Source organism: Methylolobus aquaticus (assembly GCF_054172105.1).
Map to the genome: position 1 here is coordinate 1 of NZ_JBSYXP010000002.1, position 392,447 is coordinate 392,447.

The following is a 392,447-nucleotide window of genomic DNA, read 5'->3' on the forward strand; positions in this document are numbered from 1 at the left end:
TCGCGCCAAGCCCAAGGCCCCCCGATCCTTCGGGTGGAGCGCAGTCTAGTCAGCACCCCCGTGGGTGTCAAGAAAAACTGCGACAAAAAGTCGCACTCCCCTTTTGAACTCACAGAAACCGTTGACTGCACACAGGTTTCCAGACCTAGAAAGGCCTGCGGAAGTTCCCGGCAACGCGGCGCGGCCGGCGGCCGGTGAATCCGCGACACGGTCGCTACCCAGGCGCGCGTTGGCACAACGTCCGGTCGTGAGCACTACAGGCTTGTGCACAGGGCGCCAATAACTAGCCTTCCGCGGCTTCCCGCAGCGCCCCGCCAACGCTATCCTTGCGCCCCGTGTGGTTCGCTCTCGCCCACCGGGCCTTGTCCCAAAACGTGCATTTTCCTGGCGCCCGCCGCAGGTTCCGACGGGAACGGGTCATGAAGCGGGCGAACGGCCCGCTATACGTCGACTCACGACCATGGAACGCTCGCTGCGCCAAGTCATCCCATTGCTGGTAACCACCACGCTGAGCGCCGCCGCCGAAAAGGAACTGCCACGGGCCGAGATCTCGGTGCGTGCTTGCCTGGCCTGCCATCTGCTCGCCGGGGAATCCGGCGACGGCCCGGCGGCGCTGACCATGCCCGAATCCCGCTTCCTGGCTACGATGGAAGCGTTCCGAAGCGGGCAGCGACGGGGCTCGGTCATGAACCGGATCGCGGCCGGCTTTACGGAAGAAGAGATCCGGGACATGGCCCGCGTCGTGGCGAACTCCGGCACGCGCGCGAAATGAGCGGGATGGACCGCCGAGGATTCCTGCTTCACGCCGCGGCACTCGGCGCGACCGCACTCAGCCCGGGGTCGTCAGCAGCGGCAAAGCCCGGCGGCGCGACCTTCAGGGTGGTCGTAATCGGGGGCGGATACGGAGGAGCCACCGCCGCCCGCTACTTGAAACTGATCAAACCCGACCTGGATGTCACGCTGGTCGAAAGGACACAGCGGTACGTTTCGTGTCCGGGGTCGAATGAAGTGATCGTCGGGCTCCGCCCGGCCGACTGGCTCGAACGCCGCTACGAAAACCTCAGACGAAACTCCGGCGTCCGCATCGTTCGCGATGAGGTGAAGGATTTGGATCGATCACGGCGTCAGGTCATCCTCGCCGCCGGCAGCCGTCTGCCCTATGACCGTGTGGTTCTGTCGCCGGGCGTCGCCTTCCGCTGGGACACCTGGGCTGGCTACGACGAGGCCGCCTCCAAAAGGATCCCTCATGCCTGGCAAGCAGGCCCCCAGACGCTGCAGTTGCGGGCGCAGTTGGCCGCCATGCGGCGCGGCGGCGTGCTGGTCATCGTCGCCCCGCCCAATCCCTATCGCTGCCCGCCGGGGCCCTATGAACGCGCCAGCCTCGCCGCCTACTATCTGAAACAACGCAACCCGCGCGCCAAGATTCTGATTATCGATCCGAAAACCCAATTCTCGAAGCAGGCTTTATTTCTCAAGGGATGGGAAGACCTTTACCCGGGCATGATCGAGTGGGTGCCGATGTCGGCAGAAGGGGCAATTGACCGCATCGACGTGGACCGGCGCACCGTTCATCTCGACTTCGGACGGCACGTTGCCGACGTGCTTAACGTGATTCCTCCGCAAAAGGCGGGCGCGCTCGCGGAGCGGTGCGGACTTACGGATGAGTCCGGCTGGTGCCCCATCGACGCGCGACGCTTCCTGTCGAGCCGGGATCCGTGCATTCACGTCATCGGAGATGCGTGCTCGGCCCCCCCCATGCCGAAGTCGGCCTTTGCCGCGAACACGCAAGCCAAGGTTGCAGCCGCAGCGATCGCCGACGCAGCAAACGGGCGCGACGCCGGGATCCCGACACTGATCAATCATTGCTACAGCTTCCTGGCACCCGATTACGCGATCTCCGTCACGGGCGTCTATCGCTACTCGGAAAGCGAACGTGGCCTGACCGCGACTGCCACCGGCGAAACGCCGATGGACGCCGACCGCCGGCTGGAAGCCAGCAGCGCGCGAGCCTGGCAACGCCACTTTGCGCGCGACGCGTTCGGCTAGTTCAGCGGAAGATTGACGCGAAGGTCCTCTTCCTCGATTGATCCCGGGAACTCATGCGTCACCCGCGCGATGCAGCCGGATCAGCACGATGACGAAGCCGATCAGCGCCACGAGCATACCGACCTCCGCCACGACCCCGGGCAGCAGAAAGCTCGCAACCGTGCCCGCGAGCAGCAACAGCCAGGGCAACAGTGTCGCAAGCCATTCCTTACGACCGGCTGAAAATGGCCCGTCAGTCATGTGCGCCAAAACGGTTTGTCATCATTAAGGAGGATCCCCGCACCTGAGCCGCCTGCCTAGCCACTGACGCCGTCGGCGTCGACGGGCGCGAGCGCCGCCGCTACCAACCCGGCCAAGCGTTCCGGCAGCTCGAGAGCCAGCGCCGCGGTGTGAGCGCGCTCCGACATCTTGCCCCAGGTCTTGCGCACGATGGCCACGAGCTTCTCCGCGTCGTGGCTATCGGCGAAGTCAGCGAACTCGTAATTGAGGAACACGAGGCAGGCGGCGTCCTCCAGGGCCTGCGTCTCGGGATCCCGCTTCAGGCGCCGCTTGGCGACGATGCCGGTGGCACGTTCAATCGTCTCGGGGTCGTAATCCACGCGGCGCAGGATCCCAGCCAGTTGTTCGGCATGAAACCCATAGAGGTAGGTTCGCCAGGCAAGGTAACCCGCCCGATCGGCCGCATAGCGGTCGCGCGGCACCTGCCAACGCCGGATGTGCTGACCGCGCGCGGCCAGTGCGAGGGCTTCGGAGGGCTGATCGCAAATCCGGGCCAGCCATTCGCTCATGCGCCACCCGTAAACGAGTGCTTTCGGCAAATCGGGGCTGACCGGATCCCGATTAGGATCTTCGCGGTTCGCTTCATCGATCAGGGCCAAAGCCTTTTCCAGGCGTTCACTCACGGTGCTCGGTTCCCTTGGCTTATGCGACGCCGTTCTGACGCGGCGGGCTTGCGGTTGTACTCGCAGCGGATTATGTCAGGACTCACCCAGACCCTCCAGAGGTGGGCGCCAGGACCGCGTCAGGTAAAGATCGCGCCAGAACCAATGTGACGCTTGAGAGCATCACGGCTCATCATCGAAAATGCCCCATGATGAATGAGCCCCCTCCAGGAGAGCAGACCCCATGCCGCACGTGACCCGCACCATCGACTATCGCCATGGCCCGCAGCCACTCGAAGGCTTTCTCGCCTACGACGAGAGCCTGCCCGGCCCGCTGCCGGCCGTGCTGATTGCCCACGCCTGGGGTGGCCGGGACGACTTCGTCTGCGGCAAAGCGCGCCGGCTCGCGGAACTCGGCTATGCCGCGTTCGCATTGGACATGTACGGCAAAGGCGTACTAGGTACCGGCCCGGAGCAGAACGCGCAACTGATGCAACCCTTCATGGCCGACCGGGCGCTACTGCAGGGACGCATGCAGCAGGCGCTCGAGGTCGTAAAGGCCCTGCCGCAGGTCGATCCGGATCGCGTGGCGGCGATGGGGTTCTGTTTCGGCGGCCTGTGCGTGCTTGATCTCGCGCGGAGCGGCGCCGAACTCCGCGGCGTCATCAGTTTTCATGGGTTGTTCGTGCCACCGGCCGGCGTTCCGAACCAGCCGATTCGCGCCAAGGTGCTTGCGCTGCACGGCTACGACGACCCGATGGTTCCGCCGGAGCAGGTCACGGCACTGGCGCAGGAATTGACCGCTGCCGGCGCCGACTGGCAGATCCACATGTACGGGCGCACCACCCATGCCTTCACGAACCCGGCGGCCAACGACCCGGGCTTTGGCACGGTGTACGACGCAACGGCTGACGCGCGGTCCTGGCTAAGCCTGCAGAGCTTCCTGCGCGAGGTGTTAACATAGCGCGTTTTTCGCCACCTTCCCGCTACGTCAAGAATAAAACGGCATGGACCTGAACTTCCTGGATTTCGAGCAGCCAATCGCCGAACTCGTCGCCAAGATCGAGGAATTGAAGCGCGTTGGTTTCGACAACGAGATCAATATTTCCGAGGAAATCGCACGGCTCGAAGAGAAGAGCCGCAAGCTCACGGAATCCGTGTTCACGTCGCTAACCGCCTGGCAGATCTCGCGCCTGTCCCGGCACCCGTTGCGGCCGTTCACGCTGGACTACGTCGAGATGCTGTTCGACGATTTCGAGGAACTGCACGGCGACCGCAGCTTTGCCGACGACCCGGCGATTGTCGGCGGCGTGGCACGCATCGACGACCGACCGGTGTTGATCCTCGGCCATCAAAAGGGCCGCGATACCAAGGAGAAAATCATTCGTAACTTCGGCATGCCGCGTCCGGAGGGCTACCGCAAGGCACTGCGACTGATGCGCCTGGCCGAGCGCTTCCATCTGCCGATCTTTTGCTTCATCGACACGCCGGGAGCCTACCCTGGGATCGGCGCCGAGGAACGGGGCCAAAGCGAGGCCATCGCGCGCAACCTGTTCGAGATGTCGCGACTCCGCGTCCCGATCATTTGTACGGTGATCGGTGAGGGCGGCTCGGGCGGCGCACTCGCGATCGGCGTAGGCGATCGTCTGTTGATGCTGCAATACAGTACCTATTCCGTAATTTCTCCCGAGGGTTGCGCATCCATTCTGTGGAAGAGCGCCGATAAGGCGGAACTGGCGGCCGAAGCCATGGGCATTACCGCTCCCCGTCTGCTTGAGCTCGGCCTGATCGACGAACTCATTCCCGAGCCCCTCGGCGGCGCCCATCGCAACCCGCCGCAGATGGCGACACTGTTGCGCGATGCCCTGTTACGGCACTTGTATGATGTCGAACGCGAATCGATCGACTGCCTGATGGACCAACGCTACGACCGACTCATGCGCTACGGCGTGTACGAGGAAGGGGCGAACTAAAGCGCGACCCGCGGTGCGGAACCCCGTCTCCTCCGCCTCGCTGGCCGCCTTTCTGAATCGTCACCCAGCCAGCCCGCGGTATTGGGTGGCGCTCAGCGGCGGCCTGGACTCGACCGTGCTCCTGCATCTCTGCCATGCGCTAAGAAGCACGCACCCCGATCTGCCGTTGACCGCGGCGCATGTTCATCATGGCCTCCAGCACCATGCGGATGACTGGGCCGCATCCTGCGCGGAGGCCTGCCGCAGACTGGACATCCCGCTCACGATTTGCCACGTGGACGCGCGACCGTTGCGCGGGGAAAGTCCCGAGGCCGCGGCACGCCACGCGCGCTATACCTCGCTCCGCGGCTTGCTCGGGACCGGCGACACGCTGCTGACCGCCCAGCACCGGGACGATCAGGCCGAGACACTGCTGCTGCAATTGCTGCGCGGCGCCGGCGTTGCCGGCTTGGCCGCGATGCCCGAGCGAGCGGCATTCGGACCCGGATTTCTGGCTCGGCCGCTGCTTCCGATCGGTCGGGCCGAGCTGACCGCCTACGCCGAGGAACACCAGCTGTGCTGGGTCGAGGATCCGAGCAACAGCGATATTCGGTTTGCCCGCAACTATCTGCGCCGGGAAATCATGCCCATGCTGCGCGCGCGCTGGCCGGGCGCCGACCAGGCGCTGGCGCGGAGCGCGGCGCATTGCGCCGAGACGAAGGATTTGCTGGATGAGCTTGCTGCCGAACTCCTGTATCGCATCACCGACGAGACCCACGGCGCACTCGTCATCGCGCGCCTCGCGGAGCTTGCACCTGCGCGGCAACGACTGGTTCTGCGCTACTGGTTGAGTGCGAGAGGCTGCACGCTACCCTCGGCAGTGATTCTGGAACGTATCAGGACCGAGGTCTGCGGAGCAGGTCCCGACCGGCAGCCCGTCGTGGCCTGGAGCGATGTGGAAGTCCGGCGATTCCGGGGACAGCTTCACCTCTGCCAGGCGACGCCCAACCTCGACCCGTCATGGGAAACCGAGTGGGATGGCCGGAATCCCTTGCTTCTGCCGCCGAACAACGGCCGACTGCTCGCGGAGCGATGGCTGGGGCCGGGGCTGGATCCTGCCCAGTGGCATCAAGGCCGCATTACCGTCCGCTACCGACGAGGCGGCGAAAGTCTGCGCCTGCCTGGCCGCGGCGGCTCGCGCGAACTCAAGAAGCTACTCAATGAGGCCGGCGTTCCCTATTGGGAGAGAAACCGGATCCCGCTCATCTACATCGACGCGGCATTGGCGGCGGTGGCAGACCGCTGGGTCAACGAAACGTTTGCCGGGAAACAGGCGACGGAAAGCATCCGCATCCGGTGGGATCGCCCGGCATCGGGATAGCTTTCCTGCCCATCGCAACTGAGCCGGCGAAGTCGCCTTCCTGCACCCTCCCAAAGCCGGTGCATCGATTCCCTGAATCGGGCGCGGCGCGAGCACCAAGGCACGGGCACGCACCACCCGAAGGCGTGCGCACCAGACGAGGGAAACACCGGCGTCCGGCAGGCCATCACTGCGGACGCACGCTGCGAACCGACTCGGCTGACTACGGCAATTGCATAGCCGGTGATGTCGCAACCGCCGTGACGTGGCGCCAGCTTTCGAGTAAAATTCGCGGCTTAGCAGCACGAAGAGCCCGAAAGCGCGCGGCATACGATGCCCTCCAGACCCCCATGCCCCCGCACGACCAAGCCTTAGATTCCATGACCAAGTTCATTTTCATCACCGGCGGTGTGGTTTCGTCGCTCGGCAAGGGCATTGCAGCCTCGTCGCTCGCGGCCATTCTCGAAGCGCGCGGTCTGAAGGTCACGCTGACCAAGCTCGACCCTTACATCAACGTCGACCCGGGCACGATGAGCCCATTCCAGCATGGCGAGGTGTTCGTTACCGAAGACGGTGCGGAGACGGATCTGGACCTCGGCCACTACGAGCGCTTCCTGCGCACGACGATGGGGAAGCGCAACAACTTCACCACCGGCCAGATCTACGAGAACGTGATCCGCCGCGAGCGCAGGGGCGAATACCTCGGCGCCACCGTGCAGGTCATCCCCCATATCACCGACGAGATCAAGCGCGGCATCCGCCTCAGTGCCGAAGACTATGACGTTGCGCTGATCGAGATCGGCGGGACCGTCGGCGACATCGAGTCCCTTCCCTTTCTGGAGGCAATCCGTCAGATGAGGATCGAACTCGGCGAGGACCGGTCCTTGTTCGTGCATCTGACGCTGGTGCCGTATATCGCCACCGCCGGCGAGGTAAAGACCAAACCCACGCAGCATTCGGTCAAGGAATTGCGCTCCATCGGTATCCAGCCGGACATCCTGATCTGCCGGTCCGAACGCCCGATCCCCAAGAGCGAGCGGCGCAAGATCGCGCTCTTTACCAATGTGACTGAAGACGCCGTCATCTCGGCGATCGATGCCGACACGATCTATCGCATTCCCTTGCTGTTCCATGCCCAGGGCTTCGACGACATCGTCGTGCGGAAGCTCCGGCTCGATGCGCCGCCCGCCGATCTGTACGAGTGGGAGCGGGTCGTGTTTGCGCTGGAACACCCGCTGCGCCGCGCGACCATCGCCATGGTCGGCAAATACGTCAATCATTCCGACGCCTACAAGTCGCTGACGGAAGCGCTGGTGCACGCCGGGATTCACACCAAAACGAAAGTCACGATCCGCTGCATCGATTCCGAACAGATCGAGGACCACGGCACCGGAGCCCTGGAGGGTGTCGACGCGATTCTCGTGCCCGGCGGGTTCGGCGAACGCGGCATCGAGGGCAAGATCGCGACCGTGAAATACGCCCGGGAAAACCGTATCCCCTATCTCGGCATTTGCCTCGGCATGCAGGTCGCCGTGATCGAGTATGCCCGCAATGTCGCCGGGCTCGAAGGCGCGCACAGCACCGAGTTCCTGCCCAAGACACCCCACCCGGTGATTGCGCTGATCACCGAATGGCAGGACGACTCTGGCGCGATCGAACATCGCGGCCCGGAGTCGGACCTCGGCGGATCGATGCGTCTCGGCGGCCAGAAGTGCCGCCTGAGCCCCGGTAGTCTGGCGCACAAGCTCTATGGCAAGGACGTCATCACGGAACGGCATCGCCACCGCTACGAGTTGAACAACCACTATCTGAAGACGCTGGAGGCAGCCGGCCTGACGATCTGCGGCAAATCGCTCGACGGTCGGCTCGCTGAGTTCATCGAGATTCCCGAGCACCCGTGGTTTCTCGCCTGCCAATTTCATCCGGAATTCACTTCGACGCCGCGTGGCGGCCACCCGCTGTTCTCGGGCTTCGTGCGCGCTGCGGCGGACCAGGCGGAGCAGCGGACACCCGCGGTCGAAGCGTTCCTTTCCCAGACAGGTCAACCCTCATGAAGCTGTGCGGATTCGAAATTGGCCTTGACCGGCCCCTGTTCCTGATCGCCGGCCCCTGCGTGGTCGAAAGTCGGGACCTGTGCCACGACGTCGCAGGCCGAATGCAGGAGATCACCGGCAAGCTCGGCATCCCCTACGTTTTCAAGGCGTCCTTCGACAAGGCCAACCGGTCCTCGTTGACCAGCTTTCGCGGTCTGGGGCTCGAAGCCGGCCTGGAAATCCTGGAAAGCGTGCGCGAGACCTTCGTGGTGCCGGTGCTGACCGACGTGCATGAAGACACTCCGCTGGGCGAAGTCGCCAGCGTCGTCGACATCCTGCAGACCCCGGCGTTTCTGTGCCGCCAGACCAATTTCATCCAGAGCGTCGCCGCCCTCGGCAAGCCTGTCAACGTCAAGAAGGGTCAGTTTCTCGCCCCCTGGGACATGAAGAACGTCTCCGACAAGGCGAAAGCGACCGGCAATCCGCATATCATGGTGTGCGAACGCGGCGTCTCGTTCGGCTACAACAACCTGGTCTCCGACATGCGCTCGCTCGTGATCATGCGCGAGACCGGCTGCCCGGTCGTGTTCGATGCCACGCACTCGGTACAACTGCCGGGTGGTCAGGGCAATGTGTCGGGCGGACAACGCGAATTCGTGCCGACGCTGGCCAAGGCAGCCGTGGCCGTCGGCATCAGCGGCCTGTTCATGGAAACCCATCCGAGGCCGGAAGAAGCCCTCAGCGACGGGCCGAACTCCTGGCCGCTGCACCGCATGGAGGAGCTGCTGGAGGTCCTCCTGGAACTCGACCGTCTGGTCAAGTCCAGACCCCATTTATGACCCGCCCGCGGCGGCGTTCGGCCGGGGCTGCTCGCATGCCCCGCGGCGCCATCGCTCGCGGTCATACCCGATCTTTTTCCCACAACCCGTCAAGACTGGTGACTCAATGAGCAAAATCGTCGAAGTTCTGGCCCGCGAAGTCCTCGATTCCCGAGGCAATCCGACCGTTCAGGCCGAGGTCGTGCTCGAATCGGGCGTCGTCGGCAGCGCGATGGTGCCCTCCGGCGCCTCGACCGGTACGCGCGAAGCCATCGAATTGCGCGATGGCGACAAGGCCCGCTACCTCGGCAAGGGCGTGCTGAAGGCGGTCGAAAACGTCCGCACCGAAATCCGTTCGGCCGTGCTGGGCATGAATGCCGATGACCAGAAGGCACTCGACGCCAAGATGATCGGCCTCGACGGCACCGACAACAAAGGCCGTCTCGGCGCCAATGCGCTGCTCGCGGTATCGCTGGCGAATGCCCACGCGGCCGCCATCGAGAACAAGAAGCCGCTGTACGCCTCGCTGCACACGGGCGGCGACTTCATCCTCCCGGTTCCGATGATGAACATCATCAACGGCGGCGCGCATGCCGACAACAGCGTCGACATGCAGGAGTTCATGATCCTGCCGGTGGGCGCCCCGAGCTTCCGCGAGGCCCTGCGTTACGGCGCCGAAGTGTTCCATGCGCTCAAGAAGGTGTTGTCCGATCAGGGCATGGTAACTTCGGTCGGCGACGAGGGTGGCTTCGCGCCGAACCTGCCGTCGAACGAAGCCGCGATCAGCGTGATCCTGACCGCCATCGAAAAGGCCGGTTACAAGGCCGGTGAAGACATCTTCCTGGGCCTCGACGTCGCCAGCTCGGAGTTCTACAAGGACGGCCACTACCTGCTGGAATCCGAAGGCAAGAAATTCACGTCGGAAGAGTTCTCCGCCTACATGGAAGACTGGGTCAACCGCTACCCGATCATCACGATCGAGGACGGCATGGCCGAGAATGACTGGCATGGCTGGGGCGTGATGACCAAGAGCCTCGGCAACCGGATCCAGCTCGTCGGCGACGACCTGTTCGTGACCAATCCGAAGATCCTCAAGGAAGGCATCGAGAAGAGCATCGCGAACTCCATCCTCATCAAGGTCAACCAGATCGGCACGCTGACCGAAACCCTCGATGCGATCGCGATGGCCCATGCCGCCGGCTACACCTCCGTTGCTTCGCATCGCTCCGGCGAAACCGAGGACACGACGATCGCCGACCTCGCCGTCGCGGCCGGCACGGGCCAGATCAAGACCGGTTCCCTGAGCCGATCGGACCGCATCGCGAAGTACAACCGCCTGCTGAAGATCGAAGAAGAGCTGGGTAGCCGCGCGCGTTACGCAGGTCATTCGGCGTTCAAGCGTCTGAAGTAATCAAAGAATCCCGGCGCAAAGGCCCGAAGCTCCGTGCAGCGGATCATCCTTCTTTTGCTGGTGCTGATCGGCCTGCTTCAATACCGGCTGTGGTTCGGGGACGGGAACGTCCTCGAACTGCGCCGAATGAAGGACCGAATCGTCGAATTGCAGCGCGAGGGGGAGCGACGCCAACAGCGCAACGCCGCGCTCGACGCCGAGGTCACCGACCTGAAGCAAGGAACGGAAGCGATTGAGGAAAGCGCACGGCAGAATCTCGGGATGATCAAGCAGGGCGAAGTGTTCGTGCAGATGGTCGAGGACCGCCCCGAGGAAAAACCGCCCGCCACTGAAGTATCCCCAGCGACTCCGCCCAAACCGCGGCGTCGTCCCGTGGCACCTCGCTGACCCGAGGTGGGCCGCATGAGCGAGGCGTCCAGGTTCTGGGGCATCGTCCCCGCCGCCGGCGTAGGCCGGCGCATGGGAGCAGACACTCCCAAACAGTATCTCAAGGTACGGGGCAAACCCGTCCTGCAACACACCGTCGAGCGGCTTCTGGCCGTTCCCAGGCTCCAGGGGCTCGTGGTCGCCCTCGGCAGCGAAGATCCTTTCTGGGCCGAACTCGATTGCGCCTCGGACCCCAGGGTTCGCACCTGCGACGGAGGCCGCGAACGCGCCGACTCCGTGCTGGCCGCCCTGACGTTCCTGTCGCGGGAGGCAGCGCCGGACGACTGGGTCCTGGTGCACGACGCTGCCCGACTCTGCATCACGGTCGGTGACGTCGACCGGTTGATCGATGCCGTTCGCCATCACCCGACCGGCGGCATCCTGGCTCTGCCGAGCAGCGACACACTGAAGAGCGTGCAGGACCGCACCATTACCGAAACACTGGACCGCAACCGGGTCTGGCGTGCGCTGACCCCGCAGATGTTCCGACTGGGCGCACTGCGGGAAGCGTTGGACGCCGCGGCTAGGCAAGGGCTCACCGTCACCGACGAAGCCAGCGCGCTCGAACTGCAGGGCAGTTTTCCGCTGGTGGTCGAGGGACGCCCCGACAACATCAAAATCACGCGCCCCGAGGACCTTCCACTGGCCGCGTTCTACTTGGAGGCACAATGCTGCGAATAGGCCAGGGCTATGACGCCCATCGTTTCCAGGACGGCGGACAGCTCGTCCTGGCCGGCGTCGCCATCGATTACCCGCGCAGCCTGGCGGCACACTCCGACGGGGACGTTGCCCTGCATGCCCTGTGCGACGCCCTGCTGGGCGCCGCCGGCCTGGGGGATATCGGCCGCCATTTTCCCGATTCCGATGTCGCCTTCAAGGGGATCGACAGCCGCCTGTTGCTGCGCGACGTCGTCGGCAAGCTGACACAATTGGGTTTCACCATCGTCAACGTCGACGTGACCGTGATCGCGCAGGCGCCCAAGCTGGCCCCGCACATCGAGACCATGCGTCAACGCGTCGCTGAGGATCTCGGCATCCCGCCGGAGCGGGTCAACGTCAAAGCCACCACCACCGAGGGACTGGGCTTCGAAGGCCGCGGCGAGGGTATCGCGGCACAGGCCGTCGCACTGCTCGATCAGGCATGAGCCCGGACCGGGACCCTTCCCTGGAACCGGCGGAAGCACCCCTTAGGTACGCCGGGGCCGCGACGCCCCTCCCCTACGCGCACGGTCAGCCGCCGCACACGGGGACACTCAAGGCTAGCCCCGAGGATTTCTGCGTCGACGAGATACTGAGCTTCACGCCGAACGGGGCCGGCGAACATGTGCTACTGAGAATAGAAAAGCTCGGGGAGAACACCGACTACATCGCGCGCCAACTGGCACGCTTTGCCGCAGTGCCCGCCTCGGCCGTCACCTATGCCGGCCTCAAGGACCGGCATGGCCGGACGTCGCAGTGGTTCTGCGTCAGCCTTCCCGGGCGCCCCGAACCCGATTGGCACGCCTTCGAGACTCCGACCGTTCGCATCCTCGAGGTCACGCGGAATCAGCGAAAACTGCGGCGCGGGGCGATCAGCGGCAACCGTTTCCACATCACCGTGCGCGACCTGAGCGCGGATACCGCAGTGTTGGCCGAGCGGCTGTCCCAGGTTGCTGCGGACGGGGTTCCGAACTACTTCGGCCCACAGCGCTTCGGACACAACGGCGCCAATGTCGGCGCTGCCCTGCGGATGTTCGAGGACAACGATCTCCGCCGCGTGGCACGGCATCGGCGCAGCCTTTATCTGTCCGCGGCACGCGCTTACCTGTTCAACCGCATCCTGGCCGAACGCGTCGCCGCCGGCAGCTGGAATCGTGCAATCCCGGGCGACGTGTTCATGTTCTCCAGCGGACACAGCTTGTTCCGGGGCGATGCGGCCAGCCCCGATATCGTCGAACGCATCGAGCGTCGCGAGATCCATCCCGCCGGAACGCTGTGGGGGATCGGCGAACGCCTGACCAGTGCGCAGGCCCTGGCCGCCGAGGACCGGGCTTTGGCCGAAGGTTGGGCCTTGATGCAGGGCCTCGAGCGGGCGGAGGTCCGCTCTGCGATGCGCCCGCTGCGCGTTCGCCCCATCGACCTTGAATGGCAGTTCGACAACGATCGCGGGCTGACCGTGACCTTCATCCTGCCTTCCGGCAGCTACGCAACCAGTGTCGTGCGCGAGCTTGTCGACACGGGTGCCGCCAGCTTGCCCGAGCCGGACGACAGCGACGACGGGCGCCCCGGCGGCTGACGGGCGGCACCGAGCTGTGCCGGGCGCCCATCACTCACCCCGACCTTCTCCTTTCAGAGGCTTGCAACACCCAGCCGTCCATTCGGTCCCCAGAGCGGAGCGGAGGGGGTACAATACCTAAACATGCCTCGCCACCATGGGAGAGCCGCCATGTCCGTAGGAACCCTTTGCAATCGCACTACTGTCGTCGCCCACCGCGGAAACTCCGTGGTCGAAACCGCGAAGATCATGCGGGAGAACCATGTCGGATCAGTGATCGTCGTCGACGATGCCGATGGCGCCCCTACCCCGGTCGGCATCGTCACCGACCGGGACCTCGTGCTCGAGGTCATGGCGGCGGAGCTCGACCCCGATACCGTAACCATCGGTGACCTCGTCGCCCGCGAACTCGTCACCGCGCGCGAGACCGACGGCCTTTGGGATACCCTGCAGCGCATGCGGTCCCATGGCACGCGACGCATGCCCGTGGTTGATCAACAAGGTCATCTGGTCGGCATCCTGTCGGTCGAGGACATGCTCGAACTGCTGGCAGTCGAACTGAACGAATTGGCGCGGGTCAGCGCCCGCGAGCAGGCGCTCGAGGAAAAGATGCGCCCCGCTGTACTCTGATCCGGCCCAGACTTACCCGATTCCATGAAGGTAACCCTTTACCACAATCCGCGTTGCAGCAAATCCCGGCAAGCCCTGGCGCTGCTGACCGAGCGCGGCGTTGAATTGCAGGTTATCGAATACCTGAAGTCCCCGCCCACCGAGCAGGAAATCGGCGAGTGCTTGAGGCTGCTCGGCTTCATGCCGCGGCAGTTGATGCGTCGCGGCGAAGCGCTATACAAGGAATTGGGCCTGGACGAGCCGGAACTCGGTGATGCCGAACTGATTCGCGCGATGGCAGAGCACCCGGTGCTGATCGAACGCCCGATTGCTCTCGCTAACGGCAAAGCCGCCCTGGGGCGCCCGCCGGAAAACGTGTTGACCGTTCTGTAGGCCAGGGGCTGGTTGCTGCTCGTGTCGATGCCGCCGGTCGAAGTGCTCGTGCTGTATTACAGCCGCTATGGATCAACCGCTGCGATGGCCGATCTGATCGCACGCGGCGTCGAGGAACGCGCCGGCGCTGTCGCAAAGATCCGCAGCGTGCCGGAGGTGTCGCCGGTAAGCGAACAAACAGCGAGCGCGATTCCGGCCGCCGGCCCGCCGTATGCGACTCTGGACGACCTGAAACACTGCGATGCGCTGGCACTCGGTAGCCCAACCCATTTCGGCAATATGGCAGCGCCGCTGAAACACTTTCTCGATTCCACCAGCGGCCTGTGGTTCTCGGGAGCCCTTGCCGGCAAGCCGGCCGGTGTGTTCACCGCCACGTCAAGCATGCATGGTGGTCAGGAGACGACGCTGATCACGATGCTGCTGCCGTTGCTGCACCACGGGATGATCCTCGTCGGGCTTCCCAGCACCGAACCGGCCCTGCTGGAAACCAAGACGGGCGGCACCCCGTATGGTCCGAGCCGGCTGACCGGCAGTGACAACGAATTCAGCGAGGAGGAGCGCCGGCTCTGTCGCCGCTTTGGCCGACGGCTAGCGCACGTCGCCCAGGCACTCAAAGCGTCCGAATCCTGCTAGAGGTCCCGAGGCACATGGCTTGCAGGTTGCCATCACGCTGTCAGCAGTCCCACTGACATGGCCGAGCAGATTCCTCTCGCTCTGGGCTTCCAGCCCCGCGCCACGTTCGACGAATACTGGCCTGGCGCCAACGCCGAGCCCGTCCGACATCTGGAGGCGATTGCGGACGGCCACGGAGAGCGGTTCATTCTGCTCTGGGGTGACGAGGGTTCCGGCAAGTCGCATTTGTTGCAGGCCACCTGCCGCAGCGCGCACCACCGCGGCGACTCGGCCGCCTACCTGCCGCTGCGGCTGCTGCGCCCGCTCGGCGCGGAGATCTTCGAAGGGCTCGACGACCATGCTCTGGTTTGTATCGACGACCTGGATGCCATCGCGGGACAGCCGGAATTCGAACAGGGCCTGTTTGGGCTGTACAACCGTCTCCGCGACGGCAATGCCACCCTGGTCGTGTCCGCAGCCGGTCCACCACAGCAGTTGGACATCGGCCTCCCGGATTTGCGGAGCCGGTTGGGCTGGGGCCTGGTCCTGCGCCTGGTGCCGCTGGACGAGAACGATACGCTGGCGGCCATCGCCCTCTATGCACGGCAGCTCGGACTGGAGCTGTCTCCGCAAGTGAGCCGATTCCTGCTGGCTCACTGCCGGCGCGACTTCACCTCGCTGCGGCATCTCCTGGAACGCCTGGATCGAGCCACACTGGCGGCCAAGCGCCGGCTCACCATTCCCTTTATCAAGGCTCTGCTGGAAGAATTGGCATGAATGTACTCGTCATTGGAACCGGAGCGATCGGGAGCTTTTACGGCTCCATGCTGGCAAAAGCCGGAGTCGATGTCTCGGTGGTCGCGCGTACCGATTTCGAGTACATCCGGCGCCACGGCATCCACCTCCAGAGCAAACTCGGGAACTACCATTTCCTGCCGAAGCAGGTCGTGCGGGACGCCGCGGAACTGGCCGAGAAGCCGGACTACGTGTTGCTGTGCATCAAGGTCGTCGAACAGGTGGACCGTCTGGCATTGCTGCGCGGGGCGCTGGGGCCGGACAGCGCGATCGTGCTGATCTCGAACGGCATCGGGGTGGAACAGGAAATCGCTGATGCCTATCCTCAGCATGAACTGATCAGCGGCCTGGCGTTCATCTGCGTCACGCGCACCGCACCCGGAAGCATCTGGCACCAGGCCTACGGACGGCTGGCGCTGGGCAACTACCCCCGCGGCGCGTCGGACAAGGCGCGAGCGCTCGGAGCGATGTTCACCGAAAGCGGCATCAGTTGCATCCTGACTGAAGATATCACGACAGCGCGCTGGCAAAAGTGCGTCTGGAATGCTCCTTTCAATCCGCTGTCGGTGCTTTCGGGCGGCCTGTCGACCAATGACATCCTGGCCAGCCAGGAGCCGCTGGTGCGTGCCTTGATGGAGGAAATCTGTGCGGTCGCGGAAGCCTCAGGGCATCCGCTGCCGGCGGATAGCGTCGACCGCAACGTCGACAGCACCTACAAGATGCCGCCCTACAAGACGAGCATGTTGCTGGATTTCGAGGCGGGCCGGCCACTCGAAACGGAGGCTATTCTGGGTAACGCGGTCCGCATCGGTCAGGGCCTCCGCGTCCCGATCCCCCATCTGGAAGCCGTGTATGCGCTGATGAAATTGCGCGAGCTTCGTGTCTCGCGCGAAAGCGGCGGGTGAATCTTATCGCGGGCGCCATGCAAACGGATTGCGCCCGCCGACGGTCCGGTCGGTCGTCAAGACATCAAGCACCGAGTCCCGACTCGGCCACCGCATCGGGTACGTTGAGGATGCGCGTATACAGGGCCCGGTATTGTTGGTCGACGGTCGGCCCGAACAATGGGTCGGCCCGGTAGGGGAGGGAGCGGTTTAACTGCTCCCAGTCCTGCACTTCGAACAACTGCCGCAACAGCGGCAGGATGTATCCCTCTTCGGCATTCAGATGATCCATCTGCTGCGTCACATAGGCCGATATCTGCTCGATGAACACATCGCGCTGGACGATGTCCCCGTGCAGGATGCCATCGATAGCGAGGCGCACCCGATTGGTACTCTCCCATAATGCCCGATGCTGTCGTCGCAACTCGTCGACTTCCGCCCGGGCCACATCACTGCGTTCCAGGTGATAGCGGAAGATCAGGTCTTCCCGAGGGTGGTGGTAGAGGTCGGCGTAGTTCTGCAGGTAATCGATGGTGTCCAGCATGATCTCGAGGTCCGGCATTCCGCCGTCCTTCAAGGTCACGACCTGACGCTCCAGCAGATTCAGCAAGCGGCTGAAATTGATGTGGTCAGCGTGCAGTGAGTCGATGATGGTGTACATGCGCGATTCGCTCCCGGTACCCGCCGCGCGGCCGCGGTCGGTTGATTCATCAGATATTCCCCAAGCTCTTCGCGATCAGAGCAAGCGCACTCCCAGAGCCATCCCTTAAGGACTCCTATCATGCCACGGGTCTAGACCCTTGAACAACAGCGCAAGATCCGCGGGTCATCCCGCCAGCCAGCGAAGATCAAGGCACCAAGGCGTCAAACTGCCATCGGGGGCGGCCACCGCCGGCCTCAATGCGACACGGGGACTTGGGCGACTCACAAGCCGCTCGGCGCGTCGCGCACGCGCCTCGTCCAGATCCTCCGGCAGGCCCGGATAAGGCCCCTGGACTGGCCGCCACTCATGCCAGGTGACCTCACACGCCTCCTCGCAGGCGGGGTGATGCAGCACCAGCCTGAGTTTGTCACGCGCGCCCAGTGTCGGATGGAGTCCCTGCCAGGGCACGAAGCTGCGGTAGCGCACACCGAACACCTTGACCTGCCTCCCCTCCCGTTCGGTGAACTGAAACGGCAATTCGATCCCCTCGACCTGCAGTCCCCACGCGGAGAACGAATGTTCCGTCTCGCTCTCCGGCTGCAGCATCACTTCGAGTCGGTGCGTGCTCGAATCGACCAGCCTGCTGGTGCCGGCTTCCTGGCTGCCGGCGTCGCCGAGGAGTGGCCAGAACTCCAGCGCGCGGCGCAAGCGCAAGCTGACGCCCTGAAAGCTCAATTCGGCCTGCTCGCGAAACTCATCCTGAAACAAGGCCGCAACGATCGACTGACCGACGGCGAGTCCGGCTGCCGCCAGATCCCGAAGAACCACGAGCAGATCGTCCTCGAGACAGAACGGCAGCGCATAGCGGTCGTGCAGCGCGCCGCCCCAGGACCGGAGGTCGACCGCCGGGTCGGAGTTCATCAGCATCGCCACCACGGCGCGGAGCAAACAGACCAGAGCGGTCGCACGCTCCGGCGTATGCTGCATCCGGAACGCCCGAAACTCGACCAGGCCGAGTTGGCCCCGTCCCGGCAGGAAGGGATTCCAGAGCTTCTCGATGTTGAGCTCCGCGCGATGGGAGTTACCGACGCCATCGGTCAGAAACGGCGCGAGACTGCGCCACAGGATTTCCGGGGTCGGCTCCGCGTCGCGCGCCAACAGCGCCAGTCCCAGACACAACTCGCGAAACGCATCGTCACCCCGCTCATCGACCCGGACGGACTGGCCCGAGCCGCCCACGAAATCGTGCGCGAACAGATACGAAAGGGCGGGATGGCGCTGAACATAGCGGATCAACCGCGGCAGCAGGGCGTAGTCGACAAAGAACGGACTCGCACCGGGAGACGGGCCGCCGAGTGTGATCTGCCCCCCTCCTCCCGAGTCGCCTACCGTGCCATTGAAGTAGAGCCGGTAAGGCGTGAGCTGCTGTTCCCGCGCCGCGGCATAGATCGCGCGGCTGCGTTCCAGAAAAGCCGCAGCGGAACGGTCCGGAGCCGAATTGATCTCGATGACCGCAGGATCCGGGGTGATGGTCATCCACTCGACCGAGGCATCGCTGGGTGGCGGAAAACCGGCCAGGATCAAACCGGGCAGGCGGAGTCCCGCGGCCGCACGCCCAATGGCAGCCAACAGCCGCAGGAAAGTCGGCACGTCACCGATACCGGGCAGCTCGATTCGGGCAACCGTCCCCGTCTCGACGACCTCCGTCGCAATGATCATCAGGAACAATCCCTCGCGCGCCAACTCGTCGCATAACCCGCTCGCGGGAACAGGCACCGCATGGATGGACGGCCGCAACAGGCGCGGGTCGTCCTGTTCGGGCTCGATGTCACCCCCCAACCGGAAGACCAGCCGCCATTCGCCCTTGGTCGTATCGGGCACATCCCAGACACCCAGACCGTCCTCCGCCAGCGCCGACCGCAACGCATCGTGCAGCGCCCGTAGACACGGCTCTCGCGGAGCGGGGTCACTCAACGTTAACGGATCCGGTGGACCCTCCCAGATCGCCCGTCCATCACGCCGCCGATACAGGCCATAGCTCCAGCGCGCCCGCTCTTCGCCAGGATACTGGCGACCGATGGTGCGCAAGATGACCGCCCCTGGCGTCGCGCGATGGACCGATCGCATGAGCGCCAACGCGCGCTGCACCTTGTCTTCGCCCAGCGCTTCGTTGGTCCATTCCGGTGCAGTCGACCAGCGATCGGTAAAGGTGGGTTCGCTCCCGACCCAAAGGTCCACGCCGAGTCTTCGGAGGTCCGCATCGTGCGCGGCAACCGCAGCCCCGAAATCGTCCCTACTCGGCACAGCAGTTCACCTCAGTGTTGATGCTGAATGAAAGAAAAAGTGAAACCCGGGGTTTAGGGGAAGGGCCCAGGCAGGGGTAAGGTCCGCCCCAGCGCATGCACCGGTGCCTCTATCCCCTGTAGCATTCGCTGTCAGGTCGAAATGCAAAGCTCACGCCATGCCCGCGGTTCAGCCAAGCATGACGATCGGAGCGCCCGAAACGCCCGAGCACCCTGGCAGACTGCACCAAACCGGCCCATACCGGAACGACTCCAAAGAGAGGCGCTCAATCCATGTGCACGATCAGATTGTTCGCAAACTCCGAGCACTTGACCTCGGTCGACCGCGGCAGCAGACGCGCGAAGTCATAGGTCACGCACCGCGTGGCGATCGCGCCATTCAGGCCCTTGACGATCAGATCGGCCGCCTCGGTCCAACCGAGGTAGCGGAACATCATCTCGCCGCTCAGCACCACGCTGCCCGGATTCACCCGGTCCTGATTGGCGTATTTCGGGGCGGTCCCGTGGGTCGCCTCGAAAATCGCGTGGCCGGTGACGTAATTGATGTTGCCGCCGGGCGCGATGCCGATGCCCCCGACTTGGGCCGCGAGCGCATCCGACAGGTAATCCCCGTTCAGATTCAGCGTCGCGATCACATCGAAATCCTCGGAACGGGTCAGCACCTGCTGCAAGGTGATGTCGGCGATCGCGTCCTTGATCACCAGCCCGGCGCCCGGCTTCCCGTCCGGGATCGCGCACCACGGTCCGCCGTCGATCTCGACCGCACCGAATTCCTCCTTGGCCAGCGCGTAGCCCCAGTCGCGAAAGGCACCCTCGGTGAACTTCATGATGTTCCCCTTGTGCACCAGAGTGACGTTGCGCCGACGGTGCCGGATCGCGTACTCGATTGCCGCCCGCACCAGCCGCCGGCTGCCGAGCCGACTGACCGGCTTGATGCCAATGCCGACGCACACGTCATTTCGCTCGTCCCACCGGGCGCCGGCCGAAAACTCCTGTGCCTGATCGAAGGTTCCAAAGCGGATCTTGCCGAATTCCTTCGGGAAGCGCTGGGCCAGAAAGTCCAGCAGCGCCTGGGCATCCAGCGAACCGCCCGGGTATTCGATGCCGGCGTAGATGTCCTCGGTGTTCTCGCGGAAGATCACCATGTCGACCTTTTCCGGATGCTTGACCGGCGAAGGCACGCCCTTGAAGTACTGCACCGGACGCAGGCACACGTACAAATCCAGCAATTGCCGCAGCGCAACGTTCAGCGAGCGGATGCCGCCGCCGACGGGTGTCGTCAGCGGGCCCTTGATGCCGACGAGGTACTCGCGGAAGGCCTCGACAGTCGCCTCGGGCAGCCAGTCGCCGGTCTGCTGATACGCGGCCTCTCCGGCAAAGACCTCGAACCAGGCGACCGAGCGCGCATCGCCGTAGGCCTTCTTGACCGCCGCATCGAACACCCGCTGCGCGGCCGCCCAGATGTCCGGTCCGGTGCCATCGCCACGGATAAACGGAATGATCGGACGATCCGGCACCTGCAGCCGGCCGTCCTGCATCGTGATCTTGCCGATCTCGAGGTTGGTCAGGTGTGACTGGGACATCCGCATCCTCCGCATGACTTGGATAGAGCCGTGCTCCGGAGACGCTGCGCACCGGAACTCCTCGCGATTCTAAGCCAAATCGGTCCGGCGGGAATGGTCTCAGCACGGCGAACCGCCCGGGAAGAGCGCCCCCCCTTTCGTCTTCCGAACTATGCGCGCCTGCGAAAGAACCCGTCCACCGGTCCGCGGAATCTCGGGACGGCTTTCATTTGGCACTGCTCGCCTCCACCACATGACATCCGCTACGCCCGCCCTCGTCGGCCAGACGCTTGCGGATCATCGCTGCACATTGGTGGAAGAAAGCCAACTGCGGCGTGATGGTCGGCGGCTCAAAAAGTCCTTCAAGCAGCGAGCGCCCCGCCATGCCCTGGCACCTCCGGCTCGAGCCGGTAATACGCACCTTCGACGTTTGGCCCGCCGACGATCGGGTCGTCGGCAAGCAGCAAGGGCGTGTCGAGATCGATCCAGTCGAAGCCGCCGACTCCCGCCGCGAAATGCGCGCTGAAACCCATCGCGAGGCGGGTTTCGACCATCCCGCCAATCATCAGGCCGATGCCGGCGGTCCGGGCCAGCGCGGCGATCTCCAGCGCCTGCACCACGCCGCATTTCGCGAGCTTGATGTTGATGACCTGGGCCAGCGAGCCGCGCACGATGCGCAGCGCCTCGGCCGGATTGCGGCAGGCCTCATCGGCAGCGACCGGAACGCCGGCCTCGCGCGCGAGGCGGCCCAGTCCGTCCCAATCCTCCCTTGGAACTGGTTGCTCCAGCAGGGCCGGCTCGATACCGGCATGCCGCAAAGCGGCCAGCACCGCCAGCGCCTGATCGGCGGTATAACCCTCGTTCGCGTCCATGACCAGACGGCAATCAGGGTGGCCGCGGCGGATCGCGGTCAGTCGGGCGATGTCATCGCCAGTGTCCAGGCCGATCTTGACCTTGATCGTCGCGAAGCCGCGCGCCCGGTATTCGGTTGCCAAGCGCTCGGCCTCGTCGTTCGCGCAGATCGGGATCGTGATGTCGGTAACCAGCTCACGGCCGTGCCCGCCGAACCACTGGTACAAAGGCATACCAGCCTGCCGCGCCAGCGCGTCGAACAATGCCATTTCGATACCGGCGCGCACCGAGGCCCGCTCCGGCAGTCGCTCATTCAGCTCTGTGGCGATCGATCGCCAGCCGCCCGCATCGCGCCCGGGCAGCCACTCAGCTGCACTCCGGGCGGTGGACAGGGCCATCGACTGGTCCTCGACCGTCACCGGCGGCAGCGTGGGCGCCTCGCCCCAGCCTACCGCGCCACCCGCGAGATGCACCGCGATGGCGACGTTTTCAACCGAGTCGACGCGCGAGGACGCGATCGTGAATGGCGCCAGCAGCGGTGCGTCGAGCGGCCGGACCTCCACCCGGACGATTTCAAAACGGTTGCGCATCGGTCGAACGGCCTATTTCCTCTATAAGGGAACCCATTTTAAACGGCGGAGTGGCGGTGCCTACGCCGACCGCTGACTAAGCATTTCAGCGGATGGGTTTGTGCCACGCTCATGGCTCCAGTACAGTTGAATCCGGACAATCTCACGTGGGGGGAAACGACATGCGCACGCGGCGCCTCGGCGCAACCGACCTTGAACTGACGACGGTAGGACTCGGCACCTGGGCCATCGGCGGGCCGTGGGCGTTCGGCTGGGGTCCGCAGTCCGACAGCGACTCGCTCGCCACCATCCGGCGCGCCCTCGATCTGGGGATCAACTGGATCGATACTGCGCCCGCCTACGGCCTCGGCCACGCCGAGACCATCGTCGGTCAGGCCATCGCCGGCCGCAGCGAGCGCGTGATCATCGCGACCAAGTGCGGCCTGGTCTGGGATGACCCCGGCACCCGGGCGGTGGACCACCGACTGACCGCCGACAGCGTCATCGCCGAGGCCGAGGCCAGCCTGCGACGCCTCGGCGTCGAGACCATCGACCTGTATCAGATCCACTGGCCCGTGCCCGATGAGCAGATCGAGGAGGCCTGGCGGGCCATAGACAGCCTGGTCCGGTCCGGGAAGGTGCGTCATGCCGGCGTTTCGAATTTTTCGACAGCCCAGCTCGATCGCGTGCGGGCCATCGCGCCGGTCGCATCCTTGCAGCCGCCCTTGAGTCTGCTCGACCGCGCAGCCGAGTCGGCGTTGCTGCCGTATTGCGTGGACCACGACATCGGGGTCGTCGCCTACGGTGCGATGGCGTACGGGCTGCTGACCGGAAAATTCACGCAAGCGGCCCTCGCGGCGCTGCCGGCAGACGACTGGCGCCGCCAGGGCGGCCGTTTCCGTGAACCCGAGCTGAGCGCGAACCTGGAATTCGTCGAGGGGCTGAAGCCACTCGCCGCACAGCAGGGCCGGCCGCTGTCCCACCTCGCACTGGCCTGGGTACTGCATCGGCCGGGCGTCACTGCGACCATCGTCGGCGCCCGGGATCCGCAGCAGATCGAGCAAACCGCGACCGCCGGAGATTGGCAGTTGCCGGACGACACCCGGGCCGCGATCGATGGGCTGCTCGCGCGACGGACCAAGCGTCTCGGCACCTACCGGCCAAAGGTGCCGGTATAGCCTGCGCATTCGCGCAGGACGAGCACGACGCAGCGCACCGGGATGGCCGGGCCAAGGCGCCATCCGGTCGCGCCTCCGAACGGGCAGCATGATGCGCTCGACCCATCGCTGATCTCTGAAGACTGGCACTGCAACATTCGATGGAACACCAGTACCCCGCCCTTTTCTCCGAACTGCTCGTCGTTTTCGTAGCATCGCTCGTCAGCGTCGTCGTATTCCAGCGGCTGCGGCTGCCGGACACCCTGGCCTACCTGTTCGCCGGTGGCGTCATCGGACCTTTCGGGCTGGCCTGGGTGGCGGACAGCAGCGACGTCAAGTTCCTGTCCGAACTCGGACTCGTTTTCCTGTTGTTCGAACTGGGACTGGAGTTCTCCCTGCCGCGGCTGATGAGTATCGGCCGCTCCGTGTTCGGACTGGGTTCGCTACAGGTCGGCGGCACCGTGGCGGTTTTCGGCGCCATCGCCTACTGGCAGGCCGGGCTGTCCTGGCACAGCGCGCTGGTGATTGCAGGCGCACTATCGCTGTCCTCCACCGCGCTGGTGGTCCGCGAGTTGCGCCACGGCAATCTGACCCATCGTCATCATGCGCAGCTGGCGATCAGCGTGCTGATCTTCCAGGATCTGGCCGCGATCATCGGGCTGATCCTGGTCCAGGCCTTCGGCACCGAAAACGCGCTGCCGCTGGCCGACCAGATCCTCGAAACCGTCGAGAAGGGTGTGGTACTGGTGGCCATACTGCTGAGCGCCGGGAAATGGGTTCTCCCGCACATCTTTCGCGAAGTCACGCGCACCCAGTCCGAGGAGGTGTTCGTGTTGAGCGTCGTCGTGATCATCCTGCTGTCGGCCTGGCTGACCAGTACCTTCGGCCTGTCGATGGCGCTCGGTGCGTTTCTGACCGGAGTCATGCTCGGGGAGAACGAGTTCCGTCATCAGGTCGAACTCGACATACGGCCGTTCAAGGACATCCTGATGGGGCTGTTCTTCGCATCAGTCGGCATGCAGATCGACTTCAGCCTGCTCGGCAGCCCAGCGGCCTACACGGTGCTCTTGGGCGTGGTGCTGCTGATCGTGCTCAAGGCATCGGTAACGGCGCTCGCCGCGATGTTGCTCGGCGAGACGATGACGACCTCCCTGAAGACCGGCATCATCCTCGCGCAGGCCAGCGAATTCGGCTTCGCGCTGCTGATCCTGGCGCGCGAACTGGGCGTGATCACACCGGATCTCGCCTCCCGCATTCTGTTGATGGCGCTGGGTAGCCTGATCGCAGCGCCGTTCTTGGTGCGCTACAGCTTCGAGATCAGCCAGCTGTTCGTGCGGCTGATTCCCGGCTCGCAGTCCCCACGCGAACGGGAATTCAGCCGCATCCCGCCGAACCTGACCGATCACGTCATACTGGCCGGCTTTGGCCGTGTCGGACAGATGATCGGCAAGCTCTTGACGGCGAATGGCATCCCCTTCATCGCCCTGGATACCGATCCACATCTGGTCAAACGCGCCCGATCCACCGGCGCATCCGTCATTTACGGCAGCTGTCACCGCCTGGACCTATTGAAAAAGTGTCACATGGAACGGGCCCGATTGGCGATCCTGACGTTCAAGTCACTGGAGGATGCGAAGCGCGTCGTCTCCGAAATTCGTGAACGGGGCTACAAATGCCCGATCATGGTCCGCACCGAGCACGAGGGCAACTACGCCGATCTGCTGGCGGCCGGCGCGAACCACGTGGTACCCGAGATGCTCGAATCGAGCCTCGTGATGTCGGCTGAGGCCTTGTTGCTGTTGGGTTTTCCCAAAGCCGCTGTCGACGAGCAGATCGCGGCCGAGCGGCAGGCATCGATCGTGCCCTCGCCATGACCCTGCCGGCCCCGGACGCATCGAACCACATCGAATGGGCCTCGGCGGCCGGCTCTGCCCCGTGCGGCATCGTATCCACCCTGACACGCGGTGCAATTGACCCTGGAGAGCGCGAAGGATGAACAGCGAGGAACCTGTGACCACGGTTTTCGAACCCGATCTGGCTGCGCGCAAGCGAGACACCATCGAGTCCTTCCTGCGCTTCGCCGAGGGTCGGGAGATCCCGGCCTGGCCGCTCGAACTCTTTCTGGAGATCAGCAACGTCTGCAACCTGAAGTGCGCCATGTGCTCCACGTTCTCGGCGCTGAATCCGCACCGCTACAGCGAGTTGAAGATGGCGGATCGGGGCTTCATCGATCTACAGAACGTGCAGTCGGGGCTCGACACGCTGCTGCAGCATGCCTTGAACGTGCATTGCTTCGGCTACGGCGAACCCACGGTTCATCCCGATTTCCGCAACTTCCTGACCTACATCTCCCGCTACCGGGTGATGATCGACTTCTTCACGAACGGAATGTACCTGACGCCCGAACTGTGTACTTTCCTGGTCGACAAGCGCGTAGAACGAGTGACCGTGAGCTTCTCCGGCCTGACCAAGGATGAGTACGAGAACGTCTATCTCGGGGGCGTTTACGAAACCGTGCTGCGCGGCATCGAGTCCCTCGCCGCCGAGAAGGCTCGACAGCGTAGCGCCTACCCCTTGATCGAGATCAACTCGTTGTCGTTTGAGCATCATGTGCAACAGCTCGATCGGTTCGTCGACTTCATGGCCGATCACGGCGTCAACGTGATCCATCTCAAGCGGCTGCAGACCCAGTTCACGATCCCGCAGCTCAAGGGGCACGAGGCAGCGCTGCGGCCGTGGATCGAGGGAACGATCCTAGACCGTGCCCACCGCCGCGCCAAGGCACGCGGCATCGTGCTGTCGGCCGCGCAGTTTCAGATGACCGAGGTCAAGACGGACGTCGAGTGGCAGGAGGCCAAAGCGCAGCAGGGGCTGCCCACTTCATCGGCCAGCGCAACCGTCATCCCCATCAGCGATTTCAAGCGCCTCAGCCGGGAGTCCAGGCCGCCGCGACCTCCGGAAGGCAGCGCCGTCGAAGGAACCGATGTCTATCATGAAGTTCCAGCCGGGCGCGTCCGCGAGTATCTGGGTATCAAGCCTGCGGCATCGGCGACCGACCCGTTCCACTGCATGGAACCGTTCAAGACGGTTTACGTCCGTCGCAACGGCTTCGTCAAACCCTGCTGTTTTGCGAATGACCGCGCACCGGCACTGGGCTTGACGACACGCAGCAGCGGTGCCGAAATCTGGCGCGGACCGCGTTACGAGGCTCTGCGCACGGGCATCCTGAACAACGAATACCCCGAGGCCGCGTGCACCTACTGCCTGAGGCACAAGATCGGGCCACGCCGGCATAGCGCCGAAAACAAGGTCGACGCTTACCTGGCCTGGTATCGCGAAAATTTCGGCGAGCCGCTGATGCCGAGCCCGGTGGCGCGGCTGAGGGCACTCGGCGACAACCGCGACATCGCCGAGCGTTTTCTGCGCCAACACCCGGAACGTCGCGCGGCAGCGGCGACCCAGGTGCAACCAGCGCCTGAGCATCTATTGCGCCATCCCTGGGCCGTGAAAAGAATCGCCGAGCGCATCACCGAACTGAATCAGCAGGGCCACACCCTGGGCGATGTGGTGCAGGGCTACCTCGACGGCATCAGCGGCAGGCAGATTTTCGGCTGGGTCTGGTCACCGCTCTTCCCGCGCAAACGTTTCAACGTGGCGCTTTACGATTTCGAGACCGAGATCGGCATCGTCACGGCAGACCATTTCAGGCGCGATCTACAGCAGGCCGGAAAGCACGACGGCCGGTGTGGGTTTGCGTTCGAGATTCCCGAGGAACTCTTCGACGGCTGCGTCCACGGGTTTCGCGCGCGCCTGCTGGGAACCGACTTCTTCCTCCGTTCGGCACCGATGCTGATCGAACTGGCCCCTCCGCTGCTCGACCGCAGCCCTGTCGAGGCTCGGGCAGAAAAATCAGGCGAGCCGAGCCATCGCCGTGGCGAGCATCCGCCGACTTGATGGCCTGCGCGGAAGGGGACGGCCTCAGTTGGACGATACAGCCATGTCCGAGCCGCTCGCTGCGGCATCCTGGCCCGGGCGCTCGAGGTAGCACCGTAGCGAGACGATCAGCATGAGACAGCCGGAAGCGGGGAAACCCTCGACATGAACCTGCGGGTCGTCGGTGTCGAACTGCATCTCCCCCGCGGCGGTCATCGTCCCATTCAACGGTGACAACGCCAATGGGAACTGCTCGCCCCGCTCACCGATCGCGGTGGCCGCACTGACGACCACGCGAGCGGGGGCGTTGAACGGATCGAACCGCAAGCCCTTGATCTCAGGAAAGCAGGACACGTCGAATTCCACCACCTGATCGCGGTCCGGCACGATCGGCTGAATCACCGACTCGGCTTCGTTGAAGGCAGATCCCGTATCCACGAAAAGCTGCGCGGAAAAGCTCGCATCGCTGATGAAGGTTTGCCCGGATACGGCCTTGAGCCAGCTCGCGTAGGCATCCACCATGCCCCGGAAATTGAGGTGTTTCGGATAACTCTTTTGCTGCAGACAGGCTTTGCAGATCTGCATCGGATAGCGGCCTTTGCTGATGGCCTTCCGCACGGTATTGAAGCCGATGCCATTCCAGATCGCTTCGGCAGGATGCGCGTCGAGATGCCCGAGGTGGGCTTCGGTGAAGCCAAAGCAACAGGGCCGTATCGCCCCCTGCTGATTCACGTAAAGGGTCTTGAAGGGCTCATAGCACATTGACGTCGGCGGCGTGTCCAGGGCCCTGAGTTTCAGAAACGGACGTATGGTTTCCGGGGTTTGGTCCATCGCGGTCACCCGCCGCGGCCCGACCTCGTTCCCCTTGGGCGGGCGAATCGGCTGGACGGCCCTGGCCAGCGACTTGAACTCGGCCAGTGGCACTGCCACTTCCGCGACCTTATCCCCCCAGAGGAGCTGCCTGCGCACCGCCGCTTCCTGCTCCGGCGCGCCGACCCCCGTCACGTTGCTGAACTCGTCAACGAAGTGAATGCGATGTTCGGCGGCCACCCGCTCCGCTTCGGCAATCAGCTTTCCTTCGTGCCAGGGACGCATGACCGCCGCGTGGCTGTGCAGTTCCGGCAGGACCTCGGACATGTGCAGCGGCTTCAGGTAGATCGTATCGACACCGCGGGCCGCCATCTGCTCGACGAAGGTCGGGAGTCGATCGACATGGTGCTGGAAGGCAATGGAGTTGATCTCGATCAGCGGGTAGCGGCTTCCACGGGCCACCTTCAACGCCGCGATGCGCTCGATGCCCGCCAGGACGGTCTCGTAGCGACCGTCGAGGTACATGTTCTCGTAGTCATCCTTCGTGGCACCGGAGAAGCTCACGGTAATCCGGAAGACACTCCGGTCAACCAGAAACTCGCACAGCTCCGGGGTCAGATTCATCCCATTCGTGAAAAAATCGACCAGCACTTCCTTGTCCAGCAGGAAGTCCAGCAACTCCGCGAAGCGTGGATGTATCGTCGGCTCACCGTAACCGAAGCAATGTACCAGTAGGGCATGCGACAACAGGGAATCCAGCGCACCGAGATGATCGTCGGGCATGAAGCCCCTGTCACTGGACTTCAACACGAGGAGACGCTTCGGATTCAACTCCGAGAACACGCTGCACATCGCGCACTTCATGTTGCAGACGTTGCTGACCTCGAGAAAGATCTCCAGCGGGTAGGCCGGGAAATCTCCTCCGGAAAGAAAGCGCTGAAACGAATCTACGGCCTGCTGCTTCAGAGCCGTGAGGACGGGTTTTTCCTTCATGTCTGGGAATGAACTCCGGTTTGCGCTGCAAACGACCCGCCCGTATCGAACCAAACGATGACGGCGCTGCCGGCAGGAACCCAGCGGCAGATCAGGACGCCGTGAAGCGCCGTCGGGCGCGCGCCGCCCGCGCAAGTCGTGACGTGTTACAGTCGCAGCATGGCTTTCCCACGCGGCGCGGAAGCGTTCCGGCGCCACTCTCAACCGCCGCTCGCCGAACCGACCGACGGCGCTGACCGTATGCTAGCAGACGACGAGACGAACGAGCGTACCTACAGAGTCGCGTGGGCTGGGGCTAACGATGTCGCAGCCTAATCGCGGCTGCGAACGGTTCGTCCGACGGGTGGCCCGCGCATGGTGAGGCGGCGGTCTCGGTCCGGAGCCGCAAAGCCGAGCCAGGCATCCCCGTCACCCGACACGCGACGATCGCCCGCGCGACGTTCGGACATCATGCATGGCGTCTCCTGCATGCTGGCGGCCAGCCTGCTGTTTTCGATCATGAACGCCTGCGTGTTCGGCGCCACCCGCGCCGACCCGGCTTTGCCTTCAACTGTCGTCAGTTTCATCCGCGTAATCATCAATCTGGCCTGCCTGCTGGTGCCGGCTTTGGCGGTGGGACGGCTCCGTCCGCTGCTGGGTGATCTGCGTCCCTCTTTGTGGTGGCGCGGAATCTTCGGAGCAACGGCACTGATGTTATCGTTCGCCGCGATCGCGCGCATCGGAGTGGGAGAAGCCGCTTTCCTCCACTCCAGCAGCGGGATCTTCCTGGCACTCCTCAGCCCATGGGTTCTGGGGCAACACACGAGCCGGTGGAGCTGGCTGGCAATCTTCGGGTCGCTGGCCGGCCTGGCACTGTTGCTGAGCCCCCGATGGGAATACGGCGACTGGCTCGGCCCGACGATGGCACTGTCCTCCGGCTGGCTCGCCGCCCTCGCCTATCTGATGGTGGCGCGTTCCGGTCTGAGCAACACCCCATCGACCATCGTGTTCTACTTCTGTTTCGTAGGCATCCTGCTTCATCTGGGCTGCTTCGCCTGGATTGCGCCGCACTGGCCTCGAGGCCACGCGACGTGGTTCTGGATCGGCGGTTCAGGCCTCGCGGCCACCGGCGCACAACTGCTCATGACGCGCGCTTATCAACACGCGCCGGCGGCGTTGCTCGGTGCCGTCGGCTACACGGGGCCCGTGTTCAGTCTCGGCTGGAGCGTACTGCTGTTCGGCCAGCGCCCGGACACGTTGCCGCTGCTGGGTTGTGCGCTGGTACTGGTCTGCGGTGCCGCACTGCCCCTTTTGATCGCCCGAGCACAGACTCCGCGCGACGCCGCCTGAGAGCGTTGCAGCAACGCTCGCTCACTCGCGACAGGAGGGCATGCCAGGGGCAGATGTGCGATGTGGGAAACACTGTATCGTCAGAGTCGAGTGGCATGTTTGTTTCGTGGCCGGTAGATTACGGGAGGATAAACCCCGTAGCCCAGAGCTTCTCGACCTGGAGATTCAATGCTGACCCTGCCCCAAGAAAAAGCACTTCGCGACCGAATTCGGCTGATAACTCTCCTGTTGAGCCGCATCTTGAAGCGGCAACTCGACCGGTCAGTCTACGAGGCCATCCGGGAACTCCGGCAGGGTTTCATCGCACTGCGTGCTAACGACGATCCGGTCAAGCGCCGCCAGTTGATGGCGACGATCGAAAGCCTCAGCCCGGATGAACTGAGCCAGATCATCCGCGCATTCAATATCTATTTCAGCCTGCTGCACGTGGCCGAGGAGGTCTTCGCGTTGCAGGAACGACGACGCGATACCAACCCCCAGAGTCATCTGTGGCGCGGCTCGTTTCACGACACACTGTTGACTTTCAAGGCGCAAGGCGTGGAGCCTGACGAGTTGCAGCGTCTGCTGAATCAACTCCGCTACATGCCCGTGATCACGGCCCACCCGACGGAAGCCAAACGGCGGACCGTCAAGACCGCGCTCCGCAACATCTTCCTGAGCCTGGAGTCGCTGGACGATCCCAGGGTTCAGGGCCGGTTTCGCGATGAGGCCATCGAAAATCTGCGCGACCGGATTCAGGTGTTGTGGAAAACCGACGAGGTCCGCGCGTATAAGCCCGACGTGCGGGATGAAGTTCGCGCCGGCCTGTTTTACTTCCCGATCTCGCTGTTCCGTGCGACGACCACGGTGTACCGCAACTTCGCGCGGTCGCTGCGCGACGTCTACGGCGAGGAGGTCGCAGAGCGGTTGAAGGTACCGACCTTCCTGCGCTTCGGCTCCTGGATCGGCGGTGATCGCGACGGCAACCCCTTCGTGACGCCCGAAACCACCGCGATGGCATGGCGCCTACAAGCACGCACGGTGCTCGATGAGTATCTGCGCCGGATGGACCAGCTCGCCAACCAGCTATGCTATTCGTCCTCGCTCTGCACCCCCTCGCCGGCCTTCCAGGAAAATCTCGACGCGGACGAGCAGCGCTATTCAAAGACCGTATTCGGCGAGCGCGCGGACCGTTTCCGCCAGGAACCCTACCGCAGCAAGATCGAATTCATCCGGCATCGGTTGCGGCGCAACCTGCTGCTGGTCGATCGTGCCATCGAGGGCATCGATATCGGCCACGAGGAGCCGGGCTATGCCAGTGCCCAGGCTTTCCTGGCGGACCTGCAACTGATGCGGGACTCGCTGATCTATCACGGTGACGCCGAAATCGCGCGCGGCGAGATCCTGGACCTGATCTGGCTGGTCGAGACCTTCGGCTTTCACCTGCTGGAACTCGACGTGCGGCAGGAATCGACCCGCCATACCGAGGCCGTTGCGGACATCCTGAAGTCCGCCCTCGGCGCCGACTACGAGGCGCTGGACGAGCAGGAACGCCTGGCTATGTTGAGCGACGCTATCAGCAATCCAGTCGCCTTGCTCTATGACGTGGCCCGGCTTTCCGAACGCACGCAGGAGACCCTGCGCTCGTTCCAGGTCATCGCTTACATGCGCCGCACCCTCGGTGCCGCGTGCTTCGGCAAGTACGTGATCTCGATGACGCACTCCGCCAGCAACGTCATGGAGGTCATGTTCCTGGCCGCGCAGACCGGTCTCGCCGGACGCCTGGCAGGCAACTGGTTCTGCCACATCGGCATCAGTCCCCTGTTCGAGACCATCCCTGACCTGGAACGGGTCGAGGGCGTGCTGTCGACGCTGTATCAGTTGCCCGTCTATCGCATGCTGTTGCAGGCCTCGAATGAGGAGCAGGAGATCATGCTGGGCTACTCGGATTCCTGTAAGGACGGCGGCATCCTGGCTGCCGCCTGGAATCTGTATGACGCGCAGAAGAAGATCGTAGCGCTGTCGGAAGCGCATGGCATCCCGTGTCGGCTGTTCCACGGTCGGGGCGGCACCGTTGGCCGTGGCGGCGGCCCGACCCACGAGGCCATCCTGGCCCAGCCGCCGGGCACCGTACACGGCCAAATCAAGTTCACCGAACAGGGCGAGGTACTGTTCTACAAGTACAACAACCTCGAGACGGCGACCTATGAAATGACCCTCGGCGTTACCGGACTGCTGAAGGCGAGCATGAGCCTGATTCGTCCGGCGGAGCAGGATCGCAACGATTATCTCGGGATCATGGACGAGATTGCCGAAATCGGCGAGAAAGCCTACCGCGACCTGACGGAAAGGACGGAGGCGTTCCTCGATTATTTCTACGAGGGCACACCGGTCCGCGAGATCTCGCTGCTGAACATCGGCTCACGGCCCTCACACCGGAACAAAAAGGACCGTTCCAAAGCATCGGTAAGGGCCATCGGGTGGGTCTTTGCCTGGGCGCAATCGCGCCAGACCCTGCCGGCCTGGTACGGGATCGGCACTGCCATCGGAGCGTGGCGCCAGAACGATCCCGCACGTCTGGCGAAACTGCAGCGGATGTATCGCGAGTGGCCGTTCTTCCGCACACTGCTGAGCAACGCACAGATGGCTCTCTCGAAGTCCGACATGGCGATTGCCGCAGACTACGCCGCCCTCTGCGAGCGACCGGAGGTCGGCAGTCAGGTGTACGCCATGATCGCCGAAGAGTACCGACGTGCCACGTTCCAGATCCTGAATGTCAGCGACATCAATGTGCTGCTGGAGGATTCACCCGCACTGGCCGTGTCCCTTTACCGCCGGAACCCGTACCTCGATCCGCTGAACTATATCCAGGTGTCCCTACTGCGGCGGCTGCGCGCCGGAACGGATGAAGCGTCCGGGGAAAGCCCCTGGCTCGGTCCTTTGCTGCGGTCCATCAACGCCATTGCCGCGGGGATGCGAAACACCGGTTGAGCCGATCGCCGTGATAAGCAGCGGGGCCTGCCCCGCTGCCGCATCAGAACGCGAGCTTGAAACCCGCCTGCGGATCAGTATCGCCGTACAGCCATTCGAGACGGCGGGTGTCGGGCGGATCGCAAACTTCACCCGAGTAGGCCTTCAGCAAGGCCCGGGCACAACGCAGCGCCGGCGGCGTGAAGTACAGGCGGTAGGTCGCGCGGTCGTCAACCCAGCCCCCGTAGAGGACTGCCCCGCGAGGTCCGTTGCAGGCGATGTAGGCACCGCGAAAGGCCGCGCGCACGATCTCGGTTTCGCCCGAATCAAACTGCTCGCGAGACAGGTTGATGCGATACCACGCTATCGGCAGGGATGACATGCGAACAACTCCCGGTCTTGTACCTATGCCCGCCGCCAGCGGGCCTCTCTGTCATTGAGCGGTCGCATGGGTAAGACTACAATCAGCCTCCCAACGCACCTGACGCCCTCACCGTGACCGACTCCCACCTCCAACAGGCCGCGCACGAACTCGCCGACGCCGGCCGCCAGCTCCATGCCCGTGGCTGGGTTCCCGCAACCAGCGGGAATTTTTCGATCCGGCTACCCGATGACCGCATCGCCATCACGGTTTCCGGCAAGCACAAGGGGCGCCTGACACCAGAGGATATCATGCTGATCGACGCCGACGGCCGGGCGCTGGACCATCGCAAACCCTCGGCGGAAACGCTGCTGCATACGTCGATCTACCGTGCGTTTCCGAATGTCGCCGCGGTCCTGCACCCCCATTCCCTTAATGCGTCCCTTGCCTCCCGCTTGTTCGGCGATGCGATCGTGATCGAAAACTGCGAGTTGCTGAAGGCGCTGGAGGGCATCACGACGCATGCATCGAGGGTCACGATCCCGATCTTTGCGAACGAACAGAATATCCCGCTCCTGGCGGCGCGCGTCGATGCCTATGTCGACCAGCATCCCGACATCAAGGCCTACATCATCGCCGACCACGGCTTTTACACCTGGGGCACCACAATGCAGGACGCGCTGCGCCATGTCGAGGCGCTGGAGTTCCTGTTCGATCTCGAAATTCGCTGGCACGGAGTGAAACGCGCATGAGCCTGCTGACCATCCATCCCGAAGAGCGGCCGGACGAGGCCGAGTGCATCCGCGAACCGGGCGCCATCGCAGAAACCCTGGCGGCGATCGGCGTCACCTTCGAACGCTGGACGGCTGACCGGGACCTGCCCGCCGATGCCGATCAGGCCACGATACTGGAGGCCTACCGCGGCCCTGTCGAGCGCCTTAAAGCGGCCCATGGCTTTCACTCGGCGGACGTCATCAGCGTCGGGTCCGATCACCCGCAAAAATCGGAATTGCGAGCCAAATTCCTGAACGAACACACCCATAGCGATTTCGAGGTCCGCTTCTTCGTCGATGGGCAGGGACTGTTCTACCTGCATCCCGACGAGCGGGTATTCGTCGTGCGCTGCGAGCGCGGCGACCTGATCAGCGTGCCGGCCCAGGTCCGCCATTGGTTCGACATGGGCGAAAGCCCGCACCTCAAGTGCATACGCCTGTTCACGACCCCCGAGGGCTGGGTCGCCGAATTCACGGGCGATCCGATATCCAGCCGGTTCCCGACGCTGGACGACCATCGGATCCGGTACGCATGATCAAGGCCGTATTGACCGACATCGAGGGCACGACATCGTCCATTTCATTCGTGAAGGACGTGTTGTTCCCGTATTCCCGGGAGCGCCTTGCAGAGTTCGTCAAGCTCCGGCGCGACGACACCGACGTGAGGAAAATCCTTGATGAGGTACGAGCCATGGAAGGCGCCACCCTGTCGGAGCAGGAGGTGATAGGGCGACTGCGCCAGTGGATCGACGAAGACCGCAAGTCCACGCCGCTCAAGACGCTGCAAGGGCTGATCTGGGAGCACGGCTACCAGCACGGCGACTTTCACGGGCATGTTTATGAGGACGCAGTCCGCTGTCTGCGCGGCTTCAAGGCGAGAGGACTCCGCCTTTACGTCTACTCGTCCGGTTCCATCTACGCACAGAAGCTGTTGTTCGCGCACACGCAATTCGGAGACCTGACCCCCTTGTTTTCGGGCTACTTCGACACGCGGATCGGCGCGAAACAGGACAGCGAATCCTATCGCAAAATCGCTGCCTCGATCGGGCTTCCGGGCGGTGAAATCCTCTTTCTGTCAGATGTCGAGGGAGAACTCGACGCGGCCCGCGCCGCCGGTTTCGGCACGCTGAAATTGGTTCGCGATGGCGGTCTGCCGCCCAGTCGGCACCCGCAAGCGGCGGATTTCGACGCCGTCTGTTGCTGAGCGCTGGCACACACCGCAGGAGTGCGCCGCTCGGCCGTATCGGTCGACCCGCAGCCTCCTCGGTTTCGAAGTCCCTCGCATCGGAGCATGCGTTTTTCCTGGCAAATCCGTCGTTTGAAGCAGCACCGTCACGATGGTGCCAGGCCTGTTTCCAGGCCATGAGCTTGATTTAACCGACTTCTTTCAGCAGAATAAGCCTTGGCCAGACATTGGGACGTAGTATGTATCCATGCCTGGCCAGTACGACAGGACGCCGAAAAAGACCCCGGCTTGAAGGCCCGGCTGAACCCATGGCGGTCAGCCTCGGGGGATTTTTTTCAGCACCCTGCCCTAAATCGCAGACGACCATATGGGAGGGTTCATGACCAATGGCCGCATTTTGCCCGCCGTTTCTCAAACCAAACAGGCTGGCGTTTCCCGACGATCATTTCTGATGCGAGCGGGCGCTGCCGCCGCCGCAACGCTGCTCGTACCTTCCGCGGAGGCCTTCACCCGCAGCCTGAGCCGCGAACGAATCCTGAATTTCTACAATCCCAACACCGAAGAAGACCTGACGATCGCGTGCTGCATCGATGCGGAATACGATGCTCGCATCATTCGCCGCTTCAGCTATTTCATGCGGGACCATCACTCGAACAAGGTCCACTACATCGACCCGGCGCTGATCGATTTGCTGTATGCGGTTTCCGTGCTGACCCGCAGTCACGGCACCTTCCAGGTCATTTCCGGCTACCGTGCGCCCGAAACGAACCGGATGCTCCGCCGCACGAGTCGTCGCGTCGCGGAACACAGCCTGCACATGGAGGGCAAGGCCATCGACATCCGGATGTCCGATACCGACACCCGGAGCCTGAGGAAGGTCGGCCTGGCACTACAGCGCGGCGGCGTCGGGTATTATCCGTCGGCGAATTTCGTCCACCTCGACACCGGCGACGTGCGCTCCTGGTAAACATCAGCCCGGACTGCTGCGACGGCGCAGCACGTCGCAGTAAGAGCGCCGGCCGCGCCGCTTCATGGCGCGTGTGTGCTTCGCCCCCGGACGGCAGAAAGCGACAGGCCGGCGTCAATTTAACCGGACCGACCCCAGGGCAAACTCGGGTTAAGCGCCACACGCAACATGTCGCGGTGACCATGGCACTGCCTCTGGTCGGCGCGGCGCGCTCGCCATCATCGACCGGACGGCTTCTACGAAGCGCTAGAGCGCCGCGGTTATCAGCGGCACATACATCTCATCGGCGCTCAGACCGCCGTGGAATCCGATATGAGAATACCGGGTCTCGCCCGGAAGCCAGTCCTTGATGACGCAGTTGTCCTTCATCAACAGCGTGTAGTCGCCGACCCGATCTCGCAGCTGGGAATGCTCCGGCCCCCTGCCAAAATACCCCTCGCTCAGCAACTGCGTCCGTGACACCACTGCCGCACGGTCCCCAAGTTGCTCCTTCACATAGGCCTCGAACTGCGAGGCCCGTTCCGGTTTAACGTAGCAATACGCCACCCGTCGCTCACCGCATAACGGCAAGATCAAGGTTTCCGCGAGTGCCGGATGATCCGACAACTCGATGCTGCGGCTTTCGTTGCAGTCGAGCATCCCATGGTCAGCCGTTAGAGCGACCCAGGTGTCACTGCCTGCCAAGCGGCGACAAAAACAAGCAAAACGCTCATCCAACTGCGCCAGGTGTGCGGCGCTCTCGACGCTGGCGGCGCCGGTTTCGTGGCCCAGCGAGTCGAGTTCGGGCCAATAGGCATAGACGAACTTCGGACGGTCATCCTGTTCCCGCACGGCCATGGCGACGGTCAGGAAAAACTCGTCCAGCGAATCATAGGTGCGCAGATCGGCCGGCCCGAGATGCGACAGGTTGTAATCGGAATGGGCGATCCGTCGCGGCGTTACGACGATGCTTCGCCGACGGATCCCGGCAAAGAAGGGACGGCTGTCGAAAATCATCTTCGGTTCGATGCCGCTCCGGCTGAAAGTGGCTCCGCCACACCGTGGTCTCGCCGGAAGGATCGAATACACGCCGGCGAGCTCGCGTAGGTACATGAACCAGCCGGTCAGGCCATGCTGCTGTGGCGCCTCACCCGTCAGGAAGGTCGTGATCGCGGCCGCCGTGGTGGAGGGAAACACTGAGGTGAGCCGCCTCAGGCGACGGGAATGCATTTCGCCGCCCGGGGCGGCGCGCTGCAGGAACGCATCACCCATGCCGTCGAAGACCATCAGCAGGACAGTGCGGTGCCTTGCGATGTCGGCCGGGTCGAGTTCTGCCAAGCCTGGATAGAACACCGACGGGTCCCCGCCCCCGCAGGCGGCTCGAAGCGTACTCATCAGATTCACGATGCTGCCGCCGCCGTAGTCGGGGAAGACCCAGCTGCTCGGGCCAGCGCTCCTGGCCGGTGCAATGGAGAGGGTTGGGACGCGTTTGGTCGGGAAAGCAGCCATGGCGTTCTATCCGGGAAATCCGAACGGCAGGAGTCGAACGTCGCTCCATGCGGCGGTGCGGACGTACCGAACCCATACCCTCGAGAGCGTTTCAGGGCAGCCGCTGAACGGGCGCAACGATGCACCGCACCCTTGCCTCAGGGCACCAACGAGTGCGGTGAAGGGCCCGCCCACGGCTGTCCCTGCCGCGGACCGTATCGACTGCAACGGAACCCGGGTCGCAGGCAGACCAAAGGCTGCAAATATCAACGACCGGCACACAGCAGTTCCATCGGGACAGCAGCGATTGAAAAAGTGCGGGATGTCCAGGCACCGATGTCCAGCCACGTCGCAGTGGCATCGCGGAAACTGGCACGGGATTCCTGCGGTTCCAGCAACACGACGGCACCGACCGCATGCCGCTGTTCGGCTGTGAGACGGCCGAGCGTCAGGCCCTGGAAATAGTGCCCTCCCAGCACGGCCGGATCCAGAAACGCGCGCTTCCGTTCTTGTGCTGCGAAGGCAGTCGACGGAATGTCGGCATTATCGCCCCCGATCGACGCCAGATAGACCAAACCGGTCTCCGGGTCCCGTCTCAAATGGGTCCGGAGCGAGATGGCCTCTTCATAATGCGCACGGGGGTTGGCGACCAATATCACCGGGCGTTGAATGCCGGCGCAGTGGCGGGCGGCAGCCAGCAACTCGCCCAGCGCCGCTCCGTCTCTGCCGTACTCCGCGAGATGCTCGCGAGTCCAGCGCAACCGCCCGTTAAGCGGTTGGATCAGCAGAGCGATGCCGACCACGTAGAGCAGGACGTAAGCTGGTCGCAACGACTCGACCGCCAGAACAGCGATAAACGCAGCCAGCATCAAGATCGGGTTCCAGTAGTGATCAGCCCAACCCGATTTCGCATACAGCAACACCTGGGGAATGGCTCCGATCAGAAACACGGCCCAGCCGAGCCAGAGGCCATTCACTGGCACGGGAACCCGATGACGGCGAGGCCAGAATCCGACGCCGAACGCGAAGACACTCGCAGCGGCCGGGACCCAGAGCTGGCCGATCCGGGCGAGCGCGAGGGCGGCCGGCAGTATGCTGGCCAGTCGGAATGTCTCAGCGTCGACGCCCGCGTACCCCGTCCCACGGCTCCCCACGAGCCATAGCAACCCGGTCAATTCGGCGCTCGCTACGATGCCAAGTACCGCGAAAACCGGCAAGGAGTCGCGCAGAGCCGCCGGCACCGAGCGCCCGAGGAGCCGGCACGAAAGCCAGACGCGCATCGCTGCGAGCGCGGGAAGGAACAGGATCATGCCTTCCTTGGTGAGGGAAGCCAGCACGGCGGCGGCGACGCCGAACACATCGGGCCAACGGCCCGGCCCGGGCTTCCGGGCTGCCCACGCAAACAGGCACAGAGCCAGGGCGGCCAGGGCTGTGGCCTCGGTCTCGGGTGTCCCCAGCCGCCACCAGACCGTCGACGGCGGGCCGAACACGGTGAGCGCCGCGAAGGTCAGCGAGGAAATCGACGAAAAACCCAAGAGCAGCCCGAAAACCGTCAGCAAGCCGCTGGTCATCGTCGCCAGGCCGAGGTTGTAGGCGACCCAGGCCGGCCAGTACAACCCCAGCCATTCCACCCGCACGACCCTGCTCGCATAATACAGCGGCCGGAAGCGTCGTTCGGCGAGATCCGTACGAAACCACTCGCCCAACACCTGGCCCACATTGCCGTCGCGTGCGGACAACTGACCATGGATGTCGATCAGGCGGTGATCGTCGATCAAGTGGAAACCGGAAAGGAACACGTCGAGTTTCCAAAACAGCGCGCCCCAGATTAGGGCCCACAGCACGAAGGGCCATGCCAAACCGCCGAGTGTGACCCCTGCGCCCGCCATCGGCGAAGACCCGCGCCCATCATCCGGGAGAACCCGCTCTTCCGCACGGTGTTGGGAATCGCCAGGTGTGACCTGATGGCATTGCTTCATGCGACGCCCGTGCTGGTCCAGAGCACAGACCCAACGAAACTCACGTGCAGCAGGCGCATCACAGCTGGCCACCCCAGACCCGGCCTCGTCGCACTACATGGCGCTCTGTGGAGTCACGGCGTCGATCGGGGGTTTGCATCACACCGCCAGGGGCCTCGAAGTTGCGATGCGGCACGGGACGCGCCACGGGTCGGACGAAAAGCTGCGCGCAGTGTATGCTCAATGGGGGATGGTCTCAATCCTTGGGCTCCAGCCCGCGCCGGCCGAGGGGGTCCGGCAAACGGCCGCAAGGCACCTCGGATCGGGCCCGCTGCCGCGCCATATCGCCGACACCACCGACATACCGCTTTCCTGACCTAGCCATGATCCAGCGACGCCCCCTGCGCCCCCTGCCCTACTTCGCGGAACTCGAGCGTCTGCTGGAGGCGGAAGAACCCGCCGTCAGGTCAGCCTTCGGACGCCATGTCCATTGGGGGTATTGGCCCGATCCGGCACGTGCGGGCACCGGCGCCGGAGAATTCGAGCGCGCGGCCGATGCGCTGAGCCGCGAATTGTGCCGGCTGGCGGAACTCGACGATGGCCAGCGCATTCTGGATGCGGGCTGTGGTTTTGGCGGCACCCTGCGGCTGATCAGCGAGCGTCACCGCGATATGCGACTCACCGGGCTCAACATCGACCGGCAGCAACTGCTGCGCGCACGCGACAACCAAACGGATGCCGCAGCGCGCATTCCTTTCGTCCAGGGCGACGCGTGTCGGCTGCCCTACTCGGACGCGTGCTTCGACCGGATTCTGGCAGTCGAGTGCATCTTTCATTTCCCTGACCGCCGAGCCTTCTTCCAGGAAGCTTTTCGCACCCTCGCGCCCGGCGGCCGGCTGGCCTTGTCCGACTTCGTCCCGACCGCCCCGCTGCGTCCGGCAACCGCGCTGATCGCGCTCCGCCCGGCTTCGACGGGTTTCTACGGCGATTGTGACTTCACCTACACGCTGGAGGATTATCGACGCCTGGCCAACGATATCGGTTTCCGCATCGGAGCCGAAAAGGACATCACGGTCAACACGCTGCCCACCTACCGCTTCCTGCGTACGCTAGCAGGGGTGATCCAGGCACGCCGACTCTCGGCGGTGGCGGAAACGCTGTTCGCCGAGGCAGTCAGCCGTACAGGCCTTCTGCGCTATCAGCTGTTGGTCTTCGAGAAGCCGGGCTGACCGACGCTATCCGCAGGCCCGGCGGGCATTGGGGAAAAACCTTCCTCCAGTCGCGCCCGCAAGGTGGCATCGTGTCCGTACAGGTCCGGATAGAATATCAGCGCACCACTCTCGTCAGCCCATACCGTGGAATAGAAGATGGTGACCGGCAGCGTCGGCGACAACGTCACCGTACGCGGTTTGTCGCCGTGCATCGCCTGCACGATCCGCTCCCGGTTCCAGGCGGCGTCATTCCGCAGCACCCATTCTGCGAGCGCGACCGGGTCTGCCACCCTTATGCAGCCGTGGCTGAAGTCGCGGCGGGCTCGAGTGAACAGACCCGGGTTCGGCGTGCTGTGCAGATACACCGAATCATCGTTCGGAAACGCAAACTTGACCAAGCCGAGTGCGTTCCTGGGTCCCGGCTTCTGGCGCAACTTCAGCGCCCCGCTGGACACCCGCTGGAGATTCTGGCGCGTCGGCGCGTAAACGGCCGCATTGCCGCCATACCCCGACACGATTTCGATGTTGTGACGGCTCAGATAGCCCGGGTTGCGCATCGCCCCCGGCAACATCTCCTTGGTCGCAATCTTGTAGGGGAGATTCCAGTGGGGACGGAACACCAGATAGGTCATTTCCGCAGCGAACAGCGGGGTCTGCCGGCCATCGATAGCCTGCCCGACAATGACCTTCATTGCGAAATCGGGCGACCGGCTGCCAGAACCGTCCGCGAATCCGAACAACTGAAAGGCCGGAACATTGACGAGCAGATGGCGCCCCGCCGGCTGCACCGGCAGCCAGCGCTGGCGCTCCATGGCCAGCCGGATCTGCATGATCCGGTCAGCGTCGGTCACTTGCAGCCGCTCGACAGTCCCTCGGCCGACGACACCGTCGGGTTCGAGGCCATGGCGCGCCTGGAAACGCTTGACGGCCTCGACCAGCGCCGGGTCGTAGAGATCACGGTTCTCTGGGGCCGCAGGCTCAGCGGGAGCCTCGCCGGATGCCGTCAGGACAGCCCGCAGCTTCGGCACCTCGGCGTTGCGATCACCCGGGGTCAGCTTGGAAGGCAAGGTCAGCCGCCGATCGACGGTGCTCTGGGGCGCCGTCCGCAGCGCCCGCAAACCAGCCTTGAGTTGGCCATACAGCACGGATCGGGGCTCCAGCGACTGGAAAATGGCGGCGGGCTCGGCCCCAGCGGCAAGTTGCTGGAGCGCAGCGAGGACCTCAATCGAGGTGTCAGGACCGGGGTCCAGCCTGAAGCCGACCGCCCCGGGCGACACGCGACCGCGGTGCAGGCTGTTCGCATAGCGCATCACCGCGATCGTCAGCGCGGTGTCGAACAGCGCCCGCTCCGCGGGATCGGCCGTCTCGGACACTCTAGGCAACCATTGCGCCAGTGGGCCGGCATCGTAGTCCGCAGGATTCAGACCCTGCGCCTCGGCATCGGCAAGGCTGGCCACAATGGCCGGCACCTGGGGCGCCGTCTGGTCCCGTATCCAGACCGGCCGGTCGCCGCGAGACCGGTAGAAAGCATCCAGGACTTCACGGACATCTGCGATGACCGACCACTTGAGTCGCGGATGCTCGCGTGAGTCGAGCACATGACGTATCGCTACGGCATCGGGATGAATCAGCGGGGCTTCGATCGGCGCTGTGTCCGGTGGCGCTGCTGCCGGTGGCTCCACCTGTCCGTGGACATAGGCCGATGACAGGGTCAGCAGCAGGAGCAAGCTGCGGCCCGGGCCGATGGAGGGATGTCTGATCGTCGGCGCGGGATCCGGGGTCATGGCGCTAAATGAGGAGGTCGATTTCCGCCAATTATACCGGGTCCGCAAATCGCCGATCGGGACGGCTGGCATGCACCTAAAAAGGGCGGTTTCAGAGCGCTTTACTTGGGATTCTATCTAGGACTAAAATAGTCCTAAATTCACAGCGAGCCAGCGCAATGCTCAGAATCAGCAAGATGACCGACTATGCCATCGTCGTCCTGAGCCTGATGGCCCGGGAGAGCGGCCGCACCTTTGCCGCCGCCGAAGTCGCCGAGCGGACCGGCATCACCGCGCCGACCGTGTCCAAGTTGCTGAAGAGCCTGACCCGGGCCCAAATCGTCTCGTCCATGCGCGGCGTCAAGGGAGGTTACCGGCTGTCGCGGCCACCCGAGGACACCTCTGTCGCCAGTATCATCGACGCCCTCGAAGGACCGATTGCGATCACGGAGTGCGGCGTGGCACAGGATTCCTGCCAGCAGTCGCATTCCTGCCATATCCGCGGCAACTGGAACGTGATCAACCGTGCTGTGCGAACAGCGCTGGAATCCGTCACGCTGACCGATATGGTCAAGCCGCAGCACCCGGTGGTCGAAGAATCCGTGATTCATCTGACTACCCTACAGCACACCCCCCGTTAACCTGCGGAGCGCCGCCATGTCCGTCACCGCTGAAAAACTCGATCACCTGATTCGACAAGAATACAAGCCGGGCTTCGTCACCGATCTTGAATCCGACACGCTGCCTCCGGGTCTCAACGAAGACGTGATTCGCGTCATCTCGGCCAAGAAGAACGAGCCGAGTTTCATGCTCGAATGGCGGCTGGAGGCTTATCGCCACTGGTTGACGATGACGGAACCGAAATGGGCCTACGTCGACTATGAACCGGTCGATTACCAGGGCATCAGCTATTACTCGGCTCCCAAGAGCGGCGACCGCCCCAAGAGTCTCGACGAAGTCGATCCGAAGCTGCTGGAAACCTACAAGAAGCTCGGCATTCCGCTGTACGAGCAGGAACGGCTGGCCGGCGTTGCAGTCGATGCGGTGTTCGACAGCGTCTCAGTGGCGACGACTTTCAAGGACAAGCTGGCCGACGCCGGCGTGATTTTCTGTTCGATGTCGGAAGCCCTGGAAAAACATCCCGAACTGGTTCAGCAATATCTGGGCACTGTGGTGCCGGCCGGAGACAACTTCTTCGCGGCGCTGAACTCGGCCGTGTTTTCGGACGGCTCCTTCGTCTATGTCCCAAAGGGCGTCCGCTGTCCGATGGAGTTGTCGACCTACTTCCGGATCAATGCGGCGAAGACGGGCCAGTTCGAGCGCACGCTGATCATCGCCGACGAGGGCAGCCACGTCAGCTACCTTGAGGGCTGCACCGCACCGATGCGAGACGAGAATCAGCTGCACGCCGCTGTCGTCGAACTGATCGCGATGGAGGGCGCCGAAATCAAATACTCTACGGTCCAGAACTGGTACCCCGGCGACGAAGAAGGCCGCGGCGGCATCTACAACTTCGTGACCAAGCGCGGCGAGTGCCGCGGAGCGCGGTCGAAGATCTCGTGGACCCAGGTCGAGACCGGCTCGGCGATCACGTGGAAGTACCCAAGCTGCGTGTTACGCGGAGACGATTCGGTTGGCGAGTTCTATTCGGTCGCGGTAACCAATCACCGCCAACAGGCCGACACCGGCACGAAGATGATCCACATCGGGAAGAATACGCGCAGCACGATCGTTTCTAAGGGCATCTCGGCCGGACGCGCCCAGAACAGCTACCGAGGGCTGGTCAAGGTGCTGAAGAGCGCCGAGGGCGCACGCAACTACACGCAGTGCGACTCGCTGCTAATCGGTGACCGGTGCGGTGCGCATACCTTCCCCTATATCGAGGTCAAGCAGCCGTCGGCCACGCTCGAGCACGAGGCGACGACCTCGAAAATCAGCGACGACCAGCTGTTTTTCTGCCAGCAACGCGGGCTCTCCGCCGAAGACGCCGTATCGATGATCGTCAACGGCTTCTGCAAGGAGGTCTTTCGTGAACTCCCGATGGAGTTCGCCGTCGAGGCCCAGGCGTTACTGGGCATCAGCCTCGAAGGCAGCGTTGGCTGACAGCAAAACCCTGTTTCATATAGGTTTCTTCATTCAGATCATGGTCATGATGCTCGACATCGAAAACTTACACGCCCGCGTCGAAGACAAGCCGATCCTGCAAGGGATCAATCTGCAGGTCAGGCCGGGTGAGGTCCACGCCATCATGGGTCCGAACGGCTCGGGCAAGAGTACGCTGTCCCATGTGCTGGCCGGCCGCAGCGGGTACGAAGTTACCGGCGGCACGGTGACCTATCGGGGGCAGAATCTGCTCGACATGGCACCCGAGGAACGCGCCCGCGAAGGCGTGTTTCTGGCCTTCCAGTATCCGGTCGAGATTCCAGGCGTCAGCAACATCTATCTGCTGAAAGCGGCATTGAACGCGCAACGCAAACATCGTGGCGAGAGTGAAGTCGATGCGATGGACTTCCTGCGTCTGGTCAAGGAAAAGATCCGCAGCCTCGACCTCGACGAGCAGTTCCTGTACCGAGGCGTCAACGAGGGCTTCTCGGGCGGCGAGAAGAAGCGCAACGAAATACTGCAGATGGCGATCCTGGAACCCAAACTGTGCATCCTCGACGAAACCGATTCCGGACTCGATATCGATGCACTTAAGGTCGTAGCGGATGGCGTCAATGCGCTGCGCACCGCGGAGCGCTCGTTCATCCTGGTGACCCACTACCAGCGGCTGCTCGACTACATCAAGCCCGACTTTGTCCATGTGCTGGCCCAGGGCCGGATCGTCAAATCCGGAGACGCCAGCCTTGCGCTCGAACTCGAGAAGAAAGGTTATGGGTGGATCGAACAAGAAATGGCAGCGGTGGCCTGAGATGAGTCCCGGCCCGAACCCCGATTACTGCGAACATTTCAACGCCCTGGGCGAACAGCTGCCGGGCGCCGGCAGCGCTTGGGTCAACCACGCACGCCGGATCGCGCTGGCCCAGTTCGACCAGCAGGGATTTCCGTCGCCCCGCGACGAGGATTGGCGATATACGAACGTATCGGCCATCGAGAAGAAGCGGTTCAAGCCGCTGATCACCTCCGGGGACGCTGCTGCCGATGCCGACTGGTTGAACCGCTACCGCCTGACCGACGCGTGGTCGCTGGTCTTCGTCGATGGACGTTTCTCGGCACGCTTGTCCGACATCCATGACTTGCCGGAAGACGTTACCGTGCAGGCGATGTCAGCGGCACTCGCCAATCCGCCGGCCGCGGTCGAGGCGGAATTCGGGCGCGTCGTGGGTCAGACGTCGCGCCACGGCTTCGTCTCGTTCAATACCGCGTTCTTCACGGATGGCGTACTGCTGCATGTCCCGGCGGACACGGTGCTGTCCCGGCCGGTGCAGATCATCCATGTTGCGTCCCAGCCCGAAGCTGCAACCAATCTCCGCAACCTGGTCATCCTGGAATGCGGGGCACAGGCGGCGCTCGTCGAAACCCATCTCTCGATGGAGTCCGCGGGCTCGTTGGCGGTATCGATCACCGAGGCGGTCATCCGCGAAAGGGCGCAGCTAGACGGCTACCTGCTGCACGGCGCCAGCGAACGTGCCTTCCGCTTCGGCGGGTTCTATGTCGATGTCGGCACTGCCGGCCACTTCACCCATACGAATCTGAGCCTGGGCGGCCTGCTCGTCCGCAACGAGATTCACGTCGACCTCGCGGAAAGCGGCCAATGCGCGCTCGATGGATTGTTCGTCGGCCAGGGCCGCCGTCACGTCGACAGCCACACGCGGGTCCGCCATCGAGGCGCCCATGGCACCAGCCGCGAGAACTACCGCGGCGTGCTGTCTGACCGCTCGCGAGGCGTGTTCCAGGGTCGTATCGTCGTGGAACCGCAGGCACAGAAGACCGACGCGCAAATGAATAACCGCAACCTGCTGCTGTCGGACGAAGCCGAGATCGACACCAAGCCGCAGCTCGAAATCCATGCGGACGACGTCAAGTGCGCCCATGGCGTCGCGGTCGGGCAGCTCGACCCGGAATCGATCTTCTATCTGGAGTCGCGCGGCGTCGACCCGGTATCGGCGCGCAACATGCTGACATTCGCGTTCGCCAACACCCTGGTTGACGGGATATTGTTGGCAGGTTTTCGCGACATCGCCCAGGATGCCCTGCTGGCGCTGTTCCCGGAGGCTGGAATCAGGAAGGATTGGCTATGAGCATTGCCCTCGCACAGCGTCCGCGCCCGGTCGCGGACCCGGATCACTTCGACGTCGCCCGCATTCGGGCGGATTTCCCGATCCTCGCGGAAACCATCCATGGCAAGCCGCTGGTCTATCTCGACAATGCCGCGACGACGCACAAGCCACGGGCCGTGATCGATGCGATCAGCGAAGTCTATCAGCGGCACTACTCCAACGTGCATCGCGGCGTGCACACCCTGAGCCAGCGCTCGACGGATTTGTTCGAGGGTGCGCGGGAAAAGGTCCGGGGCTTCATCAATGCCGCCAAGGCGCGCGAGATCGTGTTCGTCCGCGGCACGACCGAGGCGATCAACCTCGTCGCCCAGACCTACGGTCGCGCGAACATCGGCGCCGGCGACGAGATCCTGATCACCGCCATGGAGCACCACTCCAACATCGTGCCTTGGCAGATGCTCTGCGCGCAGACCGGCGCCACGTTGCAGGTCGTACCGATCGACCGACGCGGTGAACTGGACATGGAGGCTTTGGAGCGCCTGCTGAACGACCGGACACGTCTGGTGTCGGTGGTCCACATGTCGAACGCGCTGGGCACGGTGAACCCGATCGAGACGATCATCACCAGCGCCCATCGCCGCGGCATCCCGGTCATGGTTGACGGCGCGCAATCGGCCCCGCATTTGCCCATCGACGTCCAGGCGCTCGATTGCGATTTCTTTGCGTTCTCTGGCCACAAGCTCTACGGTCCGTCCGGCATCGGCGTCCTGTACGGCAAGGAGGCCCTGCTGAAGGCGATGCCGCCTTATCAGGGCGGCGGCGACATGATCCGGCAAGTCACGTTCGAAAAGACCGAGTACAACGAACTGCCCTACAAGTTCGAGGCCGGTACGCCGGCCATTGCCGACGCCATCGCGCTAGGCACGGCGATTGACTATCTGCAGGAAATCGGCATGACAGCCGTCGCCGAGCACGAGCATCGGTTGCTGAGCTATGCCACGGAGCGGGCGATGCATATTCCGGGGCTGACGGTGATCGGTACCGCACACGACAAGGGCGCGATTCTGTCGTTCACGCTGGATAGGGTGCATCCGCATGACGTCGGGACCCTGCTCGACCAGCTCGGAATAGCCATTCGTGCCGGCCACCATTGCGCGATGCCCGTCATGGATTTCTTCGGCGTGCCGGCCACGGTGCGGGCTTCGTTCGCGCTTTACAACACCGTGCAGGAAGTCGACGCGCTGATGGACGGCATCCAACAAGTTATCGAGGTTTTCGCGTAATGCTCGATCAGATCCGTGATCTCTACCAGGAAGTGGTATTCGATCACAATCGCAACCCGCGCAACTTCCGGGTCATCGACGATGCCACCCGCAAGATCGACGGCTTCAACCCCTTGTGCGGCGATCGCATCACGCTCTACCTGAAGCTCCGTGACGGGGTCATTGAAGATGTCAGCTTCCAGGGACAGGGCTGTGCTATATCGACGGCCTCCGCCTCCATCATGACGGAGGTCGTGCGCGGGCTGACCGAACAGCAGGCACATGAGTTGTTCGCAACCTTCCATCGCATCACGACGGGCCAGGATGACGACGTAAAGCTGGAAGATCTTGGCAAGCTCGCCGTATTGGCCGGGGTACGCGCCTACCCGGCTCGAGTCAAATGCGCGACCCTGGCCTGGCACTCGCTGGAGGCCGCGCTGGCCGACGACGCGACGACCGTCAGCACCGAATAAGGACTGCCGAGATGGAGGATTGGATCGATGTTGCCAGCGTTGGCGACGTGGAACCGGGGTTACCCTGCGTGGTCGATTTCGACGGCATTGCCGTGGCGATTTTCCAGATCGACGGCGACTACTACGCGATCGAGGATCGGTGCACGCACGACGATGCCGAAATCGCCAGCGGCCGAATCGAGGGGCACCAGATCATCTGCCCGCGGCATGGCGCCCGCTTCTGCCTCAAGACCGGAAAGGTAATGAAACCGCCGGCCTATGAGAATCTTGATTGCTTCAGCGTGCGGGTACGCGATGGCCGTATCCAGCTGCGCGAGGCGCCCTGAGGCGTGATCGACGTTTTCCCGGGAGGCTGGCCGAAGCCGTCGGATCGCGCCCCCTCACCGCGGTTCGACCACCGCTGTGGAAAACCGGGCCGGTCACCTACTGTGAGCCCCACAGCATGTCCTTACGTACCCACCCAATCTCTTCGCCTTCCATGTAGTACGCGATCTTGACCCACTCACCCTTGCGCCCGGCGACCTTGTAGACCTCGCCCTTGGTGACCTTCTTCACGACGGCATGCTCGGAGCCTGGCCCCTTGCGGACGTTCACGTCATCGCCCACGACGACGGCTGTCCTGACATCACTGACCAGTGGTTTGTGGACCCAGCCCACCGTCCCCTGCCAGTCCTTGAAACGCACCCAGTCCCCTTGAGTCTTGTCGATCTCAATCGGGTAACCAATGTGGGTTTCGTACAAAACCTCGCTGTCGAGCTTCGGCGCCTTTCGGACGTTAACCGCATCCTTGCCGATACTCTTCATGGATGCTCCCCACCCGGAAAGCGAAACGACCATCAAGGCCGCGAATAGTGCTGCAGCTCTTCGCATCGGAATACTCCTCATTTTTCGGAAACGCCTCGCCTGACATCGGGCAGGCGCTGACGGCGCACGTTGGGTCGCTGACCCGCCGACCACGGCCCGCGTATGGCGGGTCGACACGGACGGGCGCCGGACGGAATCTGACTAACGCAGACCGGAGCTCGCAGCCGGCTCGATCAGCGTAGTGGGCATCTGTTCTATCCTAGACAGCGCTGATTCAGACTGTCAACCCGCCGAACGCCGCGGTGCTCATCCCTCATCCTAACCACGCGCGGCGGGTGAAGAGCGTGCGCAAAGCCAGAGCCAGATAGGACAAATTCTGTCTGAAGCTGCGGCGTCCAGTGTAGACGGCATCGCTCAGCACGATCTCCTCTTCCAAGGCATCACTCGGTAGTAGCAATTGGCTGGGACCGATCAGTCCGGCCGGCGCCCGATCCGCTTCCCGTTGCCAGGGTTCGATCCGCTCAGCAGCCTGCGCCTCGGTGATTGGCAAGGTGCCAACCAGACGCAAATCGCCGCTCACGACCGCGAACAGGCGCGGCAGGTAACGCAAGACTGGAGGGCGACAATTCCACTCCACGGCCCTGAACGCTCGACGTTGACGGATCCCGAATTCGTTCAGTTCGATGCGATTGCCGCGCAGGCACAACCACTTCATTGGCTGGGTCGGATTCCGAAGCAATGCCAGAGCGGCAGCCACGGGCCACAGCGGCAAAGACAAGGCCAGCACCACCAAGCCGGCCAGACGGTTCAACGGCCGCATCAGATAATCCAGATTGCCGTGGCGACCCAGATCCGCCACCAAGAAGGTGTCATTGACATGCAGGTGCGCACCCGTGTCGACCCGAAGGATCTCGGCACCGAACACGATTGCGTTCCGGATATCGACCAACTGACCGATGTAGGTATTCGGCAAAATGACGCTGTCCTGGATATCCGCGTCCTGATCGACCAAGACATCGTCCGCGATGACCACCTCCCCGTGCAGCTTCGCGCGGCTATCGATGCGGACGTTCGATCCGATCAGTGCAACACCCTGCCGCAGCGAACGCGGCGACACCCGGCTGTGCCGTCCCACCGTCAAGCCCACCGCCACTTGCCGCCCGGGCAACAACAGCCCGGGCACCCGACCGCAAGCAGCATCGAGATTCACACGGTGATAGGCAGCGACGTCCTCGAGCGCGCAGTGGTACCCGTCCGAGGCACACTGCCGAGCCATGCCGTGCGCAGCGTCGGCGGCAATCTCATTCCAGGCCAGTGTCTGGACACCGGGCGTCCCGGCTACGCCCGCCGGCAAGTAGATCGCGCCGACGCGGCGATCGGCGAATACCAGATGAGAGGGCTCGCTTGCGGCGGACGGGAGTGCTTCCAGGAAGTTGCGGAGGCAAGGCGCCCTCAGCACATCGCCCCGGAGCACCAGCCGAGGGCGGTCGCACGCCAGGGTCAGCCGCGCCAGTAATTCATCGGGGCGCTCTTCCCCACGACTCGGCAGGTAGTCAATGCGCAAGCCCCAGCGGGCACCGGTGCCGATTTCGGCACGGACGAGGTCGGCATGCTCGGAGACGACCAGCGTCAGGTCCCGCAGTCCGGCCATTCCGATATCTTCGATGCAATGCACCATCAACGCCTTGGCCGCGACCGGAAGCAAGGCGACGGGACAGCGCTCTGTCAGTGGACGCAACTCCCGTCCGCAGCGATCGGCCAGTACGATTACATGGGTCATCAATAGGCTCCCTTCCCGAGCAGCACGGCCGGGATGGTCCAGAGTAGTATCCGCAGGTCGGCGAACAGCGACTGCGACTCGATATAGTGCACGTCGAGCTGCACCTGCTCCTCAAACGGAATGTCGGAACGGCCGGAAATCTGCCAGATGCAGGTGATGCCGGGGATGACTTCGAGGCGCCGGCGATCTGCCAACGAGTATTGATCCACTTCCGCCGGTACCGGGGGGCGCGGCCCGACCAGGGACATGTCGCCGATGAAAACATTCCACAGCTGCGGCAGTTCATCCAGCGAGGCGCGCCGGATCAGACGCCCGACGCGGGTAATCCGCGGATCTTCCTTCATCTTGAAGATCACGCCACCGCGCATCTCATTGGCCGCGAGCAGCACCTGCTTGCGTGCTTCGGCATCGATGTACATCGACCGGAACTTGTACATCGAAAACAACTGTCCCCAACGTCCGACCCGCGTCTGTCGAAAGAGGACCGACCCGGGCGACTCCAGCCGGATCGCGGCGGCAACGCCGATAAAAACCGGCGTGAGCAATACCAAGCCCGCACCCGAGACGACGATGTCCAAGGCCCGCTTCAGGGCATAGGTTCCCCTTAGCACGCCGAGCCACAGCATGCGCTTGAAGACCAGCCGCCCGTGCTGCAATGAGCTGCGCAGACGAGGATCGGCATAACGTTCGAGCAAGCGCGCCCGCAGACGGTCCTGCTCGCTCTCGGCAAACTCGATCATCGCGATTCCCTCGACTGCAGCCAGACCCGGTGCAGAAACACAGGGTTACCAATCACATAACGACGCCACATGCGGCCCGGCTCCAGGTAGAGGCGATAGGCCCACTCGATACCGGCTTCGCGCATCCACTGCGGCGCGCGGCGGATCTGTCCGGAATAGAAGTCGAAGGCGGCCCCCACCCCAAGGCGAACGGATGGTGCCAGCGACTCGTGATGTCTGGACAGCCACAGTTCCTGGCGCGGTGCCCCGAATGCCACGAACACGATACGGGCTCCGGAAGCGTTGATCCTGCGGATGACATCCGCTTCCTCATCGGGTGTGAAATACCCGTGTTGTGTGCCGACCACGCGCAGCGTCGGAAACCGCTCCCGCATCTTCTGTGCGGCCAGATCGGCAATGCCGGGCTTGGCGCCCAGAAAGTAGATGGGCACGCCCGCCTCGGCTGCGCGGCCGCAGATACGCGGAAACAGGTCCGTCCCATTGACATTGGCCTGCATTGCGACACCCAGCAGATTGCAGCCGATGCGCAGCCCGATACCATCCGGGAGCACCCGTTCCGCCTGCTGCAGAACCGCGCGATAGTCGTCATTACGGTATGCAATGTTGAGGCAATCGGGGTTGACGAAGGCGGCGAGCGTGCGGGATGGCGTTGCAGCCCTGGCCAACAGCCAGTCGAGCGCTTCGTCCATCGTCGTGTTGACGACCGGCACCCCGAAAAAATCGATGGTGGGAGGTACGGGCAGCGCGCTGTCGCCGCCAAGCGCAGAGCTGACCGCAAACCGTGCCATGACACCCAGATTCCTACGGATGCCATCTCCGAAAAACTGGTCGCGTTCCACCACCTCCTCCGGCTCGTAGGCGATGCCGACATTCTTCCTGAGATGGAACACCGAGATCAGGCCCGGACGCTGCAGAAACACGATGCCTTCCGCATCTGCGGCACGTTCGCCTTCGTCAACGGCCCGCGGTCTCGGTCCAACCCAGCTCATGTCGCCCCGGAAGATATTGATCAGCACCGGGAGTTCGCGACCGAAGGCGGGGCCGGCGAAGCGCAGTCGATCAAACGACTCACGGTGACGTCCCAACATCGCTTCGCGCTCGAACAGATAGCCGCACCTGAGCTTGGCCTGCACCGCCCTTACCGCGAAAACCGGGGACAGCAACAGGATGAGGGCCGCGCTCAGCGACACATCGATAAAGCGAGGCAGGCCGGCGTAAATGACCCGAAGGACAGGCGCGACGTTGCGACGCCAGGCCGAGTGCCGCGCTTTTCCGAGCGGTCCGGGAATCTGATCGGCGTCAGACATCGGATCCCTCTACACGGCTCACCGAGCGACGCGGAATGATCCGGGCCGGCACGCCAACGGCCAGCGAGTTCGCAGGCACATCGACGATAACGACCGCATTTGCCCCGATTGCAACGTCGTCGCCGATGCGGATGGGCCCCAGGATCTTGGCGCCGGCGCCGATGTCGACGCGATGGCCGATCACCGGCGCTCCGCGTTCGCCCGTCCGGCGCAGACCGATGGTGACCCCGTTCCGCACGATCACGTCATCGCCGATCACCGTGTCACCGCTGATAATGATGTCGCCGAAATGCTCGATCAGGAAGCGCCGTCCCAAGGTCACCTCGCACGGGAGTTCGATACCGGTGAGGATCTGCGACCCGACCTTCAATAATTTGTAAACGAAGGAGAATGGAAGACGGAGCCAACGCTGGCGGATGCCATAACGCCAGCGTCCGAAGCGATAGACGACCATGACCCAGAAGCCTTGCCGGGTCCAGTCCCTCTGATACGTATCCCAGTCTTCGCGCAAATTCTCGAACATGGCGTGCCACCAAAAACGATTACCAAGGCTGGGGAGGCGACACCGCGCCTGCGGCCGTGTCCTCCCAGGCCTGCCGCCAGAGGCGCAGCGTAGTTTCGGACTCCTCGCACTTGGCGGCATTGCGCGTTCGGTTGCGCCAGGCCCGCAGCCGATGCCAGACCATTTCCTGCCGGCTGGCCCACCAGGTAACCCAGGCGCCGTGCCACTGGCGATAGTAGAGCAGTTGGCTTCGCATGCGCCAAAGCGTCAATTGTGCCCCGCCGGACGCCATCGTCAGGTGAGTCACGGTCTTGGAGGATTCACCGCCGATGTGGGTGACGACGATGTCGGGCCAGTACCAGATCTCCCAGCCCGCTTGCCGGATGCGCCGACACAGGTCCACCTCTTCGTAATAGAGGAAAAACCGCGGATCGAACGGCCCGACCTGATCGAGCACCTCGCGCCGGATGATGGAAAACGCGCCGGGCACCCAATCGACCTGACTGGCCTCCGCGGGATCAGCCCAGGTCCGGTCCAGGCGGCCGAACACCCGGCTGTGCGGGAAGCGCGCCGCCAGGCCGGTAAAGGTCAGCAGTTCCAGCCACGGCGTCGGAAAGGAGCGAGCCGAGGGTTGATCACTGCCGTCCCGGCTCTTCAGCAGCCCGCCTCCCAGACCGGCCCGGGGTGTTTCGTGCATGTGAGTCAGAGCCTGCGTCAACGCCCCGGGAGCCAGAAACGCATCGGTGTTGAGCAGGATCACGAAGCGACCGGAACAGCTGCCAAAACCGAGATTGTTGGCATTGCCGAAGCCAAGATTGACCTCGCTGCGCATCAGTTTGACCCGGGTGAATTCGCGCTCGATCATGTCGGCCGAGCCATCCCGGGATGCGTTGTCGACGACGATCACTTCCCCGGCAATGTTGCCCCGGTCCAACTCGGCGAACACGGCTGTCAGGCACTCGCGTGTCAGGTCGCGCGTGTTGAAGGAGACGATCACCAAAGACACATCGGGACGCGTGTTCATGCTTTTTCCCTATGGCGACCGCTCGGTACGAACCCACACGGCGTTCTTTCCCGCCTTCGCGATCACTTCCGGCAGCATCCTCAGCTTCCAAAACAAATAGACCGGAATCTGGGCCAGGACGAGCAGGTCTCGCCACCGACCGCCCAGCGCTACGGCCGTAACGGTGTGCGCGCCGACGATCAGGAGCGCGATGAAGCCATAGAGTTGTGCCCAGGCGCTCGGAATCAGCAGCAGCGGAACCAGCAGCATGACGTGATACGACAGCGGCAGCAACCACAGTTCGAGCAGAGGCTCCAGCGCCCAGGCGCGCCCCTGGCCGAGCGCCCGGATCAGGCACGGCGTCCACTCGCGAATCGCGGCGATCCTCCCGCCCTCCCAACGCGCACGCTGGGTGCCGGCGGCGGCCTCCCCGGCCGGCAACGCAGAGTGGACCCAGGTGTCCGGGAGAAACTCGACCCGGTACCCTGCGCTCAGCAGTCGCAGGTGATAATCGAGATCCTCGGTGATCGAACTGACTTCGTAGGGCACCTGCATCAGCACGTCCCGCGTCACGCCGAAGCCATTACCGAGGATTCCGACGGAAAGTCCCCAGTGCTCCCGGCCTCTTGGCCTGACGACATTGAAGGCGAACCAGAGCAGACCGCGAAGCCGAGTCCTGGCGTCCGCTTCGGTTTCCGGAGCCCGATAGACGCACTGCAAAGCCTCCGCTCCGGCGGCGAAGCGGGCCGCGAACGCTCTCAGGAAATTCGGCTCGACCAGACTGTCCGCGTCCACCACGATAAACGCGCCGAAACCCTCGGCGAGCAACTGTCGGAAAGCAAAGTCCAGCGCATGCCCCTTGCCGCGGCGCTCGGGATCATGCCGCGTGATGACGCGCGCTCCCGCCCGGGCCGCCACCTCGGCCGTGTCGTCCGTGCAGTTGTCGGCGATCACGATCATGGCCCAGTCGGCACCTGGCTGCTCGCAGGCGCGAAGCGAGGCCAGGCAGGGAAGGATCGCCGTGCTCTCGTCATGGGCAGGAATTACAACGGCAATGCGTGGAAGCGACCGCGATGCCGTCCCGCCTTCCGGCGGGCGATAGAACCATGCACTCGCGGTCAGAAACGCCAGTTCGACGGTGCCGGGCAGCGTGACGGCGAGCAGCAGCAGGGCGAGCGTTTCGAAAAACACCGGTAACCTCGGTCAAGCGCCAGGAGGGGTTAGCGACAACCGTAGCAGTCGGCGGAGGGTCTCGCCCAAGGTCCCGACGTTGCGCTCCAGGTCATACTCCCGCAGGATGCGTTGACGCCCGGCCCGCCCGAGCCGTTCGCGCAATGCCGGATCATCCATCAGCAGCCCGATCGCCGCAGCGAGTCCGACGTCATCGCCGGGAGCGACCAGCAACCCGTCCTGTTCATTCTGGATGAGTTCCGGGATCCCGGTGATATGCGTGGTGACGCAGGGAATCGCCATGGCCATCGCCTCCATCAGGACTACCGGGATACCCTCGGCAAAGCTGGCGAGCGCGAAACAATCGGCCGACGCGTAATGGTCACGAATGTGGTCCTGATCGACCGGCCCGGTTAGCCGCACCGTATCAGTCAGATGGTGCCGCGCCACCCAGTCCTTGAGCAGGGTCTCGAGCGGTCCCCCGCCGACTACGATTAGCCGCAGCGACCGGCCATCCTGCTTCAACCGGTGAACGGCACGCAACAGGATCACCGGCCCTTTCGCTTCCGACAGTCGCCCAACGGAAACGATGGTGAAGGGCTGGTCCGGCTCATTCTTGGCCACTGGTCTGAACTCGGTCGGATCCACCCCCAGCCGACAGACATGCAGCTTGTCCCAGTCTGACGGCAAGGAGAGCTTCATCAGTTGGCTGCGCGCAAAGTGACTGATGCAGAGTATGAAATCGGCACCCGCAACCTTTTCGCGCAGAGAGTATCCGGGCGCATCGTAAAACTCGTCCGGCCCATGCACCGTCATCGAAAAGCGAATCGGAAAGGCCTTCCGCGCCAGGAGGCCAACCGTAGCCGCCGGGGTCGCGAAATGCACGTGGAGGTGCCGGCAGTCCTGCTCGTGCATCCAGTGGCCGACCAGCAAGGCTTCCAGCCAATAGAAGTGATTGAAGGCCAGTCGGTACAAATCCCACCGGGCCAGCTTCCAGGCAAACAGCAAGGAGCGCAGCGCACCCGCCGGGTGCGTCCGGAATGCCCAGATCAAGGCCGTGGCAATCGACTTTGCGCTCTGTTGCTTCAGATAGTGCGTGGCCTGTGCCTCGGCGCGCTCGGTGTTCGTCAGCTTGTCGAGCGGACGGTCGGGTGGGTTCACCGAGGCAACGCGGATAATGAAGCCCTGCCGGCGCAGCATGGCGATCTCACGCAGTATGAAGGTGTGGGAGAAAGACGGGTATTGGCTGACCAAGTATGCGACCGTCGGCACCTCGGGGTTATGCATCAATCGTTCAGCGGCATTCATCGGTGCAACAACTCCCCGTATAGCGCCAACGCCTGCTTGATCTTTGCATCCCAGGTGTAATGAGCCCTAACGCGTTCCAGGCCAACCCGTCCCTTGGCAGCCCACTGCGCCGGGTTCACCGTCACCTCCTCGAAGACCTTGACCAGTTCATCGACCACCGGGGTCCGTCCCTTCGGCGGAATCGCGCGCCCCACGTCCTCATCGACGATCTCGGCCGGTCCGCCATACGCGATGGCTGCCACGGGGCGCGCGCACGCCATCGCCTCCAGCAACACCGCCCCCCCCGACTCGCGCACGGAAGGCAGCACGAACAAATGTGCAGCACCGATCAACTCGGCAACCTCGTTGGGCGACCGTGCTCCGGCGAAGGTCACGCAATCGTCCAGTCCTCGCTCCGCCACCTCACGATGCAGTTCGGTGGCCAACGGCCCATCGCCGACCAACGTCAGTTCGACCTTCTGGCGGGATCGGAAGCGTTGCACGGCCTCAAGCAACATCGTGACTCCCTTGACCGGAATCAATCGGCCCACGAAAACCAGACGGAGCGGCTGCCGCGGCGACGGGGGAGCCGGATAGCCGACAGCCCGAAAGACATCGGTGTCGACGGCATTCTCGATCATCAAGCGGCAACGGTCACGGTCACCGGCGGGCACCGCATCGCGCGTGCTGCGGTTGGCGACCAGAATCGCGGAAGCATTCCGGGTCGACCGGCGCACGGCGTTGATCAGCTTGCCCAGGTTGCGCAGCGGATAGGTCCATGCAGCCTCCGCCCGGAGTATCTCGGGAAAGTTTTCGGGATTGGTCAAACCCCCATTCCACGGTCCCAGGACCAGGGGCAGCCCGGTCCGATACAGCAGCGTCGCCGCCATCGGCGAAACCGGCGTGGGAACGTGCACGATGTCCCACGCGCCAGCGGCCGTCCGCGCGGCGACGGCGCGCAGCGCGGCCCGGTCGTAGACGAAGTAATCGACCGAGGAAAACAGGAACACCGTATGCTGACTGCGCGGAAACAGCCGGCTCATTACCTTGTAGAGCGGTCCGGCCAGCCATTCGGTGTCGATATAGAGCACCTCGCTGTCCGGCAGCGGGGCACCGGCTTCGGCCAGCGCAGTCCGGTTCCGGACGTGAGTCAGCAGCGTGACCGGAACCTGCCGGGCAAGACGCGAATACCACTGCCAGCCTAGCTGCGAGACCGAGCCCATCCCCGGTCCGCATTGATACGCCGACAGCAGCACGCGTGGTGTCGATTGCGTTGCCATTTCAACCCCCAAAAGCGGAGCTCAGCTGCGCTTCCGCCCGATACGCCGTTTTCCGAGCGTCGTAGCTGCCGCCCGCGTTCATGACCGGGAGCGGCTTTTTCCGCCGGAAGCGGTGTCGCCGGGCAGCAGTCGCTCCCAGAACGGCTTCATGTCATCCAGGAAAGTATTCTGCTCGAGGTAGGCCTTCACCGTATCAAATGCACACCGGGCAATTTCGATGCGCTCGTCCTCGTGGTCCAGGTAGTACCGGACTGTCTCCTCGAGATCGCTGAGATCCCATCGAACCGGTACGTAGGTCCGATGCGCCTGAAAAATGTCCGGCCGACTCTCGATGTGATCCATGTTCGGCTTGATCAGCAGGGCGCCCGCGAAGGCCGCTTCGTAGTCCCGCCAACAGACCTCACCGTAACCGAAGGGACTGAAGCAGATCTTACTGGCGAACAACTCCTTGAAGTACTCGCTGCGTGGAACCCGCCCGCGGCTGACCAGGCGGATGCCGGAGATGCCCTCGACGACATCCAGCGCTTCCTGACGCATCCGGGTATACCACTCCGTGCCCTTGACCGCGATGCGCGCGTGCACGTCAAACGCCTTCGGCGACCGAGGAAAGTCGCCGAGGAAATGGGGGAGCATATGCGCGGAAAAACAGAAATTGGGGCCCAGCACCAATTTCGGAAAGAAGCCCGCCGGAATGTTGAAGCGCGTTTCTGGCAGATCGAGGCCGTAGCGGCGGGAGAAGTAATCGGTGAGGTTCGTGTCCCCGCGCGTCGACAGTGAGTAGGCACTGCGATCCCGAAAAACCTGCTTCTTCAGATACACGGCAACGGAGTCGTCGACGGCCTGTGCATACCGCAAATCGGTCGGAGCGAACCAGTCGAAGTAGGCGATCCTGGCTCCGGGGAAGGCTGTCCGGACCTGTTCAAGCAATTGCCGCAGATCGTCGTCTGACAGGTCGAACCAGGTCTGCACGCAGACCACATCGACCCGTTGCCGGGCGAACACGTGCCCTCCGGCGCGGAAAGCAGCCAGTGGCAGCTCCCGGAGTTCGATGCCGGGGGTCTGGCGCAGCGCCTTGCGATGAAAAAGAAATGGATAAAGCTGCGTGTGGCACAGTTCATTGGGCGCGCTGATCAGCAACACCCGATGCAGCGGCGAAGAACTGAAGCGACGCTGGTAGCCCAGCCGATCGGTCAACCAGCGCTCAGCCGTCCACCGCCAGGGGATCAGGGCCCGCATAACTGCCGACTTCCCTATTTTTGTTATTCTCGTCCGCGAACCCGGAAAAGCCGCAGGGGCCATCCGAATTTCGCCGATGCCTAAACCGGGTTAAAGATTACTCCACTAAAGCGTTACGCGGTAGAGTAACCATCGCACGGGCGGACATGGCGCCTGCGCCCTCTAAAGAAAAAGCGCGGAGTGCAACGTGTCAGTCGGATGCATCCGCAGATCCGTCAAGGAGGCTCAACGTGCCCGACTCGAACACATCGCCACCGCGCGCACCGGCTTCGGACTGGCCATCGGACGGACTGGAGAGTCAGCCAGCCTGCCCTGTCTGCTCGACCGCAGACCGGCAGTTGGCCCACCCGGCACTGGTCGACGGCATCTTCTTTTGCGCGCCGGGACGTTGGCAGATGTTCCGCTGTCAGGGATGCGGCTGTGGCTATCTGGATCCCCGCCCCACGCCGGCAACCATTGGCCTGGCCTACGCCAGCTACTACACACATTCGACAACCCCCGAGCCGCGCTGGCTGTCTGACGCCAGCTTTCTCGGTCGCCGTCTCCCGAGTTGGCGCAATAGTTACCTGAACCGGCGATTTCAACGCTTACGCCGGCAACCCTCATCCGCACTCGGGGGGCGGCTGGCGCCGTTGTTCCCCTATGCGCGCGACTTCGCCGAGCGTGATGTACGCCATCTCCCGCCCCCCGGGGCAGAAGCGCGGCTGCTGGACATCGGCTGCGGTGACGGCAACTTTCTCCGCATTGCCGAGGCGATTGGGTATCGTGCCGAGGGGCTCGAGTTCGACCCGCAAGCCACCGCCGCGGCCTGCGCTCAGGGCCTGACGGTTCATCAAGGCGGTCTCCCCGACACCGGATTGCCCGGCGGCACTTACGATGCAGTCACTTTGAGCCAGGTGATCGAGCATGTGCACGATCCCCGGCACGCCCTGGCGGAATGTTTGCGCCTGCTGAAACCTGGCGGAACGCTGTGGGTGGCAACGCCAAACATGGACGCACAAGGTCATGCCCGCTTCGGACCGCACTGGCGCGGTCTGGAACCCCCCCGACATCTGGTGCTGTTCACGGCCGATGCGCTGCTAGGGGCCTGCACCGAAGCCGGATTCCGCAACCTATCCTTGAAGCCGATCGGTCCGGTCAGCGCGTGGTTCCTCGACGCCAGCAACCGCATCCGCACCGGGACAGCCCATCGGACCGGGACCCCGCCATTGCTGACGGAAAGGCTCGCCGCGATCTGGATGGACTGGCGGGCCTTCCGCGATCCGCGCCGCGGCGAAGAACTGATCGTGGTCGGTAACCGGCCGTTGGCATAGCCGGCCACAGCGCACGGCTGCCCGTCGGCGGCAGGCACCGAGTACCCAGCCGTCGGCTCGGTTGCCGACGACATCGATCGAAGCGAGAATGCGCCTGCGCGCATACGGGGAGCATCGCAGCCATGGTGATCTGCATTACCGAAGACCGGACCAAGGAAGAGATTGCGGTCAAGCTGCTGCTGCTGAGCCTGGCACGCCACTGCCCCGATACCCCCATCGTCCTCACCTATCCCCCGGCGTCGCCCCAATTCGCGCGCTGGGTGGCCGCCACGATACCGGGCTGCACGCTACGCACCGCGCGCGTATCGGGAAGTTCCGGCTGGAACATCAAGGCGGACGCGTTGCTCGGACTGCTCGCAGAAGGCCACGACGAAGTCTGGTGGCTGGACTCGGACATCATCGTCTCCGGCAACTTCATCGAGCGGTACCGGGATGTCCCGCCCGCCACGCTGATCGTCTGCGAGGAAGCGCTGTATGGTGCTTATCGCGACGATGGGGCCCGGACGCGCGGTTGGGGCTTTCCGGTGGCCCGCTCGCTTCCGTACAGTCTGAACACCGGCGTGATGCGCGTCTCCACGCCGCATCTCGACCTGCTCAAGCGCTGGAAGGTCCTGCTGGAGGACGAGCGCTATCGGGCGGCGCAAAAGGATTTCTGGCACCGGCGCCCGATCCATCTGATGGGGGATCAAGACGTGCTGAGCGCCTTGCTCGGCGCCGCACCCTTTGCCGAGACGCCCATACACGTCCTGCAGCGCGGCCGCGACATCCTGCAGTATTTCGGTTTTTCCGCGTATACGACACGCGAGCGCATCGCGAACCTGCGGTATGGCCCGCCGGCCTTCATCCATTGCCAGGGCTGGAAACCCTGGACCAGCCTCGCGCCCGAACGGCGCGCAAGCGACCTCAAGACCCGCTTGCAGAATCTCTATATCGAGCTGTCTCCCTATTCTTTTGCGGCCGAAAGCTACCGGAACCAACTGGATGCGCCGCTGCCGTGGCTGGAACACCTCAGTCCGATGGCGCGGCTGTTCCGCCTGCTGGGATTTCATCATGCGGCTCTGACCGGCCTGCCCATCGCGATACTGATCGATCTCGTCAGGGCGGTGAAAGGCTCCGGGCGTCGGCCAGCGGGGGAACGTGCGTGAGCCAGAGCAGCGGACCCGATCCGATCCCCACCGAAGAACGCCCGCTTTCGAGCGTCGAGGACGGGCAGCGCTGCGACCCGAAAGCGGACCCGCCCAAGGGCCAATCGACCGATAACAGCCCCGCAGCGGGCGGCGCCCCGTCGCGGGTTTTCCGCAATGCCGCTGCTCAGATCGGCGGACGGGGCCTGTACCTCCTAACCCGCGTTGCACTGCCCCCGTTTATCCTCGAACACATCAGCCTGCAGGAATATGGCATCTGGGCGACCTGCTTTCTGCTGATCGGCTACATCGGCATGGGCACATTCGGTATTGCCGGCGTCTACATCCGCTACTCCGCGGAATACTATGCGCGCGGCGAAATGGAGCGCATCGGCCGGCTCGTCGGCGCCGGTATCCTGTTGACCGGAACCGTGAGCGCTGCGCTGATCATCGCACTCTACGCGTGCATGCCCATTCTGTTTCGCTGGTTTCACATCGAACCGGAACTGCAGGGCATAGCCGGGGTGTCGATCCTAAGCGTAATCGGCGCAATGCTGCTCGATCTGCTGCTGCCCTATGGCTACGTGCTCCAGGGTATCCACCGCAACGCCGAACAAACGATCGTCAACGTTCTGAGCTTCCTGCTGGAGACGGCCCTGATCGTCGTCTTCCTGCTCAAGGGATGGGGACTCGCCGGACTCCTGGCTGCCTACGTACTGCGTTCGATCTTCGCGCTGATGGTCATGCTGGCCTGGTTCCCCCGCATCCTCCCCGGATTCCGCATTCGCTTTCGAGGCCTGGGGCGCGACGAGTTCCGGCTGTTCTACCGCTATGGTGGCGCGCTGCAGCTGATCGGTGTCATCGCGATGTTTCTGAATACCAGCGAACGTGCCATCGCCGGCTACCTGACCAAAGGGGTGGGCTCCGTAGGCCTGCTCGATATCGGCCAGAAGTTTCCGGTAATGATCTCCCAGATCTTCAATGCGGCCACGAACACCTATCTATCGGCGTTCACGCATTTGCACAGCCTCGATCAGCACCAGGAGCTCCAGCGTCTTTACGTCAAGTCCTCGCGCTATCTGAACCTGCTGAACGGTTTGGCGATGGGTTTCCTGGCGCCCTTTGCCCTCGCACTGATTACCGCCTGGATGGGCAAGTCGATCCCTTATGAGGAGGCGGGCACGGTGCTGCTCTACGCGGCGCTCGGCTTTCACGTGCAGGCGCTCACCGGACCGGCAACCACTTATGCGCAGGCCACCCATCGGGTCGGCGCCACGCTGTGGTGGTTCCTGCTGCCTCAGGGGCTGGTGCTCGCGGGTGCTCTGGCCTGGATCCTGATGCGAGGCACCCCGACGGTGCTCCAGATCGCCGAAGCGGCCATGTGGTCGAGAATCACCAGCAGCGTGTTCGTCCTGATTTACACCGTCGGCCAGCTGAAATTGTCGTTCCTGCGCTATATGAGGGATGTGGTGCTGGTGGGGGCACTACCCTACGGCATCGGCTACGCGCTGGCCTATGGCATCGAGAGCCACCTCGACCTGACCACGCTACCCCGTCTCCACTCGCTCGGCGTCCTGGCCCTGACGGGCGCCGGCTACCTTGTACTCACGTTGGGCCTGTTGATTGCGCTGATGAGCACGCGCGAGGAAAGGCAACACCTGGGCGGACTGCTTACGCGACGCTTGTCGCCGCGCCGCGCCTGACGAACGCCGGGGAGTATCGCAATCAATCGCCGTCAGTTCGTGACGGGATCGGTGCTTATCTGCACCGAGGGCGTCTCGAAATAGATCAGACCTAAAGCACGCGACGGAAGTTGAAGGGACCGATCGCCGTGCCTCCTCCCTCGGGCGTCCGGCGAATCATGTAACTCTCGGCCCAACCGACCAGCATGAAGAACATCGGAATGGTCTGCTGTCCCATGAAGACCGTCGCGATCGCGATCGTATAGCCGACAAAGATCCCAGCGAGGGTAAATGACAGCGCGCCACCGCGAGGCCCACCCGGTGGCTGTCGCATGCCGTAAACCACCAAGCGAATCATCGTTCCCAGCAACAGATAAAGAAAAGCAACCATCGCCAGACGCCCGTGCATCAGCAACAAGAGCAGATAATGATTGTCGATGGAAGCCATGCCGGGTATTGCCGGCCATTTTGTCAGTCCCCACCCCCATAAGGGCTCCTGGGCAGCGATATCAATGTAGTCCTCGATCATCTCGTAGCGGTAGGCCGAGGTCTCCTGATTGGCATCCTTGGCATTCTCTCGCCCGACCGATGCATACGCGATGAAACCGGCGGCAGCCGGAATACCCACCAACACCAGGGCGCTCAGAATGCCCACCATCGCGAGAAAGCGGTGGCTCTTCACCCGCCCCACCGCGGTCAGCGTTGCGCCGACGGACGATGCCAGCCAGGAACCTTTCGCCAGCGAGAAGACCAATCCACCCGTCACGATCAGCGTCAGCATGCGTGCCGGCCTGATGGGTATCCATCGCCAGCGCGCAGTCCAGTCGGGCCATGCGCCCGTCCACTCCAGCCAGCGCTGCATTCGAAACGCGACGAGCATCATGATCCCGTTCAGCAGGGCATGCGCGTAGGGTCCGGCCGCTCTGGCCAGGCCAAAACGAAAAGTCGTCACCCAGGATTGACCCTGGCCTGGAAAGAACCGGTCGAATAACCACCGCCATGCATTGAACCCCAAGCGGGTTTCGATGACATCGACGCAAGCCACGAAGGAGAAGCACAGCACGCAGACTTTCGTGAATACGACCCGCAGGCCATAAGGCTCGATCAGCCCCTTGGCGAAAACATACGGTGCGATACCGCCGAAAAGCATCCCGAAAATGAGATTTTGCGCATCCGCGTACCCGGACGCGCGATACTCCGAATAACCCACACAAAAGGCGTAAAATAAGACCCAGAGATCGGTTGCGCTGAAAACAAATCCGGGAAATCCGGCCATCGCGTAGGCGATGAACAGACCGACACCGGCACTCTGACTGAAGTTCGGATCCGGGATGCCCGGCGTGATGGCGCGGTAGTAATCCGGCAGCAGCAGCACGACCGGCAGGTAGACGCGAAGAAACGCAAACGGCACGGAACGACGGTTAGCCAGGAGGTAGGCCAGAACACCCGGTATAAAGGTGATGTAGGAGAGCACGTCAGTTGCTGTGGCCGATAGGGCTGAAACGTCGCTGCAGGCGGCCTCAAAGCTCGCCCACTCCCACGCTGGGGGTTGGTCGGGGTATCAAAGTATACCCAGCCGTCGGCTCCGCGACGAACGCGCACGGCGCAGGACCCTGCTCGAAAATCAAGGTGTGGCCCGTTCGATACGTTCGGTATCCGCGGCATGAAGGAGGTCGGAAGACGATGATCGCATTCATCGAACAATCACCGCGTTGGGTTCTGGCTCGAGCAGCCTGGATACTTTCGGTGGCATTGATCACGGCCGGGTGCAACCGGACCGACCCCACCCCGGAACAGCGGCCGCTGCGACTCGGCATCAATATCGAAGGCTTGGCGTACTGGGGCACGGAGGCGGCATTCGTCAATCTGGCGAAAATGGCATCGCCCTGGCTCACGCAGTGCGACCCGCGCCAGGATCCCTATTGCGCCGACGGGCTATTCGGGGTTGCCGGCGCCAACAGCTGGAATACCAAGGAACAGGACAAACTGGACCTGGACGAACAGGGCTACCCGAGAAGCCTCCCCGACGTCAGCCAGGGCACCGTCAACCACACCAACTTCACGTCGGTCAGCACACTGATTCCGACGGGCCTCAGCCCGCTTCGCACATCCGGCCGCTTCGTGGTGCGCTACGACGGCGAGGGACGTCTGGTCTACGGCCGCGGCGCCACGCGGAACGCGGCGCTCTCCAAGCCCGGACGGGACGTCCTCGATGTGACCACGGACGGAAATCAGACCTGGTTTCAGCTCACCATCGCCGCGACCGATCCACGCAAAAGCGGGCGCTACCTCCGCAACATACGCATCTTCCCCGAAGGTGGTGCGTGCGCCTCCGATCCCGCCCTCGCCTGCAGCATTTCGGACACCGGAGAAGCGTGCCCGAACAACGGCACTTGCCGATCCTTCGAGGACAGCGAAACCGATCAGCCCTTTCATCCCGCTTTTCTGGCGAACCTGCGCCCGTTCCGCGCGATTCGCTTCATGGCTTTCCAGAACACCAATGCCTCCTGGACCGAACGGTGGGACCAGCGGACTTCGCCCGAGCGCTTCACCTGGGTTTCGGACCACGCTGATGGTGGTCCGGTCGAAATGATCGTGGCTCTCGGCAACCGGACCGGAACCGACATCTGGGTCAATATGCCCACCCGCTCGGATGACGACTACGTACGACAGTTCGCGACCTACGTTCACGACCACCTGCAGCCGGCGCGCCGAGTCTATGTCGAGTACAGCAACGAGGTCTGGAACACCGCATTCCCGGGGGGAGCGTGGGTCGAAGCCAAGGCTCTGGCGCGCTGGCCGAACGCCAAAGACACCCCTTTCGGCAAGCGCCTGCAATGGTACGGCATGCGCGCGGCCCAGATCTGCGACCTCTGGCATCAGGTCTTCGCGGCCGATTCGGCCCGCCTGACCTGCATCATGGGTGCGCAGGCGGCGAACCCCTGGACCGCGAAACAGGCGCTGGAGTGTCCGCTGTGGGCGAGCGAAGCAGGCAATACCCCCTGCGTGAAACACGGCATACAGGGCCTCGCAGTCGCCCCGTACTTCGGTTTCTATATCGGCAACCCCAAGCATCTTCCGGCTCTGCGGTCCTGGGCGGGGCAACCGGGTGGCGGACTCGACAGCGTGTTTGCCGAAGTGTTCGACGGCGGTGAATTCGATGACGGCCCGCAACATGGCGCCTTGAGCCAAGCGAGCGAGCATATGCGGCTCAGCGCGGCCGTCGCCCGCAATCATGGCCTCGAATTGGTGGCTTACGAAGGTGGTCAGCATCTGGTCGGCCTGGCCGAAACGCTCAACGACAAATCGGCGAACGAACTGCTGATGGCCGCCAACCGCGATACCCGCATGGGAGAAGCTTATGCGCTTCACCTCGCCGATTGGCAGGCGGCCGGGGGCGGTCTCTACAACCTATGGAACAGCGTGTCGCCTTACACGCTCTGGGGCAGCTGGGGACTCAAGGAATATCGCGATCAGGCGGACGCTCCGAAATACGATGCGGCCGTGCGCGCGGTAGAGCGCGCCCGGGAAAAGCCGGCGCAGCCGGAACTACCGTCGCAAGCACTCCCGTCGACTGCGATCCCCGAGAGGACCGGCCTCATGCCGCCGGCAGATCCCTCTCCAGCGTCAGCACATTGATGCCGTCCTCGACGCGATATGCGATGCGGTCCATGCAAGCTCGAATGATGGGCCAGCCGCGGCCGCGCTCCTCGGCAGAGTCCGGGAAATCTGCACCGGGCGGCAATGCCATCGGCTCTCCGCGGTCGCGGATTTCGATCCGCAGCCGGTCGCGCTCCTTGTGCCAGACGACCGTGATCGGCTGGTCCGGCTGTTGCCGGTAACCGTGCACGGCAATGTTGCTCAGCACCTCAGCCACCGCCAGCTCGATCTTCCAGGCCACCCCGCTGGCGATCTCGGTCAGATCGCACCAGGCCCGGACCGCAACGATCGCGTAATGGATGGAGCCCAGTTCGCAGGTGAACTCGAGTTGCAGCCGCACCGACGCCGCAACACCCTCCGGCACGGCCCCGATCGCTTCCTTTTCCGTGCTCATGGGCGCTCCAGGACCAGTAAGCTGATGTCGTCGTCGAACTCCGCGACGCCCCGCCATGCGAGCAGCTCGGCTCGAACAGCCGGGATCAGCTGTTCGAGGCTCCGGTCGGCATGCGTGAGCAGCAGGCGCTCCAGCCGTTCCACGCCATACGCTTCGCCCTCGGCGTTACAGCACTCGACGATCCCGTCGGAGTAGAGGACCAGCCGATCCCCCGGTGTCATCTGTAGCTGGATCTCGTCATAGGGCAGATCGGGGAAAAAGCCGATCGCGAACCCGCCGGACCCCACGTGACGGGCGCCGCCGCCATCGCCCCGAACCAGTACCGGCGGCGGATGCCCCGCCTGAACGAAGGTAACGTTACCGGATGGATGATGAATCAGCCCGTAGATCATCGTGAAATAGATGTCACGATCGTCAGCCGACGCGAAATGGGCATTGAGTTCGGCGGCAACCTGAGCCGGAGGCGTCAGAGTAAAGTACGGGGGCGACGTGCTCGGGCGTTTCAGCAGGCTGTAATTTTCCCCGCTGGGGGTAAGGATCTGCGCGACCGAAAAGGAAAACAGCGCCGACGGTACGCCGTGACCGGACACATCGAGGATGAAGAACGCCAGATGGTCCGCGTCCAGCTCGAAGTAACCGAACATGTCGCCGGCCAGCATCTGCGCCGGCAGGAAGAGACCATCGCTGCGGATTCCACCCATGGTCGCCGGAGCCGGCAGCAACGACTGTTGCAACTTCGCCGCCGCATCGATGTCGCGGCACAGTGTGATGTAGATCTTGTTAGCACCGTCGAGCTCGCGGTAGACACTGTCATACCGCTGCTGCAACTCGTTGTTGAAATGTTCCAGAGCCCGGTTCTTCTCAGCGAGTTGTGCCTGAAGTTCGATGAGGCGCTGACCGGCCCTGATCCGGACCTTGAGCTCTTCCGGATCGACCGGTTTGACCAGAAAGTCGTCAGCCCCCGCATCCATGCCGTCGATCAACGACTGTTTGTCGTTGCGTCCCGTCAGCAGGATGAAATAGGTGTAGGGGCGGCTCGCATCCGCCCGCAGCCAGCGGCACAGATCGATGCCGTCCATGCCCTCCATGTTCCAGTCGCAAAGCACCAGGGCCACGGATCGCTGCCGGAGGATCGCCTGCGCCTCGAGACCATCGCGCGCTTCGATGACGTCGAACTGCAGGGTTCGCAAGCGAAGCCCGATCAGCAACAGCGTCGTGGGATCGTCGTCGACGAGCAGAATTTCCATGGCACGGGTCAGCGCGAGTGCGGGTTGGCCCCCCGCATTACAGCACGGGCCGGGATACCGACGACCGTCTCGCCGGCGGCGACGTCACGGGTCACTACCGCGTTGGCGCCGACGACCGCCCCCTCGCCGATCGTAACTCCCGGCAGCACCATCACGCCCCGTCCGATCCACGCGTTGCGCCCAATCCGTATCGGCTTTGCGACGTGGTCCGTGTCGCGCGGCGACTCGCCCGGGACGACACGGTGATTGGCATCGCGGAGGCTTGTGTACTCGCCGATCATCGCCCCATCGCCGATGCTGATCTCCTGGAACGCGACGATATGCACCCCGCGTGAGATCACGACACCATCGCCGATGCGGATGTGCCCGGCCCCCTGCGTCTCCAGATAAAGGTCCCGGTAAAGGTAAAGATGCTTGCCGAAAGTCATCGCCCGCGTGCCATGCAGCTCGGGGCAACCCAGGACCACGGTCGTTGGATCGAGCCGACCGCCCAGGGCGAGGTCCAGCCGGGCGTAGGCCCACAACCGCCCTGCCCCGTCCAGCCGTCCTCTCAGCCACGCCAGCGGCACCAGCAACCGGGCAAGCAGACGTTTCGGGTCAACGGCCATGGCTTATTTGTACTCGATCAGGAACCGGGGCTGCCCGCGCCAGCGGTCCCACCAGTAGCTGAGCTGGCCCAGTGCGATCGGGATCTGCTGGAGATGCGAATGAACGCCGTAGCACATTAGGGTCAGCAGGTCTTGGGACTTCCAACGCGCCTTGTAGGCCGAGCGCAGAACCAAGCCCAGCGCCAGCGTCGCAGCCAGGAGGATCGGCCACCACGCACCGACCAAAAGGCCCATGACCGGCGCAGCGACCACGAGTGCCACCAGCACGGCCGCATGGATCAGGTTGCGGCGCGCATCGCGCACCCACAGCGGAAATCCGCTGCGCTTCAGCCGTTGCGAAACCTCCGCATACGCATAGCCCGCGCGCACCGCGCGCTTCCAGTAAGCCGACCACCGCTCGATCGCCAGGTCATGGCGTGTCATCGGCTGATCGACATGCAGGATGCTCAGACCACGCGCGCGAATGCGCTGACACAGCTCCGGCTCCTCGCCGGCGATGAGTTCCTCGGAAAAGCCCCCAACCGCTTCAAGGACCGCGCGCCGCATCAGTGCGTCTCCCCCGCAGAAATCCGAGGGCCCCGGCGGATAGATCCAGTCCAGGTCCATGACCCGATTGTAGACCGACGCATCCGGCCTGACTTCGCGCCGATGGCCCCAGACCACGGCCACGTCCGGATTCTCGAGTTCCGCCAGAGCCCGTTCGACGAAACCAGGTTCAAGGAGGGTATCGCCATCCAGAAACAGGACGTTCTCCGCGGCAGCCGAACGCCAGCCGGCATTACGGCCGATGGCGGCACTGGGCCGGGTCGGACGAACGGTGATGACGTTCGCACCCAAGGCGCGAGCCCTGTCCGGACTGCCGTCATGCGAGGCCGAGTCCACGTAGATGATTTCGACGGAACCGATCGCGGCAGTCGCCAGGCGGATCGACTCCAGGCAACGAACCAGCCGTTCACCTTCGTTGCGACCGATCACTACGACGGAAAGTGAAGGGGGCACGTTCATCGCATCAGCAGTTTCAACGGTCACACCGGAACGGATGGGGAACCGAGGTTCTTGATCGCGGCGTCTTCCGCTTCCTCGAACTCGCGCACCATTTTGGCATAGTAGCCACCGGCCCAGGTCACCTCAAGGTGCGTGACGATGAAGCTGATGGTCCTCGGGCAGGCGCGTTCCAGGATAGTCGCGGCCCGCCTGAGTTCACCGGGCATGACCTGCATCGCACCGATCAACAGCAGCGTCAGATCGGCTGATCCAGCAAGATATTCCACATCCGCCGACAACAGCACCGGGGGCGCGTCGAGCAGGATGACCCCGTACTGCTGCTTAAGCTCCGCCAGCAAGGCGTCCAGCTTGTGGTAGCCGAACAAATGAGCCTCGGGTGTCAGACCGATCCCGAGCCGGTCCGGCAAAGCCCCCTCCGCCGGGACGATCGCCGATGCCGCCGGAACATCGGCGGCGAGCACGTCGAACAAACCGTCATGCGTGGCCGAGACGCGATACCTCGCATCGGGCTGAACCGGATTGACCTCCACGACCAAGGCCCGCACGCCGAACAAGTCGAATTCCCGGGCAAGGTCGAACGCCAGGGAGGTTACGCCCGCGCCCGCCTTGACCGAGGTCATCAGCATCACATCGGCTCCCTGCTCGCGTCGCTCGCGCTCCAGCGCAAGGCTCAAGCGCCGCTTCTGGTCGGCCAGTACGCGCCGAATGGCCGTGCTGGACGAGTCCGCCAGCAGCGACGCCAATGGCGCATGGCCCAGGATCTTGTGCACCTGACCTGCCGTCCGGATCCGGCGATCCAACAAGTCGATCAGGATGGGAATACCCAACCCCAATGCCAGCGCGGCGAGCAGCGACATCATGAACGGCTTCTTCTTGCCTCCGCCGACCGGGATCTCCGGCGGGCGGGCGGGACTCTCCATCCGGATGAATCCGGGTGCGTTGGATTCGAGCTCCAGGAAACCGATGCGCTTGTCGATCGCATCGAGTTGGGTTCGGTCGCGTTCTATCTCATCCGTCAGGCGGACACCCTCATCATATCGCTCCGCGAACCAGGAAGCCTTCTGGCGACTTTGGTCCAGCTGTTCGCTCAGTTGCCGTTCGATCTGGCGAGTCAGTCTCGCTTCCGACAATCGCTGTTCCAGCAGCATCGCTCTGACAGTTTCGGTCACCTTCTTCGTCTCGCTGCCCAACTCGTTGTCGATCTCGTCGATCTCGCCCTTCACTTGCGCATAAATCGGATGCTCCGGGTTCAGTCCGCTAAATGCTTCCAGCAACTTGGTGCGCCGCTGATTCAGATTGGACTTCAACGTGAACAGCCCTCCGTCCTTGGCGACAAGTTCGCTGGTCGCAGCGGCCAAGGCAGCGGCCCCATCCTTGTTGCGCGTCGCGTCGAAGGCATCGGCGCGAGCCTCGGCCTCCATGCGCTCCCGCGTCGCCTCCGCCAGCGCATTGCGGCTATCGGCCAACAGTTGGTCGAAGGGGTTCACGCCCCTGTCCGAAAAAGTGGTGACTCCGAGCTCCTGCGCGATCTCAAGACGGCGCTTGTTGCTCTTGGTGATCGCACCGACCAGCGTCTCGCGCTGAGACCGCAGGTTGGCGAGGCGCTGGTCGGCCGCATAGAAAAGATCCTCACCGCGGACCTTCATGAGATAGGTGTCCACCACGGAATTGACGACCTCATCCAGTCCCTCACGCTGTGCGGCCTCCAAACCGACCGTGATCAGGTAGGTGTCTTTGATGGCGGTGATTTTCAGCGACGCCTGCAGCCGCTCGGCAGCCCGCCGTTCCGTTTCGCCCGGGAGCTGCCATACCTTGCTTCGCTCGCCCATACGGCGCAACGCATCGACCAAAATGTCATAGCGGCCGATCGTGCGCGACTGCTGTTCGACGAACTGCCGGTAGGCTTGGTAGGACGCAATCTCCTGGCCGCTGCCTTCCTGCAGGATATTGACGAAGCGCGGCGCGACGTAGATGACGGCTGTTACGGCATAGATAGGATCGCCTTTGATCCACGCCACTGGCAGGCCGATGATCAACATGACCGAAGCGATTGCCGCTCCGATCTTCCAGCGCTTCCGCAGACTGTGCAGCGGCATGAAAGCACCGGTCGACAGATTCGGCGGCGGCGTGCCTTCGCTGGGCGGTGCGCTGCTCATGGCTGCCCTCAGGGGAACGCGAAGGCTTTGATCAGGAACAGGTACCCGAATGGATTCATCTGCTGAACGATATAACCGACTTTGGCCACTCCGCTACGCGGCACGTAGAGAATATCGCCTTCTTCTATGGCGACATTTAGTTTTGGATCCGCGCTGAGCAACTCTTCCATCGACAGCGCCAAGTTCACACCCTTGTTGGGACGTATCACGTGAATATCGTCCATATTTGCCTCTCGGCTGGGCCCGCCGGCCTGGCTGAGCGCGTCCATCAACGACATCTGTGGAGTGAGTCGGTAAACACCGGGCTGCTTGACTTCGCCCAACACGAACACAGAGGTGTCGGTACTGTCGGGGATGTAGACGACGTCATCGCGCTGGAGGCGGATATTGAGTGCGGTATCTCCTGTGAGCAGGCGCTTGAGATCGACCCACAGAATCTTTTCGCCACGGATCACCGCGCACCGCGTGAGCACCTGCTCCTTGCGAATCAACGGCAAGCCCCCCGCCTTGGCCAGCACTTCCAACAGGTGGGGAGGCGTCTCGAATGCCAGTGCTCCGGGGCTCTCGACACGTCCGATCACGATGACGCGATTGGAGTTGTACTTGTCGACGCGCACCGTCGAATAGACGTTCCGATAGTAGGGCAGCATCGCTCTTGTGATGGCATCCGCCGCTTCCTGCCGGGTCAGGTTGCGCACCATGATCGGTCCAGCCACCGAGAGTGTGATACGCCCATCTGGGCCGATACGATGAGCCCCGGAAAGTTCAGGGCGCCCTACGACTTCCAGAAACACGTCATCGCCGTCCCCAAGGCGATAATCCGAGGCTTGGTCGGTCTCAGCCTTGAACGCGTTGACGGCTGCGTCAGGGGAAACCTTTGTCGAACGTTTCGGAACTTCGAAGGCTTCGATTGCCCCGGGTTGACCATCGGGAACGACTTCCCAGGCTCCACAGCCCGCCAGCATGAGCGGCACAAATAACATCACCCGAAGTAAAAGCCACCGAACAACGCAGACGGCGAGCGTTGCGCCCCCCGCCGAGAGTATCGTTGTCAGACTGTGATCCGGGAGGAAACATCTCCGGAGTCCCGCGGAGGGTCGACATCTAGCGGACACCTTGCGCTCAACCAAAAACGGCAGATCTGCCGCGCTCAGCGCCATCCCGGTCGCCGCCACAGATTTCGCTCAGGATTTGTTCAGCGCAGCGACCGCAGATTCACGCGTCTGAAAAATCTCGAAGATCTGCTGCAGCCGGGTCAGTTCGATCAGGGACTGGATATTGGCGGTCGGTGCCGCGAGAACCATTCGACCTTGGCGACCTTGTGTCGCCTTGAACGCCGAAACGAGCACGGATAGACCTCCCGAATCCATGAACGTCGTGCCCGACAAATCCACGATCAGTTTGCCCGTACCCGTCTCCGCGATGTCTTTCAGCTTTCCTCGGGCCTCCGCGACCTCCGCGAGCGCCAGCCGGCCTGAAACCTCGACGATGTCGATGCCTTCATCGAGCCGATGGGTCAGTACCATGCCGTTTCTCCGTGTGTAATCGCCAACAGCGAATGATACCAATAATTGCCTAGGTAACGGGAGCATCCCCCCCTAGGGCGGACCCTGATATGGCGGCCTCGCGGGTCTGGTCGGCAGTTCCGGCGATGAGCCGGAACTCGACCGCCAGGATCTCCTCCTCGGCATCGAAGCGGCGTTTGAGCCGAAGCTCCGGCGCGACCAGTACGTCGTAGTGCAGACTGCCGTCGGGTACGTTGCGACCCTGGGCCCGATGCAAGACGAACGGAGCGGCAGCCTCACCACACCAGACGATGCCGAAACGGTCATCGACATTGATCCAGTTTCCGGCAAACGCGGTGCGCTGGATGTCCAAGCCGAGCTGTCGGCCCAGGCGGCTGATGATCCGCGCCAGCAATCCCGACTTGCCTCGGCCGAAAGGATTCGGCGCATCTGGGTCGAAGACGATCTCGGTCGGTCCATCCGGTGCATGGTAGACGCGTCGAAATCCGTTAAACCGGTCATTGGCAATCGCGAGGGTCAACCCCAGGGCGCTGCGAACATGAATCCGCCGTTTCGCCACAAAACGGCAACGGACCGTCGCCTCCCGGGCCTCGGGGTCGACATCGTACAGCAGGTGTTGATCGTACAGTGGCCGCGCCTGATGATCCCGATAGGCGACGATCCCTTCGACACGAAAACCCGAACGGGACGTGGTCATAGACCTTATCGCGACCGAGTGTGCCGGCTCGTCGGCAACGATGCGGCCAAGCAGATTGTTGCCCTGCCACTCCGCCATGTCGTCCGCACCGATGGGGATGAACAAGGCGATCGGGAAGGGTGTGGTGAGGGTACGCCAGGAGAACGAGGCGAAGACATGTTCGCTGCGCGCAAATGCGACACCGCATTCGGGGCTGACATGGCATCCGCCGAGATTCCGTTGCAGCTCCGACAGTGGCGTCGGTGCCAACTGCGGGCGGAGCAGCGCATGTAATCGGTAGGCCAGCGCCAGATTGGCAAAACAGTCGGTCTCGTACTTGGCCGGCTGCCCGTAGCGTATGGGGTCGGTAAAGCGTCGACCGAAGAAAGAACCATCCGGATTTTCGGCTTGCTCGCTCGCCAGGCACTGCACGCGGGCGGACTCGATCGCCCGCGCATCGCCGTCCCGGTAGCGACTCTGGACCAACACGAGCGCCGGCACGATGAAATACAAACCGTAGGTGTAGCGCGCCCAATCCTTGCCGCTCACATAAGCGAATCGGGTGTCCAGAAAGGTGGGTTTGACCCGCCGCCATAGATCCTCGACGTGATGAAAGAGGGCCTCCGGGACTGGCAGCGGCGCATCGCCGCCCGCGAGTGCGTAGAACGTCCAGGCAATCGACTGCAAGGGACTGGCTACGTAGCAGAAATGGTAGGCACCGTGATTCTCCAGCGTGTAATCGCTGTGCAGGTTCGTCGTATACACCTGATCGCGGATGCGGCGACCATCGACCAGACGCTCGTCCCAGCGATCCTGCGGGACGGACAGCGTATTCATCGCGAACTCGATCAGCTTCTCGCGCCACGCGGTGGCGTGCGCGTGCGCGGGGAACAGGGCCAGCGCGGCGGCCAGGATCTCGGTGTCCCAGGCGTTCTCCTCGGCCTTGGTATCTTCGGCCAGGCCGCTCGGCACGATGCGCGGCAACTGAAGATCGGCCTCGAAGACGATCACCCGTTCGACATCGCGCCGCTCGTCCTCGGCCAGTTGCGGCCACAGCAGGCGCGCGCCCATTGCCATCCGCGCCGTCCACCAGGCCGACTGCCAGACGCCACCCCATTGGCCACCATCCCCGCACCGACCCGCCCCGGTCCGATGGCCTTGCGTCATGTAGCGCAAGGCCTTGCGGGCGTAACCGAGCATCTCCTGCTGAACCGGCGCGGCGGCCCCATCCGCGCACTGCGGATCCGTCGCCAGGAGTGCCGCAGTGAACACGACGTTACCCATCGCGCGCATACCGGCTTCACCGTGGGAAGGATCACCGAAGTATTCCGGTTGGCCATCAGGCACCCGCCACCCGCGCCGCAGATAATCCGGGAATCGCCGCAGCATGTCCTGATAGTCGGAAAGGGCCGGGAATCCGGGACGAGAAGCCGAGGCGCTGGATTGCGGTGTCATGAGGTGTGAGGCCCTGGCGACGTGGCGAGCGACCGGTGAATGGGTGACAGATCCGTCATGACGGTTCGACACGTGCGACGGCTGCAGCGGAGGAAGCGGTCCTCCAGTTTTCGAGTTCCTGTGCCGTCGCCGGCCATTCCGCGTCCAGTTCGGCAACCAGCCGGCTCAAACCCGGGCCATCGCGAGTCGAGGCCAACGTCTCGATGGCAAGCGCCTGTTCCGCCAGTAGGATCGCGCCGATCTGGCTGCTGCTGCCCTTGAGCCGGTGGGCAAGCCGGGCCACGCGCTCGAAATCGCCCGCTGGCAGCGCTTGCCTTAGTTCGCGCAAGCTGACGGGCGTGTCGGTCAGAAACACCGTCAGGACCTGATCCAGCACAACGGCCCCCGACTCTCCCAGGTCGTCCAGCAAACCGGACAACACCGACCGCTCCACCCGCACCGGAAACTCATCTGGTGCCGCCACCGGCTGCGGCGTCGCAAGGGCGTCGCGTCTTGGCAAAGGTCCGCCCGCGTGCGTCGGCCGCGATTCGGCGCATCGCGCCAGGGCGTCGCGCAGTTTCTCGAGGCTTAGCGGCTTGCTTAGATAATCGTCCATACCGATGGCCAGGCACTGCTCGCGATCCCCGGCCAGTGCATTGGCCGTGACCGCGACGATATAGGCATGCCCCAGACCGGGATCGGCCTGCTCCCGGCGCCGGATCGCCTCGGTCGCTTGAAACCCGTCCATCACCGGCATCTGGCAATCCATGAACACCACCTCGTAGGCGTGCTGCTGCATCATCTCGAGCGCCTGCTGCCCGTTGGCGGCGCAGTCAACCTGATACGCCAGCTTTTCCAGCATCATCACAGCGACGCGACGATTGACTTCATTGTCCTCGGCCAACAGGACGCGGCATGCCGGAGTCTCCCGTTCGGGGCGAGGTTCTGCTGATGCGGGCAGTTCCGGATCGGCACGGGAGACCGCGCCCTGCCCCCTGTCGCCGGCGGGCTGAGACACGAAAGCCGAGAGACAATCGAACAACTGGGAACGGCCGACGGGTGCAACCAGATAAGCGTCGACCAGTGAATCCAATTCATCGTGCTCGTCCGGCAAGTCGCCGGAATGCGTCAAAAGGACGAGCCGGGCCAGACCACGAGCCCGAATGCGCGTCGCGGATTGCACCGACATCAACGCTTGCTCAACGAGGATGATGCCGGAATGCCGCTGTTCCGGCTCCGTGGCACTACAGGCGGAAATCGCCTCGTCGAGGCTGCGGACCGAGTGGCAGTCGACGAACCAGGACGCCAGGGAATTTTCGAGCGTTGCGCGCAGATCCTCCTGGTTCACGACCAAGCAGACCTTCGCACCCTGGAACATGTTCACATTGGCGCGTGCGGCGGCTTTTTCCGCGGGCACCAGAGTCACCTGGAACCAGAAGCAGGAGCCCTTGCCCGGTGTGCTCTCGACCCCGATATCTCCCCCCATCAACTGCACCAGCTTGCGGGAGATTGCGAGCCCCAGGCCGGTACCACCGTAGCGCCGGGACGGGGTTGCGTCACACTGGCTGAAGGGCTGAAACAAATTGCGCTGTTCGCGTTCCGGGATACCCGGGCCGGTGTCGAGAACCTCGAACCGCAGCGTGACGAGATCGCGGTGAGCATTCAGCCGCATGACGTGCAGCGTGACCTCCCCGCTCTCGGTGAACTTGACCGCGTTACTGAGCAGATTCAGGACCACTTGCCGCAGCCGGCCGGCATCCCCCCGCAGCGCTCCACTGAGTCGGGGATCGCAGCTCGACTGCAGACGCAGACCCTTCCGCCGGGCTTCGGGCCGGACGACATCAAGCGCCTCGCTCAATAGCGGAGCGAGGTCGAAGTCGTCTTCCTCGAAGCTGATCGTCCCCGACTCCACCTTCGAGAAGTCGAGGATGTCATTGATGATTCGCAGCAGAGCGGAAGAACTGGTCTGGATAGTCTCGACCATCTCCCTTTGATCGGGCTGCAAATCGGTATGCGACAGCAGTTCCGTCATCCCCAGCACGCCGTTCATCGGCGTGCGGATCTCGTGGCTCATGGTCGCCAGAAACTCGCTCTTCGCGCGGTTCGCCGACTCGGCCGCCTGCGCGGCATCCAGCATGATCTGTGCCGCCTTCCGCCGTTCGGTGATGTCGTTCAAGGTCCCCGAGACACCGCTCAGATCGATGCTGGCGTGCGCGGAGAATTCGACCCAACCGTAGCGCTGCGGGTGCATCCTGAGACGGCATTCGTCCAGGAAGCTGGCAGACCCGTCACCGTCGACCACGTCCGCCAACGAGCGGCGGAAGCGCGCACGATCATCCGGATGCAGAAAACTGACGATCGTCTTGCCAAGACTCTCGTCGACTGCCTGACCGGTGATCCGCGTCCAGGCCGGGTTCAGGAACGTCAGCCTCCCCGCTGCATCGGTCTGAAAGACCACCTCGCGGAGGCTGCCGACCAACAAACGGTAGCGGATTTCGCTGGCCTCGAGCGCGGCGGCGCTCAGGCGCCGTTCGGTTACATCGGACTCGATACCCATGAAATTCACGACGTTTCCGTCTTCGTCGCAAATCGGCTGGACCTCGATGGAAACCCAATACTCCCGCCCGCTCTTGTGGTAATTGAGCAATTCACAACGGAAGCCCTGCCCCGCCCTGAGCCGGGCGCGGATTTCCTCCAAGGCATCGCGGTCCGTGCCGGGCCCCTGCAGCACGCTGCCCGGCGTCTTGCCGCGCATCTCCTCCAGCGTATACCCGGTCATCCGTGTGAAGCCTTCGTTGACCCATTCCGTGCGACCGAGCGCGTCGGTCAATACCACGCCGTTGTCCGTGCCGGCCGCGACCAACGCCAGCTTGCGGGTCTCTGCCTCCTTGGCCTGCAAGCTGAGCTGGGCCTCCTGCAGCAATGCGTACTGCTGATTCAGGGCCGCGTTGGTCTCGCGCAACTGGGCCCGCTGGGCAGTCAGCTTGTCCGCGAGTTTGCGCACGTCGGCCAGCGCCATGGTGTGGGACCTCACCACTTGGAGGAGATCGATGACCGGGTCGTGCAGCGGGAAATCCTCGACCGAAAGCCCGTGGGATCGGATCTCTGCCGTGTCCGTTAACCAAGGCGACCAAATCATCAGCAAGCAGCCATTTTCCGGCTGTTCCAGTACATGTCCCCGCAAAGTCAGTTCGGACCCGATGCGCTGCCACAGCAACAGCTTTCCCGCCGACTCGCGCAACGCCGCGAACCCGAGCACAACCTGCGGCCGCTTCAAGGCAAAGAAGGTGGTCAGCACGGCACCGACCGGGACGTCCGGGCAAAGTCGACGAAACGACCGGCCGGCGCTGGAGATCGTCATGTCGCTGTCGATAGCGACATGGAAAGGAAACAGGGATTCAAATTGCTCGCTCGACAGGCCTGGCGCAGGCTGCGATCGATCCCCGGTCGAAGTCATGGGTCCGCTCGGGAAATCGAATCAGGGCCACGCGAGCAGGAAAACATCATGATCCGCGCCCGCGTCCCGGCTCTGTTCCAGGGTCACGGACAGCTCGGTGTCGAAACGCGCGCCCAGACCGTGCAGCAAACCGACCAGGAATGCGGTCAGACCCGAGCGGTGGGTCCGATAGTGAAGGCGAACCGAGTGTTCCGTCAGATCGGTGCATTCGAAGATCGGAGGCTGGAGTTTCGGGAATATCATCGCGACACGGGTATGAAAGCTGGGCAAATTCGACAAAAACTCCGGCAGCGTGTCACCGCAGGCGTCGAGTAACTCGCCATAGCCTTCCCGTGCCGTGCAGAGAATCCAGTGGCGGCCAAAATCTTCGAGGAGAGCCTGGGCCGGGAGCCCGGTGACCTCGGCTGCCGCCGTCACCAGGCCGAATGACATTTCGTCCGGGTATGGGTCATTGCTGACGAACACGTCCACGTCGACCCCGGCGCGCGTCTTGATCTCCTCCCAGACGGCATCCCCCAGGCGCGCGCACACCATTTCTTCAAGTGCCTTGTTCACCATTCCATACATGGCCCGAGCTCCCATTTCGCCGGCATTCAAACGTTATTGTGAACCAAGCGGAACCTGTGCGCCATGCGAACACCGTCCGCGCCAGCGCGCTTCCTCGCCGTAACGTTCCGTGGCAAACTCCCACGCGCTGATCCGGGCTTCACCGCCCCCACTCCCCCTCCCGGCGAGCCCAAGCCGGTTCGTGAGCACATATGCCGTAGGCAACGGAGAATCTTTCCATGACGCTGTTGGATTACTTCGACCGCTGCTATGTGGTCAATCTGCCCGAGCGGGCAGATCGGCGGCGGGAAATGCAACAGGAACTGTTCGACGCGGGCATGCCGTTCGCACCCGGCCGCGTCGAGTTGTTTAGCGCGGTGCGCCCGCCGGATGCGGGCCTCTTCCCGAGTCTGGGCGCGCGCGGCTGCTTCGAGAGCCACCACCGCATTCTGCGACAAGCCCGCACGGAGGGTCTGCGCAATGTCCTGGTGATGGAGGACGACCTCACCATCGACCCGGGGCTGAAGGCTCATGCCGCGGAGATGATCGAGACGCTACGGACCAATGACTGGGGCTTCGTCTATTTCGGACATGCGCTGGAACAGGCAACGCTTTCCGGCCGCCCTGCTCTGCTGCAGCCCTACTCAGGCCCGCTGATGACGACCCATTTTTACGGCATCAACGCAGCGATCTTCGACCGTTTGCTGGACTTCTTCGATGCCCTGCTGCAACGCCCCCCAGGCCATCCGGACGGCAGTCCCATGCATGTCGACGGTGCCTATTCCACCTTTCGCAAGCAGAATCCCGACGTGCTGACCTTGATCACCGTGCCCAGCCTCGGCGGTCAGCGCAGTTCGCGCAGCGACATCTACCCGAATCGGTGGTTCGACCGCTGGCCGGTGTTCCGCGAACTGGCAGCGATGGCGCGCCGCGTCAGGTCGCGATGGAAAGCCGGGCGGCGCTCCCCATGACCCGCCCGCGCGTTCTCTTGGTAGAAGACGAGGAAATCATCGCCCTCGTCATTCAGGACAATCTGATCGACGCCGGTTTCGATGTCGTTCTGGCGGGCGATGGACAAGAAGCGTGGGAACGGCTCGTGGCCGGCGATCATGCTTTCGAGACCATCCTGCTCGACTGGGAAATGCCGCGGCTCGACGGGATGCAGTTACTGCGACAAATCAAGGCCATGCCGGAACTGATGGACATTCCGGTGATAATGGAGACCGCTGTCACCGACCCGGCCAGCATTCAGGAGGGCCTGAACGCCGGGGCGCATTATTATCTGACGAAACCCTTCGACCCGAAGGTATTGATCAGCGTCGTCCGGGCCGCGACCGCGCAATTCCGTGAACATCGGCAGATGCTCGACCGGGTCCGACTGGCGCACCGGCCGTTCCAGCATCTGGAGAGCGGCATCTTCCGTTTTCGTTCGATCGAGGACGGGTGCCTGCTGGCCGATTTTCTTGCTGCGGTATGCCCCGAACCGGAGACCGCGATCCTCGGCCTGCGTGAATTGCTGATCAATGCCGTTGAACATGGCAATCTTGGCATCAGTTACGCCGAGAAAAGCCACCTGCTCTTCAACGACACCTGGCACGAGGAAATCGATCGTCGCATGAATCTGGACGAGAACCGCGACAAGCGGGTCCGTCTGCATTTCGAGCGTCGCCCTACCCAAATGGTCATCACGATCACCGACGAGGGGCAGGGCTTCGAGTGGCGAGACTATCTCGACTTCGATCCCAAACGCGCCTTCGACCTGAACGGTCGCGGCATCGCGCTGGCGCGCGCCAAGAGCTTCGACACCCTCGAGTATCAGGGCAACGGGAACAGCGTCGTGGCGACGATCCGGCTGCCCTCCCGCTGACGAAACGCCGGACCAGAGCCGTCGAGATAAAACGCGTTTTCGCCTGCCCTCACCGTTGCGGATCGCGGCGCCGAGATGCCGGGACAGGCAGAGCGCACCCAGATGGCGCAGCCTGACGCCGCGAGCCCCAAAAGCGATCAGCTAGAGGTTACGGTCTCACAGCGAGTCAGACGCTTACGGAACGGCGCAAAAACTGCTTAGCGCTTAAGGAATATCGCTGGAACCCATCAAGCGGTCCCTGAGGTCCAGCCCGCAAGCTTCTGAAACCGTACGAAAGTCGAGGACACTCAACCGTGGACGTCAAAAAGGCCATCGGGCTCACGCCTGCCGACTTGAACCCCGACGAATCGCGGCTACGCCGCCGTCACTTCCTGAACATTAATCTGACCCTCGCCGCGGCCGGTCAGCCGATCTGCCAACAGGTCAATACCGGCGATTTCATCAGCGTGGCCGAGGATCTCGTTCACTGCTACCGCGCCCAGTCGCGTCTCGTGCCCGACTACCTCTGTCCTGCCGACCAGCGCATCCAGACTTTCCTGGACGCCTATCTGGCCGATCTGCGCCTGCCGAATCCGCTGCGCCTGCCATCGAACACGCTAATCCTGCACCGGTTCGGCATCGCACGCGAACTGTCGTTGCCGCCGGATGGGGACCGTTTCGAATCGGATATCATCAAGAGCTACCGAGTCCGCCAGGGCGTGCTCCACAACACGCTGCGCGACCGTCGCACCACGAAGGGCTCATTCCATATCGCCGAGGGGGGCCTGCCGATCCCCAGCGACAAGCGCGCCGTGCCGAAATTGGCCTTCGCCCGACTGTTGCAGGCAGCATTGAATCCTCCGCGCGACTTGCTGGGGCTGCCCTTCACCTGCCGCGAGGAAGAGCCGGCCGAGATTTTCGTATCCCTGTTGCTGCGACCCACGGTCAGCCCCGCCGTGCCGGGAGTGCTGCCGGAAAAGAGCATGGAGATCCGCTTCTTCGCTCCGGGCGGCATGGTATCCAACCTCGACTTCGTAGAGAGCATCTTCGGCAACGCCGGCAATCCCCACCTGCCGGAAAACGACGCCGGGCTGGACATCGACCACTGGACCGGGCATACCGGCTGCATCATTCTGGCTCCGCATCTACTCGGCATGACCAAGAAGGAACTCGGACTGCCGCGCTACAGTCAGGCGACCGAACGCCAGCGCGCCGACCGAATGTGCTGGCAGGACGAGAGCGAACTGTACAACGACGGCGAACCCTACAAGATCACCGCGCGTGATGCTTCGGGAACCATCGTCACGCTGATTACCGACAACTACTTCGGGTACTGCAAGAAAGAGGTCAAGACCCAGATCAGTTTTTCCGCGAATCTGTTCGGTCTGGCCGAAGAAGAACATGCCGGCGGAGCGCTGACCTTCGCCAGTCACAATCATGGCGAGGAATTCGGGGCCGACCCCCGGATCCGCCTGACCGACCACAACTTCGCCGATGTGAAGGCCCGCTTCGGCGACATCATGGACATCCAGCCTGAAGGCTATGGCATCGACAAGCGATTCCCACAGTTGTGCTATCTGCCGGAGGACATGCAGGTCGATCTCAACAATCAGCGCATCAGTTGGCGGTTGGGTGACAGCACCCAGCGAATCCCGCTCCGCCCAGGCCAGGTCTACATGCATCCGACCGGCTACAAGATCGAGATGCGCAAACATCCTTCGGCACCGTCGTGGCGACTGGTCGGCACCGATGCCGAGGGACTGTTGTGCCACAAGCCCTGCACCGTTTCCGGCGGCGGCAAGTCGGAGATTTCCAAGTCCATCGACAACACGATTCTGTTCGGACCGGTCTTCGTCGCCGATCTGGAGCAGGATCTGGATTTCGTCGAATCGCTGTGCAACCGCGACTATAGCGATCGCTACCGGCCGGGGATGGGACCGGACTACAGCAAGCGTCGCTGCACCCCGCTGCTGAGTCCGAAGCGCAGCCTCGGTTCCGTGATCAAGCTGCTCAACCCGTCACCGAGCACCTTCACCGACGACTATAACGCCTGGCTCGAAACGATCCCGACGCGCATCAAGTCGATCGTTTTCATGATCAAGCGCTTCTATCGGCCCGAATGGGGCACCGACTGGCGCAGGCATTTCGCTACCGACATCGTCAACGGCAGTCCCGGTCATGAGTTGAAGATGGACGACCGGGCACTGGTCGCGTCGTACCTGCGTATCGGTTTCGAACAGAATGGCTCGTGGCGCGTGTTCAAGCTGCGTCAGGACTACATTGCCGCCGAAAAGCTGCAGATGGAGGACGACATCACGGCTTCGGTCGTGATTCCGACCCATCAGTTGCGGAATCGTCCCCCGGCAATCGTGAATCCCAGCGTCAAGCTGACCCACAACTGCGAATACCGCCTCTTCCAGCGCCCCGACGACGCCGTGCACCGTGGCCTAGACCTGCAAGCCGAGCGCGATCTCACCCAGAGCGGCAACTTCATCTCCAATTTCGAACCGCTGGGAACGCGCGAGGTGCAGTCGTTGGTGGACGACGTGATCGGCTTCAACCAGTACAGCCCGCCGATGCAGGAATTTCTGCAGGCTGCGGTCAAGTCCGGGGAGGGTTTCGCGGTCTCGTCCGCACATCCACGGATCGTCGACGGAAAGCCGAGCAAGAATCCGCGCTATCTGCAGTTACGGCAGGATCTCGAAGACGAGTTCAAGCCTTATCTGGCCGAGATGGGGGCCCGCCTGAGCCGACGTATACCGCTGCACGAACCGGTAATGTGGCCGGTCGGCGCCGTGCTGGCCGGCCGGCGCAACAATCCGCCCGACTGGAAGTCCGGAATCCGACCGCTGTGCGTCTACAGCCCGATCCATTATCAGGAGCTGCCCGAACTGTTCATGGATTTCATCTGCAGCCTGACCGGCAAATCGCCGTCGACGACGGGGGCGGGCAGCGAGGGCGCGCTGACGAAGGGTCCATTCAATGCCCTCCGGGCGACCGCCGACCTCAACGCAGCGCTGGTGTCCTACATCCTGACCGGCTACGGGGGCTTCAGCACCGCAGCGGGGCATGTGGGACCCCACTTCCGTGTCGATCACGACATCAGCCTGCTGGCGCCCGAAATCTGGTGCCGCCTGTCACCCCAGGCTCAGGATCCCGACTACCTGATCCGAGAAGGCTACCTGGAACCCGTGCTCGATTTCGAGCACGAGGGGAAAACCGTCCTGGCCAGTCGGCTCGGCTACCGCATCACCAGTCATTTCGTGCACCACCACTTCGGCAAGTTGTTCGACACGCCGTCGCTGGTGCTGACCGAGGAAATTCTCAAGCCGGAGAAGCAGGACCTCGCCTGCTTCGTGGACGGCATTGCCAACATCGTAGAAACCCAGCGGCGCGTTGCTCAGGAGTATCTGGACGACGGCAGTATCGACGAAGCCTGCCCCCCGCTCCGCGCGCTGCTCTACATCATGGCAACGGGGAGCTACGAAGGCAAAGGCGCGCATCACCCGGCGATCCGAGCGATGTTCACTCGAGAGAATCTGCTGGGGTCGGCCTGGTACCGGGAGCGCTTGCGCACCAAACAGGAGCGAGACATCGATCTGTGGCGCAAACACGTGCTGTACCTGGAAAGCTTCCTGGACCAGCACCACCACACGCCCTACGCGGAGAAGCTGCGGATCATCGAACGCCTGGAAAGAGCGCGCCGTACCCTGGCCGAAGTCAGCGACGCCGCCTACCCGGACCGGCTCGTCGGGACGCTGGGAGCGGATCCGATGACACCGCGGGCTGCCGGGCGCAAGACCTCGGCTCGGCGGAGCCGCGACGCCACGGCCGAAGCCTGAGCTCGGAACGAGCCCGGATGCCGCGCCCTGCAACGGAAAGGCGCGGCCCCTGGGCACGCGGGTACTGCGATACCCTGACGCCTCCGCCGGCTAGTGCGGGCAGCCCTCGAGCTTGATGATCGCGTAACCCTGGCTTGCGACATCCCGCCTGACGTCCTCGGGGGCTTCCACCGAGCTGTGACAAAAGCAGCAACTCTCCGCTCTGACCGCAGCCGCGGACTCGCCGATGCCGGCGAGCCAGTCGCGAGCGTGAGCCAGGGCTTTTTCCTGGCTCTTCTCTGACAGGACGACGTCGAAATGCAGAATGCGGCCATTGCCGCTGACGGCATAGGTATCGAAAACATGGAACTGGGTCATGGGGTTCCTCTCGTGAGTGCTCGGCAAAGAACGAGCGCCGGCGACCAGAGGCCTCTCGATGCTGGCTCCGACGCTTTCTGGTTCGCTATCGAAACTATATTGCCGCGATTGATCTTTCGTGTCAATCACGCTGCGCGACGCAGTGCGGCGGATCCATCCTCTCCGACGTTTCTCACCAAGGCATCAGCTCGTGTAACATTAAGGGCTTTTGCAAGCGGCCGCCACCATGCGCGAACTCAACCCCCTCTACCAGCAAACCAAAGATCTCAAGAGCCGCATCGACGCTCTTAGGGGGTACCTTTGACTTCGACATCAAGCAGGAACGCCTCGACGAAGTCCTGAAGGAACTGGAAGATCCGAAGATCTGGGACACTCCCGACAAAGCGCAGAGCCTAGGCCGGGAACGCACGCAACTCGAAGGGGTCGTCCATCGCCTGATTCGGCTCGGGCAAGGGGTGAGCGACGCCGCCGACCTGCTCGAACTCGCAGTCGCCGAGGATGACGAAGACACCGTGGAAACGGTCGCCGCAGACCTGGATGCGGCGGAAAAAGAGGTCGCCGGACTCGAGTTCCGGCGCATGTTCTCGCGCGAAGCGGATCCGAACAACGCCTTCCTGGACATTCAGGCCGGATCGGGCGGCACCGAAGCCCAGGACTGGGCCGAAATGCTGGAGCGCATGTATCTGCGCTGGGGTGAGCGCCGCGGCTTCAAGACCGAACTGATCGAGGAGTCTCCGGGGGACGTCGCAGGCATCAAGAGCGCGACGATCCGCTTCGAAGGCGACTATGCCTATGGCTGGCTACGAACCGAAACGGGCGTCCATCGGCTGGTGCGGAAATCGCCCTTCGATTCGGGCAACCGGCGGCATACGTCCTTCGCGTCGGTCTTCGTCTCGCCGGAAGTGGACGACAGCATCGATATCGACATCAATCCAGCGGATCTGCGCGTCGACGTCTACCGTGCCTCAGGCGCCGGCGGGCAGCACGTCAACCGCACCGAATCGGCGGTCCGGATCACCCATAATCCGTCCGGCGTCGTCGTGCAGTGTCAGAGCGAGCGGTCACAGCATGCCAACCGCGACCGCTGCATGAAGCAACTCCGCGCGAAACTGTACGAGCTGGAGATGCAGAAGCGCAACGCCGAGAAGCAGGCCCTGGAGGCGACCAAATCCGATATCGGCTGGGGCAGCCAAATCCGCTCGTACGTTCTGGATCAATCGAGGATCAAGGACTTGCGTACCAATTGGGAAACCGGCAATCCGCAGGCCGTGCTGGACGGCGATCTGGATCCCTTCATCGAGGAAAGTCTGAAAAGCGGCTTGTGACATGAGCGATACCCCCGACGACAACAAACTGATCGCCCAGCGACGCGAGAAGCTGGCGGAACTCCGCCAGGGCGGCGTGGCATTTCCGAACGACTTCCGGCGCAACACGCTGGTCCAGGCGCTGCATGAACAATACGGCGAAGAGGACGGCGCGACGATCGAGACGCGTCAGGTCCGGGTCAAGGCCGCCGGAAGACTGATGGCCAAGCGTCTGATGGGCAAGGCCAGCTTCACCCAGATGCAGGACATGTCCGGCCGCATGCAGGTGTTCCTGCAGAAGGATGCCCTGCCGGATGGCGTCTACGAGCAGTTCAAGCAATGGGACATCGGCGACATCGTCGGGGTCGAAGGCACGCTGTTCCGGACCAAGACCGGGGAGTTGTCGATCAAGGCCACCGACATCCGCCTGTTGACCAAATCCCTGCAGCCCCTCCCCGAGAAGTACCACGGGTTGACCGATACCGAGACCCGCTACCGGCAACGCTACGTCGACCTCATCGTCAGCCAAGAAACGCGGCAGGTGTTCCGTCGGCGTGTGGAGATCATTCGCTATATCCGGAATTTCCTGAGCGACCGGGGCTTTCTCGAAGTCGAGACCCCGATGATGCAGCCGATACCCGGTGGCGCCCGGGCCAAGCCGTTTGTGACGCATCACAACGCCCTGGACATGGATTTATATCTCCGGATCGCGCCCGAACTCTACCTGAAACGGCTTGTCGTCGGGGGGTTCGAGAAGGTGTTCGAGATCAATCGGAGCTTCCGCAACGAGGGTCTGTCGACAAAGCACAACCCCGAATTCACGATGATCGAGTTCTATCAGGCCTATGCGGACTATCGCGACCTGATGAACCTGACCGAGGAATTGCTGCGGGGCATCGCGACGTCGCTGTTCGGCACGACGCTGCTCGAATATCAGGGTCATCCCTACGATCTGGGACCTCCTTTCCGACGCCTGTCGGTCCTGGAGTCCATCCTGCTCTACAACCCGGACATCGCGCCGGGCGACCTGGCCGACCGCGAAAGTGCCGCGGGCATCGCGCGGGGGCTGGGAATTTCCGTGGCCGCCACCGACGGTCTGGGCAAGATCCAGACCGAGATCTTCGAGAAAACGGTCGAACATCGGCTGATGGAACCGACCTTCATCACTGCATACCCGGCCGAGGTGTCACCCCTGGCGCGCCGTAACGACGAAAACCCGTTCATTACCGACCGCTTCGAGTTTTTCGTTGCCGGGCGGGAACTCGCCAACGGTTTCTCGGAGTTGAATGATCCGGAGGATCAGTCCGCCCGTTTCCGCCAGCAGGTCGAGGACAAGGCGGCCGGCGACGAGGAGGCCATGCATTTCGACGCCGACTACATTCGCGCGCTGGAATACGGGTTGCCGCCAACCGCCGGTGAAGGCATCGGCATCGACCGGCTGGTGATGTTCTTCACCGACTCCGCTTCGATACGGGATGTCATCCTGTTCCCGCAGATGCGTCCGGAGCTCTGAGAAAGCGGCGCCGACAGCAGGGCGGCCTCCAGCGGCCGCTCGCGGATTCCCAAAAGCGTCACATTCAGACCAGAACCAGCAATAGCAGGGCCCCGGTCCACAGAAACATCCACCCGCCCATTATCGACATGGCTTTTGCGATTTCCGCAGGAGTCTCAACGATGCTCAGCGCCTGCATGGTCACGCCTTGGCGTTCTTGACTGTTCATGATGGCTTCTCGCGTCTCGTCCATTTGCTCTCGATATTGCATGATTCATACCCGCCCCATCAGGCGCTTCGAGGAGGGACGCCGATCGGGTAGCTGCTCCTTGCCATTCAGCTGGAAGCCCGCAAGCCCCAAGGTTACCGCTTGAGCCGCCCACCGTCCACGGCCGGCGACCACGTCGCCCAGGCCGGCGCGGAGTCCGGAGACGCAGACGTGTCGAGCTGATCGTCGCGATGACGTAAGCGATGGGGATCTGCCGCTGCCGACTGCCGCACACGGACCACATGGGGAATTTTTCACTGCCGACACCGAGACGCCTGTCTATGATTGCTCGCAGGCAAGACAGGGAGAGCAACACGAATTGAACCCTTTCCGTTTTTAGCTTTCCTAGACTTTGCTCGAAAGACGTAGCCAAGCAAAAAGCATTACGGCCATGAACAACGAACAACTGCAACAACAACGACTGGAACGTCTCCACAAGCTCGTTGCCTGGGTCAATGAAGGGTACGGGAATGCGCTCCGCCTCTACGGCGCGAACCATCCGCTTACCCGCAGTTGGCTGAAGGAAAAGCTCGATATCGAGTGGTTTACCGAGCATGAGGAAGACAGCCAGCATCAGACTTTCGCCTGATACGCGATAATCACGTCGCCAGACTCCGCGAGTGAGTGGCCGCTTTCGGGAGCTCAACGTCGCCAGGCCGCTCGCTAACGGGGCGCTCCCGCGGATCGGCCCGTCTGACTACGCCATCCGTTCAGAGCTCGCCGCTGATCCACAGCATCACTTCGTTCGCACCGCGCGTGTCCTGATTCACCAGGTTGAAGCTGTGCGCGTAATCGAGCATGACCATCGTGTCGCCTATGAAACCGGTGCTGAGGCGCGCCCCCATCCACGGCAGCAACTCGTTCGAGCGCCTGAGCTCGCCGCTGGCGGTCGGACGATACGGATCGAGGTAACCGACGCCGCCATGCGCGGAAAGATAGGAGAACCAGCTCAGCTCCCATCGGTACTCCAGCGCTCCGATCAAATAGTGTTCGGGATAGAATTCCCAGATCGATGTACCGGGCAGCACGGGCATGGCCGAGGCTCCGTATTCCATTCCCATCGCATTCGGCCCTCCGCCCACCCGGATCGCATTGAACCGGTCGACATTGTGTCCCACTGCGCCGTGCAACCAAGCCACCATGCGATGCCGCTCGCTGTCCACGAATGGGACCCCGCCGCTAGCCACGGCATAGGCATTGAAAATCGAATAGTGCTGACCTTCGTTCCTCGAGAAAGAATACCCAGGGGTTCCCCAGTCGTCCCATTGGGTCCGGAAGCCCTGCACGAAGTCGGCACCCGCGGCATAACCGTCATGCGGTAGCGACAGCAGGTTCCGCTCCAGGCCATCCCAGCGCACCACCAGCCGGTTACGTAGTTCGAAAGTACTGCGGGGCAGCACCATGTCGGCAGCCGTCTGACTGCTGCGGCCCGAGTAGAAATATCCGGGCTCGACCACCCAGTTGATCTGCCACATGTTATCCGAGCGTCCGTTCTCCAGCGACTGGCGATAGCCGAGCGTGAAGCCTGGGCGCACGAATCCCCAATAGATCTGCTGTGACTTGTCGGTCACGCCGTCATAAACCTCATTCCAGGCTTCGGGCAGCGTGAAGTTGTTAAATGTGAAACCGAACTCGAAGTTGCCCCAGTCCTCGGGCTTCCGACTCCAGAAAACGTTGTTGTAGACGCCGGCGATCTCAGCCCGATAGAGATGCCGCTCGTCGGGATGCCGCCACAGGTACAACGCTCCCGCCGGCAGCACCAGCCGACCCGTGGGCGCAGGCGCCTCGAACTGGGCACCCAGCTTCCACGCGGTCACGTGACGCGGATCCCGTGCCGGAACGACGACTTCCTCGCCAAAGAGATGGGTCCGGAAGCCCTCGCCCAGGCGGGGTGTGCGATACGAGTCTGCTGCCGGATCAAGCTCAGGCAGTTCCCGGAATGACTGGCTGTGCTCACCCCGAGGGATATCGGCCAGGCTGGTGCCTGCCGCCAGGGCGGTCAGCAGCACCAGACTGCGAGCGGTTTTTCCTGTTTTTTTAGATACTTGAAGTGTCGAGGGGAATCTGTTTCGCACGGCGCCACCTGCCCGTCGAGCACTCCATCAGGCGAATCCATACAGGGCCAAAGCAAGGCCCGTGGCCGCCAACATCGCCGCGCGGGCCACAGTCTGGAAATGTGCGAACCGCAGGACAGCCATGGAGAGAGGCGCCACACTCCGGAGCAATTCGACACCCTTGGTCGCGCAGCGCCAGAGCCGCCGTACCGCAAGACTCAAGCCCACCAGCAGCGCGCCCATTCCACCCCAGGCAACGATTACCTGCGCCGTGCGATGCGAAAGTCCGAATACGCCCTCGAGTAGGCTTTTCAGGGCGATCTCGATCCATCCAACGATGACATGCAACAGGGTACCGAGCGCCGACAGGGTCGCGTCGGGAAAGAACCACAACATCGCCGTCAGAAGACCCAGCCATAGCGCACGGGATCGAAGGGCCCCCGCCAACGCTAAGGTACTCATCGCCGACCATCGATTTCCACTGACGCCTGACTTCATGAATGCCTCCCGTCCGTTCAGCCATAACGCCCCGAGGCCCATCCGGCGCGGAGCGCAAGTCGAAATGCCAATCATCGTGCGCCGGAGCAGGCAGTGATAACGGGTCTGCAGATCCCCAACCGCGGGGAAGTTGATGGCTACCGGCCACGAGTTGACAAGACACTATCAGCCGGAAAAACGTTGATCAAATAGATACTATCGAATTTTTACTTTTAGGAATTAAATCGGCGACTAGCTTAGGACAGCTCGCGGGCGACGCTCGGCGACCAGCCGGACGACACCAAGGTCGATCAAGCCGTTGCCGGCCGGGGGGAGGTCACCAGTTCTCTGACCACCTGATTCGGAAAGCGGCGATTCGGTGTTATCGCATAGAAACACTCCCTAAGCCCCGGCACGCGACAGCGCTCGATCAGCGTGCCGTTCAGCAACTCATCCTTGACGACGACCGGCGGCACCAGCGTCACGCCGGCGCATTCCCGTGCCAGCAACCGTAACATGGCCATATCGTCGACCTCCGCCATGATCAACGGCCTGATCCCCGCTTGGTCCAGCAACAGATCGAAAGCCGCCCGTAGATCACTTTCCAGCGTGGGCAGCAACAGTGGTGTCGTCCGCAGTCCCTCCGGGTAGCGGAAGTTGTCCAACTCGGGTAACGGTCGGCTGACCAGACTCACCGGCTGCTCATCGATCAGGTGGCTGTGCCAGTTGACCTCGGCATCCCGCCTCAAGGGCACGTTGGAAAGGATGAGGTCTAGCGCATGGGCCTGCAGTTGCGAGCGGAGCTCGCGCAGGCTGCCGGAACGCACCACCAGATCCAGGCCTGGGCGGCCCAGGGCGGGACGCAACAGATCGAGTTGGAAGTTCCGGGACAGGGTCGCCACCGCACCAACGCGCAGCACCTGCCGCTGACCGGCCGGCCGGTTCTGCAGAGTGCTCAGCAGTTCCTCGCCCGCCCGGAAGATCGTATTCGCGTACTCCATCGCAATCTGGCCAGCCTCGGTCAGGACCAGACGGCGATTTTCCCGGTCGAACAGCGCCTGTCCAATACTCTCCTCCAGCTGCTTCAGCTGAATGCTCAGCGCGGACTGGGATACATGCAGGCGCTCGGCGGCACGGGTCAGGCTGCGCTCGTTGGCGATGACCCAGAAGTACCGGAGGTGCTTGTAATTCAAATTTTTTGTCATTTATAGAATAGATTTCCTTTTTCGTTTTCATATATTGGATCAAATATGACGTCGTTGCTAGCCTATTTTGAACCTCATCGGTCAAGGGAGAGCAGCCATGTTTTTCGCAGAGTGTATTGGTTACCCCTACAGCGGACACCCGCCGGTAGGGCAACCGCGGCAAGCGAAGGGAAACCGGTTCCAACAGGACCTCGTGCCGAGTTCCCGGTGCAGAAGCGAGGTAGGCTGCCGATGAACGGCTGGCTGCACGGATCCACGGCCTTATCGCCCCTGCTGTTGATGGCATCGGCTCTCATACCCAGCGACTGGGCGAACCGTCACGCCCGCACCATGGCGGTTGGCTCCGAGATCCTGATGTGGATCGCCTTCGCCGCCGCAAGTCTCGCCGCGATGGTGCAGGCACTCCCGGGCACACCGGAGAACGGAACCGCGATGACGGCGACATCCGCCTTCGCGCCGGTCGCGTATTTCGACGCGCTGACGGCCGTGATGCTGCTGCTGGTGTCCTTCATCGGAACCGCCGTGACACGCTACGCGCGCAATTACATGGACGGCGACCCGGAGCAGGGGCACTTTTGCAAGTGGCTTTCCGTAACCATCGGCGCCGTGCTCGGAGTCATCGTCTCGGGCAATCTGCTCTGGTTCACGCTGGCCTGGATGTTGACTAGCCTGAGTCTGCACCGCTTGCTGACCTTCTATCCCAACCGCCCCGGCGCCCTGCTCGCGGCGCGCAAGAAGTTCGTCATCAGCCGCCTCGGAGACGCGGCGCTGATCATCGCGATGGTATTGATCTATCGTGAATTCGGGACGCTTGAATTCGCCCCGATCTTCGCGTCAGCGGAACGCCTGGGCAGCGCGCCAAATGCAGCCGCCCCCGCGCTGTCAGCCACCGGGCTGACGGCGATCGGCGCTCTTTTAATCGCCGCTGCCGCGCTCAAATCGGCACAGTTTCCATTCCATTCCTGGCTGCCCGAAATCATGGAGACACCGACGCCGGTCTCCGCCTTGATGCATGCGGGCATCATCAATGCCGGCGGATTCCTCGTGGTGCGGATGAGCCCCGTCATCGTGCTGTCGCCGGAGGTGCTGAGCGGGCTCGCGGTGGTCGGAGCGGCGACGGCGCTCTACGGCTCACTCGTCATGGTGACCCAGACCAGCATCAAGAAGGCTCTGGCGTTTTCGACAGTGGCCCAGATGGGATTCATGATGCTGCAGTGCGGGCTGGGCGCCTTCTCCGCCGCGATCCTGCATATCGTTGCCCATTCGCTGTACAAGGCTCACGCCTTTCTGTCGACGGGTAGCGTCGTCGATCTGGCGCGCGCTTCCTGGGTTCAGGTGGCGCCGAAGAACCAGACCGCCGGTCCGCTGCTGGCGGCATTTGCCGGCGCGCTGGCTCTCAGTCTCGCCTCGGCCTATGGCTTCGGCTTATCGCCCGCAAGCGAACCGGGCGTCGTGGCGCTGGGCGCGGTGCTCACGCTGGCCGTGACCTTCCTGCTCTGGAAGTCCGCCGGCGCTCATCCCGGCTACGGGACGGTCGCCCGAGCGACGGCGGTCGCGGCCTGTGTCTGTATCGGCTACTTCGCGCTGCAGACCGCTTTCGCCCAACTGTTGCGCAGCGCCCTGCCGAGCCATCCGCCGCGAGCCAGCGATTTCGATATGACCCTTACAGCGGCAGTAACCATGCTGTTCGTGACGATGCTGCTGGTGCAGAGCCGACTTCCCGGCCGCATCGACAACCCAATGTGGCAGCGTCTCTACGTGCATTTCTACAACGGCCTCTACATCAGCACGATCGCCAACCGGGTGATCGAGCGGATCTGGCCGTTGCCCTCCGCACCCGAACCCTCATCGAACTGGGAGTAGCGCCATGCCACCTCGCGAGAATGCTGTCATCACGCCCTTCGTCGCCACCGAGCCGGCGCTCGAAAACCGCAGACTCAGCGCGTCCGCGCCGGTCCCTTCGGTGTCGCCGCGACTGGAGGCAGCGATCCGCTCCGCCTGCACACGGATTGCACCGCTGTGGCCCTTGAAGACCTTCGTCGCCGTAAATCCGTTCCTGGGCCTGAGCGACCAGACCTTTTCCGATGCCTGCCGAACCATCTACCGCAATGCACACGGCGAATTGCTGATGCCCGCGGATTTCTATCTGGCGCAAGTTGAACGCGGCTGGATCACTGAAGGTGACCTGCAGTGGGCGATCGGTGAGCATGGCCGGGCGATCCCGGGGCCGAGTCCGGAGGACGGGGCGGCACTCACTCCGACCCGTCTGATCGAGCGACTGCGCGTGCTCCAGAGGATGCCGCCGAGTTCCTCTGCAGGACGCTTTCGAACCGTAGCAGATGCCCTGGATACCGGCGGACGCTGGACACGCCTGACCACCGAGGAAATCTCTAAATGGTGTGCGGCGCACTTCGACGAGGGCCAGGCTTCGTGGCAGAGTCCTTGGCGGACCTGCAAACCTTATGTGTCATGGCGGCGCACCGCGCAATTCGACCGCAACGCGGAACTGAACGGCTTGCGGCGTTTCCGTCGCCACATAGCGCAGCTGCCCTTTGACCCGGTGATCACGATTGGCCGGGTCATGGCCGTGCTCGAGGTGCCGGAAGGGTCATTCGTGGACTTCCTGCATCGCGCATTGATGTCGATCGCCGGGTGGAGCGCCCATGTCCAGTATCGCGTCCGCGAGCGCAACCGCGCGGAACAAGAGGACGACTCGCTGCCGCAGCTGCTGGCGATCCGCCTCGCCTACGACTACGCGCTGTTCATGGAATTCGGGGAAGACCTTCCGGACCGGTTCTGGCATCCGTCCGGCACGGGGGAGCGCGACGACGCACCGGCATCGCTACTTCCGGAAGCCAGTCTGTTCGCACGCCATCTTGCGCAGCAGGCCTACGAGCACGCCTTCCACCGGCGCACCATCGAGCGACTGCGGACCGCGAATGCTTACGACCGCTCCATTCCGTTCGCCCATGGGCAACGCCCCGAGGTGGCCGCCGTCTTCTGCATCGACGTGCGCTCCGAGGTCTTTCGCCGCGCGCTGGAGAGTCAATCGCAAGGCATTCGCACCCACGGCTTCGCCGGCTTCTTCGGCGTCCCGATCGAGTACGTGCCACTTGGCCATAACCACGGGCCGGCGCAGTGCCCGGTACTGATCAAACCCCGCTTCCGCGTGCGGGAAACGATAGCCGGGGCGGGGCCGCGCGAGGTCGAGCGGATACTGAGCAAACGAATCGGTCGCAAGCGGGCGGCACGCGCCTGGAAGGCCTTCAAGTCTTCGGCGGTTTCATGCTTCTCCTATGTCGAGACCTTCGGGTTGCTGTTCGCACCGAAGCTGGTCAGCGATACCCTCGGCCTGACGCGACCCGTTGCGCCGCCGAGCCAGGATGGCCTGGAAGGACGCTTGATCGATCGTCTCGGTCCCACCTTGGACTTCCAGCCCGCGACCGACAGCGGCTCCATTCACCGGATGCCCTCGGGGATCTCCCGGGAGGACCGCGTGGAACTGGCACGGAACGCGCTGCGCGGCATGGGTCTCACCGGGCAGTTCGCGCGCCTGGTTCTGCTCTGTGGACACGGCAGCACCACGGTCAACAATCCCTACGCTGCAGGACTGAATTGCGGCGCCTGCGGGGGCCACAGCGGTGAGGCCAATGCCCGCACGGCGGCAGCCATCCTGAATGATCCCTGGGTGCGAGCGGGACTCGCCGATGAGGGTCTGAAGATCCCGTCCGATACGTGGTTTCTGGCCGCACTCCATGACACGACCACCGATGCCGTCACGCTTTATGACTCGGACCGGGTACCGTGGTCTCATCGCGACGATCTCGTCCGGCTGCGGCAATGGCTGGATGCGGCTTCAAGGATCGCGCGCCGTGAACGCGCGCCACGCCTCGGCATCACCCGGACGAATGCGGAACAGCTTGACCGACGGATCGAGGCCCGGAGCCGCGATTGGTCGCAGGTCCGCCCAGAATGGGGCCTGGCGGGCAACGCGGTCTTCATCGCAGCCTCGCGCGAACGCACCCGGACCCTGAATCTTGAAGGGAGGGCCTTCCTGCACGACTACGACTCCGCGAGCGATCCGGACGGTTCGCTGCTGGAACTGATCATGACCGCACCGATGGTCGTTGCGAGCTGGATCAACCTCCAATACTTCGCTTCAACCGTGGATCCGGAGCTGCTCGGCAGTGGCAACAAGACGCTGCACAATGTGGTGGGAACGCTGGGGGTGTACGAAGGCAACGGCGGCGATCTCCGGACGGGCCTGCCCTATCAGTCGGTACACGACGGCCAGAAGTTCGTGCACGAGCCGCTCCGGCTAATGGTCTTCATCGAGGCGCCGATCGCAGCCATCGACCGCGTCATCGCCCGCCATGCCCACGTACGGGAGTTGGTTGCGAACGGCTGGGTCCATCTGTTCGCCATTGCGGATGAAGGCAAGCGTTATCTGCGCCACGGAGGTTCGGTAGAATGGCAGCCAACTTGTTGACCGAAAGCTGGCCCCGACACGCGAAAACCATGGCAGTAACACCGAACCGAAGCGGCCCGGCGGCCGGATGCGCGACCCAGTTTGCCGCTGGCGTCGGCGAATTCGCTGATAAGTACGACACCTGGCTGCTCGACCAATGGGGTGTTCTGCATGATGGGCATCAGCCCTTTCCCGGTGTGATCGCCTGCCTGCGGCGGCTCGTTGGTCTGGGCAAGGACATCGTGGTGCTGAGCAACTCCGGAAAATCCGTCGCGGCGAACACCGCCCGCCTGACTTCGCTGGGCATCAGCCCGCACCTCTACCGGGCCGTTGTAACCTCGGGCGAAATGGCGCGCGCCCTTCTGGCGCAGCGTGAACCGCCGTTCGAAGAGGCGCTGGGGCAGCGCTGCCTGCTGCTGAGCAGCGATCGCGACCGCTCGATCACCGATGGACTGCCCATAACCCGCGTCGCGACGGTCGGCGATGCCGACTTCATCCTGTTATCCGGTGTCGATGATTCTCTGCCGCGCAGCTACTACCAGGCGACCTTCGAGCTGGGCTGCGCGCGCGGCCTGCCCCTGATCTGCGCGAATCCGGATCTGATGCGCTTCACGGACGAGGGAGTGGCGCCCAGTGCCGGGGAATTCGCGCGCTTGTACGAAGACCTCGGCGGACGCGTGCAATACATCGGCAAACCTCACCGGGCGATTTACCGGTTCGCACTGGCACAATGCCGTTCGGCCGACCCCGCCCGCACGATCGCGATCGGCGACTCGCTCTACCATGACATCGGTGGCGGCGGGCGGGCAGGCCTCGCGACGGCGTTCGTGACCGACGGAATACATCGGCACGAATTCGCTGCGGCGCATGACACCACAGAACGGCTCGCGCTGCTGCGGGAACTGGTGCAGGATTACGGCGCCGAGCCCGACTGGGCGATCCGGGAGTTCCGCTGGTAGGGCGCGATCGACCCTCTCGACGCCTGCAGGCACCACGGCACGGTGGATTTTCGGTGTATGCTACCGGCCGCTGCAATGCCCCCGTCGCCTGAGGAATCCTCCGCATGCTGAACCTGTCGCAGGCCGCCGCCGCCCTGAACTCCTCGTTGCTGGGCGCAGACGCCGCCTTCACCTCGGTGTCGACGGATACCCGCACGATCGAACCAGGCGCCCTGTTCATCGCACTGAGGGGCGAACGGGTGGACGGCCATGACTACCTTGAACTCGCACTGGAAAAGGGTGCCGCGGGCGCACTGGTAGACCGTGCGGCCGATCTCACCGCCAGTCCGCTGTCGTCCCGATTGCCACTGATCGAAGTCCGCGACACCCGTGTCGCGCTGGGCCAGTTGGCGCACGACTGGCGCGGCCGGTTCAACATACCGGTCATCGCCGTGACGGGCTCCAATGGCAAGACGACGGTGAAGGAAATGATCGCCGCCTGCCTGCGCGCCCACTTCGGGCCCGCCAACGTGCTGGCCACCGCGGGCAACTTCAACAACGACATCGGTCTCCCGCTGACCCTGTTGCGTCTGCACGCCGACCACCGCGTCGCCGTGGTGGAACTCGGCATGAACCATCCCGGCGAAACCGCTCATCTCGCCGCGCTCGCCGAACCCACCGTGGCGCTGATCAACAACGCCCAGCGTGAACATCAGGAATTCATGAAGGATGTCGCTGCCGTGGCCGAAGAACACGGCGCCGTGATCGCTGCGCTGCCCGTAGACGGCACGGCCGTCATCAACGCCGACGACGAGCATGCCGCCTACTGGCGCAATCTCGCCGGGCACCGGACGGTGTTGTCTTTCGGCACCGAACCGAATGCCTCGGTCTCGGCCCAGTACCGGCTCGGCCCGGTATCCAGCGCGGTGGATCTCCTGTCATCGCTCGGCCGCGCCACCTTCGAACTCCGGGCGGCCGGACTTCACAACGTCCGGAATGCCCTGGCCGCCATTGCGGCCAGCGGGGCCGTCGGCGTCCCCGTCGCGACGGCTGCCAAGGCCCTCGGCGACTTCGAACCGGTCAAGGGTCGACTGCAGGCCAAACAAGGCCGCAATGGTTCGCTGATCATCGACGACACCTACAACGCCAATCCGGATTCGGTCAGGACGGCCATCGACGTGCTGGCGAAAAACCGGGCGCTGAAGGTGCTCGTGCTGGGCGACATGGGCGAAGTCGGCGACCAGGGCCCCGCCTTTCATGAAGAGATCGGGCTTTACGCGCGCGAACACGGTATCGATCGGTTGCTGGGGCTGGGCCCGCTGACCAAGACCGCCGTCGTCGCCTTCGGGCCTGCAGGAAAGCACTTCGAGAACGTGGACGACCTCATTTCCGCGGCATCCGAATTGCTGGACACTGCGCCCGCGGTGCTGGTCAAGGGCTCGCGATTCATGCGCATGGAGCGCGTCGTGGACGCGCTCCTGCCGTCGGTTCCATCCTCGGACTGATCCGGTTGTCAGCCGGACGACTCGTGCAAGGAATGGGATTGCGGCGATGGATGCGGGGCTGCGGCCCCGACAGCACGGCGTGAGGCAGCCACCGGCCTGGGTCACATTGCCTACGCCCCGCCGGCAAGAGCCCCTCCGGCAAACGTGCCAACAAACCATAAGGCCGACCCGGTTAACGCTTGCGTATTCATGCCTTGTTTCCATCGAGCCGCCGGTGCTGTCACGGCACAAACCGCGGTGACATCCCGAGCCTGGGGTAGCTCCCTCCCCTTCGTCGCCCCTGGTGCGCAACGCCGGATTGCCGGATTGCTGGCCGCCATGATCGGCGGCTGCAGCGCGGACACCCCGCGCACTGACGAAGGATCCAGGCGAAGCGCAGCGCCAGACGCTCGAAAATTACATCTTTCGATCATTGTATTGCGGCACAATTGGCGACGCAGACCAACGCCGGTGTACACTTTTTCGCCACGCAGGAACGCCGCGCAACGCGCCACCGTGCAGCCACTTTGTGAGCTATCTCGAACCGACACCAAGGAGAGTATCGACATGAACAGACACGCGCTGCGATCCCCTACCGGGGTCAAGATGGCCGTGGCGCTGATCTTCGCCTCTGTTTTCGCCGGGCCGGCCGGAGCGGAATCGGGCAAGCCGACCAAGCAGCAAGCTCAGGCCAAACAGCCGGCGACCGTTGCGCCGGCTGCGGCTACGGTAACCCCGCAGGTCAGCGCGCAAGCGGACCGAATCCTGCAGGACATGAGCGACTACTTGAAGGCAGCCAACGAATTCAGCGTCCGTGCCGAAATCCTGTATGACGATCTGCTGCCGTCAGGCCAGAAGCTGCTCTTCTCCGGGCGGAACGACATCGCCGTGCATCGCCCCGATCGCCTTTATTCGCACAGTACCGGCGACACCGGCGACAAGCGGCTCTGGTTCGACGGGAAACAGATCACGCTGCTGGACGATCGGCACGGCGTCTATGCGACCGAGAAGGCACCGGGAACGATCGACGCCACGCTCGATCATCTGATCAAGGAGTTGCACTTCACGCCGCCGCTGTCCGACCTGCTGTACTCCGACCCGCATGCGGTCCTGAGGCGCGGCACACTGTACGGTTTTCATGTCGGCATCAGCGACGTCGGCGGCCACCGCTGCCATCACCTCGCATTCATCGAGAACAGTGTCGACTGGCAGATCTGGATCGACGACGGGCTGATGCGAGTACCGCGAAAACTGGCGATCACCTACAAGACGCTCCCCGGAGCGCCGCAATTCATCGCGACACTGACCGACTGGAATTTCACCGCGCGCTTCGCCGATTCGGTCTTCGTGCCGGCTCTGCCACCCAGTGCGCAACGCATCGAGTTCCTGAAGGCCGCGGCGGGACCCGCCACCAACGTCCCGGCAAAGGGGGCGAAATGAAGACCGAGGAGGCAGTCATGAACGCAACAGTCATGTCATACAGCCGAGTTCGAAGCCGCGCAGTCGCAGGGCTGATCGGCGCGATGCTCGCCATCGCGGCGTGCCCGGCGTCGCATGCGCGCGGTGGATTTGGCGGCGGGTTCGGCGGTGGACACTTCGGTGGGGGCGGGTTTGGCGGCGGTGGCTTCGGCGATCACGTCGGAGGGGGTGCGTTCGGTTCCCGTTCGGGTGGCGGCGGGGACTTCGGAGGCGGTCGGGGCGACTTCGGCGACAACCGGGGCGGCAGCGGCGGCGGTGGTTTCGGTGGCGGCCGTGGCGACGACTTCGGCGATCGCTCCGCCGGGCAGGACGGCGGAGGCCAGCGTTTCGATCAGAACGACGGCGGCCAACGCTTCGGCGGCAGTGGCATCGGCTCGGGAAGTTTCGGCGGCGGCGGCCTGGGCAGCGTGCGAGCCTCGTCGAGCGACTCCGGTGTCGCACACGACTGGGGCAGTCGCTCGCAAACGAACCAGGGGAATCGCCAGCAGACCCTGCAAAGTGACGAGGCCAACCGCCAGCAGACGTTCCAGAACACGGCGGACGATCGACAGGGCACGGCGCAGCAGATGCAGCAAAACCGGTTCAACCAGCAGGATTCGATGCAACAGAGCCGCCAGAACCAGCAAGACTCGCTGCAGCAGAACCGCTATAACGAAGCCAACACGCTGCAGCAAAATGCCTACGCGCAGCAGAACAAGATGACGCAGACACACTACGACCATGCCACACAGGCGGTCCAGTATGCCGACCATCACGGATATAACTACGGGTATTACGGTTATGCCGGCGTCTATCCCGCCTACTATGGCACCTGGGGCGGTTACTACGGCGGTCTGGCCATGGCAGGCATGACCGGCATGATGATCGGCGCCTCGATGGCGTCCATCCCCACCAACTCCACGACGGTAATCGTCGAGGGCAACCCCTACTACTACGCAGGCGGTGTCTATTACGCCCCGCAGGGGTCGCAGTACGTCGTCGTGCCGCCGCCGATGGGCGCCACCGTTCAGAGCCTGCCACCGTCCTGCACGACCGTCTATGGGGCCGGCCAGGCGTTCATGGACTGCGGTGGCGCGTTCTACGCCAAAAACGCCCAGGGCTATCAGGTCGTCAGCCCACCGCCCGGCCTGACGGTCAACTCGATACCCAATGGTGCGGCCACACGCAACGTCGCAGGCGTGCAGTATCTCGAATACGGCGGCGTCTATTACCGGCCCTTCTACAGCGGGAGCGATGTGGTCTACCAGGTCGTCGCCAACCCCGGCAGTTGAGGCCGGGGAACGGCCGTCAACCCGACTCACGCCCGGCCGCACGGCTGATGGCCGTTATCCCGGGCCGGCCGGAAGCACACCGTTTTGCCCCCCCGGTCAAGGCCGCCGCGATCGGGGGTGCCCACGCGACTCAAACGCTTCTTGCTGCTCGACTTCCGAGGTGCGGGCCTGTATCGTCTGGTCTTGTTCCCGGTTACAAGGGAAGTCGCCGCGCCCGGCCTTGCCGGGCTCACCCCTTCGTTCCATCACTGCCCTCGGAGAAACTCATGTCTTGGAGCGATTTTCCAGGCATTCGTCACCTCAAACGTGCCTGGTTACGGTTGACCCGGTCGATCGCGCAGGACGTGCCCGAGCGGGTCGCCAAGTGTGAATTCGACTGCCATCGCACCGATTGCGAGCCCAGCGCCATTCGCGACTGTGAGCAGCGAGTCGACTACGCCGAGGCTGAGCGACGCATTCACGTGGTCAAGCGTGAGTCGGAACCGGCCGAGGAAGAACCCAAACCTCGCGACGCCGCCCAGGGCTGATCCGACGCAAGTCCGGCCCGTCCCCGACGATCGACACGGATTGCACCCGCCGCCATGACTGAAGAATCCCGCGCTTTCGTTCCGCTGGCCATCGCCATTCTGACAGTTTCGGACTCGCGTACGGAGGAGAACGATACTTCCGGTCGAACCCTGGCTGACCGCATCGGCAATGCCGGGCACCGGGTCGTCGACAGGCGGATCGTTCCGGACAACATCTATCGCATCAGGGCGGTGGTCTCGGACTGGATCGCCGACCCCGAGGTTCAGGTCGTCATCACGACCGGGGGAACGGGGGTCACGGGCCGGGACGGCACGCCCGAAGCGGTCTCGGTGTTGTTCGACAAGACCCTCGAGGGCTTCGGCGAGATTTTTCGATCGATCTCGTTCCAGGAGATCGCGACCTCGACGATTCAGTCGCGGGCGATCGCCGGGGTCGCGAACGGCACTTACCTCTTCTGCCTACCCGGATCGACCGGGGCCTGCCGCACCGGCTGGGACCAACTGATCAGCGCCCAACTCGATGCGCGCACCCGTCCGTGCAACCTGGCCGAACTGCTGCCGCGACTCAAGGAAGCCTGAAGCCCCGGAAACCCCGTAGGAAACCAAGCCGGAGGCTGGGACTGCCACTTACCGCCCGACTGCCATAGGCAAACACGATGCTTGAACTCACCCTTGCCGCGCTGTTCTTTTTCGCCATCCATGTCGGCATCGCCGGCACCCGACTGCGAGACGTGCTGGTTGCCCGCCGGGGCGAGGGCACCTTCCGTGCCGGCTTTTCGTTGCTCTCGGTCCTCGGCCTCGTCTGGCTGACCTACGCCTACCGCCAGGCCCCCTATATCGAAACCTGGGGACAACTGACCTGGTTCAAGCCCGTCGCCGTATTCCTGATGCTGATCGCGTTTCTGCTCGTCGTGGCCGGTGGCACGACCAAGAACCCCACTGCCGTGGGCGGGGAAAGCGCACTGCAGCAACCCGACCCGGCAAGGGGCGTGCTGCGCATCACGCGCCACCCGTTTCTGTGGGGCGTATCGCTGTGGGCCCTGACGCACCTGATCGCCAACGGCGATCTGGCCGCGCTGATCCTGTTCGGCTCCCTGCTCGTCATGTGCCTGCTCGGCACCCGCTCGATCGATGCCAAGCGCCGCCGCGCCTGCGGCAGCGACTGGGAGCGCTTCGTCGCGGTCACATCGAACATCCCCTTCGTGGCGATCAAGGAGAAGCGCAACCACTTCAGCTTCCGCGAGATCGGCTGGGCGCGCCTGGCCGGCGGCCTGTTCGTCTATCTCGCGATGATGCACTTCCACCTGAAGCTGTTCGGCGTATCGCCGCTGTTCTAGGCGTCTCTCCCAGGCGCATCACGCCAAGCCCGCATAGACCCCCGCGTTTCGCTCCGGGTAGCTCTCATAGACGTGCTCGAACACCGCCGAGCACTTCTGATGGAAGATTTCGGGCGTATAGGCTCGCGGCAAGCCGGTGTCCAGCGTGTCCTCGATCAGCAGCTTCAGTCGCGAGCGGGCCTGCGCCTTCAGCCGCCAGTTCAGCACCAACAATTCCTTCAGGCGGGCCAATAAGTCCCGCGCCACTTTCTTGACCTCGGCGCGTTCCTCCGGCGTTAGGTCCGGGGCCGGTCGCGTCAGGATGTCGAAGATGACCAGTTCTTCCTCGGACAGGTTCTCGCGCACATGGCGCTGCTGCTCCTCGGACAGGCTCTGGGACAGCTTCACCAACTCGGCGAACAATTCCTCGATGTTGCGGCTGCCGGCGTTGTAACTCTCGATCAACGCCTCGAACCGCTCCGCGAAGTCGGCGCGGGTGCGGTTCAACTGAATCATCCGTTCCAGTTGGGCGCGGATCGTCGCCTTCAACACTTCGAGATCGGTGTTCTTGCGGCGCGACTGCTTGAACCGTCGCGCCAGGGCCTCGAAGTCGATCCGGGACAGATCGAGCGGCGGCGGCCCCTGGAGCCGGATGTCGTGACCGGTGATCGAGGCATCCAGCAGATCGTTGATCACCCCCATCACCGACGAGATATCGGGCGCGGTCGGGTTCAATCTTGCGGAGATGGCCGCCGCCAACGCGGCCAGGCCGGCGACCCGCAAGGCGAATTCCAGCGCCGCCGGGTCGGGCTTCACGGCCCGATAGAGCGTGGCTACCAGGCGCTCGTGCGAGAGAAAGTCGCGGCGTACGGTGTCCGGCGAGATCAGCGCGTCGAGTGCATCGTCGAGCCATTGCAGCCGCTCGGCGCTGCCCGCCGGCAAGGACTCGATCGTGTCCAGATCGACGCCCTGTGCCATGCAGAATGCGGTCGCGGTCGTCACGGCATGGCGCAATGCGGCGACGAGTTGCTGTTTGTCCTGGACCGGGCTGCTCCCGCCCTTCCCGGTCCCGTAGATCGCCAACGCCTTTTCCAGCGATGCGAACACGTTCGCGTAGTCGACGATCACGCCGCTGTGCTTGCCGGGAAACACCCGGTTGGCGCGGGCGATGGTCTGCATCAGCGTGTGGTTACGCATGGGCTTGTCGAGATAGACCGTCGAGCAACTCGGCGCGTCGAAACCGGTCAGCCACATCGCACAGACGAACACCAGTCTGAGCGGGTCGTCCACGTCCTTGAACTTTTCGGCGAGGCCCGGCTGAGAGGTATTCATGCGCTGCCGATGCACTGCAATGTCGAGCCCCAGCGCCTGCATCTGCGGAATCTCGTTCTGCCCGGGGGAGACGATCACGGCCATGTCCGTGGTCGTAAGCACCGCGAACTGCTCCTTGAGTTCCGCTCGCCGCCGGTCCCGCCGGGCCTGCTCGGGGTCCGTATCCGCGGTAGGCGGCTGGTAGGCCAGAGCGCCCAACTCCTGCTGCACGCGTTCGGTTTCCTCATTCCAGTGTTTCCGCACCTTATCGTACATCCGCAGCGCGGTGGCCTTGTCGATGGACACCACCATCGCCTTGCCGATCGCCTGATCCAATGGCGCCCGCCCGAGGAAGTGCCGGACGATATCCTTCGCGACCGTTTCGAGGCGGTCGTCCCGTGTCAGCAGGTGGTACTGACGGGCCAGTTCCCGCTCCAGCTTGGCCTCCTGCTCGGGATCGAGTTCGGCTTCCTCGATCAACTGGTACAGGTCTTCGTTGAGGTCCGGGTTGATCAGTTGCAGTTCCGGCGTGCGGTTCTCGTAGAACAGCGGCACGGTGGCGCCGTCCTCGATGGATTGCTGGAAGTCGTAGATCGAGACGTAGTCCCCGAACACGTCCTTGGTGCGCTCCTCACCGGCGATCAGCGGCGTACCGGTGAACGCCAGGAACAGCGCCTTCGGCAAGGCGGCGCGCATGTTCAAGGCCAGCGTGTCGTACTGGCTGCGGTGAGCCTCGTCGGTCAGCACGATCACGTCGGTGCGATCGCAGAGCCGTTCCGGTGTCAGGAACTTGTGAATCAGTGTGAACACATAGCGGTGATTGCCTTGCAGCAGTTCGCGCAGGTGCGCGCCGCTGACCGCATGGCACGCGCCATCGGACACGGCGCCCACGGCCTTGAAGGTCTTAGCGATCTGCTCGTCCAGTTCCACCCGGTCGGTCACCACCACGAAGGTCCAGTTGCCGGCCAGCTTGCGGAGTATCTTCTGGGCGAAGAACACCATCGAGAAGCTCTTGCCACTGCCCTGCGTCTGCCAGAACACGCCGCCGCGGCCATGGCCCAGCTTGCGGGCCTCCAGCATCGAGGCGATGGCATTGTTGACGCCAAGGAACTGGTGATTCTGGCCTAGGATCTTCATCAGCCCGGCCTTGTGCTCCGAGAACAGCGTGAAGTTTTCCGCCAGATCGAGAAGGCGGGTGCGGTCGCAAGTGCCGCGCAGCATCACCTCCAGCGACACGCGGCGCGGCTCCTCCTCCCGTTCGATCCGCTTCCACTCGAAGAATCGCCCCCAGTCGGCGGTCAGCGAACCCACTCGGCTGTCGGTGCCGTTGCTGGCGATCAGCAGGGCGTTGAACCAGAAGAGCTGCGGAATCTGCTGCTTGTAGTGTGTCAGGTTCTCGTCGAAGGCCGCCCGCGCGGGCACGCCGGGCTTCTTCAGTTCGATCACGACCCACGGCAAACCGTTGACGAAGCCGACCAGATCAGGCCGGCAGGTGTAGAGCGCGCCGGTCACGCTGAACTGGCTCACCAGCAGGAAGTCGTTCTGCTCCGGGAATTCCCAATCGACGACGCGCAGTCGCTCGGTCTTCTGCCCGCCGTGCTCGCGGTCGGGCACCGACACCGGAATGCCGTCCTTGAGTAACCGATAGACCTCGCGGTTGGCCGCTTCCAGGCTCATCGCCGAGCGGTCGCGGGTCAGTTCATCGATGCCCGCCTGGATCGCTTCCGGCGGCAGATCAGCATTGAGCCGCGACAGGGCTGCTCGCAACCGCGGCAGCAGCACGACTTCGCCTTTCGTGTCGCGCCCCAACGAACCGTCCGGCCCGAAGCGCTCGTCCATTGCCGACACCGTCTGCCAGCCCAGTGTCGCGAACAGTGCGATGGCGGGCTGCTCGACAAGCTTCTCTTCGGAATAGACGTCATATGACATGCGGTCGCGTTCCGTCGCTAGGCCCAGAAGTTCGTAGGGTGGGCGAGCTCAGGCTTGCCCACCATGGCGGGTAACGCGGGGAGGGAGATCACTGGCTTGCCCACCATAATCCGTTATTCCCCAAACCCTGCATCATCGTCCGAGAAGTCGCTGCCACCCCAATCATCCGGATAAATGCCATCCGCAACAAACCGGTGAAAGGTGGAATAAGGCCAATCGCGAATTCGGGTGACCAAACCGTGTTTCAATGGATTGAAGTGAATGTAGTCGAAGTGCCGGTGCAAATCGTCGTCATCTCGGATTTCGTGCTCCCAATAGCGGCGTTGCCAAATAGTCAGTTCCCGATGCCTTGCCCGTGAAGCCGTCACGAGCGTTCCGTCGTGCCAGCGACCCTTCATCAATCGGGAAAACGTGGATTTGATCACATTCCAGCGCCGGGGATAATCCTTGTCGTATTCCGGCAAAGACCAGACACAGTGCAGATGATCGGGTAGCAGGACCCACGCATCGATACCAAACGGTGCGCCCTTGCGGGCGGTTATGACGGCCTGCCGCAATGCGGCGCGACTTCCCGGCCAAGTCAAGATGGGCCTGCGATCACAGGTGACCACCGTAAAGAAGTATTGGCTTCCAGGTCCCTTGGCCCGGACGTATCTCGGCATTTGGCTGTCGTTGGTTGGTGCAACGGCGGTAGACGGTGGGCAAGCTGGCGCTCGTCCACCCTACAATACTTGGTCTCGCGCCCGAGCGTCCCGCCTGCACCGGAGGTTTCGTCCAGCGCCGACACCGTCTGCCAGCCGAGCGAGGCAAACAGCACGATGGCGGGCTGCTCGACGAGTTGGTCTTCGCTAAAGGCGTGGGGGCTCATGACTTGACCTTGGCGGGCAAGGTCATATCATATTCAATATGACTGTGCCGCGGATCGTGCTGGATACGAATATCCTGGTCGCCGCGTCTCGCAGCCGGCTCGGCGCTTCGTTTGCGCTGTTGAGAGCGTTGCGGGACAGGCATTTCACGGCGCTGGCCTCGGTGCCCTTGTTCCTGGAATACGAAGCCGTGTTACTGCGTCCGGAGCAACTGGCCGCCAGCCAACGCAGCCCGGCACAGACCGTCGCTTTTCTGGATGCCCTGAGTCTGCTGATCGAACCGGTTCATCTGCACTATCTCTGGCGACCGCAACTGCGCGACCCGGCCGACGAGATGGTCCTGGAAACCGCGCTGAACGGCCGCGCCGATGCGCTGGTGACCTTGAATGTCGCCGATTTTGCCGCAGCCGTCGAGTTCCGGTTGCCGGTGCTGACGCCGGGCCTGTTCCTGCAACAACTGAACGAGGAGCCAAGCTGATGGCCAACTATGCGCTGAGAGTCCCGGAGTCGCTGTTCGCCTATGCCCGCAAGGTCGCGGAGGAGGAACAGGTTTCGATGAACCAGTTTTTCGTGACCGCGATCGCCGAGAAAGTCTCGGCCCTGAAAACCGAGGCTTACTTTCGCGAGCGGCAGGCGCGGGGCGATCTGTGCGCCTTCGATGACTGGCTCGCCGCCAGCCCGGAGGCTGCACCGGAACCCGGAGACGAGCTGCCCTGAGTGCCGGCCCGCGAAAGGCCGGCCGGCCAACGGGCGTTTGGTGTGGGCGAACGGTGTCACGCGGCTCGATTCAATCCGGCGTCTTCGGCGAGCGCCCGCTCGATCGCCGCGATGCTGGGCAGAATGGTTTGCAGTTCGTAGGGTGGGCGAGCTCAGGCTTGCCCACCATGGCGGGTAACGCGGGGAGAGAGATCACTGGCTTACCTACCATAATCCGTTATTCCCCAATCGCTCCATCATCGTCCGAGAGGTTGCTGTCACCCCAATCGTTCGGATAAATGCCATCCGCAACAAATCGGTGAAAGTTCGTAGGGTGGGCGAGCTCAGGCTTGCCCACCATAATCCGTTATTCCCCAAACCCTGCATCATCGTCCGAGAAGTCGCTGCCACCCCAATCGTCCGGATAAGTGCCATCCGCAACAAAGCGGTGAAAGGTGGAATAAGGCCAATCGCGAATTCGGGTGACCAAACCGTGTTTCAATGGATTGAAGTGAATGTAGTCGAAGTGCCGGTGCAAATCGTCGTCATCTCGGATTTGGTGCTCCCAATAGCGGCGTTGCCAAATAGTCAGTTCCCGATGTCTTGCCCGTGAAGCCGTCACGAGCGCTCCGTCGTGCCAGCGACCCTTCATCAATCGGGAAAACGTGGATTTGATCACATTCCAGCGACGGGGATAATCCTTGTCGTATTCCGGTAAAGACCAGACACAGTGCAGATGATCGGGAAGCAAGACCCACGCATCGATACCAAACGGTGCGCCCTTGCGGGCGGTTATGACGGCCTGCCGCAATGCGGCGCGACTTTCCGGCAAGGTCAAAATGGGCCTGCGATCACAGGTGACCACCGTAAAGAAGTATTGGCTTCCAGGTCCCTTGGCGCGGAGGTATCTCGGCATTTGGCTGTCGCTGGCGTTGGTTGGTGCAACGGCGGTAGACGGTGGGCAAGCTGGCGCTCGCCCACCCTACAATACTTTGCCTACCCAGGCTTTCATGCGGACGTTTTCCACTCAAATAAGAAAATTTGTTTCAAACAACAGGTTAAAAACGATGGCTGTTACTGACTCAATTAAAACCGGCATTGCCGGTTGCCGCGTGCGGAACACAGAGAACAGCCAGATGGCGAGTTGTTCGATGAACAGGACTTCGGAGTCGGCATGGGCGCTCATCGCTCAGGCGGCCTCCACGTCGATCTGGCCGGAGAGCAGGCGCGGTAGTAGCAGGTCCCGGGTGCGGCGGAGGTTTTGGATTCGGCGTTGGAGCCTGAGAACTTGCTCTGCCATCGGCGTCGCGACTGTCTCAAAGCGCCCGACCAATGACTCCGGTGGTTGCAGAAACTCGATGGTCTTGAACACGCCCCGACTGATTTCCTTAAATGTCGCACCAGACGCCATTCGTTGAAACGTCGGCACGTTTTCGGTCAACCAGTGGAACAGGAAGTAAATCGGGACACGTTCATTCGGCAGGCAGGTGATGAAGCCCTGATTGGTGCAGGCCGGATGCGTGTTGATCGAAACCGCGCCGATGGTGGCGCGGCTGGTGAGCATTACGCTGCGAGCTGGGAACATCCGCGCTGAACTCTGCGCAAGTCCCCGCTCGGTGATGTGGTCGCTCGAATCGTCCATGAACATTGTTCCTGCACCGGTCAGATCGCTTGGTGAGTACCATTGAATTGTGCCGCCATTCCAGAATTCCTTTTCTTTCCGCGATGGTGTGCCGCCGCCTGAAATCACGAATGCATCAGCAACCGATTTCACCTCCCACCCCTGCGGAATCTCACCCAGTGTCGACGCTACGCAGGGCACTGACTCATGCCCCGGAAAGCGGAAGTGGACGAACCACTCGCGGTAGAGGGCGCGGGCCATCGACTCCAGAATCTTGATGCGCCGGCGGCTGTTCTCGATGAGTTCGTCGTAGGCGGACAGGATGCCGGCGATGCGGTCTTGGGTTCGCCGGGACGGGAGAGCCATTACAAGTTCCTTCGCCGCACCAACGTTGAAATGCTGCTGTGCGACGCCGACCAAGTTGCCCGCAACCGAGGATATGCCCCAAGCCGAGTTAAAGATCGCCGCCAGGTAGTGCGGGTTCAATTCGCTTGAAGGAGTTATGACAACCAAGTCCGCACAATTCAATTCCTTGAACGTGCTGGGGATGACGCACGCGGTACCGGGGTAACCGGTTCGGACGACAGCAACGTCACCGGGGTGGAGCGCGGACTTCCGCAATTTCTCGTGAAATTCACGCGGCACATACTTGATTTCGTCGACATTTAGGCGAAATGGCGTAATGTTCTGCGAGCGAAGAAAGGGAACACCTTCTGGAGTGTATTTGTCCGCCATCGGGCCTACGTGACCGACAGTAATTCGGTCGCACACGTCCTTTAGCTTCACCTTGCGCATGTTGGCTGCAATTATCCTCACCCTTCCAAGATCCCCGCCACATTCACGGCAATGGTCTCATCCAGTCGCAGTAGTGGCTTCGTGTTCATTTTCCGATGCGCCCCACCCAATAGACCGGGCGGCGCCGTTGGTGAGCGATGGCGAGAATGACGATCTGCATAGCTTCCGCCCGATAGATCACATGAAACGGCATGAAACGGAAAGCGCCTGAAACCCGCTTTGCGGATGTCGGAGTCGGCGACACACGGAAATAAATCGGGTGTGGCGCAGATACGCCCCATGATCGCCTCGTACTCGGCAAGGTAATCCGCGCCCAGGCCGGGAAGTCGGCTTTCGTAGAACGCTACCTCGTCCAGATGTTCGGCCAGCGCGGCGCGGTGGAAGCGATAGTTCATCGCAACAAGGCATGGGCGGCGGTGCGAGCCTCTTCGGCCGAAACGGTATCGGCCAGATCACTGTCAATTTCTGAGGCGCGGCGCGCGGCCTCCGCGTGCCAGGAGTCCGCGATCTCCTCCTCGCTTTGCTCCTCAAGACTGAGTAACCGCTTGCGCGCCAACTCGGCGCGTTCCGAAGCGGGCAGTTGCAAGGCGGTCTCTTCCAGGGTTTCTGCGTTCATGATCGTCTCCGCTTACGAAAGCAACGCGGCCACATTCTGCGAGATGCGGTTTTGCAGTTCCAGCGCCTCGGCATTCAGCACCTCCAGTTCTTCGTTCAGGGCTTCGAGCTGTTCCCTGAAATCTTCGTCGCTGACCTCCTCGCCCGGCGCAACGCCCACATAGCGGCCGGGGTTGAGTGACCAGCCCTGCCCTTCGACTGCGCTCAGGGTGGCGGCTTTGCACAGGCCTGGAATGTCGGCGTACGCGGGTTGCCCGCCGAATACCTCCCTGATTCTGGCCTCGGCTTCTTCCCCGCCGAGGGTGAAATCCAGCGCTTCGCCGCGATACAGGCGCACCAGGTTGGCGATGAAGCTGATTTGCGCGGGCGACCAGTCGCGGTGGGCGCGGTCCACCTGTCGATAGATGTGGCGGGCATCGATGAACAGCACGGTGTCGGCGCGCGGCGTGCTGGCTTTGCCCTTGTCCAGAAACCACAGCGTGCAGGGCAGCGTGACGGTGTAGAACATGTTGGGGCCGACGGCGACCATGACATCCACCACGCGCGCTTCGACAAGCTTCTGCCGCAGTTCCTGTTCGCTGGAGCGGGCGTCGGAGGCCGAATTGGCCATGACGAAACCGGCGCGGCCATGGGTATTCAGCGATGAATAGAAAAGCTGAATCCACAGGTAATTGGCGTTGTCGGTGCGCGGCAGGCCGAAGGGGTAGCGGCGGCCGGGCCCCACACTGTCCTTGAGCCTTTCCTTGTCCACCGCATTGACGTTGAAGGGCGGATTGGCGAGCACAAAGTCGAACGCGCCGGTGGCGTCGTGCGGGTCGTCGTAGTAGCTGTTGACGTTGCCGCCGTGGCGGATGTCGCCCTCCAGCCCATGCACGGCGAGGTTCAGGCGGCACAGGCGGCCCGTTTCGTCGGTCTTCTCCACGCCGCAGATGGACAGCTCGGCGGCGGGCTTCTTCTGGTGCTCGGTCACGAAGCGCGCCGACTGCACGAACATGCCGCCGGAACCGCAGGCGGAATCGAGGATGCGGCCGTGGTAAGGTTCGATGACTTCGACGATCAGCTTGACCATGCTGGCTGGGGTGTAGAACTCGCCCCCCTTCTGCCCTTCGGTGCGGGCGAACTCGCCGAGGAAGTATTCGTAGATGCGACCGAAGGCATCGAAATCGACCGTGGCGGGAATCTCGGAGACCTTCTTCAGCAAGTCCTTCAGCAAGCTACTGGTGAACAGGTTGTACGTCTTCGGCAGCACGCCGGCGAGTTGGGTGTTGTATTTCTCCACCTCGCGCATCGCGGCGTTGACCTGTGCCCCGATGTCCGCGCCTTCGGGCAGGGACAGCAGGTAGTCGAAACGGGCCAGGCCGCTCAGGTACAAGATTCCTTCCGCATGGTAGGCGGCGGGCTCCTCGACCCGGCTGCCGCGGCGCGACGAGGCGCCCTCGGCTTCGAGCTGCGCGCGAAGTGCCGCGAATCGCACATCGGCAAAACGCAGGAAGATCAGCCCCAGGATCGGCCCTGAGTATTCCTGGGCCTTCAGGCCGGAGTTGGCGCGAAACTGGTCCGCGGCATCCCACAGGCGCTTTTCGAGGGTGGTGTTGGCGGTGTCTTTTTCGGAAGGTGCAATCCAGTGCATGGTCAGCGAAGGTGTCAGGGAAATGCGAGCGGCGGCGAATGCCCAGCTTGGACTCGACCGCTAGGTAAACGGAGGAAGTAGCAGACGGGTTCCCCGGCAGGCCGGGCGCCGGGACGCGGGGCGACAAGTCCCAATGACGCGGTAATCCATTCGGGGAATTCCTGCTTTTCGGAATGCGGATTTATTGCAGGAAATGCGGCGTCGATCAACCGGAGTACCGGTCTGTTTCGGCATTCTGCGCACAGCAGTCGCTCTTGGGCGCGCGTCACGTGCGAACCCCGGGGCCTCGTCGGCCGTGCGACCGCCTAACGTCTATCGTTCGCCGCGCTATACAACAGATCGCTGCCCTCGCCTCCGCCGGACAACCGGCGCGCCCTGACCTTCCCTCGCACTTCCAGCCGCGCCAGCGCCGTCCGCACGGTGGCGAGCGCGTACCGCTGGTGCAGCCAGACCTCCGCGATCCCGCGCGCCGTATCCGAGGCCTGCGGACGTTGTGACAGATAGCGGGCGATGGCCGATGCCGCCGCTTCGATATCTCCGGAATCTTCGCGCATCGACACCTCCCGGCAATCGGACCCATTGGGCTTCAATCATGCAAGGCGCACACCAGCGCCAGTGGGGCCGGCTGGCGCGGCCGGCGGGGTCTCGGTCCAATCCGCATCGACTCGATCCGGGGCAAGCCTGCCCCAACTCGGAAGTCCGTAACAAAAGGCGAACGGAACAGGGGGTAAACCCAGCCGCCAGGTCTCGCACCCAGTTCGAGCCATCTCCGGGGTCTGGTCGATCTCGGCCATCCGCCTTCGGGATCGGCCACTCGGCGCTTCGCATCGCCCTGGATCGCCGGTCCGGGGCAGTCCTGCCCCACCCCGATGACCGAATAATCCGCGGCTCACGCGCCATCGTGCGCTGCCGGTCAACCTGTGCCTGGGACCTGGCCGCCCCGGCCACGCCGCCGGAGACCGGTCTAAACCTCTGATGTTGTTTGAGCAAAACACTCGGCACGGTCTCTGCTGAATGTATGGCAATGAGCGCTTGACCACCCTGGATCAGGCAGGCAGCAACAACCGGCAACTGATGGCCAATGTATTCGCGATTCATTCGGTGGGCAGTTCGATCGTGACCTTTCTGCGCAACACCTATCCGCAGCAGGCCGACGGGCGAACCATGCCGACCTGCAATTTCGAGTTGACCTCGGGGGGCCAGCTCGCGGGCGACATCGACGAGACCACGCACTTGTCGCTGTACCTGTATCGCGTGACCGTCAACGAGCACAGCCGTCAGACCCGGCGACCCGGAACGCCGACCGACGGCTTCGTCCCGTTGGGGCTCGATCTTCACTATCTGCTGACCGCCTGGGCCGGAAATCCCCTGGACGAACAGGTCACACTGGCCTGGGCAATGCAGCAGTTGCATCGCTTTCCCGTGCTCGATGCGTCCTCGCTTTCGGACGAAGCCGGTTGGGGGCCCGACGAGGTGGTTCAGATCATCCCGGCCGAGTTGAGCAACGAGGACATCATGCGCATCTGGGATGCGTTGGAGCCGGCCTACCGCCTGTCGGTTTCCTACGTGGCCCGGTTGGTGCGGCTGGACCCCGACGAAGACACCGAAACCTTCCGGCCGGTGGTCGCGCGACGCCATGTCTATGGACACGAGGAACTGGGCTGATGCGGGCTCTGCGCGAACTCGAACGCAGCGAATGGCGGGCACTGGGTGCGGTCCGCTTCGTAGACGCGATCACGCGGGCACCGGTCGACGCACCGCTCCGGGTCGAGGCCCCCGGCGCCCTGATCCGACGTAATCGCGGCGGGCTGTTCGTGATCCATCGCTGGCAGGCACTGGCGGCGCACGAGCCCGCGTTCCAGGCGCCGCCAACCCAGCCGGCAGTCGGATCACAGACCCTGCGTCTGGTCGTCGACGATCCGCAGGGCGCTTATCTGCCGCTCGCCGTTTCCTTGCGGCTGCCCCGCAACCCCGCCGCTGGGCCCGACGCCTTGCTCCAGCCGGAAAGCGTGCCCTTGTATCCCTCTTCCACAGCGCGCCTGGGCGCGAACTGGGCCACGGTGCGCGCGACGGTCACGGAGACCCGTTCGGGCGACGCCCTGGGCGGCGCGCTGGTGCGCATACTCGCGCGCGATCAGGTACTGGCCCGCGGTCTGTCCGACTGGCGCGGCGAAGCCCTGGTCCCGGTCGCCGGCGTTCCGGTCACGACCTTTTCCGAAGACGAGGAAGCGGTCGTTATCAGCGAGATTGGCGTCACCGTCGAGGCGGTGTTCGACCCGGCGGCGGGGCGCCGAACCCCGATCGCAGCGGTCCGCTCCGGCACGGTACCCGCTTCGTTGCCGCTGGTCGACCCGACCGCCATTGAAAGCCGGCTGGCCACCCTGCCGCGCAGCCGGGCCCTGGAACTCCGTATCGCCGCGCGGCGCGGCGAGCATGTCGCGCTGACGATCCGGATTCGATGAGCGTTCCGGCCATGATCAACCACCCTCTTGATGCAAAGGAGACCCGCCATGCCTGAATACCTTGCCCCGGGCGTGTACGTCGAAGAAACCAGCTTCCGGGCGAAGTCCATCGAGGGCGTAGGCACCAGCACCACGGCCTTCGTCGGGCCCACCCGCAAGGGACCGCATCGCGCCAACGACAACGACCTGCAAACGCCCGAACTGCTGACCAGCTACGGCGACTTCGAACGCATCTATGGGGGCTATGCGGACTTGAACGTCACCGCCGGTGTCCCGGCGACGAACTACCTGGCTCATGCCGTGCTGGCCTTCTTCAACGAAGGCGGGTCTCGGCTCTACGTCTCGCGCGTACGCAGCGCCGGCGCATCGGCGGCGGAGGCCCCGGTCGTCGGTGATGGCCCGAACAACGAGCGGATCAGTTTCCTGGCCCGCTTCGCGGGCTCCGGCGGCAACGGCCGGGTCACGGTCCGCGAGATCGTTGCGCCGGCATCACCGGTCACGATGGCCAGTGCGCCGCAGGGCAGCCTGCTGCGCACCGGGGCCGGCGGCGCGGTTGCGCATCACGTCAAGATCGGCGAGACCTGGCGCCCAGCGGCCAACACCGACGATCCGGCGGCCGATGCCGCAACGCTGGCCGAAGCCAATCCGCGCCTGCTCACACTGCAGCTCACGGCGAGCGATGCCGATGACAATGTGCTGGCCTGGGACGCCCTGGGCCACGACCGGCGCCATCCACGCTGGATCGGCCATGTGCTGTCCGAGAACCCGACCCGCCGCGCCGATGCGCTGCAAAACTGGCTCGCGATCCGCATCGGCGAGGCCGTCAGTGCGATCGACCTGCGCGATGGCCTGTTCAACGGCGGCGCGGCCAACCCGCAAGGCCAGCTGGAGCGCACTCGCGTCCTGACCGGAGGCGACGACGGTGGCGAACCGACCGAGGCCGAGTATCGGCTCGCGCTCGGCGCCATTGCCGCACTGGAAGACGTGTCCATCGTCGCGGCCCCCGGGAGTTCGGCTTACGCGAACGCTGCCAGCGCGGTGATGCGCGCGCTGATCTCGCATGCCGAGGCCCGGCGTGCCTACCGGATCGCCGTGCTCGACACGCCGCCGGGGCAGATCCCGGGCAACGTCCGGACACTGCGGGGCACGGTCGATTCCCGCCATGCAGCGCTCTACTACCCCTGGGTCGTCGTCGCCAACCCGAACGCACGTCCCGGCCGGGAAGACATCCCGCGCGAAATCGCCCTGCCCCCCTCCGGTTATGTCTGCGGCATCTACGCGCGCAATGACGTGCAGCGCGGCGTTCACAAGGCACCGGCCAACGAAGTCGTGCGCAGTGCCCTGCGCTTCGAGGTCGATGTCAATTTCGGCCAGCAGGAGCTGTTGAACCCGATGGGAGTCAACTGCCTGCGCCTGCTGTCCGGCCGCGGCTACCGCGTCTGGGGCGCCCGGCTGATCTCCTCCGACCCGGAATGGAAATACGTCAGCGACCGCCGGTATTTCAACTACCTCGAGTCGTCGATCGATCGGGGCACCCAGTGGGCCGTGTTCGAACCGAACGGCGAGCGACTCTGGGCCAACGTCCGGCAGACCATCGCCGACTTTCTGTACAACGAATGGCAGAACGGCGCCCTGCTCGGCACCACGACCGACGAGGCCTTCTTCGTGCGCTGCGACCGCAGCACGATGACTCAGAACGACCTGGACAACGGCCGGCTGATCTGTCTGATCGGCGTGGCCATCCTGAAGCCCGCCGAGTTCGTGATCTTCAGGATCGGCCAGAAGACCGCGGAAGCCGCATCCTGACACCGCCCGGTAACCTTGGAGCTCAGACATGGCTGACAGAACCACTCCCTATGGCGCCTTCAACTATCTCGTCGAATTCGACGGCGGCGAGGTGCTCGGCGGCTTCTCCGACGTCTCGGGCATCGGGACCGAGATCACGATTGCCGAGTACCGCAACGGCAACGAAAAGGAAAACCACGTCCGCAAGGTCGCCGGCATCCACAAGGTTTCCGACGTCACCGGCAAACGTGGACTCATCAACTCGAAATCGCTGTTCGACTGGATCAAGGAGAGCCGGACCAACGGCCCCGATGCCCAGCGGACGATGAAGATCACGCTATTGGACGAGGCCCAGCGCCCGGTGCAGTCCTGGGTGCTGCGCGGCGTGATCCCGATGAAATACACCGGGCCGACGCTGGCCGGCAAAGGCGGGGGCGACGTCGCGATGGAGGAGATCGTCTTCTCCGCCCAGGCCTTCGAAATCACCACGTCCTGAACCGGGCAAGGGATCGAACGGCCATGCTCAGCTGTCTTCGTTTCGAGACCGCGAAACCCGCCGGCGCGGCGGCGCCCGAACGGACCGACATCGCCGCCTTCATTGGTTTTGTCGGGCGCCGTCCGGGTGCTGCGCTGCCGGCCCCGATCGCCAGGACGCTCACCGAGGCCGGCTGGCTGAACGGACCATGGGGGCGTGAACCCGGGGCGGTGGAAGCGCTGGACAACGTACCCGTGGTCGTCGAGTCCTGGGACGCCTTCGCCGCACTGTTCGCCTGGGAACGCCGCCCGTTCGGGACCGGCACCTCCGGTCACTGCACCACCTACCTTGGCGCCGCGGTCCGCAGCTTCTTCGCGCAGGGTGGAAGGCGCGCGGTCATCGTCCGCATGGGCGACCCGTATCCCGTGGCCGAAACGCCGGGCGACCGGACCGACCAGCGCGCCGCGCGTCTGCAGCGCCTGCTCCCGGGCTATGCGGAACCGGGTGTATCCGCCGTCCCGTTTAACCGGATGGACCCAGGCACATGGCGTGGCATCCATCATCTGTACGGCCTGCCCGAGGTGAACCACCTGTGCCTGCCGGACCTGCCGGACCTCTGTGCTGCCGAGCGGCCGCTACCCCCACCGGCCTTCACGCCGGTGCCGGGTCCCGAGGTGTTCGTCGAATGCAGCGATGAGGATCCCCTGCCGCGCGACGACTCGGCGCTGCGGCGGTTGTGGGCCCCGCGCTGCGACACGGAAGGCTTTGCGGTCTGGCGCAACGGCATAGGGGCAGCGCTGGATTTTCTGCACCACTTTTGCCCGGATGTGCTGTTGCTGGCCGGCGTACCGCGACCGCTGGAGATCGGCACGACCGGATCGGCCGATGCGGAGGAACCGGAACTCGCCCTGCTCCGGCAAATGCCGCTCGGCACGTCGGCCGCCGTCCAGCCCGAAGGGCGCGACCGGCACGCACGCCTGCAACTGGTGTGGCCCTGGCTCGCGACGCGGCGCTCGCGCGATCTGCCCGAACAGATCGAGCCACCGGACGGTGTCTTCGCCGGGTTGTTGGCGGCCAATGCCCTGACGCGAGGCACCTTCCGTTCGGTCGGTGGCCAGCCGCTCACGGACACTTTCGCCCTGCAACCCGAACCGTCGACCGGACTCGGTCCCGACAGCCCTAGCGAGCGCCTGGCCGAGCGCGTCTGCCTGTTCGTCCGCGAAGCCGACGGCATACAGCTCCGTTCCGACGTCACCGCCTCGGGTGAGATGGATTGGCGCGCCGGCGGAACCTGCCGACTGATGAATGCCATCGTTCGCGCGGCCCAGCGCTTCGGCGAGGCGCACCTGTTCGAGACGAACGGACCGACCCTGTGGACCCATCTGAAGCGCAGCCTCGACGGGCTGCTGCTCGCGTTCTGGGACGAGGGCGCGCTCAACGGTGCCACGCCGGCCGAAGCTTTCACGGTCCGCTGCGATCGGAGCACGATGAGCCAGAACGACCTAGACAACGGAAGGCTGAAAGCCGAGATCAGCCTCCATCCCGCCGCCGCCATCGGCACGATCACCGTGGTTCTGGATCTGGCGGCGACCGGTCCGTCGGCGGACCGCATCCCGGAGGTGGCGTGATGGCCGCCACCGAGGAAGTCGCGGAGAACCGCCTGATTCCCTTGCACGTCTTTCGATTCAAGGTGGAATTTCGCCGCGACGGCACCGGACGCAAGGCGCAACCGAGCGCAGCCGTCGACTTGTGCAGTGGCGCCTTTGCCGAGTGCACCGGACTCGAGGCGACGATGGAACCCAAGCTGATCAAGGCCGGCGGCCTGAACTACGGCAGCGTCCAACGACCCGGCCGGGTCAGTTTCGCGACCGTCGTGCTGAAGCGCGGGATGACCAGCACCCGCGATCTGTGGGACTGGTTTCAGCAGGTCAATATGAGAGGTGCCTATGCCTACCGCCTGTCGGTGGACATCACGCTGGAGGATACGAGCGGCCAGCCGGTGATCCGCTGGAATCTGGCGCGCGCGCTACCCGTGAAGTTCAAGGCCGCCGATCTGAATGCCAAGGGCGGCGAGATCGGCGTGGAAGAACTGCATCTGGTCCATGAGGGCCTGAGCATGGGCCCGGCCTGAGGAGTCCACGATGGGCGCACCGGTATCACCTCCCGAAATCCCGAAGCTGGAGAAGGCCGAGTTCCGGATCGTCAAGGGTTCGGAGCCTGCGGTGGTCGTGCACTTCAATCCGGAGTCGCTGCAGTACACGGTCCAGAACACGCTGAAGGAAGAGGGCCAGGGCGCCAAGAAGAAGCAGTACGTCAGCCAGACCACCGCCAAGCTGACGATGCAACTGATTTTCGACAATACCGACACCGGCGAGGACATTCGCGCAGTGACGGACGGCCTGGCCAAGTTGCTCAAGCCGCAGGGAACGGGCGATCAGAAGGTCCCGCCGCAAGTCGAGTTCGGATGGGGTGTCTACCGCTTCACCGGCATGGTCGAACAGTACAAGGAGACCATCGATTTCTTCGCGCCGGGCGGCGTCCCGTTGCGATCATCCATCGACATCACGCTGGCCAGCCAGGATGTCGTCTTCGACAGCAACCGCAATCCGGCGGCCTCGGTCGATCGCGCGCTGGACGAGCGCAAGACGCCGACGGTGACCACCCGACCCCACTCACCCATGGCCGTTGCCACGGCCCTGGACGACCCTCGCGCGGCACGCGCCATCGCTGCAGCCAACGGCGCCGCCTCGCTGCGCTTCTCCGCGGGCGCCGAATTTGCGGTCGGCGGCAGCGTGCGGCTGCAGGGAGCCGCCGCGTTCTCGCTCGGCGCCGGAGCCGGGATGGGTGCCGGAGCGGGCTTCGGCATCGGTGGCGGTGCGGGTTTCGGAATCAGCGGCGGAGCCGGGGCCGGACTGAGCATCGGAGGCGCGGCCGGGGTTGGCTTCGGCGCCGGAGCGAGTTTCTCGGCCGGGTCGGCCGGCGGCGCGTTCGGCCAGTTGCGTGCCACCGGCGCGGTGTCCGGAACCATGCCGAACGCCACTCCGCTGCTATCGGGCAGCAGCAGTTTCAGCACCGGCAGTGGCGTGCAGTTCGCCGCAGGCGGGCGCGTCGAAGGCGGTACCGGCGGCGATCTGAAAGCCGACGTCGGCGCCGGTCCCGGCCTGCAAGGCCGGCTGCGCTTCGGATGACACCAGCGAAAGACGACGATGCCGATCATCTTCCATGAAGTCAGTGCCGATATCGATACGCCGCGCGGACTGGCACAGGCGGACGCGGGCGATGCACCCGCCGCTCCGCGCCACGAGGCCGCAGCGAGCGAGAATCTGCTGCGCGCGCTCGAACTCGAACGCGAACGCGAACGTCGCTTGATCGCCGACTGAAGGAGCCCCGAATGAGCGAAGTGTCCGTCAGCGACGAAGCCGTCTACGCCGCCCGCCCCACGCTGCGGCTCGGCGGAGAGGAAGACACGCGCGCGGCGGAGTTGCTGTTGACGATGAAAATGGAAGAAAACGAAGGCGGTCTCAGCGCAGTGGAGCTCCGGTTCTCGAACTGGGCCAGCACGCGTGACGGGGGCGCGGAAGAAGCCTTTCCGTCCGGATCGCGCTTGAGGCTCGGCGGCCCGATCGAAGTCTACGCGGGCGATGAAACCGCGCCGCGGGAGATCTTTCGCGGGAAGATCACCGCGCTCGAGGCCGACTACCAGCCCGGGGCGCCGCCGGAACTGACCGTGCTCGCCGAGGATGCATTGCAGCAGGCCCGCCTCGAACGGCGCAGCAAACTGTACGCGGACCAGAGCCCGGCCGACATCGTCCGCGCCGTGGCGGCCGAGTTGGGCCTGACCCCGGTCATAACGGCCCTGACCGGACCCACCGGTACCTGGGCCCAGTACAACGAAAGCGACCTCGCGTTCCTGCGGCGGTTGTTGAGCCGCCTGGATGCGGATCTGCAGATCGTCGGCACCGAGCTACATGTGTCGCCCCGCGGTGAGGTGCGACGGGGTGCGCTGGAGCTCACCCTGCACAGCCAGTTATCCCGCGCCCGCGTGATCGCCGACCTTGCCGACCAGGTCACGGCCATCACGGTGAGGGGCTGGGATGTGGCGGCCGGGGCGGCGATCAAGAGTGAGAGCCGCGCCGGCGCCCATCTCGGGCCCGGTCGTGGCACGCCGGGCGCCGAGGTATTGCGCGATACCTTCGGCGAGCGCAGCGAACACATTGGCCACTTCGCGGTCGGTGCCGACAGCGAAGCGGCCGCGTTGACCCAGGCCGCCTTCGACCAGCGCGCCCGCCGCTTCCTGCGCGTGGACGGCACGACCGAGGGCAACGCCCAACTGCGGGTGGGCACGCATGTCTCGTTGAGCGGGCTCGGCGCCCGTTTCGACAACACCTATTACGTGGTCAGTGCATGCCACCGCTACGACCTGCGAGACGGGTACCGGACCGATTTCGTTGGCGAGTGCGCCTACCTGGGGGCCAGCTGACATGCCTAACGCGGCGCGCCTCGAACGCCCATCGAATTGGCTGCATGCGGCCTATTTGGCACGCGTCGTGTCGCTGGACGATCCCGAGCGTCTGAACCGGATACAAGTGCGCTTGATCGGCTTCGACGACTGCACCAACCAGGATGCGCCGCTTTGGGCTCGGGTCGTGTGTCCGTTCGCCGGCAAGGACCGCGGCGCTTTCCTGATTCCGGACCTCGACGACGAGGTACTCGTAGTGTTCCAGAACGGCGACCCCTCTTATCCGCTGGTCGTCGGCGGACTGTGGAATGGCGCCAGTGCGGCCCCGGCCGAGATTGCGGGAGGACAGAATCGCTATAAGGTCATCCGCTCGAAGAACGGCGTGACGATGACGCTGGACGACCAGCAGGGACAGGAACGATTCATCCTCGAAACCCCGGCAGGCCAGAAGATCACGCTGAAGGACGGGCCCGGCAGCATCGCCATCGAGGACGCGAACGGCAACAGCGTCAAGCTGGAAACCGCCGGCATCACCATCAACGCCGCGGCCAACGTCAAGGTCACCGCGGCCAAGGTCGACGTCTCCGCCGGCATGGTCAACGTCGACACCGCGATGGCCAAGTTCAGCGGCATAGTGAAATGCGAAACGCTGATCTCGACGGCAGTCATCTCCAGCAGCTACACGCCGGGCGCGGGGAATATATGGTAGCCGTCGCCAACCCGCGCCCGGCGGCGCGGCACCATGAGATCCGTCTCGCGGCGCCGCGCGAGTTGCGGGCGGCCGCGCCCTTCGCGGAGGCCGGCGCGCCGGCGATTCTGCAGCGCGACGACGATGATTTCATCGCAGCCGTGACCGATAGCCTGCGGACCGCAACGTCCCGCACCGCGCTCGCGGCCGATCTGGCCGCGACGCGGAACGAGCGTGGCGTGCTCAAGCTGTTTCAGCCCGTACAGCGCCGCTACCACGTGGCACTGACCGAAGCCTGGTGCCACGCCCCCGGCGCACCGCGCCTGGACCCGGCGCGGGTCGACGCTGCCGGGCTGGTGCTGCGCCGGGTGCGCCCGTCACCGCAGGGCGGCGAAGCGCTGGAAGGCTGGTTACGCGCCCGCGGCGTGGTGCAGGGGTGGGTGCCGATCGCCCGCCTCGGTGCAGAAACGGCCGATCCCGATCCGGGCGCGCGCATGCTGGCGCGCCGCAGCGGCCGTCCGGCCATCGACGAAGCCCTGGCGAGTCTGTGGGCCAGCGACGACAACGCGATTCTCGATGAACAGGTCACGCCGATGTTCGTCGCGCCACCGGATATCTGCGCCGAGGCGGGCCGAACCCTGTTCTACGGTCTGGTCCAGACCAGCAGCAGCGAGCTCGCGCAGACCGAACCCGACACGGCGGCCCTGTTCGAGGATTTCCGGCCCGGCACGACACGCTTCACCGAGCACCTGATGCAGCCGTTGCGAGGGCTCGCGTACTACTTTCCCCAGGCCGGCAAGTGGTTTGACAGCACCTGGTATCAGGCGATCGAACAGCCCGGCGCGACCCCGCCGCAGGGCGTGGTCGGCGGGGTCCGCGTGACGATGGCGGCCGATCTGTTCGCGACCATCGTCGCCGAGAGCCGCGCGTCCGGCGAGGCCGCACCGTTGCGCAAATTCCTGCAACTGCTGCGGCAGGTCGCGCTCGAGTTCGATGCCTTCGGCTCCGGTCCTGCCGGCCGGAGACTGTTCGAGGCGCTGGAGGCGATCAGCCTGTCCTACGTGCTGCAGCCGGGCGAAGGCGCCCCGCGCCGGGTCGGGGCCGGGAGCTTCTTGAGGAATGCCAAGCGGGTATTGCTCGATCGCGACCCGCAAGCCTCGGCGCTGGAGATGCCAGCTACCTGGCCGGCTCTGGATGACGCCGGTCGCGCGCGTCTCGCGAATGCACTGTTCGAGGCGATGAAGGCCCGCTTCGTGACCGTCAAGGGCCGGCCGGGACGCTTCGACGAGCCCGGCGCACGGTATCGCCTGCGCGCGTTCGTGCGACTGAAGGCCGAGGGCACCTGCCCGGCGCGGACGATCTGGAGCGATTACAGCGAACCCTTCGTGATCGCCCCCTGGTACGAGGGCGCCGGGCCGCCGGTGCAGATCGATCTGCCCGACGCGACCGACCGCAACCTGCTCGCCTCATTGAAGCCGAACGTGTCGTTCGTGCTGCCGCCCCGGCTCCAGAACCTGCTCGGCGGCGACCCCAGGAAGATGATGGACGGCGAACTTAGCGACGACGGCAACCTGTCGCTGGGCTGGATCTGCAGCTTCAGCATTCCGATCATCACGCTGTGCGCGTTCATCGTGCTGAACATCTTTCTGTCGCTGTTCGATCTGTTCTTCCGGTGGATGCTGTTCATCAAGATCTGCATCCCCTACCCCAAGAAAGGATGATGCGATGAACCCGGCTCTCCGCCCCCTGCTAGGCTGGCCGCTGCTGACGGTGCCGGACGCGTCCGGCCAGCTCGATTACCCGTCCCTGGAAGACAGCGTGCGTCAAATGATCCGGGTGATCCTGTCGACGCGCCCGGGTGAGCAACTGATGCGCCCGGAGTTCGGGGCCGGCCTCGACCGCCTAGTGCACGAGCCGAACACGCTCGCGACACGGCGCCGGATTCGCGATCTGGTCCAGGAATCGCTGACACACTGGGAACGCCGGATCCTGCTCGACCGGGTCGACGTCTGGGATGTCCCCGACCAGCCCAGCCACGTCCGCGTCGAGATCGCCTACCGTCTCGTGCGCACCGGGACACCGATGCAGACCGGGCTGACGGTCGAACTGGAAACCTGACGCATAGGACACGGCCATGCCCATCCTGCCGCCGAGCCTGGATGACCGCCGCTTCGACGATCTCGTCGAGGACCTGCTGCGCCGCATCCCGGCCCATACCCCCGAATGGACCCATCCGCGCGTCGGCGACCCGGGCCGCACGCTGCTCGAACTGTTCGCGTGGCTGACCGACACGCTGCTGTATCGGGCGAATCTGGTGCCGGAGCGTCAACGGCTCGTATTCCTGCGCCTGCTCGGGCAACCGCTGCGACCGGCTCGCCCGGCGACGGGCATCGTCACGCTGAACTACCGCCAGGCCACGGAATGGTCGGCCACGCCCCTATTGCCCGGGGCCCGTATCGGCGGGCCTATTCCGTTCGAGACCCTGGGCGAGACCACCGTGCTGCCGATCACGGCCGCGGTTTACATAAAGCGCCCGCTGAACGAGTCCGAGACGGCGCGGATGAGCGAAGTCATCGTCGGCCTGCAGCGTTTGCACCGTCTGAACCAGCCGATCAAGGCCTACGAGACGTTCCCGGTGTTTACGCAGAGCCGCCCCGACCCGGCCGGCCTCGATGTCTTCGCGGCCAGCGCCGATCGCGCGCTGTGGCTGGCGCTGCTGGCACCGCCCGCGCCGCAGCCCGATCGCCAGGCCGAAGTCAACGCGGCGGTCCGCTCCGCGCTCGGCGGCGGCGATACCGGTGCGCCCGCCCTGCTGTCGGTCGGCATCGTGCCGGCGCTGACCCTGCCCGCGGACATCGAGGACGCCGCCACCATCACCGGCCCGCGCCCCCGTATTCCGGTCATTTGGGAAATCTCTGCGCCGGGCCCCCGCCCCCGCACGGTGGACTATCTGACCCTGGACCCGCTGGACGGCAGCGATACCACCCGTGGCCTGACACGGCCCGGCGTGATTCGGCTCGCGTTGCCGGACGAATCGCTGCTCGCTGCACCGAGCAACGATGTCGCCGAGAACCCCGCTGCCGGCGTCGGCGACACGCCGCCGCGCCTGGATGATGCCGATCAGGCGGCGCGCCTGATCGCCTGGCTGCGACTGCGGCCGGAACCGGGTCAGACCGTCGAGAGCCTGCGGCTGTCCTGGGTCGGCATCAATGCTGTCGAGATCGACCAGCGGGTCACGATCACCGGGCGCGTGCTGGGCGTTTCCAGCGGCGCCGGAGATCAGGCCTTTCCGCTGCCGTTGACCTCGGTCGATCGTGACAGCCTGCGGATCGAGGTCGAGGAGCCCGGCCGGGGATACCAACCGTGGTTCAGGGTGGACGATCTGGCCGCGATCAGCGCCGATCCGGGCATCGCGCGCGAAGCCTCGGCCTACGAAGTCGATGCAGAGGCCGGCACGCTGCGCTTCGGCGATGGGGTCAGGGGCCGTGTGCCGGAGCACCAGATGCGCATTCGCCTGGCTTCCGCCCGCTTCGGCGGAGGACGCGCCGGCAACCTGCCGGCGGGCAGTCTGACCGAGATCCTGGCCACTCGGCTCGCCGGCGGCAGCGCACCGCCGCTGCGCCTGGAGCAACCGCTCGCACTGACCGGCGGCGAGGATGCCGAAACGGTGGATCTCGCCGAACGTCGGATCCCGGCTTTCCTGCGGCACCGCGACCGCGCCGTCACGGCCGGGGATTATGCCCGCATCGCCACCGAGACCCCGGGCGTCGATGTCGGGCGTGTCGAAGTGCTTCCGCGTTTCAAACCGCGCGACCGCCGTTTCGACGTGCCTGGCGTGGTCAGCGTACTGGCACTGCCGGCGCGCACGCTGTCGGGACCACCGAATCCCCGACCGGACCGCCCGTTCATTGAGCAGGTCCATGCCCATCTGCAGGCGCGCTCGCCGCTGTCGACCGAACTCTATGTCATCGGTTGCGAGTACGTGCCGCTGGGGCTCTCGGTCGGCGTCTCGCTTCGTGACGGCTATGCCCGCGACCGCGTGCTGTTCGAAGTGCGCGAGGCCTTGCGACGACTGTTATGGCCCCTGCCGCCGGGCGGTCCGCTGGGCGCGGGGTGGCCCTTGCCGTCCCTGCAGCGCGACCTACAGCCCTCGGTGCGCGAACGCGAGTTGCACGTGGAAATCTCGCGCGTCCCGGGGGTCAGGGAAGTCACCGGCCTTAACCTGTTCGAACGCGTCGCTCTGCCGGGCGGCGACGACTGGCGGCCGATCGTCCGCAATCCCAATGACGGCACCCAGACACTGAGCCTGTCGGCCTGGCAACTGCCCGAGTTGCTGTCGGTCATCGTCGTCGAGGGACCGGCAGCACCCGACAACCTGCGTGCGCTGCCGAATCCCTTCGCCGACGCCGATGCCGTCGCGGTACCCGTGGTTCCCGAGGTGTGCTGATGGACGCCAACGGCCAACGCTTCTGGATGCTGGCCGACAGCCGCCACTGGCTGGCACACGAGCGCACCGTCTGGGATCCGGAGTGCCGGGCGCTGAGCCTGGCGAGCGAACGCCGCCTTCCCGCGGCCGGCGACCTGGGCCTCGCCGCGGCGACCGCCAACGGCGCGCTCGAAGTCGTGCCGCGCGCGGTCGATGCACTGGGCGCCGTGGCGGCCTGGGATGGCGCCACCGGCACCGTAGTCGCCCGCAGCCATCTGCCCGGCGAGGCGATCACCCTGACGCTCGCGACGGCCCCGACCGATATCGCGGTCGGCCATGACGGCGTGCTGTATGCCTTGCTGCCGTCCGGGGTGCGTCTGCACGATCTGCGCGGTCGCTGGAGCGATGTGACCGTGGGACTGCCGGGCTTTACGGCCTGGCGTTGCGCGGCGGCACGAGGCGGTGGCCTGTGGCTGCTGGAACGCGGCAGCGGACGGCTCGCTCGCCTGACGGGTTCTCCGGAACCCCTGGGGCCGGTCACCGAATACGGACCCGATGTGTTCCGGCCCGATCCGGAAAACTGCCATGCGCCGGCGATACGGCTATTGCCCGAGCTAGCCTGGGACTCGGGCGAGCGTCCGCTGGCGCTGGCCTGCCAGCCCGCGGGCGAACTGCTGTTGCTGTCCTGGCAGAGGGCCAACAACGGACGAGCGCGAGTCCGACGACTGGACCCCCGGACCGAACGGCTCGGTGCCCCGATCGAACTCGTCGGAGCCCGTTACGCCTATGCCCTGGCCTGGATCGATACGGATCAGATCGCCGTGCGCCTGCCGGGTCGCCCGGACGCGCCCGCCTACCGCTGGGACCCCGGTCAGACCGAGGACGGCCTCCGCCCCACGGGTGACGTCTACCCGCTGGCCAGCGATGCGCTGGAAGCACCCTTCGCGCATCGCCTCGAAGGACCGCCGCACTACCCGGTTGAGCGTACCGGCGGCGCGCGCGGCACCGAACCGCTGCACCGGCTGTCGCTGGCCAATCTGGCGCACCGCGGCGAGGCTCGCCACTACGACTCGGCCGGACGCGTGCATTTGCTGGACAGCGGGCGTCCCGACACGGTCTGGCATCGGCTTTACGCCGAGGCGCACCTTCCGCCCCGTGCCGGCTTCACCGTGTGGGTTGCCGCAACCCCGGATCCGGAGCCGCCGGCCGCCGACCGCGTCGATGCCTGGCATCCGCATCATTTCGGCGACGTACCCGCGATGCCTGATCCGCTGGCTGCCCGCGCCAGCTGGGAGCAGGCATCCTCCGAGCTGCCGCATCATCCAGGGCTGGCCTGCTGGCAGCGGGTGCCGTATCGCAGCGGCCTGTTCTCGGCACTGATTCAGGCGCCGCGCAGCCAGGTCCGGGCCATCTCCGGACGCTACCTGTGGCTGCGGCTCGAACTCTTCGGCGACGGGCGCATCGGACCCCGGATTGCGGCGGTGCGGGCGTGGGGCAGCCGCTTCTCCTACCGTGACCAGTATCTGCCGCGCCTTTTTCGCGAGTCGGTTTTCGGCGCCGCGGCCAGAGAACCCGGCGAGCGGACGGGACGCCTGCCGGCGCACCAGTCCAACCTGCTCGATGCGGGCGGGCTGGTCTCGACCGAATTGCACACGAGCCTGGAGCAGGCCGGCCTGACGCTGGGCGCAAACGCCGAAGTGCGGGTGGAACAAGCCGGGGAATCCTGGCAGCTGCGGGATGAAGGCCATGCCCTGTGGCGCCTGCAGCGCGCAGCCAACGGCATCGGGATTTATCGGCCGACCGCGACGCCTGCCGACTTCCTCGACCGTCTGTTGGCAAACACCGAAGGCATCCTGACGCCGATCGAGGACCGGATCGCCGCGGCCCATCTGCTGACCGATCCGGCCACCGCACCGGAGCCGAGTCTGGAATGGCTGGGCGCCTGGCTGGGGGTCGCCTTCGATCCGGTGCTGCCCGAGGGCCGCCGTCGTGCCTGGCTGCAGGCGGCCGCGCCATTGGCGCGGTGGCATGGCACGCGGCGCGGTCTGGAGTTGGCCCTTGATCTGGCGACCGATGGCGGTGTCCGCAGTGGCGAGATCGTCGTGCTGGAGCATTACCGGCTGCGACGGCTGTTCGCGACCTTGCTCGGCGTGGATCTGGCAGCGGACCCCGACCCCTTGCTTCCCGGCCTGGTGCAGAGCGGGAACTCAGTCGTCGGAGATACCCTGGTGATCGGCGAGGCGGAGCGCGCCGAACTCCTCGCGCTGTTTCGCGAAGACGTGGCCACTGCTGCCGAGCAGGCAGCGGTATTGCAATTCTTCGAACAGCTCGCCCATCGCGCCACGGTGCTGGTGCACCAGTCCGTCACCGCCCAGGACCTGGGGCTGCTACGTCGTATCGTCGAACTGGAAGCGCCGGCTCATGTGGAAGTGCGGGTTGCGACCGCGACCTGGCCCTTGTTGGTCGGCGTCGCGAGCCTGGTGGGCGTGGACACCTATCTGGGCCCGCCCGAGATTCCCCATGCCGTCGAACTGGATCGCTCCGATCTCGGCGGTGGCGACTTTCTGCTAGGAACCGCCTGCTTGGATTACCGCGTCGCGGGCGCTGCGACGCCTGCTCCGCCGCCCCGGCCACCGATCGCCGAAGCGGGCCCGCCGCGCGAAGTCTCGATGGGCGACGCAGTAACCCTGGACGGCAGCGGCTCCCGAGCCCCGCAAGGAAGACGGATTACCCGCTACATCTGGCGCCGCATCGACTGACGACAGGCTCCCAAATCCCACTCGCGAGGAAAACGCCATGGCCGTATTCGAAATCAACGTACCGATCGAGACCACCGACGCGACGATACTCGTAGAGGTACCGGCCGACGGTTCGCTGCGCGTCGGGCGTCACCGCTTCCAGTTGGTCGTCGTCGACGATTCCGACAACCGTTCGCAGCCTGACATGGTCACCGTGATCGTCCGCGATACGGCAGCCCCGACAGCCGTGCTGACCGCGCCCGAGAGCGTCAACCTGAACACACCGTTCACACTGTCGGGTCAGGATTCCTCCGACGTCGGCGGTGGCAAGATCGTGCGTTACGTGTGGACCTATCTCGGACCGGCCCCGATCATCATCGGCGCCGAGCGCGACAAGTTCGAGTCGCCGCCGATCGTACCCCCCCGCTCCGACGCCCCGGAGCCGATGTGATGGCCCGCTTCGAGATCGGCACGACGATCGCGACGACCGAGCCGTTGATTGTCATCGATGCCGGCCTGCCATCCGGTCGTCATCGTTTTCAGCTGGTCGTCGAGGATGAGGCGGGCAATCAGAGCCGGCCGGATCAGGTCATCGTCACCCTCGTGGAGCGCACCGGTCCGATCCTGACCCGGCCGACGCTGTCCACCACGTCCGCCACCACCACGCTGCGGCCCCGGGCTCGCAGCAAAACCCGCAGGGGGCCCCGATGAGCGCCGTGCAAAGACTGCCCACGACCGATCCGCTGTACGCGCAACCGTCGCCGGACCGGCCTCACTACACGACCGGCATGCTGCTGGATGCGCAGGATTTCCTCGATGAACAGACTTACCACCGCAGCCGGCTGGCGCGCGCGCTGGCCTTCGTGTCCGGTGGCGGCACGCTGGCGGGCTTGCGCGTCGAACATCGTCAGGCCGACGCAGCCACGGACCGCGCCGAGGAAATCCGTGTCTCGCCGGGGCTTGCCGTCGACCGTTTGGGACGGCTGATCGAAGTGCCGCGCCCGGCCTGTCTCCGCCTGGGCGCGTGGTTCGCGGCGCGCCTTGCCGACGACGGCGGCGACCTACTCCGGCGCAGTGTCTACGACACGCTGGCGCCGTTCCTGAGCGCACGAGCTGCTGCCGCCGCGGGTACCGGCGACTTCCCCGCCGTGCCGGTGCGCGCGGCCGTGGCCGACCTGTATCTGCGGTTTATTGCGTGCGAACGCGGGCTGACCCCGAGCTTCGCGTCAGGACCGTTCGATGCGCTGGACGCGGTGTCAAGCTCGCGGCTGCGTGATGCCTACGAACTCCGCCTGGAGCTGCGGGAAGGTCTGGAGGCGGGTTTCCTCGGGTTGCCCTCGCCGGGCCCGGACCTGGCCGCGATCGGCGATACCGACGCGCGCCGGAGCGCGTTGCAGGACGCCATACTCGATGGCTGGCCCGCCACCGGGCGCAGCGGCGGAACCGGAGGCCTGGAACCGCTGGCCGAGCATCCCAGGGACCTCGACCCGAGCGCCGTGTTCCTGGCGCGGGTGTTGGTGCCGGTGACGGCCGACCTGCCGCCGCAGCGCGACGGCACCGCGGTACTCGTCGACAACTGGTCACGGCGTTTCGCGCCGGGGCTCGGGCTCCTGTCGCGCTGGATCGGTGCCTGACGATGGCTACACCGCACCCATTACCCGTGACCGTTGGCGCGCCCACCCGTCGCGCCCACCTCACCCATTGCCGGAGACAACGATGAATCCCGTACAAGGTTCCAACCGGGAACATATCGCTCCCGAGGATCTGGCCGCGTTGCGCGAGGCCGGCGTACTGGTCACGGACTCCCGTCGCGAACGCCCGCGGTGGTTCGACGGACGTTTTCTCGCCGCACGCGATCTGATCCGTGAGCAGCAGTACTTTCTGACGCGCGAGGCGGACCTCGGGCAGGCCGCCGGCAGCGGCGTCGCAACCGGGCTGTGGGTCTCGGAAGGCGCCGAGCCGCAAAGCCTGGCGATCGGTTCCGGACACGGCATCACGCCCTCCGGCGAGTTGGTGCTGCTGGAACGGCCCTTGAGCGTACGTCTGACCGACATCCCGCAGGCTGAACAGCTGTCGGCACAATTCGGCCTGGGACGGATCCCCCTGCCGCCGCTGCGCAGCCGCACCGGACTATTCGTCCTTGCACTGCGGCCGGTCGAATTTACCGCGAACCCCACCGGGGCTTATCCCACCTCGATTAGCGGCCAGCGCAGCGTGCAGGACGGGGACGTGATCGAAGCGACGGCGCTGGTGCTCGTGCCCTGGCAGGACGACGGGGCAGCAGACGCCCTGGCCGCCCGCCGCGGCCGTGCCGCCCGCGCAATCTTCGTCCAGGGCAGCGAACGGGGCGTCTCCGCCAACGTGCTGCCGGTGGCGATGCTGGCGCTGGAAAACAATACGATCGTCTGGATCGACGTACCCATGGTACGGCGCGAACTGGGAGCCGATCGCGGCGATCTTCCGGGCCTTGGCTTTGCGCCGCGCGCGCTGCGTCTCGCCCACGTGTTGCAGCACCAGGGCCACCTCGCCGAGACCGTCGCGCTGAATCGCGGCCGCAGCTTTTCAGCCGCGTCGGTTTTTCCGGCGCTACCGCCGGCCGGGCCCCTGCCGCCCGGCGTCGTCAACCCGGTCGACTTTACGCAGGGCTATTTCCCGGCCGAGATCGACGTCGACTTCTCATTACTACCGGAGGACGAGCTACCCTCCCTGATCGAGGAAGCGCTCAGCTTGCCGGCGCTGGACCTGACCGCGCCGGCCGACGCGCTCGAAGGATGCGCAGTGCTGGTCCTGGCGCCGATACCCCGCAGTGAATGGCAGGCCGTCATCAGCCGTCTTGGTGGAGCACCGCGCGCCGACAGCATCCCCGTGGTCAGACGCGCGCTCACGCCGGCCGCGGCGAATCTGGTCGCCACACGCAAGCCGCTGGAGATTTTGCAGCGTCTGCGCATCCCGCGCCCGATACTGCCGCCGCTGAATCCGAGCAACCCGGTCGACGCCGAGTGGCAGCGCCTCGCCGGTCTGCAGCTGTGGTATGTGCGTCGCCGCAATCTGGCCTATCGCGGCGAGTTGACCGGAGTCCCGGTCGCCGGAATCACGAACGACAGCGACTCGTCGTCGCTGCGTGTCGCTGCCGGGTCGAGCAATGCGTTCCGCGCCGAGAGCCTGACCGCAGGCGCGGCGGGGAGCGGTCGTCCGGCGCGGCCGCGGCGCGCGCGCACGAAACCGTCCGCTTGAGCCGCTCCCGCGCTGCATGTCCATGAATACACCTGAACGCCACCAGCGCGGATGCGGCATGTCGTGGAATCATGCCTGCCGGGACATGGCACACCCTGAGCCTCATCGAGGAGTAGTCACGTGAGTACGACTGCGATCGTTTCTGCCTTACCGGGCGAACGCCTGATCGCCCTGTCACCCCGGGACGACAACGAGGCGGCCGCCACGTGGTTGCGCCGCCCGAATCTGTTTCCTGGGCGCACGCTGACGGCGGCCACGCTGGAGGACCGGCAACTCTGGGCTGCCGGACGGCTCGCGCAGCGCGGCCAGGCCTACACGGCCGGTGTCGTCGAGGGCCTGGAGGTGGGCGCCGTGTGGGATCCCACCGTCGCTCGCCCGGTGGGACTGCCGCAAGTGCGCTTGCAGATCGCCGCCGGCCGAGGCCTGGCGGTCAGCGGCGAAGACGTGGTACTGCCGCGGGATATCGATGCCGATCTGTTCGGCGTGCCGGTCGTTGCTCCGGCGGGCCTGTTCGATCCTGATGCGGAACAGGAGGCACCGGGCGGCTTGCGGGCGCGGCGTATCGGCGGTCCCTTGGGCCGGATCCTGACGGACAACCCCGGTGCGCTGCCGATGATCGGCATCCTCGTCTTGCAACCGGTCTCCGTGGACCGGGCCGGCATCGACCCCGAGGATCCTTGCGACCGCTGCGGCTGCGGGATGGCGGGCGAGAACGTCAGCTTCGAAGACTGGCGGCTGGCGGACGCCGCGCGCCTGCTGTGGTTCGCGTGGCCGGATGAGTGGCGGGCACTGCCCGCGGTTACCCCGCGCCTTCGCAACGCGCTGGCCTACACGATTTTCGATGCCGAGGCCGCACTGCCGCCGGGCGCGACACTGCCCTGGGAAGACTATGGCGTGCCCCTGGCGCTGCTGGCCCTCGATGACGCCTTTCAGCCGCGGTTCGTCGATGCGGCGGCCGTCGTGCGGCAGGGCGGACGCGCCCGCGTTGGGCGCCTGCAGTTCGCGGCATCGCCGGCCGGCGCCATGTCGCTTGCACCTAATACGCGGCTTCCCATGCTGTGGCAGGCCCGCATCATGCAACTCGCGGAACAAATCGCCGAAGCGGGCGACCCGCCGCCAGACGCGGCGACGCTGGCTGCCGCCTTCGACCAACTACCTCCGTGCGGCCTGTTGCCGACGAATGTGTACGATCCGGTCAGCGGTGTGAACAACTTTTTCCCTGCCGGCTTCGAGCTCGACGCCGCGCCGCTGCCGCTGGACCAACTCGATCTGGCACTGCGCGAAGCGGCGAGCCTGGCCTCCCTGGATTTCTCGCAGACCGAACGCGTCCGCATCCTCATTCCCGTCAGCCAGGAATCCTGGGATCCCCGGTTGCTGCTGCGTGAGGAGCTGAATCCGGAATTCGAGTCGACCCTGCGCCGTTTCCTGTCCGCTCGCTCACGCGCGCTCGGCATGCGGCAGGCGCTGCGTACCGTCGCTGCGTACCTGACCCAGAGTATCACCGGGCAGTTTTCCGATCCTCGAGACATCGGTGCCGACCCTGCGGCGCTGGAGCCTGAGGACTTGGAACCCTGGGGCCCGCCACCCGTGACGGGTGGACACCGCAGCCAGATCCGCTCCGGGTTGCATCAGCACGAGTTCGAATCTCATCCCGCACCGCTGTTTCCGGGGGCCGGCGAATCCCTGTTCGCGTGGGTCTACCTCGATCCGGACCACCCGCCGAGTGAACTGATGCTGCAGTGGTCTACAGGAACCTGGGACCACCGGGCGTATTGGGGAGACGATCTGCTCCCGTTCGGCGCCCCGGGTACCGCGGAACGCTTCTTCATGGGCCCACTGCCCCACTTGGGCGAGTGGACTCGCCTCGAGATCCCGGCGTCGAACGTCGGCCTGGCGAACCAGACGATCAGCGGCATGGCCTTCACGCTGTATGACGGCCGGGCTGCATTCGGCGCCAGCGGTCTGTTGCGCGCGGGCGGCTCCGAGAGTCGATGGGTCGAGGGGCCGCTGCCGCCAGAGACCCATACCGGCGGAGACGAGCCCTGGGAGTTCCTGGCTCCCGGTCAGCTGGCGCTTCCATTCGAACCCGAGTTCGGCCTGATCTATGGCGGTAAATCGCCGGAAGCCGCTGGGTTCGCCGACCTCGAAGCCTCCCCGATGCTGGCACCGCTGTCGAGTGCCGAGCGCGGCCAGCTCCGAAACCTGGGTGTGGAACGCTTCATCACCTATCTCAAGTCCCGTGCCGACCGTGCCGACGACCTGATCGATTTCGGCTTCCTGAAAGTCCAGACCGACATCTATCGTGTGCGGCAATACATGCTGGGCACCTCGACGGCGAACAAGCTCATGGTGTCGCCGATGCTGGCCACTATCGCGCAAGCCGACACCGCCGTGGCTTCGCAGGAGAAGCTCACCGCGTTCTTCCAGGATCTGCGCCGGTCCATCCCCTCGCCCCGATCGCGCGCCGTCAGCGGGGAAAGCGAACTGCCCACCGCGGTGCCACGCGCCATGTCGACTGGCGCCAGCGCGGCGCAAAGCGCGCGAGTCTTCAGCGGGATGCAGCGCTTCGATACCTCCGGGAGGGCCGGCACGACATTTCAGAAAGGACCCTTGCTGGCTGAGCTCGTAAGCACCGACATCGCGCCTCTACGAGCGCCGGCAGCGCACACTCCGCGCCCGAGCGACGTCGTCAACGCACGCCCCGTCGTCGGCCAGGTGGACATTCGCACGACGACCGTCGCGGAACGGTTGATACCCCTGCCCGCGTCCGAGGCACGCAGTTATGCGGCGGCCACCCGGCACGACATGGTGCTGGGCCTCATTCGGCTTGCCGACGAACTGGTTGCGGAAGACGCTGGCGTCATGCCCGGCCTGTTTCAGGACATCGACCTGTGGGGTCTGAAGGATGATCCCTTTCTTGCGGGTCCCGCCCCGACGTCAGTCAGGGCAGGGTCGAGTAGCAATACGCCCGTCAGGAGCAAGCCGCTTGCCGATATTTTGTCCGGCGATGCCGACCGATCGACTTGGCTTGGCTTACTGCTCGCCCTGCCATCGGCCGGCGACGAGAACGCCTGCTTTTCCGACGCGACCTCGCTGTCGGACGCGACGATCGCCCTGCTGCGACAGGTCGAGGGACGCGTCCGCCTGTATCGCGATGCGATAGCCGCATGCGAGGACACGCTCGCGGCGATCCGCACCCACCTCGCCACGGCGCAGGCGCGCGAACGACAACTCGACGAGGAACTGGCCGAAGCGCGGCACGATGTGGCCGTGACGCGCGCTCTCATTAGCGAGGAACAGCAACGCCTGGACGCGATCAACCAGCGCCGCGCTACCGTTTTGGCCGAGGAGGTCCGGTTCCTGGCCTATGTGCGGCTTCGTGCCACGGACAACCTCTCGGACGTTCCAGCCCGCACCCTCGACCCGGGGCTGTTCGAAGCGGCGATCCCGATCTGCCTGAACGCGGACTTTGACATCCCGGATGAGCTCGGTGGTTTGCTGCGGATCGTGCGTGAGGCGCCGGCGGGCTGGTTCATGCAGGGTCCGAAACTGATCGGTGGTCTGGATCGCGTCGAGGTACTCGCGAAGACACTGCAGACCGCGCAGCTGCGCAGCCAATTGACGACGCCGAGCCCGATAGGGAACTTCGAGCGCATGCCTGCAGGCATTGCCACCAGCATGGCACAGCTGGCGGCGAAACAGAGCCAGTCCGTGGGCCTGGCCCGAGTCGCCGGGCTGCAGATCGACCTGGCGCGCTTCACCAGCCTCAGCTGGCTCGGCGCCCAGGCAGAGGCCACGCAGGTGGTATCGCTGGGCGATCTGATCGAAGGGGAGCATGGGCGCGGCGACGTGGCCCGCGGGGCGGCCGAACTCTTCGACCGATTCAGCCGCGTCTCGGCGTGTCTGTTCGCGGCCTTTTCCGGCGTTCTGCCCAGCCTCCGGCTCGACTGGGCCGAGCAGCTGTCGCAGTTCGACACGGCGCCGAATTTGTGCAATCTCGCTGGCCTCCCCCGCTGGCAGGAAATCGAAATCACCGATCGCCGCCGCATGCAGGGTTATGTGGATTGGTTGTATGGTCAGGTCGACACGCGCGAAGCCGCGGCCACGAGCCTGGTCAACGATGTCGTGCGCATGGCCTTGCTGCTGGCGAGCCACGCCCCGGTCAACCGCATCATCGCGGGCCGGCTGCCACGCCCCGTGTTGGCGCGGCCGGGTCTGACCATTCCGTTGGTCGCTCTCGAACCCTCAAGGCTGCGCATCGGCATGCAGGCCATGGTGTACCGGGCCAACGAAATCGTCGCACGGGCGGTCGTCGAAGATATCGGCAGTGCGGAAGCCTCGGCCCGCGTGCTGACCGCGGCCGGCAACGCCGTCCAACTGGATGAGACGGTCCGCGTGCAGTTCGCCGCGGCGGCCAGCGTGTCCTTCAGCGCGACCGCGATGCGGCTGTTCTGACGCCGATGCCCGCCACGCGGCAGATCCGGAAACTCCGGCTGCGTGCACCGGCCGAACAACAGGCCAGGCGCGGCCTGCTCCTGCTGGAAGACGCGCTGCGCACCGCAAGCCTGCACGACGAGGGCGGCCGCGTCGTTATCATGCGGCAGGTACACCTCGGGCGTTTTCCCAGCGACGCCGCACCCCAATCGGTCGCGCTGGCCCTGGAGCGAGCCGTTTCGGAACTCGCGGTCGCCTGTGTGCATGGCGGGAGCAAGCAGGCGGGCGACGCGCCGGCGATCTGGTTTCGGGATGCGACGGAAGCCTACACGCTGCTGGCGCTCCGGCTGCTGGAGGACCGCAGTACGGATGCGTGGTACTGGCCGCTGGCCGTGCCGGAGTGGACGCCCTCATCGAATCTGACCGAGAGCCTGCAGCAGCTAGCTTTCGCACTGGCCGCGCGCGATGACGCCCCGGCGGCCTTGCCTCGATGGGTTACGACCATCGCGGATGCCGGACACGCCGAGCGGCTCGCCGATAGTTTGAACCCCCGCGACCTATGCGGACTCGCGCAGGCCGCACGACTCAACTTAATCTCGCCGATCGGCGCTGATCGCCCTGACCGCCGAAGTACTCATGACCGACCGCCGGCCCCCGATGGCGCCCGTCGTACAGAGCCGTCGAGCTCGATGGGTCGGTCTACCCCCGCCCAGTGGCACAGCTTTTTGTCTGCCGCGTACCGCGCCTTGGGCAGACGACCGCCGAATCGACTGACGCAGCGCACGGTCCAGTCGGCCGCCCCGCTCCCACCATGGGCGCATCAGCAACCAACCGGGCGACGTGGAGCGGCACGTTCCTGCGCTGCTACCTTGTCGGGCGATATCGGAGCACTAACCTCACCCGCAGACGCAGAGCGTCCACTCTTTCCTTCTCGTCGGTCACAGCGGAAAAAAGGGGCCACCTCAGCCGACCGCCTATGCAATATCTCAATTGACGAAGGCGAGCCTGCACGCGCCAGTCTGCCCACGTACGGCGAGCAGACCGCCGAGGCGCCCAGTTACCCTAGACCTGCGATCTGCGGAGTCACTGCGGCGGGCGGACTGCTGTTCCTTGTCCGAGTGCTCGAACACTGCGGCTACCGCAAGTGGCTTGAGGCAAATCCTGCCTGGCGGCGCCATGACATCGCACAGCGAGTGTTTGCACTAATTCTCGCGAACCTGGGCGTAGCGGCCAATGACCCGGCCTGGGCGGTCGGCTCGGCCAGACCTCTGCGCGGCGGTCGATTGCCGCATTTCAGGGCACCCGAGACCTGGCTCAACGGCATTGCGACCCCCGGCCCGGCCCGATGGAATGGCGACCTGATCGCCGGCCGCCTCTGGGATAACTCGGACCGACTTTTGATCGCGGCGTGGGATGGGCCCATACCACAGGGGCTGGCGGGACTGATCCCGACGGCAGGCACCAGCCCGGTCGGCAGGCCCATCCGCTATGACCACATTGCCGTAGCGACTGCCTGGGCGAACACCTGCCGACGATGGCTCCGTCGTCATGCCCGAATCGGCTTCGCGGATCTGATTCTGCGTCAGGCCGAGCTGGAGTACACCTCGACACATATCGACATGCGTTTCGAGCTTTCCTCCATTGACATCCGCGTCCGGCGCACCGGCCTGGATCTCGATCCCGGTTGGGTATCGTGGCTCAGTCGCATCGTCAGTTTTCACTACGGCCATACCCGGCCGGTCTGGTCATGATCGCCATCTCCCCCCTGTTGCTGCTGATGGTCCGCCCGCAGTTCTTGGGGCCAGCGTCCCCGGCGTGCTGAACGCACCGGAGTCTTGATGAGCACAAGAACGAATAGCCCGCGACCACGTGCCAGTGCGACAACACCAGCCCTGCATGAACTGTTCCTGGCTGCACTGGCCCCAACGGCCGGGGAGACGGGCAACGAAAGCGCTTGGCTCAAGCAGTGTTTCGAGCTCTGCCACGGAAATCCGGTGGCAGCTCTGACTCAGCGTTTGCAGAACCCCACCGTTCAGGACGAACGCATCCTCGGACTGGCCGCGCACTTCCGTCTAGGTTTGTCCGAAATCATCGCCGTTACCCTGGCCGTAGCGGTGGAACGGGAGGCACTGCCGGGGCGTGTACTGGCATGGTTGCAGGCCCCTGTCGCAAGCTCGCGCCCGTCACTCGGTCTGATCAGCAGCCTGGCACCGTGCTTCGGGCTCACTGATCCGATCGAAGAAATCTGCGAGGGTGAGGCACGAGCCTGTGGCTTACTGCGATTCGACAGCGACACCCGTCCTCTGCCTGAGACCTGTATCCAGGTACCCGTGCCGATCGTCCTCGCCCTCGGTGAGCGCCAACGCCCGCTGCGCCACATTCATGGCTGGCCAAACGTGAGAGTCGCCGACGGCGCCTTGCCACCCCTCGCTGAGTCGATGCGGGTCGAGGCAGCGCGGCAAGCGCACGCACTGACGCATTCACGCGCTTTGGTGGTTCGCAGTGGCCAGCCACGCGAAGCGCGCGCAGCCTGCGCATTGATGGCCCACGACCTCGGCGGCACAGCCGTGTTCGTAGACGGGGAGTTGCCAACCGGCATGGGGCCTTGGGCCTGGCTGACGGGCGCGGTGCCCGTGATCTGCTCGGAACTGGCACCCGGCGAATCCCTGGTACTGCCGAAGCTGTACGGCTACGAAGGGCCGCTGCTGGTCGCGGCCGGCCCTGAAGGTAGTTTTGTCCTCGATGGCGATCCCGTCGGCAGCTGGCGGGTCGGCCTTCCAGCACCGCAGGAGCGCGTTCTGCTATGGCGGGAACACGTGGACGATCAGACCCTGGCCGAAACGCTTGGCCGTGATTTCCGGTGCGGAGCCTCCAACATCAATCTGATCGGTCGAGCGGCCAGTCATCACGCGCGCCTCACCGGTGCCGATGGCATCGCCCGTGAACACGTCGTGCATGCCGCTCGGCAAGGCCTGGCCTGCGACCTCGGCCGACTTGCAGAGCTCCTGCCGGATGCCATAGGCGACGAGGCGCTGGTGTTGACTCCTCTGCTGCGCACCGAGTTGCTGGCGTTGCGCCAGCGCTGCCTGTCACGCGAAGGATTGGCTGATCCCCTCGGTCCATCCGCGCGCACGCGCTACAAGCCAGGCGTCAGAGCCCTGTTCGTAGGCGCCTCCGGTACCGGCAAGACATTGGCGGCGGGTTGGCTGGCATCGGAGCTCGGTCTCCCCCTTTATCGTGTGGATGTTGCCGCGACCACCAGCAAGTACATAGGCGAAACAGAGAAAAATCTCGCCCAATTGTTCGCTCGTGCCGAACACATGGAAGTGATCCTATTGTTCGACGAAGCCGATTCGCTCTTCGGTAAACGCACCGACGTCAAGGAGTCCAACGACCGGTTTGCGAATCAACAGACGAACTATCTGTTGCAGCGGATCGAATCGTTCGAAGGTATCGCGCTGCTGACCAGCAATAGTCGATCACGCTTTGATTCCGCCTTCTCGCGACGCCTTGATGCGGTCCTAGAGTTCCCGCTGCCGACGCCCGAAGAACGGCGCAGGCTCTGGCTGGCCCACCTGGGAAGCGGACACGAACTCGATGCCCGTACTCTCAATCGCCTCGCGGCCAATTGCGAGCTGTCCGGCGGACACGTGCGTAACATCGTCCTGTCTGCGGCAGTGGCCGCGCGTGCTGCTCAACGTCCCATTCAATACAACGACCTTCTGGAGGCCGTCGCCGCTGAATACCGCAAGCTGGGCAAGCAGACGCCGGGAGGCCTCGGACCACGCGAGGCCCCGGCATGGGCGTGAGCCGCGCGCGAACCGACCCCGCGGTAGCGAGCCCACGCCGACGGCGTGCCCAGGAGGCCGAGGCTGGCCTGGACAGAGACCGGGCAGCATCGGCTCATCCTGATTCCGAGGGAATGCCACGCTATCTCGGGACGGGGACGGTCGCCGGATTGCCGATGTCAGCCGCGATCAGTAGCACCACGCACGCTGAACCAGAGGCTGGGGATAGGACACACGACACGCTGGCCCTGGCTAGCGCCGAAGCGCGCGTTAACGAACTGATTTGCGAGCAGGAGGATGCGCTCTTCAGCGAGCCGGCGGCGGAGATTTCCGAGGCGGCGACGCATTCCGGCCGACCGCTCAACGACACCGACATCAGGGGAGCAAGGGAGCAGGAAGAAATCACATGGGCTCAACCACGCGCTGCCATCAAGAGAGGGGATGGCAACGAAGACGACGATGAAGAGCACACCGAGGACCGACTTGAGCCGATCGACAGTGAGGCTGCTGCGGGCGCTGGAGACGCAGCAGAGGAAGGCAACATAGACAACGAGGCCCAGGGGTCCGATGTTGCCGACGGGGCGAGTGGCGACGAAGCGGGCAGTGGGTCCGCCGCAATGCCGGGTGCCGCGGGTGAAGGGGGCATGAGCACGGCTGCCGACGATCCCCTTGCCGTTCTGGCGACAGGTGACATTTCGCTGATCGATACGGAACTGGCGGAACATCAGCGTTGGGGGGCCTCAGCAGAGCGAGTTGGCACGGCGGGCAGTGCCGACCGTGCTGCGTTTATCCTCGATCGCGCCGGCTCGGGTGCACTCGGAGGCTTTGGCCATGGCGCCATGATGGGAGCGGCGATCGGGGCCGGCACACAGGCTGTCGAGATCGCCGCCGCCAGGCTTGTCGGCCGCCTTGCAGGACCGGCACTGGCGCGCAGTTTTCCCCTGCCGGGCATCGGCGCGGTCGTCGGGGGTGTCTTCTCGGTCATCGATCTCGCAACGCGCGACTGGGGGCGGACCGGTGAGACGATCGGCCGTTTCGGCGAAGGGGGCTCGATCTACGAGCAGCTGGCGAACAGTATCGCCGCAATCTCCGAGATCATCGGCATTGCAACGGCGGTACTGAATGTGATCGCCGGAGTAATCGGCGCAATCTCCATCGCGATGTGGGTCATCACCGTCCTGACAGTCGGCGTAGCCTCCCCATTGGCAGCCACGCTTTCGACCATCGCCGGCGCCATCGGCATCGCCACGATGGTGCTAGACGGTATCAACGCCCTCGTGCTTCAGCGGCTGGTCACTTTGTTCCGTGCGCTGCATACCTTCACTAGCCAGGCCGACCCGACCGATGTCGAGGCTCAGGGCGCCCGCATCGGCGAAGCTGCCGGAGCCAGTGCGGGGTTCATTGGCGGCATGGCAGGGGGCCTGACAGGGGCAGGGATGACCGGCGCCGGCGCGCGCCGCTTGGGCTTGCATGAACCGCCACCACGCGTGGCCGACGTCGAGCCTCCAAGGCCCGCAACGGGTGATGGCCCAAGCATTACTGCCGATCCCCCTCCTCCACCGGAGGGTATCCCCAACCGTGCCGACAGGCCCGCGGTACCGCCACCGGAATCGACCGCTACACCGCGCCGCATCAATGACGCGACCGCAGAAGCACCACCGCCCGTGGAAGGAGGAGCATCGACATCGAGCACCCCTACCCTGCCGCTCATCGATCCGAACGCGCCAACCCTACCGCCGGTGGACCCCCACGCACCAACGATACCAGCCGCCAAGCCGCACTCGCCGACCGTGCCGGCGGCGGAAGCCCCTGGCGCGTCTCCTCGCCGAATTGTTGACACCGGAGTCACCACGGGCGGGGCCGTCCCTCCCGACTATCACCCCCAGGGCTGGGTACCCCCCGAAGTGGATGTGCCGCCGCCCGGCCACAGGCCGGTTGACCCCGGACCGCCCTTAAGGCCGGGAGAAACACGCAATCCGGCGGAAGCCTTCGTGCCGGACCAAGCCGCTGTAGGGGAAAACTGGCTGTACAACGAGCCGGTTCCAGATCGCGGCACCGTCGGCACCAACGTTCAACGGGATCACGTCATAGCGCAGGCCAAGTTGCGGGACGTCACGCAGGGTCCGCCTGGGGCGCAGGCGCCAGCGGGCGCCTTGCGTCCGATCGATCAGGCGACGGTGGCTACCGTATTGGCCGAAACGGGTGCAGCAACGCCGACACGACCGGCTCTACCGCACACCGAAGTGACGTTCCATGGCCCGAACGCTGACGTCCCGCAAATCAACAATCTTCGCTCGGGAGGAGGATCAGGACACATCTCGACGGATATCGTCGGACCGAGTCGCGAAGCACGCATCGCGGCAGGGTATCCCGAAGCAGCCGTGGACCGCGGGTGGGTCGACCAACTCGGGCGGGCGGGTGAACAATACCGGCTCGGCGAGGTGAATGAGGCCTTGGCCGGACTTGAGCGCGCCGAGGGACGTCCGGTCACGCCCGACACCCCCCTGGACATGGCTGCACTGGATCGCGAGTTGGATGCGGCCTTCCCCACACCGCCCGCCAGCACCCCGGGCGCACCCGGCAAGCCGGCCGTGTGGACCGTAAAGGACCGAGTGACAGGAGAGCCGAGACCCGCTAGCGGTGCTGAAGTGATGGATGCAATCGCACGCGATCGGCGCGGCGGACCCACCGTAGGAGAGCAGGCGGTACTGGTGCCCCCGGACACCGTTACGCCGCGTGGCAACTCGGCCCCCGAATTGGTTCAACCGTCGGCTACGGACGTGGGCCCCCGCCCGGTTGAGGAACGACCTCGCGCACCAGCAGCCCAGCCGACCCGTAGCACTCGCCCCCTGACACGCGCGGAATTCGAGGCGCATGCCCGCGTTCTGTCCGAGCAGTTCGGGGTACCCCTGGACCGCATCCGACCTGGGGAGTTCACGGCCTTTCATCCCGGCGCAACACCGGCTGACGGCTATATCACCATCGGTCCCGATGTGAATCCGCTACCTGCCAGCGAGCGGCCAGCGGGATTGGCGAATCCCGCTAACGCGGCGCTGGAACCACAGGCCGTGTTGGCACACGAAGCCCTCGGTCATCGAGACGCAGAGTTGGCTGGCCAAGTGCGGCCGCCGGATCACCGACCCGGGGTCACCGATCCGAACTGGCATGAAGAGTTTCAGGCCAGCATCCGTGCCGCGCTTCTCGATCCTGCCCTGACACCCGACCAGCGCTGGCAATTACTGCTCGATGCACAGGCCCGCCGACGCCGTGCACCGGATGGCGACACCGTTTTTGTGTGGACCGGATCGCTGCGGGGCGCGGAGACCCAGACCGCTCCTGCAGCGCCCAGACCGGCATCACACTTTCGGCCACAGGACCAGTTGCCGAGCATCATCATTAATTTGGACACGCCCGGCAGCCCAGCCGCGAGCCCTGGTAGAAGCGCCGCACAGGGCACAGCGCCTGTCGTAGCCGAGGTTGGGGGCACGGCTGCTCCACGCCATGCAATAGATCCAAATGCCAAACTGCCCGAACCCAGGCTGAGCCAGCGCCGCCCAAGCCCGGGCGGCCTAATCGTCGCAGAGTCACGTCGCCCGGGGTTCGATGACCTCAGCGGCCTGGAAATCGACACCGTTATCGACACGCTAAGCCCGGATGCCAGTGGCCGAATCGCGGCGACTTCCGATACTTTTTTCGAGCTGCCGGCCGGGCCCGATACGTCGCCAGGGGGACCACCATCCCACGGCCTCCAAGACGTTCGTATCCGCACCGGGGCCGATCCGACCAAGATCCAGTATCACGAAAATATGGAATTCTCCGGTGTGCACCATGTTCGGGTTGCCGATGCCGCGAACATCGGCCCCGGAGAAAGGGGCGGCGGGCGTGGCAGCTCCGGTTCGCCGAGAACTGTCGGGAGTGTGCTTCCCGACGATCCAGCTCGCGTCCTCACAACGGCCGTGCCGCAATACGGACCCGCATCATCGAAGGCGGGCCAACCGCTGCCGTTAGAGGTCCGATTGCATTCCGCTAACCCCAGCCTGACGCTGGCAGCCAAAGATCCGCATGCGTACTCGCGTTTTAACGCGACAGTCCAGATCAACACCAGCAAGACCACCCGTTACCTGCTTCCGGACGGACGCTGGGTGTCGATGACCAGTCCCGACATCGGACCCGCCCACTTCCCGGCAGGGGGACGGTATCGGGGTCCTGCCGGTCTCGGCGAAGTGCCCGGTATTCCGGGCGGTGTCCCGACGCCACGGCCCATCACGGACACCGGGCCCGGCGTCCCCGCGGTGCGCCCAAGCACGGCGACTGCAACGCCCTCCCTCAGCAATCCGGTGACCGTGCACCCGCCCGGCATCGCTGCGGTTTCGGCTGCTACGGCTGGAACTCGCCGCACTGAGACGCCACCACACGACCTGGCAACGACTTCTATCAAAACCGGCGCTGATACCGGAGCCATTACAGCGGGATCATCCGTTGCGGCGCGGGCTGCGCCGCGTGCCAGTGCAACCAGTAGATCAGCAGTCTTCGCTGGCGGCGTCCGCTACGCTGCCAGTACTTACCTCGATACCGCGGCACCCGCTGCACGTGCCCTCCACAGCGCCTATTTCGGAAGCGGCACGCGCGAGTCACGCATCGCGCGCGGTAGCACCGCGGGCACGGTGCTCGGTGCGGTAGCCGGCGGACCAGTTGGAGCATACATCGGCCATGAAGTGGGCGCTGGCGTCGCGCGCCGCGCCGAAGATTTCAACGCCGGTATGGAGCGCGGCGCCCAACCCATAGTCGAGCCCGTGAACCCAGCCTATCCGCCGCCGCCGGGCAACGGCACACGCCAGGATATCGCGGACATGCAAAACCGGCTGCTGGCCATCCTTCGCGCCCGAGCTCAGGCTGAATCGCTCGAAGGGATGATGTGTCGCGATGCCGAACACCACGAAGCCAACAGCGCGTCGCTCTCGGCACTGAATACGCGAACGGGGGAAACCATTACCGCCACCGAAGCCCACGAGCAAGCCGTTGCGCAGCGCACGACCGCCAACCAGCGCCAGCAAACCGAAGAGAGCAACGTCACCTCGGCGCTTGGAGACTACGCGAACCGTTCGGCGGGCCTAGCCGTGATCAAGACGCCGCTGGAGGCCTTTACCGCGTTCACCTATCTGGCGCATGCGCTGCCGGATAGCCCTGACGTGTTGCGCGGTGCGAAGCGCGGCATTCTAAAGATGAATACCGACGGTCAGAACTTCCTCGATGCTCTGAACGGTGTGGATAACGCCGTTGGCGAGCAGGAGTCCGCGCAACCCGAGCGCGAAGGCGTGATCGAGGAAAGCGCCAGAAGGCTGTCGGAAACCAGCAGTGCGGCGGCTGCATCCCAAGGCCAGCTCGCCGACGCTCAACGCAGCGGTGAAGCCATCGCGGCCCGCAACGAGGCGCGCGTCAGTGACTCGCGGCAACGTGAAGCTCAGGCGGCGCAGACAGGGGCACAACTGGATGGCCAAGCCGATCAAACGCGTACCGAGATCGCCGACCTTTCGGCACAATGGCAGACTTGGGCGCAAGCGCATCGTCAGGCACGAGCCGATGCCATGGCGCAGACTCGCGCGGCCATGATCGGGCAGGGCTGGCAGCCACGTCAGGAGACCAACGGAACCCCATGAATCAAGGCGACCCCACTCTGACCAAAACGGAGCAGAGAGCACAAAACGCGCTTGTGGGCGGAGACTGGCAGGCTGCCGCGCAGCTGCTGCGCAAGGCAGCGACCATGGCGGAGGCACGGCATGACCCCCGACGAGCAGCCCATTGCGAACAGATGGCAGCTGCGCTGTTCCGCGCTGCGGGGTCGCCGGATGAGGCGCTGGCAGCGGCACAACGCATCGCCCAGCGCGATCCGACTTCACCCCAGGCACGCTTCGCGGCACAGGCCGAAACGGCCGAAGCCTTGATGGCAGCAGGCGACCATGCCAAAGCAGCCGCCGCATGGCGAGTCGCCTTGCTCGAGGCGGAGACGCTGAGGCTGCCCGCATGGGCATGCGCCACCGTCATGCGAAGGCTTGCAGCGGCCCTGGCCTACGCGCATGCTCAGGACGATGCGTGGGCCATGCTCGATGCCGCTGCTGAGTTGCAGCGCAGTACCCAGCAGGAAGCGGATGCAGCCTGGATCGACGTCGAGCAGGCGCAGCTGGCCCAATCAGTGGGCAATATTGAGCGGGCACGCTTGGCCGTTCACCGGCCCCGGGTCCAACTCGCGGCAGCGACCGATCCCGCCCTACGGGCAGAGTGCTGGCGTACCGTGGCGGAATGCGCGCTGGCAGAGGGTGATTACAATCTGGCTCGGATTGAAGCCCAACGGGCTCGAGACGCGGCACTGACTGCCGTCGCACCGGTCACGTACTTTGCGGCAACGGTAGCGCTGGCCCGTGCCGCGGAGACGCAAGGCGATCGCGCGACCTGCTATCGAACTCTGGCGACCGCCTGGGTGACGCTCGCCGATTTACTCGGGGAGCCAGTAGCGCAGACATGGGTGGAACCCGTACTGCAGGCTTACCGGTTGGCCTGGGGCCCAGCGGCCTTCGATGCGGTCCGAGCCGAGCATGACCGTGCCCGCCGCGCGGCCCGGCGAGGAGCGTGACCATGCGATTCATACGCTCTCGTTCCTCCAGTGAGAGCAACTCCTCATCCGCCAAGCCGGAACGAGTCCCGGCTGGACAGCCGCGTTACCTGCGCGGCTCCCACCTCCCCTTGCCGGAGACTGTGCAGCAGGCCCTGGAGGAGGCGAGCGGTGTCGACCTGTCGCAGGTTCGGCTGCACGCAGACGGCCCGGCGGACGAGCGAACCCGAAAGCACGATGCCGTGGCACTGACCTCCGGGCAGGATATCTACTTTCGGCAGGGCGCCGGCGAACTGGATACCGAGGCCGGCCGGCACCTGCTTTTGCACGAACTGACACACGTGCTACAACAGAAGGGTGATGTACCCTTTGCGAGTGACACCGACCTGGAGAACCTTGAGTTCGAAGCGGACCGCGAGAGCGAACGGTGGCAACGTGGGGAGCGACCACAGGTTTCGGCCGCACCCCGCGGCGTATCACAGTGCCAGCCAGCCGGCAGCGGCGGTCCTGCAAAACCCGTCACCGCAGCGCAGGCGGCGGCCCTGCAACCTCCGTTGTACACCGATTACTTCGATGAAGTGGTACCCGGCGTGCTGGAAGCGGTCGAGCAGAACGGCGAGTTGCCTCCGGATCATGCCTTGTGGCTCCTTATCCAGTCATACGGCGAACAATCGCCGCTCTCGGTCAACAAGGACAAATCGGTCAACTACTACCTGCCGTCGAAACATCACAATCGCCTGTTCAACGAGCACGCTCGCGTTACGACAGATCCTGTCACCCATAAAAAGACCGTCGTACCGGGGCAGGAGCGCCCCGGCATTTCCATCTACAACCTCCCACAAAAGGAGTTCATCGACGGCCAGTGGGTCACTGCATCCAGCCCCACCTTCGGCTACGACAGTCCGGCGCGATCCACGGCGCATCACCTGGAGTTGCTCAAAGAGCACCGTACCGGCGTTTGGAACGCCCTAAAGAATGGAAAGTCGTTCGAAGGATTTGTCGATGCGCTGCATTCCTCCGGCTATGCGACCGAACCAGCCTACGTCGTCAAGTTGAAGTCCTTGCAGAATCAGGTGCGCCTGGAGGTCACCCGGTGGCTGGCTTTCCGCCTGCCGGAATTGCGGAAGCGGGTCGAGCGCATGGTTGCGTATTGCGAGTTCCTTGAAGAACAACGAGCAATGTGGGCTCGTCGGCTGCGCGAAGAGGCCGATCCTGTCGGGGCGAACGCGCGGGAAAGCGCCCGCATCGACGCACTGGCTATCGACATGCGCCGGGAACTCGATCAACGGCGCGCGGATCTCGCCCGTCTCGAGCGGTTTTCCGCGTCGCTGAGGCCCAGACCACCGTCACCCTGATCCGTTAACGGTGGCGGGAGCTTGATCGCCGGGGGCCCCCGGCCTACAGATACTCCAGCCGGTCTATCCCGTATTTCTTGATCAGCCGGCCGAAGGTGCGGCGCTCCTTGTCGCAGCGCCGGGCTGCCTCCGATACGTTGCCGCGACTCTCCGACAGGGCCCAGCGGACGAAACTCCGCTCGAATTCCTCGATGACGCGCTCCTTCGCCCGCCGAAAGCCAAGGTCGTAACAGACGCTGCAGGCCGCCTCGAGCGTACTGCCAGTGGATGGGCTCGACCCGAACTCAGGCTGTACCCGCACCAGATGGGTATCGCTGAGGATAAAGCTGCGGTGCATGACGTTCTCCAGCTCACGTACATTGCCGGGCCATCCATAGGTCGTCAAACGTGGCACGGAGGCCTCGGCGAGCATCTTGGCGCCGGCACCGTATTGCCGGGAAAAGCGTTGCAGGAAGTGGGCGGCCAGCCGCGGGATGTCCTCGCGCCGCTCACGCAGGGTCGGCATGCGCACGGTGGCCACCTGCAGTCGATACATCAGGTCGCTGCGGAATTCGCCCGCCGCCACGATTTCACCCAGTTCGAGATTGGTTGCCGCAATGACCCGCACGTCGGCCTTGATGGGCTGGCGTGCGCCCAACGGCCGAAAGAAGCCGTCTTGCAGGAAGCGCAGCAGCGACACTTGCGCCTTGGGCGACAGCGCCTCGACTTCATCCAGGAACAGCGTCCCCCCCTCGGCATCGCCGACCAATCCGCGGGTGCTCTCGCGGCCGTCGGTGAAGGCCCCCTTCGAATGCCCGAACAGCTCGTTTTCGACCAGCGAATCCGGCAAGGCGCCGCAGTTGATCGGAATGAAGGGGCGGTTGCGCCGGGGACCCAAATAATGAATCGCGCGTGCCGCGAGTTCCTTGCCGGTGCCCGTCTCGCCGGAAATAAGGACGGTCGCCGGACAATCGGCATACCGAGCGATCAACGACAATGCCTCGCGAAACGCGGGCGCCTCGCCGATCAGGTTGAGCTCTTCGAAGATCTCCACGCTGTTCCCCCCGGGAGTCTTACGCCGCGCGGCGATGCCGGCTTGACTCCACAACAACGGCTATTGACTCGCTGCGAGACACCGGCGGCACCCCCTGCGCCGATGACATCGCACCTCCAGCGACCCGATCTCACGCTCTCACCTGCAGCCGAACGACACGCCTTCTGCACCCGGTCAGACTCGGGACTCGCGGCAGTTTAGCGGTGGGCATAGGCCATGGTCGATACCCAGAGTTACGGAGAAGGAGGGTCGCCAGACGCTTGACTGGACATGGCCGAATGCGCTTGACGCTTGGCAATCGGGCACTGTCGGATGCGGTAGCGCAGCAGACCTGGGCTACCAGCTTACTGGCAGGGCCTCCAGCCCCCGGATGGTCAGTGTCGGCTTCCAGCGCAGGCCATCCGGATTCTCGGGACGCAAGCCCGGCAAGCCGCGCAGGATCGTCGCCAATCCGGATTCCAGCTCGATGCGCGCGAGCCGGGCACCGAGGCAGTAGTGGATGCCTCCGCCAAAAGCCAGTGCCTTCGGCTCGGTAGATGGCCGACCGAGACGGAAGCGATCGGGCTCGGCATAAACCGCCTCATCGCGGTTCGCGGCCCCAAGGTTCACGTAGATGAGCCCGCCGGCCGGCACAGCGATTTCCTCGACCGACAGGTCCCGGAACGCCGTGCGCGCCGCGATGTGGACGGAGGATTCGTAACGCAGGCTTTCCTCGACCGCAGCGGCGAGCAGTTGCGGGTCAGTCCGCACCGCCGCCAGCTCGGCCGGATGGCGAAACAGACTCCACAAGGCATTCCCGAGCATGTTGGCCGTGGTCTCATGACCGGCCAGGAACAGCAAGGTGATGTTGGCGATGATTTCGTCCTCGCTGAGACGATCGGTCCCTTCCTCGGCCCGCAGCAGCAGCGAGATCAGATCCGAGCCCGGCGCCCGACGTCGTTCCGCGAGCAGGAGGCCAAAATAGTCCTCGAACAGCTCGGCCGCGCGGTTCGCCGCGGCAAGTTCCGGGGGGTTCAGGGGCGTTATCTCCAGCACCTTGACGAGCGCCTGCGTCTCGCGTTCGAACAGCGGCCGATCCGTCTGGCCGAGATTCATCAGCGCGCAGATCACGGCGATCGGGAACGGGTAGTTAAAGGCGCTGACGAGGTCCGCCGTCCCCCGCCCGCTCAAGCCTTCCAGCAAGCGCTCCGCTTCGGTCGTCGCCAGACGCCGCAGTTCCGCGGCCTGTTTGACGCCGAAGGCCTTGCTCAGAAGCGTCCGCAACCGGGTATGCTCGGGCGGGTTCATCAGCAGCAGGAAGCGCCCGACCATGCGGAACGCCGGCTCGTCCATAATGGGCGGCCCATAACGACGTACCGCACTGGCGGCGAAATCGCGGCCCAGCCCTGGATTGCGCAAGACGGCATCGGCCACCCCATAGCGCGTGACCAGCCAGACCCCTGCCGCCAGCGGCACCAGCGGCCCCATATCCCGAAGCCGCGCATAGGTCGGATATGGGTCGGTGAGGAAGTCGGGGTTGGCGAGATCGATGGGTTGGAAGCTCATATTTGGTCACTGCACCGTTTTGCGGAAGTCTTGTTTCCTGCTGCTGCGCGGCTTCTTCCACCACAGGGGCAATTCATGAATTGCCCCTGAACGCCTCCATGATAAGGTCTCTGTTCGAAGTCAATCGAACCAAGTCTTCGCACCCGTCATTTCCAGAACCTTCGGCTGGTCATTCGCACAACCTTTAGCCGTTTATTTCCGCAACCATCGAGATCAGCGTTCCCGCCAAAGCGGGCATCCAGTCTCGGGTCAAATCCCGCGGGCCTCTGTGTCGAGCTTGAGCGCAAACCTTACTGCTCGGAAACACAGTAACGCCATCCCAGTGCGTATCGGAAATCGGGATGGCGGGTGAATAGGGCCACGATGGCGGGACGTTTTTGCAAGCGACAAAGCGCTGCGAAGACGAGGAGCGCTTCCCGCGCCCCCCGCCTCCGGTAAAGGGCGCGGCGCCCAAACCGGTCATGTGCGGCTCACCCGCGAAAGGGTTCCGGAAGCGGAGGTAGTGTGCTCCGGTTATCTGACCTCAACGGGATACCACTGGGAACGGGAGCGCCGTTTGCACTGCTGTCCCGCCGGACAGAGTGACCACGATATTGCCGGTCACGCTGCCGGTGGGGACGGTCACCGTGAGGAAGGTGTTGGCTAATGCCTGGATGCTTGATGGGTCCGCATGCACCGGCCCGAAGGCCACGTCGGTGACCAGTGACTTGCCGGTGGCGTCGGTAAATCCTTGCCCGAGCAACCCGATCGTTTGGCCCACGCTACCGGCCTGCGGCACCGCGAAGACCGTCGCTTGTGGAGCCGGTGAAACCGGCGTCAGTTTGTAGATGACGCCGTAGCCCGACGGTTGCGTGGCGGTCGCCGTACTGCCGCCGTGCACGGTCGTGCCGAACACGTTCCCATTGGTGTGCAGCAGGAGTGTCGATTGTGGCGTCGCACCTTCGGCTGGCTTACCGAAACCAAGTAAATATTCGATGTTGGCATATGGAAAGTCATTCGAGAGATGAAACAAGTAGAGCGAACCTGCGTGAGCGGCTTGTTGACTACCGGCACCCACAAAGCCTTCTAACGCTGGGACTAATGTCAAACCAGCCGTTGGGTTCATGGTCGTCAGGTCGTCGAAGACTCGTATCTGGACGGATACCGGCGGCGTGAGCTTGACATAGAAGGCAGAGCCGTAATCAAGCCCAGGACCCCCACTCGTATCGTAGCCGTACGTGGTGCCCCAGAATGCCCCTTGATAATCTCGGGTCAGCGGACCGTTGGGCTTCGCGCTTTCATTTTTGGGATGCTCGTGATCAAACAACTGGAAGGTATGCAAAACCGTCAGTCCATTCTTCGGGTCGAAACGGAAGAAGGTGCCGTACGGGTTCGGTCCTTCGGTCGTTGGCCCGCCGAAGGTCGCCGTGCCGTACAGCTGGCCATCCAGGCCGATCGCCAGCGGTCCCATCGGATGGGTCCCATCGGTAGGCTGGAAGTTGTGCAGAACCTTGAAGCTGCCACCCTTGGGTCCTATCTGATACAAGGTACCGTCGTTACTCGAGCCACCCGACGACATTACCCCGTAAAATAGGCCATTGGCTCCTTGGATGGGAGGGCTCTCCGGCTTCGCGCCCTCAGCCGGTGACAGCAACCGCAACGTGTGCGGCTTGCCGGTCGACGACAGCTTGAAGATTGCTGCCTGACCCTTCCCTGTGCCCTGACTGGTTCCATACAACAAACCGTCGGCGCCTAAGGTCAGGCCCCCCTGGGGATGGCAGAGCTTCGGCGGAAAGTCGTAAATCTTCTTGAAAACGGCTCGATTCGGGCTTAGCCGGAAGGCTGTCCCGCAGCCATGTTGGCCGCCGTCCGGAGTGGTTCCATACACATTGCCATCACGTCCCTGGGCGAGCAGCCCCGTCGCGCTGGGGTAGGCGCCATCGGCTTGCGAGAAACTGTGGGCAACGGAGTAGACGATAGGCGGCGGATCAGCGGTTACTGGCGGAGCCCAAAAAATGGTGCCGGATAGAGCTAGGCCGACCGTTATTGCATTACGCAGCGAATTTGCCGTCGGGATCATTGTGAATGCGTCCATCGTGATCTCCTGATAGGGTAAGGCTATTTGAAGGGCATCCGACGCCCCCGCACTCCTGGGGCAGGCATCGTGACGGTCATTCCCATCATTGACTCTGGGCTCCTCATAAGGGCCTGGCCGGCCCATTCGTCCGCGGCGACGGGTCGTCGCTCGTCGGTGAAGGCGGCCTGAGACGGGGCCTTCTGACGGGGGCTTTCGCCGCCCCTTTGCGATGGGCCAGCGAACAAGCGGCTGATGATTGGGCCGGACACAAGGCGCCTGAACGCCGTTCACTCGTCTAGTTGGGTTCCAACCACGCAACGGGTCCGGGGAACCCCGGCTGGGATACTTGTGGAGAAAGTTAGCAGAAGATCTCGTGCCTGGGCGACAAACCCGCCAACCCAGACCAGCCAAAAACTGAGGGTTGCGGTCGGGACGGGAGTTACGTCCGCCCCCAGTCAGATCTGGGCGAGCGGCACTACCGCAGACGGTTCCTAGCCCCCCGACCCACCCCTGCTTATATCAGGTCTCGGTTCAAACGCGGATAACGACGCACGCTACCACCGGGCGGCATAGTCTTAATCCCTTCTTAATCAGGTCTCGGTTCAAACCCGCTTGGTCGAAACACTCCGCGCTGAAATCAGCGGTCTTAATCCCTTCTTAATCAGGTCTCGGTTCAAACTACACAGATGGTCAAGCTGCCCGCGTGACGTGGGGTCTTAATCCCTTCTTAATCAGGTCTCGGTTCAAACTGAATTCCTTGTTAACTATGCCGCAGTAAAAGCGTCTTAATCCCTTCTTAATCAGGTCTCGGTTCAAACTAAATGCGTTCTCTCCGATCGCTACGCCTCCACCGTCTTAATCCCTTATTAATCAGGTCTCGGTTCAAACAGAAACGCTTACTTGCGTGCCTCATAAGGGCCTGTCTTAATCCCTTCTTAATCAGGTCTCGGTTCAAACATGAAAAACGTGCTGGCTTTGTTGGTATTGGCGGTCTTAATCCCTTCTTAATCAGGTCTCGGTTCGAACTTACACCAAGGACGTGGTCCTTGGCCAATTCATCGTCTTAATCCCTTCTTAATCAGGTCTCGGTTCAAACAATTACTAGGAATTGATCCAAGCCAGTTTGCCCGATCTTAATCCCTTCTTAATCAGGTCTCGGTTCAAACCGACGATGCCGTAAGACAAGCCGCACAAGCCGCACGTCTTAATCCCTTCTTAATCAGGTCTCGGTTCAAACCGCCGGGAAAGTATCAATGCGACCGCCAAAGCAGGTCTTAATCCCTTCTTAATCAGGTCTCGGTTCAAACCTTGCGGGGCACCGCGGTACGGGTAAAACGTCATTGTCTTAATCCCTTCTTAATCAGGTCTCGGTTCAAACAATCCGGCGACGCTGGCCAAAGTAGTGGACCTTGGTCTTAATCCCTTCTTAATCAGGTCTCGGTTCAAACATGGCGCACGGGCGAATATGACTTCTGAAAACGCCGTCTTAATCCCTTCTTAATCAGGTCTCGGTTCAAACGCTGGAACTGCGCCTATACGAACCGGCAGAGGAGTCTTAATCCCTTCTTAATCAGGTCTCGGTTCAAACTTTGACCACAACGGGCATCAGGTACAAGTCTACGGGTCTTAATCCCTTCTTAATCAGGTCTCGGTTCAAACCGTCTGGGAGGATTCAGGACGCTATTTTTGGGGTGTCTTAATCCCTTCTTAATCAGGTCTCGGTTCAAACCGCATGCTCCGCACCGAACCCGGTTGTGATCCGCGTCTTAATCCCTTCTTAATCAGGTCTCGGTTCAAACGGATAAAAGACTGCATGGTGTTCAACGGCACCGGGTCTTAATCCCTTCTTAATCAGGTCTCGGTTCAAACCCGGGATTGGTCCCAACCGTGACACTTGGGACTGGTCTTAATCCCTTCTTAATCAGGTCTCGGTTCAAACTCCTCAAGTCCCACAACCTCACCACCAAGCAGGTGTCTTAATCCCTTCTTAATCAGGTCTCGGTTCAAACCCACGATACTCGTTTATGTGGGTCGCGTGCTGAAGTCTTAATCCCTTCTTAATCAGGTCTCGGTTCAAACTCACGGAGCGCCGCAAGGTGTCAGGCTATCAAAGTCTTAATCCCTTCTTAATCAGGTCTCGGTTCAAACGTAAGCGGAAGCTAACTATGATCATGAAATTGGTCTTAATCCCTTCTTAATCAGGTCTCGGTTCAAACGCCGGAGACCTACCATGATCACACGCAACCCATTGTCTTAATCCCTTCTTAATCAGGTCTCGGTTCAAACTCCTCCATCATTTTTTCCTATACGGAATATGCAGTTACAAGCACCCTTGCAGAAAAAATGCAACATCGAAAAGGCACCGATTTTGCTTGGGGCTGGAGCGGTGGATTTCCGCTCTGCCATGATGGTGTCCCAAAGGCCGGGCGCGGTCAATCGTCGTCGCCGCGGCGGCGCGGCCGCCTGGAACGGCGGCGTCCCGGCTGGTCGCCGGGACGTAACAGATCGCCACCAAGAGCGATCAGCAGCACATCATCCGGGTATTGCTGCCGTCCGTAGGTAATGCGTTCCGGGTCGGTAGGCAAGGGGTAGGCGCGGACATCGTCGACACGTGAGTCGATCAACTCGGTCAGTTCCGCCAGCAGCCATTTGAGACGGCGGGGTGTCAAGGGGACTGTGAACACCGAATACTGAACCGGAAATCCCTGATTGCGCAGAAAACGGTGGACGCGGATCAGACGCCGGGGATCCCGGATGTCGTAACAGACCAGCGTCATCCGGGGTGCTGACGAACTCACGTCTGTAAGGCCACCAACCAGCGGTGGAAGCGGTTGATGAGGCTTTCGCGCAGGAACTCGCAGCGCTCGCGGCGCCGTTCGAACAGGGCCACGGCTTCCGCCCGGGTGGGTAGCGCACAGACCGCGTGCCACTCGACCTGGCTCTGCACCCAGTACAACCGCGCCAATTGGAAATCCCAAAAGAGAACCTCGGCGAAGTCGCGAGCCAGGTTGAAATTGGGCATCGTCACGGTGTCGAGATCGACGCCACGCCGGTGCAGGCCATCGGCGGCGAAGGGCAACAGTTGGCAGAACAGTTCGCGCCCCAGGACCTGCCAGGCCGGCGCGGCCAGCAGATCGTGCGCCGCCTTGTCGAGCAACTGTCGCATTTCCGGCGCCGACACGCTGCGATATTCCGGCAGACACGCGCGATGGGCGATGCTCCGCGCGGCCATCCGGTCCATGCCGGCGCGCCAATTCGCATACAAGGCTGGCCAGTCCGGGCGCACCAGCAAATCGGACAGTCGCTGCGCCAGTTCCTGGCGTTCCGACGGCTGCCCGCACATCCGCGCCACGACGCGAGCATCGCCGTCCTGGAAGGTCACACAGATCCCGGCGCGCGCGCAGGCCAGCAGCGCTTCGAGGCTCCAGTCGGTCTGTTCGTCGGCCAGCACCCGCGACAGAACGCGCAGCGGAAACCAGCGATCGGAACAATTGGGCTGGCTCACCCGCAGCGCCGGGCCGTCGAGCCGCACCGAGAGTTGCGTGCCGTAGAGATACAGCGGCTTCATGGCTCAGCCTGCACGAGCCGCCGCGCCAGCGCGTTGGCGTACACCCGCAACAGACGCCGAAAGGGCCGCGCCTGTATCTCCCACGCCGGATAGAAGATCGCGCGTCCGGTCTTGGTCATCAGGCATCCGCCGGCATCGGTCGCAAAATGGTCCCCCCGCAAGTCGCGGTCGGCGAACAAACGCCACACCCACTCGTCGACTTTCGGTCGCAGGGGCTCGATCAGGTCCGAGGCCAGCGAGGCCCGGTTGTGGGCCGGCTCATGGTAGAAGCCGATCATCGGGTCCAGACCGGCCGTGTGCGCCGCCGCGACCGCATCGAAATGCAGCAGGGTGTACGCCAGCGACAGCGCGGCATTGACGGGATCGCGCGGCGGGCGCCGATTGCGGGCGGTAAAGCCCAGCGAGTCCGGGAACAGCGCGGCGTAGGCCGCGAAATGGGCGGCTGCGCCCGCCCCCTCCAGACCGTTGAGCCGGGTCAGTGTGAGCGGGAGCGCATCGGCCGAACGATCGATCAAGGTCGCCACAAGGCCCCGCAGCGTCTCCCCGCCCTTGTGCAACGGCAGCGGAGCATCCGGGCGGCGCCGTTCCGCCCGCTCCAGCAAACGCAGCGAGGCGCGCAGCTTGGCCAGCACCAAGGTCCGCGCCAGGCGCAAGCGTTCGTCCGGGTCGTGATGCCAGCGGTACTGGGCTATACGCCGGTCGACATCCCCGTGCGGCTTGCCGAGCAGCATCGCGGCCTGCCGGCTATGCCGGCCGGTCAGCACGCACAGCCCGATCCCTTCGTCTGCCAGCAGCGTCAGCACCCCGGTCGACAGCACGGCACTGCCGCGGATCACGACCCGCTCGACCAGATTCAAGGGCAGGGTGGAACGGCGCTCCCCGTTCTCGTACAACGCGAGGTGCTGGCCTTCCGCGCGGATCTCCAGATCCTTCCGATCGATATACAAGGTACCCATGGGCTTATCCGATGTAGAAGAAGTCGGGGTCGACCGGTGGCACGGCAACGCCGAGCGTCCCGACGCCGCTACGGGGATCGAGCCGCAACAGCAGAAAGCGATCTTCGACCGGATCGAGAACCTGCTTGATCTCAAACAGTAAGGCCCGCTTCTCGGCCTTCGTCAGAAAGCACTCGAAGACCGACTTCTGCCCGCCCGTGGCATAGTTGCGCAGCACGTACAGCGCCTTGCGCAAGCGCTTGTCGTCGCTGACGTCGTAGGCGGCGATGTAGAGAGGACGATTCGACATGGGCAGCAGCGTAGCGCCAACCGCGCCGTCTCAGCGCTCCCGCAAGCTTGCGGCCCGCGCGAGCGGGGCGCAGCGAAGGCCGGATCAGCGTGATCGAGGGTCTACGGCAAGGTGACTATTCACCCTGCTGCCTTGTTGCGTAGTGGGAGCGGGCCGGGAGGGCAAGACCGTCTGCGGGACGGAACCGGCAGACTAGCCTCCAGGGACGGATTCACGGCGTGTCTCGGCCTCCCGGACTGCTCCCGCGAGGGGGACGTGAAACGCTACTATGGCAAGCCGGGCGCGCCGTCCGAACGACTTTGCACGCACTAGGCCCCGCTGGAGAAATAGCGGGGCGGGCATGCACCCTGCTTGGGCACCGCAAGACGCCCGCGGACAGAGGCCACACAATAGTTGCCGCTGGCATAATAACCCGGGGGACAGGCTCCAAGCTTTGGCATGCCGTAGCGCGCTTGTGCGCCAGGCACGCAGAAGCGGCCGCTAGGATAGTAGCCGGAGGGACAGGCGCCCTGCTTGTCGAGAGGCATCGGGGCGGGCTGTGTCCCGCTGGCGTTCGACAAGACCCCCATCAAGGCAGCGCCCAAAAACAGCCGAAAGCGGTTACGGATCATGGCATTAACCAGAATCGTGAAACCGCACCACCGCAATCACGCCGCGCGACGAAGCGCGATGCCAGGAGGCGGAGTGATCATTCCCGGTTGGTAGAGGCTCACGCGCCATCAGGCTTCAGCCACTGCCTCACGTGATCGCGCAGACCGGGCAACTCGCGCGGACCGAAAACGCGAATTCGGGCCTGTCTGGCCCGCTCCAGCAGCACTCCGCTCGGCTCACGGGCCGTCACCAGCCAAGTGGCCCCGAACAGCCCACGGGCATCACGACCAAGGCTATCCACTTTGTACGCGAGGTCGTTGTCGTTTTCCTCCCGGTGACGGAGCGTCTTGCACTCGACGAAGAGCAGTCGATTCTGCTGCGTGGCCAGCACGTCGAACTCGTTCTTGCTGGCAATCCCGCCTTCCCAGGTCCCGTTGACGCCGAGGCGCGCATCAAAGGCACCGTTATCGCGCAGCGCGTGCCATGCAAACTCCTCCAGCCAACCCCCGTTCAGGAAACGTGTCTTCTCTTCATCAATGAAGTCGATATCGGTGGAACCGTCCCGCCAATCAAGCAGCTGCGCCCGGACCAACTGCGCCAATGCCTCGGCCCAATTTCCCCACGGCACCCTGACCAGTCTCTGGCGCGGCGCGACAAGGCACCCTGTCTCGCCCAACGCCTGATGGGCTAGGCCGTTCAAGACGCCAATGAAATCATCGAGGGATGCCGCCTGTTGCCCCAGGTACTTGCAGGCTGCCTTGCGGGCTGCAGCCCGTTCGCGCCAGGCCGGATCGTCGGACACTGACCGTGAAACGCGAAACCCCTGCGCGACAAGATAATGCGGGACATCGAGCAAGTCCGGCAGCGGCAGCGGCAGCGATGCCGGTTTGGCTGCTGTCGCGCCCGGCTCTAGACACTCAATGCGGCGGCGGGCCGTATCCGTATAGATGATGCGCGCGCCGATATCGCGGAAGGCGTCGACGAAACCCAGCATCATCAGCTTATTCCCACCTGTGGCGTTCAGCGTCACGGCAGCGTCCGGGTGCAAACGATCGATGGCCTCGGCCAGCGCATAGGCGAATTGATGAATGTCCGCAAGGCCAGAGTCTGGCGCATCGCACCGGTTTTCCACGGCAATTCCCGCGTCTGCCAGGAGCCGAATCAGGCGTCGGTCCAGGCCATGGGCCGCCATGTGTTGCGAGGTCACGAGGTAAATCAAGTCAGGGCGCTCGGTCAGCGCCGGGATGAGGTTCGCCAGGATCTGATCCGACACGATGGCAACCTGGATCTTCATCTGGGGTTCTCCCGATGGGAGCCGTTCATATGTTCGATTGCCGGGACCGCCGGGGCACTCAACGCGCTCACGCCATTCCCCCGAAATGATCCAGCACGGCCCGGTAAACTGCCGCATCGGCCCGTTTGAGCAAACGTTCCTTCTCATCGCTTGGCAGGAACGCATGCACGAAGCCCTGCTTCATCATCGCGAGCGCATCCCAGGCACGCAGGCCGTCGGGGGTCATGCGCGCGGCCGCGAGGTATTCGCCGGTCAGCGTCGTGCGGCTGATGCCGGGATTGTCGGTGCACAGCGTCAACGGCAAACCCTGCCGCCATAAAGCGGCCAGCGGGTATTCCGGGAATGCCGCGCTGTCGGGCACGTCTGGGTCACGGAACCCGACCACTTCGCGATTGGAGGTCGGGCACAATTCCAGGCAGATGCCACGATCCCGAAAGCGGGTTGCCAGCTGCGGATGCTCGCCCAATGTCAGACCGTGCCCGATGCGATCGGCGTGCAGATGGTAGGCAGCCTGCCAGATGGCATCGGCTTTCTCACCCTCCCCGGCATGAATCGTCACCGGCAGGCAGGCCTCGAAAGCCGGCATGAAGCCCGGCGCGATTTCCTCCGGCCGCGTCGTTCCCTCGTCCCCCGCGAGATCGATCCCGGCGATGAAATCACCCAGTTCGGACTTGGCGGCCACCGCCAACGCGACCACCTCCTTGATGCGCTTTCGGTCGCGCCGGTCAGCAATGATGGTGAAGCGGAACAGCGGCCGGCGGGCGGCCGGCAAGCTTGCGGCGGCATTGCGAAGCGCCGCGCGGAACGCCCTCAGAAAGGCGAGACCATCGCCGTATTTCTGTGGGCTGCCGCGCAGTTCCGCATAGGCCAAGCCTTCCGCCACGGCACCGCGCACGACGGCCGCGGCATAGGGTTCGAGCGCAGCAGGATGCCCGAGCACCGCTGAGCCGGACAATTCCCCGGGACGCTCGTAAGCCGCGAACCCGAGCCGATGCGCCGCCTTGAGGGCGACCCGCGGTTCGCTGATGCCATACAGGTTGTCGGTCAGTTGTGCGTCTTCCGCCTTCACCAACAGCGCTGCGACGCGGTGCTCCCTGGAGCCAATTCCATCACGCAGGAGGGCCGGCCAGGCGTCCGGCCAGTGCGGGGAGTGCAGCAACGCCGCCACCTCCCGTGTGGCCCGGTCCCGCTTGTCCGGTGTCAGTTCGTCCCAGATCGCCCGGCCAACGATGCGCTGCTCCTCCAGATTCAGGCATCCGCCGACATGGCGATGCAGATCCGCTTTCGGCAGCGCATCCAGCCAGTCGCGCAGGTCTGGCCCGACAGGGGTTTCACGTAGTCGTGCGATAACACGCGGCGGCAAGCGGTACAGGCTGCGCCAGTTCTCGTGCCGTTCCGTGTCGGCCAAGGTGGACAGGAAATTGCCGAGCAACTGGCTGCCCTCGCGTTCGCGCTGCTGCAGTTCGCGGCAAAGCCATGCATCCACCGGAGCAGGCCAGGACAGGGGCACGCGGGGATCCGGCATGCCGATCGGAAACACAGCGGCAGTGACCGGTCCGCGGCCATCCGCTGCGACATCGAGCAGCTCGCTGCGCATGCCGCGGCCGACGACCAGCGGCACGATCTTTGTACACCAGTCCGCCGGTAGCGGCGCCAACATTCGCTCGACGGTGACACCCCAGGTCAATTCCGGCGGCATGGGTTCGCAACCCACGACATGCACCAGCGCGTGGCACCCCAGCAGGCTGCCGGCCCATTGGAGATCGGCGCTCATGGTTTTCCGCCCGCCGGCCAGCGACAGGACCACCTCCCCTTGCCCCGCCCTATCGTGAGCCAACAGACACACGCGCACGATCAGCTCGCGCATCTGTTCACATTCGGACTGATTGCCCAGTTGATCTGTACCCGCTGCCTGCCAGACGCGCAGAGCCGGAGGCTCAAACAGCCCCGCATGCCAGTCGAGCAGGCTTTGCAGACCCGCTAGCGTCCTGTCGCCTTCCGTCGTGCAGACCCAGATCTCGTTCGGCGCGCTCAGAGCGTACTGCGCGCGCAGACCGGCCAGTTCGCCGCCTTGCGGATGCTCACGAAAGAGCGGCAGCCGCTCGGGCGCAAGAAAGGCGTACACCTCGGGTATGACGGCCCAACTGCCGCCCAGCGTGCAGACCAGGATCGAGGTCACCTGCGCGGCTCGCCGTCCCCTGCGTCCGGCGCCACGGACTCGACGCGGAACTCTTCCAGCTTCGCACCGAAGCGCCGCATGTCGTCGGCCGAAAGTTCGCGGCCGCGCCAGTGGGCCGGCAACTCCAGACTCAAGTGCAAGTAGCGCGCACCGCGGGCGCAGATGCGCGCCGCGAGATTGACCGGCAGCGTCCCAAGCACGACGTCATCGGCCCGAACGGTTTCCGGGTCCAGGTGATCGACCACCGCATCGACGGTCAGTCCTTGGTCGCGCAGCCAGTCGGTCGCGCCGGCATGGCGGGAGATGAAATAGGTGGTCATGCTTCGTCCAAAGCGACTGTGACTGAAGGCTCAGCGAGTGGGCCAGCCGCGTTCACACCAGCCCAGTTGTATCTAGCGCAGGGAGAAGTCTCGCCTGATCGCGCTCGCCGAAGTATCGCTGCTGCACCGGCTGCCTGCTATCGCGGGCGGTACGTGGGCTATGTTCCGCGCGGCACTGAGACATGCACGAAAGCGCTGCCCTGGCACAGCGAAAAGCGATAGGACAAATTGGCATCTTTCAAGTACCGCGCCATCTCAGGCGACTTTGGAAAGTGTATGGCGCTGTTCCATCAGGACTGCGGCAAAACGCATACAGGTCTTGATATCTTCGGATTCGAGACTTGGATATCGGCGGAGCATTTCTTCTTCACGTTCCCCTGCTCCTAGAAACTCCAGAATCGTCTGACCAGCGATGCGCTTGCCGCGAATCGTCGGCTTGCCATTACAAATGTTCGGGTCGATGACAATACGGCCGTCTAGAAACGTCAAGGCTGCAGCATTCATGATTACATTACCCAGTAGATCAATTATTAAACTCGGGCATCAGAAACTCTTCGTCGTAGCGGTGGAAAGCTGGACTTATCACTGCCCGCGCCAAGCGCCTTTCCGGCCGTGCTCGGCCTTTCTTGCCGAGGTGATCATGGCCAGCACCAGATGTCCGGACGGCCTGTTGAAAGCGGTCGTGTCCGAAATGACGAGCGCCGGCCGGTGCTTGCTCACAGCGCCGTCCCCGGAAACGGCGTGCGCACCACTTGCCCACTGTCATAGGTCACGGTACGCCTGATCGTCCTCGGGGCCGGTCCATTCCGAGAGCGTGCCCTCGAGCGCCTTGAGGGGTCAAACATCGCTTCCCCGCGGTCAGCCCTACCGACAATTGAGCCGCAATGCACCATTCACGGTCATCTCGTGGCCCAGCGCGGACGTTTCGGCTTGCTTTGCAGTGTCCGGAAGGGCCTGATGCCGCCTCACACCTTCACAGCCGGAATTCGGAAATACCCGACTGGTTCCCGGAAACCCGACGGCGACACTTTCGAATCCCCCGGCGATGAAAAATCACTCGAACGGGACATAAAAAATATCGGCGACCTTTCTCCGGACTCCGGGGCCGGCGCTCCATCAGTCGCCTTCGATCCTCCGAGCATCGAGCGCCATTCTCCGAGCTTCGGCGTCGGCGCTAAAAGGGGGCACGCCGACCTTTTTTGGGCCGCGACCGGCCCAAAAAGAATCGACGCCGATGAAAAATCCATCGAGCGTGGAAAAAAAAGAATCGACGTCGGTTCCCGGATGAGGTCGGCCGCGGTTCGCAGCCTTACTCTCCCCCCCATCAACGCCGCGCTGGGTCCTTCGCAGTGCCATGACGCAGCCCGGACAGTCGCTCCACCTTTGCGCCGGCCCTCGACCGGCCTCGGAAGCCCCGCCGGCGAGCTCGCCTGAACCGCCGCTGCCGGTTCGCTCCGCTGTCCGCACGTTGCGAACCTCGGGTTCGGGGTCCAGGGGTCATGTGGCGATTGCGAATCGGCCTCCGCTCCTCAAGACCCCGAGTTCGCACCCTTATATGCCCTTTCGACCGCTACGACTAATCTCGCGCTTCCTGCGCCAACTGGATTACGACGCCCTCAGGCTCGACCACCGCCCGCAGCATGACGGGCGCCTCGCTCCAGGTCACCTTATCGACGCGGAACGGCAACGCACTCTCATCGAAATCCTCACGCAAGTCAGCGCGGATGATGTCTGTGACGGGCTCCTCGCCCATCAGCATCAGATCGAGATCGGTATAGCGGCGCGCAAGACCCGACACGCACGAGCCGAACGCCCTAACCTCCCGCCGCAGCGAATGTGCGTACAGTACCGCGCGTACCATCGCGAATTGCGCGGGGGTCAGATCAAGCATCATGCTCCATGCGTTCGCGAAGCCTCTCCAGCAGTTTCGCCGCATGCCTCGCAAAGGCCGGAAGGCAGCCGGCGAGATCAGATCTCGGTTCGTACCATCAAACCGGTTTGCAGGTCGAGCCCCCATCTGTCACGACCATCGCGAGCATACATCCCTGTAACGCTGACCCAGCCCCGCCACCCATGCGGCTCGTTCGCCGGGGCGACCATTCACCGGATGGGCGCTGTTCCCCGGTTCACCCCTTCTCAATCAGGTCTCGGTTCAAACCTGGCAGAACAGCAGGCCGAAGCCTTGAAAGCGTCTTAATCCCTTCTTTATCAGGTCTCGGTTCAAACATATTTTCGCCGGGATTCCCCCGGCGAAACATACGTCTTAATCCCTTCTTTATCAGGTCTCGGTTCAAACAGCCGCGACATGGCGAAGGCCCGCCGACTCTACGTCTTAATCCCTTCTTTATCAGGTCTCGGTTCAAACCAAAGCCTCTCAGCTACACCCTTCTATTGCTCCTCGTCTTAATCCCTTCTTTATCAGGTCTCGGTTCAAACAACTGGGCGCCCACATCTACCGAGCCCGGCACGGTGTCTTAATCCCTTCTTTATCAGGTCTCGGTTCAAACAGGCCATTTGTGAGGGTGAACGGTTAGCGCGGGGTCTTAATCCCTTCTTTATCAGGTCTCGGTTCAAACAGAACAAAAATGAACACTTACCACATTGGCCCGGTCTTAATCCCTTCTTTATCAGGTCTCGGTTCAAACGAACGCGTTTATTAGGGACATACTCGTTCCAGCTGTCTTAATCCCTTCTTTATCAGGTCTCGGTTCAAACTTTGAATATAAGATTTGGAATAACGTAGCCGTGTCTTAATCCCTTCTTTATCAGGTCTCGGTTCAAACTCCTAGCTCACATTTCCTCGACTCAATCATAAGGTTACAGGGACCCTTGCAGAAAAACGAGCGCCCCAGAAAGGCACCGATCTTGCTTTTTCTGATGCACGTCAGTTCGTTGGAGACGTGGCCTGACACATTGTTCATTCGCCCATCCGAACATCTGTTGTCGTTTATACGGTAGAGCGGTCACCCGCCAACGTCGGGAAGCAGCGCACCTTACTTCAGGCTTCTTCGGCTATGGCGTCGGCGGTATCAGGCTACGAAGCAGTTTCTTGCGATTCGAGTCGTCCTTCTTGATACCCAGCCAGTCGAAGACGGTGACAGCGGTATCTCGCAGGGTTTTCCGGTCCGACTCCGGCCACTCCCCGGCCTCCTGAATCAGCAAGCGCAGACGATTGTACAACTGGTGACCCGGGCCGCGATTCCGGCTGCCCGGGTTGAGTTCCGACCGCAAGGCTTCGACACGCCGCTGGTTGTCGGACAGGGCTGCGAGCCTGCTCCGCTGCTCCTCTGCGAGTCGCGCAGCTTCTGCCTCCCGTTCGGCCGCCTGGCAGCGGAGCGTCTCCTCCTCGACACGCTTCGCAGCGAGCGCCTGCCGCGTTGCTTCGAGTCGCTCCTTCGTTCGTACCAGCCGCTGCGCGACGATACGGGACGCATCGAGATGTGGATCGCAGAGCCTAGCAATCTCGTTGAGTGGCTCGGCTGGTGCCGCGAGGTCATCGATTTCTATGAGTACCCAGCCGAAAGGCAAGAGGTTTCGGCTCTGATCCTTCTCGTCCGCGGCCAACCATAGAGTCTTCGCGGCATCGCGGAACTCATCCCGCTGCCCCTTGCCGCGCTTAATGCGGATGTTTCCTTCCCGGGCACCGTTCACCGTGACCGCTTCGGCTCCGGAATGACGCCCGACCCTCAACAAAAACGCGTTGCTTCCCTTGGCTTTCTTCTCCGAGCAAGCCAGTACTTTCTCGATGCTGGCGAGCCACTGTTTATCGCCGAAGCCGCGGGCCTGAAGAATCCCGTTCTCGGCTTTCAGCAGCGGCCGGTAGAAGCGATTGCAGGCGTCCGCTATCGCGCCTGCGGAGAAGCGCAGGGTCGGGTCGGGCAGTCCGGCAGCCGAGCCCAAGGCGGTCACGGGCTGTATGTTGAGCTGACCGCAAAAGGCCCGATAACGCCAAGGGGAAACGCATTCCAGTATCTGATACAGGTTCTCCCCCATCGCCTTCACCAGCTTCCCTTGCTTATCGACCACCGGCGACTTCTTGCGGTTGACGGCGAGGTGCACCTGGGCACTAGGCAGGTCAGCGCCACCATCCCACTTGGCGTCTGCGACCTGCACCAAGCGCATAGGGTCGAGTTCAAACTTCCCTGCGCGAAACTGAAAGAGGCGCTGTTGAAACTCAAGGTTGTTTTCTCTGCGGTCTTTCCCTGTCCGCTTGTCCCGCAGCACCCGAAGCGACTCACAGGAATTAACCTTATCCAGCAACGCAGTACGTATCGCACCCTTCAGCGACGAGCCATACAGGATCGGCTGGCGAGCGATAGGATCGAATGCGGTGCGATCGATCTCCAGCCGATTGAGCACTTCCTTGCCACCCGCCTCAGAATTGGCCGCGCGCCCGATCCTTTGCCCGTATAGATTCGCTACACCGGGCAACACTGGGACCTGATTTACGGCGAATGCCATCAACGAATCGCGGCGTTCGAAAAAAAACCGCTGCAAGCTCTTGATAAGGTCCTGGCTTGGTCTCTGACTGGACAGTTTCAGCAGATCCTGCCGGTCCTTGTCGAAAAGCGCAGCCATTGCGCTCCCCGTATCGAATTCATACAGGATCTCGTCCTCGATGACGTAGTTCGTCGGCTCGTAGCTCTGTCCGGTGCCGATATGAACGGGCGAAAGCGGCGTGATGTGAAGACGATACGTCTGGACAACGTTCATTGAGTCACCCCCTGAGGTAAGCGGATACCCACGACGGGTGCATAACCCTGCTGCACTGTTCCGGGGATCGATTTCGATAACGAACCATCACCACCGAGCCCTCGTCCGATGAAAGGCACCCAGCGAAAAGTGGCGGGCGTCAGCACCGCTCCCGTCCGCGCCAGCAGGACCGGGGTCTTGAAGGGGTTGCCGGAATGCACGCCGATATCGCCGTGACGCCCGAAACGCGTGAACGGCTGGTAGAAGCTTCGCAGAGCGTCAAGGCCTTGCCCCTGCGGCGCGCAGGGCGCCAGCGTCAGCCACGCGTCGGCGTCGTGCTGACACGGCAGCTCGACAACGTCGACAGCCGCGCGTTCGAATTTTCCCAGGCCGATGCTGGCATCACGCCCGAAACCGATGGCCCCGATGTCGTCGATGACGGTCGACAGTTCGTCCGCACTGAGCTGCGCTTCGTCGAGGACGACATAGACGTCCAGTTCGACGTCTGCTGGACGCGTATCGGAATTTTTGCCGGGCGCCTGTGCGAACCACAGTTGCTCCATCGTGTACGGCGCGAACTGGCCTTCTCCGGTCGTGCCAGTCTCCCGGTTCAGGGTGTTGTGCGGCTGGAGACGGGGGTTGAGGGTTCCGCCGGGTACAGCATCCGACGCCTTGCTATGGGCCAGCCAGTGCTCCACCGGTTCATGGAAACACTCGATCGGTAGCCACGCCCGTCGCTTGGTGGCCTTGCGCTCGTCATCGGCAATGGCGAACCAGTGCGCTGGCAGCGCGGGGCGCGGCCAATGGCCTCGCGGTAACGCGTCCGAAACAACGACGTAGGGTTCCTGCTGGTAGCGCTTTAGCAAGTCGATCAAGCGGCTTTCGCCATAGCGGTTCCGCACCGCCCAGCACAGTTGGCCGAACAACGTGTCCCCTAGCAGCGGACTGCCAAAGGCGGAACGGGGTATCAGAGTGAATCTCAGGGTGTGCATAGTCGCTTCCCGCGTGTCGGGTCATGCCGCTACGTCGAAGCGCGATTTGCCGATCTCGCTTAGCACATCCATTTCGCCTAGCGTTAGCCGAGTGAACTTGACCTTGCCGTAGCCGCGCGAGCCCGAACCGCCGAGCCCGGTCAGCTCCAGCAGCCGCAAGCCGCGCCATACGGTCGGCAGCAGGTTTTCGTTGTCGTGTACGCGGATCGTCAGATTGAAATCGAAGCGCGCCCCGGCAGGAACCCGTTCGGTGTTGCGCGGGTGCTCGGCTACGCCGCGAATGCGGTCAATCATGTTCTCCATCTTGGTTTCGGTGAGCAGCAAATTACGGGTGTTCATGTCATTGACCCATTCGCTTTCCAAGGCGCAGTCCCAGAAGGAAAGGCGCGTCGGGCCGATTTCCTGAACCAACTTTTCGTTCTGCCCACCACCCTCCGGCGCCCCGCCGAATAGCCGGAGCAGATCCTTGGCTTTGCCCTGTTCGCTCGCTTCAAGCCTGGCGAGATGCTTGAACCCCATCGGCGCGCCGTCGGTGATGCCGACGACGCCCAGTTCCCATTCCAGCAGGCTGCGGATCTTGCCCTTGATGCTCGACCCGGGAATGTAGGGTTCCAGCGTGCGGGGGTGCTTGATGACCGGGTTGTCGGTTCCGCCGATGTGCATCTCGGTATTGCCCGAGCCGATGTGAAGCCCGGAGACCAGTTCGAGCGTGCCGGTGAGTTTATTGATCGCGGTGAGTTTCATAGGTTATTCGTCCTCCGGGTTTTTAGTTTGGCCGGGCTTGCTTAAAAAAACCAAGGAACGCCTCATAATGGGTTCTGAAATTTCGGAAAGCGGCAAGCCCTGTTTCGTTCGGCTCGCGAATCTGTTCCATACAGGTGCTAAACCATGTCACAAATTTATCGTCAACAAGATCCCTCCCACGTGCGTAGGCAACCTTGGCATTCATCATTTTTATGAATGGCAAGAGCCGTCCGAAACTATCCAGATCGCGTACCTTCTGGTCCCACATGCAAAGCTCATCGTAAAACCTTCTGACCTGGGTAGGCTTGTTCGCCTTATCCTCCCGCTTCACTCTCCACTGTTTTGTCTTCCAATCCTCGAGCAAAACCTGTGGCTCAGCTAACTCCTCGGCTACGCGACGCGCTGTAGCATCGAAAAGATCGACCGTTGGCACTCCTATTTTCAGTTCCGAGGCATCGCATTGACACCTTGGACTAGCACTGTTGAGATCAAATGTGAATAGGCTCATGACCGTCCCTCAATCACGTTGCTGATACAAATAAGCGAACAGCGCGATCTTGTAGGCCGCGCCATGTTTCTCTATCCCTTGGCTGGCAATCTCATGCGCCAACTCGACTTGCCAGACACGCCGACGCTGCTCGGTCTCCTCCCGGCTTTCTCCACCCTTAATACGCGCTTCCGCCAGCCGGCGCGTGCGGTAGGCGAAATGCGCATGCCAAAGAGCATTCTCGGGCTTCTCTTTCACACCGGCTGCCATATCGGTCAGCTGCAGCAGGCCGTAGAGGTAACCAGTCGATAAGGCGAACCCGGCCGCGATCCTTGCAAGCCCAAGTTCCCGCTTCATCAATTCCTCGAACTGCGACCAGCTCACGGTGTGCCCGAAGCAGGTCACCGCGTTCTTGGCCGGGTTTTCCTTGGGGTGCCCTTTGGCTGCGTCCAGGGATTGTTCGGCCAACTCTCCCAAGTGCCGGACCGGCATTCCTGGCTTGGTCATCGTGAGGCCAGCCGAGAAGTGAATATCCGGATTGCCAGCGACATAACGTCCAAAGTCGGTTCGCATGCGCTGGGCAAGCTTTAAGGTGGAATGCCACGGCCCGATCAGGAAGAAGTCGTCGCCGCCCGCGAACACGGTATACGTGTTTCGGTAACGCTTGACGCCTTCGTCGTCACCGTAAGCGCACAGCCATGGCAGATAGATCGCAAAAAAGGCGTTCATCTGCCGCGACAGCGCGGCCATCTTCGCAAAGGTCGGCCGTTCTAGGCCCTTCTGGAAGATCAGACCGAGGTTGTCCACATCGCCCTTCAAGGTCATCAGGGCCTCGGCACCCACCCCGTCGTGTCCATCCTCGCCGACTCGCCGATCGTCCAGCGCGAGGTGATTCAGGGTCTTGATCTCCTCGGCGTGCTCGGGCGTCTCCAATCCGCGGTAACGAGCACGATCGTAATCGTTGAGTTCCCCGAAGCGCGGGACATAGGCATTGATTTGTCGACGGGCATAGCCATTCCACAACGGCGCATCGAACGACTGCGGCAACGAAAAATCCCAGGCCCGCATCAGGTTTCCGCTTTTGGCCTCGGCACCGAATTTCCCAGTGTCGTCCTCGTCGCCGGTGAAACTCACCCGGAAGCCGAAGATCGGAGTCCGCAGAGTCCGGTGATCGAGCGTCTCACGCGTGATAAGCGCCCGCTGCTGTGTCGCCAGCCAGTGGCCGGTATCGATCTGGTCGTAGGCAAGCTCCGAAACATAGACGGAGCGATCTCCTTCCAGTTGCAATTTGCCTGGGGATCGCCCATCGATAGCGCAGGCTCCCTTGCTGTTGTCGAAGGCGTCGAGGAAGCCACGGAAAACCGGATTGGGCGCGGTATCGCCACACAGACCGAAGCGCCGCAGTTTGACTTCCTCAAGCTGTTCGAAGAGGCGTTTCATCAGTTCGCGGAATGGACTGCAACCGCCGCTCCCGCCCCGAAAGTCGGCGCACCGCGCCGGCAGTGCGGCAAGACCGATGCCCGACTGGCCGTAGGTGTGAGCCAGGAACCAGGCGTCGAGCTCGGCTTGGACACTCTGCAATTGCAGGCGAGTCGCCGGCGTGTTGGGCGCGACGATGAGGAATTTTCCGGCCGCATTGACGACCTGACTGGTCGCGGGCAGGTGCAGTGCGTCGAGGATACGCAAGGCTGCCAACTCGGTCAGCAACGACACGTAAAAGGAGCGCCCCCGCAACAGCTTGGCCGCCCTGCGCTGGGTTTCGCCCCCGCTCGCGAAGATGAAATCCTGAATACCGAAAAAGTCGCCTTGGATCAGCAGAAACTTCTCGTCTTCCCACGCGCTCCTGGCTTCGGCACACTGTTCCCTGCGCCGGTCCCATTGCGCCCCGAGTTGCTCCCGAACGCTCTGCCGGTCGTGTTCCTGATCGGCATGGTAGCGCCAGAGTGCGACGGCCAGCGCCGCCGTGGTCTTCGAATGATCGTACAGCGATACCTCAGGTTTCACATTACCGGCCGTGGCCGAAGGAATGGCCTGCGTAAACGTGAGCCAGAGGCTATCGAAATGATCCAGCCAGAGTGAAAAATTCTGGCGATGCGATGGTGGCACTAACTTGAGTCCGCCAAGGAACTCGTTCCAGAGCTTTTCGTATTCGTTCTGGGCTGCCTTGTTGTCATCGCGCTCACATTCGACAGCCGGAACGGGAAAGATCGACTTTGGCGAGAGTGGCGCCAAGGGGTAGCGCCATCCCAAGGTTTCCGTCCGATCCGTCAAGCGGATCTGTTCAAGCAGCGTGAGTTGTCGCGCGGTGTAGTGATTCTTTCTGGTCGTCGTCTCATCCGGCGCTGCGTTATAGGCTTCGAAGTCTTCCCGCTCGAAGCCGGAAGCCAGACGATCGGCCGTCGCAATAATCCACTGGAGAAAGGTGTCCGGTTTGTGGTGTCGCGCGGCAGCGTTGACGAGCGAGTCATCCGCATCGCGGTCCCGCCAGGGCGCAAAAGGCGCCATGTCCTCACCGACCAGATCCGGCAGATGGTTTTCCAGCAGATCGAAGCCGATCCCTGTGTACGCCGCGTGGACGTGGGTGTAGCGACCAGCAAACTGCGGGCAATAAAGCTGTTTATTGATGTCGGCGCGGGAATTTCCCTGGGCGTCTTTGTCGGTTGCTTCACCAATCCGCGCACGCTCGGCAAATTTGCCGAGGTCGTGGAGGTATGCCGCAAGTGCCAGACGGCAGGAAGCGGCCAACGAATTGAGCTTAGGCATAGAGGCTCCTTGAAGTTCGCACTGAGCTTATCTCCTTGAACGCCAGCGGGGCAGGCGTCGCAAGCTTTCCGGAAGCACCCGGGGTGTTTACGCCACGCAAATCGCCTCCGCCTCCAACGTCAAACCGAATCGCGTCTTGGGCCTGCGGCCTTCCCCAGTGATCAGATAAGGCCGCGCGACGGCTTCGCCGAGCGCCGCGATCAGCGCGCGGTTGGTTTTCGATTTGCGCTGTTCGAACCACTCCTTCGTGAAACCCTGCGCCAGAGCACTCACGACCCGATCGGTATCGGCCCATTCGCCGCCGGCCACGTCCTGGTAGACGGCGAGGTATTCGTGGTGGACGTCCGGTTCCGTCGACCGCACCGGCGGGTCGCCATTCAGGCGCCGCCGCACGAACCACAGGTAAAACGCGAAATCGGCCGGTGCCAGTGAAATCGTCTCGCCACCGGCGGTCACACAGCGCCCAGCCGTGTCCAGCGTCAGTTGCGGTTTGTCCAGCACCCGCTGGGCAATGTGCACGGTGTCGCTGAAGCTGGCGCGCCCGGACAGCAGGCGCTGCGGCAAACCCTCGCGCAACCTGACAAAAGGAATGTCGGCGAGGGTCACGACCGCATCGCGCGTGTCCAGCGGTCGCTGGTCTGGCGGCGGTGCGTAGATGACCTCAGGGTAAGGCGTGGGATAGAAGAATCCCGGATGCGACTCGAACGGGGCCTCCACCAGGACATGGGAAAGACGATCCCGCGGTCGGCCGAATAAAGAGAGCGCGTAACCGGCGAAAAAGCCCATGGTCTTACGCCCGCCCGCCAACGATACGTGCAACGCCGAGTCGTCTTCTGCCGTCAGACGCCGCACCCAGTCGGTGATGCAATCGGCGGCGGCAGCATTCTCGTTCGCGTTGCGGATGTCGTGCAGTGGCGCTCCGTCACGATCAGTCAGCACGTGCAGGCAATCCGCGTCGAAGCGGATTGGCGGCAAACCGTAGTCGCGGCACAGGCGGCCGAACCATCCCGGTTCGTCGCTGAGCAGCGTTAGGCGGGCCCGCTCGACACCCTCGGCCGTCGAAAGCAGCCGGATTTCATTCGGCAGGCGGGTGTTCGGCTCGGTTGCCAGCGCGTAAAGCGTTTCGGTGAGGACCTGCGGAGTGAGGCCCGTGATGCAGAGCAAGCGGGTGCCCGATCCGGCGCCGGTCATGGATCGACCTCGTCGGATACACCCGTCGGCAGGATTTCGTAACGACCGAGTCCCATGGTCGTGCCCTTACCGACCTGGGCAAACTGACCGAGCCACAGATAGGGCCAGAACGGCGCCAAGACGCCACCGGGCAACTCGAAGCTGCCAACCAGGCCGCCCATGTCCATGGTCGTTTCCTGACGCGAGGAATACCGTGTCCAGTCGTACCAGCGCAAGCGGGGCTCCAGGATTGGCACCTCGGCTGCGACACGGGTCAAGGCGGCGAAGTCGACCTCCAGCGGTGTGTCTGTGTGAAAGTAGGTCAACAGGGAGATGCGGCGCAGCAGGTGGCCGAACAGGTCGCTGAAGCGGAACGTCGCCGGGGTCACGAGGCGGTCACGGTTACGCAGGCGCAGTGGACTCAAGAGTCGGATGTGGACCCGATCCGGGCAACGAACGGCGTTGGGTGCCGTCGCCGGATACCCCTGCAGCGGCTGCCCGGGTGAATAAATGCTGAGCCAATTTTCCCGGCCGGTCTGGCGCGGTTGCAGCACATCAACCAAGCGAAAAGCTTGATGGTTGCGGCCGAGGCCGGATCGGCCGGCTTCGGACACGGCGTGGACGACGTACGGAAGATGCCGCTCGGCCCGCCCAAACAAGGTCATGCCCAGCCGATATTCGAGCCCCGACTGACGCGGCTCGACACGCAGTGCGAACGGGTGCGGCACCGCCGAGTAGCGCCGCATCTTCTCGGCATCGGGCGGTGGAGGCGTCTCGAAAATGTATGGATAGACGCAAGTTCGATAGAGCAGGCAGGCGCCGCATTCGGTATGACGAACGACACATACCGCACGCTTCAACGCATGCCCGAACACGCCGCGCCAGGCGGAGCCCGGAAACGCGGGTAGCCTGGGCGGTTCATCCAGTTCGAAGCGGAATTCGAGCTGGGTCAGGGGCAGAATCGGCGTCGAGGCCTCTGAATCCATTGGATGATTCCTTCATCAAATTCGAGCCCGGAGTGTGCAGGATTATCCAAAAGAAGTACGTCCCGCAAGCTTGCGAGCGTAGCCGGTGTGTTGACCGGAGGGAATGACCGGGATGGACGCAGACGCGGGCCATCGGCTCCGTTCCCCACAGCAAGAACGTCATCCGTGCACACCCGCGAATACGAACCGAGCGAAGGGAAGGCGGTGGATTCCCGCCTTTGCGGGAATGACGTGTGGCTTCGGGGCCGTCGGGTTTGAGGAGCGCCGACCACGCACTGGCCAGGGCTCATCTCGATCGACGAGGGCACTCGCCTCGATAACGCGGGCGAGTCCTTCCGTCCCGAGGCTGTCCTACATTTGGCGTGCGGTAACGCTCGCCAGTCGATGCATCGTCGACGGGCGATTTCCGTCGCGGCCGAGTCAGGCTGATCGGCCAGGTCGTTACCCCGAACAGAGGGCCCCAGGCATGAAATCCTTGATCACGATCGCACTCGGCGGGTTACTCCTCGCGCAGTCGCAGGGAGCGCACGCGGTTTCCCATGTCACGATTCAGTACGCCAATCCGGTCGCGCCGACCTACGTCTACCGCTGCGACGACGCAGCATGCACCACTCAGAAGCAGATCAGCTATGTGACGGTGGTGCCGGCGCAGCAAGGCTTGCCGAGCATCGCCCCGCTCAGCTTCTTCAGGACCGGCGGGATCGAAACGACTTACGCGTTCTTCCAGCATAATCCAAAGACTCAGCACTGGAATCACTGCAAGCTCACCATCAAGGGCGACGGCACGGTGAACACCGGCGCGACCACCTGCTCGGGCGCAGGCGTAATCCCGGCCTCGTCGACGGCGGCGGTTTCGGTCATTTCGCTAGGGGCCAATTTTGCGGCCCACCCAACGGCTGCGCCGTTACCGGCACCGAAAACGCGGGTACTGACAGCGGCGCGGCAGCTCACCTTTCGCAACGACACGCGGTATCGAGCCCTCTGCATCAATGGTGCAGACCAGTTCAACGACATGCGCACGGGCCGATGCACCGGCACCGGCGACCGGATCGTGCGGAAGGGTCGACCACGCGTGATCGATGTTCCGGAACGCGGCATCAACTCGGGCGCCTGGTTCGTCACCGGCTTCCAGACCAGCCAAGGCCACTGGTTCAACACCGGACGCGATGCCGCGGGCAACATCTATTCCATCGTGATGGAGCCGACCTTCTATCCCACGGACAACCCGCCGACGGGGTCGGGCGCCACGCGCTATTCAGCCTCCGATCATAGCGTCGGCGTGACGAACATCGATTCGTCCCTGGTCGACGGCTACAACTTCGGGCTGTCGATCCGGCCGTCAAAGCCCACGATTTGCAGCCATGTGAACGCCCGTGGCATCACTCGCTACACGCTGTACGGGCCGCAACGCGATATGACTGGGCTGCTGTCCGAACGTTCGCGCACGGCCGGCCATACGCTCAAGAGCGTCTGTCCCGAGGAGCTTCTGGTCAATAAAACGGGGGCATTCAAGGGTTGCTACAGCAACTGCACGCACGCGAAGAAGCACGGTGCCGCCGACGCCGATCTCGTCTGCTGCGCCGGCGCCTACTCACAGAAGGCCGAATGCATCAGCCAGGGACTCGACCACAATGCCCTGTCCTATGTCGAAAGCCTGCACGTCAATTCGGTCAATACCTACACATGGGCCTATGACGACACGAACGGGGACTTCGCGTGCGATCCCAACGGCAGCTTCACGTTCGCGATCATGGACTGACGCGGGGCAGCGGATGGGTGCGGCAAACGCCGTTCCCTATGGACGTCGCCCTATGACCGGCCGGACGCATCGCGCGTCCGGCACGGTGCTGTCTAGCGCACTGATTTCCCTGCTTCACGCCTGACCTGCGGGGTCCTCGCAACCGGCCTCACATTGACTGCTGGCCGCGGGGCCGACCGGCTCCTAGAATAGCGGCCTTTCGACCCCATTCCGGGGCGACGCAAGGCTTCGACCCCCCATGCGCCTTTTGCACACGTCGGACTGGCATCTCGGGCAGTCGCTCCATCAATTCGAGCGAACCTACGAGCACGACCGATTTCTGGACTGGCTCACCGACACGATCGAGTCCGAGCAGCCGGACGCGCTGCTGCTGTGCGGTGATGTGTTCGACAACGCGAACCCGTCGTCCGCCGCGCAGCGGCAGTTGTACCGATTTCTCAGTGCGGCGCGGGCGCGCGCCCCGTGGCTGCAGGTGGTGCTGATCGGGGGCAACCACGATTCACCGGGAAGGCTGGAAGCGCCGTCGCCCCTGTTCGACGCCTTCGGCATCACCGTCATCGGACATGTGACCCGGGCTGACGACGGCCAGATCGACCTCGATCGCCTGTTGGTGCCCTTGCCTGATCGCGCGGGTCGTATCCGGGCATGGTGTCTCACCGTGCCTTACCTGCGGCCGGTCGATGTGCCCGCGGGCGATGCGGACACCGGTTACGCGGGAGGCGTCGCGCGGCTTTATCGGGAGTTGCTCGAACGGGCATTGGCGCGACGCGAGTCGGGACAGGCGATCATCGCGCTGGGTCACTGCCACATGCATGGCGGCGCGGTATCGGAGGAGTCCGAGCGCCGCATCGTCATCGGCGGGGCGGAAGCCTTGTCGGCGGACCTGTTCGATATGCGGCTTGCCTACACGGCGCTGGGGCATCTCCACCGGGCCCAGACCATCGCGGGGCGCTGGAACGTGCGCTACAGCGGCAGTCCGTTGCCGATGTCTTTCACCGAGATCGATTACCCCCATCAAGTCGTGCGAATCGATCTGGATGGGGAACAGGCGGCCGCGATCGAGCCGCTGCGCATTCCGCGTGCCGTCGATCTGCTCCGCATTCCGCCGCAGCCCGAACCCGCCGCGAGCGTCCTGGACACCCTGGCGCACCTGGATTTGCCGCAGCTTCCGACCGAAGCACAACCCTATCTCGAAGTGCGGGTGCGGCTCGACACGCCGGAACCCGGCCTGCGCGCCCGCATCGAAGCCGCGCTGGCCGACAAACCGGTGCGGCTCGCGAAGATCGAAACGACTTACCCGGGCACCGGAGCACTCGGCGCCGAGACGCCGGCTCTGTCGCTGAACGACCTCGGCCGCCTCGAGCCGGTCACCATATTCCGGCGCCTCTATTCGCGCCAATACGATGCCGAGCCGCCCGAACCGCTGTTGCACGCCTTCGGCGAACTGCTGGACGGCAGGGCCGACGAGAGCGCGCCATGAAGATACTTGCCATCCGCGGCGGCAATCTGGCCTCGCTGGGCGGTGATTTCGCCATCGATTTCACGGCCGAGCCGCTGGCATCCAGCGGTCTATTCGCGATCTCCGGTCCGACCGGAGCCGGCAAGAGCACGCTGCTCGACGCGCTGTGCCTCGCGTTGTACGACTGCACGCCACGCCTGGCACGGGCCGGCGGGGGCCGCGGCGCTAACCTTCCGGACGTGCGGGACGAGACCGTCAGCGCGCAGGACCCGCGCAACCTGCTCCGCCGCGGCGCGCACGAGGGGTATGCGGAAGTCGATTTCGTGGGCAACGACGGTCTGCCGTATCGCAGCCGGTGGGGCGTCCGTCGCGCGCGCAGCCGCAGCGACGGGAAGCTGCAGGCCAGCGAGATGCGGCTGTCGAGGCTCCCCGATGGACCGGCGATCGGGGGCACCAAGACCGAGGTGCTCAGGGAAATCGAGGCCCGACTGGGCCTGTCCTTCGAGCAGTTCACCCGCGCCGTGCTGCTCGCGCAGAACGAGTTCGCGAATTTCCTGAAGGCCGACGACAACGAGCGTGCCGAACTGCTCGAAACCCTGACCGGCACCGACACCTTCACCGGTATCTCGCGGCGCGCCTTCGAGCGCTGCAAGCGGGAACTGGAAGAACTGCGGCAATTGCGCGACCAGCAGGCGAATTGTCAGCCGCTGAATGCGCCCGCCCGTGCCGAGCTCGCGTCGGCCAAGGCAGCCGCCGAGCACGCAATGGCCGGGTTGGAGAAAGCCCGGTCCGAGGCCGAGGCCGGCCTGCGATGGCACGAGGAATTCGAACGTGCGCGCGAAGCGGAGACCCAGGCTGCCGCCGCCGCACGCGAAGCCGTCGCCGCTATCGAATCCGCTGCCGCGCGGCGCGCCCTGCTCGCGGCCGTGGCGGCGGTGCAGGATGCCCGTCCCTTGCTCAACGAACAGGACCGGGCCGCCGCGGCGCGAGCGGAGAGCGAGGAGGCTCGGGTCCTGGCCGAGCAAGCAGTACTGGCGGCCGATCAGGCGCGATCGAATGCGGCCGGGGAGCTTGCCGCGGCCCGGGAACGCCGGCGTCTGGCCGAGGGGAGGCAACTCGGAGCCAAACCGGGACTCGACCGCGCGCGTTCGCTGGATACGGAGATCGGCCTGCTGGCCGAGCGGCGCGCCGGCGCCGAACAGGCCCGGATAACCGCCGACCACGATGCGCGGCAGGCCGAGGAGGCGCTCGCAGCCAAACAAGCCGCAGCGGTCGATGCATCGACGGAGTACGGAGCCACGGTGGCGTGGCTCGAGGCCCATGCGGACGAGCAGACACTTGCGGTCGACTGGCCTCGCTGGCACACCCTGCTGGAGCAGGCCGCCAGGACGCGTGCCGAATGCCAGGGCGCGGAAACCGAGTTGGCACGGCAGAAGCGGCAGGCCGAAGAAGCTCGCCTCGCGTTCACGGAGACGTCCGAGCGCCTCGCGGCGGCGCAACTGCAGAGCGGCGCGGCCGAGCGGAACCTGGCCCGGGCTTCCGACGCCCTGTCCGCATTCGATGCGGCGGCGCTGGCCGCGGCGAAGCGAGCCGCCGAAACCGAGCGCGACCAGCACGTGCGCGGAGAGCAAATCTGGCGCGTGCTGTTCGACGCGCTGCGGCGCACGCGAGAACTCGACCGTTCGGCTACTGCCCTGCAGGCCAGCATCGCACAGGGCGCCCGGAAGCTCGCTCAACGGGAGGAGCAGTTACCGTCGGCGCAGGCTGCGCTCGATCAGGCGGAGCGTTCCCTGCGCGCGGCCGAGTTGGCCTGTGCCGAAAGCGTGGCCGAGTTGCGTGCGGGTCTGGTTGCCGATGTGCCCTGCCCGGTCTGCGGCTCGATCCAGCACCCATGGGCAACCCATCAGCCGCAGTCCGATGCGATGCTGGACTCGCTGCGTACCGAAGCCGGCCGTTGCCGTGAGGCCGTGCTGGGGCTCCGCTCTGATGTTGGCACGGAGCGGGGACAGCTGGACTCGACCCGCACTCAGTTGCTCGACCTCGAAGCCCAGCGGCCTGCGCTCGAAGCCGTCCTCGCCAAGGCCCGCGACTCCTGGCTGGCGTGGCCGTTGGCCTCGCAGCTCGAAGCCGTGGCGGAAGATGACCGGCTGGCCTGGTTCACCGCGCAGCAATCCGCCCTCCAGACCCGACTCGATGCGTTGGCGTCCGACGAACAGACGTGGCGCACCGCGATGGCCGAACGCGAAGAAGCCCGGGCTCGGCTCGAGGTCGCTCGGACGCAACGGCATGTGGCAGAACAGCAGGAAGCGGCAGCGGCAGCTGCGGCGGAGCGCGCCGAGTTGGGGGTCAAGAGCGCCCAGAACGCGCTGCTGCTGCAGCAGCAGAAACTCGCGGCCTTGCTCGACGACCTGGAACCGTCCCTGGCCGGGACGGCACCGTGGCGACCCGAGTGGCAGCGCGCACCGGATGCGTTCCACCAGAAATGCCGCGAACGCGCCGAACGCTATCGCCAGCAGCAGGGACGTGTCGTCGAGTTGAAGGGCCTCGCCGAGCGGCTGGCTGCCGAGATCGCCGCGCTGCAGAAAGCCGTCGAGAAGACTCGCGCCGACCAGGCTGCGCGACGGGTCGAATACGAACGCGTCGACGCGCAGTGGAAGACGGCCACCGAGCAACGCCGCGGCTTGTTCGGAGGTCGTCCGGTCGACGAGGTCGAGGGCGAGTTGAAGACGGCACTCGACGCGGCGGATCGCGATCTGGAACAACGCCAGACCGCGGCACAACAGGCGGAGCAAGCCCTGACGCATGCCACGGCAACGCGCGACGCCGCCGCGCGGCAACATGATGCGGCCGTGACGGCGGATCAGACGGCGACTGTGGCACTCGCGGCCTGGCTGGCCGCGCGTCCGGCAGAGACACCCGAGCTCGCCGCCATCGACGTAAGCGCCCTGCGGGACTTGCTCCGGCACGACGCGGTATGGATCGCCACGGAGCGGGCGTCACTGGCCGCGCTCGACGCCGCTGGTCAGCGCGAGCGGGCTGTCCTGCAGGAACGGCAGGCCTCGCGCGAGTCTATCGAGCGCCAGCGCCGGACCGACCAATCGGCGTCGGTCTTGCGAAGCCGCCTCGACTCCACCAACGATGCGCTGGCCTTGCAGCGCAAGCGTCTGGCCGAGTTGGAGGTCAGGCTGCTGCAGGACGACGACCGCCGGCGGCAGTCCGAGGCCCTGGCCAATGCGCTGACCGACAAGGAAGCGCGAGTCCGCGTCTGGGCGCAACTGAATGAACTGATCGGTTCCGCCGACGGCAAGAAGTTCCGGAATTTCGCGCAGCAACTGACGCTCGATGTGCTGCTAGCCTACGCCAACCGGCATCTGGGCGACCTGTCGCGGCGTTACCGCCTGGAGCGCATTCCCGAGACTTTGGGACTGATGGTCGTCGACCAGGACATGGGTGACGAGGTCCGTTCAGTGCATTCGCTGTCCGGAGGGGAAACCTTTCTGGTCTCGCTTGCGCTGGCGCTCGGACTGGCCTCGCTCTCGTCGGACCGCGTCCGGGTCGAGTCGCTGTTCGTCGACGAGGGCTTCGGCAGCCTCGACGCCGAAACGCTGGCCACCGCAATGGATGCCTTGGATTGCCTGCAATCGCAAGGGCGCAAGGTCGGTGTGATATCGCATGTCCGCGAGATGACCGAGCGCATCGGTACACAGATACAGGTCACGCGGCTGAACGGCGGGCACAGCCGGGTGGAGGTGGTGGGATGAGCGCCGACGGCAGCCCCGTGGATCCGCAGCCATCCGACGCCACGGCCGTGCCGTCGAGCCGGTTATGGATCGCCGATCGGCTGAGCCTACCCCTGTCGGAAGTGGAACTGACTGCCATTCGTGCGCAAGGCGCAGGCGGCCAGAACGTCAACAAGGTGGCCAGCGCCGTGCATCTGCGCTTCGACATCCGCGCGTCTTCGCTGCCCGATTTTTACCAGCAGCGGCTGCTGGCTCTGCGCGATCATCGCGTTACGGACGACGGCGTAGTCGTGATCAAGGCGCAGCGTTTTCGCACCCAGGAAAAGAACCGTGAGGACGCTCTGGAGCGGCTCGCGGAGCTGATACGGAACGCGGGACGGACGGAGAAGCCCCGGAAGGCAACCCGGCCGACGCGCGCATCACAGGAACGCCGGGTCGATGCGAAGACGCGCCGCGGCCGGATCAAGTCACTGCGCGGAAAGCCCGAGGACTGAATAGCCTCAGGGCGTGTCGTCGAAACCCGGAACCAGCGCCACCAGCCGCTCCCTGAGCTCGGCCAGTTCCAGGGCGAGTTGGTCGACGCGCGCCGTCAACTGCTCGACGCTGGCATCAGCCGGTGACGCTGTCCGGGCGCTGCCTTCCCTGGCCAGCTCGCTTACCGCTTGCCGAATGTCGCCACAGAACAGGTGCGCGTAGCGGGACTCGCGTTTGCCCGGCTCCCGCGGCAGCTTCGCGACGAAGGGCTCCTCGCGCGCCATCAAGGCCTCCAGCACGGCCTCCACTTGCGCCACGTCCCGCAAGGGGCACAGCCGGTCGGCACGGGTCCGCAACTCACCCGGCGTCTGCGGCCCCCGCAGCAGCAGCTCGCACAGAATCGCCACCGCCTCGGCGGAAAGTTTGACGTCGCCGAACTCGGAGTTGCAGAAGCGGTGACGATATTTGTCCACGCGGCTGCCGAAGCCGCTGGCGCGCGCCACGAGATAGCGTTTCAAGAGCGCGTCCACCGCCTCCTGCACCGCCGCCTCGGTCAACGACAGCACCGGATCGCGATTGCTTTTCTGGTTGCACGCGGCAGTCAGCGCGTTCAGCGACAAGGGATACTGATCCGGCGTGGTAATTTCCTTCTCGATCAGTGCCCCGATGACGCGGGCCTCGATCGGATTCAGTTGGCTCTTCACGGCAGCGATTCCCCGGCAGGCTGGCAACGAAGCGACCCGTATTATCCGCGCACCCGGTCCATTCGCGAAAGCGGCACTTGCGACCGCTCCGTCTAGGTTGCCAAAATGCAGCTCAAACCGGGGGCATTCCCCCTGGACTCCGGTGCCACGCTTCGACCCGCCCGCCATCGTGCTGCTCGCCACCCTGTCTCTGCTGCTTTTGGAAGCGATGGCGGCCGCCCCGCCGACGCGCCCCCCGGCGTGCTCCGGATTGCCTCCGACCGCGGACTTCATCGCAGCCAATCACCGCTTCGAAGCCCTTTATGACTCGGATCGCGCAGCCTTCCGCGCCGCGTTGACGGATTTCGTAACGCGCCACAACAATCTCGGCAGCACCGTGATACGGTTTCCGCGCGGCCCGAAAACGGTATTCCGATCCTCCCTGCTGGCGCGCAACCCAGCCTGCCTGGAGCAACTCGTGAAGCGCCATGGCGTCCGGACGATCGTCAACCTCTACTCGGGCGATTTGATCGCCGAGGGGGCGCTCGCCGCCGAAGAAGCCGATGCGTTCACGCGCTTCGGGGGGCTCAGCTACATTCGCATACTGGGGCTGTCCGATTACCCCACGCCGACCGAGTCCATCGCCGACATCAAGGCCCGCATCGCGTCCGCCATCGAACTGATACGCGCGGCACCCGGCAACGTGCTGGTACATTGCGTGGGCGGCATTCACCGCACCGGCGAGGTTTACGGCGTGCTGCAGAAGTGTTTCAACCGTGTGCCGGTGGAGACCATCCGACGGGAGTACGTGTACCATGCCGGAGGTGCCACCGAGGGCAACCCCGAATACCGAGGCGTCGATGTCGACATCATTCGCTCCTTCGATTGCCGGCGCCTTGCGCCGTAGAGGCTCCCCCGCGGTTCGCCTGCCAGCCGGCCGAAGCCGCAGGATTGCCATGGTCACCATATGTCTGGCGCTGGTGCTGGGTCACCGACCATCCCTGAGCGCGCCGGCCGACATCTCGTTCGCTGCAACGCGAATGTGCGTCATGACTGCCCCGGCGCGCGCGCCTTGGTACCTGCACGTGGAACTCGCCGACTCCGCGGCCCAGCGCGAGCAAGGGCTGATGGGTCGCTCATCCCTGCCGGCCGATGCCGGGATGTTGTTCCGCTACACGAAGCCGCAACCGCCCGACGCGGGTTTCTGGATGCCGCACGTGCCATTTCCGCTCGACATCGCCTTTCTCGATGCCGACGGCGAAGTGAAGGCCATCAGGACGATGCCGCCGTGCCCGAGCCCCGAGCGCGCGCCCTGTCCCACCTACCCGGCCGGCGTTTCGTTCCACGCCGCGCTCGAAGTCAACGCGGGTGCCCTCGCGAAACACGGCGTGCGTCCCGGACGCAGTCGCGTAGGAACCTGTCCGGGCGCGGCCAACGGAAACCGCGATTGACACGCTTGGCTGTCCGCACGCTCCATCCTGTGGTACCGTCAAGTTCCGTCGCGTGCTTGGGACCTTCCTGAGCCCAGCCATGATGGCAACGCGCGGCAACCCAACCAGTTACTGAACCCACCGGGAGTAGGTTTGGGCGCATCCACGGCGTTGCGGCGAGTCGTCGCGGGTTTTGCCATTTTTGCCTTCATCGTGGCGATTGCCTGGGTCGGCTACCTGAGCTTCGGATGCCGGCCGCTCGACGCCTTGTACATGGTGGTCGTGACCGTATTCGGCATCGGTTACGGGGAATTCTGCCCGGTTACCGACAGCGCACGCTGGTTCACGATGTTCGTGATCGTCACCGGAACCGGATCGGTTCTCTTCACTTTCGGGGGGTTCATTCAGCTCATGACGGAAGGCGAACTGCATCGGGCGCTGGACCAGCGCCGCAAGACTCGCGACATTGCCGGCCTGCGGGATCACGTGGTCATCTGCGGCTTCAACCACATCGGCCAGGTGCTGGCCCGCCAACTCCAGTTGGCCGAGCGACCGTTCGTGGTCGTCGAAGAACGCAGCCAGGCGCTGACGCTGGCCGAGGAGGCTGGCTACCGCGTCTGCCAGGGATTGGCGACAGATGAGCAGACGCTGCTGCTCGCGCGCGTCGACCACGCCAGGGCGCTCGCGACCGTCCTGCCCGACGATGCGGATAACCTGTTCATCACACTGACGGCGCGCGGGTTGAACCGGGAACTGGTGATCCTGGCGCGCGGCGACGTGCCGTCGACCGAAAAGAAACTGCGGCAAGCCGGCGCGGACCACGTCGTGCTACCGGCTACGATCAGCGGCATGCAGATGGCGAATCTGATCACTCAGCCGACCGCGGTCGACTACCTCGCACAGAACACCGAGCGACAGCGCCTGAACGAGATGCTCAGCCACCTCGAACTTCAGATGGACGAGCTGACCATTTCCGAGGGCTCCGCACTCGACGGGCTGACGATCGCGGAGATCGAGGTCAAGGGCAAGGGTATCTTCATGGTCATCGCAGTCAAGCACCCCGACGGCACCACGGTCACCCGTCCGGACTCTTCCGAAATCCTGCGGTCCGGCGATGCGCTGATCGTGCTGGGCCACGCCGGCGATATGCCGCAGTTCACACGCCGCTATGACGTATCGCATTCCTCGCGCTACCGCGCCGGCGCTCGGGGCTGAAGGCGCAGGATCCGAAACCGGAGAGAACGAACAAACACTGGCACGATGGTAACGCCTGGGACCACGCCGGGCGGCTGTCAGCGTCGCCGCCCCCGCGGCGCGTAAAGCATGTCGAACGCGCTCTTGTCGCGCAGCACGTAGCGGCGGAAGCGGCGCATCAGCGCCTCGGGCAAGCGCCGGATGAACGGCGACCAGGCGTCCCGCTCGCGCAGTAACTTGCGACAGGCCAGCGACCACTGCCCCGCCTTGAACGGCGCAACCACACGCCCGAATGCCAGAAGGCCGGAATAGAGTCGGTGCTTTTCTTCGAGGGACTCGAGAAGACGGGGGTCAGCAGCCACCTCCGGCCGTGCCATCACTGCGGCGCAGACACCGATGTCCCTTTCCAGACGCGCGTTGCGCGACGTCGTCACCAGCGAGCCGGCGCGCTCCACCACATAGCAGTACAGCGGTTCGGGCAACAATTCAAAGTGCGCTCCCTGGATCAGGCATTCGAGCAGCATCCAGAAATCGTGGGTCACCTTGATCGTGGGGTCGTAGCGAATCTGCCTATCGATCAGAAAACTCCGCAGGAAAACCGGCTTGCACAAGCCCAGGCGCAGGCTGTGGCGATCGAAGGTTTCGCTTTCGACCAGCGTCGCCGCCTCGATCCGCCCACCAAGACGCATGGCAGACTGGCCCAACAGTGTGCCGAAGGGTTCCGCCTCCCCGTCGCGTATCAGATGCAGATCGTCGGCGACGATGTCGGCGCCGCGAGTTTCGGCGAAGTCCACCAGCCGTTGCAGACGAGTTGGCTCATACCAGTCGTCTGAATCCAGCACCGCAACCCATTTTCCGCGGGCGGCGTCTATGGCGTGATTCCGCGCGGCAGCAGCGCCTTGATTCGTCGGCAAGGCGATCAGCCGGATTCGTTCATCGGCAAGACGCTCGACGACAGCCACGGAGTCATCGCTCGATGCATCGTCGACGACGATGATCTCGATTGCCGACAGCGACTGGGAGCGGGCGGAGTGGATCGCGCGTCCGATCAGCGCCGCGGTGTTGTAAGAGGGGATGATGACCGAAACGACGGGATTCATGGGCGGGCCATGGTTGAACGACAGCGGCCTGCAACTTTATCACCAGCAACATGCGCTGCACGAATCGCGCAAAGGCTCACGTCGATACAAAGCGCGCTTTGATCTTCCCGACAACCGGCTCCGGCCGCGGCGCGCGAACAGCGAGTCCTTACTTCAGGCCTGCGGCAGAAAGCGGGATTCCCGAGTGCGGGTGACCGGGGCATGACGGATCGCCGACAAGGTCGCCGCAACGGTCCGCACCGGAGCGAGCCGGCTGTCGACCGATGCCAGTCGGCGCAACCGCCACGCGATCAGATCAAGGGCTGGCTTCTCCGACGGTACGGCCGTGGCCGCGGTCAGGAAAGGCTGGCGGGCTCCATCCGTTATCGGTTGCGACCGACTTCGCCGCATGAGACTGACGAGACAGGCAGCTGCCAAACGATAGCCATACGGCGAAAGCAGAACGCGGTACACCATGGCGACGGGATCACCGATCGCTGCGCGTGCGAAAAGGCCCAGAGCCTGCATCACACGACCGCCGCGTGCCAGCGTTGGCGCGAGCACCGTTGCGTAGTTGGCGATGCTCCAACGCGCCAGCCGTGCCGGCAGGCCCGGGCGCTCCGCCTCGATGAATGACAGCGCCAAACGATAAGACCGGAGCATCTTCCCTGCCTGGGACGACATGCTGTCAGGGCGTTGCCGATAGCCGACCAGACATTCCCGGACGCAGCCGAATCGGTACCGACCCGCAATGCGGAGCTGCAGCAGATAATCCTCGCAGCCTTGCGCGCCCGCAGCCCGCAGCCCCGGCTCATAGCCCCCGGCTTCGACGGCGACGGACTTGCGCAGCAGCAAGCTGCTCGCGTGGCCGATGAAATTGACGTAAGTGTGCCGCGCCAGCACCCAGCCCTCGCAGGCGTAGCCGGGCGGCGTCCAGACGATGCGGCCATGTTCGTCGATCGCGCGAAACAGCGTATAGACAAGACCGAGTTCGGGGCCGCCGGCCAGCATCACCGCCATCTGCTTTTCGAGTTTGGTCGGGTGCCAAAGGTCGTCCGCATCGACCGGCGCGACGTAGTCCCCGCGCGCGGCTGCCAGGCCCTGATTGCGGGCGGCGGCGACGCCGCCATTCGGTTGCTGGAGCAGGCACACGCGGACGTCGCGCTGCGCGTAATCCAGCACGATTGCGGCCGTGGCATCAGTCGAACCGTCGTCGACGACGAGCACTTCGATGTTGCCGTAGGTCTGCGCGAGGATGCTGTCGAGCGTATCCGCCAGCGTACGCTCGGCGTTGTATGCGGGAATGATGACGCTGATGAATGGCCGGTTCATCATGCCACCTCGCGCTGCTGCAACTGCGCCATCGGGCGATCGAACGGGACAGGCGGCTCCCCGGAGGCCTGTTTCGTGTCAGCCGTTTCGAGCCACCAGCGACAGGGCGGGAGCAGCAGCCCCTGGGGGGCAGGGCCTTCGATCACCAGCGCGTAGAGTTCCCAATGAAAGTCGTAGGCGTAGGCCCACGCCGATTCGAACACGCCCACGTTGACCCAGTAGTCGCCACCCACGAGGTCGACACGGCCCAGCGACAGTCGCAGCGTGCCGCTACCGTCCAACGTGGGCAATGACAACCCCATCGCCTGCGTATTGAGGTCGAGGCAGGCCTGGCCGTCTTCGCTGCGCGTGATGCTGACCGAGAAAATCGGCGACGCGAGCGGTCGGGCCGCGCGATATTCGATCTCGATTTCCAGTGGATCACCGCTGGCGATCCGGTCGCCGGGAAGCAGCCGCACGCGCGTCAATTCCGCTTCGCGCGATCCGAAACGGTTGAGGTTCGACGTGGGCGAGGCTTCGGCGGAGATCCACTCGGGAGCCTCGTTCGGTGTGCGCCGCTGGCTTTCGGCACGCATCTCCACGGCGTATTGCCCGGTGACTACATCGGGTGGGCCGTCCATGACCACCTCGCCGTGGCGCAGCCAGATCGCCCGGTCGCAGAGTTCATTGATCTGGGCGGGGCTGTGCGAAATCAGCACGATGGCGCAGCCATTCGCCTTCAGTTCGGCAATGCGCCGCAAGCACTTGGTCTGAAACGCCAGATCGCCGACGGCGAGAAACTCGTCGACCAGCAGGATCTCCGGGTCGGTGTGGATGGCGACGGCGAAGGCCAGGCGCATCTGCATGCCGCTGCTATAGGTTCTGACCGCGTTGTCGATCGAGTCCTCGAGTTCGGCAAACGCCACGATCCGGTCGAACCGCCGCTGCGCCTCGCGTCGCGTCAACCCCGCTGCGACCGCCATCACGAAGACATTCTCACGCCCGGTCAGGTCCGGCGAAAAACCCGCGCCGAGGTCCAGCAAAGCACCGATCCGGCCGTCCACATCGACGCGACCCGAATCTGGCTGGCCGACACCACCGATCAACTGCAGCAGGGTGGACTTGCCGGCACCATTGTGTCCGATGATCCCCAGCATCTCTCCATATGCGACCTCAAAGCTGACATCGCGCAGAGCCCAGAAGGACTCAACGGCGACCGTCTTGCGCAAGCCGCGGAGAATGGCTTCCTTGAGCGTGGGAGGACGATCGGCATGGTAGCGGCGAAACCGCTTGCCCAGACCATTGACCCGAATCGCGACGCTCATCAGAGTTCCTCCACGAACCGGTGACTTTGCCGCACGAATAGCCGATAGCCGATCGGCAGCAGCACCAGGGCGCAGGCGGCTACGATCGCCAGGGCGTGCCAATCGGGCGGCTCACACTGGATCAGCAGGCTGCGGTACGCATTGACGATATGGACCATCGGGTTCAAGCGATAGAGCGACTGGTATTCCGCCGGGACGCGCGCGGCGTCGTAGAAGACCGGTGTCAAATAGAACATCAGCTGCAGCAGGACCTTCAGCAGATGGCCCGTGTCACGGAAGCTCACATTCAGGCCGGCCACCACATACGCGAGGGACACCTGCAGCAGGAACTGGATCAGCTGGATGACCGGAATCCACAGCGCATTAAGTCCGAACGTCACCCCGTCGAAGATCAGGAAGCCGAACAAGATCGGTAGCGCCAGCATCAGATGGACCCAGCCCGTCGTCACGACCACCTGCGGCAGGATGCTGACCGGAAATCCGGGCTGTCGAATCAGGGGACGGCTGTTGATGATCGCCCCCGCCGCCTGCACCAGCGACCCCTGAAACCACTGCCACACCAGCAGTGCCGTGAACACATACGACGGATAGTGGGCGATGTCGACGCGCACCACGACCCGAAAGATGAAAAGGAACACCAAGAGCTGAAACAGCGGATTGATCAAGGTCCACAACACGCCCAGTGCGGAGCGCTTGTAGAGCAGTTTCATATCCCGATCCACCAGCACCACGAGCAAATCGAACAGATACGACAAGCCGCGGCGCTTCGGCCGGGCGCGACACGCCGTTTCAGCCATGATGTGAGCGGCCATCGTCCTACCTCACGATCGTCAGCGGCGTTCGCGGCATCGGCGATACGACGCCGGGATGCGGGGGCGTGGCGCGGACCGGGGTCGGCTGCCCGCTCCGACCTTCACGCTTCACGCGCCGATAGGACTGCCACAACGACCATGGACCGGCCAGATTGCCCTTGATCTCAAGCAACACGAGCGAAGAGGGGTAAGCGCTCCGCCGGAACCACGACTTGATGAGGCGCGACAACTGAAATTTCGGCAATTCATAAGCCACATAAAACAAACCACGCCAATCACCATCCCGAATCCAGGTATTCAGGTTGTAGCTCACATGGCCCTTGCTGTAGTTGTACAACTGTTTTTTCAACGCCTCGTCTTCCCGACGATGTTTGTGCCAGACATAGGCCTGGGGCACATACACGATTGAATAGCCGGCCTTCAGTACCCGATAAAAGAGATAAGTGTCTTCGCCGACACCTGAGGGCATGCCCGGCCCGAGAACTTCGTCCATGAGCCCTATCCGCGGATCTGCGAAGATCGTCGCGCGGAACGCGGCGTTGGCTGTCGCGCCAAGATTCCAGGTTTTTGCGGGATGACGTATAGAGCGCGCGTACCAGGAACCGTTTACCTCGAACGAATGAAACCCACGGCCCAGACCACCATAGTTCTCGAACGCTTGTTGCGAAGGCGTATCCAGTTGCAGCGGCAATACGTGCCCGTTCACGACCATGACGTCTGCGCGAGAAAATGGCGCAACCAGCTTCTCCAGCCAGTCCTCGGGCATGGTCACATCGTCATCCGTTGCGATCATGATTTCCCCCGAGGCTGCAAGGAATCCGGCGTTTCGGGCATACGCCAACCCTTGTCGTGGTTCCGTAACCAACACGACACCCGGGAAATCCGACACCACCGGTGGCGTCAGCCCCGACTGTGGATGGTTGTCCACAACCACGATCTCCACGCGGCGCGAGGTTTTCTGCGCCGACAACGAGGTCAGGCAACGCCGCAGGTCATCCGGGCGATCAAAGGTGGCAAGAACGATCGACACCGGGATGTGGTCCGACAACCGCGGAAGCGCTGCTTCATCCGGCATCGCCAGACGGCACTTGACCGCGGATAGCGCATCGGCCCAACGCAAATCGGCACCAACCTCGCTTCCGGGCCTGATCAACGACTGTCCGAGGCCAGCGACGAGTGCTTCAGCAAGCCGTGTCACGCTCACGCTTTGACGCTGGTTGGCGATATCGACGCTGCCGAGCGGGCGGTTGTCCCAGAGCGCGAATACCCGCACTGTATCGTAGGCTTCAAGATCCGACAGCGCCGCCAAAGGCTGTGTTAGCTCCACAGTGCGCACTCCCACCGAACGGATCTGCGGCGTGCTCGGTGCCACTCCAGCTTGGCGGCGTTGCGGGGTAGCCATCTGCTCGCCAAACTTCGCGACGATTGCTTGCGTCGAACGGAGCGACTGCCGATAGGTCGTGAACCCCCTTAGGCTGCCCAGCATTTCGGCGACTATCAGGTCACGGGGAAACATCCCCGGACGGACCAGCGAGACCAACCAGCGCCGCACATTCCAATAGAGCATCCACCACGCTGCAATCTTGATGCTGCTCTTACGTTCCTCCGGATAGCGCCGTCCGACCGACTGCCAGTAAGCGAAGATGCTGCCGTTGTTGGCGAGTTGCGTCTTCAGCGTCGCATACTCGCGGCGATGGCGGTGGCGTACCATCGCAGCCGGCTCGTAAACCAGGGTATGGCCCGCTTTAAGGACTCGGAAGTACATTTCATGGTCACCCCCACCGTTCGTCGGCGTACCTACGTCGAGCGCCGGGTCGAATCCTCCGATTTCCTCGAAGACCGAGTGACGAAATGCCATATTGGCGCCGGTACCAAACTGACCTGTCCCGAGCAAACGCCAGGGAACCTTCCGGCCTGCCGGCACTCGGGCCCACTTGCGCTGGAAGCCTCGTCCGAAGCCTCCGTGATACTCAAACAGGACCTGCGCTTCCGTTTCCAGTTCGTGGGGAACAACCAGTCCGGTCAGACCCATGACCTCCGGATTCTCGACGAAGACCTGTGCCAACGCCTTGACCCACTGCGAATCCACCACCACGTCATCGTCGGTGTAGGCCAGGATCTCGCCCTTGGCCTCCAGGATGGCGCGATTGCGGGCCCAGTCCAGTCCCGGGCGCGGCTCGCAAACGTAGCGCACGGAGGGGTAGCGGGAGCGCACGAGCGCCTCGGTGTCTCGGCTGCTAGGTGCATTGTCGACCACGAGCAGATCCAGACTGGGATAGTCGAGTTGCGACAAGCCATCCAGGCAGCGGGCAAGATCCTCGGCGCGGTCCCGCGTACAAACGGCCACCGTGACCAGCGGGGCGGGCTCCGCCTGCCGCTGCCAGAACGTGTCCGCAGCCGCCGGTAGGTCGAACAGCTGTTCCAGGCGCAGCTCTTCGGGCCGATGTTCCGAAACCATGCCCTTTTGCAGCAGCACGTTTGCGATATTCCAGGCATGTGCGTCCAACACCTTGCGGCTCAGCACCTCGGCGCTGCAGGTGCCATTCGTCACCGGCGCCTCGACGTATCCGATCGGCACTCCCTGAAGCCGCACCAACCCCTTGACGGCGACATACCCTTCCAATCCCGAAAGATCCGGCAACGGCCGGGATACTTCCAGGTCAACGACTTTGATTGGGAACAACATGGGAATCCCCCAGCTCCTCAGGCAGGGCGCCTTGCGGGCCCCGCACGATTAAACGATGGTTGCGAATGCCGGTCCGGCTACGCCAAGTGGGCCCGGGCCGCGCCCCGCCCGACCGTTTGGCCGGCCCTGGGCGCGACACAAGGTCAACTCACGCGGGCGATACGTGCCGGCTTGTCCACTCGCCCGACCTGCTGCTGATGCCAGCGCCACGCGCTGCTGATGATCGTGTCCAGATCCGAGAACCGAGGCGTCCAGTGCAGCACGTCTCCGGCCCGCGTCGGTGCCGCCACCAGTTCCGGGGGGTCTCCGGGGCGCCGCGGGCATTCCCGCACCGGCACCGGCCGGCCTCCGACACGCTCGACGGCACTGATGACCTCGCGTACCGAATGCCCGTGACCGGTGCCCAGGTTGGCCCGCAAGCTTTCCCCGCCGCTCGCAAGGTGCCGCAGCGCACGCACATGGGCATCGGCGAGATCGGCGACATGGATGTAATCCCGCACGGCCGTGCCATCCGGCGTCGGATAATCCGTGCCGTAGATTTCGAGACCCTTGCGCAGGCCCAAGGCCGACTCGATGGCCAGCGGAATGAGGTGCGTCTCGGGGTCGTGGGCTTCACCGATCTCGCCGTCGAGGTCAGCTCCGGCCGCATTGAAGTAACGGAGCGCCGCGTAGTTCAAGCCATGCGCCAAGTGATGCCAGTGCAGAACACGCTCGATGAAGAGCTTGGACTCGCCATAGGGATTGATCGGACGCTGCGGGTGATCCTCCGGAATGGGCACCTCCCCTGGCACGCCGTAGGTCGCACATGTCGACGAGAACACGAGGTCGTGAACCCCGGCAGCCTTCATCGCTTCGAGCAAATGCAGCGTATTGATCGCGTTGTTGCGGAAGTACTTTTCGGGAGACGTCATCGATTCGCCGACATAGGCATAGGCGGCGAAGTGGATGACGCCTTCGATCGGATAGTCCTTCAACACGCGCTCGATAGCGGCAGTATCACCGAGGTCGCCTTCGATCAGCGGACCCCATTTGACCGCCCAGCGGTGACCGTAGACCATGTTGTCGAAGGTAACCGGCACATACCCCGACAGGCTCAATGCCTTCGCAGTGTGACTACCGATGTATCCGGCACCGCCGGTCACCAAGATATGCTTCTTCATTTCTCCCCCTGCACCGCCAGAACGGAGCACCTGTGCTCGATATACGCCTTGCAGAAAGCAGTAGCGCTCCCGGAGCGTGAATTGTTTGAAAAGGCCTTCATCCCAGAGAAAAATAATGAATAAAAATCCGTCATAAGTTCTTAAGCTGCCATGTCGCGATTGAACGGAATCGGATTCGATATCCGCTTATCGAAATACTCGATCGTCTTCAATAGCCCATCGTGGAGACAGACCTTGGGTTCCCAATCAAGCTCGGCCTTGGCCATCGTGATATCCGGCTTACGCTGTTTTGGGTCGTCCGACGGCAACTCATGAAATACCAGCCTCGACCGAGAACCGGTCAACTCGATGACCATTTCAGCCAGTTCAAGAATGGTGAATTCACCTGGGTTACCCAGGTTTACCGGTCCATAGAACTCGTCCTGAGTGGCCATCAAGCGCATGAAGCCCTCGATCAGATCGTCGACATAGCAGAACGATCGAGTCTGCGAGCCGTCACCATAAATTGTTATCGGTTCACCACGCAGCGCCTGCACGATAAAATTCGAAACGACGCGACCGTCGTCCGGATGCATCCGAGGCCCGTAGGTATTGAAAATGCGGGCGATCTTGATCAGTACGTCGTGTTGCCGTTGATATGAGAAGAACAACGCTTCGGCGCAACGCTTGCCTTCGTCGTAACATGCGCGAAGGCCATTCGGGTTGACATGACCCCAGTAACTCTCTGGCTGTGGATGAACCTCAGGATCACCGTAGACCTCGCTGGTCGATGCCTGAAGAATCTTCGCCCCGGTGCGGCGAGCGAGACCCAGCATGTTGACGGCACCGTTGACACTGGTATTTATCGTATGCACCGCGTCGCGCTGATAATGAATTGGCGACGCAGGGCAAGCGAGATTGAAGATTTGCGATACGTGCAGGAACAGGGGCTGCACGATGTCATGATTCAGCACCTCAAAGAACGGGTTCTGCAGCAAGTGCGCGATATTGGCCTTGCTACCGGTGTAGAAGTTATCCAGACACAGAACCTCGTAACCCTCGTTCAGCAGGCGCTCACAGAGGTGGGATCCCAGAAATCCTGCACCGCCGGTGACGAGTACCCGCTGAAAATCATGGCCTTGGGACATCGGTATTCTCCGTTAATCGGTTTAAGGATATGGGCAACTCAAACATAGTTCACAGAATGACGTGGATGTAAGAGCACACCCTATTTTTTCAGCCGCAACCCCATTAAGCAAACACCGGACCATTCGAGACGATTAAGGTCATATGCTTGTTCTGATTGACTTATTTTTCGTCTATACGACGCGATCCCGAGCCCGTAACGCGGCATCGTAAAATCGTCTGACAGGGTGCCCACAGCTGCTACGATCAGGACAGGCAACGGATTCCGCGCCACCCGACCCTAAACGCCTTCAGGCAAACCACCACGCACGTTGATCGCGCTGGGAAATACTGATCTGATAGCGGGTTTAGAACGACGTGAGATCCCTTCCGATGAAATGGCCGACCTTCTTCAAGCGCACGCGCGCCAACTCCGACTCGATCGAACGCTACAAACACTGGCGGCGGATCGCGCGCGAGCTGAACCTGCGGCTCATCAAACAGTTGCCAAAGGTCGCGGTTCCCGAGTGCGGGAAAAAGCTCGGGATCGTCAAGGCCGGGACCCTGGTACTGAGTAATGACGATGAAATCGCCGTGATCTACGACTACTGCCTGCACCACTACCGGCGCGGCAACAAGACCGTAATCGAACGCTACCTGGAACAGACGCCGCCCGAGCCGGACTCGGACGAGATGACCCTGTTGGAGGCGATGTCGGCATCACACGCCTCGGCCTTCCGGATCGCCGAGATCACCCCGCGATCGGGGGCCGTACTGGAGGATCTGGGCTACGGCGACCGGATCGAGCTCACCGACCTCGCGCTGGCCGAGACCGGTATCGCTGGAACCGTCGTCGTGGGCCGTATCCTCAAACTGCCGGAGCTGCAGATGTCATCCGGAACGTTGATTCCCATGCCGGAAACGGCTTACGAACAGTCGGTCGTCCCGCTGATCGAGAAATTCCTCGCGCGCTCGGCCGAAGGTGTGCGCCCCTCGCTCTCCGCAGCCCAGAATGCTGCGTTCACGGCGCTATTGCTCCGCATAGCGCTGCATGCCGGCGGGGAAGACAACGTCTTCTATACCGACATGGAACCCGGCCAATAAAAACCCATGGCGGCGCGTGCGATCCCGTCGAGTCGCTCCCGATGCGGCTCACTGCCGAGGGGGAAACTCGGCATGCCCGGTTGACCGCCTCGCCCCGACATGATCTGGAGCGATGATTTCGTCTGGCTGCACTTCCCGAAGTGCGCAGGAACCAAGACGGAGAACCTCTTTAGGCGCTATTACCGCGACCTGCTCCATATCCATCAGGACCCGGTGGACATCGCGCTCGATCCGTCCGCCTCCTGGCACCATTCGCTGGCCGAGCGCGAACATCGGGACCCCGCGTTTGTCACCGGTAATCGGCTGGTAGTCTGCCCGATCCGGCGACTGCCGGGCTGGCTGGAGAGCCGCTACAACTTCGAGGTTGCCCGGAGCCCAAGCCTCGATCATCAACCGGCGCGCCTGCTGAGAGGTCGCTTTCTCTACGCCAGCGGCAAGGAAGGGCATGCCGAGACGGTTGCCCGGCGTTATCTGCCCGATGCCCTTTTGGCGTCGCCACGCCTGGTCTTCATCCGCACCGAATCGTTCGAAGCCGATTTCCGCCGGGTATTCGCGCCCTTTCTGGACCTCGACCGCATCCCCGCGGCGGAATTCCGAGTGTTCGAGAACGCGGCGCCCGACCGCCTACCACCGGGTATCCGCCAACGGCTATGGCGCGACAATGCGGCGCTGTATGCCGAGTGCCCGCGCTGGCGCCGGATCGAACATCTGGCATATGGCGAAGACGGGGGCCGGGCGGCAGCGGACAGACCTCAGCACAGCGGTTAAACTGCGACGGACCTCATTCTCCCCGCTGCTGCAACGGAACCGTTCATCGGATGAAGATCTTCGCCACCTATTTCCGCGCACTATCCATGCTGCGCACCGAAAAGGGATTGTCCGTGACCCTCGTCCTGTCGAACATCGCGATCGCCGCCATACAGTTGGCCGAACCGGTGCTGTTCGGACGGGTTATCGATGCCCTGACCGGCGGCCGGGAAACCTTCCGCGACATCGGCCTGTGGGCCGTGCTGGGGCTGATCGGGATCGCCGCCAGCGTGGTGGTGGCACTGGTCGCCGACCGCTTCGCGCACCGGCAGCGTCTCCGCGCGATGAAGGCCGCTTTCGACCGGGCGATCGCCCTGCCGATCAGTTACCACGCCGAGCGCGGCTCCGGCCGTATCGTCCGCACGATGCTGGCCGGCACCGACATCCTGTTCGCCCTGTGGCTGAGCTTCTTCCGCGAGCATGTGGCCGCCTTTGTCGGGATCGTCTTCATGGTGCCGACCGCGATCGCCCTGAACCCGCACCTGGCCGGGATCCTCGCGGTACTGGCGGTCGTCTACACGACGCTGAACGTGATCGTGGTCCGGCGCACCGACTCCGGCCAGGCCGCCGTCGAGCGTTACAACCAGAACGTGTTCGGCCAGGTCGGCGACGTCATCGGGAACGTAGCCGTGGTGCAGAGTTATGCCCGCTTTCGCCAGGAGACTTCGGCGCTGCGGCAGTTGATGATCGACCTGCTCGATGCTCAGTATCCGGTGCTGACCTGGTGGGCGATCCTGACCGTGATGACCCGCGCTGCCAGCACGGTCACGATGGTCGCCGTGCTGGCCACGGGCGCAGTGCTGTCCCAGCGTGGGGATGTCACCGTCGGGGCGATCGTCAGTTTCGTCGGTTTCGCCGCGCTGCTGATCGGCCGCCTCGACCAGCTGTCCAGTTTCGTATCCCGCATCTTCATACAGGCGCCGACGCTGGGCTCGTTCTTCGAACTGCTCGATACCGCCGGGGACATCGATGACACCCCCGGCAAGCCGCCGCTTCAGGTCGCGACCGGCCGAGTGGTTTTCGATCGGGTCAACTTTCGTTACCCCGCCTCCGATCAGGGCATTTTCGATGCGAGTTTCGTCGCCGAGGCGGGCGAGACGATCGCCCTGGTCGGTCCCACCGGCTCAGGTAAGTCGACCACGCTTGCCCTGTTGCAGCGCTTCCGCGATCCGGATTCCGGCGCCATCACCATCGATGGCCAGGACATCCGCAGCGTCGACCTGACCTCGCTCCGCCAGGCCATGGCGATGGTGTTTCAGGAAGCCGGGCTCTTCAACCGCTCGATCGCGGAGAACATCCTGATCGGACGACCCGAGGCCACGCCGGCCGAAGTCGAGGCTGCCGCACAGCTTGCCGAAGCGCACGAATTCATCCTGCGCAAACCGGGCGGTTACGGGTTCGTGATCGGCGAACGCGGTCAGGCCTTGTCGGGTGGCGAACGCCAGCGCATCGCGATCGCACGGGCGGTGCTGAAGCAATCTCCGATCCTGCTGCTGGACGAAGCGACCAGCGCGCTCGACAACGAAACCGAGGCGAAGATCAAGCGGGCGCTGGACCGCATCCGCCGCGGGCGGACGACCTTCATCATCGCCCACCGCCTGTCCACCGTGCGCGACGCGGACCAGATCCTGGTGATGGACCGCGGCCGCATCGTCGAAACCGGCCGCTTCGATGAACTGGCGCGGGCCGGCGGTCTGTTCCAACGCCTGGTCAGCGAAGGCGGCTTCGCGCAACCGGAAGACGAAGACGCCGCCTGAGCGAGCGGCACCGAGCTTCCCCGGGCCCCTGCAGGTCCGGGATCCCGCAATTCCCCCGAATCCCAGGCGTTGCTGCGCGAGCCGCAATCGTCCGGCACGTGGCCGCGGCGGGCTGCGGCGACAGCGATTCGTCACCGTCCACCCTTGCCATCGACACACGCCAAGTAAACCGCGCTGTCCACGCGATGTCACCCTGTCGCTGACCGGCAACGCCTGTGCCGCTGGCCGGCAAAGGCATCGCCCCGAGGACACTCCCTGTCGTTGCCTCCCGACGTGGCGCCCCGTCGAACCATCCACACCGGTAAAAATACCTATTTCTTTTCAATTACATAAACCATTCCGTATAAATGGCATGGTTTATGGACTAGCGCCTCCGGGGGACATCTACCGGCCGGGGATCTGGTCGTTCGGCTTAGCAACGCGAGCGATGCCGTCGAACGATCGATTCGTTGCCTGATCCGACTGCACTGGCTACGACACCGGCGCAACTTGACCGCCGGTGCCTCGGGAAAGGCTCGCGACGCATGTCTATGCACCAACCGCGAAGCATTCCGAGAGCGTGTCCAACGTCGACCCGCCCCCCAACGACTCCCGGAGCTTACGCCCCGGGAACCTTGACGCAGGGGCCATGGTTCGAGCCACAACCCCTCGCGTGACCTTCATTAAGCCGAGGTGCTGGCCGCTCAGCGGCTGCGCCCGGCACCGATAGGCTTGAAAGCCAGGAGTACGCCATGCAACGCGGAACCTTAAACTCAGGGCAGAACGCACTGCCGAAACCCACCGCTGCGTCCAGCGGGAATCCGTCGCGCCTGCGCGGCGCCACACTGACAGCGAGTTGTGCCTTACTCGCGGCACTGATCGCGTCACCGGGGAACGCAGAGGCAGCCCCCCCCGGACAGAAGCAACCCTTCCCCAGCGTCCGGCTCAAGAACCAACGTTTCCGGGGCGAGCAGGCCATCGGCGCGCTGGCGGACAAATTGCCATCAATCGCTGCCTGGTACCGCATGACACCGCAGAAACTCGAGGAAACCCTGCGGCAGGACCGAACCGCCTGGATCGATGAATCGGGACGCCTGCTCTACATCGAAGAAGTGCCGGAGCTTCCCGACGCCGCGGATGACCTCCCATCGCCCGCCGGGGCCGAACCCGAGGCCGCGCTGCAGCCGCTGGAGCAGACCTTTTTGCTGCACAGCCGCCCCGGTGCCAGTCGTGTGATCTACCTCGATTTCAACGGGTACGTCGCCACCGGCACGGCCTGGAACAGCACCTACGGCACCACGATCAACGCGCCGGCCTTCGATCTGGACGGCAATGCCGCAAGCTTCAGCGCAGCCGAACAGGAGCGCATTCAGTACATCTGGCAGCGCGTGGCAGAAGACTATGCGCCGTTCGGCGTCGACGTGACGACACAGGAACCCGCCGCCGATGCGATCACGCGCGCGAGTTCATCCGACACCATTTTCGGGACTCGGGTGGTGATCACTCGCGACTTCACGGCTGGCACTGCCAATTCCTGCGGCTGCGGCGGCTTCGCCTACGTCGGCATCTTCGACGACACCGGCGACCGCTACAAACCGGCTTGGGTGTTCTACAACGCTCTCAGTGGCGGCAGCGAGAAAGCGACGGCGGAAGCGATTTCGCACGAGGCCGGCCACAACCTCGGTCTTGCCCATGACGGAACCGCAACGCAGGGCTATTACGCGGGCCATGGGAGCGGAGCAACCGGCTGGGCGCCGATCATGGGCGTTGGTTACAGCAAGGAAGTGACGCAATGGAGCAAGGGCGAATACTCCGGCGCCAACAATCTCGAGGACGATCTGGTGGTTCTGCAGAACACCGGCGCACCGCTGGTGGCCGACGATCACGGCAACGACATCGCGACCGCCTCGACGCTGCAGAGCGCGGGCGGCGGGGCCACGCTTTCCGGCACCGGAGTCATCGAACGGCGCGCCGACAGCGACGTGTTCGCGCTCGCCAGTGGCGCGGGCACGATTTCGATCAGCGTTGCGCCCGCCGCGCGCGGCCCCAACCTGGATCTGTCCGCCCAACTCCTCGACACGGCAGGAACCGTCCTGGCCACCTCGAGTCCCACGGGCACACTGGCGGCCACGATCAATTACGACGGTCCCGCCGGCACCTACTTCCTGCGGGTTGACGGCGTCGGCACCGGCAGTCCGCTGAACACCGGCTATTCCGACTATGGCAGCCTGGGCCGGTATCAGGTTTCCGGTTCGATCAGCGACCCGGGCGCCCTGCAGGCGCCGGTGGCACGTCTGTCCGCGAATCCGGCCCAGGGTACGGCACCGCTGCCGGTCCAGTTCGACGGACGCCAGTCGACCGATGCGGACGGTCAACTGGTTAGCTATGCCTGGGACTTCGGCGACGGCTCGACCCCCGTGGTGGGCACGGCGGACACAGTGGCACACACCTACAGCGTGCCCGGCACCTTTACGGCCACGTTGACCGTGACCGATGACGACGGGCTCAAGGATTCGGAAACCCTGCCGGTGACTGTCAACCCCGATGCGCAGGCGCTGACGCTGCACGTCGACAACATCACGATGACCGCAAGCCGCAGTGGCAGCTTCTATCGCTGCAACGCCGCCGTCACGATCCGGGACGGCAGCAACCTGACGAAATCGGGCGCCAGTGTCACGGGCCGTTGGAGTGGCACCGTGTCCGGCACTTACACTCGCACGACCTCGACCGCGGGGACGGCCAGCTTCTCGTCACCGTGGACCACGCGGCGCGGAACCTGCACCTTCAGCGTCAGCGGGGTTTCGGCCTCGGGCTACACCTACACACCCGGCCAGAACGTGTTGACTTCGAAAAGTCTGACGTACTGACCTGCGGCCACGCCCCCCGCTCCACCGCACCGTGTGGATCGGGGGTGTCGGCCTGAAGGCCGACGTACCGCATACGCCCTCGTTCCGCCGGCGCGCGGAGCGAGGGCAACCCAACCCCACTTCCTGTCTCCCGCCGCCGACGCGTGTCCTGCGTGTTTTCGAACCCAGGGCAGAGCTCTTGACCCACCGAGTCGATGTTCCTTCCGGGTCAGCGCGAGCCGCACTCTCCCGCGCCGAGCGAGACTGCGGATCGATCACCGCCGACCTGATTAGCCTTTACAAGTCCGCGCCGATGACCTAGGGTCGCGATTCTGTGGCATCGACGGACGCCTAGCGCGCACCGCACTCCCGGTTTGCGGGACCCGTGCGCAAGCCAGGCCGCTTCACAGCGCAGCGACAACGCTCGGGGGGGCGCGATGGACGACGAAAAGGACGGCGGCAAGCTGAGCAACTGGTTCAGCGACATCAATCGGCTCTTGCTGGTCCTCGTGGCCGGCACCGTGCTGGTCAGCGAAGTTCCATTCCACGAATCCCGGCCCAGCCGCCAGACGCGTGTCTCGCCGGCCTATGCGCAGGTCGACGCGCGGCTATGGCAGGATCCCTTCGAAGCCGCCGCCAGCCACCTCGATCCCGGAGAATCTTTCGCTGCGCGCTCCGGTAAGCCCGGACGCCACCTGTCGGAGGCGATGTCGGAAAAGCTTGCCGCCACAGCCGCGCGAACCCTCAATGCCGTCGCGGTGATGCTGCCGGGCGGACCCTATTTCGAAGAAAGCGAGGCACGTCGCCGGGTACGCTATGCCGTGCTGTCTGGCTTCGATGCCGCCCGGCGCTACCTGCCGGAAGATCCGGAACATGTGCAGTTCGTCGATCTGTGCGAGGGGCAGCAAGGACCGCTCAAGGTTCTGGAGCGGCCCGTCCTGTGTGACAACGATCCGCGCCTGGGCCGTATCCTCTATGAATGGCTGGTCTACAAGCCGGTGGAATACGTCTCCGGCCCGAATTCCTCCGACTCCATGCGCACTTCGGCGCCCCGCAGCTATGCACCCATCCTGCTGGTGTACCTGAACAACGACCTGTTTCACGGCCGGCCGCTGACCACCCTGAAGTCGCTGTTCGCCGCATTCAAACGCGCGACGGGAAGCCCAACCGCGCCCGTGTCGCCTTCGACGTCGCTCTCGCTGCCGCCTGTGCCTGTGTCGGCGGACGGCACGCCAAACCCGTCCACACGCCAACCCGGCAACCCGGCCCGCGACCACACCGTGAATGAACCTCCGTGGAACGTCAACGTCCTGGGCCCTTGGAACTCCGACATCCTGCAGGACCTGGTGGTCGAAGTGCTGGGCACCTCTGCGGCGCAGGGCGCCCAGCGCGATACCGATGGGATCACGCTGCGCTTCCTTTCGCCCAATGCCTCGCTGCAGGATGAGCGGCTGTTGCCGTCCCGGCTTTCCGGAACGACTCTCAGCGAAACCTTCAAGGAACACGGGGTCCCATTTTTGCGCGTGTTGGCCTCCGATCGGGAACTGGCCAAGGCGGCAGCCAAGGAACTGGCTCTGCGCGGCATCAAGGCAGGCCCTTACAGCCGCATCCTGTTGCTCGGCGAATGGGACACGCTATACGGCTGGCACCTCCCGGGGACTTTCGGCGACGCGCTGTTGAATGAGAGCGGCGCCGACTGCGTTCACCAGACGCCGAAGGCGGGGCCGTTCATACGACAGAATGCCGAAGACCTGTACGACGAAAGCGTGCAGTGTATTTTCCAGTACAGCTATCTGCGCGGCCTCGATGGAGAAAAGGCCCGCCATCGGGACAGAGGCGACGACAAGAACGGCGAGCCCGGAAATGGGTCCGCGGATCCCGCGGCGAGCCGGCGACTGGAAGACGCCGACGGCGACAGTCAATTTGATTACCTGCGCCGTCTGGCGGCCCGACTCTCCGAACTCGACCGCGAGATCCGCACCCAGACCGAGAACCCTGCCGAGCATCCGATCAAGGCCGTCGGCGTGCTGGGGAGCGATCCCTACGACAAGCTGCTGGTGCTCGAGGCGATGCATGAACGCTTTCCGGATGCGCTGTTCTTCACGAATGGCATCGATGCGCGCTTTCTGCATCCGGACAAGAACAAGTGGGCACGCAATCTGGTGATGATTTCCGGCTTCGGCCTGGAACTCCACCGCAAGCTCCAGCGCGATATCCCGCCCTTCCGGGACAGCGCGCAGACGGCCTACCTCCTGGCTACGGAAATGGCGCTCGCCCGCATGGGCGATCCATCGCTCGCGACATGGGCCGGGGATACGGACGGCCAAGGCAGCGGCGCGATCGATACCACGGCGCCGACCCCTTGTCCCGGCGCCTGGTGTCTCGGTGAACGCTGGCGGAAAAAGCTCGCCACCGATTCGCAGAACGTCGTCGACGGTTTCCTCGAAGATCCACGCCTGCATGAGGTCGGAAGGACGCGGATCTTCCCGTTGAAACCCGATCCCACCCGACCCATCCCGATCACGAGCGCCGGGGTCCAGGTCCACCCCCTGATACCCAAGCCTACATCGACCGCCGGCATCGCCGTGCTCGGCGCTGTGCTGTTGGTGATTGTGCTGGTGCTCGTCCGACCCGCACGCGAGTTCCTATGCACGCTGGCCGGTTTCTATCTCTGCCTGCTGGTCGCGGCGATCGGCATCGGCGGCTCGGCCTACATCGCTTCGGCCGACGCCATGCCAAGGGGTGCAGCGCTCTGGGCACTGATGATCGGCCTCGGCATGACTTACGTCGCGGTCATGGCCGCAATCATCCTGCGCGACGAGAGCCATAGCCGCAAGACGACCGTGGAGCAGTCCGACTGGTTTCTGCCGCTCGGCCTGGCGTTACTCCTCGGAACCTATGCCTGGCTCTGGCACGCCGCCGCGCCAGGCCATGGCATGCTGGACAAGGGGGAGATCTACGCGCTGTTCGAAGGCGTCAGCATGTGGCCAACGGAAGCCATCCGGCTCATCGCGCTCATCCTCGCCAGCTATTTCATCGTCGAGGTGTGCCGCTTCCCCAACCACTTCACGGTCTGGCTGGAACACCACTTTCAGTTGCCACAACTGGCCGAAATGCGCACCCGATGTCGCGGCTTCGACCGTTTCGCAGCACGCTGCTTTCCCAACGAAAGGTACTGGAAAGGTCCCTGGGCGCGGATCAAGAACTGGATTTTCGGCAAGCCGGACCCGGAGGGCCCCAATACGGAACTGGCGGCCAAACTCGAGGGCTACGCGGTCCTGAACGACTGGCTGGCCTGGCGCAACACCCCGCGCCGCCTCGTGAGCGGCCTTGTCCTCGCGATCGCTTTCTACGCGTTTGCAACGTCGCTTTTCACATCGTTCGGGGCCCCTCGCCTCCCGGCCCGTGGCGAGGCCATCCTGTTCCTCGATCACTTCCTGATGCGCGGCTTCCTCGTGCCGGCCTTCACCCTGCTGCTGATGCTGGTGATCGACGCGGTCTGGACTGCGGTGCGCCTGCTGAACCGATCATTCCCCGACGAGGGGGATCGCAGCGAAGCGATTCGCTGGCCCGAGCCGACCCTGACCGCCTATGCCGAGAAGTTCAAGCTCGCGACGAATGAAATGGGGCCCTGGGTCGGCATGCGCTTCGTCGAGGAACTAACCAAGCGACTTTACGGAATCATCGGTTACCCGCTGATTGTCGCGCTGTTGCTCGTGATCGCCCGATCCAATATCAACGACAACTACGTGATGCCGATTGCGTTCAAGCTCGTGATCGTCTCCAGCCTGATGCTGCTGTTCATGTCCGACCATGCTCTGAAGAAGGCGGCCGACGGCGCCCGCAAGCGCGCCCTCAGGCAACTGCGAGCCCGTGTCACGCAGTGCCAGGGCGATGACACCGGCATCCGGCTGGAGCGCCTGGTCGGCATGATCGAGGAAACAGAAGGCGTGGTTTACCAATCCTTCACGCAGCGCCCAATTTTCCGCGGCAGTCTGTTGCTGCTGGCGGCGCTGCTCGCCGATTTCGCGGATTATTCGACACTGGCGTCGAAACTTTTCTGAGGCTTGAGTACCCTGCCGTTCCGAGAGTGACGCGCCATCTCGACCCTTCGCAAGTGTCGACGACGATCCCTGCGAGCGATGACTCAGGGCGCCATCGCGGCCAGTTCCGCCAGCAGATCGACCGCCCGCGCAATTGCCTCTATCGTCGCCGCAACTTCGCCCAAGTCCTGCATGGCCTTGACGATCTGCGCATTGGCCTGCTCCACTGCGGCGGTTGAGTCGCGATAGAGATCGGTCGCGTCGCCCACGTTGCGGTCGACCAGTTGCGCCGTGACATCGAGCACGGCCGTCAATTGTTTCCGCAGTTCCTTTTTCCTGGTGACGCTGGGCTCGGACAGGATCAGCGCTTGCAGTAGATGGGACATCTTCTGCAAGTCTTTCCCCAGGGTCGGTGCCGGTTCCCGGGCCGACGCTCGCACTTTCGGGGCACGCACCCGCCTGGGCTTGGGCTTCGCAGGCGGCTTCGTCGCCGCCGGCGTCCGTGGTGACGTCGGCTCGCTCATGTTGAGTCTCTCGTTGGGGGATTGACCGCGAGTAGGCCTAGGCTGGTCACGGCTTCCCGGTGACGACTTCCAGCGCGGTTTTCAGCGACTTGATCTGCATACCCACCGCCTGGATTTCGGCGACCGACAGGCTGTCGTCGCGAATGGCCTTGTCGAGTTCGGCATTGGCCAACTTGAGCGACTGCAGCGTCGTGACGGCCGGGCGCGAAATGACATGGAGATGAGCACCGGCCTCCTCCGCCTGCTTCTGGCCCCGCATGGCCACCAGTCGGTCGGCGTAGCGCGTCGAGGGATCGGCGAGCGCGATGTCCGCGTCGACCCTGAGCCGCGTGATGGTCGCGTCGAAGCCCTGTCCGACGTGCAGCGAGGTCTCGGAAAAGTCGGCTATCAGCAGATCGCACAGCGCGTCGACGTCGGGCGCGACGGCCGGTACGATGCGCTTGACCGCATCCGCCTTGCGGGCCTCGACCCAGAGCGCTCCGATTTGCTGCACCAGCTGTCCCAGTGCCTGTAATTGACTGTCGCCGATACGGTGACCCGACACCGACCTTACGCTGTTCACGAAGTCGTCGGAGGCTTTCTTGAGTTCTTCCTCTTGCGTTTCGCTAACCAGCGCCCACAGCAGCGTGCCATAGCTCGTCAGCGCCCGCGCCGCCTTGACCCGGGCCACGACCCGGTCGACGTCCAGGGCTTCGTCCAGATTGGATTTGTCGGCGGTGCCGCCAATCGCCACGTTGGTGACGTTCATGTCGATCGTTGCGGCGCGCAAATGGGTGAACTCCCGGGCCGCGAAGTCACCAATGTCCTGCGAGGCCAAGGCGAAGCGCGCGGTCGCATCGCGTTGATGAGGTGAGAGGGCACAGCCGGAAGCCAGCCCGACTACCAGCAGCAGAGGAATCGGCCAGCAGTTCAATTCCGCCATGGTCACACCCCACGACTTCGAAATTCGGCGTTCAATCAAAAACGCGACAGTTTCGCGCGATTGGCAAACCGGAGGGTTGTGGCGATTCGCTCAAGGCAAAACGCTCGGCACCCTGCCGGCAGCCAGCCTGATGACACTATCAGGGAAGCCGTCGCGGCAACAGCCCACCCAAGCTGTACGACCTAGGTGCCCCTCCCCAACGAAAGTCATCCCCGGTCGCCGCCGGCGCCGACACCCGACACGCTGTAGTAACCGCGATCGGAGGCGGCTTCTGCGCAGTCGCATCGATCCGCGGCTCTCGCCAAGGCTTCCGGAACCCGGACGGGCTCTGATCTGGCGTTATGGGGACAGATCGATCCAACGACTCCGAAAACCCTTGTCGGCCGCCGTCACCGTATCGTCCTTGCAGGCGTCATTGCCGACCGGCTCATCACCGTCATCGCTAAGGATCTGGACGCGCCCCGCCTCGTCGGGATAAACCACCAGGGCTTCCGGGTGGAGCCCGCCGAAATCGATGCCCGGAAGGGGTTCCGGCCCGGCCGAGGCAACGCCAGACCATCGGTAGAGCCGAAAGTCTCCCTGGTCCCCCGGCGGGCCCGCAACGATCAGGTATTGCCGTGCCGCGTCCGAGTACTCGATGCTGCGTATGCCGAGTCCGGCCAGATCGAGCAGGATGGGGTCGCCCAGCTTGGCAGGCTGGCCGTTGATCGCCCCGTCGGGATTCTCAAGGGGCACCACGAGGGCCTTGCCGTTCGGGGTCGGACTGCGAAAGGCCATCAGCAGGGCGCCGTCGGCGGGTCTTGCAGCGAGCCCCTCGATGTTCAGGCCGCCGCGTTCCGGCGGCTCACCAGCCGCTTGCTCCAGGCGAAAGCGCTTCAAGGCGTCGAGCGCAGCGAGGTCTTCGGCCAGATTGCGATAGGGTTTGCCGACCGGCACCAGTTCGGTGCGGTCGCCATGCACCCGGAGTTCGGTCGCGAACAGTCGGCGGCGATTGGGTCTTGCCTTCCCCTTCTTGCTGGCACCGTGGGAGGTGATCCAGTAGATGCGCTGCCCCACGCGCGTCGCGCCCTCGATGTCCGCTTCCGGGTGCTGGTCGTCGATCTCCAGGAATGTGTCCAGCGGGAACGTGGCCAGCGGTCCGCGGGATTCGTCCCGTCCGTAAACCCTCAGCACATTGTCCTCGTCGTTGGCGACGGCAAACGTCCCCGATCCGACCGGCACGGCGGCAGAGGCATCGCACATTGCGCTGTACCGCGTGATCGCGGTGGCGCCGCAGGGACCGACCAACAGCGCGGCGAGCAAACTTCCGGGCAAGACGATCCAGCAAGGTGGCTTCATGGGAGCAAAGGCCCTTCGGTGCGCGTATGGGGGGTCGGGTCCCGCATTGTGCCATGGGCCTATGCCGCCAGGGCAGCGTCTGAGCGCCCAACTCGATGCCGCGGCGAAATCGGTCGGCGCGGGCTGCGCGTACCCTGCTGTTTGTGAACGATCGCTGCTGCGATGGCCCATGCGACACCGTAACCATTCACCCTAACCTGGCTTGGTGGTGGAAGCGGGCTGGGAGGGAGAGACCGTCTGCGCGAGGGAACCCGTAGTCGAGCCTCCTGGGACGGATTCACTGCGTGTCTCGGACTCCCGGCCCGCTCCCACGAAAGGGGGGCGTGAACGGTTACGGCGACACCGTGCAGCGCTGCGCGCCGACGGCACCCCAACGATTTCCGCATTTCTCTCCGTGTTTTCTCGTCCCAGCACTCGTGCTATAAGCCTAAGGTCTTAGCTCCAAGCCAACACCTAGCCCACGGCAAGCCGTCCAATCCGAACCGTTCTCGACCACGCGCGGGGCTCCCAGTTGACCAGCTGCCTGCCAAGCTTGGCGACACACACCGCGGTCGCAGCCGCAAACGGGCATATCCCGGCGGGCGCTACCCGATCCGCCAAGGCCTTTCCGCGAACTCCCGGCAAAGGCGCCAGTCCCTCCCATCCATTATCTTCAGGAGATCTTTCATGCTTCGCGTCACCCTGTCTGCCTTGATGGCGTCCGTGCTGGCCGGGAGCCCCTGCGATCAGGCCCACGCGGCGACCGCCAACGCCATGGCGGTCGAAGTGACCAATCGCAGCGAGCCGGTGCAGTGCGCCGAGAAGGACAATGTGACGCTGGCTTTCGCCTCCACGAAGGTCCGCAGCTTTCGCATCGAGGCCGCGCATCCGGTCTATCTGGCGACCGGCTTGCGCGAGAGTTCGGAGGCTGACTGGACCGCCTGTGACATGTCGGCCGATCCCGTCCACAAGGCAGCGGCGCCGCCGCGCAAGACCGTCCTCTACAAGGACAACGAACTATTGGTCACGGGGGAAACACTGCCGACGTTCTGGCGTCCGGGAACGGGGACAGTGCGGGTCGGGGACCGCGTCGAGCCAGACCTGCACTTGCTGCAGGTCTGGCTGATGCACGACAAGGTCCCCGAGGAAGTCCTGGCGATCTACCCGCGTGACGGCTACTGGCGCCCACGGCCCCTGTCGCCCACGGGATTGAAAACCGGGCCGTTCGGGAGTTCGTTCCTGATCGGTCCGATCGAACAGAAAAAGCGTCCGTTCGTGGTCATCAAGGAACTGATCTTCGACCCGAAGACGCGGACCTTCGCCGTCACCTTCGAGCGCGGCGGAGCGGCGACCGTGCGCATTGCGGAAGCCAACACCAGCCGCATGGCGTTGGATGTCGTCTTCGACCGCCCCATCGTCGGCAGGCCGCTGGCCATGCTGCGGTCCATGTACATCACGGAGTTCAATAACGACGTCGCACGCATCGCCGTCCGCCAGAAGGGCGCCAAGGCGTGGAACGAGGACAACATCATGAAGTTCCATCGGGCGCTCGCGACCGAAGTGTGGGCCGGACGCCTGAGCCCTTCGCAGCACAACACGATGTCGCCGGACATCGTGTTCAACGGCTTCTCCGACAGCGCGGTGCCGTTGCACGCGAACAAGGAGCCGCCATCACAGACGCAGCCCTGAGAATGCCTCGCGCGACCCGCTGTGGCCCGCACCGGTTCGGCTAGGGCCCGTCGGCAGAGGAAGAGCGCGCTCGTCAGCCGCCGCGATTGGGCCACCCGCGAACGTTCGCGCCGAGCCCTGCCACGCTCGGAACAGCCTGGGCGCTGACCGCGCATTTGGGGCGGCTCCCACGGGACACAGGGGCCGCGTCCCGCCGAAGCGCCGCTAGAAGTCGATCACGAGCCGATCAAAGACCGGTGCAATGATCAGGTCGCCGTCGATCCCGCAGGGGTTTCCGTCGGCCAGTGCCTGTTGCACGCCGGGGTAGCGCAGGGTCACGCGTTCCGGCAGCGGCCCCGTCAGACTCAGCTCGACGGTCACGCGGGAGGGTTCACGCCAGGCTTTCACGGTAGCGTTTCCGAAGGTCGAGGGCAGCTCGTCGAGCAGGATGCCTTCGCCCTCCCACCAGGCGTCGGGAACGGCGCGGAACAGTTCGAGCGTGCTGCCGTCTTCCCGCAGCAGCATGCGGCGGATGGCGGTTGCGAACTCGGCGCCGATCCAGGTGTGAGGCATGTCGCCGATGTATTCCGGCGCGCGCGGGTTACCCCAGATCACTTCCGCCCAGTGCCGCCAGGCGCGGGGCCTGCGCCACCCAAGCGCCGCGGACAGCATCCAGAAGGCGTCGTCGAAGCGACCGAGGGCGACGAACGCGTTGATGTTTCGAATCTCGTAGGGCGTGAAGCAGCCATCGAAATCGGGTGCGCCGTTGGCCCTCATCTGCGCCGCGTATTTATCGTAGGTCGGCTTTAGAAACTCGGCCGGAAGCACATCGGCTGCCCGGCAGGGCTCGAAGGCGATGGAAGTCGACGTCGCGTCGACGTCCTCGCGCTCCGCCGAACCGTAGATCAGATTCGTACCCAGACCTTCGGTGGTCATGCGCATCGAGCGGGCCAGGTTCGCCGCCAACTCATCGCCCTTGAAACGCGCATGTGCCGCAACCTCGGTATCGCCAAGTTCGCCGGCGAGGAACTCGCAGTCGCGCCAGGCCAGCAACGCGAAGAAATTGTCCCAGTAGCTGTAGGACGGCTTGCTATAACCCTCATGGCTGATGGAGGGCGCCAACAAGCCGTGGAATCGCGTTCCCGGCCCATGCAGCGAATTCGTCCGCGCGCAGAGTTCCTCGATGAATCGCGTTGCCCGCACTACCGGCTCGAAAATCGCTTCCAGGAACGCGCGATCCCGGGTCAGACGGTAGGTGTCGGCGGCGATCGCGACGAACTCGCCTTGCGCATCGAACTCGATGTCGCTGCCGTACCCGCGATTGATCGTGCCGTCCTTGTTGAGGATGGGCGGCACCATGCCGTTGTCGTAGATCCGCTCCGCGTACCACAGGACATAGGTTTTCGCGTCCTCGACCAGACCGGCGTACAGCAGCGCCAGCGCCTGCGAGGAGCCGTCGCGTATCCATGTCCGGTCGTAATTGCGCGGGCCGGGCTTGAACGCAAAGCGCGTCGCGTTCAACAGAATCAGCGCCGTCTGCGCTTCGACCGTATCGCTGACCTCGGGATCGCCCACCGAGATCTTGCGCCGGCCGATCTTCGCGCGCCAGATCCGGGCGACCTCGTCGCGCACGCTGGCGAAGTCGGCCTCCTCGCGCGGGTCGACGTCGTTCCGCATCGCTGTCGCCGCAACGAAAGCAACGCTGGCACCCGGTGCCAGCTCGAAAGCAAACTCGCAAGCGGCACTGAGCAGCCCCGAATCGGACTGCAGGCTGCTGGCAGTCGGGTGCTGTTCGTTGTCGATCAGCCGCGCCACGTCGCCACCGTCGAAGTCGGCAATCGTGACGACAGCCGGTTCGGTCGAGAACGTCGCATAGGCTCGCTCATTGACCCAGAGGCGCCGCCCGTCCACCGCAATGTGCGTGATAAACGCATGGCCACCGTGCTGCCAGTACGGATTGACCTGCACCGGGCGCACCGCGAGCACGAGCGTCCCCGATCGCGCGCTGTCCCCGCGGTTCGTGATCCGGTACTCGACCAGCGCTTCGCCGCCGTGGGCGAGTGCCGTCATCAGCACGTCCATGTTCCCCGCGGACCAGGCCACGTTAGGGATGGGCAGCACGCCTTCCGGCAGCGATTGCGTGATCGTGGGTGAGGCCGGAGCGCCATGCAGGACGCCGTCGAGGCGCAAGAAGGGCATTAACTGCCCGGCACCGAGCTGCGGTTCGAGATTCCCGTATTCGTCGAACAAGGCTTCTTCCGGGTGCCCGATCTCTCCCAGCACCGTCCAGTAGACTTGCCGGCCCCGCAGCGACTGGGGATAAAGGTCGCTACGCGCGGCCTGAGCGGCGCGCTCCAGCTGACCGATCGGCATGCGATCCTTGTTCAGTATGCGCAGCTTGATTTCATTGACGACCGCACCTTCCGGATCGCTCGCGGCGTGCACGGTAAAACGGAAGTAGCGGCAATTGGTCGTGCGCCAGTAGAAACTGTCGTAATCGCCGTTGCCGGTGGCGATCTGGCCGACATCGCGGAAATTTTCACCGTCATCCGACAGATAGACCCCGAAAACGGTGCCGTAGGGCTTCCCCCACTCAATCAGCACACCGAGCGGCGAACGCACGTAGCCGAAATCGACCGTGATGCTCTCTCCGGGAAGCAGTTTGACCGGGCCGCGTCCGAAGGCCGGAAGCATGCCTTCCTCGTGCACTGACAGCGCGTCGGCGGGCGCGTAGAGATTGAGCTCGACGATTTCGCGAACGGCGTCGGGCGGCGCATCGTCTTCGCTCCAGCGCACGAACCGGGCCGGTGTCGGCGGGAACGCGAACACATTCTGTCCGCCCTCGCCGTGGCGCGTGCTGCAGAGGTGGGACCAGGCCTGGCCGTCGACCGAGGACTCGAAGCCGTAGATGCCGGCGAACTGCTTACCCCAATAGACTTCGATGCCGCCGAGGGTGGCGACCGTGCCTAGATCGACCTGGAGCCAGGGTTTCGCAGCCGGTCCGGCGATCCAGGAGGTCGAATAATTGTCGTCGATGGCCGACCGGGGATCGCCGCTGCTGCCAGTGACCGTCCACCGATTCTTCTCTGGGACTTGCATGGAGTCCTCTCCGCTGGGCTTGATTGGGCGCAGAGCTTAACACCGTTTCAGGCGCGCGGCTCGACTGGCGGCAAACGGGATTTCACGGCACGATCTCCGCGACCGCAGACGCCCCGTGCGCGGCATCGGGACCGATCCAGACGGTTACTTTTGCGGGCTCCGCAGCGAATGCAGTCCGCTCGTTCCAGGTCGCGAAGGCCCCGGGCTGCAGCTCGAACTTCACGGACTTCGTCTCGCCCGGCGCGAGCACGACCCGCTGGAAGCCCTTCAGCGCTCGCGTCGGCCCGGCCAGGTGGGTGCCCCGCAGCTGGACATAGACTTGCACCAGTTCCTCACCCTCGCGAGAACCCGTGTTGGTCACGGTGGTTTCCACCATCATCGCCGGCACGGCGAGGCCCTCCCCGGTTGCCAGCGTCTTGTTCAGGGCCGAGGCGCGCAGGCGCACTGTGCTGATCGTCGTGCTCCCGTACGCGAAACGGGTGTAGGAACCACCGTAGCCGAAGGGAAACTGCGGGCTGTTCTGCTCATCCACATAGCGCGACACATACTTGCTTTCGACGCTGTACGGCGGACGGCTGAGATCGCTTTCCCCGGCGGGACGGCCGGTACTGAGCGCGTTGTAGTAGAGCGGAACCTGACCGACGCTGCGGGGCCAGCTGACCACCAGCCGCCCCGAGGGATTCACGTCACCATATAGGGTGCGAACCAGCGCCGACGCCCCGCCGATGCCCGGGAACCACACGGCGATCACGGCCGGCACGTGCTCGAACGCCCAGGGTACGGTCAGCGGCCGCCCACTGAACAGCAACAACACGACCGGCTTCCCGGTCTTGACGACCGCTTCGAGCAATTCCTGTTGGCGGCCGGGGAGTCCAAGATTCGCGCGGGAACCGGCCTCGCCGTGCATCGTCTGGTCCTCCCCCAGCGCCAGCAGGACCAGATCCGCCTGGCGAGCCCCGATCACCGCGGCGGCCATTTCCTCGTCGGAACCGGTCAGCGTGCCGGTTCCCCTGAACCGGGACACGCGCTCCGCACCGATCCGCCGCGCCAGCGCCTGCGGCAGCGACTCGCGCGGTCCCGCGTTTTCGGGCACGCCGTCCGGGAAAGACGAATCGTCGCCCAGCGGACCGATCACCGCGATCTTCCTCCCCGCATCCGTCAGCGGCAAAAGGGCCTTGCCGTCCGGGCCGTCGACATTCCTGAGCAGCACCAGGGAACGCTCGGCCGCCTTCTGGGCCAGTGCCATGCTGTCCGGGAGGTAAAGGGCCTTTTTCGCGGCACTTTCGTCGGCAAACGGTCGATCGAACAAACCGAGGGCGAACTTGACGCCCAGCACATGGCGCACGGCCTCGTCGAGCGTGGCCTTTCCGATCTGCCCGGACTGCACCAGCCCTTGCAGGTGATCGTGATAAACGCTGCTCCCCATGTCGATATCCACGCCGGCAAGCATCGCCATGCGGGCTGCGGCAGCGGAATCGACGGCCACTCCGTGCGCGACCAGTTCGCCGATCGATGACCAATCGCTGATGACAAGCCCCCGGAAGCCCCATTCCTTCCTCAGGATCTGCCGCAGCGTGAACGGATTCGCCGTCGAGGGCATGCCGTTGAGTGTATGGAATGCACTCATCAGTGACGCGGCCCCCGCCTGCACGGCGGCATGAAACGGCGGCAGGTAGATCTCGCGCAGTGTGTGCTCGGAAATCTCGGCCGAGTTGTAATCACGCCCGCCCTCGGCCGCGCCGTATCCGACGTAGTGCTTCACGCAGGCCGCGATGCTGTCCGGAGCCGCCAGGCTGGTGCCCTGATAGCCCTTCACATAGGCTGCTGCCATGACGCCGCCGAGCAAGGGATCTTCCCCGGCGCCTTCCGACATGCGCCCCCAGCGCGCATCGCGCGCGATATCCACCATCGGCGAAAAGGTCCACCGGATGCCCTGCGCCGAGGCCTCCATTGCCGCGACGCGGGCGGCCTTCTCCACGATCTCGGGATCCCAGGTCGAAGCGAGTCCAAGCGGAATCGGGAACTCCGTCTTGAAGCCATGGGTGACATCGAGCGCGAAGAGCAACGGGATCCGCAACCGCGATTTCTCTACCGCGATCCGCTGGTAGGCATTGATCTTGGCCGGATCCACGACATTCAGCAGAGACCCGATCTGCCCCCGGCCGATCATGTCTTCGTAGTCGCTTCGGCCCGTACCCGGACCGGTAGGCTGGCCCGCCGAATATTGGACCAACTGGCCGATTTTTTCTTCCAGCGTCATGCGGCGCAGCAACGCATCGACATCGGCCTCGACGCGCGGGACTGCGAAACCGGAGGCAGCTCGTTGCGGCGCCGGCCCGGCCGGCGAGGACGCGCTGCGGGCCGGGCTACCGAACACGAGCGCTAGCGCTAATGCCAGGACCACTTCGACCGCCCTGCCCTCGCCGGACTCGACGGCGTCCCAGCACACCGGCCTCCGTGTCTCGGGCTTCAGGACCGGAAATGTCATGTTCAGGCGAATGTCCTCGGAAGTTGTACTCATCAGGGCTCTTTTGGGTAGCGTGTCGGATATCGAAGTGGGTAACCATCCATCGCTCTTTGCTTGGTCGCGGTAGGGAACCCGCAGGCTAGCCTCCAGGGACGGATTCACGGCGTGTGTCGGACTCCCGGCCCGCTCACGCGGGTGGGGCGTCAACGGTTACTCGAAGCGGTAGGCGCCTGCTGCAAGGACAGGTCCCGGTCCTTGGGCGCCATCAACCACACAGAATCCGCGAAATGGGCGAGGCCTTGCCAAGGTGTTCAGGTTGCGTGAGTAATCCTGGCAGGACCGATGTTGGCGCAGCGCACTAGGCCGATCTCGACCCAGCCATGCCGTAATACAGGATATAGAGATAACAGGCTGCCGACAGCAACAAAGCCACTTGAATGCCGTAGCGATCCGCGAGTGCACCGGACACCAACGGGATGACGGCGCCGCCGATGATCGACATCACCAGAATGCTCGCGCCTTGGCTGGTCAGATGACCGAGACCGCTGATACCCAGCGTGAAGATCGTCGGGAACATGATCGAATTGAACAGGCCGATACTCACGATGGCCCACATGGCCACGATGCCGTCCGTAAGCGATGTCGTGACAACGAGCCCGCCCGCGATCGCGGCAAACAGGCCTAATAATTTGCCGGCCTCGATTCTCTGAAGCAGGGCTGATCCGATGAAACGGCCAACCATGGCGCCACCCCAGTAATAGGCCACGAATCGGGCGGCGGCGGTCGGATCCAGACTGGCGATATCGGGCTGACCCAGAAAATTGATCAGAAAACTGCTGATGGAGACCTCTGCCCCCACGTAGCAGAAGATTGCCAGCCCACCGAGAACCAGATGGGGATACCGCAAGGCCGCGAAGAGGCCCGCTGGTTTGTGGCCATGCCCTTCCGCCGATGCGATCACCGGCAGCTTCAGGAAGGACATGACCGCTGCAAACCCTATCAGGGCGGCGGCGAGTGCCAGATAGGGCGTCTTTACCGACGCGGCCTCCTGCAAGCGGAATGCCTGCAGCAACTCCGGCGAAAGCGAGGGCATGACATCACCCGCAGGAATCCCGGCCTTGAGGATGAAAAGGCCTCCCAGGTAGGGCGCCAGCGTCGTGCCGAGCGAGTTGAAAGCCTGCGTCAGGGTCAGGCGACTCGACGCGGTTTCGGGTTTGCCCAGAACCGAAACATACGGGTTCGCCGCCACCTGCAGCAGCGTGATACCGGCGGCGAGTACGAACAAGGCGACCAGGAACAGTGGATAGGAGGGAACGCTGGCCGAAGGGTAGAAAAGCAACGCACCGCAACCGGCCGTCAGCAAGCCCAGAACGATACCCTGTTGGTACCCGAATCTCGCGACGATCCTGCCGGATGGCACGGACATGATGAAATACGCACCGAAAAAAGCGAACTGAATAAGCATCGCCTGCGTGTAACTGAGGTCGAACACGGCCTTCAGATGAGGAATAAGAATGTCGTTCAGCGCCGTGAGAAATCCCCACATGAAGAACAGAAACGTGACGGCAACGAGGGGCGCTCTGTAGGGTGTTTTCTGCGGCGTATGGTCGCGCGCAACGGGCACTGTTTTGGTCTTCGCCATGGTCGGGGTCAAAAAGACGTTTATGTGTGGCACAGACCTGTGCCCACCGGGCAGTGGATGGAACGTGTCTGCGGGGATTCCTTGGCGGGTACGACAGGGCTCCGGTCGGGGCCCCTCGATACTGCGCGAGGTCGTCGGGAAGCGCCTCTTCGATGCCCCGCGCACCGCCGGTGCCCGAGACCATCCTTGCGCTGCCGCCTCACGCGGCAGTTTAAACCGAGCCGTCCAGCGCGAGAACCATTGATCGACTTTGGTACCGATCGCGTGCGTTCCGCGACGCCGCGAACCCTGCGGCGACAGGTCGACCGGCTGGAGCGGTCGTTACCCGTCGAGGCAGTGGATTCCCGCTTCCGCGGGAATGACGGGGAACACGGAAATGACGGGTTGCAAGCCGACTCGCGCTCTCGAAGCCGCCGCACACTGCAGGAGCCGATCCGTCTCGGGGAATCACGGTTCGGCCAGGGCATGCGTCCATTCGCGCGAAGAGCCGGGCTCCTGCGGAAAATGCCGACATATGGCCAGCCCCCGGCTGGCGTGCGCCTCCCCGCCCTCCGAAACGTGCAAACGCCGATCGGAAAGTGCCCTGCCGCCCCGCTCGAATCAGTGTGAAGGCGCGGGCAGGCTCTGCGCCGCCCAAAAACAAGCCCCGGCAAACGCGGCCGCCAGCACGCCCCCCGTAACAGACCATCCTACCGACATCGTCCAGCCGTTGATGATGACCGACACGCCCAAGGCCGATTGCAAAATATGCAACACCGCCACCAACGCAAACAGGATGCCGGACGTCCATACGACTGCGACGGCCCCCCGTGGAATCACGAGGCTCTCCGACTGCGGCGTCCCATCGTGCGCGGCTTGCGTCGCTTCCCGTTCGCGCTGCTTCAGCATCCGCTTGCGTTGTCGGTTCTGCTCCCGGGCCTTCTCGTTCTGTTGTTTTCGGTACTGTGCGATGCCCTTGGCGATACCCTGCGCCACGAGCTTGGTCTGCTCCGGGGTCTGCCCCGGCACCTTGACGCTGCGCGCTACGCGCAGCGCAGCCGCGTCGATATTGCGTCCCGCCTGTTCCTGAAACCGCTCTTTTCGGCTTTCCGATGACATGGTTGTTGCCTCTCCACACCGCTGCATTGATCCGCATCGTCCCCTGAGCGGCGGGTCGACATCCCGAGCCGCATCGAGGAAGACAGCGCACGGAGTTTACGCGCACCGAAGAGAAACCGGACGTACAATCCTGGGCCTATGAAGCCAGACTCCCGTCTTTACTACTTCCATGACCCGATGTGCAGTTGGTGCTGGGCCTTCGCCCCGGCGTTGCGCGAGGTCGAATCCCGCTTGCCGGACGGAATGCGGCTGACCCGCGTGCTGGGCGGGCTGGCACCGGACACCGAGGAGCCGATGCCGCCCGGGCTGCGCGACAAACTGCAGGCGATCTGGAAAACGATACAGATCAGGGTTCCCGGCACTCGCTTCAACTTTCGATACTGGGAAGTCTGCACGCCCCGGCGCTCGACCCACCCTGCCTGTCGGGCAGTGATTGCGGCCAGCCGTCAAGGCGATCACGAAGAGCCGATGATCGACGCCATCCAGCGAGCCTACTACCTGCGGGCGATGAATCCGTCCGACCGATCCACCCTGATCGCCCTCGCCGGGGAACTGGGGCTGGACGTCCAATGCTTCGAACACGATCTCGACCACCCCGATACACAGACCGAGTTGGAGCAGCAAATCGCCTTCGGTCGAGAACGCGGCGTTCGCGGCTTCCCGACACTGTTGCTGGAAACGTCGGGCGAATGGCAAGCCATCGAGATCGACCCCAACCAACCGGACTTCATCCTCGCCCAGCTGCGGACCCGTTGAATGTCGGGGACTTTCGAAGCGAGGCGCTACTGCGCGGCAACCCTCGTGCTCCGGCGAGGGCAATGCCCTGAATACCCGAGGTGATCTCCTGTTCGATAGGCTAACCAAGACGTCGGCCCATGCATGTGGCCGCGCGTAATGCGGCGGGTTGGGAAGGTGACGGGGGGGAACGCAGAAGACTGGAAGGGTGTGCCAGGAGAGGGGGACATCGATTGGGGGGAATCTCCGTCCTTGTTTCCCCTGGCACGGCTGAACTATAGGACACCCCGCCAAGATGTGATGGCGCTCACAGCTTTTTTCCGACTCGGGTTCATCTCCGGCCAGCCTCAGCCGCCAACCCTTCGCGTCTTGCTGCTCGGAATCCCGCTCGGACTACCCGGCCAAGCCCTTTGCCGAGCTCGCCGATGCCCGGCGTTGGGTCGAGCACCTGATGCACTGGGACCACCACAAGCACCGTCACGGCGCGCTCCGCTTCGTGACTCCCGCCCAACAGCACGCGGGCTCGATGCGCCACTCCTGGCACAGCGCAAGACGGTGTACGAAGCCGCCCGCCGTCGCCACCCGCAGCGCTGGCGCGGGGCCACCCGCAATTGGCAACGCATCACCGTCGTTCACTTGAACCCGGACCAAACCAACACGCCTCACCACCCTGACAGGGAGTTTAACCAACCGTCCCAAAAAGCCGCTTCAAGCTGAAGCACCAAGGCGACAACCACCTTAAAAACTTCCGAGAAGCAAATCCAGGATGGAGTCGCAAGAAAAAGCAACTGAGTCCGCGCGCAAGCCAGGCCCCAGGCTCTTTTATCAGCCCGACGGCGCACGCTGGAACTCGCCGTCGCCGGGCTCGACAAGCATGAGCGGGCCTTGCGCCTGCCGTATCAGGACCCTCTCAGCGCGCTGATCCGCGAGGCGACTTTCCCGCAGACGGTGGAGTTTGCGGCGCGCGCTGTTCAGCAAGGCCCGCCTGATCAAGGATCTCGGCAACCTGACGGTGCTGTGCACGGTTAGCGGCAGACGCAGACCGCGGACGCCCTGACCGCAACACGCGAGCTGTTCCACGTCTGTTATTCGCTGGCGCGGGCCTACTGCCGGCGCCAGGTGATCTTCTTCTAGAACGGCTACACGCATTGGCAATGTATGGACCTTCACTATCCGCCCCGCGCAATGCGGGGCTTTTTCAAGAAAACCGAGCAGGAACTGTTGATTCAGCGCCGCGGCAGCCGCAAGCCGCTGGAAAACGCCCTGCTCAGTCCGGCCATCGGTGAACGCAATTACCAGCACCACGGCATCCGCCGGATCACCCAATCTCTTGAGAGGGACTATCAGCGTAAGGCGCCGCTGGTCATGGGGACCGGTGTCGGCACAACCCGCGCCCATTCCAGCGATTGACGATGCCGACCCACTCAGTGGAGTGCGTCACGCGCCTTGACCCGGCCACGCGCCAGAAGCGCAGCAGGTGGCGGAAGTTGAATCGCTTAATCTTTATTCTTAATTTTTCTATATCTTTTGATTAGCGCCAATATATTTTACAGAACTCAACAATCTACGGAGAATCGTAGCTGCATCTTGTGCCAACAGCTTTTTCTGCAGGTTTTATATGGATTTCAGCCAGCTCGCTTTTGCAGCCGGCCTCTTGGGGCCAACGGCACTGATGCTGCTGGCACTGATCATCGCGCGTTGGCCAACGACAAACGCAACCCAAATCTGGACAGGCTTTAACGCCTTGTCGCTGGGCGCTTTGGCCTGCACCGTGCTAGCAGCGTTCGGGCTGGGGGCCATGTCCAACGTGCGCCCCTGGTTGATCATCACGCCCCTTGGCGAGGTGCTGGCAGTGCTCGTCCAGTTCCTGGGTACGGTGATTGGTGTGTTCTCCGCTCGCTACCTGCAAGGCGAAACCGCACAGCTCCGCTACGTGATGGCTCTGGCGGGCGTGCTGGCCGCAGTCCATCTATTGCTGATCGCCGATCATTGGCTGGTGTTGATCGCCGCCTGGGCACTGGTAGGCATCGCGCTGCAGCCACTGTTGTGTTTCTACCCCGACCGGCCGTTCGCCTTGCTGGCCGCGCATAAAAAGCGTCTGGCGGATCGACTGGCCGATGGGCTGCTCATGGCCGCCGCCATCTTCGCTTGGTGGAGCGTAGGGAGCGGGTCGCTCACCGATCTCAGCATGCAGCTCGCGCGCGAGGGAGCATCGCCTACTTTGCACGCCAGCGCCGTGCTCCTGGTGCTGGCGGTGGTCCTGCGCACCGCGCTGTTGCCCGTCCACGGCTGGCTCATTCAGGTCATGGAGGCGCCCACGCCCGTGTCGGCCCTGCTGCACGCAGGGGTCGTGAACCTGGGGGGTTATGTGCTGATCCGCTTCGCTCCGCTACTAGAACAGGTGCCGTTCGCGCGCTGGCTGCTCGTCGTCCTGGGCCTGGCTACCGCCGTGCTGGCCGGGCTGGTCATGCTGACGCGCATCAGCATTAAGGTCAGGCTGGCCTGGTCCACCGTGGCGCAAATGGGTTTCATGGTGCTCGAGTGTGGTCTGGGCCTGTACACCCTGGCAGCGCTGCACCTTGTCGGCCATTCTCTTTACAAGGCGCATGCCTTCCTGTCGGCCTCGATGGTGGTTCGGGAGACCCGGCTTCAAACCATGCGCGGCGCACACAAGCCGATTTCGAGGAGTCTGTGGACAGCACCCGCCTTGACCGTGGCCGCCGTGCTGCTGTTGCAGTCGGCCGTCAGTCCCGGCGCGTGGCCCTGGTGGTGGAGCGTATTGCTGGGTCTGGCCTGGGCGCCCTTGCTGTGGTTGTCGGTGCCGCCTGCCCAGCCGGCCAGCGGCATGGTCAGAAGCGTGGTGTCAGGGCTGCTGATGGTTCTCGGCCTGACCGGGGCGGCTTTGCTGGCCCATGCCCTTCCTTTGGGCCTTCAGGATGCGCCGCATAACACACTGGGTGTCGTGGCATTGTTAGGCATGGGAACGCTCTATGTGAGCCTGGTGCTGCTGCAAGCACGCCCTCAAGCTCTCGAAGCCTGGCGACGCTGGAGCTACGCTGGTTTCTATGTGGACGAGTACTACACCCGCCTGACCCTGTGGCTGTGGCCCACCCGCTGGACGCCTGGTGCCTCTAGCACGAGCCATCCAGTGACAGTGACCTTGACCGCAGCCAACGCCCAAGACTAACGCCCAGAGAGGACCTCACGATGAACACGATGACTCTTTGGGCCGATACAGAAGCGGCGGCAGCGCCAAGCCCGACCCCTGATGAGCCAACCCCCGAATGGAATACCCAAATTGCCGCCGCGTGCGCGCAGGCCTGTCATACGATCGCCCCAGCATGGCCCCTGGATAGAGCCATTGCCGTCAATCCGCACTGGTCGCGCATTGGCATGCCGCTGCGCCAGGTGGCAGCCCGCATGGCTGTGCTGGCAGACGTTCAGGTCTTCCCGTCGCGCTCGGCGCAGCAACTCGCTTGGGAGCAGGGCCGTATAACCCTGCCTGACCTTGTACATGCCCTGGCCCACGTGCCTGCGGCAAAGGCAGCAGGCCTGAGCCCCGAGTCCTGTTTGCAGGCCCTGCAACGCCAACCTGCCATCAACCACCTACCCCTGCTCATCGATGTGTTGGATGCTGACCCTCAGCGACATACCCGGCTGTCGTGGCGACAAGCTATCACGCACCAGGTAAGCCAGACCTGCGCCGCCTATTTTGACGTGCATCAGGCCAACTGGCAGCCCGACAGGCAGCACGGTTTGTATGCATTCTGGCGTGACACCCTGCAGCACGACCATGGCATTGGCGTGCTGATGGGTTTGCCCCGACTGGGCCGCGCGCTCAAGGTGCTGCCCCCCACGCGAGAGGACGCCGAACGCTGGGTGTTGCAACGGCTCGGCCTAGCACCCGATGTCTGGGCCGCCTATCTCGAAGCCGTCTTGCTCACAGTGAACGGCTGGGCCTCGTGGTGTGCCTACCTGGGCTGGCAGGCGGGGCTTCAAGGCAGCGAGGACGGGAATCTGCGTGATTTGCTGGCCATCCGTCTGGCATGGGGCGCCATCCTGCTGGAGTGCAAGGACGACGACGCAGCGGCCGCAGCCTTTGCCGCATTGCAAGCCGCCTGGAACCAGGCGCCTGCGTTGTTGAAACAGGCCGAGGAAGCACTGTTGATCGACGAAGTCTGGCAAGTGGCCCTGGAGGCCGGCTACCAGCGGCAACTGCTCCAGCGACTCAGCTTCGCCACCGGCGAAACGGTCCCCCGAGAGGCGATCGAAGTGCAGGCCGCCTTCTGCATCGATGTGCGCAGCGAACCCATGCGGCGAGGGCTCGAAGCCGTCTGGCCCGCCGTCCAGACCATCGGCTTTGCCGGGTTCTTCGGGCTGCCCGCAGCGTACACGCCGCTGGCCACCCAGGCGCGGCGGCCCCAGTTACCGGGCCTGCTGGCACCGGGTGTGGAAGTGACGGACCAAGTCGGGCGCCAGAACCCGCTGACCAACGAATCACAGGAAGCCCTGCAGAACGCGGTGGCGCGCGCCCGCTCTGACCGCTTCGCCTTGTCGGCCCAATGGCAGGCCAGCAGCCAATGGCCCAGTGCCGCGTTTTCTTATGTGGAAGCGGCCGGCGTGGGCTACCTCGGCAAACTCTGGCAATGGCTGCGTCCGTCTCAGCAGGCGCGGGTGAATGATGACTTGGCCGGTCTGCCCGTGCGCTACCGGGCCGTGTGCCGGCCGCAGTTGGCAGGGCTGGATACCATGGCTAAGGTGTCCATGGCCGCACAGGTGTTGCATGCCATGGGACTGGACCACCACCTCGCCCCCCTGGTGTTGTTCGTGGGGCATGGCAGCCAGTCCAGCAACAACGCCCACGCCGCCGCGCTGGACTGCGGTGCTTGCTGCGGCCAGACGGGCGAGGTCAACGCCCGCAGTCTGGCGCAACTCCTCAACGAACCTGAGGTCCGCAGCCGCCTGCAGGGCCAAGGCATCAACATTCCCCGGGAAACGTGGTTTGTGGCGGCGCTACATAACACCACCACTGACGAGATCGAGGGGTTTGACTTGGACCTGCTGCCGCCTGAGGCACAGGCCCGCTGGAAGCAACTGCACTCGGTATGGGATCAGGCCGGCGATCAGGTTCGTCGCGAGCGTGCCCCGCGTCTCGGGCTGAACCCGCGCGCGCCCTATGGCGAACTGCTCGCCCAGCTTCGCCGGCGTGCCAACGACGGGGCACAAACCCGGCCCGAATGGGGGCTGGCCGGGAATGCCGCGTTCCTGATAGCACCGCGCTCGCGCAGTCGTGGCGTGGTGCTGGAGGGCCGGAGTTTCTTGCATGACTACGACGCCAGCCAAGACGCTGACGGCAGCGTGCTGGAATTGCTGATGACGGCGCCGATGCTGGTCACGCACTGGATCAACTGGCAGTACCACGCGTCAACCTGCGAGCCCCTGCGCCTGGGCAGCGGCAACAAGGTGCTGCATAACGTGGTGGGCGGGCACCTCGGCGTGTTCGAGGGCAATGGCGGCGATCTGCGCATCGGCCTGTCCCGCCAGTCGCTCCATGACGGCGAGCGCTGGGTGCATGAGCCTCTTCGCCTGACAGTGATCATCGACGCGCCGCAATGGGCCATCGACCAAGTGATACAAAAGCATGCAGTGGTTCAGCAACTACTGGACAACGGGTGGTTGCACCTATGGCGTTTTGACCAGACGCAGGTGCTGCGATACGAGTCAGGCGAGTGGCATCCGTTGCAGATGGATATGAGCTGACGTCCAGATCCAGGGCCGCGCAGGGCACGTCAACGATCTCCAACACCTTCACGGTCTTGCCACTGGCATAACACCGCGCCGCATCCGATTGATTGCCAGGCTTTCAATCATGCGGCCGCTTCGGCCACGCTGTCCTCGTCGTATCCGGTCCGCGGACGGGACAGCGCCACCTCCAATGCACCTGGATCACGCACGCCCAGCGCGCCACCGTAACGCTGCATCAACACCGCGTGCATGCCGAGCACGTCGGCTACAGTCAAGTAATCGTGCGGCGCCGCTTACTTCGCCAATTCGCGGTAGACGCTGTCGAACTCGTCGAGGCTGGATGTGAAGGAGTCCATCAGATGACGGCGGGGGTGCTCCCTCTGCTGCCGGTCGTCGTAATCGCGCAGAGCTTCGTCCAGAACCGCCTGGAACTGACACCCCTGGCCCTCGGCGATCCGACGTAGCGCGGCCAGCACCTCGGATGCTGCCTCGGAAGAAAACTTCTCGCGGACGGCAGTGGTCATGGCCATCTCCATCATGCTTCATGTTGACGGCTCACGTTAGAGCAAGAGTCGTTAACGCGCCACCATGCCTGCGCGTTGGAGAGGCGGCGCCGGTCGCCGTAGTTCACGCGGAACCGGAACCAGTGTGTGAGCTGTTGCTTGTGACTCGGAGCATCGGCTAAACGAACCGTATGAACCCATAGTGAGAGTAGCGGCTAGGGGGCAGCTGCAGGGCCATCTCCGTGAAGGAGAAAAAACAATACCATCTCCAGCCGCTGGCTCACTCAAGTCGTTGCTCATGCAATAGTTCTCATCTGCTCTGGGCAGCAGATATTCCGTCCTCCGCCGCCCCCTCTCGGAATCGCTCGCTCCAGTTCCGTCACACGGACCAGTCCAGCGTGCTGTGCCGAAATCGTTCTCCAAGCCAATTGGATCCACGAGCGTCACTCACACGAGTGACCCGAAGTGAGCGACCCAAAGCGGGTGACCCAGATTTTGCGACTTGTTCGCAATCGCCCCCAGGGTCACCCTTACTGCCAACTCACGGGGGTTGCTCGAACCAGTGCTCCCGTCCTTCCGCACTCTACCGATTAAAGGAGGGTTCCGTGGACCAGCGATTCGAAAGTGAAGTAATGCAAGACTTGATGGAAGGCAGTCCTCCCCCTCCTTCGGCCGACGAGTTCTTCGAGGAAGATGGTTTTGAAGGGGAAGGCTACGAGGAAGACTTCGGAGCAGAAGGCCTCGAAGAGGAGGGCCTGATGGAAAGCGGGGACGCCTACGATGAGGGCAACGGTTTCGAGGAAGAGGCGCTGGCCGAGGGTTATGGAGATGGCTTTGAGGAGGACGCCTACGAGGAAGATCTCATGGCCGGTGATTACGCGGAGGAGGAGGAGGCCGATCTCGCCGCCGAGTTGGAAGATGTCGTCGCCGATGCGCTCGACGCAGAGGACAGCGATGAGTTCCTGGGACGACTGATCGGCGGCATCAGCCGCGTGGCTGGATTGGTCAGGCGGGGTGCGCGAACGGCTCGCGGTGTCGCTGGCACGGTCGGGCGTGTCGCCGGTCAGGCCGGCCGTGTTGCGCGAACGGTAGAGGGCGTTGCCGGTCGGACGCGTCGCGCGACCCGCCCCGCTGCGCCCGGTCGCCGGCCGCGCCCAATACCGGGCCAGCCCGCCGCGTTGCAGGCAATCCTGGGCCAGTTACTGCCGCTTCTGCAGCAACAGGCCGGTCAGGGGGCTGACGAACTCGAGTTGTTCGAGGACCTGGCAGACTGGTTCGAGGAAGAGGAAGCCGATGAGGCACTGCCGGTTTTGGCCGGGATCGCAGCGCGAGCGGCCGTCAGGCCGCTGATCCGTCGGACCGGTGCGCTGCTGGGCCGCACGGCCGGGCGGCAACTGGTGCGGGGAGCAGTGCAGGCGGCTCGCACGCTCGTCAGCCGGCAAGGACCCCGGGCGGTGCGCGCTTTGCCACGTATCGCACGCAGTGTCGGACGCGCGGCGGCCCGTCGGGGCCTTCGCCCGACGGTGGTACCGGTCGCGATGCGGCGCGCCGCCGCTCGTGTGGTCGCCCAGCCGGCGCTGGCCAGGCGGCTATCCCAACCAGCGGTCGCAAGCCGCCCGCCTGGGGTTCGGAGAAGGGGCGTCGTGAGCAGCGGCGTTCCGCGACGCTTTACCGTCGCGGGTCCAGTGGAGCTCATCATGCGGCGTTGACTCCGTGGACGAGCCTTTTCATTCAAAAACCATGAGGACAGACCCATGAGCAGTTTTGAAGCCGACGTAATGGAAGATCTTCTCTACGACGAGGCAGAGGGTCCCGCGCGCGGACATCAGTTCGACGAGTTCTCCGAGTACGATGAATTCGGTGAGGAGGAGAGCGACGAGTTTCTGCGCAACATCATCGGTGGCATCGGGCGCGCCGTCGGCGGCCTGGCGGGCGGCAGTGATCAGTACGATGAGGCCGAGGAATGGGGCGAGTACGATGCCTATGATGAGGCGGAAGACGCCGACGTCATGGACGCCATGGAAGAGGCTGTCGCCGACGCCCTCGGCGCCGAGGATACGGACGAATTCTTTCGGCGGCTGGCACGCGGCGTCAGCCGTGTCGCCCGGGGTGCCGTGCGAGTGGCGCGCCGGGTAGCCCCCGTCGTCGGGCGTATCGCGCGCACCGTGGCGCCCATCGCCAGCGCGATACCTCTGCCCTGGACACAAGCCGTCGGCCGTGTCGCGAACGTCGTCGGGCGCCTGATGGCAGACGAGGCGGACGAGTTCGAGGCCTTTGACGAGATGCTCGACTCGTTCGACGAAGGCGAGATCGATGCCGCGGCACCGGTGATCGCCGGGCTGACGATACGCCGCACCATGCCGGGTGTTGCGAGGTTGCCGCGGACGCAGCGGCGCCAGTTGGTCCGCAGCGTGACGCAGGCCACACGGACGGTCGCGCGTCGCCAGGGCGTGCCGGCTGCGCGCGCTGTTCCCGCGGTGGTCAGGGCAGTACAGCGAGGCGTCCGTACCCGCCGTGTTCCGCCGCGCGCAGTGCCGAGGGCAATCACCCGGGCCGCAGCACAGGTGGCGCGCAGCCCGCAGACCGTCAGGCGGCTGGCGCAGGCCACGCCACGCACGGTGGGCCGCGCGACCCGCCCCATCGGTCCCGGCCGGCGGTTCACCTTGCGCGGTCCGGTCACCATCAGCATTCAGGGACGGTGAGCGCAAACCCCAGGGCGGGAGGGACGGGACATGGCCATGCTGACGCGCACCTTTCTTCGCACCAAGATCCTGGCCTTGGCCGCGCGGGCGCGCCGGCTGTCCCGGATCGATGGCGAAGGCGTGGGAATTCGTCCGCAGGACCGGCCCTACGCCCCTACGCCCGCCCATTTCCGCGCCGCCAACCAACGGCTGGCGGCGATTGACCAGCAAATCGCGGGACGTTTGGCCCGGGTGGAACAGTGTTGGCAGACCGCGCCGGTGCAGCGTGTACTGATCGACATTGCGCTGGTAGAACGGGAAATCGACCGGGCGCGCAGGACCTTCGGCTTGTTTTTCGAGATCTTCAGCCAGCGCGGGTCGATGTTCGCACCGACCCTGGCGGCCTATGACGTCATCGCCGAGGATTGCTACAGGGCGGTGCGTCAGGCCGCGCCAGCGGTTTTTCGGGGTCCGCTGATCAAACCCCTGTGCTACATGGAGCATGGCTTTTCGCCGGCGACGATGCGGCGGGGTGTGCTGCTCAGCCGTCTGTTGGGCGAACCCAATCCCTTCCCCATCGTGCGGATCCCGTGGGACCGCGACAACCCCTGGCAGCCGGTGATGCTGCACGAGGTGTCGCACAACCTGCAGGCCGACCTCGGCATCTGGCAGGAGAACCGGCAGGCCGTGATCCGGCGGATCCTGCGCGCCAGCGGGGATCCCGCGCTGACGCGAATCTACGGGCTGTGGCACAAGGAAATCTTCGCCGATCTCGCCGCCATCCTGCTGGGTGGCCCGGCGGCGGCGTGGGGCATGGCGATCTTTCTGGCTCACCCGGCCTCGCGCACGATGACGTATCGCCCGGGGGGCGCTCATCCCACGGCCTATCTCCGCATCCATATCCTGGTGGAGATGCTGGGCCGGCTGGGTTTCGATCAAAGCGCGTATCGGCTGCGGAGAGTGTGGGAAGACCTATACAACCCCCGGGGCTTCAACCGCCTCCCCGTTCGCCTGCTGGCGACATCGAGCCGCATCATCCCGGAGGTGGTCGACGAGATCGCCTTCCAGACGCGCCGCAATCTCGCGCAGCGGGCATTGGCGGACATCATCCCCTTCGGGCCTGCGGATGAGCGCCGGATTCGGATCGGGGCCCAAGCCCTGCAGCGCGGTGGTGTGCCGGACGACCTGCCGCCACGCCATCTGGTCAGTGCCGCGGGCTATGCCCTGGCCAGTGGCCGGGTCGCGCCGCGAATGGTGGCCAACCGCGTCATTGGCCTGTTGAACGACATGCGCGCCAGACCCACGGAGACGCCGCGAGACAGGGTTCTATCCCATGCGGCATGACATGAGTAATTCGAACAACCAGCCGAGGTGAACGACATGGCATCTCCATCCAGCAATCCGTTTTACGGCAGCGCTGCCGGAAACACCCCGGCGAATAGCGGGTATCAGCGTTTGGCGTTGGACAACCTGCTGCGGCGTGAACTCCGCGTCAGTGATCCCAACGATCCTCAACAAATCGCAAACGCCTTGCTCGACCGGTTCAAGGAAAGTCCGCGTGCTCAGGCGATTGGCCAGGAGGCTCGCGGACTTCCGTTCCTGCAGGCACTGCCGGCGGCTGTTTCAGCGATGCCCGCAGGAAACTCATCGGACGTGGAATTGCAACAGGCGAAGGACGATGTCGAGCGCGACCTACAGGAATTGCTCACCAATTCGCTGTTGAAAGATGTAACTCCCGAGATTCACGGCTGGGCGCAGGCCATTCGATCGGCTATCCAGGAAGGAACCATGGCCGCGCGTTTCGCTCTGGATCCCAGGCAAAGGGACAAGTCCTTCGCGATCCGCCGCCAACTGAGTGACTACGCTCGCATGGCACGACTGGTGGGTACGCTGACGCCGGCCACCAGCATGATCTACCGGAAGTTTGCTCAGAGTCTGGACGAAGTCGGTGCCGTCATTCTTGTGCTGATGGGGGAAAGCCTTTCCAACGTGGGCTTCAACGGAGGCAGGTTTCTGCTCCAGGTACCGTTTGCCGAGTTGGAGGTCCGTCGGGATACCGTGATCTATTCACTCCGGAATCTGATCGGTGCGACGCAGGAAGCCTACGGCCCCAATGACTGGCCGCGTGGACTCGACGGCTATCGTCTGCTGTTTCGCGAACTGGAGAATCAGGGCTACGGCGATCTGCGAGCCTTGCTGCAGGAAAATGAACTGTCGCGGATTATGGACGAACTGATCGAGCGTGCCGACCACGGGCGCGTCCAGGGCTTACGTGCGTTGGGCTCAACAGCGCGGATTGATATCGAACGATTCCGCCGCCTGGTAGTAATTGGCCAACAATTGGCTGTGGACGAACAGAATCAGCCCGCGCCGTGGTCGCCGCCGTTGACGGCTTTTCTGGAGTCCTTACTCCTCTTCTCGGACTCTTTCGACAGTTCAGGTGGGTTCCGACTGGTTCGCGTCGCGCGGCCTCCTGTCCTGTACTACGGCTTGTTCGGCAATCGTGTTGCCGACGCTGGTGAGGACAGGCTGATGGCGCTGATCGTGGAACGCAACCGCTTGGCTGAAGGCCTCGACTGCTGGGCAGATTGCGAGTGCGGGCCGGATGCAGTCATCTGCCAGGTGATTCTGGACAAGTTGCTTTACGACACCGACCGCGCAGTGGATCTGTACTGCAATGGTCAGCAATCGTTCGGCTTACCGGAACAGCGTGCATCCGCCTACGGTCTGCTGGTTGACGTTTTCGCCAATCCCAGACCAGGCGAACTGGGGCCGCGGTTCGAGGCTTGCTCGGCTCGTCAAGACTCCAGCCTCGCGCAGCGCGTGCGAGAAAGTCTGAATGCCATTTCCGGCAACTCAGGCTTGCGTCCTGCTGAGTTTCAGACTGAATTCGATCATCCGCAGCGGAGAGCGGCCTTTCAAGCGTTGTTGCACCAGGAACTCTGCCTGCAGCGTCAAAGGGAAGATCAATCGCGTGCCATGCTCGAAACCCTGGCCCCCAATTGTCACAGTTTCGACACGATCTTCAACGCCGTTTTCGCCGTGATTGATCGGGCTGTCGGTCGCCTGAACGCCGTGCCGCAGCGGGCTTGCCCGGCGCCCGACATCTTGCTGCCACCTCACCCCGACGTGAGCTTGGGGCGCTCGTCGCTGACTTGAAGCGAACGACCACTCACCAGTTGGAGGACATCAACATGCTACGAGTAGTCACGACCCATGTCGGCGTCACCGACCAGAGGACCAAAGCCATCACAGCGGAAATTGCCGCGCTACAGAAGGCGCTGGAGCGGTTTGCGGACGTGATTGCTGATACGACGTCGAAGCAGATCAACCCGCTTTTCGACCTGTCCCAGGGGCTCCGCAACGCGGTCGACAGTCAGGCGAGGGAACTCGTCAAAGCTTTACAGCGCATTGCATCGCTAGAGGCTCGACAAGCAACGGAGTCCATCCCGTTTTCGGCAGGTCAGGTCAAGGAGCCAGCCCTCCAGGCGATTCGCGTACTGGCTCAGGTACAGGACATAGTGACCGACAAGGACTTTAAGCTGAAGGAAAACAACGAAACCCTGACGAAGAAGATCTCCGTCAGTTCCCCGTACAGGGAAAGCCTCGAGAGGATTTCGGATGCCGCTTTACAGGAAGAGTACAAGCGCGCCTTTGCACCGTTTTTGAAGGGTGATCATGAGGAACGGAGTGAGCGGTTCGTGATGATTCAGAAACTCAACAGCCGCCTCATTCAATTCTTCGCAGATCAATCCGCCTAGGTGGGCTGTAGCGAACATCCTAATGAATCCTCTTGCCGAAGGAGCTTGAGCCATGAGCTTCAATACCACAGAAACCATTCAACGACTCTGGGAGCAGTTCCTCCGAGAGCAACTTGCGTCTCTTCCTCCCGAGGAACGCCAACAATATGAGCAGCAGTTCGAGGACCGCTTTGGCGACCTGTTGAAAAAGGCCGCGAACGCCGATGGACGGGACGCATTCCTCGACCTGATCGGCTTTGGCGGCAAAGGGCCGGTCGAATTTGGTGAGATGTCTTATCCGTACATCCAGCCCGATTTCGACGACTCGGTCGTTCCGAGCCAACTGCACGCCGCCGCCGAGCTGTATTACATCTACCAGCACGAACGGATGAAACTGTTCCAGGTGGTCGATGTACTGCTGCGGCTGTTCCATCTCGGCAAGATGCGCATCCAGCGCGGCCCTGGCGCGCGCGGCCTGTACCTGCTGGAGAAATGGAAGCCCCTGCGCTACACGCTACGCGACCGCATGATGGCCTACCGCCGTGCATTCAATTACGGCACGGCGCAGGCGCCGGCCGGTGCGGTGGTCAACCGTAACTTCCACCGACAACTGGTGGGGTTCATGGTGGCCTTGTCGCAATACTTCCGCGACCTGTTGATCGGCGAGGTGATCCGTGGCGGGCAACTGATCGAGCAGCGTCCGTTTGGTTCAGTCGCTACGGTGCAACGTATCGGGCTGGACCTCCGCTACGCGCTGGACCGTTCCACCTATGGCAACGTTTTCTCGCTGACGATGGAAACCGGGCACTACCTGAAATCGGTATTGCAGCTGCTGGACGCACCCGACATCAAGAAGGCCTTCGACGCGAACACCAAATGGGATGTCGTCGAAATCGTCTCTCAGCGTTACCTGGGCGGCATCGCCGAACCCTCGCAGCGTGCGAAGATGGCGGAGAGCGGGCGGCGCATCCTGCAGTTCATCGCCGACAACGACTTCAAGACAGCGATCGATCCGATCCTGTTCCAGTCGACCATCCGACCGATGGGCGCCCACGCCGAAGCCTGGGTGGCGGCTTACCGGATGACGCCCGAAGGGCGGGGCTTTGTCGGCACGACACCCGCGTTGCGTAGCGTACTGGGAATGCCACCGACGGCGGCCCGGGCCACGGCGGTCTGACGAGCCGCGGAACGCTGGCGACGAAACGCATCTTTGCATGACTTGAGGTGCTCCGGCATGTACCAGACATTCGACGCCGCCGTCAGCGAAATGCTCCATGACGAATTGGACAGATTGGAACGCGGCAGTAATGGCAATTCGCCGTTCCGGCCCGTGTGCCGGCGTTGCCGGGTACAACCCTGCGAATGTGGAGCGTCTGGAACACGCTCACGACATCGCGTGCGAGGAAATCCCAGCGATCGCTCTGAACGCAGCAAGCTCGACGCATTCGAAGGGATGGAAGCGCACGATGCGGCAGCGGACTCGGACTTGGCTGACGGCATGGACGCGGCCGATGTCGAACTCGATGATGATGCGGATACGGCCGCGCGCAGCCCCCTCCGGCGCAATGTCCGGCGCGGCGGTGTGGCCGAGCGTCGACTCGAAAGGGTGTTCCGCCGTCATGGTTACGCGCTGGAGCGGCAGGTGCCGGTGGTATTTCTCGACCCGCGTGGAACGCCACGCGCTGGCTCGGTCGACGTGGTACCCGTTTCGCGCCGCGGCGGGCGTCCCGCCCCTGCTGCGTTCGAGAGCAAACATATCGATTTGTCCCGTTACCGGCTGCCAAGCGGTGGACTTGACGCGACGCGTCTGCGGGCCACGGTCAGCCAGCATGTCGCCCAGGCCCTGAACTATCAGCAGGGCTTGGCTGCACTGAACCAGATGCGGGGTGCACGCGGACTGCCGGCGCTGCCACAACGCGTCCGGCTGATCTATCAGGTACCCCAGGCTACATCGCGCACCGACGCGGCTCAGTTTCAGCGTCTCGCCGTGGCGGTCGCGCGTCCGCGGGGCGTCGCCGTCACGGTGTTCATGCCAGGAAGCCCGGCGTCGCGTGCATTCGAGGAGTGACGGGCGCCCAGCCCGCGGTCAGCTTTCATCCGAGGCAGCGTAAACAACATGAACGCGGTGTTGCCCGAGCTTTCCGTCAACATCAGCCAAAAGCGCTGGTCCTGCGTACTCGACCCAACCCTGGCGCTGTCCAGCTTCGGGTTGCCGCTGGCCACGCGCTTGGGCCGGGTCATGGACCTGTGGGTGGCGCGCGAACTGTGGCATATCCTCGACAACACCCATTTCTATCTACAGGAGCCGACCAGTCTGCTGCACACGGCCGACGATGAGGGCGCCCCAGCGCCTGAACGCTCGCGAATCGTCGTGGAAGCGCTGCGTGAATGGGAAAGGATCCGCCTCGAAAACGACCCCGGCCGGCAGAACTGCTATTGGATCGGCGACGGACCGATGGAGTCATTTCTGCCCGATGGCCTGGAACCGGAAGTGGTGTGGCGGTACGAGGCGATATGCGCCGACCTCGACCGGCTCTTGCCGGACAAGACGGTGCTGCCGTCCGCTTACCGCGATGTGGTGGCTTTGGCAGCAACCTTGCCATCAGCGTTCGTGCTGACGCACCTGCCAGCCACCGGCGAGACGGGTGAGCCGGGTGGCCGTGTCGGTTCAAGGCGTGTCCCGGATATTTGCCAGGTGTTCGAGCAGTGGACGGCAGTGCACGGTGATCGGCCCAGCCAGCGGTGCATTGAAGTCGCCGAGAATGACCCCTGGAGGCGTGAAGAAACCGATCTGCTCCGCAGGGCCATGCTTCATGCCGGGTTGGGGAAATGGGTCTGGTCGGGCTTGCGTCTCGCCGTGTTGCACATTGCGGCCCCGGCCGCTGCGATAGCCGCGGGGAGCCGACGGGGTGAATTCGGCTTCATGGGCGATGATCTCGGGGAGTTCGATGCCGAAACGCTGCCTGCTGCCGACTATTGGCGGGATGCACAGGCATTCTGGTATCCGTTATGACCGCTCGCATCACCCCGATGCTTCCACCGAGGAAGGGACGATGAACCGACACGGCCACCGTTCGCGGTCGGGACCACGGCTCAACGGCGAGGATCTGGTAATGGTCGCGGTCCAGGGCCAGATCGCTCATCCGGTCGGCGCAGCCAATCCCTACCGAATCGGAAACGATGGTGTGCCCCGGGTGTTACCGGCTACCGGTGGTATCGTGTTGAACCACCGCATCGGCGATCGCTGTGTCGGTTTGGCGGGCGACCATATCGAACCCGGTGTCTCGCTGCACAATAACCAGCGGGAGGTCGTTGGCGCCCGAAATGGCCCTAATCGTGCGCTGATGACTTACGCCTGTGTGGGCAACGCCGCCCGCGTCGTGACCGGTCCCTGCACGGGCCAGATCGGCCTGGTTACCGGCAAGCACGGCGGCATAGACCATGTCATCGTGGACTTCCCGACCTCCGTGCTGCAGCGCCTCAATATCGGCGACCGGGTTCAAATCTACAGTTGCGGCCTCGGCCTCGAACTGCCCGACTACCCCGAAATAGCAGTGTTCAACAGTGCGCCACGGCTTTTACTGCGCTGGGGCATTGCGGAGCACGACGGAGCCCTCGAAGTACCCGTCACCCACCGCTTCCCGGCGGGCATCATGGGCTCAGGCTTGGGGAAGAACACCGTCTGGCGAGGTGACTACGACATCCAGCTTTTCGATCAGCATACGCGCCGGCGTTACCGCCTGGAAACGCTGCGCTTCGGCGATCTGGTCGCGATCGCCGACGCCGACACCCGTTTCGGGCCAAGTGCAAGACTAGGCCGCATTACCGTGGGTGTCATCGTCCACGGCGATAGCACGGTGAGCGGTCACGGCCCGGGCCTGACACCTTTACTGACAGGACCGACTTCCCTAATCCGAGTGGTGCATGACGCCGAGGCTAATTTAGCGTCGATCTTTGGCATCCGAGCGTCAAGGCCGGCTCGACGGTTCCCAACGCTGATAGAGAAGCAGCTTAGGCCCGGACGGCTCGAGGTACGGCGCTCCCCCACGATTGGGGCTCCCCGTGAACTCTAGAGGTAGCCAAATGAAAGCTTCACCTTGGTTTTGCAAGCACCGAATTGAGCCCCTCGGCAGCGAGGAGTTCACTGGAGACGCGGCCGCCGAGATGGTGGACTTCCCCTTCGACATCGAAGGCGGCATGTTCTGGGACGAGATTGATTGGCTATGGGACTGCGGTCAGGAATGGGATGGTGATCAGCCTTTTCAGAGCGGTATGGACGACTCCCTTTTGCACTAAAGACGTAGCGCTTATCGACCGAGGCTATAGGCAGTCATACCGATTGTCTTGAGGTCGGGATCGTGACAGCCTAAAAAACTTGCCGTTATCTGGCTGGAATCCTTGCTGTCATCCCCGCGATGGATGGCTCGGATTTTCCTTCCATATCCTGGCGGCGTTCGATGTCTGCGACGGCGACCTGGGGGGGGCGCCGAGCGAACCCGGCTGAATGATCTTCCTGAAATCAGCCTGGCTTGCGGATGCCGCCTCCTCATGTACCCAGGCACAGCATGAAACGGGTTGGCTTCTCGCGCCGTAATGGGAAGCCGGGGGGTGGGAATGAAGCCTGATGATGGCAGCGATTTCTCGACGACGCCGGGGAGCAATAAACTTGTCGGCACCTTTGTCCTTGGGGATAAGGAGTTTCACATAATCTTGCTATCAGACACTCTGGCTGGGCCAGCCTTCGCGGAACAGGTGTCGGGCGGTACATTGAATTACACAGAAATCTGCCGGTTTGCGGTTGGCGACCGACAATGTTTGATTGCACGAAAGGCAAGCGTGAGTATCGATGCCCTTGGCCACGCGGGCACACTGAGTGCTCGCGAACTTCAAATTGCGGCGCTCGTCGCAAAAGGGGCACCGACAAAACAGATAGCCGCCCATCTCAGACTGAGCGAATGGACTGTCGCAACCTATCTGCGGCGCATTTGCGCGAAGCTTGGTGTCCGCACCCGTGCGGCGATGACCTTCAAGTGTGCAGCGGTTATCGAACTGGAGCAAGCAAAAGAGCGCCTACGGAATTCCACGGACTGCAGCGAACCAACACGAGGCGGTTAAGCGTCACTTTCGTAGAGTGCCGCCACTCCCGTCCCAGGAAGTGACAGTGGCGGAAACGCGAACCGACAAGACAGGTTCACCATCCGACGCGCTTTTGGGAGTTCGAGGCCGGCGCTGTCAATATCGCCGGGATCGAAGCCCATCCGGATTATCATGCGCGGTTGCTGGTGTTGGCGCTCGCGCTGGAATATGGGAACGATGGGTTCATCGTGCCCTCGGATGTCCCAGGCGGATCCTTGTGCCGCATCCGCGGGTACCTCCGCACCAACCGAGTCGGCAGTTCCACAAGAAAGCACTGCCGAATATGCGCGCGCATTCCACAGTGCAAAGCGCAGCTTTCTCTGAGCCGGTGTCCGATCCACAAAGTCCTTCCGGATGGGCGCTTCCGGGGCCGCGGTCAGTCGGCGCCCTTCGCCCATCAGACTCCCGCGCTGACCTTCCCACTTATCCCTCGAATTGTTGACGGCAAGTAAGGCTTTCCTGAATGCACACCATGGCTTGACCGACCTCGCGCTGTTCGGCTCTGCCCTTCCCGATGGAGAGCAGGAACCCAGTGACTTCGGCGTCCTGGTCAACCGCGACGCATGTCTGAAGATGTGCAGCGCGGGAGGCGGGTCTAGATGGACGACACTGCCCTTCGCGGTATGCTTCGAACACAAAAAAGCCAGCAGTGACGCTGGCTTATGGACGTTGTTGGATTCCTTTGAATCCTGAAGTGGTGGAGGCGGCGGGAATTGAACCTTGTGCTATTTCTGACATTTCAGTTCCTTACACTCAACTCTTGGCATACAAGTGTCGATTTCGGACATGCCATAGCCCGATGTTTTTCGACCTGCTTCGCGAAGCCTAACGGTTTCTTCCTGATTTAGCCGAAGTTTGTCTGGCTAACCTAGACACCCTTTCGACACCAGCTTTTCCACGGTTCGTCAGGCGAAAGGCGACACTTCGGAACATCCATACCGCCTTGCCCCCCTCTGTTCCAAACGCGCCGAGTTGGGGCCCTCTGCTGGGAAAGGAGGCCACGTCCCCCTCAGACAGAGCAGAACCGTGCCGCCCGCTCAACCATCTAATCGTAACATACTGTTTTTATTGACACTATAGCGTGTTAACAGTAAGATGCACAGACTGAGTAAAATATCGCACGTTTCATTCCATCTGGCGAGGAGAACACCGGCAAATGGCCATATACGCAATCTGGAATAATAAGGGTGGAGTTGGTAAAAGCTATCTGACTTTTCAGTTGGCCTCGGAATACGCTAGACAGCACCCAGACCGAAAGGTCCTAGTGATAGATCTATGCCCACAAGCCAACTCATCTTCAATGCTACTTGGCGGCATGATTGATGGCGAGAGCCGCTTAACAGAAATTCACACGGCACAACCAAGAAAAACCATTTCTGGCTACATCGAAGATAGAATTCGAAGCCCGTACATGTCGCCACAGTCTGGAGCTAGCTATGTAACACAGGTAGCTCTTCATAACAACAGGGTACCTAGTAACTTATACATGGTCGTTGGCGATGAACAGCTGGAGATTCAGTCTTCACGAGTTACCAGCGCGACATTTCCGGGCCCTCAAGACGCCTGGAGGATCGTTCACCTTTGGGTGCGCGATTTAATTACAGACATACTCGCATCCTGGAATGACGAAGCATCATGCGTGTTTATTGACTGCAATCCAAGCTTCACTATTTACACTGAGTTAGCCCTTACAGCCGCAGATCGATTGTTGATTCCGTTCTCTGCTGACGGATCTTCAAAAAGGGCGGTCAAAGCCGTTCTCTCACTTGTCTATGGCATTCGGAGACATACCGGCGACCCGCAATCTGACTTTCACCTAGAATCGACGAGATATAGGATGGCAACACCTGAAATATATATGTATATAGGAAACCGTTTAACTCAGATGAATAACTCTTCTGCCTCGGCTTTCAAGACAGTTGTCAACGAGATTGGTGAAGAAATATGGCGGGTTTGGCAAACATCACCGCAACTCTTCTGTGTACATCCAACGGGCGCGCCGACGCCGAATTCAAAGAAAGCGTTCAAGACAATGTTTCAGTATGAAGTTAACGATGCCAATACCGCGTCGGTTGTTTCCGGAGCCCTTGGAATCCCTATCTCGTCACTCACGTCAGGCCAGAAACACTTCACAGGAAAAACCATTGTCGTCAATCAATCTCAGCTGGACAAACAGGTTCCTAATGTACAGGAGCTAGTAAAAAACATTGAGTAGCCAAACGAAAGCGTCTTTTTTCAAACCTCCCACTCAAGCATTCAGAACGGCACCCCACAGTTAGCGGTGTTTTGCCTCGACGCGACACCACCTCTTCCGTGAATCAAAATAAGGAACAGACAACGGAGATATTTCCTACTCCTGCAGCCTCAAAGGGATCCGGATCTGACTACTTAGCCAACGCGGGAGACGGAGTAGCCTATTGTTCTATCGACGATTAGTGAATCCATCGCCCATAAACCTTCCTAATCTGCCCCCAGTCCTTGTGGCCCATCTGCTGCGCGACCCACATGGGATTCTCGCCTCTTGAGAGAAGCGTGGATGCGAACGTGTGACGCGTCTGGTAAGGATTCCGGTAGGTCACCCCGGCCCTGGCAAGCGCGGGGATCCAGACGGTTTTCCGAATCGCTTGGTCGTTCTTCCAGGCGTCGCTCTTTCGCGAATCGTGGAACACCCAGTTGTTTAGCTGGCCGGTGAACTCGCGCTGGCTAAGGAGCGCTTCTCTCGCCTGGGGCTGCAAGGTGACTTCCCGCGATCCCGAAGCGGTCTTCGTGCCTTTGAGGTGTCCCCGAACCTTGGCCTCGCGAACAAAGATCCGACCTTGCTCCAGGTCCACATCCTTCCACCGCAAGGCGATCAGCTCAGAGGTGCGGAGACCCGACCAGAACGCGAACTGGATCAGGTTACGTTCCTGGCCGGTGAGCTCGTTCAGAATGGCTGCGACTTCTTCGCCTGTGAACGGATCTGGCTCACGAGCGGGCGCCGGTAGATTCTTGACGCGCTCCAGGGGATTCTTGTCGATCCTCTCATCGAGGTACATCTCTTCGTAGACCTGGCGCAACGGCGTCAAGATGTTGTTCTTGCGCTTGTTCGAGCATGGCAGTTCCGCAAGCCACTCCTTGACCATGATGGCCGTGAGCTGCACAAGAGGGAGAGAGCCGAATCGTGGGATCAGGTGATAGTCGATCGCGCTGCGGTAATCGCGCAGGGTGCTTCGCTCACAGCGATCCCGGGCACGCTGGAACCAGGCGTCCAGGGCTTCGCCTATGGTGTACCGGTCGGCTCGGGAGGTCCGCAGCTTCTGCGCCGTCTTGCTGTATGGGAAATGCTGCAGGTAGTCGAACCGGCCCGTCCTAATCTCGTGCTTGATCGCCTGGAGTTGCTGCGCCAGCGCCTTCAGCAACGTCTTTGTCGGCGGCCCGGGCAGGCATTCGCGGCAACGGACCCCCTGATAGGTGAAGGCCAGTTGGATGCTGTTTCCCCGGACGGTTATGCCTTTGTACCCTGTATCCATGCGTCGACTGCCGTGAGTTTGATGAATATTCGACCATTGGGCGCTTTGACCCAGTGGATGCCTTGGCGCCATTGGCCCTTCTTCTTGAGCTGCCGGATGGATTCCGGGGTGATGCCGTAGAGTTCCGAGCACTTCTTGACGGTCACGAGTTCGGTTGGCCGGTTCATATGCCCTCCTTGTCGAGCTCAGCGAGGTGGCGTTGGATCTCCTGCTCGTCACTCAGCCGGCCCTTTTCGGGCACCTTGTGCTTGCCCATGATCACCGCCCAGAAGCTCTTGAGCGCCTTGGTGATGGCGTAGCCGACGCTCTTGCGCTCGCCGGCCGGCGTGATCGGCTCGCAGACGTCCTTGAACTCGATGCCGAGCACTTTTTCGTACTGGCGATAGGTGGCCGGGTTGTGGACGAGCTTGAGGACACGCCAGCCGAAGTACTGGCCGATGACCAGGGCACCGAGCGCGCTTTCGAGCGTCGTGCCGAGGCCCTTGAAATCGTCCATGTGCTGGAGGATGACTTTCTCGGTGGCTTCGTCCAGAACGAGGAGTCGTGCGTTGCTGGTTTCCATGATCACTACTGCCTTTGAGAGTTACTACTGACTTACAGAGTAGCTAGTGACTCTCAGGATCAAAACCGGCTGACCGATCAGCTTTCCAGCAATGTGATCTGGGTCTCGAATTCTTCCTTGTTGTACTGCCGGATCTCATCGTGGAGCTTCACGACGACCTCGATTTGGTCGTTCATCGTCAGCACGCCGCAGACGAGGCCGATCTGCGTGATATCGGGGAGTTGCCCGGCTTTGGCGGCATTCTTGTCCAGCACGGCCAGCCGGTAGATCAGGGCGACCGCTTCCTCTAGCGTGAATTCGTTCATGGCCAGGGGCTCTCGTTTGGCTTTTCTGCGCATGGGCTTTCCGTCAGTGGGTCCGACCGGTGGACTGATCCGGGTCAGTACAGTTATTGATACAGGTCCAAGGGAAGACCGCTGCGCTCGGAGCCGATCCCGGAGGGGAGAGCGTGAGCGGGGCGGCAGGCATGGCTGATGGTTCTTCCGTGGTCGGCAGCTGCGCGGCGGGGCGGGGCGCAGTCCCTGCGCTTCCGCCCTCGCCCGCTGCGCTGCCTTTGCGGGCGAGCGTCCAGAAATGCTTGCGCGTGTCGTGGGGCGTGTCCCGATGGGTGATGCCTGTTACGCGCTGGGGTGCCTGGTCTCCGTACTGGCCCCGGGTGGTGTAGACGATTTCCCCTGTAGCCGGGTGGAGCTGTCGGCCGAGCCCATAGAGGGGCTTGGCAGGATGGGCGCGGCGTGGCAACAAGGGTCCACCCATGCCGAGCGTGTAGGCCGCCCAGTCGCTGGCGGTCGCAGCGCTGCGCAGGGTCTCCAGGTCTTCGTCTTCGACCTTGGCGAGCTTCCGCATCTGCCGCCAGACGGTGACGCTGGGTCCGCCGATCTGCTGGAACTGGCGGATGTTCCAGACCGAGGCCCAGGTCGTGATGCGCTCGGCGGCGTGGCGTGCATCGTTGCCGATCTGATCCGCTTCCAGGCCGTGCCCGTCGATGTTCTTGGCGACGTACTTGGCGATGTAGCCGGTGGCGGTGCCTTGGGCCGGATCGATAGCGACCGCCTTGAAGCGGTGCGTCTGTGCGCCCGGTTCATCCCCGTTGTCGGCCAGGGCATAGCGGCGCATAACGGCCCGGACGAGGGCCGCATGCTTGGCCGGCATGAACAGCAGCAGATGCCAGTGCGGCGTTGCGTCGTGATGGGGCTCGACCACGCGGAACCCATAGGGCCGGATACCCTGCCGGTGCAGCTCGGAGCGGATCAGGGTCCACAGGTGGGTCAGGTAGACGTGCGCCTGGTGCGGGTTGGTCCCGTCATAGCGTGGGTTGCCCTGTCCATCGTGCAGGCGGGCGTGCATGCGTGACGGCGTGGTGAGGGTGTAGAACTCGCCCACGTCCCCGAGCAGGCCGGCGACCATTTCGAAGCCCTTGATGCGGACCATGAGCTCGGCGCGACGGATTGCCGGATTGGAAACCGAGCGGTCGGCCAGTTCCTGCAGGGAGTAAGTCTGCCCCGCTTCGTTGCCGACGAAGGTGGATTCCAGATAGAGGCGGCTTCGTTCTCGCTGGCGGCGCTTAAGCCTGACCGTGTAGTCACTGGCATAGGCGCCGCGACAGCGTGTCACCAGTTCGATATCGCGGGCGACGGCTTCGAAGGTCTGGAGGCGCAGGGTCTGGATTTTGCGGAACCACCATCGGGCATCGCACATGCGATTGAGGGCGGGCTCCAGGGCGCCATCTTTGACGTGGGGAGGCATGAGCCGGTAGCGCTCGACGATGCGGAGGCAACCTTGATGGGCGTCGGACGGTGTTGAGGCTTCCTGGCGCGTGAAGCTGCACCGAGTGGCGCAGGCGCGAGCCACGCCCCGGAGTTCTTCCGTGTCAGCGCAGAGGTTCAGGTCATGAATGCGGAGCCGCTCATGGATGTCCAGCAGTTCACGGTTGGCGTGAACGTGACTGAAGCGCTCGGCGGTCTGCGCGTACCGTCGCCCGAGATCGATAGCGATCGGAGCGAGGTCGCTGAAGATGCGTAACCGAAACGGTCGGCACTCGAAGGTGCCCAGGCCGGCGGTGAGGCGGTCCGCCTCGGCGACGTGTGGCGAATTTGTGTCAAATTCGTGCCACCACCGAGGCCGACGTAGACCGACCGAGACCGGTCGCGTCTTGTGGCTCGATCGACTAAAAGACTGATTTACATCGGTCTTAGTCGGTCTGTATGGGTCCTGAGTGGACCCCAATTTGGTGGAGGCGGCGGGAATTGAACCCGCGTCCGAAAGCCCTCCGCCCTCGGCTCTACATGCTTATCCAGCTCTATTAATTTAACCGTACGCCACCCGAGTGGCAGGGAGAGCGGACGGCGAGTCCTAAGTGTTTCGCGATCAGGCCTCGGACAGACCCTCTCGCTATCTCATAATTGTGTTACCCCCGGAACCCGCCGCCTATGAGCTGGCTGCGGACCGAAGGCTGGCCTTAAGCGGCCAGGGCGTAAACGTCGTCGTTTGCGTCTATTTTGTTGCAGTTGGATTTACGAGGTCCTCTGCCCCTCGGCATGCACCTCAGGTTTTGCGACTCCCGTCGAAGCCAAGTCGCCCCCATTGGTTCACTGAGAAGTGTGTCACATTTTGTGCTGGAATTGAAGCTCGCTTCGACCCGATCTCGAACCTTCACCGCGCGGGCCGACCGCTCACGGCAGATCCACCCCTACGGCCGCCAACTCCAGTAACGGTGGTAAGTCGATCGATATCCTACCGGACCTTGCACACCGGAACCGGTGCCCAATTCAACCCTGAGCGCACCGAGTTCGGCCGTGTTCGACACCTGAGCCGACACCTCTTCGTAACGCTTCAGCACCTTCGACGCCGGAAAGCCGAAACGGTTCCGGTAACCCGCCGACACCAGCACGTAGGCCGGCGACACCCGCTGCAGGAAGGGCCGGGTCGACGAGGAATCGCTGCCGTGGTGCGGTGCAATCAGCACGTCGGCGTCGAGGCGCTCGCCGTAGCGCTCCACGAGTTGGGCCTCGGCCAGTGCCTCGATGTCACCGGTCAGCAACGCCCGGTGCGGGCCCGCGGTGACTCTCAGCACGCAGGAACGGTCGTTCTCACTGCCCCGGTAGCTGCCCGCCGGCCACAGGAATTCGAAATGCACGCCGTCCCAGGTCCAGTCCTGACCCTCGGCACACGTCAGCGGTCGGGACGACGGCAGCCGCTCCGGCGCACTGCCGTAGGCAAGGCCGACCGGCATCAGCCGTGCGAGCGACTCCGCCCCGCCCATGTGGTCGATGTCCGCATGGCTGATCACCAGCGTGTCGACCCGGGTGACGCCCTGATCGGTCAGAAATGGCCAGAGCACGGCGGAGCCGATATCGAAGCGGTCGCTAAAGCGCGCACCGGTATCGAAGACGAGCGTGTGCCGGTGCGTGCGAACGACAGTGGCGAGGCCCTGCCCGACGTCGAGCAGGGTCAGCACGGCCTGGCCGGGCGCTGGCGCAGACGGCTGCCAGGTCAGCGCCGGGGCGAATAGCACACCGCCCACCCAGCGCGCCGGCAACCCGCGGGGGGCCAGCAGAATCAGTGCGCCTCCCAGGGCCAGCGCAGTCGCCCACAGGGGTGGCTGGGCCTGTATCCACTGTGCGAACGGCAGGCCGGCCATCGCGTCCAACAGCTTCCAGAAGTATGCGAGCAACTCGTCGGCCAGTCCGAACAGGCTTCCGCCAAGCGGCGGGTGGATGGGAAGCATCGCCGCGCCCAGCAGGCACAACGGAATCAGCGCGATGCCGAACAAGGGTACCGCGATCAGATTGGCCAGCGGCGACAACAATGGAATCTGGCGAAAGAACAGCAGCAGCAGCGGCGCCAATGCCAGGGCCGTGGCCCAGTTGATCTGCCACAGGCCCCACAGCGGGCGGGGTGGGCGGAGTCGATGGGCGGCCACCCACAGAATCGCTGCCACCGCGACGAACGACAGCCAGAAACCGGCTGCCAGAAGAGCCAGCGGATCGACCGAGATGACCGCGAACCCCGCCAGCAGCAGCAGGTAAAACGGACGGACGGGACGTTTCAATACGACTGCGGCCATGATGACCGCGATCATTACCAGGGCCCGACGCGTCGGGATCGCAAAGTCGGCGAGGCCGGAGTAGGCGAGTGCACCGGCGAAGCCGGCCCACGCGGCGACCGTCATCGGCGCCCAGCGCGAGACCTGCGCCACGGCGGCCAGCTTGAGTGAAAGCGCGAAACACCAACCGGCGATCAGCGCGATGTGCGACCCGGAGATGGCCACGAGATGGGCCGTCCCGGTCTTGCGCAGCACATCCCACTGCTCCGGCGTGATGTCGGACTCATCACCGAACACCAGGGCTTTCAGAATGCCCCCGAAGCGCCCTTCCCGCAGCACCGGCTCCAGCGCATCGCTGAGCGCCTGCCGCCAGCGCTGAAAGCCGAACAGGTCCGGCCGCGGGGCCAGCTGCTGGTTCTCGTCGCTCTCGCGCACGTAGCCAGTCGCGCCGATGCGGTGAGCGAACAGCCACAGTTCATAGTCCATGCCGCCCGGGTTCAGCATGCCGTGCGGTCGCTTCAGCTTGACCGCGAGGCGCCAGCGCTCACCCGCCTTGAGCGTGAACGCAGACCGGTACCAGGTGAGGCGGACCTGGCCGGGAACCCGGGCACCCTCCGGAGCCCGCACCGCATCGATCTCGAACAGGAAGCGGGTTTCGCCCTCGCGCACTTCGGGCACCGAGGCCACCGTCCCTTCGAGTCGCAGTTCGGATTGCTCCAGCGCACGGGGCAATTCCTGGGCGACGCGCAGGTAAGCCAGCGCCAGGGCCCAAATCAGACCGGCCAGCAGCGCGGCAAGCACGTGCCGTCGGTAGCGGACGAGCCCGACGAGGCCGGCGACAGCAGGGACGAGCACCCAGGTAGTCGGCAGCGACGGCAGCCACTGGATCGCGGCGACACCCGCCACGAAGGCCAGCATTACACGGGCCGTTGGCGCCGACTCCCTGGGAAGAATTTCATTCAACTTTCGGTTTCGGAATCGTAGAATGGCGCCCGCTGAAGAATAAATAACGCTCGCCCGAATTTCACCGACTGCCCGCCATGCCGAAGTCGTTTCTCAAGCGGTACCTGCCGGATCCGCACAAGGTCACCGAGATCAAGGCCTTGCGGTTCCTCGGGGAAAAACTGCACCGGCCCAATCTGTGGCATCTGAATCGACGCTCGGTGTCACGCGCTTTCGGCGTAGGCCTGTGGGCGATGTGGACCCCGCCGCTGCCGTGGCAGCAAATCATCGCCGCCGCCCTGGCAATCTACTTCGACGCCAACCTGCCGATCGCGGTGGCCCTGGTCTGGATCACGAATCCGCTGACCTGGGGGCCGCTGTACTACGTTGCGTATTGGGTCGGCACGCTGGTCATGGGTCAGCCCTCGTTCGGCTTCAGCGACTTTACCCAATCCTTCACGATCGACAAGGTCTGGGATCTGGGCGCACCGTTCCTGGTCGGCTGCTTCACGCTAATGAATGTCTTTGGCGTGCTGGGGTATTTCGGTATCCGCTACCTGTGGCGGAAGTCGGTGCTCCACCAGTGGGAACTCCGCAAAGTCCGGCGCACCGGTCTGAGCACGCTGTTGCTGACGCGGGAAACTCCGGCATCGTATGCAAAGCTGCTCCGCCACCTCGAACATCACGCGGAACTCGAGGCCAGACATGCCGCCGCGGCGGCAAGCGAGCAGTCCGCGACGGCCCGCAGCCGGAAAACGGGTTCCGCTTAGACGATGCGGCCGTCTTCCAACTGAAAGGTGTGATCCATCCGCTTGGCTAAAGCGGGATCGTGCGTGACGACCAGGAAACTGACCTGGTATTCGGCGTTCAATTCCAGCATCAATTCATAGACGCGCTCGGCTGTCTTGCGGTCGAGATTGCCGGTCGGTTCATCCGCCAGCACGCATTTCGGACGTGTGACCAATGCTCGCGCCACGGCCGCGCGCTGCCGCTCCCCGCCTGACAGTTCACCCGGTTTGTGCTCAACACGCTGCGCAAGTCCCACGCGTTCGAGGATCCGGGCTGAACGCTCGCGCGCCTCGCCCAGACCGACACCGCCGATCAGCAACGGCATCGCGACGTTTTCCAGCAGGGTGAACTCGCCCAGCAAGTGATGGAACTGGTAGACAAAGCCGAGCGCGCGATTGCGCAGCGCAGCGATGCGGGGCTCACTGAGGGTCGACAAATCCTCGCCATCGAGCACGATCTGGCCGCTGCTCGGCGCATCCAGTCCGCCCAACAGGTGCAGCAGCGTGCTCTTGCCCGAACCGGACGCGCCCATGATCGCGGCCCGCTGGCCGCGCTCGATGCGCAGACTCACGCCCTGCAGCACGTCGACGTTGAGATTGCCCTGTTCGAAACGCTTGTGCACATCGCGGCACTCCAGCACGGCCTCACTCATAGCGCAGCTCCTCGGCCGGCCGGATGCGCGACGCCTGCCAGGCCGGATAAATCGTCGCCAGCAGCGACAGCGCGAAGGCCATCGCGGTGATCTGTGCGACATCGCTCCACAGCAGCTTCGATGGCAGGTCGCTGATGTAATACACGTCGGCCGACAGGAAATGCACGCCGAACAGGCGCTCGATGGCCGGCACGATCGTCTCGACGTTCAGCGCGAGCAACACGCCACCGATACCGCCGAGCAAGGCGCCCGCCGCACCGATGACGGTACCCAGCACGATGAAGATGCCCATCACCGACAGCGGCGTCATACCCTGCGTTCGCAGAATCGCGATATCAGCCTTCTTGTCGGTAACCACCATCACCAGCGTCGAGACGATATTGAAGGCGGCCACCGCGACGATCAGCAGCAGGATGATGAACATCACGCGTTTTTCGGTCTGGATCGCCCGGAAGAAGTTGCTGTGCGCCTGCGTCCAGTCCGAGATGTAGTAGTTGCCGTTCAGCTTCGGACCCAGGTCGCGCACCAGTCGCTGCGCCAGAAAGACGTCATCCAGCCGCAGCCGCAGACCCGATACGTTGCCTTCCATCTGAAACAGCCGGCCTGCGTCCTGCAGATCGATCAGCGCCAGATTGCGGTCGTATTCGTACATACCGACCTGGAAGGTCCCGACGACGGTGAAGCGCTTCAGTCGCGGCAGGATGCCGGCCGGTGTCGCGGTGACTTGCGGCGTGATGACGGTGATCTTGTCGCCGGGACCGACACCGAGGTAGTGAGCCAGTTCCAATCCCAGGATGATGCCGAACTCGCCGGGCTTGAGGTCGCTCAGCCGGCCATCGACCATATGGCTGGTCACCTCGGACACCCGCGGCTCGTAATCGGCCAGTATGCCGCGCAACATGACCCCGCTGACGCGCCGGTCGAAGTTGATCATCGCCTGACCCTCGGTGTAAGGCGCCCAACCCTCGATGTGCGGCTCGGTCTTCAGCACCGGCTCCAGCACGGGCCAGTCAGCTAGCTGCCCCTGATCGCCGCTGATCGAGGCGTGCGAGGTCATGCCGAGGATGCGCTCCCGCAGTTCGGCCTCGAAGCCGTTCATGACCGACAGCACGGTGATCAGGGCCGTGACGCCCAGCGCGATGCCGAGGACCGACGTCAGCGTAATGAACGAAATGAAGCGCGTGCGTCGTTTGGCGCGCGTGTAGCGCAGCCCGATAAACAGGATCAGGGGTCTGAACATGGACGAGAGGGGGGCCGTTCCTTGCGGGCGCCGGGCCGGAAAGACTAGTCTTCCGGCGGCGCCTCCTGACACCGGGCGCAGATGCCATAGAGGCACAGCGAGTGTTCGGTGAGTTGAAAATTGAGTTGCGTCGCGATTTCCCGCTGGCGTTCTTCGATGACCGGATCCGCAAATTCCTGCACCTGACCGCACCGGACGCAGACCAGGTGGTCGTGGTGATCGCCGCGGTTCAGCTCGAAGACTGAGTTGCCGCCCTCGAAATGGTGGCGCTTGACCAGTCCCGCGGCCTCGAACTGGGTCAGCACGCGGTAAACTGTCGCGAGCCCGATTTCTTCGCCCTGCGACAGCATAAACTTGTATACTTCTTCGGCCGTCAGGTGCCGCTCTGCGTCACTTCTCTTCTCGAGCAGTTCCAGGATCTTGATCCGCGGCAGCGTGACCTTCAGCCCGGCATTTCGAATGTCTTGGGTTTCCACTTCGAACCTTCTCGGAACGCTGACTACCGTGCGAACCGGTGCGTCACCGTCCGCGCGCCTGTGATTTGAGTCCAATCATCATACCATGCCGACGGCTCGCCCATTTAAGTTGCTGTGTGTGTTCACTGTGTTGCTTGCTAGCTGCTCCCTGGACCGCATCCCGCTGGTAAACCGCCCCGACATCAACCAGGGCAACATCGTCTCGCAGGAGATGGTCAACCAGTTGCGGCCGGGCATGAACCGCCGTCAGGTCACCTACCTGCTCGGCAGCCCGCTGCTGACCGATCCGCTCCATGACAATCGGTGGGATTACATCTATTCGACCGAGCCGAATGGCGGCAAGCGCGAGGAGCGGCGGATCACGCTGGTATTCGAGCGCGACCAATTGATTCAGCTGGAGGGCGATTTTCGGCCCGGCGCGATGGTGGAGGCGAATGCCACCAAAGACTCGACGATCTACATCCCCAAAATCGAACGGGACCAGACCATCTGGCAGAAAATCACCGGACTGTTCGACGTCGGCGACCTGGACGACTAGCGCTGCGTCTGCGCCCGCGCGCGCTTACGGCGCAAATCCTGTGGTGCGGCGCACAGCGGCCGGTAGATCTCGATCCGGTCCCCCGGCTGGACCGCGCGCTCCAGCTCGGCGAGCTTGCCGAAGATCCCGACCTTGTTCGCGCTCAACGAGATTTCCGGGCAGCGTTCCAGCAGGCCCGATTGCCGTATCGCCTGTTCGATCGTGCTTGCCGCAATGACTTCCACCGGGATGAGGAATTGCTTGTCCGGGGTCGCGTAACAGACCTCGACCCCCACCCGCAGCGCTTCGCTCATCAAACGATGCCGATCGCGCGCAGGAACACCAGCCCGACGCCGGCCGGCGCAATGTAGCGGATCAGGAACTGCCAGACCCGATAACCCGACCCCTCGCCCATTTCCAGCTCGGCTTCGCTGTCGGCAGGCCGCATGACCCAGCCCGCAAACACCGCGACCAAGACGCCGCCGACGGGCAACATCAGATCCGAGGTCAGGAAGTCGATCAATTCGAAGAAATTCTTGCCGAACCAGGTGTATCCGGCCCAGTCGTTGAACGAGAAGATCGTGCCCAGGCCGATCAGCCAGCACGTGGCGCCGCTCCAGAAGGCGGCCGCGGAACGGCTCATCCCTCGGTTCTCGGACAGCCACGCGACGGCCGGCTCGATCAACGCGATCGACGAGGTGATCGCCGCAAAGAACATCAGCACGAAGAACAATGCGCCGACGGTCGCGCCGGCCGGCATCTGGCCGAAGGCGACGGGCAAGGTCTGAAAGATCAGGCCCTCGCCCATCGTCGGTGCCAGGTGGTTCGCGAACACGATGGGGAAAATGGCGACACCGGCCAGCAGCGCGACGATGGTGTCGGCCGCGGCAACGAACAGCGAAGCGCGTGCGATGGATACGTGGGAGGGCAGATAGGAGCCGTAAACCATGATCGCGCCCATGCCCAGCCCCAATGAGAAGAAGGCTTGCCCCATCGCCGCCAGGACGCCTTCCCCGCCGAGGCGCGAGAAGTCCGGCTTGAACAGGAACGCCATACCCTGACCGAAACCGCCGGTGGTCATCGCGTAAGCGTCGAGCCCGAGCAGCATCACGAAGAGCAAGGGCATCAGATAGCGCGTCCACTTCTCCAGCCCGGCGCTGACGCCCATGCTGACGATCGCCATCGTTGCGGTCATGAACAGCGTGTGCCAGATGAACTGAAGCTGCGACGAGCCCTGGAGTTCGCGGAATACCTCGCCGGCCTTCGCGGCGTCGCTGTGGCTGAACATGCCGCTGCTCATCTTCGGGATGTAAGCCATCGCCCAGCCCGCGATGACGCTGTAGTACGACAGAATCAAAAAGCCGGCCAGCACGCCCACCCAACCCACGTAGTGCCACAACGGACTGGCCTTCGCTTCATCCGCGAGCGCTAGCATCGTATTGATCGGACTCTGTCGACCACGCCGGCCGAGCATGGTCTCCGCCATCATGATCGGCACGCCAAGGGCCGCAACGCACAGCAGGTAGACCAGCACGAAGGCTCCGCCGCCGTTGTCCCCGGTCAGGTACGGAAACTTCCAGATGTTCCCGAGACCGATCGCCGAACCGCTAGCCGCGAGTATGAAGGCCATCCGCGAGGACCATTGGGTGTGCACCCGCCGAGCATCTGTCATGAGAGTTTCCGTCGTGCGAAGAACGCCCGCGCCGGGGTCGGATCGAGAGGACCCGCACCGATGACGCGCCAGGCAGTAAAATGACCGCCAAGAATACCAAAACGCATTCCGACTGTTCCACGATGGGCAAACCCTCCAACGACAAAGCCAAAGCCAATCCTTCGATTGCCGTCAATCGCCAGGCCACCCACGAATTTTTCATTGAAGAGCGCTTCGAGGCCGGCCTGGCCCTGGAGGGTTGGGAAGTGAAGAGCCTTCGCGCCGGTCGCGCGCAGCTCAAGGAAGCCTACGTGACGCTGAAGAACGGTGAAGCGTGGCTGCTCGGCGCGCATATCTCGCCACTGGCCTCGGCCTCCACGCATATCGATCCGGACCCGACGCGGACCCGGAAACTGCTGCTGCACAAGCACGAGCTCAACCGACTGATCGGCAACGTGGAGCGCAAGGGATACACTTTGATCCCATTGGCTTTATACTGGTCCAAGGGTCGTGCCAAGCTCGAAATAGGGCTCGCCAAAGGCAAGAAACTGCACGACAAGCGGGCCTCTGAGAAAGATCGGGATTGGGCGCGCGAAAAGCAGCGTGTCATGAAGCAGCGATGAGCCGCAGGGCCACCTCGCCCTACCGGCGCTCGCCAGTGAACCGGTCCCGCGGAACCCAGTTCAATTTCGACCCCTACGAGCCCAATCAGCAGTGCACACCCGGCGAACCATCGGTTTCGGCTTTCTCGCCAGCAACTTGCCTGCCGTGCGTTGTGCCCACAAAACTCCATGCCCAGGGCTTTCGCCCGGGAAACCCTCGTTCCATCATCGACTGCATGACGGACTCGCCAAGAGGCCTGGTCTGGTCGACTGCCCCATTCAATAACCCGTGGAAACTTCTGACTTTTCTTTGACCCCGGCCATGCGCAAACTGACTGGCCTGTTCTTGGCGACCCTCCTATGCCTGTTCGCGGGGAACGACGCCCGGGCCAGAGCCTATTCGGCCCTGGTCGCGGAGGTGGAATCGGAGCGGGTCCTCTATCAGGAGGAACCGCACGAACTGCGCCACCCGGCGTCGTTGACGAAGATGATGACGCTCTACATGGTGTTCGATGCACTGTCGCGCGGAAAAATCTCGCTGAACGACCAGTTGTGGGCTTCGCGCCACTGCACCTCGCGCCCGCCGTCAAAACTTGGGCTCAAGGTCGGCGAATCGATCACCGTAGAACAGGGCATCCTGGCGCTGGTGACCCAATCGGCCAATGACGCCGCGAGTGCCATCGCCGAAGGCCTGGCCGGCTCGGAAGAGGCCTTTGCCAGCATCATGACGCGCAAGGCTCACCAGCTGGGTATGCGCAATACCGTTTTCCGCAATGCATCGGGATTACCCGACCCACAGCAAGTGACGACCGCTTGGGACATGTGGCGGCTCGGCAAGGCCTTGATCAAGGAATTTCCTCAGCATTACCGTTATTTCTCGACGCGCTATTTTGACTTTCGCGGCCGTTCGTTCGACAACCACAATCACCTGATGGAGCGGTACTACGGCCTGGACGGAATCAAGACCGGCTTCATCAACTCCTCCGGCTTCAATCTCGTCGCCTCGGCGCGGCGCGATGGACATCGCCTGATCGGGGTGGTGTTCGGTGGCCCCAGCGCCCGCAAGCGCGATGACCACATGGCGGAGCTGCTGGACGATGGCTTTGCGCAACTCGACGGGCTGCCGGCCCGGCAGTATCTGACAACGCTTGAGGCTTTCTCCCCAGCAGCCTCGGTGCTGCGGCGGCCGGAGGAAACGCGGTCGGCGTTGCTCGAGCGATATCCCGCGGCCGAGGAGCTACTCGAACGCCGTCCCCGCACGACGGCCGACACGCGCAAGGCGCAGGACTGGCAGATCCGCCTGGGTGAGTTCCCGCAGGAGGAGGCCGCCGAGTTGCAGTTGAACAAGGTACGGAAATACGCCCCGGGGACTTACCGACAGGCCCGCATCAACATTCGAAGCCGTCGCAGCGGCGGGCGCATGCTCTACACCGCCTACCTCAGCGGGATGAGCCGCAACGCGGCCGAGCAGACCTGCCAGGTTCTCAAGCGCAACGGCATCGTCTGCGCGCTGACACCTGCCAGCGGCTGACCCGGATGGACGTTACCGGCATTAGTCCGGGCGAACCGGTACCCACGGCACCGCGTACAGCGTTTCCGTGGTTGATCCTCACCGCCGCGGCCGGCCTGGGCTGGCTGATCTACCTGTTGGTGCCGATTCTGACGCCCTTCGTGACGGGCGCTGCGCTCGCCTATCTAAGCGACCCCATAGCCGACCGCCTGGAGCGACTCCGGCTGCCGCGCACAGCGGCCGTAATCATCGTCTTCCTGCTGCTGTCGGTCGCCATAGGTACCTTTCTATTCTTGCTGGTGCCGGCACTCGAAGCGCAGCTCGACCGTTTCTTCGACAACCTGCCGCAACTCCTGCGCTGGATCAAGACGCGCGTCATACCCTGGCTGCACATGGAATTCGGGATCGACATCCCGCTGCGCAACCTGGAAGACATCACCGCGCTGCTGAACCGGCACTGGGACTCTGCCGGCGGCACTGCGAAGTATGTCCTGGGCTCGCTGAGCCGATCAGGAATGGCGGTCGTCGGATGGGTGGCGAACCTGGTCCTGATTCCGGTCGTGACTTTTTATCTGCTGCGGGACTGGGACACGCTGGTCGCCCACCTGCACCGGCTCCTGCCGCAACGCTATGCCGGAACGGCCGCCAAGCTCGTCACGGAGGCCGATGCCGTGCTGAGCGCGTTCATGCGCGGACAACTCTCCGTGATGCTGGCACTGGGCATCATCTATGCGACGGGGCTTTCTCTGGTCGGCCTCGATCTGGCATTCCTGATCGGGCTGCTGGCCGGTATGGTCAGTTTCATTCCCTACGCCGGAACCCTGGTCGGAATCGTAGCCGCGTGCATTGCCGCCCTGGTGCAGTTCGGGGATGCGTCATCGCTACTGCCCGTGCTGGCGGTGTTCGCAGTCGGGCAGGCAGCCGAAGGAATGCTGCTGACGCCCTTGCTGGTGGGCGAGCGCGTGGGCCTGCATCCCGTTGCCGTGATCTTCTCGGTCCTTGCCGGGGGTCAACTGTTCGGCTTTCTCGGCGTCCTGCTGGCGCTACCGATCGCCTCCGTCGTGATGGTCCTGCTGCGGCACGTGCATGAACTCTACAAGGACAGCGACTTCTACGGCAGACCTCCGGCCAAGGCGGCGCAGGATGCGGCGGAGACCAGCGACTGATGGCAGGGACAGCTCCCACCTCCGGCGACGAATCCGTATGAATGCTCAGCCGCCCGTCGTGCTCATCGTCGACGACGTACCCGAGAACCTCAGCGTTCTTGGTGCGCTGCTGCAACCGCGCTACCTCGTCCGCGCCGCCACCAACGGGGCGAACGCGTTGCGGATCGCCGCGTCGGCCCCGTCTCCCGATTTGATCCTGCTCGACGTGATGATGCCCGAAATGGACGGCTATGCCGTGCTCGAGCGCCTGCGCAGCGATGCGGCGACACGCGACATACCGGTCATGTTCGTCACGGCGCTCGACAGTATGGAGGACGAAGAATCCGGTCTCGACCTAGGGGCGGTCGACTACCTGACGAAGCCGCTGAAGCCGGCGATCGTGCTGGCCAGGGTCCGGACGCATATCGAGCTGAAGCAGGCCCGCGACCGACTGGAGGCACAAAAGCAGTCGCTCGAACTGGAAGTCGAGCGTCGGATGGGCGAAAACCACCTGATCCAGGATGTCAGCATCCATGCCCTCGCGCGACTGGCCGAAACCCGCGACAAGGAAACCGGCAACCATCTGCGGCGCACGCAGGCCTACGTGCGGGCCCTGGCCCGGCAACTCCGGTTTCATCCGAAGTTCCAGCAGTTCCTCAGCGACCGCACCATCGACCTGATGGTTAAGTCGGCGCCCTTGCACGATATCGGGAAGGTCGGCATTCCCGACCACATTCTGCTGAAGGAAGGCCCGCTGACGCCGGCCGAATGGGAAATCATGAAGACGCATACCTACCTTGGCTGCGATGCACTCGCGCACGCCGAGCAGGATGCCGAGAACCCGGTGGAGTTCCTGGCGCTGGCCAAGGAGATTACCCGGAGTCACCACGAACGCTGGGATGGTTCGGGGTATCCGGACGCACTCGCGGGAGAAAGCATCCCCATTTCGGCCCGCCTGATGGCCGTGGCCGACGTGTTCGACGCCCTGATGTGCCGTCGTCCCTACAAGCAGCCGATTCCGCCGGACGAAGTGCGGCGAATGATCGTCAGCGAGAGCGGCCGCCAATTCGATCCCGACATCACGGAGGCCTTCGACCTCCTGTTCGATGAACTGAACGGCATCGCGCAGCGCTTCGCCGACCCCGCACCAACGGACGACCGCGGGATCCGCGATCTCGGACTCAACGGCAGCGGCGCGTGACGGGCCCATGCGAGCCGCCTCGCGCGCCGATCCTGGCGATCGGCCGCCACGGCCCTTAACCTTTCCACACCGCCGCCGGCGCGCCACGCAATGGCGGTAGACGGGAGTTCAAGCGATGCTGACCGCATTCAGGATATTGATGTTGCTCGCGGCTGCCTTGACGGCGGAAGCCGCGGGCGCGGAGACCATCGTGGTCAAGGCGCAGGGGATCAAGTTCGTGCCCGACGTCTTCCGGGCAAATGTCGGCGACGTGATCGCGTTTCGCAGCATGTCCGCGCACTCCGTCGAGAGCGTGCCGGGCATGTGGCCGGAAGGCGCGCCCGAATTGCGCTCGACCGTGAATGCAGACCATGACTATCTGGTGGAGCGCGAGGGGCTGTACGTCTTCCGCTGCCCGACCCATTGGGGCGGGCGCATGGGCGCCGTGATGGCTGTCGGCGATCCGGCCGCACTGACCGGAAAGATTGCGGAATACGAGAAGCTCTCCGCGGATGACAAGTCCGTCAAGGCCGCGAGCCCGCTGTTGAAAAAATTTCGCGAGCGCATGGGACTCAAGTGACGCCGCGAACCCGCCGGGCCCGGGACCTACAGCCCTGACCCGGCCGGGGCCGACGTCAAGCTATCCAAGCTCCGGGACTGCGGTTAACATTCCTCCGGGCCGACTGGCTGCGCCGTGTCCGGCCCAGAGGATAACGCCAACATCGAGGTTTTCGACGACATGACAGACAAAGAGATTGTCCAGGCACTGGCCGATTTGCGGGCCGAAATCGAGCACCTGGATCAGGCGGACAGCCCCACCGGCGAGCGTCTGGAGGAACTGGTCGGTCGACTGGAGCAGCAACTAACTTCGGCCGAACTGGGGCAACACCAGTTGCATCTGGTGGATGACATCAAGGATGCGATCACCGAGTTTGAAGTGGAACACCCGCGCCTGACCGGCATTCTGAATGACATCATGGTCGCCTTGAGCAATCTCGGCATCTGAACGTCACTGCACCCGGTGGAGATAGCCGGATCCTCCGAGTTGGCGCATCTGCCGCAGGATCCAGGCGGCCCGCGCCCGCACGAAGCGGCTGGGTCGGCGCACCGTCAGGACCTGTGGATTGGGCAGGACGGCGGCCAGCAAGGCGGCTTCGTTCGCCGTCAGATCGCGGGATGCCTTGTTGAAATACGCCTCGCTGGCGGCCTCGGCCCCGAACACTCCGTCGCCGAATTCGGCGATGTTCAGATAGGTTTCGAGAATCCGCCGCTTGGGCCACAGCACTTCGAGCAGCAGCGTAAAGTAAGCCTCCGCACCTTTGCGAAGATAGCTGCGGCTCGGGCTCAAAAAGAGGTTCTTGGCAAGCTGCTGGGAAAGCGTACTACCGCCGCGGATCCGCGCATGCGCGCGATTGTGCCGCCAGGCACTGCGCAGCGCCGCCAGATCGAAACCCCAATGCTCCGGAAAATGCTGATCCTCGGCTGCGATCACGGCCAGTGCCAACTGGGGCGAAATCGAGTTGAGATCGGTCCAGCGATAACGCACCCGGGCGTCAACATGGCCCGTGGTAACGGCCCGCGCCTCAGCCCGCAACATGAAGGCGCTGGTCGAAGGAGGCAGCCAGCGCAATTCGACGATAGGGCCCAGACTCGACAGCAACGCGATCAGCAGCAGCCGAGACAAGCGCCGCTTCCAGCTTGACCGAGCTTGCATGCGACGGGCGCCCTCCGTGATTCTGCGTCTGGAGTTCCAACGGTTCGGACAGTTCTCGGCGCCAGCGTGCAGGTGCGGCCCACGGCATGCCGTGACGCGGTAGGATAACACTGCCATGAATCAGGCGCCCGGATCCGCAGCCCGTCTCCCCGTCGGTATCGCCGCCGCTGTCGTCGGCCTGCTTCTGGCTGCGTGCTCGACTCTCAAGGTCAGCGTCGACTACGACCCCAACGCGCCGTTCGCAACGCTGCGAACCTACCGCTGGAAACCCGAGGCCCAGCAGAAGGCCGGCGATACCCTGATCGACACCGACACGCTGTTGCAGCAGCGGATCATGGGCGCGGTCGAGGCGGAGCTGGCTCGGAAAGGCTACGCGAACGTCGCGGAGCGACCGGATTTCCTAGTCGGATTCTATTTTTCGCGGCAACGCCAGCTGCGGGAAGACAGCTACTTCTATCCGAGCTACGGCGGTTACTTCGGCAGCCCGTTCTACGGGTATTGGGGCGGTTGGTACTATCCCGGTTACCCGGGTTACGGGGGTGCCTACGTACGGGAGATCGAAGAAGGACTGCTGGCCGTGGACATCGTCTCCCCCACGAACGGGCGGCTGCTCTGGCGAGGCAAAACCAAAGATATCCTCCGCTTCGAGGACACACCGGAAAACCGCCTGCGCCGCATTCAGAAGGCCGTGGCAGCTTTGCTGGAAGACTTTCCGCCCGACGTGACGGGGCGCTGAAGCTAAAGGCGAGTGCTAGGCAGGCCCTTCGTGACGCCAGTAACTCCGCCCCCACAGCAGTACATACTGCGCCCCGCTGGCTACCGTCGTGAACAGCGTCCCGTAGATCATCGCGTCCAACCCCCAGGACGGCAGCGGGTGTAGACCCTGGTCGAACAACAGCGCGACGACCAGACTCAGCTGGAGGAGTGTGTTGAGTTTGCTGATCAACAGCGGTCGTCCCTCATACGGGCCCGAGAGCCGATAGTAGGCGATCGCACCTGAGACGATGACCAGATCACGCAGCACGATCGCTCCGACCAGCCAGAGCGGGGCGAGTCCCTTCAGCCCCAGCGTCACATAGCAACTGACCAGCAGCAGCTTGTCGGCGATCGGGTCGAGAAAGGACCCAAGCCGGCTTTGCCAGTGGAAGTATTTGGCCAGAAAGCCGTCGATCGCATCGGAAACGCCGGCCAGAATGAACAGTCCCAGGGCCCAGTCGAAACGTCCGGCCGTCATCGTCAGGATCACGGGACCGACCAGCACGATCCGGAAGAACGTGATCAGATTCGGGATGTCCCGTACGCTCAAGGGACCCATCGGTAGACCTTGGCGCCCGCCGATCCGGGCTCTGCGGCAGGCCGGAGGCGGCGGCTCTCGGCCAACAATTGGTGAAAGGCCTGCGCGCTGCCGCCGACCTGCACGCGCCAGGACACGGCACTGGCATCGGCGCTCGCCCACTCGGCGCTGCGCACCGCCGGCAACCCGCGCAGATAGCGGCCGCAGGCTTCCCCCTCGGCCATGGAGCCGATGCCCTCGACCCGGATCTCCAGCGTGGCCCCCGTGCGACCGGCCGGGGCATAGAGCCGGACCAGCCGTCCGAAAGCGCCGTCCACGGCACCCGCAAGCGCTTCCTCGCTGCCCATCGCCCCCTGCGTCCACTCCGCCGTCTGGCCGGGCCCCACGAAACGCCAGCGCGACTCCCATTCGAAATCGCCCGACGGCACCAGCGTGCCGATCAACGCTACCTCCGTCTCGTAGCGCCAGATGGCATCGCGGATCCGAGGGAGATTGACGGTATCGATGTCGGCGGAATTCAGATTTGTCTGATCGGTCAGGTCGAGTAGTGGCAGTATCACCGGCACGCGGTGCTTCGCAGCGGCCTTCTGGAGCGCAGACATCAACGCACCGCCATCCTCCGCGCCGATGAAGCGCGGCGTCGCCCCGTCCATGATCCGGAGCCAGACCAACAGTTCGGGACGCCCGTCACCCAAGATCCCGAAACCGGCATGCGCCAGGGCTTCGTCCACCTGTTCGCGGTCGAAGCGGACTTCCAGCGTTCCCGCGGCGCCCGGTTCGCCCGAGTGGTATTCATATTGATCGACATAGGCCGCGGATTGCCCCAGCACGGACTCGCCAGCCTTGCCATGCAAATCCTCGGGAGCGATGACTCGCTCCAGTATTTGCGACAGGGCGCGGCGAATATCCCCAGCGCGTGCCTTGTCGTCACGCGCGCCGACCGTCACGGTCTCCACGTACAGAGCGGGTGACTCCTCGGCCTCGCAAACGCGCACGACCGACAACAGAATCACCGCGACCGAGGTCAGGCGAGGCATCAGCAAAGCTCCGTGAGGCGTCAAGAAGCGGTAAAATAGCACAATCGCAGGCAGTGGCCGCGGGGTCGCGCGCAGCGGAATCGGGGTGCCCATCACGCCTCCCGGCCTCGAATACCCTAGCCGGCATGGCGCTGGATGGCACCGGACAAGCGCATCGCAACTGCCCCCCCATCGAGATTGACGACAGGAACACGCCCTTGACGAGTGATGAAAACGACCGCCTCGACTACAAGGCTGCCGGCGTCGACATCGACGCCGGCAGCACGCTGGTCGAACGTATCAAGCCGTTTGCCGAACGTACTCGCATCCCCGGCGTCATGGCCGGACTGGGGGGCTTCGGTTCGCTGTTCGAACTCCCCGTCGACCGGTATCGAAGACCGGTTCTGGTGTCCGGGACCGACGGCGTCGGCACCAAGCTGAAGCTGGCCATCGATACGGGCCGGCACAGCGAGATCGGCATCGATCTGGTCGCGATGTGCGTCAACGATATCGTGGTCCAGGGTGCGGAACCTCTGTTCTTTCTGGACTACTACGCAACCGGGAAGCTCGATGTGGGCGTGGCCGCGGACGTCATCTCCGGCATCGCCCGCGGTTGCGAACTGGCCGGTTGTGCGCTCGTCGGCGGCGAGACCGCCGAAATGCCCGGTATGTACCGGCCAGGCGATTACGATCTGGCCGGCTTCGCCGTGGGCATTGCCGAGAAAGACCGTCTAATAACGGGGCAGGACGTGCGCGTCGGCGACCGTTTGATCGGGCTGGCCTCGTCCGGACCGCATTCCAACGGCTACTCGCTGATCCGCAAGGTCATCGAGCGCTCGCGCTGCTCGCTGGGCGCCGAACTCGACGGGAAGCCGCTCGCCGATTGGCTGCTGGCACCGACACGCATTTACGTGCGCTCGCTGCTAGCCCTGCTGACACAGATCCCGGTGCGGGCCATTGCCCATGTTACGGGCGGCGGCATCACCGAAAACCTGCCGCGGGTCTTGCCGGTGACGATGAGCGCCGAAATCGATCTGGGGGCCTGGCAGCAGCCGGAAATCTTCCGATGGCTGCAAGAACAGGGCAACATCGACGAATCCGAAATGCTGCGGACGTTCAACTGCGGCATCGGTATGATTCTGTGCGTGGGGCCGGACGACGAGAGCACCGCACTGGCCGAGTTGCGCGCATCCGGCGAAACCGCACTTGCGCTCGGCACCATCATCGACGGCGCCGGCCCGGTCCGCTACCGCCGCGGCGCCTGACACCGCCGCATCTCTTTCATCATTTCCAATCGCTTTCGGTCATCACTCCATGGAACTATCGGTCGTCGTACCCGTGCACAACGAGGAAGACAACGTCGAACCGCTGATCGGCGAGATCCGCGCAGCACTGGAAGGGCATTACGACTACGAGGTCGTCTACGTCGACGATGGCAGCACCGACCGGACCCTGGAGCGGCTGATCGCCCTGTCGCGTGAGTTTCGCCGGCTGCGCGTGTTTCACCACCGCCGCTGCTGTGGTCAGAGTACGGCGCTTGCTACGGGCGTACGCGCGGGCCGCGGGAAGATCGTCGCCACGCTGGACGGCGATGGTCAGAATGACCCGGCCGACATACCGCGGCTGTATGCGAGCCTGACGGCGCGCGAAGCGCCGCCGGGACTTGCGATGGTCGCCGGTTATCGCGCCAAGCGCCAGGATACGCCGTGGCGCAGGTTCTCGTCCAAACTCGCCAACGCCGTGCGCGGCGGGCTGCTCGGCGACCGAACACCGGACACCGGCTGCGGTCTGAAGGTTTTCCCCAAAGAGATATTTCTCAGGCTCCCGTATTTCGATCACATGCACCGCTTCCTGCCGGCACTGGTGCAGCGCGCCGGCGGACAGGTGATCTCGGTCGAGGTGAATCACCGCCCTCGCCTGCGCGGCGTCTCTAAATACGGCACGTGGCATCGCCTGTGGGTCGGGATCATCGATCTTTGCGGCGTCATGTGGCTGCAGCGACGGGCGCATGTACCCGAAGTCGAGGAGCGCTCTGCCCTCTGAGCCGGACGACCACGGAACTTATTTGCCTCGCGACCATCCTAGTCGGGCGGAGTAATACGCCGTTCCCACCACTGCCACTGATGGAGATATACATGCTCACAACGCCGACCAAAGCCACTCTCTCCGTCATCGCGGCCATCGGCTTGAGTACGGGCCTCAGCAACGCCGACGAAATGACCATGCCGCCGCGACAAATTCTTTTGGAAAAATCGGCGGAGTTGCCGGCCAACCCGATCAATGCCCGCGTCATTCGGGTGAGTTTCCCGCGGGGATTCAAGACGCCACTGCATACCCACGAAGGACCCGGGCCGCGCTATGTCGTGAAGGGCAAAGTCCGAATCGATGAGGGCGGGCAGATCAATACCTACGGCCCTGGGGAGGTTTTCTGGGAATCCGGCCAATGGATGACGGCCGAGAATGTCGGGGACGAAGAAGCCGTCATGGTTATCTTCGAACTCGCTAAACCCAAATGACCGCTGGGGCGCGAGCAATGGCGAAGCGGTGCGGGAACAGGCGAAAAAAGTGACGCGCACCGCGCGTCAAGTGGAAGGCGCTGGGCCTAGCTATGTCATCGCAGAACTGCGATACGGAAGGGGAGGCATCCCTGCCCCCTCGGACCCGTCCGTGATTCCCCTGAACTCGATGTGGGTGCAACAGTACCGCAGCTTCTCCGGTAGCGCTATGGGTGGAACCACGTATTGACAAAGACGTAAATATCTGTCGACGCAACTAAGCCTTTCGCATTCGTAGCACCCCCAGGGTTACAATGCCGTTGCCCCCCGCAATGAGGCGGCGCATTTCAACCAGGGACCGCAGGAATCCGATACATGCTTCGTCTGCTGGCCGGCTTGGCCTTTTTCCCCCGTTTTCTGTTCGCGTTGGTTCTGGTCTTCGCGACCTACAACCCCGAGCCCCCTTACTCCTACTTCTATTGGGCACTGACCGACTTCAGTTCCTTCAACTCGGTCAAGGCCTTTGTTGGCGTAGTGCTGCTGACCGGCTGGACCATCTACATCAGCGCCACAGTGCACTCGCTGGGCTGGCTGGGCCTGATCCTGGCCTGCGCGCTGCTGGGCACCGGTGCCTGGGCCGTGATCGACCAGGGCTGGCTAAGCGTCGAAAACCCGAAAGTCCTGACCTACCTGATCCTCGTGCTGATCGCGGCATTGCTGGCCATCGGCCTCGGCTGGTCGGTCACGCGCCGTAAGATCACCGGAACGGTCGACGTGGACGACGGACCCAACCGGTGACTTCGATCGGGTCCGCATCGCCGCGGCGGCGCACCGCGACCAAAGGCCAAGGTCAATGCAGTTTGATCTTGGGCCGCAACCGACTGCTGAAGAAGTTCGCGATCATCAGCATCATGACCCGGAACGGCCCGAAAAGCGCCAACTGGTGCATCTTGTAAAGCGACAGGTAGACGAGACGCGCCATCAGCCCCTCGACCATCACACTGCCCAGCAGATTCCCCATCAGGTTGCCAACGGTGCTGAATTTGCCCAGTGCAACCAGCGAGCCGTAGTCGGTGTAGTGATAGTCGAGCAGTGGCTCGCCCTTAAACTTGCGGGTCACATTCTTCACCAGCAAACTCGCCTGTTGATGGGCTGATTGAGCCCGCGGCGGCACATTCCGATCCTTCCCCGGCCAGGCACAGGCGCAACAATCGCCGAGCGCGAAAATCGTGTCGTCAACGGTCGACTGCAGCGTCGGCTTCACCACGATCTGGTTGATCCGGTTCGTTTCCAGGCCGATCGTCTTCAGGAAATCCGGCGCCTTGATACCCGCCGCCCAGACCTTGATCGCGGCCGGGATCAGGTGACCGGAGGCCGTTTTGACGCCTTCGGCCGTGACTTCGACCACCTGTTCTCCGAGACGCAGATCGACACCCAGTTTGCGCAGTTGTTGCTCGGTGGCGGCCGCCAGGCGATCCGGCAGACCGGGCAACAGGCGAGGCGAAGCCTCGATCAGGTGAATCCGGATGTCGGATGGCTCGACCTTGTCCAGGCCGTAGGCGCTTAGCAGCCGCGTTGCCTGGTGCAGCTGCGCCGACAATTCGATACCGGTCGCTCCGCCGCCAACGATGGCAACGTCGAGTTGGCCGGGCTGCTTGACACCCCCTTGCACATGAGCCCGGGTGTAGGCTTCAAGCAGACGAGTCTGAAACTGCTCAGCCTGGTCGGTCGAGTCGAGAAAGAGGCAATGCTCGGCCACGCCCGGTATGCCAAAATCGTTGCAGATGCTGCCGACGGCGATGACCAGCAATTCGTAGTGATGTGAGCGCGCCGGAATGATTTCCCGACCCTGGGAATCGATCATGGCCGCGAGTTGCACCCGCTTGGTTTCACGATTCAGACCGACCATGCGCCCCAGGTTGAAGCGAAAATGGTTCGCGTGCGCCTGCGCCAGGTAATCGAGTTCGTCGTCGTTGACGTCCAGCGTCCCGGCGGCCACTTCGTGCAGCAGCGGCTTCCAGATATGGGTGCGGGCGCAATCGATCAGCATGATCTCCGCCTGCTTTTTCTTGCCCAGCGTGCGCCCCAGTGAAGTCGCCAGTTCCAGGCCTCCGGCGCCGCCCCCGACGATGACGATGCGCGGGAGCGCGGCGTTCGATGCTTTCATTCGTTTTCTCCTTCTTTTTCGGTCCGGGCCGGCGCGTGATGGGTGCGTCCGGTCGTCCCCACCGCGGCGGTGGGCTGCTCTTTGAACAAGGTCTTGAATCGGGCCCGTTCCTCTTTGCGGGCGAAATGCCTCAGCGCTTCGGGAATCTCCGCACGCCGCGCGGCCTGCAGCTGTTCGAAGTGCCCGAACAGCATACCGACCGCCAACAGGGTTGGCGATGAAATCTCGCCGTCCTGCCGCAGTTGGGCAAACCAGCCGCGCAAATACTCGCGTTGCACCTCGGCATCCTGGAACGCTCCCAGACGGTCCTGAAGCAATTTCAGGGCCTTGATCGGCCGCCGCATACGGTCCTTGGCGTGGAAGGGTTGCACCACCTCCAGCAGGTAGCGCAACTTCTTGCAGCTTTTGCGGAGCTCGTGAATGCGCTCCGAGGGTGTTGTCTCGTTCACCGTTCCGGCCGCTTTGGCCACGCGACGGTACAAGGTCCAGATGCGGCGTCCGGCGACTGAAACGATCGGCGCCAGCGCATTCGGCGCTGTCGGCCGCCGCGGGGCACTGCGCGCCAGCCACTGTGGCCATTCCGCCTTGAAGCGCCGATACCGTGCACTGCCGAGTGACCTGACCAGAGCGGCTTGGGCCGCCGCCGCCTCGTGCGCCAACAAGGTGCGCAGTGGCACGAGGTCTTCGCGCAATTCGCTCGGAAGCTGCTGCTGGAGATCCTCGAAGTGCAACAGATAAACGTCCAGATCGCGGGCCGGGCCGGTGATCTCCCCCAGCCACGCCAGGTCGCGGACATGGCGCGCGACGGACCGCTCGGGAAAAACGCCCTTCAATTGCCCCAGCACGACGCGACTGCGCCGGACAGCAACACGAAAATCGTGCAAAAACTCCGAGTCGACCGCACCGATAATGCCCGATTCATTCGCCGTGAGTGTGTCGAACAACGCGGCCAGGACCCGACGCGCCGCGACGTCGGTCCGCAGTTCCGGCGCGAGGCCGGGGAAACTGCCGGACGCTTCCGCCGGGGGCAACTTACCCGCCGCCGCGAGCGCCGCATGCCAGATGTCCTCGGTGGTCGGTGCAATGAGACCGCTATCCAAGAGTTCATTCACGAAATGCCGGCCGAGCTTGTCATTCGACGCGTCCCAACACACGGCAAGACGCTCCGCCAGCAGGTGCGGACGACCGGCCTCCGGAATCCATGTCGAGCGAACGCGGAACAGCCTGACGGCATCGGGAACGGCTTCCGGAAAGTCCAGGACTGTCAGAAACGCCCGCTGCAGGCGGCATTGCGGCAACAGTGCCCGCACGTCGATCACTGCAGTCAGTTCCGAGCGCAGATCCGTGTCGTCGAGGTCCCATGCGAAACGCGGCATCGCGGTCGACGCCCAGATTGCGCTGCGACGCGCGCGCGATGCGCCGGCCGCCCACAACTGCAGTTCCCCGCGACCCTCCCCGGTCCGTTGCAGCACGCACACCTGACCTCGACGGAAGAGGCGGCGGTCGAAGGTATCGAGCACCGTCGCCTCGACGATCGATCGTTGACCCTGCGACGCTGATGTCGGGGCCGCCGTCAGCGTTCCATTCGGCCAAGTTGGCAGCCATTCTGTGATTCGTTCGCTGGTCATCGCGCCTGCCCGTCTGTTTCGCCGTGACTGGGAATCCGCACCCATTCCCCTTTTTGGAGGGACTTCGGCAAAAGCCACAAATAAGGTTCTCGGCTCGATTATTGCGTGACTCAAGCAGCGCTCGCAATCGTGGTCGGCGCTGCGACCGAGTCGGGCCGCACTTGCTAAAATGCGGAGAGCTCCCACCACGCAGCTGCGCTCAGCCGAGGAATGCAGCGCGCTCTCCGCCGAGAACCGAAACGCCCGTCAAGCGATGAAGCACACGCTTTACCAATCCGATATCGCCGAGAAGCCGCTGGCCGAACTGCGCGAACTGTTCCATTCGGGCATGAACCGAGGCGATTTCCGGCATCTGGACGAGGCGCTCGCCCTCGCCGTGCAGGCTCGGGACGAGGACCGTCAGGTGCGGCCGCGAGGGCTGGAAGTCGCTCACATTCTGCGCATGCTCCGGGCCGATGCCACGACGGTCGCCGCCGCGATGCTAAGCGATCCTTACCTCCGCGACACCTACCCGGCCGGAAAGATCCGCTCCGACTTCGGCGCGGCGGTCGCCGATCTGGTCGACAAGGTCAACTGGCTGAACACCTTCGGCGACTACACGATCGACCAGACGCAGGAGCCGGAACAGGCGGAGCTGATCCGGCGCATGCTGCTGGCCGTCGTCAACGATGTGCGGGCCGTATTGATCAAACTGGCCTATCGTGTCCACCGGCTCCGGATCCTGAAGTATCAGGAATGGGCCAACCGCGAAGTGATTGCCCGCGAGACGCTGGACATCTACGCCCCGCTTGCCAGTCGCCTCGGCATAGGACAATTGAAGTGGGAACTCGAGGACCTCGCGTTCCGCTATCTGCATCCCGACGACTACAGGACGCTCGCGAAATCGCTGGCGAACAACCGGGCCGAACGGGAAACCTACGTCAAACACTTCATCGAGCTTTTGTCGGCGGAACTGAAAGCCAACGACATAAAGGCCAAGGTAGTCGGGCGACCGAAACACATCTTCAGCATCTGGCGCAAAATGCAACGCAAGCAGGTGCCGTTGAACGAGCTATACGATCTGCTCGCGGTGCGGGTGATCGTCGACGACGTGCCCAGCTGCTATCTGGTGGTCGGCCTCGCGCACAATCGCTGGCGGCACATCCCCAAGGAGTTCGACGACTACATCGCCAACCCCAAGGAGAACGGCTACCAGTCACTGCATACGGTGGTCATCGGTCCGGACGACCGGCCGGTGGAAATCCAGATCCGGACGCCCCAAATGCAGGATTTCGCGGAGTACGGCGTCGCCTCGCACTGGCGCTACAAGGAGGGCGGCAAGGCCGATCTTGCCTTCGAGCGCAGCATCACCTCCTTGCGCCGCCTGCTGGAGAGCGAAGAGGACGACCAGTCTCTGCTCGAAGACTTCCGGGCCGACGCCTTCAAGGACGAGGTCTTCGTACTGACCCCCAAGGGTCAGGTCATCCGCTTGCGGCGTGGCGCGACGCCGCTCGATTTTGCGTATGCCATCCACACCGAAGTCGGGCATCGTTGCCGCGGCGCCAAGGTCGACGGCCGCATCGTGCCGCTGACTTACGCCCTGAAATCGGGCGAAAAGGTCGAAATCATCACGGCCAAACACGGCGGCCCCACGCTGGGCTGGCTGGACCCGCATCTCGGCTACGTCAAGACGACTCATGCCCGCTCCAAGATCCGGACCTGGTTCAAGCAACAGGACCATGACAAGCATTTGCGTGCGGGCCGCGCCATCCTGGATCGTGAGCGGCACAAGCTCGGCCTGAAGCACGTTGACATGAGCGATCTGGCGCGCCATTTCCACCTGTCACGCCCGGACGACGTCCTGCTCGCGATCGGGCGCGGCGACATCAACCCGGCGCAGGTCGCGGCGGCGCTCCGCATCCCGGAAATCCAGCCGCTTCCAGTTCCGGCGGCGCCGCGCCGCGCGCCGGCGACGGTGACCAGCGAAGAGGTGACGGTACAAGGCATCCGGAACCTGGTAACCCATTTCGCGCTGTGCTGCAATCCGGCGCCCGGGGACCCGATCACCGGCTACATCACCGTCGCCCGGGGCATCGCGATCCACCGCCAGGACTGTCCGAACATCGTGCGACTGCCGCAATGGAAGCGCCAGCGCCTGATCGACGTCGCCTGGGGCGCCGAACCCGAGGTATTCCCGGTGGAAGTCGAGATCCAGGCCCTCGACCGCAAGGGCTTGCTGAAGGATGTATACCAGGTGCTGGCGCAGGAGCACATCAACGTGATGCGCTCGGAAACCCAGACGAACCCGAACGACCGCTCGGTTTCCATGCATCTGACGCTCGAGGTCGCCGATCTCGGTCAACTCAGCGTCGCGCTCGACAAACTCAATGAGATCAACAATGTGCTGGCGGCCCAGCGGCGGGAACAGGACGAGAGCGCGACTCCGGACTGACCAATGGGGTACCCCTGACGTCTCCGCCCGCTATCGGGCCGTAAGGGCTGCCAGCGGGTCGATCAGAGCCTGCACACGCCCGGCAAGGTGCGCACGCTGCGCAGGCGTCAACGAGCGGTCCACATCGAGCACCATGGCGCTGGCTTCCTGTTTCAGTCGATCCAGATAACGCTGGTAATCCGGCGACCGACCCCACTCCCAATGCACCAGCCAGTCCCGGAAACTCTCCGCGAATGCCCCTTCGCGCCGGGCTGCGAGCAGGGTCAGAAAGCCCTGTTGACGGCGCAAGCGATCCTCCCAACGCAGACGGACACCATCGGCAGGGATCATCTCGACTGCCCGCTCGATACGCTCGCGCTGATGCTCGGCGAGCGTGCCGACCCAATCCTCGGCCACATCGAGCACCCGTGTCTTGCGCCATGCCGCGCGGTCGGCCGGGGCATCGAGCAGATGCCATTCCGCAGCCCACTCCTCGTTTCGCGCGGCGAACTCCGCGCGGCAGTGTTCCAGTTGACGCTCGTCGAGACTCGCCATCAGCACCGCCGCGTCGGCACCGACTCGCTCGGCCAGGCGCCGGTAGCGCAGTAACACCCCTTCGGCAAACCAGTCGAGGTCGTCGCTCCGCAACCCCCGTTCCAACCGGACCCTGGCATCCATCAGAAAGCGCACGTAGTCGGGCAATTCCTCGCTGCGGTGCCAGGCCATCAGCACCGCGACCCGATCATCGAGGACGAGTTGCTGCGACTCGGTCAGGTCAAAGTAGCGGTTGACCGTATAGCTCAGCAAGCGGTCGGCCTGGCTATACAGAAACTCGACCGTACTGCAGGCGGACAGGAACAAGACCAACGTGATCGTCAGCCACCGGCCGGGCGTCGCACCCGGCGACAGGCAGCGCGCGCCCGGTGCCCTGCCCTTGCTCCGAATCAGCAGCACGCCCCTCATTCCTTCAACGCGCCGGTGGCCAGCCCGGCGAGGTAATGGCGTTGCAGCGACAGGAACACCAGCACCGCCGGCAGCGTCGTCACGACGGCGCCGGCCATCATCAGTTCGGTGTCCTGAGCATGCTCCCCGAGCAGGTTCGCCAGCGCGACCGGCAGCGTGTAGCGATCGCCATCACTGAGCACGATCAGCGGCCACAGGAAGTCGTTCCACGACCCGAGAAACGAAAACAGCGCCAGCGTCACCAGTATGGGCCGACACAGCGGCAGCACCACCGAGCGGAAAATGCGCCACTCGCCGGCCCCGTCGATGCGTGCGGCATCGAGCAGGCTGTCCGGAATCGAGCGTGCATACTGCCGGATCATGAAGATCCCGAACACACTGGCCATGCCCGGCAGGATCACACCGGCATAGGTGTTGACCAGACCGAATTGCTTCAGCATCAGGAACAGCGGCAGCATGCCGACCTGCGCCGGGATGACCATCGTCGCGAGCAGCAGCCGGAACAGGCGCTCGCGGCCCGCGAAGCGGAGCTTCGCGAAAGCATAGCCGCCCAATGTGTTGAACAGCAGCGACAGACACGTCGTCGCCGCGGCGAGCAGCAGGCTGTTCGCCAGATAACGCGGGAGGTCCAGGCGCTGCCACAAGGTTTGGTAATGCATCAGGGTCGGCGCTCGCGGGAGCAGATGGGGCGGCAGATCGGCGGCCTCGAGCGGCGACATCAGCGACACGGACAGCATCCAGGCCAGCGGAAACAGCGTCAGCCCGGCCAGCATCGCAACCCCGAAGGTCGTGGCCCAGCGGGCCAGCGCACCGCTCATGAAGGCGCCCCGCGCCGCCGGAGCCAGGCCTGTAGCCCCGTACCGATCAGAATCAGCGCAAACAGCATCAGGGCGAGTGCCGATGCGTAGCCCAGGTTCCACCAGCGAAAGCCCTCGCGATACATCAGCAAGGCGACGGTGAGCGTCGCGTCGGCGGGTCCGCCCTGCGTCATTACGTACGGCTCGGCAAAAACCTGCAGATGCCCGATCAAGGTCACGATCGCCACGAACGCGATTGTGGGTGCCAGCATGGGCAGGGTGACATGGCGGAACTGGGCCCAGCGTCCGGCACCGTCCAGCGCTGCGGCCTCATACAGCCGGGCGGGAATGCCCTGCAGGCCAGCGATGAAGATCACCATGTTGAAGCCGAAATTCTTCCAGACGGCCAATATCAGGATGGCGGGCATCGCCGTTCGCGCATCGCCGAGCCAGTCAATGGGCTCGAACCCGGCCCAGGCCATGAGGTGATTCAACGCTCCGTACAGTGGGTGATATAGATAGCGCCAGACCACCGCAACGGCCACCAGGCTCGTGACGACCGGCAGGAACAGCGCCATGCGCCACACGGCTACGCCCGGCAATCCCGGCCGGGTCAACAGCAGCGCCGCCCCGAGTGAACACAGCACCGACAGCGGCCCGCCGACCAGCGTGAAATAGAGCGTGTTGCCGAGCGCGCGGTCGACCAGGGGATCGTTCCACAACCGGCGGTAGTTGTCGAAACCAATCCAGCGCAGGCGGTCCAGGTCGCCGAGTGCGTAGATGTCGAAGTCGGTGAAGCTCAGCACGAGACCCGCGGCCACCGGCAACACGAAGAACAGCGCGATCAGCAACAGCGCCGGTGCCACGAAGCCGAGCGCCGGATTGACCGGTGGCCAGAGCGGGGTCCTCACCGGCGCTCCAGCAGCCAGCGCCGCTTCTCCAGAATCGCGTCGACATCCCGATCCAGGCGCTGCAGCGCGGCGTCCTCGGTGAGCTGTCCGCGCACGGCCAACTCACCGTAATAGCCAATCTTTGCGGCGATCCGTTCCCATTCCGGCACCTGCGGCACGGTCATGGTGCGCTCCAGCTGTCGCCGAAAGGGCTGGGCGTGGCGATCGTCGGCCAGCGACGGATCGCTCCAGGCAGAGCGGCGCGACGGCAGATCCCCGGTCAGCCGATACAGCGCCAGTTGTTGCTCGGTCTGCGTCAGATACTGCATCAGGTCCAGGGCGGCCTCGCGATGCGGTGAGTGCGCGGCGAGCGCAAGACTGGAACCTCCGGCCAGCGAGGCGCCGGGGTAGTCGTCGTCCCATGACGGCAGCGGCGCGGTCTCCCAGCGGCCGCCCCAACCGACTGTCAGGCGACGACCGATCTCGCCGATCATCCAGGGCCCACCAACGAAGAATACGAAGCGCCCCTGCACGAACTCCAGGGCCGGATTCCCACGCTGCGCCTCGCCGATCGGCGGCGCCCAGCCGCGCCTGAACGCATCGAGGAACAGCGCAAAGGCCGCCCGGAATTGCGGATGCCTGAAGTTCCCGAAGCGCCCCTCCTCCCGCAATAGTGCCGCACCGCGCTGCTGTGCGACGATGACCGGGAATCGCCATTCATCGTAGGTCATCGCAAGGGCATAGCGACCCGGTTCTGCGGCCGCAGCCAGGCGCGACATAACCGAGGACCATTCGACCCAGGTCCTCGGTGCCTGCCGGATGCCGGCGGCTTCGAGGAGATCGGCGCGATAGAACAACAGGCGCGTGTCGACATACCACGGAAGCCCGTACAGGCCCTCGCGGTAGCGGTTCGCGGCCAGAGCGCCGGGGAAAAAATCGCCCGCATCGCCCTGACCGGCGAAGCGGTCGGATAGATCGTCAAGCGCGCCAATCTCGGCCAGTTCGGCAATCCAGGTGTTGCCCAACTGGAACAGATCCGGCATGGCGTCGCCGACATGGGCCGTCAGGAGCTTCTCGTGGGCCACGCTCCAGGGTATCCCATGAATCTCGACACGGATGCCCGGATGACCGTGCTCGAATCCGGGCACCAGCGAGGCCAGTGCCTCCGCCTCGGCACCCATCGCCCACACCTTGAGACGCGTGAGGGTCTGGCGATCATCGCCCCCGCAGGAAGCCAGCATGAATGCGATGACGATCGCGAGCCGCCTACGGTACCGTCTCCATACTTTCGGCCAGGGGTGGAGGCGGGCCGAGCGCCGACCTCGCTCAGCTGTCACGCTTGCGAAGCCTGATATCATTGCGTTATGCATCGACTCGGCGCGGAGAAACGGCCGTTTCTCCGCAAGCCTCCATCCCTCGAAACGATCACACCACTCGCTCCACCGATAACATGGTCCGTCCGCTCATCCTGATACTTCTCAGCCTGACTGCTGCACATTGGCCCGCCGGTTCCGTCTCCGCTGCCGAACAGACACCGGTCAAGCAGTTGGTGCTGGCCGATTTCGAGCAACCCGGCGGGCGGCCAATCGCCGTCGACTGGCAGCGGGACCCGCCCGAATCGGAATTCGGGTTTCGCTACGAACTGACTGCATCGGACCGCGGAGGACAGGCGCTGCGCCTGAGCTACCGCCTGCCGGAGGAACCCTCGAAGGGCGGTACACCCGAGCAGGAGTACAGCCTGGGCCAGAATCTGATGGGGCTCGATCTATCAGCCTACGATCAACTGAGCTTCTGGATCAAGGGCGACGACGGCGAGGGCTTCAGCCCCAGGTTGACGGTCAAGTTCCGACGGGCCGCACCGAAGACCGCGGGAGCGTGGGAAGAGGCCAGCTATGCCATCCCGAACGTCGGTGCGGACTGGCAGCAGATCGTAATCCCGCTGAAGAAGCTGAAAGGCTTGAAGGAATGGCGCCCAATGGCTTACCTGTTGTTCGGCCTGGATGAACGCAAGACACCGGTCCGCCGCGGCGCGTATCTGATCGACGACCTCCAGTTGGTGCAGCTTGGTGCCCCGGGCGACAATCTGGCCGGGGGCGGCGAAGCGACACCGGCTGCGGCCCCGGCCGAGCCACCGCTACAGTGGCGCCTCAATGGCTGGCCCGAGCACAGTATCATCGATGCCTCCGACCTACCGGCGGACGACATCGAGTTTCTGCGCCGCGTTGCGAGTGACACCTGGCGGGGACTCGATGCGTTGGCCGACCGGGAACACGGTTTGCCCCTCGATCGGGTTCAGTATGCGAAGACCCAGGCCGATCAGCCCGGCATCGGCGACTATACCAGTACGACCAACATCGGCTTCCGTCTGCTCGCGGTCATCGCCGCCTACGAACTGAAGCTGATCGACGAGGCGCAAGCGGTGCAGCGGCTGGAAACGACCCTGAACACGCTGGCGAAGCTCGACACCGCGCATGGCTTTTTCTACAACTACTACAATACGACCCGCCTGCAACCCACCAGCAGTTTTCTGTCCTTCGTCGACTCTTCGTGGCTGACCGCGGGACTCATGGTGACGCGGCAGACGTTCCCCAGCCTCGCCGAGCGCTGCAACCGGATCATCGACCAGGGCGATTACCGTTTCTTCTACGACGAAGCGGCCAAACTGATGACGCTGGGTTATTCGGTGGACACCAGCCAGCGCTCGTCCGATCACTACGGCACGCTGTTCGCCGAATCGCGCATCGGCAGCCTGATCGCAATCGGCCGGGGGACCGTACCGCGGGAGCACTGGTTCGCGATGATGCGCACCTTTCCTCCCGACGCCGGCTGGCAGACCCAAGTACCGCTGGACCGTAAGGAAAAGGTCGACCACGGTTTCACCTGGACCGGCGGCGTGTATGAATGGAAGGGGCTGCGCTACGTGCCCTCCTGGGGCGGCAGTCTGTTCGAGGCCTTGATGCCTACCCTGGTCCTCGACGAGAAACAGCACGCGGCCGAGAGTCTCGGACGGAATGGCGCGATCCATACCGAGATCCAGCGCCGGTATGCACTCGAAGAACTCGGTTACCCGGTTTGGGGGATGTCCCCGAGTTCGACACCGGGCTCCAACGGATACGGCGAATACGGGGTGCGCGTCCTGGGCTCGCACGGCTACCCCGAGGGGGCCGTGAGTCCGCACGCGGCCGCACTGGCGCTGCTGACCGAACCCGAAGCCGCGACTCGCAACCTGCGCCGTCTGGCCGAGCGCTACGCGATCTATGGCGACTTCGGCTTCTACGACGCCGTGATTCCCGGCACCGGCGAAGTGGCCTACGTCCATCTGTGTCTGAACCAGGCGATGATCCTCATCGCCATCGCCGACCATCTCGCTGATCACGCGATCCAGAAGCGCTTCGCGGCGGACCCGATCATTCAGCCCGTCCTCGACCTGATCGGCTTCGAGAACTTCTTCAACTGATCCGGCTCGATGGCCAGTGTTGCATTCGAGCAAGTCGGCAAAACCTATCCGAATGGTTACCAGGCGCTGGTCGAGTTCGATCTGGCGATCAGGGACGGCGAGCTCGTCGTCTTCGTCGGGCCGTCCGGCTGCGGCAAGTCCACGTTGCTGCGGCTGGTCGCCGGACTGGAACAACCCTCATCAGGGCATGTGCGCATCGGCCGGGACATCGTCGACGACTGGACCCCGCAGGCCCGCAATGTAGCAATGGTGTTCCAGGATTACGCGCTGTATCCGACAATGACCGTGCGCGCCAACCTGGGCTTCCCGCTGCAGATGCGCAAGCTCCCCCAGGCGGAGATCCGCCGCCGTGTCGCGTGGGCAACCGAACTGCTGGCACTGGGCGACCTGCTCGATCGCCTGCCGAAGCAACTTTCGGGGGGGCAGCGCCAACGCGTGGCCATGGGCCGGGCGCTGGTACGGGAACCGACCGTGTTTCTGCTCGACGAGCCATTGTCGAACCTGGATGCGCAACTGCGCACCCAGGTTCGGGGCGAAATCGTCGACCTGCAGCGTCGTACCGGCACGACGATGATCTACGTGACGCACGACCAGGTAGAAGCGATGACGATGGGCCAGCGCATCGCCGTGCTGTCGCGCGGCCATCTGCAACAGTCAGGCTCGCCTCAAGCCCTCTACGACACGCCGGCCAATGTTTTCGTCGCGGGCTTCATCGGCACCCCGCCGATGAACCTGATCCCGAGCGTTACGCTGCTGCAGGCGGCCGAGCGTGCCGCTGCGGCCGGCGGCCCCTCAGGCATGGAGTGGCTAACCGCGTTGACCGGCGACCAGGATTGCCACACCGCGGGCATTCGCCCTGAACACGTGGCCATCAACCGGGATCCGCAGGCACCGGGTCTTCCTGGGACGATCGTCCAGACCGAATACCTCGGTCACGAAACGCTGGTGCATTTCTCCTTTAGCGGTCTCGCGCATGGCGACACGCGGGCGATCTTCATCGCCCGCGTCGACGGTTCGCCGTGCTTCGAGAACGGACAGCCGGCGTCCGTCTGCCTCGACGGCAAACAGCTGAGCCGATTTGACGGCAACGGGAACCGAAGGCTGGGCTGAGACCCCGACTCGGCGCCCCTACCGACGCGTTAATCGAAGCTACCCGTTCTTCCGCGGGTAGCTCTTCCTCTTCATCGGGCGTTCGTCCAGGGAGCGCGGCGCAGCGCCATCCTGCCACAGACGGATGCGGATCTGCTTGCCGAGAATCCAGGTCTTTTCGAGGCGTCGCAGCGACTCCTTAGGCATGTCGGCCGGCAGGCTGACGGTGCTGAAGTCGTCGTAGAGCTTGATGTGGCCGATGGCCTTGCCGGGGATTCCGGCTTCGTTGGCGATGGCACCGACGATATCCTTGGGTGCGACCCCGTCATTGCGACCCACCTCGATACGGTACAGTGTGCCGCCATCGTCGAAACCGCGTTCGCGCGCACCGCGTTTCTTGGGACCCGTGTCGGCGCGACCGCGGTCTTCACGCCATTCACGGCGCTCCTGGCGCATCTCGGAAAGGTCCGGCCCCTCCGCCGGCACCAGCGGTCGGTCCTTCTGCGCGAGGTAGGTCAGCGCGGCGGCGATGTCGGTCGGCGAGAGCTTCTGCTCCCGACCGATCTCCTGGACCAGTTGCCGGTAGAAACTCAGTTCCTCTTCTTCCAGCGTGCTCATGACCAGTTCCTTGAACTGTTCCACGCGGCGTTCGGCAATATCCTGATGCGTCGGCAAGCGCATCTCCTTGATGCGTTGGCGGGTCGCGCGCTCGATCGCACCCAGCATGCGCTTTTCGCGCGGGGCGACGAACAGGATGGCCTCGCCCTTGCGCCCGGCACGACCAGTCCGGCCGATCCGATGCACGTAGGCCTCGGTATCGTAGGGGATGTCGTAATTCACGACGTGGCTGATGCGGTCGACGTCGAGCCCTCGCGCAGCGACATCGGTGGCCACCAGGATGTCCAGCGTCTTCTTCTTGAGCCGATCGACCGCTTTCTCGCGGAGCGCCTGGCTCATGTCCCCGTTGAGGGCGGCAGCGGAATAACCGCGGGCTTCGAGCTTCTCGGCCAGTTCTTCCGTTGCCAGCTTGGTCCGCACGAAGATCAGCATGCCGTCGAAGTCCTCGACTTCGAGGATGCGTGTCAGTGCGTCGAGTTTGTGGGCGCTGGAGCCGAGCCAGTAGCGCTGCGAGATGGCTTCGACAGTCGCCGTCTTGGCCTCGATCTTCGCTTCCTTAGGCTCGCGCAGATGGCGTTTTGCGACTTTGCGGATCGCTTCCGGCATCGTCGCCGAGAATAGCGCGATCTGTCGCTCGGGCGGGGTGTGATCGAGGATCCATTCAACGTCATCGATGAACCCCATCTTCAGCATCTCGTCCGCCTCGTCGAGTACGAGCGTCCGCAACCCCGACAGATCCAGGGTCTCCCGTCGCAGATGGTCCATCACGCGCCCGGGCGTGCCGACGATGACATGTACGCCGCGCCGGAGCTGGCGCAACTGCGTGTCCATGCCCTGGCCGCCGTAGATCGGCAGGATATGGAAGTCGGGAAGATGGCGGGCATAACTCTGGAACGCTTCGGCGACCTGCAAGGCCAACTCGCGTGTCGGTGCCAACACCAGCGCCTGCGGCTCGCGGCGCGACAAGTCGATCGCGTTCAGGATGGGCAGCGCAAACGCGGCCGTCTTGCCCGTACCAGTCTGCGCCTGACCGAGCAGGTCGTGGCCGGCCAGCAGATAAGGAATGCTCGCTGCCTGGATAGGCGACGGCGTTTCGTAACCTACTTCGTGGACTGCCTGCAGGATCGGCGCGGCAATATCGAGATCAGAAAAGGAGAATGGGGTATCGGTCGATTGCATGAAATGAGGAAAGTTAGAACAAAGTAAGAGGAATCAGAGAGGTGACAGACCGTCAGGCCGCATGGCAGCCACTAAAACACCGTCGGAAGCACGTGTTTTCGCCCTCGTTCGGCACCTCTGGCCTCCCTAAACCCATGGGGAGAATGAAGCAGGGAGCGGCGTTCGCCTAGTGGGTGGGTAGGTCGCTAGCTTGGCGGCTGTCGCGCCGGCATCGGGCGACTTCGTCTGCCGCAACGGAGGGAATTGCGATCGTATACCGCAAGCGGGCGCGCAGTGCAAGTCTCAGATTTCGAAAGCAAGGGGAATGACACCGCCTAAGCTGGTGGAAACGGGTCGCCTTCCAGCATCAGGCGCTCCACCCTTGCCAGGTCTTCAGGCGCGTTCACGTTCGCGAAAACGGCTGGAACGTCACTGCAATCGGCAATCGCAAGGCGCTGTCCCGCCAGCCAGGCGTCGACTTTGCGACCTCCGTCGGCCAGGTAAGCTTCCAGGCTTGACTTCAGACTGCGACGCGCCAGCATGAACACCGGTTGGAGCCGCGCTCCATCGGCAGGCACGCAGACGTCGGCCTCCTGAGCCGCCAGCGCATCGGGTAACCGTCGTAGCACAGCCTCAGTCATGAGCGGGGCATCGACCGGCAGCGTCAGGACATAACCCGAGCGAGCGTAAGCCAAACCGGCCAGCAGACCCGCCAGAGGCCCGTCGAAGGCATCCGTTGCATCGGGGATGACCGGATATCCGAAGGTCGCATAACGCTCGGCATTGCGATTTGCGTTGATTACCACCGATCCTGCCACGGCCTGCAGCAACGCCACCGCATAGGCCACCAGCGGTCGGCCGCGACAGTCGATCAGCCCCTTGTCCGTGCCGCCCAGACGCCGCGCGCGCCCTCCGGCCAGCACGATTCCCGTGATTTGCGAACGATCGGGAGACAAGATGCTCGGATTGGCCACGCGGCTTTATAATTCGCGAATTAAATGGAGACGATGCCCCGATGGTCAAGCCTGACCCCTGGCTTCTCGCCGGCTTGTCTGCCCTGCTCGGCGGCTGCAGCACGGCGCCCTCGCCCAAGCCGGCGCCAGGATATTACGAAGCATCGACCACAAAGCCGTACGGCGACGTGATGGCCGAGTTGAAACTGGCGATCACCGAGCGGAATTTCCGCATTACGGGCCACAACAAGATCGGCAGCGTGATCCGGGAACGCGATCATATCCCGTTTCCCGATTATGATACGGTGCAATTCTGTAATTTGACTCATGCCCGAGTGATGCTCGAGATCGAACCCGCAGCCGTGCGCTACATGCCCTGTAATGTCGCGGTGCGTCAGCAAGGAGGCAAGGTCTTCGTGACGACCCACCTGTTGCCCACCGACTCGGCCAGCCCGGAACTGAATGAGTTCGCGCTCAGGATGAACGACCAACTCAAGGCAATCGTCGATTTCGCCGTCGAGAACTAAACCGCTTCACCTTCCCGTCCGAGCGAGCCGCCACGAGGTTTTGCTCCGACAGTATTGACACCACCGCTCGCCACTAACCCGGAACATTTCCTAGACCCATGAAAAACTGGCACGCCGGATGCGCTTATCCCCTACTGTTTTTGACCCTGGCAGCCACCGGCTGCAAACAGGAAGCGCCCCCTCCCGGCGAAGCCGCACCCGGGACGACGATCCAGGCACCCGCAGCAGTCGGCGCCGATCGAACGGTGAACGATTTCCCGACCCTCGCACGCGTCGAGTATGTACTGCAATGCATGCTCGAACACGGCGGACAGAACTACGACAACCTGTACCACTGCACCTGTGCCGCCGACACGATCGCGTCGAAGATGTCCTACGAAGAGTTCAGTCAGTCGCTGACCTTCACCTACATGTTCTCGACGCCCGGGGAGAAAGGCGGTGAGTTCCGCGACCCCCCCGAATCTAAGCGGCTGCGGGACCTGCTGAAGGAATCCAAAGCATTGTCGCAGACTCGCTGCTTCCCCGAGATTCCCGGGGAGAGCCAAAAGGGCGGCGGTAAGAAGTAGCCGACCTCATCCCGGCCGCAGGACGACGGCGTCAAGCCATCACCGAATGGATGTGGCTGATCTTCCCCGCCTGACTCAGGCGATAGAACTTTCGCAGTTCAGTCACCATTTCGGCCTCGCGGCGCTGTTTCAGGTAACTGTTCTCCAGGTTGAAACAGAACCGGCCCGCATAGTGGCTGGCATCCGCGTAGCGGGTACGGGACTCGCCGTCGAGGGCCTGATCGAACACCGGTGAATCAAACAGGCAACGCCAGACGCGCTCGGACGAACGGGTCTTGCGCTGGCGCGAGAACAGTGAGGACGCCATCACGTATTTGTCGACCTCGGCCTGCAGTTCGAGTTCGAGCAAGGTCACGCCGCGATCGCGGCTCGCATTCCAGCTCATGTAGAGGAAATGGCTGACGCCCTCCAGTGCCAGCAGAAAGTCCTCGAAGTTGTCGCGGTGCAGTTCGTCGAGCGGACAATCTTCCTCCAGACAGCCGAGAATACCGCTGTCGAGATACAATGCGAGTCGCACCTCGTCACCATCCTGCGAGACCAGTAGCTTCTCCCGGTTCTCGCGCGGAGTCAGGCTCTCATCGAGCCGGCGCGCGATGTCGGGGTCGGTGATCACGAAGTCCTCGACCGCGTGCTCGACCTCCACGTGGTACAGACCTTCCAGCATTTGCTGCAGGACATTCAAGCGCATGGCACCGACCCCGTTCAGTTGGTGCAGCGTGGGCTTGAGCCGGCGACCGGCTCGATGCCCATTTTGCGCAGACGCTCGGCCGCGCGCCGGCTTCCGGTGCGTATCCAGATCTCGTATAGCCGCATGATGTCGGTGTCGGAGCTCAGCCGCGAGTTCTCGCCGACTTCGGCCAGCACGTCGACGAAGCTCGGGAACTTGTCGGACAGCTCCCCGAAAATCCCGGATAAAGCCCGCCCGCGCACCGTTCCACGACTGATGTCGCACAGAAAACCGTAGGCACTCCCGCCCATCGCGATGTAGTAATCGACATCGACGACCTTCCGGTTGAGGCTGGAAGAGAACAGACCGGAAATCAGCAGCGCGACATCACCGAGCCGCTTCAAAGCGATCTGACGCTGCTCCGCCGATGTCGCTGCAACGGCCTCGGCGTAAATCAGGGCTAGCGGCTTGAGATCGACGCCGTCAGGGGTTCGGGTGAACAGGTTTTCAGCATGGGTGTAGTAAGCCAGCAGGTTAACGACATAGAAAACGGTGTCTTCTGCCGCGTCCACCTTCTGGTTCAACAAGGCCGAATGTATCGAATCCCTGAAATGCTCACGGACGTTGACGTCCGTAACCAAAGCTCCAGCAGGACAATCGGATGCCATATGCACAGCCTCCTGTGGGTTTCGTTAGGGAGGGATTCCCGGTTACACAGCCATGGGAGGCTGGCTCCGTAGAAATCCTACGGCCCGAGCATAGCATTCACGAAAATGTCAAGAAAGAGGACTCAGCCCTTGCCACACGGAAACGGACTCTTGCCGTTTCCAGCGGCTCGACTATCGCTTCCGCCTTGTTATTATTCGGGTAATAGCCAGTCGACGAACCACTGTCCGTGCCGTCCGGGGCTCAGTAGTGACCACAGCCACGGCAGGATCGAAGCCAGTTGCTCGTCCAACTGCCATGGTGGGTTGATGATCAGCAAACCGCTGCCGAGGAGTTTCCGGTCGGTTCCGGCCTCCGCCGTGCACAGTTCCGTGCGCAACACTTTGCGGATGCCCGAGACTTGGAGAGCGCGGTAGAACCGTTCCGTGGCTTTCCGGTCCTGTATTGGATGCCAGATCGCGTACTGCCCGGTCGGCCAGCGGAGCCAGGCTGCGTGGATCGCGTCGACGACCCGCTCCCGCTCTCCCTTCAACTCGAAGGCGGGATCGCATAGTACCAGGCCCCGCCGCTCGCGCGGCGGGAGGAAAGCCTTCAGTCCCTGATAGCCGTCCAGATGATGGACTCCAGCCTGCCGGTCGCCGGTGAACTGAGCGCGCAGGACGTCGATCTCGGTGGAATGCAGCTCACACAACACCAGTCGATCCGCCGGCCGCGCCCACTGCCGGACGAGTAGCGGCGAGCCGGGATAGTGCCGCAACTCATCGCCGTCATTGATCGCCCGCACGGCGTCGAGATAGCGCCGGACGGCCGGTGGGGCGTCGGCCGCTCCCCAGACTCGAGCAATGCCCTGGCGGAACTCCGCGTTTTTTCGCGCCATGGCCGAGGTCAGGTCATAGCGACCCGCGCCGGCGTGCGTGTCCAGATAGCAGAAGGCGCCGTCCTTGCGCTGCAGCGCAACGATCAATTCGGCCAGCACGACGTGCTTGAACACGTCGGCCGCATTCCCGGCGTGAAAGCCGTGTCGATAGCTCAGCATGCGCACAGCACCATGAGTCGATGGGATGCCCGAAAAAAGAAAGGCCCCGCCGTCGCCGGCGGAGCCTTTCCTGCTTCCGATCCGATGGACGGATGGATTACATCATGTCATCCATGCCGGGACCGCCAGGCATCGGCTTCTCCTTCTTCGGGAGTTCCGCGACCATGGCTTCGGTCGTCAGCATCAGGCCGGCGATCGACGAGGCATTCTGCAGTGCGGAACGCGTCACCTTGGTCGGATCGAGAATACCCATCTCGATCATGTCGCCATACTCACCCGATGCGGCGTTGTAGCCGAACGTGCCCTGACCGTCCTGGACCTTGGCCAGGATGACCGAGGGCTCATCGCCGGCGTTCGACACGATCTGACGCAGCGGCTCTTCGACCGCACGACGCAGGATTGCGACGCCGACCGTCTGGTCGTGGTTCTTGCCCTGCAGATCCTTCAGCACGGACTGCGCGCGGATCAGCGCGACACCACCGCCGGCCACGATGCCTTCCTCGACGGCAGCACGGGTCGCATGCAGCGCGTCTTCGACACGGGCCTTCTTTTCCTTCATCTCAACTTCGGTGGCTGCACCGACCTTGATTACTGCAACACCGCCCGCCAGTTTGGCGACGCGCTCCTGCAGCTTCTCGCGGTCGTAATCGCTGCTGGTCTCTTCGATCTGACGACGGATCTGCTCGACGCGCGCCTTGATGCCGTCGACCTTGCCGGCGCCATCGACGATCGTCGTGTTTTCCTTGTTGATCTGGACCTTCTTCGCACTGCCGAGATCGCTCAGTTCCAGCTTCTCGAGGCTCAGGCCCAGTTCTTCGGAGATCACGCGGCCGCCGGTCAGCACGGCGATGTCTTCCAGCATGGCCTTGCGGCGGTCACCGAAGCCCGGCGCCTTGACGGCACAGACCTTGATGATGCCGCGCATATTGTTCACGACGAGCGTGGCAAGGGCTTCACCCTCGACATCCTCGGCCACGATCAGCAGCGAGCGGCCGGACTTCGCAACCTTTTCCAGCACCGGCAGCAGGTCACGAATATTCGAAACCTTCTTGTCGTGCAGCAGGATGAACGGATCTTCAAGTTCCGCGCTCATCGTCTCCTGCTGGTTGATGAAGTACGGCGACAGGTAGCCGCGGTCGAACTGCATACCCTCAACGACATCCAGTTCGTTGTCGAGACCGGAGCCTTCTTCAACCGTGATGACGCCTTCCTTGCCGACTTTGTCCATCGCGTCGGCGATGATCTTGCCGATCGAGTCGTCGGAATTGGCCGAAATCGTTCCGACCTGGGCAATCGCCTTGCTGTCGGTGCAGGGCTTCGACATCTTCTTCAATTCTTCGACGACCACGGAGACCGCTTGATCGATACCGCGCTTGATGTCCATCGGGTTTGCGCCGGCTGCGACCGACTTCAAGCCCTCGCGAACGATGGCCTGGGCCAGCACGGTCGCGGTCGTGGTGCCGTCACCGGCGACGTCGGACGTCTTGGACGCCACTTCCTTGACCATCTGCGCGCCCATGTTCTCGAACTTGTCTTTCAGTTCGATTTCCTTCGCAACCGAGACGCCGTCCTTCGTGACGACCGGGGCGCCGAAGCTCTTCTCGAGCACGACATTACGACCCTTGGGGCCGAGTGTCTGCTTCACGGCGTCGGCCAGGACATTCACACCGGCCAGCATCCGCTGGCGCGCGTCATCTGAAAAGCGGACTTCTTTTGCTGCCATCAGTCATTTCCTCCGTTGGTTCGGGGTTCAAGCAAATTTCGAGATCAAGCTTCGAGGACGCCCATGACGTCGTCTTCGCGCAGCATCAGGTAGTCGATGCCGTCGATCTTGACTTCGGTGCCGGAGTACTTGCCGAACAGAACCTTGTCGCCGACCTTGACGTCCAGGGCGCGCTTTTCGCCGCTGTCGAGCAACTTGCCGTTGCCGACCGCAATGACTTCACCCTGAATCGGCTTTTCCTTCGCGGTGTCCGGGATCACGATCCCGCCCGGCGTAGTCTTCTCTTCCTCGAGGCGCTTGACGACGATGCGATCATGCAAAGGACGAATCTTCATAATGACTCCCTGAGTTGAGGGTTGAGTTGATTGACGGTGCCGTAGTGAAAGCTGTGATTAGCACTCACCACCGAGTGCTGCTAACAATATATGCACGCGGGTCGGCTTTTCAAGTCCCCGCGCCGAAAAAATTCCCCGCGCCGCCGACGCGTCGCCGAGTCACCAGCCACTGCAGCGTGCGAGCATCGGGAAGGAAACGCCGCCCGCACGCTACAATACGCGGACGTCACAACCATCAGGTCAGTGGAGATTCAGTAAGCGATGATCCGACCGACGATCGTTCTGTTCGACCTCGGCAAGGTTCTCGTCGACTTCGACTGGCAGGACGCCTTGCAGCGCATCGCGGCGGATGCCCGCGCGACACCCGATGAAATCGCACGCTTCATCGCCTCGACGGATGTCATGCGACGGTACGAACACGGGCACATTACGAGTGACCGGTTCTTCGAAGAGGTTCAACAGGGCATAGGCTATCGAAGCGACAGCGAGACCTTTCGCCTGGCGTTCAGCGATATCTTTTCCGAGATCACGGACATGGTCGCCCTGCACTCCCGCCTTCGAGCGGCAGGGATTCGCAGCTGGATCTTTTCCAACACCAACGACTGGGCCGTCACGCAGATTCGAGCCCGCTTTCCGTTCTTCGCCCATTTCGACGGATACTTCCTGTCCTACGAACTCGGAGCGATGAAGCCGCACCCGGCCATCTACGAAGCCGCAGAGAGGTCCACCGGCTGCCGCGGAGGCGAGATTCTGTATATCGACGACCTCCACGAGAACGTGGTGGCCGGCGCGCAACGCGGCTGGCAGGTGATTCACCACGTATCCACAGACGCGACGATCGCGGCGGTCGAAGCGCGATTGCTGGCCCCGTTCGCGGCTTGACTCCCGCGCGCCGAACCTGATGCGACGACGGTCCGAAGCCCGGTGCGGCCGCATCCGACGGAACAGAAAGACATCTGGCCCGCAGGGCCGGCCCACACGCCCACCCGACCCCGGAGCAGCCGATGCCCGAAATTGATCTACCCCTGCGACGTCGAGCGCTGGGCGCCTACCTCGGCCTGGCCGTCGGCGACGCCCTAGGGGCAACCGTCGAGTATCTGACACCGGAGGAAATCCGCGAGCGGCATGGCATTCACGACCGCATGATCGGTGGCGGTTGGCTGGAACTGAAACCGGGTCAGGTGACGGATGCGACCGAAATGTCGCTGGCGCTGGCCCATGCCCTGATCGCACACGGCGGATGGGATCTGAAGTCCGTGGCCGACGGCTTCGTGGACTGGTTTCGGGCGCGCCCGGTCGATGTCGGCCGCGCCTGCCGCCGCGGCATCACCCGCTACCTGCTGCATGGCACTGTGACCGGCCCGGTGAACGCGCGCGATGCCGGCAGCGCGGCCTGCGTCCGCAATCTGCCATTGGTCCTGCTGAACCTGGACGACGAGTCAAGGCTGATGGCGCAGACGCTCCAGCAAAGCCACATCACGCACAACAACCCCTATTCCGACGCCGCGACCCAGGCGGTCGCCCTGATGGCCCTCGCACTGCTTCACGGCCAGGGCCTGGCTGCGTGCCAAGCGATCGCGAGCCGGCTCGTTGCAGCCCATCCCGCGTTCCGCTTCGACCCGTATCCGGGTCGCGCCGGTGGCTACGTCGTCGAAACATTTCAAACGGTTTGTCACTTCGTCTTCACGACGGACTCTTTCGAATCGTGCGTCATGGGCGCCGTGAACCGCGGCCAGGCCGCCGGCACCGTGGGCGCCTTGGCGGGCATGCTGGCCGGGGCCCACTACGGTGCCGCAGCCATACCCCATCGCTGGCTGGAGCGACTCGATACCGAAGTCAAGTCGCGCATCCTGGAACAGACACGCGCCCTGTTGCAATTGGGCCTGCCCGACCGATCGCCGGCCCGACCATGAACGCGGTCCGACAGGATCGAGGCAGCCAGGCTACCGGTTCGCGTACGGCACCGTAGGGAAGACGACGGTGGAAGGCGGTACCCGGATGCTTACCGCCCTGGCTCCTCGCCGTCCGGCGGTGCGTCGTTCGCTGCCTCCCCTGAGCGATCCGGGACCGGCACGGCCTCCGCTGACGCCCCGTGGCCGGGGTCGGCCATTCCGCCGAGTTGGGCGGCCAAACGGCGTAGCACGGCACTGCGCGCACGATCGCCCTTTTCCACCTTTTCGCCCCGTGCCTCCAGGAACTCAGCCAAAAGCTGAAGCTGCGTTACGACCGAATCGAGCTGACGTCCCGAGGCCGACAGATCCTTAAACGCACCCCGATAAACGGCGAGCAATCGATCCGCATCCTCATCCTGCGCGCGCTCCGAGCGCGGCGGCTTCCGGTCGAACAACCACTCGGTGACTGCCGTGTCCGCCGCCATGACGCCATCGAAGAAATCGTAGGTCGCGGCGAAACGGCTCCGGGCCGCACGCTCGCACCGGGCCAGCGCGACTCGACACGCAGCGTCCGCAGGGGCACCGAGCACCGCATCGAGTTGCAGGCGGTTGAGGCAGGCGTAGGGATTCCAACCCGGCACGGACGGGTCGCCTTCACCACGGGCATAGGCCTCCCGAGCGTTTTTCAGGCTGGCTTCAATTGCTTCCCAGCCATGCCCCGCCCGCAAGGCGACGGCGGCAGCCTGCTTGTACGCACTGCCGAAGATAGACTGCCGCTCGACGTTGAGGGGCACCGCGGCGCCGGATGTAAGATCCTCCAGGGCTGTAATGCGCTTGACGGCACTGCGGGCGAGCCGCTGGGCTGCGTCGAGATCCTGATTCGAACCGGGCATGCTCCGCCATTCCCCTTCACGCGCCTCGAGGTTGATCAACTGTTCGATAGCCGAGATCGACGCCGGCGCCTTCGACGAGTCTTCGGCCAGTGCTGCCTGGAAAGCCAGCCGTGCGGCCTCCGATCCCTCCGGCAGGTACTCCGCATAGAGCCGGGCGCAGGCTTCCAGCACATCCGCACGCGCTTTCCAGGGCTCCGGGACCTTGCGCAAGCGATTCGTCACGCGCCGCTTGATGCTGCGGAAGTCCGTGCCCTTGCCTTCGCCTACTCCCGCCTCGACGCGGCGCTGCGCCAGCCAGTCCAGCAATTGCTCGGGCGTAACCAGCCGGTCCATGTCCGAGGCCTCGGTCGAGACCGTGGCGAGCCGGAACTCCGGATCGCCATACGCCTGATAGGCGCCCCAGGTATTGCAATCGGCGTGCAGTTGGAATGTAGTCCGGCGAGCCTCAGACAAGGCTCGACCAAAGGACAATCCGCGCCCCACCATCTGTTGAAAAAAGGTCTCGGCAAAGGTACGCGCGGCATCGTCCCGCACTTCCCAACCGGCAGCCACTACGCCGCGAACGCCCATCTCGATCAGTTCGCGGGCCAGACCCGCCGCGAGCCGGTTGCCACCCTCGCCAACCCCGGCCCGTGCCAGATGGCAACAGTTCAGGAACACCAGATCCGGCACCGTTGCCATCAAACCGATCTCGGCGGCGGACAGCAGCAGTCCGTCCGACAACACGACGCCGCTGCGGTAAGTGCCATCCGCGGCCCGCTTTCCGAACACACCATGGGCATCCACGACGAGCACCCGATAGGGTTCGGCCAACAGCTTCGCGAAAACCTCAGCCGCTCGGGAGTCGGGCGGTACTGCTTCGACCGCATAGCCGGCTGCCTCCAGCGCTCCGGCGATGACCTCGCCTTCGCGGACCGCCCCCTTCAGTTCAGGCAGTCGGTCGGGTAGGGGCTGACCGTCCACGCCGATTTCCGGCTTCCAGCCGGGGCCGCCGAACTGCGCATGGTAGCCCTCGGTACTGGGGTTGGAGATCACCAACGCGGTCAGTTTCTCGGCACGAATCACTTCGCGCCGGAAGCGGGCCGTCAGAAACTGCCTGACGACCTGTGTCTCGGTCACCCACGGGGTGCCGTCCACCTCCAGCATTTCCCACGGCAGATTCGCGGTCGCCTCGTCGACCATCAGGATCAGATTGGGCGCGCGCCGCAGAGAGGCCTTGAGTTCGAGCGGCACCAGCATCGGAAACAGCGTCGCACCGAACCCGCTGCGGGCGACGTAGACGGTGCTGGCCGGGCCGGTCAATGCATCGCGGACCAGCTTTTCGATCAGCCCGGGCTGGCGTTGCTGCACGATAACCTCGGCGCGGGCTCGCTCACCCAGATAGGCATAGCGCAGACGTTCGGCGAACGACACGGTCGGTGCCTGGTCGAGACCGAACGGTAGACCGGACAGTTCGGGCTGTCCTCCCCGATCGCCAATCCCGTACAACCCGAGCAGGCGGCGCATCGCATCCGGCGGAATCGGATTACGCCAGCGCGGCGTGTAGCACTCCGGTCCGCACCCCAGCTCGTCGCGATCGGCGTCGGTCACCGTCAGACGCGGCCAGTAGTCGGCAAACGGCATCACATCGAGACGGTGGCGCGATCCGTCGCCGCGGGACAGTTCCGCGGCCACCTCAAGCCGAGCGCCGAGCCGTTCCAGTTCGCGACCCAAAGTCGCTTCGAGTTCGCTGACCGCTCGGGCCGCTGCAATCGCCGTGTCTAGGTACAGTTCCACCAGTTCCAGACCCGCGACATAGGCCCGGGCATTCCGTCCCCCGGGCGCGTTCAGCGCAAAGTCGCGGTTGGCATGCAGCACCCCGAGCACGATGGCCCGAACGGCCTCGCCGACCTCCAGTTGCGAAGCAGAATTCGTGCCGATCAGCACGCTCGCCAGACGCAGCGGCAGCGGCCCGCCGTCGGCGACGACGCCATCCTGCTGGACGCACTCCTCGCTGTAACGGTTCGACGCGTGCAACAGGTAGCTCAGCACGCCGCTGCGCACGGCCTCGGTGACATTGTCCGCCGCCAGTCGCCCCATCTCACCCAACCCGACGACGATGGCGCCACGCCCAGTGCGCCGCAGACGCTGGGCGGCAGTCCGCGGCATCAGCACGACGGTTGCCGTCCCGAGTTCCCCGGTACGGATGCCAAGCCGATGACGCTCGCTGAGCGCTCCAGCCACCAGATGACGGTCGATCACGCCTTCCGCGCCGGCGATCGGATCGCCGCGATAGTGGCCGCACATGACCGGAATCTGGACGAATCGCAGATCGATGCCGCGCACCATCACTTCCAGCACTCGCTCCGCGCGGCGGGGCTTCAGCGTCGCTGGCCGACTGCCCAGCAGGCGCATCTGCACCTCGGTGGCCGTGGGCCACCCCGGGGGCGGACCGGGACGGCGCGTGGTCACCGCGCCGTCCACGATCTCTCCGGCTCCGCGGGTTACCGGCAAGCGCTTCAATCGAGGCATCCGACCTTCCAGCAACGCCTCGATCTCACCGAAAAACCGGGGCGTACTGGTCAGGCCCATATGGTCGGCCTCCATTAACCAGTAGTTCTCGTCGGGCAAACCGCGCAGTCGACCCGATGCCCATGTCACGGAGCCGTCGCCGAAGGGCGTTTCGGCGATCAACAGCTCTCGCATGCGGCCGTCGGGGGTCCATAACGCCGACAGTCCGCAGGGCGTCGCATCGGCCAGGCCGAAGACGTAGGCGATCCGTTCGCCATAGTGGCGAACCCAATCGGTGTCCGCGAGCGAGTCCCAGAACTTCGCCGTTTCAGCCAGTGCCGCCGCGGATGGAACGCCGCAGAGATTCCGGCCGAACCAGAAATCGTCGTTGACCTCCTTGAGTCGCTCCCACTCGGCCCGGTCATAGAAGCGCTTGCCGGCATAGCTGCCGGCGTCGACGAAATCCGGAGCCGGCAGTAGGTTAATCGCTCCGCCGTAGCCGCTGACGATGGCCAGGACTTCGTCCATGTCATGTTTGAGATCGAAGCGCGCCAGCGTGCGTATCGTGCCGGACAGGCCGAACAGGGTCTGCACCATCAGGTGTGAACCATGATTCGGCGTACCCATCATGATCAATCGGTTACCTTCGCGACCGAAAAAGTCCGCGCGTAGCTGCCGGCTGGCTAGCGCGGCCCTGACCACCAGCCCCCCCATGCTATGGGCCAGAATGCGGATGGGCTGCGTTTTGTGCTCGCTCAGCACGGTCGTCAACCGCGCCGCGAATTCGCGTCCGAGTTCGGTAACTGGCTTGCGCCAGTCGTAGGCGCAGGTCTCGACGTAGTAGCCGCGGGCGGCAAGATGTTCCTCGAGCTTGCCATACGCCATCTCGACCACGCCTTCGGGGATGGCGGGCTTCCCAGCGGCAATTTTCTCCAGACCGCCGAACACGAGATCGTCCGGGTCGACCCAGACGTGATCCTTCTTCCCGCCCCGCGCCACATAGAGACTGCTGCCCATGATTCCCGGCAGATAGACGACCACCGGGCGGGAATTCTTCGGCGGCAGCGCGACGGGACCGCCGCGGAATACCGGCTTTGCCGTTCCCGGCAATACCAAGGACAGGGGTTGCCACTCGGCCAGCTCCTCGGGCCGTTCCTCGACCAGCCAGCGCACCATCGCTTCCGGCAGCGGGCGACGCCCGGTAGCAGTCGCATCGCGAAAGTAACGGAAGTGATTGACCTCAGTACCCTGCACGAAAATCGCCTGGGCTTCCGCTCGCGGCGCAATACCGGCGTACATCGACGCGCTGTCCACGACCAGATCGTTGTCCAGCCGATCGAAAAACATCCAGTCAGTGAAGGCCAGCCCGATCCGCTTTATCCATCCGCCGCCGTCGATGTCGCCCGCGACGATCGCCATCGGCAGGGTGCGGCACGGAGCCAGCCCCAGAAACATGCCCATCGGGGCCTCGGGCAGCATCGCCTCGATCCCGGGGACCACCTGGGGCTGAAGCCGCTTCTCGGCGATTTCGAGTACGACACGAGCCAGGCACTGCAGCCAGCGATCGGCCGCGGCTCGGGCCGCGACGCCGGCCGCCGGGGTTGCGACGAGACCAGCCACCGCACCGCTGGACCAGGCGCCAAACTTGCGCACCAGGGTCAGCAGGCCCGACAGGAACACATCGAGATTGTCGGACAACAACGCGGTACCGCGCGCCGGGCAGGCGACCCGAACGTAGCGATCGATGACCAGCCGGCGCTGCCGCAGCATGGTCAGCAGTTGACGCAGTTTGTCACGCTCCTGCTCCGCGGCGGCTTCGCGCCATGCTTTCAGACGCGGATCGGCATCCTCGGCCGCAATCTCATCCTGCCGAGGCCGGCGACGATATCGTTCGATCAAGGCGTCGAACGGCGCCTTCGTATCGTCCGGGTTCACGCACAGGAGGTCACCGACGAGCCCACCACGCGAATGGGTCACGACGCTGATCCTCGCTCCGTCGGGCAACTCGGTCAGCAGTTGCAAGGCGTTCTCGATCGGACTTTCGGAGAAGGTTCGGTGCTCGAATCCGTAGATGTGCTCGCCGAAGTGTTCCAGCAGCCCCGCCCAGGCTGCACTGGCTGGGAGTTCGCCGAAACTCCCGAGCGTGTGGGAGCCCGTGCCGTGAATGAATACCAGGGCGGGCGTGCCCCCGCCGGCGAGGACTCGCAGCTTGTCGCGGTCCATGCGATCGGCCGCGGACAAGGCTTCGCCGTTACGCCAGCGGTACAAGCCCGGCTCCGCGGCCAACCGGCTCTCGACGGCCCACATCAGGGCCTTGGCGCCGGCCCATGACGCGCCGGCGACCGCCCAGTCAGTGTGTTTAGTGCCGATTTTCTCGCCCAGCCACTCCTCGGCCTTATCGCGAGCGGCATCGAGTATGGCATCGGGTTCGATTGCCAACTCGGTCACTTGCCGCCAGAGCCAGTCACCTGTCCCGCGCGTGGCGGTCGAGCGCTCGCGCAACCGCGCAAGGTCGACTGCGCCGTCGACAGCGACGGCCTCCGGGTGCAGGCGCGCGAGACGCTCGGCCAGCGCGTCGGCCCGCAGGAAAACGGTGGTGCCGTCGGACGCTTCCAGCGCAAGGAGACGGCTGTCGGCCGCCGCCTCGGCCTGCTCGGGCGCGTCGGCACTGCGGCTCGCCGGCGCCAGCGGCCAGCTCCGTACAGCCGTGACGTTAGGCAGCAACTGCAAGAAGTCGCCGCCTTCCCCGCGATTGGCGGGCCGCATCAGCACGGTGGGCAGGTTGGCGCCATCGTGGACGGGCGGCGCGGACAGGGGGAAACGCAGTTTGAGCGGTGCGGCGGAACGGGTCATGGGAACTCCTTCTCAAAGCGGGCTCGGACCTTGCCAGGGCGGGTAGCCGCCCCGGGTCCGGGGAGGTGTCAGGGCGTGCCGTCACTGGCAGCGCAAAGGGTCTGCACCGGCTCTACGCCCACACGCCGTGGGCCGATCAGCGTTTCATGCAAAAACCGGCCATTTGCGCGCTCCGGCGGAACCGAAAAGCTGGGGGTTCTGGGGTAACTGATTCGTCGGCAGATAAGCCGGGGTGATCTTCTTGAACCAGTCACGGTAAGTTGCCTCAGGTTCGAGGCGAGCCAGCGTCTTCAGCGCATAGAAGGTGAAGGCGCCGTTCGGGCGGTTGTTGAAACGCGTATCCCAGCTGTATTGGGTATCGAGACAGCCCGCCATAAGAAGATCGCCCGTGGTGCGCGACATGCCGCCGAGCAGCTTCCTGGGTGTTTCAGCGGGCAAGGCGACGCCTTTCAGCCACGCTTCCGGCGGCAGGAAACGCGCCCTGGGCAGACCAGGATCGAGGTCGGCGGCATCGCCCTTGGTGACGCTGCCGGAATGACAGCTGTCGGAGATCATCAGCAGCCGAACACCCCGCGCGCGCTTGCTGAACAGCTCCCGCAACTCATCGTCCAGCAGCGCCTTGCCCTGGCCGATGTCCCACGGGCAGAGCGCTTCGTCGCGACCGTCGGGCTCATCGCCGTCCGCGTCGGGCACCCAGGTACCGTGACCGGAATAGGTCAGCACGATGCGGTCGCCCGCGACGGCCTTGTCGACCAGATCGCCGATTGCGGCCACCATGTTGGCCTTGGTTGCCTGGCGGTCGATCAACTGGGCCACCGCAAACCCACGGTTCGCCAGCACGGCAGCCCAGTCATTGCAGTCGTTGACGCAACCGGACAGGTCGCTGTCGGTCCCGGGGTAGTCGTTGATACCGATGCACAGGGCGCGCTTGGTCATGGCGGTCTCCTCGCAGTTGGGGTCAAGCGAAGCCGCGCGGTGGGACGGATAACCCCGGACTAGCTATCGTCATTACCGCCGTTATGGCGGCTCGACGACGTCCCTCAGGAGCGGCGCTCGATTCCCTGTCGCCGGACCATGACCCGATGGGCCCCACCACCCATGGAAGGCTGGAGCATGCGCCGCGGGCATCGTGTTGTCAACGGGGCACCGCACGCACCTGTTACAAGGGATTTCTCAAATAGGATCAGCGACCTGATGGGGAGGAAAGAGCCGAGATGCGACAGTCGGAGCGAAAAGTACCTGGGCACCAGCAGACCAGGCATGCGAGTTGGCGGTCATGCCCTCAAGGGGGGTTGAATGAACCCATTGATCGGAGCCAACCACGATCGCGGCTCTGGAGTGAGACGTCGGGCCTGGAGCGGCGCGAATTCAATTCAACCGAAGGCTGCGACGAACCCCTGCCGTAGCCTTTAGGACGTCTCTGCAGCGGGGAAAAAGCGAACCGTCGCTGCGAGCCCCTCGCGGCCTATCCGCGCCGCAGAGGAACTTCAGAATCCAACAGCCGCGGATGCCTGTGATTTCTCGAATAGGCACGCGGAAGGCGCGGAGCCATCAGGTTGCGCGCAAAGATGGACACGATGCGCCGCGGCGACAGACGGTCCGTACCCTGCTGTTCGCTCCGAAGCTTGCGCAGCGCTGCGTGGCCAAGCCGATTCAACACATAGGGAAGATCGCGCGAATGCGTCAGGGCGTAACGCAGCGCCGCCCCATAGTTGCGGCCGCGCAGGGCAAGGGCGAGTTCCACGTATGCCTTGACGTGATGCAGGTTTCTGATTTCCTGTCGCAGCAGACCCGCAGCCCCATTGAAGCGGTCCACTCGATCGTGTTCCAGCAACAAACGGCACCGCTGCAGGCGATTCGTTACCGAGCGTGCCCCCTTCGACATCACCCCGATCGAGCCCGGACGAGCGACGGTATAGCGGTAATGCGCGCGGGGACTGAGGACATAACGCGCACCCCAGAGCAGACACTCGGCATGGAACATGCCGTCGTAGTTGCTCGTCAAATCAGTGCGGTAGCGAATGCCATACTGATTCAGGAAATCGCGACGAATCAGCGGTTTCAAATATCCCACCCCCATACGGGGCCGGCCACCGGGATCGACCGCATCCAGTTTCAGGAACTCCTCGAACGAGATCGGACCCTCACGGCGGACGCGATCCGGGCCCAGGCACAGCCCCAAGGAGCGACCTGTTCCGTCTTCGACCAGTTGCAGGTTGTCGGCAAACAGATCCGCACCCCACCTCTCCGCTGACCTCAGCAAAGTCTCCAAGCGCCTCGGCTCGTAAGCGTCGTCCGCATCCAGCACGGTAATCCAATCACCGCGCGCGACATCGAGGGCACTGTTGATGCAGACCGCCCCACCTCGATTCCGCGGCTGTCGCAGTACCGTGAAACGCTGATCGCTCGCCGCGATGCGCTCCGCAATCGCAGCCGTACCATCGCTGGAACCGTCATCGACGACGATCGCTTCGAAGTCATGGAAGCTCTGGCGCTGCAGCGAGTGCAGCGCCTGCGGAAGACTGGCTTCCGCATTGAATGCGGGAATGATCACGGATATTGCCGGCATAAGCAGCTCCAAACTATCGATGATGGGATAGGGCGCAGAGACAGCCGAGAATTGCGTCGCTCCCTGCGTCCTGACATCAAGCAGAAATCACGCCAGACGCTTCCGAGCGCTTGGATCCCGCGTGGCGCCTGGCTCAGACTACCGGTCGAAGTTACCGGCGGCAGAAATTGTAAATTCGGCTGACACTCGAAAGGCTGTTTTGCAGCTCCATCGCGAGACGAGCAATCAACCTGCGGCGGGAACCTGCTCTTCCGTTGGAGCAATCAACAACACGGGAGCGATCTCGGTATTGGGCGACCGGGACGGCCCGCGCGGCACCATGATCCGCAATGCCGCGCAGCGGCCGGCGGTGGTTACTGCCAAGGCCACAGCGCGCAGCCGGTGACTTCGCCCGGAAGCCAAACCGAGCCGGCGCTGCTGACCCTCCTCCAAAAATGTTAACCTTGCGCCAATCGTCGGCGCCGTTTCGCAGTGTCAGGGCGCCGGCCTTCGACCACTTGCCAGAGGATCTCGAATGCAACAACCGCAAGCTCACGGCTTGACCTCCACGCTTCACGCACTGGTGGATTGGACTCAGGCCCGACTCAGTGAACGCGAGTCGTGGGATGGAATCACGCTGATCGTCCTCAGTTTTCTGGTGCTGATGTTCTCGTCACTGATCGTCTACATCGCGTGGGCCGGCATCGCCTACGGCGGATGGCTGACTTGGCAAAAAGGCAGTTGGAAACGGTTGACCGGCCGTCCCGACATGGGCAACTTGCCCTGACCCGAGGCCGGCGATGAGTCGCGGGCCCTCTGGGCGCCATTGCCCATCGCTCGCAGCAAAGCGCCGCCCGACGGGCCCCCGGCACGCGAGATCGACACCCCGGTTAAGCCTGACGCCCCGCGAGGGCTGTTCGGCGCGCGTTAAGGACGGACAGGCGTAGGAGGCACCGGGCAATTGGGGAATGCGCCCGACGACACGGAATCGGGCCCCGAATTGGCAAGACCTGCCGTGACTACCCTCGTCACAGAAAGATGGCGGCGTGCTCGTGGCCGTAGGCCATCATCTCCTCGATGAAGGATGGCGAATTGACGAATGCCGACCCCGAAGGCAGATCCTTCCGCATAGGCATCGTCTTTACGGTAACCGGCCGATACCGGCCGGCATCGTTTCTGAGTTGCCCGGATGCCAGCCACTCGTTGACCTTCCCGATGAAATGCAATTCGTGCTCCACCAGCGCGTTCTGCCATAGCTCATCCTTGCGGTCTTTGCGTTCCGCCGGAGATTGCGGAATGGCCTCTCGTCGCTTGGGAAAGTGCTGGACGAGCCAGATCTCGTCCACGCCATAGTCGAGCAGCGGAACCAGCGGCGGATTCGTTCCCCAGGCACCGTCGCAGTAGACCCCCTGATTCGGGCCATCCTCGATCCGGGTCAGGCCATTGACCTCGTCGAGCGAACCTGAAGCGAGCAAGGCCTCGAGCGAAAAATCCCTTTCGGTGAAAACCTTGATATCCCCGGTCAGCACATCCGCCGCGCCCAGCGCCAGGCCCGGAACGCGCTCGGCGCGATCACGCAGCGACCGCAGTTCCTCCACCGGGATGTAGGCGAGGACCCACTCCTTCATCAGATAGCGGAGGAAGGGTTGGACGATGTTGGCCGAGTATGCGTCGTAAAGCGGGTTCAGACGCCCGAGGCTGTCAAGCAGTTGCTCGGTGCGAGCGACACCGGCATTCGGGACCATACCCCAGGCAAAATGCAGCCACTGCCGCTTGAGGATGTCGGGCAACTCGGCCACACTCCCCTTCAGCGTATGCCCCCAGCAAGCCGCGGCGACCAAGGCACCGGCCGATGTTCCCGAGAATGCGTGGATATCGTGGTCGACGAAGGCCCCTTCTTCGACGAGACGCCGGACCGCCCCGGCAGCAACGGCACCGGCGGGGAAACCTCCGCCCTGAAAGGCCAGCGCAATGCGCGCTCTTCGCTTCATGCTGCTGTCTCCTACCTGAAGTCCTGAGTGAGCCAGGGGATAAAGGGGCGGTGACGGTCATCCAGAGAGGGTCCGGCCGCCGCTACCGCGGATGTATCCTGCCTGCCCCCTGGAATGCAATCGGGGCCGGGCCGGTAGCGACGCGGGTATGGATGGGGTCGAACCGCGTGCCCGTCGGCAAAAAGACATTCCAGCGGAACCCTCCGGGTCAACGACAGCACGAAACGAAATGCGCCAACGCCCCGCGTGTGGGATCACCGTCGATCCGGTGCCGAACGCCAACCGGGGGTTCAAGGATAAAGCAACTCGGCGACACTGGTCATCATCCGCCGCAGGACGACCTGCCTGTCGGGTCGCGGCCGGCCGACACGATCTCATGTGCAAATGAAGCAGGATCGTCGAGCGGTTCAAGATGGGTGACGATCAGAAGATTCGGTAGTGCCGCGCGGAGGTCATTTTCGATGATCTGCACCAGATCATGGCCCTGCTGGACGGTCATGGTGCCCGGAACCAGCACATGGACCGTGATCAGGCGCTGAGAACCCGCACTATGCGCCCTCAGATCATGGAAGCGAACGCCCTGCCGGCGATAGGTGTCCAAAATTCTCTCGACTGCAGCGCGTTCTGCCGACGGAATCGCCGGCCCGACCAGGCCCGAAAGCGACCGCACGATCAACTGCACTCCAGACCGGATGATATTCAAGGCGGCCAGCATGGCGATCGTCGCGTCCAGCCACAGCCAATCGGTCAGGACGACGCCACCCAAGCCCAGCAGGACCGCACCGGTTGTCCAGACATCCGTCATCAGGTGCTGGCCGTCCGCCTCCAGCGTGATCGAGTCGTGCCGGCGGCCGGCACCGAGTAGAACGCGAGCAACGAAGAAATTGATGAGGGTTGCGACGATCGCTATCGCCAGACCGATGTCGAGAGCCGCCAGCGCCCGGGGCTGGAGCAGACGTTCGATGGCGGTCCACAAGATCCCGAATGCCGCCAGTAGAATCAGGGCACCGGTAAAGCCGCTCGAAAAATACTCGGCCCGCCCGTGTCCGAACGGGTGCGTCTCGTCGGCAGGCCGCGCCGCGACGGTGAGGACGACGACCGCGAAACCCGCGCCGGCGAGGTTCACCACGGACTCGGCGGCATCGGATAACAGTGCGACGGACCCGGTCAGCAGATACGCGCCCGTCTTGAGAGCCATCGTAGCGACCGCGGCTAGAACCGACAGCCACGCGTAGCGCGTCAGGGAACTGGCCGGTATGTTGCCGTTGGCCTCCGTCCCCGGCTCCAGAGCACCATTGAGGGGCCGGACATCAGCCGACGGCCCTTGCCGGAAGGCCCCGAGGGAGCGGAATCCCCGTGCGAGCCCTATCGGTCCCGCTACGGCCAGCGACCCGCCGCACAGTGCAAGCAAGCCTTCGTCCCACGGTAAAGGAGCAAAGCCGAAGGCTCGCGCGAGCCACGGAACCTGAACCAGAATACCTGACGCGAGCAGCATCGCGACTCCGACAAGCCTTCCAGAGCGTGTGGCCGCGCGGGTCAGCAGCACTGTTGTCAACGCGCTGGCGCACGTCAGAACGACCATCGCACGCGCCTGACCGATACGACCGCCCGTCAGCAGGCTGCGCTCGTAGCCCCACAGCAGAAGCACTGTCAACAGGACCCCGATAACCGCGGGCAGCCACCAGACCCTGCACGCATGGACTGGTGACGGGCAGGGCTGCGCCATAGCCTACCGCCGTTGCGGCGCCGGCAAGGCGGGTCCTGCAGGGAGCGGGGCTGACATCATGTCCGGTGTGCCAAGCTGACGGGAGTCCGCCGTGCGCCCCAATCGCCCGGGGAAGCCTCGAACACACCGGCACACGGCTCCCCGCACGCACTGCACGTTCCCTTGGGGGTCAGATTCCATTCCGACAGTTCATACCAGTCGCGGCCAATCAGCAACTGGCCGCATTTGTGGCAATACGTGCTGTCGGCGGCCTTGTCATGAACGTTGCCGACGTAGACATAGCGCAGGCCGTTCTTCAGTGCGATGCGCCGCGCTTCGGAAAGCGTCGAGCGGGATGTCGGGGGCGTGTTGAGCATTTTCCAATCCGGGTGGAACGCCGAGAAATGCAGCGGGACGTCCGGGCCCAGGCTTTCGACGACCCACTGGGTCAGGGCTTCCAGCTCCTGCTCCGAATCGTTCTCCCCCGGGATCAGCAGCGTCGTGATTTCCAGCCAGACCCTGGTTTCATGGCGGACGTACCGCAGCGTTTCGAGCACGGGTTCGAGATGACCACCGCAGACCCGGCGGTAGAAGTCTTCCGAGAACGACTTCAGGTCGATATTGACCGCATCCATGTGAGCGTAGAATTCGGCGCGGGGCTCCGGGCACTGATAGCCAGCGGAGACAGCCACGGACAGGATGCCCAGCGCATGGCAGGCCTGCGCAGTGTCGATGCAATACTCGTGAAAGATGACCGGATCATTGTAGGTGTAGGCAACGCTGCGACAGCCGAAGGATTTGGCCGCTGTGGCAATCGCCTCAGGGCTGGCCTGGTCCATCAGGGAGTCCATCTCACGCGACTTGCTGATGTCCCAGTTCTGACAAAACTTGCAGGCCAGATTGCAGCCCGCCGTGCCGAAAGAGAACACCGGCGTGCCGGGCAGAAAGTGATTCAGGGGCTTCTTCTCGATCGGATCGATGCAGAAGCCGCTGGAGCGTCCGTAGGAGAGCAGCATCACGCTGTCGTGCACATTTCCGCGCACGAAACACAGGCCGCGCTGTCCCTCGTGCAGCTTGCACAGGCGCGGGCAGATGTCGCACTGCACGCGTCCGTCGCTCAATTTGTGCCAGAAGCGGGTCGGGAAGCCTTCGTTAGGATCGATAAGCGTATCCATGGCGGCACCTCGCAGTAAATGGCCAGTTGACGGTGACCCCGATTGCCCACAGTATGACGTCGAGACCGCGGTCACAAGTGCCTTGCCACGGGCACGACTGAATCAGGGAGGTCGTTATGTCTACCAAGCGTCCCCCGGCCGTCGCCGGGCTGTTCTATCCGTCCGATCGGCATGAGTTGCACGCTGTCGTGACTCGCCTGCTCGACGCCGCGGGCGCCGTCGGACCGATCCCCAAGGCCATCATCGCGCCCCACGCCGGCTATATCTATTCCGGACCGATCGCCGCGAGCGCCTACCGGCGGCTTGTCGGCGCGCGCGATCGCATTCGCCGGGTCGTACTGATGGGACCGTCGCACCGCGTCGCGTTCCGCGGCATCGCCATACCCAGCACGCTGGGCTTCGCCTCGCCGCTGGGTGAAGTCAAACTGGATCGCGCAAGCCTCGATGCCCTCGATGATCTGGCATTCGTGCACGTGCAGGACGAACCCCACACGTTGGAACACAGCCTCGAGGTGCAACTGCCGTTTCTGCAAGAGACGCTGGAGACGTTCATGCTGATACCCCTCGTCGTCGGCGACGCCGACCCGGACGAGATCGCGATGGTGCTCGACCGTCTCTGGGGCGGCGACGAGACACTCATCGTGATCAGCTCCGATCTGAGTCACTACCACGACTATGCAACGGCGCAACGCATGGATCGGGCAACCTCGCAGGCCATCGAGTCGCTGCGACCGCAGGACATCGCCTTCGAGGATGCCTGCGGCCGCCTGCCGGTCAGCGGGCTGCTGCTTGCCGCGAGCCGGCACGGGCTCAGAGCCGAGACGATCGACCTGCGGAATTCAGGCGATACTGCGGGATCGAAAGACCGGGTCGTCGGTTACGGGGCCTACGCCCTTGGCTGAGTTCGACGCACCGCTGGCGCCGCTAGTGCGGCAGAGTTTGCTTGACCTGGCGCGGGCATCGATCGACTTTGGGCTTCGGCACGGCAGACCCCTGGCAGCGCCCCTGGACGAGTGCCCTCCGGAGTTACGGGAACACCGCGCCAGCTTCGTGACACTGCAGCGACAAGGCACGCTTCGGGGCTGCATCGGCTCACTGGAAGCGCGTCGTCCACTCATCGCCGACGTGACCGAAAATGCGTATGCGGCCGCGTTCCGCGACCCCCGCTTTCCGCCGGTCGCGCTGCATGAGTTCGCCGATCTGGAAATTCATCTGTCGCTGTTGACGCCCCCCGAACCGGTGGAAGCGGCTTCCGAGTCCGATCTGCTGCGACAGCTCCGCCCTGGGGAAGACGGGCTGATACTGCAAGAGGGCTCGCGCCGCGCAACCTTCCTGCCGGCTGTCTGGGAATCACTGCCCGAGCCTCACCGCTTCGTAAGGCATCTGAAGCAGAAGGCCGGTCTGCCAGCGGAATACTGGTCGGACACCCTGACCGTCTTCCGCTATCGCGCAGAACACATACCCTGATCTTCCCCGGCAATACCGGCGCGGTTCGGGCCTCCGACATGACGGGCGCGGGGAGGAAGGCCCGGCCGTCGTCCGGCCGGGCGCGGGGGTCAGACGACGCTGACTGCGATCTTGCGAGGCTGAGCATGCTCGGCTTTCGGGATCCGCAGCGTCAGCACACCGTCGCGGAAGGCGGCATCGATCTTCGTCGGATCGAGGTCACGGCTCAGGTTGAACGTGCGCCGGTAGACCGGCGACCGCGTCTCGACGTAGACAGGTTCCATGCCCTCCGGCGTGTCGATTGCGACCTGCCCCTCGATCAGCAGACTCTGGCCTTCGGTGCGCACCGACAGTTGGTCCTTGGGCACGCCCGGCAAATCCGCCGTCAACCGGATACCAGCTTCGTCTTCGACAATGTCGACCGGCGGCAGCACCGCCTGCGTCTGCTGTGCAACATCACTTTTTGCCACGTCTTGTTTCTCGCTCATGGGTGTGATCCTCCGCCTTTCACTTCACTTCGATACGCTTCGGCTGGGCCGCTTCGCGACGCGGAATGGATACGCGTAGCACGCCGTCGCGGTAGTTGGCCTCGATCGCGGCCGGATCGACGTCGTCCGGCAAGCTGACCGTGCGCTTGAACTTGCCTGCGAAGCGCTCGTCGGCATAGACGCTGACTTTGTCGCTGGCGGCCGGTAAATCGCTCGGCCGCTCTCCGGCAATGGTCAGTAGCCCCCGATCGACGCTCACGTCCAGCTTGGTCGGATCGATGCCCGGCAGTAACGCGTAGACTTCCACCGACTTGGCACTGGTGCCGATGTTAACTCTGGGAAACGCACCCCGCCCCAGGGCGCGAATGCTCGTCGGCGCACCGGCACCGCCGAATGCCTGGTTCAGCTCCCGTTGAATCCGGTCGAACTCGGAGAAGAAATCCACCGGCAGGCGCAGTAATGACTCATACATTTTGGTACCTCCACAGGGCCCATGGATGAAAAGGCCGGGTGGCGGCGGCACCGCTCGTACCATCCGCATCACCCCTCACGTGACGCTACGATGGTGACAAGGCCACACGAATTCAAGGGCAACTCCGCCTAGCACTTTTGCCGCACACAAGGGGGACCCGACAGCGCAACGGGTCAATTCGAAGCGGGAAAGGTCGTCCGACGCCGCAGTCCGGGCACCACCGCAGCGGTGCCGGAGCGTCAGTGTAGAGCGGACTCCAAGGCGCGATCGCGCCGGAACCTGGCGCGACGCTCAGCCGCGCAGCATTCGGTCGAGTTCGTCGACCGCTTCGCACCAGTCGGAGTCCTGCTCGATGGCTTCCCGGAGGAACGCGGCCTGCGCCGGACTCCAGAACGGTGCGGCCGCAAGCGGCTGGGCCGGTGTCGGGAGCCTGTGCTCGACGACGAAGCGGTCGATGTCCTGCGAACGATCAGATAAACCCAGTTGCCGAAAAAGCGTCTGGAGATTATGGGGCGAGGTATCCATGGCACACCTCCGGCATGACGATGGAGCTCTGATTCTACTCCTTGTGTCACCGCAGGCGCATGGCGCACGGTTCGAGGGTCGGGAACCGACCCAAACGCATCGCGGCGAGCATGTCGTAGCGCGCGCCGCGCGCGCGAGACCTCCGCTCCGTGCACACGGCCCATTCCGTGCGCGTGGCGCTCGCTACCTTGGCGGGGCGGAACGACAAAAGTCGCGGGCGAGCCGGCGCCGCCCAGGCAACGCGGTCAGACGGTGTCCTTGCGTTTCTGAAATACGAGGATCAGGCCGAAGACGACGACCATGATGGCAGTCATCGCGAGCCAGCGGCCTTCGGGCCTGCCACGGAAGGCCTGCCCGTACTTGTCGTAGACGGATTCCATCATGCCCTCCACCGCGGCAACCTTGGTACGGGCCTTTTGCCAGTCCTCCATGCGCGCAGCGTAGTCCTTCATTGCGGCCTTGTAGCCGTCGGTCTTGTCATCGACACCGTTGCGGTAGTCCGTCATCCGCTTCTCATAGCGGTCCATGCGTTCCTGGTAGTTCTGCATGTCGCGCTGGTAGCGCTGCTGGTCGGCCGGGGTCGGGCGCGCGGGAAGCCCGCGGGGCTTTGCCGGACGCGGCGGTTCGGCCGGTACGACCGGCGCTGAGGGCTCCCTGGGCTTGCCGCGTACCAGCACCTGGTACATCGTCTGATCGTAGTAATCGGGATCACGCACGCCAGGGAACCGGCATTCGTCGAAGATGCGCGCCCCCATGCACGCGCATTGCGCCCGCTGTTCCTCGGTGAGGTCCGACGGATGTTGCCGGTTGCGCTGCACCGCCTTCCAGCACGGGTCCTTGACCAGATCACGGCCCACGCCGGTGATGTTGACCATTGCTTCGAAGGCCCAGCGCGATGTCGCCCCGGCACTGATCTTCTCGCCGCCTGGAATCAGGTCCAGCGGCAACAGCGCGCCGGCGAACAGAAACTGCGGCACCAGCACGACCACGACCAGCAGGATCGCGACGTTCTGATTCGGCGCCGCGGCACTGATACACAGGCCGATCAGGTAGCCGCTCAGCGTACCGAGAAACAGCGTCAGGAACAGGCCTGCGTAATCTGGCGGCGACAGGCCACTGGAGGACAACACGAAGAACCACTTGCAGGCCAGCAGCACGGCCGCCTGGTACAGCGAAAGGCAGACACCGACCCATACCTTCGAGAGCACATAGGACGTCACCTTCAGGTTGATCGCCCGCTCGCGCTTGTAGATGTCGACTTCCTTTACGATCTCTCGCACGCTGGCCATGGCACCGACCATTACCGCGATCAGCCCCGCCATGAACAGCACGGTGATGATCTTGGTCGGATCTCCGCGCTCGGGATCGAACAGCGTGCTGCCCCAGATGAAGTCCATCAAGCCGATGATCGGCGCCAGCAACAACATCAGCGCGAGACCGAAGCGGTCCTGCTTCATGATTTCGAGGTTGCGCGCCGACAGCACCAGAAACTGGCGGAAGGTCCCAGCATAGCGGTGCAGCTTGGGGCGCTCGCCCGGCGCTGCAACCGGCGAGGCTTGGCCGTTCAGGCGCTCGACGACGTTCTCGCGATACTGACGGGAATCGCGATAGCGCTGACCCCAGGCTTCAGGGGTCCCACGCGCCTCATCCGACAGGATGCCGTAAATGTGGTCGAACTCGATATCTTCCCGACGCCGCTCGCGAGCCGAACGGAACTGGTCGAAGTACGGCAAGGCCTCTTCCGGCGGACCGAAATACGCCAGATGGCCGCCTCGCGCGAGGAAAATGACCTTGTCGCACATCATGACGTTCTTCGTCGCGTGCGTGCTGAGCAGTATCGTCCGCCCCTGGTCGGCGAGCTTCCGCAGCAGCTTCATCATCTCGTGCTCGGTACCGGGATCGAGACCCGAGGTCGGCTCGTCGAGGAAAAACAACCGCGGCTTGGTCAGCAATTCCACCCCGATGCTGACGCGTTTGATCTGGCCTCCCGAAAGCTGGTGGATCGGCATGCCCTGGCGCTCGGTCAGATCGAGATCGTCCAGCACCTCGCGAATGCGGGCATGCCGCTCGGCCGGCGCCGTATCGGGCGCCATACGCAACTGTGCGGCGTAGTCGAGCGCGCTGTAGACCGTCAACTCCTGATGGACGATGTCCCGCTGCGGCACATAGCCCATGTCGTTTCGGAACAGATCGAAGTTGGCGTAGAGATCGATCCCGTTGACGGAGACCTGCCCGTGCGTGGCAGGACGGAAGCCGTTCACGGCATCCATCAACGTGGACTTGCCGGCACCGCTCATGCCCACCAGCGCGACGAACTCCTGCGGGCAGATGCACAGCGAAATGTCCTTTAGCAGGTTGTCTTCGACGGACACCCATTTGTTGAGGTGCCGCGCATCGAGGCGCAATCCCTCCTGCCAGTACTCCTCTAACCCGTCCTCATGCAGGATCAGACGGATCCCGCCGATCCGGATCTCGTCGCCCTCACGCAACCAAGCCTCGTCCTCGATGCGCTTGCCGCCGACGAAAACGCCGCCGGTGCTCTTGAGATCCCGGATCCGGTAACGCGAGCCGCGCCGCTCCAGCAGCGCGTGATGCAGCGATACCTGGGGGTGGTCCAGCACGATCTGATTGTCGGGCGCGCGCCCAACCGCAATCAGGTCCTGGCCCTTCAGATCGATTTCGATCGCCTCACCGGGTGTTGCTCCCCCGGAAACCGCGATGAAGCCCAGGCTGGCGCGGAACTGCAGCGCCACCGAGGGATCGCCCAGGCCGACGACGCCGCCGTGCTCGAACACGTGCTCGCGGGTCTCCGCTCCGCCGACGAGCAGACCGGGGGCCCCTTCACGGGCCGCAATCACATAGCGGTCCCCGCTCAAGTGCACCTCCGCGTGATGAGGCGCGACCCGCGGACAAGGGATCACGATATCGTTGTCCGGCGTACTGCCGATCGAGACCGTGTGGCTGTCGAGCGGGAACTTCAGCAGACGTCCGTCGACCTTGGCCACGAGCCCCGGCACGGGCATCGAACCCAGGCTGACCCGTTCCGAGACCGGTGGCAGATCTTCCTCAACGGGGCTGCGGAGCCTGAACGTGAACTCGTCGATCTGAAACTCGGCATCGGGATCCAGCATCACCGACGTACGCGGCGGCGTCAGATGGCCGTTGACCGTCACGCCGTGCAGGCTCCCCAGATCCATCAGCCAGGCCTGACCGCCCAGAAAGCTGAGCTTGGCGTGGTGCAAGGAAACCTGGGGATCGTTGAGGATCACGTCGTTATCGGCGGCTCGTCCGATATGCGTCACGGGCTGCGTCAGGGCATGCTCGTCCGATCCGCCCCAGGCAAATTGCACCTCAAGTATCGCCAGCACATTCATGGCCCACACTCGCGCGAACGGGTTTGCAGAGGGATTCGCAGGGAAGCATTGCCGCTCCGGCAGCAACGTACCGAAACTGCCGGAGGCCGGAAGTCCGAAGGCGACCGCGGCGTAGCGGCGAAACGGCTCGCGTCCCCTCGCTGGCTATGCAGTGATCGGTTGGTGCACATGGGTCGGTCGGCAACGACTGCGCGGGCGCGATGCCGGGCGGAACGTTCGGTCGTGGGCATTCGCCGTGATTCCTTATTGTTGCCGCGATTTTACGCCATCCGCCGCGACTGCAGCCATCGGCGCCGCGGCTTGCGATGGCGGCCCACCGGGGGGGTCGAAGGGATGCCGCGCCGATCCGGCCTCGATGCCCTTTGCTTGCCCGCCAGAAACCACGGCCACAAACCCTCTTCGACGGGGATGGCAGCACCGCTGCGGCCGGGTCCGATGCGCCTGATCGCTGCCACCATGCACCCGGCCGGAGTCACGTCGACGCGGTGTCGTGTAAGCTCCGCTCAAGCGGCGCGGTCCTCGAGGTGTCCAACACGCAGAACCCACCGTCGGTCGCCTACCCGCTCTCTCGAGAGACATGGTATGCGGAGGGCCGAGCCCGTTCAGAATCGAGCGGCGCAACCGGAGCCGACGGGGTGCTCACCGCTCGCTCCACCATGACACAAATCTTTACACCTTTTGGGGCAGAACCGAACGGCGTTCTTTTTTTCAGCCACTTGGAGCATGGCACGGCATCTGCTTAGTTCCCATCCGAACCCCGTGTTCAGCCCACTCCGAGACGCTGCACGAATCGCAGCCAACCGTGAGGCAGGCCTCAAGCGGAGTTACGCCGCCCCCGCCCGACGGATTCCACGACCCGCCGACGCAGGCGACGCGAGACACCTGAACACCCGCACACGGGCTCCTGCTCTACCGCTCGGTGCGCACAAACTGGAAACACGGAGACCGCTGAAGGACATGGTGCCGTCATGACTGCCAATACGCCGCTCACCAAACGCGAAGAGCTCGACATCCAAGCCTGCTATCGGATGATCGAATCCCTGCAGGAACGTGAATCGCGATACCGCCGTCTGCTCGAGATCAGCATCGATGGCTTCTGGGAGCGTGACGTCGCTTCCGGATCCACCTATCTGTCCCCGCGTTGGAAATGGCTGGCCGGCTACGGCGACACGGAGTTGCCCAACACCTTTGAGGCATTCGTCAGCCTGATCGATGACGAGGATCGCGAGCGCGTTCTTAGCACCATCGACACGCAACAAACCGATACCGACCCCTATGTGATCGAGTTCCGGATGCGCCATCGCGACCAACGGTGTGTCTGGGTAAAAATGCGCGGGAAGACGATTTTCGGGGCCGATGGCAACCCTCAACTGGCCTATGGCAGTGCCGTCGACATCTCCCGGGAACGGCAGATGGAAAGCGCGCTGACCGAGAGCGAATGCCGCCTGAAGCTTGCGCTCGAGGGGAGTAGACAGGGAGTCTGGGACTGGAACCTGCAGACCGGTGAGATTTATTTCTCGCCGGAGTGGAAGGCCCTGCTGGGCTATCGCCCAGACCAGATCGAGAACAACGCCACAGCCTGGGACCAACTGATCCACCCGGAAGACCGGCCACGCGCCCAGGCCCGCCTGGACCGTTACCTCAGGCGCGAAGCGGCAAGCTATGCGGCCGACTTCCGTGTCCGTTGCCAAGATGGGCGGTACCGCTGGGTGCATGCGCGAGGCATGATCGTGCAGAGCGATAGCACCGGCGCCCCGCTGCGCATGATCGGTACCCACGCCGACGTGCACGAACGCAAGCAGGTCGAAGAACGCCTGCGCCTGTCGGCGGCCGTCCTGGAACACGCCAAGGAAGCCATCGTCACGACTGACGCGGAAAACCGCATTATCGCCGTCAATCCGGCGTTCACGGCGATCACCGGCTATTCGGCCGACGAAGTCATCGGGAAGAATCCAAGCTGCCTGTCATCCGGCCGGCACAGCCGCTCCTTCTACCGCAGAATGTGGCACTCGCTGCAGCGGGTCGGCGCATGGGAAGGCGAAGTGTGGAACCGTCGCAAGAACGGTGATGTGTATCCGCAGTGGCTGTCTATCAGCCTGATCCGGGACAATGACGGGAACATCACTCACCATATTGGCGTCGCCTCGGACAATACCGAGCGCAAGGCGGTGCAGGAACGCCTGGAACATCTCGCCCATTTCGACACACTGACGCAGTTGCCGAACCGTCTGCTGGTACGGGACCGGCTCCAGCAGGCACTGCGCGCTGCCCGTCGGCAGAACACCACGTTGGCATTGCTTTTCGTCGATCTCGACCGCTTCAAGATCATCAACGATTCGCTGGGCCACCATGTCGGCGACACGCTGCTGCAATCCGTCGCCGAGCGCATTCTCGCCTGCGTACGGGATATGGACACCGTTGGACGACACGGCGGCGATGAATTCACCGTCGTCCTGCCCGAAGTAGACCGGGCGGCTGCGGCCCTGATTGCCCAACGCATCGTCGAGAGCGTCTCGACGCCGTATTTTCTGTGCAATCACGAACTGGCGATTTCATCGAGTATCGGCGTAGCCGCCTACCCGGCCGATGGCGAAGACGTCGACACGCTGCTGCAAAACGCCGATACCGCCATGTATCACGCGAAGCAGTCCGGGCGGGCGAACGTCCGCTTCTTCGAGAGCGAGATGAATGCCAGTGCGAACCGACAACTCGAAATGGCGGCAGGCCTGCGCAAGGCACTTCAAGCGAACCAATTCGAACTGCACTTTCAGCCGCAGGTGGAGATCGCCACCGGACGCGTCGTTGCCGTCGAGGCACTGATCCGTTGGCGCACACCGCAAGGGCTGGTCAAACCGGCCAGTTTCCTGCCGGTCGCGATGCAGAACGGCTTGCTGCCGGCAATCGATGACTGGGTCCTGAACGCCGCGTGCCTGCAGATGAAGGCATGGCAGACCGCCGGTGCCTTGCTGCGAACGAAGGTGGCCGTCAACGTGTCCGCGGCGCGCCTGTCGGACAAGAGCTTCGTCCGCCGCGTCGCGGAGATCCTCGAGACTACCGGGCTGGATCCCCGCTGGCTCGAACTGGAAATCACGGAGCGCACGACCGTGGAATCGACCGAGGCTGCCGCCGGCACCATCGTCTTGCTGCGCGATATGGGCGTCAGTGTCTCGATCGACGATTTCGGCACCGGTTACTCGTGGATGTCGTATCTGAAGTCATTTCGAGTGGACAAATTGAAGATCGACCCTTCGTTCGTCGCCGGACTGCCGGATGATGCCGACTCGGCGGCCATCGCCGAAGCGATCATCAACCTCGGCGGAAACATGGGGCAGATCGTGATCGCAAAGGGGGTCGAGTCGCTGTCGCAGCTCGAATATCTGAGCAGCCGAGGACTCAAAGTTGCGCAAGGTCACCTGTTCGGGCCACCGGCTCCGGCGGATCTGTGCCTGCTCAAGTTGGAACAGGGCTGGACCGATGCCTGGCAACCGGCTGACGGACGCGGCAACGACGGCTTTCCGCCCCGGGAACATCCGCTGTCGTAAGTGCGTAGTGCCCGGCCCGCGGTGGCTGGGCACGGCTGATGGGGCACGGCAGTCTCCCCGACGCGCCATGGCTCGCGCCGCACCGTGCCTATAAAATGCAGGGTAGTGAACGACTCACCGCACTCCAACAGGAAACGGCAGCCCAATGCAACACCGCATCCGCGTCATCCAGAGATTCGGCGATGGTCTGGTCGACATCTTCCATTATCTGGCGCTGTTCGGCATCGGCGCGACCATCGTCTGGTCGGCCGTACACGACTACCTCGAGATGATGGAGGCGGGACATGCCACCCTGGAGGAGATCCTGCTGCTGTTCATCTATCTCGAACTGGGGTCGATGGTCGGCATTTATTTCAAGACGCATCGGTTGCCCGTCCAGTTTCTCATCTACGTTGCAATCACGGCGCTGTCACGGCATCTCGTGATCGACGTACAGAAGGTGGCCGATGATTTCCACCTGCTGCTGCTCCTCAGCATCACCGGCGCGATCGCGATGTTGAGTGGCGCCATTTTCCTGCTGTCCTTCACGCAGCGCCGCTACGGCTGCCCCGAGGACCGGGCCGACGCACAAACACCCGATGGCGGTTTCGGCTGAGCCGAAGCGTTCACCACTCACGGGCGTACCGATGACCCGCTTCGAAACCGGTTCGTGATGGGGCCCGATCCACTCGATTAGCTTGCCGGCCCGAATTGTGGGCGTCACTGCGTCGGCGGGCAGCGGGCGATTCAGTCCACCTATTGACCGCAGACCGATGCCTGGAAAAGCGGCCATACCCAGGGTTTCAGCAAGGTCAGCGCCAGCCCCGCCAGTCCCGCGGTAACGATCACCGGGATCACGGCGATCTTGTAGCGGAACAGTGCCAGCAACGCAGCCAGGCCGATGAACGCGGAAGCGATCTCGAAGCGTCCGCCGAATCCCGTCGGCCAGAGCGTGTGGTAGGCGAAGAACACCGCCAGATTCAGAATCACACCCACCACGGCGGCCGTAATCGCTGTCAGCGGCGCGGTGTACTTGAGGTTGCCATGCGTGGACTCGACCAGCGGTCCGCCAGCCAGGATGAACAGGAAACTGGGCAGGAAGGTGAAATACGTCACGACGACCGCCGCGACGGCCCCGGCCCAAAACACCTGATCTGGACCGAACAGCTGCTGTGACCACCCAGCCACGAAACCAACAAAGGTCACGACCATGATCAGCGGTCCCGGCGTCGTTTCGCCCAAAGCCAGCCCATCGATCATCTGGGTGGGCGTCAGCCAGTGATAATGGTCCACGGCGCCCTGATAGACATAGGGCAGCACCGCATAAGCGCCGCCGAAGGTCAGCAAAGCCGCCTTGGTAAAGAACCAGCCCATCTGCGTCAAAGCGCCGTGCCAACCGTAGCGGGCACACAGAAAGCCGATCACGCTGCCCCACAGGATGAGCCCAACGGCAACCACACGGAACAAGCGTGCCCAGGTAAAGCGGGCGTGGGGCGGAGGCGGCGTATCATCGTCGATCAGCGCCAGACCAAAGGTCTTCTTGGCCGCACCGTGTCCGCCACCGACAGCAAACTTTTTCGGCGCATACTTGCCACCAAGCGCCCCGAGCAGCGCCGCCGCCAGCACGATCAACGGGAACGGTGCGTCGAGCAGAAATATCGCGAGGAAAGCCAGCGCCGCTATGCTCGACAGCACCCCGTTCTTCAGGGCGCGCGAACCGATGCGGTAGGCCGCGAACAACACGATGGCGGTCACCGCGGGCTTGATCCCATATAGAATCCCCGCGACCGCCGGCAGATGGCCCAGCGCCATATAGACCCAGCCCAGGCCGATCAGGATCAACAGCGACGGTAGCACGAACAGGCTGCCGGCCATCACGCCACCCCAACCGCGGTGCATCAGCCACCCGATGTAGGTGGCGAGCTGTTGCGCCTCCGGACCCGGCAACAGCATGCAGTAGTTCAGCGCATGCAGGTACCGGTTCTCGGAAATCCAGCGGCGCTTCTCCACCAGATCCTGATGCATGATGGCGATTTGTCCGGCGGGCCCTCCGAAGCTGATGAAGCCGAGTTTGAGCCAGTACCAGAACGCCTGGGTGCGTGACACGGGCTGCGGACGATGCTGTGAGGGGCCGGTTTCTTTCATGTCTCGGGTCCTGTGAACTCCAGATAGAACGAATCGAACATCTTCTGCGCTTCGGCCAGCAACTCGTTATCATCCGCCCAGCGTTGCTGCATGCCGCGGATCAGTGCCGCCAGTCCCGGCGCCTCTGGAACCGGAAGGCCGCCGGTGTCCAGGTAACGCACCAGGGCACCCAAGCGCATCAGAGCCGGATCGCGGTCGAGGCTGAAACTGGCCAGCAAGACTTCGAAGGTCACCCGCACACCGACATGGGTGAAGCGCGCCCCGTCGAAATCGAAACCCAGCACATCTGGCGGGCACTCCCCAGGCGCAGTCAGCCAGAGGAACCGGGCATGCGGATCGATGAAACGGCGGATCAGCCAGGCGCTCGCAAGCCGGTCGATCCATGGCCGGCGGCGCGTCGCCCAGACGCGAGACTGAAAGTCCGCGCGGTCGAGGCGTTCGATACTCCCCGGCACGCAGCGCGGCTCATCGGGCGACAATCGCTCGGACAGGGCTTGCTCGAGTGCCGCCACCGCGCATTCCGCTTGCCGCCGTCCCTCACCCGGGAAAAAGTCCACCGCAACGATCTCGGCGAGTGTTCGGCGCAGGCGCTCCACGCGCCGCTGCAACCCGACGGGCAGTTCGGATGTGAGAGTCCGGGCGAGTTCCTCGACCGCCACAAGCACCTGCGCGTAGTCGTCCGAGCGATCGAACAGGGTTGTGAATGCCTCTACCTGCGCTTGGTCACCCGTCGAGCAAGCGAGGACATAAGCGGTGCCCCCTTCACTCCGGATGTCGTCGGCCTGCGCTTCCAGGCAGTTCCGGAACGCCTCTGATGCAGGAAGCAGATAAACGCCATCGCGCAATACCCCGCACCCCGCGGCCTTCAGCGCCCGCCAGATCCGCATCCGGGCACTGGCCTGTGGCGTAGGGAGGCTCATAACAAGCAACAACCAACCGTGACCCATGTCAGTAATAACATCTACATTTCTGTAGAGCTTATCACAACCACTGTCGAGCGACGGAAGTGAGTGCACCGCCACGCCGAAAGGCGACAGTAACCGTGAATAAAAGGCGTAGGGAAACCAGGCAGCGGTGCGGATTTCGCGGTGACGGATGTACTCCGCTGCCGCCGGAGCGACAGCAGGAGGCATCATGTACTATCATGCGCGTTCGCCTCGCGCCAACGCCATTTACCCCCATGCGCCGTTCCGCCCTGATTTTGCTAGCCTTGATGCCTTTTGCTTCGGTTCAGGCAATTGAGCCGCCACCGGAGGACACTGCGCCGTTACCGCTGCCGGGACCGGAGCAACCCGAGATCCCCCCTCCTGTCGAAAGCGGCCGGAACATGGATCCGGACATCACGATCACGCGGCGCGGCACGGACACGGTCGAGGAGTACCGGATCAATGGCAAGCTCTACATGGTCAAGATCAAGCCGAGCATCGGCCCGCCGTACTACATGATCGACAGCGATGGCGACGGCAACCTCGACGTGCGCAAGAGCGATGTCACGCGAGAAATGAGCGTTCCAAGCTGGGTTCTTTTCAGCTGGTAAGCGTCACGCGCGCCGGTCAGTCCCTCGCCCGGCCCCCAATCCGCACCGCTTTTCGTTCGCAAACCATTGTCTTCGTGATCAAATCCATCCAAACGCAACTCGCCCGCCTCGCGCGGACGGGGGCCCTGCCATTGCTCCGCACAGGGCTCAAGGGCCTAGAGAAGGAAAGTCTCCGCATCAGCCCCTCGGGCCTGATTGCGCAGACACCACACCCCGCGGCCCTCGGGTCTGCGCTGACCCATCCGCACATCACGACCGATTACTCCGAGGCACTGATCGAACTGGTCACACCTCCGTTCAGCAGCGTGACAGAAACCCTGGCCTTCCTGGACGACCTGCACCGCTTTACGTATCAGCACCTCGACGAGGAGTTGCTCTGGGCCGCCTCCATGCCCTGCCGCATAGACGGGGACGACAGCATCCCGATCGCCCGTTACGGCTCGTCGAATATCGGGCAGATGAAGCATGTCTATCGACGCGGTCTGGCCTACCGCTATGGGCGCGCAATGCAGACGATTGCGGGCGTACACTTCAACTACTCGGTCGACGAGGCCTTCTGGCCGCTGTACCGGGAGATTGAGGACTATAGCGGCGCCCTATGCGATTTCATCGCGGACCGTTACTTCGGCGCCATCCGGAACGTCCATCGACACGGCTGGATCCTCCTGTATCTCTTCGGCTCGTCCCCAACGCTGTGCAAATCGTTTTTCTCCGGCCGCGGCACGAAAAGCGATCACTTCGCCGAACTCGACGCGAAGACAGCCTACCGACGCTACGCGACCTCGCTGCGGATGAGCGATATCGGCTACAAGAATGACAGTCAGTCGTCGGTCTCACCCTGCCTCGACAACCTGGAAAACTATGTCGCCAGCCTGTCGAGGGCCATCGAGACACCCTATCCGCCCTACGAAGCCATCGGCGTGAAGGTGGACGGCGAATATCGCCAGCTCAATGCCAACCTGCTGCAGATCGAGAACGAGTACTACAGCCCGGTCCGCCCGAAACAGATCACCCGCTCCGGCGAAAAGCCGACTCTGGCATTGAAAAAGCGCGGGGTGAACTACCTGGAATTGCGGTCGGTCGACCTGAATTGCTTTGAGCCGAATGGCGTCAGCTTGCAACAGCTCTACTTCCTGGAGAATTTCCTGCTGTTCTGCCTGATTGCCGAGAGCCCCCCGCTGTGTGCGGACGAAAAGCTGGAGACCGGCCAAAATGCGCTATCCACGGCGTGCTGTGGCCGTACCCCGGGCTTCGCGCTGTCCCAGCGCGGTACTCAGCGCTCGCTGCACGAGTGGGCCAGTGAAATCCTCGACGGCATGTCACTCGTGGCCGAGATTCTCGACCAGGGGCACCGGGAGTCACGGTACGCGCCGGTCATCGAGCAGCAGCGCGAAAAGGTGGCGGATCCTGACGCCACACCTTCGGCTCGCCTTCTGGATCAACTGGAGCAGTCAGGGCTGTCCTTTGCCGACTACGCGCTGCAGTTGTCCAGAGAACATGCCGAGTATTTTCTTGAGCGTCCGCTGGAAGGCCGCAAGCTCGAGCGGCTCGAGGAGCTGGCCGCGAGTTCCATCGAGGAACAAGCCCGGATCGAGGCGGATGACGACGTGAGTTTCGACGAATTCCTGCGACGCTATTTTGCGCAGTCCTGAGCGGGTCGATGACCGCGCGACGGGAGAGAGCGCCCGTTGCGTGCCGCTCAGTAGAAGGGCAGCGGGATCTCCGCAAAGAGGACTTCGACCTCGCGTCGGTCGCGCAGATGCATGGCCTCGTCGACCAGTTCCCGTGTCAGATGGGGAGCAAACAACCGGATGAAATCGTACATGAAGCCGCGCAGGAACATATCGCGGCGAAGTCCGATCTTGGTGACGCTCCGCCCGAACAAATGGCTGGCATCCAGTGCGACCAGATCCGCATCGAGCTCGGGATCATAGGCCATCCGCGCGACGATCCCGACCCCGAGCCCAAGACGCACATAGGTCTTGATGACATCGGCATCAACGGCCGTCAGGGCCACTTGCGGTTTAAGCCCTTCGCGCTCGAAGGCCTGATCAAGCTGTGACCTACCCGTAAAGCCGAACACATAGGTTACGATCGGAAACCGGGCCAGATCGCTCAGCGTCAGATCGGACTCCTCGGCCAGTTCGTGTCCCCGCGGCACCAGCACCGCCCGATTCCACTGGTAACACGGCAGCATCACGAGGTTATCGAATAACTCCATCGCCTCGGTTGCTATGGCCATGTCCACAACCCCTCGCGATGCCATGTCGGCAATCTGCACGGGAGTGCCCTGCTGGATATGCAGCTTGATTGCCGGGTAGCGGTCCATGAATTCGCGGACGACCGGCGGCAAGGCGTAGCGCGCCTGGGTGTGGGTCGTCGCCAGGGAAAGCGCACCGACCATGTTATCGAGATACTCCTGGGCGATCGACCGGATATCCTGGGCCTTGCCGAGTATCTCGCCGGCTACCTGGATAATGCGCTGACCCGCTTCGGTTACCTCGGTCAGGTGTTTGCCGCTGCGCGCAAAGATAATAACGCCAAGTTCCTGCTCAAGCAGCTTGATTTGTTTGCTGATGCCGGGCTGAGAGGTATAGAGGCTTTCGGCTGTCGCCGAGACGTTCAGTTTATGCCGGGCGACTTCCCAGATGTAACGCAGTTGCTGGAGCTTCACGTGCGGCCGCCGCGCCAGACTCCCGGTGTCCCGGGGGCGCCCCGAAACGGGCGCCCGGACCGCGTGGGATCCGATCGAATGGGATGAACCTCGGGCGACGGCTGCGATGGAACCGGTGCGACGCTGACGCCCCTGGCATTCGCCGAAGCTCGGCAGTCAGGCGACATCGGCCGATCGGCAGGGGCTGCAACGCATCGCCGTCCGACCGCAGTCACCGTTCGAGATACTGGAGTTTCTCCGGCTTGCCGTTCCATTCCTCGGCATCGGGCGCCGCTTCCTTGACTTCGGTGATCGTGGGCCAAATCTTCGCGAGCTCCGCGTTCAGCTGGATGAACTGCTCCTGACCCGGCGGCACCTCATCCTCGGAGTGAATCGCATTGGCGGGACATTCCGGTTCGCAGAGCGTGCAGTCGATGCATTCATCCGGATCGATCACGAGAAAATTGGGACCCTCGTGGAAGCAATCGACCGGGCAAACGTCCACGCAATCGGTGAACTTGCACTTGATGCAATTTTCAGTCACTACGAAAGTCATCGTAATTCAGCTCTTTTCTTGTTAACGAGGTTATCGAGGTCTGATGCAACGGATCGGGCCTCTCGCCGGCTACGTCGTTCACCTCATTCCGAAGCGCCCCGAGCCGGACTCTCGTCGCGAACTCTCCGTCACAGACCCGCATTATACCGCCTCCGCCGGCAAGCTCGAAATCTGCATCTGCATTCTCACGTCCCGTCGCAGCGGGATTCCCGGGCTATCTGCGGATATCAACTGGCCGCCGTCGCGCCCAGCAGAGCGACCCGCCGGCTTGGCAAGACGGTACAACAGGTGCCTCCCCCTGGAATCTCCCCTTGTCGGCCATGAATGGGCCGAATTCCGTGCCAGGTAACTTGAAGCTCGGGCGCACTGGGCACGCGCATCATTCGCACCATCTTGGTTCAATCGACGGAACCCAAGCTGCGGGACCGCGCCCAACGCCATCCGGTTTCCTATATTCAGATCACCGATAAAGCAGCGAGTTACATCAGCCAGCCACGATGTCAGAAACTGGCATGTTTCCCGCTTAAAGAAAACTGTAAAGATCTTCTTGGACGCGACAGACGGAATCAGAAACAATCCATCAATGCGTGATAGCGCGTGACATTGCTGTAACCGGCACCCGATACGCGCCCGGAACCGTGAGGACCTGACGATGAGACAAGTACCCCGCGACTGGCTCGATAGCCTGACCCACTTCGCCTTGCTTCGCGGCTATGGCTGGGTGCCACGCCGTAAGTCCGGCGAACGGGTGAGGGAGTGGCAAGATCCCCAGAGCGGCCTTTGGTACAGCCAGAGAAAGGCGCTCGAAATACTCAAGGACCAGGCGCTCGCGCTCTATGACCGCGAAGGGCAACCGCGACGTCCCTACAGCCTGCGCTGCTGACCTGACCGCGCATTCCGCTCACCTCCTCTTTCGAGCTGACTCTGTTTCAGCTCTTTTTTTGCCAGCCGCTGCCGGAATGCGGGCTGCGACGTTACACGTCAGGCTAACGCCGATGTCGCGACTGACCAATCGCATCGAGCGCAGCCGCAAAAGTCGCGAACGCCCTACCCCACCGACGATAAGGACGAGGCGCCCTATCGCGGGCGGCCCTGACCTGCGGTGCCGCTTCCAGCCAGTCCGCGACGCACTGCGCGAAAAGCTCCGATCGACCTGCCGGCACACAAACGCCGGCACGTGAGCAATCTACGATCCGCGCCGCATCGCCGACCTCAGTCGCGATCACCTCCAGACCGGCCGCCACCGCTTCGGCGACGGCCATGCCATAGGACTCGAAGTGACTGGCCGAGAGATACAAATCTGCCTGACCCATAAGCGCCGCTAGGGGTGCGGGCTCAAGCGCCCCGTGCCAGACAATCCGCCCACTTTCGATCAGATCCCGACTCGCCGCCAGAAAGCTTGCTGCGAAATCGCGATCGGCACCACCGCTCCCCACAATGTGCCAGCGCCAGGAGAAATGCATCAGGCGTCGAAGCATCGTGACAAGCTCCTGGTAACCCTTCGCGGGCAGGAGGTTGGCGACGGTCAGCAACTCGACACCGCTTCGCGCAGCGGCCCGGCGACTTCGGACTCGCCCCACCCACGCATAGTTCGCGTCGACACCGGGCTCGCAGACCCAGACCCGACTGTTCGGATAACGCCGCATCAACTCTGCTGCGAGGGACTGTCCTGTGGCCAGAAACAGGCCGCTCGAAGCGGCTATCGTGTCTTCGAGCCGCCGAGCTACGGCGGCGGCATCGGCCGACAACCCCGGATTCAATGAAGGGAGCGAGTGCATCAGCCACGCATCGACGCAGCGGCTCGGGCGTGGCACGAAGGAATAAGCCGCCATCAACAGGCTGTCCCATAGACGGATCCCATCGACCTCTGCCACAGCCAGCGCCATCCGAGCCCCAAGGAGAGGCGCCGGCGCTGATATGCCGGATGACCGCAATGGAAAACCCAGACGGTGGGCGCGCGCAATCATGCGCTGGTTGTAACGGTTGCCGCCCGACACAATGCCGTCGAGCGGGGGGTGGAGGAACAGCACCGAGTCCATGGCCCGCATTGTACGCAAGCGCCCGTTGTCCCGGCCGACCCGGGTTACAATAAGGCGAATGATCGAGCCATCGGAAAGCCACTTGTATGCCTGGACCGAAATGCACGCCATGGCGATGCTCGCCGGCGGGATGGCGGTTGCCGGAGGTCTCCCGGGCGCCAGTTGCTACGTTCCGGCTGCTGTCTCGTTCATCCTGCTGGCGTATGCGTTCAGAAACGCGTGGTCACCCGATGGACGTTTTGGCGCAGCCAATGCGATCACCGCGCTTCGATTCCTGCTCGTAGGCGGCCTGCTGCTGGACGGGGCAATCCCGGCGGATTGGCAGGCACTGGCGGCAACGCTGATCCTGCTGCTGGATGGCGTCGACGGATGGCTTGCGCGGCGCCTTGGGCTGGCCTCCCGGTTTGGCGCAACCTTCGACATGGAGGTCGACGCCTTCTTCACTCTGGCGCTGTGCGTCGCCCTGTATGGCAGCGGACGCTTCGGCATGTGGATATTGTTGCCGGGCGCTCTCCGCTATCTGTTCGTGCTATTCACCCGCCTGGCACGGCCCCCCTTGCGGCGCGCACGGTCCAACCGCTGGAGTCGCGCCATCGGTGCCATCGTGTTGTCCGGGCTCACCGCAAGTCTGCTACCCATCGGCACTTGGGCCGCAGCCATCGCCGCCGTGGCCACATGCGCGGTCATCGGCTCTTTCGCAGCCTCCATCTGGCAGCTGTACCATCCTTGAGTCGGAAGCGGCTGACCAGTCATACGGTCCGCCGGGCCGACGACGTTCGGGCCTTTTTCGACGACGTCGCCCGGGACTATCGCGAAAGTCACGGCAACGCCCCGGCTCTGCTGCGCGATCGCCTGCGGCTGCTGCGGGCTCTGCTCCCTCAGGCGCGCGGCGGTCTGCTGGTCGAAATCGGGTGCGGACCCGGTCAGCATCTGCTGGCGCTGGCCGAGCACTTCGAACGCGCCATCGGTCTAGACCTTTCGCCGGCCATGATCGAACTGGCCGAACACCTCCGGCACCAACATCCGCTGCGGGACCGCATCGCGTTTGCCGTTGACCCCGCCGAGCAACTCGCAACCCTGGCTCCCACCAGCGTCGACGCGCTGTTCTGCGTCGGCGCCTTCGAGCACATGCTTGACCGCGGGCAGGTGCTGCGGCAGATTCGGAGGGTTTTGAAGCCGGACGGATGCTTCATCTGCTTGACGCCTAATGGACGCTACCTCTGGTATACCGGCATCGCAGCGCACCTGGGATACGAAGTGCGCCACCTCACTTCCGACCATTTCATCACTGAAGGCGAGTTTCGTACACTGCTTGCGACATCCGGCTTCACGCTCGTAACGGTCGGCTATTGGAGCTTCGTACCCCGCGGCGACATGCCGGCCCTCGCTGGCACCGTAATGACCGCCCTGGACACGATCGGAAGAGTCTTTGGCATTCCGGACTTCCGCGGTGGCTTGTACATCGCGGCCGCACCGACCCCCGACCGCTAGACCATCCCACCCGGCGCCGCTACCGTCGGAACCGGTGCCAGTCAGTCGCCGGCAGCCCCGACGCCGTGAGTGAGCGTCGAAACCCTTATCCTAGACTTTGGCCAGATCCCGAATTTCCGGGTTTGAGCTGGAGCCAAACCATGGCACGTCATCGAAACAATGTGCACTCACCGACGATCCCAGAAGTCCCCTGGTCACTCGGTATTGCGATTGCGGGCCTGGTCTATGTCGCCTTGCGCCTGGTGTTGTTCGGATATTCGGGCGGAGAACCTTTCCTGCCGATGCTAAAAAGCCTGTTACGGGCCAATTCCGGTCTGGTATTGCTCGTGGTGGGGACCGGTGCCGTCTCCGAGGTGCTACGGATTGCCTGGCGCAGCGAGCATCCCCGCCGAGTGGACCTGGCAACGATCAGGGCATTGCCATGGCATGAATTCAAGACGCTGTGCGCGGACGCCTTGCAGTTGCTGGGATACCGAAAAGATCACGGGGATGTCCGGTCGGCGCCCAATAATGCGGACCTGATCCTGCATCTCGGGGACGCGCCCGTCCTCGTACACTGCAGCCGCTGGCGCAGCCTCCATGTCGGCATCCGCGAGGTTCGGGAATTCTATGACGACGTGTTGGCGCACGGAGCACTGCGTGGGGTCTTCGTGACCTCGGGAACCTTCACCGGCGCGGCAACCCTGTTCTCGCAGGGCAAACCGCTGGACTTGATCGATGGCGACCGGCTTGGCGCGCTTTTGTGGGACTTGCGATGGGACTTGCTCCAAGGTCCGCGCGTTGCTGCCCCAGGACTCGACGCTCGTCTGACCTCTGCCGCCTTGGCACCGCAACGCGCACCCCAGGCACTGGCGGAATGCAGCGCTGGAGCGGCAAGAGCTAAGACCGCCGCGGCTTCGCTGTCACAGCCCCGGACTCGGAGACATGAGACCGCCACCGCGGTTGTGGAGAATTCCAATGAACGATGACGCCCTTTTCCTCGTGGTGTTCTTTTGCACCGCGGCACTATCCGGACTCTGGTCCTCGCTGGACGACCGCCAACCTGCAGCAGGCGGCGTGGCATTGCCGACGGTAACCCAGGCGGCCACCGCACCCGCAGCCGACTCTATCGAGCAACCGCGATACCCGCAGCGCACCGCCCCGCGACAGACGCGGAACGTGCAGCGCCCCTTCTGATCCGACGCCGGCAAGCCGGTACTCGCACCGGCAAACTCGGGGCCAGTCTGACCAACCGTCAGAAGACGCGTCCCCTACAGCAGATCGGGCCCTCCGCGATCCGCGAATCGACGGTTTGACACCCGGACCGCTAGGCAGTAAACACGATGCTTGAAGGCAGTGCCCTGAAGCGTGCGGGCACCCTTTTTTACGAGCATTTACGACGCGTGACCCACACTGAATGAGACAGGCGATGGAATCTTCCAGCAGCATTGAAGCAGCCAACGAAAGCCGGGCGTTTCGACTTTTTCGGGAAGTCGTTGAATCGGGCAGGCCGCTGACCTACATCAAGACAATCGAAGAGCAGCGAGTCGGTGAATTGCTGCGCGATGCCGCGCAGCGCTTGTTTCCGGCGCCGATTCCGGTATGGACGTGGAGCCTCACCGCCGGCATGCAAGGCCGCGGAGGTGAACCTTCGGAAGCGGCCGTGAACGACCCCAGGGCGGCCATCGAGTTTGTGGCCGAGCATTCAGGACCGGCGCTCTTCCACTTGAAGGATTTTCATGACCCGCTGCGAGACCTGCCGGAAGTCCGACGCCGGCTGCGCGACATCTACCAGCACTGTTTCGAACAGGGCAAATTTATCGTCATCTCATCGCCGGTTCAGTCCATCCCGGATGAACTGAACCGGCAGATCCATTATTTCGAGCTCTTGCTGCCGGACCTGTCCGAAATACTCGCCTTCCTGAAGGCACAATGCGCTGCGATCACGGCCTCGGGCGGCACCGTCGACGACAACCCCGATACCCTGCAGCAGATCGGTCAGGCCCTCCAGGGGCTGACACTCGATGAAGCCCGCCATGCGCTGCGTCGGGCACTCGCTTCCAGCCGGCATCTGGGCCTCGATTCGCTCCCCGCGCTGTATGAGGAAAAACGGCTGCTGGTCAATCGGACCGGCATGATCCAGTTTGTCGCCGACGGCACCAAGATCGACCGGGTCGGTGGGCTTGAGGTCATGAAGAAATGGCTGCTGGATCGACGGGAGTTGTTTGCGTCGCGTGACCAACTCAGCGCCGAGATCGTGCCGAAGGGCATCCTTGTTATGGGCGTCTCCGGTTGCGGCAAAAGCCTGTCGGTCAAGGCGATCGCCTCCTGCTTCGGGCTGCCGTTGTACCGCATCGACATGACCGAAGTGTTCTCTGGCCACTACGGCAAGCCGGAAGGGGCGTTCGCCGACGCCTGCCGGATGCTGGAGCAGATCGCCCCGGCCGTGGTCTGGTTCGACGAAATCGAGATGGGCATCACCTCGACCGAATCGGCCGGCGAACAGGGCCGTCTGTTCGCATTCTTCCTGACCTGGATGCAGGAGAAAACCAAGGGACTGTTCGTCGCCGCAACAGCCAACCGGATCGATCTGTTGCCCGCCGAAATGATCCGGAAGGGCCGTTTCGACGAGGTCTTTTTCGTCGACCTGCCGCTGGACGAAGAGCGCATCGAGATCTTCCGGATCCATCTGCAGCGCAGGGGCGTGGATCCCCAGCAGTTCCAGCTCGATCGTCTGACCCGCCTCACCAAAGGCTGGACGGGCGCGGAAGTCGAGCAATGCGTGGTATCGGCGCTGACCGCGGCGCATTTGCAGCACCGCCCGCCGAACGACGAGGACCTGCTGAGTGCGGCCGGCCGCGTCGTACCCTTGTCCAAGACCATGAAGGAACAGGTTGACCATATCCGCCAGTGGGCCTACGAACGGGCAGTCCGGGCCTCGCCCAGCGAATTCGCTCGGTAACCAGAACAGCCCAGACTGAGAATACGTCAACCGACACGGGACGCGAGCCGCCACCGCCGTTCGCAAAAGCTTGCGGGCCTCATGCGGCCGGACCCCACCACACTCCTGACCGGATCGGTGCTCCCTGACACAGCTGCGATGCGCGGATGACTGAGAACGCACGCGAAATCAAACGACAGGCTCACGCGATGGACAGCTCCATGGAGGGCATGGCCATCCTGGACGGCGAGACCTACATCTACATGAACCCCGCCCATGCGCGTATCTACGGCTTCGAAGTCGACGAACTGATCGGGCAGAGCTGGCGGCGACTCTACGACTCGGACGAAACCTCGCGTATCGAACGCGATATCTTCCCTCTGCTCGTCGAGCGCCAGCACTGGACCGGCGAGGTCAAGGGACGACTCAAGGACGGAAGATACCTGGATGTCGAACTCAATCTGACGATCATTCCTACCGGCGAACTGGTCTGCGCATGCCGCGACATCTCCGACCGGAAGCGCGCCGAGGCCGATCTTGCCCAAAAAAACGCTTTGTTGATGGCGATCCGGGACATCCAGTCGAGGTTCATGGTAGGAGACCAGCGCCATGAGGTGTTTCCTCAACTGCTTTCCGCGGCGCTGCGCTTCTCCGAAAGCGAGTTGGGGTTCGTCGGGGAAGTGCTGCGGGATGAGCAAGATCAGCCCTACCTTCACACGCAGGCCCTGTCCGACATTGCCTGGAACGACGAGAGCCGAGACCTCTACCGCCAACATGCCACGCAAGGCTTGCCCCTGCGTAAGCTGGACTCGCTATTCGGGCATGTCCTGGTCACGGGACAGCCTGTCATCGCCAACGATCCCGGCAACGACCCAAGGCGCGGTGGGCTTCCGGCAGGCCACCCCGGATTGCAGTGCTTCATGGGACTGCCAATCCACAGCGGCGGCGAACTCGTGGGCATGGTTGGCGTCGCCAACCGTCCCGGCGGTTACGACGCACGGCTGATCGAGTTCCTCGAACCGCTGCTGTCCAGCTATGGGAGCATCATGGTGGCCCGACGGGTGGACCAGCAGCGTCGGCAGGCGGAGCAGGACCTGAAGCTCAGTCGGGACGAACTGCGCGTGACCAACATCGAGTTGCAGAAAGCGTCTCGAATGAAGGATGAGTTCCTGGCCTCGATGAGCCACGAACTGCGGACCCCACTGACTGCAATACTCGGCCTGACCGAAGTGTTGCAGACCGAAACTGCTGCTGCTCTGAGCGAGACCCAGCTCCGCTATCTCGCCACCATCGAGGAAAGCGGCCGCCATCTTCACGATCTGATCAATGACATCCTCGACCTCGCCAGGGTCGCAGCCGGGCAGGTCGAATTGCAGGCTGACTGGTGTTCTTTGGAAGATCTATGCTCCAGCAGCATTGCCATGGTCCTGGATCAAGCCAACCGCAAGGAAATCGACATCCGACAGGCTATCGACACACCCGGGCTCGTGTTCCTGGCCGATGCCCGGCGCGTCAAGCAGGTGCTCGTGAACCTGTTGTCCAATGCCGTGAAATTTACTCCGAAGCGTGGCCGCATTGGCCTCGAAGTTCAGTCCCCTGTCGAGGAAGAAGTGCTGCGCATGGTCGTCTGGGACACGGGCATCGGCATCGCCCCGGAGCATTTCGACCGGCTCTTCGAACCGTTCACTCAGGTCGATGCCCGTCTGTCGCGTCAGTATGGCGGGACTGGGCTCGGTCTTTCCCTGGTCGCCAAGCTCGTCGAGTTGCATGGCGGCAGCGTGTCGGTACAGAGCCGCGTCGGAGAGGGCAGCCGCTTTGAAGTAACGCTACCGCTGACCCGTCTGTCGGACGCTTCAAACCACGCCCCTACACCGCCCACGCCACAACACGGCGTCAGCCGTCCGCAGAGCCTCCTGATCGCCGAGGACAACGACATCCTGCGCGGCCTGCTTGAGGATTACCTTAGCGCCCGCGGCTTCAGCGTCGTGAGCGCGGTGAACGGCCAGGAAGCCGTGGAATTGAACCGGACCCTGCAACCTCAGTTGATCCTCATGGACATCCAGATGCCGACCATGGACGGCCTGGAAGCCATCCGTCGCATTCGTCGGGAAGAAGCCCAGACGTCATCGAGGCGGCCGATCATCGCCCTGACGGCGCTGGCCATGCCTGGCGACGAAGAGCGTTGCCGACAGGCTGGAGCGGACGACTACATCATTAAGCCCTGCAGCCTGAGTCGCCTGTTCGAGATCGTAGCGCGGAGGCTGGATGTCTGACCAGCGGGTTTCCTCGAAGGCCCTCACGCCCACCCACGCCGGAAAGGCTAAACGAAGGGCTGCGACAACCGGGCCTCAATCACCTGGGCAGGGGCAGGCCGTCCGAAAAGGTATCCCTGAAAGCGGCGGCAACCGAGATCAGTGAGGAGCCGGTACTGCGCATCGGTCTCGACCCCTTCGGCAATGACGCTCATGCCAAGCATCGAGCACAGCTGAATGACGTTCGAAACGATGACGGCGTCGCAACTCTGCGCTTCGATCCCCTGCACGAAACCGCGGTCGATCTTTACTTCATCGAACGGCAGTCGCTTCAGATAGTTCAGGGACGAATAGCCGGAACCGAAATCATCCATCGCCAACCTGATGCCGAGACGCTTGAGTTGGTGCATCCGCCCCACGGCCTCGGCCGAATCCCTCATGACCAAGGTCTCCGTCAGCTCGAGTTCCAGCCGTTGGGCGTCGACGCCGTGCCGATCGAGGGTGTCCGCGACCGATTTAACGAAATCGCGCGCGTAGAACTGCCGCGCGCTGACATTGACGGCCATCCCCAGTTTTCCGGTCTTTTCATCGCCGGCCCAAGCCACCATCTGCCGACACGCCGACTCCAGAACCCAACCCCCGAGTTCGCAAATCATGTCGCTTTCCTCGGCGATCGGAATGAATTCGCCTGGAGCAACCAGACCGCGCTCCGGGTGACGCCAACGAATCAACGCCTCGGCAGCGATGACCTGCCGTCGGTCATCGACCTTGGGCTGATAGTACAACTCCAGTTCTCCAGCGGACATCGCCCGTCGGAGCCCAGTCTCGACTTGCAGGCGCGCCTTGAGTGCCTGCTGCATCGCAGGCAGGAAGAACCGATAGCGGTTGCGCCCCGCCCGTTTGGCCTCATACATCGCCGTGTCAGCTTCCTTCAGAACCACCTCATGGTCAGCCTGGTCCGCATGAAAGAGCGAAATACCGATACTCGCTGACAGATAGTGCTGCTCACTGTCGAGGGACAGGGGCTCGGAGATCGCCGTCAGGAGTTTCTCTGCGACCGCTTTGGCGCGGTCCGCTGCAGCGCCAGGAACGCCCTCAAGATCTTCTAGGATTACGATGAACTCGTCGCCGCCGATACGGGCAATCGTGTCGCTCTCGCGCAGGCAGTCCCTGAAACGCTGGGCAACCAGCGTCAGAACGCGATCACCCGTAGAATGCCCTTTTGTGTCATTCAGCGCCTTGAAGTTGTCGATATCGATGAACAACATCGCCCCCACCGTACCCAACCGTACACACCGAGTAACGGCTTCCTTCAAGCAGTCAGTCATGTGCCGCCGATTGGGCAGACCGGTCAATTCATCGAAGAAGGCGAGTTGATGAATTCGCGTCTCCGCCGCCCGGTAATCGCTGGCGTCGGAGAGGCAGAGGACATAGTTGCTGAGCCGCCCCGAGGGATCCGTTACCTTGGTGACGGTGATCCACGCCGGGTAACGATGCCCGCATTTATGGCGACTGAACCACTCCCCGTGCCAGGATGGACGGTCCCGAAGCCGCTGCGGGATCTCGTCCAGGATCCTGATCGACGGATCCGAAGCCGCCGCGAAATCCAGGACATCCGGGCGGCAGCCGATAATCTCTTGCGACGCGTAACCGGTGATTCGAGTAAAGGCCTCATTGACTCGAAGTATCCTGAGATCGGGATCGGTAATCGCAACGCCATCCAGCGCCTCGAATAGGCTGTCGGCGATGCGCAACGCGCGCTCGTTGGTCCTGCGGCCGGTAATGTTCCAGGCCATGCCAAAGGCCATTCGGGGCTTGAGATGCACATCGAAGCTGACATCCACCTTGAACTGTAGCCAGACCTCAGTTGACCCGCTTCTCAGGGGAAATTCATCCTCGAACGCAGCCCCGGACAGCGCCGATTGCCAGCCGCTGCGAAAGGCATCGCGATGATCCGGTCGAATCAGACTGACCAGAAAGTTCATCGACACCGGCATACCGATCGGGGTATCGATCATCCGGTACATATGCTCTGACCAAATCATTTCCCCGCGCCTGAAATCCAGTTGCCACGTGCCGATATCTGCCAGGACCTGCAATTGATCCAGCACGATGCTGGAGTCCAAGAGATGCTCGCGCAACTGTCGGGTCTGAGCGTTATCGTAGGTGACGCAGGCAATCACAGGGGAATCGCCAGCACCGCGCACGCCATGAAACCCGACCAGAGAGACCGTTCCATCCTGGCGCCGCAAGCGGTATTCGCATGCGCTTTCCGTATCATCGGCAAGCTTGGCCAGTGCCTGTTGGAGGCGCTCTCGATCCGACGGATGCGCCAGATCGAGCAGATTGCGCCGGAGCAGATCGTCTACGGGATAGCCAGTTACTGCAGCCCCGGCCGATGACACGCTCAGGAACTCGCCTTGGGGAGCATGGCATGAGAGCATCAGGCGTTGGGACCCGCATTCGCCATCGGTTGGTGACCATGAACCGTGCGTAAGCGTGCCCCGGAGGTCTTCATTGAAACTCAAGCGCCTGCCTCCCCAGCGTCGAACCGGTATACCAGAACCCCGGCATCGTCACGGGGATCACGCCAGAGCTGCAGTATGTGATCGCAGAATCCTTCGGGGTTGCGCTCCCATTCCGGCAGGATCGTTTCGATCTGCAGCATTTCGCTGACACCATCGCTGGCCAGGATGATCCAGTCCCGTTCCTCCAGGCCGATGGCGTGCACCGAGAGCTCCGCCGGCAGCCCCCCACCAACGACTCCGTAGTCCGCTGGCAGATGGATCGTGCGCCCACCCCGCAATAACCAGGCACGCGGATTGCCAACGCCGCAGTAGGTCAGGACTCCGCTCGAGATCCGCGCCACACCCAGGGCGGCACCCCGCAACGTCTGCAGGCTGCTATCAAGTTCTTGGAACAAGCCGCGCAAGGCGCAATCCACGTGAGCGGCGATCGTGTGTTCCGCCACGGCAGCCGCTCGAGCGGCTTCCGGGCCATGCCCGAGACCATCAATGATTGCCAACAGGGTTCCAGTGGGTGTGAGCCAGATGGCGCAGCGATCTCCACTGGGCTCGCCCACCTTCAGGGCCAAGGTTCGGAATGCGTGCGCCATGTGTTTCCCCCAGTGAGCCATTTCCGCACGACGATGAATGTGCCGCCCCCCGCCCGGGAAACGATGTCGAACGTATCCATGAGTCGTCGCACGCCGGGCAGTCCGCAACCCAGGGTTCCGGTGGTGCTGTAGCCTTCAGTCATGGCCAGTTCGATATCCCCAATGCCTGGTCCGTCGTCGGTGGCCGAAATCTCGATGCCTGTACGCGGCGCGTCGACCCAAGCGATCCGAATCCACCCTCCGTTGTCGGTATGCATCCAGAGGTTGTTCGCCAGCTCCGCCGCCACCGTCGCGATCCCGTTGACCGAGACCTCCGGGAATCCGAGTTCGGCACCTACCCGCCTCGCAACACCGATTACAGCGCCCACGTCGGATTCCGTTCGCACCGCCAAACAAAAGCTTTCAGGTGGCCTCATCGCAATCGCAAGCGCCGTCTGATGAACCCGATGCGAACGCAGGTGCCCTCGCCGGGCCGCGATTCCAAACTGAACGCGTCCGCGAGGCGCTTACTGCCGGGCAGCCCCTCACCGAGCCCGCCAGCGCTGGAATAGCCATCTCGCATGGCTTCTTCGATGTCGGCGATACCCGGTCCCTGGTCCACCACCTCGATCTCGATGCGGACAGCTCGTTCATCGGATACATCGCGAATGATGCATTCGCCCCCACCACCATGCTGCAGCGCGTTGCGCACGAGCTCTGACACTGCCGTGGCGATGCGGGTTTGGTCCATGGGTCCGAGTCCGAGTTGGATGGCCGAATCGCGCGCCGCCAGTCGAGCCCTGATCACATCTGCCTGGGTTTGGACGCTAATGTGCCGCGCCACGTTCGCAACCCTGCGTAGCCGGCGACTCGTCCTGAGCCATCAACGCGCTCAACCGCTCCAACGCCAGTTCCAGATTAAACGCTGTCGCCATCGGGGAGAGGTTCCGGCCCATCTCCACCAGCGTCAGCGCCACCGGCGGCTGGACGCCGCAGATTACGACCTGGGCCCCCATCAGGCCCAGCATGCGAGCCGTATCGTTGAGAACCCGCGCCATGAAGGAGTCGACAATATCGAGCGCCGAAACGTCGATGACGACACCGCGCGCCTCGTTCCGAGCCAGTGCCTCGGTCAGGTCACTCTGAAACATCAACACATCCTCGTCGGTCACGTCGGCATGAATCGGTACGATCAGCACATCGCGGTTGAGGCGCAGAATCGGCACCTTCATGGGCCATTCCGCCCTCGCGGGACGACCTCCTGACCGATCAGACTGAAGGCCAGCGCAACACCGAGCCGTAGCGAACCGACCGTCGGCACCCCGCTGAGATCGATCCCCAGCTTGACGATGGTCTGCGCCATGTGCGGTCCGATCCCGGTCAGAATGACGCTTGTTCCGAGCAGTCGAGCCCCGGCGACTGTCTTGAGCATCTGTCTTGCCACGCTGGTGTCCATGACCGGAACGCCGGTGATATCGATCAGTGTCACGCGTGCCGCGCTGCGGCCGATGGCGAACAGCAAACTCTCGGAAATCTGCAGTGCCCTCACCGAGTCGATCACGCCGACGAGGGGCAATAGCAGAACCGAATCCCACAGGCTGATTACCGGCGCCGACAGTTCGCGTATCGCAGAAGATTGACTGGCGATCGTCGCCTCGCGGGCATCGACGAAGCTGTCCACGAGGATGATCGTTCCACGGTCAAGTAATCGGCTGATCATCAGGGACGCCTCGGCCGCGAGTGCGCCCCGGCCGCTTCCCTGCTCCTGAATCACAGCGACCAGTGCTTCCTTGCCATCCAACAACAGTTGCACCGTTTCGGAGGGAGCGAAGCCACGTACGGCGCGGGTACGGCTAGCCTCGCGTAGCTGCGTCGCGAACGGGTCGGTGGGATTGGATTCGATATCGGTGTGGCCGGCCTCGATGATTCTGACCAGCGACTCGAGAAGACCGACGAGTTCCCTGTTCAGTTCGTCCTCAGGGATGCCATCGCGGCCGTGACCGCCGTCGAGTCGGTCATTCAGGCGTTGCCGCCAGATCGTAAGAATGCGATCTTGCCGACGTTCTAGGAGGTCGCAAAGGAAACTGTTGACGTGATCCATAGAGTCCCCGAACGCGGCAGTAACAGGCAGCCTCAAGAAGTGCCGCGTATACCCAGATTCCCTAGACGGACCAGCCTGTACCAGAAACGGATTAGCGACTCGGTTTCATACTAAGTTTCGCACTTCGCATTTTCAATCAGAGGAAGCCCAATAGGGGCATCAGGAGCGACTGCATTGGCTAACGTAAATCACCACATACAGTGACTAGTGGAATACCCTAATTTTATTTCAGGGGAAATACTACGCCTCACAGATAATGACTTAAGATCACCGCGGATAAACCTTGGACTAGCGGATTTGGTTTAGTCAGATCTGCCGTAGGCACAGGCGCATAACACCCGTAGAAGACGCCAGAATGGCTCTTTCTTGCGTGTTTTTCGTGGCTTCTGAGAACCCATTTCTGGGCTGGATACGGGAAGGACCGCGCCTTGGAACGAAGGGCGGACAGCGGGGTGGAGATCTCCGCGCCAGACAAACGATAGCGGGTTTCAGCCCGGTGTGATCAACCCAATGCGAATCGCATAGCGGGTTAGTGATGCGGTATCGAAGATCTCCAGGCGCCGCATCAGATGCGCTCGATGCGTTTCGACCGTCTTGTGGCTGATGGCCAATCGCACGGCGATCTCGCGAGTGGAATGGCCCTCGGCGATCAGTTGGAGAATCTCGCGCTGGCGGAGGGTGAGTCTCGGCGCAACCGCATCACTCTCCTCCGCGGACTGGTGACCACGGGCCATTCGGGTCAGGCCACCGACGACATGTTGCGAGATCATCGGGCTGAGGTAGGAGCCACCGCGAGCGAGTTGCCGAAGCGCCTCGCCGAGTTCGTCGACAGCGCAATCCTTCAGAACATACCCGGTGGCACCTGCTCCGAGCGCTTCCAGCACATAGTGCTCGGTCGCGTGCATGGACAAGATGATCACGCGCGTCTTGGGACACTCGCGCACGATATGCGCCGTCGCGTCCAAACCGTTCATGCCCGGCATCGTCAGATCGAGCACCGCAACCTCTGGCGCATGCTGTATTGCAAGCTGCAGGGCAGTGCGGCCGTCGTCTGCCTCGGCCACGACTTCATAGTCACCGAATTCCTCGATGAGGGCCTTGAGGCCAGCGCGAACCAGACGATGATCATCAGCGAGTAGAATGCGGATCTTGCTCATTTCTATAGTGTATCTCGTGCGTGATTATAGACGGCCCGTCGTTCGGCGGCGCGGATGCGCAACGTCGCCGCATTATACCGGGCCGTGAATAATACGGCTCAGTGAAAACGACTTCGGCTCTCTCGGTCAAGACAACGGTATCATCGCCTCAACCAGAGTGCCAACCCCGGGCGTGCTGGTAATCGAAAAGTTGCCGCCGAGCAGTTCTGCGCGCTCGCGCATACTAGAGATTCCAAAACCTGCCCCGCGCGCTGTCGTGGCCAGCATGCTCGGCGCAATGAAACCGCGGCCATCATCCTGTATGCGCAGAGTAATCTGCTGCCCCAAGCCGTTCAAACCAATCGCGATATGCTGGCTCTCACCGTGGCGCAAGGCATTATTGACGGCTTCCTGAACGATACGAAAACAAGCCGTTTCGACATCCGGCGACGGACGCTCTTCGAGACCGTCCAGCGCCACCTCGATCGATGCGCCACTGCGTTCGGCCTGACGGCTACAATACCAGTCCAGCGCGGCCTGCAGCCCGAAATCGTCGAGCATCGAGGGACGCAGCTCGAGCGCACGATTCCGTATGGCACCAATTGTCGTATCGACGATTTCCAGGCATTCAGCCAAGCGGGACGCCTGCTGTGCATCGTCGGTACCGCGCCCCAAGACCCTCAAATGCAACTTGAGCGCGCCGAGTTGCTGCCCGATCTCGTCATGCAACTCGCGCGCGAGCATGCGCCGCTCGAATTCCTGAGTTTCGAGCAGCTGCCGCGAGCGACCTTCCATGCGCTGCACCGTTGCCAGATAGGCGGCTCCCGCCGAGCGCTGCTGGTAGGCCTCGCGTTCAAGGGCAGCAAGATACTGCCGCTGTTCGGTCGTGTCGCGCACCACGAGTTGGATCATCGGCTCGGACATCGCAGGATATCGGACGCCATCGATGGCGACCGGAAAGCTGCCATCGTCACCGCGCTTCAGCATCGCCTCGACGTCCCGGAACCCCGTCGCGTCCTCGCGCAGGTCGTCGATACAGGCTTTCACCAGTCCGTCATGTCCGGGAACCAACAGTGCCATGAAATCGCGCCCCAGCAGATCCTCGACGCGAGACAGTCCCAGCAAGCCCGCAAGCGCAGGATTGGCGAACCGGATCCGCGCGTCGGCGTCTAGCAGCACGATTCCATGCGGCAGCATCTCGGCCAAGCGCAGGAACCGCTCTTTTTCTTCGATCAGTTTGCGATAACGATTCAGCCGGACGATCGTACGCACTCGCGCGCGCAATTCGGCGCGATCGAAAGGCTTCGACAGAAAGTCATCGGCGCCGGCGTTGATGCCTTCCAAGCGCGAGGCGGCATCATCGAGCGCCGTCAGCATCAGAATCGGGATCGGGGCGAGGTCCGGCGCCAAACGAATGCGGCGACACACCTCGTAACCGTTCATGCCCGGCATCATGACGTCCAGCAGGATGAGATCCGGTCGCAACTCTGTGGCAACCGTCAGTGCCTCCTCGCCACAGGTCGCAAATTCGAGCCGATAGGCGTCATCGGCAAGCACGGCTGCCAGCACCGCGCGCACCAGCGGTTCATCTTCGACTATCAGGATGCAGGCTTGTGTCATCGCGGCAGCGGGCTATCGGGAACGGAAGCGAAGCGGAGTCGAGCGATGCGACTCGGACTGACAGTTTAGGTCTACCTTGCCTTTTCGTCGCAGCCGGCACGCTTTCAGGAGCATCCGGATGCGTCGCCCATTAGATTTGAGCACGCCTGTGTGAGGTACCTTTCGGCGACGAAGATGCCCGTGCTAGCGGCCACCAGTTTCGCTGAACCCGGGAAGCCGGCACTCGCCACTCCGGGTGCTTCGCGTTCTCCGGCGGCGCCCGCCCCATTCCCGAGACTTCTCCCGGCGCATCTCGACACCGCGCCGAAGCGGCGCACGACCGGGTTGACTCAATGAAGCTCAATCGTCCTGGTCGGGCGCCGCCAACGGATGGTCAAGGCGGGAATCATCCCCTTTCAGGATACCCCGCGTGGCATGGGGACCGGTGAGCACGGCAGGGTCCGCGCTCTGGCTCGTGGATGATACCTTCTTGCGTTGCCGTTGGCGTGACGCCCGCCCGAGGGTTACAGCCATTTCACGATCAGCCAGAAAGCCATCAACCCGGCGAGCGTGATCAGCAACGGTACAGGATTCTTCAAGATCCCATTCAAGTCGTTTTGGTAGATGGCTACGGTTTCCTTGAACACCTTTTTGGTGTTCGAGGGTGCTTTCGATTCGGTTGACATGAGCACTCTCCAAAGAAGTGAATCGCATCGAAAAGTCGGGGCGCCACTAGCGTCGACTCCCCCGGCTCTCCTTCTGCTGCCTCGTTGGACCGGCCCGGTGGCAGCACGTTCCTTGGCGCCGGCCGAGACCGAAGCCGGTTCAGGGGCCACGACTCGCATCGTCCGCTGAAGCGAGCATTTCTTGAGACCCGAATCGAACGCCTAGGCAACGGACCTCACCCACAGCAGGCACCGCGTCGGACTGGAGCACGAGACGCTCCGGCAACATCTGGAACCGCGCAGCCCAAAGTGTCGCGCGACCAGGTTTCGGGATGTTCTGGGGTGGAGACGTTCGGCAGTGCCACGACGGCGGGAACTTGCCTGAGGGGCACCGTCCCCGCAGAATTCAAACTACGCTCTTCGGCTTTGCCGCCGTATTCCGCCACAAATCGCGCCCATGGGATCGAGCAGCCCGATCACGACCACCTTCGTCCTATACCTCGTCGCAATGATCGGCATCGGCGGCGCGGCCTGGCGCCACACCCACGACCTGTCGGACTATATCCTGGGCGGCCGGCGGCTGGGCCCATTCGTGACCGCCCTGAGCGCCGGCGCCTCGGACATGAGCGGCTGGCTCCTGATGGGCTTGCCGGGTGCCATTTTCGCCACAGGCCTGACCGAAGCATGGATAGGCGTCGGTCTGGCAGTAGGCGCGTGGGTCAACTGGTACCTGGTCGCGGCACGCCTGCGCGTCTACACGGAACTCACGCGCGATGCGCTAACCTTGCCGGACTATTTCACCTACCGGTTCGAGGACCCGACACGGCTACTTCGCGTCCTGGCTGCGGCCGTGATTCTGTTTTTCTTCACGATCTATTGTGCCTCCGGCATGGTCGCCGGAGCACGTCTGTTTCAGCAGGCTTTCACGCTCGACTACGGCACCGCGCTTTGGGCCAGTGCCGCTGCGACGATCGCCTATGTGTTTGTCGGCGGGTTCCTGGCGGTCAGCTGGACCGACACGGTTCAAGCTGCCCTGATGATCTTTGCGCTATTGCTCGCACCGGCGTTGGTCCTGGTCGAACTCGGCGGCATTCCCGCAGCATTCGCTGAGGTCGCGAAACTGGACGATCGGTACATCGACGTCTTCGGCGGGTCGACCGCGATCGGGGTCGTCTCGCTACTGGCCTGGGGCCTCGGCTACATGGGCCAGCCGCACATTCTGGCCCGCTTCATGGCCGCCGCAGAACCTGAAGGCATGGCGAGTGCGCGTCGCATCAGCATGACCTGGATGGTGCTGTGTCTGAGTGGCGCCATCGCCGCGGGCTTCTTCGGCATCGCCTACTTCGCTCGGCACCCGGATCTCGCAGCACCCGTAACCCAGAACCGGGAAGCCGTGTTCATGACGCTTGCGATGACCCTGTTCCAGCCATGGCTGGCCGGGCTCGCCCTGGCAGCAATCCTCGCCGCGATCATGAGCACCCTGTCCTGCCAGCTGCTGGTTTGCTCGTCCGCGCTGACCGAAGATCTTTATCGAGCCTTCGTTCGGCCCGGCGCCTCGCAGCGCGAACTGGTCTGGTTCGGACGCGCCATGGTGCTGGCAGTCGCCGCTCTGGCGATGGGCATTGCGTCCGATCCGGAAAGCCGCGTGCTCGGCTTGGTCGGCTATGCCTGGGCGGGCTTCGGCGCAGCCTTCGGCCCGGTCGTGTTGCTCTCGGTCACGTGGCCGCGTATGACGCGTCATGGCGCGCTGGCCGGCATGCTGGTGGGCGCCATCACCGTGGTGCTGTGGCACCACGGCCCGTGGTTCGGACTGCCTTCGGGCCCGGTCGCGGACCTGTACGAACTGGTGCCTGGGTTTCTGGCCGCGTCACTCGCGATCTGCTTCGTCAGCCGGATGGATCGGCAACCCTCGGCCACGATCGAAAAGAGCTTCCAGACGATGCGGGCGAGGCTGAAGTAACCGGAGCGAACGTCGCAAACCGATGGAAGCCGCTGCAACAATAGTCGAGCTGAACGCATCGGCCAGATCGAAACCTGTGTGTGTCGGCAAGCCCTGAATCATCGACTGGGTCCTTGAACCCAAGCCGCACCCGGAACCCGCCGACGCGCGCGAGAGACTACCCGATTGCGATGGGCAGAACGTCAAAGAGCCTCCCGTTACGTGGCTCGATGCCCCATCCGTGGTCGCGGCGCGTGTAAGCCTCTGACCGCTCCGCTACACTCCCGGCAACCAGCCCCCTCACATGGAGAGCGCCATGGTTCCGAGTCGAAGAGGAAATCCATTCGAGTCATTGATCCGCCTTCCGTGGTGGGTCAGCGTCCTCATCGCCGGGATCGTCTATGCCCTCCTAAAGTACGGCTTGCCATCCGCCGGCGGTAACAATCCGATCCTCGCGGGCCTGGCCGAAGCGCTCGCGCCGAACGCGCACTGGATCGCCCTCGTCTTCCTGCTGATGGCCCCGGCTTCATTCCTCCGTAGCTTCGAGCGGCGGAAGCTACTCGATCGCCAATCCGGAATCGAGTCGATGCGGGCCATGTCCTGGAAGGAGTTCGAGGTGCTCTGCGGCGAGGCCTTCCGGCGGAAGGGTTACCAAGTCGAGGAAACCGGTCTCGGCGGCGCCAACGGGGGTATCGATCTGATCCTCCACGGCCGGGAAGAACGCGTGTTGGTCCAGTGCAAGCGCTGGAAGACCTTCAAGGTGGGCGTGCGGGAGGTGCGCGAGCTCTTCGGGCTCCTGGCGGCCGATCCGGCGGACCGCGCAATCCTCATCACGTCCGGCGTGTACACGGCCGAGGCCCGGGCTTTCGCCAAGGGCAAGCCGCTGCAGTTGATCGATGGTCATGCGTTGCTGGAGCTGGTGCGTGCGGTTCAGGCGCATCAGGTAGCAGGGAAGCCGCCGGGGATCCAGAATGCGACCGAGGTTCGCCCCGTTGCCGTCGAGCCCCGGTCTGCCCGCGATGTGGCTCGCCGATGATTCTCCGCACCGCCCGGCGTGGCGATCCGGCCGGCACCTCGGTGTGGGCTTACTCGACCTATCCGCAATGCCAGGGTGTGATCCGGCGCACTTATCGCCTGCGCTGTCCTTTGTGCCGTCAAGACTTGATGAACACTTTACGACAGTGGCATTCGGAGGCTCTCGCCTCTTGCTCCCTGTTGGCAGCCGCGCTGCGGTATTCCGCCAGCCAGGCATCGACCGCGCGGCTCCAGTAAGGCCCGGTGTCATCGATAAGCCCGAGCGAAAGCAGACGAAGGGTACATGCCACCGGATCGCATCGAGATCGATAGCTAGACGATTGAACCCACGGCGATGGCGAACGATGCGGCGACCTCAGCTGTGGCCGGAGTTACGCGGCCAAACGGCTCAGAACACCAAAACCTTGTCCGGTTCAGAACCCTGCTCCTGGAGTCCGGAAAGCGCTTTCAGGAACTGCGCTCTCTTCTACTTGGTGTCGAACCCCAGCTTGAAGAGTGCCTGTCCCAACTCGCTCGCTTTGTAGCCACCCCCGGGCTGCTTCGTGCACAGCTTCCTGAGTTCGGCGATCACCGTCCGCACGACATCAACGGTCTGGGTGGGTGCTGACGGCGCCGTTACGCCTTGATCCGCAGTCGGGAGCGGACAGGACGACTTCGACACGGCCGGTTGCGTTGGTTATCCGACAACACGCCGACCTTCTCATGGAATAAGCCGCGAAGAACACCGCCTTGAGAGTCGGTGCGCAGAGCGAGCTTTATCTCCAGATGTCCGGCCGCTGCTAGCCACGCCAGAGCGCTGAGCCGGTCCTTGATCAATGCGTCTTCGACATCCATTAGATTGCGGACAATGATCGCTCGCAATGCAGCGACACGGTTGTCCGCCGCGGCCTGAAGAGCATCCACGTCCTCAGCGTCGAGGTAAGGAGACACAACCAGCTGCATCTTCCCGGAACGGGAGGCAAGACTCGCGATCCCACGCGCTGCCAGTGCCAAACCCGCGCTGGTGAAATAGCCGGCCGCGCGGCGGTAAAGAACCGACGCCTCCAGACAGGGGACGAGGCAGTCGCGCACAAGGTCATCCCTGCCAGTGCGATACGAAAGCTTGAGGGGAAGGTCGCGCAGCGTGCCCAAGGCTGAAATCCAGGCCTCGCCTAAGTCCTTGTGCTTAGACCGGATTGTAGCGCTCACAGAACGCGCTGAACAGGGTGCTCAGACCATGCGATCCGCGGGAGCCGAGAACAACCCCTGCCAGCCTCTCCCGCGCTCTGCGGATTTCATCCGAGACCGGATTTCGATGCGGCCATCCGCAGCAACCAAAAGGCGAGAAAGTACGGGCGTTTCAGCTGGAGGGACCTTCCCTGGATGGTGACCTGACGAGATTCATCCGTCAGCGACACGGGCTGAACCGGCGAACTTCCACGGAAGCTCGCTGAACACTTGGTCGTGCGAGTGAGTTCGAAGTGATCCGCAGGGGACACAAGGTGAACACGCGCGCAACTCACAACTTTGCAGCGCCTTTTAGCTTTACGATTTTGTGGCGCCCCGAACACGATTCGAACGTGTGGCCTTCCCCTTAGGAGGGGGACGCTCTATCCAACTGAGCTACCGGGGCACGGGAGATTGCGGGCAGTTGCCGAAGCTTGGTTCGTGCGGGTTAGCACTGCTGTCGGCGACGGGAAGTCTACCACTGCCCTGTTGCCTGCGCACCCGCCGCACTCTCGCGGCGGGCTCACACCTTCGAATCACGGAGCGAGTTCAGTTCCAGCGCCCTCCGATAGAAGGCATCGCGGGGAACGCCGGTGATCTTTGCCGCCAGGGCGCTCGCCGTTTTCACCGAGCATTCGTCCAATAGCACCCGCAGAATCCGCTCCTGTTCTGCATCCAGCCCGTCCCGCTGCTCGGTCGTCGTCGCTCCTTCGAGCAGTAACACGAATTCGCCCTTGAGCATATTCGGGTCAGCGAAAACCGTATCAGCCTCGCCCAAAGGGATCGAGACGATGGTCTCATGCAGCTTGGTCAGTTCCCTGGCGATCACGAGCGCGCGCGCGGGCTCGAACACGGCGTGCATGTCCGCGACGGTCTCGCGTACCCGATGGCTGGATTCATAAAAGGCCAGTGTGCGAGGATCATCGCGCAATGCCTCGAAGTGTTTGCGGCGCGCGCTGGAGGTGCGCGGCGGAAAACCCTCGTAGGCGAAACGATCGGTCGGCAGGCCGGAGACCGAAAGCGCCGCAATGAAAGCGCAGGGACCGGGCACGGGCACGATGGGAATTCCCCGGTGTCGCGCCGCGCGCACCAGCGGCAAACCCGGGTCATTGATCAGTGGAGTGCCTGCGTCGGACACGACGGCGATGGAGGTACCGGCTTCAAGCCGCAGGACCAGTTGGTCCGTGGCGCGGGTTTCATTGTGTTCGTGCAGCGACACCGTCGGCGTCGCGATGCCGTAGTGCGTCAGCAAGACGCGCGTCCGGCGTGTGTCCTCGGCGGCAATCAGTTGGACCTGACGCAAGGTCTCGACTGCCCGAAAGCTGAAATCCTCCAGATTGCCGATCGGCGTCGCCACTAGGTATAGTACGCCAATCTTTTGATTCTTCGTCGTTACCGGACTCTCGTCGTCGTTCATGTTGCTCCATTCACCACTTCCGTCGCGCCTTCTGCTGCTGGTTTTCGTGCTGAGCAGCACCCTCGCCGGATGCGCGCGCTTCCAGGAACGAAAGGCGACCGAGGACCCCTGGGTTCAATACGCCGAATCGCGCTTTTCCGCCGGAGACTACGCCGGCGCCGCCGAGATCTTCGAGAGCATGGCGGGGAAATCCAGCGCACCGGACCACTATCGGCTACGCGCCGCCGATGCGCATCTGCGCGCCGGGGAGAATGCCGCGGCGCAGGCGCTCATCACCAGCATCAATGCAAACCAGTTGGATGACGTCGATCAGGTTGACTTCCATCTTTTGGCCGCGCGACTGAATCTGAATGCCGGCCGGGCAACACAGGCGATGGGCGAGCTGAACCGGATCGCCAAAACCCCGCGCACCAAGGCTCAGGAGGTGCATTATCACTTACTGCGTGCGTCGGCGAACAATCAACTGGGTGACATGCTCGGCAGCGCGCGGGAACGCGTGGCCGTGGGGCCGATGCTGACGACCGCCGACGCAACCCAAAACAACAACGAAGCCATCTACGATGCGCTGAGCCGCCTGCCCGACAGTGTGCTGCAGAACCAGAGTCCGCCCGCACCCGACCGGCTCGGCGGCTGGATGCAATTGACCCACATTCTTCGCACCAGTCCCGCGGCCGAGTTGGGCGCCGATCTGGGCGCCTGGCGAAACCGCTACCCGCGCCATCCGGCTGATGGCCCCTTCCTCGACCGGGTACTGGAAGAAAGCGGCCGGCACGTCCAGATTCAGGCGGCCCCGTCGGTACGCGCCGAAGCGCCGTCGACGGCGACGGAAACCGCGAGCGCGCCCCGCAAAGCGGCGAGTCCGTTCATCGGCGTCATGATTCCGCTGAGCGGACCCTTTGCACCTGCCGGGGAAGCCATTCGCAGCGGGATGCTGGCCAGCTTCTACGCGGACGGCTCGCCCTCGAAACTGCCTTTGAAATTTGCCGACAGCGAGGCCTCCGGCGTCGAGCAACTCTATCGCAGCCTGGCCTCCCAGGGCGCCGCCGTCGGCGTCGGTCCGCTGATCAAGGAAGAGGTCGGCAAGCTGATCCGGGTTCCCGACCGCACTGTGCCGGTGCTGGCGCTGAATCAGGTCCAGGACGCGACGGCCGAGTCCGTGGTGCAATTCGGTTTGAGCCCGGAGCAGGAGGTCGAGCAGGCCGCCGGCGCAGCCTGGTTCGACGGGCGCCAGCGCGCCGTGCTCCTGGCTCCTGCGTCAGCCTTCGGCGAGCGCCTGTCCTCGCATTTTGCCCGCTATTGGCGAAGCCTGGGCGGCAAGCTGGTCGCGACCAAGACCTACAGTCCCAACGCCGGCGACTACTCCACGACCGCGGCCCAAGTCGCTCTGGCGGTGGGGGTGAGCCCCAATCCCGTAGACTCGGTCAGCGGCGAGGCGCTGAAGGCCGACTTCATTTTTCTGATCGCCAACCCGCACGACGCCCGGCTGATCAAGCCCCAGATCGATGCGCAGCGCCTGTCCGGCTTCCCGGTCTACGCCACCTCCCATGTCTTCAGCGGACGACCGGACGGACAGCAGGACCGCGACCTCGATGGCATCTACTTCTGCGACATCCCCTGGCTGCTTCACTCCTACGATACCGGACCGTTATCGTCGTCGGCACTGGCACCTGAAATCGCCAAGACCTCGCCGGAATTCGTGAAGCTGATCGCACTCGGCATCGACGCCTACCGCATGGCGAAGATGATCCCGACGATGACCCCAACCGACTCACATCTGTTTGACGGCGCCACCGGCCTGCTGACCCTGCAGAGCGGGAACTGGGTCCAGCGGCAGATGGAATGCGCGCAATTCGAGGGCGGGATGCCACAGGCCCGCGGCCTCGCGCCAATACTGAGACCCACCGCATCGAGCACGCCTTGACACCTCGAGCGCCAACCGGCGAACTCGCGCCCCATCTGCGAACAGGACAGCGGGCGGAGGAACAGGCCAGGGACTTCCTGGAACGGCAGGGCCTGCGCTTCCTTGAGCGCAACTTTCGGGCGCGCGTCGGGGAAATCGACTTGATCATGGATGACGCCGGCACACGCGTCTTCGTAGAGGTTCGCTTCCGACGCAACCGGCGCTACGGTGGCGCACTGGAAAGCGTGGACCGGAAAAAGCGGGCACGACTGCTCGCCACGGCACAGTGGTATCTCGGCTCGCACCGCACCACAGGACCAGCCCGTTTCGATGTCGTCGCGGTGGAGCCGGGCCCGAATGGGGACCCCTGTTTCGTTTGGATCAAGAACGCGCTGGAGGATGGCTGACGGGTGAGCATTCACGAACGAATCGCAAGCCACATCGCTGAAAGCGTCGCGACGCTGGAGTCGGTCGCCGAGCAACTGAGCGAATGCATCGAGGCGGCGGCGGTAACGATCACCGACTGTTTATTGAGCGACGGAAAGGTCCTCTGCTGCGGCAATGCCGGTTCCGCGGCACACTCCCAGCACTTTGCGAGCCTGATGCTCAACGGTTTCGAGCAGGAGCGACCGGGACTCCCGGCGATTGCGTTGAGTTCCGACACCTCGACGTTGACCGCCATCGCTCAGGACCATCGCTTCGAGGAAGTATTCGCCAAGCAGATCAGGGCACTCGGGCATGCCGGCGATGTCCTGATGCTGTTCACGATCTGCGGTTCGTCGCCGAACATCCTCGCCGCCGCCAACGCGGCACACGACCGCGACATGCGGGTCATTGCCCTGACCGGTCGTGACGGGGGCGCCCTATCGCCGCTGCTGGCCAGCACGGATGTCGAGCTCCGCATCCCATCCGATGCGGCAGCGCGCGTACAGGAAGCCCACCTGCTGATCACCCACTGCCTCTGCGATCTGATCGACCACCGACTCTTCGGGCACTAGCTCGCGGCGGCGACAGTGCCAACGGCGGGGAACACTCCGTCGTCGGGACGGGGGATGGCGCAGGTGCGACGGATCGTCCAAAATCGGGCGTACCGGCTCCGGAAAGGTCATTCTTCCGACATCCGGCCATCCCACTGAACCCGCGCCCAGACGCCACTCCCGGGCGCGCGCCACCACGCCATTAGCCAGCCTAACCACACGACATGATCGACTTGCGCAGCGACACCGTGACCCGCCCGACACCCGCCATGCGCAAAGCCATGTACGAGGCGGAAGTCGGGGATTCGGTCTATGGCGAGGACCCGACCGTACGAGCGCTCGAAGAGCGGACGGCTGAGATCCTCGGCAAGGAGGCAGCGTTGTTCATGCCCTCGGGGACCATGTCGAATCAGGTCGCGGTGCGTTGCCAGACCGAGCCCGGCGACGAAATCATCATGGATTACAAGACCCATGTGCACTACTACGAGGTCGGCGCCGCAGCCGCGCTGTCCGGGGTTTCGTGCCGCATGATCCACGGCAAACGCGGCATTTTCAGTGCCGCGGCGCTGGAATCGGCCATTCGTCCGCTCAACATCCACTACCCGGTCGCCAAGCTCGTCTGCATCGAAAACACCCATAACAAGGGTGGCGGCTCCATCTGGCCGCTCACGACGATCGCGGCCGTGGAACGCCATGCCCGTAAACATCGACTGCGCATGCACATGGATGGCGCCCGGTTATGGCATGCGGCCGTCGCGAGCGGCCACCCCGAGCGAGACTACGCGAACCATTTCGACACCGTGAGCGTGTGCTTCTCCAAGGGTTTGGGCGCGCCGATAGGCTCGGCGCTGGCCGGCGACCAGGAGACGATGCTCCGCGCGGAGCGATTCCGAAAACAGTTCGGAGGCGGCATGCGCCAAGCCGGCATCGTCGCAGCCGGAGCGCTCTACGCGCTGGAGCATCACCGCGAGCGTCTCGCTGAGGATCATGCCAATGCCCGAACACTGGCCGAAGGAATTGCGTCACTGCCCGGAATCGAGCTCGATCCGCACCTGGTGGAAACGAATGTCGTGAACTTCCGGGTGTTGAACCGACCCGCGCCACAGCTTTACGAAGACCTGAAGCGCCAAGGCATCCTGGTGTTTGCGACGTCGCAGGATACGATACGCGCCGTGACGCACTGCGACGTCAGTCGGCAGGACATCGAGACGGTGTTGAGCGTGCTAGCGCGGTCGGTCACGTGATTCCGCAAGGCGTAGCGCATTTCGCTCCCGGAGGGACCGGTTTCCGATGCACACCACTACCTGCATGCACTTGCCGCGCCCCACGCGTTCGGGGGAGCGACATTCGGGGCCGGTCCGCGCCAGCCTGTGCGATAGCCACTGTGATGCATTTTGCTTGGCGCATAAAAAAGTCCCGTCGAGGAGGAGGTGAAACTCGACGGGACTTCAGGGGCGCACCGAACCAAGGGAGCGGTGGCAACCAAACTGTGATTGGGATCTAGAATACCACCACAAACCTTAAGGTCAACTAAACGCCGTGTCTACCCAGGATAAATGATCGAACACGTTGACGCCCCACCCCATTCGCGCGACCGTGGAATTCGACATCGCGCCTGATCTAGGCGCGATACTTGGGCAAATCCTTGAACTGCATCAGCGCGGCCTTGACTTTGGCGGCATTGGGCTCATCCAAGTCGGTGTTGCCGTAGACCTTGTCCAGGAGGCCCTCTTCCACCATCGCTTGCTTAATCCATCGCTTGGCGAAGCGGTAGTTGTTGGGCACTGGTGCCGTCTCTCCCGTCAACGGATTTCGCAACAACGGGGACTGCCCGGGGTGCTCCGGAGAGGCCTCGGCCGGGACAGCGGCCGTCAGGGCTTCCGGCTTTTCAGGCACTGCCGGGTCGGGGACGACCGCAGGTTTCCGCATGGCCTGCTGCTGCAACTTTTCGTCGCGCGCGCGCGCCGCATCCACGGACAAGCACCCGCTGCTTGGCGGGTCGGTGTAGATCGCGTATCCGACCAGGCCGATCAGCGCAATCGTCACTACGGCTATCAACATTTCCATCACTACCCCCTGCGCGAGAGATGAACTCCGAGTGGTTACCCCGGGGCGGGCGAGCAGGGCCCGCCCCCTTCCCGTTCCGGCGCCACTATACCCGCATGTCACAGGACAGATACAGATGCAATTCCATAGGAGCCGGAACTGCGCGAGCGACGCCTGGCCGATGCAACGCTGCGGTTGCCGTACTGGCGGGTCTGCAAAATCGTCGCGGGAAGGCGCTTGCACTGCAAACGCAGCGGTACTAGACTCACAACAAAGTGTTGCGGATGGGCGCATTCCGCAACTACGAGTCGTCGGGCGTACAACAAAGAGGATACGTCATGGACTCCCAGATCCGCCGTCTGATCGCCTCTCACGGAGGCTACGCCTACGAAGTCGCGGGGCGCGTCGTCGCATTCTTCGACGACTCGCGGGGAAGCAGTGCATTCTGTGCGCTGTTGGCTCACCGCTCGGACATCACCGTCGAACGCTGTGGATGTCAGTTGTCGTTCCCGCTCTCCGCACGGCTCGCCAGTGACAGCGGTCGGACCTTGGAGCACCCGCCGGCTGCGCCCGTGGAACCCGCCCCAACTCCTCGCCGACGCGCAGTATGGTCACTCTTCCGCAGAGTCCCGGCGCGTCGTCCACCCAGCCAGGAATTTCCGACCGAAGCCATGGCGTACGGACAATTGAACGAACCGCACTTCACCGCCGCGCAGCTTTCAGCCCCCCCCAAACGCCCATAGAAAACACTGGTTGGGGCAAACACCCAACGGACTGGCGACATCCCGGGGCAAGGGCGCTCTCAGCCGGTCCGGAACGTGCCGGCCGTCCGGCCGGCGCCGCCAAACGAAGCTCTCGGCGACAGTCGCGTCCAATGCCCAGACCTAGTCTTGCGACAAGCCGGCCGCCAGCCCCCATTCCTCGATGCGTTGCCGGGCGGCGTCCACCTCGGCAGCGCTCATGCGCGCCAACAGGGACTGTCGGGCGCGTATGGCCGGCTCATAACCCTGGGTCGCGGCCAAGCCGGCCCACATCAGTGCCGAAACGTAGTCGCGGGGCACTCCCCGCCCTTCCTCGTACAGGGCACTCAGCCGGTACTGCGCTTCGACATTGCCCTGTGCTGCCGATTTTTCCAGCCACCAGGCAGCATCGCCATCGCTGCGGACCACACCTTGCCCCAGCGAATACATGAGCCCGAGGCTGAACTGTGCCTCCGCGTCACCCTGTTCGGCCGCGCGCCGATACCACAGGGCCGCCTCCGCGAAGTCCCTGGAGACGCCGAGCCCTTCACCGTATAGCCCGGCCAGATTGGTCTGACCCCAGGCGTCCCCCTGCTCGGCGGCCTGCCGGAACCACCGGGCGGCTTCCGTAAAGCTCTGTTCGACGCCGATGCCCTTGCGATACATGACGCCAAGATTGTTTTGGGCCAGCGCCTCACCCTGTTCGGCCGCCCGCCGGTACCACAACGCGGCTTGCGTGAAATCCTGAGGGACGCCGTTGCCTTCGTAGTACATGCCACCCAGGTTGAATTGCGCCGAAGGAATACCCTGTTCCGCAGCCCGGCGATACCACGCGGCCGCTTCGGCGTAGTCCTGGGCCACGCCCAACCCGTCATCGTAGAGCAGGCCGAGCTGGTATTGCGCCCGCGCCAATCCCTGTTCGGCCGCCTTGCGGTACCAGACCGCGGCCTGCTCCGTATCCTGCGGCACCCCTTTCCCGTTCTCGAAGAGCGAACCCAGGCTGTACTGAGCCTGGGCATACCCTCTCTCCGCGGCGTAGCGGTACCAGTTCGCGGCCGCCGCATCGTCCTGCGAGGTTGCCTCCCCCGTTTCGTATAGGTGGGCAAGGCGAAACGCCGCTTCTGAATCGCCGCGTTTGGCAGCCTCGAGCAGGCGCTTGAAGCGAAGCTTTGCCTCACTATCTTGTGTCCCTTGCACTCCGGCTCCGCGGGCGGGGACGGCGCCGCATGGCGGACACCAGGCTGCAGCCGGAAGTCCGGTCGCCAGCATCAGCGCCACGAACGGGCTTGTAATCCGCGACGTAGCGGCAGACCGACGCTGCGGTATACAAAGGGGAGATTTACGGAGCCTTGGCTCAACAGCCATAGTGCACGAGGGACGATCGGTTCGGGAAAACTGCAATTATGCAGCAAAAGACAGGCCAGCGCCTCGATGTTGCAACAGGCACCGCGGATAGAATGACCGCAAGACCCCGGGAGAGGCATTACCCGGCCTCAGTGGAACAGATTTTCGGCATTGAATCCCTGATTCTCGATCAGTGCACGCAGCTCTTTCAGGGTCTTGATCTGAACCTGCCGAACACCCTCCACGGTCAGTCCCACCGCTCGGGCGACCTCCTCCAGCGTTTCCGGCTCACCGCCGTGGAGGCCATAGCGGCGGCGAAGTATCTCCCGCTCTCGCGGCGGCAGACAGTCCAGCCATTCGTCCACTTTTCCTGCCACGCTCTCCTGCTGCAAGCGGTCAAGCAACGGCGGTTGCCCCGTGTCGCCGATCTCATCGATCAAGGCCAAGTCCGAGCTGCCCAGTACGGGACCATCGAGCGACGCGATCCTTTCATTGAGGTTCAACACACGTTCCACCTCCGCGATCGGCTTGTCCAGGAACCGCGCCACGTCCCTCGGTCGAGGAGGACGATCCATGCGGGCCGCTAGATGCCGAAAGGCCCGCAAGCAAACATTCAGTTCCTTGATGACATCCACCGGGAGACGGATCGTGCGGGTCTGCCGCATGATCGCGCGCTCGATATCCTGCCGGATCCACCAGGTCGCATAGGTGGAGAACCGGAAACCACGGTCGGCGTCGAATTTGCTCACCGCGTGCATCAGCCCCAGGTTGCCCTCTTCGATGAGATCCAGCAGGGGCAGGCCGCGGTTTAGATACCGGTGGGATATCTTGACGACAAGACGCAAGTTGCCTTCGACCATGATACGGAACGCCGTGTTGTCCCCTTGCCGGGCCAGCCGGCCAAAATGCCGCTCCTGAGCCGCGGTCAGCAGCCTTGATTTCGCCAGTTCCTGGAGATACATGCGGGTCGTGTCGTACCTGTCCCCCTTGCGTCCAGTCGGCGCGTCGCAAGTTCCATCCTTTGCCGCATCCTCGGCTGGCGCCAGTGGATCCCCAAAGCCCGAGCCCAGATCGTCATCGGGGCTGGCTTCCAGATCGCCCCCCAAAAAGCGGGATGGATTACCCAGATCATGCATGGCCATCGGACCAACTCCACGTGAAACGCCATAGCGGCAAACACGCCCCTAGGGCGCAGCCAGCGGATCGCATGGATCAGAAGGACCGCCGCCTGCGATCCGTGGCGGCGTCACACGCTTGATTGAAGTAAACCACCGCCCAAGACGGGTTTCCGGTGGTAACTGAAGCATAGGCGCGGCGATTCAGTGTCGCTCCGCACAACAGCTCGGTGAACGGGACATCACAGGCGCCGGGAAGTCCGCGCACCGTGCTGCCGGAAACGCCAAGTCCCCTGAGGCAGGGCAAGCGTCGCAAGATTCCACTGGACGAACCGACCTCTCCGGGTTTTCAATCCCTGCCCATCCGGCCTATGCCGGTGAATCACGCTGATGCCAAGACACAACAAGGACCAAGTCATGACTACACGAACCACCGCACTACTCGCTGCAGCTGCCGTCGCACTGGCCGGCTGCGTGACGCAAGCCACCTACGACAAAGAGGTGGGGATGTACGACACCGAGCGGCAACTGAACGCCCAGCTGGAAGCGGAAATCCAGGCCGATCAAGTGAAGATTCAGCGCCTGCAGGACCGCCTCAAGGTCACGGTCGAGGACGAGATCCTATTTCCCGAGGGAGGCTGGCAGCTGAACTCTAGAGGTAAGGCAACGCTCGACAAGATGCTGCCGGCGCTGAAGGATCTGAAAGATCATCGGATCGAAGTTGAAGGCTACACGGACAACGTCCCGATCGGGGGCCATTTGCGACACCACTTTCCGACGAACTGGGAACTGTCCGCGGCCCGTGCCGCCGAGGTGGCGAAATACCTTCAGAAGCAGGGCATAGACCCGAGCCTGCTGACCGCTGCCGGACACGGCGAGTACCAGCCGGTGGAATCGAACGACACCGCAGCGGGTAGACAGGCAAATCGCCGCATCGAGGTCGATCTGGTACCCGAATACCAGAAGCCGTAGGTCCGCGCCAAACCGCAATCGACCCAGCGGGTCCTCGGCGACGCGCCATGCGCGCTCGCCGGGGACGTGGCCCCACCGACCGGAATACGCGGAAGCTTCGCGCCCCGATAACCGCTGCGATCGCGGTCACCGTTGCAGGTGTGTCCAGACCAGGCCGGGACGCCTATTGCCCTGTTGCGTGGGCGTCCGCTGCCATCCCGATCACACCGCGCACAGCAAGCTTTCGCAACAGACCGGACCCGTAATCGAGTACCTCACGTGCGTCGGAATAGCCCAGTTCGCCGGCCAGTTGCTCGAGATAGACAGTCGCATGAAGGCCAGGCTCGTTGTCGATGGCTTGCAACAGGCGATAGGTCGCGGGATTAATTTCCAGGAAGCGCACCAGATCCTCGCGACTGCGATAAACCGTCAGGAAGGTTGGCTCGGGCGGCGCACAGACAGGCTGATAGTCCCTGCCAATCAGGTGCACCGGGAACTCGTACACCAGCGGCCAAGCGACCGGAGAAAGGATGATCCGGCATCCCAAGGGATCGGCCATGAGCTCGGCATGCTCCTCGGGCGGCTCTTCACCGGCTACCGACAAGGCCAGTTCAACCCATTCGTAATGCGCCATTTCCAGCAGGAACGGGGGATCCCCGGGCTGCATGCCGCGCACGTCCTGCAGGAACGACAGGAACTCGGCCGGAATACCCGAGAAATAGGGCGTGGTGCTCCGATGGCGCCGGACGAAGTCCCGGACCAACGATTCCCAGTCTTGCGGCGGCAAAAGCTCATGCAACACCGGGAAACCCGCCGCGACGAAACTCTCGAGATTGTGGAAAATCAGTTCCCGGTACAGCGACAGCCGTTCGGCGGGAACCCCGTCCGGCGGCGCCGTCTTCGCGGCACCTCTGACCGCGGCGGCAAAGGCGTACTGCAGCCGCTGAAAAGCCGGAAGTTCCTCAGGCATCGCAAGCCACGCGCGCATGCCTGACCTGGATCGAGCGGATGGTGTCCACCTCGCCGATCAATTCAGTCAAGGGCGGCAGATTGAAGTCGCGTTCGAGCAGCGTAGGAAACACGCCGAACCGACCATACGCTTCATCGAGCAGTGCCCACACCGGATCGATGACCGAGGCGCCATGGGTGTCGACGAGCAGGTCCGGCGCCTGCTGAAAGTGGCCGGCGACATGTGCATACTCGATGCGGTCCGCCGGTATCGCTGCCAGAAAAGCAGCCGCATCGTAGCCGTGATTGACGCTGTTGACGTAGATGTTGTTGACGTCCAACAAGAGGCCGCAGTCGGCCTCCCTCAGGACCGCGTTCAGAAAATCGGACTCCTCCATATCTTGTCCCGGCGCGGCGTAATACGAGACGTTCTCGATCGCGATGCGTTGACCGAGTATGTCCTGCACACGGCGGATACGCTCGGCGACATGGACGACGGCTTCCTCGGTGAAAGGAATCGGCAGCAGGTCGTAGAGCAGTCCGTCGTCACCGCAATAGCTCAGGTGCTCGCTGTATCGCCGAATACCGTGCTGTCGAAGAAACCCTTTCAGCGCTTGCAGCAACTCCAGATCGAGCGGGGCCGGCCCGCCCAGGGACAATGAAAGCCCGTGTGCGACGAAGGGGTAGCGCTCGGTCAGGGCGCGGAATCCTTTGCCCAGAGACCCACCCACTCCGATCCAGTTTTCCGGAGCAATTTCAAGGAAATCGACCGCGGGCGACATACCTGCCAGATCTGCGGCAAAGCTGCGACGCAACCCGAGACCGGCGCCGCGAATGCCGGGCGGCACCACTCTGCGGGGACGAGCGTCAGCGCGCGCCGCCTCATCACCCGCGACGGTTAGCTGCGCAAAGGCGGGATTACGGGCCGCCGACACTGCCCGATGCCTCGTCAGCCGCATACAGATCCCGGAGCCGCTCCCGCGGCCCGCGCATGATTTCATCGGTCTGTTCAGCCGCCGACCGCGCCTTCTCGCGGATGGCATCGCGGTATCGGTAGATCAGGTAGCCGACAGCGATGCCGGTACCGAGAACGATCCAGGGATGTCTGCTGATTGGGAACATCGTAGCCGCCTGTTGACTGGGAATTCCGAAAATCCGGAGGGAGGTTGATCGCGTATCCGGGAAACCCGAAGGGACATTATGGCCCCCGGTACGTGCCGCCGCGGCGCCTTCCCGTGTGCCAAAGATACGATCCCGTGGCAAGCACGCGCAAGCGCACGGTGAGCGATCCGGCTAAAGCGCTGCCCGAGCCGAGTGGTGCGCACGCACGACAACCCAACCCGCCAGCGGACGCGCAGACCTGGATCGGCTGTGCGAAAATCGCGGCTTGACGCCTACAAGAGGCCCTGAAGCACTCTTTTGACTATGTCCCCTACCCCATCCGACACCTCAGCCGGCGCTGTAAGCCCGCCCGCAGAACGTAGTTCGCGACCCACTGCTTCGCAGCGTCAGAGCGCGCTCGGACCCCGCCTGGCATGGACCCTGATCGGCGCCCTGGGCGTCGGATTGATCGTCTATCTCGACGGTTACCTGGAACATGTCAAGGGGTTGCCGACACTGAGCCGAGACATGAGTTTTGGCCTCTTGTTCATCGTCGGCCTGTTCACCGGGTTTCATTGCGTCGGCATGTGTGGCGCACTGGTGCTGAGCTACACGGCGAAGCTGGCCAGCGGCGGACGCCCGTCTTACATGATTCATCTGCTGTACGGTACTGGCAAGACGCTGTCGTATACCGCCATCGGTGCCGCCTTCGGCTTGCTGGGCTCCGTCGTCGCCTTCACGCCGCTGCTCCGCGGGGTGATTGGCATCGCCGCCGGGATTTTCCTGCTGCTGTTCGGGCTCGGCATGCTGGACGTTTTGCCCGGGCTCAAGGAGTTCCGCTTCCGCACCCCTCCCTTCCTGCTGCGCTTCATCGGCGCCCAGTCCCGAAAATACGGACACCCCTTCATCATCGGTCTGCTGAATGGCCTGATGATCCTGTGCGGCCCGCTGCAAGCGATGTACATCATGGCCGCGGGCAGCGGCAGTGCCTCGCGCGGCGCGGGCATGCTGTTTTTCTTCGGGCTCGGGACCCTGCCGATGATGATGGGTTTCGGGATTTTCGCCGGCCTGATCTCACGGCAGATGACGCCGAAGCTGATCCGCGCCTCGGCCGTGATCGTCGTCGCCCTCGGTGCCGTCATGCTGAATCGCGGCCTGAAGATGACGGGCAGCGAACTGGATCTGGCCTCGCTGCACAACCGCACCCTGAGAACGATCGCGCTGGAATGGAATCACTGGCAGCAAAAGGCTCAACTGGCCAACATCGAATTGCCGGCGCTGCCAGTACCCGAGGAACTCGTCCGCGACTCGGGCATGTCGGCCATGGAAGTCCATACCGTACTGAATGCGGGCGCCGCAACGCCGGACGAGTACCGGCTGCATCTCGGTATGCCGGTGCGCTGGATCATCGACGTGCGGGAACAAACCGCGGACAGCGCCCGATTGTTGATACCCGAGTGGTCATTGGACGTGGCGTTGCATCCGGGCCAGCAGACGGTCAATTTCACGCCGCAGCAACTCGGCATCGTGAACTGGACCAGTTCGGGAGGAGCCCCGGTGGCGCGGTTCCTGGTCGAGGATCCACGCACCAGCCTGATGCATGTGCACTAAGCTCCAGTCCTCGGAGGCTACCCTGCCCTCGTCGCGCGGCAGATCCGGGAACCCCGCATCGAAACCCATCCATGGCAGCCCTGACGTCGGTATTCATCATTGACCCGATCGAACGCTTGTCGCCGCCGACGGATACCTCGCTGGCGCTCATGCGCGAAAGCGAGCGGCGCGGACATCGCGTGTTCTTTACGACGCTGGACGGACTGCAACTCGACAATGATCGCGTCACGCTGAAAGTCCGGCCGGCGGCGTTCACGCCGGCTGAGGCCCTGTTCGAGGCCGGGGAAGAACACGAGCTGGCCGGGTCCGACTGCGACATCGTCTACATGCGCAAGGATCCGCCAGTCGACACGGCCTACATCCATGCAACCTGGATCCTCGAACGACTGCCTCCGCTGGTACTCCAGATCAATCCGGCCCCAGCCTTGCGGAACCAGTGCGAGAAGCTGATTCCGCTGCACCTTCCCGGACTCCTGCCACCGACGCTGATGACCCGTGACGCAGCCGCGCTGGATGCCTTTCTGGCACGGATGAGCCACATCGTCGTGAAGCCCCTCGACGACTGCAGCGGACGCGGCGTGATCACGCTGCAGCGCGACGATCCCCGGCGGCAGGAACGGCTGGAGCAAGCAACGGTCGGCGGACAGCGCTTCGTGCAGGCACAGCGTTACCTGCCCGAGATCGCAGAAGGCGACAAACGCGTGCTGCTGCTCGGCGGAGACGTGCTAGGCTGGGTCAGGCGCGTGCCGGCCGACGGAGACTTCCGCTCCAATGTCAACGCCGGAGGCCATTGCGAGGCGTGTGATCTGGTCGAATCCGACCATGCCATCTGCGCTCTAATCGGCAACTGGCTGCGGCAACACGGCATCCATTTCGCGGGCGTCGACATCGTCGGACGGCATGTGCTGGAGGTCAACATCACCAGCCCCTCCTGCCTGCGCGAAATGAACGCGCTATCCGGACAGCGTCTCGAGAAATCCGTCGTCGCTTACGCCGAGGCACAGTGGCAGTCTCTCGGCTCACGCCGGGCCTGAAGGCTCGGCGGGCGACCCGGGTCAGGCGCAGATCAGGCATCGCGCTCACGATCCCTGTCGCATCAGTACCCGCACGCCCGCCTCGAAGTTCTCAACCTCGAGGCTGTCAATGCGGCCCGACCTATCGGCCCGGAACGTCACGGCAGCCCTGCCGACAGCGTTCTCTCCCGCGGGCTCGTAGGAAAACTGGTCCCCGCGCCAATGCGTCAACCGGAAGCTCATCGGTTTGGGGCCGATCACCATGGTCAATTGGCCGGCATCTACCACGACGCGAGCCTCACCGTAATAGGCGTTGGCATAGCGGCCCGCGTAAACCTGCAACTGCCGGGCAGGCCCCGGGGTCACCGGTTGCGGCTGACCGGCGAGGGCGCTCGGGTTACGGTAGAAACCCGCAAAGGCATGCGTCCAGAACGCGTCCAACCAATCGCGCTGCACGGCCCCCGTCTCGACCAGGTCCATGAAGCTGGCGTTGAGCGCTTCGGGCAGGCCGATCGGCATGCCGTTGGTGAGCGTGACGATCCCGAGGTTTTCCGAAGGCAACAAGGTCACCTGGGTCGCGGCGCCGAGCGCAAACCCCCCCGAGTGACTCAGCCGGACGCGTCCTGCCCCGTCAATGGCAACGCCAAAACCGTAGCCGTAGGACGAAGAACGGTTCACCGGCGGGGCCGGCGGATCGGACCGGATCTGCGGCGCCAGGGCTTCCAGCAGCGCGGCACGCGCGACGATTTCCTTGCCACCGAAAGTGCCCAGCCCAAGCACCATTTGCATCCAGCGAGCCATGTCGCGGACGTTCGAACTGGCGCCGCCCGCCGGACTCTGCGCGTCGGGTTGGCGCGCGGCGCGGGCGACCCAAGCGCCCCCCTCCCGGACATGGCCGACGGCCTTGTTGCGGCGAGCCGCATAAACGGCAAAGTCCGAGCTGGTCGATGTCATCGCCAACGGCCGATAGATCAGTTCTTCCGACAATCGCGCCCACGGCATCCGGTAGGCAGCGGCAACGGCCTCGGCAGCCGCTGTCAGACCAAAATTGGTGTAGGCATACACCGCCCGAAATGGCGCCAATGGCAGATGGCGCAGTCGGTTCAGGATCGCCAGACGACCATACCCGAGGTCTTCCAACGTATCCCCGGCATGGTCCGGCAAACCGCTGCGATGCGCATAGAGATCGCCGACCGTCACCCACCGGGTGACGGAAGGATCGCTCAATCGGAACCCGGGCCATGCCTGAGCAACCGGCGTATCCCATCCGATCCCGCCACGACCCACGGCGGCGGCAACCACGGTCGCGCCGAGCGGCTTCGATACCGATGCCAACTGGAATACCGTGTCCGCGTCGACCGCTGCGGGAGATCCAACCCGCCGGCGGCCGAAACCTCGAGCGTAAAGCAGACGGTCGCCATGAACCACCGCCACCGCCATGCCCGGCACGCCGGTGGCGTTGCGTAACGACTCCGCAAGACCATCGAGCCTGGCGACGGCCTGATCGACCCGTCCTGCCGGAATCTCGACGACGGACCACTGCGGCGGCGGAATGACAACCCCCGGTGTCGCGGCGGGCTGCCTCATCCCACTACCGAACGCGCCGGCAACCAGAACCGTCGCAATGACCCAACGGGCATAGTCGGAAATCGCGGTACCGCGGGGTCGGAAGAACCTGTCGGACATCGGAACCGGCACCTCGAGCGGCCGGGGACGGAAACAGTCGCAAAGCTGCGCGCCGTGCTCCGGGTTGTCAATCAATCAATCCACCCGAACCGCATCGACGCAACACAGGACAACAGCCGAGCGTATCATTACATAGGCATTTGGGCTTATGCCCACAGTCGGATTTATTCCCGGCGAGAGGTACGACGCGATGAGTCAAGGGCACCATCGCTCGCGACATAGACTTCGACCCGATATTGAACTGCGACCTGCACCCCCGTTCGCCAGTATGAAGCAGACCCCGTCGTTTCCCATCTGGTCCCTGCTCGGCGCACTGCTCGCCGTACTCGTCATTCTGACCAGTGGGCCAGCCTGGTTTCGCTATCAGGAACTGTCGCTACGCGAGCGCGCCAACCATGAATTGGAAGTGATCGCCCGCCTCAAGGCGGAACAGATCGCAAACTGGCGCAAGGAGCGGCTGAGCGATGCGGCCGTGATCACCGAGAGCCGGCTTTTCGAGCAGTTCTCGGCCGAATGGCTTAGGGAATCGCCTCCGGAGCGACGCAGCGAAAGCATGGAACGCTTGCGGCCGTTTACCCGGCATTATGGTTATATCGACGTGCTGGTGCTGGATGCTCAGGGCAAGGTCAGGCTCAGTCTGTCCGGTCGCGAGCACAGGCTCGCACGCGAAACGCGGGAGGCCCTGGATGACGCGTGGCACCGCCGCGGTGCTGCCTTGAGCGAGTTGCATGGCGGTCCCGACAACCGGGTGGAGATCGACGCTGTCGCCCCGCTGCTGGATCGCACCGGACGAACGCCGCTGGGCGCCATCGTACTCCGCAGCGATGCCCGCGATTTTCTGTTTCCAGCGCTACAAACCTGGCCGCTTGCAAGCCCCAGCGCCGAGACCGAACTCGTGCGCAGGGACGGGCAGGACGCGGTCTTCCTGAACCCGCTCCGGCACCGCGCGGATACCGCGCTGACGCTTCGCATTCCCTTGTCCATGACCGATGTCCCGGCAGTCCGTGCCGTTCTGGGGCACGAGGGGGTATTCGTAGGCAAGGACTATCGAGGAACCCAGGTTGTCGCCGTCCTGACGAAGGTTCCCGACTCTGACTGGTTCCTGGTGTCCAAGGTCGACTGGGCCGAAGTCTTCGCCCACTGGCAGCACATGGCCCGATTGCTCGTCGGATACATCGCATTGGCCATCGTCGCCGTCATCGTCCTTTTCGGTCTGTTCTGGCAACGGAATGCCAAAGCCCATTACCAAACCTTGTTCAAGACCCAGGAGAACCTGAACCGCCACTCCCTCGTCGACACGGCGCTCGCGGAGCTTTCCGCCGAATTGCTGGCACCCGATGTCACCATCGAACAGATCGCACCCCTGGTGCTCAGCCATGCGCAGCGCCTCACCGGCAGCGAGCACGGCTTCGTCGCCTCGATCGACCCCGACACCGGGGATCACGTCGCCCATACCCTGACCGCGATGATGGGCAAGGAGTGCCGTATCGATGTGCCGGATCAGCGGGTCGTCTTCCCGGTCAATCCTGATGGCTCGTATACCGGCTTGTGGGGACAGGCGTTGAACACGCGTCAGCCGTTCTTCACGAACACGCCTCCCCGGCATCCGGCCTCCCGTGGCGTGCCGCAGGGTCACGTGCCACTGCAGCGTTATCTAGCGGTGCCGGCCGTCGTCGGCGATACCGTGCTCGGACAGATCGCCCTGGCGAATGCGCCGAACGACTATTCGGAGGAGTCGGTCGCGGTGCTGCGTCGCCTGACGGCTTTATACGGCCTGTTCCTGCAGCAATGGCGAACGCGGAGCGCGTTGGCTGAAAGCGAACGCCGCTTCCGGGGGCTGATCGAGAATGCGAGCGACGTTATGGCCGAAATGGATCCTGAAGGGCGTCTCAGCTATCTGTCGCCGAACTGGGCCGAACTGATGGGCGAAGCAACTGCCGAGGCGCTCGGCAAAACATTCGAGACCTATCTGCAGCCCGAGGATGTCTTGGCCTGGCAGGAATTTCTCGTTCGGTTAAAGCGCTCGGTGACTGACGCACTCGACGTGGATTGTCGCGCCAGACTTCCGGATGGCTCCATCCGGTGGCTCTCCGTCAAGGGCTCGGCCGTGTTCGGCCCGGGCGATGGCGCACGCGGTTTCCTCCTCATCATCCGTGACATCACCCATCGCAAAGCGCAGGAACAGGCCCTGTCAGCCAGCGAGGAGCGTCTTCGGCTGGCCCTCGACGCCGCTCAAGTGGGCGTGTTCGACTGGAATATGGCGCATGGCGGAATCGCCTGGTCGCGCCGCCACGAGCAACTTTGGGGCTTCGGCCCGACAGAGTTCGACGGCACCTACGAGATGTTTGCGCAACGCCTCCACCCCGACGACCTCCCAGCCTTGAATGCCGAAGTCGCCCGTTGCGTCACCAGCCGCGACTTGTTCGCACAAGAGTTCCGTGTCGTCTGGCCCGACGGGAGCGTCCACTGGATCGCCGGCTCCGGACAGTTCGAGTTCGACGCGGCCGGAAAAGCCTTGCGGATGCGTGGGGTGGTGCTGGACGTCACCGCACGCAAGGAAGCCGAACAGGCCCAGCGGGAAAGCGAGGCAAGCTTTCGCAACCTGTTCGAACAGTCCGTCGACGGTATTCTGCTGCTGACACCCGATCACCGCTTCCTGGACGCGAATCCGGCGGCGCTGGCCATGCTCGGTTACGGCTACGAGGAACTATCGCGGCTCCGCCTCCCTGATATCCTCGCTGACGATGAACATGCACGACTCGACCAAGAGGTACCGCTCATGATGCATGGGAGTCCCCATCGGGGCATCTGGCGGCACCGGCGCAAGAATGGCTCGCTGTTTCCCGCCGAGGTGACGGCGCGGGTATTGTCGGAACAACGCTATTTCGCCGTATTGAGGGATCTGACCGGGCGGTTGGCCGCCGAAGCGGAGCTGGCCCGGCACCGGGAACATCTGGAAGAACGTGTGGCCGAACGGACTGCCGAACTCGCTCAGGCCCACCTGCAAGCCGAAGCGGCCAATCGCGCCAAGTCGGTCTTTCTTGCCAACATGAGTCATGAAATTCGAACGCCACTAAACGCGATACTTGGGCTGACGCATCTGCTGCGGCGTTCGGACGCGACGCCAGCCCAGATCGAACGCCTCGACAAGGTCGACAGCGCCGGCCGACATCTGCTGTCCATCGTGAACGACATCCTCGATCTTTCCAAGATCGAGGCCGGGAAACTCCAACTCGAACACAGCAACATCGCCCTGGGCAGCTTGCTGGATCAAGTGCGCTCGCTGATCAGCGACGCTGCCCAGGCCAAAGGACTCACCGTCACCGTCGAGGCCGACCCGGCGCAACTCTGGTTGCGGGGCGATCCCACACGCTTGCGCCAGGCCTTGCTGAACTATGCGGGCAACGCCGTGAAGTTCACCGAACGGGGTGCGATCACCCTGCGGGCACGCGTACTGGAGCAAACCGCCGATGAGTGGCTGGTGCGCTTCGAGGTCGCGGACACCGGGGTCGGCATCGCACCGCATGCGCTGGCACGCGTGTTTCAGGCCTTCGAACAAGCGGACACCTCCACCACCCGCGAACATGGCGGCACCGGGCTGGGACTGGCGATCACTCAGCGGCTGGCACAGCTCATGGGTGGCACGGTTGGAGCCGAGAGTACGCCTGGAATAGGCAGCACATTCTGGTTCACTGCGCGCCTGCAGCGCGGTCACGGTGCGGTGGACACCGCACCCGGCGTCGCCATGACGGAGCCCGAGACCCTGCTGCGGCGCCCCTACCCGCGCGCCCATATCCTCTTGGTCGAAGACAACGCCATCAACCGTGAGGTCGCGCTGGAACTACTGCACGGCGTCGGCTTACAGGTCGACAGTGCGACCGACGGTTGCGAAGCCCTGGCCAAGGTTCAGGCCCAAGCCTTCGATCTGATCCTGATGGATATCCAGATGCCGAACATGGATGGGCTGGAGGCCACCCGGGCGATACGCGCCCTGCCCGAAGGGAAAGACGTCCCGATCCTGGCGATTACGGCCAACGCCTTCGAGGAGGATCATCGCGCCTGCGAAGCCGCGGGCATGAATGATTTCATTGCCAAACCGGTCGAGCCCGGCGCGCTCTACGCAGCGCTGGTGAAATGGCTGCCGCCGAAGCCGCGCCAACCCTTGCTCTCGGGCAAGGAACCGCACGCAACGGGCACACCGCTTCTCCAGACGCCACTGCAGTCGACCCTGGCCTCCCTGGCGAACACGCCAGGCCTCGATCTGGCGCGCGGACTGGGCGTGCTGCGGGGCAACGCCGAGAAGTACCTGGATTTACTCGTCCGTTTCGTCGCAGCACACACGGACGACATGGCTCGGCTCACCGCCAGCCTGGACGCCGGCGACCCGGTCGCCGCGCGGCGCATCGCTCACACCTTGAAGGGCACGGCGGCTACGCTGGGAGCAGAAAGCCTGTCCGCGATGGCGCGGCGGGTGGAAGAAACCCTCGCCGTCGAGGGCGCAACGAACTCCCACAGCGACGACCTGCACCGCGCCATACTCGCGGTGACGGGCGAGTTTGAGATCCTTTCAGACGCTCTGCCCGTACAGCGGGCCGTCGGTGCGGAACCGGCGGACGATTCGGCGCCGACCGACTCGCCGGAGCTTCGGGACACACTCGATGAACTGGAGAAGCGGCTGGAACAGAGCGACGTTAGCGCCATCAATCTGTTTCGCCAGCGCGCCGGGATAATCCGTACAAGCTTCGGACCGCACTGTACCCAGCTGGAACGGCAAATTCTGGCCTTCGACTTTGAAACAGCGCGGCACACCCTGCGCACGCTGCGACAAACGCAAGACCTGGCCTAGCGCCGGGCTGGCGCTGCGCTTCCGGTCGTTTCAGGAGGAAGTCGTCTTCGTTTGCCGTCGAGTCAACTCCACATAGCGATCCATGCTGTGGTCGGTCAGCGAATCGAGGCCCAGGATACGGATGTCCTTGGCCGATCCCTTCAACTTCGACCGCATTCGCAGCCACCACGACAGCTCCAGAATGAGATCGCCCTCGGCTGCAAAGCGCGCTTCCCGATCTCCATGCCAGTATTTCAGCAGGATGCCGGGAGCCGGTACCTGAGGCACGATGTCCTTGTTGTTAATGAAGCGGACGATACGCCCCGGCATCGCCAGCCGAAGAAACTTGATGAACTCGCGGTCGCCGACGCGCGGCTGTCCAAACGTGTAGAGTCCTTGCACCGGCATCCGGGCATTGAAGCGAAGCTGGTTAGTCGCAAGCGTCGCGAGCGCGCCCCCGAGGCTGTGGCCGGTGATCCAGATCGGCACCTGTCCATCGTAGTGCTCTTCCAGGGCCTGCTCGATCTGTGGCCAGACGGCAGCGAGCCCCGCCGCAAAGCCCTTGTGGATCTTGCCAACGCCGCTCGGAGCCGGCACCGCGATCGCAATCAGATCGGTGAACCAGTCCTTGATCTGGGTGACCTCGGTACCACGGAACGCAATCAGCAGCGCCTTGTCGCTGCGACACACATACCCCTGGGTGTCCACCGGCATCGGCAACCCGTTCTCATCGTTGTGCTCGGTCGCATGCAGGAAACGAAACCGGTCGAAACCCCATTGGCGCACCACGGTCTGGATGGTCTTCTCGTCCTCGTAGGCGAGATTCGAAGCGGCCGCAAGCCATGCTGCGTTGTTTGGGTGGTAGCCCTGCGCGCTCGCATCGAACGGCGCCGCCGCCGGGTCATACCGATAGTCGGAACTCATGTCACTCTCTCTGTGGTAGGAAGCACGAAAACAGATCGGACGCGGCCCGTCGGCCCGCACTTGATCGTCCGGGCACCAGGGCACGCGCTGCAGCGCGGATTATAAGTCGACGCGGCTGCTGGAGTTCGGACGGCTCAGGATTCGCCTTCGTCGGCCAGCGCCAGAGCCGCAGCAGAAACTTCCCGTTCGGCCTCCAGCCAGTCCTCGGTTGCCCATCCTGGCTCGAAGCTGCGCTGCTCCGCCCTGAAATACGCGCGTAAGGCAATGGCTTCCCTGAGCCCGTCAGCACTGATCGCCGGCCTTGCATGGCCCATTTCATCACGGCCTGCCGAGTGAAACGTGGGCGTCTTGAGATCGAGCCGGCCGCCCAGCGCAGCGGCTCGCGCCGCGGCATCAGCGGCGATGGCTTCAGCCCGGCCGGCCGCCAGTTCCAGCGTCCTCTGAGCCCTTTCCTCGGCCACGCGGCGGGCCCGTTCTTCAGGATGCGTCGGCATGTTCATCGTCCCGTGGCGAAAGGAGGTTTCCCGCTATTCTGCCGCGAAAGCGGGGACATCAACGCGGCCGCGATGAAACGCAGCATTCGATCTTCGCAGCGCTGACCGCGGTCGGCCCGGCAACCCGCGCCTGCAGTTCATCGGCTCATTCGGCCCCCGGTGGTGTTGCCGAACCGCATTGCGGCAATGTCGCCCCCCGGGTTCATCAGAGCGCGATCACCTGCAAATCGAGCACATCATGGCTACCCGCCGCGATGCGGCCGCAGAGATCGGGCGGGGGCACACCGTCGAGATTGATTCGGGCCACAGCGGCCTCGGCGCCTTCGAACACGATGTTCTCGGTTTCCTGCACGTTGAGATCCGCCTCGCGCAGCAGCGCAAAGACATGCGCGAGCACGCCGGGACGATCGCGGTGGCGGACCACAAGGCGGTGCGTCGCGGGAGTCCGCCGGGCCAGATTCACCACATTGGGCACCTTGCCCGTCTCCTTGTAACTGCGGACGATACGCACGGTCTCTTGGGCGATGGCTTCCTGAGCCTGATCCGTCGAAGCGCCGATATGGTGAGTGCCATACACACCGGGTAGCCCGACCAGCGGGTCCGAGAAGGCGCCGGTGGCGCCCGGCGGCTCGGCCGCGAACACATCCAGCGCCACCCGCAAACCTCGGTCGCGCACGGCTGTCGCCAGCGCCGCGGCATCCACGAGTTCGGCCCGGGCGGTGTTGACGAAAAAGGCGCCGGGTTTCAGCCGGGCCAGCAGTTCGGCATCGACGAGATTCCGGGTATCCGGCGCGAGCGCCAGATGCAGGCTCAAAATGTCCGCAGCGGCCGCCACATCCCCCGGGGTGGGTGCAAGATCTATCCGGATCGCGCGCAGAGCCGCTCCGAGGCCCAGCTCACCCGCTTCGATCTCGTTCAACGGTCGCTGCCGGCCGTCAAAGCGACGGCTCCAAAGCACGACATCGAGGCCGAAAGCGGCCGCACGCCGCACCATTTCCCGCGCAATGTTGCCGCTGCCCAGCAGACCGAGTGTGCGGCCGCACAGCCCCTGGGCCTTCGAGTACTCCTTCTTGTTCCACTGGCCAGCACGCAGATCGGCCACGTTGTCGGGGATTCGTCGATCGAGCGCGAGGATCAGTCCGAAGGCGAGTTCAGCGACGGCAATCGCGTTGCGTCCCGGGCAATTCGACACATAGATGCCGCGCCGCGACGCGCCGGCGACATCGATCGTGTTGTAGCCGGCCCCGGCGCGAACGATCAGGGCCAGCCGTCCCGCGTCAAGCATCGGCGCGGTCACCTGGGTACTGCGCACGATCAGCACGTCAGCTTGAGAGGCTGCAATGGCCTGCACGAGCCCGTCGCCGGACAGCTCAGGCTCGAACAAAACCTCGCATCCGGCTGCCTTCAGGCCGTCGAGACCGCTCCGCTCGAATTTGTCGGCAACGAGAACCTTCATGGCGACCTCCAGGCTTTTGGACAAAGGCATTCGGGAATTCGGGAGAAGCGGCCGGCGTCACGATGGTGGCAGCGACTGGCAGATGCCTCGGTCCTGCAAGGCGACTATCCGCTTAAGCCCACGGCGATCGGCCAACGACCCGAAGCCGGGCGGCCGCACAGTCTCGCCGGCGACGCGGGCATGACAACACTCTATCCCAGGTCTGACCGTTTGACACGGGTCCCCACGAAGGGGGACCGTCACATTCGCGTCATCCGGGGCCGATACCCTTTCATGGCCGGCACTGACCCGAGGTATTGCCTAGTCTGCCTGGTCTTCGCGCTCGGGCCGACGCTTCATTTGGAACCATCGGATGCAACACGACTATTCCACACTGTCCCCCGCCGACGCACTGCGCCGGATATTTCGGGATCAAGTCGACAACATCACGGATTGCGGTCACGCCCTGAGCCAGGTGTTTTTGCACCTGCCCGAACCGGAAACCTACATCGCCGAGGTGAAGCGGCTGGAGGAAATCGGCGACCGGCTGACAGCAGCGGCGTATCAGGCGTTGCAGGCCGAGCCCTACTCCGAACTCACCCACATCACCGAGCAGTTCGTCCGGCATTTGGACGACATTGCGGACGGGATCAACGACACCGCACGGAGTATCGACATCTGTCGGCCCAAGCGCGCCGAGCCCGCCGGGCACGAGCTGCTCGCGACGCTATTGTCGATGATCACGCGGCTGCACGAGGAGGTGGCGCTATACCCCGAGAACACGCTGGATCGACTGCGTACCTGTCGCGAGACGCTGAAGCGGCTGGAAGAAACCGCCGATACGCTGTACCACGAATGGCGGAAGACGCAGCGACGGCTGAGTTCGCTGCCCCTGGTCGACGAAAACAACTGGACCGAGATCCTGGGGACGCTCGAACAGACTACCGACGCGGCCTATCACGCGGTGCTGTCACTCGAACACATCGCGAAGCGCCGACTAAGATCAGCCGGCTGAGTAACGCTAGGCTGCCGGACCGATCCGTCGCGACCGTGTGTGGGGAGCGGATCTATGCGGCAGGCACCCGTCGCTACCGGCATTCCGGGACGGGCAACGATCGGGCCCTGCTAGCGCAGTTGCTCACAATAGGAACGGTCCGCAGCACACGTTTGCTTGTAGGGGCTTCCGCTGACACACTGCCAGCGCGCCTTTTCCAGGGCGGCCTCCTGGGAAGCGGCTATGCCAAAGAAGACATTTCCATTGCTGTCGCGGGCACCGCACTTCCAATCCCCAGCGAGCCAGGGAGACACACCCAGGCCGTCGGCGCAGCCCATCAGTGTGGTGGCGCCCAGGAATACCAGGGCCAGGCGTCTCATCGCCAGTTGCCGCCGCACCGCGATGATCGCGCACATCGCCCGCTCACGCTGGCGTCGGTCGCGCCCCTGCGTCCGGGCGCCGTCAGGACTCGCGGGCCAAACGCTCCACATTTTTTTCGAGACGCTTCAGTCGTGCCCAGATATCGTGCAGCTTGGGCACGACGGCCATGTTCTTGAGATAGTGCTGCAGCGGCTGCGTCGGCCCGCCGGCATACATCCCCGGCTCCTTGATGCTGTTATTGACGCCGGCCCGGTGCAACAGCACGCAGTCGTCCGCGACGACGACGTGGTCGAGCACCCCGGTCTGACCGGTCGCGATCACGCGTTTGCCGAACTTGCTCGAGCCGGAGATCCCGGTATGCGCGCAAATGATACAGTCCTCACCGATTTCCACGTTGTGGCCCAGGTGGCAAAGCGCGTCGATTACGGCACCGCTCTTGATCACCGTGGCACCATAGGTGGCCCGATCGATCGTGGTATTCGCGCCGATCACGACGCGATCCTCGATGATCACGCAACCGGTATGGGGAATACGATGATTGTGCCGATGCTGATCCTGAGCAAAGCCAAAACCCTCCGACCCGATGACGCAGCCCGGCTTCAGGATGCAATCAGCGCCGATGCGGCATTGATAACCAATGAAACAACCGGGGTGCAGCACGGTATTGCGGCCGATCACGGCGTCGCGCTCGATCACGACGTTCGCCATGACGACAGCGCCCGAACCGAGTTCGACGCCAGCCCCGATGACCGCGCCGGGGCCCACCAGCACATCATCCGGGACGTGTACGCTGTCATGCACGATCGCGGCAGGATGGCGGCGCGGCCACTCGCTCGCGCGCACGTCTCGGTCGTCGAAAGCCTGTTTGATCAGCGCGATCGCAAGCCGCACGTTGGGCGAGATGAGCACTGCAAGTTCATCGCTGTCGATGCGCTCGGCACAGGCATCGGTAGTGATGACCGCGGCAGGCCGCTGGGCGGCGACGATCGGCAGGTATTTGGGATGGTCGACGAAGACCAGGTGCCCCGGACCACAAAGCTCGACCGGCGCAATGGCCGCTATCGTCACGTCAGGACCAATCTGGCGGGTCAGCAAGCCATCCGCCTGAAAACGGCGAAAAATCTCGGACGTGTTGATGTTCATGTGGATCCTGCCTGTTCCAAGTTCAGTCATGGACGACGACGTCACAGCTGCCCGCGAAGACCGGCGCTGCCGGGCTTGAGTCCAGGGAGGCTGCTCCCGCCGTTTGCGCTTAGTCCCTGAATAACCGCGCGAGTTCGAGCCCCGGGTCCGGCGCCGCCATAAACGCTTCCCCGATCAGGAAGGCATGGACGCCGTGCGCACGCATCAACTGGACGTCCTCGCACGCGAAGATCCCGCTCTCCGTCACGACCAGCCGGTCGCCGGGGATCGCCTCCAGCAGTTCCAGCGTGGTTGCGAGCGACGTTTCGAAGGTGCGGAGGTTCCGGTTATTGACGCCGATCATCGGCAGCGGCAATGCCAATGCTCGCTCGAGTTCTTCCGCATCGTGCACCTCGACGAGGACATCTAGCCCCCAGGTGGCTGCTGTCGCCGCCAGATCGGCCAACTGTGCGTCGTCGAGCGCCGCGACGATCAACAGGATGCAGTCGGCGCCCAGCGCACGCGCCTCGATGATCTGATACGGATCGACCGTGAAATCCTTGCGCAACACGGGCAGTGCGCAGGCGGCGCGGGCTTCGCGCAGATAGTCGTCGCCGCCCTGGAAGAAATCGCGGTCGGTCAGTACAGATAGGCAGGTCGCACCATGAGTCGCGTAGCTGCGCGCGATCTCGGGCGGTCGAAAGTCCTCACGGATGATGCCGCGGCTTGGCGATGCCTTCTTGATTTCGGCGATCACCGCGGCGTGGCCTTCAGCTACCCGCCCCGCGAGCGCGCGGTAGAATCCCCTCGGCGGATCGGCCGCAGCCGCCAGCCGTTCCAGTTCGGGCAGAGCGACCGCCCTGCGGCGTTCGGCGATTTCCTCGCGCTTGCGTGCGAGGATCTTCTTGAGGACGTCGGGCGAATCCTTCATGCGCTGCCGCCGATGGACTGAGTGAATTCGATCAAGGCTTGCAGCTTGTTGCGGGCCGAGCCCTCGTCGATGACGACCTCGGCGCGGCGCACACCCTCGGCCAGGGTGGCGACCAGATCGGCGGCGTAGATGGCCGCCCCGGCATTCAGGGCCACGATATCGCGGGCGGGTCCGGTCTTGCCTTCGAGCACCCCGCGAATGATTTCGAGACTTCCTGCCACGGTGTTGACGGCGAGCTTCTTCAGGCTGGCACGCTTGAAGCCGAAATCCTCCGGCGCAATGGTGTAGGTCGAAACTTCGTCGTTCTTCAACTCGGCGATTCGCGTCGGCGCGCCGATGCTGATCTCGTCGAGCCCGTCCTCTGCATGCACCACGAGCACATGTTTGCTGCCGAGCTTTTTCAGGACTTCGGCCAGCGGCTGAACCCAGTCCGGGGAATAGACGCCGATCAACTGGTGTGCGGCACCGGCAGGATTGGTCAGAGGTCCGAGGAGGTTGAAAATCGTCCGCACACCCAGTTCCTTGCGCGGTGCGATCGCATATTTCATGGCGCCATGATGGCGTTGCGCGAACAGGAAACCGACGCCGATCTGATCGATACAGCGCTTCACCTGCTCCGGTGTAAGGTCCAGCCTGACTCCGGCGGCCTCCAGCACGTCGGCGCTGCCGGACCGACTCGACACCGAGCGGCTACCATGCTTGGCGACCTTGCCGCCGGCGGCCGCGACGACGAAGGCCGACGTCGTCGAGATATTGAAGGTCTTGCTGGCGTCACCGCCCGTGCCGCACGTGTCGATGACGTGGGCGCCCCGCACCGGCACCTTAGTGGCGACCTCGCGCAGGACCTGCGCCGCAGCCGCGACCTCGTCGACACTCTCCCCCTTGGCCCGCAGCGCGATCAGGAACGCACCGATCTGGGCGGGCGTCGCCCCACCGCTCATAATGGTTCGCATCACGCTGCGCATCTGGGATCCGCTGAGATCCCGGCCGTCGAGCAAGGCCTGCAGCACCTGTGGCATGTCCATTCGCGGTATCCGACGCTAGAGGGCCAGGAAGTTACGGAGCAGTTCGTGACCGTATTCGGTCATGATCGATTCCGGGTGGAACTGCACCCCTTCGATCGCAAGTTCACGGTGGCGGACGCCCATGATTTCGTCGATGCCCCCGTCCTCGGTCTCGGTCCAGGCCGTCACCTCGAGGCAGTCGGGCAGGCTCTCCTGAGCGATCACCAGCGAATGGTAGCGGGTCGCCCGAAACGGATTGTCCAGGCCACGAAACACACCGACGTCGCGATGACGGACCATCGAGCACTTGCCGTGCATGATGGACTTGGCATGCACGATCTCGCCACCGAAGGCGTAGCCTATGCTCTGATGGCCCAGACAGACCCCGAGTATCGGCAGCCGGCCCGCATAGCGCCGGATCGCCTCCACCGAGATGCCGGCTTCGCGCGGCGTACAGGGGCCGGGCGAGACCACGATCCGATCCGGAGCGAGGGCATCGATCCCCTCCACCGCGATCTGATCATTGCGCACCACGTCGACTTCAGCCCCCAGTTCCGCCAGATATTGCACCAGGTTGTAGGTGAACGAGTCGTAGTTGTCGATCATCAGGACGCGGTTGCTCATGGGCTGGCATCCCGTTCCAGGCCCGCTTCGACCATCGCCACCGCGCGGAATATCGCCCTGCCTTTGTTCATGGTCTCTTCCCACTCGTTCGCAGGGATCGAATCGTGCACGATTCCGGCGCCGGCCTGAATGTGCAGCGTAGCGTCCTTGATCACCGCGGTGCGGATCGCAATCGCCGTGTCGAGATTTCCGGACCACCCGACATAGCCGACGGCGCCCGAATAGACACCGCGCTTGACCGGTTCCAGTTCGGCAATAATCTCCATGGCGCGGATCTTCGGCGCACCGCTGACGGTGCCGGCGGGAAAGGTGGCCGACAGCACGTCGAAGGCGTCCTTGCCGGCGCCTAGCCGTGCGGTCACGTTCGACACGATGTGCATGACATGGGAATAGCGCTCGATAATCATGCGATCGGTCACCTGAACCGTTCCGGTCTCGGCCACGCGCCCGGCATCGTTCCGACCCAGGTCGATCAGCATCAGATGCTCGGCGATTTCCTTCGGGTCGGCCAGCAAATCGGCTTCGAGCGCGAGATCCTCTTCCGCCGTAACCCCGCGTTTGCGCGTGCCGGCGATCGGCCGCACCGTCACGACACCGTCCTCGACGCGAACCAGAATCTCGGGCGAGGATCCGACGACGTGAAATTCCCCGAGATTCAGATGGTACATGTATGGGGAGGGGTTCAGGCAGCGCAGCGCGCGGTACAGGTCGAGCGGCGCGCTGGCAAACGGGATCGACAGGCGCTGCGACAACACCACCTGCATCACGTCACCTTCGACGATGTAATCCTTGACCCGACGAACCGCGCTCTCGAAGCCCTCGCGGGTGAAACCGGACACGAAGTCGGCTTCGTCCACCGCGCGCCCGGCCGAGCGGGACGGCCTTCGGGCCACCCGCCGGTCCTGCAGCGCGGCAACCAGCTCCGCGAGACGGCCCATGGCCTGCTGGTAGGCGTCCGGCTCCGCCGGGTCGGCCTGCGTCAACAACAGCAGCTTGCCGCTGAGATTGTCGAAGATCAGCAGGTCCTCGGAGACCATCAGCAGAATGTCCGGCGCTCCGATCGGATCCGGCTTGTCGTTCCGCAGCCTCGGTTCGACGTATTGCACGGTCTCGTAGCCGAAATAGCCGACCAGTCCGCCGGTGAAACGCGGCAGTCCCGGGACCACGGGAACGCGGTAACGCGCCGCAAATGCTTCGATCCACAGCAGCGGATTGTCGGCGTTCAGGCGTTCGACGGTGACGCCGTCACGCTGCACGGTGATGTCATGGCCGTGTACGGAAACCACCGTCCGACAGGGCAGACCGATGATCGAGTAGCGCCCCCATTGTTCCCCGCCGTGCACCGATTCGAACAAATACGAATACGGCGCGTCGGCAAGCTTCAGGTAGGCGCTCAGCGGGGTATCGAGGTCGGCCAGGACCTGACGACAAACGGGGATGCGGTTGTAGCCCTGGTCGGCGTACTGCTGGAAGGCTTCGGGGGTCATCAGAGGGGATTTCCTGAGTCAGCGCGGCGGAAGAACGGCGGCGCCGTTCCTGTGCGGCTGCCGGCAGGACGCCGGCTGCGGATCACGTCCGGCTGCGCCATCGTCCCCCATGACATTGCGCCGACCGGGACCTCATCGGCACCCAACCGGCGCGATTCCGGCTCCCGTCCGGAGGGTTCGCGTGAGAACCCAGGGCACCGCGGGACAGCGTGCCGCCATTCAGCCCGCAGCGCACCATGGATCCCGGTTCACGCATCAGCCGCGCGCCTTGGCCAGCTCGCTGCGCAGGCTGCCGACGATCGTGTCGTAATGGTTTGGATCGGACGCCTTGGCCGCCCCAAAAATGGCCGACCCGGCGACGAAGGTATCCGCACCGGCCGCGGCGACTTCGCGGATGTTGTCGGCCTTGACGCCACCATCGATCTCCAACCGGATGTCACGACCGCTGCGGTCGATGCGCTCCCTTACGGCCCGCAGCTTGTCGAGCACGTAGGGAATGAACGATTGCCCGCCGAAGCCCGGGTTGACCGACATCAGCAGGATCATGTCGACCTTTTCCATCACGTAGTCGAGATACTCCAGTGGCGTGGCCGGATTGAAGACCAGGCCCGACTTGCAGCCCGAATCGCGAACGAGTTGCAGGCTGCGATCGACATGCTCCGACGCCTCGGGGTGGAAGGTGATGTAGGTGGCGCCGGCCTTCGCAAAGTCCGGGATGATCCGGTCCACCGGCTTCACCATCAGATGGACGTCGATGGGCGCGGTAACCCCGTGTTTGCGGAGCGCCTCGCATACCAGCGGCCCGATGGTCAGGTTGGGCACGTAATGGTTGTCCATCACGTCGAAATGCACGATGTCCGCGCCGGCCTTCAGCACATTGTCCACTTCCTCACCGAGTCGGGCGAAATCGGCGGACAGTATCGACGGGGCGATCCAAAAGTCTTTCATGGTCGTTTCCTGCAGGCGTTACGATCGGCGAACTTTAACCGATTCGATCATGCCTTGTCAGCTTTCGGGACCCCGCCGACGGCAGCCATCCGGTCAGGACGATGGCTCCTCTTCCACCTTGCCGCCGCAGGCCTGGAAACACGCGCGATAGGCTTCGTCGCAAGACTCTCCGCGGGGGAGCTGACAGGGTCGGGGAGTATTGCAGCTGAACTGCGACCCCGGCGCCGGGCCCAGAGAACTGTTGCGGCACCGCGTGTAGATCGACATATCCTCGCGGTACTGCGTCTGGCAAACCTCGAACTCGTTCTGTAGGCTTTCATTGCAGGACTTCCGCTGCTCGTCGCATTTGGCTACGCAGGCTTCGCCGGCGGCCCCGGGCGGCGGCACGAGCTTGTAGCGAACCGTTTCCGACGCGCATCCGGCCAATGCCAGCGCCAGCAGCCCGCACGACAGGAACGCGCCGGCTCGGATACCCCGCGGGCTTCGATTGCGGCGACAGTCACCGCGCCACCGCGCGGCGGTGGGTGGCATTTCGCCAAGCTGTTCAGAATAGTGTCGTCCGTCGGCCTTCATGCGCTTCATCCTCGGCGTGATCGAAAGAACGGGTGCGGAGTGAGTCGGCCGTAATACTACCGCTAAAACACCGGTTCGAAACGGGGCGCGAGCGATACGCCTCGTCGCCGGCCACCGGGAAGCGGCGCGTAGGCCGTGGCACCCCGTCGGATCGTAAACCTCGACAGCATACACGGAGTCAATTGGGCGGCAACGGAACATGCCGCCTCCGCCGGCGCTCGAACAGGGTTTGACGCCCGGCGCACCGGACCCGGCCACCGCAGTCCGGCGATGCCCGGTGACTGAGGTCAAGACACAGGGCAAGCATGAAACTCACGACGCAGGACCACCGCCGCGACAGCGCCGAACTGACCTATCTGTACCCCGTGCTGTCGCGGCGGTCCGGCGGCGTCTCGATCGGGATCAATCTGAACCCCAACAACGCCTGCAACTGGCAATGCCGCTATTGCCAGGTGCCCGACCTGGTCCGCGGCGCCGCGCCCGAGATCGATCTGGATCGCCTGCGAGACGAACTGTCGACTCTGCTCGGCGCGATTACGGCGGGGACGTTTTTCAACCGCTTCGACGTGCCGGACGAGTGCCGCCGCGTCTGCGACATCGCCATCTCCGGCAACGGCGAACCGACCAGCGCGCGTGCCTTGCCGGCGATAATCGACCTCATCGGCTCAGCGGCTCACGCGGCGGGCCTGTTGGGGCACATCAAGCTGGTACTGATCACCAACGGCAGCCTGATCCGGCGACCGCATGTTCGCGCCGGTCTCGCCCGCTGGTCAACGCTGGGCGGCGAGGTCTGGTTCAAGATCGACAGCGCGACGCCGGCCGGCTTGCAACGGATCAATCGCGTCGCGCGCTCTCCGGTTGCTATGGCGCTGGATCTGGAGACCTGCGCAGCGCTCTGCCCGACCTGGATCCAGACCTGTCTGTTCCAACTGGACGGCGAAGCACCGAGCGGGGTCGAGCGGCAAGCCTACCTCGACTTCCTGGCGGCCCGCCTGCAAGCCGGCGTACCGTTGCTGGGCGTAATGTTGTACGGTCTCGCCCGCCCATCCCTGCAGGCCGAAGCGTCACGGCTGTCGCCCTTGTCGGCGGAATGGATGGAGAGCTTCGCCGGGCGTATCCGCCAACTGGGGCTGACAGTCAGCGTCCATCCCTGAGCCACAGCCTGCAACCGCACCCATGAACCGCAGCCACGATCCCGTCTCCTGTGCGTTCCACGACGAACTGGAACTGCGCGCCTTGCGCAGGCGGTCGTGCCGAATGGTCTATCGGGACGAGCACAACCTGGAGATCAGCGTCGACACCATCGTCACCGACCTGCTGACGCGTGACGGCCGCGAGTTTGCCGTGATCGCCGATGGCGCGGTCATCCCACTGGATCGCATCGTCAGCGTTGACGGCCTCCGTCCCTGAGCGTAAGCGCGATCACGGCACCGCGAGCGCGGCGCACACGTAGCATACAGCCGCCATGAGCAGTAACGTGGATTGGCCGAACTCCATCGCGACAACGATGCCGAGGACCGGTGCGACGGCTGCCGCACCGCGGTTGATACCGAAGGCCCATGGCACCAGTTGCGCCCCGTCGTGGGTCAGGCGCTTCATGCCCAGGGGAAGCATGAGGCCCATGCAGAGCGCGGGGGGAACGATGACGACGAGGACCATCAGCAGCTTGAAGGCCAGATGCAAGCCTTCGGAAGGCGCGAGCAGCGGCTCGCCGAACTGGTAGTAGAGCATGCTGCAGGTGACGAGCCCGCCTGCGGCCAGCAGCGCACGACCACGGGCAGTGCGCCGCGGAATGTGGGCTGTCAGCCGGCTACCGATCCCGGCGAACACCAGGAAGCCGGCCACGATCACCGGCACCGCATACACCCGATGCGCCAGGTACAGTGTGAGTCGCTCCAGATAGACGAGGGTATTCAGAACGACTCCCATCCCGATCATCGAAAAATACGCCGCGACCTTGAACAAGCGTGCGCGAGTTGGCTGCTCCGGCTGCCGACGTAGCGAACCGAGCGGCAGCGCCGCCAACACGACCGCGGCGATCAGCGCCAGACACAGGGCCAGCAGGTGCAGGGGATAGGTCATATCAAGCGCGGTCGGCGCCCCGGCGCCCCTGGTCGACTGCAGCCGGGATAGCAGCGGCCAGCGGAAAAAATCGAAGAAATAGGGCCGATCGTCGGTCGCAGGCTCGACGCGATAGGCATAGTTCCGCAGGAATTCGTCGCGTTGTGGGCCTACCAGGGCCAGCACCGGCGGCCTCGGTGCCCCCCCTGGCCTGCCCTGGCTACCGTCCGCCTGGCCCGCCCCATCCCGCGGAAGATACCCTTCGTCGAAACCGCGCTCGCGGTCGAACCGGCGGATGCGCTCCAGTTCATCTCGGGCAAACTCCCCGTTCTTGAGCACCAGTGTGGTCACTTGCCAGCTGCGGACCCACACCAGCCGGTGCGGCGGCGCCGGCACCTCGAGACGCTCGAGCGCGGCGAGCGCCGTGGCAAACAGCTTGACGCCGTCCCGCGGCGGTTGTCGCCCAGTGCCGGTTACGGCCAGAAGGCCGCCCGGCTCGAGGCGGCGCAAGTAGTCGACCAGCGCGTCGACCGTGTAGGCGAAGTCACCATCCAGGCCGCGGACGGCGCCGACGGCCACCGCCGGGGCCTGTTCCAGCGGCAACTGGATCAGGTTCCAGCGCGCGTCGGCGCCGCGGATGAAAGCGCGTGCGTCGGCGATGTGCAATACGACGCGCGGATCGCTGAAGAGATGACCGGCGAAGGGGCCGAAATCGTCTCGCACCAGTCCGGACAGTTGTGGATTCGGCTCTACGGCATCTACGCGCGCCGCGTGGTGCTCCAGTGCCTGCCGCACGAATGATCCGCCGCCGGCGCCGAGCACCAGAACGGTCGGTCGGGGCGCCAACAGGTGGTAGGGCAGCGCCGATGGCAAGCGATCGAGATACGCCGTTCGCTGCGGCGGATCACCGGCGCGATCGATGACGCCCCGGAATTCGCCATCGGCCAGCACGACCAATTGTTCGGGCAAGGCTACCCGACTCGTCAGGGCGAGGCCGGGCGCATAGCGCGGCGGAATCTGCTCGTTCCGTACGATTTGCAATCGACCCAGCGGACTGTCACGTCGCGCCGCTTCGCGGGCCCCCATCGCTCCCAGCCAGCGCGCCGCATCCTTCCCCGCGCCGTGGAACGGTTCGAGATCCACCCGGACCAGCAAAACCGCCAAGGCCAGGCTGCCCAGCGTCAATGCAGACCACAACCAGCGCGGCCGCTCCCCGGCGGCCAACAAAGCGAGCCAGCCAACGGCAGCGCCCACCAGCGCCACCCCGACCATCGCCTCACCGGGGGACAGCAGAAACAGGGCTGCAGTGATCGCGATGCCGCCCATACCCGCCCCGATCAGGTTGGCCGCGTAGACGCCGGCGATTCCCGCGGGGAAACGGACCATGACCAACACGAGGCAATTGGTGGCAAAAAAAAGCGGGAGCCCCAGGATGGCGCCCGCGAGCATCAGGGGCAACCAGCCGGAAACGCCGGACAGGAGGTCGAGCGGATCGAACATGACCGCAGCCGCGGTCGAGGCGCAGGCGACGACACTCAGCGCGAAGGCCAGGGCATTGACGGCGCACAGGCATGCGGGAGCGTTGTTCTCAGGCAGGCGCAGAGCGCTCAGGACCGTCCCGCTCACTGCCCCCCCAAGGGCAGCCAGCGTCAGCAAGGTCGCAGTCAGGGCCGGCCATAGACTGATCGCGAGCAGACGCGCCAAAACGAGTTCATAACCCAGCGCCGCGCCGCCGATGCCCCAGACGGCCAGCGGCAGCAGGCTCGAAGGCCAGGATCGCATCACGAATTCAGCGAGCCCCGGTCAGTGGCACGAATGCAACCGGGAGAATCTCCTCGACGGCAATCCGCCCGTTCGGCTGCTTGGTCACCAACATCAGTGACTGCACTGCGAAGGCTTCACCGACGGGAATCACAAGCCGCCCACCGGGCTTCAGTTGCGCCAGCAAAGGCGGTGGGATGCTGGAGGGGGCCGCGGTAACGATAACCGCGTCGAAGGGTGCGTGCTCGGACCAACCCTGGTAGCCATCGCCGATGCGCGGTGTCACGCGCGAGTACCCCAGCCGAGACAAGGTCTCGGCAGCCCGGCGGCCCAGTTCCGGATCGATTTCGATCGTATAGACGCGATCGACCAACTCGGCCAGCACGGCCGCCTGGTATCCGGAGCCGGTGCCGATTTCGAGCACGCGGTCGCCCGGCTTGAGCCGCAGCAAATCGGTCATCAGCGCCACGATGAAAGGCTGCGAGATTGTCTGCCCGCCACCAATGGGCAACGGCCGATTCTCGTAAGCGCGGGACTTGAGCGGATCCGGCACGAACTCGTGACGCGGAACCCGACCCACGGCTGCCAGCACGCGTTCATCGAACGCGGGTGACCCGAGCTCGCCGGCCAGTTGCGAGCGCTGCGTTCGCAGTTCGTCGATCAGTCGAGCGCGCGCTTCCGTCGGAGTGGTCGCCGCGTTGGCGAGACCGCCGCACAACGCTGCCAGGCAAGGCAGGGCGCGCATCAGGATCGCTAGAGAAGACATTGGGAATGGCCTATCGTGCTCATGGAGACAGCGACCAGTGGCTGACCGGGACTCGGGCGGCGACGACCCGGGCTCCGGTCATCCATATGAGCCCTATCGAAGCGATCCTCCTGGTGGCCCGTTAGTCGCATCGGGATTCTTGCATGAGATGCCTCCTCAGATCATCCAGCGCGGCAGCCGCGGCCTGCATCTGCCGACGCTCGGCGGTGCCGGCAAGCGTCAAGGCACGCACCGAACTCCCGAGCGGACCAGCCAGACCGATCGCCACCGTCGCGGGTGGAGGCAAGCGCTCGACGCTGTCCGGGGTGGGCGATCCCAGAATCGCGAGGGCGTAATCGGCTCCACACCGGGAGCGCAGCCATCCGGCCAGGCTGACGGCATCGACCTGTGGATCGGAAAACCGCTCGCCGGGTTCCGCACCGAGCAGTCGAAACAGCGGCTCGGACCGCGGTGCGACTGCCGAGTGCAGCAAACAGCCTTGACCCCGACACAGCCAGGCAAGCTGCCCTGCGGTGAACGTTTCGGCAGTCGCGAGTGTCGCGCCTCGCGCGGCGAGACATTTGCCGACGACCGCGGCCAGTGAGCCTTCCGCCGCCTCGACATCGCCTATCGCGAACACGCCGTCCCCGATCAGAGCTGCAGCACGCGCCACCAGGGCTTCGGATTCCTGCGCGGGAAAATCCCAGGGGAACGACAGCTTCACTTCGTTCTGATAGACCCCGGCGCGGAAGCCGAGACGCACTCCCGGCGGCAGACCCAGCGGCTCAAGTTTCTGTTGCAGCGCCGACTCGCCGAGACCGAAGGTGCGCAGTACCGCCACCCGGGGCGGCTGCAAGCGGTAACTTTCGATAATCCGGGCCTCGACACCATGGGTGAACATCGCCTGCATCTCGCTCGGCACCCCCGGAAGAAAAACGAACAGGCAGCGTTCCTGCTGTACGAGAAACCCCGGCGCCGTGCCCCAATGATTGTCCAGCCGATGCGAACCCGAGGGCAGCCAGGCCTGCTTGCGATTGACCTCGGCCATCGTGTGTCCGCGACGGGCGAAATAGGCTTCGACTTGCTCCAAGGCCACCGGATCGAGCGCCAGCGGGCGGTCGAAAGCCGTAGCGACAGCGGCGGCCGTCAAGTCGTCGACGGTCGGGCCCAGCCCCCCGGTCCCGATACACAGGTCCGAGCGGCCCGCAATCACGCGCAATTGCTCGACCATCGGCTCCAGCCGGTCGCCGACCGCGCTGTGGTGGATCACGTCGAAGCCCAGTCGTGTGACCGCGCGGGCCAGCCAGGCCGCATTCGTATCGGCAATCTGGCCGGTCAGTACCTCGTCCCCCTGCGAAAAGATCTCGGCTACGGCATTGCTCACGGTGCTGGGTACCAGTTGACTCATGACGTCGACCGCTAGTTTAACGTCGGCGGCCGACTCCGCGCTGCCTGGACCTGCCTTAACCGCCGTAAACGGGGCGCCCGTCCGGAGCCCACGCCGGAAGCTCGAAGGCACGCGGCTTCCCGCGAAGGGCGGATTGGCGGTAATATTCGGCGCACTGATTGGCCTATCCGGGAAAAGCTGCCGATGTTGCCGAAAGAACTGGGTCGACGCGTTCGATTGTCCGCTCTGGCCGCGTGCGCCACGCTGGGCGCAAGCGCCGCTGCGGGCGCCACCAGCCCGTCGAGTTTCGACGTCAAGAACGTCGCCGAACTCGTGGCCTTATGCAGCACGCCGGCCAGCACCCCGACTTACCGGGAAGCGATCCATTTTTGTCATGGCTACGTGGTGGGAGCCTATCACTACTACGAAGGTCTCGCCGTATCACCGATGTACCAGCCGCTGTTCTGCCCGGACAGCACACAACAGCCTCGGGAACAGTTCATCGCCGACTTCATCGCATGGAGCAAGGCACACCCCGAATACGACAAGGACCGCGCCGTGCACATTCTGTTCAAATACATGATCGAAAAATGGCCATGTACGCGCGAGGTGCCCTGATGGCCGGGCTCCAGATCAAGCCCGCACTGCCGCTGCTGGCCGCAATGGTACTGGCGGGATGCGCTACCAAGCCGGCACCGCCACCCGCTGCGGCTGCGGCCCGGGCACCGGCGGGCGCCATCGCCGGGCAGGCGCCACTGGGAGCCGGCACGGGCGCCACCGGGATCCTCGACGAAAATTACCTCTACGATCAGCACCAGAAGGCGCAGCAGCAAACCGCTAAAACCGCTTCCGGCAGCGCGGGGAAGGCGCCTCTCCCGCCGTGGTCCTCCGGACCGTGACGCTGCGGCTGATCCGGCACTCGACGATCCTGAACGACCGGCGCCACGCGGGATTTCCCGCCACCCGATCTTTGTCCCAGCATTGACGTACAGAACCCTTGGATCGATGAACCGCCTGCTGTCCACCAAACCGATCCCTGTCGACGAGCGTTTGATCGTCGCACTCGATTTACCCACCTGCGAGGCCGCGTTGGAACTGGTGGACCGGCTTGGCGATGCCGTTCGTTTCTACAAGGTCGGGCTGGAACTGCTGATGACCGGCGACTACTTCGGGCTGGTGGAGCGGTTGAAGTCGCTCGGCAAGCGCGTTTTCGTGGACCTGAAGTTCTTTGACGTGCCGGAAACCGTTGGCCGGGCCGTCCGCGTGCTCAGCGGCAAGGGCGTCGATTTCGCGACCGTCCATGGCAATGACGCGATCCTGGAAGCGGCCGTCCGCAACAAGGGCGCCCTGAAGATTCTTGCCGTAACCGTATTGACGAGCCTCGATCGCGGCGACCTGGACGACCTGGGCTTTGCCTGTGACATCGAATCCCTGGTCTTGTCACGAGCGCGGCGGGCACTGGAGCTGGGCTGCGACGGGGTCATCTCTTCCGGCCTGGAGGTCCCCAAGCTGCGGGATGGCGTCGATCAAAAACTGATCGTCGTGTCCCCCGGCATCCGCCCGGTCGACAATCGTCCGGCCGACGACCAGAAGCGCGTCGTCACGGTCGAGCAGGCCTTCCTGAACGGTGCCGACTATATCGTGGTCGGCCGGCCAATTCGCGATGCCGCCGACCCGCGCGAGGCCGCGCGGTCGATTCAGTCACAGATCGCGCCGTTGTTCGAGCGGCCCGCAACGGTTTGAACCGCACCCGCATCGCTATGCCGGGCGGCCCCGACCGCTAACGGCGTCATTTCGCTTTCTCTGATGCCTCTTCCGTCCGCGCCAAAGGCTGCGACCCATGCACGAACTAGCCAACGCGTTTAGTACCTCCTATCTGGTGGCCCTGTTGATGGGGCTGTTCAGCTCGCTGCACTGCCTCGGCATGTGCGGCTCCATCATCGGCTCGTTGACGCTGAGCCTGCGGCAGGAGATTCGCGAGCAGAAATCCACGCTGATGCCCTTCGTGTTGAGTTACAACCTGGGACGCATCAGCAGCTACGCCATCGGCGGATTACTGGCCGGGATGCTGCATCACGTGCTGACGCTGCCCTTCGGCGAAGGTCATGGCCATCGTCTGCTGCAGATCCTGTCCGCCGTCGTCATGGCCGCTGCGGGCCTGCATATCGCAGGCTGGTTTCAGCGATTTGCCTATATCGAGAAGTTCGGCGCACATTTCTGGAAGCGCATCGAACCCTACGGACGCCGTGTGATTCCGGTCGAGACACTGGGACAGGCCTATCTCTTCGGGCTGGTTTGGGGCTGGCTCCCGTGCGGTCTGGTTTATACCGCGCTGGCACTGGCAGCGACCTCCGACAGCGTGTTGCGCAGCACCTTGACAATGCTCGCCTTTGGCGTCGGCACTTTGCCTGCGGTGTTCGGGGTCGGTATAATGACCAGTCTGCTAGTGCGGCTATCAAGAATGAATAAATTTCGCCAGGTGACGGGTCTAATCCTCATCGCCCTGGCGCTGCTGGCAGCTTTCCCATGGCTGAATCCCATGGTGATGCACGGTATTCATTGAAGAGGTGAGGTTATGTTCGAGGCTTTGATCGGGCAATCGCCCAATTTCGAGGCTATGTTGCGCAGTGCGCGCATGGTAGCCGCCACGGATGTAACCGTCCTGATCGTCGGGGAAACCGGCACCGGCAAGGAAGTTCTGGCCAGTGCGCTGCGCCAACAGAGCCCACGGTCGGACGAGGCCTTCGTTACGCTGAACTGTGCCGCCCTGCCGGAAGCCCTGGCTGAATCGGAACTGTTCGGGCATCGCAAGGGTTCGTTTACCGGCGCCGTCGCGCATCAGGTCGGGCGACTGCCGGCGGCGCACGGGGGAACACTGTTCCTCGACGAAGTCGACTCGCTGGCGATTCCGCTGCAGGCGAAATTGCTACGCTTCCTTGAATCGGGCGAGATTCAGCCGGTCGGCGACACGACCTCGCAGCGCGTCGATGTCCGTGTGATCGCGGCCACGAATGCCGACCTGCACGCGAGAATCGGTCGCGGCGAGTTCCGCAAGGATCTCTACTACCGCCTCAACGTGGTGCCCCTCGAAATTCCACCACTGCGTGAGCGCGTCGGCGACATCCAGTTGCTGTTGAACCACTTCATGAACATGTTCGCCCAGGAACATCGCCTGCCGGTGGCAACCTTCAGTCGCTCGGCGATGGGCCGGTTGTGCAGCTATCCATGGCCCGGCAACGTGCGCGAACTTCGCAATGTCTGCGAACGCCTGTCGATCCTGATGGCCGGCCGCGTGATCGAGGAGAACAACCTGCCCGGGGAAATCTCTCATCGTATGCCGGAGAACAAGCCGCTGTTCTCCCTGCCGGAGTTCGGTATCGAACTGGAGCAACTGGAAGTCGATCTGATCAAGCAGGCGCTCCATCGCACCAATGGGAACCGCAGTCGCTCTGCCCGGCTGCTGGGCATCTCGCGCGACACCCTTCTCTATCGCATGCAAAAGCACGGGATCACCTGACATTTCAAACGCCGGCGTCCACCGGTACGCTGCTCCCAACTTCGCGACTTGGTCGGCCACTCGCGCCGGACCCTTCATCCCGCCGGCCTGGCGGACTCGGAGCGGCCATGGCAGGCCGAACCCGACCCGTGCGGCCTGACCCTGCTGCCGCAGGCCGGCATGTTCGACGTCCGGCATTGCCAATGCCGACTTCTTGCTTAAGGCCGGCTGCACGTCCGCCACGACGGCGCGACTCGAACGATCTCTTGCAACTGGCGGCACGCCCGCCACGCGCTTTTGGTCAGGCTGGTTTACTCGATCCGCAATCGGGATCAGCGTTGCAGCCCATCGGCCGTTCGCCAACTCCATCGATGATCACCTGCCGCCGCGCGATGCGTTCAGCCTTCACCCCCGTGCGGCATCGCCGCAGGATCCTCAGCATGTTTCCGCAATCGCGTCCCGAGCGTTACCACGGTACGATCAGGCTTGGGGTTACAACCGCTAATCAACATGGGGGAACTTGATGACGACGAATTGCATTAACGACCAGCCTCTTGGGGACAGCAGGGCCAATCCGCACGCGGCTTGCCACCGTGGCTCGACCGACGCCCCTGACCGCCACCCGCAACGACGACGGATCGGAGCCTGACGCATGAGTGACCGTCGCCTCTTTGATGACTCTCCTGCGACGAACGCTCTGAACGCGTATCGGGATGTCGCCCGGGGTCACCGCACCAAGATCGTCGCGACGATCGGTCCGGCCAGCAGTTCCCCTGACGTGCTGCGCAAGATGATGCGGGCCGGTATGGCCGCCGCCCGATTGAACTTCTCCCACGGCAGCTACGAGGACCATGCGCGAATGATCGCGTTGCTGAGGTCGGTCGCGGCCGAGATGGACACGCCCATCACTTTGCTGCAGGACCTCCAGGGTCCCAAGATCCGCGTTGCGCAACTGCCGCTGGGCGAGGTTCAGCTCACCGGCGGGCAGATGGTCACGCTGGTGCCCGCGTCCGAATTCGACGGTGCGCCCGGGTGCATCCCGATCGACTACGAACTGCTCGCTGAAGACGCTTCGCCCGGCGAACAGGTACTGCTCGATGACGGGCTGCTGGAACTGCGCGTACGCGGGATCCGCGAACGCCGGGTCGAGTGCGAGGTCGTCGAGGGCGGACTGCTGAAAAGCCGCAAGGGAGTCAACTTCCCGGGCCTGGACCTGCAGTTGCCGGCCATGACCGACAAGGACGAGCGCGACCTGGCTTTCGGCCTGTCGCAGGGCGTCGACTGGGTTTCGTTGAGCTTCGTGCGCAAGCCGGAAGATGTGCTGGCGCTGAAAGCCTTGCTGGCAACCCTCGGCTACGCGGACACGCCGGTCATCGCCAAAATCGAAAAACCGCAGGCCATCGAAAAGCTCGAGGCCATCGTCGCGGTCAGTGACGGCATCATGGTGGCGCGCGGTGATCTCGGCGTCGAGATGAGCCCGGAGCGCGTGCCCATGCTACAGAAGCGCATCATCCGGATGTGTAATCTGCGCAGCATCCCGGCCATTACGGCCACGCAGATGCTGGACAGCATGATCCGCAATCCACGACCCACGCGGGCCGAGGCAAGCGACGTCGCCAACGCGATCGTCGACGGTACCGACGCCGTGATGCTGTCGGGCGAATCCGCCGTCGGCGAGTATCCCGTGCGGGCCGTCGAAATGCTGGCCCGAATCGCGTGCGACGTCGAAAAGGAAGTCGAGTTCGCCTGCCTGCCGCCGTCGGACACCGACGAGACGCATGCTCTCAGCGAGGCCCTGAAAGCCATCGACAAGACGATGCGGCTACGCCTGATCGTAGCCTTTACCAGCAGCGGATATACGGCCCTGCTGGCCTCGAAGGAACGTCCGTCGGTACCGGTGGTGGCGCTGACCCCCAATCGCGGCACCTACCACCGACTGAATCTGATCTGGGGCGTGATTCCGCTGCTGATCGACCATCAGGTCGAGACCTTCGAGGATCTGGTACAGCAGGGTGAGCTCAACCTGCTGGAACGGGGCATGATTGCGCCGGGCGACAAGATCCTGATCATGGGCGGCATCCCTTCGCAGCATGCCAAGGGCACGAACTTCCTCAAGATCCATACCGTGGGTTCGGACCAACCCGGCCCCGATGACTGAGCTGACGGCCACCCGCCGGCATCGTAGCGGCCGGGCTGCTCCGGACCGGCGGTATGAATCGACCTGACCGAAAGGTACTGTCACCCGTCAGCCAGTACGGAGGTGAGCATGTGGAGCCCAAAACCTGGAGCACGGCAGCGCGATGGCGGTCTGTTCGCCCTGCTGGCCGTCGGGATGGCAGTGATTACCTTCACCGGATTCGCGCGGACCTACTACCTGGGCCGGTGGTTCGACGCGCCGCCGCTGAATGCGCTGGTTCATTGGCATGGCCTGCTGTTCACAGCCTGGATCGCCGTATTCGCCTTTCAGGTCGGATCGATCCGCATGCGGCGACTGAACTGGCACCGGACCACCGGCGTTGCCGGTGCGGTGCTCGCTGTGCTCATGGTGGTGATCGGCAGTATCACCGCGGTGGTCTCAGCGCGACACGGTCATTCGCCGAGCGCCGCCATCCCAGCCCTTTCCTTCCTGGCGATTCCCCTGTTCAACATCGCGACGTTCGCGATCCTGATCGGCTACGCCCTGTGGCTGCGTCGCGATGGCCCGACCCACAAACGTCTCATGGCCCTGGCCACGATCGCCATCATGGCGCCCGCCTTCGCGCGTTTTCCATTTGAGTTCATCCAGGCCGGTGGTCCGCCGGTATTCTTTGGATTGACCGACTCGTTGGTCATCGCCGGCATGCTGCATGATCTCCGAGCCCACGGCCGAGTCCCGAGTGTCTGGCTGAAGGGAGGCGCCCTACTGCTCGGTTTGCAGATCACGAGCCTGGCCGTCGCCGGCACGACGGCGTGGCTGAGTTTTGCCGGCTGGCTCACGCGCTAGGGCGAGCGGACCGTCCCGGCAGGAAAGGATTGTCGCCCGGCGCCCCCTCCAGAGTGGCGCATTCCCGCCAAGCCCTCGTCGCATGCTCTGCTTCAATGGGGCAGACTCGACTGCGGCCGAACAGCCCTGTGGCGGGATGGTAGGATTGAGTCTTTAGCCTGTCGATGGATGGCGGAGTGTGAGAGCGGGAAGCAAATCGAACGGGATCGATGGAACCATCGAGGACCAGACCTGGCGGAATCGGACTCTCCGCGCTGAGCAGCCAACAATGCCATGAGACTGGCCAAACGACTCGCGCTGCTCGGATTGCTTCTCGGCATCCTGGCCGCACTCGGCTACGCCTGGAGCACGCATCGGCGCGAGCCGGAGGCGGCGCTGGTGCTGTACGGCAACGTCGACATCCGGGATGTCGAGATGGCATTCCGCCAATCCGGGCGCCTCGCCCGACTCACCGTCGAAGAGGGCGACCGGGTGGAGCCTGGCGACCTGCTGGGCGAGCTCGATGCCCAACCCTTTCAGGAAGCGCTTGCCGTCGCCGAGGCCCAGGCGCGCCAGGCGTCCGCGGAACTACAGAAGCTGCGCCGGGGGTACCGCGCCCAGGAGGTGGCCGAAAGCACGCAGTCGGTACGGCAGGCAGAAGCCGCGCTGGCCTTCGCGGAGGGCGAACTGAAGCGGCAGAGCGCCGTCGTAAACTCCGGCGCCACGACGCGGCACGCGCACGACCAGGCCCGCTCGGCGCGGGATCAGGCCGCCGCGCAACTCGCGGCAGCGAAAGCAGCCCTGGGCCTGAAACGGGAGGGCTATCGCCACGAAGACATCGCTGCGGCGGAAGCCCGACTCGGGGGCGCTGAAGCGGCCGTCGCCCAGGCCCGGACTGCCCTGGCCGACACCCGTCTGTTCTCCCCTGCTGCAGCCACCGTGCTGACGCGGGTACGCGAGCCCGGCAGCATGGTCAACGCAGCGGCGCCTGTCTACACGCTCTCGCTGCGCGCTCCCGTCTATGTCCGCGCCTACGTCGGTGAACGGCAGCTCGGCCAGGTCGTTCCCGGCACTTCGGTCACCGTTCGCTCCGACTCGTCGGATAAGACCTACCAGGGCCGGGTCGGCTTCGTGTCGCCGCGTGCCGAATTCACCCCGAAGTCCGTCGAGACGACCGAACTCCGCACTGACCTGGTCTACCGTCTGCGCATCGTCGTGGCCGACCCTGACGACGCGCTACGCCAGGGCATGCCGGTGACGATTCAGCTCGGCAACGCCACCCCACGACACTGACGTGAGCGTGACCGCCGCATCGCCCGAGGCCGCGCACACCGCCGCAATCGAGATCATCGGGCTGACCAAGCGCTTCGGTGCGGTCGATGCACTGCGCGATCTGATGGCCCGGATCGAGGCAGGGCGCCTGACCGGCCTGGTGGGTCCCGACGGGGCCGGCAAGACGACCCTGATGCGGCTGATGGCGGGCTTGATGCGACCGAGCGCCGGCACCATCCGGGTGCTGGGCCACGATACCGTACGGGACGCCGGGCGCATCCCCGCGCTGACCGGTTACATGCCCCAGCGCTTCGGGCTCTACGAGGACCTGACGGTCATCGAAAACCTGCGGCTTTACGCGCGGCTGCGAGCGCTCGAGGGGGCCGACCTGACCGCGCGCTTCGACCGGCTGCTCACCTTCACGCGGCTCGGGCCGTTCACCGCGCGACTGGCGGGACAGCTCTCGGGCGGCATGAAACAAAAGCTCGGCCTGGCCTGCGCGCTGATGGCCGAACCCAGGGTGCTGCTGCTCGACGAGCCTGGGGTCGGGGTCGATCCGGTCAGCCGCCAGGACCTGTGGCGCATGGTCAACGCATTGACGGCGGACGGCGTCGCCGTCGTATGGGCCACGGCCTATCTCGACGAGGCCGAGCGTTGCGACACGGTGATCCTGCTGAACGCAGGGCAAGTCCAGTTCTCCGGCCCACCCGACGAGTTGACCGCGACCCTCGCCGACCGCAGTTTCCGCCTGCCGCAGCCACGGCCGGACCGGCGCCTGGTGCTCTCGCGCGCACTGGATCTGCCATCGGTCTGCGATGGCGTGATCCAGGGCGAGGCCGTGCGCGTGGTGCTGCGCCAGGGCGCCGACCGCTCGGAAATCGATACGTTTGCAGAATCCGTCGGGACTGCGGCCGTTACGGTTCCGCCGCGCTTCGAGGACGGCTTCGTCGACCTGCTCGGCGGTGGTCCGGGCGGGACTTCCGTGCTGGCCGAGCGCATGGCACCGGTCAGCCTCGCCGGCGAACTCGCGGTCGAGTGTCGCGCGCTCACCCGCCGCTTCGGGGAGTTTACCGCCACCGACCGGGTCAGCTTCCAGGTCGCGAAGGGCGAGATTTTCGGCTTGCTCGGCCCCAATGGCGCCGGCAAGTCGACGACGTTTAAGATGCTGTGCGGCTTGCTGAAGCCGACGGCTGGCGAAGCGCTGGTGACCGGTTTGAATGTTCGCACGGCCGCCAGCGCAGCCAAGAGTCGCTTGGGTTACATGGCCCAGAAATTCTCGCTCTATGGCCTCTTGTCGGTGCGGCAGAACCTGGAGTTTTCGGCGGGGGTCTACGGCCTGGACGGCGCAGAGAAACGGACCCGGATCGAGGAGATGATCGAGATCTTCCATCTTCAGGCCTATCTGAAGTCGTCGCCGGACGAGCTTCCGCTGGGCTACAGGCAGCGGCTGGCCCTGGCTTGCGCCGTCATGCACGAACCCCCGGTGCTGTTTCTCGACGAGCCGACGTCGGGCGTCGATCCCATCACGCGGCGGGAGTTCTGGACCCATATCAACGGGATGGTGCGCAAGGGAGTGACCGTGCTGGTAACCACGCACTTCATGGACGAGGCCGAATACTGCGACCGCGTCGCGCTGATGTATCGGGCCCGGGTGATCGCGCTGGACGCGCCCGACGCGCTGAAGCGCCAGGCCGTGACCCGCGATCGCGAGCTGCCGTCCATGGAGGAGGCCTTCATCCACCTGATCGAAGCCATCGATGCCGCCGACACCGCGCTGGCTGCGCAGGAAGTCGCATGAAGCTGGGGCTTATCGGATACGGACCGAATGTCGGACGGGTCGCAGCATTGGCCTGGAAGGAGTCGCTGCAGATCGTCCGCGACCCCTCGGTGATCCTGGTCGCCTTCGTGCTCCCGGTCGTGCTGTTGCTGCTGTTCGCCTATGCGGTCTCGCTGGACATCAAGCAGGTGCGGATCGGCGTCGTCGCGGAGTCCGACGGCGTCGAAGCCCAATCGCTGGCCGCCGCCTTCGCCGCGACGCGGTACTTCGCCGTGCGCCCGGCGCGCGACCGTCGGGAAGTGACTGGCGAACTCGTTGCCGGTCGCTTGCGCGGCTTCGTTGTGATTCCGCAGGATTTCGAGCAACGGCTCGCGGCCCGGCTACCAAGCCCTCTGGTCCAGGTCGTGACCGACGGCACCCAGCCCAACACGGCCAACTTCGTCGCGACCTATGCCGGCGGCGTGCTGGCCGGCTGGGAGGCCTCGCGACCCTCGGCGCGGACCGCCAACGTCTCGCTCACGCCGCGCTTCTGGTTCAACCCCGAGATCGAGAGCCGACGGTTCCTGGTACCCGGAGCCATCGCGGTCGTCATGACCATCATCGGCACCCTGCTGACCGCGCTGGTAGTCGCACGCGAGTGGGAACGCGGCACGATGGAGGCGATCCTGTCGACACCGGCATCCGTCGGCGAAATCATCGCCGGCAAACTGCTGCCGTATTTCGTGCTCGGGCTCGTCGCCACCGCCTTCTCCACGATCCTGGCCGTGACCGTGTTCGGCGTGCCGTTGCGCGGCTCCTGGCTGAGCCTGACCGCGCTGTCCGCCGCCTTCCTGTTTCCGGCGCTGGCGCAGGGACTGCTGATTTCCACGCTGGCCAGGAATCAGTTCGTCGCCTCGCAACTGGCGCTGTTCTCCGGATTCCTGCCGGCCTTCCTGTTGTCCGGCTTCCTGTTCGAGATCGAATCCATGCCGGCGCCGATCCGCGCGCTGACCTACGTGATCCCGGCGCGCTATTTCGTCTCGTCATTGCAGACGATCTTCCTGGCCGGCGACGTCTGGACCCTGTTGCTGCGCAATGCGGCGGCGATGATCGTCGTCGGGCTGGCGTTGTTCGTCCTGGTGCGGCTCAAGACACACAAGCGTCTGGATGCCTGAAGCATGAGTTGGCCATCACCACGGATACGGGCGCAGATCGTCAAGGAATTGCTGAGCGTCTGGCGCGACCCGAAAAGCCGTTTCCTGCTGATCGGACCGCCGATCTTCCAACTGCTGATCTTCTCTTTTGCCGCAACGCTGGAGTTGCGGAACGTCGCTGTCGCGGTCTGCAACCGCGACAACGGACGATGGGGTCATGAACTGGTGTCGCGACTCGGCGCCGCCGGCTTCGTGCGCCACCTGCGCCCCGCGCACAGTGCAGCGGAGCTCCGGGACATGCTCGACCGCCGCCTGGTCCTCGCGACCATCGACATCCCGGAGAACTTCTCGCGCGACCTGGGCGCGCTGCGGCCCGCAAGCATACAGGTGGTCCTGGATGGTCGCCGCGCCAACAGCGCGCAGATCCTGCTCGGTTACCTGAACGCCCTGGTGGGCGGGCTGAATGCCGACCGGATGAGCCCGCCGGCAGGTAACGACTCACGCCTCCCCCTCGAGGGAGCGGGCGGGGAGGTCGAGACTCGCCGTGAATCCGTCCCTGGAGGCTCGACTGCGGGTTCCCTCCCGCAGACGGTCTCGCCCTCCCCGCTCGCTCCCACTTCCCAGCAAAGCGGGGGGGAATGGTTACCGCCGGCAGCGGACCGCGACGGCCTCGCGATACGGCACTGGTTCAACCCCAACCTGATCTACCGCTGGTTCATCGTGCCCAGCCTCGGTGGCGTGTTGGTAATGTTCGCGACCCTGCTCGTCACCGCGCTGTCCATCGCTCGCGAGCGGGAACTGGGCACCTTCGATCAGTTGCTGGTTTCGCCGTGCACACCGACCGAGATCGTCCTGACCAAGCTCGTTCCCGCCTTGCTGATCGGCACGGTGATGGGACTGGTCATGGCCGCGGCAGGCGTATTCGGGTTCGGTGTGCCCTTCACCGGCTCGTTCCCGCTGCTTTTCTGCAGCCTGCTGCTGTTCATCGTTTCGATCGTGGGGATCGGACTGATGATTTCGTCGATCTGCAGCACGCAGCAGCAGGCCATCCTCGGAACCTTCGCGATGGGTGTGCCGGCGGTGCTGATGTCGGGCTTCGCCACGCCCGTCGAGAACATGCCGCAGCTGCTGCAAGGTATCGCACAGATCATCCCGCTGACCCATTACCTGATCATCCTGCAGGGCAGTTTCCTGAAGGCGCTGCCGGCGTCCGAGATCCTGGCTCATGCGTGGCCCATGGCGGCGATTGCCGCGGTGACGCTGTCCGCCGCGACGGTGTTCGTGCGGAGCAAGCTGCAATGAGCACGGGGAAACGGGTCGCGCTCGGTGTGCTGCTGGGTCTGTCAGGCTGCATGGTGGGTCCCGATTACCGCACGCCCGCACAGTCCCTGCCCGATCGCTGGACCGCGGCGCGGGATCCGGCCGCCGACCTGAAACCGGTCTCTCGAGCGGCGTTGAAGACCTGGTGGACGAGCTTCCACGACCCGCAGCTCGACCAGCTGATGACCCAGGCACTTGCCCGGAACCTCGATCTGAAAATGGCCTTCAGCCGGATCGAGCAGGCCCGCGCCGAGCGCCGCGCCAACCGCGCCGACCTGTTCCCGAAGGTTTCTGCCAATGCCGTCGGTGCCCGCGTCGACAACCTGCTGCCCTTCGGACCGTCGGGGTCGCGGCCGTTCAATTACTTCCTGACGGGCTTCGATGCGATCTGGGAGATCGACCTGTTCGGCCGGCTCCGGCGGCGGCTGGAAGCGGCCGATGCCCAGACCGATGCTGCGATCGAGGACCATGCCCAGGCCTGGGCGCTGCTGGCCGCGGAACTCGCCCGCACCTACACCGACTACCGCAATCTGCAGACTCAGCAGCGTATCACGGTGGCCAGCCTGGACTCGCAGCGACAGACTCTGGCGCTGACCGAGCAACTCTTCCGCGAGGGTCTCGGCACGCACCTCGATGTGGCGCGCGCCGGGGCCCAGCTCGATGCCACGCAGGCCCGGATCCCCCAACTGGAAGGACAATTGGCCGCAGCGGAGTACCGACTGGAAATCCTGACCGGCGCCCAGCCCGGCGCGCTCCGTTCGCAACTCCGCGAGCCCCGGCCGGTCCCCGGCTCCGACGTGCGCGCACTTCTGACGAAACCGGCTGACACCATGCGCTACCGGCCCGATGTGCGCGCCGCCGAACGCCATCTCGCCGCCGCCACCGCGCTGCAGGGCGCAGCGTTAGGCGAGCTGTTCCCGAAGATCTCGGTCGCGGCCTTTCTGGGGATGCAGAACTCCGACCTGGAAAACCTGTTCCGATCGTCCTCGTTCGCCTGGGCCAGCGGCACAGCCATCACCCAGCCCATCTTCAATTTCGGCCGCATCCGCGCCGGCATCGATCTGGCCGACGCCCGGCAGCAGGAGGCCTATTTCAAATACGAAAAGACCGTCCTCACCGCCCTGCACGAAACCGAAACGGCGATGAAGCAGTTCCTGACCGAAGCGCAGCGGAGGGAAGGCCTCGCGCGCTCGGTCAGCCAGCTCAAGCTCGCCCGGGATCAGGCGACGCTGCGCTACCGGGAAGGACTGGCGACCTACCTGGAGGTGCTCGATGCCGAGCGCTCCGTGCTGGCCGAAGAACTGGCGCTCGCGCAGTCGCAGGCCCAGACCACGACGAACCTGATCGCACTGTACAAGGCCCTGGGCGGCGCCGGGCAACTGGACGTGAAACCCGTAGAGGAACCGATCAGGCCGTGGGGTTGAGCCATCGCGGCGCATATCCGCGCCTCAAGCATCGGCGTCATGCGCGGGAGTGAGAGGGGAATCCAGTCTGCCCCTGCGGAGTAACCAGATGGGGATCGGCCCATTCTGAGCGGCGGCCGCAACAACCGGTTGGGTTGGCACATGACAAGGGCGAAGGCGTCGCTGACTGTCTGGAGCAGAGGGGAACTGCTCGTTCAAGGATGACGGCTTTTGGCCAGAGTCGCTCAGTATTTGCACGGATTTACGGGCGTGGGAGGGCCGTGGAGAATCGCCGTGTCGGCATTCCGTTCTGCGGCCCATTACCGACTGACGGGCCCCCTCCGCTTCTGTTCGAAAGCTTCAGCCCCAGTCGCGCGGCTGACTGAGGCAGCCGCGGATGCGGAGAGAGGGCCCTCACTGCCATCTCGACGACCGCTGGGCCAAGATCGGCGAGGTCTCGCCGAAGGAGACGAATCGCTCAGTCGCACACGAGCTCTTCGTAAACGTTCTCGTAGACGTTCCTGGCGACGGTCTGCTGCGGATCGGATCCGGGAAGGCTGGGAAGCTGATATGTCACCTTGACGGGGTAGATCGTCACATTGGGGGGCACACCCGCCGCCTTCTCCGGAGCGGTCGAGACATAACAGGCTGGTGAAAAACTCCGAAGGCGTTGTGTGGCGGGGGCTCCGGCGTTCTGGACGGGGTAAAATACGGTATCTAC

General features: G+C 63.7%; 326 protein-coding genes, 1 tRNA gene, 1 other RNA gene and 2 CRISPR repeat arrays. Of the genes, 168 read left to right on the top strand and 160 right to left on the bottom strand.

The window, feature by feature from the left end; all coding sequences use genetic code 11:
- The first annotated feature begins 460 nt into the window (after positions 1 to 460).
- Positions 461 to 772, top strand: a complete 312-nt coding sequence (locus tag ACW73L_RS02795) for a c-type cytochrome (RefSeq protein WP_498919847.1) — start codon at positions 461 to 463, stop codon at positions 770 to 772.
- 5 nt (positions 773 to 777) lie between these two features.
- Entirely contained in the window at positions 778 to 2,046 is a 1,269-nt protein-coding gene (locus ACW73L_RS02800; protein WP_498919849.1) for an FCSD flavin-binding domain-containing protein, read from the top strand.
- Positions 2,047 to 2,097: 51 nt separating this feature from the next.
- Here the strand turns inward: ACW73L_RS02800 and ACW73L_RS02805 are convergent, their stop codons facing one another.
- Together ACW73L_RS02805 and ACW73L_RS02810 are read right to left on the bottom strand one after the other, a co-directional pair.
- Positions 2,098 to 2,286, bottom strand: coding sequence for a hypothetical protein (locus tag ACW73L_RS02805; RefSeq protein ID WP_129884742.1), 189 nt, complete (start codon positions 2,284 to 2,286; stop codon positions 2,098 to 2,100).
- Positions 2,287 to 2,342: 56 nt separating this feature from the next.
- On the bottom strand, positions 2,343 to 2,948 hold the full coding sequence (locus ACW73L_RS02810) for a DUF4202 domain-containing protein (protein ID WP_498919851.1): 606 nt from the start codon (positions 2,946 to 2,948) through the stop codon (positions 2,343 to 2,345).
- Between the two features lie 223 nt (positions 2,949 to 3,171).
- On the opposite strand from ACW73L_RS02810, the gene ACW73L_RS02815 reads away from it, so the two are divergent.
- The 15 genes from ACW73L_RS02815 (at position 3,172) to ACW73L_RS02885 (ending at position 16,495) form a co-directional block, all read left to right on the top strand.
- On the top strand, positions 3,172 to 3,891 hold the full coding sequence (locus ACW73L_RS02815) for a dienelactone hydrolase family protein (protein WP_129884744.1): 720 nt from the start codon (positions 3,172 to 3,174) through the stop codon (positions 3,889 to 3,891).
- 43 nt (positions 3,892 to 3,934) lie between these two features.
- On the top strand, positions 3,935 to 4,900 hold the full coding sequence (accA, locus tag ACW73L_RS02820) for an acetyl-CoA carboxylase carboxyl transferase subunit alpha (protein WP_498919852.1): 966 nt from the start codon (positions 3,935 to 3,937) through the stop codon (positions 4,898 to 4,900).
- 13 nt (positions 4,901 to 4,913) lie between these two features.
- A complete protein-coding gene (gene tilS, locus ACW73L_RS02825; RefSeq protein ID WP_498919853.1) occupies positions 4,914 to 6,260 on the top strand; it encodes a tRNA lysidine(34) synthetase TilS in 1,347 nt (448 codons plus the stop codon).
- A 359-nt stretch (positions 6,261 to 6,619) separates the two neighbouring features.
- Positions 6,620 to 8,293: a CTP synthase gene (pyrG, locus tag ACW73L_RS02830; protein WP_498919854.1), complete on the top strand. Its 1,674-nt coding sequence runs from the start codon at positions 6,620 to 6,622 to the stop codon at positions 8,291 to 8,293.
- Positions 8,290 to 9,111, top strand: a complete 822-nt coding sequence (gene kdsA / locus ACW73L_RS02835; RefSeq protein WP_129884747.1) for a 3-deoxy-8-phosphooctulonate synthase — start codon at positions 8,290 to 8,292, stop codon at positions 9,109 to 9,111. Before pyrG ends, kdsA begins: the two co-directional genes overlap by 4 nt.
- Positions 9,112 to 9,217: 106 nt before the next feature.
- Positions 9,218 to 10,501: a phosphopyruvate hydratase gene (gene eno / locus ACW73L_RS02840; protein WP_129884748.1), complete on the top strand. Its 1,284-nt coding sequence runs from the start codon at positions 9,218 to 9,220 to the stop codon at positions 10,499 to 10,501.
- A gap of 33 nt (positions 10,502 to 10,534) precedes the next feature.
- Positions 10,535 to 10,888 (top strand): cell division protein FtsB, encoded by a 354-nt coding sequence (gene ftsB / locus ACW73L_RS02845; protein WP_201276177.1) that lies wholly within the window; start codon positions 10,535 to 10,537, stop codon positions 10,886 to 10,888.
- Between the two features lie 15 nt (positions 10,889 to 10,903).
- Positions 10,904 to 11,608: a 2-C-methyl-D-erythritol 4-phosphate cytidylyltransferase gene (ispD, locus tag ACW73L_RS02850; protein WP_498919857.1), complete on the top strand. Its 705-nt coding sequence runs from the start codon at positions 10,904 to 10,906 to the stop codon at positions 11,606 to 11,608.
- On the top strand, positions 11,596 to 12,072 hold the full coding sequence (gene ispF / locus ACW73L_RS02855; RefSeq protein WP_498919859.1) for a 2-C-methyl-D-erythritol 2,4-cyclodiphosphate synthase: 477 nt from the start codon (positions 11,596 to 11,598) through the stop codon (positions 12,070 to 12,072). The genes ispD and ispF overlap by 13 nt, the downstream gene beginning before the upstream one ends.
- Complete coding sequence (gene truD, locus ACW73L_RS02860; RefSeq protein WP_498919860.1) at positions 12,069 to 13,202, top strand: tRNA pseudouridine(13) synthase TruD; 1,134 nt, start codon at positions 12,069 to 12,071, stop codon at positions 13,200 to 13,202. Before ispF ends, truD begins: the two co-directional genes overlap by 4 nt.
- 150 nt (positions 13,203 to 13,352) lie before the next feature.
- On the top strand, positions 13,353 to 13,811 hold the full coding sequence (locus ACW73L_RS02865) for a CBS domain-containing protein (RefSeq protein ID WP_498919862.1): 459 nt from the start codon (positions 13,353 to 13,355) through the stop codon (positions 13,809 to 13,811).
- Positions 13,812 to 13,835: 24 nt separating this feature from the next.
- On the top strand, positions 13,836 to 14,183 hold the full coding sequence (gene arsC / locus ACW73L_RS02870) for an arsenate reductase (glutaredoxin) (protein WP_498919863.1): 348 nt from the start codon (positions 13,836 to 13,838) through the stop codon (positions 14,181 to 14,183).
- 27 nt (positions 14,184 to 14,210) lie between these two features.
- Positions 14,211 to 14,816, top strand: coding sequence for an NAD(P)H:quinone oxidoreductase (gene wrbA, locus ACW73L_RS02875; protein ID WP_498919865.1), 606 nt, complete (start codon positions 14,211 to 14,213; stop codon positions 14,814 to 14,816).
- 57 nt (positions 14,817 to 14,873) lie between these two features.
- Positions 14,874 to 15,572 carry a DnaA regulatory inactivator Hda gene (gene hda, locus ACW73L_RS02880; protein ID WP_498919866.1) on the top strand — a complete coding sequence of 233 codons (699 nt, stop codon included), beginning with the start codon at positions 14,874 to 14,876 and terminating at the stop codon, positions 15,570 to 15,572.
- Positions 15,569 to 16,495, top strand: coding sequence for a ketopantoate reductase family protein (locus ACW73L_RS02885; RefSeq protein ID WP_498919867.1), 927 nt, complete (start codon positions 15,569 to 15,571; stop codon positions 16,493 to 16,495). Before hda ends, ACW73L_RS02885 begins: the two co-directional genes overlap by 4 nt.
- A 64-nt stretch (positions 16,496 to 16,559) precedes the next feature.
- On the opposite strand, the gene ACW73L_RS02890 is transcribed toward ACW73L_RS02885, so the two are convergent.
- The 4 genes from ACW73L_RS02890 to ACW73L_RS02905 form a co-directional block, all read right to left on the bottom strand.
- On the bottom strand, positions 16,560 to 17,135 hold the full coding sequence (locus ACW73L_RS02890; RefSeq protein WP_129884756.1) for a hemerythrin domain-containing protein: 576 nt from the start codon (positions 17,133 to 17,135) through the stop codon (positions 16,560 to 16,562).
- A gap of 165 nt (positions 17,136 to 17,300) precedes the next feature.
- Positions 17,301 to 19,421: a transglutaminase family protein gene (locus ACW73L_RS02895; RefSeq protein ID WP_498919869.1), complete on the bottom strand. Its 2,121-nt coding sequence runs from the start codon at positions 19,419 to 19,421 to the stop codon at positions 17,301 to 17,303.
- A gap of 265 nt (positions 19,422 to 19,686) precedes the next feature.
- Complete coding sequence (gene icd, locus ACW73L_RS02900; RefSeq protein WP_498919871.1) at positions 19,687 to 21,003, bottom strand: NADP-dependent isocitrate dehydrogenase; 1,317 nt, start codon at positions 21,001 to 21,003, stop codon at positions 19,687 to 19,689.
- A gap of 341 nt (positions 21,004 to 21,344) precedes the next feature.
- Positions 21,345 to 22,424 (bottom strand): dipeptide epimerase, encoded by a 1,080-nt coding sequence (locus tag ACW73L_RS02905; RefSeq protein WP_498919873.1) that lies wholly within the window; start codon positions 22,422 to 22,424, stop codon positions 21,345 to 21,347.
- 161 nt (positions 22,425 to 22,585) lie between these two features.
- On the opposite strand from ACW73L_RS02905, the gene ACW73L_RS02910 reads away from it, so the two are divergent.
- The 3 genes from ACW73L_RS02910 (at position 22,586) to ACW73L_RS02920 (ending at position 27,514) form a co-directional block, all read left to right on the top strand.
- On the top strand, positions 22,586 to 23,581 hold the full coding sequence (locus tag ACW73L_RS02910) for an aldo/keto reductase (protein WP_498919874.1): 996 nt from the start codon (positions 22,586 to 22,588) through the stop codon (positions 23,579 to 23,581).
- Between the two features lie 140 nt (positions 23,582 to 23,721).
- Positions 23,722 to 25,434: a cation:proton antiporter gene (locus tag ACW73L_RS02915; protein ID WP_129884761.1), complete on the top strand. Its 1,713-nt coding sequence runs from the start codon at positions 23,722 to 23,724 to the stop codon at positions 25,432 to 25,434.
- A 118-nt stretch (positions 25,435 to 25,552) separates the two neighbouring features.
- Positions 25,553 to 27,514, top strand: a complete 1,962-nt coding sequence (locus ACW73L_RS02920) for a radical SAM protein (RefSeq protein WP_498919875.1) — start codon at positions 25,553 to 25,555, stop codon at positions 27,512 to 27,514.
- A 24-nt stretch (positions 27,515 to 27,538) separates the two neighbouring features.
- On the opposite strand, the gene ACW73L_RS02925 is transcribed toward ACW73L_RS02920, so the two are convergent.
- Positions 27,539 to 29,296, bottom strand: a complete 1,758-nt coding sequence (locus ACW73L_RS02925; RefSeq protein WP_498919876.1) for a radical SAM protein — start codon at positions 29,294 to 29,296, stop codon at positions 27,539 to 27,541.
- A 450-nt stretch (positions 29,297 to 29,746) separates the two neighbouring features.
- On the opposite strand from ACW73L_RS02925, the gene ACW73L_RS02930 reads away from it, so the two are divergent.
- Both ACW73L_RS02930 and ppc read left to right on the top strand, forming a co-directional pair.
- Positions 29,747 to 30,625 carry a DMT family transporter gene (locus ACW73L_RS02930; protein ID WP_498919878.1) on the top strand — a complete coding sequence of 293 codons (879 nt, stop codon included), beginning with the start codon at positions 29,747 to 29,749 and terminating at the stop codon, positions 30,623 to 30,625.
- A 168-nt stretch (positions 30,626 to 30,793) separates the two neighbouring features.
- Positions 30,794 to 33,595 carry a phosphoenolpyruvate carboxylase gene (gene ppc, locus ACW73L_RS02935; RefSeq protein WP_498919879.1) on the top strand — a complete coding sequence of 934 codons (2,802 nt, stop codon included), beginning with the start codon at positions 30,794 to 30,796 and terminating at the stop codon, positions 33,593 to 33,595.
- A gap of 43 nt (positions 33,596 to 33,638) precedes the next feature.
- Here ppc and ACW73L_RS02940 read toward each other — a convergent pair whose 3' ends face one another.
- Positions 33,639 to 33,956: a hypothetical protein gene (locus tag ACW73L_RS02940; RefSeq protein ID WP_498919880.1), complete on the bottom strand. Its 318-nt coding sequence runs from the start codon at positions 33,954 to 33,956 to the stop codon at positions 33,639 to 33,641.
- A 113-nt stretch (positions 33,957 to 34,069) separates the two neighbouring features.
- Between ACW73L_RS02940 and ACW73L_RS02945 the strand changes: the two genes are divergently transcribed.
- The 4 genes from ACW73L_RS02945 to ACW73L_RS02960 all read left to right on the top strand — a co-directional run bounded on the left by ACW73L_RS02945 (position 34,070) and on the right by ACW73L_RS02960 (position 36,861).
- Positions 34,070 to 34,687, top strand: coding sequence for a methylthioribulose 1-phosphate dehydratase (locus ACW73L_RS02945; protein ID WP_498919881.1), 618 nt, complete (start codon positions 34,070 to 34,072; stop codon positions 34,685 to 34,687).
- Positions 34,684 to 35,244, top strand: a complete 561-nt coding sequence (locus ACW73L_RS02950) for a 1,2-dihydroxy-3-keto-5-methylthiopentene dioxygenase (protein ID WP_498919882.1) — start codon at positions 34,684 to 34,686, stop codon at positions 35,242 to 35,244. Before ACW73L_RS02945 ends, ACW73L_RS02950 begins: the two co-directional genes overlap by 4 nt.
- Positions 35,241 to 35,912, top strand: a complete 672-nt coding sequence (gene mtnC / locus ACW73L_RS02955; protein ID WP_498919883.1) for an acireductone synthase — start codon at positions 35,241 to 35,243, stop codon at positions 35,910 to 35,912. Before ACW73L_RS02950 ends, mtnC begins: the two co-directional genes overlap by 4 nt.
- Before the next feature lie 433 nt (positions 35,913 to 36,345).
- Positions 36,346 to 36,861 carry a YcbK family protein gene (locus ACW73L_RS02960; RefSeq protein WP_236101975.1) on the top strand — a complete coding sequence of 172 codons (516 nt, stop codon included), beginning with the start codon at positions 36,346 to 36,348 and terminating at the stop codon, positions 36,859 to 36,861.
- A gap of 246 nt (positions 36,862 to 37,107) precedes the next feature.
- On the opposite strand, the gene ACW73L_RS02965 is transcribed toward ACW73L_RS02960, so the two are convergent.
- Positions 37,108 to 38,349 carry an alkaline phosphatase family protein gene (locus ACW73L_RS02965; RefSeq protein ID WP_498919885.1) on the bottom strand — a complete coding sequence of 414 codons (1,242 nt, stop codon included), beginning with the start codon at positions 38,347 to 38,349 and terminating at the stop codon, positions 37,108 to 37,110.
- A gap of 245 nt (positions 38,350 to 38,594) precedes the next feature.
- Complete coding sequence (locus ACW73L_RS02970; RefSeq protein ID WP_498919887.1) at positions 38,595 to 40,307, bottom strand: hypothetical protein; 1,713 nt, start codon at positions 40,305 to 40,307, stop codon at positions 38,595 to 38,597.
- 362 nt (positions 40,308 to 40,669) lie between these two features.
- Between ACW73L_RS02970 and ACW73L_RS02975 the strand changes: the two genes are divergently transcribed.
- Positions 40,670 to 41,515, top strand: coding sequence for a class I SAM-dependent methyltransferase (locus tag ACW73L_RS02975; protein WP_498919889.1), 846 nt, complete (start codon positions 40,670 to 40,672; stop codon positions 41,513 to 41,515).
- Here ACW73L_RS02975 and ACW73L_RS02980 read toward each other — a convergent pair.
- Positions 41,485 to 43,281, bottom strand: coding sequence for a L,D-transpeptidase family protein (locus ACW73L_RS02980; protein WP_498919891.1), 1,797 nt, complete (start codon positions 43,279 to 43,281; stop codon positions 41,485 to 41,487). The two genes, ACW73L_RS02975 and ACW73L_RS02980, sit on opposite strands and share 31 nt — an antisense overlap.
- A gap of 158 nt (positions 43,282 to 43,439) precedes the next feature.
- Between ACW73L_RS02980 and ACW73L_RS02985 the strand changes: the two genes are divergently transcribed.
- The 7 genes from ACW73L_RS02985 to ACW73L_RS03015 are packed head-to-tail and all read left to right on the top strand — an operon-like array spanning position 43,440 to position 49,541.
- Positions 43,440 to 43,901 carry an SUF system Fe-S cluster assembly regulator gene (locus ACW73L_RS02985; RefSeq protein WP_129884775.1) on the top strand — a complete coding sequence of 154 codons (462 nt, stop codon included), beginning with the start codon at positions 43,440 to 43,442 and terminating at the stop codon, positions 43,899 to 43,901.
- A gap of 16 nt (positions 43,902 to 43,917) precedes the next feature.
- Positions 43,918 to 45,363, top strand: a complete 1,446-nt coding sequence (gene sufB / locus ACW73L_RS02990) for a Fe-S cluster assembly protein SufB (protein WP_139556864.1) — start codon at positions 43,918 to 43,920, stop codon at positions 45,361 to 45,363.
- Positions 45,364 to 45,412: 49 nt separating this feature from the next.
- Positions 45,413 to 46,171, top strand: coding sequence for a Fe-S cluster assembly ATPase SufC (gene sufC, locus ACW73L_RS02995; protein ID WP_498920224.1), 759 nt, complete (start codon positions 45,413 to 45,415; stop codon positions 46,169 to 46,171).
- 1 nt (position 46,172) lies between these two features.
- A complete protein-coding gene (gene sufD, locus ACW73L_RS03000; RefSeq protein ID WP_498919893.1) occupies positions 46,173 to 47,501 on the top strand; it encodes a Fe-S cluster assembly protein SufD in 1,329 nt (442 codons plus the stop codon).
- Positions 47,498 to 48,763, top strand: a complete 1,266-nt coding sequence (locus tag ACW73L_RS03005; protein ID WP_498919894.1) for a SufS family cysteine desulfurase — start codon at positions 47,498 to 47,500, stop codon at positions 48,761 to 48,763. The genes sufD and ACW73L_RS03005 overlap by 4 nt, the downstream gene beginning before the upstream one ends.
- Positions 48,763 to 49,215, top strand: coding sequence for a Fe-S cluster assembly sulfur transfer protein SufU (gene sufU / locus ACW73L_RS03010; protein ID WP_498919895.1), 453 nt, complete (start codon positions 48,763 to 48,765; stop codon positions 49,213 to 49,215). The genes ACW73L_RS03005 and sufU overlap by 1 nt, the downstream gene beginning before the upstream one ends.
- Before the next feature lie 11 nt (positions 49,216 to 49,226).
- Positions 49,227 to 49,541, top strand: a complete 315-nt coding sequence (locus ACW73L_RS03015) for a non-heme iron oxygenase ferredoxin subunit (protein ID WP_498919896.1) — start codon at positions 49,227 to 49,229, stop codon at positions 49,539 to 49,541.
- A gap of 97 nt (positions 49,542 to 49,638) precedes the next feature.
- On the opposite strand, the gene ACW73L_RS03020 is transcribed toward ACW73L_RS03015, so the two are convergent.
- From ACW73L_RS03020 to ACW73L_RS03065, 10 genes are all read right to left on the bottom strand, one after another.
- Positions 49,639 to 50,085 (bottom strand): SH3 domain-containing protein, encoded by a 447-nt coding sequence (locus tag ACW73L_RS03020; RefSeq protein WP_498919898.1) that lies wholly within the window; start codon positions 50,083 to 50,085, stop codon positions 49,639 to 49,641.
- A 247-nt stretch (positions 50,086 to 50,332) separates the two neighbouring features.
- Complete coding sequence (locus ACW73L_RS03025; RefSeq protein WP_498919900.1) at positions 50,333 to 51,799, bottom strand: sugar phosphate nucleotidyltransferase; 1,467 nt, start codon at positions 51,797 to 51,799, stop codon at positions 50,333 to 50,335.
- Positions 51,799 to 52,539 carry a sugar transferase gene (locus ACW73L_RS03030; RefSeq protein ID WP_498919901.1) on the bottom strand — a complete coding sequence of 247 codons (741 nt, stop codon included), beginning with the start codon at positions 52,537 to 52,539 and terminating at the stop codon, positions 51,799 to 51,801. Before ACW73L_RS03030 ends, ACW73L_RS03025 begins: the two co-directional genes overlap by 1 nt.
- Entirely contained in the window at positions 52,536 to 53,846 is a 1,311-nt protein-coding gene (locus tag ACW73L_RS03035) for a WecB/TagA/CpsF family glycosyltransferase (protein WP_498919903.1), read from the bottom strand. The genes ACW73L_RS03030 and ACW73L_RS03035 overlap by 4 nt, the downstream gene beginning before the upstream one ends.
- The gene (locus ACW73L_RS03040; protein WP_498919905.1) at positions 53,839 to 54,369 is read right to left on the bottom strand and encodes a serine O-acetyltransferase; all 531 of its coding nucleotides are present in this window, start codon (positions 54,367 to 54,369) and stop codon (positions 53,839 to 53,841) included. Before ACW73L_RS03040 ends, ACW73L_RS03035 begins: the two co-directional genes overlap by 8 nt.
- Positions 54,370 to 54,388: 19 nt before the next feature.
- Positions 54,389 to 55,372 (bottom strand): glycosyltransferase family 2 protein, encoded by a 984-nt coding sequence (locus ACW73L_RS03045; RefSeq protein WP_498919907.1) that lies wholly within the window; start codon positions 55,370 to 55,372, stop codon positions 54,389 to 54,391.
- A 9-nt stretch (positions 55,373 to 55,381) separates the two neighbouring features.
- Positions 55,382 to 56,542 (bottom strand): glycosyltransferase family 2 protein, encoded by a 1,161-nt coding sequence (locus tag ACW73L_RS03050; RefSeq protein ID WP_498919909.1) that lies wholly within the window; start codon positions 56,540 to 56,542, stop codon positions 55,382 to 55,384.
- A gap of 12 nt (positions 56,543 to 56,554) precedes the next feature.
- Positions 56,555 to 57,829, bottom strand: a complete 1,275-nt coding sequence (locus tag ACW73L_RS03055) for a glycosyltransferase family 4 protein (protein WP_498919910.1) — start codon at positions 57,827 to 57,829, stop codon at positions 56,555 to 56,557.
- Positions 57,826 to 59,088, bottom strand: a complete 1,263-nt coding sequence (locus ACW73L_RS03060; protein ID WP_498919912.1) for a glycosyltransferase family 4 protein — start codon at positions 59,086 to 59,088, stop codon at positions 57,826 to 57,828. Before ACW73L_RS03060 ends, ACW73L_RS03055 begins: the two co-directional genes overlap by 4 nt.
- Positions 59,089 to 59,166: 78 nt before the next feature.
- Positions 59,167 to 60,324, bottom strand: a complete 1,158-nt coding sequence (locus ACW73L_RS03065; protein ID WP_498919914.1) for a glycosyltransferase family protein — start codon at positions 60,322 to 60,324, stop codon at positions 59,167 to 59,169.
- A gap of 230 nt (positions 60,325 to 60,554) precedes the next feature.
- Here ACW73L_RS03065 and ACW73L_RS03070 point away from each other — a divergent pair, with 230 nt between their 5' ends.
- From ACW73L_RS03070 to ACW73L_RS03080, 3 genes are all read left to right on the top strand, one after another.
- Positions 60,555 to 61,637, top strand: a complete 1,083-nt coding sequence (locus ACW73L_RS03070; RefSeq protein ID WP_498919916.1) for a class I SAM-dependent methyltransferase — start codon at positions 60,555 to 60,557, stop codon at positions 61,635 to 61,637.
- A gap of 122 nt (positions 61,638 to 61,759) precedes the next feature.
- Positions 61,760 to 62,782 (top strand): hypothetical protein, encoded by a 1,023-nt coding sequence (locus ACW73L_RS03075; RefSeq protein ID WP_498919917.1) that lies wholly within the window; start codon positions 61,760 to 61,762, stop codon positions 62,780 to 62,782.
- Positions 62,779 to 64,464 carry a lipopolysaccharide biosynthesis protein gene (locus tag ACW73L_RS03080; protein WP_498919918.1) on the top strand — a complete coding sequence of 562 codons (1,686 nt, stop codon included), beginning with the start codon at positions 62,779 to 62,781 and terminating at the stop codon, positions 64,462 to 64,464. Before ACW73L_RS03075 ends, ACW73L_RS03080 begins: the two co-directional genes overlap by 4 nt.
- A 91-nt stretch (positions 64,465 to 64,555) precedes the next feature.
- On the opposite strand, the gene ACW73L_RS03085 is transcribed toward ACW73L_RS03080, so the two are convergent.
- On the bottom strand, positions 64,556 to 65,917 hold the full coding sequence (locus tag ACW73L_RS03085; RefSeq protein ID WP_498919919.1) for an O-antigen ligase family protein: 1,362 nt from the start codon (positions 65,915 to 65,917) through the stop codon (positions 64,556 to 64,558).
- Positions 65,918 to 66,126: 209 nt separating this feature from the next.
- Here ACW73L_RS03085 and ACW73L_RS03090 point away from each other — a divergent pair, with 209 nt between their 5' ends.
- A complete protein-coding gene (locus tag ACW73L_RS03090) occupies positions 66,127 to 68,082 on the top strand; it encodes a cellulose-binding protein (RefSeq protein WP_498919921.1) in 1,956 nt (651 codons plus the stop codon).
- Here the strand turns inward: ACW73L_RS03090 and ACW73L_RS03095 are convergent.
- From ACW73L_RS03095 to ACW73L_RS03140, 10 genes are all read right to left on the bottom strand, one after another.
- Positions 68,042 to 68,497: an ATP-binding protein gene (locus ACW73L_RS03095; protein WP_498919922.1), complete on the bottom strand. Its 456-nt coding sequence runs from the start codon at positions 68,495 to 68,497 to the stop codon at positions 68,042 to 68,044. The two genes, ACW73L_RS03090 and ACW73L_RS03095, sit on opposite strands and share 41 nt — an antisense overlap.
- A complete protein-coding gene (locus ACW73L_RS03100) occupies positions 68,494 to 69,744 on the bottom strand; it encodes a PP2C family protein-serine/threonine phosphatase (RefSeq protein WP_498919924.1) in 1,251 nt (416 codons plus the stop codon). Before ACW73L_RS03100 ends, ACW73L_RS03095 begins: the two co-directional genes overlap by 4 nt.
- An 8-nt stretch (positions 69,745 to 69,752) precedes the next feature.
- Positions 69,753 to 70,352: an acyltransferase gene (locus ACW73L_RS03105; RefSeq protein ID WP_498919925.1), complete on the bottom strand. Its 600-nt coding sequence runs from the start codon at positions 70,350 to 70,352 to the stop codon at positions 69,753 to 69,755.
- Between the two features lie 3 nt (positions 70,353 to 70,355).
- Positions 70,356 to 71,357, bottom strand: a complete 1,002-nt coding sequence (locus ACW73L_RS03110) for a glycosyltransferase family 2 protein (protein ID WP_498919927.1) — start codon at positions 71,355 to 71,357, stop codon at positions 70,356 to 70,358.
- A gap of 20 nt (positions 71,358 to 71,377) precedes the next feature.
- Positions 71,378 to 73,513 (bottom strand): GumC family protein, encoded by a 2,136-nt coding sequence (locus ACW73L_RS03115; protein ID WP_498919928.1) that lies wholly within the window; start codon positions 73,511 to 73,513, stop codon positions 71,378 to 71,380.
- Between the two features lie 8 nt (positions 73,514 to 73,521).
- Positions 73,522 to 74,496 (bottom strand): SLBB domain-containing protein, encoded by a 975-nt coding sequence (locus ACW73L_RS03120; protein ID WP_498919930.1) that lies wholly within the window; start codon positions 74,494 to 74,496, stop codon positions 73,522 to 73,524.
- Between the two features lie 201 nt (positions 74,497 to 74,697).
- Positions 74,698 to 75,039 carry an STAS domain-containing protein gene (locus tag ACW73L_RS03125; protein WP_498919931.1) on the bottom strand — a complete coding sequence of 114 codons (342 nt, stop codon included), beginning with the start codon at positions 75,037 to 75,039 and terminating at the stop codon, positions 74,698 to 74,700.
- Positions 75,040 to 75,088: 49 nt separating this feature from the next.
- The gene (locus ACW73L_RS03130) at positions 75,089 to 77,170 is read right to left on the bottom strand and encodes a hypothetical protein (protein ID WP_498919933.1); all 2,082 of its coding nucleotides are present in this window, start codon (positions 77,168 to 77,170) and stop codon (positions 75,089 to 75,091) included.
- 55 nt (positions 77,171 to 77,225) lie between these two features.
- The gene (locus ACW73L_RS03135) at positions 77,226 to 80,606 is read right to left on the bottom strand and encodes an ATP-binding protein (RefSeq protein ID WP_498919935.1); all 3,381 of its coding nucleotides are present in this window, start codon (positions 80,604 to 80,606) and stop codon (positions 77,226 to 77,228) included.
- Between the two features lie 21 nt (positions 80,607 to 80,627).
- Entirely contained in the window at positions 80,628 to 81,173 is a 546-nt protein-coding gene (locus ACW73L_RS03140; protein WP_139556887.1) for a heme NO-binding domain-containing protein, read from the bottom strand.
- 218 nt (positions 81,174 to 81,391) lie between these two features.
- On the opposite strand from ACW73L_RS03140, the gene ACW73L_RS03145 reads away from it, so the two are divergent.
- The 3 genes from ACW73L_RS03145 to ACW73L_RS03155 all read left to right on the top strand — a co-directional run bounded on the left by ACW73L_RS03145 (position 81,392) and on the right by ACW73L_RS03155 (position 86,840).
- Positions 81,392 to 82,123: a glycosyltransferase family 25 protein gene (locus ACW73L_RS03145; protein ID WP_498919936.1), complete on the top strand. Its 732-nt coding sequence runs from the start codon at positions 81,392 to 81,394 to the stop codon at positions 82,121 to 82,123.
- Entirely contained in the window at positions 82,120 to 83,019 is a 900-nt protein-coding gene (locus tag ACW73L_RS03150; RefSeq protein ID WP_498919938.1) for a response regulator, read from the top strand. The genes ACW73L_RS03145 and ACW73L_RS03150 overlap by 4 nt, the downstream gene beginning before the upstream one ends.
- A gap of 293 nt (positions 83,020 to 83,312) precedes the next feature.
- Positions 83,313 to 86,840 carry a PPi-type phosphoenolpyruvate carboxykinase family protein gene (locus tag ACW73L_RS03155; RefSeq protein WP_498919939.1) on the top strand — a complete coding sequence of 1,176 codons (3,528 nt, stop codon included), beginning with the start codon at positions 83,313 to 83,315 and terminating at the stop codon, positions 86,838 to 86,840.
- Between the two features lie 90 nt (positions 86,841 to 86,930).
- Here ACW73L_RS03155 and ACW73L_RS03160 read toward each other — a convergent pair whose 3' ends face one another.
- Positions 86,931 to 87,197, bottom strand: a complete 267-nt coding sequence (locus ACW73L_RS03160; RefSeq protein ID WP_129884806.1) for a DUF2024 family protein — start codon at positions 87,195 to 87,197, stop codon at positions 86,931 to 86,933.
- Between the two features lie 226 nt (positions 87,198 to 87,423).
- Between ACW73L_RS03160 and prfB the strand changes: the two genes are divergently transcribed.
- Positions 87,424 to 88,522 (top strand): peptide chain release factor 2 gene (gene prfB / locus ACW73L_RS03165; RefSeq protein WP_498919940.1). Its coding sequence is split into 2 segments (ribosomal slippage): positions 87,424 to 87,498 and positions 87,500 to 88,522, totalling 1,098 coding nucleotides; the frame shifts between segments, so codons are not numbered across the junction.
- Position 88,523: 1 nt separating this feature from the next.
- Positions 88,524 to 90,014: a lysine--tRNA ligase gene (gene lysS / locus ACW73L_RS03170; protein ID WP_498919942.1), complete on the top strand. Its 1,491-nt coding sequence runs from the start codon at positions 88,524 to 88,526 to the stop codon at positions 90,012 to 90,014.
- Between the two features lie 64 nt (positions 90,015 to 90,078).
- On the opposite strand, the gene ACW73L_RS03175 is transcribed toward lysS, so the two are convergent.
- On the bottom strand, positions 90,079 to 90,222 hold the full coding sequence (locus tag ACW73L_RS03175; protein ID WP_162560044.1) for a hypothetical protein: 144 nt from the start codon (positions 90,220 to 90,222) through the stop codon (positions 90,079 to 90,081).
- 430 nt (positions 90,223 to 90,652) lie between these two features.
- Between ACW73L_RS03175 and ACW73L_RS03180 the strand changes: the two genes are divergently transcribed.
- The gene (locus ACW73L_RS03180; RefSeq protein WP_139556893.1) at positions 90,653 to 90,850 is read left to right on the top strand and encodes a hypothetical protein; all 198 of its coding nucleotides are present in this window, start codon (positions 90,653 to 90,655) and stop codon (positions 90,848 to 90,850) included.
- 121 nt (positions 90,851 to 90,971) lie between these two features.
- Here the strand turns inward: ACW73L_RS03180 and ACW73L_RS03185 are convergent, their stop codons facing one another.
- The 3 genes from ACW73L_RS03185 to ACW73L_RS03195 all read right to left on the bottom strand — a co-directional run bounded on the left by ACW73L_RS03185 (position 90,972) and on the right by ACW73L_RS03195 (position 93,997).
- Positions 90,972 to 92,270 carry a hypothetical protein gene (locus ACW73L_RS03185; RefSeq protein ID WP_498919943.1) on the bottom strand — a complete coding sequence of 433 codons (1,299 nt, stop codon included), beginning with the start codon at positions 92,268 to 92,270 and terminating at the stop codon, positions 90,972 to 90,974.
- A 93-nt stretch (positions 92,271 to 92,363) separates the two neighbouring features.
- On the bottom strand, positions 92,364 to 92,777 hold the full coding sequence (locus tag ACW73L_RS03190) for a hypothetical protein (RefSeq protein WP_498919944.1): 414 nt from the start codon (positions 92,775 to 92,777) through the stop codon (positions 92,364 to 92,366).
- A gap of 326 nt (positions 92,778 to 93,103) precedes the next feature.
- A complete protein-coding gene (locus ACW73L_RS03195; RefSeq protein ID WP_498919945.1) occupies positions 93,104 to 93,997 on the bottom strand; it encodes a LysR family transcriptional regulator in 894 nt (297 codons plus the stop codon).
- A 231-nt stretch (positions 93,998 to 94,228) separates the two neighbouring features.
- Here ACW73L_RS03195 and ACW73L_RS03200 point away from each other — a divergent pair, with 231 nt between their 5' ends.
- The 5 genes from ACW73L_RS03200 (at position 94,229) to ACW73L_RS03220 (ending at position 102,327) form a co-directional block, all read left to right on the top strand.
- Positions 94,229 to 95,860: a proton-conducting transporter transmembrane domain-containing protein gene (locus tag ACW73L_RS03200; RefSeq protein ID WP_498919946.1), complete on the top strand. Its 1,632-nt coding sequence runs from the start codon at positions 94,229 to 94,231 to the stop codon at positions 95,858 to 95,860.
- Positions 95,861 to 95,864: 4 nt separating this feature from the next.
- A complete protein-coding gene (locus tag ACW73L_RS03205) occupies positions 95,865 to 98,486 on the top strand; it encodes a YbcC family protein (protein WP_498919947.1) in 2,622 nt (873 codons plus the stop codon).
- A gap of 29 nt (positions 98,487 to 98,515) precedes the next feature.
- Positions 98,516 to 99,424, top strand: coding sequence for a TIGR01459 family HAD-type hydrolase (locus ACW73L_RS03210; protein WP_498919948.1), 909 nt, complete (start codon positions 98,516 to 98,518; stop codon positions 99,422 to 99,424).
- 104 nt (positions 99,425 to 99,528) lie between these two features.
- Positions 99,529 to 100,908 carry a UDP-N-acetylmuramoyl-tripeptide--D-alanyl-D-alanine ligase gene (locus ACW73L_RS03215; protein WP_498919949.1) on the top strand — a complete coding sequence of 460 codons (1,380 nt, stop codon included), beginning with the start codon at positions 99,529 to 99,531 and terminating at the stop codon, positions 100,906 to 100,908.
- Between the two features lie 546 nt (positions 100,909 to 101,454).
- Complete coding sequence (locus tag ACW73L_RS03220; RefSeq protein ID WP_498919950.1) at positions 101,455 to 102,327, top strand: DUF2092 domain-containing protein; 873 nt, start codon at positions 101,455 to 101,457, stop codon at positions 102,325 to 102,327.
- A 35-nt stretch (positions 102,328 to 102,362) separates the two neighbouring features.
- Here the strand turns inward: ACW73L_RS03220 and ACW73L_RS03225 are convergent, their stop codons facing one another.
- Entirely contained in the window at positions 102,363 to 102,992 is a 630-nt protein-coding gene (locus tag ACW73L_RS03225) for a hypothetical protein (protein ID WP_498919952.1), read from the bottom strand.
- On the opposite strand from ACW73L_RS03225, the gene ACW73L_RS03230 reads away from it, so the two are divergent.
- The 4 genes from ACW73L_RS03230 (at position 102,966) to ACW73L_RS03245 (ending at position 105,501) form a co-directional block, all read left to right on the top strand.
- On the top strand, positions 102,966 to 103,637 hold the full coding sequence (locus ACW73L_RS03230; RefSeq protein ID WP_498919953.1) for a DUF6515 family protein: 672 nt from the start codon (positions 102,966 to 102,968) through the stop codon (positions 103,635 to 103,637). The genes ACW73L_RS03225 and ACW73L_RS03230 overlap by 27 nt on opposite strands.
- A 266-nt stretch (positions 103,638 to 103,903) precedes the next feature.
- Positions 103,904 to 104,164, top strand: a complete 261-nt coding sequence (locus tag ACW73L_RS03235) for a hypothetical protein (RefSeq protein ID WP_498919955.1) — start codon at positions 103,904 to 103,906, stop codon at positions 104,162 to 104,164.
- A gap of 54 nt (positions 104,165 to 104,218) precedes the next feature.
- Positions 104,219 to 104,743 (top strand): molybdenum cofactor biosynthesis protein B, encoded by a 525-nt coding sequence (gene moaB, locus ACW73L_RS03240; protein WP_498919956.1) that lies wholly within the window; start codon positions 104,219 to 104,221, stop codon positions 104,741 to 104,743.
- Between the two features lie 77 nt (positions 104,744 to 104,820).
- Entirely contained in the window at positions 104,821 to 105,501 is a 681-nt protein-coding gene (locus ACW73L_RS03245) for an NnrU family protein (protein ID WP_498919957.1), read from the top strand.
- A gap of 18 nt (positions 105,502 to 105,519) precedes the next feature.
- On the opposite strand, the gene ACW73L_RS03250 is transcribed toward ACW73L_RS03245, so the two are convergent.
- The gene (locus tag ACW73L_RS03250; RefSeq protein ID WP_498919959.1) at positions 105,520 to 108,720 is read right to left on the bottom strand and encodes a type I restriction endonuclease subunit R; all 3,201 of its coding nucleotides are present in this window, start codon (positions 108,718 to 108,720) and stop codon (positions 105,520 to 105,522) included.
- Between the two features lie 113 nt (positions 108,721 to 108,833).
- Positions 108,834 to 109,382 carry an REP-associated tyrosine transposase gene (locus ACW73L_RS03255; RefSeq protein ID WP_498919961.1) on the bottom strand — a complete coding sequence of 183 codons (549 nt, stop codon included), beginning with the start codon at positions 109,380 to 109,382 and terminating at the stop codon, positions 108,834 to 108,836.
- A 244-nt stretch (positions 109,383 to 109,626) separates the two neighbouring features.
- Between ACW73L_RS03255 and ACW73L_RS03260 the strand changes: the two genes are divergently transcribed.
- Positions 109,627 to 110,064 (top strand): putative toxin-antitoxin system toxin component, PIN family, encoded by a 438-nt coding sequence (locus ACW73L_RS03260; RefSeq protein WP_498919963.1) that lies wholly within the window; start codon positions 109,627 to 109,629, stop codon positions 110,062 to 110,064.
- Positions 110,064 to 110,303 (top strand): toxin-antitoxin system HicB family antitoxin, encoded by a 240-nt coding sequence (locus ACW73L_RS03265; RefSeq protein WP_498919965.1) that lies wholly within the window; start codon positions 110,064 to 110,066, stop codon positions 110,301 to 110,303. The genes ACW73L_RS03260 and ACW73L_RS03265 overlap by 1 nt, the downstream gene beginning before the upstream one ends.
- Before the next feature lie 346 nt (positions 110,304 to 110,649).
- Here ACW73L_RS03265 and ACW73L_RS03270 read toward each other — a convergent pair whose 3' ends face one another.
- The 7 genes from ACW73L_RS03270 to ACW73L_RS03300 all read right to left on the bottom strand — a co-directional run bounded on the left by ACW73L_RS03270 (position 110,650) and on the right by ACW73L_RS03300 (position 115,497).
- Positions 110,650 to 111,198 carry an REP-associated tyrosine transposase gene (locus ACW73L_RS03270; protein WP_498919966.1) on the bottom strand — a complete coding sequence of 183 codons (549 nt, stop codon included), beginning with the start codon at positions 111,196 to 111,198 and terminating at the stop codon, positions 110,650 to 110,652.
- Positions 111,199 to 111,309: 111 nt separating this feature from the next.
- On the bottom strand, positions 111,310 to 111,468 hold the full coding sequence (locus tag ACW73L_RS03275) for a hypothetical protein (protein ID WP_498919968.1): 159 nt from the start codon (positions 111,466 to 111,468) through the stop codon (positions 111,310 to 111,312).
- Between the two features lie 3 nt (positions 111,469 to 111,471).
- Positions 111,472 to 112,698: a restriction endonuclease subunit S gene (locus ACW73L_RS03280; protein WP_498919969.1), complete on the bottom strand. Its 1,227-nt coding sequence runs from the start codon at positions 112,696 to 112,698 to the stop codon at positions 111,472 to 111,474.
- 17 nt (positions 112,699 to 112,715) lie between these two features.
- Complete coding sequence (locus ACW73L_RS03285; protein WP_498919971.1) at positions 112,716 to 113,093, bottom strand: hypothetical protein; 378 nt, start codon at positions 113,091 to 113,093, stop codon at positions 112,716 to 112,718.
- A complete protein-coding gene (locus ACW73L_RS03290) occupies positions 113,090 to 113,314 on the bottom strand; it encodes an addiction module protein (protein WP_498919973.1) in 225 nt (74 codons plus the stop codon). Before ACW73L_RS03290 ends, ACW73L_RS03285 begins: the two co-directional genes overlap by 4 nt.
- A 12-nt stretch (positions 113,315 to 113,326) precedes the next feature.
- Positions 113,327 to 114,943 (bottom strand): type I restriction-modification system subunit M, encoded by a 1,617-nt coding sequence (locus tag ACW73L_RS03295; RefSeq protein ID WP_498919975.1) that lies wholly within the window; start codon positions 114,941 to 114,943, stop codon positions 113,327 to 113,329.
- A gap of 305 nt (positions 114,944 to 115,248) precedes the next feature.
- Positions 115,249 to 115,497: a hypothetical protein gene (locus ACW73L_RS03300; protein WP_498919977.1), complete on the bottom strand. Its 249-nt coding sequence runs from the start codon at positions 115,495 to 115,497 to the stop codon at positions 115,249 to 115,251.
- Positions 115,498 to 115,957: 460 nt separating this feature from the next.
- Between ACW73L_RS03300 and ACW73L_RS03305 the strand changes: the two genes are divergently transcribed.
- The 24 genes from ACW73L_RS03305 (at position 115,958) to ACW73L_RS03420 (ending at position 151,394) form a co-directional block, all read left to right on the top strand.
- A complete protein-coding gene (locus ACW73L_RS03305) occupies positions 115,958 to 116,608 on the top strand; it encodes a Pvc16 family protein (protein ID WP_498919978.1) in 651 nt (216 codons plus the stop codon).
- Positions 116,608 to 117,405, top strand: a complete 798-nt coding sequence (locus ACW73L_RS03310) for a hypothetical protein (RefSeq protein ID WP_498919979.1) — start codon at positions 116,608 to 116,610, stop codon at positions 117,403 to 117,405. The genes ACW73L_RS03305 and ACW73L_RS03310 overlap by 1 nt, the downstream gene beginning before the upstream one ends.
- A 48-nt stretch (positions 117,406 to 117,453) precedes the next feature.
- A complete protein-coding gene (locus ACW73L_RS03315) occupies positions 117,454 to 119,211 on the top strand; it encodes a phage tail sheath family protein (protein WP_498919980.1) in 1,758 nt (585 codons plus the stop codon).
- Positions 119,212 to 119,239: 28 nt separating this feature from the next.
- Complete coding sequence (locus ACW73L_RS03320; protein ID WP_498919981.1) at positions 119,240 to 119,686, top strand: phage tail protein; 447 nt, start codon at positions 119,240 to 119,242, stop codon at positions 119,684 to 119,686.
- 23 nt (positions 119,687 to 119,709) lie between these two features.
- Positions 119,710 to 121,293 (top strand): hypothetical protein, encoded by a 1,584-nt coding sequence (locus ACW73L_RS03325; RefSeq protein WP_498919982.1) that lies wholly within the window; start codon positions 119,710 to 119,712, stop codon positions 121,291 to 121,293.
- The gene (locus tag ACW73L_RS03330; protein ID WP_498919983.1) at positions 121,293 to 121,796 is read left to right on the top strand and encodes a phage tail protein; all 504 of its coding nucleotides are present in this window, start codon (positions 121,293 to 121,295) and stop codon (positions 121,794 to 121,796) included. Before ACW73L_RS03325 ends, ACW73L_RS03330 begins: the two co-directional genes overlap by 1 nt.
- A 10-nt stretch (positions 121,797 to 121,806) precedes the next feature.
- On the top strand, positions 121,807 to 122,853 hold the full coding sequence (locus ACW73L_RS03335; RefSeq protein WP_498919984.1) for a CIS tube protein: 1,047 nt from the start codon (positions 121,807 to 121,809) through the stop codon (positions 122,851 to 122,853).
- 18 nt (positions 122,854 to 122,871) lie between these two features.
- Positions 122,872 to 123,045, top strand: a complete 174-nt coding sequence (locus ACW73L_RS03340; protein ID WP_498919985.1) for a hypothetical protein — start codon at positions 122,872 to 122,874, stop codon at positions 123,043 to 123,045.
- An 11-nt stretch (positions 123,046 to 123,056) separates the two neighbouring features.
- Positions 123,057 to 124,145, top strand: coding sequence for a phage late control D family protein (locus ACW73L_RS03345; RefSeq protein ID WP_498919986.1), 1,089 nt, complete (start codon positions 123,057 to 123,059; stop codon positions 124,143 to 124,145).
- A gap of 1 nt (position 124,146) precedes the next feature.
- Positions 124,147 to 124,833 carry a phage baseplate assembly protein V gene (locus ACW73L_RS03350; protein WP_498919987.1) on the top strand — a complete coding sequence of 229 codons (687 nt, stop codon included), beginning with the start codon at positions 124,147 to 124,149 and terminating at the stop codon, positions 124,831 to 124,833.
- A gap of 62 nt (positions 124,834 to 124,895) precedes the next feature.
- Positions 124,896 to 126,533 carry a hypothetical protein gene (locus ACW73L_RS03355; RefSeq protein ID WP_498919988.1) on the top strand — a complete coding sequence of 546 codons (1,638 nt, stop codon included), beginning with the start codon at positions 124,896 to 124,898 and terminating at the stop codon, positions 126,531 to 126,533.
- A 4-nt stretch (positions 126,534 to 126,537) separates the two neighbouring features.
- Positions 126,538 to 126,930, top strand: a complete 393-nt coding sequence (locus ACW73L_RS03360) for a GPW/gp25 family protein (protein WP_498919989.1) — start codon at positions 126,538 to 126,540, stop codon at positions 126,928 to 126,930.
- A gap of 16 nt (positions 126,931 to 126,946) precedes the next feature.
- Entirely contained in the window at positions 126,947 to 129,259 is a 2,313-nt protein-coding gene (locus tag ACW73L_RS03365; RefSeq protein ID WP_498919990.1) for a putative baseplate assembly protein, read from the top strand.
- The gene (locus ACW73L_RS03370) at positions 129,259 to 131,997 is read left to right on the top strand and encodes a phage tail protein (protein ID WP_498919991.1); all 2,739 of its coding nucleotides are present in this window, start codon (positions 129,259 to 129,261) and stop codon (positions 131,995 to 131,997) included. Before ACW73L_RS03365 ends, ACW73L_RS03370 begins: the two co-directional genes overlap by 1 nt.
- A gap of 37 nt (positions 131,998 to 132,034) precedes the next feature.
- Positions 132,035 to 132,427: a hypothetical protein gene (locus tag ACW73L_RS03375; protein WP_498919992.1), complete on the top strand. Its 393-nt coding sequence runs from the start codon at positions 132,035 to 132,037 to the stop codon at positions 132,425 to 132,427.
- Positions 132,427 to 132,687, top strand: coding sequence for a hypothetical protein (locus tag ACW73L_RS03380; protein ID WP_498919993.1), 261 nt, complete (start codon positions 132,427 to 132,429; stop codon positions 132,685 to 132,687). Before ACW73L_RS03375 ends, ACW73L_RS03380 begins: the two co-directional genes overlap by 1 nt.
- Positions 132,684 to 133,610, top strand: coding sequence for a hypothetical protein (locus ACW73L_RS03385; protein ID WP_498919994.1), 927 nt, complete (start codon positions 132,684 to 132,686; stop codon positions 133,608 to 133,610). Before ACW73L_RS03380 ends, ACW73L_RS03385 begins: the two co-directional genes overlap by 4 nt.
- 82 nt (positions 133,611 to 133,692) lie before the next feature.
- A complete protein-coding gene (locus ACW73L_RS03390; protein WP_498919995.1) occupies positions 133,693 to 135,210 on the top strand; it encodes a hypothetical protein in 1,518 nt (505 codons plus the stop codon).
- Positions 135,211 to 135,330: 120 nt separating this feature from the next.
- Positions 135,331 to 139,665 (top strand): hypothetical protein, encoded by a 4,335-nt coding sequence (locus ACW73L_RS03395; RefSeq protein WP_498919996.1) that lies wholly within the window; start codon positions 135,331 to 135,333, stop codon positions 139,663 to 139,665.
- A 5-nt stretch (positions 139,666 to 139,670) separates the two neighbouring features.
- The gene (locus ACW73L_RS03400) at positions 139,671 to 141,395 is read left to right on the top strand and encodes a hypothetical protein (RefSeq protein WP_498919997.1); all 1,725 of its coding nucleotides are present in this window, start codon (positions 139,671 to 139,673) and stop codon (positions 141,393 to 141,395) included.
- A gap of 87 nt (positions 141,396 to 141,482) precedes the next feature.
- Positions 141,483 to 143,453, top strand: coding sequence for an ATP-binding protein (locus tag ACW73L_RS03405; protein ID WP_498919999.1), 1,971 nt, complete (start codon positions 141,483 to 141,485; stop codon positions 143,451 to 143,453).
- A 113-nt stretch (positions 143,454 to 143,566) separates the two neighbouring features.
- Positions 143,567 to 149,089, top strand: coding sequence for a phage tail family protein (locus ACW73L_RS03410; protein ID WP_498920001.1), 5,523 nt, complete (start codon positions 143,567 to 143,569; stop codon positions 149,087 to 149,089).
- On the top strand, positions 149,086 to 150,060 hold the full coding sequence (locus tag ACW73L_RS03415) for a hypothetical protein (protein WP_498920002.1): 975 nt from the start codon (positions 149,086 to 149,088) through the stop codon (positions 150,058 to 150,060). Before ACW73L_RS03410 ends, ACW73L_RS03415 begins: the two co-directional genes overlap by 4 nt.
- 2 nt (positions 150,061 to 150,062) lie before the next feature.
- Positions 150,063 to 151,394, top strand: a complete 1,332-nt coding sequence (locus tag ACW73L_RS03420) for an eCIS core domain-containing protein (protein ID WP_498920003.1) — start codon at positions 150,063 to 150,065, stop codon at positions 151,392 to 151,394.
- 43 nt (positions 151,395 to 151,437) lie between these two features.
- Here ACW73L_RS03420 and ACW73L_RS03425 read toward each other — a convergent pair whose 3' ends face one another.
- The 19 genes from ACW73L_RS03425 to cas6 form a co-directional block, all read right to left on the bottom strand.
- Positions 151,438 to 152,484, bottom strand: a complete 1,047-nt coding sequence (locus ACW73L_RS03425) for a sigma-54 interaction domain-containing protein (RefSeq protein ID WP_498920004.1) — start codon at positions 152,482 to 152,484, stop codon at positions 151,438 to 151,440.
- A gap of 279 nt (positions 152,485 to 152,763) precedes the next feature.
- Positions 152,764 to 153,972: a cytochrome P450 gene (locus ACW73L_RS03430; RefSeq protein WP_498920006.1), complete on the bottom strand. Its 1,209-nt coding sequence runs from the start codon at positions 153,970 to 153,972 to the stop codon at positions 152,764 to 152,766.
- A 523-nt stretch (positions 153,973 to 154,495) separates the two neighbouring features.
- Positions 154,496 to 156,046, bottom strand: coding sequence for a choice-of-anchor tandem repeat GloVer-containing protein (locus ACW73L_RS03435; protein ID WP_498920007.1), 1,551 nt, complete (start codon positions 156,044 to 156,046; stop codon positions 154,496 to 154,498).
- 554 nt (positions 156,047 to 156,600) lie between these two features.
- Positions 156,601 to 158,314: direct repeats of the CRISPR family, unit length 36 nt; unit sequence GTCTTAATCCCTTCTTAATCAGGTCTCGGTTCAAAC.
- A 146-nt stretch (positions 158,315 to 158,460) separates the two neighbouring features.
- Positions 158,461 to 158,805: a CRISPR-associated endonuclease Cas2 gene (gene cas2, locus ACW73L_RS03440; protein WP_498920009.1), complete on the bottom strand. Its 345-nt coding sequence runs from the start codon at positions 158,803 to 158,805 to the stop codon at positions 158,461 to 158,463.
- 17 nt (positions 158,806 to 158,822) lie between these two features.
- Positions 158,823 to 159,596 carry a hypothetical protein gene (locus tag ACW73L_RS03445; protein WP_498920010.1) on the bottom strand — a complete coding sequence of 258 codons (774 nt, stop codon included), beginning with the start codon at positions 159,594 to 159,596 and terminating at the stop codon, positions 158,823 to 158,825.
- Positions 159,593 to 160,552 (bottom strand): CRISPR-associated endonuclease Cas1, encoded by a 960-nt coding sequence (cas1, locus tag ACW73L_RS03450; protein ID WP_498920011.1) that lies wholly within the window; start codon positions 160,550 to 160,552, stop codon positions 159,593 to 159,595. Before cas1 ends, ACW73L_RS03445 begins: the two co-directional genes overlap by 4 nt.
- 4 nt (positions 160,553 to 160,556) lie before the next feature.
- Positions 160,557 to 160,841: a CRISPR-associated endonuclease Cas2 gene (cas2, locus tag ACW73L_RS03455; protein WP_498920013.1), complete on the bottom strand. Its 285-nt coding sequence runs from the start codon at positions 160,839 to 160,841 to the stop codon at positions 160,557 to 160,559.
- 709 nt (positions 160,842 to 161,550) lie between these two features.
- Positions 161,551 to 162,726: a Card1-like endonuclease domain-containing protein gene (locus ACW73L_RS03460; protein WP_498920014.1), complete on the bottom strand. Its 1,176-nt coding sequence runs from the start codon at positions 162,724 to 162,726 to the stop codon at positions 161,551 to 161,553.
- Between the two features lie 67 nt (positions 162,727 to 162,793).
- Positions 162,794 to 164,905 (bottom strand): CRISPR-associated ring nuclease, encoded by a 2,112-nt coding sequence (locus ACW73L_RS03465; protein ID WP_498920015.1) that lies wholly within the window; start codon positions 164,903 to 164,905, stop codon positions 162,794 to 162,796.
- Positions 164,902 to 165,225, bottom strand: a complete 324-nt coding sequence (gene csx16 / locus ACW73L_RS03470; RefSeq protein WP_498920016.1) for a CRISPR-associated protein Csx16 — start codon at positions 165,223 to 165,225, stop codon at positions 164,902 to 164,904. The genes ACW73L_RS03465 and csx16 overlap by 4 nt, the downstream gene beginning before the upstream one ends.
- A 255-nt stretch (positions 165,226 to 165,480) precedes the next feature.
- Positions 165,481 to 165,729: a DUF433 domain-containing protein gene (locus ACW73L_RS03475; RefSeq protein WP_498920017.1), complete on the bottom strand. Its 249-nt coding sequence runs from the start codon at positions 165,727 to 165,729 to the stop codon at positions 165,481 to 165,483.
- Positions 165,730 to 166,801: 1,072 nt separating this feature from the next.
- Positions 166,802 to 167,116 (bottom strand): nucleotidyltransferase family protein, encoded by a 315-nt coding sequence (locus tag ACW73L_RS03480; protein WP_498920018.1) that lies wholly within the window; start codon positions 167,114 to 167,116, stop codon positions 166,802 to 166,804.
- 231 nt (positions 167,117 to 167,347) lie between these two features.
- Positions 167,348 to 168,008: a CRISPR direct-repeat array (repeat unit 36 nt; unit sequence GTCTTAATCCCTTCTTTATCAGGTCTCGGTTCAAAC).
- 229 nt (positions 168,009 to 168,237) lie between these two features.
- Positions 168,238 to 169,938 carry a type III-A CRISPR-associated RAMP protein Csm5 gene (gene csm5 / locus ACW73L_RS03485; RefSeq protein ID WP_498920020.1) on the bottom strand — a complete coding sequence of 567 codons (1,701 nt, stop codon included), beginning with the start codon at positions 169,936 to 169,938 and terminating at the stop codon, positions 168,238 to 168,240.
- The gene (csm4, locus tag ACW73L_RS03490) at positions 169,935 to 170,909 is read right to left on the bottom strand and encodes a type III-A CRISPR-associated RAMP protein Csm4 (protein WP_498920021.1); all 975 of its coding nucleotides are present in this window, start codon (positions 170,907 to 170,909) and stop codon (positions 169,935 to 169,937) included. Before csm4 ends, csm5 begins: the two co-directional genes overlap by 4 nt.
- Positions 170,910 to 170,930: 21 nt before the next feature.
- Positions 170,931 to 171,653, bottom strand: a complete 723-nt coding sequence (gene csm3 / locus ACW73L_RS03495) for a type III-A CRISPR-associated RAMP protein Csm3 (RefSeq protein ID WP_498920023.1) — start codon at positions 171,651 to 171,653, stop codon at positions 170,931 to 170,933.
- A gap of 22 nt (positions 171,654 to 171,675) precedes the next feature.
- Positions 171,676 to 172,161, bottom strand: a complete 486-nt coding sequence (csm2, locus tag ACW73L_RS03500; protein WP_498920024.1) for a type III-A CRISPR-associated protein Csm2 — start codon at positions 172,159 to 172,161, stop codon at positions 171,676 to 171,678.
- 9 nt (positions 172,162 to 172,170) lie between these two features.
- Positions 172,171 to 174,903, bottom strand: coding sequence for a type III-A CRISPR-associated protein Cas10/Csm1 (gene cas10 / locus ACW73L_RS03505; protein ID WP_498920026.1), 2,733 nt, complete (start codon positions 174,901 to 174,903; stop codon positions 172,171 to 172,173).
- A gap of 87 nt (positions 174,904 to 174,990) precedes the next feature.
- The gene (gene csm6 / locus ACW73L_RS03510; RefSeq protein ID WP_498920027.1) at positions 174,991 to 176,094 is read right to left on the bottom strand and encodes a CRISPR-associated ring nuclease Csm6; all 1,104 of its coding nucleotides are present in this window, start codon (positions 176,092 to 176,094) and stop codon (positions 174,991 to 174,993) included.
- On the bottom strand, positions 176,091 to 177,059 hold the full coding sequence (gene cas6 / locus ACW73L_RS03515) for a CRISPR system precrRNA processing endoribonuclease RAMP protein Cas6 (protein WP_498920029.1): 969 nt from the start codon (positions 177,057 to 177,059) through the stop codon (positions 176,091 to 176,093). The genes csm6 and cas6 overlap by 4 nt, the downstream gene beginning before the upstream one ends.
- A gap of 466 nt (positions 177,060 to 177,525) precedes the next feature.
- Here cas6 and ACW73L_RS03520 point away from each other — a divergent pair, with 466 nt between their 5' ends.
- From ACW73L_RS03520 to arfB, 4 genes are all read left to right on the top strand, one after another.
- A complete protein-coding gene (locus ACW73L_RS03520; protein WP_498920030.1) occupies positions 177,526 to 178,818 on the top strand; it encodes a thaumatin family protein in 1,293 nt (430 codons plus the stop codon).
- A 238-nt stretch (positions 178,819 to 179,056) separates the two neighbouring features.
- Positions 179,057 to 180,298 (top strand): exonuclease SbcCD subunit D, encoded by a 1,242-nt coding sequence (locus ACW73L_RS03525; RefSeq protein ID WP_498920031.1) that lies wholly within the window; start codon positions 179,057 to 179,059, stop codon positions 180,296 to 180,298.
- Entirely contained in the window at positions 180,295 to 184,038 is a 3,744-nt protein-coding gene (locus tag ACW73L_RS03530) for an AAA family ATPase (RefSeq protein WP_498920032.1), read from the top strand. The genes ACW73L_RS03525 and ACW73L_RS03530 overlap by 4 nt, the downstream gene beginning before the upstream one ends.
- Positions 184,035 to 184,511 (top strand): alternative ribosome rescue aminoacyl-tRNA hydrolase ArfB, encoded by a 477-nt coding sequence (gene arfB, locus ACW73L_RS03535; RefSeq protein WP_498920033.1) that lies wholly within the window; start codon positions 184,035 to 184,037, stop codon positions 184,509 to 184,511. The genes ACW73L_RS03530 and arfB overlap by 4 nt, the downstream gene beginning before the upstream one ends.
- Positions 184,512 to 184,517: 6 nt before the next feature.
- Here the strand turns inward: arfB and ACW73L_RS03540 are convergent, their stop codons facing one another.
- On the bottom strand, positions 184,518 to 185,195 hold the full coding sequence (locus ACW73L_RS03540) for a YceH family protein (RefSeq protein WP_498920035.1): 678 nt from the start codon (positions 185,193 to 185,195) through the stop codon (positions 184,518 to 184,520).
- A 142-nt stretch (positions 185,196 to 185,337) separates the two neighbouring features.
- Here ACW73L_RS03540 and ACW73L_RS03545 point away from each other — a divergent pair, with 142 nt between their 5' ends.
- The 3 genes from ACW73L_RS03545 to ACW73L_RS03555 all read left to right on the top strand — a co-directional run bounded on the left by ACW73L_RS03545 (position 185,338) and on the right by ACW73L_RS03555 (position 187,819).
- The gene (locus tag ACW73L_RS03545) at positions 185,338 to 186,081 is read left to right on the top strand and encodes a protein-tyrosine phosphatase family protein (protein WP_498920037.1); all 744 of its coding nucleotides are present in this window, start codon (positions 185,338 to 185,340) and stop codon (positions 186,079 to 186,081) included.
- A gap of 49 nt (positions 186,082 to 186,130) precedes the next feature.
- Positions 186,131 to 186,625, top strand: coding sequence for a DUF192 domain-containing protein (locus tag ACW73L_RS03550; protein ID WP_498920038.1), 495 nt, complete (start codon positions 186,131 to 186,133; stop codon positions 186,623 to 186,625).
- 132 nt (positions 186,626 to 186,757) lie between these two features.
- Positions 186,758 to 187,819 (top strand): potassium channel family protein, encoded by a 1,062-nt coding sequence (locus ACW73L_RS03555; protein ID WP_498920039.1) that lies wholly within the window; start codon positions 186,758 to 186,760, stop codon positions 187,817 to 187,819.
- A gap of 77 nt (positions 187,820 to 187,896) precedes the next feature.
- Here ACW73L_RS03555 and ACW73L_RS03560 read toward each other — a convergent pair whose 3' ends face one another.
- From ACW73L_RS03560 to ACW73L_RS03590, 7 genes are all read right to left on the bottom strand, one after another.
- Positions 187,897 to 188,898 (bottom strand): glycosyltransferase family 2 protein, encoded by a 1,002-nt coding sequence (locus ACW73L_RS03560; protein ID WP_498920040.1) that lies wholly within the window; start codon positions 188,896 to 188,898, stop codon positions 187,897 to 187,899.
- Between the two features lie 153 nt (positions 188,899 to 189,051).
- Positions 189,052 to 190,209, bottom strand: coding sequence for a glycosyltransferase family 2 protein (locus ACW73L_RS03565; RefSeq protein ID WP_498920041.1), 1,158 nt, complete (start codon positions 190,207 to 190,209; stop codon positions 189,052 to 189,054).
- Entirely contained in the window at positions 190,209 to 191,513 is a 1,305-nt protein-coding gene (locus tag ACW73L_RS03570; RefSeq protein ID WP_498920042.1) for an ABC transporter ATP-binding protein, read from the bottom strand. Before ACW73L_RS03570 ends, ACW73L_RS03565 begins: the two co-directional genes overlap by 1 nt.
- Positions 191,513 to 192,325, bottom strand: a complete 813-nt coding sequence (locus tag ACW73L_RS03575; protein WP_498920043.1) for an ABC transporter permease — start codon at positions 192,323 to 192,325, stop codon at positions 191,513 to 191,515. The genes ACW73L_RS03570 and ACW73L_RS03575 overlap by 1 nt, the downstream gene beginning before the upstream one ends.
- A 4-nt stretch (positions 192,326 to 192,329) precedes the next feature.
- Positions 192,330 to 195,011, bottom strand: coding sequence for a glycosyltransferase (locus ACW73L_RS03580; RefSeq protein ID WP_498920044.1), 2,682 nt, complete (start codon positions 195,009 to 195,011; stop codon positions 192,330 to 192,332).
- 143 nt (positions 195,012 to 195,154) lie between these two features.
- Entirely contained in the window at positions 195,155 to 196,171 is a 1,017-nt protein-coding gene (gene galE / locus ACW73L_RS03585) for a UDP-glucose 4-epimerase GalE (protein ID WP_498920045.1), read from the bottom strand.
- Between the two features lie 140 nt (positions 196,172 to 196,311).
- Positions 196,312 to 197,298, bottom strand: coding sequence for a UDP-glucuronic acid decarboxylase family protein (locus ACW73L_RS03590; protein ID WP_139558384.1), 987 nt, complete (start codon positions 197,296 to 197,298; stop codon positions 196,312 to 196,314).
- Positions 197,299 to 197,668: 370 nt separating this feature from the next.
- Here ACW73L_RS03590 and ACW73L_RS03595 point away from each other — a divergent pair, with 370 nt between their 5' ends.
- From ACW73L_RS03595 to ACW73L_RS03615, 5 genes are all read left to right on the top strand, one after another.
- Positions 197,669 to 198,379, top strand: coding sequence for a DUF7986 domain-containing protein (locus ACW73L_RS03595; RefSeq protein ID WP_498920046.1), 711 nt, complete (start codon positions 197,669 to 197,671; stop codon positions 198,377 to 198,379).
- Between the two features lie 99 nt (positions 198,380 to 198,478).
- A complete protein-coding gene (locus ACW73L_RS03600; protein WP_498920047.1) occupies positions 198,479 to 199,147 on the top strand; it encodes a hypothetical protein in 669 nt (222 codons plus the stop codon).
- Between the two features lie 50 nt (positions 199,148 to 199,197).
- Positions 199,198 to 200,943: a glucan ABC transporter ATP-binding protein/ permease gene (locus tag ACW73L_RS03605; RefSeq protein ID WP_498920048.1), complete on the top strand. Its 1,746-nt coding sequence runs from the start codon at positions 199,198 to 199,200 to the stop codon at positions 200,941 to 200,943.
- Between the two features lie 731 nt (positions 200,944 to 201,674).
- Positions 201,675 to 203,789: a PKD domain-containing protein gene (locus ACW73L_RS03610; RefSeq protein WP_498920049.1), complete on the top strand. Its 2,115-nt coding sequence runs from the start codon at positions 201,675 to 201,677 to the stop codon at positions 203,787 to 203,789.
- A 416-nt stretch (positions 203,790 to 204,205) separates the two neighbouring features.
- Complete coding sequence (locus ACW73L_RS03615; RefSeq protein WP_498920050.1) at positions 204,206 to 207,832, top strand: hypothetical protein; 3,627 nt, start codon at positions 204,206 to 204,208, stop codon at positions 207,830 to 207,832.
- An 83-nt stretch (positions 207,833 to 207,915) separates the two neighbouring features.
- On the opposite strand, the gene ACW73L_RS03620 is transcribed toward ACW73L_RS03615, so the two are convergent.
- The 3 genes from ACW73L_RS03620 to ACW73L_RS03630 all read right to left on the bottom strand — a co-directional run bounded on the left by ACW73L_RS03620 (position 207,916) and on the right by ACW73L_RS03630 (position 210,595).
- Positions 207,916 to 208,335 (bottom strand): hypothetical protein, encoded by a 420-nt coding sequence (locus ACW73L_RS03620; protein ID WP_498920051.1) that lies wholly within the window; start codon positions 208,333 to 208,335, stop codon positions 207,916 to 207,918.
- 46 nt (positions 208,336 to 208,381) lie between these two features.
- Positions 208,382 to 209,257 (bottom strand): hypothetical protein, encoded by an 876-nt coding sequence (locus tag ACW73L_RS03625; RefSeq protein WP_498920052.1) that lies wholly within the window; start codon positions 209,255 to 209,257, stop codon positions 208,382 to 208,384.
- Positions 209,258 to 209,596: 339 nt separating this feature from the next.
- The gene (locus ACW73L_RS03630) at positions 209,597 to 210,595 is read right to left on the bottom strand and encodes a DUF3616 domain-containing protein (protein ID WP_498920053.1); all 999 of its coding nucleotides are present in this window, start codon (positions 210,593 to 210,595) and stop codon (positions 209,597 to 209,599) included.
- A gap of 666 nt (positions 210,596 to 211,261) precedes the next feature.
- Here ACW73L_RS03630 and ACW73L_RS03635 point away from each other — a divergent pair.
- The gene (locus ACW73L_RS03635) at positions 211,262 to 212,263 is read left to right on the top strand and encodes a hypothetical protein (protein ID WP_498920054.1); all 1,002 of its coding nucleotides are present in this window, start codon (positions 211,262 to 211,264) and stop codon (positions 212,261 to 212,263) included.
- A 204-nt stretch (positions 212,264 to 212,467) separates the two neighbouring features.
- Here ACW73L_RS03635 and ACW73L_RS03640 read toward each other — a convergent pair whose 3' ends face one another.
- The 4 genes from ACW73L_RS03640 to ACW73L_RS03655 form a co-directional block, all read right to left on the bottom strand.
- Positions 212,468 to 215,341: a discoidin domain-containing protein gene (locus ACW73L_RS03640; RefSeq protein ID WP_498920055.1), complete on the bottom strand. Its 2,874-nt coding sequence runs from the start codon at positions 215,339 to 215,341 to the stop codon at positions 212,468 to 212,470.
- 82 nt (positions 215,342 to 215,423) lie between these two features.
- Positions 215,424 to 217,862, bottom strand: a complete 2,439-nt coding sequence (locus ACW73L_RS03645; RefSeq protein WP_498920056.1) for a glycoside hydrolase family 3 N-terminal domain-containing protein — start codon at positions 217,860 to 217,862, stop codon at positions 215,424 to 215,426.
- A gap of 304 nt (positions 217,863 to 218,166) precedes the next feature.
- Positions 218,167 to 219,450, bottom strand: coding sequence for an L-fucose:H+ symporter permease (gene fucP, locus ACW73L_RS03650; protein WP_498920057.1), 1,284 nt, complete (start codon positions 219,448 to 219,450; stop codon positions 218,167 to 218,169).
- Between the two features lie 600 nt (positions 219,451 to 220,050).
- Positions 220,051 to 220,548, bottom strand: a complete 498-nt coding sequence (locus ACW73L_RS03655; RefSeq protein WP_498920058.1) for a DUF2956 family protein — start codon at positions 220,546 to 220,548, stop codon at positions 220,051 to 220,053.
- A gap of 138 nt (positions 220,549 to 220,686) precedes the next feature.
- Here ACW73L_RS03655 and ACW73L_RS03660 point away from each other — a divergent pair, with 138 nt between their 5' ends.
- The 4 genes from ACW73L_RS03660 to ACW73L_RS03675 all read left to right on the top strand — a co-directional run bounded on the left by ACW73L_RS03660 (position 220,687) and on the right by ACW73L_RS03675 (position 227,043).
- Complete coding sequence (locus ACW73L_RS03660) at positions 220,687 to 221,304, top strand: DsbA family protein (protein ID WP_498920059.1); 618 nt, start codon at positions 220,687 to 220,689, stop codon at positions 221,302 to 221,304.
- A 1,164-nt stretch (positions 221,305 to 222,468) separates the two neighbouring features.
- Positions 222,469 to 222,693: a hypothetical protein gene (locus ACW73L_RS03665; protein WP_498920060.1), complete on the top strand. Its 225-nt coding sequence runs from the start codon at positions 222,469 to 222,471 to the stop codon at positions 222,691 to 222,693.
- 208 nt (positions 222,694 to 222,901) lie between these two features.
- A complete protein-coding gene (locus tag ACW73L_RS03670) occupies positions 222,902 to 224,470 on the top strand; it encodes an NADH-quinone oxidoreductase subunit L (RefSeq protein ID WP_498920061.1) in 1,569 nt (522 codons plus the stop codon).
- 20 nt (positions 224,471 to 224,490) lie between these two features.
- Positions 224,491 to 227,043, top strand: coding sequence for a YbcC family protein (locus ACW73L_RS03675; RefSeq protein ID WP_498920062.1), 2,553 nt, complete (start codon positions 224,491 to 224,493; stop codon positions 227,041 to 227,043).
- Positions 227,044 to 227,150: 107 nt separating this feature from the next.
- Here the strand turns inward: ACW73L_RS03675 and ACW73L_RS03680 are convergent, their stop codons facing one another.
- Positions 227,151 to 227,303: a hypothetical protein gene (locus ACW73L_RS03680; protein WP_498920063.1), complete on the bottom strand. Its 153-nt coding sequence runs from the start codon at positions 227,301 to 227,303 to the stop codon at positions 227,151 to 227,153.
- A gap of 18 nt (positions 227,304 to 227,321) precedes the next feature.
- A complete protein-coding gene (locus ACW73L_RS03685) occupies positions 227,322 to 227,552 on the bottom strand; it encodes a hypothetical protein (protein ID WP_498920064.1) in 231 nt (76 codons plus the stop codon).
- Between the two features lie 611 nt (positions 227,553 to 228,163).
- On the opposite strand from ACW73L_RS03685, the gene ACW73L_RS03690 reads away from it, so the two are divergent.
- From ACW73L_RS03690 to ACW73L_RS03745, 12 genes are all read left to right on the top strand, one after another.
- The gene (locus tag ACW73L_RS03690; RefSeq protein WP_498920065.1) at positions 228,164 to 229,240 is read left to right on the top strand and encodes a hypothetical protein; all 1,077 of its coding nucleotides are present in this window, start codon (positions 228,164 to 228,166) and stop codon (positions 229,238 to 229,240) included.
- A 45-nt stretch (positions 229,241 to 229,285) separates the two neighbouring features.
- Positions 229,286 to 230,233 (top strand): serine/threonine-protein kinase, encoded by a 948-nt coding sequence (locus tag ACW73L_RS03695; RefSeq protein WP_498920066.1) that lies wholly within the window; start codon positions 229,286 to 229,288, stop codon positions 230,231 to 230,233.
- Positions 230,234 to 230,263: 30 nt separating this feature from the next.
- Entirely contained in the window at positions 230,264 to 231,556 is a 1,293-nt protein-coding gene (locus ACW73L_RS03700) for a hypothetical protein (RefSeq protein ID WP_498920067.1), read from the top strand.
- A 36-nt stretch (positions 231,557 to 231,592) separates the two neighbouring features.
- Positions 231,593 to 233,371 carry a hypothetical protein gene (locus ACW73L_RS03705; protein WP_498920068.1) on the top strand — a complete coding sequence of 593 codons (1,779 nt, stop codon included), beginning with the start codon at positions 231,593 to 231,595 and terminating at the stop codon, positions 233,369 to 233,371.
- A gap of 35 nt (positions 233,372 to 233,406) precedes the next feature.
- Positions 233,407 to 233,973, top strand: a complete 567-nt coding sequence (locus tag ACW73L_RS03710) for a hypothetical protein (RefSeq protein ID WP_498920069.1) — start codon at positions 233,407 to 233,409, stop codon at positions 233,971 to 233,973.
- A gap of 52 nt (positions 233,974 to 234,025) precedes the next feature.
- Positions 234,026 to 235,129 carry a hypothetical protein gene (locus ACW73L_RS03715; protein ID WP_498920070.1) on the top strand — a complete coding sequence of 368 codons (1,104 nt, stop codon included), beginning with the start codon at positions 234,026 to 234,028 and terminating at the stop codon, positions 235,127 to 235,129.
- A gap of 219 nt (positions 235,130 to 235,348) precedes the next feature.
- Positions 235,349 to 236,020, top strand: a complete 672-nt coding sequence (locus ACW73L_RS03720) for a hypothetical protein (protein ID WP_498920071.1) — start codon at positions 235,349 to 235,351, stop codon at positions 236,018 to 236,020.
- Between the two features lie 48 nt (positions 236,021 to 236,068).
- Positions 236,069 to 236,965 carry a hypothetical protein gene (locus tag ACW73L_RS03725; RefSeq protein ID WP_498920072.1) on the top strand — a complete coding sequence of 299 codons (897 nt, stop codon included), beginning with the start codon at positions 236,069 to 236,071 and terminating at the stop codon, positions 236,963 to 236,965.
- A 40-nt stretch (positions 236,966 to 237,005) separates the two neighbouring features.
- A complete protein-coding gene (locus ACW73L_RS03730) occupies positions 237,006 to 238,025 on the top strand; it encodes a DUF4438 domain-containing protein (protein ID WP_498920073.1) in 1,020 nt (339 codons plus the stop codon).
- A 10-nt stretch (positions 238,026 to 238,035) separates the two neighbouring features.
- Positions 238,036 to 238,248: a hypothetical protein gene (locus ACW73L_RS03735; protein WP_498920074.1), complete on the top strand. Its 213-nt coding sequence runs from the start codon at positions 238,036 to 238,038 to the stop codon at positions 238,246 to 238,248.
- Positions 238,249 to 238,566: 318 nt separating this feature from the next.
- Positions 238,567 to 239,067, top strand: a complete 501-nt coding sequence (locus tag ACW73L_RS03740) for a response regulator transcription factor (protein ID WP_498920075.1) — start codon at positions 238,567 to 238,569, stop codon at positions 239,065 to 239,067.
- A 1,177-nt stretch (positions 239,068 to 240,244) separates the two neighbouring features.
- Positions 240,245 to 241,303 carry a ParA family protein gene (locus ACW73L_RS03745; RefSeq protein ID WP_498920076.1) on the top strand — a complete coding sequence of 353 codons (1,059 nt, stop codon included), beginning with the start codon at positions 240,245 to 240,247 and terminating at the stop codon, positions 241,301 to 241,303.
- Positions 241,304 to 241,520: 217 nt separating this feature from the next.
- On the opposite strand, the gene ACW73L_RS03750 is transcribed toward ACW73L_RS03745, so the two are convergent.
- From ACW73L_RS03750 to ACW73L_RS03770, 5 genes are all read right to left on the bottom strand, one after another.
- Entirely contained in the window at positions 241,521 to 242,597 is a 1,077-nt protein-coding gene (locus tag ACW73L_RS03750; RefSeq protein WP_498920077.1) for an Arm DNA-binding domain-containing protein, read from the bottom strand.
- Positions 242,573 to 242,764, bottom strand: coding sequence for an excisionase family protein (xisR, locus tag ACW73L_RS03755; protein ID WP_498920078.1), 192 nt, complete (start codon positions 242,762 to 242,764; stop codon positions 242,573 to 242,575). The genes ACW73L_RS03750 and xisR overlap by 25 nt, the downstream gene beginning before the upstream one ends.
- A complete protein-coding gene (locus tag ACW73L_RS03760; protein WP_498920079.1) occupies positions 242,761 to 243,159 on the bottom strand; it encodes a hypothetical protein in 399 nt (132 codons plus the stop codon). Before ACW73L_RS03760 ends, xisR begins: the two co-directional genes overlap by 4 nt.
- Before the next feature lie 77 nt (positions 243,160 to 243,236).
- Positions 243,237 to 243,464, bottom strand: coding sequence for a hypothetical protein (locus ACW73L_RS03765; protein WP_498920080.1), 228 nt, complete (start codon positions 243,462 to 243,464; stop codon positions 243,237 to 243,239).
- 43 nt (positions 243,465 to 243,507) lie between these two features.
- Positions 243,508 to 244,905 carry a replication endonuclease gene (locus ACW73L_RS03770; protein WP_498920081.1) on the bottom strand — a complete coding sequence of 466 codons (1,398 nt, stop codon included), beginning with the start codon at positions 244,903 to 244,905 and terminating at the stop codon, positions 243,508 to 243,510.
- Between the two features lie 144 nt (positions 244,906 to 245,049).
- Here ACW73L_RS03770 and ACW73L_RS03775 point away from each other — a divergent pair, with 144 nt between their 5' ends.
- The gene (locus tag ACW73L_RS03775) at positions 245,050 to 245,181 is read left to right on the top strand and encodes a hypothetical protein (protein ID WP_498920082.1); all 132 of its coding nucleotides are present in this window, start codon (positions 245,050 to 245,052) and stop codon (positions 245,179 to 245,181) included.
- Positions 245,182 to 245,387: 206 nt separating this feature from the next.
- Here the strand turns inward: ACW73L_RS03775 and ssrA are convergent.
- Positions 245,388 to 245,741, bottom strand: a transfer-messenger RNA (tmRNA) gene (ssrA, locus tag ACW73L_RS03780).
- Between the two features lie 107 nt (positions 245,742 to 245,848).
- Positions 245,849 to 248,167, bottom strand: coding sequence for a DNA internalization-related competence protein ComEC/Rec2 (locus ACW73L_RS03785; protein ID WP_498920083.1), 2,319 nt, complete (start codon positions 248,165 to 248,167; stop codon positions 245,849 to 245,851).
- Positions 248,168 to 248,244: 77 nt separating this feature from the next.
- Between ACW73L_RS03785 and ACW73L_RS03790 the strand changes: the two genes are divergently transcribed.
- A complete protein-coding gene (locus ACW73L_RS03790) occupies positions 248,245 to 248,916 on the top strand; it encodes a DUF2062 domain-containing protein (RefSeq protein WP_498920084.1) in 672 nt (223 codons plus the stop codon).
- On the opposite strand, the gene lolD is transcribed toward ACW73L_RS03790, so the two are convergent.
- The 3 genes from lolD to fur are packed head-to-tail and all read right to left on the bottom strand — an operon-like array spanning position 248,913 to position 251,303.
- Entirely contained in the window at positions 248,913 to 249,587 is a 675-nt protein-coding gene (gene lolD, locus ACW73L_RS03795; protein WP_129884413.1) for a lipoprotein-releasing ABC transporter ATP-binding protein LolD, read from the bottom strand. The two genes, ACW73L_RS03790 and lolD, sit on opposite strands and share 4 nt — an antisense overlap.
- Entirely contained in the window at positions 249,580 to 250,827 is a 1,248-nt protein-coding gene (locus ACW73L_RS03800) for a lipoprotein-releasing ABC transporter permease subunit (protein WP_498920085.1), read from the bottom strand. The genes lolD and ACW73L_RS03800 overlap by 8 nt, the downstream gene beginning before the upstream one ends.
- A gap of 44 nt (positions 250,828 to 250,871) precedes the next feature.
- On the bottom strand, positions 250,872 to 251,303 hold the full coding sequence (fur, locus tag ACW73L_RS03805) for a ferric iron uptake transcriptional regulator (protein ID WP_139558294.1): 432 nt from the start codon (positions 251,301 to 251,303) through the stop codon (positions 250,872 to 250,874).
- A 127-nt stretch (positions 251,304 to 251,430) separates the two neighbouring features.
- Between fur and ACW73L_RS03810 the strand changes: the two genes are divergently transcribed.
- On the top strand, positions 251,431 to 251,841 hold the full coding sequence (locus ACW73L_RS03810) for an outer membrane protein assembly factor BamE (RefSeq protein WP_498920086.1): 411 nt from the start codon (positions 251,431 to 251,433) through the stop codon (positions 251,839 to 251,841).
- Here ACW73L_RS03810 and ACW73L_RS03815 read toward each other — a convergent pair.
- A complete protein-coding gene (locus ACW73L_RS03815) occupies positions 251,838 to 252,116 on the bottom strand; it encodes an RnfH family protein (RefSeq protein ID WP_498920226.1) in 279 nt (92 codons plus the stop codon). The two genes, ACW73L_RS03810 and ACW73L_RS03815, sit on opposite strands and share 4 nt — an antisense overlap.
- Before the next feature lie 17 nt (positions 252,117 to 252,133).
- Positions 252,134 to 253,492, bottom strand: a complete 1,359-nt coding sequence (locus tag ACW73L_RS03820) for a sodium-dependent transporter (RefSeq protein ID WP_498920087.1) — start codon at positions 253,490 to 253,492, stop codon at positions 252,134 to 252,136.
- 122 nt (positions 253,493 to 253,614) lie between these two features.
- Here ACW73L_RS03820 and smpB point away from each other — a divergent pair, with 122 nt between their 5' ends.
- The 6 genes from smpB to ACW73L_RS03850 all read left to right on the top strand — a co-directional run bounded on the left by smpB (position 253,615) and on the right by ACW73L_RS03850 (position 258,914).
- Positions 253,615 to 254,094, top strand: coding sequence for an SsrA-binding protein SmpB (gene smpB / locus ACW73L_RS03825; RefSeq protein WP_129884488.1), 480 nt, complete (start codon positions 253,615 to 253,617; stop codon positions 254,092 to 254,094).
- 301 nt (positions 254,095 to 254,395) lie between these two features.
- Positions 254,396 to 255,604, top strand: coding sequence for a D-alanyl-D-alanine carboxypeptidase family protein (locus ACW73L_RS03830; protein ID WP_498920088.1), 1,209 nt, complete (start codon positions 254,396 to 254,398; stop codon positions 255,602 to 255,604).
- Between the two features lie 5 nt (positions 255,605 to 255,609).
- Positions 255,610 to 256,749 carry an AI-2E family transporter gene (locus ACW73L_RS03835; RefSeq protein WP_498920089.1) on the top strand — a complete coding sequence of 380 codons (1,140 nt, stop codon included), beginning with the start codon at positions 255,610 to 255,612 and terminating at the stop codon, positions 256,747 to 256,749.
- A gap of 37 nt (positions 256,750 to 256,786) precedes the next feature.
- The gene (locus tag ACW73L_RS03840; protein ID WP_498920090.1) at positions 256,787 to 257,929 is read left to right on the top strand and encodes a response regulator; all 1,143 of its coding nucleotides are present in this window, start codon (positions 256,787 to 256,789) and stop codon (positions 257,927 to 257,929) included.
- A 115-nt stretch (positions 257,930 to 258,044) separates the two neighbouring features.
- The gene (locus ACW73L_RS03845; protein WP_498920091.1) at positions 258,045 to 258,488 is read left to right on the top strand and encodes a cupredoxin domain-containing protein; all 444 of its coding nucleotides are present in this window, start codon (positions 258,045 to 258,047) and stop codon (positions 258,486 to 258,488) included.
- A gap of 159 nt (positions 258,489 to 258,647) precedes the next feature.
- Positions 258,648 to 258,914: a DUF4404 family protein gene (locus ACW73L_RS03850; protein WP_129884422.1), complete on the top strand. Its 267-nt coding sequence runs from the start codon at positions 258,648 to 258,650 to the stop codon at positions 258,912 to 258,914.
- A gap of 3 nt (positions 258,915 to 258,917) precedes the next feature.
- Here the strand turns inward: ACW73L_RS03850 and mtgA are convergent, their stop codons facing one another.
- Complete coding sequence (gene mtgA / locus ACW73L_RS03855; protein WP_498920092.1) at positions 258,918 to 259,622, bottom strand: monofunctional biosynthetic peptidoglycan transglycosylase; 705 nt, start codon at positions 259,620 to 259,622, stop codon at positions 258,918 to 258,920.
- 115 nt (positions 259,623 to 259,737) lie between these two features.
- On the opposite strand from mtgA, the gene ACW73L_RS03860 reads away from it, so the two are divergent.
- Positions 259,738 to 260,358 carry a DUF4136 domain-containing protein gene (locus ACW73L_RS03860; protein ID WP_498920093.1) on the top strand — a complete coding sequence of 207 codons (621 nt, stop codon included), beginning with the start codon at positions 259,738 to 259,740 and terminating at the stop codon, positions 260,356 to 260,358.
- Between the two features lie 15 nt (positions 260,359 to 260,373).
- On the opposite strand, the gene ACW73L_RS03865 is transcribed toward ACW73L_RS03860, so the two are convergent.
- The gene (locus ACW73L_RS03865) at positions 260,374 to 260,937 is read right to left on the bottom strand and encodes a CDP-alcohol phosphatidyltransferase family protein (protein WP_498920094.1); all 564 of its coding nucleotides are present in this window, start codon (positions 260,935 to 260,937) and stop codon (positions 260,374 to 260,376) included.
- On the bottom strand, positions 260,925 to 261,953 hold the full coding sequence (locus ACW73L_RS03870; protein ID WP_498920095.1) for a DUF8605 domain-containing protein: 1,029 nt from the start codon (positions 261,951 to 261,953) through the stop codon (positions 260,925 to 260,927). Before ACW73L_RS03870 ends, ACW73L_RS03865 begins: the two co-directional genes overlap by 13 nt.
- Before the next feature lie 197 nt (positions 261,954 to 262,150).
- On the opposite strand from ACW73L_RS03870, the gene purM reads away from it, so the two are divergent.
- From purM to ACW73L_RS03890, 4 genes are all read left to right on the top strand, one after another.
- The gene (gene purM, locus ACW73L_RS03875; protein ID WP_498920096.1) at positions 262,151 to 263,197 is read left to right on the top strand and encodes a phosphoribosylformylglycinamidine cyclo-ligase; all 1,047 of its coding nucleotides are present in this window, start codon (positions 262,151 to 262,153) and stop codon (positions 263,195 to 263,197) included.
- Between the two features lie 49 nt (positions 263,198 to 263,246).
- Positions 263,247 to 263,975: a glycosyltransferase family 2 protein gene (locus ACW73L_RS03880; protein ID WP_498920097.1), complete on the top strand. Its 729-nt coding sequence runs from the start codon at positions 263,247 to 263,249 to the stop codon at positions 263,973 to 263,975.
- A 92-nt stretch (positions 263,976 to 264,067) separates the two neighbouring features.
- Positions 264,068 to 264,448, top strand: a complete 381-nt coding sequence (locus ACW73L_RS03885) for a cupin domain-containing protein (protein ID WP_498920098.1) — start codon at positions 264,068 to 264,070, stop codon at positions 264,446 to 264,448.
- A 354-nt stretch (positions 264,449 to 264,802) separates the two neighbouring features.
- Positions 264,803 to 265,225, top strand: coding sequence for a DUF6524 family protein (locus ACW73L_RS03890; RefSeq protein WP_129884429.1), 423 nt, complete (start codon positions 264,803 to 264,805; stop codon positions 265,223 to 265,225).
- 52 nt (positions 265,226 to 265,277) lie between these two features.
- On the opposite strand, the gene ACW73L_RS03895 is transcribed toward ACW73L_RS03890, so the two are convergent.
- Both ACW73L_RS03895 and ACW73L_RS03900 read right to left on the bottom strand, forming a co-directional pair.
- Positions 265,278 to 266,594: an NAD(P)/FAD-dependent oxidoreductase gene (locus tag ACW73L_RS03895; protein WP_498920099.1), complete on the bottom strand. Its 1,317-nt coding sequence runs from the start codon at positions 266,592 to 266,594 to the stop codon at positions 265,278 to 265,280.
- Positions 266,591 to 268,222, bottom strand: coding sequence for a CHAD domain-containing protein (locus tag ACW73L_RS03900; protein WP_498920100.1), 1,632 nt, complete (start codon positions 268,220 to 268,222; stop codon positions 266,591 to 266,593). Before ACW73L_RS03900 ends, ACW73L_RS03895 begins: the two co-directional genes overlap by 4 nt.
- A gap of 253 nt (positions 268,223 to 268,475) precedes the next feature.
- Here ACW73L_RS03900 and ACW73L_RS03905 point away from each other — a divergent pair, with 253 nt between their 5' ends.
- Positions 268,476 to 270,653 carry a RelA/SpoT family protein gene (locus ACW73L_RS03905; RefSeq protein ID WP_498920101.1) on the top strand — a complete coding sequence of 726 codons (2,178 nt, stop codon included), beginning with the start codon at positions 268,476 to 268,478 and terminating at the stop codon, positions 270,651 to 270,653.
- 30 nt (positions 270,654 to 270,683) lie between these two features.
- Here ACW73L_RS03905 and ACW73L_RS03910 read toward each other — a convergent pair whose 3' ends face one another.
- From ACW73L_RS03910 to ACW73L_RS03925, 4 genes are read right to left on the bottom strand one after another with little or no spacing between them, the layout of a single operon-like run.
- Positions 270,684 to 271,586, bottom strand: coding sequence for a DUF6279 family lipoprotein (locus tag ACW73L_RS03910; RefSeq protein WP_498920102.1), 903 nt, complete (start codon positions 271,584 to 271,586; stop codon positions 270,684 to 270,686).
- Between the two features lie 5 nt (positions 271,587 to 271,591).
- A complete protein-coding gene (locus ACW73L_RS03915) occupies positions 271,592 to 272,413 on the bottom strand; it encodes a carbohydrate ABC transporter permease (RefSeq protein ID WP_498920103.1) in 822 nt (273 codons plus the stop codon).
- Positions 272,410 to 273,303, bottom strand: a complete 894-nt coding sequence (locus ACW73L_RS03920) for a carbohydrate ABC transporter permease (RefSeq protein WP_498920104.1) — start codon at positions 273,301 to 273,303, stop codon at positions 272,410 to 272,412. The genes ACW73L_RS03915 and ACW73L_RS03920 overlap by 4 nt, the downstream gene beginning before the upstream one ends.
- Positions 273,300 to 274,523 (bottom strand): extracellular solute-binding protein, encoded by a 1,224-nt coding sequence (locus ACW73L_RS03925; RefSeq protein WP_498920105.1) that lies wholly within the window; start codon positions 274,521 to 274,523, stop codon positions 273,300 to 273,302. The genes ACW73L_RS03920 and ACW73L_RS03925 overlap by 4 nt, the downstream gene beginning before the upstream one ends.
- A 209-nt stretch (positions 274,524 to 274,732) precedes the next feature.
- Between ACW73L_RS03925 and ACW73L_RS03930 the strand changes: the two genes are divergently transcribed.
- A complete protein-coding gene (locus tag ACW73L_RS03930) occupies positions 274,733 to 276,739 on the top strand; it encodes a glucoamylase family protein (RefSeq protein ID WP_498920106.1) in 2,007 nt (668 codons plus the stop codon).
- Positions 276,740 to 276,748: 9 nt separating this feature from the next.
- Positions 276,749 to 277,849 carry an ABC transporter ATP-binding protein gene (locus ACW73L_RS03935; RefSeq protein WP_498920107.1) on the top strand — a complete coding sequence of 367 codons (1,101 nt, stop codon included), beginning with the start codon at positions 276,749 to 276,751 and terminating at the stop codon, positions 277,847 to 277,849.
- A 39-nt stretch (positions 277,850 to 277,888) separates the two neighbouring features.
- Here the strand turns inward: ACW73L_RS03935 and ACW73L_RS03940 are convergent, their stop codons facing one another.
- On the bottom strand, positions 277,889 to 279,625 hold the full coding sequence (locus ACW73L_RS03940) for a DEAD/DEAH box helicase (RefSeq protein WP_498920108.1): 1,737 nt from the start codon (positions 279,623 to 279,625) through the stop codon (positions 277,889 to 277,891).
- Positions 279,626 to 279,939: 314 nt separating this feature from the next.
- A complete protein-coding gene (gene mobA, locus ACW73L_RS03945; protein WP_498920109.1) occupies positions 279,940 to 280,560 on the bottom strand; it encodes a molybdenum cofactor guanylyltransferase MobA in 621 nt (206 codons plus the stop codon).
- 59 nt (positions 280,561 to 280,619) lie between these two features.
- Between mobA and ACW73L_RS03950 the strand changes: the two genes are divergently transcribed.
- On the top strand, positions 280,620 to 281,084 hold the full coding sequence (locus tag ACW73L_RS03950) for a DUF302 domain-containing protein (RefSeq protein WP_498920110.1): 465 nt from the start codon (positions 280,620 to 280,622) through the stop codon (positions 281,082 to 281,084).
- A 98-nt stretch (positions 281,085 to 281,182) separates the two neighbouring features.
- Complete coding sequence (locus ACW73L_RS03955; RefSeq protein ID WP_498920111.1) at positions 281,183 to 281,650, top strand: hypothetical protein; 468 nt, start codon at positions 281,183 to 281,185, stop codon at positions 281,648 to 281,650.
- A 31-nt stretch (positions 281,651 to 281,681) separates the two neighbouring features.
- Here ACW73L_RS03955 and ACW73L_RS03960 read toward each other — a convergent pair whose 3' ends face one another.
- The 5 genes from ACW73L_RS03960 to groES all read right to left on the bottom strand — a co-directional run bounded on the left by ACW73L_RS03960 (position 281,682) and on the right by groES (position 286,077).
- Positions 281,682 to 282,338 (bottom strand): hypothetical protein, encoded by a 657-nt coding sequence (locus ACW73L_RS03960; RefSeq protein ID WP_498920112.1) that lies wholly within the window; start codon positions 282,336 to 282,338, stop codon positions 281,682 to 281,684.
- 14 nt (positions 282,339 to 282,352) lie between these two features.
- Positions 282,353 to 282,985 carry a hypothetical protein gene (locus ACW73L_RS03965; protein ID WP_498920113.1) on the bottom strand — a complete coding sequence of 211 codons (633 nt, stop codon included), beginning with the start codon at positions 282,983 to 282,985 and terminating at the stop codon, positions 282,353 to 282,355.
- 191 nt (positions 282,986 to 283,176) lie between these two features.
- Positions 283,177 to 284,019, bottom strand: coding sequence for a 23S rRNA (adenine(2030)-N(6))-methyltransferase RlmJ (locus ACW73L_RS03970; protein ID WP_498920114.1), 843 nt, complete (start codon positions 284,017 to 284,019; stop codon positions 283,177 to 283,179).
- 97 nt (positions 284,020 to 284,116) lie between these two features.
- Positions 284,117 to 285,742 (bottom strand): chaperonin GroEL, encoded by a 1,626-nt coding sequence (groL, locus tag ACW73L_RS03975; RefSeq protein ID WP_498920115.1) that lies wholly within the window; start codon positions 285,740 to 285,742, stop codon positions 284,117 to 284,119.
- Positions 285,743 to 285,786: 44 nt separating this feature from the next.
- Positions 285,787 to 286,077, bottom strand: coding sequence for a co-chaperone GroES (gene groES, locus ACW73L_RS03980; protein ID WP_129884447.1), 291 nt, complete (start codon positions 286,075 to 286,077; stop codon positions 285,787 to 285,789).
- A 261-nt stretch (positions 286,078 to 286,338) separates the two neighbouring features.
- Between groES and ACW73L_RS03985 the strand changes: the two genes are divergently transcribed.
- Both ACW73L_RS03985 and draG read left to right on the top strand, forming a co-directional pair.
- Entirely contained in the window at positions 286,339 to 286,959 is a 621-nt protein-coding gene (locus tag ACW73L_RS03985; RefSeq protein ID WP_498920116.1) for an HAD family hydrolase, read from the top strand.
- A gap of 122 nt (positions 286,960 to 287,081) precedes the next feature.
- Entirely contained in the window at positions 287,082 to 287,990 is a 909-nt protein-coding gene (draG, locus tag ACW73L_RS03990; protein ID WP_498920117.1) for an ADP-ribosyl-[dinitrogen reductase] hydrolase, read from the top strand.
- Positions 287,991 to 288,079: 89 nt separating this feature from the next.
- On the opposite strand, the gene ACW73L_RS03995 is transcribed toward draG, so the two are convergent.
- The 3 genes from ACW73L_RS03995 to ACW73L_RS04005 form a co-directional block, all read right to left on the bottom strand.
- On the bottom strand, positions 288,080 to 294,205 hold the full coding sequence (locus ACW73L_RS03995) for a DUF7379 domain-containing protein (RefSeq protein ID WP_498920118.1): 6,126 nt from the start codon (positions 294,203 to 294,205) through the stop codon (positions 288,080 to 288,082).
- Between the two features lie 144 nt (positions 294,206 to 294,349).
- On the bottom strand, positions 294,350 to 295,141 hold the full coding sequence (locus ACW73L_RS04000) for a caspase family protein (protein ID WP_498920119.1): 792 nt from the start codon (positions 295,139 to 295,141) through the stop codon (positions 294,350 to 294,352).
- Between the two features lie 529 nt (positions 295,142 to 295,670).
- Positions 295,671 to 296,774, bottom strand: coding sequence for a glycosyltransferase family 2 protein (locus tag ACW73L_RS04005; RefSeq protein WP_498920120.1), 1,104 nt, complete (start codon positions 296,772 to 296,774; stop codon positions 295,671 to 295,673).
- A gap of 514 nt (positions 296,775 to 297,288) precedes the next feature.
- On the opposite strand from ACW73L_RS04005, the gene ACW73L_RS04010 reads away from it, so the two are divergent.
- Positions 297,289 to 297,540, top strand: a complete 252-nt coding sequence (locus ACW73L_RS04010) for a hypothetical protein (RefSeq protein ID WP_498920121.1) — start codon at positions 297,289 to 297,291, stop codon at positions 297,538 to 297,540.
- 241 nt (positions 297,541 to 297,781) lie between these two features.
- Here ACW73L_RS04010 and ACW73L_RS04015 read toward each other — a convergent pair whose 3' ends face one another.
- From ACW73L_RS04015 to amrS, 3 genes are all read right to left on the bottom strand, one after another.
- Complete coding sequence (locus ACW73L_RS04015) at positions 297,782 to 298,744, bottom strand: patatin-like phospholipase family protein (protein WP_498920122.1); 963 nt, start codon at positions 298,742 to 298,744, stop codon at positions 297,782 to 297,784.
- Positions 298,745 to 299,066: 322 nt separating this feature from the next.
- On the bottom strand, positions 299,067 to 300,392 hold the full coding sequence (locus ACW73L_RS04020; RefSeq protein ID WP_498920227.1) for a cation diffusion facilitator family transporter: 1,326 nt from the start codon (positions 300,390 to 300,392) through the stop codon (positions 299,067 to 299,069).
- A 134-nt stretch (positions 300,393 to 300,526) separates the two neighbouring features.
- Positions 300,527 to 301,624, bottom strand: coding sequence for an AmmeMemoRadiSam system radical SAM enzyme (gene amrS, locus ACW73L_RS04025; protein ID WP_498920123.1), 1,098 nt, complete (start codon positions 301,622 to 301,624; stop codon positions 300,527 to 300,529).
- A gap of 116 nt (positions 301,625 to 301,740) precedes the next feature.
- Between amrS and amrB the strand changes: the two genes are divergently transcribed.
- Positions 301,741 to 302,526, top strand: a complete 786-nt coding sequence (gene amrB, locus ACW73L_RS04030; protein ID WP_498920124.1) for an AmmeMemoRadiSam system protein B — start codon at positions 301,741 to 301,743, stop codon at positions 302,524 to 302,526.
- Complete coding sequence (amrA, locus tag ACW73L_RS04035) at positions 302,519 to 303,091, top strand: AmmeMemoRadiSam system protein A (RefSeq protein WP_498920125.1); 573 nt, start codon at positions 302,519 to 302,521, stop codon at positions 303,089 to 303,091. Before amrB ends, amrA begins: the two co-directional genes overlap by 8 nt.
- A gap of 89 nt (positions 303,092 to 303,180) precedes the next feature.
- Here the strand turns inward: amrA and ACW73L_RS04040 are convergent, their stop codons facing one another.
- From ACW73L_RS04040 to ACW73L_RS04055, 4 genes are all read right to left on the bottom strand, one after another.
- The gene (locus tag ACW73L_RS04040) at positions 303,181 to 303,558 is read right to left on the bottom strand and encodes an Hsp20/alpha crystallin family protein (RefSeq protein ID WP_129884460.1); all 378 of its coding nucleotides are present in this window, start codon (positions 303,556 to 303,558) and stop codon (positions 303,181 to 303,183) included.
- A 19-nt stretch (positions 303,559 to 303,577) separates the two neighbouring features.
- Complete coding sequence (locus ACW73L_RS04045) at positions 303,578 to 304,030, bottom strand: Hsp20/alpha crystallin family protein (RefSeq protein ID WP_498920126.1); 453 nt, start codon at positions 304,028 to 304,030, stop codon at positions 303,578 to 303,580.
- A gap of 291 nt (positions 304,031 to 304,321) precedes the next feature.
- Positions 304,322 to 304,555, bottom strand: coding sequence for a DUF2789 domain-containing protein (locus ACW73L_RS04050; RefSeq protein WP_498920127.1), 234 nt, complete (start codon positions 304,553 to 304,555; stop codon positions 304,322 to 304,324).
- A gap of 245 nt (positions 304,556 to 304,800) precedes the next feature.
- Positions 304,801 to 307,929 (bottom strand): FHA domain-containing protein, encoded by a 3,129-nt coding sequence (locus tag ACW73L_RS04055; RefSeq protein WP_498920128.1) that lies wholly within the window; start codon positions 307,927 to 307,929, stop codon positions 304,801 to 304,803.
- Between the two features lie 968 nt (positions 307,930 to 308,897).
- Between ACW73L_RS04055 and ACW73L_RS04060 the strand changes: the two genes are divergently transcribed.
- Positions 308,898 to 311,471 (top strand): sensor domain-containing protein, encoded by a 2,574-nt coding sequence (locus ACW73L_RS04060; RefSeq protein WP_498920129.1) that lies wholly within the window; start codon positions 308,898 to 308,900, stop codon positions 311,469 to 311,471.
- A 145-nt stretch (positions 311,472 to 311,616) separates the two neighbouring features.
- Positions 311,617 to 312,066 (top strand): phosphate-starvation-inducible protein PsiE, encoded by a 450-nt coding sequence (locus ACW73L_RS04065; RefSeq protein ID WP_498920130.1) that lies wholly within the window; start codon positions 311,617 to 311,619, stop codon positions 312,064 to 312,066.
- A gap of 140 nt (positions 312,067 to 312,206) precedes the next feature.
- On the opposite strand, the gene chrA is transcribed toward ACW73L_RS04065, so the two are convergent.
- Positions 312,207 to 313,595: a chromate efflux transporter gene (chrA, locus tag ACW73L_RS04070; protein WP_498920131.1), complete on the bottom strand. Its 1,389-nt coding sequence runs from the start codon at positions 313,593 to 313,595 to the stop codon at positions 312,207 to 312,209.
- Positions 313,592 to 314,515 carry a chromate resistance protein ChrB domain-containing protein gene (locus ACW73L_RS04075; protein ID WP_498920132.1) on the bottom strand — a complete coding sequence of 308 codons (924 nt, stop codon included), beginning with the start codon at positions 314,513 to 314,515 and terminating at the stop codon, positions 313,592 to 313,594. The genes chrA and ACW73L_RS04075 overlap by 4 nt, the downstream gene beginning before the upstream one ends.
- Before the next feature lie 293 nt (positions 314,516 to 314,808).
- Here ACW73L_RS04075 and ACW73L_RS04080 point away from each other — a divergent pair, with 293 nt between their 5' ends.
- Positions 314,809 to 315,132: a DUF2782 domain-containing protein gene (locus ACW73L_RS04080; protein WP_498920133.1), complete on the top strand. Its 324-nt coding sequence runs from the start codon at positions 314,809 to 314,811 to the stop codon at positions 315,130 to 315,132.
- A 74-nt stretch (positions 315,133 to 315,206) separates the two neighbouring features.
- Complete coding sequence (gshA, locus tag ACW73L_RS04085; RefSeq protein ID WP_498920134.1) at positions 315,207 to 316,784, top strand: glutamate--cysteine ligase; 1,578 nt, start codon at positions 315,207 to 315,209, stop codon at positions 316,782 to 316,784.
- A gap of 47 nt (positions 316,785 to 316,831) precedes the next feature.
- Here the strand turns inward: gshA and cysB are convergent, their stop codons facing one another.
- Both cysB and fdxA read right to left on the bottom strand, forming a co-directional pair.
- On the bottom strand, positions 316,832 to 317,806 hold the full coding sequence (cysB, locus tag ACW73L_RS04090) for an HTH-type transcriptional regulator CysB (RefSeq protein WP_498920135.1): 975 nt from the start codon (positions 317,804 to 317,806) through the stop codon (positions 316,832 to 316,834).
- Between the two features lie 211 nt (positions 317,807 to 318,017).
- Entirely contained in the window at positions 318,018 to 318,341 is a 324-nt protein-coding gene (gene fdxA, locus ACW73L_RS04095; protein ID WP_139558202.1) for a ferredoxin FdxA, read from the bottom strand.
- 652 nt (positions 318,342 to 318,993) lie between these two features.
- Between fdxA and ACW73L_RS04100 the strand changes: the two genes are divergently transcribed.
- The gene (locus ACW73L_RS04100) at positions 318,994 to 319,224 is read left to right on the top strand and encodes a hypothetical protein (protein ID WP_498920136.1); all 231 of its coding nucleotides are present in this window, start codon (positions 318,994 to 318,996) and stop codon (positions 319,222 to 319,224) included.
- A 103-nt stretch (positions 319,225 to 319,327) separates the two neighbouring features.
- Here the strand turns inward: ACW73L_RS04100 and ACW73L_RS04105 are convergent, their stop codons facing one another.
- A complete protein-coding gene (locus tag ACW73L_RS04105) occupies positions 319,328 to 320,389 on the bottom strand; it encodes a glycosyltransferase family 4 protein (protein ID WP_498920229.1) in 1,062 nt (353 codons plus the stop codon).
- A gap of 49 nt (positions 320,390 to 320,438) precedes the next feature.
- On the opposite strand from ACW73L_RS04105, the gene ACW73L_RS04110 reads away from it, so the two are divergent.
- From ACW73L_RS04110 to ACW73L_RS04135, 6 genes are all read left to right on the top strand, one after another.
- Entirely contained in the window at positions 320,439 to 321,110 is a 672-nt protein-coding gene (locus ACW73L_RS04110) for a CDP-alcohol phosphatidyltransferase family protein (RefSeq protein ID WP_498920137.1), read from the top strand.
- Positions 321,107 to 321,871 carry a class I SAM-dependent methyltransferase gene (locus ACW73L_RS04115; RefSeq protein WP_498920138.1) on the top strand — a complete coding sequence of 255 codons (765 nt, stop codon included), beginning with the start codon at positions 321,107 to 321,109 and terminating at the stop codon, positions 321,869 to 321,871. The genes ACW73L_RS04110 and ACW73L_RS04115 overlap by 4 nt, the downstream gene beginning before the upstream one ends.
- Before the next feature lie 140 nt (positions 321,872 to 322,011).
- Positions 322,012 to 322,839 (top strand): restriction endonuclease, encoded by an 828-nt coding sequence (locus ACW73L_RS04120; RefSeq protein WP_498920139.1) that lies wholly within the window; start codon positions 322,012 to 322,014, stop codon positions 322,837 to 322,839.
- On the top strand, positions 322,829 to 323,047 hold the full coding sequence (locus ACW73L_RS04125; protein ID WP_498920140.1) for a hypothetical protein: 219 nt from the start codon (positions 322,829 to 322,831) through the stop codon (positions 323,045 to 323,047). Before ACW73L_RS04120 ends, ACW73L_RS04125 begins: the two co-directional genes overlap by 11 nt.
- A 232-nt stretch (positions 323,048 to 323,279) precedes the next feature.
- Complete coding sequence (locus tag ACW73L_RS04130) at positions 323,280 to 324,812, top strand: Ycf46 family AAA ATPase (RefSeq protein WP_498920141.1); 1,533 nt, start codon at positions 323,280 to 323,282, stop codon at positions 324,810 to 324,812.
- Positions 324,813 to 324,958: 146 nt separating this feature from the next.
- Positions 324,959 to 327,064, top strand: a complete 2,106-nt coding sequence (locus ACW73L_RS04135; RefSeq protein ID WP_498920142.1) for an ATP-binding protein — start codon at positions 324,959 to 324,961, stop codon at positions 327,062 to 327,064.
- Between the two features lie 47 nt (positions 327,065 to 327,111).
- On the opposite strand, the gene ACW73L_RS04140 is transcribed toward ACW73L_RS04135, so the two are convergent.
- From ACW73L_RS04140 to ACW73L_RS04180, 9 genes are all read right to left on the bottom strand, one after another.
- A complete protein-coding gene (locus ACW73L_RS04140) occupies positions 327,112 to 329,571 on the bottom strand; it encodes a sensor domain-containing protein (RefSeq protein WP_498920143.1) in 2,460 nt (819 codons plus the stop codon).
- Entirely contained in the window at positions 329,568 to 330,158 is a 591-nt protein-coding gene (locus ACW73L_RS04145) for a SpoIIE family protein phosphatase (RefSeq protein WP_498920144.1), read from the bottom strand. The genes ACW73L_RS04140 and ACW73L_RS04145 overlap by 4 nt, the downstream gene beginning before the upstream one ends.
- Entirely contained in the window at positions 330,128 to 330,526 is a 399-nt protein-coding gene (locus ACW73L_RS04150) for an anti-sigma regulatory factor (protein WP_498920145.1), read from the bottom strand. Before ACW73L_RS04150 ends, ACW73L_RS04145 begins: the two co-directional genes overlap by 31 nt.
- Positions 330,527 to 330,570: 44 nt before the next feature.
- Positions 330,571 to 330,981, bottom strand: coding sequence for an anti-sigma regulatory factor (locus ACW73L_RS04155; protein WP_498920146.1), 411 nt, complete (start codon positions 330,979 to 330,981; stop codon positions 330,571 to 330,573).
- Positions 330,965 to 331,369 carry an STAS domain-containing protein gene (locus tag ACW73L_RS04160; RefSeq protein WP_498920147.1) on the bottom strand — a complete coding sequence of 135 codons (405 nt, stop codon included), beginning with the start codon at positions 331,367 to 331,369 and terminating at the stop codon, positions 330,965 to 330,967. The genes ACW73L_RS04155 and ACW73L_RS04160 overlap by 17 nt, the downstream gene beginning before the upstream one ends.
- The gene (locus tag ACW73L_RS04165; protein ID WP_498920148.1) at positions 331,366 to 332,238 is read right to left on the bottom strand and encodes an STAS domain-containing protein; all 873 of its coding nucleotides are present in this window, start codon (positions 332,236 to 332,238) and stop codon (positions 331,366 to 331,368) included. The genes ACW73L_RS04160 and ACW73L_RS04165 overlap by 4 nt, the downstream gene beginning before the upstream one ends.
- Before the next feature lie 488 nt (positions 332,239 to 332,726).
- Positions 332,727 to 333,395, bottom strand: a complete 669-nt coding sequence (locus tag ACW73L_RS04170; RefSeq protein WP_498920149.1) for a response regulator — start codon at positions 333,393 to 333,395, stop codon at positions 332,727 to 332,729.
- A gap of 126 nt (positions 333,396 to 333,521) precedes the next feature.
- A complete protein-coding gene (locus ACW73L_RS04175; RefSeq protein ID WP_498920150.1) occupies positions 333,522 to 334,994 on the bottom strand; it encodes a response regulator in 1,473 nt (490 codons plus the stop codon).
- A gap of 503 nt (positions 334,995 to 335,497) precedes the next feature.
- The gene (locus tag ACW73L_RS04180; protein WP_162560137.1) at positions 335,498 to 335,659 is read right to left on the bottom strand and encodes a hypothetical protein; all 162 of its coding nucleotides are present in this window, start codon (positions 335,657 to 335,659) and stop codon (positions 335,498 to 335,500) included.
- Between the two features lie 436 nt (positions 335,660 to 336,095).
- Here ACW73L_RS04180 and putP point away from each other — a divergent pair, with 436 nt between their 5' ends.
- Positions 336,096 to 337,598 (top strand): sodium/proline symporter PutP, encoded by a 1,503-nt coding sequence (gene putP, locus ACW73L_RS04185; RefSeq protein ID WP_498920151.1) that lies wholly within the window; start codon positions 336,096 to 336,098, stop codon positions 337,596 to 337,598.
- 295 nt (positions 337,599 to 337,893) lie between these two features.
- Positions 337,894 to 338,613, top strand: a complete 720-nt coding sequence (locus ACW73L_RS04190; RefSeq protein ID WP_498920152.1) for a restriction endonuclease — start codon at positions 337,894 to 337,896, stop codon at positions 338,611 to 338,613.
- A 614-nt stretch (positions 338,614 to 339,227) separates the two neighbouring features.
- On the opposite strand, the gene ACW73L_RS04195 is transcribed toward ACW73L_RS04190, so the two are convergent.
- From ACW73L_RS04195 to rsmI, 3 genes are all read right to left on the bottom strand, one after another.
- The gene (locus tag ACW73L_RS04195; RefSeq protein ID WP_498920153.1) at positions 339,228 to 339,683 is read right to left on the bottom strand and encodes a phospholipase D-like domain-containing protein; all 456 of its coding nucleotides are present in this window, start codon (positions 339,681 to 339,683) and stop codon (positions 339,228 to 339,230) included.
- A 464-nt stretch (positions 339,684 to 340,147) separates the two neighbouring features.
- A tRNA-Arg gene (locus ACW73L_RS04200) sits at positions 340,148 to 340,224 on the bottom strand.
- A gap of 117 nt (positions 340,225 to 340,341) precedes the next feature.
- Positions 340,342 to 341,235 carry a 16S rRNA (cytidine(1402)-2'-O)-methyltransferase gene (rsmI, locus tag ACW73L_RS04205; RefSeq protein ID WP_498920154.1) on the bottom strand — a complete coding sequence of 298 codons (894 nt, stop codon included), beginning with the start codon at positions 341,233 to 341,235 and terminating at the stop codon, positions 340,342 to 340,344.
- 46 nt (positions 341,236 to 341,281) lie between these two features.
- Here rsmI and ACW73L_RS04210 point away from each other — a divergent pair, with 46 nt between their 5' ends.
- From ACW73L_RS04210 to ACW73L_RS04225, 4 genes are all read left to right on the top strand, one after another.
- The gene (locus ACW73L_RS04210) at positions 341,282 to 343,156 is read left to right on the top strand and encodes a penicillin-binding protein activator (RefSeq protein WP_498920155.1); all 1,875 of its coding nucleotides are present in this window, start codon (positions 341,282 to 341,284) and stop codon (positions 343,154 to 343,156) included.
- Complete coding sequence (locus ACW73L_RS04215; protein ID WP_498920156.1) at positions 343,153 to 343,542, top strand: YraN family protein; 390 nt, start codon at positions 343,153 to 343,155, stop codon at positions 343,540 to 343,542. Before ACW73L_RS04210 ends, ACW73L_RS04215 begins: the two co-directional genes overlap by 4 nt.
- 3 nt (positions 343,543 to 343,545) lie before the next feature.
- Positions 343,546 to 344,133, top strand: a complete 588-nt coding sequence (locus ACW73L_RS04220) for a D-sedoheptulose-7-phosphate isomerase (protein ID WP_498920157.1) — start codon at positions 343,546 to 343,548, stop codon at positions 344,131 to 344,133.
- A 203-nt stretch (positions 344,134 to 344,336) separates the two neighbouring features.
- On the top strand, positions 344,337 to 345,356 hold the full coding sequence (locus ACW73L_RS04225; protein WP_498920158.1) for a threonine aldolase family protein: 1,020 nt from the start codon (positions 344,337 to 344,339) through the stop codon (positions 345,354 to 345,356).
- Between the two features lie 376 nt (positions 345,357 to 345,732).
- On the opposite strand, the gene ACW73L_RS04230 is transcribed toward ACW73L_RS04225, so the two are convergent.
- From ACW73L_RS04230 to ACW73L_RS04240, 3 genes are all read right to left on the bottom strand, one after another.
- A complete protein-coding gene (locus ACW73L_RS04230) occupies positions 345,733 to 346,173 on the bottom strand; it encodes a hypothetical protein (RefSeq protein ID WP_498920160.1) in 441 nt (146 codons plus the stop codon).
- Positions 346,174 to 347,042: 869 nt separating this feature from the next.
- Positions 347,043 to 348,095 carry an SEL1-like repeat protein gene (locus ACW73L_RS04235; RefSeq protein WP_498920161.1) on the bottom strand — a complete coding sequence of 351 codons (1,053 nt, stop codon included), beginning with the start codon at positions 348,093 to 348,095 and terminating at the stop codon, positions 347,043 to 347,045.
- A gap of 296 nt (positions 348,096 to 348,391) precedes the next feature.
- Positions 348,392 to 349,384, bottom strand: a complete 993-nt coding sequence (locus ACW73L_RS04240; protein WP_498920162.1) for a sigma-70 family RNA polymerase sigma factor — start codon at positions 349,382 to 349,384, stop codon at positions 348,392 to 348,394.
- A 390-nt stretch (positions 349,385 to 349,774) separates the two neighbouring features.
- Here ACW73L_RS04240 and ACW73L_RS04245 point away from each other — a divergent pair, with 390 nt between their 5' ends.
- Positions 349,775 to 350,329, top strand: coding sequence for an OmpA/MotB family protein (locus tag ACW73L_RS04245; protein WP_498920164.1), 555 nt, complete (start codon positions 349,775 to 349,777; stop codon positions 350,327 to 350,329).
- Positions 350,330 to 350,492: 163 nt separating this feature from the next.
- Here the strand turns inward: ACW73L_RS04245 and ACW73L_RS04250 are convergent, their stop codons facing one another.
- The 3 genes from ACW73L_RS04250 to ACW73L_RS04260 all read right to left on the bottom strand — a co-directional run bounded on the left by ACW73L_RS04250 (position 350,493) and on the right by ACW73L_RS04260 (position 352,378).
- Positions 350,493 to 351,278 carry an HvfC family RiPP maturation protein gene (locus ACW73L_RS04250; protein ID WP_498920165.1) on the bottom strand — a complete coding sequence of 262 codons (786 nt, stop codon included), beginning with the start codon at positions 351,276 to 351,278 and terminating at the stop codon, positions 350,493 to 350,495.
- Positions 351,271 to 352,107, bottom strand: coding sequence for an HvfB family MNIO-type RiPP peptide maturase (locus tag ACW73L_RS04255; RefSeq protein ID WP_498920231.1), 837 nt, complete (start codon positions 352,105 to 352,107; stop codon positions 351,271 to 351,273). Before ACW73L_RS04255 ends, ACW73L_RS04250 begins: the two co-directional genes overlap by 8 nt.
- A gap of 67 nt (positions 352,108 to 352,174) precedes the next feature.
- On the bottom strand, positions 352,175 to 352,378 hold the full coding sequence (locus ACW73L_RS04260) for a hypothetical protein (RefSeq protein WP_498920167.1): 204 nt from the start codon (positions 352,376 to 352,378) through the stop codon (positions 352,175 to 352,177).
- Positions 352,379 to 352,681: 303 nt separating this feature from the next.
- On the opposite strand from ACW73L_RS04260, the gene ACW73L_RS04265 reads away from it, so the two are divergent.
- Positions 352,682 to 353,968, top strand: coding sequence for an urease accessory protein UreH domain-containing protein (locus ACW73L_RS04265; RefSeq protein ID WP_498920168.1), 1,287 nt, complete (start codon positions 352,682 to 352,684; stop codon positions 353,966 to 353,968).
- Between the two features lie 71 nt (positions 353,969 to 354,039).
- Positions 354,040 to 355,002 (top strand): glutathione synthase, encoded by a 963-nt coding sequence (gene gshB, locus ACW73L_RS04270; protein ID WP_498920170.1) that lies wholly within the window; start codon positions 354,040 to 354,042, stop codon positions 355,000 to 355,002.
- 45 nt (positions 355,003 to 355,047) lie between these two features.
- Here gshB and ACW73L_RS04275 read toward each other — a convergent pair whose 3' ends face one another.
- Positions 355,048 to 356,667: a serine hydrolase gene (locus ACW73L_RS04275; RefSeq protein WP_498920172.1), complete on the bottom strand. Its 1,620-nt coding sequence runs from the start codon at positions 356,665 to 356,667 to the stop codon at positions 355,048 to 355,050.
- A gap of 268 nt (positions 356,668 to 356,935) precedes the next feature.
- Here ACW73L_RS04275 and ACW73L_RS04280 point away from each other — a divergent pair, with 268 nt between their 5' ends.
- Positions 356,936 to 361,513 carry a PAS domain S-box protein gene (locus ACW73L_RS04280; protein WP_498920174.1) on the top strand — a complete coding sequence of 1,526 codons (4,578 nt, stop codon included), beginning with the start codon at positions 356,936 to 356,938 and terminating at the stop codon, positions 361,511 to 361,513.
- Positions 361,514 to 361,543: 30 nt separating this feature from the next.
- Here the strand turns inward: ACW73L_RS04280 and ACW73L_RS04285 are convergent, their stop codons facing one another.
- From ACW73L_RS04285 to ACW73L_RS04295, 3 genes are all read right to left on the bottom strand, one after another.
- Positions 361,544 to 362,416 carry a lipase family protein gene (locus ACW73L_RS04285; protein ID WP_498920176.1) on the bottom strand — a complete coding sequence of 291 codons (873 nt, stop codon included), beginning with the start codon at positions 362,414 to 362,416 and terminating at the stop codon, positions 361,544 to 361,546.
- A 134-nt stretch (positions 362,417 to 362,550) separates the two neighbouring features.
- Entirely contained in the window at positions 362,551 to 362,910 is a 360-nt protein-coding gene (locus tag ACW73L_RS04290; RefSeq protein ID WP_498920177.1) for a DUF2934 domain-containing protein, read from the bottom strand.
- A gap of 205 nt (positions 362,911 to 363,115) precedes the next feature.
- Positions 363,116 to 364,366, bottom strand: coding sequence for an NAD(P)-dependent oxidoreductase (locus ACW73L_RS04295; protein WP_498920179.1), 1,251 nt, complete (start codon positions 364,364 to 364,366; stop codon positions 363,116 to 363,118).
- A 352-nt stretch (positions 364,367 to 364,718) separates the two neighbouring features.
- On the opposite strand from ACW73L_RS04295, the gene ACW73L_RS04300 reads away from it, so the two are divergent.
- Positions 364,719 to 365,360 (top strand): DUF47 domain-containing protein, encoded by a 642-nt coding sequence (locus ACW73L_RS04300; protein WP_498920181.1) that lies wholly within the window; start codon positions 364,719 to 364,721, stop codon positions 365,358 to 365,360.
- Positions 365,361 to 365,470: 110 nt separating this feature from the next.
- On the opposite strand, the gene ACW73L_RS04305 is transcribed toward ACW73L_RS04300, so the two are convergent.
- The 8 genes from ACW73L_RS04305 to ACW73L_RS04340 form a co-directional block, all read right to left on the bottom strand.
- On the bottom strand, positions 365,471 to 365,755 hold the full coding sequence (locus ACW73L_RS04305) for a hypothetical protein (RefSeq protein WP_498920183.1): 285 nt from the start codon (positions 365,753 to 365,755) through the stop codon (positions 365,471 to 365,473).
- 46 nt (positions 365,756 to 365,801) lie between these two features.
- Positions 365,802 to 366,863, bottom strand: a complete 1,062-nt coding sequence (gene lpxD / locus ACW73L_RS04310; protein WP_498920185.1) for a UDP-3-O-(3-hydroxymyristoyl)glucosamine N-acyltransferase — start codon at positions 366,861 to 366,863, stop codon at positions 365,802 to 365,804.
- Positions 366,864 to 366,972: 109 nt separating this feature from the next.
- Entirely contained in the window at positions 366,973 to 367,773 is an 801-nt protein-coding gene (gene trpC / locus ACW73L_RS04315; RefSeq protein ID WP_498920187.1) for an indole-3-glycerol phosphate synthase TrpC, read from the bottom strand.
- Entirely contained in the window at positions 367,770 to 368,798 is a 1,029-nt protein-coding gene (gene trpD / locus ACW73L_RS04320; RefSeq protein ID WP_498920189.1) for an anthranilate phosphoribosyltransferase, read from the bottom strand. The genes trpC and trpD overlap by 4 nt, the downstream gene beginning before the upstream one ends.
- Positions 368,799 to 368,813: 15 nt before the next feature.
- Positions 368,814 to 369,401 carry an anthranilate synthase component II gene (locus ACW73L_RS04325; protein ID WP_498920190.1) on the bottom strand — a complete coding sequence of 196 codons (588 nt, stop codon included), beginning with the start codon at positions 369,399 to 369,401 and terminating at the stop codon, positions 368,814 to 368,816.
- The gene (trpE, locus tag ACW73L_RS04330; protein WP_498920192.1) at positions 369,398 to 370,888 is read right to left on the bottom strand and encodes an anthranilate synthase component I; all 1,491 of its coding nucleotides are present in this window, start codon (positions 370,886 to 370,888) and stop codon (positions 369,398 to 369,400) included. Before trpE ends, ACW73L_RS04325 begins: the two co-directional genes overlap by 4 nt.
- Positions 370,889 to 371,143: 255 nt before the next feature.
- On the bottom strand, positions 371,144 to 371,836 hold the full coding sequence (gene rpe / locus ACW73L_RS04335) for a ribulose-phosphate 3-epimerase (RefSeq protein ID WP_139559563.1): 693 nt from the start codon (positions 371,834 to 371,836) through the stop codon (positions 371,144 to 371,146).
- A gap of 93 nt (positions 371,837 to 371,929) precedes the next feature.
- Positions 371,930 to 372,418 (bottom strand): Aq_678 family protein, encoded by a 489-nt coding sequence (locus tag ACW73L_RS04340; protein ID WP_498920194.1) that lies wholly within the window; start codon positions 372,416 to 372,418, stop codon positions 371,930 to 371,932.
- Between the two features lie 296 nt (positions 372,419 to 372,714).
- Here ACW73L_RS04340 and ACW73L_RS04345 point away from each other — a divergent pair, with 296 nt between their 5' ends.
- A complete protein-coding gene (locus ACW73L_RS04345; protein WP_498920196.1) occupies positions 372,715 to 373,563 on the top strand; it encodes a radical SAM protein in 849 nt (282 codons plus the stop codon).
- Positions 373,564 to 373,585: 22 nt separating this feature from the next.
- Entirely contained in the window at positions 373,586 to 373,819 is a 234-nt protein-coding gene (locus tag ACW73L_RS04350; RefSeq protein WP_139559566.1) for a hypothetical protein, read from the top strand.
- Between the two features lie 12 nt (positions 373,820 to 373,831).
- On the opposite strand, the gene ACW73L_RS04355 is transcribed toward ACW73L_RS04350, so the two are convergent.
- From ACW73L_RS04355 to ACW73L_RS04365, 3 genes are all read right to left on the bottom strand, one after another.
- The gene (locus ACW73L_RS04355) at positions 373,832 to 376,252 is read right to left on the bottom strand and encodes a spermidine synthase family protein (RefSeq protein ID WP_498920198.1); all 2,421 of its coding nucleotides are present in this window, start codon (positions 376,250 to 376,252) and stop codon (positions 373,832 to 373,834) included.
- A gap of 7 nt (positions 376,253 to 376,259) precedes the next feature.
- Positions 376,260 to 376,997 carry a protein-L-isoaspartate(D-aspartate) O-methyltransferase gene (locus tag ACW73L_RS04360; RefSeq protein ID WP_498920199.1) on the bottom strand — a complete coding sequence of 246 codons (738 nt, stop codon included), beginning with the start codon at positions 376,995 to 376,997 and terminating at the stop codon, positions 376,260 to 376,262.
- 121 nt (positions 376,998 to 377,118) lie between these two features.
- Complete coding sequence (locus ACW73L_RS04365; RefSeq protein ID WP_498920201.1) at positions 377,119 to 378,384, bottom strand: CinA family nicotinamide mononucleotide deamidase-related protein; 1,266 nt, start codon at positions 378,382 to 378,384, stop codon at positions 377,119 to 377,121.
- 183 nt (positions 378,385 to 378,567) lie between these two features.
- Here ACW73L_RS04365 and ACW73L_RS04370 point away from each other — a divergent pair, with 183 nt between their 5' ends.
- The 12 genes from ACW73L_RS04370 (at position 378,568) to ACW73L_RS04425 (ending at position 391,747) form a co-directional block, all read left to right on the top strand.
- Positions 378,568 to 378,981: a Rap1a/Tai family immunity protein gene (locus ACW73L_RS04370; RefSeq protein ID WP_498920203.1), complete on the top strand. Its 414-nt coding sequence runs from the start codon at positions 378,568 to 378,570 to the stop codon at positions 378,979 to 378,981.
- Positions 378,960 to 379,262 carry a hypothetical protein gene (locus ACW73L_RS04375; RefSeq protein ID WP_498920204.1) on the top strand — a complete coding sequence of 101 codons (303 nt, stop codon included), beginning with the start codon at positions 378,960 to 378,962 and terminating at the stop codon, positions 379,260 to 379,262. Before ACW73L_RS04370 ends, ACW73L_RS04375 begins: the two co-directional genes overlap by 22 nt.
- Before the next feature lie 106 nt (positions 379,263 to 379,368).
- Complete coding sequence (gene pyrF, locus ACW73L_RS04380; protein WP_498920206.1) at positions 379,369 to 380,106, top strand: orotidine-5'-phosphate decarboxylase; 738 nt, start codon at positions 379,369 to 379,371, stop codon at positions 380,104 to 380,106.
- A gap of 97 nt (positions 380,107 to 380,203) precedes the next feature.
- A complete protein-coding gene (locus tag ACW73L_RS04385) occupies positions 380,204 to 380,926 on the top strand; it encodes a sulfite exporter TauE/SafE family protein (protein WP_236102452.1) in 723 nt (240 codons plus the stop codon).
- Between the two features lie 12 nt (positions 380,927 to 380,938).
- Complete coding sequence (locus ACW73L_RS04390; protein WP_498920209.1) at positions 380,939 to 381,880, top strand: sigma-54 interaction domain-containing protein; 942 nt, start codon at positions 380,939 to 380,941, stop codon at positions 381,878 to 381,880.
- A 631-nt stretch (positions 381,881 to 382,511) separates the two neighbouring features.
- Entirely contained in the window at positions 382,512 to 384,017 is a 1,506-nt protein-coding gene (gene pyk, locus ACW73L_RS04395; protein ID WP_498920210.1) for a pyruvate kinase, read from the top strand.
- Positions 384,018 to 384,125: 108 nt separating this feature from the next.
- Complete coding sequence (locus tag ACW73L_RS04400; RefSeq protein WP_498920212.1) at positions 384,126 to 384,842, top strand: hypothetical protein; 717 nt, start codon at positions 384,126 to 384,128, stop codon at positions 384,840 to 384,842.
- Positions 384,843 to 385,115: 273 nt separating this feature from the next.
- Positions 385,116 to 386,114 carry a secretion protein HlyD gene (gene hlyD, locus ACW73L_RS04405; protein WP_498920213.1) on the top strand — a complete coding sequence of 333 codons (999 nt, stop codon included), beginning with the start codon at positions 385,116 to 385,118 and terminating at the stop codon, positions 386,112 to 386,114.
- A 1-nt stretch (position 386,115) separates the two neighbouring features.
- Positions 386,116 to 387,891 carry an ATP-binding cassette domain-containing protein gene (locus tag ACW73L_RS04410; protein ID WP_498920215.1) on the top strand — a complete coding sequence of 592 codons (1,776 nt, stop codon included), beginning with the start codon at positions 386,116 to 386,118 and terminating at the stop codon, positions 387,889 to 387,891.
- Entirely contained in the window at positions 387,888 to 389,024 is a 1,137-nt protein-coding gene (locus ACW73L_RS04415) for an ABC transporter permease (RefSeq protein WP_498920217.1), read from the top strand. Before ACW73L_RS04410 ends, ACW73L_RS04415 begins: the two co-directional genes overlap by 4 nt.
- Positions 389,025 to 389,027: 3 nt before the next feature.
- Positions 389,028 to 390,305, top strand: a complete 1,278-nt coding sequence (locus ACW73L_RS04420; RefSeq protein ID WP_498920218.1) for an ABC transporter permease — start codon at positions 389,028 to 389,030, stop codon at positions 390,303 to 390,305.
- Entirely contained in the window at positions 390,302 to 391,747 is a 1,446-nt protein-coding gene (locus ACW73L_RS04425) for an efflux transporter outer membrane subunit (protein WP_498920220.1), read from the top strand. Before ACW73L_RS04420 ends, ACW73L_RS04425 begins: the two co-directional genes overlap by 4 nt.
- Positions 391,748 to 392,204: 457 nt before the next feature.
- Here ACW73L_RS04425 and ACW73L_RS04430 read toward each other — a convergent pair.
- Positions 392,205 to 392,447 (bottom strand): hypothetical protein (locus ACW73L_RS04430; protein ID WP_498920222.1); only part of this gene is annotated, 243 nt, incomplete at its 5' end.

Bases quoted from the DNA above. Each gene is read 5' to 3' on its own strand.
- ACW73L_RS02795 (WP_498919847.1), top strand. From the start codon at position 461: ATGGAACGCTCGCTGCGCCAAGTCATCCCATTGCTGGTAACCACCACG.
- ACW73L_RS02800 (WP_498919849.1), top strand. From the start codon at position 778: ATGGACCGCCGAGGATTCCTGCTTCACGCCGCGGCACTCGGCGCGACC.
- ACW73L_RS02805 (WP_129884742.1), bottom strand. From the start codon at position 2,286: ATGACTGACGGGCCATTTTCAGCCGGTCGTAAGGAATGGCTTGCGACA.
- ACW73L_RS02815 (WP_129884744.1), top strand. From the start codon at position 3,172: ATGCCGCACGTGACCCGCACCATCGACTATCGCCATGGCCCGCAGCCA.
- accA (WP_498919852.1), top strand. From the start codon at position 3,935: ATGGACCTGAACTTCCTGGATTTCGAGCAGCCAATCGCCGAACTCGTC.
- pyrG (WP_498919854.1), top strand. From the start codon at position 6,620: ATGACCAAGTTCATTTTCATCACCGGCGGTGTGGTTTCGTCGCTCGGC.
- kdsA (WP_129884747.1), top strand. From the start codon at position 8,290: ATGAAGCTGTGCGGATTCGAAATTGGCCTTGACCGGCCCCTGTTCCTG.
- eno (WP_129884748.1), top strand. From the start codon at position 9,218: ATGAGCAAAATCGTCGAAGTTCTGGCCCGCGAAGTCCTCGATTCCCGA.
- ispD (WP_498919857.1), top strand. From the start codon at position 10,904: ATGAGCGAGGCGTCCAGGTTCTGGGGCATCGTCCCCGCCGCCGGCGTA.
- ispF (WP_498919859.1), top strand. From the start codon at position 11,596: ATGCTGCGAATAGGCCAGGGCTATGACGCCCATCGTTTCCAGGACGGC.
- truD (WP_498919860.1), top strand. From the start codon at position 12,069: ATGAGCCCGGACCGGGACCCTTCCCTGGAACCGGCGGAAGCACCCCTT.
- ACW73L_RS02865 (WP_498919862.1), top strand. From the start codon at position 13,353: ATGTCCGTAGGAACCCTTTGCAATCGCACTACTGTCGTCGCCCACCGC.
- arsC (WP_498919863.1), top strand. From the start codon at position 13,836: ATGAAGGTAACCCTTTACCACAATCCGCGTTGCAGCAAATCCCGGCAA.
- wrbA (WP_498919865.1), top strand. From the start codon at position 14,211: ATGCCGCCGGTCGAAGTGCTCGTGCTGTATTACAGCCGCTATGGATCA.
- hda (WP_498919866.1), top strand. From the start codon at position 14,874: ATGGCCGAGCAGATTCCTCTCGCTCTGGGCTTCCAGCCCCGCGCCACG.
- ACW73L_RS02885 (WP_498919867.1), top strand. From the start codon at position 15,569: ATGAATGTACTCGTCATTGGAACCGGAGCGATCGGGAGCTTTTACGGC.
- ACW73L_RS02890 (WP_129884756.1), bottom strand. From the start codon at position 17,135: ATGTACACCATCATCGACTCACTGCACGCTGACCACATCAATTTCAGC.
- icd (WP_498919871.1), bottom strand. From the start codon at position 21,003: ATGTCCCAGTCACACCTGACCAACCTCGAGATCGGCAAGATCACGATG.
- ACW73L_RS02905 (WP_498919873.1), bottom strand. From the start codon at position 22,424: ATGCGCAACCGTTTTGAAATCGTCCGGGTGGAGGTCCGGCCGCTCGAC.
- ACW73L_RS02910 (WP_498919874.1), top strand. From the start codon at position 22,586: ATGCGCACGCGGCGCCTCGGCGCAACCGACCTTGAACTGACGACGGTA.
- ACW73L_RS02915 (WP_129884761.1), top strand. From the start codon at position 23,722: ATGGAACACCAGTACCCCGCCCTTTTCTCCGAACTGCTCGTCGTTTTC.
- ACW73L_RS02920 (WP_498919875.1), top strand. From the start codon at position 25,553: ATGAACAGCGAGGAACCTGTGACCACGGTTTTCGAACCCGATCTGGCT.
- ACW73L_RS02925 (WP_498919876.1), bottom strand. From the start codon at position 29,296: ATGAAGGAAAAACCCGTCCTCACGGCTCTGAAGCAGCAGGCCGTAGAT.
- ACW73L_RS02930 (WP_498919878.1), top strand. From the start codon at position 29,747: ATGCATGGCGTCTCCTGCATGCTGGCGGCCAGCCTGCTGTTTTCGATC.
- ppc (WP_498919879.1), top strand. From the start codon at position 30,794: ATGCTGACCCTGCCCCAAGAAAAAGCACTTCGCGACCGAATTCGGCTG.
- ACW73L_RS02940 (WP_498919880.1), bottom strand. From the start codon at position 33,956: ATGTCATCCCTGCCGATAGCGTGGTATCGCATCAACCTGTCTCGCGAG.
- ACW73L_RS02950 (WP_498919882.1), top strand. From the start codon at position 34,684: ATGAGCCTGCTGACCATCCATCCCGAAGAGCGGCCGGACGAGGCCGAG.
- mtnC (WP_498919883.1), top strand. From the start codon at position 35,241: ATGATCAAGGCCGTATTGACCGACATCGAGGGCACGACATCGTCCATT.
- ACW73L_RS02960 (WP_236101975.1), top strand. From the start codon at position 36,346: ATGCGAGCGGGCGCTGCCGCCGCCGCAACGCTGCTCGTACCTTCCGCG.
- ACW73L_RS02965 (WP_498919885.1), bottom strand. From the start codon at position 38,349: ATGGCTGCTTTCCCGACCAAACGCGTCCCAACCCTCTCCATTGCACCG.
- ACW73L_RS02970 (WP_498919887.1), bottom strand. From the start codon at position 40,307: ATGAAGCAATGCCATCAGGTCACACCTGGCGATTCCCAACACCGTGCG.
- ACW73L_RS02975 (WP_498919889.1), top strand. From the start codon at position 40,670: ATGATCCAGCGACGCCCCCTGCGCCCCCTGCCCTACTTCGCGGAACTC.
- ACW73L_RS02980 (WP_498919891.1), bottom strand. From the start codon at position 43,281: ATGACCCCGGATCCCGCGCCGACGATCAGACATCCCTCCATCGGCCCG.
- ACW73L_RS02985 (WP_129884775.1), top strand. From the start codon at position 43,440: ATGCTCAGAATCAGCAAGATGACCGACTATGCCATCGTCGTCCTGAGC.
- sufB (WP_139556864.1), top strand. From the start codon at position 43,918: ATGTCCGTCACCGCTGAAAAACTCGATCACCTGATTCGACAAGAATAC.
- sufC (WP_498920224.1), top strand. From the start codon at position 45,413: ATGCTCGACATCGAAAACTTACACGCCCGCGTCGAAGACAAGCCGATC.
- sufD (WP_498919893.1), top strand. From the start codon at position 46,173: ATGAGTCCCGGCCCGAACCCCGATTACTGCGAACATTTCAACGCCCTG.
- ACW73L_RS03005 (WP_498919894.1), top strand. From the start codon at position 47,498: ATGAGCATTGCCCTCGCACAGCGTCCGCGCCCGGTCGCGGACCCGGAT.
- sufU (WP_498919895.1), top strand. From the start codon at position 48,763: ATGCTCGATCAGATCCGTGATCTCTACCAGGAAGTGGTATTCGATCAC.
- ACW73L_RS03015 (WP_498919896.1), top strand. From the start codon at position 49,227: ATGGAGGATTGGATCGATGTTGCCAGCGTTGGCGACGTGGAACCGGGG.
- ACW73L_RS03020 (WP_498919898.1), bottom strand. From the start codon at position 50,085: ATGCGAAGAGCTGCAGCACTATTCGCGGCCTTGATGGTCGTTTCGCTT.
- ACW73L_RS03025 (WP_498919900.1), bottom strand. From the start codon at position 51,799: ATGACCCATGTAATCGTACTGGCCGATCGCTGCGGACGGGAGTTGCGT.
- ACW73L_RS03030 (WP_498919901.1), bottom strand. From the start codon at position 52,539: ATGATCGAGTTTGCCGAGAGCGAGCAGGACCGTCTGCGGGCGCGCTTG.
- ACW73L_RS03035 (WP_498919903.1), bottom strand. From the start codon at position 53,846: ATGTCTGACGCCGATCAGATTCCCGGACCGCTCGGAAAAGCGCGGCAC.
- ACW73L_RS03040 (WP_498919905.1), bottom strand. From the start codon at position 54,369: ATGTTCGAGAATTTGCGCGAAGACTGGGATACGTATCAGAGGGACTGG.
- ACW73L_RS03045 (WP_498919907.1), bottom strand. From the start codon at position 55,372: ATGAACACGCGTCCCGATGTGTCTTTGGTGATCGTCTCCTTCAACACG.
- ACW73L_RS03055 (WP_498919910.1), bottom strand. From the start codon at position 57,829: ATGAATGCCGCTGAACGATTGATGCATAACCCCGAGGTGCCGACGGTC.
- ACW73L_RS03060 (WP_498919912.1), bottom strand. From the start codon at position 59,088: ATGGCAACGCAATCGACACCACGCGTGCTGCTGTCGGCGTATCAATGC.
- ACW73L_RS03065 (WP_498919914.1), bottom strand. From the start codon at position 60,324: ATGCGGGCCCTGATCCCCTGGCGGTGGACGGCTGAGCGCTGGTTGACC.
- ACW73L_RS03075 (WP_498919917.1), top strand. From the start codon at position 61,760: ATGGTGATCTGCATTACCGAAGACCGGACCAAGGAAGAGATTGCGGTC.
- ACW73L_RS03090 (WP_498919921.1), top strand. From the start codon at position 66,127: ATGATCGCATTCATCGAACAATCACCGCGTTGGGTTCTGGCTCGAGCA.
- ACW73L_RS03095 (WP_498919922.1), bottom strand. From the start codon at position 68,497: ATGAGCACGGAAAAGGAAGCGATCGGGGCCGTGCCGGAGGGTGTTGCG.
- ACW73L_RS03100 (WP_498919924.1), bottom strand. From the start codon at position 69,744: ATGGAAATTCTGCTCGTCGACGACGATCCCACGACGCTGTTGCTGATC.
- ACW73L_RS03105 (WP_498919925.1), bottom strand. From the start codon at position 70,352: ATGGCCGTTGACCCGAAACGTCTGCTTGCCCGGTTGCTGGTGCCGCTG.
- ACW73L_RS03110 (WP_498919927.1), bottom strand. From the start codon at position 71,357: ATGAACGTGCCCCCTTCACTTTCCGTCGTAGTGATCGGTCGCAACGAA.
- ACW73L_RS03115 (WP_498919928.1), bottom strand. From the start codon at position 73,513: ATGAGCAGCGCACCGCCCAGCGAAGGCACGCCGCCGCCGAATCTGTCG.
- ACW73L_RS03120 (WP_498919930.1), bottom strand. From the start codon at position 74,496: ATGTTATTTGTGCCGCTCATGCTGGCGGGCTGTGGAGCCTGGGAAGTC.
- ACW73L_RS03125 (WP_498919931.1), bottom strand. From the start codon at position 75,039: ATGGTACTGACCCATCGGCTCGATGAAGGCATCGACATCGTCGAGGTT.
- ACW73L_RS03130 (WP_498919933.1), bottom strand. From the start codon at position 77,170: ATGACACCGCAATCCAGCGCCTCGGCTTCTCGTCCCGGATTCCCGGCC.
- ACW73L_RS03135 (WP_498919935.1), bottom strand. From the start codon at position 80,606: ATGACTTCGACCGGGGATCGATCGCAGCCTGCGCCAGGCCTGTCGAGC.
- ACW73L_RS03140 (WP_139556887.1), bottom strand. From the start codon at position 81,173: ATGTATGGAATGGTGAACAAGGCACTTGAAGAAATGGTGTGCGCGCGC.
- ACW73L_RS03145 (WP_498919936.1), top strand. From the start codon at position 81,392: ATGACGCTGTTGGATTACTTCGACCGCTGCTATGTGGTCAATCTGCCC.
- ACW73L_RS03150 (WP_498919938.1), top strand. From the start codon at position 82,120: ATGACCCGCCCGCGCGTTCTCTTGGTAGAAGACGAGGAAATCATCGCC.
- ACW73L_RS03160 (WP_129884806.1), bottom strand. From the start codon at position 87,197: ATGACCCAGTTCCATGTTTTCGATACCTATGCCGTCAGCGGCAATGGC.
- lysS (WP_498919942.1), top strand. From the start codon at position 88,524: ATGAGCGATACCCCCGACGACAACAAACTGATCGCCCAGCGACGCGAG.
- ACW73L_RS03175 (WP_162560044.1), bottom strand. From the start codon at position 90,222: ATGAACAGTCAAGAACGCCAAGGCGTGACCATGCAGGCGCTGAGCATC.
- ACW73L_RS03180 (WP_139556893.1), top strand. From the start codon at position 90,653: ATGAACAACGAACAACTGCAACAACAACGACTGGAACGTCTCCACAAG.
- ACW73L_RS03190 (WP_498919944.1), bottom strand. From the start codon at position 92,777: ATGAGTACCTTAGCGTTGGCGGGGGCCCTTCGATCCCGTGCGCTATGG.
- ACW73L_RS03195 (WP_498919945.1), bottom strand. From the start codon at position 93,997: ATGACAAAAAATTTGAATTACAAGCACCTCCGGTACTTCTGGGTCATC.
- ACW73L_RS03200 (WP_498919946.1), top strand. From the start codon at position 94,229: ATGAACGGCTGGCTGCACGGATCCACGGCCTTATCGCCCCTGCTGTTG.
- ACW73L_RS03205 (WP_498919947.1), top strand. From the start codon at position 95,865: ATGCCACCTCGCGAGAATGCTGTCATCACGCCCTTCGTCGCCACCGAG.
- ACW73L_RS03210 (WP_498919948.1), top strand. From the start codon at position 98,516: ATGGCAGTAACACCGAACCGAAGCGGCCCGGCGGCCGGATGCGCGACC.
- ACW73L_RS03215 (WP_498919949.1), top strand. From the start codon at position 99,529: ATGCTGAACCTGTCGCAGGCCGCCGCCGCCCTGAACTCCTCGTTGCTG.
- ACW73L_RS03220 (WP_498919950.1), top strand. From the start codon at position 101,455: ATGAACAGACACGCGCTGCGATCCCCTACCGGGGTCAAGATGGCCGTG.
- ACW73L_RS03230 (WP_498919953.1), top strand. From the start codon at position 102,966: ATGCAACAGAGCCGCCAGAACCAGCAAGACTCGCTGCAGCAGAACCGC.
- ACW73L_RS03235 (WP_498919955.1), top strand. From the start codon at position 103,904: ATGTCTTGGAGCGATTTTCCAGGCATTCGTCACCTCAAACGTGCCTGG.
- moaB (WP_498919956.1), top strand. From the start codon at position 104,219: ATGACTGAAGAATCCCGCGCTTTCGTTCCGCTGGCCATCGCCATTCTG.
- ACW73L_RS03245 (WP_498919957.1), top strand. From the start codon at position 104,821: ATGCTTGAACTCACCCTTGCCGCGCTGTTCTTTTTCGCCATCCATGTC.
- ACW73L_RS03250 (WP_498919959.1), bottom strand. From the start codon at position 108,720: ATGTCATATGACGTCTATTCCGAAGAGAAGCTTGTCGAGCAGCCCGCC.
- ACW73L_RS03255 (WP_498919961.1), bottom strand. From the start codon at position 109,382: ATGCCGAGATACGTCCGGGCCAAGGGACCTGGAAGCCAATACTTCTTT.
- ACW73L_RS03260 (WP_498919963.1), top strand. From the start codon at position 109,627: ATGACTGTGCCGCGGATCGTGCTGGATACGAATATCCTGGTCGCCGCG.
- ACW73L_RS03265 (WP_498919965.1), top strand. From the start codon at position 110,064: ATGGCCAACTATGCGCTGAGAGTCCCGGAGTCGCTGTTCGCCTATGCC.
- ACW73L_RS03270 (WP_498919966.1), bottom strand. From the start codon at position 111,198: ATGCCGAGATACCTCCGCGCCAAGGGACCTGGAAGCCAATACTTCTTT.
- ACW73L_RS03275 (WP_498919968.1), bottom strand. From the start codon at position 111,468: ATGAGCGCCCATGCCGACTCCGAAGTCCTGTTCATCGAACAACTCGCC.
- ACW73L_RS03280 (WP_498919969.1), bottom strand. From the start codon at position 112,698: ATGCGCAAGGTGAAGCTAAAGGACGTGTGCGACCGAATTACTGTCGGT.
- ACW73L_RS03285 (WP_498919971.1), bottom strand. From the start codon at position 113,093: ATGAACTATCGCTTCCACCGCGCCGCGCTGGCCGAACATCTGGACGAG.
- ACW73L_RS03290 (WP_498919973.1), bottom strand. From the start codon at position 113,314: ATGAACGCAGAAACCCTGGAAGAGACCGCCTTGCAACTGCCCGCTTCG.
- ACW73L_RS03295 (WP_498919975.1), bottom strand. From the start codon at position 114,943: ATGCACTGGATTGCACCTTCCGAAAAAGACACCGCCAACACCACCCTC.
- ACW73L_RS03300 (WP_498919977.1), bottom strand. From the start codon at position 115,497: ATGCGCGAAGATTCCGGAGATATCGAAGCGGCGGCATCGGCCATCGCC.
- ACW73L_RS03305 (WP_498919978.1), top strand. From the start codon at position 115,958: ATGTATGGCAATGAGCGCTTGACCACCCTGGATCAGGCAGGCAGCAAC.
- ACW73L_RS03310 (WP_498919979.1), top strand. From the start codon at position 116,608: ATGCGGGCTCTGCGCGAACTCGAACGCAGCGAATGGCGGGCACTGGGT.
- ACW73L_RS03315 (WP_498919980.1), top strand. From the start codon at position 117,454: ATGCCTGAATACCTTGCCCCGGGCGTGTACGTCGAAGAAACCAGCTTC.
- ACW73L_RS03320 (WP_498919981.1), top strand. From the start codon at position 119,240: ATGGCTGACAGAACCACTCCCTATGGCGCCTTCAACTATCTCGTCGAA.
- ACW73L_RS03325 (WP_498919982.1), top strand. From the start codon at position 119,710: ATGCTCAGCTGTCTTCGTTTCGAGACCGCGAAACCCGCCGGCGCGGCG.
- ACW73L_RS03330 (WP_498919983.1), top strand. From the start codon at position 121,293: ATGGCCGCCACCGAGGAAGTCGCGGAGAACCGCCTGATTCCCTTGCAC.
- ACW73L_RS03335 (WP_498919984.1), top strand. From the start codon at position 121,807: ATGGGCGCACCGGTATCACCTCCCGAAATCCCGAAGCTGGAGAAGGCC.
- ACW73L_RS03340 (WP_498919985.1), top strand. From the start codon at position 122,872: ATGCCGATCATCTTCCATGAAGTCAGTGCCGATATCGATACGCCGCGC.
- ACW73L_RS03345 (WP_498919986.1), top strand. From the start codon at position 123,057: ATGAGCGAAGTGTCCGTCAGCGACGAAGCCGTCTACGCCGCCCGCCCC.
- ACW73L_RS03350 (WP_498919987.1), top strand. From the start codon at position 124,147: ATGCCTAACGCGGCGCGCCTCGAACGCCCATCGAATTGGCTGCATGCG.
- ACW73L_RS03360 (WP_498919989.1), top strand. From the start codon at position 126,538: ATGAACCCGGCTCTCCGCCCCCTGCTAGGCTGGCCGCTGCTGACGGTG.
- ACW73L_RS03365 (WP_498919990.1), top strand. From the start codon at position 126,947: ATGCCCATCCTGCCGCCGAGCCTGGATGACCGCCGCTTCGACGATCTC.
- ACW73L_RS03370 (WP_498919991.1), top strand. From the start codon at position 129,259: ATGGACGCCAACGGCCAACGCTTCTGGATGCTGGCCGACAGCCGCCAC.
- ACW73L_RS03375 (WP_498919992.1), top strand. From the start codon at position 132,035: ATGGCCGTATTCGAAATCAACGTACCGATCGAGACCACCGACGCGACG.
- ACW73L_RS03380 (WP_498919993.1), top strand. From the start codon at position 132,427: ATGGCCCGCTTCGAGATCGGCACGACGATCGCGACGACCGAGCCGTTG.
- ACW73L_RS03385 (WP_498919994.1), top strand. From the start codon at position 132,684: ATGAGCGCCGTGCAAAGACTGCCCACGACCGATCCGCTGTACGCGCAA.
- ACW73L_RS03390 (WP_498919995.1), top strand. From the start codon at position 133,693: ATGAATCCCGTACAAGGTTCCAACCGGGAACATATCGCTCCCGAGGAT.
- ACW73L_RS03400 (WP_498919997.1), top strand. From the start codon at position 139,671: ATGCCCGCCACGCGGCAGATCCGGAAACTCCGGCTGCGTGCACCGGCC.
- ACW73L_RS03405 (WP_498919999.1), top strand. From the start codon at position 141,483: ATGAGCACAAGAACGAATAGCCCGCGACCACGTGCCAGTGCGACAACA.
- ACW73L_RS03410 (WP_498920001.1), top strand. From the start codon at position 143,567: ATGCCACGCTATCTCGGGACGGGGACGGTCGCCGGATTGCCGATGTCA.
- ACW73L_RS03415 (WP_498920002.1), top strand. From the start codon at position 149,086: ATGAATCAAGGCGACCCCACTCTGACCAAAACGGAGCAGAGAGCACAA.
- ACW73L_RS03420 (WP_498920003.1), top strand. From the start codon at position 150,063: ATGCGATTCATACGCTCTCGTTCCTCCAGTGAGAGCAACTCCTCATCC.
- ACW73L_RS03430 (WP_498920006.1), bottom strand. From the start codon at position 153,972: ATGAGCTTCCAACCCATCGATCTCGCCAACCCCGACTTCCTCACCGAC.
- ACW73L_RS03435 (WP_498920007.1), bottom strand. From the start codon at position 156,046: ATGGACGCATTCACAATGATCCCGACGGCAAATTCGCTGCGTAATGCA.
- cas2 (WP_498920009.1), bottom strand. From the start codon at position 158,805: ATGACGCTGGTCTGTTACGACATCCGGGATCCCCGGCGTCTGATCCGC.
- ACW73L_RS03445 (WP_498920010.1), bottom strand. From the start codon at position 159,596: ATGAAGCCGCTGTATCTCTACGGCACGCAACTCTCGGTGCGGCTCGAC.
- cas1 (WP_498920011.1), bottom strand. From the start codon at position 160,552: ATGGGTACCTTGTATATCGATCGGAAGGATCTGGAGATCCGCGCGGAA.
- cas2 (WP_498920013.1), bottom strand. From the start codon at position 160,841: ATGTCGAATCGTCCTCTCTACATCGCCGCCTACGACGTCAGCGACGAC.
- ACW73L_RS03460 (WP_498920014.1), bottom strand. From the start codon at position 162,726: ATGAAGATCCAGGTTGCCATCGTGTCGGATCAGATCCTGGCGAACCTC.
- csx16 (WP_498920016.1), bottom strand. From the start codon at position 165,225: ATGACCACCTATTTCATCTCCCGCCATGCCGGCGCGACCGACTGGCTG.
- ACW73L_RS03475 (WP_498920017.1), bottom strand. From the start codon at position 165,729: ATGAATGCTGCAGCCTTGACGTTTCTAGACGGCCGTATTGTCATCGAC.
- ACW73L_RS03480 (WP_498920018.1), bottom strand. From the start codon at position 167,116: ATGCTTGATCTGACCCCCGCGCAATTCGCGATGGTACGCGCGGTACTG.
- csm5 (WP_498920020.1), bottom strand. From the start codon at position 169,938: ATGAACGTTGTCCAGACGTATCGTCTTCACATCACGCCGCTTTCGCCC.
- csm4 (WP_498920021.1), bottom strand. From the start codon at position 170,909: ATGCACACCCTGAGATTCACTCTGATACCCCGTTCCGCCTTTGGCAGT.
- csm3 (WP_498920023.1), bottom strand. From the start codon at position 171,653: ATGAAACTCACCGCGATCAATAAACTCACCGGCACGCTCGAACTGGTC.
- csm2 (WP_498920024.1), bottom strand. From the start codon at position 172,161: ATGAGCCTATTCACATTTGATCTCAACAGTGCTAGTCCAAGGTGTCAA.
- cas10 (WP_498920026.1), bottom strand. From the start codon at position 174,903: ATGCCTAAGCTCAATTCGTTGGCCGCTTCCTGCCGTCTGGCACTTGCG.
- csm6 (WP_498920027.1), bottom strand. From the start codon at position 176,094: ATGACCGGCGCCGGATCGGGCACCCGCTTGCTCTGCATCACGGGCCTC.
- cas6 (WP_498920029.1), bottom strand. From the start codon at position 177,059: ATGGATTCAGAGGCCTCGACGCCGATTCTGCCCCTGACCCAGCTCGAA.
- ACW73L_RS03520 (WP_498920030.1), top strand. From the start codon at position 177,526: ATGAAATCCTTGATCACGATCGCACTCGGCGGGTTACTCCTCGCGCAG.
- ACW73L_RS03525 (WP_498920031.1), top strand. From the start codon at position 179,057: ATGCGCCTTTTGCACACGTCGGACTGGCATCTCGGGCAGTCGCTCCAT.
- ACW73L_RS03530 (WP_498920032.1), top strand. From the start codon at position 180,295: ATGAAGATACTTGCCATCCGCGGCGGCAATCTGGCCTCGCTGGGCGGT.
- arfB (WP_498920033.1), top strand. From the start codon at position 184,035: ATGAGCGCCGACGGCAGCCCCGTGGATCCGCAGCCATCCGACGCCACG.
- ACW73L_RS03550 (WP_498920038.1), top strand. From the start codon at position 186,131: ATGGTCACCATATGTCTGGCGCTGGTGCTGGGTCACCGACCATCCCTG.
- ACW73L_RS03560 (WP_498920040.1), bottom strand. From the start codon at position 188,898: ATGAATCCCGTCGTTTCGGTCATCATCCCCTCTTACAACACCGCGGCG.
- ACW73L_RS03565 (WP_498920041.1), bottom strand. From the start codon at position 190,209: ATGAACCGGCCATTCATCAGCGTCATCATTCCCGCATACAACGCCGAG.
- ACW73L_RS03570 (WP_498920042.1), bottom strand. From the start codon at position 191,513: ATGAGCGTCGCGATTCGGGTCAATGGTCTGGGCAAGCGGTTTCGCCGC.
- ACW73L_RS03575 (WP_498920043.1), bottom strand. From the start codon at position 192,325: ATGGCCGCTCACATCATGGCTGAAACGGCGTGTCGCGCCCGGCCGAAG.
- ACW73L_RS03580 (WP_498920044.1), bottom strand. From the start codon at position 195,011: ATGTTGTTCCCAATCAAAGTCGTTGACCTGGAAGTATCCCGGCCGTTG.
- galE (WP_498920045.1), bottom strand. From the start codon at position 196,171: ATGAAGAAGCATATCTTGGTGACCGGCGGTGCCGGATACATCGGTAGT.
- ACW73L_RS03590 (WP_139558384.1), bottom strand. From the start codon at position 197,298: ATGTCCCAAGGCCATGATTTTCAGCGGGTACTCGTCACCGGCGGTGCA.
- ACW73L_RS03595 (WP_498920046.1), top strand. From the start codon at position 197,669: ATGAAATGGCCGACCTTCTTCAAGCGCACGCGCGCCAACTCCGACTCG.
- ACW73L_RS03600 (WP_498920047.1), top strand. From the start codon at position 198,479: ATGATCTGGAGCGATGATTTCGTCTGGCTGCACTTCCCGAAGTGCGCA.
- ACW73L_RS03605 (WP_498920048.1), top strand. From the start codon at position 199,198: ATGAAGATCTTCGCCACCTATTTCCGCGCACTATCCATGCTGCGCACC.
- ACW73L_RS03610 (WP_498920049.1), top strand. From the start codon at position 201,675: ATGCAACGCGGAACCTTAAACTCAGGGCAGAACGCACTGCCGAAACCC.
- ACW73L_RS03615 (WP_498920050.1), top strand. From the start codon at position 204,206: ATGGACGACGAAAAGGACGGCGGCAAGCTGAGCAACTGGTTCAGCGAC.
- ACW73L_RS03620 (WP_498920051.1), bottom strand. From the start codon at position 208,335: ATGAGCGAGCCGACGTCACCACGGACGCCGGCGGCGACGAAGCCGCCT.
- ACW73L_RS03625 (WP_498920052.1), bottom strand. From the start codon at position 209,257: ATGGCGGAATTGAACTGCTGGCCGATTCCTCTGCTGCTGGTAGTCGGG.
- ACW73L_RS03630 (WP_498920053.1), bottom strand. From the start codon at position 210,595: ATGAAGCCACCTTGCTGGATCGTCTTGCCCGGAAGTTTGCTCGCCGCG.
- ACW73L_RS03635 (WP_498920054.1), top strand. From the start codon at position 211,262: ATGCTTCGCGTCACCCTGTCTGCCTTGATGGCGTCCGTGCTGGCCGGG.
- ACW73L_RS03640 (WP_498920055.1), bottom strand. From the start codon at position 215,341: ATGCAAGTCCCAGAGAAGAATCGGTGGACGGTCACTGGCAGCAGCGGC.
- ACW73L_RS03645 (WP_498920056.1), bottom strand. From the start codon at position 217,862: ATGAGTACAACTTCCGAGGACATTCGCCTGAACATGACATTTCCGGTC.
- fucP (WP_498920057.1), bottom strand. From the start codon at position 219,450: ATGGCGAAGACCAAAACAGTGCCCGTTGCGCGCGACCATACGCCGCAG.
- ACW73L_RS03655 (WP_498920058.1), bottom strand. From the start codon at position 220,548: ATGTCATCGGAAAGCCGAAAAGAGCGGTTTCAGGAACAGGCGGGACGC.
- ACW73L_RS03660 (WP_498920059.1), top strand. From the start codon at position 220,687: ATGAAGCCAGACTCCCGTCTTTACTACTTCCATGACCCGATGTGCAGT.
- ACW73L_RS03665 (WP_498920060.1), top strand. From the start codon at position 222,469: ATGCGGGGCTTTTTCAAGAAAACCGAGCAGGAACTGTTGATTCAGCGC.
- ACW73L_RS03670 (WP_498920061.1), top strand. From the start codon at position 222,902: ATGGATTTCAGCCAGCTCGCTTTTGCAGCCGGCCTCTTGGGGCCAACG.
- ACW73L_RS03675 (WP_498920062.1), top strand. From the start codon at position 224,491: ATGAACACGATGACTCTTTGGGCCGATACAGAAGCGGCGGCAGCGCCA.
- ACW73L_RS03685 (WP_498920064.1), bottom strand. From the start codon at position 227,552: ATGACCACTGCCGTCCGCGAGAAGTTTTCTTCCGAGGCAGCATCCGAG.
- ACW73L_RS03690 (WP_498920065.1), top strand. From the start codon at position 228,164: ATGCAAGACTTGATGGAAGGCAGTCCTCCCCCTCCTTCGGCCGACGAG.
- ACW73L_RS03695 (WP_498920066.1), top strand. From the start codon at position 229,286: ATGAGCAGTTTTGAAGCCGACGTAATGGAAGATCTTCTCTACGACGAG.
- ACW73L_RS03700 (WP_498920067.1), top strand. From the start codon at position 230,264: ATGGCCATGCTGACGCGCACCTTTCTTCGCACCAAGATCCTGGCCTTG.
- ACW73L_RS03705 (WP_498920068.1), top strand. From the start codon at position 231,593: ATGGCATCTCCATCCAGCAATCCGTTTTACGGCAGCGCTGCCGGAAAC.
- ACW73L_RS03710 (WP_498920069.1), top strand. From the start codon at position 233,407: ATGCTACGAGTAGTCACGACCCATGTCGGCGTCACCGACCAGAGGACC.
- ACW73L_RS03715 (WP_498920070.1), top strand. From the start codon at position 234,026: ATGAGCTTCAATACCACAGAAACCATTCAACGACTCTGGGAGCAGTTC.
- ACW73L_RS03725 (WP_498920072.1), top strand. From the start codon at position 236,069: ATGAACGCGGTGTTGCCCGAGCTTTCCGTCAACATCAGCCAAAAGCGC.
- ACW73L_RS03730 (WP_498920073.1), top strand. From the start codon at position 237,006: ATGAACCGACACGGCCACCGTTCGCGGTCGGGACCACGGCTCAACGGC.
- ACW73L_RS03735 (WP_498920074.1), top strand. From the start codon at position 238,036: ATGAAAGCTTCACCTTGGTTTTGCAAGCACCGAATTGAGCCCCTCGGC.
- ACW73L_RS03740 (WP_498920075.1), top strand. From the start codon at position 238,567: ATGAAGCCTGATGATGGCAGCGATTTCTCGACGACGCCGGGGAGCAAT.
- ACW73L_RS03745 (WP_498920076.1), top strand. From the start codon at position 240,245: ATGGCCATATACGCAATCTGGAATAATAAGGGTGGAGTTGGTAAAAGC.
- ACW73L_RS03750 (WP_498920077.1), bottom strand. From the start codon at position 242,597: ATGGATACAGGGTACAAAGGCATAACCGTCCGGGGAAACAGCATCCAA.
- xisR (WP_498920078.1), bottom strand. From the start codon at position 242,764: ATGAACCGGCCAACCGAACTCGTGACCGTCAAGAAGTGCTCGGAACTC.
- ACW73L_RS03760 (WP_498920079.1), bottom strand. From the start codon at position 243,159: ATGGAAACCAGCAACGCACGACTCCTCGTTCTGGACGAAGCCACCGAG.
- ACW73L_RS03765 (WP_498920080.1), bottom strand. From the start codon at position 243,464: ATGAACGAATTCACGCTAGAGGAAGCGGTCGCCCTGATCTACCGGCTG.
- ACW73L_RS03770 (WP_498920081.1), bottom strand. From the start codon at position 244,905: ATGCCTCCCCACGTCAAAGATGGCGCCCTGGAGCCCGCCCTCAATCGC.
- ACW73L_RS03775 (WP_498920082.1), top strand. From the start codon at position 245,050: ATGAATGCGGAGCCGCTCATGGATGTCCAGCAGTTCACGGTTGGCGTG.
- ACW73L_RS03790 (WP_498920084.1), top strand. From the start codon at position 248,245: ATGCCGAAGTCGTTTCTCAAGCGGTACCTGCCGGATCCGCACAAGGTC.
- lolD (WP_129884413.1), bottom strand. From the start codon at position 249,587: ATGAGTGAGGCCGTGCTGGAGTGCCGCGATGTGCACAAGCGTTTCGAA.
- ACW73L_RS03800 (WP_498920085.1), bottom strand. From the start codon at position 250,827: ATGTTCAGACCCCTGATCCTGTTTATCGGGCTGCGCTACACGCGCGCC.
- ACW73L_RS03820 (WP_498920087.1), bottom strand. From the start codon at position 253,492: ATGACAGATGCTCGGCGGGTGCACACCCAATGGTCCTCGCGGATGGCC.
- smpB (WP_129884488.1), top strand. From the start codon at position 253,615: ATGGGCAAACCCTCCAACGACAAAGCCAAAGCCAATCCTTCGATTGCC.
- ACW73L_RS03830 (WP_498920088.1), top strand. From the start codon at position 254,396: ATGCGCAAACTGACTGGCCTGTTCTTGGCGACCCTCCTATGCCTGTTC.
- ACW73L_RS03835 (WP_498920089.1), top strand. From the start codon at position 255,610: ATGGACGTTACCGGCATTAGTCCGGGCGAACCGGTACCCACGGCACCG.
- ACW73L_RS03840 (WP_498920090.1), top strand. From the start codon at position 256,787: ATGAATGCTCAGCCGCCCGTCGTGCTCATCGTCGACGACGTACCCGAG.
- ACW73L_RS03845 (WP_498920091.1), top strand. From the start codon at position 258,045: ATGCTGACCGCATTCAGGATATTGATGTTGCTCGCGGCTGCCTTGACG.
- ACW73L_RS03850 (WP_129884422.1), top strand. From the start codon at position 258,648: ATGACAGACAAAGAGATTGTCCAGGCACTGGCCGATTTGCGGGCCGAA.
- mtgA (WP_498920092.1), bottom strand. From the start codon at position 259,622: ATGCAAGCTCGGTCAAGCTGGAAGCGGCGCTTGTCTCGGCTGCTGCTG.
- ACW73L_RS03860 (WP_498920093.1), top strand. From the start codon at position 259,738: ATGAATCAGGCGCCCGGATCCGCAGCCCGTCTCCCCGTCGGTATCGCC.
- ACW73L_RS03865 (WP_498920094.1), bottom strand. From the start codon at position 260,937: ATGGGTCCCTTGAGCGTACGGGACATCCCGAATCTGATCACGTTCTTC.
- ACW73L_RS03870 (WP_498920095.1), bottom strand. From the start codon at position 261,953: ATGCCTCGCCTGACCTCGGTCGCGGTGATTCTGTTGTCGGTCGTGCGC.
- ACW73L_RS03880 (WP_498920097.1), top strand. From the start codon at position 263,247: ATGGAACTATCGGTCGTCGTACCCGTGCACAACGAGGAAGACAACGTC.
- ACW73L_RS03885 (WP_498920098.1), top strand. From the start codon at position 264,068: ATGCTCACAACGCCGACCAAAGCCACTCTCTCCGTCATCGCGGCCATC.
- ACW73L_RS03890 (WP_129884429.1), top strand. From the start codon at position 264,803: ATGCTTCGTCTGCTGGCCGGCTTGGCCTTTTTCCCCCGTTTTCTGTTC.
- ACW73L_RS03895 (WP_498920099.1), bottom strand. From the start codon at position 266,594: ATGAAAGCATCGAACGCCGCGCTCCCGCGCATCGTCATCGTCGGGGGC.
- ACW73L_RS03900 (WP_498920100.1), bottom strand. From the start codon at position 268,222: ATGACCAGCGAACGAATCACAGAATGGCTGCCAACTTGGCCGAATGGA.
- ACW73L_RS03905 (WP_498920101.1), top strand. From the start codon at position 268,476: ATGAAGCACACGCTTTACCAATCCGATATCGCCGAGAAGCCGCTGGCC.
- ACW73L_RS03915 (WP_498920103.1), bottom strand. From the start codon at position 272,413: ATGAGCGGTGCGCTGGCCCGCTGGGCCACGACCTTCGGGGTTGCGATG.
- ACW73L_RS03925 (WP_498920105.1), bottom strand. From the start codon at position 274,523: ATGCTGGCTTCCTGCGGGGGCGATGATCGCCAGACCCTCACGCGTCTC.
- ACW73L_RS03930 (WP_498920106.1), top strand. From the start codon at position 274,733: ATGGTCCGTCCGCTCATCCTGATACTTCTCAGCCTGACTGCTGCACAT.
- ACW73L_RS03935 (WP_498920107.1), top strand. From the start codon at position 276,749: ATGGCCAGTGTTGCATTCGAGCAAGTCGGCAAAACCTATCCGAATGGT.
- ACW73L_RS03940 (WP_498920108.1), bottom strand. From the start codon at position 279,625: ATGCAATCGACCGATACCCCATTCTCCTTTTCTGATCTCGATATTGCC.
- ACW73L_RS03950 (WP_498920110.1), top strand. From the start codon at position 280,620: ATGGTCAAGCCTGACCCCTGGCTTCTCGCCGGCTTGTCTGCCCTGCTC.
- ACW73L_RS03955 (WP_498920111.1), top strand. From the start codon at position 281,183: ATGAAAAACTGGCACGCCGGATGCGCTTATCCCCTACTGTTTTTGACC.
- ACW73L_RS03960 (WP_498920112.1), bottom strand. From the start codon at position 282,338: ATGCGCTTGAATGTCCTGCAGCAAATGCTGGAAGGTCTGTACCACGTG.
- ACW73L_RS03965 (WP_498920113.1), bottom strand. From the start codon at position 282,985: ATGGCATCCGATTGTCCTGCTGGAGCTTTGGTTACGGACGTCAACGTC.
- ACW73L_RS03970 (WP_498920114.1), bottom strand. From the start codon at position 284,019: ATGCTGAGCTATCGACACGGCTTTCACGCCGGGAATGCGGCCGACGTG.
- groL (WP_498920115.1), bottom strand. From the start codon at position 285,742: ATGGCAGCAAAAGAAGTCCGCTTTTCAGATGACGCGCGCCAGCGGATG.
- groES (WP_129884447.1), bottom strand. From the start codon at position 286,077: ATGAAGATTCGTCCTTTGCATGATCGCATCGTCGTCAAGCGCCTCGAG.
- ACW73L_RS03985 (WP_498920116.1), top strand. From the start codon at position 286,339: ATGATCCGACCGACGATCGTTCTGTTCGACCTCGGCAAGGTTCTCGTC.
- draG (WP_498920117.1), top strand. From the start codon at position 287,082: ATGCCCGAAATTGATCTACCCCTGCGACGTCGAGCGCTGGGCGCCTAC.
- ACW73L_RS03995 (WP_498920118.1), bottom strand. From the start codon at position 294,205: ATGACCCGTTCCGCCGCACCGCTCAAACTGCGTTTCCCCCTGTCCGCG.
- ACW73L_RS04000 (WP_498920119.1), bottom strand. From the start codon at position 295,141: ATGACCAAGCGCGCCCTGTGCATCGGTATCAACGACTACCCCGGGACC.
- ACW73L_RS04005 (WP_498920120.1), bottom strand. From the start codon at position 296,774: ATGCCGGCAATATCCGTGATCATTCCCGCATTCAATGCGGAAGCCAGT.
- ACW73L_RS04010 (WP_498920121.1), top strand. From the start codon at position 297,289: ATGCAACAACCGCAAGCTCACGGCTTGACCTCCACGCTTCACGCACTG.
- ACW73L_RS04015 (WP_498920122.1), bottom strand. From the start codon at position 298,744: ATGAAGCGAAGAGCGCGCATTGCGCTGGCCTTTCAGGGCGGAGGTTTC.
- amrS (WP_498920123.1), bottom strand. From the start codon at position 301,624: ATGGATACGCTTATCGATCCTAACGAAGGCTTCCCGACCCGCTTCTGG.
- amrB (WP_498920124.1), top strand. From the start codon at position 301,741: ATGTCTACCAAGCGTCCCCCGGCCGTCGCCGGGCTGTTCTATCCGTCC.
- ACW73L_RS04040 (WP_129884460.1), bottom strand. From the start codon at position 303,558: ATGAGCGAGAAACAAGACGTGGCAAAAAGTGATGTTGCACAGCAGACG.
- ACW73L_RS04045 (WP_498920126.1), bottom strand. From the start codon at position 304,030: ATGTATGAGTCATTACTGCGCCTGCCGGTGGATTTCTTCTCCGAGTTC.
- ACW73L_RS04050 (WP_498920127.1), bottom strand. From the start codon at position 304,555: ATGGATACCTCGCCCCATAATCTCCAGACGCTTTTTCGGCAACTGGGT.
- ACW73L_RS04055 (WP_498920128.1), bottom strand. From the start codon at position 307,929: ATGAATGTGCTGGCGATACTTGAGGTGCAATTTGCCTGGGGCGGATCG.
- ACW73L_RS04060 (WP_498920129.1), top strand. From the start codon at position 308,898: ATGACTGCCAATACGCCGCTCACCAAACGCGAAGAGCTCGACATCCAA.
- ACW73L_RS04065 (WP_498920130.1), top strand. From the start codon at position 311,617: ATGCAACACCGCATCCGCGTCATCCAGAGATTCGGCGATGGTCTGGTC.
- chrA (WP_498920131.1), bottom strand. From the start codon at position 313,595: ATGAAAGAAACCGGCCCCTCACAGCATCGTCCGCAGCCCGTGTCACGC.
- ACW73L_RS04075 (WP_498920132.1), bottom strand. From the start codon at position 314,515: ATGAGCCTCCCTACGCCACAGGCCAGTGCCCGGATGCGGATCTGGCGG.
- ACW73L_RS04080 (WP_498920133.1), top strand. From the start codon at position 314,809: ATGCCTTTTGCTTCGGTTCAGGCAATTGAGCCGCCACCGGAGGACACT.
- fdxA (WP_139558202.1), bottom strand. From the start codon at position 318,341: ATGACTTTCGTAGTGACTGAAAATTGCATCAAGTGCAAGTTCACCGAT.
- ACW73L_RS04100 (WP_498920136.1), top strand. From the start codon at position 318,994: ATGAGACAAGTACCCCGCGACTGGCTCGATAGCCTGACCCACTTCGCC.
- ACW73L_RS04105 (WP_498920229.1), bottom strand. From the start codon at position 320,389: ATGCGGGCCATGGACTCGGTGCTGTTCCTCCACCCCCCGCTCGACGGC.
- ACW73L_RS04110 (WP_498920137.1), top strand. From the start codon at position 320,439: ATGATCGAGCCATCGGAAAGCCACTTGTATGCCTGGACCGAAATGCAC.
- ACW73L_RS04120 (WP_498920139.1), top strand. From the start codon at position 322,012: ATGGCACGTCATCGAAACAATGTGCACTCACCGACGATCCCAGAAGTC.
- ACW73L_RS04125 (WP_498920140.1), top strand. From the start codon at position 322,829: ATGAACGATGACGCCCTTTTCCTCGTGGTGTTCTTTTGCACCGCGGCA.
- ACW73L_RS04130 (WP_498920141.1), top strand. From the start codon at position 323,280: ATGGAATCTTCCAGCAGCATTGAAGCAGCCAACGAAAGCCGGGCGTTT.
- ACW73L_RS04135 (WP_498920142.1), top strand. From the start codon at position 324,959: ATGACTGAGAACGCACGCGAAATCAAACGACAGGCTCACGCGATGGAC.
- ACW73L_RS04145 (WP_498920144.1), bottom strand. From the start codon at position 330,158: ATGGCGCACGCATTCCGAACCTTGGCCCTGAAGGTGGGCGAGCCCAGT.
- ACW73L_RS04160 (WP_498920147.1), bottom strand. From the start codon at position 331,369: ATGAAGGTGCCGATTCTGCGCCTCAACCGCGATGTGCTGATCGTACCG.
- ACW73L_RS04165 (WP_498920148.1), bottom strand. From the start codon at position 332,238: ATGGATCACGTCAACAGTTTCCTTTGCGACCTCCTAGAACGTCGGCAA.
- ACW73L_RS04170 (WP_498920149.1), bottom strand. From the start codon at position 333,395: ATGAGCAAGATCCGCATTCTACTCGCTGATGATCATCGTCTGGTTCGC.
- ACW73L_RS04175 (WP_498920150.1), bottom strand. From the start codon at position 334,994: ATGACACAAGCCTGCATCCTGATAGTCGAAGATGAACCGCTGGTGCGC.
- ACW73L_RS04180 (WP_162560137.1), bottom strand. From the start codon at position 335,659: ATGTCAACCGAATCGAAAGCACCCTCGAACACCAAAAAGGTGTTCAAG.
- putP (WP_498920151.1), top strand. From the start codon at position 336,096: ATGGGATCGAGCAGCCCGATCACGACCACCTTCGTCCTATACCTCGTC.
- ACW73L_RS04190 (WP_498920152.1), top strand. From the start codon at position 337,894: ATGGTTCCGAGTCGAAGAGGAAATCCATTCGAGTCATTGATCCGCCTT.
- rsmI (WP_498920154.1), bottom strand. From the start codon at position 341,235: ATGAACGACGACGAGAGTCCGGTAACGACGAAGAATCAAAAGATTGGC.
- ACW73L_RS04225 (WP_498920158.1), top strand. From the start codon at position 344,337: ATGATCGACTTGCGCAGCGACACCGTGACCCGCCCGACACCCGCCATG.
- ACW73L_RS04230 (WP_498920160.1), bottom strand. From the start codon at position 346,173: ATGTTGATAGCCGTAGTGACGATTGCGCTGATCGGCCTGGTCGGATAC.
- ACW73L_RS04240 (WP_498920162.1), bottom strand. From the start codon at position 349,384: ATGGCCATGCATGATCTGGGTAATCCATCCCGCTTTTTGGGGGGCGAT.
- ACW73L_RS04245 (WP_498920164.1), top strand. From the start codon at position 349,775: ATGACTACACGAACCACCGCACTACTCGCTGCAGCTGCCGTCGCACTG.
- ACW73L_RS04250 (WP_498920165.1), bottom strand. From the start codon at position 351,278: ATGCCTGAGGAACTTCCGGCTTTTCAGCGGCTGCAGTACGCCTTTGCC.
- ACW73L_RS04260 (WP_498920167.1), bottom strand. From the start codon at position 352,378: ATGTTCCCAATCAGCAGACATCCCTGGATCGTTCTCGGTACCGGCATC.
- ACW73L_RS04265 (WP_498920168.1), top strand. From the start codon at position 352,682: ATGTCCCCTACCCCATCCGACACCTCAGCCGGCGCTGTAAGCCCGCCC.
- gshB (WP_498920170.1), top strand. From the start codon at position 354,040: ATGGCAGCCCTGACGTCGGTATTCATCATTGACCCGATCGAACGCTTG.
- ACW73L_RS04275 (WP_498920172.1), bottom strand. From the start codon at position 356,667: ATGTCCGACAGGTTCTTCCGACCCCGCGGTACCGCGATTTCCGACTAT.
- ACW73L_RS04280 (WP_498920174.1), top strand. From the start codon at position 356,936: ATGAAGCAGACCCCGTCGTTTCCCATCTGGTCCCTGCTCGGCGCACTG.
- ACW73L_RS04285 (WP_498920176.1), bottom strand. From the start codon at position 362,416: ATGAGTTCCGACTATCGGTATGACCCGGCGGCGGCGCCGTTCGATGCG.
- ACW73L_RS04290 (WP_498920177.1), bottom strand. From the start codon at position 362,910: ATGCCGACGCATCCTGAAGAACGGGCCCGCCGCGTGGCCGAGGAAAGG.
- ACW73L_RS04295 (WP_498920179.1), bottom strand. From the start codon at position 364,366: ATGAAGGTTCTCGTTGCCGACAAATTCGAGCGGAGCGGTCTCGACGGC.
- ACW73L_RS04300 (WP_498920181.1), top strand. From the start codon at position 364,719: ATGCAACACGACTATTCCACACTGTCCCCCGCCGACGCACTGCGCCGG.
- ACW73L_RS04305 (WP_498920183.1), bottom strand. From the start codon at position 365,755: ATGTGCGCGATCATCGCGGTGCGGCGGCAACTGGCGATGAGACGCCTG.
- lpxD (WP_498920185.1), bottom strand. From the start codon at position 366,863: ATGAACATCAACACGTCCGAGATTTTTCGCCGTTTTCAGGCGGATGGC.
- trpC (WP_498920187.1), bottom strand. From the start codon at position 367,773: ATGAAGGATTCGCCCGACGTCCTCAAGAAGATCCTCGCACGCAAGCGC.
- trpD (WP_498920189.1), bottom strand. From the start codon at position 368,798: ATGGACATGCCACAGGTGCTGCAGGCCTTGCTCGACGGCCGGGATCTC.
- ACW73L_RS04325 (WP_498920190.1), bottom strand. From the start codon at position 369,401: ATGAGCAACCGCGTCCTGATGATCGACAACTACGACTCGTTCACCTAC.
- trpE (WP_498920192.1), bottom strand. From the start codon at position 370,888: ATGACCCCCGAAGCCTTCCAGCAGTACGCCGACCAGGGCTACAACCGC.
- rpe (WP_139559563.1), bottom strand. From the start codon at position 371,836: ATGAAAGACTTTTGGATCGCCCCGTCGATACTGTCCGCCGATTTCGCC.
- ACW73L_RS04340 (WP_498920194.1), bottom strand. From the start codon at position 372,418: ATGAAGCGCATGAAGGCCGACGGACGACACTATTCTGAACAGCTTGGC.
- ACW73L_RS04345 (WP_498920196.1), top strand. From the start codon at position 372,715: ATGAAACTCACGACGCAGGACCACCGCCGCGACAGCGCCGAACTGACC.
- ACW73L_RS04350 (WP_139559566.1), top strand. From the start codon at position 373,586: ATGAACCGCAGCCACGATCCCGTCTCCTGTGCGTTCCACGACGAACTG.
- ACW73L_RS04355 (WP_498920198.1), bottom strand. From the start codon at position 376,252: ATGCGATCCTGGCCTTCGAGCCTGCTGCCGCTGGCCGTCTGGGGCATC.
- ACW73L_RS04360 (WP_498920199.1), bottom strand. From the start codon at position 376,997: ATGTCTTCTCTAGCGATCCTGATGCGCGCCCTGCCTTGCCTGGCAGCG.
- ACW73L_RS04365 (WP_498920201.1), bottom strand. From the start codon at position 378,384: ATGAGTCAACTGGTACCCAGCACCGTGAGCAATGCCGTAGCCGAGATC.
- ACW73L_RS04370 (WP_498920203.1), top strand. From the start codon at position 378,568: ATGTTGCCGAAAGAACTGGGTCGACGCGTTCGATTGTCCGCTCTGGCC.
- ACW73L_RS04375 (WP_498920204.1), top strand. From the start codon at position 378,960: ATGTACGCGCGAGGTGCCCTGATGGCCGGGCTCCAGATCAAGCCCGCA.
- pyrF (WP_498920206.1), top strand. From the start codon at position 379,369: ATGAACCGCCTGCTGTCCACCAAACCGATCCCTGTCGACGAGCGTTTG.
- ACW73L_RS04385 (WP_236102452.1), top strand. From the start codon at position 380,204: ATGCACGAACTAGCCAACGCGTTTAGTACCTCCTATCTGGTGGCCCTG.
- ACW73L_RS04390 (WP_498920209.1), top strand. From the start codon at position 380,939: ATGTTCGAGGCTTTGATCGGGCAATCGCCCAATTTCGAGGCTATGTTG.
- pyk (WP_498920210.1), top strand. From the start codon at position 382,512: ATGAGTGACCGTCGCCTCTTTGATGACTCTCCTGCGACGAACGCTCTG.
- ACW73L_RS04400 (WP_498920212.1), top strand. From the start codon at position 384,126: ATGTGGAGCCCAAAACCTGGAGCACGGCAGCGCGATGGCGGTCTGTTC.
- hlyD (WP_498920213.1), top strand. From the start codon at position 385,116: ATGAGACTGGCCAAACGACTCGCGCTGCTCGGATTGCTTCTCGGCATC.
- ACW73L_RS04415 (WP_498920217.1), top strand. From the start codon at position 387,888: ATGAAGCTGGGGCTTATCGGATACGGACCGAATGTCGGACGGGTCGCA.
- ACW73L_RS04420 (WP_498920218.1), top strand. From the start codon at position 389,028: ATGAGTTGGCCATCACCACGGATACGGGCGCAGATCGTCAAGGAATTG.
- ACW73L_RS04425 (WP_498920220.1), top strand. From the start codon at position 390,302: ATGAGCACGGGGAAACGGGTCGCGCTCGGTGTGCTGCTGGGTCTGTCA.